Source organism: Lysobacter luteus (genome assembly GCF_907164845.1).
GTDB classification, from domain to species: Bacteria; Pseudomonadota; Gammaproteobacteria; order Xanthomonadales; family Xanthomonadaceae; genus Novilysobacter; species Novilysobacter luteus.
Genome location: NZ_OU015430.1, coordinates 2,195,815 through 2,620,000, shown reverse-complemented (window position 1 = coordinate 2,620,000; position 424,186 = coordinate 2,195,815). Strand labels below are relative to the sequence as shown.

Genomic DNA, 424,186 nt, shown 5'->3' with positions numbered 1-424,186 from the left:
TAACTATAACGGTCCTAAGGTAGCGAAATTCCTTGTCGGGTAAGTTCCGACCTGCACGAATGGCGTAACGACAGCGGCGCTGTCTCCACCCGAGACTCAGTGAAATTGAAATCGCTGTGAAGATGCAGCGTTCCCGTGGCAAGACGGAAAGACCCCGTGAACCTTTACTATAGCTTTACACTGAACGTTGAGTTCGTCTGTGTAGGATAGGTGGGAGGCTGTGAAACCCGGACGCCAGTTCGGGTGGAGCCATCCTTGAAATACCACCCTGTCGTGCTTGACGTTCTAACCTGGGCCCGTAATCCGGGTCGGGGACCGTGTATGGTGGGTAGTTTGACTGGGGCGGTCTCCTCCCAAAGAGTAACGGAGGAGCACGAAGGTACGCTCAGCGCGGTCGGACATCGCGCACTGTGTGCAAAGGCATAAGCGTGCTTGACTGCAAGATCGACGGATCAAGCAGGTACGAAAGTAGGTCTTAGTGATCCGGTGGTTCTGTATGGAAGGGCCATCGCTCAACGGATAAAAGGTACTCCGGGGATAACAGGCTGATACCGCCCAAGAGTTCATATCGACGGCGGTGTTTGGCACCTCGATGTCGGCTCATCACATCCTGGGGCTGTAGTCGGTCCCAAGGGTATGGCTGTTCGCCATTTAAAGTGGTACGCGAGCTGGGTTCAGAACGTCGTGAGACAGTTCGGTCCCTATCTGCCATGGGCGTTGGAGATTTGAGAGGGGCTGCTCCTAGTACGAGAGGACCGGAGTGGACGAACCTCTGGTGTTCCGGTTGTCACGCCAGTGGCATTGCCGGGTAGCTATGTTCGGAAGCGATAACCGCTGAAAGCATCTAAGCGGGAAGCGCGCCTCAAGATGAGATCTCCCGGGAGCTTGACTCCCCTGAAGGAACCATCAAGACCAGGTGGTTGATAGGCTGGGTGTGTAAGTGCAGCAATGCATTGAGCTAACCAGTACTAATGATCCGTGTGGCTTGACCATATAACCTCAAGTGGCCTTGGACTCGACGACGCGTCGATGACATTCCAGACCCAATTTCGCTACGTCCCACCCCATGCGAGTCCGCGCCCCCTGGGCGCGACTCCAACAGCTTGCTCAGTGACAATAGCTGTGTGGAACCACCCGATCCCATCCCGAACTCGGAAGTGAAACGCACATGCGCCGATGGTAGTGTGGCCTTGCCATGCGAGAGTAGGTCATCGCTGAGCATTTACACCGAAGGCCGGTCCCCAAAAGGGACCGGCTTTCTTCTTTTCGAAGTTCGAGACGCCGCGGTAGGGGCCGTGGGCAACCCGGCGACTCCTGCGAGCGTTGCGGACCTCAAGTCCCGCGGCAGTACGTCAGGACCAGCACGTCACGGTGCGCGAGCTTGGACGGGTCACGCGGCGTGACGGCCGTGACGCCATGGAGCACCCGCTGGTCATCCACCAGCGCAACGTCGCGGAGCCGGGTGAGGGTGAAGCTGCCAAGCTCAGTGCCGTCCGGTGCGTGGATCGAGGTGGTCCCGCATTCGATGTTTCGGCGCTCGACCAGCACGACGAGCACATAGTCCACGCCGTCGCGGTGCATGCCTTCCGGAGTCGGCTCGCCCGCGTGATCTGGTTTGGCCTCGATGCGGAACTGGTGGGCCTCGACGCGCCAGCTCCCCGTCGCCGCGGCGCTGTCGAGCCGTGCGAACACTTTCCGCCCGAAACCCATCAGTGTCTGGAAGGCGCGCGTGCCAACTGCTGTGTCCGTCATCGGCGTGAACCAGCGGGCCAACCCGCCCTGCAGCGGATTGTGCGCGAGCGTCTGGAAGTGCGGCTGGTCCGGGAGTCGATGGGGCGCCGCGGAAGAATCCAGCGCCGCCCCGAGGTCGAACACCGCATGGCGCCGCCGGCGGTAGCGGCCGGTGGCCGCCAGGTACTGATCCGGATCGAGGTGGTCCCAGCTTTCAGCGAAAACGTCCCAGTCGTCCAACCCGCCGGCCGCCCCGAGTATCGCGTCGACCGCCGCGCCTTCGGCAAAGGCGAACCCGTCACGCCGCACTTGCGCTGCGAGCGCGTCAACGGATTCGCAATCGGGCACCGCCGTCGCGTCGTCCGGGCTATCGGATCGCAAGTGCCGCCATCACCAGCAGCGCGACCACGCAGCCGATGCCGACCGCCCAGATCAGGCTGCGAAGCGTTGCGCGGTTGGCGAGATAGGCCACGCCATGTAGCACCCGCGCGATGACGAAGATGACCGCCAGCAACGCGATCGTCGATTCCGCGACGCCTGCCAGCTGGGCCAGCACGACGCCGGCGGCAAACGGAGCGAACGCCTCGAACGCGTTCAGCTGCGCGGCGTTGGCGCGGACGGTACGGGGATTGTCCTGGCGCGAGATCCAGCCGCGCGGATCACGGTTGTCGAACCGTGCGCCGCCGCTCTTGGCGATGACGGTCCACACGTACGGAAGCAGCGCGGCAATTACCACGCACCAGTAGGCAGTCGCTATCGTCATTGCAGGGGATCCGGTGCTGAGTGGCGACAGCCTAGCCGAAAACGCCGACGGCGCCCGCAGGCGCCGTCGGGTGGTCCAGAAGTCGATCGCTCAGCCGCCGCTGGCCGACTCCTTGCCATCGATCATCTCCTCGCGCGCGGCGCGGAAGGCGTTGCCCTCGTACCAGTTGGGCCAGGCGTCGCCACCGGCGAGGACGCGGCCGACGCCGTACAGCGCCTCCAGGTCCTGCACCACGCCGTCCATGTCCCAGCCTGCGTCGAACTCGTCCGCGGGCTTGTGGTAACGGTTGTCGCGGTAATCCAGATGGGCCTGCTTGCCGGCGTCGCTGCCGCCTTCGACCAGTTCGTCGCCGCCCTTGGCATACAGCGCGGGGACGCCGGCCTTGGCGAAATTGAAGTGATCGGAGCGGAAGTAGAACCCGCTTTCCGGCGTGGCCTCGGCGCGAAGTTCGCGGTCCTGTTCGCCTGCCACTTGGCCGAGTACGTCTTCCAGCTCGGAGTTGCCCAGGCCGACCACGGTGATGTCGCGGGTCTTGCCGATCACCGGCATCGCATCCAGGTTGATTGCGGCGACCGTCTGGTCGAGCGGAACGCTCGGGTGGGCGACGTAATACTTGGAGCCCAACAGGCCCGACTCCTCCAGCGTGACCGCCAGGAACAGCACCGAGCGCTCGGGCGCCGGCTCCTGCGCGACGAACGCCTCGGCGATCTCGAGGATGCCGGCGATCCCGGTCGCGTTGTCGATCGCGCCGTTGTAGATGCTGTCGGCATCCGCGCCAGCCTCGCCCTCGTGGCCGTGGTCGCCCAGGTGGTCCCAGTGGCCCATGTAGATGACGGCCTCGTCCGGGCGGGTGGTGCCGGGCAGCTTGGCGATCACGTTCTGGGAGGACTTCTCCGAACTGGTGCTGGCGAGCTCAAGCGACATCGTCGCGTCCAGCTCGACGGCCTCGAAGCCCTTGCGGTTGGCCGCCTTGTACAGCGCGTCGAGGTCCTGGCCACTGCCCGCCATCAACTCGCGCGCGACGTCGCCGGTGATCCAGCCCTGCGCCGGCAGGCGCGGTTCGGGGTCGTCCTTGGCCGGCAGGTCGAACTGCGGTCCGGTCCAGGAATTCTTGACCACGTCCCAGCCGTAGGACGCGCCCTCGGTGTCGTGGATGATCAGCGCGGCGGCGGCGCCCTGGCGGGCGGCCTCCTCGTACTTGTAGGTCCAGCGGCCGTAGTAGGTCATCCGTTTGCCTTCGAACAGCCCGGCATCCTGCGTATGGAAGCCCGGGTCGTTGATCAGCATCACGACCGTCTTGCCCTTGACGTCGACGCCTTCGTAATCGTTCCAGCCCAGCTCGGGCGCGTTGACGCCGTAACCGACGAACACCAGCGGGCTGTCATCGAGGTCGATCTGCGCCTGGCCGGTGCGGGTGCCGATCACCATCTCGTCGCCGAAATCGAGCTCGCGCGGCTGGCCGTCGATGGCGAGTGTCATCCGGGTGCCGGCCGGGTCGGCGGTAGTTTCCACCATCGGCACCGTCTGCAGGAAGCTGTCGCCATTGCCCGGTTGCAGGCCGAGGCGCTGGAACTGCTCGACCAGGTAGGCGACGGTCTTTTCCTCGCCGACGCTGCCCGGCGCGCGCCCGGCGAACTCGTCCGAGGCGAGCCGCTCGACGTGGGCGGCAAAGTCGCCGGGGTTGATCGACGGCTCGAACTCAGCGGCCGGTCGGGTCGGGGTCGCGGTGGTGTCGGCGGTCTCCGCCGTCGGTTCGGCCGGCCGGTCGCAGGCAGCCAGTACAAGTGCGGCGGCCACCAGCGAGGTGGCGGGCAGGAGCGGGATGCGGGACATGGCGCCTCCGGGGTTGCGGAACGCCCGATGCTAGCAGCGTTGTCCCGTGGGCGCCGGTGCCCGCCGGCGAGCCGGCAGGCACCGCAAAACCAACCTCGTCAGTCGCCGGCGGGCGCGCGTGCGCCGCTGTAGCGGACCGCGGTCGCACCGGTCACCGGTCCGATGGAGGCGGTCTCGTGGACATACAGGGAGACCGAGTGCTCGAACACCAGCGGCCCGTCGACCCGGGCATCCGGACCGATGACCACCCGCGGGTCGCGCCGCTTGAACGAGATCAACTGCGTGCCCGGCTTCTCGTAGTGGATGCCGCCGCGCACGTGCGAACCGATGCCGACCGTGAGGTCACCGTTGACGGTCGCGATGCCGCCGGCCACGTCGGTGTCGACCAGGCCGATGGCCCCGTTGACGGTCTCGATGTCGCCGCCCACGTTGCCGCCGCGGTCGATGAAGATGCTGCCGTTGACGGTTTCGACGTCGTCGCCGACCGTCACCTGGCTGCCGACCTTGATGCTCCCGTTGACCGTCGCAAGGCCGCCTACGCCCGCCCCGTCGTAGACCTTGATGCTGCCGTTGACGGTTTCCGCGTCACCGGCGGTGGCGTTCTCGCCCACCCTGATGCTGCCGTTGACGGTGTCGAGATCGCCGGCCTTCTGCCCGTCCTCCACGTGGATGCTGCCATTGATCTTGCTGTGGTCCTGGCCAAACGCCGGGGACGACACCGCGAAAACGGCGGCGAGGGCGAGTGGAAGAAGCGCGGAGGCGGTGGGGCGTAGGCTCATGTCGGGGGTCCATTGGTAGCGGGTCATGCCGGTTGGGATGCACCGCGGCCGGCGGCGGTTTAATGCAGGGGTCCTTGATATCCCGCTTCGCTACAATCCGCACCTGTCCGAAGTCACTGGAACCAACGACGTGCCCGAGCCCGCCGCGCCCGCCATCCGCCCCGTCGTACTGCTGATCCTGGATGGCTGGGGGCACCGCGAGGACCCGGCCGACAACGCGCTCGCGCAGGCCCACCTGCCGCACTGGGATGCCCTGGTCGGATCGGTCCCCCACACCCTGATCCACACCGAGGGCCGCCACGTCGGCCTGCCGGACGGCCAGATGGGCAACTCCGAAGTCGGCCACATGAACCTGGGTGCCGGCCGGATCGTCTACCAGGACCTGACCCGGATCGACGCGGCGATCGAGGACGGCAGCTTTTTCGCCAACGAAGAGCTGCGCACCGCCTGCGCCGCGGTGAGCAACACCGGCGGCACGCTGCACCTGCTGGGCCTGCTGTCGCCTGGCGGCGTGCACAGCCACGAGGACCACATCCTGGCGATGATCGAGATGGCGCGTCGCGAGAAGGTGGCCGACGTCGCCGTGCATGCCTTCCTCGATGGCCGCGACATGCCTCCGCGTTCGGCTGCGCCCAGCCTGGCCAAGCTCCACGCCGCCTGCGCCGCGGCCGGCAACGCGCGCGTCGCCAGCGTCAGCGGCCGCTACTTCGCGATGGACCGGGACCGGCGCTGGGACCGGCTGCGCCAAGCCTGGGATGCCATCGTCGAAGGCCAGGCCGCGCACCGCGCCAACGACGCTGCCCACGCGCTGGATTCCGCCTATGCGCGTGGCGAGAACGACGAGTTCGTGCTGCCGACGGTGGTCGGCACGCCGGTGCCGATGCGCGATGGCGACGCGGCCGTGTTCATGAACTTCCGCGCCGACCGTGCACGCCAGCTGGCGGCGGCGTTCGTGGCGCCCGGGTTCGACGGCTTCCCGGCGCGCCGGCCGGCACTGGTGCGTTTCACTTGCCTGACCGAGTACGACGCCAGCCTGCCGGCGCCGGTCGCGTTCGGGCCCGAGGACCTGCGCAACACGCTGGGCGAGGTGCTCGCCGACCACGGCCTGCGCCAGCTGCGCATCGCCGAAACCGAGAAGTACGCGCACGTCACCTTCTTCTTCAGCGGCGGGCGCGAGGACGAGTATCCCGGCGAGACACGCATCCTGGTGCCGAGCCCGCAGGTCGCCACCTACGACCTGCAACCGGAGATGAGCTGCCCGGAGGTCACCGAGAAGCTCACGGCGGCGATCCGCTCCGGCGCGATCGACGTGGCGATCTGCAACATCGCCAACCCCGACATGGTGGGCCACAGCGGCAGCCTGGAGGCGGCGATCAAGGCGGTCGAGGCGGTGGACCTCGCGATCGGCGCGGTGGTGGCGGCGGTGCGCGACACCGGCGGCGCGCTGCTGGTCACGGCCGACCACGGCAATGTCGAGATGATGCGCGACGCGCAGACCGGACAACCTCATACCTCACACACCGTCGGGCCGGTGCCGCTGGCCTACCTCGGGCCGCGGCCGGCGACGCTGCGCAGTGGCGGCGCCCTGCGCGACGTCGCGCCGACGCTGCTCGACCTGCTGGGCGTGCCGGTGCCTGCCGAGATGACCGGCCAGTCGCTGCTGCTGGACAGGCCCGCAGGCTGATGCGGCACGGCGTCGCCCGGCTGCTCCTGTCGATCGCGCTCGCCGCGGTTGCCGCCGGGAGTGCCTCGGCGCAGAGCAGCCGCGAGGCCGAGCGCAAGCTCGAGTCGGTCCGCAAGGAGCTCAAGTCGGTCGCCAGCGAGCGGCGTGAGATCGAGTCACAACGTGGCGCCGCTACTCGCGAGTTGCGCAAGGCCGACGAACAGGTCGCCCGCACCGGCCGCGCGCTCGCCGCGGTGGAGGCCGAACTGGCCGCCAGCGAGGCGGAACTGGCGAAACTCCAACAGCAACGCAGCGACCTCGAAGACACCCTTGGCGGACGCCGCGAGGAACTCGCGCGATTGCTGCGCGCGGCCTACGCGCAGGGCGACGCGGCACCGTTGAAACTGCTGCTCGCCCAGGACCGGGTCGCCGATGCCAACCGACTGCTCGCCTACCACCGCTACGTGCAGCGCGACCGCGCCGCGCGCATCGCGGAGCTGACCGGCGCACTGGCCGAGCTGGATGCCGTGCAGGCACGCATCGATACACGCCGTGCCGAGCTGGAGGCCGCCCGCGTGCGCCAGCAGCAACAGCTCGCGCAACTGGAAAAGGACCGCAAGGCCCGTCGCGAGGTCGTGGCCCGGCTGGACCGGAGCTTCGAGGACCGCCGCAGCCGCGAGAAGGCGCTGGGCCGAGATGCCAAGGGGCTGGAGCAGCTGCTGGAGAAGCTGCGCGCGGCGGCGGCGCGGGCCGAGGCCCAGCGTCGCGCGGCGGCAGCGGCCAAGGCCGAGCGCGAGGCGCGCGAAGCGCGCGAGGCCGCCGCAGCGGGTGGCACCGTGACGCCGTCGCCCAGGCCGTCGCCGGTCGTCGCCACCGGCCCGGCCGTCGGTGGCGCGGGCTGGCCACTGGCCGGCAACCTGCTCGCCGGCTACCGCGCGAAGCTGCCGGATGGCCGCGCCAGCGATGGCCTGCTGATCGGCGCGGCCGCCGGCACGCCGGTGACCGCGGTGGCCGACGGCACCGTCGTCTATTCGGAGTGGATGAGTGGCTTCGGCCTGATCCTGATCATCGACCACGGCAACGGCTACATGAGCCTGTACGCCCACAACGACGCGCTCCTGCGCGATGCCGGCGACGCGGTGAAGCGTGGCGACCGGGTCGCGACGGTGGGGAGTTCCGGCGGGCACGGGCGCCCGGCGCTGTACTTCGAATTGCGCCGCAACGGCGAACCGGTCGATCCGGGCAGCTGGCTCCGCCGCTGAGGCGCTGCGCGGGATTTACGGAAACTTCCGCACCCGCGACTTAAGGTCGGCTGACGCCGGCCCTGCCGGTCGACATACTTGGTTGAACGACCGCGGCTGCCCCCGGTCCGTAACTCGTGACCGTAGCCCGTGTCCCCCGGAGTCCGCCTGATGCCCCATCGCCGCCTCGTTCCGCTCGCCCTCGCCATCGGCCTGTCGCTGGCCAGCCTTCCGGTCACCGCGCAGCAGGCCGCGCAACCACCCGCGAAGGATGCCGCGGCGGCGTCGGCATCCAACATCCCGCTCGACGAGATCCGCCGGTACGTGGCGGTGTACAGCGCGGTCAAGGCGGCATACGTCGAGCCGGTCGACGACGAGCAACTCATGCACTCCGCGATTCGGGGGTTGCTGCTCGACCTCGACCCGCACAGCGCCTACCTGGAAGCCGACGCCACCGACGATTTCGAGGAGCAGGCGCGCGGCAACTACGACGGCATCGGGGTCGAGATCTTCCGCCAGCCCGACGGCAGCCTGCGCGTGATCGCGCCAATCGATGACACCCCGGCCGCCCGCGCCGGGGTCAAGGCCGGCGACCTCATCGTCGCCGTCGACGGCAAGCCGCTGCGCGCCGGCGAAGGCGACAGCTCGACCCCGCTGCGCGGCGAAGCCGGTACCAGTGTCGAGTTGACCATCCTGCGCGACGGGGCCGACGAGCCGGTCAAGCTGACCGTCGAACGCCAGACCATCCGCATCGCCAGCGTGCGCAGCCGGATGCTCGAGCCGGGCTTCGGCTACCTGCGCGTCAGCACCTTCCAGGCCGACACCGCCGCCGATTTCGAACGCCAGCTGGGCGAGCTTGCCACGCAGGCCGGTGGCCGCCTGCGCGGGCTGGTGATCGACCTGCGCAGCAACCCGGGTGGGCTGCTCAACTCGGCCGTGCAGATCGCCGACGCGCTGCTGGAGGACGGCGGCATCGTCAGCACGCGCGGGCGCATCCCGGTCAGCGACGCCACCTTCAGCGCCACCCCGGGCGACCGCCTGGATGGCGCGCCGGTGGTGGTGCTGGTCGACGCCGGTTCGGCCAGCGCCTCGGAGGTGCTGGCCGGCGCGCTCGGCGACAACGGCCGTGCCCGTATCGTCGGCAGCCGCACCTTCGGCAAGGGCTCGGTGCAGACCGTGCTGCCACTCGACAACGGCGACTCGGTCAAGCTCACCACCGCGCGCTATTACACCCCGGATGGACGTTCGATCCAGGCGCTCGGCATCGTGCCCGACGTGGTCCTGCACGCCGAGGAGGGTGGTGACGACGGCCGCCCGGCCGGCTACACCGAGGCCGACCTGCCGGGTCACCTGGGGGCGGAAGTGCCCGACGACGGCGACGGCGAGGCGCTGCCCGGCATCAACGCCGGCGAGGTGCTGGAGGGCGAGGGCCACGTCACTGCGGCCCTCGCCGAGCTCAAGAAGCTGGTCGCGGGAGCGAGCCCCGGTGCTGATGCCGGTGCCGGTGCGAACGATCACGCGGACGGGGACGCTGTGCCGGTCGAGGGCTGACGCCGGACCTCAGAACCCGCGTCGCCGCCGCAACCGACGGGCGATGCCGGCCCGTGCCAGCAATGCGAACGCGCCACCGAACGCGAATCCCGCCAGGTGGGCCGACCAGGCCACCGCGCCGAATGCCGGGCCGATGAAGGTAAACACCACCTGCAACGCCGCCCAGACGCCGATGAGGAGCGGTGCGGGCACTTTGACGAATTGCAGGAACAGTCCCAGCGGCACCACCACGCCCAGCTTGGCCGAGGGGAACAGCGCCAGGTAGGCACCGATCAGGGCCGACACCGCGCCGCTGGCTCCGATGATCAGCCGGTCCGGGGTGCCGATGGCCAGCACCGCGGCCAGGTTGGCCACCGCGCCGCCCACGAGGAACAGCAGTACGAACCGCCACGGGCCCATCGCGCGTTCGGCCGGCAGCCCGAAGATCAGCAGGAACACCAGGTTGCCCAACAGATGGGCCCAGTCGGCGTGCAGGAACAGCGCCGTGACCAGCCGCAGCAGGCTGCCGTCGCCCGGCGCGGCCTGCCAGGCCGCGGGCGTGGTCAGCCCGCCCGACAACGCGCCCCACTCCATGACCCACCTCGACTGCTCGGCCGCCGGGGCCCAGGCCAGCCAGGTGAAGCTGCCCCAGAGAGCCGCGAAAAGCAGCGGCGTGGCCCATCGGAGAGGCGGCTTCTGGCGCGACGGAATGGACAGGAACAAGGCGGGTCCTCGCTTCCGGGGCATTGTTAGCGCGGGGTTAATCGGCACGCTATAGTGCAGACGGCGCCGTATGGCGGCAGCCCCGGCGCCCGCCGGTGACCGGCCCGGCCGGCGCTGCAGGCAGGGCCGAAGAAAAACATAAAACTCCAATGGAGACCACACGCATGCATCACGCACACCGCACCACCCTCACGGCGCTCGCGCTGGGCATCGCCGGCGTACTCGCGCTTGGCCAGGCCCACGCCACCGGCTTCCAGATCCGCGAGAACAGCGTCAAGAACCTCGGCCGTGCCAACGCCGGTACCGCCGTGGCGCAGGATGATGCCTCGGTCGTTTCCAACAATCCGGCCGCGATGGTCAACCTCGACCGCACCACGGTGCAGATCGACGCGACCATCATCGACCTCAATGCCGAATTCACCGGCGGCGGCCAGGCCGCGGCCGGCACGCCGCTGGCGCAGCCGCTGACCGGCGGTGATGGCGGCGACCCGGGCGACCCGACCGCGGTCCCGGCGATTGCGATCGTCGCCCCGCTGCACGGCGCGTTCGAAGGCCTGACCGTCGGCGCGAGCATCAGCGCACCGTTCGGCCTGGCCACCGAGTACGACCGCGACTGGGTCGGCCGCTACAACGCAGTCGAGTCGGACGTGAAGACCGTCGACTTCACCCTGTCGGCCGCGGTCGAGCTGCACGAGACCTTCTCGGTCGGCGTCGGCCTGATCTACCAGCACGCCGACGTGACGCTGTCCAACGCAGTCGACTTCGGCTCGGGCATCTGCCGCGTCAACATCGCCGCGTGCATCACGCCCGACCCGGTCAACGCGCCGTTCGGCCCGCAGAAGAACGACGGCTTCGTCGAAGTCAGCGGCACCGACAACGGCCTGGGCTGGCTGCTCGGCTTCCAGTTCCGTCCGACCGAGCGCCTGGCGATCGGCTACTCGCACCACTCCGAGATCGACCACGAGATCGACGGCGACGTCGACTTCACCGTCCCGGCGGCGGTCGTCGCGGCGATGGGTCCGATGGCGGTGGCCTACGCCGACGGCCCCGGCGGCGCCAAGCTGACCACCCCGAGCGTCGACACCCTGAGCGTGCAGTACGACTTCACGGACTCGTTCCGGATGATGGCCGACATCCAACGCACCGGCTGGGAGTCGCTGCAGGCGGTCAACATCGAGCGTTCCAACGGGACCCCGATCGCCAGCGAGCAGTTCCAGTGGGAAGACTCCACGATGGTCGCCCTGGGTGGCGAGTACGACCTCAACGAGGCGTTCACCCTGCGCGCCGGTGCGGCGGTCGACGAGACCCCGACCAATGACGAGCACCGCACCCCGCGCCTGCCCGACAACGACCGCCAGCTGTACACGGTCGGCCTGACCTGGCACGCCTCGCCGAACCTGAGCATCGATGCGGCCTACATGCGCATCGAGATCGACTCCCCGACCGTCGAGTCGGTGTCCAGCAGCGGCAGCGTGCTGGTCGGCGAGTTCGAGGGCCACGCGAACCTGTTCGGCGTCGCGGCGCAGTACAAGTTCTGATCGATCGCACCATGCAGAACGAAAAAGCCCCGCTCCGGCGGGGCTTTTTCATGGGCGCCGCCCGCAGTGGGACGGCGCCGGCGCGGGAGCGAAGCTACCTTACGACTACTCGCCCAGCGTCAGCAGCGAGGCGTTGCCACCGGAGGCGGTGGTATTGATGGTGATCGTCTTCTCGGTAGTGAACCGCGGCAGGTAGTGCGGCCCGCCGGCCTTCGGACCGGTACCCGAAAGGCCCTGGCCGCCGAACGGTTGCACGCCGACCACCGCGCCGACCTGGTTGCGGTTGACGTAGCAGTTGCCGACCTTGATCCGCGCGGCGATCTTCTCGACCGTCTCGTCGATGCGCGAGTGCACGCCGAGCGTCAGCCCGTAACCGGTCGAGTTGACCGCGTCGATGACCTTGTCTAGCTCGCCCGCCTTCCAGCGGATCACGTGCAGCACCGGGCCGAACACTTCCCGCTCGAGCTGGTCGAGCGAGCGCAGCGCGTACGCGCGCGGCGCGAAGAAACTGCCGTGCGCGGTGTCCTCGCCCATCGCGACGGTCGCGATCGGACTTGCCTCGCGGTCCATGCGCTCGGCGTGGGCGTGCAGGGTCTTCAGCGCGTCCTCGTCGATCACCGGACCGACGTCGGTCGACAGCAGCCCCGGGTCGCCGACCTTCAGTTCGGCCATCGCGCCGGCCAGCATGGTGACCACCTTGTCGGCGATGTCTTCCTGCACGAACAGCACGCGCGCGGCCGAGCAGCGCTGGCCGGCCGAGGTGAAAGCCGAGCTCATCGCGTCCTTGACCAGCTGCTCGGGCAGCGCCGAAGAGTCGGCGATCAGGGCGTTCTGGCCACCCGTCTCGGCGATCAGAACGCCGATCGCGCCATCGCGCGATGCCAGTGCGCGGTTGATCGCGTTCGCGGTCTCGTTGGAGCCGGTGAAGGCGACGCCGGCGATGCGCGGATCCTTGGTGAGCGCGGCACCGACCGTCAGGCCGTCGCCGGGCAGGAACTGCAGCACGTCCTCCGGCACGCCGGCCTCGTGCAACAGGCGGGTCGCGGCGTAGCCCACCAGGTTGGTCTGCTCGGCCGGCTTGGCGATCACGCTGTTGCCGGTCGCCAGTGCCGCGGCAACCTGGCCGATGTAGATGGCCAGCGGGAAGTTCCAGGGGCTGATGCAGACGAATGCGCCGCGGCCATGCAACTGCAGCGTGTTGGTCTCGCCGGTCGGCGAGGGCAGCGCCTCGACGGTGAACAGCTTCCGCGCCTGGCACGCGTAATAGCGCAGGAAGTCGACCGCCTCGCGCACTTCGCCGACGCCGTCGGGGATGGTCTTGCCGGCGTCCTTGGTGCACATCGCGATGAACTCGGCCATCCGCGATTCGAGCAGGTTGGCGGCGTGCTCGAGGATCGCCGCGCGGCTCGCGGCCGGGGTCGCATCCCACTTGGGCTGCGCGGCGACGGCATTGACCACCGCGCGCTCGACCGTCGCGCTGTCGGCCGGCAGCCAGCGGCCGACAACCTCGCGGCGGTCGGCCGGGTTGGTCACCTGCAGCCACTCGCCGGCTGGCGTGGCCCCCGGCACCAGCGGCTCGGCGAACCAGTCGTCGCGCACCGCGGCGTTGATCTGTTGGGCCAGCGTGCGCAGCCGGTCGTCGTCGGCGAGGTTGACGCCCATGGAGTTGCTCCTGTCGCAGTACTGCATCGAACCGGCGAAGCTGCGGTACACGTCGACCGGCAGCGGGATGCGGGGATGCGGGATGGTTTCGAAGCCGGACACGGTCTGCACCGGGTCCCGGATCAGGTCGTCGATCGCGACGTCCTCGTCGGTGATGCGGTTGACGAAACTGGAATTGGCGCCGTTCTCCAGCAGCCGGCGGACCAGGTACGGCAGCAGGTCCTCGTGGCTGCCGACCGGTGCGTACACGCGGCACGGCACGTCGAGGCGGTCGGCCGGGATCACCTCGGCGTAGAGGTCGTCGCCCATGCCGTGCAGCTTCTGGAACTCGAACTCCACGCGCTTGCCACCCAGGCGCGACATCCGGTGCACGGTGGCGATGGTCTGTGCGTTGTGGGTGGCGAACATCGGGTAGATCGCGTCCGCGGCATCAAGCATGCGGCGCGCGTTGGCGAGGTAGGACACGTCGGTGTTCGGCTTGCGGGTAAACACCGGATAGCCGGGATGGCAGTCGACCTGCGCGCGCTTGATCTCGGTATCCCAGTACGCACCCTTGACCAGCCGCACCGGGATCCGGCGGCCGTGCTGGCGGGCGAGGTGGGCGATGAAGTCGATCACCTCCGGCGCGCGCTTCTGGTAGGCCTGCACAGCCAGGCCGCAGCCTTCCCAGCCGTCAAGCGACCCGTCGGCGTAGGCGCCGGCGAACACGTCCAGCGACAGTTCCAGCCGATCGGCTTCCTCGGCATCGACGGTGAACCCGATGCCGTGTTGCTTGGCCAGCTGCGCCAGTTCGAGCACGCGCGGCGTCAGCTCGGCCAGCACGCGGGCACGCTTGGCGTGTTCGTAACGCGGGTGCAGCGCCGACAGCTTTACTGAGATGCTGGGCGTGCCGAACACGTCGGCGCTGTGGAAGTCGCCGCTGCTGCCGATCGCCGCGATCGCGTCGCGGTAGGCCTGCAGGTAGCGCTGCGCGTCTGCCTCGGTCAGCGCGGCCTCGCCGAGCATGTCGTACGAGTAGCGGTAGCTTGCATTGACGCCTTTGCGGGACCGCGCCAGCGCCTCGCCGATGGTCCTGCCCATGACGAACTGGTGGCCCATGATCTTCATCGCCTGGCGCACGGCCAGCCGGATCACCGGTTCGCCGACACGCCCGACCAGGCGCTTGAAGGCGTTGTGCGCGTCGCGCCTGGTTTCGTCGGCCAGATCGACCAGGTGGCCGGTCAGCATCAGGCCCCACGTCGACGCGTTGACCAGCACCGAGTCGGACTTGCCCATGTGGCGCTTCCAGTCGGCCTCGCCGAGCTTGTCGCGGATGAGCTTGTCGGTGGTTTCCTCGTCGGGGATGCGCAGCAGCGCCTCGGCAACGCACATCAGCAGCACGCCCTCCTCGCTGCCGAGGTCGTACTGGCGCATGAAGGCTTCGATGGCGCCCTGGTCCTGCGCGCGCGCGCGGACCCGGGTGACCATGTCGGCCGCGACCGCCTGTGCCGCGGCCTGCTCGGCCTCCGGTAGGCGCGCCTGCTCGAGCAGGCTGCGGACGTGCGCGGCCTCGTCGCGGACCCAGCCGGCGGTGATGGCGGCGCGCGGGCCGGCCGGCAACGCCGGGAGCTCGGGGCTAACCAGCTTGCGGACGGAAGCGCCAGCGGCCGGTCGGCCGCCGGAAACGGGGGAGGGATTGTCCATCGGGCCAGGGGAGGGAGGGTGGGGACGCGCTAGTCTAAGGCCGGCGACGGTACCGCGCGCGTGTACTGGAGCTTTGCATCACGTGGCGTTTCGCAACCGCCCCGAGCCCCGCCGGAACGCCGATCTTGACTTGCGTCAAGGCCTCCGGGAGACGTCGTGTGATGGGCGTCAGCTTGCCGCTTCCCCGCGCCACGGTTACGATTCATGGGTTATCCGTTGCGCCGAGCGCCGTTCCAGGTCGCGAAGCGCGGGGCCCTGCGCGGGCTCGCCAGCCACCTCTCCGCGGTCGATCCATGCCCGAAGGGCACGGGCGCCGGGAGTGGCAGCCCGCGGAGCACGATGCAAACACATGTCAATCAAGTGATTCTGGGGCTCGAAGTGATGAAAGCCGGTCGTTTCAAGCAGTGGGCAATGGGCGTGGCCGCGATGGCGACGCCGGTCCTCGCATTCGCACAGAGCGCCGACCCCGAGCGTTGGCAGCTCAACATGGGGCGTGGCGTGACCCACCTGTCCAACAACGCCTACGACGCGCACATGCTGGCGTTGTGGATCTGCGTGGCGATCGGCGTGCTGGTGTTCGGCGCGATGGCCGTCGCCATGTTCAAGTTCCGCAAGTCCAAGGGCGCCGTGGCGGACCGCGACTTCACTCACAGCACCCGGCTGGAGATCCTCTGGACCGTGATCCCGGTGGTGCTGCTGGTGCTGATGGCGGCGCCGGCAACGACCAAGCTGATCGCGATGTACGACACCCGGGACGCCGAGATGACCGTCAAGGTCACCGGCTACCAGTGGATGTGGAAGTACGAGTACCTGGGCCAGGGCGTGGAGTTCACCAGCCGTCTCGACCGCAAGAGCGACGCGCTGCGCCAGAGCGGGGTGGTGCCGACCGTGGCCGACCACGCCAACTACCTGCTCGACGTCGACAACATGCTGGTGCTGCCGACCGACACCAAGATCCGTTTCGTGATCACCGCCGACGACGTCATCCACGCCTGGTGGGTGCCCGCGCTGGGCTGGAAGCAGGACGCCGTGCCGGGCATCGTCAACGAGGCCTGGACCGACATCTCGACCCCGGGCATCTACCGCGGCCAGTGCGCCGAGCTGTGCGGCAAGGACCACGGCTTCATGCCGATCGTGGTCAAGGCCGTGCCTCCCGCCGAGTACCGCCAGTGGCTGGCCGCCCGCAGGGCCGGCAACGCCCCGGCCCCGGCCCCGGCCGCCGCGCCGGCCGCCGCGCCGGCCGAGCCGGCCCCGGTTGAACAAGCTCCGAACTCCGACGACGAAGCCGCGCCCGCCGTTGCGGTCGCCGGCTGATCCGTCCGCGTCGTCAAACAAACGTAATTTAGAGGTAGGCCATGGCTGCCACGCACCCCGTTGCTGATCACCACGATGACCACGCCCACAAGCAGGGCTTCATCGACCGTTGGTTCTTTTCGACCAACCACAAGGACATCGGCACGCTGTACCTGATTTTCAGCTTCATCATGTTCATCGTCGGCGCGGCGATGTCGGTGGTGATCCGCACCGAGCTGGCGGTCCCCGGGCTGCAGCACGTCAATCCCGAGTTCTTCAACCAGATGACGTCGATGCACGCGCTGGTGATGATCTTCGGCGGCGTGATGCCGGCCTTCGTCGGCCTCGGCAACTGGATGATCCCGCTGCAGATCGGCGCGCCGGACATGGCGCTGCCGCGCATGAACAACTGGTCGTTCTGGATCCTGCCGTTCGCCTTCACCCTGCTGCTGCTCACCCTGTTCCTCCCGGGTGGCGGCCCCGCCGCGGGCTGGACCATGTACCCGCCGCTGTCCCTGCAGGGCGGCAGCAACGTGGCGTTCTCGATCTTCGCCATCCACATGATGGGCATCAGCTCGATCATGGGCGCGATCAACATCATCGCCACCGTGCTCAACATGCGCGCGCCGGGCATGGACCTGCTGAAGATGCCGATCTTCACCTGGACCTGGCTGATCACCGCGTTCCTGCTGATCGCCGTGATGCCGGTGCTGGCGGGCGCGGTCACCATGCTGCTGACCGACAAGTTCTTCGCGACCTCGTTCTTCAACGCCGCCGGCGGCGGTGACCCGGTGATGTACCAGCACATCTTCTGGTTCTTCGGGCACCCCGAGGTCTACATCATGATCCTGCCGGCGTTCGGCATCGTGTCGGAGATCATCCCGACCTTCGCCCGCAAGCCGCTGTTCGGTTACCAGGCGATGGTCTACGCGACCGCCGCCATCGCGTTCCTGTCGTTCATCGTGTGGGCCCACCACATGTTCACCGCCGGCATGCCGCTGGGTGGCGAGATCTACTTCATGTACGCCACGATGCTGATCTCGATTCCGACCGGCGTGAAGGTGTTCAACTGGGTCACCACGATGTGGCGCGGCTCGATCACGTTCGAGTCGCCGATGCTGTGGGCGATCGCGTTCGTCATCCTGTTCACGATCGGTGGTTTCTCCGGCCTGATGCTCGCCATCGTGCCCGCCGACTTCCAGTACCACGACACCTACTTCGTGGTCGCGCACTTCCACTACGTGCTGGTCACCGGCGCGCTGTTCGCGATCATCGCGGCGGTGTACTACTGGTGGCCCAAGTGGACCGGCCGGACGTACAACGAGGGCCTGGCGAAGTTCCACTTCTGGTGGACCATGGTGTTCGTCAACCTGCTGTTCTTCCCGCAGCACTTCCTGGGCCTGGCCGGCATGCCGCGCCGCATCCCGGACTACAACGTGGTGTTTGCCGACTGGAACCTCGTCAGCTCGATCGGCGCGTTCGGCATGTTCATCACCCCGTTCCTGATGGCGTTCATCCTGTGGCGTTCGAAGAAGGTCGGCGCCGTGGCGCCCGCCCGTGCCTGGGAAGGCGCGCGTGGCCTGGAGTGGACCGTGCCGAGCCCGGCGCCGCACCACACCTTCACCACCCCGCCGGTCATCCGCGACGGCGACCTCGCCCACGGCGACGTCACCCACTGACCTCGAACGCCGCGTCGCCATGACCCCGACCCACGACCCCCGCCTGGACCCCGACGCGCGCCGCAAGGCCGCGCGCCGGACCGCGCTATGGGTCGGGGGGATCGCGGTGGCGGTGTACGTCGCCTTCATCCTCAGTGGAGTGCTGGGGCAATGAGCGCGCCGCAGTCCCCGGAGCAGGCCCCGAAGCCCACCAAGGGGCTGGGCAAGATGCTGGTGGTCGCCGCGCTGGCGTTCGGTTTCAGCTTCTCGCTGGTGCCGCTTTACCGGATCGCCTGCGAAAAGGTGTTCGGCATCCGCCTCGACAACACCGCGGTGGAGGCCACGCGCGGCCAGGCGGTTTCCGACCGGCTGGTCACGGTGCAGTTCGATGGCGGGGTCAACTCCAAGCTGCCGTGGGAGTTCGAGCCCAGCCAGCTGACCATGCAGGTGCGTCCCGGCCAGCAGTACGAGACCAGCTACCGGGCGCACAACACCAGCGACCGCACCATTGTCGGCAGCGCGGTGCCGTCGGTCGCGCCGGCGCGCGCGTCGGGCTACTTCAGCAAGACCGAGTGTTTCTGCTTCACCGCCCAGACCATGCATGCCGGCGAAAGCCGCGACATGCCGGTCCGCTTCATTGTCGACCCCAACCTGCCGGACGACGTGAAGACGGTGACGCTGTCCTATACCTTCTACAAGAACGACGCGCTTACCGCGCAGCAGGCCGCTTCCGCCCATCCGGTGGCCGCGACCCCCGCTGCCGCGCCGTAACGCCACGCATCCACGAACCACGGAACCGCCGCCATGGCCCAAGCCCAAACGCCAGACGCCAACATCTACTTCGTCCCGCACAGCAGCCGCTGGCCGTTCCTCGGCTCGATCGCGCTGTTCGTGGCGATGGTCGGTTTCGCCACCTGGCTCAACGACGTCAGCTGGGGCCGGGCCACCTTCCTGATCGGTGTCGCGCTGCTGGTGGCCGTGCTGTTTGGCTGGTTCGGTGACGTGATCCGCGAGTCCGTCCGCGGCCACTACAACCGGCAGGTCGACGTCTCGTTCCGGATGGGGATGATCTGGTTCATCTTCTCCGAGGTGATGTTCTTCGCCGCGTTCTTCGGCGCCCTGTTCTACGCCCGGCAATACGCGTTGCCGTGGCTGGGTGGCGCCGGGGACGGCATGGCGACCAACAATCTGCTGTGGGAGGGCTTCAGCGCGGCCTGGCCGAGCAACGGTCCCGCCGCGGTCGGCGGCCAGTTCCAGACCATCCCTGCCTGGGGCCTGCCGCTGCTCAACACGCTGATCCTGCTGACCTCCGGCGCGACGGTCACCGCCGCCCACCACGCGCTCAAGGCCGGCCACCGCCGCGCGCTGCTGGTGTGGCTCGGCGCGACGGTGCTGCTGGGCCTTGTGTTCCTGTTCTTCCAGGCCGAGGAGTACATCCACGCCTACCAGGAACTCAACCTGACCCTCGGATCGGGTATCTACGGTTCGACCTTCTTCATGCTGACCGGCTTCCACGGCCTGCACGTGACGCTGGGTACCATCATGCTCGCGGTGATCTGGTTCCGTTGCCTCAAGGGCCACTTCGACCGCGACAACCACTTCGCGTTCGAGGCGGTCGCGTGGTACTGGCACTTCGTCGACGTGGTCTGGCTCGGCCTGTTCCTGTTCGTCTACGTGCTCTGACGCGGGCCTGCCGGCCGCTGGTCCCAGGGGACCGCGGCCGCGGCCACCGTTTTGCCGGCAACCGCGCGCGTCGCGGTTGTGGCGTTTCAGGCCCCGGCCGGATGACCGGCCTGCCACGCCTCAGCGGCCGACGCCGTGGAACTCGATCCACCCCAGTTTCGCGGCCACCACCACCATCAGGACCAAGGCGATGGACAGCACGATGCGACGGGTCAGCGCATTGACCGTGCGCTTGCTCTCGCCCTTGTCGACCAGCATGTAATAGAGGCCGGCACCGAGGTTCCAGAGTATGAGAATCAGGAAGCCGACGATCAGCAGGGTCTTCATCAGGCAGCTCCGGCGCGCGGCGCTCGGTCGGGCGGCGTCCGCCGCGGTGCCCGCATTATCGCAGCCGCAGGCCGTGTCGCAGTGAGCCGTCGGGGCACCCTGGTGGTGGGTTGGCTGCTCGCGATCGCGACGATCGCGGCGTTCGCGAGCCTGGGCCGGTGGCAGCAGCAGCGTGCGGTCGAGAAGCAGGCGATGCTCGATGCAGCCGACCGTGTAATGACCCGGCGCGAAGTCGTTCCGCTGGCCGCGGCGCACGATCCCCACAGCGCCGGGCAGTACGACTGGGCCGCCGGCGCGGGGAGGTTCGACGCGCGCGGCGCGCTGCTGCTGGATAACCAGCAGCGCGAGGGCAGGGTCGGCGTGCGCATCTACCGCGTCTTTATTCCGGAAGGCGCAGGGCCAATGCTGGTCGACATGGGCTGGATGCCGCTGCCCCCATCGCGCGAGCTGCCGGTCATCCCGCGGCCCGAGGGCGACATCCAGTTGCGCGGCCTGCTGGCGGCCCCGCCGTCGAGCGGCATCGCGTTGGGGCGAGGACTGGTCCAGAGCGGTGACCAGTGGTTGCTGACTCGTGTCGACATGGCGGCCATCGCCGCCGAAACCGGCCTGCCGGGCCCGCTGGCACCGCGCGTGTTGCGGCTCGACCCGGCCATGGAGCTGGGCTACGAGCGCGACCTGGAGCTGCTCGCCAACACCTTGCCGCCGGACAAGCACCGCGGCTATGCGGTGCAGTGGTTCGGCCTCGCGCTCGCGGTGCTGGCCACCGCACTGATCCTCACCTTTCGCAGGCGCCGCCCGGTGACCGGTGGGCCACGCCGATGAACACGCACGCTGCAGGAGTGATGTCGCCATGAACGAACCGGCAGGGGTCGACCTCCGCACCCGCAACCGGAATCGCGTCCTGCTGGTCGCGATCTTCGTGATGTTCTTCGGCAGCATGCTGGTGGCCGGCATCCTGCGCTTCTCCGGCTGGCAACCGGACGGGCGCAGGAACCACGGGGAGCTGCTCGATCCGCCGGCCGACCTGCGCGAGGTCGTACCGGTGCTGGCCGAGGGTGGCGAGTACGCCTGGCAGCCGGAACTGCGGACCTGGCGCATCGTCGTCGCGCCGCCCGCGCAGTGCGGCGAACGCTGCGACCGCCTGGCGCACGACCTCGATACCGTCTGGCGGCTGTTCGGCAAGGACGCGGACCGGGTGCACCTGCTCTGGATCTGCGGCGAGGACGCCTGCCTGCCGCCGGCCGACGCCCGCCCGCGGACGCTGCACGTGGTGCAGCCGGAACCGCGCCTCCGCGCCGCGCTTCCGGGGCTCGACGCCGATCCGGCGCGCGGCGTGCCGGCGTACGTGGTCGACCCGAACGGGTTCGTGATCCTGCGCTACCCTCCCGGGTTCGATCCGGTCGGGCTGCGCGCCGATGTCGCCAAGCTCCTGAAGCTGATCTGACCGGCGCCCCGCGCCGCTGCAAGAGACCTGCATGACCGCCTCCCGCCATTCCTCCACACCACGTCCCGCCGCCGCGCGTCCGGCCCGCCATTTCCACCGCCTTGCGTGGCTGGCGGTCGCGCTCGCGCTGGGCGTGATCGTGTTCGGTGCCTTCGTCCGTCTGTCCGACGCGGGGCTCAGCTGTCCGGACTGGCCGACTTGCTACGGCCGCGCCGCGTGGCCGACCGAGGTCGCCCATGGCGCGGACCATGCCGCCACCGCGATCCGGCCCGTCGAGGTGCACAAGGCGTGGCGCGAGCAGTTCCACCGGATGATCGCGGGCGCGCTGGGGGTGCTGACGCTGGCGCTCGCGCTGCTCGCCGCGCGTCGCCGCCGGTACGGAATGGCCCAGGTACTGGCCGCTGCCGCGCTGGTCGCGATCGCGATCCCGCTGTACATGCGCGGCGAGCACGTGGCCGCGTCGGTGCTGGCGATCGCCGGCGAGGCGATCCTGCTGGTGGCCGCGCTGCGCTGGAGCAACCTCGACCTGGCCCGGGTGGCGGCGGTCACGCTGGCGGTGATCATCTTCCAGGCCCTGCTCGGGATGTGGACGGTGACGTGGCTGCTCAAGCCCATCGTCGTGATGGGGCACCTGCTGGGTGGACTGCTGACGTTCTCGCTGCTGCTGTGGATGGCATGGCGTGCCACCGGGTTGCCGATCCGCCTGGCCGAGGCCGGGCGCGTGCGCGTGCTGTTGATGGTCGGGCTGGTGCTGCTGGGCGTGCAGATCGCGCTCGGCGGCTGGACCAGCGCCAACTATGCGGCGCTGGCCTGCGGTACCGATTTCCCGACCTGCGTCGGCCGCTGGTGGCCGCCGACCGACTTCAGCGAGGGCTTCGTGCTGTGGCGCGGCATCGGCGTCGACTACGAAGGCGGCATCCTCGACGGCCAGTCGCGCATCGCGATCCAGATGGCCCACCGGATGATGGCGGTGGTCGTGTTCGCCTACCTGCTGTGGCTGGTCGCGCGGCTGCTGCGCACGCCAGGCCTCCGCGGCTGGGCCAGCCTGCTCGGCGCGCTGGCGATCGCGCAGGTCGCCCTGGGCATCGCCAACGTCAAGCTGGCGTTGCCGCTGTGGACGGCGGTGCTGCACAACGCCGGTGCGGTGCTGCTGCTGTTCGTGCTGGTCTCGCTGCTGGCGCGCGTACGCGCACCGGAGGCGTGATGGGCACGGCAATGCGACCGACGCTGCGACAGTACTGGGACCTCACCAAACCCCGGGTGGTCGCGCTGATCGTATTCACCGCGGCGATCGGCATGTTCCTGGCCGTGCCGGGGCTGCCGCCGCTGAAGGAGTCCGTGCTCGGCTTCCTCGGCATCTGGCTGGCGGCCTCGTCCGCGGCGGCGATCAACCAGCTGCTGGACTCGCGCATCGACGCCAAGATGGCGCGGACCTCGTGGCGGCCGATCGTCGCCGGCCAGGTGAGCCCGCGCCAGGCGCTCGTGTTCGCGCTGCTGCTGGCGGCGGCCTCGATGGTGATCCTGCTGGTCTGGGTCAACGTGTTGACCGCGCTGCTGACCTTCGCCTCGCTGATCGGCTATGCGGTCATCTACACGGTGTTCCTCAAGCGGGCCACGCCGCAGAACATCGTCATCGGCGGCATCGCCGGCGCCGCGCCGCCCGCGCTGGGATGGGCCGCGATCACCGGCACGCTCGACCCGCACGCGCTGCTGCTGGTGCTGATCATCTTCGTCTGGACGCCGCCGCACTTCTGGGCGTTGGCGATCTTCCGCCGCGAGGACTACCGCAAGGCGATGGTGCCGATGCTGCCGGTCACCCACGGGGTCGAGTACACCCGCTGGCAGATCCTGTTCTACACCGTGCTGCTGGTGGTGGTGACGGTGTTGCCGTGGGCCACCGGCATGAGCGGACTGTTCTACCTCGGTGGCGCGCTGGTGCTGGGCGCGGTGTTCCTCTGGCACGCCTGGCGGCTGATGGACCCGCCCGACGAGCTGTACGCGATGGAGGTGTTCAAGTACTCGATCGTGTACTTGATGGCGCTCTTCGCGTTCCTGCTGGTCGACCACTGGCTGCTGCCGCTGATGGAGCCGGCGGCGGCGTTCGAGCTTCGGCCCGTCGGCTGACGACGCAAGCGGGCTGGTCGTCGCAGCTGACCGCCGCGGCCCGGCGGCGGCTCTGTTATTCGAACAGCGTCTGCACCACCGGGGCCGACTCGTTGGCCAGCAACGCCACCATCGTGGGATCGACCGGGTAGCCCTCGCCGTCGAACTGCAGGGCGACGGTGCCGGCCTGGGTCGTGCCACCGCCCACGCCGACCAGCAGGTCGTGCCAGCCATTATTGCGGTGCTTGCCCAGCGCGATCGGTGCGTGGGTGGTATCGGTGCGCCCGACCAGCGTGTAGCTACCGTCCGCCTCGCCGTGGAACACCAGCAGCGGGCAGCCGTCGGCATCGCACCACAGCGGGTCGTCCAGCAACATCAGGAGGTCGTCGGCGCCGTCTCCGTCGAGGTCGCTGCGGGCCTCGCGGTACTGCGGCGCCTCGTCGGTACCGACCGTTTCCATGTAGGCCACCAGCGCCTGTTCGGCTGCCACGCGCGGGTCGATCTTCTTGACGACGGGCGGCGGCGGAGCGGCCTGGACCTCGGCCAGCTCGGGACCGCGGCAGCCGACGACCAGCAGCAGCGCGGCGGCACCGGTAAGGAGGATGGGGGTAGTGATCGACGGGCGGCGCATGGGTGGTGTCTCCGGAGGAACGCCACCGACTGTAGGCGCCGCCGCGTCGTCGCCGGGTGTATGAAAACCGGGTGAAACGCTTGCGTGGCGGCCGTTCAGCCGCCGCCGGTCATGTCCGGCGGGCCCGTCCGACAGCGCCGAGCAACTCGCGCAGTTCAGCCTGTTCCCCGGCGGTGAGTGCGCCGCGACCACCCTCGTGGAGGATCGCCTGCAACTCTTCGATGCGCTGCTGCAGGGTCTGGCGATCGAGCTGTGCGATCGCGTCGAGCAGTTCGTCGCGCCACTTGCCTTCGTCGCCGGCCAGCGACTGCGAGGCCAGCTTCTGCAGCGCGCTGTATTCCTCGCGCCCGGCGAAGTGTTCGACCAGCGAGCCGGTGCCGATGTCCGGGCGCGCATAGATCAGGCCGAGCAGGTCGACCAGCAGTTCGATGCCGGGCTGGCGCAGCGTGGCGAAGCGGAACGGCGGCTCCAGCTCCAGCGCGAGCGCCGGACGCTGCAGCAGCAGTGCGATTGCGGCGCGGACCAGGCTGCGCCGAGGCGTCGGGGTGCCCCGCGACGGCGCCCGTGCGCGCTGCGCCGGTACGTGGGTTTCCGGGCTGCTCGCGCGTGCGCCGACGCCCGTCAGTTCCGTCAGCCGTTGGCGCATGAGGTCGGCGAAGGCGCCATCGGGGATCTGCGCGAGCAGCGGCTTGGCCCGCTCGGCCAGCCGGCCCTTGCCTTCCAGCGTGCCGAGATTGACCTCCGCGGCGAGCGAGTCGAACAGGAACCGCGACAGCGGCACCGCCTCGCGCAGGCGCGCGTCGAAACCGGCCGCGCCTTCCTTGCGGACGATCGTGTCGGGATCCTCGCCCTCGGGCAGGAACAGGAAGAATGCCTGCCGGCCGTCCTTCATCCGCGGCAGCACCGACTCGAGCGCCTTCCACGCCGCGCCGCGCCCGGCGCGGTCGCCATCGAAGCAGAAATAGACGTCGGGTGCGTTCCGGAACAGCAGTTCGGCGTGGTCCGGGGTCGTGGCGGTCCCCAGCGTCGCGACCGCGGTCTCGACCCCGTGCTGGAACAGCGCGACCACGTCCATGTAGCCCTCGACCACCACCAGCCGCTCGATCTTCTTGTTGGCCTGGCGGACCTGCCACAGGCCGTACAGTTCGCGCCCCTTGTGGAACAGCTCCGTCTCGGGCGAGTTGAGGTACTTCGGGCCGGGGTCCCGGCCGTCCTCCTCCGGCGCCAGTACGCGGCCGCCGAAGCCGATCGTGCGGCCGCGCCGGTCGTGGATCGGGAACATCACCCGATCGCGGAACTTGTCGTAGACGCGGCCGCTGTCGTTCTTCGAGAACAGGCCGCCGCGCTCGAGCAGCCGCATCCGGCGCTCATCGCTGCCGAGCGCGTCGCGCAGCGCGTTGAACCCACCGGGCGCGTAACCGATCCCGAAGCGCTCGCGGATACCCGCGTCGACCCCGCGGTCGTCGAGGTAGGCCCGCGCGCGCGGGGTGGCGGCCAGTTGCCGGCGGTAGAAGGTCGCCGCCGCCTCCATCGCCGAGTACAGGTCCTGGCTGTCGGGGTTGGCGTTGCGCTGGAAGGTGTCGCGCGGCACCTCCATCCCGTTCTGGCGCGCCAGTTCCTCGACCGCGTCCAGGAACTCCAGCCGGTCGTACTCCATCAGGAACTTGATCGCGGTGCCGTGCGCGCCACAGCCGAAGCAGTGGTAGAACTGCTTGCCCGGCGAGACCGTGAAGCTCGGCGAGCGCTCGTCGTGGAACGGGCAGCGCGCCGAGTACTCCTTGCCCTGCCGCTTGAGCGGCACGCGCGCGCCCACCAGCTCGACGATGTCGGTGCGGGCGAGCAGGTCGTCGATGAAGGCGTCGGGAATGCGGGCCATGGCTGCCCGGACCGGGCGCGGTAACGATGAAGCGGACCGCTAGGATGCCACCGCCGGGGCGGTCACGGGCGGCCGGTGGTTGCGTCGGTCGCGGCCGGGGGCGTGCGGTCGGCGCGTGCGCGCTGGCGCGCCAGCCGGCGGGAGACCCGCGCATGCTCGTCGAGCATCGCCGTAATCAGGGCACCCGCCAGGAACACCACCGCGCAGTAGTACAGCCACACCAGCATCACCACCAGGCCGCCGGCCGGCCCGTAGGCGTTGCCCAGGCTGGCCTGGCCGAGGTACAGGCCGATCGCCCAGCGGCCCACGATGAACAGTCCGGCAGTCAGCGCGCCGCCCGCCAAGGCGCGCGACGGACTGACCGGGCGATCCGGCAGCAGCCGGTACATGCCGGCGAACACCAGTGCGTAGAGCACCAGCGAAAACGCCTCCGCGAACACCGGCAACAGGTCCGGCAGCCATGCCATCACGACCGCGAGGGCGGCCTGTACCGCCATCGACACCACCAACAGGAAACCGACTGCAATGGCCATGCCGAACGACAGCAGGCGCTTGCGCAGCCACGCCAGCAGCCCGAGTGCGCGCGCATCGGAGCGGAATACCCGGTTGAGGGCGGCCTGCAACTGGCCGAACACGACCGACGCGCCGACCAGCAACGCGCCGGTGCCGAGCAGCGCGGCCAGCGAGCCGGTGCCGGGACGGCGCTCGGCGTTGGCGACGATCAGCCGCGCGGTTTCTTCGACCTGCGGTCCGACCAGCAGGCCGACCTGCCGGAAGAATTCCTCCTGCGCAGTGGGCAGCAGCGCGGTGGTCAACCACAGCAGCATCAGTACCAGCGGCGCCAGCGAGAGCAGGGTGTAGAACGACAGCGCGGCGGCCAGCGCCAGCAGGTCGTAGGCGAAGAAGCGATGGATGAACTTCGCCGGCCAGCTTTCCTCGATCCGCTCCTGCAGTTCGTCGAGGCGTTCGCCAAGATCCGGCTGGTCCGTCTCGGGCACGTCTTCGCCGGCACGGCGGGCAGGCGTTGCGGGATTCGGGGATCGGTCGGCCATGGAGTGTCGTTTGTGGAGGATGCCCCGCCAGTATCGGGGCGACGAGGTTAGCGTCGAGTGGGTCGACGGATAGCGGCGGCTGCCAGCCCCGGAAACGCGAAAGGCCGGGATGTCCCGGCCTCGTCGTGCGCCACCCGGGCGGTTCAGCCCAGGCGCTGCTTCACCAGCTTCGACACCAGGCCCATGTCGGCCTGGCCGGCCAGCCGCGGCTTGAGCACGCCCATCAGCTTGCCGATGTCGGCCTGGCTGCTGGCGCCGGTCTCGGCCTTGGCCGCGTCGATCGCGGCGATGATCTCGGCCTCGCCGAGCTTGGCCGGCAGGTAGCGCTCGATCACGGTGATCTCCTCGCGCTCGACCGCGGCCAGGTCCTCGCGGTTGGCAGCCTCGTACTGGGTGACCGAGTCGCGCCGCTGCTTGACCATCTTGTCGAGCACCGCCAGCACCTGCGCGTCGTCCAGCTCGATCCGCTCGTCGATCTCCCTCTGCTTGATCGCGGCGTTCATCAGCCGGATCACGCCGAGGCTGTGCTTGTCGCCGCCCTTCATGGCGGCCTTCATGTCGTCGGTGAGCTGCTGCTTGAGGGTCATGGCGGGGTCCTTGGGTGGGGCGCGCGCCGCCGGTTCCGGCGGAACGCAAAAAGCCGGCGGCGCTCACGGCGCGGCCGGCTTTGGCTTCCCTGTGAAGTCCCCGGCGCGGATGGCCGGGAGCTACGCAGGATGCGCGATCAGTACAGCCGCTGGCGCTTGGTCACGTCGCGCGAGGCGCGGCGGGACTGGCGCTTCACCGCGGCGGCGGCCTTGCGCTTGCGTTCCTGGGTCGGCTTTTCGTAGAACTCGCGCTTGCGGGTCTCGGCGAGGACGCCGGCCTTCTCGCAGGTGCGCTTGAAGCGACGCAGGGCAAACTCGAAAGGCTCGTTTTCGCGGACTTTGACGCTGGGCATAAGTATCTCGGTTCGGGTAAACAGCCCGGATGGGTCCAGGCGAGCCGCGTATTGTACCGGCGCAGGTTTCGACAGTGCAAGCCGGTCACGCACACCCGGCCCGCGTGCGGCTTCCACGCCTGTTCAGCGGGGCCTGGCGCGGATCGGACCCGACCCGCTCGCGCGTTCAACCGGCGTGGGGGCGGCCGCGCGTATGCTCCGCGACTTCAATGGCCCATGGTCGCAACATGCTGACTCTCCTACGCCGGCGGCTGGCGCCGCTGTTGCTGTTGCCGCTGGTGCTGATCGCAGGCTGTGGCGGCGAGACCGTCCGCCCTGATCCGCCCTCCGCGCCGACCGTCGTTGTGCCACCCCCCGAAATCCGCGTCGGCCTCGCGCTGGGTGGCGGCGCCGCCAAGGGCTTCGCACACATCGGCGTCATCAAGATGCTGGAGGCCAACGGCATCACGCCGCGCGTGGTCGCCGGCACCAGCGCCGGCAGCGTGGTCGGTGCGCTCTATGCCGGTGGCATGGGCCCGTTCGAGCTGCAGCGCGAGGCAGTGGCGCTGGACGAATCAAGCATCCGCGATGTCAGCCTGTTTGCCGGTGGCCTGGTCAAGGGCAAGGCCTTGCAGGACTACGTCAACGCGCAGGTGGGCGGGCGGGCGCTCGAGCGCATGGAAAAACCGTTCGCCGCGGTCGCCACGCGGCTCGAGACCGGCGAGCGGGTCGCGTTTGCACGCGGCAACACGGGCCAGGCGGTGCGCGCATCGAGCAGCGTGCCGGGCGTGTTCGAGCCGGTCGCGATCGGCCAGTGGCATTACGTCGACGGCGGCGTGGTGAGTCCGGTGCCGGTGGATGCCGCGCGCGACCTGGGCGCCGACCTGGTGATCGCGGTCGATATCTCCAGCAAGGCCACCGGGCAGAAGCCCACGCACCTGCTCGGCATCGTCAACCAGTCCATCAGCATCATGGGCCAGCAGCTGGGCCAGCAGGAGATGGCGCGCGCCGACGTGGTCATTCGCCCGCAGGTGACCGACATCGGCGCGGCCGATTTCGAGCAGCGCAACCGCGCCATCCTCGAAGGCGAGCGTGCGGCGCTGGCAGCGTTGCCGGCCATCCGCAAGGCGATCGCGACGTTGCAGGCCGAGCGCGTGGCCGCGGCCAGCCGGGCGGCCGCGGCGCGGGCGAAGGCACGGGCGCCCAAGTGTGTCGAACGCACCGCGTGGCTCGGGCTGGTCGACCGCGAGCCGGTCTGCACCCCGGCCGCGTCGCAACCCTGAGCGGTTTGGCGGCCGCGCGCGCAGCCGCCACAATGCGGCGATGAACGCACCGAACCTGCTGCAGACCGTCGAACACGAAACCGGCCCCGCGCCGCAATGGACCGTGCTGTGGCTGCATGGCCTGGGCGCGGACGGCAACGACTTCGCGCCGATCGTCCCGGAGCTGGTCCGACCGGGGTGGCCATCGTTGCGTTTCGTGTTCCCGCACGCGCCGGTGCGACCGGTGACGATCAACAACGGCGTGCCGATGCGCGCCTGGTACGACATCGTCGCGCTGGACCTGGCGAACCGGGCCGACGAGACCGGCGTGAACCAGTCGGTCGAGCAGGTCGAGGCGTTGATCGCGCGCGAGGCCGGGCGCGGCATCCCGCCCGGACGCATCGTGCTGGCGGGCTTCTCGCAGGGCGGTGCGGTCGCGCTGGCCACCGGGCTGCGCCGGCGTGAGCCGCTGGCGGGCCTGGTCGCATTGTCGACCTACCTGCCGCTGTCGCCGGCGTCTCTGGCGCAACTGCCGCAGTCGGTGGATGCGGCCGCCACCGGGCAGCCACTGTTCTTCGCCCATGGAACGCAGGACCCGGTGGTGCCGTTCCAGGCCGGCGAGCGCAGCGCCGCACTGCTGCGCCAGCTTGGCTTCACGGTGGACTGGCACGCCTATCCGATGGCCCATCAGGTCTGCGCGGAGCAGATCGGCGACCTGGGCGACTGGCTGTCCGCGCGTTTCACCGCCGGCTGACCGGCACCGGCCACGGCGCTAAGATCGGCATCGCGGCAGTGCCGCTGCCGCGCCGAGACGGGGACAGTCCATGAAGGTGGTCATCGCCGACGACGAACCACTGGCGCGCGAGCGCCTGCGCGGACTGTTGCGCGAGACCGCCGGCGTGGAGGTGGTGGCCGAGGCCGGCGACGGCCAGCAGGCGCTGCATGCCTGCGCCGAGCACGCACCGGACCTGGTGCTGCTGGACATCGCGATGCCCGGGATCGACGGCCTCGAGGCCGCGCGCCACCTGGCCGCGTTCGAGCCGCGCCCGGCGGTGGTGTTCTGCACCGCGTACGACGCCCACGCGCTGTCGGCGTTCGAAGCCGAGGCGATCGACTACCTGGTCAAGCCGGTGCGGGCCGAGCGACTTGCCGCGGCGATCGAGCGGGTGCGCACCTTCGCCGCCGGACGCGAGCGCTCCAGCCGCGATGCACCGATCCGCAGCCACCTGTGCGCGCGCCTTCGCGGCAGCCTGCGGCTGATCCCGCTGGAGGACGTGCACTACCTGCAGGCCGAAGAGAAGTACGTGGTCGTCCACCACGCGCGCGGGGAGGACCTGATCGAGGAATCGCTGAAGTCGCTGGAGGACGAATTCGGCGGCCGGTTCGTGCGGATCCATCGCAACTGCCTGGTCGCCCGGCACGAGATCGTCGAGCTCCGGCGCGCACCCGATGGCCACACCCAGGCCGTGCTGCGCCACGGCAAGCAGCCGCTGGAAGTCAGCCGTCGCTGCGTCGCCGCCCTGCGCGAGACCCTGAAACACCTGTAGCTGCGCGCGTTCAAGCCACCCGTTGCCGTAGGAGCGACGTAAGTCGCGACCTGCAGGTCATTTTCCGAACACCGCACTCCCGCCGGTGTCGAAGCACCCAAGCGGATCCCCGGTGTGGCATCAGCCCGGTCGCCGCCCCGGCCGGGTTCGGCGGGTCGCGACTTACGTCGCTCCTACGTGGGTTGGGGCTTGGTCGGGTTCGGCGGGCGGTGGCCTGCGATAATCGCCGGATGACCCGGATACTGCGCATCGCCACCCGCAAGAGCCCGCTCGCCCTGTGGCAGAGCGAACACGTCGCCGCCGCCCTGCGCGCGGCCCACCCCGACCTGCAGGTCGAACTGGTGCCGATGAGCACCCGCGGCGACGAGGTCCTGGACCGCTCGCTCGCCGCGATCGGAGGCAAGGGGCTGTTCCTCAAGGAGCTGGAACTGGCGATGCAGCGCGGCGACGCCGACTGCGCGGTGCACTCGCTCAAGGACGTGCCGATGGAACTGGAGCCGGGTTTCGCGCTGCCGGCGATCCTCGCCCGCGCCGATTACGCCGACGCCTTCATCAGCAACACCCACGACGGCATCCAGTCGCTGCCCGAGGGGGCGGTGGTCGGAACCTCCTCGCTGCGCCGCCAGGCCCAGTTGCGCGCGCTGCGCCCGGACCTGCGGTTGCGCGACCTGCGCGGCAACGTCAATACGCGGCTGGCCAAGCTCGACGCCGGCGACTACGACGCCATCGTGCTGGCGTGCGCCGGACTGCAGCGGCTCGGGTTCGAGGCGCGCATCCGTCGCAGGCTGGTCGCGCCGGACTGGTTGCCGGCGCCGGCACAGGGGGCGGTCGCGGTGGAGTGCCGCGACGACGACCCGGCGACGACGTCGCTGTTCGCCGCGCTCGACCACGCCGAAACCCGGCGCTGCGTCGAGGCCGAGCGCGCGATGAACCGCGCGCTGCATGGCAGCTGCCACGTGCCGGTCGCCGCGCTGGCGACGCTCGATGGCACCGGCCTGCGCCTGGACGGGCTGGTCGGTTCGGCCGCGGACGGGCGCCTGGTGCGCGCCGGGGCGCAGGGTGATGCGCCGGACGCGCTTGGCCGGCAGGTTGCCGCGCAGTTGCTCGAACAGGGCGCCGGGGACCTGCTGGGCCTCTGAGTCAGAAGCGCCGCCGCAGCCGCAACGAGGATTCCGCCGACTCGCTGCCGCTGGGGCCGAATTCGTCGTGCCGGATGAGCAGGTCGCTTTCCAGCGTCCACGACGGCCACAGCACCACGTCCAGCCCGAGCGACTGCTTCACGAACGTCATGCCGTGGCCGGTCTCGAACTGGATGCGCTGGTTCCAGTGCGCACGGTCGCCGAGTTCGTGGGCGATCTCCAGCGAGCCACGCAGCACCGGACCCGGCAGCGCGATCCCGTCATCGCGCAGCGTTGCCAGGCGGTAGCCCGCGCCCAGCTGGACACCAAGCCGGGTCGGGCCGTTATCGATGGCCTGGAGCCCGTAGCGCGCGCCGATGCGCCAGTCGTTGGCGTAGCTGGCAGCGCTGGTGCGCGGGCGGGCAGGGGCGTGCAGCCCGATCCACGGTTCGCTGCCCGGCAGCGCCGGCGCGCGCTGCCGGCCGCCATTGAACAGCCCACTGGCCGGCGCGAGTGCCTGGCGCCACTCGGCATCGCCGCAACGGGTCGACCAGCAGAACAGGCGCAGGCGCGCCGGGTCGCTGCCCAGGGCAACCAGCGCGGGGTCGCCGACATGCGCCGGCGGCGGCAGGGTGGTGAACGGACCGGCCAACAGCGCCAGTCCCAGCAGGGCGGACATATCGCAGGAAGCGGAGCGGGTGACGGCGGCAGTATGCCAAGACGGTGTCGGGGGCCCACCGACGTCGCGCACCCCTGGGGTGAACCGGCGGAATCGGCACATTGCCCGCGGTCCCGCCGAACACGCTGCCGGTCGTGCCGCCTTACTCGGGCGCGGTGATCGCGAGGTTCGGGTCGTTGAAGCGCGAGTAGCGGATCGTGGTGGTGACCGGTTTGCCCTCCGCCATGCCGTTGGCCTCGACCTGCAGCGGATAGCCCGCGGTTCCGATCCATATCGTCATCGCGGGTGCGGCCTCGCCGGGCCGGGTGATCGCGTACTTGCGCGCACTCGCGCCGTCGAGCACGTCTTCGCCCAGGTCGGTCGCCTGCATGCCGGCGCCCAAGCCGGACAGCCCGGTTCGCTGGCGCCAGCGCGCGAGCACTTCCGGTGGCACCTGCACGCGCTGCACGGCATCGCCATCCCGCATGTACATGGTGCCGTCCACCACCACCTGCACCCGGCCGTCGGGCAGGTTCATGCGGTAGCGGTCCGGCGCGATGAAGTCGGTCTCGCTCGCCGGCGAACCGGCGGTGCTGATCGACGCGTGGAAACTCTGCGCCTGGGCGAACCGCGCGATCGCCGCGTCGACGTCCTCGCGTGCGCCACCCCAGGCGATTGCCGGTAGCACCAGCACCAGCGCCATCCCCGCCCGTAGCCATTCTCTCTTCGCCATACCGCTCCCTCGCTGTCGCAATCGCGGCGCAGCCGCCGCCGATGCCTGACTCCAACGCGGGATGCCCGATGGACCAGCCACCCTCAGCGGCAGAAGCGCTGCTCGTACGCGAGTGCATCGCGCAGCGCGGTGGAATCGCCCTGCAGCGACAGATCGTCGATGTCGCGGCGGACCTCGGGGCACGGGTCCGTAGAGTAGTTCGCGCCACCGAACGCGCGACCGACCGCCGCCAGCGCACCGGCCAGCGACGGCGGCTCGCGCATCCGGAAACGCCCGCCGGGCGAGCCGGGCAGGTCGACCCGCCGGTTGGCGAGCGGGTCGGGCGCGCCGAGCGCGGGGCGCTGCGGCTGCAGCCACGGCGCGGTGTTCATCCCGATCGATTCGGGTGCGGTGGCGAGGGTGGCATCGGCGTCGTCCTCCACGCCAGTGACGACGTCGATGTCCGGTACCGCTGTCCGCGGAGGTCGCCGCGTCTCCACCGGACTCGCCAGCGTCAGCGCCATGTCCGTCGCCGGCGGCCGCACCGCGGGCACTGGCGGACGGATCCACCGCACTTCCACCGTCGGGCTGGCGTGGGATGGTGCATCGATTACGGGCGTGCGCAGCAGCCATGGCAGCAACGCCAGCAGCCCGGCATTCACCGCGACCGCCACCACGGCGGCCACGCGCCGCTCAGGCCCTTCATTGCGTTCCCTGTCGTGCATCCGGCCTCCTTGCGGCCGCGGAGTATCTGCCGGCGGGGGTTAAACAGCGGTTATCCGGGGCGTGCGCTGGCGGTGTCGCACCGGCCGGTGCGATCCTTGCCCGATCGTCGCTTCTTCGACGCCCCCCGGAACATCGCCATGGAACGCATCGAACGCATCCACGCCCTGCACCGCATCCTCACCGCGGCGCGCTACCCGGTGACGGTGCCGCGCCTGCAGGAGGAGCTGGAATGCTCGCGCGCGACGGTCTACCGCGACCTGGCCTATCTGCGCGACCAGCTGATGGCGCCGGTGATCGGCAATGGCGAGGCCGGCTTCCGCTACGACCCCGACGACCCGAGCCGATTCGAACTGCCCGGCCTGTGGCTCAGCTCCGACGAGCTGCACTCGCTGCTGGCGGCCCAGCAACTGATGATGCGCAGCGGTGGCGGGGTGCTGTCGAACGCGCTGGCCCCGCTGCAGCAGCGCATCGAGAAGCTGCTGGACGACCATGCCGGCGGCCGCCGGGTGCCGGTCGAGCGCGTGCGGGTGGTTCCGCACCGCACCCGCAAGCTCGACGAAACCGCGTTCCGCCACGTCGCCACGGCCGTGCTCGACCGCCGGCAACTGGCGTTCGAATACCGCGCGCGCTCCACCGACCAGCTCACCCGCCGCACGGTGTCGCCGCAACGCCTGACCCATTACCGCGACAACTGGTACCTGGATGCGTGGGACCACGAACGCGAGGCGCTGCGCAGCTTCGCGGTGGACCGGATCGGCAACGCGCGCCAGCTCGAAGAAGCCGCCCGCGACCTGCCCGACGAGGAACTCAACCAGCACCTGGCGTCCAGCTACGGGATCTTCTCGGGCACGCCAAAGGGCTGGGCGACGATCGTGTTCAGCGCCAAGGCCGCGCGCTGGGTCGCCGATGAGCACTGGCACTCGCAGCAGCAGGGCCGGTTCCTGCCCGACGGCCGCTACGAACTGAAGGTGCCCTACAGCTCGGGCCGCGAGTTGCTGATGGACGTGCTGCATTACGGCAGCGACGCGGAGATCGTCGAACCGCCGTCGCTGCGCGAGCAGGCCCGCACGCTGCTGTCGCTGGCGATCGCCAACTACGAGCGCGACCCGAAGTGACCGCGGCTTGCACGGGAAGGCGCCGTTGATGGCGCCGGCCGACGCCCCCCGGATCATGCGCGGCGAGCCGGTCGCACTCGTGCTCGGCGCCGGTGGCGCACGCGGGCTGGCCCAGATCGGCGTGATCGACGCGCTGGTCGCCCGCGGGATCGACATCGTCGCGGTGGCCGGGTCGTCCAGTGGCGCGCTGGTCGGCGGGCTGTTCGCGGCGGGCCAGCTGCACGTATTCCGCGACTGGCTGCTGTCGATGAGCCGCACCGACATGCTGCGGCTGCTCGACCCGGTGTTCGGGCGGCCGGCGCTGTTCGAGGGCACGCGGCTGATGGCCGCGCTGCGCGAGCGCACCGGCGACGTGCGGATCGAGGACCTGCCGGTCGACTTCACCGCGGTCGCGGTCGACCTGATGCGCCAGCGCGAGGTGTGGCTGCGGCAAGGCGACCTGTGGGATGCGGTGCGTGGCTCGATCGCGATACCCGGCATCTTCACCCCGCACCGGGTCAACGGCCGCGAGCTGGTCGACGGCGGCCTGCTGGCGCCGCTGCCGATCGCCGCGAGCCGGCTGTCGGACGCCCACCGGCTGGTCGCGGTCGACATGAACAGCTGGCCGAACCAGCCGCCCGGCACGCCGGCGCATCCGGAGGCACCGGAACCGCGGATCGGCGACGAATCACCCGCCCACTCGCGCCTGCTCGACTGGATCGAGCGGCGGCTGCGCCGCGGCGAGGCGGACGGCGACCAGGTCGACACGGCGCGCTACGGCTTCACCGAGCTGATGTCGCGCTCGCTCGACACCATGCAGGCGCAGATCGCCCGCGTGCAGCTTGCGCTCGATCCCCCCGAGCTGGTGATCCGCATACCACGCGATGCCTGCCAGTTCTACGAGTTCTGGCGGGCCCGGGAGCTGATCGCGATCGGCCGCCACGAGGCCGACAAGGCGCTGGACGAGGCCGGCTACTGACGGTCGCAACCGGTGAGATGGCCGGGCGCAATCCTGCGATCCCACCCTTGCAGGTCGCCGCCATGAGCCTTGTCCACGCCGCCAGCCCCTCCGTCGCCGAACACGTCCTGCGCTACGCGCTCGCCGTCGGCGCAACGCTCGTGCTGTTGATCCCGGAGGCTCGCGCCAGCCATGCGCTGCTCGGATGGCTGCCGCTGTGGCTGCTGGCGATGCCGTTGGCGGGCTGGATTGCGGTCCGCGTACTGGGCGCGCGCGGTGCGGTCGAAGCGGCCGGTGTCCGCGCTGCGGCGCCGGCCACGGCACGCATGCAGGCCTTGCCGGCGACCCGGCGCAAGGGGCCGCAGGCCCGTCGCCGCCCGCGTCGCAACGACCTGGGCGGGCTGGGCCGGGCCGCCTGAGTTCGCCGCGGCCGTGTGCTAGCTTCGGCGCTTTCCCTACCCGGAGCGCCCATGTCCACGCTGTCGCAGGCCTGCCAGGCCGCCCTGATCACCGGCCTTGCCATGGCCACGGGTGCCGCCCACGCCCAGGAGGCCACCGTGACCGACCCCTACATCTGGCTCGAGGACGTTGAAGGCGAGAAGGCCCTCGATTGGGTCAAGGCGCGCAACGCCGTCACCGAGGCCGAGCTCGCCGACACGGCGGAGTTCCGCCAGCTCGAGTCGCAGATCCGCGCGATCCTCGATTCCGACGCCAAGATCCCCTACGTCTCCAAGATCGGCGACCACTACTACAACTTCTGGAAGGACGCGCAGCACGAGCGCGGCCTCTGGCGCCGCACCACGCTCGAGTCGTACCGCACCGACGCCCCCGAGTGGGAGACGGTGATCGACCTCGACGCGCTCAACAAGGCCGAGGGCGAGAACTGGGTCTGGCACGGTGCCGACTGCCTGCCGCCGGAATACCAGCGGTGCCTGGTCGCGCTGTCGCGCGGCGGTGCCGATGCCGACGTGACCCGTGAGTTCGACCTGGCGGCCAAGGACTGGGTCGACGGTGGCTTCGTCCGCGACGAGGCCAAGGGCGGGCTGGGCTGGATCGACCGCGACAACGTCTACGTCTACACCGACTTCGGCGACGGCACGATGACCGAGTCCGGCTACCCGCGCATCGTCAAGCGCTGGACCCGCGGCACGCCGATGGCCGAGGCCGAGGTGGTGTACGAGGGCAAGCCGGACGACATGTACATCGCGGCGATGCACGACCACACGCCGGGCTACGAGCGCGACTTCGTCAGCCGCACGCTGGCGTTCTACAACGACGAGCTGTACCTCGTCGGCGAAGGCGGCGCGCTGAGCCGGATCGATGCGCCCAACTCGGCCAACAAGTCGGTGCACAAGGACTGGCTGGTACTGGAACTGCGCGAGCCGTACGAAGCCGGTGGCAGGACCTTCCCGGCCGGCAGCCTGGTCGCCGCCAACTTCGACGCCTTCATGGCGGGCGGCCGCGACTTCACCGTGCTGTTCGAGCCGACCGACACCACCTCGCTGGCCGGCGTCACCGCCACCGCCAACCACCTCGTGCTCAACGTGCTGGAGGACGTCAAGAACGACCTGCGGGTGCTGACCCCGCCGGCCGACGGAAGCGGCGACTGGGCGCGCAGCGATTTTGCCGGCCAGCCCGAGGGCAGCGTTTCGGTGAGCGCGGTCGACCCCGACCACAGTGATGCCGTGTGGGTGCATGCCGACGGCTATCTCAGCCCGGCCACGCTAGCCATCGCCGAGGTCGGCCAGGCGCCGCAGGTGCTCAAGACCATGCCGGTGTTCTTCGACGCCAGCACCCACGAGGTCGACCAGTTCTTCGCCACCAGCAAGGACGGCACCCGCGTGCCGTACTTCATCGTCAAGCCGAAGGGCCTCGCGCTCGACGGCAGCACCCCGACCCTGCTGTACGGCTACGGCGGCTTCGAGATCTCGATGACGCCGGGCTACTCGGGCAGCGTCGGCAAGGGCTGGCTGGAGAAGGGTGGCGTCTACGCGGTCGCCAACATCCGCGGCGGCGGCGAGTACGGCCCGCGCTGGCACCAGGCCGCGCTGAAGCAGAACCGCCACAAGGCCTACGAGGACTTCGCCGCGGTGGCGAAGGACCTGGTGGCGCGCAGGATCACCTCGGCTGACAAGCTCGGCATCCAGGGCGGCAGCAACGGTGGCCTGCTGATGGGCAACATGCTGACCCAGTACCCGGAGCTGTTCGGTGCGATCGTCGTGCAGGTGCCGCTGCTGGACATGCAGCGTTACCACAAGCTGCTGGCCGGCGCGTCGTGGATGGCCGAGTACGGCAACCCGGACAAGCCGGAGGAGTGGGTCTTCATCCAGACTTTCTCCCCGTACCACCTGTACACGCCGGGCAAGGACTACCCGCCGACGCTGTTCATGACCTCCACCCGCGACGACCGCGTCCACCCCGGCCACGCCCGCAAGATGATGGCGAAGATGCTCGAGGGCGGCGAGGACGTGCGCTACTACGAGAACATCGAGGGCGGCCACGGCGGTTCGGCCAACAACAAGCAGGCCGCGCACATGAGCGCACTGGCCTTCACCTTCCTGTGGAACCAGTTGAACGATTGAAGCAAACGACGGGCCGGCACATCGCCGGCCCGTTCCAGTTCCGCTGTAGGAGCGACGTGAGTCGCGACCTGTACATCGCTCCAACCCTAGGCGGGTCGCGACTCACGTCGCTCCTACGACGAGGCAATTCGCGGCACCACCCACCTGTTGCGCTTTCTATCCCCGGACCCCATCCCATGAAGCCCACCCTGCTGCTGGCCGCACTGATGACCCTTTCGACCCCGACCCTTGCCCAGGACCTGCCCGAACCGCCCGACGTCGAGAAGCGTCCGCACGTGGTCAAGGCGCCGCACGGGGCCGAGCGCCAGGACGAGTACTACTGGTTGCGCGACGACGACCGCAAGGACCCGGCGATGCTGGCCTACCTCAACGCCGAGAACGCCTACGCCGACGCGTACATGGCGCGCCTGAAGCCGCTCGAGGACCGCCTGTACGAGGAGATCGTCGGGCGCATCAAGCAGGACGACAGCTCGGTGCCGTACCGCGAACGCGGCTGGTGGTACTACAGCCGCTTCGAGACCGGCCAGGACTACCCGGTCTACGCCCGCCGCCTGGGGTCGATGGACGCCGCCGAGCAGGTGCTGCTGGACGTCAACACGATGGCCGCGGGCAAGGACTACTTCAACGTCGGCGACTGGGAAGTCAGCCAGGACAACCGCCTGCTGGCGTGGGCCGAGGACGACGTCGGCCGCCGCCAGTACGTCATCCGCGTCAAGGAGATCGAGACGGGCGAAGTGCTCGACGACGTGATCCGCGGCGTATCGGCCAACATCGTCTGGGCCGATGACAACCGCACCATCTTCTACGTCGAGAACGACCCGGAGACCCTCCTCACCGTACGGGTGAAGAAGCACGTGCTCGGCACGCCGGCCAGCGCCGACGAGCTGGTCTACGAGGAGCACGACGACAGCTTCTACATGGGCATCGGCCGCACCCGCGATGACCGTTACATCTGCATCGGCGTGGAAAGCACGGTCTCGAGCGAGTCGCGCTGCGCGCCGGCCGCCGACCCGCGCGAGTTCACCGTGCTGGCCCCGCGCGAGCGCGATGTCGAGTACGACGCCGACCACCACAACGGCCGCTGGGTGATCCGCACCAACGCCGATGGTGCGGAGAACTTCAAGCTGATGACCGCGCCGAGCGATGCCACCTCGCGGGCGCAGTGGCAGGAATGGATCGCGCACGACGAGGACGTGTTCATCGATGGCTACGAGCTGTTCGACGGATTCACCGCGGTGGCCGAACGCTCCGGCGGCCTGGAGCGCCTGCGCCTGCTTCGCGGTGAGGTCGGCCAGCCCGACGCCAGCGCCGAGTACGTCAAGGCCGATGAACCGGCCTACTCGATGGGCCTGTCGGTCAATTCCGAACCCGACACCGACTGGTTGCGCTACAGCTATACCTCGCTGACAACCCCGGCGACCACCTACGAGCTCAACACGAAGACCGGCGAGCGCCGCCAGCTCAAGCAGCAGCCGGTGATCGGCTACGACCCGTCGAAGTACACCACCGAGCGGCTGTGGGCGACCGCGCGCGACGGCACCCGCGTGCCGGTCACGCTGGTCTACCGCAACGGCTTCGAGAAGGACGGCAGCGCGGCGATGCTGCAGTACGCCTACGGCAGCTACGGCAGCTCCACCGATCCCAACTTCAATCTCTCAGTGGTAAGCCTGCTCGACCGCGGCATGGTCTACGCGCTCGCGCACATCCGCGGCGGCCAGGAGATGGGGCGCAAGTGGTACGACGCCGGCAAGCTGCTCAACAAGAACAACACCTTCACCGACTTCATCGACGTCACCAGGTACCTGGTCGAGCAGGGCTACGCCGCCCCGGACCGCGTGGCCGCTTACGGCGGCAGTGCCGGCGGCCTGCTGATGGGCGCCATCGCCAACATGTCGCCGCAGACCTACGACGTGATCCTGTCGCAGGTGCCGTTCGTCGACGTGGTCACCACCATGCTCGACGCCAGCATCCCGCTGACCACCAACGAGTACGACGAGTGGGGCAATCCCGAAACCAGCGTCGAGTCCTACGAGTACATGCTCGGCTACTCGCCGTACGACAACCTGTCCCGGCAGGCGTACCCGGCGACCTTCGTCGGCACCGGCCTGTGGGATTCGCAGGTCCAGTACTGGGAGCCGGCCAAGTACGTCGCCCGCCTGCGCGACCTGAATACCGGCAGCGAGCCGGTGCTGTTCCGCACCAACATGGACGCCGGCCACGGCGGCAAGTCCGGGCGGTTCCGGCGTTACCGCGAGCAGGCCGAGATGTACGCGTTCATGCTCGACCGGCTGGACGTGGCCGAGCCCGCGCGCTGAGCACTCCTACAATGGCGGGATGACCGATCCCGCCGCCACGCCGCCACCGTCCCGCCTGCGCTGGGCCTGGTGGCTGCTGGCGTGGGCCAGCCTCGGGCTCGGCCTGCTGGGGGTTGCGCTGCCGGGGCTGCCGACGGTGCCGTTCATCCTGCTGTCGGCCTACGCCGCCGCGCGTGGCTCGAAGCGGCTGCATGGCTGGCTGCTGGCGCACCGGCAGTTCGGCCCGATGATCCGGGACTGGCAGCGCCACGGCGCGGTGTCGCGCCGGGCCAAGCGCTTCGCGGTGGCGGCGATGGCGGTGTGCTCGGCGGTGCTGCTGGTTGCGGCGCCGCACGCGTGGATGGCGGCGGTCGGCATCGGCGTGATGGCGGTGGTCGGGGCGTGGCTGTGGACGCGGCCGGGACCGCCGGCCGGATGAGCTTCGCAGTGCGCGGTGCCGCGGATACACTGCGGCGATGAACGCACGACACGCCCTGCTACTGATCGCGCTGCCGCTGGCCCTGGCCGGCTGCGGAAACAAGGGACCGCTGGTGATGCCAGGACCCGCCGAGGAGGAAGCGCCGGTGACCCCGGCCGATACCGTCCCGGTTGAGACCGACGTCCCGGACACGATGCCGGCCGAGGAGCCCGCCGTCGATCCCGCACTCGATCCCATTCCGATCGACCCGGCCACCGTGCCCGCCGCCGATGGCGGGGACGACGCCGACGGCAATGGTTGAACCCGCCGCGGGCCTGCGATTCAGCAAGATGCACGGGGCGGGCAACGATTTCGTCGTGCTCGACCTGCGGTCCGATGCCACCCCCCCGTCGGCGGTGCTGTGCCGCGCCATGGCGGACCGCCATACCGGCGTGGGTTGCGACCAGATCCTCACCATCGAGGCGCCGCGCGCGGCGGGCTCGGTGGCCAGCTACCGGATCTGGAACGCGGACGGCTCCTCGTCGCAGCAGTGCGGCAACGGTGCGCGCTGCGTCGCGGCCTGGCTGGTGCGTGACGGTGCCGCCGCCGGCAACCGGTTCACCATCGACAGCCCGGCCGGCAGCCACGCGGTGGAGCGCCTGCCCGACGGCTACCGGGTCGAGATGGGCGTGCCGGCGTTCGAGCCGGCGCGCGTCCCGCTGCAGGGTTTCGACGGGCCACGCGATCCCTACGTGCTCGCCACCGGCGGCTCGATCGTCGGGTTCGGCGCGGTGTCGATGGGTAATCCGCATGCGGTGGTTGAGGTGGACGACGTCGCCACCGCCGCGGTCGAGTCGATGGCGCGGCTGCTGCAGGGCCACGTGGCGTTCCCGGAATCGGTCAACGTCGGCTTTGCCCGGGTCGAGTCGCGCGACCGCATCCGCCTGCGCGTACACGAGCGCGGCGTCGGCGAGACGCTCGCCTGCGGCAGCGGTGCATGCGCGGCGGCGGTGGTGATGATGCGTCGCGGCAAGGTCGACCGCGAGGTCGAGGTCGCACTGCCGGGCGGCACGCTGCGGATCGGCTGGGCCGACGATGCGGCCATGGTCACGATGACCGGGCCGGCGGAATTCGTGTTCGAAGGAGAATGGATCGCATGACTGCCACCACCGAGAAGCTCGGCGCGCACGAAGTCGCTGCCTGGCTGCGTCGCCACCCGTCGTTCCTGCAGCAGTTCCCCGACCTGGCACTGACGTTGGTGGTGCCGCGCGAGGAGGGCAAGGCGTCGTCGCTGGCGAGCTACCAGCTGGAAGTCCTGCGCGACAAGAACCGCGAGCTCAACCGGCGCCTGCACGAGCTGTTCGGCAACGCGCAGGAGAACGAGCGGCTGGCGGTGCGCACGCACCAGTTGTCGCTCGCGCTCATGCGCCAGGACAGCGCCGCCGGCACCGTGCAGGCGATGGCCGCGAGCCTGGCGGAGGACTTCAACGGCGACCGGGTGCGTCTGGTGTTGTTCCACCCGGTCGACGGCCTGGAGGACGCCGAATGGCTGCAGGTGATCGACGCGGATGACACGCGGCTGGCGCCTTTCCGCGACTGTCTGTCCGATGGCGAACCGCTGTGCGGGCGGCTGCAGCCCGACAAGCACGCGTTCCTCTACGGCGAGCAGGCCGGGCAGGTGCAGTCGACGGCGCTGCTGCCGTTGCCGGGCGTGGGCCTGGTGGCGGTAGGCAGCAGTGAGCCGAACCGGTTTTTCCCGGGCATGGGAACGCTGTTCCTGCGGATGATGGGCGAGTCGCTGGCGACGGGGCTCGCGCGGTTTGAAGGCCGTGACCACGCCGGTTGAGGATTTCCTCGCGCACCTCGCCGTCGAACGGCGGGTCTCGGCGCACACGCTCGATGCGTATCGGCGCGACCTGGCCGCACTGTCGCAGTGGGCCGACAGCCACGGGGACGACGTGTCGTCGTTGCAGTCCGAACAGCTCCGTGGCTTCGTCGCCGCCGAACACCGGCGCGGGCTCTCGCCCAAGAGCCTGCAGCGGCGGTTGTCGGCCTGCCGCAGCTTCTATGCCTGGCTGCTGAAGCAGGGCCGTATCGCGGCCAGCCCGGCGGCCGGCATCCGCGGACCAAAGGCCCCGCGCAAGCTGCCGCAGGTGCTCGACCCCGACGAGGCCGCGGCGCTGGTCGAGGTGCCGACCGACGTCCCGCTCGGCCTGCGCGACCGCGCACTGCTGGAGTTGTTCTATTCGTCCGGGCTGCGCCTGTCGGAGCTGTGCGGCCTGCGCTGGCGCGACCTCGCGCTCGACGACGGGCTGGTGACGGTGTTCGGCAAGGGCGCCAGGCAGCGCAGCGTACCGATCGGTTCGCACGCGCGCCGGGCGCTGGCCGAATGGCGGGCATCGAACGGGGCGACGGCGGACGCGCCGGTATTCCCCGGCCGCAACGGGCCGATCACCCCGCGCGCGGTGCAGTACCGGTTGCGCCAGCTGGCCCAGCGGCAGGGCCTGTTCAAGCGCGTGCATCCGCACCTGCTGCGGCACAGCTTCGCCAGCCACATCCTCGAGTCGTCGGGCGACCTGCGCGGGGTGCAGGAGCTGCTCGGCCACGCGGACATCGCGACCACCCAGATTTACACGCACCTGGATTACCAGCACCTGGCGAAGGTCTACGACGCGGCGCATCCAAGGGCGAAGCGGAAGAGCTGACGGTCCGATCCGAGCTGCCGTAGGAGTGGCTTGAGCCACGATCCGGCAGTCGTCCGCCCCGCGCCGGTTCCACGATCGCGGCTGAAGCCGCTCCTGCAACGGCACTCCGCACACGGCGGATGCCCCACTTGCGAGCCGCATCGGCCATCCCCATCCATGGGGTTCGACCACCGGAGGCCCGCATGGACCCCATCCACAACCCCCACGTCTTCCACGCCACCACGATCGTCTCGGTGCGGCGCGACGGCCGCGTCGCGGTCGCCGGCGACGGCCAGGTGACCCTCGGCAACACGGTGATGAAGGCCAACGCGCGCAAGATCCGCCGGCTCGGCAAGGACGGGCAGGTGATCGCCGGGTTTGCCGGCGCCGCGGCCGATGCTTTCACCCTGTTCGAGCTGTTCGAGGCCAAGCTGTCCAAGCACGGCCAGCTGACCCGCGCTGCGGTCGAGATGGCCAAGGACTGGCGCACCGAACGCCGGCTCGGGAAGCTCGAGGCGTTGCTTGCCGTGGCCGACCGCGAGACCTCGCTGGTCATCAGCGGCACCGGCGACGTGATCGAGCCCGACGACGGCATCATCGCGATCGGCTCCGGCGGCATGTATGCGCTGTCGGCCGCGCGCGCGCTGATGGCGCACACGCAACTGGACGCGAAGACCATGGCAACCGAGGCGATCCGAATCGCCGGCGAGGTCTGCATCTACACCAACGGCAACGTCGTCGTCGAAGAGCTCTGATCCCATGGCCAAAACACCCGACACCTCCAACGCCACCATGACCCCGCGCGAGATCGTGCAGGCGCTCGACACCCACATCGTCGGCCAGCAGGACGCCAAGCGCGCGGTTGCGATCGCGCTGCGCAACCGCTGGCGCCGTGCCCAGCTCGATGACGAGCTGCGCAACGAGGTCATGCCCAAGAACATCCTGATGATCGGCCCCACCGGCGTCGGCAAGACCGAGATCGCGCGCCGGCTGGCGACGCTGGCCAACGCGCCGTTCGTCAAGGTCGAGGCGACCCGCTTTACCGAGGTCGGCTACGTCGGCAAGGACGTCGAGCAGATCATCCGTGACCTCGCCGACACCGCGGTCAAGCTGTACCGCGAGCAGGCCAAGCAGAAGGTCCGCACCCAGGCCGAGGAGCGCGCCGAAGACCGCATCCTCGATGCGCTGCTGCCGGGCCGTGAGCATGCGCCGACCGGCTTCGGCTTCGGCGCCGCCGGGCAGGCCACCACCACCGTCGACATCGGCGCCGAGCCGTCCGCGCGCGAATCCGAGACCCGTCTCAAGCTGCGCCGCCAGCTGCGCGCCGGCGAGCTCGACGAGCGCGAGATCGAGATCGAGACCGCGGTCAACGTCGGCGTCGACATCATGGCCCCGCCGGGCATGGAGGAGATGGGCCAGCAACTGCGGCAGATGTTCTCGCAGGTGGCCGGCGGCAAGACCCATAAGCGCACGATGACGATCAAGGCCGCGCGCCCGCAGCTGATCGAGGAAGAGGCCGGCAAGCTGGTCAACGAGGACGACGTGCGCGAAGCCGCGATCGAGGCCTGCGAGCAGCACGGCATCGTCTTCATCGACGAGATCGACAAGGTCGCCAAGCGCGGCGAGAACGTCGGCGGTGGCGATGTCAGTCGCGAAGGCGTGCAGCGCGACCTGCTGCCGCTGGTGGAAGGCTCGACCGTGTCGACCAAGTACGGGTCGATCAAGACCGACCACATCCTCTTCATTGCGTCGGGCGCGTTCCACCTCGCCAAGCCGAGCGACCTGATCCCAGAGCTGCAGGGCCGCTTCCCGATCCGGGTGGAACTGGGCGCGCTGAGCAAGGACGACTTCGTCCGCATCCTCACCGAGCCGAAGGCCGCACTCACGACCCAGTACGTGGAGCTGCTGCGCACCGAAGGCGTCGGGCTGCGCTTCACCGATGATGCGGTCGAGCGTATTGCCGAGATCGCCGCCACCGTCAACGAGCGCCAGGAAAACATCGGCGCGCGCCGCTTGCACACCGTGCTCGAGCGACTGCTCGACGCGCTGAGCTACGCCGCGCCGGACCGCGGCGGCGAGTCGGTCACGATCGACCGCGCCTATGTCGACGAGCACTTGGGCGAGCTCGTGGAGGACCCGGATCTGAGCCGGTACATCCTCTGACCGGTCGGCGAAATTCCCGTAGGAGCGGCTTCAGCCGCGACCGGGGAGCGGTTCACGTGGCAGGCCTGCCCACGCCGATCCCGACCCTTCGGGAATACCCGCGATCCGGTGCGATAATCGCCACATGAGCGACCAGACCCCGCGCAACGACCAGCCCGCCACCACCCACTTCGGCTTCCGCGACGTCCCCACCGGGGACAAGCAGAAGCTGGTCGGGCAGGTATTCTCCTCGGTCGCGGGCAGCTACGACCTGATGAACGACCTGATGTCGCTGGGCATCCACCGGGTCTGGAAGCGCTACTTCGTCGCCACCGCCCAGGTGCGCCGCGGCGACCGGGTGCTCGACCTGGCCGGCGGCACCGGCGACATCGCGCTGCTGCTCAAGGATCGCGTCGGCGATACCGGCTCGATCGTGCTGGGTGACATCAATGGCGACATGCTGCGGGTCGGGCGCGACCGCATGGTGGACCGCGGCAAGGTCGCGGGCTTCGAGTACGTACAGATGAACGCCGAGGCGCTGCCGTTCCCGGATGCCAGCTTCGACCTGGTCACGATCGCGTTCGGCCTGCGCAACGTCACCGACAAGGACGCCGCGTTGCGCGAGATGCACCGCGTGCTCAAGGTCGGCGGGCAGGCGCGGGTGCTGGAGTTCTCCGACGTGACGCAGGACTGGTTCAAGCCGATCTACGACTTCCATTCGTTCAAGGTGCTGCCGCGGCTGGGGAAGCTGTTCGCGGGTGACGCCGACAGCTACCAGTACCTCGCCGAGAGCATCCGCAAGCACCCGCCGCAGGACGAGCTGAAGGCGATGATGGGCGCGGCCGGGTTCGCGCGCGCCGGCTACCGCAACCTGTCGGGCGGCATCGTCGCTATCCACACCGGCTACAAGGCCTGACGACACCGCCAGACGCGGCACTTCGCCGGCCCGTCGCGGCGGCGCTACACTCGACGGCTCACCTGTAACCGTGGGTCCGACATGCGTTCTTCGATCATGACTTTGTGCCTGGTTGGCGCCACCGCGCTGGCCGGCTGCGCGCGCGATGCCGCGCCGCCCGCCGACAGCGCCGCCACGCCGGAAGGCACCCCGGCAGCCACCGCCCCCGCCGCGCACTTCGACCAGCATTCCTACGCCGAGCCGGGCAAGGTCCGTATCGAGGACCTCGCGCTGGCGCTTGCAGTGGACTTCGAGCAGAAGCAGTTGTCGGGCAGTGCGACCTACACGCTCGACTGGGTCGATCCGGAAGCGACGCAGCTGGTGCTCGATACCCGTGACCTGACCATCGAAAAGGTCGTAGGCGAGCGTGCGGACGGCAAGTGGGCGGATCTCGAGTACACCCTGGCCGACGCGCAGCCACCGCTGGGCAGCAAGCTGACGATCGAGGCGCCGCAGCGCAGTGAGCGCATTCGCGTCACCTACCGCACCGCACCGCAGGCGTCCGGCCTGCAGTGGCTGACCCCGGCGATGACGGAAGGTGGCGAGCAGCCCTTCATGTTCAGCCAGTCGCAGCAGATCCACGCGCGTTCGTGGGTGCCGTTGCAGGACACGCCGCAGGTACGCTTCACCTACACCGCACACGTGACCAGCCCCGAGGACGTGATGGTGCTGATGAGCGCCGACAACGACCCGGACGCAGCCCGTGACGGCGACTACCGCTTCGAGATGCCGCAGCCGATCCCGTCGTACCTGCTGGCGATCGCGGCCGGCGACCTCGTGTTCGAACCGATCAGCGAGCGCAGTGGCGTGTGGGCCGAGCCGGCGATGGTCGAGAAGGCTTCCGCCGAGTTCGCCGACACCGAGAAGATGATCGAGGTCACCGAGGAGCTGTACGGCCCGTACCGCTGGGGCCGCTACGACATGCTGGTGCTGCCGCCGTCGTTCCCGTACGGAGGCATGGAGAACCCGCGCCTGAGCTTCATCACCCCGACCGTGATCGTCGGCGACAAGTCGCTGGTCTCGCTGATCGCACACGAGCTGGCGCACAGCTGGTCGGGCAACCTGGTCACCTTCGTCACGCCCAACCACGGCTGGCTCAACGAGGGCGTGACCAGCTACGTCGAGAACCGCATCGTCGAGGCGCTGTACGGCAAGGAGCGCGCCGACATGGAGACCGCGATCGCCCGCAACGCGCTGCGCGAGGGCATCGAAGAGATGTCGGACGCGGCGCAGTCGCTGGCGATCCGTCCGGGCGTGGAGCCCGCGGTGGACGCCGACGGCAGCGAGGTCGCGTACGACAAGGGCGCATGGTTCCTGTCGTTCCTGGAGCAGCGTTTCGGCCGCGACGTGTTCGACCCGTTCCTGCGCGGCTACTTCGACCACTTCGCCTTCCAGGGCATCGACAGCCAGACCTTCATCGATTACGCGAAGGACAACCTGCTGGCCAAGCACCCCGGCAAGGTGACCGAGGCCGAGCTGGAGCAGTGGATCTATGAGCCCGGCATCCCGGACTCGGCGCCGGAGGTCAGCTCGCCGCGCTTCGATGCCGTCGACACCGCGCGCAAGGCGTGGCTGGACGGCGGCGAACTGCCGGCCACGTCCGTCACCGACGCGTGGACAACGCAGGAGTGGGTGCACTTCGTCGAGGGCATGCCCGAGACGCTGCCGGTCGACCGCCTGGCCGCGCTCGACAAGGCGTATGCCTTTACCGGCACGGCGAACGGTGAGATCGCCCAGCGCTGGTACCCGCTGGCCGTGCGCAGCGGTTACGGCGAGGCCAACGAGGAAATTGCCGAGTTCCTGCAGCGTGTCGGCCGCCGCAAGCTGATCATGCCGACCTACGACGCCCTGGTGAAAACGCCGGAAGGCCTGGCGCTGGCCGAGAAGGTCCTGTCCGACGCACGCGCCGGCTACCACCCGATCACCACCGGCTCGGTCGACGCGGTGATCGCCAAGGCCAAGGGTGAAGCAACCACTACCCAGGCCGATTGATCCCGCTGCCTGCACCACCACGCGGCCGCCTCCGGGCGGCCGCGTTGTTCATGCGCCCCGGCGTTTGACCCCGAGCGGTTCCGTGCTCTTGTAGGAGCGACGTGAGACGCGATTCGCCGACCCCTGTTCCACGCCGCGTTCAACGCGAGGTCATGATCGCGCGACCGCGACAACGCGCTCCACGCCGCGACACGGTTGCCAGTGGGTCGCGACTCACGTCGCTCCTACGCCAACGACGCCTCCGTCGAGAGACAATGGCCCTGCCCATCTCCGAGGAAACCTGCCCGATGAAGATCCAGGTCACGTTGCTGTCTGCCGCGCTGGCGCTTGCCGCCTGCCAGCCCGCCGCCGATCCGGAGGCGCAGCGTGCGGCGCAGGCCGCCGCGCAGGAAAAGGCGGCCGACGCCATGGCGCAGCAGTTCGACGAGCAGTTCGCCGCCGGCAACTGGAGCCTGGCCAAGGCCCACGGTGACGTGCTCGTGGCCGAGTACCCCAACAGCGAGGCCGCCGCCCGCATCCAGGCGCAGCACGCCGAAGCGTCGGAAAAGGCGATCGAGCAGAGCGAAGCGGCGCGGATGGAGGCGCTGTGGGCGTACCAGAGCGAACCGGTCGGCGCGAAGCAGCAGCTGTCCGCGGCGATCTACGCGAAGGAGAACGTCGAGACCGACGGCGCCACGCCACGCCCGGTCCGGCTGATCTTCCGTGACCACCCCGAATGGGGCGACAGCGCCTACCTGACGCTCGAAGCGGGCGACTTCGACTGTTACGGCGGATGCCGTGTGGGCGTTACCGTCGATGATGGCGAGCCGCGGCGGATGGCCGCGAGCCGGCCCGACACCGACGAGGCGATCGCCATGTTCATCGAGGACGAGGCCGCGTTGTGGAAGCTCGCCGGCCAGGCCACCACACTGTCGGTCGAGTTCCCGGCCAAGGCCGGCGGCACCCGCACAGCGGTGTTCGAGGTCGGCGGCCTTGAGCCCTCGAAGCTGCCCGACTGGAACTGACGCTGCGCCCTGTAGGAGCGGCTTCAGCCGCGATCGGAAGATACCCGCAGTATCGATTCCGATCGCGCCTTAACCCGCTGCTGCGGTTTCCATCACGCAGCGACACCCTCGCCGGCGTAGGCTCGAATTCCCGCCTGCGGAGGCCGCTGCCATGCTTGCGCCACGCCTGCACCACTTCCTCGACGAGCGCCACGTCCCGTACGAAACCCTCACCCACGCCCGCACCATCACCGCCCAGGAAACCGCCAACGCGGCACAGATCGGCAGCCGCCACTTCGCCAAGACCGTGATGGTCAAGGTGGACGGCGCACTGGCGATGGTGGTGATGCCGGCCGCGTACCGCACCGATCTCGCGCGGCTGTCGCGCGCGCTGGATGGCGCGTCGGTCGAACTGGCGAGCGAGTCCGAGTTCCGCGATGCGTTCCCTGACTGCGAGGTCGGCGCGATGCCGCCGTTCGGCAACCTCTACGGCATGCCGGTGTACGCCGACACGCGCCTGTCGGGCGAAGAGCAGATCGCGTTCAATGCGGGCACCCACACCGACCTGGTGAAGATGCCCTACGCGGAGTTCGAGCAGCTGGCCCGGCCGCGGATGCTGCACCTGGCCCAGGTGATGTAGCCCCGCGCCACACGGTCAGATCGCGTGGCCGAACTGTTCCTTGTACTGCGCGGCGAACGTGGCGTAGTCGAACTGCTGGTTCTGGGTGCCGGGATGCTCGACCTTGAGCGCACCCATCAGCGACGCCATGCGGCCGCTGGTGGCGAGGTCGTCGCCGCGCATCAGGCCGAACATCAGGCCGGCGCGGTAGGCGTCGCCGCACCCGGTCGGGTCGACGATCTGGCGCTCGCGCGCCGGCGGGATCGCGATGGTCTCGCCGCCGGTGTGGATCTCCGAACCGCGCGGCCCGCGCGTGGTGATGTAGGCCTTCACCCGCGAGGCGATCTGCGCCTCGTCCCAGCCGGTGCGCTCCTGCAGCAGGTTGGATTCGTAGTCGTTGACGACCACGTAGTCGGCCTGCTCGATGAAGTGGCGGAACTCCTCGCCATTGAACAGCGGCATCGCCTGGCCGGGATCGAAGATGAAGGGGATGCCGGCCTCGGCGAACTCGGTCGCGTTCTGCAGCATCGCCTCGCGGCCGTCCGGGGCAACGATGCCGAAGCTGACGCCCTCGACCTCGCGCACGTGGTTGCGGTGGCTTTCCATCATCGCGCCCGGATGGAAGGCGATGATCTGGTTGTTGTCCAGGTCGGTGGTGATGAACGCCTGGGCGGTGAACAGCTCGGGCAGCTCGCGCACCTGGTCCAGGCGGATGCCCTTGCTGACGAACCACTCGCGATAGGGTCCGAAATCCTGGCCGACGGTCGCCATCGGAATCGGGTCGGCGCCCAGCAACTTGAGGTTGTAGGCGATGTTGCCCGCGCAGCCACCGAACTCGCGCCGCATCCGCGGCACCAGGAACGAGACGTTCAGGATGTGCACCTTGTCCGGCAGGATGTGGTTCTTGAACTGGTCCTGGAACACCATGATGGTGTCGTAGGCCAGCGAGCCGCAGATCAGGGCAGACATCGGTATTCACACTCCGGGGTTGAGCCGGCCGGGTCGGGCGGGCACATGCGGGTCGGGCGCGGGGCGCGCGGGAGGGGGAGGCCGGGCGGCGTCGCCGGCTAGGTTACCGGCCGGGGCTCCCGACGGCCAGCGCGGCAAGCTGTGACGGGCGTCGCGTGGGCGACGGCACGGGGCAGAAGGTGCCCGGCCGCGGCCGTTTTTCTGTTGCCCGGGCGGGGGGGCGTTGCTAGGCTAGCCGATCGCTCCCGGCATCCTTCCCACGGCCCATTCGACGATGTTCAAGAAGTTTCGCGGCATGTTCTCCAATGACCTGTCCATCGACCTGGGCACGGCCAACACCCTGATCTATGTCCGCGGGCAGGGAATCGTCCTGAACGAGCCGTCGGTGGTCGCCGTCCGGCAGGACCGCCTGATCGGCGGCAACCGCTCGGTCGCCGCGGTCGGCACCGAGGCCAAGCAGATGCTGGGCCGCACCCCGGGGCACATCACCACGATCCGGCCGATGAAGGACGGCGTCATCGCCGACTTCACCTACACCGAGGAGATGCTCAAGCACTTCATCCGCAAGGTGCACAAGAGCCGCTTCCTGCGGCCGAGCCCGCGGGTGCTGGTGTGCGTGCCGTGTGGTTCGACCCAGGTCGAGCGCCGCGCGATCAAGGAATCGGCCGAGGAGGCCGGCGCGCGCGAGGTCTACCTGATCGAGGAGCCGATGGCCGCGGCGATCGGCGCCGGCATGCCGGTCACCGAGGCGCGCGGCTCGATGGTGGTCGACATCGGCGGTGGCACCACCGAGGTCGCGGTGATCGCGCTCAACGGCATCGTCTACTCGGCCTCGGTCCGGATCGGTGGCGACCGCTTCGACGAGTCGATCATCGCCTACGTGCGCCGCACCTACGGCACCCTGATCGGCGAGGCGACCGCCGAGCGGGTCAAGATGCAGCTCGGCTGCGCCTATCCGCAGGAAGACAACGGCAGCATGGAAGTGACCGGCCGCAACCTGGCGGAAGGCGTGCCGAAGATGATCACGATCACCGCCAACGAGGTGCTGGAGGCGCTGCGTGAGCCGCTGGCCGGCATCGTTACCGCGATCAAGCTGGCGCTCGAGCAGACCCCGCCGGAGCTGGGCGCGGACGTCGCCGAGCGCGGCATCGTGCTCACCGGTGGCGGCGCGATGCTGCGCGACCTGGACCGGCTGATCAGCGAGGAGACCGGCCTGCACGTCCAGGTCGCCGACGACCCGCTGACCTGCGTCGCCCGCGGTGGTGGCCGCGCGCTGGAACTGGTGGACATGCACGGCAACGAGTTCTTCGCGCCGGAATAATCGCTGTAACCGGGGAACCCTGACCGTGCCCAGTTACGCCGGTCCCACCACGCCCAACCGCGGCGGCGATGTCGCCGGCACCCTGCGGCTGCTGGCGTACCTGAGCCTGGCGCTGGTGCTGGTGGTGCTGGACCACCGCGGCGGCTGGCTCAACCAGGCCCGGCAACAGGTATCGCTGCTGGTGCAGCCGTTGTGGATGGTGGCCGGCTGGCCCGGGCAGATGGCCCGCACCCTGTACGACGACGCCGGCACGCTGGCGCAGCTGACCGAGGAGAACGAGCGGCTGCGCAACGAGCTGCTGCTCAACAGCGCCCGGATCACACGCCTGCAGACGCTGGCGGTCGACAACGAACGCCTGCGCGGACTGCTGGGCGCCGCCCGGCGCGGCAACCTCGACGTACAGCTGGCGCCGATCCTCGACATCGACCTCGACCCGACCCGCCAGCGGCTCGTGCTGGACGCCGGCGGCAGCCACGGCGTGCAGGTCGGGCAGAGCGTGATCGACGCCGGCGGCCTGGTTGGCCAGGTGATCGAATCCCGGCCGATGCACGCCACCGTGCTGCTGCTGACCGACCCATCGCACGCGGTGCCGGTCGCGGTGACGCGCAGCGGCGTGCGGCTGGTGGCCTACGGTAACGGCCGCGCCGACATGCTGAGCCTGCCCGGCATCCCGCTGTCGACCGACATCAAGGTCGGCGACCGGCTGGTCACCTCGGGCCTGGGCGGGCGGTTCCCTGCGGGCTTCCCGGTCGGGACGATCGTCTCGCTGAAGCCCGACGACAGCCGCGCGTTCCTGGTGGGCGAGGTGCGGCCGGCCGCCAGCCTCGACCGTGGCCGCGACGTGCTGCTGCTGCGCAGCGTGCCGGCGCCCCCACTGGAAGCGGCGGAAGCGTCGTCGCCCGCCGCCGAAGCATCGCCGGACGACGCATCGCCGACCGAAGCGGCGCCGACCGACGCAACGCCGCCCGACGCAACACCTGCGGCCCAGGCGCCGCCGGCCGAAGGTGCCCGCCCGTGACACGCCAGCGCAAAGCCTGGCTGTTGCCCGCCAGCGTGGTGGTCGCGCTGCTGCTCGGCCTGTTGCCGCTGCCCGCCTCGCTGCTGCCGCTGCGGCCGTACTGGCTGGCGCTGGTGGTCGCCTACTGGGTGATCGAGGATCCCGACCGCGCCGGCCTGGGCTTCGCCTTCATCGTCGGCGTGCTGGCAGACCTGGTGTTCGGCAGCCTGCTGGGCGAGCAGGCGCTGCGGCTGGTGGTGATGGCCTTCATCCTGCAGCGCTTCCGTGCCCGGATCCGCTTCTTCCCGATGTCGCAGCAGGCGCTGGCGATCGGCGGCCTGCTGTTGAACGACCGCATCGTGACCGCCGGCCTGCACATCGCGCTGGGCATCCAGCCGTTGCCGACCATGTTCTGGCTGGCACCGCTGACCGGCATGCTGCTGTGGCCGCCGGTGTTCGTGCTGCTGGACGCACTGCGCCTGGGCCACTGGCGGAGGCGCTGAGGTGCGTCGACCGCGCCGCCTGCTCAAGAACACCGCGGCCGAGGCAGGGCAGTTCCGGCGCCGCGCCATGCTCGCCTTCCTCGGCGTGGTGGTGGCACTGGCCGGGCTGGCGCTGTGGTACTTCCGCCTGCAGGTCTGGCAGTACGAGGACTACGCCACCCGCTCCGAGCAGAACCGCGTCAAGCTGGTGCCGGTGGTGCCGGGGCGTGGCCTGATCTACGACCGCGACGGCCGGATCCTGGCCGACAACGTGCCGGCGTTCCGGCTCGAGGTCACGATGAACGAGGCCGGCGACCCGGACCAGTGGCTGCCGGCACTGTCGCGCATCATCGCGCTGACGCCGGAGGAGATCGCCGCGTTCCACGAGGCGCGCACGGCGACCCGCAGCTTCAAGCCGGTCCCGCTGAAGATGCGCATCACCCCGGAGGAGGCCGCGCGCTTTGCGGTCGACCGCTGGCGCTACCCGGGCGTGGAGATCGTCTCCTACCTCAATCGTCGTTACCTCCACGGTGAACTCTTCGCCCACGTGATCGGTTACGTCTCACGGGTCGACGCCGAGGACGTGAAGGCGATGGGCGACGACATCGCAAACTTCAGCCATACCGGCAAGACGGGCCTGGAGCGCTCCTACGAGGACGTGCTGCGCGGGCGGATCGGTTTCGAGAAGGTCGAGACCAATGTCGAAGGCCGGCCGATGGGGCTGGTGGGCCGGGTGCCCGCAACCCCCGGCGCCGACCTGCGGCTGTCGATCGACCTCGACCTGCAGCGGGCGATGGTGGCCGCGTTCGGCGAGGCCGACGGGTCGGCGGTGGCGATCGATCCGCGCGACGGGCAGGTGCTGGCGATGGTCAGCAAGCCGTCCTACGACACCAACCTGTTCGTCAACGGCATCTCGCAGGCCGACTACGACGCGCTGCTCAACAACCCCTCGCGGCCGCTGTACAACCGCAACGTGCTGGGTGGCGGACCGCCGGGTTCGACGGTCAAGCCGATGGTGGCGCTCGCGGGACTGGACAGCGGGCTGCGCACACCGTCCGACCGGACCTTCTCCAGCGGCGAATTCTTCATCCCCGGACAGCGCCGCGGCTACCGCGACTCGCACCGTGGCGGCCATGGCTGGACCGACCTGCGCGACTCGATCGCGCAGTCGGTCAACACGTACTACTACAAGCTCGCGCTCGACATGGGCATCGACAAGCTGGCCGGCTACATGCATCGCTACGGCTTCGGCGAACCCACCGGCATCGACCTGCTGGGCGAGAACAGCGGCGTGGTGCCGTCGCGCGATTACAAGCGCAAGGTCAGCACCGAGCCGTGGTACCCGGGGGAGACGGTCATCGCCGGCATCGGACAGGGGTACTGGATCGCCACCGCGCTGCAGCTGGTGCGCGCGACCGGCGCGATCGCCAATGGGGGGCGGTTGAACGAGCTCCGCCTGGTCGAGGCGCGCCGGGACGGCTACCGCGAGCCGTGGCGTGAATTGCCCGGCATTGCCGGTGAACCGATCACCGACAACCCGGCGCACCTGCGGGCGGTGCACGAAGGCATGGTGGCCACCGTCAACGGACCACGCGGCACCGCGCGCGCTGCCGGGGCGGGCGCGCCGTACACGATTGCCGGCAAGACCGGCACCGCCCAGCGCTCCAGTCGCAAGGGCAACATCAGCGCCGACCCGCGCTCACTGCCCTACCACCTGCGGCACACCGCGCTGTTCATCGGGTACGCGCCGGCCGAAGACCCGACGATCGCGGTCGCGGTCGTGGTCGAGCACGGCGGTTACGGTGGCAGCGCTGCGGCGCCGATCGCCCGGGCGGTGTTCGACGCCTGGCTGCTGGGCAAGATGCCCGAAGGGTTCGACGACGTCGCCCGGCCGCCGTTGCCCGGCGCCGGCGCCGGCGCCGGCGCAGCGGACGGCGAAGCGGTGGAAGCGGGAGACCCCACGCCATGAACGTCATCCTGCGCTGGCTGCTCGACCTGCTGTTCCGGCTGGTACGCACGCTCGACCTGCCACTGCTGGCCGCGCTTGCCGCGCTGATGGCGATCGGGCTGGCGGTGCTCTACAGCGCCGGCGGCCAGTCGACGTCGCTGGTGGTCGCCCAGGGCGCCCGCTTCGGTGTCGGACTGGCGGCGATGTGGGGGCTGTCGCGCCTGCCGCCGACCCAGCTGCGCAACTGGACCCCGCTGGTCTACGGCGCCTCGTTGCTGCCACTGGTCGCGGTGCTGCTGGTCGGCGAGGGCCGCCACGGGGCGCACTGGATCAACCTGGGCGTGTTCTATTTCCAGCCCTCGGAGCTGCTCAAGCTGAGCCTGCCGATGATGGTCGCCTGGTACCTCAACACCCAGCCGCTGCCGCCGCGCCTGGGCACCGTGCTGGTTGCCGCGGTGTTGATCGGTGTGCCGACCGGGTTGATCCTGCTGCAACCCGACTTCGGCACGGCGATGCTCGTCGGCATCAGCGGCGCGTTCGTGCTGTACCTGGCCGGGCTGTCGTGGTGGTGGTTCGGCGCGGCGATCGCCGGGGTGGCCGCAGTCGCACCGGTCGCCTGGTTCTGGCTGCTGCGCCCCTACCAGAAGGACCGCATCCTGACCTTCCTGGACCCCGAGTCCGATCCGCTGGGCGCGGGTTGGAACATCATCCAGAGCAAGATCGCGATCGGTGGCGGCGGCCTGACCGGCAAGGGCTGGGGCGAGGGCACCCAGGCCCACCTGAACTACATCCCGGAGCACACCACCGACTTCATCTTCGCCGTGCTCAGCGAGGAGTTCGGCTGGGTCGGCGTGGCGGTGACGCTGGCCCTGTACCTGTTCGTGGTCGGGCGGTGCCTGTGGATCGCCGCCGATGCGCGCGATGGTTACTCACGGCTGGTGGCCGGCGCGCTGGGGCTGGCCTTCTGTGTGTACGTGGTGGTCAACGGCGGGATGATCGCCGGGCTGCTGCCGGTGGTCGGGGTGCCGATGCCGCTGCTGAGCTACGGCGGTACGTCGGCGGTGTCGCTGCTGGCCGGGTTGGGCGTGGTCATGGCGGTGCGCGCGCACCGGCCGGTGCACGGACACTGACCGGCGCTCATGAACGACAACACAACCTGACTCACGTCCGGCGCAGCGGCGTCACGCGGTTTTGACCCTTCCGAACAAGTGCTAACCTCGCGGCGATGACCCGAAACCTCGCCAGCCGCGCCCTGCTTTGTGCGCTCCCGCTCGCGTTGGTGGCCTGCGCCACGCAGACCCCGCCGTCGCCCCCCCCGCAACCGGAACAGCCGGCCGCCGTCGAGCCTGCCGCGCCGCCGGCGCCGCCTGCGGTGTCGACCGCGCAGCCGCTGGAGGTCGCCAAGGCCGAGTTCATCAGCACGACCTCGGCCCGCTACGGCATCGACCCGGTCGAAATCGCCCAGGTCCTGGCCCAGGCCGAAATCCGCGACAGCATCATCAATGCCATGTCGCGTCCGGCCGAAGCCAAGCCGTGGAGCGCGTACCGGCCGATCTTCATCACCCAGGCGAGGATCAACGCCGGACAGGCGTTCCTGGCGCAGCATCGCGACGCGCTGGCCAAGGTCGAGGCCGACACCGGCGTGCCGGCCGAGATCATCGTCTCGATCCTCGGGGTGGAAACCAGCTACGGCGGCAACATGGGCAGCTACCCGGTGGTCGACGCGCTGTACACGCTCGCGTTCGCCTATCCGCGCACCAACGAGCCGGCCAAGATCGCCCGCGAGAACCAGCGCGAAGCGTTCTTCCGCGACGAGCTGGCGCAGGTGTTCGCGCTCGGCAAGGAGAACGGTTTCGACATCACCACGCTGAAGGGCAGCTACGCCGGCGCGATGGGCTGGGGCCAGTTCATGCCATCGAGCTACCGCGACTTCGCGGTCGACGGCAACGGTGACGGCAAGGTCGACCTGTTCAACGCACTGCCGGACGTGTTCGCCTCGGTGGCCAATTACTTCGTCGAGAAGGGCGGCTGGGAGCGCGGCGGCCCGGTGGTGGTGCGCGCGCGCAAGGCCGACGGCGCGGTCGCGTTCGACCCCGACGGCCTGGAGCCTCGCTACACGCTCGAGCAGCTGGCCGCGCGCGGCTATACGCCGGCCACGCCGGTGACGGGCACGCCGAAGGCGACGCTGTTCACCCTCGACGGCGTGGACGGCAAGGAATACTGGATCGGCTTCAACAACTTCCACGCGATCACCCGTTACAACAACTCGCGCCACTACGCGATGGCGGTGTACGAGCTGGCCGAGGCGATCGCCGGCCGCGACCCGCTCGCCGCACGCAACGCGCTGGGCGACGGCGGCGCATGAGACGGCTGGTGGCCGCCGTGTTGGTGCTCGGGCTCGCCGCCTGCGCAAGCCAGCCGACCAAGCCCGATGCCGGCGCCAAGGCTCCGCCGGCGAGCCCCGCCACCGGGTCCACGACGTCGCCGTATCCGCCCGCGCAGGAGGACCCCTCCAAGCGCGGCGACTACACCGCCGGTGGCCTGTACGCCCCGCACATCAAGGATTCCGCGCCGGGCGAGGACATCGACGTGTCCGCGATCCCGGAGCCGGCGGTCGTCGCCGAGCCGCGCTCGCGCTACGGCAACCGCTCGACCTACAGCGTGCTGGGCAAGAACTACCACGTCATGGACGATGCCGCCGGCTACGTCGAGCAGGGCCTGGCCTCGTACTACGGCAAGAAGTTCCACGGCCGCCGCACCTCCAACATGGAGGTGTACGACATGTACGCCTTCACCGCCGCGCACAAGACCCTGCCGCTGCCCAGCTTCGCGCGCGTGACCAACCTCGACAACAACCGCTCGGTGGTTGTCCGCGTCAACGACCGCGGCCCGTTCCACAAGGGCCGGATCATCGACCTCAGCTATGCCGCGGCGGTCAAGCTGGGCATCACCCGGGCCGGCACCGGCCGGGTCGAGGTGAGGGCACTGCTGCCCGGCGAAGCGCAGTCGCTTCGTGCCGATGCCGCGCCCGTACCGGCGCCGGTCGACACCCGCACGGCCGACATCGCGCCGAGGACCACCATGGACACGCTGGTGGCGGCGCTGCCCGATCGGCCCGCCAGCCTGCCCGCCGATGCCGCCGCGCCGATGGGCGCCCCGCCGCTCGCCGCCGGCCTGGTGGCCAGCACCGACCTTGATGCGGCCACCGCGGCTCGCGCGGGCTCCACGTCCGAGCGCGTGGTCCTGCAGGTCGCCAGCTTCACGACGCGTGGCAATGCCGACCGCGCGCTGGCGATGCTGCGCGGCGCCGGCATCGATGGCGCAAGCCTCGAGGACGGTGCCGCCAACGGCCGGCCGGTGTGGCGCCTGCGGGTGGGTCCGCTTGCCCGCCAGGCGGTGGCGTCGCTGTCGACCCGCATCGCCGGGCTGGGGCTGGGTACCCCGCAGCTGGTCCAGGACTGACCGCGCCCCACCCGACGTTTTTCCCGATAGTCAGACGCCGGCCTGCGCCGGCCCCGGAGTAGTTGAACGATGAAAGTCCCCGCAGTCCTTCGCGCGATCGGCCTGGCCGCGCTGACCACCTTCACCGTCGGCATGGCGTTCGCGCAGCAGCCGGCGCCGGCGCCCAAGCCTGCCGCGCAGGCGCCCGCCAGCGATGCGCTGCCGGTTCCGCCGCCGCCGGAAGTGGCCGGTACCGCCTGGATCGTGATGGACGCGGCCAGCGGCAACGTGCTGGCCGGGGAGAACATCGACCAGCCGCTGGAGCCGGCCAGCATCACCAAGGTCATGACCAGCTACGTGATCGCCGCCGAGATGGCCGGCGGCAAGGTCAGCGAGGACGACCAGGTGATGATGACCGAGCACGCCTGGCGCACCGGCGGGGCCGGCACCGATGGCAGCTACTCCGGCTTCGAGGTCAACAAGACCGCACCGCTGGTGCAGATGGAAAAGGGCATGGTGGTGCAGTCCGGCAACGATGCCGCGATCGCCCTGGCCCAGCACGTGGCCGGCAGCGTCGACGCGTTCGCCGCGCTGATGAACATGTACGCCGAGCGGATCGGCATGCGCAACAGCCACTTCGTGAACCCGACCGGCCTGCCGGCCGAGGGCCACGTGTCGAGCGCGCGCGACCTCGCGCTGCTGGGGCGCGCGCTGATCCGCGACTTCCCGAAGGCGTACTCCTACAACAGCATCCGCGAATTCACGGTCGGGCCGATCACCCAGCCCAACCGCAACGTGCTGCTGTGGCGCGACCAGAGCGTGGACGGCATCAAGACCGGCCACACCTCCGGCGCGGGCTACTGCCTGATGGCCTCGGCCGAGCGCGGCGACCAGCGCCTGATCACCGTCGTCCTGGGCTCCACGTCGGAGAAGCAGCGCGCGGACGACAGCCAGGCCCTGCTCAACTGGGGCTTCCGCTTCTACGAGACCCACAAGCTGTACGACGCTGGCACCCAGGTGGCCGACCAGAAGGTCTGGAAGGGTGCGTCCGACCGGCTGCAGCTGGGCGTTGCCGAACCGCTGCTGGTGACCATTCCGCGCGGCCGCTACGAGCGCCTGAAGCCGATGATGGACGTGCCCAAGACCCTGGTCGCGCCGATTGCGAAGGGCCAGGAGATCGGCACGGTCAAGGTGATGCTCGACGACAAGGTGGTCGCGCAGCGGCCGCTGGTGGCACTGAACGCGGTCGAGGAGGGCGGCTTCTTCAAGCGCCTGTGGGACGAGTTCTGGATGTGGTGGGAATCGGTCTGAGCCGACGCGTCACCGCATGAAGCAAAGGCCGGCGGATGCCGGCCTTTGTCGTTTCAGCGCGCCAGTTCAGCGCGCCAGTTCAAACAACGTCGACGACACCCAGCCCTTGTTGCCGAGCTCGTCCTCGACCTCCCACATCATCGACTGCTTGTTGCCGGTGGGGTACAGCATCATGCCGACATCGAGGTCGCGCACCGCGGCGCCGCCGCCATCGGCCTGCGCCAGCAGCCGGCCCGGCCGGGTCATGCGCACCGCTTGCTGCACGTTCGCGGCGGACGCGCTGGCCGGCATGCCACCGAGCTGGCCAACCAGGTCGGTGTAGGCCTGCAGGTAGGCGAGGGTGATCACCTGGCCGATCTCGGTATTGGCGTAGCCGGTTGCGCCGGCACCGCCCAGCAACCCGTTGAACACCCCGGCGCCCGCCCCCCAGCCCAGGTCGGTCTTGGTCGCGTGGCCTTCGGTCATGGCCAGCTGCTCGGACGAGCGCACGTCGGTCACGGTCAGCACGACGTCGGCGGTCTTGCGCTTGATGTTCAACCCGCCGACCAGCGCACCGACGTTGCGGTCGCCGATCAACCCGCCCAGCAGGCCGCCGATGCGGTTGCCGCCGGCATTGGAGTTCTGCGAGACCAGGTCCGGCACCAGCACGTAGTCGGCCGCCTTGACCTGTCCCTTGCCGAGGTTGGAGCCGACCCGCAGGTCGCCGTCGGCCGCGAGCTCGCGCTCGGCCTGCATTGCCGCCATGCCCTTGCCCCGGTCGAGCAGGGTGAAGCAGCCGGAGCGGTTGACGAACACCTTGATGAGCGACGACGGCGCACCGAGCCGGTGCGCGCTCCACCAGTTGTTCTCCGGCTCCAGCACGGCCAGCGTGCCGAGGTTGCGCGAGCAGGTCGGGATGTCGGCCTGCCGGGTCGGCGACTGCGCCTGCAGCGGCAACGGGGCGGCGACGAGGGCGGCGAGGGAGAGGGCGAGCAACGAGGTTGGTTTCATGGTGGGTTTCCGCAACGTATGGGTGGAGGGCCTGCTGCTGCAGGCCGCGCTCACCCATGAAACGCAGGAAGTCGCGGGAAGCTGCCACCGGTCCCCTTGGGTTCCCGAGGCGCCGCTCCCATAATCGCGGAATGGAAATCCGCTCCGACAACCCTGAACACGGCTTCCAGTTCCCCGGCGAGTTCCAGTTGAGCGCGATGGGCCCGGCCGCCCGGGACCTCGAAACCGCGCTCCCGACCCTGCTGCTCGATGCCGGGATCGAGGTCGTGACCGAGCAGGTCGACTGGAAGCACTCCTCCAACGGTCGTTACGTCTCGGTGCGCATCGTGTTTCGCGCCGAGTCGCGCGAGCAGTACGACCGTGCGCACGAGGTACTGCGCGGGCACCCGGAAGTGAAGTGGACGCTGTAGCGGCCTGCTCGGCGGCATCGGCCGAAGCCTCCAAAGCCGGGCGTACCCCGCTGCCAGCCGCGCGGGTCCGCGATCTCGGCCGGCAACCCTACGAGCCGGTCTGGCGTGCGATGCAGGCGTTCACCGATGCCCGCGGCGCCGACACCGCCGACGAGCTGTGGCTGGTCGAGCACGAACCGGTGTTCACCCTCGGCCAGGCGGGCAAGCCCGAGCACGTGCTCATGCCGGGCGACATCCCGGTGCTGCACGTCGACCGCGGCGGCCAGGTGACCTACCACGGTCTCGGCCAACTGGTGCTGTACCCGCTGCTCGACCTGAAGCGGCTCAAGGTCGGCGTGCGCGAGTACGTCTGCCGGATCGAGCAGGCGATCATCGACACCCTTGCCGACTGGAACATCGAGGCGGTTCGGCGCGACGGTGCACCGGGCGTCTATGTCGCCGGCGCCAAGATCGCCGCGCTCGGCATCCGCGTGCGGCGCGGTTGCACCTTCCACGGACTGGCCTTCAACATCGACATGGACCTGGCGCCGTTCCAGCGGATCAACCCCTGCGGCTACGCCGGGCTGGCCGTGACCTCGATGGTAGACTTGGGCGGCCCGTCGGGCCTCGACGCGGTCAAACCCGCGCTGGTCGGACACCTCGCCGCGCAGTTCGGGCTGGCCGTCGAAACCGCGCCGCCACCGGTGCTGCCGACGCCCTGATAGCCAAGGCCCGGGTCGCCACCCCGGGCGAACCGGATGACCATGACCGACACCGCCACCAAGACCATCCCGCTCGCGGTTGTCAGCGGCGATGCGCCCGTCCCGGTCCAGCCGGCTCCACTCGTGCCAGGCGTGAAGCAGGTTGCCGGCGACAAGATCAACCGCTCGCCGGTGCAGTTCGCCGATGCGCCAGTGCTGCGCAAGCCTTCGTGGATCCGGGTCCGCATCCCGTCCGGCAACGCGGTCCAGAAGCTCAAGGCCAAGCTGCGCGAGAACCGCCTGGTCACGGTGTGCGAAGACGCCAGCTGCCCGAACATCCACGAGTGCTTCAGCCACGGCACCGCCACGTTCATGATCCTCGGCGAGGTCTGCACCCGCCGCTGCAGCTTCTGCGACGTCGCCCACGGCCGGCCCAAGCCGCCGGACGCGGACGAGCCGCGCCGGCTGGCCGAAACCGTCACCGACATGGGCCTGCGCTACGTGGTGGTGACCAGCGTCGACCGCGACGACCTGCGTGATGGCGGGGCCCAGCATTTCGTCGACTGCATCGCCGCCATCCGCCGGCAGAGCCCGGGCACGAAGATCGAGATCCTGACCCCGGACTTCCGCGGCAAGGGCCGGATGGAGCGCGCGCTGGAGATCCTGGCGACCAACCCGCCGGACGTGTTCAACCACAACCTCGAAACCGTGCCGCACCTGTACCGCAACGTCCGGCCGGGCGCGGACTACCAGTGGTCGCTGACCCTGCTGCGCAAGTTCAAGGCGCAGCACCCGGACGTCACCACCAAGTCCGGGATCATGCTCGGCCTCGGCGAGACCCGGGAGCAGGTGGAGGACACCCTGCGCGACCTGCGCGCCCACGACGTCGACATGATCACGATCGGCCAGTACCTGCAGCCCAGCCCGCACCACCACCCGGTGATGCGCTACTGGACGCCCGACGAGTACCGGCACTTCGAGGAGTTCGGCATGGCGCTGGGCTTCACCCATGTCGCTTCCGGGCCGATGGTGCGCTCGTCCTACCACGCCGACCGCTCGGCGAAGGAAGCCGGGCTGGCGGTCCCGGCCTGACACTCCGGTCCCGGTCCCGGTCCCGGTCCCGGTCAAGTCCCCGGGTGGCCGCGTTGCCGCGGTCTTCGCGTCGACAGTGGTGTGATGGGGGTGCGCCGGAAGCCGGCGGGGCACTGCGGTGCCGCGCGGCTTCCGACGCGATCTGTTCCGGGCAGGAGCCCAAGCTGAACCGCAATGGTGGCGCGGGCACGCCTGAGCCCCGCTTTGTGCGCCGCCGACGTGACAGTGACTGCAACTTTAGGCACTGTCGGGTGGTCCGAGCTTGCTGCAACCCTGACTACGGCTCGTCCCCAGTGGTCGCCACCGCCGGCGCCCGCGAACACCTCCGCGAAGTACCCCATGATCGCCAAGACCCCCCTGTTCGCCCTCCTGCTCACCGCGCCGCTGGCCCTGCTGGCGCGCGCCGACAACGCCGCGCTGCCTGTCCCCGTCGACGCCGGCACGCAGGCGCCGCCGGCGACGCTGTCCACGCCGGCCGAGCCGTCCGTGCGCCCGGCGGGCACGTCCGCTGCGTTGCCGACCGGTCCGACCGAGTACCAGGCCACCGCCGCCAAGCTGGTCTACGGCCTGCTGTCGGACAGCCGCTACGCGTACCGGCCGCAGCCGCTGGATGATGCGCTGTCGGCGGACATGTACCAGCGTTACCTGGAGGCGCTCGACGGCGGCAAGCAGTTCTTCACCGCGGCCGACATCGCCCGCTTCGACCGCTACGAGACGCTGCTCGACGACGCCATCAAGAGTGGCGAGCTGGAGCCGGCTTATGCGATCTTCGCGACCTACCGGCAGCGCGTCGACGAGCGCGTCGAATACGCCCGCAGCCTGCTCAAGCAGGACATCTTCGACTTCACCGGTGACGACCGCTTCCACTACGACCGCGAGGATGCGGAGTGGGTGGCCGATGCCGACGCGCTCGACGCGCTGTGGAAGCAGTCGGTCCGCAATGACTGGCTGCGCCTGAAGCTGGCCGGCAAGGAGGCCGACAGCATCCGCGAGACCCTCGACAAGCGCTACGCCAACCTCGCCGAGAACGTCTCCGAGCTGGAAGGCCAGGACGTGTTCCAGACCTTCCTCAACAGCTACGCCGGCGCGATCGATCCACACACCGACTACTTCACCCCGCGCTCGGCCGAAAACTTCAACCTGTCCATGTCGCTGTCGCTTGAAGGTATCGGCGCGGTGCTGCAGAAGCAGGATGACGTGGTCGCGATCCGCGAGATCGTCGCCGGCGGCCCCGCCGACAAGACCGGCATCCTCGCCCCGGGCGATCGCATCACCGCGGTCGGCCAGGGCGAGAGCGGGCCGATGGTCGACGTGATCGGCTGGCGCTTGGACAACGTGGTCGAGAAGATCCGCGGGCCGAAGGGCTCGCAGGTGCGGCTGGACATGATCCCGGCCGGCGCCGGCCTGGACAGCAAGCCGGCCCGCGTGGTGATCACCCGCGACGAGGTCCGGCTCGAGGACCAGGCCGCCAAGGCCGAGGTGCTGACCATTCCCGGCCAGTCCGACGCGCCCGACCAGCGCATCGGGGTGATCGAGCTGCCCGGCTTCTACCAGGATTTCGAAGGCCGCCGCCTCAACCGCGACGACTACGCCTCGGCCACCCGCGACGTCGGCAAGCTGCTGCGCGAGCTGCAGACCCAGGATGTCGATGGCGTGGTACTCGACCTGCGCAACAACGGCGGCGGCTCGCTGACCGAGGCGATCGAGCTGACCGGCCTGTTCATCGACCAGGGCCCGGTGGTGCAGGTGCGCGAGTCCGGTGGCCGGGTCAGCGTGGAAGGCGACCGCGACGGCGGCGTGGCATGGGATGGCCCGCTGGCGGTGCTGGTCAACCGTGGCTCGGCGTCGGCGTCGGAAATCTTCGCCGGCGCGATCCAGGACTACGGCCGCGGCCTGGTCATCGGCGAGACCACCTTCGGCAAGGGCACGGTGCAGAACCTGGTCGACCTCGACCGCTGGCCGGCCAACGAGGAGGAACGCTTCGGCCAGGTCAAGCTGACGATCGCCCAGTTCTTCCGCGTCAGTGGCGGCTCGACCCAGAACAAGGGCGTGGTGCCCGACATCAACTTCCCGGCGTCGGTCGATGCGACCGAGTACGGCGAGAGCACCTACGACAACGCGTTGCCGTGGACCAAGATCGCCGAGGTGCCGCACATCCGCTACGGCAACTTCGCCCCGCTCGTGCCGCAGCTCGAGGCGCTGCACAGCAAGCGCGTGGCCGACAACCGCGAGTTCCAGTGGTGGAAGGAAGATGTCGAGCGCTACCGCACCGAGGCGGCCGAGACCTCGATCTCGCTCAACGAGGCCGAGCGCCGCGCCGAGCGCGACGCCAACGAGGCGCGCCGCAAGGAGCGACAGGAAATCCGCAAGGAGCTGGGCCTCGCCCTCGACCCGCTGGCGGCCGCCCAGCTCGACGATGGCCTGACCGCCAACGAGCGCGACATCGTCGAGGACACTGCCCGCCAGAAGGCTGCAGAAGACCGTCCCGACCCGCTGCTGCGCGAGTCCGCCGCCATCCTCGCCGACGCCGTCTGGCTGCTGAGCAACGACGCGCAGCTGTCCGCGGCGGTGTTGCCGGGCTCGGCCAGCGCGGGGCACTGGGCGGACTGAAGTCCCGCAGGCACGGACACGACACGGGCGCCCCAGGGCGCCCGTTGTCTATCCGCGTGCCGTCACCGCGTGCCGTCAATCGCGTGCCGTCAACCGCGTGCCGTCAACCGCGCGCCGGTAGGAGCGACGTAAGTCGCGAACCACTGACCCGTCGATCCCTGTCCGATTGGCTGCGCGGTCGCGACTTACGTCGCTCCTACGGCAATCGGGCAGCGCCGTTGCCGCGAGCGCTATGCCGCCCGCAGTGCCGTCGTCACCGGCAGCCGCGCCGCCCGCAGGGCCGGGAACAGGCCGCCCACCAGGCCGATGCCGAGCGCCCACTTCAGGCCGCTCCACAGCAGCTCGGGTGAGACCCGGAACGAGAACACCACCTGGCTGAAGTTGCTGCCCAGGGTGGACACGGTGTAGCCGTTGAACACCAGCCACGCCAGCGCCGCGCCGAGGATGCCGCCGAGCAGCGCGAGCAGCATCGTCTCCAGCATCACCGCCACCACTACCGGCAGGCCGCGGAAGCCGATCGCGCGCATTGTCGCGATCTCGCGCGCCCGTCCGGCGACCGCCGCGTACATCGTGTTGAGCGCGCCGAACACCGCGCCGATCGCCATGATCGCGCCGATGACCGTGCCGAGCACCTTGATCAGCTTGGTCAACCCTTCGGACTGCTTGGAGTAGTAGCTGCGCGTGGTCTCGATATCGAGCTTGAGCCGCGGGTCGGCCGCCATGGCCGCCTTGAGTGCCTGCATGCCGCCGCCGGCCAGGCGCGCGGTGATCGACTGGTACGCCGGCCGGTTGTAGGTGCTGGCGACGATCTCGGCATCGGCCCACAGCTCGGACTCGTGCGAGTCGCCGCTTTCGAAGCGGCCCACAACAGTCCACGTCTGGTTGCCGATCGTGATGGTGTTACCGACGTCGAGCCCGCTGAACTGCTGGTGCGCGCCGTCGCCGACGATCAGCTCGCGCAGGCCCGGTTCGAACCGGCGGCCCTCGACCAGCTGGACCTGCGGCCGGATCTCCCAGGCCTTTGGCCCGACGCCGCGCAACTGCGCATTGACGTCGCTGCCGTCGGACGCGCTGGGCAGGCTGATCACCTGCGACAGCTCCGGCGACAGCAGCGGCCGGCCGTCGCTGCCCTGGGCGATGCCCGGCAGCGAGGACACCAGCGGCACCTGGTCGCGGCTGATGACCGAGTTGGTCTCGGCCTGTGAACCGCCGCGCAGGATGATCGCGGTGTCGTCGTCGCCGGTGCGGTTGAGTGTCTCGGCAAAGCCCTCGCCCATCGCCAGCATTGCCACCAGCACGCCGACCACGCCGGCGATGCCGACGATGATCACCGACGAGGCACCCCATCGCTGCGGCAGGCTCGCGATCCCGACGCGCGTCGCCGCCAGCGCCAGCCGCCCGCTGCGGGTCAGCACAAGCCACAGCCCCAGCAGCACCGCCACGGCCAGCACGCCCCACCGGGGCAGCATGATCCAGACCACCAGCCCGGCCGCGAGGGCGACCAGGACGCCGAGATTGCCGAGCCACTTTGCAGAACGCTTCATATCCGGATCCTCATCCTGTGTGTGTCGCGCTTAGCGCCCGGCCAGCGCATCGACGATGTTCAGGCGCATCGCGCGCAGTGCCGGCAGCAGCCCGACCACCAGCCCGATCGCAAGCATCAGTCCCAACCCGACGAGCCATGTCTGCGTCTGTACCGTCGGCAACTGCACGATGCCGCCGCTGGCCGCGCTCACCGCTGGCATCAACGCGGCCGCGATCGCCAGCCCCACCAGCCCGCCCAGCAGCACCAGCAGCACCGACTCGGCCAGCACCAGCATCAGCACGCTGCGGCTGCTGAAGCCGATGGTCTTGAGTACGGCCAGTTCGGGGATCCGTTCACGCACCGCCTGCGCCATGGTGTTGCCGGTCAGCAGCAGCAGGGTGAAGAACACCGCGCCCATGATCGCGCTGACGATCAGCCCGATGTCGGCGAACTGCTTGATGAAGGCCTGGTTGAACGCCTGCTCGGTCTGGGTCTTGGTCTCGTGGTCGGAGTTGGCCGAGATCGCGTCGATCGCGCGTGCCACCTGCGAGGCCTGGTCGATGTCCGTCAGCTTGACCATGTACCAGCCGATCTCGTCGGTGATGTAGTCGTTGGCCTCGTTGAAGTAGTCCCAGTGGAACATCAGCTGGTTCTCCTCGCCCTGGCGCTTGTCGTCGGCCAGCTCGAAGATGCCGCGCAGGGTGAAGCTCCAATCGTTGCTGCCGTCCTTGGGGAAGATCGTCGCCTGCAGCGGGATGGTGTCGCCGACCTTCCAGCCGTGGCGCTCGGCCAGCGCCGCGCCGACGATCGCGCCGGTGCGGTCGGCCTTGAAGGCCTCCAGCTGGTCGGCCGGGATGGTGTACTCGGGGTACAGCTCGAAATAGTCCGGACCCACCGCGAAGTTGGGGAAGAAGTTCTTCGGGTCGCGGTAGATGCCGCCGAACCAGTTCGCGTAGACCACCTTCTCCACCCCGGGCACCGACGCGATCTGCGCGGTCAGCCGCGAGGGCAGGGTCTGCGTGATCGACAGGCGCGAGGCGACCACCAGGCGGTCGGCGCCGGCCACGCTGCCACCGGCATTGAAGGCGACGCGGACCGAGTCGAGCATGCCGAACAGCAGGAATGCGGCCACCACCGACAACAGCGTCAGCAACGTGCGGGTCTTGCTGCGGAACAGCGCGGCCCAGATCAGGTGCAGGTATTTCATGTCCCGGCTCCTTCGGAAGCGGCGCGCATCAGTGCGCGGCGGCCAGCTCGCCTTCGACCAGGCTGCCCTTGTCGAGGTGGATGGTGCGGCGTGCGTGGTCGGCGGCCTTCGGGTCGTGGGTCACCATGACGATGGTCTTGCCGTGGTCGCGGTTGAGCGACTGCAGCAGCGCCAGGATCTCCTCGGCCGATTGCCGGTCGAGGTCGCCGGTGGGCTCGTCGCAGATCAGCAGGGTCGGATCGGAGACGATCGCGCGGGCGATCGCAACGCGCTGCTGCTGGCCGCCGGAGAGTTCGTTGGGCCGGTGTTTGCCGCGCTCCTCCAGCCCGACCAGCTTCAGCGCGATCTCGGCGTTGCGCTTGCGCTGCGCGGCCGACAACCGGGTCAGCAGCAGGGGCAGCTCGACGTTCTTCTGCGCGTTGAGGGTCGGCATCAGGTTGTAGAACTGGAACACGAACCCGACGTGGTCGCTGCGCCAGTTGGAGAGCTGGCCCGAACCCATCGTGTCGATGCGCTGGCCGTTGATCTCGATCTCGCCGCCGCTGGGCGAGTCCAGCCCGCCGATGAGGTTGAGCAGGGTGGTCTTGCCCGAACCCGACGGTCCCATCAGCGCGACGAAGTCGCCCTCGGGAATCTCCAGGTCGATGCCGTGCAGCACCTCGACCGTTTCAGGCCCGCGCTGGTAGCTCTTGGTGAGGTTGCGGATCGAGACCAGAGACATGGTGGCGTCCTTGTTTGGAGTGGGTGTCATGCCGTCGCGGCGCATGTGCCGGTGGCGGGAATGCGATCAGTCCGTGGCGGGTTGCGCCAGGCGCACGCGGGTGCCGTCCTGGAGATCAGCGGCAGGTTCGAGCACGACCTTCTCTCCGCCGGCCAGCCCGGAGGTGACCTCGCGGTCGTCGCCGAGCGTGCGCCCGAGTTCAAGCGTGCGTTGCTCGACCGTGCCGCCTTCGTCGTCGGTGTCGACCACGGTGAAGGCAACGTCGCTGCCGTCGCGCTTCACGATCGCGGCGGCCGGCACCAGTACCCCTCGCGGCACTTCCTCGGCCGACGCCGGCCGCGCGGTTTCCAGGAAGCTCACGCGCACGCCCATGTCGGGGACGATGCGCTCGTCCTTGGCATGCAGGGCGATGCGCACCTTGACCGTGGCCTTGCCGCGGTCGGCGGTGGGGATGATCGCGATGACCTCGCCGGGGATCTGCCAGTCGGGGTAGGCGTTGAGCGTGGCCTCGACCGGCATCTCCGGCTTGACCCGACCGATGTAGGACTCGCCGACGTCGACCTCGACCTCGAGCGAATCCATGTCGACGATCGTGCCGATGCCGGTGCGGGTGAAACCGCCGCCCGCCGACAGCGGGGAGATCATCTCGCCCGGCTGCGCGGCCTTGGCGATCACCACGCCGGCAAACGGCGCGCGCACGACGGTGTTGTCGACACTGTTGTCGGCGATCGCCAGCTGGTCGGCGGCGACCTCGACATTGCGACGCGCGGTGACCAGGTTCGCGCGCAGGGCGTCGCGCTCGGCCACGGTCTGGTCGTACTGCGCCTGCGACACCAGTTGCTGGGCGACCAGGCCCTGCAGCCGGCGCGCGCTGGCCTCGGCTTCCTCGAACCGGGCCTGGGCGCCGGCGACCTGGCTGCGGGCGGCCGACAGTTGCGCGGCGGCCAGGTCGCGACCGGCCACCGCATCGACCGGATCGAGCGTGGCCATCACCTCGCCGGCGGCAACCCGCTGGCCTTCCTCGATCAGCACCTCGCGCACCTTGCCGGTCACCTTGGCCGAGACGGTCGCCATCCGCCGCGCGACCACGTAGCCGGTCGCATCGAGCACGGACGCCGGTGCATTGCCGCTGCCGATCGCCACCACCGTGGCGGTGCGCACTTCCGGCCCGCCGCGACCGCCGAACACCAGCCAGCCGACCAGCACCGCCAGCAGCACCACCGCGGCAACGGCCGCGCCATACAGCAGGGCCCGTCGCGGCTCCCGGGGAGCGGGCGCATTGCGGTCGATCTTGAGTGCCTTGAGCAGGTCGGCCGAATCGTTCATGTGCATCCCTGACGTCACGAAGCGTCGAGTGTGACCCCGTACCCGGGCCGATCCAACCTGCCAAAGGTCAGTAACGATGCCGGGACGATCGTCGCCATCTCAGCCCTCGGCCGTTGCGATCAGTGCCTGCAGCGCCGCCAGGTGGCGCTCCAGTGCCTTGCGTCCTTCGTCTGTAAGCCGGTACCAGGTCACCGGCTTGCGGTCGACGAAGTCGCGGCGCAGTTCGATGCAGCCGGCATCCTCCAGTTTGCGCAGCTGCGCACCGAGGTTGCCGTCGGTCAGTTCCAGCTGCTGCTTGAACCGGGCGAAGCTGATCTCGTCGTGGCGGGCGAGCAGCACGCCAATCGCGAGGCGCGCGCGGTGTTCGAAGACGGGATCAAGGCCATCGAGCGCTTTCATCCCTGCGTGGCCGGCAGCCGGTCGCGGCGCCCGGCATGGCCCGCCCACGCCAGCGCCAGGCCAATCACGACGCCGGTCCCGGTCCAGGTGTAGGGCAGCGCGAACAGGTTCAGGACCACGAACGCGGCAAGCATCAGCAGCCCGCTCCACAGCAGCGGCCGCTCCAGGTGGACACCGGCGAACGCGTAGGCCAGCCCGGCCACCAGCAGGAAGTTGCCGACCGCGGTCTCGATCGGGCTGCCGCGCAGCACCGGCAGCCAGCACAGCAGGAAGCCCACGCCGGCCACCAGCCAGTGCAGCCCGTGGCGACGGCCACGCTCCCGGTCCATCGTGCCGTGGCGCCGGCTGTCGCGTGCCCCCAGCCACATGCTGGCGAGCCCGCCGCCGATGCCGCACACCACCCAGAACGGCGCGGCCAGGTGCGGCGCGAAGTCGGGCAGGGCGAAGCCGACGGCGACGATCACCGCCCACAGGAAGTAGATCGAGGGGACGCCGGCCGCGCGCTCGTGGCGGCGCACTGCGCTGGCGACGAAGGCCAGGTCCTGACGGAGGTTGTCGTTGGTGGTCATGGCAGTGGAGTCCGGGGAATGTGGATTGGAAAGTACTCTGAAAAATAGAGTTGTCAAGCAGGGGGGCGGACTCGCGATCTAGGGAGGCAAAAGCGGAAAGGGTTCCGGGACTGTAGGAGCGGCGTCAGCTGCGATGGTTGCCTGGCGCGGGACCCGGCTTCCGATCGCGGCTTACGCCGCTCCTACAAGGGCGTGACCGGCGCGGCGGTGCCGGTGATCAGCGCCCGGCGCGCGCCTGCAACATCGCGAACGCCGCGCGCAGCCCCTGCGCCTCGCCGCCGGCCGGCCGTCCGGGGCGGTCGGCGTCGTTCCAGCTGTAGACGTCCAGGTGCGCCCACTTCTGCGTGGCCGGGACAAAGCGCTCCAGGTACAGCGCGGCGGTGATGCTGCCGCCCATCCGGCTCGGACCGCCATTGGCGATGTCGGCGATGCCGCTGGTGAGGTAGCGCCAGTACGGCCGCCACAAGGGCATGCGCCAGAGCGGGTCGCGTTGCTGCTGGCCCGCCTCGAGCCAGTCGGCGGCCAGCGCGTCGTCGTTGCTGTAGAGCGCGGGCAGGTCGGGGCCGAGCGCGATCCGCGCCGCGCCCGTCAGCGTGGCGAAGTCGAGCAGCAGTTCCGGCGACTGCTCGCCGGCGTAGGCCAGCGCATCGCACAGCACGACGCGGCCTTCGGCGTCGGTGTTGTCGATTTCCACGCTGAGGCCGGCGCGCGTTGCGATGACCTCGCCCGGACGGAATGCATTCGGGCCGACTGCGTTCTCCACCGCCGGCACCAGCAGGGTGATCCGCAACGGCAGCTTGCGCGCCATCACCCATTCGGCCAGCGCGATCGCGTGCGCGGCGCCGCCCATGTCCTTCTTCATGTTGCGCATGCCGTCGGCCGGCTTGAGGTCCAGGCCGCCGGTGTCGAAGCACACGCCCTTGCCGACCAGTGCCACGTGCGGGTGCGACGCGTCGCCCCAGCGCAGGCAGATCAGGCGCGGGGCGCGGTGGCTCGCACGCCCGACCGCGTGGATGGCCGGGAAGTTGCGCTCAAGCAGGTCGTCGCCGCTGATGACCTCGATCGCGGCGCCGTGGCGCTCGGCGATCTCGCAGGCGACCTGTTCGAGCTGGTCCGGGCCCATGTGCTCGGTCGGCGTGTTGACCAGGTCGCGCACGCGCAGGCACGCGGCCAGCGCGTCGAGCGCCACTGCCGCGTTGTCGACCTCGAGCGACGCCGGCTGCCGAGGCGGTTGCCGGTACCGCGAGAAGCGGTACGCCCCGAGACCCCAGCCGACCCGCAACGCCACCAGCGCATCGGCGTCGTGGTTACCCGCCAGGCGGAACGTGTGCGGCGGCAGCGCCAGCGGCGCGTGGGCGTAGCTGAAGGGGTCGAGCCGGTCGCCGACGCCGATGACCGCGCCCGCCGCGCCCTCGGCGCCCGGCAGCAGCGCCGCGGTGCCGGGGGCACCATCGAAGCCGTGCGCGTCCAGCCACGCGCCCACCGGTGCCGGCTGGCCCGCACGCCAGTCGGCAAGGCCGGCGCGGTCCACCACGTGCAGCGGCAGGGGGGTGGCATCGGCAGAGGGCGCGGCAAATCCGGCGGGCAGGTTCATGCGGACATCGACTCCGGGTGGAGGGCCGCGTCGAGCCAGTCGGCCAACGCGGTCAGGGTGGTGAATTCAAGGTCGGGGGGCGGCATGCGGCGTGGCCACGTTGCCCCCTCGCGGTTGATCCAGACGGTGCGCAGGCCGGCGCGTTGGGCACCTTCGATGTCGGTGCGAACGTCGTCGCCGACATGCAGCACCACGCCGGGGTCGTGGCCCAGCCGCGCGCACGCGGCGTGGAAGATGCCCGGTTCGGGCTTGCCCGCGCCGTGCTCGCCGGCGCCCAGCTGGAAGCGGAACAGGTGCATGAGGCCGATCGTGCGCAGGCAGGCATTGCCGTTGCTGAGCGCCGCCAGCGGCAGCCGTGCGGCCATGCGCTCGAGCGAGGGCACGCTGTCGTCGTAGTGTTCCACCTCGCAGCGAGCGGCGAAGTAGGCGTCGTAGGCGGACGAACCCAGCGCGACGTCCTCACCGGCCTCGGCGAGCATCCGCTCGATCATCCAGCGCCGCTGCGCGGTCATGTCGTGGGCGCGGTGCGGACGCTCGAGGTCGCACTGCTGGCGCAGCCTGCGCCGCGCCGCCAGCGGCCAGCGCGCGGCCGCCCGCGGGGCATGGCGCTGCAACCAGGCGTCCAGCGCGTCCTCGGCCCGGTCGATGGCCGGTGCGATGGGCCACACGGTGTCGTCCAGGTCGAGCGTTATCGCGCGTACGGGGAAAAAGTGCACCGCGCCATTCTACGCCGGAGGGCCGTGGTGGTAGGCCATGCGAGGCGCTACTCGAACAGCCGCGCCCAACCCTCCATGCCTTCGATCCGGTCGAACACGATCTTCAGGCAGACCAGCAGAGGCACCGCCAGCAGCAGGCCGATGATTCCCCACAGCCACCCGAACAGCATCAGCGCCAGGATCAGTACCAGCGGCGACAGCCGCATCTGCCGCCCGAGCACGATCGGCGTGATCATCTGGCCTTCGAGGGTGTGCAGGCCGAGGTAGATGCCGGCGGGCAGCAGCGACTCCCACGGATCGTCGAAGGCGACGAAGCCCATCAGCAGCATGATGATGATGCCGATCATCGGGCCCACGTACGGCGCGTAGTTCAGCACCGCCGCCATCGTGCCCCACAGCAGCGCCTCGGCCAGCGGCACGTCGAGCAGGAACAGGATCCCCGCCAGGGCCATGCCGACGGTGAAGTTGATGAAGGTGATGGTCAGCACGTAGCGCGAGATCTCGCGCTCGATCGAATGCAGGATGTCCACCGTCACCCGTTTCTGCTGGCGGGTCGGCAGCAGTGACAACGCGTTGCGCTGCAGGTTCTCGCCGTAAACCATGAAGAAGAACGTCAGCAGGATCACCGCCAGCACCGCGGCGAGCATGCGCGGGGTGGCGGTGAGCTTCTTCAACGGTTCGTTGACCTCGGTGCGCACCACCTGCACCGGTTCCGCCTGGTCGCCATCGGCCGCGCGCGCGATGTCGGCCGCCGCTTCGTTGGCAGCCTGCATCGGCTTGGTCATCTCGCGCAGGCGCGGGGCGAATTCGCGCAGTTCTCGCGGTACCTGGCGGGCCCATTCGGCGGCCGGTTCGATGAGCTGGTTGGCCAGCACCGCAGTGCCCGCCAGCCCGCCCAGAAGCACCAGCAGCGCACCCAGCGCCCGCGGGATGAAGAGGCGCTGCAGGGCGCGGATGATCGGGTTGCCGATCAGGGCGAAGAACACCGCCAGCAGGATCGGCAGGATCACCGCCTGCGCCGCCCACATCGTGTAGCCGACCGCCAGCACCACCAGCACGATGAGTGCAGAGGACGCCCGCGGGCGGAGCGGGGACAGCGGTGGATCGGCCTCCGGGTCGTCGTCGCGCGCCGGCGTGGCCGGGGCGGCGGCGGGCGTGTTCGCAGGTTCGGTCGCAGGTTTGGGTAAACCGGCGGGCGGATCGGGTGTCGGCGTGCTCACGGGTCCATCGCCTCGGCGTTGACCTGCCGGGCGGCCTCGGCCTCGCGCTGCAGGCGTGCGTGCGCGAGCTCCTCGCGGGCCGCCTCGCTGGCAACATCCTGGGCCGCGGATTTTGAGGTGGTACCGGGGGCGACCGTCTCGGCGGCCTGTTCCGACGCGTCGGCGGCGTGCTCGGCTTCGGTCGCGGCCTGCCGTGCGCTGGTGCCGGCGAACACGGTGCCCAACATCGACACGATCCGCACCACGCTGCCGCTGCGCGCGGCGCTGCGGATCGGTTCGGCGCGTCCGGCCAGGTACCCGCTGACGAGGCCGGCCAGGACGATGCGGCCGGGCGTCCACATCGCCTTCCAAGAGTCGCGCAGCTGGCGCACGTCGGCGCCGACGCGGCGCTCGTTCGCCTCCATGGCGTTCTCCGCCTGGGTGACCTTGGCGATGAGTTTGTCGAAGCTCATGGCACGCCGCTCCCCGGGTTGTGCGCGTGTGGGTGGTGCGTCCGCGTCGGCCGCTCAGGGCGGAGTGACGTCGATGCCCTGCTTGTCCTTGACCGGCTCCCCGCTACCGTCCTCGGGCGGGCGCCGGCGGGTGGCCTCGCGGGTCGATTCGGGCGAATCGGCGTCGGGGACGAAATCGGCCAGCTCGCCGATGCCCAGGCGGGCCAGCTGGCGGCGCGTGGCCTGCAGCCGGGTGTGGTCGAAGTAGCGCATCGCCATCCACGAAGCCGCGCCGGCCATCACCAAGCTCAGCGCGGCCGGCAGCAGCAGCGCGCCCAGCCACGGCATGCCCAGCCGCGCGCTGAGGAAGACCACGAGCGCCCCCATCAGCAGCAGCCACGCCGATGCGCCGGCGGCGATCGCCACCCCGCTGAGGGCCAGCGTCCGTCCAAGCGCGCTGCGGGCGAGCGAGACGTCGGCCACCACCAGCGACCGGAAGGCCTTGGCGGTGTCGACCGATGCGCCGAGGCTGGCGCGCCCGGTGGCGCCGATCTGGCGCAGCGCCTCGAGCAGTTCCGCGGCGGGCTCCGGCGTGTCCGGATCCGGGCGCCCGTTGCCGGCGCCCGGTGCGTGCGCGCTGTCCCCGCGTTGCCGCACGGCGGTGCTTACCGCTCGCCGCGGCCGAGCTTGGAGATGATCCAGCCGGCGGCAAAGGCGGCGCCGAACGCTGCCAGCGGTCGCTCGCGGATCAGTTCGGCGGCGCTGTCGATCATGTCGCGGCCTTTGTCCATGAGCACGTCGGCCTGCTCGCGTGCAGCCAGGCTGGCCTGCTCGGCGGCGGTAAGGCCGGCCAAGGCGCTGTCGGACAGGTCGGCCTTCACGTGCGCCTTGCCCAGCCGCAGTTCGTCGCCCGCCGCACCGGCCGCGCCCTTGAGGGCATCGCCGGCATCGCGCGCGGCGCGCTTGAGGTGGTCGCCGGCTTCGCCGAGGCTGCCCTTGAGGGCGGCGCCGGGCTGTCCGTTGGAAGAGGTGGTCGAGGTCGCGTCGGTCGGGCTCATCTGGGAATCTCCTGGACGTGGGGTGACGCCGTCACTGCATCGGCAGGACTCCCTGCCGATTGCCCCGGACGACGTTCAGGATCAACTGTGCGGGAGGCTGTGTGAAGCCCGCGCGGAAGCCCGCCAGATCATCGAAACCGCCGGCGCTGGTGGCCACCACCACATCGCCCTCTCGCAGGCCATTGCGGGCCGCACGGCTGCCGCGCGCGACCGACTCCACCAGCACCCCGCGCGCGCCCGACTGGCGCAGGCGCTCGGGCAGTTCGGCGAAGGTGGCGCCGGTCAGCCGCGGGTCGAGCTGGTCGCCGGCGTGGCTGCGCGGCTGGTCGCGGACCTCGGCGGTCACCTCCAGCGCCTGGCCGTTGCGACGCACGTCCAGCGTGACGCGGCTGCCCACCGGCTGCAGGCCCTCGAAGTTGTGCAGGTCGGCCGGGCTCTCGATCCGCTCGCCGTTGGCGGCCACGATCACGTCGCCAGGCTTCAGCCCCGCCGCCGCCGCGGCCGAGCCGGCCAGCACGCGCGTCACCAGCGCGCCGCGCTGCACGCCCAGCTCCAGCCCGCTGGCCAGCCGCGGCGTCACCGCCTGGGTGTCCAGGCCCAGCGTGCCGCGTCGCACCTCGCCGGTGCTGACCAGCTGAGAGAGCACGTTGCGCGCGAGGTTGGCCGGGATCGCGAAACCCAGGCCGATGTTGCCGGCCATCGAGCCACGCGGGTTGAAGCTGGCGGTGTTGATGCCGACCAGCTGCCCGTCGAGATTGACCAGTGCGCCGCCGGAATTGCCCGGGTTGATCGACGCATCGGTCTGGATGAAGTTCTGGTAGCCCAGCCCTCGCAGGCCGCTGCGGCCGACCGCTGAAACGATACCGCTGGTGACGGTCTGGCCGATCCCGAACGGGTTGCCGACCGCGACCACGAAGTCGCCGACGCGCAGCGCGCCCGAATCGGCCAGCGGGATCTCCTGCAGGCCGTCGGCCGGGATCTTCATCACCGCGACGTCGGTATCGGGGTCGGAACCGACGAACTCGGCCTCCATCGTGCGGCCATCCGACAGCGTCACGGACACCTCGTCGGCGCCCTCGATCACGTGGTGGTTGGTCAGCACCAGGCCGCGCGCGGCATCGACGATGACGCCCGAGCCCAGCGACTGCTCGATACGCTCCTGCGGCACGTTCGGGAACATCCGCCGGAACATCGGGTCGTTGGCGAACGGATTGTGGATCCGCACGCGCTGCTTGGTGTGCACGCTGACAACCGCGGGCGTCACGCGCGCCAGCATCGGTGCGAGCGACGGGATCGGTTGGCCCCCGACGACCGCCGGCAGCTGCGCGGCCGCGGGGGCGAGCGCGGCGGATGGCGCGGGGGCGGCAGGCGTGGCATGCACCGGCAACAGGGCGTCGCGCAGCGCGGTGGCGGCAAAGCCACCGAACGCGGCGGCGAGCACGAGCGCGGCGAGGATCCGGAGCGGGGTCAGGGTCGTGTTCGTCATCGGTGCGGGAAGGTATGTGGACGCGGCGGGCACGGCGGCACCCGGGGCGGCCCAGTGTGGCCGGGCCCCATTTAATCGCCGGTGAAGCCGGCATGCGCGGCCGGGCCAACCTGACGATAACGCGGGTTGCCGCGCAATCCGGACAGGCCCAGCACCGGTCGGCATACACGCTTCCAAACGGCGGCGGAAGCGTTGACTTCCCCCGGGGCCGGGCGTAGCTTGGCCACCTGCCTCGCACACAACATGTTGTGGTCGACGTAGCAGAAAAAGCCCAAGCGTAGGGGTTGCCCTTGGGAAGCTTGAGCAAGCGAGATCGCCCGGAGCGCCGCAGGACGCAGGCCCCGGCAACGGACGGAGCAGGCCTTGGCACGCCCACGCCGGTAACCAGAATCAAAGACGATGACGCGGTGCGCCCGGCGCCCCGTGCGGCCGGTCGTCGGCCACCCGCGACAACAACCAGAATGCAGCAACAGCGCCGCGACCCCATGCGCGGCCATCACGAGGAGACAGGACAGGCATGAGTACGGTGCGCCTCGAGGCGGTGAAGATGGACACGTCGACCCAGGACATTGCGATGCAGCCGGCATCCCAGGACATCTGGGACAAGAAGTACCGGCTCAAGACCAAGAGCGGCGAGCCGGTCGACGCCGACATCGACGCGACCTACCGCCGCGTTGCCAAGGCGCTGGCGGAGGCCGAGCCGACCGCCGAGAAGCAGCAGTACTGGATGGAGCGCTTTACCTGGGCGCTGCGCCGCGGCGCGATCCCGGCCGGCCGCATCACCTCCAACGCGGGCGCGCTGGCGCACAAGCCGGCGACCTCGACGATCAACTGCACCGTCTCGGGCACCATCGAGGATTCGATGGACGGCATCCTGGAAAAGGTCCACGAGGCCGGGCTGACGCTGAAGGCGGGCTGCGGCATCGGCTACGAGTTCAGCACGCTGCGGCCGCGCGGCGCGTTCGTCGCCGGCGCCGGCGCGTACACCTCCGGCCCGATGTCCTTCATGGATATCTACGACAAGATGTGTTTCACGGTGTCGTCGGCCGGTGGTCGCCGCGGCGCACAGATGGGCACGTTCGACGTCTCCCACCCGGACGTGAAGGACTTCATCCGCGCCAAGCGCGAGGACGGCCGGTTGCGCCAGTTCAACCTGTCGCTTCTGATCACCGACGGCTTCATGGAAGCCGTCGCCGACGACGCCGACTGGCCGCTGGTGTTCCCGGTCAACATCAAGGAGAAGGGCGACGTCGACCTCGACGACGCCACCCAGGTCGTGTGGCGCGAGTGGCCGACCCACCGCAACTACATCGTCCGCGACGACGGCCTGGTGGCCTGCAAGATCTACGGCCACATCCGTGCGCGGCACCTGTGGGACATGATCATGGTCTCGACGTACGACTACGCCGAGCCGGGCTTCATCCTGATCGACCGCGTCAACGAGATGAACAACAACTGGTGGTGCGAGAACATCCGCGCGACCAACCCCTGCGGCGAGCAGCCGCTGCCGGCATACGGCGCCTGCCTGCTGGGCTCGGTCAACCTGACCAAGTTCGTGCGCAACGCGTTCACCGACAAGGCCGAGTTCGACTGGGACGAGTACCGCGAGGTCGTGCGCGTGTTCACCCGCATGCTCGACAACGTGGTCGAGGTCAACGGCCTGCCGCTGGAGCAGCAGCGCAACGAGATCATGCGCAAGCGCCGCCATGGCATGGGCTTCCTCGGCCTGGGCAGCACCGTGACCATGCTGCGGATGAAGTACGGCAGCGAGGCGTCGTGCGAGTTCACCGACCGCATCGCCCGCGAGATGGCCGTCGCAGGCTGGGAGATGGGCCTGGAGCTGGCCAAGGAGAAGGGCCCGGCGCCGATCATGGCCGAGACCTTCGAGGTCGACGCCGAGATGCTGCGCAAGCGCCCGGAGATGGTGAAGGACGGTTGGAAGATCGGCCAGCAGGTCGAGGGCCGGGTGCTGCACGCCAAGTACTCGCGTTACATGCAGCGCGTGGCCGAGGTCGCGCCGGAACTGGTCAACGAGCTGGCCGAGGTGGGCGCGCGCTTCACCCACCACAGCTCGATCGCCCCGACCGGCACCATCTCGCTGTCGCTGGCCAACAACGCCTCCAACGGCATCGAGCCCAGCTTCGCCCACCACTACAGCCGCAACGTGATCCGCGAGGGCAAGAAGTCCAAGGAGAAGGTCGACGTCTTCTCGTTCGAGCTGCTGGCCTACCGCGCGCTGGTCAACCCGAAGGCGATGCCGTTCTCCGAGGACGCGGCCGAGAAGCTGCCCGACTACTTCATCGCCGCCGACGACGTCACCCCCAAACAGCACGTCGACGTCCAGGCCGCCGCCCAGAAGTGGGTGGACAGCTCGATCTCCAAGACCGCCAACGTCCCGACCGACTACCCGTACGAGGACTTCAAGGACATCTACACCTACGCCCACTCCCGCGGGCTCAAGGGCTGTACCACGTTCCGGTTCAACCCGGCCGCCTTCCAGGGCGTGCTGGTCAAGGAAGCGGACCTGGAAAACACGACCTACCGGTTCGAGCTGGAGGACGGCCAGGTGGTCGAGGTCAAGGGCAACGAGCAGATCGAATACGACGGCGAAATGCACACCGCCGCCAACCTGTTCGACGCCCTGAAAGAGGGGTACTACGGCAAGTTCTGATGGCTGGCTTCACTGTCTCATCCGCGCGCCGCGGGTATAGCATCGGCGTGGTAACACACTGGTTTCACCGAAAGGTTTCACCCGCGTTACCCGCAAGCCAATACGACGCCCGCGAGGAGGGCACATGAGCAACGGTAATGGAGTGACGGCCACGCTTTCGCAGGCCGCCGACAGCGTCAAGGAAACCGCCGGCAACATCGGCACCACCATCGCCAACACGGCCGGCGAGGCCGCCGCCACCGTCCGCACCAGCGCCACCCGCGTGCGCAAGGCGGCGAGCACGTCGGTCGGCAACGCCAAAAAGAAGCTGGCCCGGGCCAGCGCCAACGCACGCAAGGAAGCGAGCAAGCTGGAAAGCAGTGGCGTCGGCAAGCGCGCCGCCGCCACGAAGTCTGCGAGCAAGAAGTCGACGAGCAAGAAATCGGCCAGCAAGAAGGCCACGACCAAGTCGACGACGACGAAGACTGCGGCGAAGAAGGCACCGGCCAAGAAGTCGTCGACCGGAACGACCCGCAAGTCGGCGGCGAAGAAGGCCACCGGCACCAGGGCCGCGACCAGGAAGGCTGCAACGAAGAAGACAACCAGCAAGGCCGCGACCAAGAAGACCGCGACCAAGAAGGCTGCAACCAGGAAGTCCGCAAGCAAAAAGACCGCCACGCGGAAGACGGTCGGCAAGAAGACTGCAGCGGCGAAGACGACCGGCCGGAAGAGCACCGCCCGCAAGGCGGTCGCGAAGAAGGCACCCGTTGCCAAAAAGGCGACGGCCCGGAAGTCCGCTGCGAAGAAGGCCACCGCGAAAAAGGCGACGACCAAGCGGGCGCCGGCAAAGAAGGCGCCGGCCCGCAAGGCAGCCGCCAGCAAGTCCGCCACCCGCAAGGCGCCGGCCCGCAAGTCGGCCGCCAAGCGCAGCACCCGCAACACGTAAGCCGCGTGACCGCCTCTCCGCCCAGCGGGCGGGGAGGCGGGACGCCTGTACCGGATACGCAACACCAGGAGCTGGCCAATGGCCGTCAAGATCGACCAGAAAATCAAGGGTTACAGCGTCGTCAGCCAGGAGGACCGGGCGCGGGAGGCGAAAGCCGCTGCCGCTGCGCGTGATGCCGAGGCCGCCGCGACGCCGGGCGCCAACGTCATCCAGATGCACGAGAAGATCGAGCGTCCCGAGACCCTCATCGGCTCCACCTACAAGCTCAAGACGCCGTTGTTCGAGCACGCCCTGTACGTGACGATCAACGACATCGTGCTCAACGCCGGCAGCGAGCACGAGCAGCGCCGGCCGTTCGAGATCTTCATCAACTCCAAGAACATGGACCACTTCCAGTGGATCGTGGCGCTCACGCGCATCATGTCGGCCGTGTTCCGCAAGGGCGGCGACGTGACCTTCCTGGTCGACGAGATGAAGGCCGTGTTCGACCCCAAGGGCGGCTACTTCAAGGCCGGTGGCGTGTACATGCCGTCGCTGGTGGCCGAGCTGGGCAGCATCGTCGAGGACCACCTCAAGGCGATCGGGATGATGCACGACCCCGAGATGAGCGCCGAGCAGCGCGCGCTGATCGCCGAGAAGCGCGCCGCCTACGCCGCGCTCGACTCAAAAAAAAACGCTGAAATAAGCCCGGCCCCTGCGCCGGCGGCGGAAGGCAGCGTGCTCCGTGACGACCGCAGCGGCCAGCTGTTCCCCGAGCCGCGTATCAGTGACGCCCCGCGCGACGAGGACGTCGAGGTCACCGGCGACGGCGGCGTCGCCTTCCCGCCCAGCGCCACGATGTGCCACAAGTGCAGCACCAAGGCCGTGGTGATCATGGACGGCTGTGCCACCTGCCTGAACTGCGGTTACAGCAAGTGCGGCTGACCCGCCGCGCACCCGGCCCGCTGCTGGCGGGCTGACCGATGGCCAAGCCGCTCGACTGCGCGATTGTCGGCGGTGGCCCGGGCGGGCTGACGGCCGCCATCTACCTTGCACGCTTCCGCCGGTCGGCGGTGCTGATCGATGCCGGCAACGGCCGCGCCCGCTGGATTCCGGAAAGCCACAACTGTCCCGGCTTCCCATCGGGCGTCAGCGGGCGCGACTACCTCGCGCGGCTGATGGTGCAGGCGCGCGGGTGCAATGCCCGGATCGAGTCGACCGAGGTCACCGGGATCCGGCGCGACGGTGACAACTTCGTGCTTTCCGGCGACGGGCTGGAGGTCGCCGCCCGCAAGGTGATCCTCGCGACCGGGTGCGAGGACGTGATGCCGGCCCTGGATGGACTGGAGGACGCGGTCGCCTGCGGTGCGGTACGGCTGTGCCCGGTCTGCGATGGCTACGAGGCGATCGACCAGGACATCGCGGTGCATGGCCCGCTGTCGGAAACGGTCAACCATGCGGTGTTCATCCGCACATTCTCGAAGCGTGTCGCGGTGGTGCCAAGCGACGGGATTGTCGATGCCGCTGCGCGCGGCCGTCTCGCCGATGCCGGGATCGAGGTAACGCCTCCTTCCGGCGGCCTGTCGTTCGACGGCCGGCGTTGCCACTTTCTCATCGGTGGCGAAAGCCGGGCCTTCGATGTCGTCTACCCGATGCTCGGCGCGCGGCAGAAATCCGGGCTCGCCACGGCCCTCGGCGCGGTGACCGACGACGAGGGCGCGCTGCGGGTCGATCGGCACCAGATGACCAGCGTCCCCGGCCTGTACGCGATCGGCGATGTCGTCAGCGCGCTCAACCAGATCGCGGTGGCGACCGGACACGCCGCCATCGCAGCCACCCACGTGCACAACGCGCTGCCTGCCAACCCGGCGTAGGCCGGGCCGCGCGGCGCCTAAGGCAAGCCGACGCCTGCCCGAGGCCTCAGGGCAGCGGCTGTCCCGGGATCGTGGTTGCCGACACCGGCTTGCGGCGGAACAGGAAGACCACCGCGCCGGTGGCCAGCGCGATCGCGCCGGCAACCAGGTTCTCCGGCTTCGCACTGGCCAGCAGCCCGAGCGACAGCAGCAACGCCAGCACCGGGATCAGCGGCCCACCGGGCAGCTGCATCGCGCCAGGTGCATCGCCATGGCGGCGCTGCAGCACCAGCACGGACACCGCGGTGCCGATGTAGGTAAACAGCCGCGCGACCACCGAAAGCAACGCCAGTTGCACGAACGATCCCGTCAGCGCGAGCGCCAGTGACAGCACGCCCAGCGTGATGATGGCAACCGCCGGCGTGCGGAAGCGCGGGTGCACCGACGCCAGTGCGCGCGGGCCGTAGCCGTCCAGCGCAAGCGCATGCAGGTAGCGCGGCCCGAGCATGATCGTGTTGCTGTTGGTGCCCAGGATCGACACCGTCGCGCCGACCGTCAGCAGCAGTGCCAACCAGCCGCCACCGAAGCGTGCCGCAGCGTCCGCCAGCGGCGTCTGCGACTGCGCCAGGCCGGGCAGGGTGCCCAGTGCGACCCATTGCACCGCGAAGTACACCAGCGTCACCGTGGCGATCATCGCCAGCAACGCGAACGGCACGTCGCGGCGTGGGTTGCGGTATTCGCCGGCGGCCGCGGGCAGGTTCTCGAAACCGGCGTAGGCGAACAGCAGCAGCAGCGCCGCCTCGCCCAGGTCGCGCAGCGGGATATCACCGGCCAGCGGCGCGGCCATCGAACTGTCGACGTACATCGCACCGATGGCGATGAACATCAGCAGCGGCAACAGCTTGGCGATCGCCAGGAACACGCCGGTGCGAGCGGCGGCGCGCACGCCGACCACGTTGACGATGACCAGGAAGGCCAGCGAGCCGACCACGATCGCGATGCGCACGCCGCCGTCGGCCGCACCCGGCCAGAAATGGGTGACCGCCTCGGCCAGGCCGTTGCTCAGCGCGGCGGCGCTGGCGATGCGCGTCAGGAACAGCATCCAGCCGACCTCGAAACCGACGAAGGGCCCGAACGCCTCCCGCGCGTAGAGGTAGCCGCCACCGGGCTGGTCGAAATAGCTGGACGCCTGCGCGTAGCACAGCACCAGCAGCGCCACCGCCCCGCCAGCCAGCAGCACCGCCCACAGGCTGGCCGGACCGAGCAACAACGCGGCCGCCGCCGGCAGCAGGTAGATGCCGCTGCCGATGACGTCGTTGATCGACAGGCCGAACAACTGCCAGCGGCTGACCGCCCGGACCATCGTCGGGTCGCCGGGCGGCGTGGGCGTGGGAGCAGGCGCGGCGACGCCGGACGGGTTCGGTGCGTTCAAGGACATCCCCTGCAGTGGCTGCCGGGGCAGATTGCATGATCGGAGGCCCAGCGTCCACGCGCCGGCCCATAACGAAAACGGGCCGCCGGAATCCCGGCGACCCGTGTCCCGCGGTCACGCCCCGCCGCGGCGGGGCACACCGTCAGAAGTCGAAGCGGACCTGCACCTGGGCCAGGTCGATCTCGCTGTCGTCGATCTCGAACCGGCTGTACTCGCCGCGCAGCGCGACCGCGTCGGTGAAGCGGTACTGCAGGCCAAGGCCGTAGGTCGGGTCGTTGCCGTCGTCGGACACGCCGGTGATCGAAGTATCAACGTTCCAGTCGCTGTAGCCGGCCTTGGCATAGCCGGAGAACCGGTCGGTGAACGGCAGCGTGCCGACGGCGACGAGGTAGGCGGCATCGGCTTCGAGCTCCGGCCCTGCCGAACCGAGGGGCTCGGTCTTGCCCAGGTCGGCGTAGCCTGCCTCGAGGCCGAAGTACGGGTTGACCTGGTAGCCGGCGAACGCGGAGAACGCGGTGTCCTCGTCGTCGAGCGCACCGTCGTCGATCATCGCCTGGCCGGCACCGGCGCCGACATAGAAGCCGGGTTGCTCGGCGGCACCGGCGCTCAAGGCGGCCATGCCGAGGACGGCGGCGACGAGACCACGGGAAAGAAGGTTGCGCATGCTCATGTATCGACTCCTGTTGGCGGACATCGCGACGGGGGAGGGAGTGGCGATGGTCCGGCGACGGGCCCGGGCGGAATGCCCGGACAGCCATCGCTGCGGGAACAAGATGGGTGCGCGGCGCCGCGCCCAAAGGCACGAAAACGTGGATGCACCGTCCCGTCACTGGAACGGCGCGCGCCGCGCCATCGTCGCGGCGACCACGCGGGGGCTGCGCTACGGTGTGCGCAACCCATCGGACCGGAACCCCATGATGCGATTGCTGCTCCTCGCACTTTCCTTCGCTGCCGTCGCGCTGGCCGGCTGCACGACGACGTCGCCGCCGCGCAACCCGCTTGCCGAATGGCACGCGTCACCCAACCACGGGCCGCGGCGCGCGCGGGTCATCGTGCTGCACCACACCGCGATGGACTCGGCCGAGGGCGCGTTGCGGGTGCTGCAGACGGGCAACGCGGGTGGCCCGGTGAGCTCGCACTACCTGATCGGCGACGACGGCCGGCGTTACCAGCTGGTGTCCGAACAGGCGCGTGCATGGCATGCCGGCGACAGCAGCTGGGCCGGCATCAACGACCTCAACTCGACCTCGATCGGGATCGAGCTCGACAACGACGGCCACGAACCTTTCAGCGAGGCGCAGATCCAGTCGCTGCTGGTGCTGCTGGCTGACATCGTCGAGCGCAACGGCATCCAACCGCACCTGGTCGTCGGGCACGGCGACATCGCGCCAACCAAGAAGGACGACCCGAGCGCGTGGTTCCCGTGGCAGCGGCTGGCTGAGGCCGGCTTCGGATTGTGGCCGACGGGGGGCGTGGGGCTGCCACCGCCCGGCTTCGACCCGTGGGCGGCGCTGCGGCTGGTGGGATACGACCTGGCCGACCCGGGGGCGGCGCTGGCGGCGTTCCATCGGCACTACCGCGGCCGCGACGACCGCACCTGGCTGCCGGGCGACGACGTGATCCTGCACGACCTGCAGACACAGCTCATCGCGTTGCCCGCAGGCGCCCCGCGCGCGGACATGGCGCAGGGCAGCATCGGCACGCCACCGCCGGATGCCGGCGAACGCCTGAACAGCCCAGTTCGCTAAGGCGGCGGCAGCGCGGCGTGACAACGTCGTTAGGCGCGATCGGCGTCATCGTCGATACAGCGGGTACGGAAAATCCTGCGTCCGCCACGCACCCGCGTGGGCACCACGACGAAGCACAGGAGAACCGCATGAACACACGCAACCGCAGCCTGCTGGCCGTGGCCCTCGGCACCATCCTGATCGCACCGCTGGCCGCCGCGCAGAGCCCGCAGTCGAACGCCAACGCGCAACAGGACACCGTGCCGCACGACGCCATGCAGCACGACAAGAAGAACGCCTTGCCGCCGCAGGTCAATCCCGAGGAAGTGCTGGAGCAGAGCGTCGACCCGCGCGTGCCCACCGGCGACGTCGCCGACGATGCCCTGGGTGCCGCGCCGCCGCCCCCGCCGGTGCAGTCCCGCGGTGCCGAGCACGCCGCCGATCATTCGGCCGTCGTCCAGCGCGACGCCTGGGGCCGGCTGGACGCCGACGGTGACGGCATGATCAGCGCGGACGAGGGCGAGGTCGACGCGGACTTCAGCGCCAACTTCGAAATGATGGACGGCGACGACGACGGTTTCGTGAGCGACGCCGAGTTCCGTGCCAGCGCGAAGGCCGGTACCGGGGACGATGCGGTCGACGACGTCGATGACCGCGACGACGACCGCGAGGCAGACCGGGACGATTACAACGAAGCGATCGAACCGGATCCGATGAACGACCGTGATGGCATGGACGACGATGGCACCGGCATGGATGACGAAAACGGCGCGCCCGACGGCGACGGCACGTAAGTCGGGCCTGGCCTGTTCCGTTGCATGCGACAAGGGCGCCCCTCGGCGCCCTTGTCATGTCAGCCTGCGCCCGGTGCGGCCAGCCGCAGCAGCCGCCCGCTTTCGCCGTCCTCGAGGAGCCAGACGTCGCCGTCCGGCCCCTGCTCGACTTCGCGGATGCGATGGCCCATGTCGAAGCGCTCGGCTTCGCGCGCGCTGTCCCCATCGATCGACACGCGCACCAGCGCCTGGCCCGACAGTGCACCCAGCAGCGCATCGCCCTGCCACTGCGGGAACGTCGCCCCATCGTAGATCACCAGTCCCGCCGGCGAGATCACCGGCGTCCAGGTGGCTTCGGGCGCATTGAACTGCGGCCGGGTGTCATGGTCCGGAATTGGACGGCCGTCGTAGTGGTCGCCATCGGAGACGAGCGGATATCCGTAATTGGCGCCGCGCTCGATCCGGTTGAACTCGTCACCACCGGACGGGCCCATCTCGTGTTCCCACAGCCGCCCCTGCGCGTCGAACGCGATGCCGAGCGGGTTGCGGTGACCCAGTGACCAGACCTGCGCGGCCACGCCACCGTCGGCGGCGAACGGGTTGTCGGCCGGAACGCTGCCGTCGTCGTTGAGCCGGATGATCTTGCCGAGGTTGGATCGCATGTCCTGCGCGGGGTCGAACTTCTGCCGCTCGCCCGAGCTGATCCACAGGTGCCCGTCCGGCCCGAACGCGATGCGATGGCCGTAATGGCCCCGGCCGCTGACCTTCGGGACCTGGCGCCAGATGACCTCCACGTCGGACAGGCGGCCACCGCCGGCGTCATCCAGCGCCAGCCGGGCGCGCGCGACCGCGGCGCCGCGGGTGTCGCCGTCGCCGGCTTCCGCGTAGCTGAGGTAGAGCCAGCCGTTGTTCGCGAAATCCGGATGCGGCACCACGTCGCCCAGGCCGCCCTGGCCGCCGTGGTCGACCCCGGGCACGCCGGTGATCGTGCCGATCGTGCCGTCGGCGCCGAGCAGGCGCAGCGCGCCGGCCTTCTCGGTGACCAGCAGGCGGCGGCCGTTGCCCGGCAGGAAGGTCATCGCCCAGGGCTCGTCGAAGCTTGCGACCTCGGTCACCGTGAACGGTCGTCCGTCGGCGGCGACCGGCGGGGCGGGCGCCGCGGGCGCGGGCGCATCGGCGCCTTCGGGCGCGCCCGGCGTCGCGGCGTCACCCGTGCCGGCGCCGCAACCGCACAGCAGCGCGAGCAGGCAGGCGGGAACCAGCGTATGCCGCCGCGGCGCGGCGGACGCGGGACGGCGGTGGTGTCGAACGGGCATGGCGCACCTCAGGACAGGGCCTTGGACGCCTCGAACGGTAGCGGGCGGGCCCCGGAACTCACAATGCGCGGCTCGACCGCGGTCAGCAGCTCCTTGGTGCCGTCGATCACGACGAGGATGTTGCCGGCTTCGATTTCGTCATGGAACTTGCGGCGGATCGGGTCGGGCAGCGAGGACCCCATGAGCGCCGACGCCCATGAGCCGACCGCGGCACCGGCGATCGTGGCGGCGGCCGCGCCAGCGAGGGTGATCCCCAGCGGCGGGATCGCTATCGCGACGAGACCGGCGAGCAGGCCGGCACCGGCGCCATAGCCGGCGCCGCGCACGGCGGCCGGCAGCATGTCGGTATCGGCTTCCTTGCGGTCGTCGGGGATACCGTCCATCTCAACGTCCGAGCGTGCCACCAGCAGGATGTCCTCGTCTGGCACGCCGGCGTCGCGCGCGGCGCGGATCGCCGCTTCGGCGGCAGGCAGGTCGGGGGTGGTGAACACGTGTCGCAGCTTCATCGGTCGGTCCCGTCGATCCGTGGGCGGGGCGTGGCGGCTCCCAAGGGGGCTGGCCACGGCAGCAGGCATCGACCCCAGTCTCCGCCGCGACGGTGACCCGGACGTGATGAATCCGATGCCCGGCCGACCGCCGCTCCGCGGCCCGGCGAGACCGGCACGTCGCGGTATTACGCCCCGCGCTTTTCGTGAAGGTTGTGTTGGCGTTCAGCCGGGAGTTATTCCACCCCAGCCCCGCAGGTCGGAGCCGCGGACGTCGCGTCCCGACGCCTGCCATGGCCCGCCGCAACGGAGGTTAAGCCAACGTTGGGCTAACGATCAGCGGCCGGTCATCGTTCAGCGCCATCGCCACACCGTGCAACCGCGGCACAGCACTCCATTCGACAAGCCGCGGGTGCCCGGACGCTGGCCGGGCACACCCATCCATACCGGCGGACCTGCCGCCGGACATTGCGGACATCCCCATTCCGCACATCCCCCAGGAGCTCCCATGAAGCACACCTTCCGTATTTCCTTCCTTTCCGCACTGGTCGTCGCGCTGGTGGCGCCGGCCGCCTTAGCGCAGGACGCCGTCACCGAAGCCGCGCCCGACCCGGCGGCACAGGCTGCGCCGGCCGAGAGCGCGGCGACGCAGAAGACCAGCTGGAACGACGTCGACGTCGACCAGGACGGCAAGCTCAGCCAGTCCGAAGCCGCCGCGGTGCCGGCGCTGGTGGCCGTGTTCGCCGAAGCCGACGCCGATGCGGACGGCGCCCTGACCCCGGACGAGTACCAGGCCTATGTGGCCAAGGTGCAGGGTGGGGCAGCCGCGGGCGCGGATACCGGCAGCGGCGGGTAAGCCGCGACTCCAGTCCCACCGGGGGCGGCCTTCGGGTCGCCCTCGTGCGTCGTGGGTCGGGCTGCACGACGGTGAGACGCGGGCGTCCTTCATACTCGGCCGATGGATTCGATCGCGATGGTCGGCTTCGATGCCGACGACACCCTCTGGCGCAGCCAGGATTTCTTCGACGCCGCCCAGCTCGAGTTCGAGCGCATCCTGGGCCGTTACATCGACCTGGCCGATGCACGCGCGCACGAGCGCCTGTACGAGGTCGAAAGCCGCAACATCGCGGTGTTCGGCTATGGCGTCAAAGGCATGGTGCTGTCGATGATCGAGGCCGCCGTCGAGCTGACCGACGCGCGTATCGCGGCCACCGACCTGCACCGCATCGTCGGCCTCGGCAAGGACCTGCTGCGGCATCCGGTTGAACTGCTGCCGGGCGTGCGCGAAGCGGTCGAGGCGATCGCCGCCGACTTCGAGGTCGTGCTGATCACCAAGGGCGACCTGTTCCACCAGGAAGCGAAGGTCCGCGACTGCGGGCTGGCCGGCCTGTTCCGGCGCATCGAGATCGTCAGCGAGAAGGACCCGCCCACCTACGCGCGGCTGCTGGAGGAGTTCGACCTGCCGGCCCACCGCTTCGTGATGATCGGCAACTCGTTGCGTTCGGACATCGCACCGGTGCTGGCGCTCGGTGGATGGGGCATCCACGTGCCGTACCACACCACCTGGGCGCACGAGACCGGGGTGGAGATCGCGGCCGACGAACCCCGCGTGCGCATTGTCGCCACCGCCGGGGAACTGCCTGCGGCGGTAGCGGCGCTGGCGCAGGCCGCGCGCTCGGGTGGGTTCCGGAACGATTGCTGAGCGTGAAGGCGATGTCGGCCAAATATTAAAAACCGGTTCACGGTTGCCCGGGCATGGTCGATCCGTGCCCGCCGCCGCGGGCGAACCCAGGAGTTCCCATGGCCATCGCATCGACCCTTTCCCGCTGGCTCGCCCCGGTCGTCCTCGCTGCCGGTTTCGGCGTCTTCGCGATGGCGCCGGCCCCGGCCCAGGCGCAGAGCAGCCAGGACATCGCGCGCGTCATCGTCGACGTCGCCGATGTGATCTTCCGCAGCGGCCAGCCCTATTACCGGCACGGCAACTACGGCCACAACGATCGCCTGATCGTGGTGCGCGACCGGTACGGCCGCCCGACCTACTACCGCCAGGTCAATCGCGCCTATCGCCCGGGCCCGCCTTACGGCGTGGCGCACGGCTACTACCGCAACGGCCCCGGCAACACCCGGGTGAAGTGCAACAAGCACGGCAAGTGCAAGGTCCAGGGGCATTACTATGACGCCCGCTACGACCGCGACCGCCATGACCGACGCGACCGCTACAGCCGCTACGACCGTTACAACCGCTACGACCGGTATGACCGCGACGATCGTCGCCGCCGCGACCGCTGGGACGATTGACCCCCAGCCGGTCGCAGTTCCAGGAAACGGCACCGTCTGCGCGGTGCCGTTTTCGTTGGTGCCCGGTGCCGCGCCGCGGCATGAACGCCGGCATCCGGATCGGGTAGCCTGCGGGCATCCACCATCGGGGAATCCCATGAACCAGCGCCTTGCTCCCATCGCACTCGTCGCCGGCCTGCTGCTGGCCGTCACGTCCGCCCCCGCCGCGGCCGACGGGTCCATCGACTGCGAACTGCGCTTCGACCTGTCGGGCTGGTCGGCGTTCTACAAGACCGGCAAGGGCAGCGGCACGGTGAGTTGCGACAACGGCCAGAGCATGGCGGTGCAGATCAGCACCAAGGGCGGCGGCCTGACCTTCGGAAAGACCAAGATCGAGGACGGCCGCGGCGAGTTCTCCGGCATCGACAGCATCGACGACGTGCTGGGCACGTATGTCAGCGCCGAGGCGCACGCCAGCGCCGGCAAGTCGAGCAAGGCCCAGGTCATGACCAAGGGCGATGTCTCGCTGGCGCTGGCCGGCAAGGGCGAGGGCTGGAGCCTGGGCGTTGCTTTCGGCAAGTTCGTGATCACCCGCTGACCGGCATCGGCCGATTTCAGAACCCGTTCACCCCGGATGCGGAGGATCGGCACTCCCGGCCCGCAGGAGACACCCCATGAAATCGGCAACCCGCTTGCTCCGCACGCTCGGCCTGACCACGGCGCTTGCCGCGGCGGCAGGCCTGGGCACCGCTTCGGCCCAGACCGTCAACTGGGATCCGCGCACCGGCGACGTGTGGGTGGACACTTGGCTGGACGACATCAACCGGTACGGCGGCCGTTACCAGCAACCGTTCGTCGATGAGATGGTCCGCTACTACGGCGCGCCGCGGGATCTGGTGACCTCGCTGCTGCTGGAGCGCGACTGGGAACCGGGCGACGTGTACTACGCCTGCGCGATCGCCCAGGTGGTCGGCCGTCCGTGCCGTTACGTCGTCGACGAGTGGGAACGCGATGGCCGCGGTGAAGGCTGGGGCGCGCTTGCCCAGCGCATGGGCATCAAGCCTGGCTCGGCCGAGTTCCACCAGCTCAAGCGCGGCTTCGTGTCCAGCTATGACCGCTGGGGTCGCCCGATCCGGATCGACGACGACCTCTACGACGATTACCCCGAGCGAGCCCGCCTTATCCGCGAGGGTCGGGACGACCGCAACTGGCGCCGCGACGATGATGACGACCGGGGCAACCGTGGCAATGCCGGCAATGCCGGCAACGCCGGTCGCGGCAACGACGGCAACGACGGCAACCGCGGCAACGCCAATGCCAACCGTGGAAATGGAAACGGAAACGCCAACGCCGGCAATGCCGACAAGGGCCGTGGCAACAGCGGCAAAGGCAACGGCAACCGCGGCGACAAGGGTAACGCCGGCAACAATGGCAACGGCAACAAAGGCAATGCCGACAAGGGCCGCGGAAATAACGGCAACGGCAACGGCAACAGCAACGGCAACAGCAACGGCAACGGCAAGGGCAACGGGCGCGGCGGCTGATCCCCAACGCCGAAACCGGCCCGGCCCGCCGCGGCCGGCCCGTACAATTGCGGCGATGCCCAGCACCGCCGTCATCGCTCCCGACCAGTTGCGCCTGTCCGTCGCCCCGATGATGGACTGGACCGACACCCACTGCCGGGTCTTCCACCGGTTGCTGGCGCCGCACGCGCGGCTGTACACCGAGATGGTGCACGCCAACGCCGTCATCCACGGCGATCGTGGGCGGCTGCTGGCGCTGGACCCGGTGGAGCACCCGGTCGCGCTGCAGCTGGGTGGCAGTGAACCGGAGTTGCTGGCCCGGGCCGCACGCCTTGGCGCCGAGGCCGGGTTCGACGAGATCAACCTCAATTGCGGCTGTCCGTCCGACCGGGTCCAGGCCGGGCGTTTCGGCGCGTGCCTGATGCGCGAGCCCACGCTGGTGGCGGCATCTGTCGCAGCCATGGTCGAAGCCTGCGACGTGCCGGTCACGGTCAAGTGCCGGCTCGGCGTGGACGACGACCACGACTACGGCCGCTTCCGTGCCTTCATCGACGAGGTCGCCGCGGGCGGCTGCCGGATGTTCGTGGTGCATGCACGCAACGCCTGGCTGCAGGGCCTCAGCCCGAAGGAGAACCGGGAGGTCCCGCCGTTGCGTTACGACTGGGCCTACCGGCTCAAGCGCGAACGCCCCGACCTGCAGGTGCTGGTCAATGGCGGCATCGCCACCGCCGAGGAGGCGACCGCGCACCTGCAGCACGTCGAGGGGGCGATGCTTGGCCGCGCGGCCTACCACACGCCCTACCTGCTGCACCGGCTCGACGTGGCGTGGTTCGGGGGCGAGCTGCGCAGCCGCGCCGAACTGCTGCGCGCGTTGCAACCCTACGTCGAGGCGCAGCTCGCGAGCGGGGTGTTCCTCAAGCACATCACCCGGCACCTGCTGGGGCTGTTTGCCGGCGAGCGCGGGGGCCGCGCATTCCGCCAGGTGCTCAGCGAAGGTGCCCACCGGCCCGGAGCCGACTGGTCGCTGGTGGAGCGCGCCCTCGCGGTGACCGAGTCGTTCGCCGCGCCAACCGCGCCATCGCTTCCACAGGCTTCTGGATGATCACGCGCGATATCGAGCAGTTCCTCGCCGCCGCGCGCCGTGCACCGTCCGACTTCGGACCCGCCACCGCGCGCGCGGCCTTCCTGGTAGCGCCGGACGGTTTCCGCCTGGCGGGCCAGTCGGCGGCCGACAACCACTACATGGCCGACGCCGGCGCCTTCGACGCCGCGCGCGCTTCGGCGCAGCACCGCGACCTCCACCGCGCCATCGCGCAGGTGCTGCCGGCGGTGTGCTTCGCCGGCGACCCCGAAACCCCGGATGCGCTGTTCCCCAACAACGTGTTCGCCACCACCGCGGGCCGCTACGTGGTCGGACGCATGCGCCACCCGGTGCGCCAGCGCGAGGCGACCCGCGCCGACATCCGCGGGTTCTTCGGTGGGGTGCTCGACTACGCCGAGATCGACCTGTCGACCCAGCCGCATCCGTGCGAACTGACCGGCGCGCTGGTGATCGACCGCGCGCGCGGACTGGGGTTCGCCGGACTGTCGGAGCGCTGCGACGCGGAGGGCGCGCGCCTGATGCACGAGGCGCTCGGCATGCGCGCGACGCTGGTGTTCGACCTCGCCGACGGCGAATACCACACCAACGTCGTGCTCGCCGTGCTGGCCGGTCGCGCGGCGATGGTCTGCCCGGGCGGATTCGCCGACCCGGCGGTGGTCGACGCGATCGCCGCGCTGTACGCGCCGCACGCAATCATGCTGTCGCCGGCCGAGCACGCCGCGTTCGCGGGTAACGCGATCGCACTGTCGGAAGACACCGTGTGGATGAGCGACGGCGCCGGCCGCGCGCTGGCGCCGGCGACGCGCGAGGCGCTCGCGGCCGCCGGGTTCGCGCTGCACACCGTTGGCATCGACGCGATCGAAGCCGGCGGCGGTTCGCTGCGCTGCTGCATCGGGGAGGTCTACTGAAGCACCCGCAACGGGTAACGTGGCCGGGCCTGAACCGCGACCACGGTGTGAAGAAAAAGTTCAGATCGGATTCACCGCCTGCTTCCAAGAATGGCCGTCATCCTCTTCAACGCCCGTCCCGCGCACCCTCGCGGCACCCGGAGTGTCCATGTCGATCCGTAGCGCCACCATCGTCGTCCTGCTGCTGCTGACCACCGTCTCGGCCAGTGACGCCCTGGCCCAGCGCACCCGCGACAACTCGCGCGAGTCCAACCGCGAGCTCGCCGAGCGCCGGGCCGGCCGTGACCACCAGGGCCACGGCCACGAGCGCGACGCCGACCACACCGCGCTGTCGGCCGCCGTGCGCCGGGTCGAGCGCCGCACCGGCGGCCAGGTCCTCAGCGCCGAGCGGGTTCCCTACGACGGCCGCGACATCAACCGCATCAAGGTGGTCGACGCCAACGGCCGGGTCAGGGTATACGTCGATGACCCGCGCGGACGGCCGGCGCCACAGCCGTCCCGTACACGCGGCGACGACAACTGAACGTCCACGATCCAGCCAACGGCCCCTGTTCAGCGGCGCCGACCGACCCGTACAAGGAGTACCCATGCGCATCCTGCTGGTTGAAGACGAAGCCCCGCTGCGCGAGACCCTGGCCGCCCGCCTGAAGCGCGAAGGTTTCGCCGTCGACGCGGCGCAGGACGGCGAGGAAGGCCTGTACATGGGCCGCGAGGTGCCGTTCGACCTGGGCATCATCGACCTCGGCCTGCCGAAGATGTCGGGCATGGAACTGGTCAAGGCGCTGCGCGAGGAAGGCAAGAAGTTCCCGGTGCTGATCCTGACCGCGCGCTCGAGCTGGCAGGACAAGGTCGAGGGCCTCAAGCAGGGCGCCGACGACTACCTGGTCAAACCCTTCCACGTCGAGGAACTGCTGGCACGGCTCAATGCGCTGGTCCGCCGCGCCGCCGGCTGGAGCAAGCCGACCCTGGAGTGCGGTCCGGTCACGCTCGACCTCGCCGCGCAGACCGTCAGCGTCAACGGCAGCAACGTCGACCTGACCAGCTACGAGTACAAGGTGCTCGAGTACCTGATGATGCACGCCGGTGAGCTGGTCTCGAAGGCCGACCTGACCGAGCACATCTACCAGCAGGATTTCGATCGCGACTCCAACGTGCTCGAGGTCTTCATCGGCCGGTTGCGCAAGAAGCTCGACCCCGATGGTGCGCTCAAGCCGATCGAGACCGTCCGCGGCCGCGGCTATCGCTTCGCGATTCCGCGCAGCGGCGAGTAACCGCGCGCGTGGTGCCGGGCGCTCGCATCGGCGCCGGCGGCCTTGTAACGTGCCGCGCATGCCGATGACCGTCCCCTGCGCCCGCGCAGCATCCAACCCGATACCGGCCCCGGCCGGCCCCGTGCGATGAGCTGGGGCCGGCCGCGTTCGTTGCAGGCGCGCCAGCTGCTGGGCGCCAGCCTGGGCCTGGTGGCGTTCCTCGCGCTGGCCGGCTACGCGCTGGACCGCGCGTTCCTGGACACGGCCGAAAGCAACCTCCGCCAGCGGCTGCGCAGCTACGCGCTGGCCTATGCCGACAGCGAGTTTGCGCGCGACGGCACCTTCATCCCGCCCTACACCTCGCCCGACCCGCGGTTCGACCGTCCCGGCAGCGGCCTGTATGCCGAGGTCGTGCTCGCCGACGGCCAGCACTGGGACTCGGCCTCGTCGGTCGGCCCGATGCTGCCGCCGGCGGACATGCTCGGTGCGCGCGAGGAGGTCTTCGAGCGCCAGTTGCCGATCACCGAGATCAGCGGCGAGATCGGCGAGGTGTACCGCTACGGCCGCGGCCTGGTCTATGCCAGCGGCGACGACCCCACCGCCGAAGTGCCGTACACCGTCTACATCCTCGAGGACACCACCGCGCTGAGCCGGCAGGTCGAGGTGTTCCGCGCGGCGCTGTGGCGTTACCTGGGTGGCGCGGGGCTGATCCTGCTGCTGTTGCAGGCGGTGATCCTGCGCTGGAGCCTGCTGCCGCTGCGCCGGGTCATCACCGAGCTCAAGCGCGTCCAGCGCGGCCTGGCCTCGCGCATGAGCGAGCGCCACCCGCGCGAACTCGAACCGCTGGCCGAAAGCATCAACGCCTTCATCGAAAGCGAGCGGCAGAACCTCGACCAGCAACGCAACACGCTGGCCGACCTCGCCCACAGCCTGAAGACGCCGCTGGCGGTGCTGCGCGCACGGTTGGACGACAACGCGCCGGAGGCCGAGCTGCGCGACGAGGTCGACGCCCAGCTGCGGCGCATGAACGACCTCGTGTCGTACCAGCTGGCCCGCGCGGCGTCGGGTGGCCACACGCTGTTCGCCGCGCCGGTCGACGTCGAGCCGCACGCCGAGGAGCTCGTGCGCAGCCTGGAGAAGGTGTACGCCGGCAAGGGCGTGCTGTGCGAGTTCGACGTCGCCGAGGGCGTGCAGTTCCTGGGCGAGCCTGGCGACCTGCAGGAGCTGCTTGGCAACCTGCTGGAGAACGCCTTCAAGTGGGCGAAGTCGCGCGTGCTGCTGACCGTCAAGCCCGGCGAGACCGCGCCCAACCGGCGCCCGGGCCTGATGATCGCGGTCGATGACGACGGCCCCGGCATCCCGCCGGAGAAGGTCGCGCTGGTGCTGCAGCGCGGCGTGCGCGGCGACGAGCGCGTGCAGGGCCACGGCATCGGCCTGTCGATCGTGCAGGACCTGGTCCACGGCTACCGCGGCACGCTCGATGTGCGCAAGTCGGACGAGCTTGGCGGTGCACGCTTCGAGGTGCAGTTGCCGCCGCGGTTGTAGGTGCCGGTTACGCGAACGGAGGTGGGCCGTACAGCCGCTCCAGATGTGCCGCCACGTCCGGCAGCGCCGCACGCAGCGTGGCGGGATCGCTGAAGTGGTACTCGGTGGCCACCGCGAAGAACTCCTCGGGCGCCTCGGCCGCGTAGCTGTCGATCGCGGTCGGGGTTCCCGCCTCGACCTGGGCGACGAACCCGTCGAACGCGCGCTGGAAATCACGCGCCCACGTCCGCTGCCAGGGCCGCGGCAGGGGCGGGGTGCCATCGAGCACGCCGTCGAGGCTGTCGAGCTTGTGGGCGATCTCGTGGGCGGCGACGCAGAAGCCGGCGCGCGGTTCGTCGCAGTCGGCCTGCACGTCGGCCCAGGACAACACCACCGGACCCGCCTCCCAGGCCTCGCCGATCAGCTCGTCGTGCCCTTCGTGCAATACGCCCGCGGCATCGACATGGCTGCGCTGCACCCGGAACGCGTCGGGATAGACGATCAGCTGGGACCAGCCGTGCAGGCCTTCCTCGCCGAACTCCAGCAGGGGCAGGCAACACGCGGCGGCGAGCATGCCGCGCTGGAGCGGGTCGAGCGCGAGGTCGCCGACCGGGGTGATCGCCTTGTCGTGCAGGAAGCGGGCGGCCAGCGATTGCAGCCGCGCGTCACGGGCCGGGTCGAGTGCGGCCGCCCACGGCAGTGCCGCGCGAATGTCGCGCCACAGGGGAAGGGGAATGGGGGTCGGTGGCGGGCGCCACCAGCGCCGGAGCAGGTCGAGCAAACCGGGCCGCGCGGCTCAGCGGAACATGCCGGGCAGGAAGCTGTGCCAGCGCGGCGAACTCACCCGGGTGGCGGTGTCGCTGTGGATGCTCGGCTTGATCCGGGTTTCGCGCGCCTCGGCGCGGGCGGGCACCGCGGCGGGCTCGCCCTTCGCGACGACCGCGGCGTCCTTGCAGGCACCGCTGTTGGGCGAGCTCATCTTGATCTCGCGGGCGGCGACGCCGGCGCTGAGCGCAATGAACACCAGGCAGATGCAGAGTCGCAGCATGGCAAGCCTCGGGCCGGAATCCGGTCAGTTGGCGACTATAACGCGAAATCCGGCAGCGGGTGGCCGGGTGCTGCAGGGCAGCGACAACCGGGCCTTGGCGGCCCGGCATAATCGCCCCATGCCTGTTATCCGCCCCCCGTGCCTTGCTGTCGGAACCCCCGCCCATGGATGAGCGCACGCTGCTCGCGCGCCTGATCGAAGGTCCCGTGTCCGGCGACACCCTGGCCCGCGAGACCGGCCAGACCCGCGCCTCGATCTGGAAGCGGGTCGAGGCACTGCGCGAGGCCGGCGTGCCGATCGAGGCCCAGGCCGGGCGCGGCTATGCGCTGGCACAGCCGTTCGACCTGCTCGACACCGACGCGATCGCCGCGCACCTGCCGCCGGCGGTCCGTGCGCGCACCGCGGCGGTCGAGGTCGCGTGGACGATCGATTCCACCAACAGCGAGCTGCTGCGGCGCCCCCTTGCCGAAGGCGCCGGCGGCACCGCGACGGTACTGCTGGCCGAACGGCAGACCGGTGGGCGCGGCCGCCGCGGACGCGAATGGGCATCGCCGCTGGCCGCGCACCTGTACCTGTCGTTGTCCCGCGGTTTCGCCGGCGGCCTCTCACGGCTGGGCGGGCTGAGCCTCGTGGCCGGCATCGCGACGGTCGAGGCGCTCCATGGGCTTGGTTTCGTCGGTGCGCGGCTGAAGTGGCCCAACGACATCGTGGTGTCCGGTGGCGACGGCATGCGCAAGCTCGGCGGCCTGCTGGTCGAAGGCGGTGGTGAACATGCCGGCCCGGTGCGCGCGGTGATCGGGCTGGGCCTCAACGTGCGCATGCCCGACGGGTTCGCCTCACGGATCGACCAGCCGTGGTGCGACCTGTGCGGCCTGTCATTGGACGGTTCGCCGCCGCTGTCGTCGCGCAACGCACTCGCGGCCGCGGTGATCGAACACTGGGTCGAAGCCCTGGACGAGTTCGACGCGGTCGGGCTGGCGCCGTTCCTGCCGCGCTACCAGGCGCTGGACGCGCTTGCCGGATGCCAGGTCGATGTCGTCGGCCCGCAGGAGCGGTGGTCCGGCGTCGTGCTCGGGCTGGCCGAAGACGGCGCGCTGCGGTTGCGGCTGGACGACGGCAGTGAGCGCGGCTTCCACGCCGGCGAGGTCAGTGTGCGCCGGACGGACCGGACATGAGCGGCTGGGTGTTCGACCTCGGCAACACGCGCCTGAAGGCGGCGCCAGTCGACGACGACGGCCGGCTCGGCCCGGTGCTGGCGATCACCCATCGCGGCACGGACCTGGGCGCCGAGATAGAGCGCCGACTGCCGGCTTCGATCGGCACCGCGACCGTGGCCAGCGTCGCCGGCGAACCGCTGCGGGTCGCGCTGCTGGACGCCCTGACGCGGCGTGCGCGGCGGATCTCGCTGGCAACCACGACCAGCCGGTGGGACGGTCTGCGGGTCGCGTACGCCGACCCGTCGCAGCTCGGCGTCGACCGCTTCCTGGCGATGCTCGGGGCCTGCGCCGCCGGGTCCGGCGCGGTGCTGGTCTGCGGGGTCGGCACTGCGATCACGATCGACCTGGTGGATGCCGACGGTCGCCATCGCGGGGGTCGCATCGCGCCATCGCCGGACCTGATGCGCGAGGCCCTGCACGACCGCGTGCCGCAGCTGGCGCCGGTCGGTGGTACGTACCACGCGTTCGCCGACGACACCGACGATGCGCTGGCATCGGGGTGCCAGGGCGCCGCCATCGGGCTGGTCGAACAAAGCCTCGCGTCCGCCGCGCGTTTGCTCGGCGAAACTCCGCGGCTGGTGCTGCACGGCGGCGGGGCGGCGGCCCTCGCACCGCGCCTGCCTGCCGGCGACCTGCACCCGGATCTGGTGCTGGAAGGCCTCGCGCGCTGGATACGCCCGGCAAGCGCGGTCGTGCCGGCCCCCGGCGCTGCTTAGAATCGCCGGATGCTGACCCGCGCCCTGATCGTCATGTTGCTCGTGCTCAACCTCGGCGTCGCGCTGTGGTGGATCAACCGCCCGGCCCCTGCGGCGCCAGCGGTCGAGCCCCTGCCGCCGGGCGTGCACCGCCTGCAACTGGTTTCCGAACTGCCGGCCCGCCCGGAGGCGCCGCCGCCGGTCGCAGCGGCCGTGGTCGACCGCTGCCTGCGGTTCGGTCCTTTCGCCACGGCGGCCGAAGCCGGCGCGGCGCGCGAGCAACTGGCACCGCGCGTGATCCAGGTGCGCCCGTACCGCGACTACCCCGGTGACGCGCGCAGCTGGAAGGTGATCCTGCCGGCCGCGGCCGACATCGCGGCCGCCGAGGCGGCCGCACAACGCATTGCCGCGGCCGGGTTCCGCGACTGGTTCGTGATCCGCGACGGCGAGGACGCGCGCGCGGTCGCGCTGGGGCTCTATCGCAACGAGGCGTCGGCGCAGGAGCGCGCCACGGCGCTGCGCGAGGCGGGGTTCGCGGTCGAGACGGTGCCGGTTGGTGCCGGTCCCGTGCGGCACTGGCTGGATGTGTCGGTGCCGGCCGGTTTCGACGCCGCGGACACGCAGCGGCGCATCGAGACGCCGGGGCAACCGGTGGACTGCGGTGCGCTGGCCGAGCCCGAACCGGTCGCGCCCTGACCGCGGAAGGCGCGGGCGTCCGCGTTAGAATGGCCGTTTCGCCGGCTTAGCTCAGTTGGTAGAGCAACCGCCTTGTAAGCGGTAGGTCGTCAGTTCGACTCTGACAGCCGGCACCAGGTCAAGGAGACTGCCATGAGCCGCATCCATCCCCCTGTTTCGATCATTGGCGCGCCCACCGACGTCGGTGCCGGCGACCGCGGCGCACGGCTGGGGCCGGAGGCGCTGCGTATCGCGGGGCTGGGCGAGGCGCTGGCTGCCCGCGGCGTGGACGTGCTGGACCGCGGCAACCTCGAAGGCCCACGCAACCCTTGGCTGGGTCCGGTCGAGGGCTACCGCCACCTGAACGAAGTGACCGAGTGGAACCGGCTGGTGATGGAGGCGATGCACGCCGAGCTCGCCGGCGGCCGCATGCCGATCCTGCTGGGCGGTGACCACTGCCTTGGCCTGGGCTCGATCACCGGCGTCGCGCGCTACTGCCGCGAGGCCGGCAAGAAGCTGCGCGTGCTGTGGCTGGACGCCCACGCCGACTTCAACACCAGCCAGGTCACCCCGTCGGGCAACATCCACGGCATGCCGGTGGCGTGCCTGTGCGGCCTGGGCCCGCGCGAACTGACCCACCTCGGCGGTGACGCGCCGGCGATCACGCCCGACGTGGTGCGGCAGATCGGCATCCGCTCGGTCGACCAGGGCGAGAAGAAGCTGGTCAAGGAGCACGGCCTGGACATCTACGACATGCGCTACATCGACGAGGTAGGGATGAAGCGCGTCATGGAGGAAGCGCTGGACGGCATGGACGACGACACCCACTTGCACGTCAGCTTCGACGTCGACTTCCTCGACCCCAGCGTCGCGCCGGGTGTCGGCACCACCGTGCCGGGCGGCCCGAACTACCGCGAAGCGCAGCTGTGCATGGAGATGATCGCCGACAGCGGCCGGATGGCCTCGCTCGACATCATGGAGCTGAACCCGATCCTCGACCGCAACAACGCCACCGCGCTGGTCGCGATCGACCTGGTCGAGAGCCTGTTCGGCAAGTCCACGTTGATGCGCGACTGACGCGGCTGAACGGGCGCGTCGCCGCGCGCCGCGGCTGCACGCGCGCTTCACGCCTGCCTACGCAATGTTCGGCCACGGTCGTGTTCCGCAACACGCGCGGCCCCGTCCAAGCCCATTGCCTAGGAGATTCCCCATGAAGCGTCTGCTCGCCCTGCTGCTGCTGTCCCTGTTCTCGATGGGCACCCTCACCGCCTGCAACACCATGGCCGGCGTGGGTGAGGACATCGAAGCCGCCGGTGACAAGATCGAGGACGAGGCCGAAGGCCACATCGATTGCGATACCTCCGACGAGTGCTGATCCCCGCACCGACGGAATGAACGGAAGGCCGGAGCAATCCGGCCTTTCGCTTGTGTGGGCCTCGGACTCATCGCCGCTTAACGCCACCGACACCCCGCGCGAATGTCCGGTCGGCGATGGTGGAGGCGTGGTACGGCGACGTACCGCTTCCCCACACGCAAGAGGAGGCAACGCATGAACAAGGACATCATTTCCGGCAAGTGGTCCCAGCTCAAGGGCAAGGCCCAGGCACGCTGGGGCGACCTGACCGACGACGACTTCGACGTCGCCGAGGGCAACGCCGAATACCTGTCGGGCCGCCTGCAGGAGCGCTACGGCTGGAACCGCGACCGCGCCGACCGCGAGGTGCGGGACTTCAGCGACACCCTGCACTGACCGATTTGCAGGCTCACCCGCAACGGGCCGGAAACGGCCCGTTGCCTTTTGTGGCGAGCGAGGCGGCACACCGGTCGCGGGTCCGGTCCGCACGCGGCGCCGCGCTAGACTGGCGGGCCGTCCGCCATTGCAAGCGTCATGCAGCCCACTCGCGTCCTCACCGGCATCACCACCTCCGGCACCCCCCACCTGGGCAACTACGTCGGCGCGATCCGGCCGGCGATCGCCGCCAGCCGCGAGCCGGGCGTGGAGAGCTACTACTTCCTTGCCGACTACCACGCGCTGATCAAGGTGCAGGACCCGGCGCGCGTGCAGCGCTCGACGCTGGAGATCGCCGCCAGCTGGCTCGCCTGCGGGCTCGAGCCCGACCAGGTGCGCTTCTACCGCCAGTCCGATATCCCCGAGACCACCGAGCTGACCTGGCTGCTGACCTGCGTCGCCGGCAAGGGCATCCTCAACCGCGCACACGCCTACAAGGCCGCGGTGGACCGCAACCGCGAGGCCGGCGAGGACGACGATGCGGGCGTGACCGCCGGGTTGTTCATGTACCCGGTGCTGATGGCCGCCGACATTTTGCTGTTCAACGCGCACAAGGTGCCGGTCGGGCGCGACCAGATCCAGCACATCGAAATGGCGCGCGACTTTGCCCAGCGCTTCAACCACCTGTACGGCGAGCACTTCGTGTTGCCCGAGGTCGTGATCGAGGAGCAGGTGGCGACGCTGCCGGGGCTCGACGGTCGCAAGATGAGCAAGAGCTACGACAACACCATCCCGCTGTTCGCGCCGCGCGGGGAGCTCAGGAAGCTGATCTATTCGATCGTCACCGACTCGCGTGCGCCAGGGGAGGCCAAGGATGCCGACACTTCGAACGTGTTCCAGCTGTACCGCGCGTTTGCATCGACCGGGGAGACGTCGGCGATGCGCCAGGCGTTCGCCGACGGCATCGCCTGGGGTGACGCGAAGGCAGCGCTGTTCGAGCGCATCGACGCCGAGGTCGCCCCGCTGCGGGAGAAGTACGAGGCGCTGATCGCGCAGCCGGCGCAGATCGAGGAGATCCTGCGCGCGGGCGCGGCCCGCCTGCGCGAGGAACGCGCGCTGCCGACCCTGCGCGCGTTGCGCGATGCGGTCGGGCTGCGCAACCTCGCCGCTGGCGCAGACGCGCGCGGCGCCGGCGCACCCACGCGCCCCGTCGCGCTCCCGCAGTTCAAGCAGTACCGGGAGGCCGACGGCCGGTTCTACTTCAAGCTGGTGCAGGGCGATCGCGTGTTGCTGCAGAGCGAGGGATTCGACTCGCCACGCGACGCCGGGCTGCGGATCGCCGCGATCAAGCGCGATGGCCTGGACCCCGCCGACGGCGTGGTCGCCAGTGCGCCTGATGTCGCCAACGAGGACGTGCTTGCCGCGCTGGCGGCGATGCGTGCGGCCGACGCCGAGAAGTCGGCCAGCCGCGCGGATTGACCGCGGCGGAACGCGACAACAACAGCGCGCCGACTGCCTGAACGCATGCGGCGGCGCGCCGTCGAGTGGGGCGTCCATCACGGGACAGCGGTAGGGCGACCGTTACCCTGCGCAGGAACCCGCCGCCCCCGCCCATGTCTTCCAGCCTCCTGTCACGCGTGCCCGATCGCCTGGTGCCCGGTGTCGACATCGACACCGCCGGCGGCGCGCCCGTGCCTCCCACGGGGCGCGGCGACGAGGCGCTGGGTGACATCGTGCGGCTTGCCGCCCTGCTGTGCGACGCGCCGGCCGCGGCCATCGCGCTGGTGGATGGCGGGTGGTTCCGCCTGGAGGCGGGCACCGGCGTAGTACGGGACGCGCTGCCGCGCGACAACGCACTGAGCGAACGTGCGATGGCCGACCCTGGCGCCACGCTGGTGGTCGACGACATCCCGGCGGGTGAAGCCCGGACGTTCCCGATCGCCGGCGGTGCCGCGCGGTTCTACGCCGGCCGCGCGCTGTGCGACGCCGAAGGCCACCCGATCGGGGCGATCTGCGTCCTCGACCTGGTCGCCCGGACGCTGGATGCCCGCCAGCACGAAGGCCTGGAGATCCTGGCCCGGCAGGCGCAGCGCCTGCTGGAACTGGACCGCCACGCGCGCCAGCAGCAGCTTGAACTGACCGAGCACCGCGACATGACCCGCGCTCTCGAGCACCGCGCGACCCACGACACGCTGACCGGCCTGCTCAACCGCGACGCTCTGGCGCAACTGCGGCAAAGCCCGCAGGCGCTCGCGCGGCTGGCGGCCGGCCCGTATTGCCTGATGCTGCTCGACATCGACCACTTCAAGCAGGTCAACGACCGCCACGGCCACCTGCTGGGCGACAACGCGTTGCGCCAGGCCGCGGCCGCGGTGGCGGCAGCCATCCGGGCTGACGACGTCGCGGTGCGTTTCGGTGGCGAGGAGTTCCTGGTGGTGTTGCCGTCAACCTCGCTCGCCAGTGCGGCGGAGATCGCCGAACGCATCCGCCAGAGCGTGGCACTGCTGGCGCTGCCGTTTACGTTGACCCTGTCAGCCGGCGTCGCCGCCGGCGACCCGTCGCGGGACCTGCCGGAGGAGGTCTTCCAGCGCGCCGACCAGGCGCTGTACCGGGCCAAGGCCGGCGGGCGCGACCGCGTGGTGGTCGACGATACCGAGCGGGTGGACCGCTAGTCCCAGCGGTGGGGCGCCGGCCGGCCGTTGTCGTCGCGCAGGGGCACTACGCAGAAGCGTTGGCCGTCGGGCGCCTGCATCACCCACCAACGTTTGACGAACGCGACGCGGGTGGCGCCGAGCGCCTCCAGTCGCGCCACCTCGGCGTCGATGTCGTCGGTCTCGATGTCCAGGTGGACGCGCGAGGGGTGGTCGACCTTCTGCACCTCCACGTGCAGGTCACCCGGCACGCCAGCGAACTCGGCGTACTGGCCGGTGCCGCCCGAATCGGGGTCGGCCACCCGCAGGCCGAGCGCGGCGCTCCAGAAGCGGGCCGTGGTGTCGAGGTCGTCGCTGCGGCTGTCGATGATGAAGCCGGCCAGGCGGCTGTGGTGGGCCATGGCGTCCTCCGGAAGTAAAAAGGGCGCACCGTGTGGTGCGCCCCCTGTGTCGCAGCCTACTGCGGCGCGCCGAGGTCGTCGAGCAGCGCCTTGAGGAACCGGGCGGCCTCGCCGCCGGTGCAGGCGCGGTGGTCGAAGGTCAGCGAAATCGGCATGCGACGGTGCACCTCGATGCCGCCCATCACCGCCACCACGTCGTGGGAGAGCTTGCCGGCGCCGACGATGGCGACGGTCGGCGGCACGACCACCGGGGTCGCGTAGCGGCCGGCGAACATGCCGAAGTTGGACAGGCTGATGGTGTACCCCGACAGCTCGCTGGCGGGGATGCTGCGATCCTCCACCTGCGCCCGCAGGCGCTGGATCGCGCCGCGCACGCCCGCGGCATCGAGCATGTCGGCGTTGCGCAGGGCCGGCACGAACAGGCCGTCGTCGGTGTCGACCGCGATGCCGATGTCGACCTGCGGGTGCATCGTCCGCACCAGCTTGTCGCCGTCGAACCACGCATTGAGCGCCGGCACCGCCTTGCAGGCCGCGACGATCGCGCGGATCAGGCGGGCGGTGATGTCCTGCTTGCCGATCCAGGCGTGGAGATCGGCGTCGTCGCACAGGGTGGTCGGGACCACCTTGCTGTGCGCGTCGGCCATGACCCGCGCCATGTTGCGGCGCACGCCCTTGAGCTGTTCGGGCTGGCCGCTGGCGGCCACGCCTGGCGGCTGCGTGCGCATCGGCCGGCCCCCCTGCGACAGCGTGCTGCGCTGGGCCGGGGCAGGAGCCGATGCCGCCACCGGGGCCGCCGCGGCGGCGCGCGGAGCCGGTGCCGCGCCGAGCACGGCCGACCCGTCGGCGGCCGCCTGCTTGACGTCGGCCATGGTCACCACGCCATCGGTGCCGGTGGTACGCACGCGGGCGAGGTCGACCTTGAGCTTGCGCGCCAGCGCCCGTACCGCGGGCATCGCCTTGACCCCGCCGATCGTGCTGGCCTGCTCGCTGCGGACCGCGTCGGAGGACTGCATCGCACCGACCACCGTGCCGCTGTCCTGGCGCGGCTCGCCCTTCGGTGCCGGGGCACCCTCGTCCTCGATCGCGCCGCCGTCGTCGGAGGCGACCACGCGGTCGTCCGGCGCCGGGTCGTCGCTGCCGACGCCTTTTCCGGGCTGGCCACCCCCGTGGTGGTGGCCCGTGTCCTGGCCCTCGGCGCGCTGCGGCATCGACGGATCAACCTCGAACTCGGCCAGCATCGCGCCGGTGGTGATGACGTCACCGGCGGCGCCGGCCAGCTTCAGCACCTTGCCCGAGACCGGCGAGGGCACCTCGACCACGGCCTTGGCGGTCTCCATCGAGACGAGCGCGTCGTCCAGCCTGATCGTATCGCCGACCTTGACGGTCCACTCGACGATGGTGGCGTCGGGCAGGCCTTCACCGAGGTCGGGCAGGAAGAAGGTTTTCTTGTTGCTCATGGCAGTCCTTCGTTTGCGGGGGCGCCGTGGGCGCCCGGGCAGTGCTTGGAATGTTGCGGCCGGGCTCAGCCGGCCGCCATCGCGCGCTTGGCGGCGGCGACCACGCGGTCGACGCTCGGCAGGTATTTCATTTCCAGCCGGAACAGCGGGATGTGGGTGTCGTAACCGGTGACGCGCTCGACCGGCGCAAGCAGGTCGTACATCGACTCCTCGGCCAGGCGCGCGGCGATCTCGGCACCGAAGCCGGCGGTCTTGGGCGCCTCGTGCACGATCACGCAGCGGCCGGTCTTCGACACCGATTCGGCGATCGTGGCGAAGTCCAGCGGACGCAGCGTCGCGACGTCGATCACCTCGGCGCTGATGCCTTCGCTTGCCAGCTGTTCGGCGGCCTCCAGCGTCTCCTTGACCTGCGCGCCCCAGGTCACCAGGGTCACGTCGTCGCCGTCGCGCAGCACGTAGCACACGTCCAGCGGCAGCGCCTCGCCGTCGTCGGGCACGTGCTCCTTGTACTGGCGGTAGATGCGCTTGGGCTCGAAGAAGATCACCGGGTCCGGCTCGCGGATCGCCGCCAGCAGCATGCCGTAGGCCCGCTGGGGCGAGGACGGCATCACCACGCGCAGCCCCGGCACGTTGGTGAAGATCGCCTCGTTGGCCTCGCTGTGGTGTTCGGGGGCACGGATGCCGCCGCCCCACGGCACGCGCAGCACCATCGGGCAGTGCAGGCGGCCGCGGGTGCGGTAGCGCATGCGCGCGGCGTGGCAGACGATGAAGTCGACCATCGGGTACATGAAACCATCGAACTGCGCCTCGGCGATCGGCTTCATGCCCTGGCTGGCCATGCCGACCGTGAGGCCGGCGATGGTGGTCTCGTCGAGCGGGGTGTCGATGACGCGCTGGCTGCCGAACTGCGCGTGCAGGCCGGCGGTGGCGCGGAACACGCCGCCGTTGACGCCGACGTCCTCGCCGAGCACGACGACGCTGTCGTCGGCGCGCATCTCATGGGCCATCGCCTGGGTCAGCGCCTCGATAAGCGTGATGGGAGCCGGCGTAGTCGGCGCGGCGGCCTTGTCGTTGCTGCTCATGCCCGGCCCTCCCGTGCGATCGCCTGCTCGCGCTGTGCCAGCAGGTCCGCCGGCGGGTCGGCATAGAGGTGGTCGAACATGGCTTCAACCGGCTGCACCGGGGTCTCCAGGTAGGCGTTGATCTCGACGTCGACCTTGTGGCCGCATTCCTCGATCCACTTGGCTTCCTCGTCCTCGTTCCAGACGCCGGCATCGGTCAGGTAGGTGCGCAGGCGGGTCATCGGCTCGCGGGTCCAGCCGTCCTTGACCTCGGCCTCGTCGCGGTAGCGACTGGCATCGTCGGCGGTGGTGTGGTCGTGCAGGCGGTAGGTCATGAATTCGATCACGCTGCCGCCCTCGCCGCTGCGCGCGCGTTCGGTCGCGCGGCGCATGCCCTCGAGCACGGCGATCAGGTCGTTGCCGTCCACCTGCAGGCAGTGCAGGCCGCCGGCCAGGCCCTTCTGGGCAAGCGTGGCGGCACCGGTCTGCGCATGCCGCGGCACCGAGATCGCCCAGCCGTTGTTGACCACGCACAGCACCAGCGGCGACTTGAACGCACCGCTGGAGTTGAGCGCGGCGTAGAAGTCGGTCTTCGACGAGCCGCCGTCGCCGCAGCAGGCCACCGCGATGCGGTCCTGCCCGCGCAGCTTGAACGACAGCGCCGCACCGGCCGCCATCAGGCACTGGGTCGAGATCGGCACGCACCACGGGTAGTCGTTCTTCGCCTCGGCGAAGTCGTTGCCGCGCTCGTCGCCGCCCCAGTACAGCAGCACCTCGCGCGGCTTCACGCCGCGCATGAACTGCGCGCCGTACTCGCGGTAGCTGGGCGCGAACACGTCCTCGGGCTTCATCGATGCACCGATGCCGACGTGGGTCGCCTCGTGGCCGAGGCTGGCGGCATAGGTGCCAAGCTTGCCGGTGCGCTGCAGCTTGATCGCCTTGCTGTCGAAGGTGCGCACGAACAGCATCTGCTTGAACAGCGGCAGCAGCGCCTTGGGGTCACGGAAGGCTTCGGGCAGTTCGCCGACGGGCTTGCCGTCGGGGCCCAGGTACTGGAGATACTCGATTTCGAACGATGCGGCGACCGTCATTGCACGCGTTCCTCGGTCATGCGAAAGACCTCCGATCATACCGGCCGGGGCGGCAAAAGCCGTTGCGCGATGCGGCAAGTCCGGCGGCCCGTTGCCTGCAGCCGACGCGACCGGCCGCAGGCCTGATCCAGGTCAGGGCGCGCCCGCGCCGGCGCGTGCGATACCCTTTCGCCCCCTGCAGGAGCACCCGATGAGCGTCGACAAGAACGAGCGTGCGCTGGAAACCGGCATCCATACCGACCTGTCCGGACGACTGAGCTACGGCGGCTACCTGCGGTTGGACCGCCTGCTCGATGCCCAGCACCCGCTGTCGGACCCGGCCGAGCACGACGAACTGCTGTTCATCGTGCAACACCAGGTCTCGGAACTGTGGATGAAGCTGATGATCCACGAGCTCAAGGCGGCCACCGTGCACCTGCGCGCCGACGAGCTGGGCAGCTGCCAGAAGATCTTCGCGCGCTGCAAGCAGGTGCTGCGCCAGCTGACCGAGATGTGGTCGGTGCTGGAAACGCTGACGCCGTCGGACTACATGCGCTTCCGCGACATCCTCGGGCCGTCGTCGGGGTTCCAGTCGCTGCAGTACCGCACGATCGAGTTCCTGCTGGGCAACAAGAACGCCGCGATGCTGAAGGTCTTCGCGCACGACCCGGCGGCGGAGGCCTCGCTGCGCGAAGTGCTGGAGGCGCCGAGCCTGTACGACGAGGCGCTGCGGTTCCTGGCGCGCAACGGCCACGCGGTGCCGCCGCGGCTGGTCGAGCGGGACTGGTCGCGCCCGCACGTGTCCGAGCCGGAGCTGCTGCCGGTGTTCGAGCGGATCTACGAGGACCCGGACGCCCACTGGGCCGCCTACCACCTGCTGGAGGACCTGGTGGACCTGGAAAGCCAGTTCCAGCTGTGGCGCTTCCGCCACATGCGCACGGTGATGCGCATCATCGGCTTCAAGCGCGGGACCGGTGGTTCGTCGGGCGTGGGGTTCCTCAAGCAGGCGCTGGACCTGACCTTCTTCCCCGAGCTGTTCGAGGTCCGTACCTCGATCGGCGCCGGCCGCTGACGGTGTTGCGGCGCAGCATGCGCTGAGGCATGGAGCGCATTCATTTGACGTGCTTGTTACCTAGCGGTTAAACCTTTCCCGTTTTCGCCCCTGCCGGGGAATCATCCCGGCTGCGGGGATTGCCATGAGACCGCCCAGCAGGGCGGCAACCGACAAGACATCCTTCAGGGGAGAGAGACCACCAGTGGCCACCAATCCAATCGCGGTCGGGGAAAAGACCTTCCTCGGCCATCCGCGCGGTCTGTTCATGCTGTTCTTCGCCGAGATGTGGGAGCGCTTTTCCTACTACGGCATGCGCGCACTGCTGGTGCTGTACCTCACCAAGCACTGGCTGTTCTCCGATGGCGAGGCCTCGATGGTCTACGGCGCGTACACCGCGCTCGTCTACATCACCCCCGTCATCGGTGGTTACCTTGCCGACAAGTACCTGGGCCAGCGCAAGGCGGTGCTGTACGGCGCCGTGCTGCTGACCTTCGGCCACTTCCTGATGGGCTTCGAGGGCGACGGTGGCGGCGACAGCCCCGCGTTGAACGCGTTCTGGCTCGCGCTGGCGTTCATCATCGTCGGCTCGGGCTTCCTCAAGGCCAACATCTCGGTGATGGTCGGCCAGCTCTATCCGCGCACGGACGTGCGTCGTGATGGCGCGTACACGATCTTCTACATGGGCATCAACCTGGGTGCGTTCCTGGGTTCGCTGCTGTGCGGCTACCTGGGCGAGACCTACGGCTGGAAGTACGGCTTCGGCGCCGCCGGCATCGGCATGCTGCTGGGCCTGATCGTGTTCGTGATCGGCAAGCCGCTGCTGCAGGGCAAGGGCGAGTCGACCGATCCGGCGCGCCTGCGCCAGCGCACGGCCGGCCTCCCGTTCGAGTGGCTGCTGTACGTGCTGGGCATCGGCATCGTGGTGGTGTGCTGGTGGATGGTGCAGAACCAGGAAGTGGTCGGCTGGGCGCTCGGCGTGACCGGCGCGGTCCTGCTGGGCTACGTCGGCTGGGTCGCCTCGACCCGCCTCGACCGGCACGCGCGCAACCGCATCTTCGCCGCGATGATCCTGATGATCGGCTCGGTGCTGTTCTGGGCCCTGTTCGAGCAGGCCGGCTCCTCGCTGAACCTGTACACCGACCGTTTCGTCGACCGCAACATGTTCGGCTGGGAAGTGCCGGCCTCGATGTTCCAGTCGATCAACGCGATGTACATCATCCTGCTGGCGCCGGTGTTCGCCTGGCTGTGGACGATGCTGGGCCGCCGCGGCCTGGAGCCGTCGGCGCCGGCGAAGTTCGGCCTCGGCATGATCCAGCTGGGCCTGGGCTTCCTGGTGCTGGTGGCCGGCGCGGCCGCGGTCGCCGGCGGCAGCATGACCCCGGTGCTCTTCATCTTCCTGATCTACCTGCTGCACACGATGGGCGAGCTGTGCCTGTCGCCGGTGGGCCTGTCGGCCATGAACCGGCTGGCGCCGGCGCACATGGCCAGCCTGATCATGGGCTGCTGGTTCTTCGCCTCGGCGACCGGCAACTTCGTGGCCGGCCTGATCGCCGCCGCGACCGGTTCGGAAGCCGCCTCGGGTAGCGACGCCGCCCAGGACGTGGTGCTGGACGTGTACTCGACCATCGGCTGGATCGCGGTCGCGGTCGGCGTCGGCTTCCTGCTGGTGTCGCCGCTGATCAAGCGCCTGATGCACCTGGATACGCTGAAGGACGACGACCACCAGCTGGCGGGCGAGGCCGAGCTGGCCGAGCCGGCTGCCGCCGGTACGCGACTGGACGAAGAGCGCCGCTGACCGCGGGCTCCTGGTGACACGAAAACGGCGACCCCCGGGTCGCCGTTTTTTTTGGCTAGCGCCCGACTTCGACCTGCAGTTCGAGCTCGTCCAGGCGGTCGAGCAGGCGGAACAGAAGTCCGCGCTCGGACGCGTCCATCCCCTTGAGCAGGCGCTGCTCGAACTCGATCGCCAGCGGTGCGATCTGGTCATAGACGCGGTACCCGTCCTCGCTCAGCCGCAGCACCGAACGGCGGCGGTCGTCGCCATGCACCTCGCGCTGCAGTCGGCCGGCTTCGACCAGCCGGGCCACTGCACGGCTCACGGCCACCTTGTCCATCGCCGTTCGCTGGGCGACCTCGCCGGCCGACAGGTCGGGGTAGCGTCCGACCACCGCCATCACCCGCCACTCGGTGACCCCGAGCGCGAAACGCTCCGAGTACATCCGGAAGATCGAGTCGCTGACGCGGTTGGACAGCACCGACAGGCGATAAGGCAGGAAGTGCTCGAGATCCAGCTCGACGTGGCGCGCGCCAGCGGCCAGCCGGGCGCCGCCGTCGTCGCGGTCGTGGGGGGGATTGCCGTGGCATGGGTCGTTCATGTTGCGCCGCGCCTTGCCTATGGTTTCATGTGAAACTATAACCCTGCGATGCGGCCGCTGTCGGCCGTACGTTCCATCCACGCTTTTCGAAGCCATTCCCCCGGAGTCCCCATGAGCGCCCAGCCCAACCTCGGCATGCAGGTCACCACTTTCGAGAACCCGATGGGGATCAACGGGTTCGAGTTCGTTGAATTCGCGGCGCCGGCCGGCCAGGGCGCGCGCATGCGCGAGTACCTGGAGAAGCTCGGCTTCACCGCCGTTGCCCGGCATCGCGACCGCGCGATCACCCTGTTCCGCCAGGGCACGATCAACTTCCTGCTCAACGAGGCGCCCGATTCCTTCGCCTCCGACTTCGCCGCCAAGCACGGCCCGTCGGCCTGCGGTTTCGCGATCCGCTTCACCCGTCCGACCGCCGAGGTGCGCGAGCACGTGCTCGCCAACGGTGGCGAGAAGGCCGACCTCAAGCCCGAGACCGGCGCGTTGCAGGGCCACGCCATCAAGGGCATCGGCGACTGCATGCTGTACCTGGTCGACGACGCCAACGCCGACATCTACGCCGACTACGAGCCGCTGCCGGGTGTCGACCAGCACCCGCGCGGCTTCGGCCTGACCTTCATCGACCACCTGACCCACAACCTGTTCCTCGGGAACATGCAGAAGTGGTCGGACTACTACGAGAAGCTGTTCAACTTCCGCGAGATCCGCTACTTCGACATCAAGGGCAGCAAGACCGGCCTGCTGTCGAAGGCGATGACGGCGCCGGACGGCATCGTGCGCATCCCGCTCAACGAGTCGAGCGACGAGAAGAGCCAGATCAACGAGTACCTGCGCGACTACAAGGGCGAGGGCATCCAGCACATCGCGCTGTTCACCGACGACATCTACGAGTCGGTGGAGAAGATGCGCGAGGCCGGGATCGAGTTCCTCGACACCCCCGACACCTACTTCGAGGTGATCGACCAGCGCGTCCCGAACCACGGCGAGGACGTGCCGCGCCTGGCCCGGAACAAGATCCTGCTCGACGCCGACATGGAGACCAAGTCGCGCCTGCTGCTGCAGATCTTCACCACCAACGCGTTCGGCCCGATCTTCTTCGAGATCATCCAGCGCAAGGGCAACGAGGGCTTCGGCGAGGGCAACTTCCAGGCGCTGTTCGAGTCGATCGAACGCGACCAGATGAAGCGCGGCGTGCTCTGAGCAGGCGGCCGGCGATGGAATCGAACGGCTACCAATCGGGCTTCGGCAACGAGTTCGCCACCGAGGTCGTCGCCGGCACGCTGCCGGTCGGGCGCAACTCGCCGCAGCGGGTCGCGCATGGCCTCTACGCCGAGCAGCTTTCCGGCACGGCGTTCACCGCGCCGCGCAGCCACAACCGGCGCAGCTGGCTGTACCGGATGCGGCCGGCGGCGGTACACGGGTCGTTCCAGCCGTTCTCGCAGCCGCGGCTGCACAACGACTTCGATGCCGGCCCGGTGAACCCGGACCAGATGCGCTGGGACCCGTTGCCGATGCCGGCGGCGGATGCGCGGGTCGATTTCGTCGACGGACTGTTCACCATGGCCGGCAACGGCGGCCCGGCCGCGATGACCGGCATCGGCGTGCACCTGTACGCCGCCAACGCCTCGATGGACGGCCGGTTCTTCTACGATGCCGACGCCGAATTGCTGGTGGTCCCGCAGCAGGGCCGGCTGCACATCGCCACCGAACTGGGCGTGCTGGACGTGGAGCCGCAGGAGATCGCAGTGATCCCGCGCGGCGTGCGCTTCCGGGTCGAACTACCGGATGGCGCCGCCCGCGGCTACGTCTGCGAGAACTTCGGCGCGCTGTTGCGGCTGCCCGACCTCGGGCCGATCGGCAGCAACGGGCTGGCCAACCCGCGCGACTTCCTGACCCCCAACGCCGCCTGCGAGGATCTCGAAGGCGACTTCGAGCTGGTCGCCAAGTTCCAGGGCCACCTGTGGCGCGCCGACATCGGCCACAGCCCGCTCGACGTGGTGGGCTGGCACGGCAACTACGCGCCGTACAAGTACGACCTGCGCCGCTTCAACACCATCGGCTCGATCAGCTACGACCACCCGGACCCGTCGATCTTCCTGGTGCTGCATTCGGCCAGCGACACGCCGGGCACGAGCAACATGGACTTCGCGATCTTCCCGCCACGCTGGCTGGTCGCGCAGGACACGTTCCGTCCGCCGTGGTTCCACCGCAACATCGCCAGCGAGTTCATGGGCCTGATCCACGGCGCCTACGACGCCAAGGCGGAGGGCTTCGTGCCCGGCGGCGCCAGCCTGCACAACTGCATGACCGGCCACGGCCCGGACGCGGCGACCTTCGACAAGGCCAGCCACGCGGACCTGTCGAAGCCGGACGTGGTGCAGGACACCATGGCCTTCATGTTCGAGGCCCGCGCGGTGATCCGTCCGACCCGGCAGGCAGTGGAAGCAGGGCACCGGCAGCGCGGCTACCAGGACTGCTGGACGGGGCTGGGCAAGCACTTCAAGGCCTGACGACCGGCCAAACGAACGCGCGGCAACTGCCGCCGTTCGCGCCGTGTTGACGAGCGCACGCCGAGCATCGGCCGCGGTCCACGCCCGGTCTGCCGCATGTCTTTCAACCACCTGCCGCTCCTGTTCGGCACCTGCCTGCTCGTGCTCGCCGTCGGCGGCTGCTCGGATGACGTAGCCGAACCCGACGCTGCGGGCGGCGGATCCGGCATCGCCGCCGACGATCCGCCCGCGACGATCGACCCGCTCCTGCCGCCCGGCACGGAAGCTCCTGCCGGGGCACCTGCCGGGAGTCCGGCTGGCGGCACCGGCGCGCCGACACATGCGGCGCGCTTCGACGGCTACGGGCCGGCCCGTTTCGGGATGGGCGCCGACGCCGTGCGTGCCGCCTGGGCCGGCGAGCTGGACGGCGGCCCGGGCGAGGGCGCGGCGTGCTTCCACCTGAGTCCGGCCGAGCAGCCCGATGAAGCGCACTTCGCGCTGATGTTCGGCGACGGCGATTTCGTCCGCTACTCGGTCGACAACGAGCGCATGACTGCGCCCGGTGGCGGCCGCGCCGGCATGGACGAGGCGCAGCTGGAGGGCCTGTACGGCCCGCTCGAAGACCGTGGCCCGCACAAATATGTCGACGGCGGCGAGTACCTGCGCGTCGCCGACCCCGCCGGCAGCAAGGCCGTGCTTGTATTCGAAACCGACGCCGACGACGTGGTCAGCGAGTGGCGGGTCGGCCTGCCGCCGCATGTCGACTACGTCGAAGGTTGTTCCTGAGCCCGCCCCCGGGCCTAGAATCGGGCCGGGGACCCATGGAGATCGACTGATGCTGGCAGCGCTTGGCTTGTTCGTGCTGGGACTGGTGCTGCTTGCACTGGGCGGTGATTCGCTGGTCAAGGGTGCCTCGGGGCTGGCCCGCCGCGGCGGCGTGTCGCCGTTCGTGACCGGCCTGGTGCTGGTCGCGTTCGGAACCTCGCTGCCGGAAATCGCGGTGAACCTCCACGCGATCGCACGCGGCGTACCCGACCTCGCGCTCGGCAACGCGATCGGCAGCAACGTCGTCAACTTCGGGCTCACCCTCGGCCTGGCCGCGCTGGCCGCCCCGCTGCTGGTGCACTGGCGCGCGCTCAACCCGCTGCTGCTGGTGCTGGTCGCAGGCACGGCGGCGTTGATCGTGTTCGGGCTGGACGGGTCGGTCTCGCGCATCGAGGGCGGCGTGCTGGTGGCCGCCTTCGTGGCCACGCTCGCCTTTGCCCTGTCCAGGGCCAGCAACGAGACGCCCGAGCTGCAGGCCGAACTGGAAGGCTTTTCCAGCACCGGCACCGATCTCGGGCTGAACCTGCTGCGCTTCGCGATCGCGCTGGTGCTGCTGTACTTCGGGTCGCGGCTGGTGGTGGTCAACGCGCTGACGCTCGGCGCGGGCTGGGGGCTGTCGCCGCTGCTGGCCGGCCTGGTGCCGGTGGCGATCGGCTCCGCGCTACCGGAAGTCGCCGCCGCCATCGCGGCTGCGCGGCGTGGGCAGGGCGACATCGTGGTCGGCCACGTGATCGGCTCCAGCCTGTTCAACCTGCTGGTGATCGTCGGCGCGATGGCACTGTGGCAGCCGGTCGTGCTCCCGGGACTGCTGGTGCGCTACGCCTTGCCGGCCGCGCTGGCGTTCGCCCTGGTGATCTACCCCATGCTGCGAGGCGACCTGCGTATCGGCCGCGGCGAGGGCGGGGTGCTGCTGGTGGGCTTCGCGGTTTGGCTGGCGTTCGAGCTGCTCCTCGTCGGCAGCGCTGCCGGCGTTGCCGCCACCGGGGGCACAGGCGCGGGCTGATTGATCCCGCCGGAGCGTTGTTAGACTGGGTGAATGACCGAATCCCGATCCCAGTCCCCCCGACCGTTTTCGCTGCGTGCGGCCAATGCGCTGGCGCGATTCCTGCACCTGGAGGCCGCCGGCGGCATCCTGCTGATCGGCGCCGCCGTACTGGCGATGATCTTCGCCAACTCCGCGCTGGAAGAGGTATACGAGGGCTTCCTCGAGCTGCCGGTGCAGGTGCGCGTAGGCGAGCTGGACATCGCCAAGCCGGCGCTGCTCTGGATCAACGACGGCTTGATGGCGATCTTCTTCCTGCTGGTCGCGCTGGAGATCAAGCGCGAAGCACTGACCGGACAGCTGGCCGGCCGATCGCAGCTGGTGCTGCCGCTGGTCTGCGCGACCGGTGGCGTCATCGTCCCGGCGCTGATCTTCTTCGGGCTGAACCATGGCGACCCGGAGGCCATGCGCGGCTGGGCGGTGCCGACCGCGACCGACATCGCGTTCGCACTCGGCGTGCTGGCACTGCTGGGGTCGCGCGTGCCGGTGGGGATGAAGCTGTTGCTGTCGACCATTGCCGTGGTCGACGACCTCATCGCGATCGTGATCATCGCGCTGTTCTATTCGCACGGGCTTTCGCTGACCGCGCTGGCGTGGGCCGGCGCCGCGCTGGCGCTGATGTGGCTGCTCAACCGGCGTGGCGTCACGGCGTTGACGCCCTACCTGCTGCTTGGCGTCGTGCTGTGGATCTGCGTGCTCAAGTCCGGCGTGCACGCGACGCTGGCCGGCGTGGCAACCGGCCTGATGATCCCGCACGTGAACCCGCGCAACGACATCGACGATGAAGTCGAGCACTCGCCGCTGGAGCACCTCGAGCACGCGCTGCACCCCTGGGTCGCGTTCGCGATCCTGCCGGTGTTCGCGTTCGCCAACGCCGGCCTCGCGCTCGGTGACCTGAGCCTCGAGGCGGCATTCGCGGCGGTGCCGATGGGCATCGCGCTCGGCCTGGTGGTCGGCAAGCCGATCGGCATCGTCGGTGCCGCCGTGTCAATGCGCGCGCTGGGTTGGGCGCGCTTCCCGGAGGGCATGGACCTGCGCGCGATGGTCGGGCTGGGCGTGCTGTGCGGTATCGGTTTCACGATGAGCCTGTTCATCGCGTCGCTGGGCTACCGCGACCCGCTCAACTACGAGGCCGCGGTGCTGGGCGTGCTGTGCGCCTCGGTGATCGCCGCCGTGCTTGGCTACAGCTGGCTGCGGATAGTGCTGCCGGCTCGCGGCCGGAACGGCTGACGCGTGCGTTCGGCGCTGGTCTTCGGCGGCAGCGGCCAGATCGGCCAGCCGCTGATCCAACGCCTGCGCGCGGGCGGCTGGCACGTCACCGCGCTGTCGCGGTCGCCGCAGCGCGGTGACGCCAGGCTGCGCTGGCTGTCCGGCGGATTCGAAGCGATGCCGCCGTTGCCGGCACAGTTCGACGCGATCATCAGCGCGGGCCCGCTCGACCACTTCGCCGGCTGGTATGCGGGGGGCGGCGTGGCGACGCCACGGGTGGTCGCCTTCGGGTCCACCAGCCTGGACACCAAGCGCGGGTCCGGTGACCCGGCCGAGCGCGGGCTGGCCGGGCGGCTGAAGCAGGGCGAGGACAGCGTTTTCACCACCGCAGCCTCCCGGGGCGAAGCGGCGACGCTGCTCCGGCCCACCCTGGTCTATGGCCGCGGGCGCGATGCCAGCCTGAGCCGGATCGCGGCCCTGGCGCGGCGGACCGGGGTGTTCCCGCTGCCGCGAGGTGCCCGCGGCCTGCGCCAACCCGTGCATGTCGAGGACCTCGCCGACGCGGCGCTGGCGTGCCTGGACGCGCCTGCCACCCACGGACGCGCCTACGCGCTGCCCGGCGGCGAGACCCTGCCGTACCGCGAGATGGTCGCGCGGGTGCTTGCCTGCCTGCAGCCGCCGGCGCGCCTGGTCGAGTTGCCGGCGCCACTGTTCGCCGCGGCGCTGTGGCTGGCGCGGCGCACCGGCCGCGCGAGTGAGCTGGGCGACGCCGCCATCGACCGGATGCGCCAGGACCTGGTGTTCGATGCCGCGCCCGCCGCACGGGACTTCGGCTATGCGCCGCGGCCGTTCCGGCCACAGAGGGCGATATTCGCACGCGACTGACCGCGCCGGCTCAGACTTCCCGCGTCGGCGGCAACGACCGTGCTTTCTGCAGCGCCCGCAGCGCGACGCCGAGCACGCCGCCCAGCACCATCGCGCCGCCGATGAACAGCCGCGGCCCCGGACGGTCGCCCCAGAACGCGATGCCCAGCCCGACAGCCAGCACCGGCACCAGCAGCAGCCACGGGGTGACCTGGGCGACCGGATGCTTCTGCACCAGCACGTAGTACAGGCCGTGGCCGAGCAGCGACGATATGAACGCCGCATACGCCACCCCGACCCACGCCACCCAGCTGGCCGATGGCAACGCCGCCAGCGCGCCCGGCTCCAGCCACGCGCTGATGGCCAGCAGCGGGAATGTCGCCACCAGTGCCGTCCAGCCCTGCATCGCGAACGCATCCAGCCCGCGCAGGCCCTTCATCAGCACCGTGCCGACCGCCAGGAACAGCGCGGCCAGCAGCATGAAGGCCAGCGCCAGTGGGTCGTCCAGCACCAGCGGGTCGAACCCGAGCACCAGCACGCCGCCGAAGCTCACCGCAATCGCCAAGCCGGTGCGCCAGGCGAACTTCTCGCCCAGCACCAGCCACGCCAGCAGCGCGGTCATCGGGATGTAGCTCTGGACGACGATCGCGGGCGAGGACAGGTCGCCGGCCATCTTCAGCGCGACGAAGCTCAGGCCGAAGTGCAGCACGCCCAGGCACACGCACACCGCCAACAGGCGCGGCCATTGGCCGGGCGCCGGACGCTTGAGCCAGAACAGCAGCGGCAGCCCGAGTGCGATGAACCGCAGCGCGGTGAACAGGAACGGCGGGATCTCGCGCAGCGCGTAGGCCGAGGTCAGGAAGTTGCCGGCCCAGGCCACGCAGACCAGCAGCACCAGGGCGATGTCGCGCGGCGACACGGGTCAGTAGGACCAGCCGAGCCGGCGGTATAGCTTGGCCAGCACCCACGCGGGGCCGATCAGCAGGTAGGTCAGGTCGGTCAGGAAGCTCGGCCGGCGGCCCTCGATCCGGTGGCCGAGGAACTGCCCGATCCACGCCACCACGAACACCGCCACCCCCGTCCACAGCAGCGGCGCGGTGCCCCAGGCGTCATGGATCGCGCGGCATGACAGCGCCATCAGCACGAACATCGCCAGCATCCCGAGCCCGAGCGGGCGCGACTGGCGGTAGTAGAACAACGTGGCCGCGAACATCGGCAGCGCCGCCCAGAAGCCGGCCCGGAACCAGGTGCCGGGCGCAGGGATGCACCACAGCAGCGCGATGATGCTCCACACGATCGCCGGCACGCAGACCACGTGGATCAGCTGGTTGGTGCCGTTGCGGTGGTCGCCGGAGTAGCTCGCGAACCAGCGGTCGATCGGGCGGTGGGCGGTGGCCATGTCAGTCCGTGCCGATCCCGGCCAGCTTCCACAGCGCATCGGCATAGCGCGCGCGGGTGCGCTCGATCACTTCGGACGGCAGGCGCGGACCCGGCGGCGTCTTGTCCCAGTCGAGCGTCTCCAGGTAGTCGCGCACGATCTGCTTGTCGTAGCTCGGCGGGCTGGTGCCGACCCGGTACTCGTCGGCCGGCCAGTAGCGCGAGGAGTCCGGCGTCAGCATCTCGTCCATGACGTACAGCCGGCCATCGGCGTCGGTGCCGAACTCGAACTTGGTGTCGGCCAGCAGGATCCCGCGCTCGGCCGCGTAGCTGGCGGCATAGCGGTACAGGCGCAGGGTGGCGTCGCGCACGGCTTCGGCCAGCTCGGCGCCGCACAGCCGCACGGCGGTGTCGAAGTCGATGTTCTCGTCGTGGTCGCCGACGGCGGCCTTGGTCGACGGGGTGAAGATCGGTTCTTCCAGCTGCTGCGCCTGGCGCAGGCCGTCGGGCAGGGCGATGCCGCTGATCCGGCCGGTGCGCTGGTAGTCCTTCCAGCCGCTGCCGATCACGTAGCCGCGCGCGATGCACTCGATCGGCACCGGCTTGAGGCGCTTGGTGACCACCGCGCGCCGCAAGTACGGTGCCGGATCGACCCCGTCGGGCAGCACCGCGGCGACATCGATGCCGGTCAGGTGGTTGGCGACGATGTGGTCGGTCCGCGCGAACCAGAAGTTGCTGATCTGGCAGAGCATCTCGCCCTTGCCGGGGATCGGGTCGGGCAGCACCACGTCGAACGCGCTGAGCCGGTCGGTGGCGACCATCAGCAGGTAGTCCCCGGGGGGCGTGCCCGCCGGCAGGCGGTCGTGCGGCAGGTCGAAGACGTCCCGGACCTTGCCGCGGTGGCGCAGCGGCAGGCCGGGCAGGTCGGATTCGGAGAGCGCGGGTCGGAGCACGGTGGTGGACAACATCGGATCCCTGGATGGCACGCGTGGCACGGGTCCCGCCGTCGCAATCCGCACCGGTGGTCGCGCGCGTGCGCGACGGGGCCGGGCAGTGTACGCCGGCGCGTCGCCGGCTGCAGGTAGACTGGCAGGCCTCGCCGGGCGTGGGTGCGCCGGCAACGCGACGGGAGAGCCGATGGGGCGCTGGTACGGCAAATTGCTGGGAGTGTTCGCCGGTGCCGCGCTGCTGCGCGTCAACCCGCTGCTGGGTGCGCTGATCGGCCTGCTGGTCGGCCATGCCTTCGATGCGGACTGGTTCCGGCTCCGGCGCGACGACCCCTACGCAGTGCTCGGCCTGACTTCCGACGCGGGTGACGAGGAGGTCGACCGCGCCTACCGCCGGCTGATCGGCCAGTACCACCCGGACCGTGTGGCCGGCGCCGCCACCGAACTGCGCCAGCAGGCCGAAACCCGTGCGCGCGAGATCAACCGCGCCTACGACCGGATCAAGACGCTGCGTGGGCGCAAGTGAGCCAGCGCATCCCTTTGTTGTAGGAGCGGCTTCAGCCGCGATCGGACATCCGGTCGCCCGTGCCGACTCCACGATCGGGGCTTAAGCCCCTCCTACAAGCCAAGGTGCCTGCCTGATGCAACCGACCGTCATCGCCCCGTCCATCCTCTCGGCCGACTTCGCCCGCCTTGGCGAGGAGGTCGACAACGTCCTCGCCGCCGGCGCCGACTGGGTGCATTTCGACGTGATGGACAACCATTACGTGCCCAACCTGACGATCGGCCCGCTGGTCTGCGAAGCCCTGAGGAAACACGGGGTCACCGCGCCGATCGACGTCCACCTGATGGTGGAGCCGGTCGACCGCATCGTGCCGGACTTCGCCAAGGCCGGCGCGTCGCTGATCAGCTTCCACCCCGAGGCCAGCCGGCACGTCCACCGCACCGTGCAGCTGATCAAGTCGCACGGCTGCAAGGCCGGACTGGTGCTCAACCCGGGCACGCCGGTGGAGGTGCTCGACTACGTGCTCGACGAGCTCGACATGGTGCTGCTGATGTCGGTGAATCCCGGTTTCGGCGGGCAGGCCTTCATCCCGTCCACGCTGGACAAGCTGCGCCGCGTGCGCGAGCGGATCGACGCCAGCGGGCGGTCGATCCGGCTGGAGATCGACGGCGGGGTGAAGGTCGACAACATCGGCGAGATCGCCGCGGCGGGGGCGGACACCTTCGTCGCCGGGTCGGCGATCTTCAACGCCGGCGACTACGCCGACGTGGTGTCCAGGATGAAGGCCGCGGTCGCAGCCGCGCGGGGCTAGAACCCCGGCCGCCGGCTTCACTTCGTCCGCCGGGAAGCGCTGCTAGCCTCGCCGCATGAGCGAACCCGAGACGTCCACCGGCCCGTGCTGGCGGCTGATCCTCAACGGCAAATCGGCCGGCGACGTGGCGTTGCGCGAGGCGGTCGCGGCCATGCGCGACCAGGGCGTCAACCTCAGCGTCCGCGTCACCTGGGAGTCCGGCGATGCCGAGCGCTACGTCGCCGAGGCGCTGGCCGACGGGGTCGACACGGTGATCGCCGCCGGCGGTGACGGGACCCTCAGCGAGGTGGCCACCACGCTCGCCCACCGCGACGAGGACGCCGACGCACTGCCGAGCCTGGCGCTGGTGCCGATGGGCACCGCCAACGATTTCGCCGTCGCCGCGCAGATCCCGCTCGAGGCCGCGGCCGCGCTGGAGCTGGCCCGCACCGGCACCGCCCACGCGATCGACCTCCTGCGCATCGAGAGCCCCGGCAACGTGCACTGGTGCGCCAACGTCGCCAGCGGCGGATTCGGCACCCAGGTGACGGTCGAGACCGACGAAGGCATGAAGAAGATGCTCGGCGGCCTGGCATATCTGATCACCGGCATCGCCCGGCTCGGCCGGATCGATCCGATCCAGGCGCGCATCAGCGCAACCGATCGCACGGGCGAGCCGTTCCGGTGGGAGGGCGGGTTCATCGCGCTGGGCATCGGCAACGGCCGGCAGGCCGGTGGCGGCCAGGCCCTTTGCCCGGATGCGGTGGTCGACGACGACCTGCTCGACCTGACCATCGTCCCGGAGCTCGAGGGCGAGGTCGGCAGCACCCTGGGCGCGCTGCTGTCCGAGGGCAAGCACGCCGCGCTCGAGCGCGTCGCGGTGCGCCGGCAACTGCCGTGGGTGGAGATCGAGGCGCCGGAGCCGTTCACGCTCAACCTCGATGGCGAGCCGGTCGAGTCCAGCCGCTTCCACGTCGCCTGCGTGGCCCGTCGCGTGCGCATGCACCTGCCGCCCGGCTGCCCGCTGCTGCGCCCACCGGGCAACCCGCTGCCGCAATCCGATGACGCGCCGGTGGCCCCGCCCGGGCTCGTGGTCGCGTAGACTGCGCCGATGATTTTCCGGGCAGATCCGCGTTCCTGCATGGCCGACACAGGTTGGCGATGGTGGCTTGCCACCACCGTCCACGCCCCGTCGCATCCCCAGGAAATGCCGCATGACATCGTCCGACGCCACGCCCGATCCGCAACTCGAGCGCTTCCGCCAGCAGGCCGCTGACGGCCACACCCGCATCCCGGTCGTGCGCGAGGTCCATTCCGACCTCGACACCCCGCTGTCGGTCTACCTCAAGCTCGCCGACGGTCCGCACACCTACCTGTTCGAATCGGTGGAGGGCGGCGAGCGGTTCGGCCGCTACTCGATCATCGGCCTGCCGGCGACCCGCTTGTACGCATTCGCCGGGCACACCCTGTACGTCACCGAGCACGGCGAGCTGGTCGATGCACGCGAGGTCGCCGATCCGTTCGCCGAGGTCGAGCGCCTGCGCACGCTGCACTCGGTGCCGGCGATCGAGGGGCTGCCGGGCTTCACCGGCGGCCTGGTCGGCTGGTTCGGATTCGAGTGCGTCGGTTTCATCGAGCCACGGCTGGCGGGCGGCGGTCCCGACGGTGAGGCAAAGCCCGACGAGCTGGGCACGCCCGACATCCTGCTGATGCAGTCCGAACAGCTGGCCGTGTTCGACAACCTCAAGGGCCGGCTGTACCTGATCGTCCACGCCGACCCGGCCGAGCCGCAGGCCTACGCGCGCGCCAACCGCCGGCTCGACCAGCTGGTGCACCGGTTGCGCACCGGCGCGGCGTACCCCGAGACGCTGGACCCCGCCGGGCTGGACGAAGCCGACTTCGTCTCCGGCTTCACCCGCGAAGGCTTCATCGCCGCGGTCGAGCGGTCGAAGGAGTACATCCGCGCCGGCGACATTTTCCAGGTGGTGCTGAGCCAGCGGCTCTCGGTGCCGTTCAAGGCGCGCCCGGTCGACGTCTACCGCGCCCTGCGCGCGCTGAATCCGTCGCCGTACATGTATTTCCTGGACGTCGGCGAGATGCAGGTGGTCGGCTCCTCGCCGGAGATCCTGGTGCGCCTGCAGCACGACGCCGACGGCCGCGGCACCGTCACCGTGCGCCCGATCGCCGGCACCCGCCCGCGCGGAGACACGCCCGAACAGGACAGCGCGCTGGAGGCCGAGCTGCTGGCCGACCCCAAGGAGCGCGCCGAGCACCTGATGCTCATCGACCTGGGCCGCAACGACGTCGGCCGGGTCAGCGAGGCGGGGACCGTCGAGGTCGGCGAGCAGTTCGTGATCGAGCGCTACAGCCACGTGATGCACATCGTCAGCGAGGTCACCGGCACCCTGAAGGACGGCATGAGCTATGCCGACGTGCTGCGCGCGACCTTCCCGGCGGGCACCGTCAGTGGCGCGCCCAAGATCCGCGCGCTCGAGGTCATCCGCGAGCTGGAGCCGGTCAAGCGCAACGTCTACGCCGGCTGCATCGGCTACCTGGGCTGGCACGGCGACGCCGACATGGCGATCGCCATCCGCACCGCGGTGATCCAGGACGGCCGCCTGCACGTGCAGGCCGGTGCGGGCATCGTGTACGACTCCGACCCGGCCAAGGAATGGGACGAGACCATGAACAAGGGACGTGCGCTGTTCCGCGCGGTCGCCGAAGCGGCGCGGGGGCTCTGACGTGCTGCTGATGATCGACAACTACGACAGCTTCACCTTCAACCTCGTGCAGTACCTGCAGGTGCTCGGGGCCGAGGTGAAGGTGGTCCGCAACGACGAGCTGGGCGTCGGGCAGATCGAAGCGCTGGCACCCGACCGGATCGTGATCTCGCCGGGCCCGTGCACGCCGAACGAGGCGGGCGTCTCGCTGGCGGTGATCGAGCGCCTCGGCGCGCGCGTGCCGATCCTCGGCGTCTGCCTCGGCCACCAGGCGATCGGCCAGGCCTACGGCGGCGACGTGGTGCGGGCGAAGCGGATCATGCACGGCAAGACTTCGCCGATCCGCCACCGCGGCCGCGGCGTGTTCGCCGGCCTGCCCGACGGCTACGAGGCGACCCGCTACCACTCGCTGGTGGTCGCGCGCGACAGCGTGCCCGATTGCCTGGAGATCACCGCGTGGACCGAGGACGCGGCCGGCAACGGCGACGCGCCCGTTTTCGACGAAATCATGGGCCTGCGCCATCGCGAGCATCCGGTCGAGGGCGTGCAGTTCCACCCCGAGTCGATCCTCACCGAGCACGGCCATGCGTTGCTGAGGAATTTCCTCGAGCGTTGAGGCAGCGCAGCGCCGTTCCATGTAGGAGCGACGCAAGTCGCGACCCGCCGAACGCGTGAGGCGATGTACAGGTCGCGACCTGCGTCGCTCTTACAGGACCTCCATCCGACACCCGTTCCAACTCCAGCTTTCAGAGACCCCTCCCATGCCCATCACCCCCCAGGAAGCCCTGCAGCGCACGATCGAGCACCGCGAGATCTTCCATGACGAGATGGTCGAGCTGATGCGCAAGATCATGCGCGGCGAGGTCAGCCCGACGATGACCGCGGCGATCCTGACCGGGCTGCGGGTCAAGAAGGAGACCATCGGCGAGATCGCCGGCGCGGCGCGGGTGATGCGCGAGTTCGCGCGCCCGGTCGAGGTGGCCGACCGCCGGCACCTGGTCGACATCGTCGGCACCGGCGGCGACGGCGCCAACACCTTCAACATTTCCACCGCAAGCACGTTCGTGATCGCGGCGGCCGGCGGCCGCGTGGCCAAGCACGGCGGCCGCAGCGTGTCGTCCAGCTCGGGCAGCGCCGATGCATTCGAAGCGCTGGGGGCGTCGATAGAACTGGAGCCGGAACTCGTCGCGCGATGCATCGACCGCACCGGGATCGGCTTCATGTACGCGCCGCTGCACCATCCGGCGATGAAGGCGGTCGCGCCAGTGCGGCGCGAGATGGGCGTGCGCACGATGTTCAACATCCTCGGCCCGCTGACCAACCCCGCCGACGCGCCGGCGGTGCTGATGGGCGTGTTCCACCCCGACCTGGTCGGCATCCAGGTGCGCGTGCTGGAGGAGCTCGGCGCCGAGCGCGCGCTGGTGGTGTGGGGCCGCGACGGCATGGACGAGCTGTCGCTGGGCGCCGGCTCGCTGGTCGGCGAGTTGCGCGACGGCCGGGTCCGTGAGTACGAGGTGCACCCGGAGGATTTCGGCATCGCCATGGCGGCCAGCCGCAACCTGCAGGTGTCCGGCCCGGCCGAGTCGAAGGCGATGGTGCTGCAGGCGCTGGAGAACGTCGACGGGCTGCCGCGCGAGATCGTCGCGCTCAACGCGGGCGCTGCGCTGTACGTAGCGGGCGTGGCCGAGGACATCGCCGACGGCATCGACCGCGCGCGCAAGGCGATCGCCTCGGGCGCGGCGCGGGCGAAGCTGGACGAGTTCGTCGCCACCACGCGCGAACTCGCGGGACAATAGCCGCATGACCGACATCCTCCAGCGCATCCTCGCCCGCAAGCACGAGGAGGTGGAGCAGCGCAGCCGCATCCGCTCGCTCGACAGCGTCCGCAACCGCGCCGCCGGCCAGCCGCCGGCGCGCGGCTTCGTCGAGGCGATCCGCCGCAAGCACGCCAGTGGCGAGGCGGCGGTCATCGCCGAGGTCAAGAAGGCGAGCCCGTCCAAGGGGCTGATCCGGCCCGATTTCGACCCCGCCGCGATCGCCCGCAGCTACGAGGCCGGCGGCGCCGCCTGCCTGTCGGTGCTCACCGACGTCGATTTCTTCCAGGGCAGCAACCGCTACCTGGGCGAGGCGCGCGGAGCCTGCGCGTTGCCGGTGCTGCGCAAGGACTTCATCGTCGACCCGTACCAGGTGTACGAGGCGCGCATGATCGGCGCCGACTGCATCCTGCTGATCGTCGCCGCGCTGGAGGACGCGCCGCTGGTCGAGATGGCCAACCTCGCCCATGAGCTCGGCATGGACGTGCTGGTCGAGGTGCACGACATCGACGAGCTCGAGCGCGCGCTGCAGACCGACTGCGAGCTGATCGGCGTCAACAACCGCAACCTGCGCACGTTCGATGTCTCGCTCGATACCACCCTCGAGCTGGGGCAGGCGGTCCCGCCGGACCGCACGCTGGTCACCGAGAGCGGCATCGCCACCGCCGCGGACGTTGCCCGGCTGCGCGAGGCCGGCGTGGAGACGTTCCTGATCGGTGAATCGTTCATGCGCGAGGCCGATCCCGGCGCCGCCCTGCAACGGCTGTTCGCGCGATGAGCACCGCCGGCCCGGGTCCGCGCAAGGACTACCCGCCCGCCCGCAATGATGCGCCGCTGGTGGTATTCGACTTCGACCACACGCTCTACGACGGCGACTCGGGCGGCCACCTGTTCAAGTGGCTGGTCCGCCGCGCCTGGTGGCGGACGCTGCTGGCGCTGCTGATCGCGCCGGTGTTCGGCCCGATGATCGCGTTCCTGCCCACGCGCCGGGTGGGGATCTCCGGCTTTGTCTGGGCCGGCACTGTCGGCTTCCACGGGCGCCGCGACCTGGACGCGCTGATCGACCGCTACGTGCCGCTGCACGCCGACGGGATCCGCCAGCGGCTGCTGCCGTTCGCGCTGGAGGTGCTGCACCGGCACCGGGTCGACGGCGACCAGGTGGTGATCGCCACCGGCGCACCACCCGAATTGGCCCGCGCGATCCTCGCGTTCGTCGCCCACGAGGACGTGCCGGTGGTCGGCACCCAGGTCGGCCCGCGGTTCGGCGCGGTGGTGGCCATGCGCCACTGCCACAACGAGATGAAGATGACGATGCTGCGCGAGGCCGGCTTCACCGCGCCGGTCGCGATCGCCTACTCCGACAGCACCGCCGACCTGCCGCTGCTGCGCGCTGCCGCCTCGCCGGTGGTGGTAAACCCGAAGGCCGACGGGGTCGAGACGTTCCGGCAGGAACTCCCGCCCGGCACGCCGATCCTCAACTGGGGCTGCCCCGGCCGTGCCGGCGACGCCCCGGCCGCCGACCTGCCGCACGGTTCGTAGAAGCCACAAAACAAAACGGGCGACCCGAAGGCCGCCCGCGATCGTGATGCCTGCCGCGCCTCAGCGCGTGCCGTACAGCACCACCGTCTTGCCGCGTGCATGCAGCTTGCCATCGGCCTGCAGCTTCTTGAGCACGCGCCCGGCCATCTCGCGCGAGCAACCCACCAGCCGCGACAGCTCCTGGCGGGACACCCGCAACTGGGTGCCGTCCGGGTGGCTCATCGCTTCCGGCTCCTTGGCCAGGTCGTGCAGCGCCCGCACGATCCGGTCGGTGACGTCCAGGAAGGCCAGGCGCCCGGCCTTCCTGCTGGTGTCGAGCAGCCGGCGCGAGATCTGCGCGCCGATCGCGTACAGCAGCTTCGGTGCGTCCGGGGCCAGGCGCGACAGCAGCAGGTCGTAGAAGCGCTCGTGGCCGATCTCGGCCAGCTCGCACGGGGTGCGGGTGCGCAGGATCACCTCGCGCTGGTCGTTTTCGATGAACAAGCCCAGCTCGCCGACGAACTCGCCGGGCCCGAAGTAGCCCAGCACCAGCTCGCGGCCGTCGTCTTCCTCGGTGATGATGCTGACCGATCCCGCCACCACGTAATACAGCGTGCTGGCCGGGTCGCCCGGGCGGAACACGTCGGTGCGCGAGGGGTAGCGCCGGCGGTGGCAGTGGGCCAGGAAGCGTTCGATCACGGCCCCGTCGGGCATCAGCGGGCTGTTGGTTCGGCTCAGTGCAGTCAAGGGAACTACCGGGTTGGCGGACATGTGAGTGAAACCTGAATATTCGAGCGAGCTTAGGTCGAAGTGGCGCCGTGAGGCAAATCCTGCCATTGCGGGACAGCTCGCGCAGTGCGGTCATTTTCCCATTACGCCCGATTGCCCCATAATCGCCGCCTGTTCGCCCTATCGGGAAATGCCGTGGTCAAGCCGTTGCCGCGCCTCAGGTTGCAGGGATTCAACAACCTCACCAAGGCGCTCTCGTTCAACATCTACGATGTCTGCTTCGCCGCCTCCGAGGATGAGCGGCAGCGCTACATCGAGTACATCGACGAGGCCTACAACGCCGACCGCCTGACCCAGATCCTGACGGACGTGGCGGACATCATCGGCGCCAACATCCTCAACATCGCGCGACAGGACTACGACCCGCAGGGCGCGTCGGTGACCATCCTCATCTCCGAGGAGCCGGTGATCGACAAGAAGGACGCCAAGGGCGTGATCTCCGATGCGGTGGTCGCGCACATGGACAAGTCGCACATCACCGTGCACACGTATCCGGAGACCCATCCGGACAACGGCATCGCGACCTTCCGCGCCGACATCGACGTGGCCACCTGCGGCGTGATCTCGCCGCTGAAGGCACTCAACTACCTGATCGAGTCGCTCGAGTCCGACATCGTGGTGATGGACTACCGCGTGCGTGGCTTCACCCGCGACATCAAGGGCCGGAAGCACTACATCGACCACAAGATCAACTCGATCCAGGACTACCTGGCCAAGAACATCAAGTCGCGCTACGAGATGCTCGACGTGAACGTCTACCAGGAAAACATCTACCACACCAAGATGCACCTGAAGGAGTTCGACCTCGACCGCTACCTGTTCGAGGAGAAGGCGCGGAACCTGTCGTTCAAGGAGCGCATGAAGATCGAGGCACGGCTCAAGCGCGAGATCGAGGAGCTGTACCACGGGCGCAACCTGGTCGACTGAGGTCGGCCGTCGCCGCATGGTGCAAGAAGGCCGGCAAACGTCGGCCTTTTTTGTTGTCGCGTGAGTCCGTTTGGGTAGGAGCGGCTTGACCCGCGATCGTGGGGCCGGTGCACGCTGTCGGCGATCCGATCGCGGCTGAAGCCGCTCCTACAAAAATGCCCGGTTCCGGCTCAGAGCCGGTAGGCGACCGTCTTCATCAGCTTTGACGCGGCGGCCATCAGTCGCGGGACCGGAAACGGCAGGATCCGTGCGCCCGCCGCCTCGGCGTTGTCGGCGTGCCGGGCCTCGTCGGCCTTCATTACCCCGAGGATCGCGCGGCTGCGGTGGTCGTCGCCGGGCAGCGAGGCCAGGTGCTCGTCGATGTGGGCCTCGACCTGGCGTTCGGTCTCGACCACGAAGCCGAGGTTCCAGCCGTCCCCGCGCAAACCCGCCAGCGCGCCGATCGCGAAGCTGCCGCCGTACCACAGCGGGTTGAGCAGGCTGGGGCGGCTGTCGAGCTCGCGCAGGCGCTCGGCGCACCAGGCCAGGTGGTCGGTCTCTTCCTGTGCCGCTTCCAGCAGGTGCGCGCGGGTGGCCTCGTCGCGGGCGACGGCCGCCTGCCCGCAGTACAGCGCTTGCGCGCAGACCTCGCCGACGTGGTTGATCCGCATCAGGCCGGCGGCATGCCGGCGGTCGGGCTCGTCCATGACGATGTCGGGCTCGCCGGCGCCCGGGTTCGGCCGTTCGGCAACCGGCGCGCCCAGCACGGTTTCCAGCGCGCGCTGCGCGTCATCGAGCAAGCGGTCGAACCGGGACAGGTGGCGGGGCGCGGAAGCGGTGGTCATGGGCGGCGACTCGGCGGAACGGGACGGGGCAATTCTAGGCTGGCGCGATGATCGCCCGGTGCAAGCGGCAGCAGGGCCTCGGCCAGCAGCTCGACCGGATGGAGGACCTGCGCGGAACTGCCGTTGCCCAGGTGCAGCCGGCAGCCGATGTTCGCGCTGAGCAGTCGCGACGCGCCGCTGGCGGCGAACTGTTCGAGCAGTGGCCGGCGGTAGTCGTCGGCGCGGGTGGGGTCGGTCAGCATCGCCGTGCCGGCGGCGCCGCAACATCCGCTGCCGGCATCGAGCTCCACCACCTCCAGCCCGGGGACCGCCGCCAGCAGCCTGCGCAGCGCGGGCACCGAGCGGACGACGTTGCGCTGGGTGCATGGCAGGTGCAGCGCGACCCGCTCGCGCCGCTCGCCGAAGCGCAGGCGAGCGCGGTGCGCGTCGAGGAAGGTGAGCGCATCGACTGTTTCGACCTCCAGCGAAGCCGCGACCGCTTCATGGCAGCCACTGGCCAGGGTCAGCACGGTCGTGCAACCGGCGAACGCGTCGCGGTTGCGGGCGGCCAGCGTGCTCGCCGCGGCCGCGTTGCCGGCGTGTACATGCATGCTGCCGCAGCAGCCCTGCGACGTCGGCGCCACCAGCTCGAATCCCGCGGCAGCGCACAGCCGTGCCAGCGCGTCGCGCGCGGCGGGTTCGTAACGGTCGGCGACGCAGCCCACGAACAGCCCCACGCGGTGACCGCCGCGTACGTCGAGTGGCGGCGTCGCCCCGGCACGAGTCCATGCCGGAGGACGGGGCAGGGCGCGCAGGCCGGCCGGCAGGATCGGGTGGGCGATGCGGTACAGCCGGAGCAGTGCTCGCAGCAATCGCGGCCGCATGACCAGCCACTCGGCCCCACGCTGGCGCAGGTTCGTGCCGCGGCGGGCACGCTGCTGCACGTGGGCCAGGTTCAGCAACGCGCCGTATTCGACTCCGGCCGGGCAGACCGCCTCGCAGTTGCGGCAGCCCAGACAGTGGTCCAGGTGGAGGTCGCCGACGGCCGTGGGTTCGACCGCCCCCAGCGCCCAGGTCCGCGCCAGCGCGATCCGGCCGCGCGGGGATTCCGGCTCAAGCCGGTCGTGGGTGTAGGTCGGGCAGACCGGCAGGCACAACCCGCACTGGACGCAGCGGTCCGCCAGCGCCACGGCTTCGTCCGAGCCCGGCCCGGCCTGCGGGGAAGCCTGAGCGGGCGTGGCGTGGGGCATGCGGCGATGCTAGCATGGGCGGTCCGGTGGCTTGCGGTGTCCCGCGAGTCCCGCTATCATTCCGCCTCTTTCGTTCCGCAGTTGCACGCGGCGCGCCAAACGCGCGGCAAAGTTCCGGTCCGTCCCTTGCGGGACACGCACCCGGAATCAGCCCGACCAGGTACCCATAGAAGACCAGTCATGAAGACATTCACCGCCAAGAACGAGACCGTCCAGCGTGACTGGTACCTCGTCGACGCCACCGGCAAGACCCTCGGCCGCCTCGCCGCCGAGCTCGCCCACCGCCTCCGCGGCAAGCACAAGCCGGTCTACACCCCGCACGTCGACACCGGCGATTACCTGGTGGTGATCAACGCCGAGAAGATTGCCGTCACCGGCAACAAGCTCGCCGACAAGAAGTACCACCGCTTCACCGGCTACATCGGCAACCTCAAGACCGAGACCCTGGGCCAGGCGCTTGAGCGCCACCCGGAGCGCGTCATCGAGATCGCGGTCAAGGGCATGCTGCCGAAGAACCCGCTCGGCCGCGCGATGTACCGCAAGCTCAAGGTCTACGCCGGCGCCGAGCATCCGCACGCCGCCCAGCAGCCGCAGCCGCTCGACATCTAAGGTACCGACATGGCAATCCAGCAGAATTACGGCACCGGCCGCCGCAAGTCCTCCACCGCCCGCGTCTACCTGCGCAAGGGCGATGGCAAGATCACCATCAACCAGCGCTCGATCGACGAGTTCTTCGGCCGCGAGACCGCGCGCATGATCGTGCGCCAGCCGCTCGAGCTGACCCAGTCGACCGACAAGTTCGACGTCAACGTCACCGTTGCCGGCGGCGGCACCACCGGCCAGGCCGGTGCGATCCGCCTGGGCATCGCCCGCGCGCTGGTCGAGTATGACGACACGCTGAAGTCCGAGCTGCGCAAGGCCGGCTTCATGACCCGCGACGCCCGCGAAGTCGAGCGCAAGAAGGTCGGCCTGCACAAGGCGCGTCGTGCAACCCAGTTCTCGAAGCGCTAAAATACGCCTCGACACCGGGTCACAACCGAGTTCCACAGCCCCGTCGCCAAGCGGTAAGGCACCTGACTCTGACTCAGGCATTCGGTGGTTCGAATCCATCCGGGGCTGCCAGATACGCAAGAAACCCGCCTTCATGGCGGGTTTTTTGTTGCCTGCCGCCCGGCGTGCCGTCCCGGCACGGGGCATGGCGTCGCCGGGTCGAGCCGTTACAATTGAAACCATTGCGCGGCTCGCGCGCCCGATGACGGAAGGACTGCACCGATGAAGCTTGGTTCACTCAAGGAAGGCGGCCGCGACGGCACCCTGATCGTGGTCACGCGCGACCTCACTCGTGCGGTGCGCGCCACCGGCATTGCCGACACCCTGCAGCGCGCGCTGGAGGACTGGTCGAACATCGCGCCCCGCCTCAATGCGCTGTCCGAGCGCCTCAACGCCGGCGAAGCCGACGGTGCCTTCGATGTCGATCCAATCGCGCTCGCCGCGCCGCTGCCGCGCGCCTACGAGTTCGTCGACGGCAGCGCCTACCTGCCGCACGTCGAGCGCGTCCGCCGTGCCCGCGGCGCCGAGGTCCCCGAGAGCTTCTACACCGATCCGCTGATGTACCAGGCGGTCAGCGCCGGCTTCTACGGCCCGCGCGACCCGGTCCGCGTGCCGAGCGAGGACTACGGAATCGACCTGGAGGCCGAGCTGGTCGTCGTGACCGACGACGTCCCGATGGCGGTCACTCCCGAGCAGGCCGCCGGCCACATCCAGCTGGTGGGGCTGGTCAACGACGTCTCGCTGCGCGGGTTGATCCCGGGTGAGCTGGCCAAGGGCTTCGGCTTCCTGCAGTCCAAGCCGCGTTCGGCCCTGAGCCCGGTGTTCGTGACCCCGGACGAACTCGGCGATGCTTGGCGCGACAGCAAGGTGCACCTGCCGATGCTGACGCATATCAACGGCAAGTGGTTCGGCGCACCGGAGGCCGGCGTCGACATGCAGTTCAACTTCGCCCAGCTGGTGGCCCACGCGGCCCGGACGCGCCCGCTGTCGGCCGGCGCGATCGTCGGCTCGGGCACCATTGCCAACGAGGACACGACCCTCGGTGCCTCGTGCTTCGCCGAGCAGCGCACGGTCGAGACCTTGCGCGACGGCAAGCCCTCGACGCCTTTCATGCGCTTTGGCGACGTGGTCCGCATCGAAATGCTTGATGCCAACGGCAACAGCATCTTCGGCGCGATCGAGCAGCGCATCGAACGCCACGACAGCTGACCGGCGGCAATGCCGCGCCGGCGGACGGCCGTCCGCTGGCGCAGGCGCCGTATTACCGTTGCGCGGGGGGCGCAGATGACAGAGGAACGGTCGCGCATGGCGGACCAATTGCAGCTGTATTCGTACTGGCGATCGAGTGCCGCCTACCGCGTGCGTATCGGGTTGAACCTCAAGGGCCTGGCCTACGAGACGTTGCCGGTGCACCTGGTACGGGACGGCGGCGAACAGCACGCCGAGGAATACCGCGCGCTCAACCCGCAGGAACTGGTGCCGGTGCTCAAGCACGGCGACCGTGTGCTGCGCCAGTCGGTGGCGATCCTCGAGTACCTCGACGAGACCTGGCCGGAGCCGGCACTGTTGCCGGTGACGAGCCGCGACCGCCAGCGCGTGCGCGCGATCGCGCAGATGGTGGCGTGCGACATCCATCCGCTCAACAACCTGCGCGTGCTGCAGTACTTCGACCGCGAATGGAACGTCCCCCAGCCCGAGCGCGACGAGTGGGTACGGCACTGGGTGGCAGGCGGCTTCGCGGCGGTCGAGGCGGTGCTGAACGACCACCCGTCCACCGGCGATTTCTGCGAAGGCAATACGCCCGGACTGGCCGACTGCTGCCTGGTCCCGCAGGTCTACAACGCGCGCCGTTTCGGCGTCGACATGACGCCGTACCCGACGATCGAGCGGATCGAACGCGCCTGCCTCGCGCTGCGCGCCTTCGACACCGCGCGGCCGGAGAAGCAGCCGGACGCGCCCCAGCCGAACTGAAGGGCGCGGCCAGAGGCGGCATCGCAGGCATTTGTAGGAGCGACGTAAGTCGCGACCCACTGACGCACGCCATCGCTGTGATTGCGCGGATCTGACGATCCGCGGTCGCGACTCACGTCGCTCCTACAGGTGGCCAGCCGGCTACTGGTTTGGCGAAAACACGTCGGCGTAGGGGTCGTGCTCGGCGCCGGCGCCTTCCGACAGCCGAAACTTCAGCGCCAGGCCCTCGCGCGAGTCCGCCGCGCGCAGCGCTTCCTCGATCTCGATCCGGCCTTCCTTCGCCAACCGGAACAGGCACTGGTCGAAGGTCTCGACGCCTTCTTCCAGCGACTCCTCCATCGCGTGCTTGATCTCGTGCACCTGCCCGCGCCGCATCAGGTCGCGGATGTGCGGGGTGTTGATCAGCACTTCCGACGCCGGCAGCCGGCGACCGTCGGTGCCGATCACCAAGCGCTGGCTGATCACCGCCTTCAGGTTAAGCGCGAGGTTCATCAGCACGTTCTTGTGCGCGGCCTCGGGGAAGAAGTTGAGGATGCGCTCGAGCGTCTGATCGGCGTTGTTGGAGTGCAGGGTCGCCAGGCACAGGTGGCCCGTCTCGGCGAACGCGATCGCGGCCTCCATCGTGGTCTGGTCGAGGATCTCGCCGATCAGGATCACGTCCGGCGCCTCGCGCATCGCGTTCTTGAGGGCGTTGTGGAAGGCGTGGGTGTCGAGACCGACCTCGCGCTGGTTGACCAGCGAGCGCTTGTGCCGGTGCAGGTATTCGATCGGGTCCTCGATGGTGAGGATGTGGCCCGACATGTTCGAGTTGCGGTAGTCGATCATCGACGCCAGCGTGGTCGACTTGCCCGAGCCGGTGGAACCGACGATGAGCACCAGCCCGCGCGGCTCCATGATGATGTTCTTGAGCACCTGCGGCAGCTGCAGCTCCTCGATCGACGGGATCACGCTGCGGATCGCGCGGATCACCATGCCGACCTCGCCGCGCTGCTTGAACACGTTGACGCGGAAGCGCCCGGCCTCCGGCAGCGCATAGGCCATGTTCAGCTCCAGTTCGCGCTCGAACTGCGGAACTTGGCCCTCGTCCATCAACGAATACGCGATCTTCTTGACCATGCCGGGCGGCAGGCCGGTATTGCCGAGCGGATGCAACCGCCCCTCGATCTTGATGTAGACCGGCGCGCCGGTGGACAGGAACATGTCCGACGCGTTCTTCTCCGTCATCAGCTTCAGGAAATAGCCGATGTCCATGCATCCACCTCTCGTTAGCGACGGCCACCCGTTGCAAGCACGGCACCGGCCTGACCACAATGCCCGGGCGACAGACCGCCACGGAACCCCCATGCACGCCAGCTTCGCACAAATCCGTTATCTGCTTGTGGGCGCAGTTCTCGCTTGCGCGCTTGCCGCGTGCGCGACCCTGCCGCCGCCGACATCCGAGATCAACGCCGCCGAACAGGCCGTCGTGCGGGCAACCGGTGCGGACGCCGACCAGTACGCCGCCGACCAGGTCGAGCTCGCCCGCGACGGCCTCGCCCGCGCCCAGGCGGCGATGGCGGAAGGCCGCCACGACGACGCCCGCCGACTGGCCGCGGCCGCCCACGCCGACGCCGATCTGGCCCACGCGCTGAGCCGCCAGGCACTCGCGGAAGCCGAGCTCGCCCAGCGCAAGGCCGAGGTGGACCAACTGCAGCGCCGCCTGGGAGGTGGTCGATGAACCGCATGCCGAAGATCCTCCCCGCCGCGGCGCTGGTGGCCGTGTTGCTGGTCGCGCCGGCGCGCGCCCAGGAGTCCGATGCGGTGGTGACCCAGCTCAACCAGCAACTGGTCGCGCTCGATGCCAACCCCGACACCGCGACCCTCGCCGCGTATGAGCGACTGCAGGCCCGGCAGGCACTGGAAACGCTGGCCAACGCACGCAGCAGCCAGTACGACGTGGCCCGCTACGTGGCCGAGCGCCGCGTGCAGGTGGCCGAGGTCGCTGCACGCACCGAGGCGATGCACCGCCAGATCGACCGTCTCGAGCGCACCCGCAGCGAACTGATCGTCGAGGCCAGCCGGCGCGACGCCGCCGAGGCACGCGCCGAGGCCGAACGCCTGCGGATCCAGGCCCGGATCCAGGCCGAAGAGGCCGCCCGCCTGCGCGCGCAGGCCACCAATAGCGCCGAGGCCATGGAGGACATCGAATCCGCCCTCAAGGACATCGGTGGCGCCGAGGCGGCCCGCCTCAAGGCCGCGCGGGCCCGCGAAGCCGAACTGGCACGTCAGGAAGCCGAACTGCTGCGTCAAGCCGAAGAAGCTTCGGACGATTGAGTTGTAAAAAACGCGTTATTCATCAGTGAGTTAGGGAGATGACCCTCGCTGCGCAACGCTTGGCTGCGGATGAATGCGGCGCCCGTCACGAACCGGCCGATCCGGCCCTTGCCGCCCCCCGAATCCGGGAGTAGGGTCGGTTTACCAAGCGGACATTTCCGCTTGGCGAAGAGCCAGGCCGACATGCAGACACCCGTTTCGCGAGATGCAGCCGAGCAGGATTCCGCCACCGAACCGGTGACCGACCTGCCGGGGGCGGGTGGGGCCGGAGTGATCCGCCCTGACACGGTCCGTCCCCTGGCACCGCATGAATCACCCCGCAACGCCTCGACCGTCCGGTCGGGGCGTTTGCATTCGTGCTGAAGGAGGCTTTCATGTTCGAAGAACAACCGCAGCCGGAAATCGAAGCGCTGATCAAGGCCAACCCCGAGTTCAAGCAGCTCTACCAGCACCATCAGCGACTCGACAAGAAGGTCATGGACGCCGAGCTGGGCGTGCTGCCGATCGACGACACCACGCTGGCGCGCATGAAGCGCGAAAAACTGGCCGCCAAGGACCGCCTGGTCCGTATGTACGACACGCAGCACCACTGAGGTTCGCCGCGGGCGGTGGTGGCCTCCTCGTCGGCCACCACCGCCCGCCCTTGGGGGCCTCATCACCCGCCGGCATCGGCGGCGCACCGCGTGCCGGGCCGCCCGGTGCGGACCGACCATCCCGTAGAATCCCCGGACTGCCGCGGTTTGCCGGCGCCAGCGCGTCCCGTCCGAATGCCCATCCATGCCTCCGTCCTCGACCTGATCGGCAACACGCCGGTCGTGAAGGCCCAGCACCTCGACACCGGCCCCTGCGAGCTGTACTTCAAGCTTGAATCGCAGAACCCCGGCGGCTCGATCAAGGACCGGATCGGCCTGAAGATGATCGAGGCGGCCGAGGCGCGCGGCGACATCAAGCCCGGCGACACCCTGGTGGAGGGCACCGCCGGCAACACCGGCCTGGGCCTCGCACTGGTCGCCCAGCAGAAGGGCTACAAACTCGTGCTCGTCGTCCCGGACAAGATGAGCCGGGAGAAGATCTTCAACCTCAAGGCGATGGGCGCGCAGGTCGTGCTGACCCGCTCCGACGTCGCCAAGGGCCACCCCGACTACTATCAGGACCTCGCCGAGCGGCTCGCTCGCGAGACCCCGGGCGCGTACTTCATCAACCAGTTCGGCAACCCCGACAACCCGGCCGCGCATGAACACGGCACCGGGCCCGAGATCCTGGCGCAGATGGCCGAGGTCGGTGGCCTCGACGCGATCGTCTTCGGCTGCGGCAGCTCCGGCACCATGACCGGCCTGTCGCGCCATTTCGCCACCCACTCGCCGCACACCGAACTGATCCTGGCCGACCCGGTCGGCTCGATCCTCGAGGACTACATCAACCGCGGCGAGCTGGTCGAGAAGTCCGCCAGCTGGATGGTCGAGGGCATCGGCGAGGACTTCCTGCCGCCGATCTCGGACTTCACGCGGGTCAAGAAGGCCTACGCCATCTCCGACAAGGAGAGCTTCCTGACCGCGCGCGAGCTGCTGGAGAAGGAAGGCATCCTGGGCGGGTCGTCCACCGGCACCCAGCTGGCCGCCGCGCTGCGCTACTGCCGCGAGCAGACCGAGCCCAAGAAGGTGCTGGTGCTGGTGTGTGACACCGGTAACAAGTACCTGTCGAAGATGTACAACGACTACTGGATGCTCGACAACGGCTTCATCGAGCGCGAGCAGCACGGCGACCTGCGCGACCTGATCCTGCGCCCGTTCTCCCAGCGCGACACCGTCGTGGTCGGCCCGAAGGACCTGCTGGTCACCGCCTACCAGCGCATGAAGCTGTACGACGTCAGCCAGCTGCCGGTGATGGAAGGCGACCAGCTGGTCGGCATCGTCGACGAGTCCGACGTGCTGCTCCACGTCTACGGCGACGAAGCCCGGTTCCGCGACCCGGTCTCGACCGCGATGGTCAGCAAGCTCGACAAGATCGACGTCGGCCAGCCGATCGAGTCGCTGCTGCCCGTGTTCGACCGCGGCCACGTGGCGATCATCGCCGACGGGGAGAAGTTCCTCGGGCTGATCACGCGGATCGACCTGCTGAACTATTTGAGGCGGCGGGTGGAGTGAGCCGGACCCCGCCTAGCAGCGGCTTCAGCGCTCATCCGACACCCGGCACACCCTGAACCCTCACGACCGCCACACACCGGCTGCTAAACTTCGCGGTCGCCTCGCCGCGGTAACGGAGCGTCATCCATGACTTCGCAAGACAACAGCGGATCCAGCCGCAAGCACGCGCTGGGCACCCTCGCCATCCACGCCGGCCAGTCCCCCGACCCCAGCACCGGCGCGGTGATGACGCCGATCTACCAGACCTCGACCTACGTCCAGTCGAGCCCGGGCGTCCATCAGGGATTCGAGTACACCCGCAGCCACAATCCGACCCGCTTCGCCTACGAGCGTTGCGTCGCCGCCCTTGAAGGCGGCAGCCGCGGTTACGCCTTCGCCTCGGGCATGGCCGCGACCTCGACGATCCTTGAGCTGCTCGACAGCGGCAGCCACGTGATCGCCATGGACGACGTCTATGGCGGCACCTACCGCCTGTTCGAGCGCGTCCGCCGCCGTACCGCGGGGCTGGACTTCAGCTGGGTCGACCTGGCGGACGCGGCCGCATTCGAGGCGGCCATCCGGCCCGAGACCAAGATGGTCTGGATCGAGACGCCGACCAATCCGCTGCTGAAGCTGGTGGACATCGCGCAGATTGCCGCGATCGCCCGCAAACGCGGCCTGATCGTGGTGGTCGACAACACCTTCTCCTCGCCGATCCTGCAGCGTCCGATCGAGCACGGCGCCCACATCGTCATGCACTCGGCGACCAAGTACCTCAATGGTCACTCGGACATGGTCGGTGGCATGGTCGTGGTCGGCGACGACGCGGAACTGGCCGAGCAGATGGCGTTCCTGCAGAACTCGGTCGGCGGCGTACAGGGCCCCTTCGACAGCTTCCTCGCCCTGCGTGGCCTGAAAACCCTGCACCTGCGCATGAAGGCGCATTGCGACAACGCGCAGGCGCTGGCCGAATGGCTGGAAACGCACCCCGCCATCGAGAAAGTGATCTACCCCGGACTCAAGTCGCACCCGCAGCATGAATTGGCGAAGCGCCAGATGGACGGGTTCGGGGGCATGGTCTCGATCGTGCTCAAGGGTGGCCTGGAGGCGTCGACGCGGTTCTGCGAGCGGACCGAACTGTTCGCGCTGGCGGAGTCACTCGGAGGCGTGGAGAGTCTGGTGAACCATCCGGCGATCATGACGCATGCGTCGGTGCCGGCGGAGCGGCGGGCGGAGCTGGGGTTGTCGGATGCGCTGGTGCGGTTGAGTGTGGGGGTGGAAGGCATTTTCGATCAGCGCGCGGATTTAGAGCGCTCGCTTGAAGCATGACTGAAATAATGTCCATCTTCGGCAAACACGGTAACCTGCTCTGGGAGCTCGTCCGGCGGGATGTCCTCGGTCGATACCGCGGCGCAAGTTTTGGAATCTTCTGGTCGCTTCTGAGCCCGTTCCTGATGCTGGTCGTCTATACGCTCGCATTCGGCTACATCCTGAAGTCGCGGTGGCCTGGCGCAACCGACAATATGGCCGACTTCGCCATGCTGCTGTTTATCGGGCTGATCGTGCATGGTTTTTTTGCCGAATGTCTGACTCGGTCGCCAAGCCTCATCGTCTCCAGTCCCAACCTCGTCAAGAAGATCGTGTTTCCACTCGAGCTGATGCCTGTGGTAGTCACACTCTCGGCGCTGTTCCACGCGTGCATGAATATTTTGGTGTTTCTGGTTATCAATTACCTGTTGCGCGAGGAGTTGCCGTGGGGTGCACTCCTCTTGCCTGCCGTGCTTCTGCCGTTGTCGATTGGTGTGCTCGGCATGGGCTGGCTACTATCTTCGCTCGGCGTCTACTTGCGTGACATTAGTCAGGTCGCAGGCGTCCTGGCTACGGCAATGCTCTTCCTCTCCTCGGCCATCGTACCGGTAGAGACGCTGCCGCCCCAATTTCAGATCGTGTTCAAGCTCAATCCTCTGACTTTCATCATCGATCAGGCCCGCGAGCTTTTGTTCTGGGGGCGTGCGCCGGATTGGCTGGGTCTTTCGCTGTATGCGCTCGGGGCGAGCCTGTTTGCGGCCTTCGGCTATGTGGTGTTCCAAAAGACCCGCAGAGGATTTGCCGATGTCATCTGAAACTCCGGATGTCGGCGTATGAGCGGCGAGTACATCGTGAGCGCGGAGGCTTTGGGCAAATGCTATCGGGTCTATTCGAAGCCCGTGCATCGGTTGCTCCAAGGGCTTGTGGATGTCGAAAGCAAGCGCTACTTCACTGAATTCTGGGCGCTGAGGGGAATCGATCTTCAGGTTCGTCCGGGTGAGACGGTTGGGGTCGTCGGTCGTAACGGTTCGGGCAAGTCGACATTGCTGCAGCTGCTTGCTGGAACGTTGACGCCGACAGAAGGGCGGATCGATGTGCAAGGGCGGGTCGCTGCCCTGCTGGAACTCGGAAGCGGTTTCAATCCTGAATTTTCCGGCCGCGAGAATGTATATCTGAATGCCGCGGTACTTGGTTTGGAGAGGCGCGAGATCGATTCGAAGCTCGATGCCATTCTCGCTTTCGCTGACATCGGCGCGTTCATCGATCAGCCTATCCGTAATTATTCGAGCGGAATGGTCGTCCGCTTGGCATTCGCGGTTCAGGCCCAGGTCGATCCTCAGCTGTTAATTGTGGACGAGGCACTGGCCGTCGGAGATGCCAAGTTCCAGGCGAAGTGTTTTGCACGACTCAAGCAGCTCAAGGATTCGGGTACAGCGATTCTGCTGGTGAGCCATTCGGCGGACCAGATCGTTCAGCACTGCGATCGCGCCCACCTGCTCGATGGTGGACGCCAGATGCTGGTCGGAAAGCCGAAAGACGTTGTGAACCACTATTACGATGTGCTGTTCGGCGTCGACAAGGAAGAGGCGGAGCCTTCTGCTGTCGCCGAGGTCGCCCAGTCTCACGAGGTAAGCGATGCTCGATCCACTTTGATTCCCGGTGATGACGCGGGATTCGAGGCACGCGCGAACTACAACCCGAACGAGTTCCGCTGGGGTGACAAAGCCGCGCGAATCGTTGACTTCGAGCTGAGCGCCGCGGGGCGGTCTTACCCCACAATGGTGGAGTCGGGAACGACAGCCATGCTGACCTTGCGCGTGGCATTCGATCGAGAGGTCGTCCGGCCGATCCTCGGGGTGACCGTCAAGACTGCGGAAGGCGTGGTTGTCTATGGCAGCAATACCGAATACAAGCCGCTGCCGGGCTGGGCGCAGAGCGGCACGCGGGGGAGCGTCGTCGATGTGCGCATCTGTTTCGATCTTCGCCTGGCCGACGGTGACTATTTCATCTCGGTCGGCATCGCCAGCCGCAATGAGCATAGCGTGGTGCCCCACGACCGGCGCTATGACAGCATTCACGTGAAGGTGGGTAATGCCGACTTCTTTGGCATGGCTGATCTCGGGCTTGCCATGGTGGACGCATCCAGCCCGTGATCTTGAGCGCGCTCCGCGCGCAGGTGATTGACAGCATGACGGCGAGCCGCATGAGCGACATGCAAAGACAGCTTGTTGAAAGCGGCTATACGCCGTTGGATGATCGTGTGTGGGGGCGTATCGGATTCGCCGGAATCGCGTACAGCGACGGCGATGCATCCGAGGACGGGTTACTGCTTACGCTGCGCTGCGCAGGCGATGTCAGCGTTTTCTCGCCCGAGTTGCGGTCGGCCTGCGTGGACTGGCCGAGCTTCTATCATCTGTCTAGTGAGCGCGCCAACCTCCTGCGCCCCTTTTCGACGGAATTCTCCGCGACGACTCGGGTACTCGAAATTGGAGCAGGCTGTGGTGCGGTGACGCGCTTTCTCGGCGAGACAGGTGCGCAGGTGCTTGCGCTTGAGGGGTCGCGACGACGGGCGATCATCGCCAGGGAGCGTACGCGCGATCTGGGCAACGTCGAAGTGGTCGCCGAGCGTTTTCAGGAGTTCGCGCCCGACGCGCGTTTTGATGTCATCACGCTGATCGGGGTGCTGGAGTACGCCAACGTATTCTCCGACGCGCCGCAGGCGGCGCTGGACATGCTGGACAAGGTGCGCGCGATGCTCGCACCGGGCGGTTGTCTATTCCTCGCTATCGAGAACAGGTTTGGATTGAAGTATCTCGCTGGCGCACCGGAGGATCATCTGGGCAAGCCGATGGTGGGGGTGGAGGGGGGCTACTCGCGTGGCGGCGTGCGTACGTACGGCCGGGCTGAACTGGACGCGCTGCTAGCGCGTGCTGGATTCGGACAGCGCGCGTTCCACGTCCCCCTGCCCGATTACAAGACGCCAGTGAGCATCATCGCGCCGGCGGGCCTGCAGGCCGATCCGCAGGAGTTCGACGCAGGAACGTTGGCCGCGCAAGCGGTCCGACGCGACCACCAGCTCGGCGCCACCACATTCAATCTACAGCGGGCATGGACCGGGATCGGTGAGAACGGCCTTATGCTTGATCTGGGCAACTCCTTTCTGGTGCGAGCAGTCGTCACGGGCGACGCGGAGGGGGTCGAGGGGCCGCTTGCGTGGCACTACAGCACGCAACGGAGCGGTGAGTTCGCACGCGAGAGCCGTTTCGTACGGGATGGAAGTGGGCAACTCGTCGTGCGGTCGAGGGCCCTGGGCTCGGTGTCATGCGCCGCGGACGATGTCGTCATGCGGGTGGCAGATGAGCAGCCTTATCTTTGTGGCACTTTGTTCGTCGAGCGGTTCCGGACCGTTCTGACGAAGCCTGGCTGGACCATCGACGAGCTGGCGGAGGTTGGCGCCGATTATCTGAATGCGATCCGAGGCGCCCTGGTAGAGGATGGAATCGAGATCACACTCGACGATCCGACGCAGATCCTCCCCGACCACTATATCGATGCGACACCGTTCAATCTGATCAGTGTGCCGGAAGGGCGGCCGGTCTACTTCGATCGCGAATGGGCGGTGCCGAGTCCGAGTCTGGGCTGGCTGACTCTACGCAGCGTGCTGTTCACGTATGCCGGAACGACGGCCGCACCGATGCAGGCCGTCGACGGCGTCGAGCGGGTGGGCGGTCTCGTACGCGCGGTGCTCGAGCGTCTGTATCCAGGTGATCGGCTGGAGTGGCTGGAGGCGCAGCTGCTTCGCGAAGCCCGCTTCCAGTCCGTCGTCACGGGCGTTGAGCAGGGGGAGCGGTTGCGTGAGGCGCTCGATATCCCGTTGCCGACGGATGCATCAGTCGACAACGGGAGCGGGTACGACAGTGCAGCGCTCTTCGCGCAAGTCGATCGGGTCTCGCAGAGCCTGCATGCGGGCGTGGCACACGTGGGAGATCGCGTGGGCAGCGTGTTGGAACAGCAGGATGCGATGTCGCAGAGCCTGCATGCAGTCGTGGGTCACGTGGGCGATCGCGTGGGCAGCGTGTTGGAACTGCAGGACGCGACGTCGCAGAGCTTGCATACAGTCGTGGGTCACGTGGGCGATCGCGTGGGCAGCGTGTTGGAACAGCAGGACGCAACGTCGCAGAGCTTGCATGCGGGCGTGGCGCACGTGGGCGATCGTCTGGGCAGTGTGCTGGAACAGCAGGACGCGATGTCGCAGAGCCTGCATGCAGTCGTGGGTCACGTGGGCGACCGCGTGGGCAGCGTGTTGGAACAGCAGGACGCGACGTCGCAGAGCTTGCATGCGGGCGTGGCGCACGTGGGCGATCGTCTGGGCAGTGTGCTGGAACAGCAGGACGCGATGTCGCAGAGCCTGCATGCAGTCGTGGGTCACGTGGGCGACCGCGTGGGCAGCGTGTTGGAACAGCAGGACGCAACGTCTCAGAGCTTGCATGCGGGAGTGGCGCACGTGGGCGATCGCGTGGGCAGTGTGCTGGAACAGCAGGACGCGATGTCGCAGAGCCTGCATGCAGTCATGGGTCACGTGGGCGATCGCGTGGGCAGTGTGTTGGAACAGCAGGACGCCATGTCGCAGGGCCTGCACGCGATCGCACAGGGGATCGCGGCGGACCTGCATGTCCTAGGTTCCGACGCAGCACTGTCCAGACACAAGCTCGATGGGCTGCTCGAGCAACTCGATGCTGTGTCACAGAGTTTGCATGCTGTCTCCGGATCCATGCAGGTGGAAATCGGACGCGTTCATGGGGATGTCGCCCTTGCCAACGAACGCGCCGACGAACTCTTGAAGCAGTTGGATGCGGTGTCGCAGAGCCTGCATGCCGTAATGGCGCAGCTCGGCGCCGGTATGAGTGCGCACGACCGCAGCATCCAGGCGCTTGTGCAAAACCAGCAAGCGACGCAGGCTGCGCTTGATGCGATGACTGCCGACCTTGCGCAGCTCCAGCGTCGATCCTTTGCTGGCACCCTCGGAAGGGTGTCTGGCTGGTTCCGCCGCGGCCGTATATGACCGTGCCCGGACCCGCATCCCTTTATGAAACACATGCACCCGCGGATCCTGTTGCATGGCCGGGGCATGCCCGAGCGCGCCCGATAGCGGATGACCTTTTTGCATGGGACCGGAAGACTGGAAGATGAAACATATTGAAGGAACGATTGACCCCATCCTGACACCGCTCCAGCAACTGCAGGCGGCAGGGAAAACGGAACACGGGTTTCCGCTCTGGAGGGCGACCGGCGACGATCCGGCATTCCTGTGTCGGATCGACCCCATTCCTGGAGGCTGGTACCAGCTGGATCTGCGTGTCGACGTCGTCTCGGGTCGACTGTCCACGCCGTGCCTTTACGTCGATTACGGCCAGGGATTCAGTGAGGCGGGCAAGATTGAGTTCGCGGTCGACGTCGGTGCGGGCGGACGCTTCGACGGCAATATGGTCGTCATGTTTCCGGCGCCAGTCGTGGCCTTGCGTTTCGATCCAACCATCATGAAGGCCAAACTCGGCCTGCCCAACCCGCGTTTGCATCGCCTCGGCCGCGTTGAGGCGGCGAGGCGGCTCGTCGCAGACGGGCTTCGCGCCCGAACCGGATTTCAGGCCAGGATGCGGTTTGTCCTTGAGATTCTGCGCCGAGGAGTCTCGGGCGGCAGGCGGGCGCTCGGCGACTTCCTCTATGCCTCATCGCGCGTGCATCACCACCGCAGCATGGACCCATTGGATTACGGACGGTGGCTCGACACGTATGGCAGCCTGCCTGGCGCAACTGAGACCAGTGGGAGCGAGACCGGTACCGCTGGCCCTCTCGTCAGCGTCGTCATGCCCACCTACAACACGCCGGAGCGCTGGTTGAGACGCTGCATCGAGAGCGTGCGGGAGCAGACCTACACGAACTGGGAACTGTGCATCGCCGACGACGCCTCGCCGCAGCCGCACGTCGCGCGGATTCTCGACGAGTACGCGCGGCTGGATCCGCGCGTCCGTTACGTTGTGCGCGACACCAACGGCCATATCTCGCACGCGTCGAACACCGCGCTCGACATAGCGAGGGGCGAATACATCGCATTGCTCGACCACGATGACGAGCTGCATCCGCGTGCCCTGCAGGAAATGATGTCAGGCTTCGCGGCGCATCCGCGTTGGCGCATGGCTTACAGCGACGAGGACAAGATCGACGACCAGGGCATGCGCTTCGATCCCTATTTCAAGCCCGACTGGAATCACGATCTGCTGCTGTCGCACAACTGCGTCAGCCATTTCGGTGTCTACGAGCGGGCACTGGTCGAGTCCGTGGGGCGGTTCCGCGGCGGATTCGAGGGTAGCCAGGACTGGGATCTCGCATTGCGCTGCATCGAGCAGCTCGACTCCGACCAGATCGGCCACGTGCCCCATGTGCTCTATCACTGGCGCGCCATCCCCGGTTCGACCGCGCTGGCGCCTGGCGAAAAGAACTACGCCCACTTGGCTGCGATGAAGAGCCTGCAGTCGCATCTCGAACGGGTCGGTCGCGATGCGGAGGTTATGGAGATTCCCCGGCATCCGGGCAACTATCGTATCCGCAACGCACTGCCCGCGCAGCCGCCGAAGGTATCCGTTGTCATCGCGACACGCGACCGCTCGGAACTGCTGTCCATGGCCGTGCGCGGCATACTGCAAGACACCGACTACCCCGACTTAGAAGTGGTGATCGTCGACAACGGTTCCGTCGAGCGGAGAACGCTCGACTATCTGGCGCGGATGACTCAGGACAGTCGTGTGCGCGTCATCAGGCACGGTGCGCCCTTCAATTATTCCGAGCTCAACAACCTGGGCGTGAAACACGCGAGCGGCGAAGTGATTTGCCTGCTCAACAATGACATTGAGGTGACCTCGCCCGACTGGCTGAAGGAAATGGTCTCGCAGGCTCTGCGGCCAGACATCGGTGCGGTGGGCGCGATGCTGTATTTCCCCGACGGCACGATCCAGCACGCGGGCATCGTGCTTGGCTTCAACGGCGTCGCCGTCAGCGCATATGGCGGGCGGCCGAAGGGCTGGTTCGGGCACATGTTCCGCGCGCGGTTGCTGCAGAACTATTCGGCCGTCACTGCTGCGTGCATGGTGTTGCGCAAGTCGCTCTACGAGGATGTGGGCGGCCTGGACGAAGGTCTGGCGGTCGCTTACAACGACGTCGATCTCTGCCTTCGGATCCATGCCCGGGGCTATCGGAATCTCTGGACGCCGTATTCGGAGCTGGTCCATCACGAGTCCGCTTCGCGCGGGCCGGATGATGTCCCCGAGAGGCGCGAACGGTTCCTCCATGAGGTCAATATCATGAAAGAGCGCTGGCCGCGAATAATCGCGCGGGATCCAGCGTACAGCCCGAACCTGGCCATCGTGGGAGACACCTTTGACTACGCGTTCCCTCCCCGTCATAAGGATTGAGGCCTTGCTAAAGCAGTCATTGCGTCCGCGGCTACCGATGTCCGGGCCGTTGTCCGCGCAGCTTACGGGTGCCACCCGGGGAATAACTAGGAAATGATGAATTCAGGCGAGCCCGGGGTGGCAGTGGCGCGTTCGTTCGGTGGCGGCTGGCCTGATCGAGGTCGTTGGCTGGGTGCAATCGGGTTCGCCTTGCTCGTCGCTTGGGCACTCAATCTTGCCGGCGTCAGTGCCAGCAAGGTAGATGTCATCCTGGAGGCGCGTACCAGCGCCGGTACCGACGGCGAGATCTTCTACTCAAGCGGTGGCGAGGAATACAGTCCCGAGCGAAGCATTCCCTTTGCACTGATTTCCGATGGGCAGTGGCACGAGTACGTTGTTGAACTGCCGATCAAGAATGGGATTGAACGTATACGCGTGGACCCCGGTAGAAGTGCCGGTGAGTTTTCGCTGCGGAGGATCGACATCGCTGTGCCTGGCGCGCGTCGGACGCTCGTCGGCGCTTCCCTCGCAGGGGCGAAAGGCACCGAGAACCAAATGCGTCTGCATGCAGTGGCAGGTGATGCAGGCGAACTTGTGTGGGTACTGGACGAGCCGGACCCGTTCGTCGATTTTACTCTGCCGAAGGGAGCCGGCAGGGTCGATTTTCGAAGCCTGTTCAACTATTGGTTCGGCATCATCGTCGCGGCGGCCGGCGCATGGATTGTGTTGACTTGGCTCGTGCCATTGGGGTGGCGCCGCTTGCCGACGCGACGTTGGGGTCCTGAACCTTGGCTAATGCGAGGCGCGCGCTTCATGAGCGACGAGGGCATCCTGATCGTATCGCCAAAGGCAGCGGGCGTCGTGGTCGCGCTGTTGCTTTCAGCGGTCGTCTACGTGGGATTGAACCTCCATCAATCCTCCATCGGTGTTTGGGAGGAAATGTATCCCGCAAGACCTGTTGACCAGATGATCGATCTGGGGAGCCCCAAGCACATACGTTCGGATGAGTGGAACACGCAGTCTCCGTGGGTGCTCTCGCAGGTTGCTAACGGGTACGAGTCGCGCAATCCATCCGTAGGTGGCGCGGGTGCTCCGTTGATCGCGAGCCTGCCGGTGGGTGGACCGGCGGCCGTTCTTCAGCCCAAGTATTACGGCTTCCATCTGTTCGGTGTTGAGACCGGATTCTCCTGGTGGTGGGCATACAAGACGTTCGGTTTGCTGTTGTCGTTTTTCTGGCTGTGCGCGCTGCTGACACGAGGTCAGGTCGTCATATCGTGCCTGGGAGCGGTGTGGGTGTATGGGTCATCGTTCACCCAATGGTGGTTCTCGAGCAATCTGCCGGAAATCCTGATCGGGTTTGCATGCGCCGTGATCGGCGCTGCTTATCTGATGTTCGGTCGCCGTCGGAGATGGATGACTGTAGGTGCGGGATTAATTGGATTCTCCGCGCTCAATCTAATGATGCATCCCTACCCGCCGTTCATCATTCCGCTTGCTTACCTGGGCGTTGCGCTCATCGTGGGACTCGCGCTCGAGGACGGGCGATGGGCTTCGTTTCGAAGCATAATCGTTGCGAGAGGCGCGTTGCTGTTGGGAGCGGTTGCCCTGGCGGGTGTCGCCGCCTTCCTTTACGTGCGGCAGGCGCTTCCTACTATCGAGATCATGCTCGCTACGAGCTATCCCGGGCATCGGATTTCTGAAAGCGGGGAGTTTTCGCTCGTCCGGCAGTTCTCGGGCTATTTCGAAGGCCTACGGTCGGATGGACTTTATGTCCCCTTTCCGCCAACCAACGCGTCCGAAGCGTCCAGCTTCATCATCTTGGCGCCCTTCGTTTTCGCCGTTGTGAAGATCAAGTCTCTGCTGAGAAGATCCGGCGCTTTGATTGCGGTCCTCGGCGCCTACTGCTTAGTGGTCGGAGCATGGGTGGGCCTTTCCCTGCCTGGGCCGTTCGAGTGGGTCCTGCAGAAAATCGGTTGGGGCTGGGTGCCGGGTGCACGCGCAATGCTGGGATTCGGATTGGGATCCGTGCTCGCCAGCATCGTGTTGCTGTCCCGCATGGTGAGCGGGGATATTCAGTATCGGTCCGCCTCCGTGCGATTGATGTTCGTCCTGATGGTCGTTCCGCTGCTCCTTGTCTTTGGCGGCTGGCTGCAAGCGATCGACCCGAACTTCTTCACCCTTAAAGTGTTGCTCATCGGAACTTTGGCGTCCGCTTGCATGGTCGCCGGTATAGGTTTGGGCCGTCTTGGCGTTTTTGCCTTCGGATTGATCATGGCGCTGTTGCCCTCGTTGATGGTTAACCCACTCGTAAGCGGACTATCGGCCATCCTCGAAAAGCCAGTGCTGAGCGCCGCAAACGACGCAGACGATCCAAACTCGGATACATGGGCGGTTGTCGGAAATTTTGTCTTTTCACAGGGCTTGAAGGCGCGCGGTCTGCACGTGGTGACGGGTTCGAAGATGGTGCCGGACCGCGCCCTCGTCGACGAGCTAGATCCGTCGGGTGCGTATACGGATGTCTGGAACCGCTATGCGCATGTCGTGTTCGAATCAGCGCCGGCTCTTCCCGAGCCCGCGTTCACCCTCCTGCATCCGGATATGTACCGGGTGTCGCTCAATGTCTGTGGCAAACAGATGGACCGCCTTGGTGTGACCCGGCTGGCGTACACGGATGCGGTGCCGGAGAGCGATCTCGCCTGTCTCCGCGAACTGCCCGCACCAGCCGATAGCGCTGTCCGCCTCTTCGTCAGATTGCCCGGTACAACGGATTCGAACGACGCTCCAGGTCAGACGATTCAACAAGAGACAGTGCAATGATCCGCGAAATCCTGATGATCATCTTCGTCACCTGTTCAACACTGGGCAGCCAGTTGCTCGTCAAACGCGCGGTGACGCAGATCGCCGCGCGCGATCCGGTGCCGACGGGTGTGCAATGGCTTCTGGCCGCGTGCCTGTCCCCGAGCGTGATCATGGCGGTCGCGATCCAGGGGATCGGTTTCATCGTCTGGGTGGTCGTCGTCAGCCGCGTGAAGCTCGGCATGGCATTCGCGATTTCCGGCGCCCTGTTCTACGTACTGATCGCGTTGTCGAGTTGGGTTCTCTACGACGAGCGACTCTCCGCGGCCCAATGGGCAGGGCTGGTGCTGGTGTCGTGTGGTGTCCTGCTGATGACGCTGAGTGGTGGTCGGCCAGGCTGATTCGCTGCGATGTATTCCCGCTTGCTCGCCCCGGGCACTTCTTGTACAGATCACGGATCCGACAGATGAAAATCCTCTGGTGTCACGAAGTCAGCTACCTCGACAAGCCTGTCTACGAGTATCAGGACTTTGCGGAGCGGTTGGCCGGACGTGGGCACGCAGTGGAGGTCATCGACTTCAGCGAGGCTCGGGTCACCTCGTCCGGAACGCAGCGCGTGAGCCGGACCGGTGAGGGCGAGATCTCGCTCACGCCGATCCCCCACGGCAACGTGCCTGTCCTCAAGTACTTCGAGGCGCGAGCACGTTTCCATCGAATGCTCTCGTCGCGGCTGCGCCAGGGCAATATCGATGCGGTCTTCGTCTACTCGGTCTTCATCAACGGCACGCAGGCAATCCGCTTGGCACGCCGACACGGTGTGCCTGCCATCTACCGTGTACTTGATGCGTACCACCAGCTGAGGCCGGATCGTGCCTCGCAGGCCATCCTGCGCGCGGGCGAGCGCTACATCTATCGCAATGCAGACCATGTGCTCGTGACCAACGAAAAGATGGGGGACTACGTGCGCTCGCTGGCGGGGGACGCAGTGCCAGCCAGCGTCCTCGATCATGGCGTGGACTGTGTACACTTCTTGCCGCGCACGCCTGACACCGCGTTGATGGAACGGTACGGACTGCGCGACGGCGACGAAGTGATCGTGTTCCTCGGTACGACATACGCGTTCAGCGGGTTGATCGGGCTAATTCGTCGGATGGCCGACATCGTACGGCGCCGTCCGAAGGCAAAACTGCTGATCGTGGGCGGCGGTGAACTGGACGATGCCCTGGCTGCGGAAGTCAACGCGTCGGGGCTGCAATCCTGTGTGATCCTCACCGGAATGGTGTCGTACCAGGATGTGCCGCGTTATCTGTCTCTCGGTCGGGTGGCGGTGAATCCGTTCGAGATCAACGACATCACGCGAGACATCATTCCGATCAAGATCCTGCAATACCAGGCATGCGGGCTTCCGGTGCTGTCCACGCCCCTGCCGGACCTGCTCCGGAAGCACGATGACGTGCGCTCGGGTGTTCGCTACAGCGCGACGGACGCCTCTGACACCTTCGTCGAGGTGCTGGCCGACATGCTCGATCAGCCGGATGCCACGTTCGAACAAGGGCGACGGGGGCGCCGCTTCATGGAGCGGGCGTTCTCGGTCGACGTCGCGATCGATCATCTCGAAACCACGTTCACGACGCTGGCCGCGGCTCGACGCCGCGGCGGGTGAGGGCGGCTCAGGAGGGTTTGTGCCAAACCTTCCGGTTCACGTAAGACGTGTAGCTGAGCAGGATCCGCAACACCTTGTCCGATACGTTGGTCGCGGCGTAATCGGCAACCAGCCGCGTCATGCGGCCGTCGGCGGTGCCGCGCGACGCGCGCGCAGACTCCACGACGTCCAGGGCCTGGCGTACGTCGCGCAGTTCCAGGCCCGTCATGATGACCGCGCCTTCCTCGAACCCCTCCGGTCGCTCGTGCGCGTCCCGGATGTTGATCGCGGGGAAGTCGAGGATCGACGACTCCTCGGTGATGGTGCCGCTGTCTGACAGCACGGCCTGCGCATGCATCTGCAGGTGGACGTAGTCGAGGAAGCCGAACGGTTTCTCGAAGCGCACGCGATCGGGCGCGCTCAGTCCCAGCGCCTCGATGCGCTTGCGGGTGCGCGGATGGGTGGACACGATGACGTCCGAGTCCCGGTCCACCGCCAGGTGCGTCAGCACGTCGAAGAGCTTGCGCAGCTTCTGATCCGAGTCGACGTTCTCCTCGCGATGCGCGCTGACGACGTAATAGCGACCGTCAACGAGTCCGAGCGTGCGGAGGATCCCGGAGCCATCGATGCCCGGTCGGTAGTGGTCGATCACCTCGCGCATGGGGCTGCCCGTGCAGATGATCTGGTCGGGCGGCAATCCCTCGCGCAGCAGATACTCGCGCGCAATCTGGCTGTAGGTCAGATTGATGTCCGCCAAATGGTCCACGATGCGCCGATTGATCTCCTCCGGCACCCGGAAGTCAAAGCAGCGGTTACCGGCTTCCATGTGGAAGATCGGGATCTTGCGACGCTTGGCCGCGAGAGCCGCCAGACAGGAGTTGGTGTCGCCCAGGACGAGTACCGCATCCGGACGAACGCTGTCCAGAACCACATCCGTTTTCGCGATGATCTGGCCGATGGTTTGGGCCGTGCTCGCGCCCGCGGCCTCCAGGAAGAAGTCCGGCGTCCGAATCTGCAGCTCTTCGAAGAAGATTCCGTTGAGCTCGTAATCGTAGTTCTGACCGGTGTGAATCAGAACGTGATCGCAGTGGCCGTCGAGCATCGCCATGACTCTCGACAGTCTGATTATCTCCGGACGGGTCCCAACAATTGTCGCGACCTTAAGCACGCATCGCCTCCAGCGGACCGAGCTTGGAGACAACTTCCTTCACAGCCTCGATATCCAAGCGATGCGTGTTGTGAGAGGTGTAATCCTCGAGCAGCGAGATTTCGGTCTCGCCTTCGGCCGTGTACTGGTCGTAGTTCAGATCGCGTGCGTCGGCGGGGATGCGGTAGTACCGCCCCAGATCCTCTGCACGCGCCATCTCCTCGCGGGAAACCAGCGTTTCGAAGAGCTTCTCGCCGTGGCGTGTGCCGATGATGCGGATGGACGCTTCACGATCGAGCATTTCAGCGATGGCTTTCGCCAGTACCTGAATCGTCGATGCGGGAGACTTCTGCACGAAGATGTCACCGGGCTTCGCGTGGTGGAACGCGTGCAGCACGAGGTCAACGGATTCATCGAGCGACATGAGGAAGCGCGTCATTCCCGGGTCGGTGATCGTGATGGATTTTCCCGACAACAGCTGACTGACGAAAAGTGGGATCACTGAGCCTCGCGAAGCCATGACATTGCCGTAGCGCGTTGCCGAAAATACCGGGCCACTGCCTTGGCAGGCTCGGGACTTGGCCACCATGACTTTCTCGGCCAGTGCCTTCGACATGCCCATCGCGTTGATGGGATAGACCGCCTTGTCGGTACTGAGAACCACGACACGGGAGACATCGTTCTCGATCGCGGCGTTGAGAACGTTCTCGGTCCCGAGGATGTTCGTCTGCACTGCCTGCATCGGATGGAACTCGCAGGAAGGCACCTGCTTCAGCGCCGCTGCATGGAACACGAAATCCACGCCCTTGAGTGCGTCCTTGACGCTCTGGGGGTCCCGGACGTCACCCAGATAGAACTTCAGTCGATCACTGCTGATCGCCGAGCGCATATCGTCCTGCTTCTTCTCGTCCCGGCTGAAGACCCGGATTTCCCCGATGTCAGAACTGAGGAAGCGCCGCAGCACGGCATTGCCGAAAGAACCCGTGCCGCCGGTGATCAGGAGGCTTTTGCCCTTAAAGGTGTCGAGATTAGTCATGTCATCCAAATCAAAGTGGGTTCGCGATCGTGTCAGGTCTGGAACGGTCGAAGGCTTCATTGGCCCAAAGCATGACGACCATTTCCTCATCACCGATATTCGTGATGTCGTGCGTCCATCCGGGCACGGTCATCACGACTCGCGCATCTTCCGCGACGGTGGTCAGTTCGTATGTTTCCCCGCTGACGACGTGCCGAAAGCGATAGCGGGCAGCTCCCCGGACGACAAGAAATTTCTCGTTCTTCGTATGGTGATAATGGCCGCCGCGTTTGACGCCTGGCCCGGCCGTGAAGAACGAGAACTGCCCAGAGTCGGCTGTGCGCAGCATCTCCGAGAACGCGCCGCGCGCGTCTACGTGGCGGGTTAGCGGAAACGAGAACGACGAGGGCTCGAGGTGGGACAGGTAGGTCGCGTAGAGGGCACGAGTCAGGCCGGTGCCCGTGCGAGGAATATCATGGGTGATCGGCACACTTGCAAACTGCCGCAGCTCCTCCGCCAATGCGCCGACTGTGGTCTCGTATACGGGGCCGATCTCTGCGCGCGGCGGCCGTCCCGAATGGACGGCACGTATATCGGTCACGAGGTGGTCGACCAGATCATCGATGTAGAGCAGCCTGAGCGGAGCGGCCGGATCATGGATGTCCAGCGCCTCTCCGCGTGCGACCAGATGGCAGAACGTAGCGACCGCGGAATTGTAATGAGGTCGGCACCACTTGCCGAAGACGTTCGTTAGACGATACGAGATCGTCGTCGCACCGGTCCGCGCGGAATACCCCTCGAGGCACTGCTCCGCATCCAGTTTGCTGCGCCCGTAGGCGTTATCCGCCACAGCCTGCGTAGACGAGGAGAACAGAACCGGCTTCGGCGCTGCCGCTTCGAGAAGGCGGACGAGCGTCTCGGTGCTCCCCACGTTCCCGCTCCCGAACTCCGACTCGGTCTGTGGTCGATTGACGCCAGCCAGGTGAACAACCACGTCGCAACTTCCGACGGCGTCGGCCAGTTCCGCCGGGGAGGTGCGTCGGGTCACTGGATGCACGACGAACTGTGCTGGGTCCTCTGACAGCCTGACGACCAGATTCTTTCCGATGAATCCGTCCGCGCCCGTCACCAGGACGGATGTGGGCCCATCTGTCATGCCGAAGTTCCTGTTCTGGGTTGTATGGAGTCAGGATCCTGTGGCAACCGTCCCGCAACGGGTATTCGCGGCACCGACTGCATATCCCACATCAGGAAGGCCAACAGCAGTTGCAGGCCGATGATGATCGGGAGCGCCGCCAGCATCACCGTGCCGGCGGTGGCCGGCGCTCCTGCCTGCGACAGCCATTTCCATGCGCCGTAGACGCTTCCCCCGAACACCAGCGCCGCGCCCAGAAGCAGTTGCAGGGAGGCGGCGGACATGTCGCGCAGAAAGTAGTTGTAGAAAAGGCGCTTGGAGAAGTTCCGCAGGTGACCGCGAAGGAAATCGCCCAGAATCCGGGAGATCTTGAGGTTGCTGACCTCGTCGTTGTAACGGGCCGCCATCGGAATGTCGACGACCACTGCCCTGAGTGTATTGAGGCGGAACAGCATGTCCGACTCGAAGAAATAGCGGTTACTGATGCGCTCGGTCGGCAGATGCGCTGCCACGCGGGCGTGAATGGCCGTATACCCGTTGGTCGGATCGAACAGATCCCAATAGCCACTAGACGCCTTCGACATGAACGACAGCCCAGCGTTGCCCAAGAGTCGTATCGGCGGCATTGATCGCACCATGGCCAAGTCATAGAACCGGTTACCTTTAGTGTAATCCGCCTTGCCCTCGATAATCGGCGCCACGAAACGGCTGAGCAGTTCGGGCGGCATCTGGCCATCGCCGTCGATCTTCACCAGGATGTCGGCACCCGCTTCGAGCGCAGCGCGATAGCCGGCGATCACTGCACCTCCAACCCCCAGGTTCTGCGGATTCCAGAGCACGCGGACCCGGGGATCGCGGCAATGCTCGGCGACGTAATGCCCCGATCCGTCCGGGCAGGCATCGTCGACCACGAAGATCTGTTGACACTCACCGTTGATGCGTGCAATGACATCGAGGATGTGACGGGTGACCCGATAGCTCGGGATGATCACCGCAATGCGCGGGGTGGCAAACCTTTCGCGTCCCGCCGCGTCACAGGTAGTCACCCTAGCGCGGCCTCCAACTCCGGCAACACCTTGAAGAGGTCTCCCACCAGCCCGTAATCGGCCACCTCGAAGATCGCCGAATCCGCATCCTTGTTGATCGCCACGATGGTACCGGCGTCCTTGATGCCCGTGAGGTGCTGGATCGCGCCAGAGATGCCCACGGCGATGTAGAGCTCGGGGGCAATAATCTTGCCGGTCTGGCCGACCTGCATCTCGTTGGGCACGTAGCCGGCGTCGACGGCGGCGCGGGAGGCGCCCACGGCGGCGCCAATCCTGTCGGCGAAGTCGTAGATGATCTTGAAGCTCTCCGCCGAGCCCACGCCGCGGCCGCCGGATACCACCCGCTTGGCGCTCTGCAGGTCGGGGCGGTCGGACGAGCCCGCGGCGAGGCCGATGAAACGGCTGTGGGTCGGCAGCTCGGCCTGCACACTCGCGGCTTCTACCGGCGCGCTGCCACCCTTGCCGGCCTCGGACCACGACGCCGTACGCACGGTGGCGACCACGATGCTGGCGGCAGGTGCCTCGACGGTGATGATGGCGTTGCCGGCGTAGATCGGGCGCTTAAAGGTGTGGCTGCCCTCCACCGACATCACGTCACTTACCTGCGGCACGCCCAGCAGCGCGGCAACGCACGGCATCAGGTCCTTGCCGAAGGTGGTGGAGGGGCCGAACACATGGCTGTAGCCGTCGGCCAGCTTCGCCACCTGCGGTGCGAGCACCTGGGCCACGGCCTGCGCGTTGGCTTCATTGGTGACGGTCAGCACGCGGGCGACGCCATCGATCTGCGCGGCCTCGGCGGCAACCGCGGCCGGGTCGGCAGCCAGCACCACGATGTCGATGGCTTCCGGCGACAGCGCCAGCGCGGCGGTCACGCACTTGGCGGTGGAGGCATTGAGCTTGCCGTCGAGGTGCTCGGCGACGATCAGGACCTTGGACATCAGAGGAGCCCCTTCTGCTTGAGTGCGGCGACCAGTTCGGCCGCGTCCTTCACCATCACGCCCTTGCTGCGCTTGGGCGGCGGTGCGTAGGCGGTGGTCTTAAGTCCTTTGCCGGCCTCCACGCCGAGGTCGGCAAACGGGATCGCTTCCAGCGGCTTGCTCTTGGCCTTCATGATGTCGGGCAGCTTGATGAAGCGGGGCTCGTTGAGGCGCAGGTCGGTGGTGACCACGGCCGGCAGGTCGACTTCCAGCGTCTCAAGGCCGGCGTCGACCTCGCGGGTGACGGTGGCCTTGCCGTCGGCAACCTCGAGCTTGGACGCAAAGGTCGCCTGCGGGCGGCCCCAGATCGTCGCCAGCATCTGGCCGGTCTGGTTGGCGTCGTCGTCGATGGCCTGCTTGCCCAGGATCACGAGGTCCGGCTGCTCCTTCTCGATCAGCTTGAGGAAGATCCGCGCGGCCGTCAGCGGCTGGATGTCCTGGCCCGCCTCGGTGACCACGTGGATGGCGCGATTGGCACCCATCGCCAAGCCGTTGCGCAGGTGCGCCTGGGCATCGGCAGGCGCGATCGTGGCGACGATCACTTCGGTGGCGATGCCCTTGTCGCGCAAGCGCAGGGCCTCTTCCAGCGCGATCTCGTCGAACGGGTTGGCCGACAGCTTGACGCCATCGGTGACCACGCCGGAGCCATCCGGCTTGACCTGGATGCGGACGTTGTAGTCCACCACGCGCTTGTATCCGACGAGGATCTTCATCAGTTGCGGGGTCCTTGCAGGGGCGACGGCCGGGGCCGCCGCGCAACGAAATTCGGCCGGTCATTCTAGCCGACACCCGACGGTGGCGCAGGGTAGGGCGGGTGCCGGGTATCCTTGCCCCACCCGCAACGAGGAGTGGACGATGCTGCATCCGGTGGTGCTCAGTGGTGGCAGCGGGACGCGGCTATGGCCGTTGTCGCGGCAGGACCGACCGAAGCAGTTCCTGGCCTTGATGGGCGAGCACTCGCTGTACCAGGAGACGGTCCTGCGCGCGCTCGGGATACCCGACGTGCAGCCCCCGATAACGGTTTGTAGCGATGCCCACCGTTTCACCGTCGGCGAGCAGTTGCAGGCGATCGGTGTCGGCAGCGGCGGCATCGTGCTGGAACCGGTGGCTCGCAATACCGCGCCGGCGATCGCGCTCGCGGCGCTCCATGCGGTCGCAACAGACCCGGACGCCGTGCTCCTGGTCATGCCGGCCGACCACCTTATCGAGGACGAAGCGGCCTTCCGCGCCGCGGTGGAGCACGCCGTCGAGCTGGCTGAGAAAGACTGGCTGGTCGCGTTCGGCATCACGCCGGACTACGCGGAAACGGGCTATGGCTATATCCGGCGTGGCGAGCCGCTGGGCGACGACGGGTTCCGGATCGAACGATTCGTCGAAAAACCCGGGCGCGCCACCGCCGAGCAATACCTCGCCGACGGCGGGTACTCATGGAATTCCGGCATGTTCCTGTTCAGTGCCAGGCGTTACCTGGAGGAGCTCGGCATCCATGCGCCAGCCATCCTGCAGGCCGCGCAGGAGGCATACGCCGGCGCCGGTGCAGACCTGGACTTCATCCGTGTCGACGCGGAGGCGTTCGCCGCCAGCCCCAGCGACTCGATCGACTACGCAGTGTTGGAGAAGACCGAGCGCGCCGCGGTGGTACCGGTCAGTTGTGGCTGGAGCGATATCGGCTCGTGGTCGTCGCTGTGGTCGGTGGCCGAACGTGACGAGGCCGACAACCGCACCGAGGGCGACGTGATCGCCGTCGACACCCGGGGCAGCTTTGTCCGGGCCGCCGAACACCGGCTGGTGGCGACGGTAGGGGTGGACGACCTGGTCATCATCGACACGCCGGACGCCACGCTTGTCGCGCGCAAGGACCGGGTCCAGGACGTAAAAGCGGTAGTCGATCGGCTTAAGGCCGATGGCCGCACCGAACACCTGTCGCACCGCAAGGTGCATCGACCGTGGGGAAGCTATGACTCGATCGGCGTCGGGCCGCGGTTCCAAGTGAAACGCATCACCGTCAAGCCCGGCGCCGCGCTCAGCCTGCAAAAGCACCACAAGCGGGCCGAGCACTGGATCGTCGTGTCCGGCGTGGCGGAGGTCACCTGCGACGACCGCGTGTTCGACCTGCATGAAAACGAGAGCACGTTCATCCCGCTGGGCAGCGTCCACCGGTTGCGCAACCGCGGCACGGCGCCGGTCGAGCTGATTGAGGTGCAGTCCGGCAGTTACCTCGGCGAGGACGATATTGTCCGGCTCGAGGATGTGTACGGTCGCTCCTAGCCATTGCCCTAACGTACGCTTCGGTCCGGCCAGCTCCCCGGGCTAGACTTGGGCGATCCCGTTCAGGAGTTGTCCGACATGGCCCAGGCCACTGTTGCGCCGCCGTCAGCCGGTGGCGCCAAGAGCAAGCTCTACCCCGACGCGAAGACGGCGCTGGATGGCGTCGTCGCGGACGACCAGACCCTGGCGGTTGGTGGCTTCGGCCTGTGTGGTATTCCGGAGGCACTTATCGAGGCATTGCGCGACTCGGGCGTGAAGGGGCTGACCGCGATTTCGAACAATGCCGGCGTCGATGGCTTCGGCCTAGGCCTGCTGCTGGGCACCCGGCAGATCCGCAAGATGATTTCGTCCTATGTCGGCGAGAACAAGGAGTTCGAGCGCCAGTTCCTTGCGGGCGAGCTCGAGCTCGAGTTCAACCCGCAGGGGACGTTGGCCGAGCGGCTGCGTGCCGGCGGTGCAGGAATCCCGGCGTTCTTCACCGCGACCGGCTACGGCACGGTCGTGGCCGAGGGCAAGGAAACCCGCGAGTTCGACGGCAAGCACTACGTGATGGAAACCGCGCTGGTCGCCGACGTCGCGCTGGTCAAGGCCTGGAAGGCCGACAAGGCCGGCAACCTCGTGTTCCACAAGACCGCGCGCAACTTCAACCCGGCCTGCGCGATGGCGGGCAAGGTCTGCATCGCGGAAGTCGAAGAGGTTGTCGAGGTCGGCACGATCGATCCGGACCACGTGCACCTGCCCGGCATATACGTCGACCGCATCGTGCACAACCCGAGCCCCGAGAAGCGCATCGAACAACGCACCGTGAGGAGCGAGTAATGGCCTGGACCCGCGAGCAGATGGCGCAGCGCGCCGCGCAGGAACTCACCGACGGTGCCTACGTCAATCTCGGCATCGGCCTGCCCACGCTGGTGGCGAACTACATTCCTGACGGCGTGGACGTCTGGCTGCAGTCGGAGAACGGCCTGCTGGGCATCGGCCCGTTCCCGACCGAGGAGGAGCTCGACGCCGACCTGATCAACGCCGGCAAGCAGACGGTGACCGCGCGCGCGGGGGCCAGCTACTTCGGCAGCCACGATTCCTTCGCCATGATCCGCGGCGGCCACATCGACCTGGCGATCCTCGGCGCGATGGAAGTCACCGACAAGGGCGACCTGGCCAACTGGATGGTGCCCGGCAAGATGGTCAAGGGCATGGGCGGGGCGATGGACCTGGTGGCGGGCGTCAAGCGCGTGGTCGTGCTGATGGAGCACACCACCAAGACCGGCGATTCCAAGATCCTGCCCGAATGCACGCTGCCGCTGACCGGCGTCGGCGTGGTCAGCCGGATCATCACCGACCTGGGGGTGATGGACGTGACGGCTGATGGGTTGAAGCTGATCGAGTTGGCGCCGGGCGTTGGCCGCGAGGAGTTGCAATCTCGCACCGCGGTCCCCTTGGTGAACTGACTTCAGCCGGAAACGAACCGGCGCTACGTTGTGCCAGTCCGTTGCTTCCGGGTGACCCAATGAAGATCGCCATTGTCGGCGCCGGCTATGTCGGCCTGTCCAACGCCGTGCTACTGGCGCAGCGCGATGAGGTCGTTGTACTGGACATCGATCCAGTAAGGGTCGCCCGGGTAAACGGTCGTGAGTCGCCCGTCGAAGATGTCGATATCGGGCGCTTTCTGGCCGAGCAGCCGCTCCAACTGCGAGCCACCCTGAACCCGCGCGAGGCTTACGAGGGCGCGGCATTCGTCGTCATCGCAACACCGACCGACTACGACCCGGCCACCAATCACTTCAACACGAGCTCCGTCGAATCCGTCATCAAGGACGTACTGGCGATCAATCCGGCGGCGACGATGGTCATCAAGTCGACGGTGCCAGTAGGTTTCACTGCCGAGGTGCGCCAGCGCTTCGGCGTCGACAACATCATTTTCTCGCCCGAGTTCCTGCGCGAGGGGCGGGCACTGCATGACAACCTGTACCCGTCGCGCATCATCGTCGGCGAGCGCTCGGCGCGCGCCGAGACATTCGCGGAGCTGTTGCAACAGGGCGCGATCAAGCAGGACGTCCCGGTGTTGTTCACCGATTCGACCGAGGCCGAGGCGATCAAGCTCTTCGCCAACACCTACCTGGCGATGCGGGTGGCCTTCTTCAATGAACTGGACACCTATGCCGCGCGCCACGCGCTGGATACGCGCCAGATCATCGAGGGCGTCGGGCTCGATCCGCGGGTCGGGAACCACTACAACAACCCGTCGTTCGGCTACGGTGGGTATTGCCTGCCCAAGGACACCAAGCAGCTGCTGGCCAACTACCGGGACGTGCCGCAGAACCTGATGCGAGCGATTGTCGACTCCAACACCACCCGCAAGGACTTCATCGCCGAGGAAGTCATCCGCCGTAACCCGAAGGTGGTCGGCATCTACCGGCTTGTGATGAAGGCCGGCTCCGACAACTTCCGCGCCTCCAGCATCCAGGGGGTGATGAAGCGGATCAAGGCCAAGGGCATCGAGGTGATCGTGTATGAACCAGTGCTCGATGCGCCGAAATTCTTCCGCTCGCGCGTAGTCAACGACCTGGATGCGTTCAAGCTAGAGGCTGACTTGATCGTGGCCAACCGCATCACCGATGATATTCACGACGTCGTCGACAAAGTCTACAGCCGGGACCTATCAGGCGCGGACTGAGCTCCGGAAAGATACAAGGCGCCGTGGGGCCGGTCCGCCATGGTTCGACGGAATTCATCCCCTGAGATCTAAGAACGCACGTCTGGCGACGATACCGTGCCAATCCTATAGCCAGCCTGGCGCGCGGATATGGCGAATAATCTTTCGACCGCATGGGCGAGCGTGCCATCCACTTGGGAATCTTCGCATTCGAAGTCGTCTTCATCGAAGTCCAAGTCCAAGAGGGGGTAAAGCGCCGTATTTCTTACCCAGAACATACTGCCCGTTACGAAATCCATGGCGCCTAAATTCACCTCGTCGTCGCGAAGTCCTATTTGCATCGCGATTTTGGATACCGTTTCTCTGTTATCCCCCCAGAAGCTAGCGAGCGTATGGAGTTGTCCATCAGGACTGATTAACCCCAATGTTGCATCATCCTGTAAAGCCTTCAGGCAATCCGCAAAGTTAGAGGGCTCAAGCAGAGAATCCAGGATCTTATTGCGCCACTGACCTCCGTCGGTCCGGTGCGGCGAAATCTTTGTGTGAAGTTTTAGAATCAGTGAGTCCTTATTGGAGAGGGAGTCATTCACTATTCGCAGGAACGGGAGTATATCCCGGCCTCTGTTTTCGTAGATTCGATAATCCGCATTGAGGCCATGCGCCTTAACGGACGTTTCGACGGATGACAACTTTTCTGCAGTAGTACTGATAATTATGTGTAATTCGTAGGACAGCTTGGTGAGTCGAAGAAGTATGTCTTCGAGCACGTCGGGATACCACGCGTGTATTACAACGCAAACTCGAGGCTGAAGCGGGGGCGGCCGCAGCAAGCGAGGCTGAATTGCTCGGCGGGTAGCATCCAAGAATGCATGTCCGTGCCGCATATCAGGTTCCATCACGGCTGACTCCGCCCATTCGTTCCATGCGTTAATGAAAATGAATCGTGACGACGCCGGGATGTCGGCCATTCTGTCGTTGATCGTCTTTTCCAGCCAAGCGCCGAAGACACGTGGGGATGCGTGCAGATAAGACCGCCCTCGTCCGGGACGACGTGCTTCATTGTCCCACCCACAATTTACGCCGGGAAACAAACGATAGTCGGGAAGTGCGCGTCCGCTATATTCATTTGCCACATCCCGCCAGTCTAACGCCTCGCCTTCGAATCGTGGATTCAGCAGCGACTGACGGTGGGTCACGTTAGTTGGTGCCGAAAGATTTGGTGGAAACTCAATTGCGACATCAAATCCTATAGCTCGTGGGTCTGGGCGCTCGAACGATTGCACATATCCTATGCAAACTTCGCCGACATCATTATCCAAGCACCATTTTCGCCATCGGGCGCAAGTGGCCTTAGGGTCGGGCAACAACCCCGGACGATATACGAGAAGTAAAGGCTTCCCGTCTACCCTGAGGTAGCGCGGATCGCGGAGATACTTGGCGATGTAGGAAATGAAATGAATATCATCCTCGGGCGAGTGGTCTTGTTCAATGAGGATGTCCTGCGAGCGGCCATCCCACGTGCGCGTCCAGTTTTCGTTTGCCCAACAAAGACACATGGGAAGAGTTATTTCTTTTTCTTCCAGCCATTGACGGTGAGGCCGCTCCAGCAACCGCTTGCCGCCAAACCAGTAAAAATACATGCAAAACGCACCCACTCCGTATTGTTGTGCCAATTTGGTTTGCTGGTGCAACACCCTGGGATTGTTTAAGTCATAGAATCCCAAGTCTCGGGGAAGTCGCGGCTGTTTGTGCCCTTCAAACTGAGGAAGAGCGCGGGTAACATTCCGCCATTCTGTAAACCCGGCTCCCCACCATTTGTCATTCTCTGGAATTGTATGAAATTGAGGCAAATAAAATGCGACCAATGTCGCTGGTAGCTCTTTGGGAGCAGTCATGTTGCTGTGTTCGACGAAACTGAGTGCTCGGCCCCCAGAGCACACCCGGGGGCGACGCTCAAGGCCCGCTGTAGCTTGTCCCCTCGGAGTATGAGGTCGAATACTCGGAAATCGCTCAAGAAACCCTTGGCGTAGCGCATCCCGAGTCGCGACACCTATCGGCAGTGCGCGAAACGCTACGCGTAGGGCACGGAAGAGCGCATGGCGCAACGTGGCGGAAGACAGTTCATGGTTCATGAAGGCGATTACAGGTTCTGGTAATTCGGCCCCGAGCCGCCTTCCGGCGTCACCCAGGTAATGATCTCGTACGGGTCCTTGATGTCACAGGTCTTGCAGTGCACGCAGTTGGCGGCGTTGATCTGCAGGCGCCGGCCTTCGGCTTCGTCCTCGACGATCTCGTAGACGCCGGCGGGGCAGAAGCGGGTGCAAGGGTTGTCGTATTCCTCGGTGCAACGGGTCACGCAGATGTCGGTGTCGGCGACCTTGAGGTGGACGGGCTGGTCCTCGTCGTGTTCGGTCGCGGCGAAGTACACGCCGGCAAGGCGGTCGCGCGGGGCGAGGGTGCGTTCGACGTAGTCGCGTTCGGGTGACTCGTACTCGCCGATTTTCTCAAGGCTGCACCAGTCGGGTGTGTTCTTGAGCGTCCATGGCGAACGGCCGCCGGTGATGGTTTCCCACGCAGCGTTGAGCATCCCCAGCCACAGGCCCTTTTTGAAACCGGGCTTGATGTTGCGGACCTTGCGCAGCTCGGCCATGGCGTCGGAACTGCGCAGTCGCGCGTCAAAGCCGGCGGGGTCGAGCGAGGTCGCGATCAGGTGCTCGGCGGCGAGCATGCCGCTGCGGATCGCCTGGTGCGTGCCTTTCACCTTGGGCACGTTGAGCAGGCCGGCGGTGTCGCCGATCAGGATCGCGCCGGGCATCTCGACCCTGGGCAGCGACTGCCAGCCGCCGGTAACGATCGCGCGTGCGCCGGCCGAGACGATCTCGCCGCCTTCGAGCAGCGGCTTGACCATCGGGTGGTTCTTCCACTGCTGGAAGGCCTCCCACGGCTTGTAGCGCGGGTCCTTGTAGTCGAGGCCACTGACGTAGCCCAGCGCGATCCGGCCCTTGTCGAGGTGGTAGACGAAGCTGCCGCCGTAAGTGCTGTTGTCGGCCGGCCAGCCGAAGCTGTGCACGATCTTGCCGGGGCTGACGCGGTCCTCCGGCACCTGCCAGAGCTCCTTGATGCCGATCGAGTACCCCTGCGGGTCGCTGTCGGCGTCGAGTTCGAACCGCTTCACCAGCCGCTTGGTCAGGTGGCCGCGCGCGCCCTCGGCGAGCACGGTGACCTTCGCGCGGATGTCGATGCCCTGGGTGTAGCCGGGCTTGTGCGAGCCGTCTTTCGCCACGCCCATGTCGCCGATGCGCACGCCGATGACCTTGCCGGTGTCATCGTGCAGGGTCTCGTCGGCGGCGAAGCCGGGGTAGATCTCCACGCCCAGCGCCTCGGCCTGGGGTGCCAGCCAGGCGCACATCGCACCGAGGCTGACGATCACGTTGCCGTGGTTGTCCATCCCCGGCGGCACCGGCAGCTTGCGGCCACCATCCTTCGACAGCAGCCAGAACTCGTCCTCGGTCGCCGGCACGCAGATCGGCGGCGGGTTGTCGCGCCAGCCGGGCAGCAGGGCATCGAGCGGACCGGTCTCGATCACCGCGCCCGACAGGATATGGGCGCCGATGGTCGAGGACTTCTCGATGACGCAGACCGTCGTTTCCGCAGATAGCTGTTTGAACCGGATGGCCGCCGACAGCCCGGCCGGGCCGGCGCCGACGATGACGACGTCGTACTCCATCACGTCGCGTTCGGTCTCGGGGGCGGTGGTCGGGTCGGTCATGGCGGGCTCCTGCTTGCTGGCCGTGGATTGTCGCGGGTTTGGGGGCGGGGCGCCAAATAGGCGCGGGATGCTGGCGCGTTGTAGGAGCGGCTTCAGCCGCGATCGAGGCGGTGACGCGGGCAGACGGTCACACGATCGCGGCTGAAGCCGCTCCTACAGGAGCTGGGGAAACGGCGTGCTAGCGTCGCCGCATGGCGCTGCAACCACTGCCGCTGGAGGGTGCGGAACTCGGGTTCGACCCGGAGTGGCTGCCGGCCGGGGATGCGACAGCACTGTTCGGGGAGTTGCGCGCGGCGATTCCGTGGGAAGTCCACCGGATCCGGCTGTTCGGCCGCGAGGTCGACAGCCCGCGGTTGAGCTGCTGGATCGGCGATCCGGATGCGACGTACCGGTACTCGGGGGTGCGGTTCGAGCCACGCCCGTGGTCGGCGGCGCTGTCCGACCTACGGGACCGCCTCGAACGCGAGCTCGGCACCGGCTTCAACAGCGTGCTGGCCAACCTTTACCGCGATGGCCGCGATGCGATGGGCTGGCACAGCGACGACGAACCCGAGCTGGGGCCGGCGCCGGTGATCGCTTCGGTCAGCCTGGGCGCGACTCGGCGATTCGTGCTGAAGCACCGGCGCGAGCCGGACCGCAAGCTCGCGCTCGAGCTTCCCGCAGGCAGCCTGCTGGTGATGGCGGGCGCCACGCAACGCAATTACCGGCATGCGCTGCCGCGTACGGCGCGCCCGGTCGGTGGAAGGATCAACCTGACGTTTCGCAGCATTGGCCGAACCGTCGGCCCCGGGGTCTTGTAGGAGCGACCTAAGTCGCGATGCGGGGTCACGGAGCGTGGTCGTGATTGGACGGAATCCGCGCTTCGGCCACGTAGAGCGCGCCGACCGTCGGTGGACGACCGTCAGTGGGTCGCGACTTACGCCGCTCCTACCGTTCCTTGATGGCCCCGCCCGTCATGGGGGGAGTCGTCGCAGTCCCGCAAAGCGCCGCGGGCCGTGCTGCCCGGAGAACCTAGGGATGCTCGGCGGCGTGCGCGTTGCCGCTGGTGAGGACCCAGCCGGCGACGTCGCCGGCCACTGCGCCCAACCCCGACTCGAATGCGGTGACGACGTCGCCGACGCCGACGCTGGCGGCTGGCACGGCCTGCAGGAAGGTCCGTGCCGCGACGACTTGCTGGTCGGGGGCGTGCAGCAGTTTCGCGTTGACCTCGATCGTCGCGGCCGGCACGGATCCGCCGGTGCCGCCGGTGTAGTCGGACTCGAACCGCCGCAGGTCGAGCACCAGCTTGTAGTCGGCGCTGATGCCGCTGCCCTGGCGGGCGATGGCGGGTATGCGGTCGGAATCCTCCAGCGCCCGCAGCACGGCATCCTCGAGCATGTCCGAGGGCGTCTTGGCCCATACGGCGCCCTTGTAAACCTGCAGTTCGTTGGGCGCGGGCCGCACCGCGATGCGCAGGCTGTCGTTCATCTGCGACGCGGTGGCGCGCGACAGTGACAACTGCCAGTCGACGCTCGGCCAGCCAGTGGTCGCCTCGACGCGCGGGTCGGGTGCATAGATGGTGGCGCGCTCCTTCCCGCCGCCCCCCAGCAGGGAGCAGCCGGCGAGCAGGGTAGCCGCGAGCAGCGTCGACCAGCGCAGGGCCACGGCGGTGGCGCGCGTCGGGAGCAAGCGTGCCGGCGCTGCCGCGCGGTGCGGACGATGGCGGACGTGGGCGGAGGCGGGATCGTTCATTCGGGCTCGAACTCCTTCGGTGCGTCGCGGCCGAGCAGGTAACCGGCGGGGTTGTTGTCGAGGCGGTCGCTGATCCGACGCAGGTCGCGCACCAGCGCGCGCAGCTCGCCGAGCGTCGGCCCCAGCTGCGCCAGGCCGTCGTTGGCGAAGCTGTTGATCGCCGCGCGGTTCTCGTTGACCAGGCCGTTGGCGCCGGCCGCGGCCGAGTCGAGCTCGCCCAGGGTGTGGTCAAGCTTGTCGACCAGACCGGGCAGCTTCTGCACGAGTTCGCGGTCGACGTCGGCGGTGATCTTCTCGGTACGCGCGAGGGTCGCCTTCAGGTGGGCGCTGGATTCGCGCGCGTTGACCACCAGCGCGCGCAGGTCCTCGCGCTGGTCGGCGATCGAGCCGGTCAGCGTTTCGATGTTCTCCAGGGTCTGCGCCACGCGCTCCACGTTTTCCTCGCTCAGGACCTGGTCAAGCCGGGCGACCAGCCGGTTGGCGGTGTCGGCAATGTTCTGCAGCGCCGACGGCTCGGTCTGGATGACCGGGATCGGGCGCTGGTCGACGTCGACCAGCATCGGGCTGGAAGGCTCGCCGCCGGTGAGCTGGATGATCGGGCTGCCGGTGATGCCGGTCATCGACATCTTGGCGCGGGTGTCGGTCTTGACCGGCGCGCGGGCCTGCAGCCGCAGCAGCGCGCGGACCCGGCGCGGGTCGTCGGGCGCGAGGCTGAGCTTCTGCACGGTGCCGACCGAGATGCCGTTGTACTGCACGCTGCTGCCTTCGCTGAGGCCGGTCACCGGCTCGTTGAAGACCACCATGTACTCCTGCCAGCTTTTCTCGGAGGAGTACTTGGCCGCCCACAGCGCGAACAGCAGCAGGAATAGCGAGACCACGATCGTGAATGCACCGATCAGGACGTAGTTGGCCTTGGTTTCCATCAGTGGCTTGCCTCGATCGTCGGGTCGGCGCCCGGGTTTGCGACCTGGTCCGCGCGCGAAGGTGCGCCGGCCTCCTGCGTGTTGCGGTCGCGCGCCGTCTGTGCCGCCCTCGCGCGAGGTCCGTGGAAGTACTCCTGCACCCACGGGTGGTCGAGCTGTTCGACCTCGGCCAGCGGGGCGCAGGCGATCACCTTGCGGTCGGCCAGCACCGCGACCCGGTCACAGATAGCGTAAAGCGTGTCGAGATCGTGCGTGATGAGGAACACGGTCAGCCCGAGCGCCTCCTGCAGGGTGCGGATCAGGCGGTCGAACGCGGACGCGCCGATGGGGTCGAGGCCGGCGGTGGGCTCGTCCAGGAACAGCAGCGGCGGGTCCAGTGCCAGCGCGCGTGCCACGCCGGCGCGCTTGCGCATGCCGCCCGACAGTTGCGAGGGCAGCTTGTCCAGCGCGTCGGCGGGCAGGCCGGCCAGCTTGACCTTGAGCAGCGCCAGTTCGTAGCGCAGCGAGTCGGCCAGCTCGGGGTAGTGCTCCTTCAGCGGCACCTGCACGTTCTCGCCGACGGTCAGCGACGAAAACAGCGCGCCGTCCTGGAACAGCACGCCGGTGCTGCGTTCTATCAGCCGCCGGTCGTCCTCGTCGTCGCTGCGCGCGTCGACCCCCAGCACCTCGATCTCGCCCTCGTTCGGTCGCCGCAGGCCGAGGATCGACCGCATCAGCACCGACTTGCCGGTGCCCGAGCCGCCAACGACGCCGAGGATCTCGCCGCGCATCAGGTCCAGGTCCAGCCCGTCGTGCACGACCTGCTCGCCGAACCGGTTGACCAGCCCGCGCACGCGCACCACCGGTGCGGCCGGGTCGGCGGGCATGTCGGGTGCGTCGGCGGCCATCAGATGTCCATCTCCATGAACCAGATCGCCGCGAAGGCATCGAGGATGATCACCAGCGAGATCGCCTGCACCACGCTCGAGGTGGTGCGCTCGCCGACCGACTGCGCGGTGCCCTTGACCTGCAGGCCCTCAAGGCAGCCGATCAGGCTGATTACCAGCGCGAACACCGGCGCCTTGGCCAGCCCGACCCAGAAATGGCGCAGCTCCATGGTGTCCTGCATCCGCCCGAGATATTGCTGTGGCGGGATGTCCAGCCCGTAGGCACCAACGGTGAGGCCGCCGAGCAGGCCGAAGATGTTGGCGATGAAGGTCAGCAGCGGCAGCATCACCACCAGCGCGAGCACGCGCGGGATTACCAGCTGGTCGACCGGATCCAGCCCCAACGTGCGCATCGCATCGACCTCCTCCCGGCTGACCATCGCGCCGATCTGCGCGGTGAACGCGCTGGCGGTGCGGCCGGCGAGGATGATCGCGGTCAGCAGCACGCCGAACTCGCGCAGGAACGCGATGCTGACCAGCTCGACCACGAAGATGGTCGCGCCGAAGTCGCGCAGCACGTTGGCGCCCAGGAACGCGACCACCGCACCGACCAGGTAGCACAGCAGCGCCACCAGCGGCACCGCGTCCAGGCCGACCTGCTCCATGTGGAAGACGGTGGACGTCGGCCGGAAGCGTGACGGCTCCTTCGCCATGCGCAGCAGCTTGGCCAACACCTCGCCAAAGAAGCCCAGCAGGGCGAGGAACTCCTTCCAGTTGTCGGTGACCGCGAAGCCGAGGCGGGCCAGCGCCGCCGCCACGCCGTACTCGCGCTTGCGCGGCGGGCGCCCGTCGGCGACGTCGTCGATCGCCGCGACCAGCGCCTGGTGGTCGTCGCGGAACGTCACGCAATCCATGCCGAGGCCGCGCAGGTCGCAGAACCGCAGCAATTGCAGCGCGCCGAGCGAATCCAGGCGCTCGACCCCACGCGCATCGAGCGCGGTGACGTCGGCGGAGGTGGATTTCAGGCACTCGGTCAGCGTGCCGGCGTGCTCCAGCGTCCAATGCCCGCGCAGCAGCAGGCGGCCGGGCTCGCGGGCGTCGGATTCGATGCGTGGTGGTTGCGGGGCGGATGCGGTCATGGGGCCTCGTCGCCGCAGGATACAGCCGCCTGTGCGAAGCGTGTCGACACGCCACCGTCGCATGCGATGCTTTGCCCATGACGAGCCCGTCCCTGTCCCCGCCGCTGGTCGCGCCCGGCGTTGCCTCCGGCCCGATACCGCTCACCAATGCCAGCTACGCCGACCGGATCGCCTTCATGGTCGAGCTGGCCGAACGCCTGCACCTTTACGGCACGACCGCCCAGCGGCTGGAGGCGGCGCTGCTGATGGTGGCCGACCGCCTGCGGCTGGAGTGCGAACCGTGGTCCAGCCCGACCGCGTTGATCCTGAGCTTCAGCGACCCGCAGCGGTTGCCAGGCGCCAGCGACACCACCCGCGTGGTCCGCCTGCCCCCGGGCGACAACGACCTCTACAAGCTGGCAGAGACCGACCGCATTGCCGAGGCGGTGATCGCCGGCGAGCTCGATCTCGCCCACGCCTTCGAGGCGATGGCCGCGCTCGACCGGCCGCCGACCGCGCGCTGGCGGTTGATGCAGGTGCTGGGCTTCGGGCTGGTCGCAGCGGCGATCGGCGGGCTGCTGCGGTTGCCGTGGCTGGACATAGCGATCGCCGGCTTCAACGGCGTGCTGATCGGCGTGCTGACCCAGCTGGGCGAGACCCGCCCGCGCCTGCGCGAGGCGTCCGACGCGGTGCTGGCCCTGGTCGCGTCGCTCGTGGCGGTGCTGGTGGCCAGTTTCGTCGCGCCGTTGAACCAGAACACCGTGATCATCTGTTCGCTGATCGTGCTGCTCCCGGGCCTGTCGCTGACCAACGCCATGAACGAACTGGCCAGCCAGCACCTGGTGTCGGGCACCGCGCGCTTTGCCGGCGCGATCATGACGGTGCTGAAACTCGCATTGGGCACGGCGATCGCACTCTATGTCGCCAACCTCATCGGCTTGGCGCCGGAGGTGCGCGCGCTGCGGCCACAGCCGGCCTGGATGGAATGGCTGGCACTGGCGGCGGCCTCGCTCGCGTTTGCGGTGCTGTTCCGCGCCGCGTTGCGCGATTACCCCGCGGTCATTCTGTCGGCCGCGGCCGGTTACCTGATCTCGCGGTTTGCCGGCGCCGCCTGGGGCGCGGGGGCGGGGATATTCCTCGCCGCACTGGTGATGACTGCGGCGGGCAATGGCTACGCGCGGTGGTTCCAGCGCCCCGGCGCAATCGTGCGGGTCCCCGGCATCATCCTGCTGGTGCCGGGCAGCGCCAGCCTGCGCGGGCTGCTGAACCTGATCCAGCAGCAGGACGTGAACGCCGGACAGATCGCGGTGCTGGCGGTGCTCAATATCCTGCTGGCGCTGATCGCCGGCCTGCTGTTCGGCAACCTGCTGCTGCCGTCACGGCGGAACCTGTAGGCGTCGCCGGGAAGTGCGAAAAAAAAAACGCCGGCGTGATGCCGGCGTTTTCTGTTTTGCCAGGCGCGTGCCGGCGATTACTTGATCAGGAAGTCCTGCAGGTCACGGCCTTCGCTGGTGTAGGCGGCCAGCCAGCGGGGCTGCTTGCCGCGTCCGGTCCAGGTGTTTTCCGGGTTGGACGGATCCCGGTACTTAGGGGCGACCTTGCCGAGCGACTTGCGCGGCTTCTTGGTGGCGGTGCCGCGCGGCGCGCGGGTGGCGCCGGATGCCGCGGTGGCGCCACCGCCGGCCCCGAACAGCTCATTGAGGGTGTAACCCTCGTTCTTGGCCAGCTGGGCGAGTTTCCGCCGGACCTGGGTGATCGGCTTGCGCTTGCTCAGCGTGGTCTTGCGCTTCTTCGCCTTGCTGATGAGGGTTTCAAGCTCACGCGCGGAAAGGGTGTTGATATCGATCGCCATGCGGGTCTCCCGGGGGTGGAATACCCGGCCGGTTCGGCCGGTTGCCCGCGCATGGTAATGACGATCGCGTTGAGAGTAAATGAAATGAATATGCCGAATCAGGGGTTTGCGCCTGTTTCGGGATTGAAACAACCGGGGCCGGAACCGGGCCCCGGCAATCAGGCCTGGCCGGCGAGCCCGAGGCGCTGCTCCAGCGCAGCCCGCTCGAGGTTTTCCGCTTCGCTGGCGCGACGGTGGCGGTATTCGAACGTGCCGGCGGCCAGGCCGCGCTCGGAAACCACCACGCGGTGGGGAATGCCAATCAGCTCGATATCGGCAAACATCGCGCCGGGGCGCAGGCCACGGTCGTCGAGCACGACGTCCAGCCCCGCGTCGGCGAGTTCGCGGTAGAGCGCCGCGGCCGCGTCGGACACGGCGGCGTCCTTCTTGGGATTGATCACGCACACCGCGACCTGCCAGGGCGCCATCGCCTCCGGCCAGGCGATGCCGTTGTCGTCGTGGTTCTGTTCGATGGCGGCCGCGACGATGCGCGAGACGCCGATGCCGTAGCAGCCCATGGTCGGCGTGGCGGCCTTGCCGGAATCGTCCAGCACGGTGCAACCCATCGCCGCCGCGTATTGGCGGCCGAGCTGGAAGATATGCCCCACCTCGATGCCGCGCGCGATGCCGAGGGTGCCGCTGCCGTCGGGCGACAGGTCACCCGCGACCACGTTGCGGATATCGGCCACCCGTTCCGGCTCTGGCAGGTCCCGGCCCCAATTGACGCCGGCCAGGTGGAAACCCGGCTCGTTGGCGCCGACCACGAAATCGGCCATTGCCGCGACGCTGCGGTCGGCGATGACCGTGATCGCCCGCTTGGGCGCAACCGGGCCGAGGAAGCCGGGCGTGCTGCCGAGGTGCTCGAGAATCTCGGCCTCGGTGGCGGCGCGGTAACCGGCCATGCCGTCCAGCTTGGCCAGCTTGATCTCGTTGACGACGTGGTCGCCGCGCACCAGCGCCAGCACGAACGCCGGCGCCGCGGCGTCGGCGGTCATCAGCGCGACCGATTTCACCGTGCGCTGCAGATCGACCCCGAGCAGCCCGGCAACGGCCTCGCAGGTTTTCTGGGTTGGCGTTTCCACCTTGCGCATGGTTTCGGTGGCGGCCGCACGCTCGCCGGGGGCGATCGCCTCGGCCAGTTCGACATTGGCGGCGTAGCCGGAACCTTCCGCACCGTTTCCATCGATGGCATAGGCGATCGCGTCCTCGCCCGAGTCGGCCAGGACGTGGAATTCATGCGAGGCGCTGCCGCCGATCGCGCCGGTATCGGCGAATACCGCGCGGAAACCCAGCCCGAGCCGGGTGAAAATGCGGCTGTAGGCGTCGTACATCACCCGGTACTGCCGGTCCAGGTCTTCGTCGCTGAGGTGGAACGAATACGCGTCCTTCATCAGGAACTCGCGCGAGCGCATCACGCCGAAGCGCGGGCGGATCTCGTCGCGGAACTTGGTCTGGATCTGGTAGAAACACACCGGCAACTGCTTGTAACTGGCCAGCTCGTTGCGGGCGAAATCGGTCACCACCTCTTCGTGGGTCGGGCCGTAGCAATACCAGGCGTCCTTGCGGTCCTGGATTTTCAGCAACTGACCGCCGAATTTCTCCCAACGCCCGGTTTCTTCCCACAGCTCGCGCGGCTGCACCGACGGCATCAGCATTTCGATCGCACCGGCGGCGTCCATCTCCTCGCGCACCGCGCGCTCGACCTTGCGCAGCACGCGCAGCCCCAGTGGGGTCCACGTGTACAGCCCGGAGGCGAGCTTGCGGATCATGCCGGCCTTGAGCATCAGCTTGTGGCTGACAATCTCGGCGTCGGCGGGGACTTCCTTGCTGGTGTGGAGATGGAATTGCGACAGGCGCATGGCGGGGGATTCTGGAGCCGGAAAGCCGGCATTCTGACACGCCCGCCCGGGTGTTCGGCCCGCGATCGCCACGTGCGATAGGCCCGCGGTCACACCGCGATCGGCCCGGCGTCGCCGTGCGCGATCGGCCCGCCTCGCGGTTCACGATCGGCCCGGAGCTCGCGCGTAGGAGCGACGTAAGTCGCGATGCCACTGACAGCCGTCCCGGGTGCCCCGCGCGAAGGCGAGCGGGGTTGCGATCGCGACTTACGTCGCTCCTACGGATTCCGGTCTGAGGAACGAAGCGGTTCGGTCGCGAAGTCGCCCGGAGATGACGACGACGTCGACGTCGACGTCGACGTCGTCGACCGGGCCCTTGCCGCGCCGGCCGGCAGCGAGCCGTACCACGCCGCCAGGTCGCGGATGTCCTGCGGCTCCAGCGACCGCGCCACGGTCCGCATGATGTGTGCGTAGCCGGTGCCGCCGCGCTGCTCCTTCCGGAACAGCTGCAACTGCAGGGCGATGTAATCGGGGTGCAGGCCGGCCAGGCGCGGATAGCGCGGATTGCGGGCGTCGTCGCCCGGCCCGTGGCATTCCACGCACGAGGGGATCCGGGCAGCCGCATCACCCTGTCGCGCCAACCGCTCCCCCCGCGCCGCCGACGCCTCGATTCCAGGTCGCCGCGCACCACCACCTGTAGGAGGGGCTTCAGCCGCGATCGCCCCCCCATCCGCCGCGATCGCCCCATCCCCACGCGCACCCGCCAACCCGGCGTAGTACGCCGCCACCGCACGCATTTCCCTTGCATCCAGCCCGGCGGCCACCGGCTGCATTAAGCCGCTGTGCCGCTCGCCTGCCGCGTACGCCCGCAGGCTCGCGAGCAGGTAGTGCTCGCTCTGGCCGGCCAGCGCCGGGAAGGCACCCGTACCGCGGCCGTTGCCGTCCCGACCATGGCAACGCGCGCAGTCGGCGACCACCGTCTCCAGCCGCGAAGCGGCTTCACCGTTGGTTCCGGTACCGCGCTCGAGCAGGTCGAGCGATGCGCCCCCGGTCGGCATCCGGACGGCGCCAGCGCCGTAGGCCACCTGCCGGAACGCCTGCGGCTCCAACTCCGGCAGCTCCCGCAGGAAGGCGACCATCGCCCACACCTCGTCGTCGCGTTGGTGCGACGGCCACGCCGGCATCGCGGTGTATTTGATCCCGTGCCTGGCGATCCAGAACAGCTCTTCGTCGCTCCACCGGTCGATCCTGGGGGGCAGGTACGGCGGCGCCGGCTCCATGTGCCGCACGACCTCGGCGCGGGGGTGGCCGGGCGCACCGTGGCAGGCGAGGCAGCCGCTGGCGTAATGGCCGGCACCTTTGAGCACCATCGCGTCCCGGCTGAGCGGACGCTCCTCCGGCGGCGGCTCGTTGACCGCAAGCGCGTGGGTCTGGACCGAGCGGATCATCGCGAAGTGCAGCAGGAAGCGGGTGATCGGCCAATGCGGCTGGCTGGCGGCGATGGGTACGAAGCCGGCGGAAACAAACAGCAGCGCCGCCACCGCTACCGCCAGCCCGACCGCGGCCAGCCGCGCGAGCGACTGAAGCCACGCGTCACCGACCAGCCAGCGCCAAAACCGCCGCAGCCGGCCGGGCCGGTTTGCCGGTGCGTGCTCACCCATTGGCCACCACCCCGCGCCGGTCGCGCAGCAGGCCCGCCAGCAGCACCAGTGCGCCGGCCAGGTAGGACACGCCGCCGAACACCAGCATCAGCACGCCACCCAGGTGCTGGTCCTGCAGGGGCGACAGACTGGACAGCGTGAGCACGTCGCGATGGTCGCCGTACAGCGGGCGGGAGGCCAGTGCGAGCAGCACCCCCAGCAAGGTCATGTGCATGGATGTCATCAGCAAGCCGGCGACACCGGCCGCGGCGCGATCGCGCCGGCGCGCCGCGTCGCCGCCGAACGCGGCGATCCAGACCAGCAGGCCGACCAGCAGGAAGCTGCCCTGTTCCAGCACCAGCAGCCCGGGCACGTGGCGCGCCGCGTGGTGCAGCGCGGGCGCATGCCAGGCCCATACGACCACGAACTCCAGCGCCGAGGCGACCATCGGCGCGAACCAGCGCGGCCACCGGCGCGCCGGGTCGTGGCGGCCGCCCGCCAGCCCGACGGCGATCATCGGCGCCGCCACCGCGACCACACCCATGTGCATCAGCATGTGCGCGGCGAACGAGCCGCGTGACCAGCCCGGCAGCGGGCCAAGCCAAGTGGCCGCGAGCACGAGCAGCCCGCCTGCCAGCCAAGCGTTGCCCCAACGGTCGGCAGGGTGGACGGCGGCCATCAGCGGCAGGTCCCGATCACGGCCACGGCGAGCGCCACATACACCACCGCGACGAAGCTCAGGCCGCACAGCAGCAGCGTGGCGAAGCCGAGGAAACGGTGGCGGTCGCCGGGGGTGTCGTCGTCGTGCGGCAGGGTGGCGTCGCCGAGGCGATGGCCACGCAGGCCGCGCGCGCCGAACCAGGTGATCGCCACCAGCGCCACCGCGGTGTAGGCCCACAGCGCGGTGCGCGCGTCACCGAGCGTGGCGCCGGCGCTCCCCGCCTTGGCACACCAGATCGCGGCCGTCACGTAGCAGGCCAGGAAGTGCAGCGCCCACACGCTGGGCCCCGCGGTGAGCAGCCACAGACTGGCGCGGCGCTCCGGCAATGCGGCGTGCCCGCGCCCATCGTGGGTGCGGTGTTCGCGTGCGTCGGCGTGGGGGCGGGCGGGACGTGTCATTCGGCTCAGGCCACCAGCGGGAATCCGGCGATCGTCGCGACCGTCACAACGACCGTGATCGCGACGAAATGCCAGAACAGCGTGACGTTGTGGATGTCGATGTCGTGTACCGCGTCCATCCGGCCGGTCACGCGGCGCGCGACGCAGTACAGCTGCATCAGCGTCCCGACGAGCACGTGGGCCACGGTCCAGCCGGTCAGCAGCCAGACCGTCGCTTCGTACGCGTGGCGGGTCGGGTCCATCGCATGCGCGCGTGGCCCGGCCAGCAGCGCGTACACGCAGCCCAGTGCGAGCGCGGCGCCCAGCAGCGTCGCGGCGATGGAGGCGCCGCCGGCCGGCCGGCGGTTGAGCCGCCGCGCCAGCAGCATCGCGGCCCACGCGGCAAGCCCGAGTGCCAGCGCGACCGATGGCCACAGCAGCCCCGGGCCGCTGCTCGCCGCGGGCGGGAAGTCGTCGTGGATCGTCCAGAAGAAGAAGTACCCGAACACCAGGCTGGCGAACGCGGTCATGTCGCCGATCATCGTGATGAACATGCCCCACCAGCCGACCGACACCTGGCCGGAGGCATACAGCGGCAACGTCAGGCCGCCGCCGACATCCTTGGCCGGCTTTTCGGGGCGGATCGCGGTGCCGGTCCACACCCAGACGATGATTGCCACGACCGCCAGCACGCCGCTCACGGCCGCGGCGGCGTAGAGCTTGAACACCGGCAGGATGAACGCGCCACCGGTGAACAGCGCCGCCCACAACGTCATGAAGGTCGGGCCGGGCACGCGCAGGCACTGCTCGGGCACCGCGTCGACCGGCGAGGTCACGAGCGTTTCGCGCCGGCCTTCAGGCGCGTCGGCCAGGTAGAAGCGGCCCGCATCGACGTCGCGCATCAGGTTCGGCTGGTCCCACAACGGATAGCGCGTTTCGACCACCGGGATCGAGCGCACGCCCCACGGCTTCGATGGCATTTCCGCGAGCCACTCCAGCGTGCCTGCCTGCCACGGGTCGCGTGGCGACCGCGGCCGCCCCCGCACCAGCCACAGCGCGTCCACCACGATGAGCGCGAAGCCGGCCGCGAGCACGAACGCACCGACCGTCGACACCAGGTTGAGCAGCTCGAACGGATGCGCACCGGAGTACGTGAACACCCGTCGCGGCATACCGACCAGGCCGGTCAGGTGCATCGGCAGGAAGGCGATGTTGAAGCCGGCGAACATCAGCCAGAAGGCCAGCTTGCCGAGCCGGTCCGACAGCTTTTTTCCGACCGCGAGCGGGAAGTAGTAGTACACCCCGGCCACCACCGGGAACACCATGCCGCCGATCAGCACGTAGTGCAGGTGGGCGACGATGAAGTAGGTGTCGTGGGCCTGGAAGTCGAACGGCGCCATCGCGACCATCACGCCGGTCAGCCCGCCGAGCACGAAGATCACCAGCGCGCCGAGCACGAACAGCATCGGCACCGACCGCACCAGCCGTCCCATCAGCACCGTCGCCAGCAACGCGAAGATCTGTACGCCCGTCGGCAGCGCCACCGCCTGCGAAGCCGCCGAGAAGAACGCCAGCGAGATGTTCGGCAGCCCGGTGGTGAACATGTGGTGGACCCACAGCCCGAAGCTGAGGAAGCCGGTGCCGACCGCCGCCAGCACGATCCAGCTGTAGCCGAAGATCGGCCGACGGGCGAAGGTCGGCACGATCATCGCCACCAGCGCGATGGCCGGTAGGAAGATGATGTAGACCTCGGGGTGGCCGAAGATCCAGAACAGGTGCTGCCACAGCAGCGGGTCGCCGCCGCGCGCGGGGTCAAAGAACGGCCAGTCGAGCGCGCGCTGCAGCTCGAACATCAGGTCGCCTGCGATCAGCGGCGGGAATGCGAACAGGATCATCGCCGCCACCACCAGGATGTACCAGGCGTACAACGGCATCAGGTTGATCCGCATGCCCGGTGGCCGGGTCTTCAGCGTGCCCGTGATCAGCTCGACCGCGGCGGCGATCGAGGCGACCTCGATGAAGCTCAGGCCCAGCAGCCAGATGTCGGCGCCGTAGCCCTCCTGGTAGCTCGTCGTCAGCGGCGGGTACATGAACCAGCCACCCTGCGGCGCGGCGTTGAAGAAGATCGAACCGCACACGAACACGCCGCCGATCAGGAAACACCAGAAGCCGAACGCCGACAGCCGCGGGAACGGCAGGTCGCGCGCGCCGAGCAGCTGCGGCAGCACCAGCATCGAGAACGCCTCGAAGATCGGCACCGCGAACAGGAACATCATCGCCGAGCCGTGCAGCGAGAACAGCTGGTTGTACATCTCGGCGCTGACGAAATCGTTGTCCGGCACGGCCAGCTGCACCCGCATCAGCAGCGCCAGCACGCCGGCGAACAGGAAGAACACGAACGACATGCCCGTGTACCAGAGCCCCACGTTGCTGTTGTTGACCGCCGACCAGTAGCGCCAGCCGGTGGGTGTCGCCCATGCCGCCTCGAGCCGCGCGGCCTGGCCCGGGTCGCCCTGCGCGGCGGGTGCGACTGGCCCGGTCGCGCTCATTGCAGGTCCTCCAGGTAGGCGGCGATCGCGTCGAGGTCGTCGTCGGGCAGCATCCCGAAAGCGGGCATCAGCACGTCGGGCTTGATCCGGTCGGGGTGGTCGATCCAGCGCCGGAACGCGCCGGCATCGTTTGGCAGGGTGCCGGCGGCCAGGCTCAGGCGGCTGCCCACGTGGGTGAGGTCTGGGCCGACGCGGCCGGCCGCGGGCGTGCCGCGCACGGTGTGGCACGCGGCGCAGCCATGGGTCATGAACGCCTCGGCGCCGCGTCGTGCGAGTGCGGTCGAGGGCGCGCGCGCCGGTGCGGCCTGCGCCGCGAGCCAACGGTCGAACGCGTCGCGCTCCATCACCACGGCCAGGAACTCCATCCGCGCGTGCGACGTCCCGCAGTACTCGGCGCAGATGCCCTCGAACGTGCCGGTGCGTGTCGGCTCCAGCACCAGCGTGGTGGTGCGGCCGGGGATGTTGTCGAGCTTGCCGCCCAGCGACGGGACCCAGAACGAATGGATCACGTCGGGGCTGGTCAGCCGGAACTCGGTGCGCTCGCCGACCGGCAGGCGGACCTCGTTGGCCAGCGTTACCGGGGTGTCGCTGCCTGGCACGTGGTAGTCGACCCGCCACCACCACTGCTCGCCCGACACCGCGATCCGCAGGCCATCGGCCGGCGGCGGCTCACGCAGCTGCGGCATCAGCACCAGCCCGTACACCAGCAGGGCGGCGAGGGTGACGGTGGGGAACAGCACGCCGCCGCCGAGGATCAGCCAGCGTGCACTGCGCCGGCTGTGCGGCCGCGGGTTGACCAGGCCGGCGTACAGCGCGATCGCGACCACGATCGCCCAGACCACCGCCGCGCCGGCGGCCATGATCCGGAAGAGGAGGGCGATGTCGTCGGCGCCGCGACCGGCGGGGTCGAGGGTGGAGGCGGGTCCCTGGCAACCGGCCAGCAGCAGGCCTGCCAGCAGCGCCAGGACGGCCCGGGGTATCACGAAGGGTTCGTCGGCGATGGTCCGCTCGGCGACGGTGTCCGGCACGGCGCGCTCCCACTGGGGTCGCGACCGGCAGGAACGCGGTCGCGGCAATCACCCGAGGGTGCCGCCGCAGCGTTAAAAAAACCGTGAAGGCGCGGCCGCGCGCGACAGCCGCCTGCGATCAGTTGGCCTTGCAGTGCACCTTGATCGCCGCGGCGGCCAGTTCGGCCTCGTTGGCGCGCTGGTCGACGCTCAGCTCGGTGTCGGGCTTGCCGTCGCCGTCTGTGTCGGTGCCGACCTTGCCGTCGCCCTGCAGCAGCGCGAGGTTGGCGCGCGCGGTGGTGCACTGCTCGCTCTCGGCCGGTGCCTCGGCCTTTGCCGGTGCGTCGGCGGTGCCACCGCTGTTGCGGATCGAGCGGTTCTCGTAGCTGGTCTGGCCCGGCGGCGGGGCGTCGGAGTAGTGCGTCACCCCGTTGGCGTCCTTCCACTGGTACAGCTCGCCGCCGGTGGCGACCAGGGCTGCCGGCAGCGCGAGTGCCAGCACAAGGGCGGCGGCGGCCGGCCGGGACAGGCGGCGGGTGGTGGACGTGCGTTGGGCGGACATGCGGGGCTCCCCGGCGTTGGCGGTGTCGCGAAAGCGGATTGCAGCACCGTGCGGGCCGGCAGGCAAGCGCTAAACTGCCGAAATGGAACCCGTGCAACCCTCCGCGCCCGCCTCACGGCCGCGCGGACGCGGCATTTACCTGCTGCCCAACCTGTTCACCACCGGCGGGCTGTTTGCCGGCTTCTACGCGATCATTGCCGCCACCCAGGGGCGGTTCGACGACGCGTGCATCGCGATCTTCGTGGCCGCGATCCTCGACGGCATCGATGGCCGGGTCGCACGGCTGACCAACACCCAGAGTGAGTTCGGCGTCCAGTACGACTCGCTCGCCGACCTGATCAGCTTCGGCCTGGCCCCCGCCCTGGTGATGTACCACTGGGCGCTGTCGGCGACCCGGCTGGACGGCGTCACCGCGGGCAAGGCCGGCTGGGTGGTGGCATTCCTGTACGCGGCCTGCGCGGCGATGCGGCTGGCGCGGTTCAACTCGCAGGTAAACCAGGTCGACAAGCGCTGGTTCATCGGGCTGGCCAGCCCGGCGTCGGCCGGGCTGCTCGCCAGCCTGGTCTGGACCTGCTTCGTACTCGGCTACGAAGGCGCACAGCTGCGCTACCTGGCGCTGGCGGCGACCGCCACGGCCGCGCTGCTGATGGTCAGCCGGGTGCGCTATTTCAGCTTCAAGGGCAGCGGCCCGCGCAGTGACCGCATGCCGTTCCTGACCGTGGTGGTGGTGCTGGCGGTGCTGGCGGCGATCGCGATCGATCCGCCACGGGTGCTGCTGGCCATCACCGGCGTCTATGCGCTGACGGGACCGGTCCATGCGGCGTGGCGACGGATCCGCCGCGGCGAGGCCGGGAAGGCGGCGACGTGAGTCTCTGGGACGGCCAGCAGCGCGAGTGGTTGCAGGCGATGGGGTATTCGCTGCTGTCGCTGGTGGGCGACGAGGCGCCCGCCGGGGTCGAGCCCGGGCTGCCGACCGCGCCGGCGCAAACGTCCAGCAGTCCGATGCCACGCATGGGCGAGCCGGGCGACGCGCCCGCCCTGCGGGCGGAACGGCCTGTGGCAGATGCGCCACGCGCCCGGCCCGAACATGCCCACCGGCCGGCACCGCCGAAACCCGACGAGGAGGTTCCGGCCGCGCCGCTGCGAGTCGCGCCGCGCACCGACGCCGCTGGCAAGGCCGCCGCGCTGGATGCCGCCCGACGCGCCGGTGTAACGCGGCAGTTCGAAGGGCCGCTGTGGAATGCACTGGTCACTGCCACCCGTCAGTCGCCCGCGCTGGCGGCGCGCACCCTGCGCGAGCTCGGGGCTGATCCCGCCGCATTGCGCGACGACCCCGCCGCCAAACGCCGGCTCTGGACGCGCCTGCGTGGCCTGCGGGCGAGGGGTCAGCAGTGAGCGCGCTGAGCGCCGACCCGCCGCTACCGGCGACCGCGCTGCGGCCGATGCGCGAGGCTGATCTCGCCGCGGTGCACGCGGTCGAGATCCGCGCCTACGAATTCCCCTGGACGCTCGGCATCTTCCGCGACTGCCTGCATGCCGATTACCCCGCGTGGGTGCTCGACGTCGATGGCCGCGTCGGCGGCTACTTCCTGATGAGCATCGCCGCCGGCGAGGCGCACGTGCTCAACGTCTGCGTCGCCCCCGAACTGCAGGGCGCCGGACACGGCCGGGCCCTGCTGCGCGCGCTGCTGCGGCTGGCGCGTGCACGCCGCGCCGAGCGTGTCTTCCTGGAAGTGCGCCCGAGCAACCCGGGCGCGATCGCGCTGTACGAGACCGAGGGGTTCAACGAGATCGGCCGGCGCCCGCGCTATTACCCGGCCCGCAACGGTCGCGAGGACGCGGTGGTGATGGCGCTGGAGTTGCTGCCGGAGGGGTAGCGATCAGCCCAGCTTGGCCCGCTGGGCGGCCAGCGCCCCGCGCTGCAGGTTCCAGTCGGCCAGGCGCTTGCGCTCCTGCTCGACCACTGCCGCCGGCGCATTGCTGACGAAGGTGTCGCTGGCCAGCTTGCCCTGTGACTTGGCGATCTCCCCGTCGACCTTCTTCAGTTCCTTGTCCAGGCGGGTGCGCTCGGCACCCAGGTCGACCAGGCCTTCCAGCGGGACCAGCAGCTTGAGCTCGCCGACCACCGCGGTCGCCGCCGCCGGTGCGCTGGCGGCGTCGTCGATGAAGTCGATCCGCTCCAGCCGGGTGAGGAAGCGGAGCGATGTCTCGAAGCGGGTGGTGAGGGCGCGGTCGCGCGCGCTGGCGCCGGCCAGCAGCAGCGTGACCTGCCGCGCGGGCGCGACGTTGAGCTCGCTGCGCACGCGGCGCAGCGCGGTGACCATCGCCTTGAGCCATTCGACGTCTGCACCGGCGTCCGCGTGGCCGGCGTCGTCGATGTCGCCGCCCTGCGGGTACGGCCGCAGCATGATGGTGTCGCCGTCGATGCCCAGCCGTGGCGCGACCTGCTGCCACAGCGCCTCGGTCACGAACGGCACAAGCGGGTGCAGCAGCGACAGCAGGCGCTCGAGGACGTGCAGCAGGGTGTGGCGCGTGCTCGACGCCGCCGCTTCGTCACCGCCGTTGAGCGCCGGCTTGGCCAGCTCGACGAACCAGTCGCAGAAGTCGTTCCAGGCGAACTCGTACAGCGACTGCGCCAGCAGGTCGAAGCGGTACGCGGCGAAATGCTGCGCGGCTTCCGCGGCGGTCGCGTCCAGCCGCGCGAGGATCCAGCGCTCGGCGTCGGTCACCGGCTGCGGCAGTCCGTCGAAGCGGGCGCCTTCGGTGTTCATCAGCACGAAGCGGGTCGCGTTCCACAACTTGTTGCAGAAGTTCTTGTAGCCCTCGGCGCGGCCGAGGTCGAACTTGATGTCGCGGCCGGGGCCGGCCAGCGCGGCCATCGTGAAGCGCAGCGCATCGGCGCCGAACGCCGAGATGCCCTCGGGGAATTCCCTGCGCGTGGCCTTCTCGATCTTCGGTGCGGTCTTCGGGTTCATCAGCCCGGTGGTGCGCTTGGCGACCAGCGCGTCGGCCGAGATGCCGTCGATCAGGTCCAGCGGGTCGAGCACGTTGCCCTTGGACTTGGACATCTTCTGTCCGTGCGAGTCGCGCACCAGCCCGGTGATGTAGACGTCGCGGAACGGCACCTGGCCGGTGAAGTGGTCGGTCGCCATGATCATCCGAGCGACCCAGAAGAAGATGATGTCGAACCCGGTCACCAGCACCGAAGACGGCACGAACCGGTCGAAGCCGCGCTCGGCCATCAGTTCCGGGTTCGGCCAGCCCATCGTGCTGAACGGCCACAGCTGCGCACTGAACCAGGTCTCCAGCACGTCGTTGTCCTGCGACAGCGAGACGTCCGCGCCGAGCGCGTGCTTGGCGCGGACCTCGGCTTCGTCGCGGCCGACGTAGATACGTCCGGCCTCGTCGTACCACGCCGGGATCCGATGGCCCCACCACAGCTGCCGGCTGATGCACCAGTCTTGGATGTTTTCCATCCAGTGGCGGTAGGTGTTGATCCAGTTGGCGGGGACGAACCGGACGTCGCCGCGCTCGACCAGTTCCATGCCGCGCTTGGCCAGCCCGTCCATCTTCACGAACCACTGGTCGGTCAGGTACGGCTCGATCGCCTGGCCGGTGCGGTCGCCGCGCGGGACCTGCAGCTTGTGCGCTTTCGTTTCGACCAGCAGGTCCTGCGCCTCCAGGTCGGCGAGCACCGCCTTGCGCGCTTCGTAGCGGTCCAGCCCGCGGTACTGCTCCGGGGCGACGTCGTTGACGGTCGCGTCGGGGGTGAAGATGTTGATCAGTGGCAGCGCGTGGCGCTGGCCGACCTGGTAGTCGTTGAAGTCGTGCGCCGGGGTCACCTTGACCACGCCGGTGCCGAACTCGCGGTCGACGTAGGCGTCGGCGATGACCGGGATCTCGCGGCCAGTCAGGGGCAGGGTCACCGTCCTGCCGACCAGCGATGCGTAGCGCTCGTCGTCGGGGTGCACCATCACCGCGCTGTCGCCGAGCATCGTCTCCGGACGCGTGGTCGCGACCACCAGCGAGCCGCTGCCGTCGCTGAGCGGATAGCGGATCGACCACAGGAAGCCGTCCTCCTCCTCGTTGACCACTTCGAGGTCGGAGATCGCGGTCTTCAGCACCGGGTCCCAGTTGACCAGCCTTTGACCCCGATAGATCAAGCCCTGCTCGTGCAGGCGGACGAACGCCTCGACCACCGCCTCGGCGGCCATCGGGTCCATCGTGAACACGCTGCGCGACCAGTCGCCGGAGGTGCCGAGCCGGCGCATCTGGCGCTCGATGGTGTCGCCGGAGTGCCGCTTCCAGTCCCACACCTTGCCGATGAAGCCCTCGCGGCCGAGCGAATCGCGGGTTTCGCCGTTGCCTTCCAGCGCGAGGTTGCGCGCGACCACCATCTCGGTGGCGATGCCGGCGTGGTCGCTGCCCATCTGCCACAGGGTGTCGAAGCCGCGCATGCGGTGGTAGCGCACCAGCGCGTCCATCAGCGTGTGCTGGAACGCGTGGCCCATGTGCAGGGTGCCGGTGACGTTGGGCGGCGGCAGCAGCACCGTGTATGGCTCACCCTTGCCGCTGGGCTTGAACACGCCGCTGGACTCCCACTGCTGGTACAGGCGGGTTTCGAACTCGGTGGGGTCGTAGGACGGAGCGAGGGTGTCGGTCATGGTCTTGCCTTGGGTCGGCGGCCGGGCCGCCGGTCGGTCACATGTCGTGCGCTTTGAGCTCGAAGCCGCGCGCCTTGTATTGCTTCCAGCGCTCGCGCAGCGGCTCGCGGGCGGAGTCGTCGGCCGGCACCACCTCGAGCACGCGCTGGAACGTGCCTTCCACCGCCGCGTCGCGCAGGTTGAGCACGAGCGCGCGCAACGGGGCGTCGACCTCGGGCGGGGCGATCAGCACGTCGGCCTCTTCCTCCTCCACGTCCTCACCGGCGATCTGGTGCGGGATGAAGGCGTCCGGTTCGAACGACCACAGCAGGTCGTCCAGCCGCTCGGCCTGGGCGGCGTCGCGCGCCAGCACCAGCATCGGCAGGCCGCGCGCGTGGGCCTTCTTGGCCAGCTCGCATACGAGCAGGAGCGGCTCCTCGCGGAACCGCTCCTTCTTGACCAGGTAGAAATCGGCCTGCATGGGGGACCGGCGGCTTACTTCGCCGACCGGTCCAGCAGCCACTGGCTCAGCAAACCGACCGGGCGGCCGGTGGCCATGCCACGCTTGCCCTCGTCGCTGCCGCTGCCGGCGATGTCCAGGTGCGCCCAGCGCTGGCCCTCGGTGAAGCGCGACAGGAAGCAGCCGGCGGTGATCGCGCCGCCCCAGCGGCCGCCGACGTTGTAGATGTCGGCGTAGGTGGACTCGATCATGCTCTGGTACTCGTCCCACAGCGGCAGGCGCCAGGCGCGGTCGAACACCTCCTCGCCGGCGGCCAGCAGTTCGTCGGCCAGGTCGTCGTCCTTGCTCATCAGGCCCGAGGCGTACTTGCCCAGCGCGACCATGCAGGCACCGGTGAGGGTGGCGACGTCGACCAGCGCGGCGGGCTTGAACTTCTGCGACCAGGTCAGCGCGTCGCACAGGATCAGGCGGCCCTCGGCGTCGGTATTGCCCACTTCGATGGTCTGGCCGGACATGCTGGTGAGCACGTCGGACGGGCGGTACGCATCGGCGTCGGGCATGTTCTCGACCGCCGGCACCACCACCACCAGGTTGAGCGGCAGCTTCATGCCGACCGCCGACACGAACGTGCCCATCACGGTGGCGGCACCGCACATGTCGAACTTCATCTCCTCGATCCCGCCCTGGGTCTTGAGGTTGATGCCGCCGGTGTCGAAGGTGATGCCCTTGCCGACCAGCACGTACGGGCGCTCGCCCTCGGCGGCACCGTTGTACTTCAGCGCGATCAGCCGGGGCGGATTGGCCGAGCCGCGGCCGACCGCGAGCAGCGCGCCCATGCCGAGCTTCTCCATCGCGGCGACGTCGAGCACTTCACAACTGGTGTTGTCGAAGCGGCCGGCGAACTCCTGCGCCTGCGCGGCCAGGTAACCCGGGTTGCAGATGTTGGGCGGCAGGTTGCCGAGCTCGCGGGCGAACTGGACGCCCGCGGCAATCGCCTGGCCCTGCGCCAGCGCGGCCTCGGCGCCGTCGCCGCTGGCCTGCACCGACAGCTTGCGCAGACCGGGTTCCTCGGCCTTCTTGCGGCTCTTGTCGCCCAGCGTGGCGGTGTAGCGGTAGCTGGCGTGGTCGGCGGTGATCACGGCCTGGCGGATCGCCCAGGCGGCGTCGCGGCCGGCCACCGCGACCTCGGTGAGGGTCAGCAGCGCATGCCCGACCGGACCCGTCTTGAGCGCGCGGGCGGCGTCACCGACGGCCTTGAGGTACTGGGCGACACCGAACTTGCCCGCCTCGCCCAGCCCGACCACCAGCACGCGGGGCGCGGTCACGCCGTCCAGGTCGTGCAGCAGGGCGGTCCGGCCGGTCTTGCCGCCGACGTCCCCCCGCTCGAGCAGCTTGCCGATGCGGCCGCCGCTGGCGCGATCCAGCGCTTGGCCGGTCGCGGTGAGGGTGTTGTCGGAGAACGCGCCGACGACGATGCAGTCCGCCTCGGTGGCGGCGGCGTCGTTGCGGTTCAGTTCGAATTCGAGTGCCATGAAACAGATTCCGGGGGGAAGTGGGAGGAATGTCCGACGCCCAACGCGATGCACGCCAGCGAAAACCGGCAAACCAAGCGACAATGCCGCCGCGCGGCGCCCCGAGGTCGGGGCGACGGACGGACCCGCCGGGGCATCGTCGTGACGTGGCACAGTGCCGCTGGCCGCGTCCGGACAAGGCCACGAGTCTAAAGCAACCCCTCCCGGTTTCCGAATTCCGCCGGGGTCGACGCCGCCCGGCGCCTGGCCCCGGCACCCTGCAGAACACGCTGTCTAGAACCACCCCCGTCCACCGTGGGCCTTCGTGCCCCCCCGACCCCAGGCCGCCGATGCTCAAGCTCGACCGATACCTGCTCAGCGAATTCGCCCAATCGACCTTCGCCGCGCTGGTGGTGCTGCTGATCGTCAGCGTCGGGGGCGTGATCACCGACGTGCTCAAGGACATCGCCTCCGGCCGGCTGCCGGCGGGCCTGATGCTGTCGCAGCTCGGCCTGGTGCTGCTGAACTGGCTGCCGCTGATCCTGCCGCTGGCCCTGATGTTGGGGATGATGCTCGGCGTCGGCCGGTTGTACCGCGATTCGGAGATGCCGGTGATCGCCGCCAGCGGCGTCGGCCCGACACGCCTGCTCAAGCCGGTGCTGATGCTGGTGGTGCCGGTGGTGCTGGTGGTCGGCGCGTGCTCGCTGTGGCTGGGGCCGATGGCCGAGGGGATCTCGCGGAAGATGATCAACGAGGCCAACCGCAACCTCGTGGTGTCCGGGCTTGAGCCGGGCAGTTTCACCGAGCTCCCCGGCGGCGGCGTTGTCTACGTGGGCGCGATGTCGGCCGACGGCAGCCAGTTCCGCCGGGTGTTCATCTACCGTCGCTCGGACGACCGGCTCGACGTGACCACGGCCAACGCTGGCGCCCTCAGCGTTGATGCCGAGGGCGAGCGCTACCTGGAGCTGGCGGACGGATTCCAGGTCGAGGGTCCGGCCGACGACGGGCTGGACTACCGCCTGATGCGCTACGCCACCAACGAGGTGCGCCTGCCGGCTGGCGAGGAGCGCTACGACCCCAACGACCCGGAAATGATGCCGACCACCCGCTTGCTGGGCGACCCGCGGCCGGAGGCGAAGGCGCAGCTGCATTTCCGCCTCGCGCCGCCGTTCCTGACCCTGGCGTTCGGCCTGATGGCGGTGCCGCTGGCCCGCAGCACGCCGCGGCAGGCCCGCTACGGGCGCGTGATGATGGGCTTCCTGGCCTACCTGGTTGGTATCCAGATGGCGCTGATGGGGCGTGACTGGCTGGAGACCGGACGGATCGCGCCGGCGCTGGGCCTGTGGTGGCTGGTGCTGCCGCTGCTGGTGTTCGCGCTGTGGCTGTACTTCACCGACGGCAGGATGCGCCAACCGTTGCGCGTCCGCCGCCCGGCCACCGCGGGGGCCGCGCGATGATGCCGTTCCCGAAGATCCACGACCTCTACCTGGGCAAGGTCGTGCTGGCCACCGTCGTGCTGACGTGGGCGGTGCTGCTCGGCCTGGACGTGATGCTGGCACTGGTCGGCGAGTTCGGCGACATCGGCGACGGCCGCTACGGGGCGATGGAAGCCATCGTCCATACGCTCTATACGGTGCCGCGGCGCGGGCATTACCTGTTCCCGACTGCGGCGGTGATCGGCTCTTTGATGGCGCTCGGGCAGCTGGCCGCCACTTCCGAGCTGACCGCGCTGCGGGCGATCGGCCTGTCGCGCCGGCGCCTGACCGTGACCGTCGTGGCAGCCCTGACCCTGCTGACCGCGCTGATGGTGGTGAATGGCGAGACGCTCGGCCCGTGGGGCCAGCGCCGGGCCGACGCGCTGAAGGCGTCGTCGCGGTCCGACGACCTCATCGTGGCGCAGTACTCGGGTGTGTGGGCCCGCGAGGGCGACGTCATCCTCAATGCCGAGGGCGGCGAGGAGCGCGTCGATGGCAACGACCGCTGGCTGGAGCTGCACGACGTGCGGCTGTACGAGTTCGAGGACGACGGCCGGCTGCAGTCGCTGGCGCGCGTCGCGGTCGCCGAGCATCGGCCGGGCGGCTGGCTGCTACGGGACGTGACCCGGACGACGTTCGCCGAAGATTCGGTATCACGCGAGACGGTCGCCGAGGAGCGCTGGGAGTCGCAGTTGGACGCCACCGCGCTGAGCGCCGATGTCGACCGCCCGCGCTACCTGAGCGCGACCGAGCTGCGCAGCGCGATCCAGTACCGGCGTCGCAACGGGCTGGACGCCGGCGAATACGAGGAGCACTACTGGGGGCGCTGGTTCTACCCACTCAATGTGCTCGCGTTGTGCCTGGCCGCGATCCCGTTCGCGTTCGGCAGCCTGCGCAGCGGTGGCCTGGGCAAACGGCTGTTCATCGGCATTGTGTTCGCGCTCGGCTTCTGGCTGCTGCAGACGCAGTTCGTGAAAATGGCCAGCGCGTTCAACTTCGACTTCCGGCTTGCCTATGCATTGCCGACCGTCGTGATGGTGGCGGTGTCGGTATTCCTGTTCCGCAAGCGCTCCGGCTGATCGCCCCCGCCGGCACCGTCGTAGGAGCGGCTTCAGCCGCGATCGTGGGATGGTTCGCCCGCGTTGTTTGCCGGATCGCGGCTGAAGCCGCTCCTACAACCCCCGACGATGTAGGAGCGACGTAAGTCGCGACCCGCCGAGATTCCGGGACCTACGCATCGCGACTTACGTCGCTCCTACACGGAGCACCCCGAGCCGACGCTTGGGGATTGCGCGTTCCCGTCCGCCCGGGCTACCGCCCAGCCTTCGGCGCCCGCCGCAGCCGCGTCCCGCTCGCGCGGTCATGCCACGCCAGGCCATCGCGGTCGATCCACGCCCACCAGAACCCCAGCCCGGCCGCCAGCAGCGACACCGTGCCCACCGCATAGCGGACCCAGAGCGCGCGCCACGACGGCCTCGTACCGTCCGCCCCGGCCAAGTGCAGCCGCCATGGCCGCATGCCGATGGTCTGGCCGCCGCGGCGCCAGCTGACCGTGGCGTAGGCGCCGGCGAGCAGCCAGCACACCCCCCACAGCGCGAACTGCAGCGGGCTGAAGGGGGCGATGTTCTCGTGCGGATCGTGGCCGGCGAGGGTGTAGCCGAACGCGAACACGGCACCGGCGACCATCCACACCGCCAGCACCGGCCACAGGTCGTAGAACAGCGCGAGCAGGCGCCAGCCGACCAGGGCGGCGGGGCGGGCAGGGGGCGTGGCGGGCGGTTTCATCGGCTCGGGTGCTTTGGGGGCGGACGAAGTCTAGTGCAGCGCACCGCACGCCCGGCGACATCGCCGGCGCGCATCGCTAGGCTGGCGCGCATGGATACCCGCGATCCCGCCCGCCCGCGTGCGCGCACCCCGGCGGACCGCCGGCAGGCGGCCATGGCGCTGCCACCGCTGCCCGACGCGGATGCCGCGGTGATCGACGCGTTCCTGGACGCGACCTGGGCCGAGGCCGGCCTCGCGCGGCCGACACTGGACAGCTACCGGCGAGACCTCGGCGGTTTCGCGCGCTGGCGCGGAGGGCGTGATGGCGGGCTGGCCGGTGCCGACCGCGCGGCACTGTTCGACTACCTGGCCTGGCGCATGCGCGAGAACTACTCGCCGCGCAGCAACGCCCGGCTGCTGTCGGCGCTGCGTGCGTTCTATGGCTGGCGGGTGCGGCGCGGCGAGCGCACCGACGACCCGACCGCGCTGCTGGAGCCACCCCGGCTGCCGCGCCTGCTGCCCAAGGCCCTGGCCGAAAGCCAGGTCGATGCGTTGCTGGACGCGCCGGACGTCGACGACCCGATCGGCCTGCGCGACCGCGCGATGCTGGAGCTGATGTACGCCTGCGGCCTGCGCGTCAGCGAGCTGGCCAACCTGCCGGCGACCGCGCTCAACCTGCGCCAGGGCGTGCTGCGGGTCAGCGGCAAGGGAGGCAAGGAACGCCTGGTGCCGCTGGGCGAGGAGGCCCGGCACTGGCTCGAGCGCTACCTGGCCCACGCCCGCCCGCAACTGGCGGGCAAGCGCGTGCTGGCGCCACTGTTCATCGGCGCCAGCGGCGAGCCACCGAGCCGGCAGCAGGTGTGGCAACGGGTCAAGCGCTACGCCGCGGCCGCCGGTATCGACCCGGCCCGCATCAGTCCGCACGGGCTGCGGCACAGCTTCGCGACCCACCTGCTCAACCACGGCGCCGACCTGCGCGCGCTGCAGATGCTGCTCGGCCACAGCTCGCTGTCGACCACGCAGATCTACACGCTGGTGGCGCGCGAGCAGCTCAAGCAGCTGCACGCACGCCACCATCCGCGCGGCTGAGCGGACATGTACGGATCGCCAACCGCGGCCGCCGCAGGGACGCGCGTCGCGCAAGCGCCCGTGGCCGGCGTGCCACAATCGGCGCAGTTCCCGGCGGCGCATGGCGCCCGCCCAATTCCAGGATCCGGCATGAAACGCACCCTCCTCGTCGCCGCACTCGGCGCCCTCAGCCTCTCCGCCTGTGCCAAGACGCCCGACGCTTCCGGCGCCGACGCCGCGCCGCGGTCCTCGGCCACGCCGGCAACGCTCGCGGCCAAGCCGGCAGCAGGCACGGCCGACGCGCGCGCGGTCGACGCGATCAAGCAGCTCAATCCGCGGATCGAGGTCGAGAGTGTCGGCGCCGCGCCGCTGCCGGGTTTCCGCGAGGCGATCGTCGGCGGCCAGGTGGTCTACGTCAGCGACGATGGCCGCTACCTGTTCCTGCCCGGTTCGGGCGGCGCCCTGATCGACAGCCGGACCGACCGCAACCTGACCGAGGTCGCGCTGGCCGGCATGCGCACCAAGCTGCTGGAGACGATCCCGGCGAGCGAGCGCATCGTGTTCGCGCCGCCGAACCCCAGGCATACCGTCACCGTGTTCACCGACGTCGAATGCGGCTACTGCCGCAAGCTCCACAGCGAGATCGCGCAGTACAACGCGCAGGGCATCGCGGTGGAGTACCTGGCGTTCCCGCGGATGGGCATCGGCAGCGAGGACTTCGAGAAGATGGTCTCGGTCTGGTGCGCCGACGACCGCAAGCAGGCGCTCACCGACGCCAAGGCCAGCGGCAAGGTCCAGGAGCGCGACTGCAAGAACACCGTCACCATGCAGTACAACATCGGCCAGCGGGTCGGCCTGACCGGTACCCCGATGATCCTGTCCGAGGACGGCATCCAGCTGGGCGGCTACGTCCCGCCGCAGGCGCTGCGCGAGACGCTCGACCGGATGGCCGCGGAGAAGGCCGCGGCTGGCGCTGACACCGGCGCCGCCGGCGGCGCGTGAACCGCTGACGGGTCGGCCACCGGCCGGTCCGCAGCCCGGGCGGCGACTGCCTTACAATAGCCGGCCCGTCGATCCTACGGTTCCCCGGACATGATCGTCCTCGAGGGCGCTCCCGCCCTGTCCGCGTTCCGACGCGAACGCCTGCAAGCCCGTCTCCAGTCCATCCATCCCGCCGTGCGCCTGCTGGGCGCGTGGCCGGTCTACTGGGTCGATCCGGAAGCAGGCGCGACCCCTGACGACGCCACCTTGCGCCGGATCCTGCAGGCCAGCCCGGACGCCGCGCCACGCGCCGACGGCGCGGTCTCGCGCTACGTCACGCCGCGCCTGGGCACGTTGTCGCCGTGGGCGAGCAAGGCCACCGAGCTGCTGCACGGGGCCCGGCTGCCGGTGCACCGGGTCGAGCGCGGGCTGCGTTACGACCTCACCGGCTGGCCCGCCGACGCCGCCACCCAGGGCGCGCTGGCCAGGGTGCTGCACGACCCGATGACCCAGTCGCTGCTGGAGTCGCCCGACGACGCGGTGGCGTTGTTCCAGCCGCCCGCCCGCGGCGAGCTGGAGCGTATCGCGCTGGAGGATCTTGAGACCGCAAACACCCGCCTCGGGCTCGCACTGGCCGACGACGAGATCGCCTACCTGCGCGAGCGCTACGCCGCACTCGGACGGCAGCCGTCGGACGTCGAGCTGATGATGTTCGCGCAGGCCAACTCCGAGCATTGCCGGCACAAGATCTTCAACGCGTCCTGGACCATCGACGGCAGCGAACAGCCGACGTCGCTGTTCCGGATGATCAAGCACACCCACGCGCAGACGCCCGAGCACACGCTGTCGGCGTACAGCGACAACGCCGCGGTGGTCGCCGGCTACCAGGCCCGGCGGTTCCGCCCGGACCCGGCCACCGGCGGTTACCGCGCCGAGGCGCCGGTCGAATCGGCGTTCTGCATCAAGGTCGAGACCCACAACCACCCGACGGCGATCGCGCCGTTCCCGGGCGCCAGCACCGGTGCCGGCGGCGAGATCCGCGACGAGGGCGCGACCGGCCGCGGCGGCAAGCCGAAGATGGGCCTGTGCGGTTTCAGCGTGTCGCACCTGCGCATCCCGACCCTGCCGCAGCCGTGGGAGGGCACGCGCGCGCTCAACCCGCGCATGGCGCCGGCGCTGGAGATCATGCTCGACGGTCCGCTCGGTGCGGCCGCCTTCAACAACGAATTCGGCCGACCCAACCTGACCGGCTACTTCCGCAGCTTCGAACTCGACCAGGCCGGTTACGCCCGTGCCTACGACAAGCCGATCATGCTCGCCGGCGGGCTTGGCGCGATCGACCGCAACCAGGTCGACAAGCTCGGCCTCAAGCCCGGTTACGCCGTCATCGTGCTCGGCGGTCCGTCGATGCTGATCGGCCTGGGCGGCGGCGCGGCCAGCTCGGTCGCATCGGGTGACAGCCACGAGGCGCTCGATTTCGCCAGCGTGCAGCGTGACAACCCCGAGATGGAGCGTCGCTGCCAAGAAGTGATCGACGCCTGCGTCGCGCTTGGCGCGCGCAACCCGATCGCCAGTGCCCACGACGTCGGCGCCGGTGGCCTGTCCAATGCCATTCCCGAACTGCTGCACGACTCGCGCCTGGGCGGCGTGGTCGACCTGGGCAAGGTGCCGACCGACGATCCGTCGCTGTCGCCGATGCAGCTGTGGTGCAACGAGTCGCAGGAGCGCTACGTGCTCGGCATGCCGGCCGACCGGGTCGCCGAGTTCACCGCGATCTGCGAGCGCGAGCGCTGTCCGTTCGCGGTGGTCGGTTTCGCCACCGCCGAGGAGCGCCTGGTGGTGGGTTACGGTGCCACCGTCGAGTCGGTCTACGGCGACGCGCGGGCCGACGTGGCGCACCCGATCGACCTGCCGATGGACGTGCTGTTCGGCAAGCCGCCCAAGATGCACCGCGACACCCGCCGGCCGGCCGATGCGCCGTGGCCGGCGCTGGACTGGAGCGGGCTGGACCTGCGCGATGCCGCGCTGCGCGTGCTTGCCCACCCGACCGTGGCGTCCAAGCAGTTCCTGATCACGATCGGTGACCGCAGCGTCGGCGGCCTGACCGCGCGCGACCAGATGGTCGGCCCATGGCAGGTGCCGGTGGCCGATTGCGCGATCACCTTCGCCGGTTTCCACGGATTCACCGGTGAGGCGATGGCGATCGGCGAGCGCACTCCGCTGGCGCTGCTCGACGCCGCCGCCGCGGCCCGCATGGCGGTCGGCGAGGCGATCACCAACCTGTGCGCCGCGCCGGTCGAGTCGCTCGACCGGATCAAGCTGTCGGCCAACTGGATGGCGGCGGCCGGCCACGATGGCGAGGACGCGCTGCTGTTCGACGCGGTCCGCGCGGTCGGCATGGAGCTGTGTCCCGAGATCGACCTGAGCATCCCGGTCGGCAAGGACTCGCTGTCGATGCAGGCGCAGTGGCAGCACGAGGGCGAGCAGCAGAAGTCGGTGTCGCCGGTGTCGCTGGTGGTCACCGCGTTCGCACCGGTGGTGGACGTGAGCCGGCAGCTGACGCCGCTGATGGACCGCGAGGCCGACTCCGAGCTGTGGCTCATCGGCCTGGGCGCCGGCAAGCAGCGCCTGGGTGGCTCGGTGCTGGCGCAGGTGCATCCCGACGCGGCGCAAGGTGGCGGAACGCTGCCGGCCTTTGCCGGCCAGCCATCCGAGGACGGCCGTCGCAACGCCGGCGTGCCCGACCTGGACGACCCGGGCCGCCTGCGCGACTTCTTCGAACTGATCCGCGACGCGCGCGAGTCCGACCTGCTGCTGGCCTACCACGACCGCTCCGACGGTGGTGCGTTCGCCGCGCTGTGCGAGATGGCGTTCTGCTCACACCTCGGGCTGGAGATCAACCTCGACGGCTGGGGCGAGGACCCGTTCCGCACCCTGTTCAACGAGGAACTGGGTGCGGTGGTGCAGGTCGCGGTCGAGGACCGCGCCGACTTCGCCGACCTGGTCGCGCGCCACGGCCTGATCGACTGCGCCCAGCGCATCGCCCGGCCGACCACGGCGCCGGCGGTACGGATCCGCGAGGACGGCGAGACCCTGGCCGAATGGCGCTGGGACGAGCTGTTCGACGCGTGGTGGTCGACCAGCCACGCGATGCAGCGCCTGCGCGACAACCCCGAGTGCGCCGACGAGGAGCGCGTGGCCGCGCGCGACTTCGCCGCCCCGGGGCTGCGCCCGAAACTCGCGTTCGACCCGGCCGAGGACATCGCGGCGCCGTTCGTCGCCGGTGCCGTCCACGTCGGCGGCGCGCGTCCGAAGGTCGCGATCCTGCGCGAGCAGGGCGTCAACGGCCAGGTGGAGATGGCCGCCGCGTTCGACCGCGCCGGCTTCGAGGCGTTCGACGTGCACATGAGCGACCTGATCGCCGGCCGCGTCACCCTCGACGGCTTCAAGGGCCTGGCTGCCTGCGGTGGCTTCAGCTATGGCGACGTGCTTGGCGCGGGCCGCGGCTGGGCCACCAGCATCCTGGAGCGCCCGGGGCTGCGCGAGCAGTTCGCGGCGTTCTTCGCGCGTAACGACAGCTTCAGTCTCGGCGTCTGCAACGGCTGCCAGATGCTCAGCCAGCTCAAGCCGATCATCCCCGGCGCCGGGCACTGGCCCGCCTTCCTGCGTAACCGCAGCGAGCAGTTCGAGGCGCGCCTGGGGTTGCTGGAGGTGGTCGAATCGCCGTCGCTGTTCCTGCGCGGCATGGCCGGTTCGCGTATCCCGGTGGTGGTCTCGCACGGCGAAGGCCGGGCCGAGTTCGCCAGCAACCTCGACCAGACCGCCGCGCGCACCGCGCTGCGCTACGTCGAGTCCGACGGCACCCCCGCCACGCGCTATCCGGCCAACCCCAACGGCTCGGCCGGCGCCACCGCCGGCCTGACCAGCGAGGACGGTCGCGCCACCATCCTGATGCCGCATCCCGAACGCACCCTGCGCACGGCCAACCTGAGCTGGGCGCCTGCCGGCTGGGGCGAGGATTCACCGTGGCTGCGGATGTTCCGCAACGCGAGGGTGTTCGTCGGCTGACGGCCGACCAGTGACGCCGTCGGCCTCCGCGCATGCGGCCGCCGACGGCCTGCGCCGACCCTGCTACAGTCGGCCGCTCACGGCTTTGGAGGCGGTGTGGGCGCAACGGCGGACGTGGTCGACGGTGCGGGCAACGGTGGCATGGACAGCGGCACGGGTGGCAACCCGTTGGAAGACCGGATCGTCGATGCCCTGCTCGGGAAGGGGCGCCTCAAGGAGGCGGACCTTGGTCGCGCGCGCCGGTTGCAGGCCGAAACCGGCGGCAGCCTGCTGGCACTGCTCGGACGGCTCGGCCTGGTGTCCGAGCGCGACCACGCCGAGACGGTCGCCGCCGTGCTGGGCCTCGCACTGGTCGGCCCCAAGGACCTGCCAGAACTGCCGCCCGAGGGGGTTCCGCTCGCGGTCCGCTTCATGAAGCAGTTCGCCGTGTGTCCCGTGGCCGAAAGCGACGCGGCGGTGGACGTCCTGGCCGCCGATCCCCACGATCCGTACGTGCTCGACGCGGTGCGGCTGGCGACCGGCCGCGAGGTGCGCGCGCATGTTGCGCTGCGCTCGGAAATCGACGAGCTCGTCGAGCGCTGGTTCGGGCAGGGCCGCAGCGCGATGGGCGCGATCGTGGAGACCGCCGAGGGCGAAGGCAGCGACCTGGACGATGTCGAGCACCTGCGCGACCTGGCCTCCGAGGCGCCGGTCATCCGCCTGGTAAACCTCGTGATCCAGCGCGCGGTCGAGCTGCGTGCGTCCGACATCCACATCGAGCCGTTCGAGAACCGCCTGAAGGTACGTTACCGCGTCGATGGCGTGCTGATCGATGGCGAAAGCCCGCCGGTCAACCTGACCGCGGCGGTCATAAGCCGCATCAAGATCATGGGCAAGCTCAACATCGCCGAGCGACGCCTGCCGCAGGACGGCCGGATCATGCTGCGGGTGCAGGGCAAGGAGTTGGACCTGCGCGTCAGCACGGTGCCGACCGCGCACGGCGAGAGCGTGGTGATGCGCCTGCTCGACCGCGAGTCGGTGGTGCTGGACTTCGAGCGGCTCGGCTTCACCGACGGGTTCCTGCCGCAGTTCCGCAAGGTGTTGGAGCAGCCGCACGGCATCCTGTTGGTCACCGGCCCGACCGGCTCGGGCAAGACCACCACGCTGTACACGGCGCTGAGCCAGCTCAACACGCCGGACGTCAAGATCATTACCGTCGAGGACCCGGTCGAGTACCAGATCGAGGGCATCAACCAGATCCAGGCCAAGCCGCAGATCGGGCTCGACTTCTCGCACGCGCTGCGTTCGATCGTGCGCCAGGACCCGGACATCATCATGATCGGCGAGATGCGCGACCTGGAGACCGCGCGCATCGCGATCCAGTCCGCGCTCACCGGCCACCTGGTGTTGTCGACGCTGCACACCAACAATGCCGCCGGCGGCATCACCCGCCTGCTCGACATGGGCGTGGAGGACTACCTGCTGACCTCCACCGTCAACGGCATCCTGGCCCAGCGGCTGGTGCGCCGGCTGGAGCCCACGCATGCGGAGCGGTACCCGGCCACGCCCGAGCAGATCGAGAAGTTCGGGCTGCGCCGCCTGCAGCCGTCGGGCGAACTCTTCCTCTACCGCCCGGTGGCCTCCGAGCTGGCCCCGACCGGCTACCAGGGCCGCACCACGATCATGGAGTTCATGGTCATGGACGACGCCCTGCGCAGCGCGGTGATGCGCCATGCAGGCATGGGCGAGATCGAGCGGCTGGCGCGCGACGCGGGCATGCGCACGATGTACGAGGATGGCCTGGCCAAGGCGCTGGCGGGGCTGACCACGATCGAGGAAGTGCTGCGCGTGACCGAGGACGCCTGATCGCATGGCGCTGTACCGCTACAAGGCGCTCAACAGCCGCGGCGAGCTGCTCGACGGACAGATGGAAGCCGCCAGCGACGCCGAGGTCGCGAACCGGCTGCAGGAGCAGGGCCATCTGCCGGTGGAAGCCCGGCTGGCAAGCGAGGGCGGTGCGGCGACCAGCTGGAAAGGGTTGTTCAAGCCACGGCCGTTCGCCGGCGAGCGGCTGGTGCAGTTCACCCAGCAGCTGGCCACGCTGCTGGGCGCCGGGCAACCGCTCGACCGTGCGCTGACGATCCTGCTGGAGCTGCCCGAGGACGACGCGGCCAGGCGCATCGTCGGCGACGTGCGCGATGCCGTGCGCGGTGGCAGCCCGCTGTCGACCGCGCTGGAGCGCCAGCACGGCACGTTCTCGCGGCTGTACGTCAACATGGTCCGCGCGGGCGAGGCCGGTGGCAGCCTGCATGAAACCCTGTCCCGCCTGGCCGATTACCTGGAGCGGTCGCGCGCGCTGCAGGGCCGGGTGGTCAACGCGTTGATCTACCCGGCGATCCTGCTGGTGATGGTCGGCCTGAGCCTGCTGTTCCTGCTGGGCTACGTGGTCCCGCAGTTCGCCCAGATGTACGAGAGCCTGGACGCGACCCTGCCGCTGTTCACCCGGGTGGTACTCGGCGTCGGGCTGTTCGTGCGCGACTGGTGGATCGTGCTCGTGGTGATGCCCGCTCTGGCGCTGCTGTGGATCGACCGCAAGCGTCGCGACCCGGTATTCCGAGAATGGCTGGATGGCTGGGTGCTGCGTCGGCGGTTCTTCGGCGCGCTGGTGGCCAAGGTCGAGACCGCGCGGCTCGCCCGCACCCTCGGTACGCTGGTGCGCAACGGCGTGCCGCTGATGGCCGCGCTGGGCATCGCCCAGAAGGTGATGGACAACCGCGTGCTGGCCGCCGATGTCGAAGCCGCCGCGGCCGAGGTCAAGAACGGCGCGGCGCTGTCGACCGCGCTGGGCCGGGGCAAGCGCTTCCCGAGGCTGGCGTTGCAGATGATCCAGGTCGGCGAGGAGTCCGGCGAACTCGATGCGATGCTGGTCAAGACGGCGGAGACCTTCGAGCACCAGACCTCGCTCGCGCTGGACCGCATGCTGGCGGCGCTGGTGCCGGTGGTCACCGTGGTGCTGGCCGGCGTGGTCGGCGTGGTGGTGATGGCGGTGCTGACGCCGCTGTACGACCTGACCAACGCGGTCGGCTAGCCGACCGCAGACATTCATTCCCCCGAACCGTTCGAGAAGGACACCGTAATGCGAACCCCGCGATTCCCGAGCCGACACTTCCGTGCCCCGTCCGCCGCCCGCCAGGCCGGCATGAGCCTGATCGAGATCATCATCGTGATCGTGCTGATCGGCGCGGTGCTGACCTTCGTGGGCAGCCGCGTGCTGGGCGGCGCCGACCGCGCCAAGGCCAACCTGGCCAAGTCGCAGGTGACCACGCTGGCGCAGAAGGTCGAAGCGTTCCAGATGGACACCGGGCGCTTGCCCACAACCCTGGACGAGCTGGTCACCGCGCCGGCCGACGCGGCCGGCTGGCTCGGCCCGTATGCCAAGGCACCCGAGCTCAACGACCCGTGGGGGCATCCGGTCGAGTACCGGGCCCCGGGCGAGAGCGGCCCGTTCGACCTGGTGGTGCTTGGCAAGGACGGCAAGGTCGGTGGCACCAGCGTCGACGGTGACATCCGTTACGAGTAGCGACATGAGCGCCACCCGCAGCCTCTACCGCCCGGGGACGCATTCGCCGGGTCGGCGCATGCGTGGCGTGTCGCTGCTGGAGATGCTGCTGGTGGTCGGCCTGATCGCGGCGGCCAGCCTGCTGGCGGCGGCCGCGTTCACCGGCGGGTTTGCCGGCGCGCAGCTGCGCTCGAGCGCGAAGGAGATCGCCGCGCAGCTGCGCTACACCCGCACCCGCGCGATCGCGACGGGGCAGCCGCAGCGTTTCGTGATCGACCCGGCCGCGCGCACCTGGCAGGCACCCGACGGTCGCCAGGGCGGGATCCCCGATGCGCTGGAGGTGCGCTTCACCGGTGCCCGCCAGGTGCAGCCGACCCGCGGCGAGGGGGCGGTGATGTTCTTCGGTGACGGCGCGGCGACCGGTGGCCGGATCCAGCTGCGCCGGGATTCGGCGGCGTGGAACGTCGACGTGGCCTGGTTGACCGGAGAAGTCACGCTGGCGCGCGACGGAGGGCCACCGTGAGGCGCCCTGCCGCCCCGCGGCGCCAGCGCGGCTATTCGCTGCTGGAGGTGATCGTCGCCTTCGCGCTGCTGGCGCTGGCGCTGGGCCTGCTGCTGGGCACGCTGTCGGGGGCGACCCGGCAGGTGCGCTGGTCGGGCGATGCCGGTCGCGCCGCGTTGCATGCCCAGTCGCTGCTCGACACGGTCGGCGTCGGCCAGGCGCTGGAACCGGGACGGGTTGACGGCGAGTTCGAGGACGGCCGCTACCGCTGGTCGCTGGAGGTGTCGCCTTGGACTGAAGGAGCGGCGCCGCCGACGCGACCCGGCGCCGCGCGACTGCTGGAACTCGCCCTCACCGTGCAGTGGGGCGATGGCGGCCCGCGTGAGCGCCTGCAGCTGCGCAGCCTGCGGCTGGTGCAGGGCGGCGACGCGATGGTGATGCCGTGAGACGTCGCGTCGCCGCCGCGGGCGCGCAGGGCTTCACCCTGATCGAGGTGCTGCTGGCCACCGTGCTGCTGGCGGCGGGGCTGGCCATCGCCTTCTCGACCCTCGGCGCGGCCACCCAGGCCACGCGCCGCGGCGAGGCACTGGCCGAGCGCAACGACCGCATCCGCGCGGTCGAGGGGTTCCTGCGCAAGCGCATCGCCGCCGCGCGGCCGCTCGCGTTCGCCACCGACGACGACACCCTGGTGCCGCAACGCTTCGTCGGCGGTCCCGACCGGATGCAGTTCGTCGCCGACCTGCCGGACTACCTCGGCCGCGGCGGCCCCCACCTGCACGATCTGCGCGTCCACACCGAAGGAGGCGAGACGCGGATCGAGGTGGACTTCCGCCTCGTGCTGGCCGGCGAGACCATCGAACCGAACGAACCGCGACCGCCGGAAACACTGGTCGACGGCATCGGCGCCGCGAGCTTCCGCTACCGCGCGATCGACCGCGAGAGCGGCGAGCTCGGCGACTGGCAGGACGACTGGGAGGCCAGCGACCGGCTGCCGCTGCTCGTGGAAGTCACCATCAGCGACGCCGACGAACGCGCGTGGCCGCCGCTGTTGGTGGCGCTGCCGCAGGCCGGCGGCCAGGCCGAGGACGGGTTCATGGGAGGGCTGCGGTGAGTGCCGTCCGCCGGTCCCGCGGCGCGGCATTGCTGCTGGTGCTGTGGCTGGTCGTGCTGCTGACCGCGCTGGTCGGCGGGTTCGCGCTGGTGGCGCGCGTCGAGCACCTGCAGGGGCGGGTGCTGGTGCACGGGCTGACGGCGCAGAACGCCGCGCGCGCCGGGCTGGAATACGCGATGACCCGGCTGGCCGCGACCGAGCCCGAGCGCCAGTGGGCGCCGGATGGCCGGCCCTACCCGTGGCGGTACACCGGTGTCGACATCGAGGTCCGCATCGTCGACGAGAGCGGCAAACTCGACCTCAACCAGAGCGACGCCGCCGTGCTCGGCGGCCTTCTGGTCGCGCTCGGCAGCGACCAGGCCGAGGCTGCGCGCCTGGCCGCGGCCATCATCGACTGGCGCGATCCGGACCCGCTGACCCAGGCGGCCGGTGGCGCCGAGGACGCCGACTACGCTTCGGCCGGCCGGCCGTACGGTGCGAAGGACGCGCAGTTCGAGGGCATCGCCGAGCTGGAGCAGGTGCTGGGCTTCACGCCGGCGCTGTACGCGCTGGTCGCCCCGCACGTGACCGTCCACAGCGGGTTGCCGCGACCGCAGCCGGAGTTCGCCGCGGCACCGGTGCTGGAGGCGATCGGCCTGGACGGCGCGGCGATGGTGCAACAGCGCGGAGCGCCGCTTGGCGGGCCCGCGGGCCCGGCGTTGCCGACGGTCGGGGCAAACCGGAGCGGTACGTATAGTATCGAGAGCCTTGCGCGGCTGGCCGATGGGCGCGAGTCGCTGCTGAGGGCGGTGGTGCGCGCGGGCGGCGGTGCCGTACCCGGGATGGCGTATACCGTGCTGGATTGGGAGGAGGGAGCTTCACCACGATGAGCCGGTTGGGGATTCGTCCGGGCGGCCGCCTGGGCCACATCGGTGCGCGCTTGGGCCCCGGGGCGGGAGGTTTCCTGCACTGGTGGGGCACTGCGCTCGCGTCGTGGCTGCCAACCCGGTGGCGCCGTGTGCTGGGCTTCGACCGCGGTCGGCTGCTGCTGCAGGTCGACGGGGAAGAGGTGCAGTTGCGACTGCAGCGCGGCGACGGCATCGAGGATCTGGGCCGGGTGCCGCTGCTGCCGGCCGTGGAGGATTCCGTTTCCACATTGGACCCGCTTGCCGGGCTGCTTGCACCGCCGGTGGCCGAGCTGCCGCGGTGGCTGCTGCTGTCGCCCGCGCACGGGCTGCGCCGCCGCCTGTCGCTGCCTGCCGCCGCCGCCGACCGGCTGCGCGACGTGGTCGGTTTCGAGATCGACCGGCAGACGCCGTTCAGTGCCGAGGCGGTCGTGTACGACGCCCGGGTCGTCGGCCGGCGCGAAGGTGACGGCCAGCTCGATGCCGAACTCGTGGTGGTGCCGCGGCAGGTGCTCGAGCCGCAATTGACTGCGCTCGGACCGCTGGCAGGCCAACTGGCCGGCGTCGACGCCGCGGCCGCCGACGGAGTTCCAGTCGGGGTAAACCTGCTGCCGGCCGAACGTCGCCGACGCCACCGGGATCCGTGGATCGTGTGGAACCTGGCGCTGGCCGCCACGGCGGTGCTGCTGGTGCTGGGGCTGTTCTGGCAGCTGCTCGACAACCGCCGCGACGCCGCCGAGGCGTTCGAGCAACGCATCGCCGCCGATGCCGTCGCCGGTCGCCGCGCGGCGGCCGAGCGCCAGCAACTGGCCGGGCTGATCGAGGGCCAGGCCTTCCTCGACCGGGCGCGTGCCGAGCAGCCGACCGCGATCGAGGTGATCGACGAACTCACCCGACGCCTGCCTGACGGCACCTACCTCGAGAAACTGTCGATCGACGAACAGCGGTTGATGCTGATCGGCCTCAGCAACGAAGCGGCCGCGTTGATCGGCCGGCTGCAGGGGTCGCCACTGTGGCATTCGCCAGCGCTGGCCGGCGCACTGCAGCCCGACCCCGCCAGCGGCCGCGACCGTTTCACCCTGGTGGCCGAACTGGGGCCGGCCGCCGCGCCGGCCGCCGCGGCGACGACGGAGGATGCCGATGCCGCGCCCCGCTGATCGCCCGCAGGCCCGCGTTACCCGACGCGACCGCTGGCTCGCGCTTGGCCTGCTCCTGCTGGTGCTCGCACTGGCCTACGCGGTGCTGGTGCATCCGTGGTGGACGGCGCCGATGCTGGAAGCCAACAGCCGGATCGATTCGCTGCAGCAGCGCGAGCTGCGCCTGCGCATGCAGCTGCAGCAGGCGCCCCAGGTGAGTGGGCGGCTGGCGCAGTTGCGCACCGAACTCGAAGGCCGGCCGGGCTTCTTGCCCGAGTCCAATCCCGAGCTGGCCACCGCCAGCCTGATCCAGCGCCTGGAAACCGTGGTCGTGCAGGCGAGCCCCGGCAACCGCAGTTGCATGATCACCAACCGTTCCCCGCTCGCTCCCGATACCCGCGCGGCGCGCGTCCGCGTGGTGGTGCAGGTGCGCCTGCGCTGCGGCACGCCGGAGCTGGCGTCGGTGCTGCACTCGCTGGAGAGCGGCGCGCCGCGGTTGTTCATCGGCAACCTCAACATCCTCGCCCAGCGCATGTACTTCAGCCCGGGCCGTGGCGAGCCGACCGGCAACGGCGGGCTCGATGTCTCCTTCGACCTGTCGGGCTACCTCGCCCCGCCGGAGGCGCCCCGTGCGGATTGACGACGCCGGTCCCCGCACCTGGCTGCTCGCCGGCGTCGCCGGCTGGGCCCTGGTCGCGTGGTTGCTCGCCGTCGCCGGCATGGGCGGCCGGGTCGAGCCCCTGCCGGACGACCCGACGCTGCTGCAGCCGCTGCCGCCGGTGCGTCCCGCGCCACCGCCGCGGCTGGGGACGCCGGACCAGTACGTGCAGATCGCCGATCGACCGCTGTTCTCCTCCGACCGCACGCCACAGCCGTTCTTCCTGCAGGGGCAGGGCGAGCCGGCGGAGTCGTCGGCGTTCGACTACCAACTGACCAGCGTGCTGATCACCCCGCGACTCAAGCTGGCGATCATCCAGCCCGCTGATGGCAGCGAGTCCGTGCGGGTCCGGTTGGGCGATGCGCCCGAGTCCCACCCGGCGTGGCGCCTGACCGGCCTGAGTGAGCGCAGCGCGGTGTTCGAGGGCCCGGACGGCCAGCGCACGCTCGGTCTGCGGGTGTTCGACGGGGTGGGCGGCGCGCGGCCGACCGAGATCGGCAGCCCGGCCACCGACGACGCCTCGGCCGTGCCGCCCCCGGGGTCGTCCGCCACGCCGGCGCGCGCCGGCGACGCGATGGATGCCCAGGCCGACGCCGACGCCCGGGTCGAGTCCGGGGCGGCCGACGCGGTACCGTCCACCGACCAGGCCCGGATGGATGCGATCCGTGAGCGGATCCAGGCCCGCCGCGCCCGCCTGCGCGGCGAGACCCCGCCCGTGCCCGATGCGACGTCGCCCCCCCGCCCGCAACCACCGGCCATGAGCCCGTAGAGTGCAACGCATGAAGCCGTTTCCCCCAGTACAGCCGCGATCGCCGCGCAGCGCCTCCCCCGGGGTGTCGCCGCGGTCGTCCTTCCGACCGGTGGTGGCCGGCCTGCTGGTCGCGTTGCTGGCCGGCTGCGCCAGCACGCCGGTGCCGACCGTCCGCCGCGACGGAGACGTCGCTCCCGCCCGCCACGGTGCGGCCGGCGTGCAGATGCGCACCGCCGGTACCGACGCGATGGTGGCCGAGGGCGGCGCCACGGTGGTCACCGGCGCCGGCGCGGTCGAGCCGCTCGCGTCCGACGCCGGCCCGCAACCGCAGATCCGCCGTGGCACCGGCCAGGTCATCAACCAGGCCGCGGCCAGCGCGCCGCCACCCAACCTGGGCGGGTCTTCCGGCGCCGCCACGTTCAATTTCGAGGGCGAGTCGCTGCACGCCGTGGTCAAGGCGATCCTGGGCGACATGCTCGGCCAGAACTACGTGGTCGCGCCGGGCGTGCAGGGCACCGTGACGCTGGCCACGCCCAACCCGGTCAGCCCGGCCGAGGCGATCAGCCTGCTCGACCAGGTACTGGGCTGGAACAACGCGCGCATGGTCTACAGCGGCGGACGCTACAACATCGTCCCGGCCGACCAGGCGCTGGCCGGCAATGTGGCCCCGCGGACCGGCGGCGCCGCCAACGCCCGCGGGTTCGAGGTGCGGACGGTGCCGCTGCGCTACGTGTCGGCCGAGGAGATGAAGAAGATCCTCGAGCCCTACGCGCGTCCCAACGCGATCGTCGGCACCGACGCCGCGCGCAACGTGATCAGCATCGGTGGCACCCGCGCGGAGCTGCAGAACTACCTGCGCACGATCGAGATCTTCGACGTCGACTGGTTGTCGGGCATGTCGGTTGGCGTGTTCCCCCTGCAGTCCGGCAACCCCGAGCGGGTGGTGGCCGACCTGGAGAAGGTGTTCGGCGAGGCGAGCAAGTCGCCGGTCGCGGGCATGTTCCGCTTCATGCCGCTGGAAGGCGCCAACGCGGTGATGGTGATCACCCCGCAGGCCGACTACCTCGACGACATCCAGCAGTGGCTGGGGCGGATCGACGGCGGCAGCGGGACCCGGCTTTACGCCTATCCGCTCAAGTACATCCGTGCGCGCGATCTCGCCGACCGGCTGGCCGAGGTCTTCGGCGGTTCGTCTTCGGGTGGCGGCGGTGGCGACAGCGGCCCGCCATCCCTGATGCCCGGGCTGGATTCGGTCGAGCTGCGCTCGGGCGAGGACGGCATGGCCAGCGCGACGATCGGCGGCAAGGGTGGCGACGCGACGAGTGGAGGCTCCGGCGGCGGTGGCGGCGAGATGTCGCTCGGCGCGGCGCAGGACGGCAACGCGAGCGTCAGCCTGGAGGTCGACGGCGACGAGGTTGGCGTGTCCGCGGTCGAGGAGACCAACTCGCTGCTGGTGCGTGCCAGCCCGCAGGCGTGGCAGTCGATCCTGGACGTGATCGGCCAGCTCGACGTGATGCCGATGCAGGTGCACATCGAGGCCCAGGTGGTGGAAGTGCAGCTCAGCGGCGCGCTGGAGTACGGCGTCAACTGGTTCTTCGAGCGCGCGGTGACCGACAACGGGTTCCCCGACACCGTCGACCGCGACACGTGGAGCGGCCTGGCCGGCAGCATCGGGCGCGGCGTCAACAACCCCGGTGGGGTGGTCTGGGAATTCCTCGGCCGCAACGCGGCGGCGGTGATCAGCGCGCTCGACTCGGTGACCGACGTCAACATGCTCCAGACCCCGTCGGTGGTGGTGCGCAACAACGCCGAGGCGACGTTCAATGTCGGCAGCCGGATCCCGGTCGCGTCGGTGACCGTCAACCCCGGTATCGGCAACGACACCAGCTACAGCCAGGTGCAGTACCTCGATACCGGCGTGATCCTCAAGGTGCGCCCGCGCGTGACCCGCGACGGCATGGTGTTCCTCGACATCGTGCAGGAGGTCAGCGCGCCGGGCGGCGAGCCGGACCGCTTCGGCAACGTACGCATCGATACCCGCAAGCTCAAGACCGAGGCGGCGATACAGAGCGGCGACACGGTGATGCTGGCCGGCCTGATCCGCGACAGCGTCAGCCGCGGCTCGTCCGGCTTCCCGGGGTTGAACCGGATCCCGGTGATCGGCGGGCTGTTCGGCACGCAGTCGTCGGCGACCCGTCGCGAGGAAACCATCGTCCTGCTGACCCCGACCATCGTGCGCAACCCGCTGGAAGCGCGCGAACTGACCGACGAGTACGGCCGCCGCTTCCGCGCGCTGGAGCCGCTCCATCGCGAGCCGTGAGCCGTGGCGCTTGGTGAGGCGCGGCATGAAGTGAGGCGTGGCCCCGCCCATGGCTGAGCTGCCGATCGTAGTGTTGCCGGTCGGCAGCGACGACGTTGCGCTGGACGCCTGCCTGGCCGCGCTGGAGGCAGGCACGCCACCCGGCACCCGGCTGTGGCTTGCCGACGATGCCTGCGCGGGTCCGCGCGGCTGCGCGGTGATCGAACACTGGATGGCGCACACCCGGTTGCGCGCGGACTACACCCGGCGCCAGCGCACGATCGGCGAGGTCGCGCACCTGGACGAGGTGCTGACGGCCTGCGGCGACGCGGACGTTGCGGTGCTCGCACCCGACGCGGTGCCGCTGCCCGGCTGGCTCGAACGGCTGGCGGCCTGCCTGGCCAGCGACGGTTCCATCGCCAGCGCGACGCCCTGGAGCAACGCCGGCGAGACCGCCGGATGGCCGCGGATCGGCGAGATAGCACCAATGCCGCGCGACCCCGCGCGGCTGGCGCGTGCCGCCGCGCGGATGCCCGCCACGCACCCCGAATTGCCGGCCGCGGTCGGCCATTGCGTGCTGCTGCGTGGCAGCGCCCGCCAGCGTGCGCGTGGGCTCGACGCGGAAAGCTACGGCTCCTGGTGCGCCGGCCTGATCGACCTGTCGCTGCGGCTGGCCGGCCTGGGCTGGCGCAACGTGCTGTGCGAGTCGGCGTTTGTCGCACGCCCGGTAGAAGGCGTGCCGTTCGAGGGCGACATGGACCGGCTGGCGGTGCGCTGGCCCGACTGGCATGCCCGCGTGGCCTGTTTCCTGATGCGCGACCCGCTGCGTGCGACCCGCGCCGAGCTGGCCGACCTGTTCGCGACGGTCGGCCCGCCGGAGCCGCAGCCGGACCTGTTCCCGGTAACGGTCGACGACGGCCCTGTGGCCGCCTCTCCCGCGCGCCCATGACCGCCAGCACCGGACAATCCATGGCCGGCGCCGACATCGGCGTGGTGGTGGTGACCCACCAGAGCGCGTCGACCCTGGACGAATGCCTACAGCGCCTGCGGGCAGCCGCGGGCGTGGCCGCGATCCGGGTCATCGATAACCAGTCCACCGACGACACCCTCGCCATCGCCCAGCGCCACGCCAGTGCGGACCCGCGGTTGCGCTTCGTTGCCAACCCGGACAATCCGGGCTTCAGCGTGGCCTGCAACCAGGGCGTTGCCGAACTGGCGACGGCGGCCGTGCCGGTCCACTGGCTGGCGTTCGTCAATCCCGACGCAATGGTCGAGGACGACACGCTGGTACGCCTCCTCGGCCTGGCCGGGGCCGGCGAGGTGCTGCTCGGCGCCGACCTGGTCGGCGAGGACGGCATGCGCGACCCGGCGGCGCGGCGGCGCGATCCCGATTTTGGCCGGATGCTCGCCGGCGGGCTCACGGCGCGGTCGATGCGAAGCACTGGCCAGCGCACGGGCATGGCGGTCGACTCCGACGATCGCCTCGACGTGCAGCCGGTCGATGCGGTGTCGGGGGCGCTGATGTTCATGCCGCGCGCCCTGTTCGAGCGGATCGGCGGGTTCGACCCGGATTACCGCCTGCACGCCGAGGACCTGGACCTGTGCCGGCGCGCGCGGATGGCGGGTGCCACCGTGGCCGTGGCCAACCACGTGCGCGTGGTGCACGTGCGCGGCGTGTCGAGCCGCTCGCGGCCGCTGTTCGTCGAATGGCACAAGCACCGTGGCCTGTGGCGCTATTTCAACCGGTTCGAGGCGCATCGGCGCGGATGGCCGTTGCGGGCCGCGGTCTGGGCGGCGATCTGGCTGCGCTTCCCGTTCGCCGCCGCGCGTGCGTGGTGGCGCAGCCGGTAAACCCGCGGTCTGTAGGAGCGGCTTCAGCCGCGATCGTATGGCAGGACGCACGATCGCGGCTGAAGCCGCTCCTACAAGAAACACCACCCGATCACGGCAAAACCGCCATCACCGATACCGGTTGACCTGTTCCTTCAGCGCCTGCGCCGCGGCAGCCGCGGCATCGGCGAAGTCGTCCCCCTGCGACGCGTACAGGATCGCGCGCGACGAGCTGACCATCAGGCCGGTGCCGTCGGCGGTGCGGGCATTGCGCACCACCGCCTCGACGTCGCCGCCCTGGGCACCGACGCCGGGCACCAGGAAGGGCATGTCGCCCACGATGGCGCGGACCTCGCGCAGTTGTTCCGGCCAGGTCGCGCCGACCACCAGCGCGCAGTTGCCGTGGCCGTTCCAGTCACGCGCGATGGTCTCGGCCACGTGCTGGTAGAGCGGGCGCTGCGTGCCACCGGCGGCCTGCACCGGCAGGTCCTGCAGGTCGGCGGCGCCGGGGTTGGACGTGCGGCACAGGATCACCACGCCGCGGTCGGCGCGGTCGAGGAACGGCTGGACCGAGTCGCGGCCGAGGTAGGGGTTGGCGGTCACCGCGTCGGCGGCGTACCGGTCGAAGGCTTCAGCGGCGTAGTGCCGGGCGGTGCTGCCGATGTCGCCGCGCTTGGCATCGAGGATCACCGGGATGCCCGGGTGCGCGGCGTGGATGTGGGCGATCAGCCGGGTCAGCGCATCCTCGGCGCCGAGCGCGGCGAAATGCGCGATCTGCGGCTTGAATGCGCACGCGTGCCCGGCGGTCGCGTCGACGATGGCGCGGCAGAATGCGAACACCGCGTCCGGGTCGCTGCCGAATCGGGCCGGGAACTTCGCCGGTTCCGGGTCGAGGCCGACGCAGACGAGCGAATCGGCGTTCGACCAGCGTTGCCGCAGTGCCTGCATGAATTCCATCGTCGTTCCTCGGTGTTGTCGACAGGCAGTGCGTCGCCACGATTGTAGGAGCGACGTGAGTCGCGACCCTGTACGGCGTCCCGGGCGTCCGCCGGGTCGCGACTTACGTCGCTCCTACGAAGACCCGATGCCGAAAAGAACGCCCGCGTCGCCGCGGGCGTGCGTCGTTATTTCAGTGCCTTGAAACGCAGCCGGTGCGGACCGGCGTCGTCGCCGAGGCGGCGCTTCTTGTCTTCCTCGTATTCGCGGTAGTTGCCCGGGAAGAACTCCACGTGGCTGTCGCCCTCGAACGCGAGGATGTGGGTCGCGATGCGGTCCAGGAACCAGCGGTCATGGCTGATCACGAACACGTTGCCGGGGAACTCCAGCAGCGCGTCCTCGAGTGCACGCAGGGTCTCGATGTCGAGGTCGTTGGACGGCTCGTCGAGCAGCAGCACGTTGCCGCCCTGCAGCAGCGTCTTGGCCATGTGCAGGCGGCCACGCTCACCGCCCGACAGCGAGCCGACACGCTTCTGCTGGTCCTGGCCCTTGAAGTTGAAGCGGCCGATGTAGGCGCGCGACTGGATCTCGATGCCGTTGATGTTGAGGATGTCGCGCCCGCCCGACACTTCCTCCCACACGTTCTTGTCGCCCTCCAGCGCATCGCGGCTCTGGTCGACATAGGCCAGCTGCACGGTCGGACCGGTGACGATCTCGCCGGTGTCCGGCTTCTCCTGCCCGGTGATCATCTTGAACAGGGTCGACTTGCCGGCGCCGTTGGGGCCGATGATGCCGACGATCGCGCCGGGCGGCACGATGAAGCTCAGGTCGTCCATCAGCAGGCGGTCGCCGAACTTCTTGCTGACGTTGCGGAATTCCATCACCGAGTTGCCCAGGCGCTCGCCCGGCGGGATGAAGATCTCGTTGGTCTCGTTGCGCTTCTGGTAGTCGACCGCCTGCAACTCGTCCAGCCGCGCCAGGCGCGCCTTGCCCTTGGAACGGCCGCCCTTGGCGTTCTGCCGGGACCACTCGAGCTCCTTCTGGATCGCCTTCTGGCGCGCCTTCTCCTGCGACTCTTCCTGCTTGAGGCGCTCTTCCTTCTGGGTCAGCCAGTCGGTGTAGTTGCCCTTCCACGGGATGCCGCGGCCGCGGTCGAGCTCGAGGATCCACTCGGCCGCGTTGTCGAGGAAGTAGCGGTCATGGGTGACGGCCACCACGGTGCCGCTGTAGCGCGCCAGGAACTGCTCCAGCCACTCGACCGACTCGGCATCGAGGTGGTTGGTGGGTTCGTCCAGCAGCAGCATGTCCGGCTTCTGCAACAGCAGGCGGCACAGCGCGACGCGACGCTTCTCGCCACCCGACAGCTTGCCCACCACCGCGTCCCACGGCGGCAGGCGCAGCGCATCGGCGGCCACTTCCAACTGGTTCTCCAGGGTGTGCGCGTCGCCGGCGGCGAGGATGGCCTCCAGGCGCTCCTGCTCCTTGGCCAGCGCGTCGAAGTCGGCGCCGTCCTCGGCGTAGGCCGCGTAGACCTTCTCCAGTTCGGCCTGGGCATTGAGCACCTCGCCGACGCCTTCCTCGACCGCTTCGCGCACGGTCTTCTCCGGGTCGATCTCCGGTTCCTGCGCCAGGTAGCCGACCTTGATGCCGGGCTGCGGGCGCGCCTCGCCCGAGAAATCGGTGTCGACGCCGGCCATGATCTTCAGCACGGTCGACTTGCCCGCGCCGTTCAGGCCCAGCAGGCCGATCTTGGCGCCGGGGAAGAACGAGAGCGAGATGTCCTTGATGATCTGGCGCTTGGGCGGAACGGTCTTGCTGACGCCGTTCATGGTGTAGATGTATTGCGACATGGGTGCTCCGCAGGCGTGCGCCCGGCGGCCTGCGGGGCAGGGCCGGGGTGAGGGGGATTCGATAGCCCGCCATTATCGCGGATCGCGGCCGCGGCTGCATCGGGCGGGGCGCAGGCCGTTCAGAACCGGGGCGCCCCGGTGGGCGGGCCCGGAACCGGCCGGATGGCCCGGCGCCCCCGCCGGCGGCTAAACTCGACGCCACCCCCCACCTCACTCCCGGAGCGGCAATGTTCCCGCGCGACGCACGCATCGAAGGCTTTGATCCCGAACTCGCCCAGGCCATTGCCGACGAGCGCCAGCGGCAGGAAGACCACGTCGAGCTGATCGCCAGCGAGAACTACGCCAGCCCGCGCGTGATGGAGGCACAGGGCAGCGTGCTGACCAACAAGTACGCCGAGGGCTATCCGGGCAAGCGCTACTACGGTGGCTGCGAACATGTCGACGTCGCCGAGCAGCTCGCGATCGACCGGCTGAAGGAACTGTTCGGCGCCGACTACGCCAACGTCCAGCCGCACTCGGGCTCGCAGGCCAACCAGGCGGTCTACCTCGCACTGCTGCAGCCGGGCGACACCATCCTGGGCATGAGCCTGGCCCATGGTGGCCACCTGACCCACGGCGCCAAGGTCAACATCTCCGGCAAGCTGTTCAACGCCGTCCAGTACGGCGTCGACGCCGATGGCCTGATCGACTACGACGAGATCCAGCGCCTGGCCACGGAGCACAAGCCGAAGATGCTGATCGGCGGCTTCAGCGCCTACTCGCAGAAGATCGACTGGGCGCGCATGCGCCAGATCGCCGATTCGGTCGACGCGATCTTCTTCGTCGACATGGCCCACGTCGCCGGCCTGGTTGCCGCCGGCGTCTACCCGAACCCGCTGCCGCACGCGCACGTGGTGACATCGACCACCCACAAGACCCTGCGCGGCCCGCGCGGCGGCATCATCGTGGCCAAGGACCCGTCCGAGGAGCTGGTCAAGAAGCTGCAGAGCATCGTGTTCCCGGGCATCCAGGGTGGCCCGCTGATGCACGTCATCGCGGCCAAGGCGGTGGCCTTCAAGGAAGCGCTGGACCCGGAGTTCAAGGCCTACCAGCAGCAGGTCGTGAAGAACGCGCAGGCGATGGCGAAGGTGATCGTCGAGCGTGGCTACAAGATCGTCTCCGGCGGCACCGAGAACCACCTGATGCTGGTCGACATGATCGGCAAGGGCATCACCGGCAAGGACGCGGAGGCGGCGCTGGGCAAGGCCCACATCACCGTCAACAAGAACGCCGTGCCCAACGACCCGCAGAAGCCGTTCGTGACCTCCGGCCTGCGCATCGGCACTCCCGCGGTGACCACCCGCGGCTACCAGGAGGCCGACTGCGTCGAGCTGGCCAACTGGCTGTGCGACGTGCTCGACGCGCCCAGGGACGAGGCGGTGATCGCCCGCGTGCGCGACGCGGTCACCGCGCAGTGCCGCAAGTTCCCGGTGTACGGCTGAGCCGGCCGCCGCGGCCGGGCTGACCCTTTGCATTGCCCCTTCTGCCAGCACGCCGACACCCGCGTGATCGACTCGCGGGTGTCGGACGATGGCGCGACCATCCGCCGGCGCCGCGTCTGCGAGGCCTGTGGCGAGCGCTTCAGCACGCTGGAGACGATCGAGCTGAAGCTGCCGGTGATCATCAAGTCCGATGGTCGGCGCGAGGCGTTCGACGCGCGCAAGCTGCGCTCGGGCTTCGACCGTGCGCTGCAGAAGCGGCCGGTCTCGGAAGAACAGATCGAAGCCGCGGTGCGCGCGGTCGTGCACCAGTTGCGCATGACCGCCGAGCGCGAGCTGGCGTCGATGCGCGTCGGCGAGTTCGTGATGGCCGAACTGCGCAAACTCGACCACGTCGGCTACGTCCGGTTCGCCTCGGTCTACCGCGCCTTCGAGGACGTGGCCGATTTCCGCGAGGAACTCGACCGCCTCGAGAACGACAACTCCGGCGAGGGGCAGTTGCCGCTGCTGGGCGGTGACGCCATCGCGCCGGGCAAGCCACGCAGGCGCTGAGCTCCGGCCGGCGTCGCACCAGGGAGTACCGATGTCCGACTTCACCGCCACCGACCACCTGATGATGGCCCGTGCGCTGCGCCTGGCCGAACGGGGCGCCTATACGACCCGGCCCAACCCGATGGTGGGCTGCGTCATCGCGCGCGGCGACGAGGTGGTCGGCGAGGGGTTCCACCAGCGCGCCGGCGAGGCGCACGCCGAGGTGGTCGCCCTGCAGGCGGCCGGCGAGCAGGCCCGCGGCGCCACCGTCTACGTGACGCTCGAGCCGTGCGCGCACACCGGCCGCACCGGCCCCTGTGCCGATGCGCTGGTCGAGGCCGGGGTGGCGCGGGTCGTCACGGCCATGCGCGATCCGTTCCCGCAGGTCGACGGCGCCGGATTCGACCGCCTGGTCGCCGCCGGCATCGACGTGGTCGACGGCCTGATGGAAACGGAGGCGCGCGAGCTGAACCGCGGTTACGTGTCGCGCGTCGTACGCGGGCGGCCGTGGGTACGGGTCAAGCTGGCGACCAGCATCGACGGGCGCAGCGCACTCGCCAACGGCGAGTCCAAGTGGATCTCCGGCGAGGCTTCGCGGAATGACGTGCAGCACTGGCGCGCCCGCGCCGGTGCCATCGTGACCGGTGCCGGCACCGTGCTGGCCGACGACCCCTCGCTCACCGTGCGGCTCGACGAAGCGCAACCGTTCGAGCCGCCGCTGCGGGTCGTGCTCGACCCGGGGCTGGCGACCGTCCACCGCGGCCGGGTGCGCGAGGGCGATGCGCCGACGCTGTACGTGCACGCGCCCCATACCAAGCTGGGCCGCGGGATCAGTGCGCAGTTGGCGGTGGTCGACGTCGAGCGGGGCCGTTTCGACCTCAACCGGGTGCTCAAGTTGTTGGCCGAGCGCGGGATCAACGAGGTCCAGGTCGAGGCCGGCGCGACGCTCGCGGCGGCGTTCCTGGATGCCGGGCTGGTGGACGAGCTGCTGCTGTATGTCGCCCCGGTGCTGCTCGGGTCCGAAGCGCGCCCCTTGTTCGACGGCCTCAACATCGAGCACATGGACGAGCGGCTGCAGATGGACATCGTCGACTCGCGCCAGCTCGGCGGCGATATCCGGCTGCTGCTGCGCCCGCGCGGCTGAACCCGGGCGCGCCGGCCGGACGCAGCGTTCCGCCGACGGGCCGGTTGCGGCGGGTCCCGGTGCTAGAATCGCCGCGCCGCCCAGGCGGCACCACCAACGTCTTCAGGGCGGGGCGAAACTCCCCACCGGCGGTAGGTCGACCGGCTCCAGCAGCCACGACGAGCCCGCGAGCGCCCCCGGCAATCCAGCGCCGGGGGGTCAGCAGATCCGGTCCGATGCCGGAGCCGACGGTCACAGTCCGGATGAAAGAAGACGGCTCGCGCCCGGCACCCGCCGTGCGCCGGCCATGCCTTGTGGCGTTTTTCGCTCACCTTGCGGGAAACGTAGCCATGTCCAGCCCCACCCGAACCGATTTCGCCACCCACCACCGGGAGGCGCGCTGATGTTCACCGGCATCATCGAGGGCGTCGGCCGGCTGGCCAGGCGCGAGGCACGTGGCGGCGACGCGCGCCTGCGCATCGAGGCCGGCACACTGCCGTTCGACAACGTGCGGCTCGGCGAGAGCATCGCGGTCAACGGCACCTGCCTGACCGTGGTGGCGTTCGACGCCGACGGCTTCGAGGCCGACGCGTCCACCGAGACCCTCGCGCTGACGACGCTGGGCGCGTTGCCGGCCGGCGCAGCGGTCAACCTGGAGCGCGCGATGCGCCCGGACGATCGCCTCGGCGGCCACCTGGTCAGCGGCCATGTCGATGGCATGGGCACGGTCGAGTCGGTCACCGACGACGCGCGCGCGCAGCGCTGGCGCTTCACCGCCCCGGCCGGCGTGCTGCGTTACGTGGCGCGCAAGGGTTCGATCTGCGTCGACGGAGTCAGCCTTACGGTCAACGCGGTCGATGCCGACGGTTTCGAAGTCGCGCTGGTGCCGCACACCGTCGCCCACACCGCGTTTGCCACCACCCGGCCGGGCGACCCGGTCAACCTCGAGGTCGACCTCGTCGCCCGCTACGTCGAGCGCCTGCTCGCCACCGGAGAACAACCATGAGCTTCGCCCCCGTCCCCGAATTGCTCGAGGAGATCCGCGCCGGCCGCATGGTCGTGATCGTCGACGACGAGGACCGCGAGAACGAAGGCGACCTGATCATGGCCGCCGAGCTGGTCAAGCCGTCCGACATCAACTTCATGGTCACCCACGCGCGCGGGCTGGTCTGCCTGTCGTTGACGCGCGAGCGCTGCGCCCAGCTCGGGCTGCCGCCGATGGTGCGCGACAACACCTCGGCCCACCACACCAACTTCACCGTCAGCATCGAGGCGGCCGAGGGCGTCACCACCGGCATCAGCGCGTACGACCGGGCCCACACCATCCGCACCGCGGTGCGGCCGGACGCAGCGCCGCGCGACCTCAGCCAGCCCGGCCACATCTTCCCGCTGCAGGCCCAACCCGGCGGCGTGCTCAACCGTGCCGGCCACACCGAGGCCGCCGCCGACCTTGCGCTGATGGCCGGTCTGGAACCGGCCGGCGTGCTGGTGGAGATCCTCAATGCGGACGGCACCATGGCGCGGCGGCCGGAGCTGGAGCGGTTCGCCGCCGAGCACGGGCTGAAGATCGGCTCGATCGAGGAGTTGATCCGCTATCGGCTCGAGACCGAACACACGGTCGAGCGGGTCGATGCGCGCGAGATCCAGACCGACCATGGCCCGTTCCAGCTGGTGACCTACCGCGACCGGCTCAGCCACGGGTTGCATTTCGCGCTGCTACGCGGCCGGCCCGACCCGGCGACGCCGACGCTGGTGCGGGTGCACATGCAGAACCCGCTGAGCGATGCGCTGCACTGGCGCCGCGCGGATTTCGGCCCTGCGGTGGGCGACGTGCTCGCGACGATCGCCGCCGAAGGGTGTGGTGCGCTGGTGCTGCTCGGCGAGGGCGTCGGGCCCGACGCCCTGCTGGCCCGCATCCGCGAACAGCCCGAACCCGACGGCAAGCCTGCGCGCGGCGAGGCGCTGAGCGAATGGCGGCGCAACGGTGCCGGTGGCCAGATCCTCGCCGACCTCGGCCTGGGCAAGCTCCGCGTGCTGGGCACCCCGCGCAAGCAGATCGGCCTGGCCGGCTTCGGCCTGGAAGTGGTCGAGTACGTGTAGCGCCGATCCGGTCACGCGCACCATCGCACCGCCGCGTCGGCAGGTCCGGGCCGCCGGGCCCCGCTGCCCAAGCCGGCTAAACTACCCCTCCAATCGCCACCGACCCGCCCATGCCCCATATCGAAGGCGACCTGCGCAGCCCCCCGGGCGCGCGCTTCGCGATCATCGCCAGCCGCTGGAACCCCCGCATCACCGATACCCTCGTGGCCGGCGCGCGCAAGGCGTTCGCCGACCATGGCGTCGCCGAGGACGCGGTCGACGTGGTCCGGGTACCGGGTGCCTGGGAGCTGCCGCTGGTGGCCGCGCGGCTCGGCCAGGCCGGGCGCCATGCCGGCATCGTCGCGCTGGGGTGCGTGGTCCGCGGCGACACCCGCCATTACGAGCACGTCGCCGACCGCTGCGCGGAAGGCCTGATGCGCGCGCAGATCGACCACCGGGTGCCGGTCAGCAATGGCGTGCTCGCGGTCGAGCGGTTCGAGGATGCCGAGGCGCGTGCCGGCGGCAACCACGGCAACAAGGGCGAGGAAGCCGCGCAGGCGGTGATCGAGATGGCCCACCTTCTGGAGCAACTGGCATGAACCGACGTCGCGCCGATGGCATTGACCCCGTCGCCCGCTCGCGCGCGCGTCGCCGCGCGCTGCAGGCCGTCTATGCCTGGCAGCTGTCGGGCGCCAAGGTGCGCGAGGTGGTCGCCCAGTTCGCCCACGAGCAGGCACGCGAAGTGGCCGACCTGGCCTACTTCGAGGACCTGGTTCACGGCGTGCACGACCACCGTGTCGACATCGACGGCGCGCTCGCGCCGTTCCTCGACCGCGAGATCGAGCAGGTCGACGCGATCGAGCGCGCGGTGCTGCGCATCGCCGCCTACGAATTGCGCCACCGGCCCGACGTGCCGTACCGCGTGGTGATCAACGAAGCGATCGAGACCGCCAAGCGCTTTGGCGCCGAGCACGGGCACACCTACGTCAACGGCGTGCTCGACCGCGCCGCGGCGGAGTGGCGCGCGGTCGAGGCGCAGGCGCCGCGCGACCGCTGACCCCGTCGACGTCACCGAGGTAGCGCGATGGAATTCGGGCTGATCGAACGCATCCGCGCCCGCGTCGCCCCCCGTGACGACGTGGTCCTGGGCATCGGTGACGACGCCGCCCTGCTGCAACCGCCGCCGGGCGCGCAGCTGGCGGTCGCGACCGACACGCTCAACGTGGGCGTGCACTTCCCGCCGGGGACCGCCGCCGCCGACATCGGCTGGAAGGCGCTGGCCGTCAACCTGTCCGACCTGGCCGCGATGGGCGCCGAGCCGGCCTGGTGCACCCTGTCGCTGTCCTTGCCGGAGCCGGACCCGAGCTGGCTGGACGGGTTCCTCGACGGTTTCCTCGACCTCGCGGCGCGCCACCGCATCGCCCTCGTCGGCGGCGACACCACGCGTGGGCCGCTGTCGGTATGCGTGACCGTGCACGGTCTGGTGGCACCCGGCCGCGCGCTGCGGCGCGACGGTGCGGTCGCCGGCGACGACATCTGGGTCAGCGGGGGGCTGGGCGACGCCGCGGCGGCGCTGGCCCTGCTGCAGGCGGCGGACGAGCCGGTGGTCGTCGCCTGCGAAGCAGGTCCGTTGCTGGCCGCGGACCCCGACGGCGGGTCAGGGCGCCTCGCGTCACTGCGTCCGCGCCTCGACCGGCCCACGCCGCGGGTCGAACTCGGGCTCCAACTGGCCGGCATGGCCCACGCGGCCATCGACATCTCCGACGGGCTGATCGCCGATCTCGGCCATATTTGCCAGGCAAGCAGGCTCGCCGCGGACGTCGAGGTGGACCGGCTGCCGTGCTCACCGGCCCTGGCGGCCAGCTTCGAGGCGGAGCGACGACGCGAACTGCAGGCGACCGGCGGTGACGACTACGAGTTGTGTTTCACCGCCGCACCGGCGATGCGCGAGCGCATCGAGGCGCTCGCAACGGGCGTGGTGCCGGTCACCCGCGTCGGCCGGATGGTCGAAGGCGAGGGTGTGCGGGCAGTGGATGGTGACGGTGCCCCGTGGCAGCCGCGGCAGAGCGGCTACGTCCACTTCTCCGGATAGGACGGCAAAGAAACGCGCGATGTAGGAGCGACGTAGTCGCGACCCGTCGACCCCGTGACGCGATGCTCCGCTCGCGACTTACGTCGCTCCTGCATCGGGGTGGTGACCGGCGTTCCGCCACAATCCACCCACCCGCTCGCGCAGCGTCGGCAACACCTCGCCCTCGAACCACGGGTTGGCCTTGAACCACGCGACGTTGCGCGGGCTCGGGTGCGGCAGCGGCAGGTGGGTCGGCAGGTACTCGCGCCATGCGCGCATGGTCGCGGTCAGGCTGCCCTTGCGGCGGCGGCCCAGGAAGTGCGCCTGCGCGTACTGGCCGATCAGCAGGGTGAGTTCGACGTTGGGCAGCAGCGGCAGCAGCTGCGGGTGCCAGGTGGCCCGGCATTCCGGGCGCGGCGGCGCATCGCCCGAGCCGGCCTTGCCTGGGTAGCAGAAACCCATCGGCACGATCGCCACGCGCGAGGCGTCGTAGAACGTGTCGGAATCGATCCCCATCCACTCGCGCAGGCGCCGGCCGCTGGCGTCGTCCCAGGGCACGCCGCTTTCGTGGACCTTGCGGCCGGGGGCCTGGCCGACCACCAGCAGGCGCGCGTCGGCATGCGCGCGCAGCACCGGCCGCGGCGTGTGCGGCATTGATGACGCGCACAGCCGGCAGCGGTCGATCCGGGCGAGCAGCGTGTCGAGGGTGTCGGCCCCGCCGCTCACGGTGGCAGCAGCTTGCCGGGGTTGAGGATGCCGTCGGGGTCGAACACTGCCCTGAGCTGGCGCATCAGGGCGAGCGTCGCCGGCGGCACCGCCTGCGTCATGAATTCGCGCTTGGCCAGGCCGATCCCGTGCTCGCCCGACAGCGTGCCGCCGAGCGACAGGGCCAGCGCGAACACGCGCGACATCGCTGCCGCGGCGCGCTCGGCCTGGCCGGCGTCGGCCGGGTCGTACAGCAGGTTGACGTGCAGGTTGCCGTTGCCGGCATGGCCGAAGCAGACGATCGGCAGCGCGAACTCTCGCGACAGTGCCTGCACGCCATCGACCAGGGCCGGGATGCGCGACACCGGCACCACCACGTCCTCGTTGATCTTGCCGGGCGCCAGCGTGCGCAACGCCGGCGACAGGGCCTTCCGCGCGGCCCAAAGGCGGGCACGCGCGGCCTCGTCGGCGGCATCGTCGAGCGAGACCAGGCCGTCGCCGCCGGCAGCCGCCATCAGCGCTTCGATGTCGCGCGGCAGTTGGTCCGGGTCACCATCGGCCTCGATCATCAGCAGCGCTCCGGCGTCGGCAGGCAGGTCGGCGCCGCCGACGTCGCGCGCCAGCCGCACCGCGTCGGCATCCATGAATTCCAGCATCGACGGGGTGACCGGCTGCGCCATCAGCCGGGCGACGGCTGCGGCCGCGGCGGCGACGTCACGGTAGATCGCGCGGATCGCGCGTCGCGCGGCAGGCGCCGGCGTCAGCCGCAGGCTCGCTTCGACGATCAGCGCCAGCGTGCCTTCGCTGCCGACCAGCAAGCGCTGCAGGTCGTAGCCGGTCGCGCCCTTGGTGGTCGCGGTACCGCATTCGACCAGCTCACCCGCACCGGTCACCGCGGTGATCGCGAGTACGTTGTCGCGGCTTGCGCCGTACTTCACCGCGCGCGGGCCACCGGCATTGCACGCCAGGTTCCCGCCAACGGTACTGAACATGGCGCTGGTGGGGTCGGGTGGCCAGAACAGCCCATGCGGCGCGAGCGCGGCCTGCAGGTCGCCGTTGAGCAGGCCGGGTTCGACCACCGCGCAACGGTCGCCCGGGCGGATGTCCAGCACCCGGTCCATCCGCTCCATCGACACCACGACGCCGCCCTCGACCGGCACTGCCGCACCGGTGGTGTTGGTCCCACGACCGCGCGCGACCACAGGCACCCGGTGGCGGCGACACGCGCGCACCAGCGCCACCACCTGGTCGCGGGTCCGCGGCAGCGCCACCGCGTCGGGCAACGCGTGCCGGCGCGAGTTGTCGTAGGCGTAGGTGAGCCGCTCGCTGGCATCGGTCAGCCAGCCCTCGCCGAGCAGCGTGGCCAGTTCGCGGTCGAGTTCGTGTGGCAAGGGCATGGCGGAAGGAGGCGGGCCGTGGCGGCCCATTCTGCGCTTTCGTCGCGACGGGCCAGGTGGGGTGGTCAGTCGCCGGGCCGGAAGGCGTCGCGGATCCAGTCCAGCACGGGCGCCCCGGAGTCGCCGGAGGCATCGACGACGTCGAACCGGCATGGCGCATCGGCGTAGCGGCGATGCCGCATCAGGAACAATTGCGCGGCGCGCACCAGCTTGTGCTGCTTGCGCCAGTCCACCGACACCGCGCCGCCGCCGAAGCGGTCGTCACGGCGGTAGCGGACCTCGACGAACACCAGGGTGTCGCCGTCGAGCATGACCAGGTCGAGCTCGCCCAACCGGTAGCTGGCGTTGGCGGCGACCGGTCGCAGGCCCGCGTCGATCAGGTGGGCACGCGCCGCGGCCTCGACCGCTGCGCCACGCTGGCGCCGGTCAGTAGCGACCGGCATTGGCCAGCGGTACCGCGACGCCGCCGCTGAAGGTCGACCACGCCGGGGTGCGCTGCACGTTGCCCGAGCCGTCGATGCGCAGCATGCCGGTCGCACCGTTGACGCTGGCATCGGGCGACAGCGCGAGCTTTTCCATATAGGCGGTCAGCAACCACGCGTCATGACCGAAGGCGAACAGGCGGGCGCCACCGCCGCGCGCGGTCGGCAGCCGCTCGGCGACCGAGGCCTCCGGCGCCAGCCCGGCGACGTAGCCGCCGCTCGTCCAGGGCTCTCCCGGGAACGCGATGCCGTCGAGGATGCGGTCCTCCTCCGGCTTGCCGGTGCCCGACAGCAGGTGCGAGGTCGCGACCCGCGGCACGCCGGCCAGGCCGGCCAGGGCCAGCCGCGGCATCGCCTCGCGCGCGACGTTGCCGCGCACCGCCAGGAACACCGCGTCGACGCCGCCCTCCGCCTGGGCGTAGGGGCTGTAGTCGGCGATCCCTGCGCTGGCGATGCCGGTGACCGTCGCACCGTGCTCGGCGAGGTGGTTGCGCAGCGCATCGACCGCACGACGCTGGCTGTCATCGCTGCCGGCGATCACCAGCACCCGTCGTGCACCGCGCTCCAGCAGCAGGCCGGCGGCCGCGATGCCCTCGTCTTCGGGCGACAGCGAGAAGCTCGCGTTGCCCGCCGGCGGGACGTCGCCGGCGCGGTTCAATGCCAGCACCGGCACGGCCAGGGCGCCGCGGTTGAACAACGCGCCGACCTCGTCGCGGCCGAGCGGGCCGACCATGAAGTCGTTGCCTTCACCCGCGGCACGGTCGTAGGCGGCCAGTGCACCACCGGCGGTGCCGTGGGTGTCGTAGAAGCGCACTTCCGGGCGGCGGCGGGACTCGCCGTAGTAGCCGGCCAGCAGGCCGTCACGGACCGGTGCGGCCGCTGCGGAGAGGTCACCCGACAGCGGCAGCAGCACGGCCAGCCGCACCGGCGGTCGGTAGCCGTCCGCCTCGGCCGGCGGGCGGGCGCTGGCATCGAACTGCCACGCGACCCGGTCGAACGGGCGGGGCAGCGGCAGCCCGCGACGCAACAGGGCGCGGCCGGCATACGGATACAGCGGATCGCCCTCGGCCAGCGCCGCGGCCTCGGCGGCCAGGGTGGCGTCGTCGAGCTGGGCCAGCAGCGCGTTGATCGCGGCGGCATTGGCGGGGTCGCCCGCGAGGGCGCTGGCCTGCGCGACCAGCGGGTGCTGCGGCGCGCGGACCGGCGTGGTCGAGCTGGTCCGGGTCGGACCGACGACGCAGCCGCCGAGCAGCGCGGTGGCGACCAGCAGCGCCGAAAGCCAGTGGAACCGGGGGATCGAAGGCGTTGGATTCATCGCTTGCGCACCGCACGCGGCGCTCCTTGGGGGACCCGGCGATTCTAACCATGCCCCTGCATGGCGTCCGCGACGCCGTTGCGTGGCCCGCAAGACAAGCACGCCGACCACCCCTACCATCGTCTCGATGCAGACCTCCGGCACCCTCCACGTCGTCGCGACCCCGATCGGCAATCTCGGCGACCTCAGCCCCCGCGCGCTGGAGACCCTGCGCACGGTCGACGCCATCTGCGCCGAGGACACCCGCCATACCCGGCAGCTGTTGAGCCATTTCGGCCTCGAGCGGCCGCTGCTCGCGCTGCACCAGCACAACGAGGACGCCCAGGCGGCCCAGCTGGTGGCGCGGCTGCAGGGCGGTGAGTCGCTCGCGCTGGTGTCGGATGCGGGCACACCGCTGGTCAGCGATCCGGGTTTCCGGCTGGTCGGCGCGGCACGCGCGGCCGGGGTACGGGTCTCCCCGGTCCCGGGTGCGTGCGCGGCAATCGCCGCGCTGAGCGTGGCCGGCGTGGCGTCGGACCGGTTCGTGTTCGAAGGCTTCCTGCCGGCCAAGGCGGGCGCGCGGCGCGAGCGCCTCTCGCGGCTGGCGGCGGAGCCACGGACGCTGATCTTCTACGAGTCGGCCCACCGCATCGAGGAGTCGCTCGCCGACCTGGCAGCGGTGTTCGGCAATGAACGCCACGCGGTGCTGGCGCGCGAACTCACCAAGCTGTTCGAGACCGTGCTCGACGACACCCTGGCGGGGCTTCGCCAGACGGTTGCGGCGGACCCCAACCAGCGCCGGGGCGAATTCGTGCTGGTGGTGGAGGGCGCCGGTGACGATGCCGATGCCAGCCTGGCAGAGGGGCGCCGGCTGTACGCGAAGCTGGCAGGGCACCTGCCACCGTCGACCGCGGCGAAGCTGGCGGCCGAACTGAGCGGGGCCCCGCGCAAGGCGCTGTATGGCGCCGGCGAGAGCTGAGGTGGCAGCGGGACCGTCCGGCCAGCCTGAACTCGCCCTCCCGGGATCGACCCCGCCCGGCCGCAAAGCCACCCAACCCCGGTAGACTGCGCCCGCGGAGTCGGCCAGGCAGTCGCGTCATCCTTCGGGATGCCGAGGAAAGTCCGGGCTCCACAGGGCACGGTGCCAGGTAACGCCTGGGCGGCGCGAGCCGACGGAAAGTGCAACAGAGAGCAGACCGCCGAACGGCGTCGCAAGACGTGCGTGGCAAGGGTGAAACGGTGCGGTAAGAGCGCACCGCGAGTCTGGCAACAGACCGGCACGGCAAACCCCACCGGGAGCAAGACCAAATAGGGAGGCAATGCCGCGGCCCGCGGTGCCTCCGGGTAGGTTGCTTGAGCGTATCGGTGACGATGCGCCTAGAGGAATGATTGCCCACGACAGAACCCGGCTTATCGGCCGGCTCCGCCCTGATCCAGGAAAGGCGCGCCCCCGGGCGCGCCTTTTTCATGGGATGCCGATGCTGCGCTGCAGCACCGTAACGGGCCCGCGTGCCGCGTCGTCTCTTCACAAGGCCTCCACGCGCCCGAAATCTCAAAATGTGAGACGAAACAACGGTTAGTGGATAAGTCTTGAATAAGACTCTGAAGTTCGCTGCAAGCCTTTGATGTGCCTAGTGAAATTTGCCCCCGGAAGTTGTTGACAACCATTTTTGCGGTGCCTAAGGTGGACATCCGAGGGAAAGCCGGGTTTTTAGTGGTTTTCGGTGGCCGCAGACGGTTCGAGTGACCGTATGCCCGTAAGGCAAACCGCCCAACAGAGGCGGGCCAACAACCAGGTGCGCAATGTTCCAGGGCGAGACCGCCATCACGATCGACGAAAAGGGCCGGCTGGCGGTGCCCACCGCCCACCGCGATGCCGTCGCGCGCGATTGTGGCAACCAGCTGGTCATCACCTACAACCCGTTCGAGTCCGGCTCCCTCTATCTGTACCCGCGGGCGATCTGGGAGCGGGTGCGCGACCAGGTCAACAAGCTGCCCAAGGCCAAGAAGGTCAACCGCAACCTGCAGCTCAAGCTGGTCGGCGCGGCCACCTTCGTCGAGCTCGACGGCAACGGCCGCATCACCGTCCCGGCCAGCCACCGCGCCGCGGTGGGCATCGAGCGCAAGGCGGTGCTGCTGGGCATGGGCGACAAGTTCGAACTGTGGAGCGAGCAGGCGCACCACGCGCAGATCCAGCAGACGGTGTCTGACGGGGATCTGAGCGAGGAACTGCTCGACCTGCAGCTATGACGGACGGTGGCATGGAGCGCTCGGCGACTTCCGGCCACCTTCCCGTGATGTACCGGCAGGTCCTGGAAGGCCTGCGGGTGCGTGGGGATGGAGCCTACCTCGACGGCACGTTCGGCCGCGGCGGCCATGCGCGGGGCGTGCTCGACCAACTCGGCGCCGGAGGACGGCTGCTGGTGATGGACAAGGATCCCGAAGCGATTGCGGTCGCCGAACGCGAGTTCGGGGCGGACCCGCGCGTGTCGATCTTCCGCGGCAGCTTCGCCGACCTCGCCCGGTGGGATGCCACCGCCAGCGGGCTGGACGGGATCCTGTTCGACCTGGGCGTGTCCTCGCCGCAGCTCGACGTGGCCGAGCGCGGCTTCAGCTTCGGCCGCGACGGCCCGCTCGACATGCGGATGGACCCCGATGCCGGCCAGAGCGCCGCCGAGTGGCTGGCGCAGGCCGAGGAGCGCGAGATCGCCGACGTGCTGTGGACCTACGGCGAGGAGCGCCAGTCGCGTCGCATCGCCCGCGCGATCGTTGCGCGCCGCGACGAGGAGCCGCTGGTGCGCACCGCGCAGCTGGCCGAGCTCATCGCGTCGGCACTGCCGCGAACCGCTCACACCGGACCGGGCAAGGGCCGCCATCCGGCGACGCGCAGCTTCCAGGCGATCCGCATCTTCATCAACCGCGAGCTGGCCGACCTCGAAGCCGGGCTCGACGCTGCGCTGGAGCGCCTCAGGCCCGGCGGACGGCTGGCGGTGATCAGCTTCCATTCGCTGGAAGACCGCATCGTCAAGCAGTTCATCAACCGCCACGCCAAGGCGCCGCCGGCCAACCGCCGCATGCCGGTGGAGATCGCCTTCACCCCCGACCTGCTGGCGATCGGCGGCGCGCAGAAGGCAGACGATGCCGAGACCGCCGCCAACCCGCGCGCCCGCAGCGCGGTGCTGCGCGTGGCCGAGAAGCCGGCGCTGCAGGAGGCCGCATGACCACGCGCCTGCTGCTGACCGTGCTGGTCGTCGCCAACGTCGCCACGGCGCTGGCGGTGGTGCACGCGCGCCATCGTCACCGCGTGCTGTTTGTCGAGGCCAGCCGGCTGGAGAAGGCGCGCGACGAACTCAACATCGATTTCGGCCGGCTGCAGCTGGAACAGGCCACCTGGGCGGAGAGCAACCGCATCGACCAGGTCGCGCGCGACCGCCTCGGCATGAAGTTCCCGGAAGGCGCCGAGATCGTGGTGATCCGTCCATGAGCGCCCGCGACCGCCGCCGTGACGCCGCCCGCAGCAACCCTGCGCATGGCGGTGCGTGGGCGGCGTTGCTTGCGCGCTTCCGCGGCGAAGAAGTCCGGGGCGCCCGCCGGGGCGTGCGCTACAACCCGCGCCACCGCCTGGCGATGGTCGGCGGCACGCTGGCGTTGTGCTCGGTGGCGCTGGTCGGCCGCGCGTTCGACGTGCAGGTGCTCAACAACGACTTCTACGTGCGCCAGGGCGACGCCCGCGCGCTGCGCGAAATCCCGATCCCGACGTCGCGCGGGATGATCACCGATCGCAACGGGGAGCCCCTCGCGGTGTCCACGCCGGTCGAGTCGGTCTGGGCCAATCCGCAGGAGCTGCTCAAGCACCCGGACCGCATCCCCGAGCTGGCCGAAGCGCTGGACGTGCCGGCCGACTACCTGACGCGCAAACTGACCCAGCGCGCGGACAAGGAGTTCATGTACCTGCAGCGCCGGATCAACCCGAGCCAGGCCCGGAAGATCCTCGCCCACGGGATCCCGGGCGTGTCCAGCCAGCGCGAGTTCCGACGCTTCTACCCGCAGGGCGAGGCGCTCGCGCACGTGCTCGGCTTCACCAACATCGACGACGCCGGCCAGGAAGGTCTTGAGCTGGCGTTCGACGAATGGCTGCGCGGCACGCCGGGCGCCAAGCGCGTCATCCGCGACGGCCAGGGCCGCATCATCGAGAACGTCGACCTGCTGCGGCCCGCCGAGCCGGGCCGCGACCTGACGCTCACCATCGACCGACGCATCCAGTACCTGGCCTACCGTGAGCTGCGCAACGCCCTGCTCGAGGCCGACGCCAGCAGCGGCTCGGTGGTGGTGCTCGACATCGCGACCAGCGAAGTGCTGGCGATGGCCAACCTGCCCAGCTTCAACCCCAACGACCTGGACGGCGACCGCAGCGACGCGCGCCGCAACCGCGCGGTCACCGACGTGGTCGAGCCCGGGTCGACGATGAAGCCGATCACGATCGCGGCCGCGCTGAGCCAGGGCATCGTGACCCCGGCGACCGTGGTCGACACCTCGCCGGGTTACATGGCCAATGGCCGCTACACGATCAACGACTTCCGCAATTATGGCGCGTTGACCATCACCGGGATCATCACCCACAGCTCCAACGTGGGCGTTGCCAAGCTCGCCGAGCGCCTGCCCGACGACTACTTCTACGACTTCGTGCACGGCTTCGGCTACGGCGACAAGCCCGGCAGCGGCTTCCCCGGCGAGTCGTCCGGCGTGCTGGCGGGGCCCGGCCAGTGGAGCGGCACCGACAAACGCACCATGTCCTACGGCTACGGCCTGTCGGCAACGCCGCTGCAGATCGCGATGGCGTACGCGGCGCTTGCCAACGATGGCGTGCTCACCGCGCCGACCTTCGTCAAGGGCCAGCGCAACGAAGGCGAGCGGGTCGTCGATGCGCGGGTGGCCGACCAGGTCCTGCGGATGATGCAGACCGTCACCGAGACCGGCGGCACCGCGACCGGCGCGGCGATCCTGGGCTACCACGTCGGCGGCAAGACTGGCACTGCTCGCAAGTTCAGCCCGACCGGCGGCTACTCCAACAAGTACATCGCGCTGTTCGCCGGTGTGGTCCCGGTCGAGAACCCGCGCTTCTCGATGGTGGTGGTGATCAACGAGCCCGACTCCAGCAAGGGTTACGGCTACGGCGGTGGCGCGGTCGCCGCGCCGGTGTTCCGCAACGTGATGGCCGGTGCGCTCCGGCTGATGGATGTCCCGCCCGACGACATCGAGACCTGGCTCGCGGCACAGGCGGCCGAGCAGGCCAAGCGTGCGAAGGCCGCGGGTGGCGCGGGCGAAAGCGGGCCCGTACTGCCGACGGCGGTCGCTGCATCGACGGCCGGAACCGCGTCCGGTCCCGCATCGCTGCCCGATGCGCTGCCCGAACCGGTCACGGTCGGGGGTGCGCGATGAGCCGTCGCCGCATGCTGCTGGCCGAGCTGCTGCCCGACGTCGCCGGCATCCCCGGCGATCTCGCCATTACCGGCCTGGTCCAGGACAGCCGTGCGCTCAAGCCGGGCGACGCGTTCGTCGCGATCGGCGGCTTTGGCACCCACGGGCTCAAGTTCGTCGAGCAGGCCCGTGCGGCCGGGGCGGTCGCGATCCTGTTCGAGCCGCCCGACAGCGAGGACACGCCCGCGCCGGCCGACGCCATCGCGGTACCGCGCCTGCGGGCACGGATGGGCGAGCTGGCCGACCGCTTCCATGGCCGCGTGAGCGCCGGGATGCGCGTGGTCGGTGTCACCGGTACCAACGGCAAGACCTCGACGGTGCAACTGCTGGGCGAGGCCTGGCGGATGCAGGACGAACCCGCCGCCACCATCGGCACGCTCGGCGCCGGCCGCGTCGGCCACGTCGTGCCGACCGGTTTCACCACCCCGCTGGTGCTGCAGCTGCACGATCTGATCGACGACCTGCACGCGCAGGGTGCGCACTCGCTGGCGATGGAAGTCAGCTCGCACGCCCTCGACCAGGGCCGCGTGGACGGCGTCCACTTCGACGTGGCGGTCTTCACCAACCTCAGCCGCGACCACCTCGACTACCACGGCGACATGGCCGGCTACGGCGCGGCGAAGGCGCGGCTGTTCGCGTGGCCGGGCCTGCAGGCCGCGGTGGTCAACCTGGACGATGCCCACGGCCGGGCGATCCATGCCGCGTTGCCGGACGACGTCCGTGCCATCGGCTACAGCTCGCGCGGCGCGCCGGGTGCGCAGCTGCAGGCGCAGGCGCTGCACTTCGACAACGGCGGGATCGGCTTCGAGCTGGTGGTCGGCGACAGGCGCCATCCGGTGACCTCGCCGCTGCTGGGACGCTTCAATGTCGACAACCTGCTGGCGGTGGCCGGCGCGCTGCATGCGCTCGGCACCGATACCGCGGACATCGCCGCGCTGCTGTCGCGCCTACAGCCCGTGCACGGCCGGATGAACCGCCTCGGTGGTGGAGCCGACGCGCGCGGCCGGCGCCAGCCGCTGGTGGTGGTCGACTATGCGCACACCCCCGATGCGCTGGAGCAGGCGCTGGTCTCGCTGCGTGCGCATGCGTCGGCGCAGCTGCTGTGCGTGTTCGGCTGCGGCGGCGAGCGCGACCGCGGCAAGCGGCCGCAGATGGCATCGATTGCCCAGACCCATGCCGACGTGGTCATCGTCACCGACGACAACCCGCGCGGCGAGGACGGCGACGCGATCGTCGCCGAGATCGTCGCGGGGTTCATCGACGCGCGCGAGGTCACGGTGGAGCGCGACCGCGCCACCGCGATCCGCCGCGCGATCGGCATCGCCGGCCCGGACGACATCGTGCTGATCGCCGGCAAGGGCCACGAGCCGTACCAGGAGATCGACGGCGTGCGCCATCCGTTCGACGACACCGAGGTCGCCCGCGCGGCGATGGAGGCGCGCGCATGAGGCCGTTGCAGCTGTCCGACATCGCCCGCATGACCGGTGGTCGCCTGCACGGGATGGACCGCCAGGTCGATGCGATCGCGACCGATACCCGCACGCTGCCGGCGACCGGTGCGGCGCTGTTCGTCGCGCTGAGGGGCGGGAATTTCGACGGCCACGACCACGTGGAGGCCGCGGCCGCCGGTGGCGTGGCGGCGCTGCTGGTGTCGCGCCCGGTCGGGACCGGACTGCCGCAGGTGCAGGTGGCCGATACCGAGCGCGCACTGGCCGACCTCGCCCGCGCAATGCAGCGCAACCGTAGCGCAAAGGTCGCGGCGATCACCGGCAGCAACGGCAAGACCAGCGTCAAGACGCTGCTGCTGTCGATCCTGCAGGCCGCCGACGACGCGGTGTACGCCAACCCGGGCAACCGCAACAACGAGATCGGACTGCCGCTGGCGGTGATCGATGCACCTGACGACGCCCGTTTCGCGGTGTACGAGATGGGCGCGGGCAAGCCCGGCGACATCGCCTACCTGACCGCGGTGGTCCGGCCGGACGTGGCGCTGGTCAACAACGTGGCGCCGGCGCACCTGGAGCGCATGGGCAGCCTGCTCAACGTGGCCGACACCAAGGCCGCGATCTACGACGCGCTGGCGCCGGAGGGCGTGGCGGTGATCAACGCCGACGACGCCTTTGCCCCGTATTTCGCCGAGCGCGCGCATGGCCGTCGTTTGATCCGGTTCGGGCTGGAGGCAAGTCACGACGTCGGCGCCCGCGATATCGCCGTCACCGGCGCGGGCACGCGTTTCCTGCTGGCCACCCCGGCGGGCGATGTCCCGGTGGAACTGGCAATGCCGGGTCGCCACAACGTGCGCAATGCGCTGGCCGCGGCGTCGATGGCGCTCGGCCTCGGGATCGGCCTCGACGCAATCGCACGTGGCCTGGCCGCCGCCCGGGTCGTGGCCGGCCGGCTCGCGACGCACCGCCTCGCCAGCGGCGCGGTGCTGATCGACGACAGCTACAACGCCAACCCGGGGTCGCTCGCCGCGGCCATCGACACCGTTGCCGAGACAGCGGGCGAGGGCTGGCTGGTGCTCGGCGACATGCGCGAGCTGGGCGACGACGCCGAGGCGATGCACGCCGAAGCCGGTCGCCGCGCGAAAGCCGCCGGCATCAAGCGGCTGTTCGCGCTCGGCCCGCTCAGCGCGGCCGCGGCCGACGCGTTCGGCGAAGGCGGCCAGGCGTTCGCGACCCACGCCGAAGTGGTCGACGCGCTGCGCGCCGGCCTGGCGGACGGCGTCCGGGTGGTGGTCAAGGGCTCGCGCGGCAGCGCGATGGACAGGGTGGTCGCGGCACTGCTGGCCGACGACGCCGGCCGGCGCGAAGCAGGCCCGGGCAACCAAGGGGACGACGATGCTGCTTGAGCTGGCACGCTGGCTGGAACAACTGCAGAGCAGCTTCGCGCTGTTCGGCTACCTGACCTTCCGCGGCATCCTCAGCGCGCTCACCGCGCTGGCGCTGTCGCTGTGGTGGGGGCCGGCGGTCATCCGCAAGCTGGCCAGCTACAAGGGCGGCCAGCCGATCCGCACGGACGGCCCGCAGACGCACTTCTCCAAGGCAGGCACTCCGACCATGGGCGGCGCGCTGATCCTGGTGACGGTGCTGGCCTCGGTGCTTCTGTGGGGCGACCTGCGCAACAAGTACGTCTGGCTGGTGCTGGCGGTGATGGTGGCGTTCGGCGCGATCGGCTGGTGGGATGACTGGATCAAGATCGTCCGCCGCGACCCCAACGGCATGAAGTCGCGCACCAAGTACGCGCTGCAGTCGCTGTTCGGACTCGCCGCCGGCGTGTTCCTGTACATGACCGCCGAGGTGCCGGCCGAAACCACGTTCTACATCCCGTTCTTCAAGGCCGTCGCGTTGCCGTTGGTGGCCTTCAGCTTCGTGGCGATTGCCTACTTCTGGATCGTCGGCTTCTCCAACGCGGTCAACCTGACCGATGGCCTGGACGGGCTTGCGATCATGCCGACGGTGCTGGTGGCCTGCGCGCTGGGCGTGTTCGCCTACGCATCGGGCAACGCGGTGTTTTCCGAGTACCTTCAGATCCCGCAGGTGCCCGGCGCCGGCGAGCTGGTGATCATCTGCGCGGCGATCGCCGGCGCGGGCCTGGGCTTCCTCTGGTTCAACACCTATCCGGCAATGGTGTTCATGGGCGACATCGGCGCGCTGGCGCTGGGCGCGGTGCTCGGCACGATGGCGGTGATCGTCCGCCAGGAGCTGGTGCTGGTGATCATGGGCGGCGTGTTCGTGATCGAGACGCTGTCGGTGATGATCCAGGTGGCGTCGTTCAAGCTCACCGGCAAGCGTGTTTTCCGGATGGCGCCGATCCACCATCACTTCGAGCTCAAGGGCTGGCCGGAGCCGCGCGTCATCGTGCGCTTCTGGATCATCTCGGTGGTGCTGGTGCTGGTCGGCCTTGCGACGTTGAAGGTGCGCTGATGACCGACACCGCGCGCCAGGCCACCCGACTCGACGCGATCAGCGGTCATTACGACCGCTGGCTGCTCGGGGTCGCGTGCGCGCTGGCGTGCCTGGGCGTGGTGATGGTCGGCTCCAGCTCGATCTCCATCGCGATCGATTACGGCGTCGGCCCGTTCCACTACCTCGTACGGCACGTTGCGTTCTTGGCGGTCGGGGTCGGACTGGCGGTGTGGCTCATGCGCACCGAGCTGAAGACCGTCGAGCACTACAACCACTGGCTGCTGCTGGGCTGCGTCGCCCTGCTGCTGGCGGTGTTCATCCCCGGCCTGGGCAACGAGGTCAACGGCGCGCGGCGCTGGATCAACCTCGGCGTGTCCAGCTTCCAGGCGGTCGAGGCGGTCAAGCTGCTCTACATCATCTGGCTGGCCAGCTACCTCAAGCGCTACAGCGACGAGGTCACCGCGACCTGGTCGGCGATGCTCAAGCCGCTGGGCGTGGCCGGGTTGCTGGTGGTGCTGCTGGTGCTGCAGCCCGACTTCGGTTCGCTGTCGCTGATCCTGGCCATCACCGGCGGCATGCTGGTGCTGGGCGGGGTCAACATGCCGCGGATGTTCGGCCCGGTGTTGGTCGGCCTGCCGCTGCTGGCGGTGGTCGCCATTGCCGAGCCCTACCGCGTGCGCCGGCTGACGTCCTTCCTCGACCCGTGGGCGGACCCGTTCAACTCCGGCTACCAGCTGACCAACGCACTGATGGCGGTCGGCCGCGGCGAATGGTTCGGGGTCGGCCTCGGCGGCTCGGTACAGAAGCTGTCCTACCTGCCGGAGGCGCACACCGACTTCATCCTCGCCGTCATCGCCGAGGAGCTCGGCTTCGTCGGCGTGTGCACGGTGATCGGGCTGTACGCGATGCTCGTGGGCCGGGCGCTTTGGGTCGGACTGAAATGCGTGGAGATGCGCCGCTACTTCGCGGGTTACTGCGCGTTCGGCATCGCGCTGTGGATCGGCCTGCAGAGCTTCGTCTCGATCGGCGTCAACCTGGGCCTGCTGCCGACCAAGGGTCTGACCTTGCCGTTGGTGTCCTCGGGCGGCTCGAGCGTGCTCATGACCTGCGCGGCGCTCGGCGTGCTGCTGCGGGTGTCGTACGAGCTCGACCGCGCGCAGCGGCAGGTCGCGCGCCTGCGCGGCGAGGCGATGCAGCCTTCCACCGGCGTGCCGCCGACCGCCCAGCCGTTGCCCTCGGTGGCCAAGCCTGCCGCCGCCGCATCGGCCAAGGCCGCGCGTGGCACCAGCCGCCTGCGCCAGCGCATCGAGCCGGTGCTCGGGAGGACCGGCGCATGACCGGTCCCGTCACCATCCTCGCCGGCGGTACCGGCGGCCACATTTTCCCGGGCCTCGCGGTCGCGCGCGAACTGATGAATCGCGGCGTGCCGGTGACCTGGCTCGGCGCCGACGGCGCGATGGAAACCCGGCTGGTGCCGCCCCATGGCATCGAGATCGACACGATCGCGGTTCGCGGGCTGCGCGGGAAGGGCATGGCGACCCTGCTCGGTGCCCCGCTGAAGGTTGCCAACGCGGTGCGCGCCGCCCGTGCGGTGCTACGCGCGCGCAACTCGCGCGCGGTCGTGAGTTTCGGCGGCTACGCAGCCGGTCCGGGCGGCCTGGCCGCGCGCCTGGCCGGTATTCCGCTGGTGGTCCACGAGCAGAACCGTGCCGCCGGCCTCACCAATCGCGTGCTCGCCCGCATGGCCGACGCCGTGCTCACCGGCTTCCCGGGCACCTTTGCCGGCGAGCAGGCGGTCGGCAACCCGGTGCGCGCAGAGATCGCCGCGCTGCCGCCGCCGGAGCACCGTTTCGCCGGCCGTGAAGGCGCGCTGCGGATCCTCGTGCTCGGTGGCAGCCAGGGCGCACGCGCGCTCAACGCCGCGATGCCGGTCGCGCTGGCCAGCCTGCGCGGGCGCCTCGCCGGCTTCCAGGTGCGCCATCAGTGTGGCGAGTCGCAGGTCGACGAGGCGCGCCGGGCGTATGCCGCCGCGGGCGTCGACGCCGGCGTCGAACCGTTCATCGCCGACATGGCCGCCGCCTACGGTTGGGCCGACATCGTGGTCTGCCGCGCCGGGGCGCTGACGCTGGCCGAACTGTGCGCGGCCGGCGTCGGCAGCGTGCTGGTGCCATTCCCGCAGGCGGTCGACGACCACCAGACCCGCAACGCCGAGTTCCTGGTCGACCGCGGCGCCGCACAGCTGTTGCCGCAGGGCGCGGACACCGCCGACCTGGCCCGGCGCATTTCGGCCACGCTCGAAATCCTCGCCGAGCGCGCCGACCTGCTGCGCTTGGCCCAGGCCGCGCGCTCGCTGGCCCGACCCGACGCCGCCGCGCGCGTGGCCGACATCGTCGTCGCCCAGATCCGTCCCCCCCATTCCAACCCGGAGCAGGCTGCATGAGCAGTACCGTTCGCCGCCGCCTGCAACACGGTGGCGACCTCGCCAAGGCGTTTCCCCGCGTGCACTTCATCGGTGTCGGTGGCACCGGCATGAGTGGCATCGCCGAGGTGATGTGCACGCTGGGCTACCAGGTGTCGGGCTCGGACCGGGCCGATAACGCCGTGACCCGCCGGCTGGCAAAGCTGGGCATCACCGTGCACCGCGACCACACGGCCGCCAACGTGCTCGGCACCGATTGCGTGGTGGTGTCCAGCGCCATCCGCGAAGACAACCCGGAGCTGATGGAAGCGCGCGCGCAGCGCATCCCGGTAGTGCCGCGCGCGGAGATGCTGGCCGAGCTGATGCGGTTCAAGCGTGGCATCGCCGTCGCCGGCACCCACGGCAAGACCACCACGACCTCGCTCACCGCCAGCGTGCTGGCCGAAGGCGGGATCGACCCGACCTTCGTGATCGGAGGGCAGTTGCTCGCGGCCGGCGCCAACGCGCGCCTGGGCGGCGGCGACTGGCTGGTGGCCGAGGCCGACGAGAGCGACGGCAGCTTCCTGCGCCTGAACCCGCAGATCGCGATCGTCACCAACATCGACGCCGACCACCTGGAGAACTACGGCGGCGACTTCGCCAAGGTCCAGGCGGCGTTCCTGGAGTTCATGCACCGGTTGCCGTTCTACGGCCTGGCGGTGCTGTGCATCGACGACCCCGAGGTCGCCGCGCTGGCGGCGCGCACCCCGCGCCACGTGATGACCTATGGCTTCTCCGAAGACGCCGACGTGCGTGCCGAGGACGTGGTGCAGCAGGGGGCGCGGATGCGCTTCGTACTGTGCCTGCCCGACGGCGCGCGCTGCCCGGTGACGCTGGCCATGCCCGGCCGCCACAACGTGCAGAACGCGCTGGCCGCCGCTTCGGTGGCGTGGCAGCTGGGCGTGGAATCCAGCGCGATCGCGCGGGCGCTCGAAGGCTTCGCCGGGGTCGGCCGCCGTTTCAACCTGCTGTCGCAGACGCCGTTGGCCGGCAGGGACGGGCACGCCGGCGGTCTGGTCACCGTGGTCGACGACTACGGCCACCATCCCAAGGAGCTCGAGGCGGTGTTCGCCGCCGCGCGTGGCGGCTGGCCGGACAAGCGCCTGGTGGTTGCGTTCCAGCCCCACCGCTACAGCCGCACCCGCGACCTGTTCGACGATTTCGCCGCGGTGCTGTCGAGCGCCGACATGGTGGTCCTGACCGAGGTGTACGCCGCAGGCGAAGCACCCATCGCCGGCGCCGACGCACGCGCACTGGCCCGCGCGATCCGTACCCGCGGCCGGGTCGAGCCGGTGGTGGTCGGCAGCGCGCGTGAGCTTCCGCAGTTGCTGGGCGACGTGCTCGAGGACGGCGACCTGCTGCTGATGATGGGCGCCGGCGACATCGGCCAGGCCGCCCAGTACGTCGCCACCCATGGCTTCACCGCGATCGAGGGGGATGCCGCATGAGCGCCGCCTTCACCCCGCCGCGGTTCACGGATCCCGCCGTGTTCGGCCGCGTCGCGGTACTGATGGGCGGCACCAGCGCCGAGCGCGAGGTTTCGCTGGATTCCGGTCGCAACGTGCTGGAGGCGCTGCAGGCTCGCGGCGTCGACGCGGTGGCGGTCGACGGCATCCCGGCGCTGGTCGATGCGGTTCGCGCCGGCTCGGTCGACCGCGTCTTCAACATCCTCCACGGCAACAAGGGCGGTGGCGAGGACGGCGTGCTGCAGGGGCTGCTGGACGCGCTCGGCGTGCCGTACACCGGCTCGGGCGTGCTCGGCTCGGCGCTGAGCATGGACAAGATCCGCACCAAGCAGGTCTGGCTGTCGCTCGACCTGCCGACACCGCGCTACGTGCGACTGCCGAAGGGGTCGGACGTGCACGACGCGGCCCGCGTGATCGGGCTTCCGTTGATCATCAAGCCGTCCTGCGAAGGTTCCAGCGTCGGTGTCTCGCGGGTGCATGACGAGGCCGGCCTGGACGACGCCGTCGCGCTGGCCGCGCGCTACCCCGGTGAGCTGCTGATGGAGCAGCTGGTGGTCGGCGACGAACTCACCGTCGCGGTGCTCGCCGACGGCGATGGCCACCGCGCGCTGCCCTCGATCCGGATCGTGCCGAAGGGCGAGTGGTACGACTACAACGCCAAGTACGTCGCCGAGGACACCCAATACCTGTGCCCGGGCCTGGACGGCGCCGCCGAGGACGAGATCCGCCGCATCGCGCTGCTGGCCTTCGAGGCCGCCGGGTGCAGCGGCTGGGGCCGGGTCGACGTGATGCGCGACCGGGCGACCGGCGACTTCTTCCTGCTCGAGGTCAACACCGCGCCGGGGATGACCAGCCACTCGCTGGTGCCCAAGGCCGCGCGCGAACTCGGCATCGATTTCGGCGAGCTGTGCTGGCGGGTGCTCGAGTCGAGCCTGGCGGACGACGGAGGTGCACACGCGTGAACGCGCTGCTCCGCCTGCTCGGTTGGACCCTCGCGGTGGCGCTGGTCGCGCTGCCCGTGGTCGCCGTGCTCAACGGCTGGGTCGGCCAGGACCGCTGGCCGCTGACCACGCTGCGCGCGACCGGGCAGTTCGACCGGGTCGACGAAGCGCACCTGCGTGAGGCGATGCTGCCGTTCGCGCGGCAGGGCTTTTTCGCCGTCGACCTGGATGCCGCGCAAGACGCTGTCGCGCGGATGCCGTGGGTCGAGCGCGCTGAAGTCCGCAAGCGCTGGCCCGACGTGCTCGAGGTGCGGGTGGTCGAGCACGTCCCGTTCGCGCGCTGGGGCGAGGACCGGCTGCTGTCCGACCACGGTCGGCTGTTCCCGGCCGGCGACGTCGACGTGCCGCCGGGCTTGCCCCGGCTGGACGGTCCGGACGGACGGGTGCCGGACGTGGTCGAGTTCTACAACCAGACCAGCGTGCTGATGGCGCCGCTCGGGCTGGGTGTGCGCTCGGTGCTGCTGGACCCGCGCGGCAGCTGGAGCATGGAGCTCGACAGCGGCGCGCAGGTGGTGGTCGGCCGCAACGAGGCCCGGCCGCGCATCGCCCGCTTCGCCCGGCTGATGCCGCAACTGCTCGCGCAGCAGGCGCAGCGCCTGGTGCGCGCCGACCTCCGCTACACCAATGGTTTCGCCTTGAGCTGGGCGCCGGTCCCGAAGGCGCCACAGACAGGCATGCAGGGAAATACATGAACCGCAAGGGCGACAAATCGTTGATCGTGGGCCTCGACATCGGCACCTCCAAGGTGGTGGCGCTGGTGGGCGAGTACTCACCCGGCAACCCGATCGAGGTGATCGGCATCGGCAGCCACGAGTCGCGCGGGCTGCGCCGCGGCGTGGTGGTCGACATCGAGTCGACCGTGCAGTCGATCCAGCGCGCGATCGAGGAGGCCGAGCTGATGGCCGGCTGCGAGATCCGCTCGGTCTACGCGTCGATCTCGGGCAGCCACATCCAGTGCCGCAACTCGCAGGGCATCGCGCCGATCCGCGACGGCGAGGTGAGCTTCGCCGACCTGGACCGGGTGCTTGATGCCGCCAAGGCCGTGGCGATCCCGGCCGACCAGAAGATCCTGCACGCGATCCCGCGCGACTACGTGCTCGACGATTCGCAGGAAGGCATCCGCAACCCGGTCGGCATGACCGGCGTCCGGCTGGAAGTGCATGCCCACCTGGTGGTCTGCGCGCAATCGGCCGCGGCCAACGTCAGCAAGTGCGTGCAGCGCTGCGGGCTGCAGGTCGACGACCTGATCCTGGGCGTACTGGCCTCCGCCAACGCGGTGCTGACTTCCGACGAGCGCGAGCTCGGCGTGGTGCTGGTCGACATCGGCGCCGGCACCACCGACATCGCGGTGTTCGTCCAGGGCGCGATCGCGCACTCGGCCAGCCTCGGCATCGCCGGCGACAAGGTCACCGAGGACATCGCCCACATGCTGCGCACGCCGACCCCGGAGGCCGAGCAGATCAAGGTCCGCTACGCCTGCGCGCTGGCGCAGATGGCGACCGCCGAGGAGTCGATCCAGGTGCCTTCGGTCGGCGACCGGCCGCCCCGGCGCATGCCGCGCCACTCGTTGGCGCAGGCGGTGCAGGCGCGCTACGAGGAGATCTTCGAGATGGTCCAGGCCGAACTGCGCCGCAGCGGCTTCGAGCAGCACGTCCGCGCGGGCATGGTCCTGACCGGCGGCGCCGCGAAGATGGAAGGCGTGGTCGAGCTGGCCGAGGAGATGCTGCAGATGCCCGTGCGCGTCGGCATCCCGCAGCACGTGACCGGCCTTGGCGAAGTGGTCGGCAACCCGGTGCACGCCACCGGCGTCGGCCTGCTGCTGATGGGCAGCCAGATCGAGAACCCGCGCCGCCCGGTGATCAGCACCGGGCGCGCCGGGAACGTACTCAACCGTTTCAAGAACTGGTTCCGGGGTGAGTTCTGATGACCCCGGCGATCAGGTGTACACCTCCGGGACGTCGACGATGTCCCGGTGGCCATGGGGGCGCGACACGCAACACGTCAGGCAGCAGTACCGGCAGCGACAACGGCACCACATAACTAGACATACGAGGACACGGACATGGCGCACTTTGAACTGGTAGAGAACATGGCCCCGAACGCGACCATCAAGGTGGTTGGCGTCGGCGGTGGCGGCGGCAACGCGGTCGCCCACATGGTCAGCAACAACGTCGACGGGGTGGAATTCATCACCGCCAACACCGACTCGCAGGCGATCAAGAACTGCGGCGCCAAGCTGCAGCTGCAGCTGGGCAGCAACGTCACCAAGGGCCTGGGCGCGGGCGCGAACCCGGAGGTCGGCCGCCAGGCCGCGCTGGAGGACCGCGAGCGCCTGATGGACGCAATGCAGGGCGCCGACATGGTGTTCATCACCGCCGGCATGGGCGGTGGCACCGGCACCGGCGCCGCGCCGGTGGTGGCGCAGCTGGCCAAGGAGATGGGCATCCTGACCGTCGCGGTGGTCACCAAGCCGTTCCCGTTCGAGGGCCGCCGCCGCATGCAGGTCGCGCTCAAGGGCATCGAGGAGCTGAGCCACCACTGCGACTCGTTGATCACCATCCCCAACGAGAAGCTGATCACCGTGCTCGGTCGCAACGCCACGATGATCCAGGCCTTCCGCGCCGCCAACGACGTGCTCCTGGGCGCCGTGCAGGGCATCGCCGACCTGATCGTGCGCCCGGGCCTGATCAACGTCGACTTCGCCGACGTGCGCACCGTCATGTCCGAGATGGGCCTGGCGATGATGGGCAGCGGTTCGGCCCGCGGCGACGACCGTGCCCAGGCCGCGGCCGAGGCGGCGGTGCAGAACCCGCTGCTGGACGACGTCAACCTGTCGGGCGCCAACGGCATCCTGGTCAACATCACCGCCGGTCCGGACTTCACGATGGCCGAGTTCGACGAGGTCGGCCGCACGATCGAGGCGTTCGCGTCCGAGGATGCGACCGTGGTGCTCGGCACCGTGCTCGACCCGGACATGCAGGACGAGGTCAAGGTCACCGTGGTCGCCACCGGGCTCAATCGCGCCGTCGCCCGCCAGGGCAAGCCGAACGAGCAGCTCAACCGCGCGCCGATCCAGCTGGTCCGCAACGCCACCACCGGCCAGCCGGAGTTCCCGATCGAAGACGCGGTCGCACCGGCGTCGGCCCCGGGGTTCACCAGCGGGCTGCGCAGCAGCGGCCGGCACGAAGCGGCCCCGGCACCGGCGGCCGCGGCGGCCGACTTCGGCAACGACAGCTACCTGGACATCCCGGCGTTCCTGCGCCGCCAGGCCGACTGACCGCTTCGCCACGTCCGTAACAGGCGCGCCGCAAGTCGCGTCACCTTGGCCCCGGGGTCCCCATGCCCGGGGCGATTGGGTCGGTCGCCCGTGCCCCGGGCGGCCGGCCGATTTAGCCGCCGCGCGCGCCGTGGTGTGACGGCGACCCCGCCTTCCCGCGGGATTTTCCGTTCAGATTCAGCTGCCTGCATGTTAATCTTGCGCGGTTTTCCGGATTGGTAATATTCCGGACATCTCCGCCTGACCGAGCCGTTTCGCGCGTCCGGCCGCGGCGTGCCCCCGGCAACAGGAAGTCCGCACTGCCCATGCTGCGCCAGCGCACCCTCAAGAACATCATCCGCGCCACCGGCGTGGGCCTGCACAGCGGCGAGAAGGTGTTCCTCACCCTGCGCCCTGCGCCCGTCGATGCCGGCATCGTGTTCCGCCGGGTCGACCTGGACCCGGTGCTCGAGTTGCCTGCCCGCGCCGACCTGGTGACCGAGACCGTGCTGTGCACGGGGCTCAGCCGTGAAGGCGGCAAGGTCATGACGGTCGAGCACCTGCTCTCGGCGCTGGCCGGGCTCGGCATCGACAACTGCTATATCGAGCTGTCCGCGGCCGAGGTGCCGATCATGGACGGCTCGGCCGGCCCGTTCGTGTTCCTGCTGCAGTCCGCCGGCGTCGCCGAGCAGGACGTGCCGAAGAAGTTCATCCGCATCACCCGGCCGGTGGAAGTACGCGACGGAGACAAGGTCGCCCGGTTCGAGCCCTACGACGGCTTTCGGCTCGGTTTCACGGTGGTGTTCAACCACCCGGCGATCCCGGCCGCCCAGTCCCGCGCCGAGGTCGAGTTCTCGACCGCCAACTACATCAAGGAAGTCAGCCGCGCCCGCACGTTCGGCTTCATGCGCGACCTGGAGTACATGCGGGAGCGCAACCTCGGGCTGGGCGGCTCGATGGACAACGCGATCGTGCTGGACGAGTTCCGTGTCCTCAACGAGGACGGCCTGCGCTACGTCGACGAGTTCGTCCGACACAAGATCCTGGATGCCGTAGGCGACCTGTACCTGGCCGGCCACGCCATCCTCGGCGCCTACGAGGGCTACAAGTCCGGCCACGCGCTCAACAACCAGCTGGTGCGCGCCCTGATGGCCGAGCAATCGGCCTGGGAGATCGTCACCTTCCCGGGCGAACAGGACCCGGTGCCCGCGTCCTACCGGCCTGCCCCCGCCGTCTGAGGCCGCGGAAAGTCCCCCGCCGGCGCTCCGCCGGACCGCAAATGCCGATCCCGCCCCACTCGTGGGTGTCCCCCGTCACGGATGTGAATACCCCGTGACGTGTTAACGGCATTTTTGCGAAATTCTTCGGGTTCCTTAACAAAACCGGCGATTCAGGGGCTTAGCATGCCCCGTCGGTGATCACTTGGTCTTCACGGCAGGAGGCGCGCCAACGGGCATGCACCTACCGCACAAGGGTCACTCGCTGCCGTCGGAGCCGGGGTTTCCCGGGCGCAACGACGCCAGTGCGGCCTGCAGGGCTTCCTTTGCGGCCGGCGACATGGTCACGGTGTTCCGCGGCGCAGGGGGCGGCGAAGCGGAGACAAGGCTCGTCTTGACGACGAACTCCACCGCGGCCAACCCGATGGATCGGGCGGCATCGAGCAGTTCCGGGGCAAGCAGGCGCAGTTTCGCCCGCCACACCGGGGCATCGACCACAAACACGAGCCTGCCGCGCTCGTAGTTCGCCAGCCGCGCATGCGCGGCCAGCGGGGACGGCAGGAGGGGGCGTAACCGACGGTCCAGCTCGTCAAGCCACATGGCACGACGAATCGGGTCGCCAGCGGGCTCCGCCAGCAGCGCATCGAGCGCGGCGACGGGGGACGAGGGACGGCGCGGACTGGGCTTGAATTCAGACATCGGACATATGACCTATATCGACATCGTAAACAAATCACGCGACCTGCTGGCCTCCGTGGCCCGGCAGGCCGCCAATGCCGGCGCCCGTCGCCCGGGTGCCGCCGCGGCCCTGCTGCTCGGCAGCGGGCTGGCGATCGGCGCCGGTGGCGGCATCGCCGGCAACATGGCGCTGCGGGCCCAGGTCGAGCAGCAGCAGGTCCGGATCGAAGCGATCCAGGATGACGCCCAGCGCGAGGTCAATGCCCTGGCGGCGCGCCTCGGCGAGCTGCAGGCCGAGGCCAACCGCCTCAACGCCCTCGGCGAGCGCCTGACCCGCATCGGCCAGCTGCAGGACGGCGAGTTCGACTTCAACAAGCCGGTCGCGATCGGTGGCGACGGCGAAGTCGAGGACATGCCCAAGGCCGAGCTCGACAGCGGCATGGCCATGCTGGACGCGCAGTTCAAGGCGTCGGGTGAGCAGCTCTCGGTGCTCGAGTCGCTGCTGTTCAACCGCCAGCTCGAGATGAACTCGGTGCCGTCGCGCGAGCCGATCAACAGCTACATCACCTCCAGCTTCGGTGGGCGCGCTGATCCGATCCGCGGTGGCCGCCAGTTCCACAAGGGCATCGATTTCGAAGCCGACGTGGGCGACCCGGTGAACGCGGTGGCCGACGGCGTGGTGAGCTTCTCGGGCAGCCGCTCGGGCTACGGCAACACGGTCGAGATCGACCACGGCAACGGTTTCGTGACCCGCTATGCGCACAACTCGCGGCTGACCCAGAAGGTCGGTTCGCTGGTCCGGGCCGGGCAGGAGATCGCCAAGGCCGGCTCCACCGGCCGCTCGACCGGTGCCCACGTGCACTTCGAGGTCTGGCAGAACGGCCGGGTGGTCAACCCCCGCCAGTTCCTGGAACAGCGCTCGCCGCTGCGGGGCTGAGCCCGGCAATCACGGAAGGCCCGCGGAGACGCGGGCCTTCTGCGTTGTGGCCCCGCCGACCCCCTTGATACGCGGTCCCGCCCCCCCCACGCTAGAATGAACGTTTCGCCACGACGGGGCGCCCTCGCGCCCCGTTGCCGTTTAGGCGGCATGCCCCGGCGATGAACACCTGACTTCGGACAATCCATGCTCAACAACCTGCTTACCCGCGTCTTCGGCAGCCGTAACGACCGCCTGCTGGGCCAGCTGCAACGTTCGGTCACCCGGATCAACGCGCTCGAGCCGGAAATGGAGAAGCTCGGCGACGCCGAACTGCAGGCCAAGACCCCGGAGTTCCAGCAGCGCCTGAAGAACGGCGAGTCGCTCGACAAGATCCTGCCCGAGGCCTTCGCGGTCTGCCGCGAGGCCAGCCGCCGCGTCCTCGGGATGCGCCACTACGACGTGCAGCTGATCGGCGGCATGGTGTTGCACCTGGGCAAGATTGCCGAGATGCGTACCGGCGAGGGCAAGACCCTGGTCGCGACCCTGCCGGTCTACCTCAACGCCCTGACCGGCGACGGCGTCCACGTTGTCACCGTCAACGACTACCTGGCCCGGCGCGACTCGGCGTGGATGGGCAAGCTGTACAACTGGCTGGGCCTGTCGGTCGGGGTGGTCTACCCGGGCATGCCGCACGGCGACAAGGCGGCCGCCTACAACGCCGACATCACCTACGGCACCAACAACGAGTTCGGCTTCGACTACCTGCGCGACAACATGGCGCTGTCGAAGGGCGACCGTTTCCAGCGTGGACTCAACTACGCGATCGTCGACGAGGTCGACTCGATCCTGATCGACGAGGCCCGCACGCCGCTGATCATCTCGGGCCCGGCAGACGACTCGCCGGAGCTGTACATCAAGGTCAACCGGATCGTCCCCAAGCTGGTCCGCCAGCAGGTCGAGGACGGCGTCGGCGATTACTGGGTCGACGAAAAGGGCAAGCAGGTACACCTGTCGGAAGGTGGCCAGGAGCACGCCGAGGCGCTGCTGCGCGAGGCCGGCATCCTCAACGGCGATGACGAGGAGGGCAGCCTCTACAGCCCGCAGAACCTGAGCGTCGTCCACCACCTCAACGCCGCGATGCGCGCCCACGCGATCTACCAGCGCGACGTGGACTACATCGTCCGCGACGGCGAGGTGGTGATCGTCGACGAGTTCACCGGCCGCACCCTGGCCGGGCGCCGCTGGTCCGACGGCCTGCACCAGGCGGTCGAGGCCAAGGAGGGCGTGCCGGTCCAGCGCGAGAACCAGACGCTGGCCAGCATCACCTTCCAGAACCTGTTCCGCATGTACAACAAGCTGGCCGGCATGACCGGCACGGCGGACACCGAGGCCTACGAGTTCCAGACCATCTACGGGCTGGAGGTCATCGTCATCCCGACCAACCGCCCGGTGCAGCGCAAGGACCACCCCGACGCGGTGTTCCTCAACCGCGCCGGCAAGTACCGCGCGGTACTGGCCGAGATCAAGGAGGCCAATGCCAAGGGCCAGCCGGTGCTGGTCGGCACGACCTCGATCGAGGTCTCGGAGATGCTCAGCCAGCAGCTGACCGAGGCAGGCATCCACCACGAGGTCCTCAACGCCAAGCAGCACGAGCGCGAGGCCGTGATCGTCGCCCAGGCCGGCCGCCCGGGAGCGATCACGATTGCCACCAACATGGCCGGCCGCGGCACCGACATCGTGCTGGGCGGATCGTGGGAGAACGAGGTCGAGCAGCTCGAGGCCGAGACCGGTGCGCCGGTCGACGACGCCACCCGTGAGCGCCTGAAGGCCGAATGGCGCGAGCGCCACGAGGCGGTCAAGGCGGCCGGTGGCCTGCACATCGTCGGCACCGAGCGCCACGAGTCCCGCCGCATCGACAACCAGTTGCGCGGCCGCGCCGGCCGCCAGGGCGACCCGGGCTCCAGCCGGTTCTATCTGTCGCTGGAAGACAACCTGATGCGCATCTTCGCCGCCGACTGGGTTCAGAAGGTGATGGCGCGGATGGGCCTGAAGGAAGACGACATCATCGAGTCGCCGCTGGTCAGCAAGCAGATCGCCAACGCCCAGCGCAAGGTCGAGGCCCACAACTTCGACATCCGCAAGAACCTGCTGGAGTTCGACGACGTCAACAACGACCAGCGCAAGGTCATCTACGGCCAGCGCGACGAGCTGCTCGACGCCGAGGACGTGAAGGAGAACATCGACGGCATCCGCGAGGACGTCGTCGCCGAGACCACCGCGCGCTTTGTCCCACCCGGTTCGGTCGACGAGCAATGGGACCTGCCGGGGCTGGAAGCCGCGCTGCTGGAGGAGTTCAACCTGCAGGTGGACCTGCAGGGGTTGGTCGCCAGCCGCTCGGAAATCGACGACGAAGGCATCGCCGAGCACGTCGAGGCGGCGGTGGCCAGCCATGTGCAGGCGCGCGAGCAGCAGCTCGGCCCGGAGACGATGCGCATGCTCGAGAAGCACATCATGCTGAACGTGCTCGACCAGAGCTGGAAGGAGCATCTGGCGCGGATGGACTACCTGCGACAGGGCATCCACCTGCGCGGCTATGCCCAGAAGCAGCCCAAGCAGGAGTACAAGAAGGAGGCCTTCGAGCTGTTCAGCGACATGCTGGAGAAGGTCAAGCGCGAGGTCGTGACCCTGCTGGCCCGCGTCCGGATCCGCTCCGAGGAGGAGATTGCCGCGATGGAGGCGCAGGAGCGCGCGCAGGCCGAGGCACGGGCCCGGCAGATGCAGTTCCAGCACGCCGATGCGGGCGGTCTCGGCGCCGACGAGGAGGCGCAGCAGGCGCAGGCCGCGGCGCAGGCCGGCAACGCGCAGGGCAACCAGGCCTTCGCCAATGTCGGTCGCAACGATCCGTGCCCGTGCGGCAGCGGCAAGAAGTACAAGCACTGCCATGGACAGTTGGCCTGACAGAGGCTGGTCATCGCCGGCCGGGGCCGGGCGCAGGCGTCCTCGCTGATGCCTGACGACCCTGCGCCAGCGGCGGTCGGGGACCCGGCGGTAGCCCCGCCGGCGACTGCTATCGAGGTCGTCGCCGGCGTCATCCATGACGCGCGCGGCCGGATACTGCTGACCCGCCGCACCGAGGGCCGTGACCTGGCCGGCCTGTGGGAATTCCCCGGCGGCAAGCGCGAACCCGGTGAGACGCCGGAGGCGGCGCTGGCGCGCGAACTGCACGAAGAGCTCGGCATCGAGGCCGAAGTCGGCGACCCGGTGATCGCCGTGCCGCAGGCTTACCCGCACAAGCGCTTGCGGCTCGACGTGCGCCGCATCCGCGAATGGCACGGCACCGCCCGCGGTCGGGAAGGCCAGGCGCTGGCCTGGGTGCCGCCGCACAAGCTCGCCAGCTACGCGATGCCGCCGGCGGACCGCCCGGTGGTCGCCGCACTGGGGGAGCCGGCCGAGTACCTCGTTACGCCGGCGCCTGAGGCGGATGTCGGTAGTTGGCTGGAGACACTCCGTCAGGCGCTGGCCGGGGGTATCCGGCGGGTCCACCTGCGTCACGGCGGTGCCTGGCGGGAGACCGGCGCGGCCGTTGCCGGCGGGCAGGGCGGTGGGGTCGATTGGCCCGGCCTGGTCGAGCAGGCGGCGCGGCTGTGTCGCAAGGCCGGTGCGGACGTACTGGTCAACGGCGACGCCGAACTCGCACGTGCGCACGGCGCCGGCCTGCATCTGCAAGCATCGCAACTGCATCGGCTTGGTAGCCGGCCGGTCGGGCCGGAAGTCCTCCTGGCCGCGTCATGTCACACCGCCGACGACCTTAAGGCCGCCGAGGCTCTGGGTTGCGATTTCGCCGTGGTCGGCAACCTGCGCGAGACACCGAGCCACCCCGGCCGACCCGGGATCGGCTGGGACGGCTTCGCCCACCTGCGCGAACAGGTCGCCATCCCCCTCTACGCGATTGGCGGCCTTGGCCGGGCCGATCTCACCGAAGCGCGCCAGCACGGCGCGCAAGGCATCGCGGCGATCCGCAGCCTATGGCCCGACGCCTGACCCAGCCCGCTTGTGTAGGAGCGGCTTCAGCCGCGATCGTCGTGTCACGCAAGCGTCGAAACCGCGATCGCGGCTGAAGCCGCTCCTACAGGAGCAGGGTGCTAACTCGGCGCCGCCAGCGCCCGGTACAGCCCATCCAGCGCCGCGACGTGCGCATCCAGCTCCCCGACAGTCCCATCGTTGACGATCACGTCGTCTGCGATCGCCAGCCGTTGCTCGCGTGTGGCCTGCACCGCGATCATCGACTCCGCCAGCGCCGCATCGACCGCGTCCCGCCGCATGACCCGCTCGCGCTGGACCGCCATGTGGACGTCGACGACCAGGATACGGTCAAGCCATGGATACGACTTGCGCCCACCGCCTTCCGCCAACAACGGGATGGCGGCAATGGCATAGGGGCCCGGCGCTTCATCGCACTGGTCCCGCAGCGCTTGCCGGACGCGCGGATGGATGATGGCCTCGAGTTTCTGGCGCGCCGCGTGGTCGACGAACACCCGCTGCCGCATTGCCGCGCGGTCGAGCGTGCCGTCGGCATTGATGACCTCATTGCCGAATGCCGCACGCACCTCCGCCAGCCCCGGTGATCCCGGCGCCACCGCCGCGCGCGCCGCAACGTCCGCGTCCCCCACGACGATGCCGAGCGCTTCGAAGCGCCGCGTAACCTCGCTCTTGCCTGACGCGATCCCGCCCGTCACCCCGATGATGTAATCGCTCATGCCGCGCAGGATGCCACGCCGCCCACCCCACCCACCACGCCGTAGGAGCGACGTCAGTCGCGACCCACTGACGATGGGCTGAACGATGCTCTAAGCGGGATGCCGATGCCGTCACGGGGTAGCGCGTTGATCGACGTGGCCGGCCGAGGTCATTGGGTCGCGACTTACGTCGCTCCTACGCGCTCCTACGCGCCCCGGCACGTCCTACGAGGTGCGGCCGAGCGCCTTAGCCCAGCCCGGCGTAACGCATGTAGCCGTTCACCATCGCGTCGCCCCAGAAGAACGCGATCCAGCCGGCGACGGCCAGGTAGGGGCCGAACGGAATCGGCGTGGCGCGATCGCGGCCCTTGGCCGCCAGCCAGATCGAACCGAGGATGGCACCGACCAGCGACGACAACAGGATGGTCGGCAGGATCCCATTGAGCCCGGTCCAGGCACCGATGGCGGCCAGCAGCTTGAAGTCCCCGTGGCCCATGCCTTCCTTGCCGGTGAGCTGCTCGAACACCCACCACACGATCCACAGGCTCAGGTAACCGACCACTGCGCCGATCAGTGCCGGCTTGGCCGGCATGTAGAGGTTGTCGACGGCAGCAATCAGACCCAGCCACATCAAGGGCAACGTCAGCTGGTCCGGCAACAACTGCGTGCGCAGGTCGATGCCCGACAGCGCGATCAGGAAGCCGGTGAACACCATCGCCCCGAAGCCCTGCCAGCCAAAGCCGAAGCGCCAGACGCAGGCAACCATCAGCACCATCGTCAGCAGTTCGACCAGCGGGTACTGCGCCGAGATCGGCGCCTTGCAGTTGCGGCACTTGCCACGCAGGGCGAGCCAGCTGAACACCGGGATGTTCTCGTACCACGATAGCTGGTGCTTGCAGTGCGGGCAGTGCGAGCGCTCCACCACGATGCCGGGTGGCGGCGGATCGTAGGTGTCCGGCTCTTCCAGGATCTCGTGCGCGTCGCGCTTCCACTGCCACTCCAGCCGGCGCGGCAGGCGAAGGATCACGACGTTGAGGAAGCTGCCCAGGAGGAGGCCGAAACCGGCTGCCAGCGGGAAGCCGATTTCGGGGTTCTGGTCGAGGAATGCCATCTAGTTGCGAGCCATCGAGCCGAGCTTAGCCGACCACTGCGCCGAGCTTGAAGATCGGGAGGTACATGGCGATCACCATGCCACCCACGATCACGCCGAGGAAAACCATGATCAACGGTTCGAGCAGGCTGGAGAGCGCGTCGACCGCATTGTTGACCTCCTGTTCGTAGAACTCGGCGACCTTGAACAGCATGGTATCCAGCGCACCGGCCTCTTCACCGATGGCGGTCATTTGGACCACCATGTGCGGGAACAGATTGGTCTGCTTCATCGCCATGTTCACCGGATATCCCACGGCGACGTCGTCACGAACGCGGAAGACTGCCTCCTCATATACGGTGTTGCCCGTAGCACCGGCGACCGTATCTAGTGCCTCCACAAGCGGCACGCCGGCCTTGAAGGTCACCGCAAGAGTACGGGCGAACCGTGCGATCGACGAGTTGTGCATGATCTGACCGATCACCGGCAGTTTGAGGACCATACGATCGACGAAGTGTTGGAAGGCGGTCGACCGTTTGAACGCCATAACGGTTGCAACACCAGCGCCTGCAAGGCCCAGCGCGATCAGCCACCACCAAGCGACCATGAAGTCGCTCAAGCCGATCACCATCTGAGTAAATGCGGGGAGATCCGCGCCAAATCCTTGGAAAACATCTTCGAAAGTCGGGACGACAAAGATCAGCAGGATCGCACTCACCAATAAAGCAACCGCCATAACCATTGCAGGGTAAAAGAGCGCTTTCTTGATTTTACCTTTCAGCGCCTCCAGGTTTTCCTTGTAGGTCGCGACGGTGTCTAGCACGGTTTCAAGAACACCGGCCGACTCGCCGGCCCGGACCAGATTTCGATACAACTCATCGAACTGGACGGGATGCTTGCCGATCGACTCGCTCAGCGAAGAGCCGCTCTCCACATCGGCGCGGATGGCGTTGACCATCTTCTGCATCCGAACATTCTTGTTGCCGCTGGAGATAATCTCCAAGGCGCCGACGATCGGTACGCCTGCCTTCATCATCGTCGCGATCTGGCGGCTGAAGATGGCGATGTCCAACGGAGTGACCGGCTTGCCGGCACTGCCGAACAGCGGCTTGGGCTTGGGCTTCACCACCTTCGGCGTGATGCCCTGTCGACGTAGTTCGGCGCGCAAGAAGTTGGCGTTCTTCGCCACCTGCTCGCCTTTCATCACGACACCGCGCTTGTCAGTGCCCTCCCAGACAAACATCGACAGTGCCTCTGCACGACGCACGGGAGTGCTCGGCTTGGCGGCGGATCGGGTCGCGGACATGGTTGGCCCCCAGTAACGCTTGGTTGTTGCAGCAGTGCGATGCGCCGCGGCGCACCTTCCCCGTTCAGTTCACGGCTCCCCGCCGCGACCGGTCGACATCTCCGGCGGCTCGGCCGGGTATGCCGTTTGCCAGCATATCCTGACCTACCGCGTCGGGATAGCAACCCCGGTCACAGTAGGGGCGGCTTCAGCCGCGACGATCGGTCCGGTGCGTGCGGGCGATGGTCCGATCGCAGCGGACGCCGCTCCTACGGACTCGCTAATCCTTGGTCACGCGGTTGATCTCTGCCAAGCTTGTCACCCCGTTGCGTACTTTCATCAACGCCGACTGCCGCAGGTCACGGATCCCGGCCTTCTGGGCGGCATCCGCAATCTGCATCGCGTTGCCTCCGGCCAGCACGATCTCCTGGATCTCGTCGCTCATCGGCATCACCTGGTAGATGCCGGTCCGGCCCTTGTAGCCCTCGGTACAGTCCGGGCAGCCCACGGCCTCGTAGATGTGGAAGTCCGGACTGGCGATCTCCTCCGCGGTGAACCCTTCCGCCAGCAGAGCGTGCTCGGGCAGGTGCACCTCGCGCTTGCAGGCGTGCAGCCGGCGCGCCAGGCGCTGGGCCACCACCAGGGTCACCGACGACGTGATGTTGAATGGCGCCACGCCCATGTTCATCAGGCGCGCGATGGTCTGCGGTGCGTCGTTGGTGTGCAGGGTCGACAGCACCATGTGGCCGGTCTGTGCGGCCTTGATGCCGATCTCGGCGGTCTCCAGGTCGCGGATCTCGCCGACCATGATCACGTCCGGGTCCTGGCGCAGGAAGCTGCGTAGCGCGGCGGCGAAGGTCATGCCGCGCTTGACGTTCATCTGCACTTGATTGATGCCCGGCACGCGGATTTCGACCGGGTCTTCGACCGTGGAGATGTTGCGGGTCTCGTCGTTGAGGATGTTCAGTGCGGTGTACAGCGACACGGTCTTACCCGAGCCGGTGGGGCCGGTCACAAGCACCATGCCGTAGGGCTTCGCGATCGCGGCCAGGTACAGTTCGCGCTGGTCGTCCTCGTAGCCGAGTTTTTCGATGCCGAGCTTGGCGGCGCTGCTGTCGAGGATGCGTAGCACGATCTTCTCGCCGAATAGGGTCGGCAGCGTGCTCACGCGGAAGTCGATCTGCTTGGTCTTGCTGAGGTTGAGCTTGATGCGGCCGTCCTGCGGCACGCGCTTCTCGGCGATGTCCAGCTGCGCCATCACCTTCAAGCGCGCGGCGATGCGCTGCTGCAGCTTCACCGGCACCCTGGCCGCCTGCTTGAGCAGGCCGTCGATGCGCAGGCGCACCCGGTACTCGGTCTCGTAGGGCTCGAAGTGGATGTCCGAGGCGCCGCGGCGGATAGCGTCGACCAGCACCTTGTTGATGAACTTGACGACCGGGGTGTCGTCGGTCTTGGCGTCGACGCCTGCGTCGCCGCCTGCGACGTCTTCGTCGCTGCCGACCTCCAGCGTGTCCAGCCCCTCGTCGTCCCCGCCCATGCTGTCGCCGAGGGTGTCGGCCGACTCCAACCAGCGGTCGATGTGGCGACGGATGCTTTCTTCATCGACCAGAACGCCTTCGACCGAAAGATTGGTCTGGAATTTGATCTCATCCAGTGCCTGGGTATTGGTCGGTTCACTGATGCCGACGAACAGCCGGTTGCCACGCTTGTACAGCGGTAGCACGCAATGCTTGCGGAGAAGCTCTTCTTTAACCAGCGTGACCGCGGCCTGCTCAGGGTCCATTGCCGCGGGATCGAACAAAGGCACGCCGAACTCGACCGAGTTTGCTGCCGCGAGTTGGGATGGCGACGCCATCCGATACTCGGTGAGGTACGTCGCGATGGGTTTCTTTTCCGCCGACGCACCAGCCATTGCCTCTCGTGCCTTTGCCTCGTCAAGCGCGCCGTCCATGACGAGTCTGCGGGCGAGACCAGTGATTCCTACGAGGTTGGCATATGTGGCGGTATTCATTATCGGGCTCCTACGACTTGCGGGTGTAGCCTGCTGGACTTAGATCTCACAGATGCAGGTACAGATACAACAAACCCCGCCGAAGCGGGGTTTGTTGTTTTTCGCAGCGAAGTGCTCGTGACGCACGCAATAAGCGATCGTTCACGAGCTCCGCATCAGCGGCAGCCCGACGGGATGTGGGAGGCCTTCGTGAGACCCGCGCAAGTCCACCCCGAAATCTGATCACCATTGGCGGAGAGTGCCGGGGTGATCGTCATCGTCTGGCCATTGAGGGCGCCATCGTCGAAGACAACCGAGATGACGCCGGTATCGGGGGCCAGAGTTGCGCCACCAGCGGCAAAGTACTTGCCATCGAGAAGGGCGGTTGCGGCGATCACCGGGTCACCTGCGGCCGGAAAAGCGTCATTCTCCGCAACCGAAACAGCGATGTCGGCCCGCGTTCCGCCCGTCGCGGTGAGCGCTTCGGAAGCCTGCGCGCGAGCGGTGTAATCCTGGTAAGCCGGCAGAGCAATGGCGGCCAGGATGGCGATGATCGCAACGACGATCATCAGTTCGATGAGGGTAAAGCCCTTCTGGTTCTTCATGATGTTTCCCCTAGGAGTGATGGTACTTCACGTGCCGTCTGAACCAGCGTTCCGGTCCTCGGGCTGCCGTGCTCAGTGGCACGTGCCAATTAGACTACGCACCAAGCGTGCCAACTCCATTTCTTGAGGCTTTGTGTCGTGAACTGGAGAGCCCGTCACGATTGGGCCGGGACTGCGTCGGCGAGGGTGACGCGGAGGGGCTAGTCGGGTGTTGCGAGGTGACGCGGGGGGTCACTTTGCGGGCTTGGATCGCGGCTGAAGCCGCTCCTACGGGCCCATCTGGGCCGCACTCGGATCAGTCGATCCCGAGCTTCTTGAGCTTGTAGCGCAGCGCGCGGAAGGTGATGCCCAGGGCCGCGGCGGTGCGGGTCTTGTTGTAACGGTTTTCCTGCAACGCGTGCTGGATGGCGGCGCGCTCGATCTCCTCGATGTACGAGGGCAGGGCGCTGGTAGCGGTGTCGCGCGGGTCGACCGTGCGCGGATCGATGCCATTGGCGGCCGCGGCACCTTGCGGCGTCTGCGGAGCCGCCGCCGGCGGGACGGGGGTCAGTCGCGGCAGCGACAGGTCGTCGGCGCCGAGTACGTCGCCGTCGGCCAGGGCCAGGGCGCGCTCGAGGATGTTCTCCAGCTCGCGCACGTTGCCGGGGAAGGCGTACTGCTGCAGGGCTTCGATGGCATCGTCACCCAGCCGAGGCGTGGGGCGGTCGAGGTGCCCGGACAGGCGGGTCAGGATCTTGTCGCACAGGCCCGGCAGGTCTTCGCGGCGCTCGCGCAGCGGCGGCACGCGCAACTCGATCACGTTGATGCGGTAATAGAGGTCCTGGCGGAAGCGGCCGTCGGCCACCATCGGGGCCAGGTCCTTGTGGGTCGCCGACAGGATTCGGACGTCCACGGTGACTTCGGCGTTGGCACCGACCGGGCGGATCGACTTTTCCTGGATGGCACGCAGCAGCTTGACCTGCATTGCCAGCGGCAGCTCGGCGACCTCGTCGAGGAACAACGTGCCACCGTCGGCGCTCTGGAACAGGCCCGGCTTATCGGCGTGGGCGCCGGTGAAGCTGCCCTTCTTGTGGCCGAAGAATTCGCTTTCCATCAGCTCCGACGGGATCGCGCCGCAGTTGACCGGCACGAACGGCCCGGTGGCGCGGCCGCCTTCGGCATGGATGGTGCGCGCGACCAGCTCCTTGCCGACGCCGGACTCACCGGCGATGTACACCGGTGCCTGGCTGCGGGCCACCTTGCCAATGGTCTGGCGCAGCGTGGTCATCGCCGGCGACTCGCCATACAGGCGCGAAGCGACCGCGTCGGCCGCGGGCGCATGCGGTTCGTTGAGCTCCAGCGCGTGGCGGACGAGGTCACGCAGCACGGTCAGCTCGACGGGCTTTGAGACGAAGTCGAACGCGCCCGCCTTCAGCGCCTCGACCGCGTCTTCGACATTTCCGAACGCGGTGATCATCGCGACCGGCGTGTTGGGGAACTTCTGGGTGATCTCGGCAATGAGGTCGATGCCCGAGCCGTCCGGCAGGCGCATGTCGGTCAGGCACAGGTCATAGCGGTTGCGCGCAAGCTGGTTGCGCGCGTCGGCCAGACTGGATGCGGTGTCGCAACGCAGGCCCATGCGGCCAAGCGTCATTACGAGCAGCTCGCGAATGTCGCGCTCGTCGTCGATCACCAGTGCACTGCGGGTTTCTGACATCCGATCCTCCATCCGTCACGATAGCTTAACAAGCTGCAACGGCAAAACTTCAGCAATGGCGCACGTTTCGGCCCGGTTGGAGGCGGTGCGCGGGGTGTCTCAGGGCACGCCCCGACGGCGGGCCGATACCGGATATCGGCCGGGTTCGGATAAGCTTTAGGCCGTCTATGGAGAGACGTGCAAATGAACAGCGGAAGTTCTGTTCCTGGCGCGGTGCTGGCCGCGCTGTCGCGCTTTACCGGCGCCGACCGCCTGTATTCCCTTGATCTCGAGCGCCCGCTTGGGCGCATCGCCGACATGCTGGTGGTGGATCGCTGGTGGGGGCGGGATGCCTTGTCCGACGGGTTCGAGTGGTGGGTCGACGTGTTTTCGGTCGATGCCTCGCTGCCGTTGGATGACCTGGTCGCCCAGCGGGCAACGCTCTGGACCCGTGCCGCCGACGGTTCGCGTATCCCGCGAACGGGGCTGGTCCGCGAGGCGGTTTGCGTCGGGTCCGACGGCGGTCTGGCCCGCTACCGGCTGTGTCTCGTGCCCTGGTCGTGGCTGCTGACGCAGGGGCGCCACAGCCGTGTGTTCCAGGATCGGACGGTGCTCGAGATCCTCGCAGCGGTGTTCGCCGGCTATGCGCCGTACGACGCCTGGCGGGTGGCTGACGAGGTCGGCCAGTTCCTCGCGGATGTGCGGCCGCGCAGTTATTGCGTGCAGTACCGGGAGAGCGATTTCGACTTTGTCAGCCGCCTGCTGGCCGAGGAAGGCTTGGGTTGGCGCATCGAGGAGGCCGACGATGCCGCGGCCGGGCACCAGCTGGTGGTGTTTGCGAGCAGCGCGGAATGTCCGCAGGACGCGACCGCCGAGCTCGGTGGCGGGGTGCGGTTCCACCGTAGTGACGCCGCCGAGTCCAGCGACGCCGTCCAGGCGCTTGGCCGCTGCGTCGGGATTGGTTCGGGTGCAATCACGCTTGTGAGCCCGGACTACAAAGGCGGGGTAGTGGGCATCACAACTCCTTTATGGCAGGGTGCCGGCACGACCGCGGCCCTGGAGGCCTACGACCCGCCGGGCGCCTACGCCTTCGCCGACCATGCCGCGGCCGCGCGCTACGCCCGACTGATGGCCGATGCCGACGTGGCGCGCCGGGAAGAATGGATCGGCCAGTCGACTGTCCGCAGCTTCCGTGCCGGTCGCTGGCTGGCGGTGCGGACCGGGGCCGCTGCCCTCGTCGGTGGGATGCCGGACGAACTACTGCTGGTCACGCTGGAGCAGGCCGGCGTCAACAACCTGCCCGACACGCTGCGCGACCTGCTACCCAGGCTCCCCATAACGCTGGAACCCGGTTCGAACGCACCGTCGTGCGTGTCGTGGGAGGCCGTGTGGGCGCGCGCCGAGGCGGTTGGCCACGGCAACACCTTCACCGCGGTGCCGCGAACCGTGTCGTGGCGCCCGGTGCTGGCCGACGGCACCGGCGCGCGGATGAACCCCCGGCCCACTGCGCCCGGCTACCAAACCGCGATCGTGGTTGGCGCCGATGGGGGAACGACGGGGGAACTGCACAGCGACACGCTCGGTCGGGTGCGCGTGCGCTTCCATTTCCAGCACGACCCGGGTGCCGAAGCTGCCTCGGACAGCTGCTGGCTGCGCGTAAGCCAGCGCTACGCCGGTCCCGGCGTCGGCAGCCAGTTCCTGCCACGAACCGGGCAGGAAGTGCTGGTGGGCTTCCTCGAGGGCGACATCGACCGGCCGATCGTGGTCGGCAGCCTCTACAACGGCCAGGGCGACGGCGGCGTCCCACCCACGCCGGGGGGCGAGTCGGCATCGGCACCGCGGGACGACCAGTTCGGCCTCGCCAGCGATCATCGCCCCAGCGCACAGGGCGACCTCGCCGGCGGCAATGCGCCTGCCTGGCATGGCATGAGCGGCGACGGTGCGGGCCATCGCAACCGGGCGGCGCTGTCGGGGTTCAAGAGCCGGGAATTCTCCAGCACCGGTCACAATCGTCTGGTCTTCGATGACACAACCGGCCAGCTCCGCCTGCAGCTGGCCACGACCCAGGCCGCCAGCCAGCTCAACCTCGGTCACCTGATCCACCAGGCCGACAACTTCCGAGGCAGTTTCCGCGGTGAGGGCTTCGAGCTGCGGACCGACCAGTGGGGTGCCATCCGTGGCCGGCGGGGGTTATGGGTCAGCGCCTATGCCAACCACCCCGGGGCACCCGCGGGCGAACACGTTGCGGCCACCGCATTGCTCAAACAGGTGACGCTGATGGCGCAGGCATTCAACGACCTTGCCGGCACCCATCTGACGGTGAAACTGGCCGCCCATCGGGGTGCAGCCCGGTCAGGCCAGTCGATGCTGAGCGATGAACTGGCTCCGCTGCCCGCCCTCCAGGCAAGTGCGGCAACTACCGTCGACGGCAGCGATTACCTTCAAGCCGAGAAGGAGGCCGGGCAACGCAAGTCCACCGCCGGAGCAAGACGCGTCCCGCATACCGGCGGCGCCCTGCTGGGCCTGTCGGCGCCGGCAGGTATTGGCCTCGTTGCCGGCCAGAGCCTGCACTGGAGCGCCGGCGAGACGCTCACCGTAGCGAGCGGCGCGGATAGCAATCTGACCGTCGCCGGTGACCTGCGCATCCATGCCGGACAGGCGATCGGGTGGCTGGCGGGGGCGGCGGTCGAGGGTGCCCCGACCGGCGGCCACGCTCTGGCACTGGTGAGTGCCGGGGGCGAGCTGCAGCTGGAGGCGCAGAACGGCCTGCTCAAACTGCAGTCAAAGGAGCAACTGAAGGTCGTAAGTGTCAGCGCCGAAGTCGAACTGGCCGCCGGCAAGGCCGTGCACCTGGCGACCGAAGGCGGTGCGAGCATCACGATCGAAGGCGGGAATATCAGCGTCGCCTGCCCCGGGGCGATCAAGGTGCATGCGGGGAAGAAGTCGTTTGTGGGAGCGGCGCAGCTGAGCCGGGAGATGAATTCGTGGCCTGGGGCGCGGTTTTCGCGTGCATACGCCATCACATACGACGACGGCACGCCCGCAGCGAACGTGGCGTACAGGCTTTTGCGGCAGGACGGTGCCGTGGTTGGAGGGGTCACCGACTCCAGAGGGCGGATTCCCACACAACATGGGTTGTCATTTGAGGAAGTGACCGTCGAAATTCTTGATGGCGAGGGAGATCGCGGCCATGACTGAGACGATCAGACCGATGGTCTACAGCTTTGCTCGCCCCGGAGAAATGGCGTGGCGGGCCGTCAGTCGGCTCGCACCGGCTGCGGACCGAAGTGAAGAGGTGCTGACCGTTCCAAAGCCGTGCCCGTGCGGCCAATGTTTGGGAGAAATCTTCGCCAGTTGGAAATACGGAGGGCAGCGTGGACCGGGATATCGGGGCCGTTTGGGCTTGGAAGACTTTGCGGGATGGGAGCAGTTAACCAGCGAGGTAGCACTGACGGGAGATGAGCGCCGCATCATCGTCGCCATGTCACCCAATGAAGGAAATATCGATTCTGTACAATCCTACGACAGCGAGATTCTGACTGCAGGTGCAATGCAAAAAACGATCAACCCGAACGGGTACGGTGAGTTCCCTGCGCAGGTAGCAGCCTTCAAGGATAAGTATCCTGAGCGTTATCGGCGGCTGTTCGAAAATTGCGGTTGGAAGGTGGAAAGGGAAGACAAGGGTTGGCGGATGTATTATCGCGACGAAACCGGTCCAAAATTGAAAAGTACCATCCGTTCCGGCTTCGAGGTGCCTTTCAGTGGACGGAAAAGCAGCGCACCGCTTAATCCAATTGTCCACGCGATTGCATCGCCTGAATTCCAGGCTCTCCAAGTGTCGGATTTCGTGAAGCGTCTCAGGCTCGTTTCGGGCTTGATGGTCAGCGACGGTCTCCGCCTTGATGACTACTTCGCTTCACAACTAGGCAGGGCACTGGCGCTTGATCATCACATCAACCGGCCGGCGTACGTCGTGCCCGATCTGCGAACCGCGCTGACCCGGCTGCTCGAGAAGTCTGCGAACCCGGGGCGTGACCCGAGGAAATGGTCAAACCATCCGGAGGCAGAAGCCGCGCTGATTGAGCTTTATGCTCCCGCTCGACGCATGACGGATGCGGGAGCGAGGTATCGCAAGTTGAAGGATCGACTCCAATGAACAGAGGCATCTGCTTGAGTTTGTCCGCACTGACCTTGTTTTTGGTGGCATGCGTCGGTGAGCCCAGTGTCACGACACAAGAGGAACAGCCGACGAAGGAATCTACGGGCCCTTTCTTCCGTGGCGAAGTTGGACCGGGGAGATACAGCGAGGTCGTCTTTGGTGGGCGCAGCGCAGGGGAGGCTCGCCTCGTACGTGCGCAGGAGGGCTACTTCGAAGATGTGGAACCCATGCAGGTCTCGAACAATGAAATTGTTCGCTTGCACGAGGTCGCAACCGGTGCGGTTTATGGTACTGATCAACCCATTCTGCATGACCGTTATTACTGCACGTTTGTCTCCGTACGGACCGGTTGTGTATACGCCCGTGAGACCGGAAGCATCTGCGATGGTGCATGGCGCCCCGACGGACAATGGGAGACCACCGGCGGTGCGCTCGTGGACATAAGTGCCTGGAGGGTCACTGCGCAACAGGTTGCTTCCGGTAGCGAGGCGCTTGGGGAGCAAATTGATAACAGCTACGAAAACCTGCTCCGTTGTGATCCCCCTGATGACCGCAACCGCTCCCACTATGAAGTGATCGCCAGGCGCCGCTCACGGGATGAGTAGATCGGCGCCGATCTCAGCGGGCTGGGTATCGACCCCACCCCGGTAGCGGCGCGGCAGGACCGCTTCCCTCAGCTGGACCATGCCGGCCGCAGCCTTTATTACGTCCATGCTGCGGATCAGCGCCTTGGGCAGGGGAATCGACCGGCAGGTAGTACCGGAAGTGCGCTTGCTCCAGTCTTGAATCAGTTCGGGTCGAACGTCGTCCCACCGCCCTTCCGCACCCCAACCCCCGACAACCGGACCCTGAAGCAACTTCCACCCGCGGGCAGCGGCACGAAGTCCAACGACGCCTGGTTGGCCCGGCACAGTTCGCGGGCGATGTAGAGGCCCAGTCCGGTGCCGTGGCCGGAGGTAGTGAAGAACGGCCGGAACAGTTGCCGGGCGACGCCCTCGGCGATGCCGGGGCCGCGGTCGATGACGTCGATCAGCGGCTGCTGGTGGCCGTCCAGCTCGACATGGACGGTCACACGGGCGGGCTCGCCGGGCATGCGGCCGTAGGTCAGGGCGTTGTGCACCAGCACCGTCAGCACCTGGTGCAACTGGCGAGGGTCGACCAGTGCGGCGATCTGCGGCCGTTCGGCGCTGGCGCGCAGGGTGTCGTTCTCGAGCGGGTGGCCGGCGCGGTAGTCGTCGACGAAGTGGCGGACGAAGCCGGCCAACTCGACATACTCCGGCTTGGCCGGTTCGCGCCGGGCCAGGCCGAGCACGTTCTCGACGATGCCGTTCATTCGCACGCCCTGCTGGCGGATGATTTCCAGCAGGCGGCGGTCGGCGGTGGCGACGTCGTCGGATTCCTCCAGCAACTGCACCGCGTAGTTGATCGCGGCGAGCGGGTTACGGATCTCGTGGGCCAGGCTGGCCGAAAAACGCCCGAGCGTGGCCAGGGTCATCGATTCGGCCCGGCGCGACACCAGCGAGGTGTCGTCCAGGAACACCAGGGTCTGGTCGCTACCGGCCAGCAGGCGGGTGAAGCGCGGGACGATTTCGGGCTGGTCGGGCGCCACCTGCAACGGCGTCTCGTCGGCCTTGCCGTCCTGGCGCCAGGCGGCCAGGCGCCGGGCGAGTTCGGGCAGGGCGACGCCGAGGTCGCGGTGGCCATCGCCGGCATCGCCCAGCAGCAGCGTCGCGGCCTCGTTGGCCAGGCGCACGCGGTTGTGCCCGTCGACCAGCAGTACGCCGGTGCGCAGCCGGCGGATGATCAGTTCGTTGACCTCGGTGAGGTGGGCGGTCTCGACGCCACGCCGCTCGGCCAGGTCGTAGCTCGCGCGCATCTGGCGACCGAGGATGCTGGTGAGCGTGGCCAGTGCGAGGTAGGCGACCGCGAACATCAGCGGCTCGGCAACCATCCGGTCGGTTTCGTCGATCAGTGCCGTCCACGCGTACTCGCCGATGATCCCGGCCACCGCGACGAGCGCCGCGCCCAGCCCGTAACGGGCGGGCAGCAGCAGCGCCGCGGCGCCGACGTTGAACATCAGCATCAGGGCGATGCCGGTACCCGCCGCGGGCACGGCATGGATGGCCAACAGGCCGAACAGCAGGTCGGTGGAGATACCTGCCAGCGTCGCAACGCGAAGGTCGCCGCGGCGGCCGAACACGAACAGCAACACCGCCATGACCAGGTAGGACAGGGCGACGGTCGGGGCCAGCAGTTCGTGGCGCGGCGGGCCGAGCATGTCGGCGACCGGCCCGAACAGCACCAGCACCAGCATCATCGCCTCGAGCAGCCGGTACAGCGTGTAGAAATGCAATTCGCGGCGCAGTGCGCTGTCGGCGTCCCCGGCGTCGGTCGCAATGGCTGGCGGCAAGCGTGGTTTCCCCGGATCGATACCCCGGCGCGAGTATAGGCACAGCATGGCCTGCAGGCCGGGTTTTGCCCGGCCCGGCCCGATCGGCGACAATGGCCGGCCCCCTCGCGCCCGCGCCGCTGCCGGTTGCCTCCGCGTCGGGTGACTCTTCAACTCCCCTCGGTGACGCATGAACTTTCACGAATACCAGGCAAAGCAACTGTTTGCCGAATACGGCATTGCTGTGCCGGCCGGGCGCATCGCGCGCACTCCCGAAGAGGCCGTCGAGGCCGCCAAGTCCATCCCCGGCGACCTGTGGGTGGTCAAGGCCCAGATCCACGCCGGCGGCCGCGGCAAGGCCGGCGGCGTCAAGCTGGCCAAGAACTTTGATGAAGTGAAGCAGTACGCCGCGGCGATGCTCGGCACGAAGATGGCGACCTACCAGACCGCCGGCGTCGAGCTGCCGGTCGACACGGTGCTGATCTCCGAGGGCACCGACATCGACAAGGAGCTGTACCTCTCCGTGCTGGTCGACCGCGGGACCCAGTCGGTCACGTTCATCGCCTCGGCCGAGGGCGGCATGGACATCGAGCAGGTCGCCGAGGAGAACCCGGACGCAATCAAGACCATCAACGTCAACTACGTCGAAGGCCTGCAGCCGTACCAGTGCCGCGCACTGGGCTTCGACCTGGGCCTGAACGCCAAGCAGGCCAACCAGCTGGCCAAGATCATGCTCGGCCTGTTCAAGCTGTTCCACGAGAAGGACCTGGCGCTGGTCGAGCTGAACCCGCTGGCGATCCTCACCGACGGCAACCTCGCGGTGCTCGACGGCAAGATCAACTCCGACGACAACGCCAACTTCCGCCACCCGGACCTGGTCGCCATGCGCGACATCCGCCAGGAGGACGAGACCGAGGTCAAGGCCAGCCAGCACGACCTCAACTACGTGACCATGGACGGCAACATCGGCTGCATGGTCAACGGCGCAGGCCTGGCGATGGCGACCATGGACGTCATCAAGCTCAACGGCGGCGAACCGGCGAACTTCCTCGATGTCGGCGGCGGCGCCACCAAGGAGCGCGTGACCGAGGCGTTCAAGCTCATCCTGTCCAGCGACAAGGTCGAGGCGATCTTCGTCAACATCTTCGGCGGCATCGTGCGCTGCGACATGATCGCCGAGGGCATCATCGCCGCGGTCAAGGAAGTCGACGTCAAGGTCCCGGTGATCGTGCGCCTGGAAGGCACCAACGTGGAGCAGGGCAAGGCGCTGCTGCAGAACTCCGGCCTGGCGATCACGCCGGCCGACGACATCAACGATGGCGCCCGCAAGGCGGTCGCCGCCGTTTCGGGCAAGTGAGGCGGGACTGACATGAGCGTTTTGATCAACAAGGACACCAAGGTCATCGTCCAGGGCTTCACCGGCTCGCAGGGCACCTTCCACGCCGAGCAGATGCTCGAGTACGGCACCAAGGTCGTGGGCGGCGTGACCCCGGGCAAGGGCGGCACCGAGCACCTCGGGCTGCCGGTATTCAACACCGTGCAGGACGCGGTCGACGCGACCGGCGCCGATGCCTCGGTCATCTACGTGCCGCCGCCGTTCGCGGCCGATGCGATCCTCGAGGCGGCCGATGCCGGCATCAGGGTCATCGTGTGCATCACCGAGGGCATCCCGGTGCTGGACATGCTGCGCGTCAAGAACGTCCTCAACGACTTCGACGACGTGACCCTGATCGGGCCCAACTGCCCCGGCGTGATCACCCCGGGCGAGTGCAAGATCGGCATCATGCCGGGCCACATCCACAGCGTGGGCAAGGTCGGCATCGTGTCGCGCTCGGGCACCCTGACCTACGAAGCGGTTAAGCAGACCACGTCGGCCGGCCTCGGCCAGTCGACCGTGATCGGCATCGGCGGCGACCCGATCAACGGCACCAGCTTCATCGACGCGCTGAAGCTGTTCCAGGACGACCCGCAGACCGAGGGCATCATCATGGTCGGCGAGATCGGCGGCTCGGCCGAGGAAGAGGCGTCCGAGTTCATCGCCCAGTACGTGACCAAGCCGGTGGTCGGCTTCATCGCCGGCGCCAGCGCCCCGAAGGGCAAGCGCATGGGCCACGCCGGCGCGATCGCGTCGGGCGGTTCGGGCACGGCCGAGGGCAAGTTCGCGGCGATGGAAGCGGCCGGCGTCACCACGGTGAAGTCGCCCGGCGATCTCGGCGAGGCGATCGCCAAGCGCCTGGCGAAGTAAGCCGGCACGGGTTCGAAGAAGGCCACCTCCGGGTGGCCTTTTTTGATGGCGGGGCTTCCCGTCGGCGCGGCGACTTCACGGCATCGAACGCGGTTCTGGGACAATGCCCGGGACCCGAACCTGACGGCACGCCGCCATGAGCCAACCCATCCGCATCGCCCTCGCCCAGTTCGACTTTCCGGTCGGGGCCGTGTTCGACAACGCCGACCGGATCATCGAGTACATCATCGAAGCGCGCGACGAGTACGGCGCGGACCTGGTGCTGTTCCCGGAGCTCGCGCTCAGCGGCTACCCGCCAGAGGACCTGCTGCTGCGCCCGGGCTTCCTGCGCGACTGCCATGTCGCAATGGAACGCATCGCCGCCGCGGCGGCCGGCGTCACCGCGATTGTCGGCTGGCCGGAAACCGCGGGGTCGGTGGTGTACAACGCCGCCAGCATCCTGCGCGGCGGCCGGATCGAACACACGTACCGCAAGCGCGAACTCCCCAACTATGCGGTGTTCGACGAGCGCCGCTACTTCGTGGTCGACCCGGACGGCGGCGACTGCGTGTTCGAACTCAACGGCGTGCGCTGCGGGCTGCTGGTCTGTGAGGACATGTGGTTTGCCGAGCCACTGCACACGACGGTGGAGGCCGGCGCCGAGTTGATCCTGTCGATCAACGCCTCGCCATTCGAGCGCGACAAGCACGCGCGGCGCGATGCCTTGCTGGAAGACGCGACCCGTCGCTATGGCGTTGCGATCGCCTACGTCAATTGCGTCGGCGGCCAGGACGCGGTGGTGTTCGACGGCGGCTCGCTGGTGGCCGATGCGGACGGCACCGTGCGGCCGGCCGCGGCGGCGTTCACCGAGCAGATGCTGGTGGTCGACTTCGACCCCGCAACCCGCGGTTTCCGCTCGGTGGAGTGGATGGAGGACGGCGACGAGAGCCGCGACGCGCTCGCCTGGCGCGCGGTGGTGCGCGGTACCCGCGACTACGCGATCAAGAACGGATTCAAGAAGGCATGGCTGGGCCTGTCCGGCGGCCTCGACTCGGCGGTTTGCCTGGCCATCGCGGTCGACGCCCTGGGTGCGGAGAACATCACGGCGGTGCGGATGCCGTCGCGCTACACCGCCGGCGTCTCCAACGACCTGGCCGCCGAGCAGTGCGCCGAGCAGGGCGTGAAGCTGCTGACCCTGCCGATCGAGAAGCCGTTCCAGGGCTATCTGGACACTCTCGCGGAGCTGTTCGAAGGCCTGCCGGTGGACACCACCGAGGAGAACCTGCAGTCGCGGGTGCGCGGGGCGATGCTGATGGCGCTGACCAACAAGTTTCACGGGCTGCTGCTGACCACCGGCAACAAGAGCGAGTACGCAGTCGGCTACGCCACGATCTACGGCGACATGGCCGGCGGCTACGCGCCGCTGAAGGACCTGTACAAGACCGAGGTCTACGAGCTGGCCCGCTGGCGCAATACGGTCGGCGACCCGGTGATCCCGACCGGGGTGATCGAGCGCCCGCCGTCGGCCGAACTGCGTGCGGACCAGAAGGACCAGGATTCGCTGCCGCCGTACGACGTGCTCGACGCGATCCTGGCGCGCTACATCGACTTGGAGCAGTCGCGCGAGGAGATCACCGCGGCCGGGTTCGCCGCCGACACGGTCGACCGGGTGCTGCACCTGGTGCGCGTGGGCGAGTGGAAGCGCCACCAGGCCGCACCCGGGCCGAAGGTCTCGCGCCGCGCGTTCGGGCGCGAGCGCCGTTACCCGATCAGCAACGGGTACCAGGGGTAGGCGCAGAACCCGGGCCGGCCGGGGCCGGGTCGTCGTAGGAGCGACGTAAGTCGCGACCTGTACGTCGCGGCTGGACTCGTCGCGGTTGGACCCGGCGCTGTAGGGCGGTCACGCCGGTGCCGGAGCAGAAACTTCGGGGGACCATGTCGTGGCCGAAGGGTTGCGCGACCTGCCGGGTCCAGCGGTTCGCGACTTACGTCGCTCCTACAGGCGTCCGCGGTTCGCGACTTACGTCGCTCCTACGGGCTTCGGCGGGGAATTCCGGAACAAAAAACGCCGCCCGGAGGCGGCGTTTTGTTGATCGAGCGGTGCGCGGTCAGTCGTTGTCCAGGGCCGACTTCTCGCCCGCGAACGGGTTGAGCTTGCGCCAGTTGCTCGGGTAGTCCGGCCAGTCGCCGCGCAGGTAGGGGTGGCCCGGCTCGTTCTGCTCGAGCACCCGGCGTGCGTCGGTGGCCAGCTGCTCGTTACCGAGCCCGGTGTAGGCGGCAGCGAGTGTGGCGACGGCGTCGTTCTGGTAGCTGCTCTGCGGGTAGGTCTCCAGCAGGTAGGTCGCCCGCTCGGCGGCAGCGACGTAGGCGGTGCGGCGCAGGTAGTACAGCGCAGCATCCAGCTCGTGGCGGGCGAACAGGTCGCGCAGCTTCGCCATGCGCAGCTCGGCGTCGGCGGCATAGCGGCTGTGCGGGTAGCGGGTCGTGACGATCTGGAAGTCGTTGAACGCCTGCATCGGCGTGGCCAGGTCGCGTCGGCTCGCGTCCAGCGACCAGACCCGCTGCAGGAACACCGTGTCACGGCTGGAGTTCACCAGTCCGCGCAGGTAGTACATGTAGGAGGCCATGCGATGAGTCGGGTAGGTGCGCAGGAAGCGGTCGATGCTGCTGATCGCGTCCTCGTGCTTGCCCGACTTGTACTGGGCGTAGGCCGTCTCCACCAGCGCCTGCTCGGTGTAGGGGCCATAGGGGTACTGCGCGACCAGCCGCTTGAAGGTGGTCTCGGCGCTGGCCCAGTTGCCGCGGGTCATCGAGGTGTGGGCCTTCTCGTAAAGCTGCTCGACCGGCACGCCTTCGTTGGCTTCCTCGTCCTTGAACATCTTGCCGAAACGGGCGCAGCCGCTGGCGAACACCACCAGGGCCAGCAGCAGGACGATGGTCCGCAGGGAGGGACGCAGCGGGGTGGGGCGATCGGTCATGGTCGAGAATCAACGGGCGCCGGGGGCACGAAGCGCCGATAATAGCAGTCCCGCGCGCAGCGCCCTTAACCCGGACATTCCGATGACCGAACCCGCCATCGCCTTGCAGGCCGTGGTTCCCGACGCCTCCGCGGGGCGGCGGTTCGACGCCGTGCTGGCCGAGTTGTTTCCCCAGTATTCACGCTCGCGGCTGGCCGCCTGGATCAAGTCGGGGCAGGTCCTGCTCGACGGCCAGCAGGTCCGCCCGCGCGACCCGGTGCACGGCGGCGAGACCGTCAGCGTCAATGCCGTGCTCGAGGTCCAGACCCGCTCCGAGCCCCAGGACATCGCCCTGGAGGTGCTGTTCGAGGACGAGCACGTCATCGTCATCGACAAGCCGGCCGGGCTGGTGGTCCACCCGGGTGCCGGCAACCCGGACGGCACCCTGGTCAACGCGCTGCTGAACAAGGACCCGTCGCTCAATGCGCTGCCGCGTGCCGGCATCGTCCACCGGCTCGACAAGGACACCTCGGGGGTCATGGTGGTGGCCCGCACGCTGGTCGCCCACACCGCGCTGGTTGACCAGCTGTCAGCCCGCGACGTGCATCGGCAGTACCTGGCCGTGGTGTCGGGCGCCCTGGTCTCGGGTGGCACCGCCGACGCGCCGATCGACCGCCACCCGCGCGACCGCATCCGGATGGCGGTGCGCGACGACGGCCGCGACGCGGTGACCCATTACCGCCTGCGCGAGCGCTTCCGCGCCCACACGCTGCTGGAGTGCAGGCTGGAGACCGGCCGCACCCACCAGATCCGCGTGCACATGGCGCACCTCAAGCACCCGATCATCGGCGACCCGCTGTATGGGGGCTCGCTCAAGCTGCCGCGTGGCGCCACCGACGCACTCGTGTCCGCGTTGCGCGGGTTCCGCCGCCAGGCGCTGCACGCCGAGACGCTGGAGTTCAGCCACCCGGTCACCGGCGAGCCGGTCCGCACCAGTGCGCCGATGCCGGCCGACATGCAGGCGCTGGTCGCCGCGCTGCGCGACGACACCCGCGAAGCCGCCGAGCGGGGCCGCTGACCCGTGACAGACGCCCTGCTTGCCGCGGACTGGCCTGCGCCGGCGGGCGTGCGGGGCTTCACCACGCTGCGGCATGGTGCCGGCGCCTCGCTTCCGCCGTTCGACCATTTCAACCTGGGCACGCGCTGCGGCGACGAGCCGGCGGCGGTCCAGGACAACCGTGCCTGCCTGGCAGTGGTCGCCGGCCTCCCCGGTGACCCGGTTTGGTTGCGGCAGGTACACGGCACCGCCGTGTTTCGCACCGGGCAGGACGAATCCACCCCCGGCGAGCCGGAGGCCGACGCCGCGGTCACCTCGGTCCCGGGTACCGTGCTCGCGATCCTCACTGCCGACTGCCTGCCGGTGCTGCTGTGCGCCGACGACGGCCTCGAGGTCGGCGCGGCGCATGCGGGGTGGCGTGGGCTGGCCGCAGGCGTGCTCGAGTCGACCGTTGCGGCGATGGTCACGCCGCCGGCGCGGCTGATGGCCTGGCTCGGGCCGGCCGCCGGCCCGGAGCATTACGAAGTCGGGACCGAGGTCTACGACGCGTTCGTGTCGCAGGACTGGACGGCCGGCAGCGCGTTCGTCTCGACCCGCCCACACCACTGGCGGGTCGATCTCTACGCGCTCGCCCGGCGGCGGCTGCAGCAGGCCGGACTCGCGCCGGACCGGATCTTCGGCGGCGGGCTGTGCACGATCGGCGCGCCGGGCCGGTTCTTCTCGCACCGACGCGACCAGCGCACCGGGCGCATGGCCTCGCTGGTCTGGTTCACGCCGCCCGGAGCGTCTGCAGGTAGCTCCGCCGCCAGTCGGTGATGTCGTGGTCGCGCAGGCAGGCCATCATCGCCTCCCAGCGCTCGCGACGTTCCTCCAGCGGCATCGAAACCGCACGCGCGATCGCGGCCGCGACGCCGTCCAGGTCGTAGGGGTTCACCAGCAATGCCTGGTCCAGCTCGCGCGCGGCACCGGCAAAGCTCGACAGCACCAGCACGCCCGGGTCCTCCGGGTCCTGCGCGGCGACGTATTCCTTGGCGACCAGGTTCATCCCGTCGCGCAACGGCGTGACCAGCCCGAGCCGCGCCAGCCGGTAGAAGCCGGTCAGCGAAGCGTGCGGGAAATTGCGGTTGACGTAGCGCATCGGCGTCCAGTCCGGCTCGGCGTGTCCGCCGTTGATGTGGCCGGCCAGCTGCTCCAGCTCGCTGCGCAGGGTCTGGTACTCGAGGACGTCGCCGCGCGAGACCGGCGCGATCTGCAGGTAGGTCAGCTCGCCGATCTGGTCAGGGTAGCGTTGCAGGTAGCGCTCGAACGCGCGGAAGCGCTCGGGCAACCCCTTGGAGTAGTCCAGCCGGTCGACGCCGATCGCAAGCGCGCGGCCGGACAGGCTCCGCGCCAGGCGCTTGAAGCTCGACTTGCCGACCGCCGCCGCGGCCTGCCGCTCGATCCCGGCGGTGTCGATGCTGATCGGGAACGCGCCAGCCCGCAGGCGGCGCCCCGAGGCGGTTTCCAGCACGCCGTGCTCCACCACCCGCCCGCGCCCGAACAGCCGCACGTAGTCTTGGAAGCGTTCGAGGTCGCGGCTGGTCTGGAACCCGACCAGGTCGTGCGCCGAGAGTCCTTCGAACAGGAGCCCGTGATGCGGCAGCGCGGCCAGGATGTCGGAAGACGGCATCGGCACGTGCAGGAAGAAGCCGAGCTTGCAGCGCACCCCGCGCTCGCGCAGCAGCGAAGCCAGCGGGATCAGGTGGTAGTCATGGATCCAGACCACGTCGTCGTCGCGCAGCTGCGGCGCAAGCCGGTCGGCGAACAACGCATTGACCCGGCGGTACGCCTCCCAGGTCTCGCGGCTGTAGTCGACCAGGTCCATCCGGAAATGCAGCAGCGGCCAGAGCGTGCGATTGGCAAAGCCGTTGTAGTAGTCGTCGTGGTCGGCACGCGAAAGGTCGACGGTCACGTAGTCGATGTTGCCGGCGGTCTGCTCGTGCAGCTGGCCGGACGCGTCGTCGGCGATGTTGCCGCTCCAGCCGAACCACAGCCCCCCGGTCTCCTCCAGCGCCGCCTGCAGGGCGACCGCCAGGCCGCCCGAGCTGGCCTGGCCGGGCAGGGCGACACGGTTGGATACCACCACCAGCCGGCTCACGTCGCCTCCTGCCAGGGTCGGCTCAGGCGGGTCGCAGCGATGATCAGACCAACGTGCGAGTACGTCTGCGGGAAATTGCCCCACGCCTCGCCGTCCTCGAACGCGAGGTCCTCTGACAGCAGCCCGAGCGGGTTGCGCCGGGCCAGTACGCTTTCGAACAGGGTGCGTGCCTCCTCGCCCCGGCCGATCGCAGCCAGCGCGTCGATGTACCAGAAGGTACAGATGGTGAAGCTGGTCTCCGGTACGCCGAAGTCGTCCGGCGCGACATAGCGGAACAGGCCGTTCCCGCGTCGCAGGTCCCGCCCGATCGCCTCGACGGTCCCGACGAACCGCGGATCGTCGGGGGCGACGAAACCCAGGTCGGCCAGCAACAGCAACGACGCATCCAGCCGGTGTCCGCCGAACACGTCGACGAAATGGCCGCGGCCTTCGTCCCAGGCCTCGGCGACGATCCGCGCGTGCATCGCGTCGGCGCGTTGGCGCCAGTGCTGGACGCGGCCGGGCAGGCGCAGGTGCACGGCGATCCGCGCCAGCCGGTCGCACGCCGCCCAGCACATCACCGCCGAATAGGTGTGCACCTCGGTGCGGCCCCGGAACTCCCAAAGGCCGGCATCGGGCTGGTCATACAGCGCGTACGCGCGGTTGCCGATCGCCTCCAGCCGCTCGAACATCGCCGGGTCGCCGGGGTGGTCCAGGCGCTGGTCGAAGAACAGCTGGGTCGAGGCGAGCACGACGCTGCCGTACACGTCGTGCTGCTTCTGCAGCCACGCCAGGTTGCCACGCCGCACCGGTCCCATGCCCCGGTATCCGGCCAGGGTTTCGACCTCGTCCTCGGCCAGCTCGCGCTCGTAGCCGATGCCGTACAGCGGCTGCAGGGCGTCCTCCTCGGTGGTTGCCAGGTTGAACACGTAGCCCAGGTAGCCCTCCATCGTGCGGGTGGCGCCAAGCCGGTTCAGCGCGCGCACGACGAACGCCGCGTCACGCAGCCAGCAGTAGCGATAGTCCCAGTTGCGTACGGTGTGCGGCGCCTCCGGGATCGACGTCGTCATCGCCGCGACGATCGCGCCGGTCTCCTCGTACTGGCACAGCTTCAGCGTGATCGCGCTGCGGATCACCGCGTCCTGCCATTCCAGCGGGATCGACAGTGAGCGCACCCAGTCGCGCCAGTAGCCGACCGTGCGCTGCTCGGCGCTGCGGACGAAGTCGGTAACCGGCTGGGTCAGGGTTTCGTCCGGGCCCAGCACCAGGTGCAACTCACGATCGAGCAGGAACGGCAGTCCCTCGCGGACCACGCGCACCGGGGCGTCGGTGGTCAGGCGCAGGGTGAAGCCGGGCAGCAGGTAGCGGATGTGGTTGCTGCCCCAGGTGGTTTCGGGTTGGCGGGCGCCGTAGTCGACCAGCGGCCGCAGCCGCACCCGGATGCGCGGGGCGCCTGCGAGCGGGCGCACCCGGCGCAACAGCATCACCGGCCGGTAGGACCGGTCGTACTGGTGCCAGCGCGGGGCGAAGTCGGTGACCTCGACCGCGCCCCCGTGGCCGTCGCGAAGCACCGTGCGTAGTACGGCGGTGTTCGTCACATAGTGCTGCTCGGAGGCGACCTGGTCTTCCAGCTCGATCGCGAAGTCTCCGCCGGGCTGTGCGGTCGGTTCGAGCAGCGCGCAGAAGGCGGGGTCGGCGTCGAACGCCGGGATGCAGCCCCAGACGATGCGTGCGTCCCGGTCGAGCAGGGCGGCGATGCTGCCGTTGCCGACCATTCCAAGGTCGAGGGTGCCACTCATGCGGTACTCCGGTGGGAAGGCGCGTCCGCCGTGGCGTCCAGCCACGCCAGGACGTCGCGGGGTGCGCCAAGGCGGTGGCTGGCGAGCGTGGGGGTGCGGTCGCCGACCAGCACCGCCAACCCGCCGCGGGCAATCACCACTTCGAAGCCATGCTCGTCGGTGAGGTCGTCGCCGACGAACACCGGCCGGCGCCCGGCGAACGGCGGCTCGTCCAGCAGCGCGGCGATGGCATCGCCCTTGTCGGTGCCGGCGGGGCGCAGTTCGACCACGCCGTCGCCCGCCTGCAGCCGGTAGTCGTGCAGCCACGGCAGGGCGGCGTCGGCCAGGTCGCGCAACGGCTGCTCCGCTTCATGGTTGCCGCGCCAGTGCAGCGCGACGGTCGAGTCCTTGTCCTCCACCAGCGCGCCGGGGAACCGTTCGACGACGAGCTCGGCCTTGCGGTGCAGGACCCTCAGCAGCGACGGCGGGGTCGGCGGATCGACATGGTTGTCGGCGTGACGGCGCTCCAGCCCGTGCAGCCCGGCGGCGGGCAGGCGCAGCGGCGCGAACAGTTCGTCCAGCTGGGCGAGGCGGCGACCGCTGACCAGTCCGAGCGCGCCGCCCAGGTGCCGTTGCAGGCCCGCCAGGCGCGCGACCAGCCCCGGCGGCACCTGCACGCCTTCGGGGGTGGCGGCGAACTCCAGCAGGGTGCCGTCGACATCCAGGAACAGGGCCCAGTCATCGGCGATCGCCGGAGGCGCGGGCAGGTGGGTGGGCGGAACCATGACGCGATAGTGAACAGCCGGGTGTAAGCATCGGGTGGACACTGGCCACCGGCGCGCCCCAACTTGAACGCGGCGGGCCGGGGCCGCATCTACGGGACATTGCGGCCCGGGCCGCCACTGATATCGAGGAATCCACCATGCGGATGGACAAGCTCACTTCCCGCTTCCAACAGGCCCTGGCCGACGCGCAGTCGCTCGCGGTCGGGCGCGACCACAGCGTGATCGAACCCGCCCACCTGATGACCGCGCTGGTCGACCAGTCCGGCGGCAGCACCAAGCCACTGCTGTCGCAGGCCGGGGTCAACGTGCCGCTGCTGCGCGAACGGCTCGGCGAGGCGCTGGAGAAACTGCCGAAGGTGACCGGCCAGGCCGGCAACGTCAGCGTCGGCAACGACCTGTCGCGCCTGCTGAACGTCACCGACAAGCTGGCCCAGCAGCGCGGCGATGCGTTTATCGCCTCGGAACTGTTCGTGCTGGCCGCGCTGGACGACGGCGGCGAGTTGGGCCGCGCGCTCAAGGCTGGTGGTGCCGACAAGGGCCGCATCGAGGCGGCGATCGACAAGGTCCGCGGCGGCGAGAGCGTGCAGTCCGAGAACGCGGAGGACCAGCGCCAGGCGCTGGAGAAGTTCACCATCGACATGACCGCGCGCGCCGAGTCCGGCAAGCTCGACCCGGTGATCGGCCGCGACGAGGAGATCCGCCGCACCATCCAGGTGCTGCAGCGCCGGACCAAGAACAACCCGGTGCTGATCGGTGAGCCGGGCGTGGGCAAGACCGCGATCGTCGAAGGCCTGGCCCAGCGCATCATCAACAACGAGGTACCCGAGGGCCTGCGCGGCAAGCGCCTGCTGTCGCTGGACATGGGCGCGCTGATCGCCGGCGCCAAGTTCCGCGGCGAGTTCGAGGAGCGCCTGAAGGGCGTGCTCAACGACCTGTCCAAGAACGAAGGCCAGATCATCCTGTTCATCGATGAACTGCACACGATGGTCGGCGCGGGCAAGGCCGAGGGCTCGATGGACGCCGGCAACATGCTCAAGCCCGCGCTCGCCCGTGGCGAACTGCACTGCATCGGCGCGACCACGCTGGACGAATACCGCAAGTACGTCGAGAAGGACGCCGCGCTGGAACGCCGGTTCCAGAAGGTGTTCGTCGGCGAGCCGAGCGTCGAGGACACCATCGCGATCCTGCGCGGCCTCAAGGAGAAGTACGCGGTCCACCACGGTGTCGAGATCACCGACCCCGCGATCGTCGCCGCCGCCACCCTGAGCCACCGCTACATCGCCGACCGCCAGCTGCCGGACAAGGCCATCGACCTGATGGACGAGGCCGCTTCGCGGATCCGCATGGAGATCGACTCCAAGCCCGAGGAACTGGACCGGAAGGAACGGCGGCTGATCCAGCTGAAGATCCAGCGCGAGGCGTTGAAGAAGGAGAAGGACGCCGAGTCCAAGCAACGGTTGGCCGACCTGGAGGCAGAGATCGAAACGCTTGAGCGCGAGTTCAACGACCTTGAGGAGATCTGGAAGGCCGAAAAGGCGACCCTGCAGGGCGCGACGAAGATCAAGGAGCAGATCGAGGCGGCCAAGCTCGAACTGGAGGCCGCGCAGCGCCGGCAGGACTACGCGCGCATGAGCGAGATCCAGTACGGCCAGTTGCCGCAACTGGAGACCCAGTTGAAGGCCGCGCAGGAGGCCGAGACCCAGGGCTTCACCCTGCTGCAGGACCGCGTCACCGCCGAGGAAATCGCCGAGGTGGTCGCGCGCTGGACCGGTATCCCGGTGTCGAAGATGCTCGAGGGCGAGCGCGAGAAGCTGCTGAAGATGGAGGAGCAGCTGCATGCCCGCGTAGTCGGCCAGGACGAGGCGATCAAGGTCGTGTCCGACGCGGTTCGGCGTTCGCGCGCCGGGCTGTCCGATCCGAACCGGCCGTCGGGTTCGTTCCTGTTCCTCGGCCCGACCGGTGTCGGCAAGACCGAGCTGTGCAAGGCGCTGGCCGAGTTCCTGTTCGACAGCAGCGACGCGATGGTCCGCATCGACATGAGCGAGTTCATGGAGAAGCACGCGGTCAGCCGGCTGGTCGGCGCGCCCCCGGGCTACGTCGGCTACGAAGAGGGCGGCTACCTGACCGAGGCGGTGCGTCGCCGGCCCTACAGCGTGATCCTGCTTGACGAGGTCGAGAAGGCGCACCCGGACGTGTTCAACATCCTGCTGCAGGTGCTCGACGACGGCCGCCTGACCGACGGCCAGGGCCGCACGGTCGACTTCCGCAACACGGTGATCGTGATGACGTCCAACCTGGGCAGCCAGATGATCCAGGAGATGTCCGACACGGATTCGGCGGAGGGCTACACCCAGATGAAGGCGGCGGTGATGGGCGTGGTGCAGAGCCACTTCCGGCCGGAGTTCATCAACCGGTTGGACGACATCGTCGTGTTCCACCCGCTCGACAAGGCGCAGATCCGCGAGATCGCCAGGATCCAGATGACCGGCCTTGAGCGGCGCCTGGCAGAGCGCGGCCTCCGGCTGGAGCTGTCGGATGCGGCGCTGGCGCTGCTCGCCAACGTCGGGTTCGACCCGGTTTACGGCGCCCGCCCGCTGAAACGCGCGATCCAGCAGCAGCTGGAGAACCCGCTGGCGCAGCGGATCCTCGCGGGCGAGTTCACCAGCGGCGACGTGATCAGGGTCGACGCCGAAGGTGGCGGGCTGGTGTTCCGAACGGCGGAGTAAGCGGAACGCGCGGCGGTGGGAACACCCCCCCCGCCCGCGGCCCGGTAGGAGCGGCTTCAGCCGCGATCGTGGAATCGGCTAAGACCCGGTCCAAATCGATCGCGGCTGAAGCCGCTCCTACAAATGCAGCTCTCTTGTAGGAGCGACGTAAGTCGCGACCGCCCGACCACCCGGCCCCACGCACAGGTCGCGACTTACGTCGCTCCTACGTCCGCGGCGGCCTAGGCCACCGCGGGCGGCAGGTGGTGGTTGCCGCGGTACGGCGGCGTCGCCATCACCATCTCCGCCAGGCTATGGGCGAGCTCGCGCTCGGCCATCACCGCGGCATCCGCGCCGTGCTCGAGCAGGTGCCGCAGCTCGCCGTCGGAATGGGCGCGGGCGACGATGGTCAGCGCCGGGTTGATCTCGCGCAGCTTGGCGATGATCTCGCCCGCCTCCAGCGTGTTGGGAATGGCCAGCATCGCGGTGTGGGCGGTCTCGGCCCGCGCCTCGGCCAGCACCCGCTCATTGACGGCATTGCCGCGGATGGCCGGTACGCCGGCGGCGCGGGCACGCTCGATCAGGTGGTCCTCGCCGTCGACCACCACCAGCGGCACGCCACGCTCCTTGAGCAGGCGCCCCAGTTCGCTGCCCACGCGGCCGAAGCCAACCAGGATCACGTGGTCGCGCAGGTCGTCGGGGACCGGCGGGTCGGTGGTGTACTGCACCGGGTCGGGCTCGGCCGAGCGCTTTTCGCGACGGTCCAGCCAGGCGAAAAGCAGCGGGTTGGTGATGATCGACAGCAGCGCGCCGGCCAGCACCAGATCCTGGCCTTCCTGCGGCAGGATCCCCAGCGCCAGCCCGAGCCCGGCGAGGATGAAGGAGAACTCGCCGATCTGCGCCAGGCTGGTGGAGATCAGCAGCGCGGTGCCGCTCGGCTTGCCGAAGGCGCGGACGATGCCGTACGCCGCGGCCGACTTGCCGACCACGATGATCAGGTAGGTCGCCAGCACCTCGGTCGGGTGCTCGAACAGGATCATCGGGTCGAACAGCATGCCGACCGAGACGAAGAACAGCACCGCGAACGCATCGCGCAGCGGCAACGTCTCGTTGGCGGCCTGGTGGCTGAACTCGGACTCGTTGAGCAGCATGCCGGCGAAGAACGCACCCAGGGCGAAGGACACGTCGAACAGGGCCGCCGAGCCGAACGCCACGCCCAGCGCGATCGCCAGCACGCACAGGGTGAACAGCTCGCGCGAGCCCGAGCCGGCGACGCGCTCGAGGATCCACGGGATCACCCGGCGGCCGACGATCAGCATCACCGCCATGAACGCGCCGACCTTGAGGAAGGTCTTGAACAGCGCGCTCCACATCGAGCCACCACCGCCGGCGGCATCGCCATCGAGGATCCCCGCCAGCGCCGGCATCAGCACCAGCGCCAGCACGCAGACCAGGTCCTCGACGATCAGCCAGCCGACCGCGATGTGGCCGCGCCGGGTGTCCAGCAGACGCCGGTCTTCGAGCGCGCGCAGTAGCACGACGGTGCTCGCGCACGACAGCGACAGGCCGAACACCAGGCCGGCACCGTGCGACCAGCCCAGCCAGCGCGCCAGGCCCCAGCCCAGCACCGTCGCCACGGTGATCTGCACCACCGCGCCGGGGAGGGCGATCGCCTTGACCGCCATGAGGTCGCGCCAGGAGAAATGCAGTCCCACGCCGAACATCAGCAGGATCACGCCGATCTCCGCCAGCTGTGGGGCGAGCTCCATGTCGCCGACGAAACCGGGCGTGAACGGCCCGGCGACAATGCCGGCCACAAGGTAGCCCACCAGCGGCGAGAGCTTCAGCCGCTGGGCCAGCGCGCCGAAGATGAACGCCAGCACGAAACCGGCAACGAGGATGGTGATCAGGGACGTTTCGTGCGGCATCGGTGGTCCAGTGGTCAAGCCGTTCAGAATGTGGGCCGCGGCGGGCCGATGCAAGCCGGCACCCGGTCGATCCAGAGTCGCACACGTACAATGACGGCATGATCGCTTTCAAAGATTTCGCCCTGCGGCGCGGCGAACGCCTGCTCCTGTCCGACGTCAACCTGGTCCTGCAGACCGGCTGGAGGGTGGGCGTCATCGGTCGCAACGGCACCGGCAAGTCGTCGCTGTTCGCCGCCGTGCAGGGCCGACTGGAGGCCGACCGCGGCGATCTCGACCTGTCCGCGCGGATCCGGGTGGCCTCGGTCGCGCAGGAGACCCCATCGCTGCCCGACGCGGCGATCGATTTCGTGCTGTCCGGTGACACCGCCGTGCACGCGGCGATCCAGGCCGAGGCCAACGCCTTCGCCAGCGAGGACTGGGAAGCCGTGGCCGAGGCCCACCAGCGGCTGGAGGAACTCAACGGTTACGACGCCAGCGCCCGCGCCGGCAAGCTGCTGCACGGCCTCGGATTTGCCGCCGACACCCACCAGCGCCCGGTCAGCACGTTCTCCGGCGGCTGGCGGGTGCGGCTGAACCTGGCCCGCGCGCTGATGACGCCGAGCGACCTGCTGCTGCTGGATGAGCCGACCAACCACCTCGACCTCGATGCGGTGCTGTGGCTGGAGCAGTGGCTGCTGCGCTACCCCGGCACCCTGCTGCTGATCAGCCACGACCGGGAGTTCCTGGACGAGGTCACCACCCACACGCTGCACCTGCACGACGGCAAGGCGAAGCTGTACACCGGCGACTACACCGCGTTCGAGCGCCAGCGCGCCGAGCACCTGCGCCTGCAGCAGATCACCCACGAGAAGGCGCAGGCCGAGCGCGCCCACCTCCAGAGCTTCATCGACCGCTTCAGCGCGAGCGCGGCCAAGGCCAAGCAGGCGCAGTCGCGGGTCAAGCGGCTGGCCAAGATGCAGGGCACCGAGGCGGTGCGGGTCGAGCGCGCGCTGCGGATCGAGTTCCCGCCGCCGGCCAAGCTGCCGCACGCGTTGCTGCGGCTGGAGCACGCCGACTGCGGCTACGGCGACACCACGATCCTGCACGACGTCGGCCTGATCCTCGAAGCTGGCGACCGGGTCGCGCTGCTCGGTCCCAACGGCGCCGGCAAGTCGACCCTGGTGAAGTCACTGGTCGGCGAGCTGCCGCTGTTGGCCGGCGAGCGCGGCGGCCACCCGGACCTGCGCATCGGCTACTTCGCCCAGCACACGGTGGAGTCGCTGCGCGCCGGTGCCAGCCCGATCGACCACCTGGCCGACATCGCCCCGGGCGTGGCGACCCAACAGCTGCGCGACTTCCTCGGCAAGTGGAACTTCCCCGGCGACCGCGCGTTCGAGTCGGTCGACGTGTTCTCGGGCGGCGAACGCGCACGCCTCGCGCTGGCGATGATCGCCTGGCGCCAGCCCAACGTGCTGCTGCTCGACGAGCCCACCAACCACCTCGACCTCGACATGCGCGAGGCGCTGGCGGAGGCACTTGCGAGCTTCGATGGCGCGATCGTGCTGGTCAGCCACGACCGCCACCTGATCGGGCTGGTCTGCGATACCTTCTGGCGCGTCGCCGACGGCGTCGCCCAGCCGTTCGACGGCGACCTGGACGCGTACGCCAGCTGGCTGCGTGCACGTGACAACTCCAACGATGGCAAGGGCCGCTCCAAGGCCCCGCCGACCCCGGTCCAGGCTCCCGCGACCGCGGCCCCGGCGACTTCGCGCAAGGGCAAGGCCAACCCGCACAAGCTGGCCAAGGCCGAGCAGCGGGTTGCCGAGCTGGAGGCGGAGGTGGCCGCCGTGGAGGCGGCGCTGGCCGACCCGTCGGTCTATGCCGATGGCGGCGCGCGCGGCACTGAGCTGGGCAAGCAGCAGGCGACCTTGCGCCTGGCGCTGGAGCAGGCCGAGGCCGAGCTGCTGGCGCTGTACGAGGTCGATGCGGCGTGAGGCGCCTTCACCGCCAATCGCAATGACGGTTCCGAGGTAGGAGCGACGTAAGTCGCGACCCGCCGGATCATCCATGGCGCGATGTTCAGGTCGCGACTCACGTCGCTCCTACATGCGCTTCGTCCGTGGCTCAGTCGCGCAGGAAGTACTGCACCGTCGTCACCACGCGCACGCGTTTGACCTGCGGGCTGCTCTGGTCGCGGTCGTCGATGCTGACCACGCCCTGGTTGGCGCTACGGATGCCGCCCAGGCGCGAGCCGGAATCCTTGGCAAACTGAACCGCCGAATCGCGTGCGGCCGCGGTGGCCTCGGCAATGAGCCCGGGCTTGATGTCGTTGAGGCGGGTGTAGTCGAACTCCGGCGCGCTGCCCTCGCCGATCATCACCCCCTTCGACACCAGTTCGCCGCTGCGGCGCAGGACCTCCAGCGCCTTGGGCACGTCGTCGGTGCGCAGGGTGACGGTGGTGGAGTAGCGGAAGCGCTCGGCCGGGCGGTTGTCCCCGTAGGCCCACGCCCAGCGGTCCTCCAGGCTCGGTGGCGAGACCATGATGTCGTCGGCGTCGAAGCCTGCGTCGACGAAGAACCGGCGGATCACCGCGGTGTTGGCGTCGAGCTCGCGCTGCACCTGGGCCAGGTCGTTGCCGCCGACCGAGTGCGGCAACGGCCACACCACCCGGTCGGCTTCGACGATCTGCTCGGCCGAACCCTTGACGACCACGAACCGGTCGGCGATGCGCAGGTGCTTCATGCCGCCGGCGGCGAACCAGCCGGCCAGCACCAGGCCGATCGCCAGCAGGGCGGCGGCGATCAACGGGACCAGGTTGCGCGAAGCAGTGGAAGCGGGCATGTGGCGGTTCTCGCTGGAATTGGGCCAAGCGTAGCGCGCCCGGGCACGAACGGGGCCGGCGGGGTCCGGCCGGGGCCGCCGGTCTTGCGCTGTGGGCGCGGCGGCTTGCCGCCACTCGCCGTTTGCGTCGACCATGCGCCGATACCGAACCGGCGCCACCGATGAGCAATGAACTGGTTTACCTGCTGCTGATCTTCGGCCTGCTGGTCATTCCCCGGGCCCTGCAGCGCTTCAAGCTGCCGGCGCCGATCACCTGCCTGTTGTTCGGCGTCGGCGCGATGCTGGCCTTTGGCGACCGCACCCACGACCCGGTGATCGTGCTGCTGTCCACCCTGGGCATTTCGTCGCTGTTCCTGTTCGCCGGGCTGGAGGTGGACCTGCGCGCGTTGCGCAAGCAGCTCGGCCCGCTGCTGGCGCATCTGGTCGTGCGCGCGGCGTCGCTGGTCGGCGTCGGCTGGCTGGCGTGGCGCTACCTGGGGTTGGACTGGCAGGCGGCTGCACTGGTTGCGTTGGCGCTGCTGACGCCGTCCACCGGCTTCATCCTCGATACCCTCGAGCGGCTCGGGCTGGACGAGGAGGAGCGCTTCTGGGTGACCAGCAAGGCGATCGCCGGTGAGCTGATGGCGCTGGCGGCGCTGTTCGTGGTGCTGCAGGCCGGCGACATGACCCAGCTGGGGGTGTCCTCGCTGGCGATGACCGCGATGATCATCGGCCTGCCGTTGCTGTTCGTGGCGCTCGGCCGCTGGGTCGTGCCGCATGCGCCCGGGTCGGAGTTCTCGCTGCTGGTGATGGTCGGCATGGTCGCGGCGTTCATCACCTACAAACTGGGCGTCTACTACCTGGTCGGCGCGTTCGTGGCCGGCCTGGTGGCCCGCATGCTGCGGCTGCGGATGCCACGGCTGGCTTCGGACGACAACATGCACGCGTTGCGCTTGTTCGCGACGTTCTTCGTGCCGTTCTACTTTTTCCACGCCGGTACCGAGATCTCCCGCGATGCGCTGACTTGGGAAGCGCTCGGCCTCGGCGTCGTGCTGACGCTGGTGCTGGTGCCGCTGCGCATCGGCGTGGTCTGGCTGCAGCGCCGACTGATGTTCGGCGAGCAGCGCCGCAGCAGCCTGAAGGTCGCGCTGGCACTGTCGCCGACGCTGGTGTTCACGCTGGTGCTGGCCAACATCCTGTACGTGCGGTTCGACCTGCCGGCGGTGCTGTTCGGTGCGCTGATCCTGTACACCGTGCTCAACACGCTGCTGCCGTCGCTGGTGCTGCGCGCGCCGTTCGATGTCGATCCAATCGACGCGCCGCCGGCGTCGCACCCCGAGGACCGCATGCGCGAGGACGCCGCCGCCCGGCCGCCCCGGCCGCCGGTGATCACCGGCTGAGCTGCCGGTCCGTTGCCCGATGCGCGTCGCGGCGCCGGGTCGACGTCAGGCGCTGTCGGGCAGCAACTGCGCGACCTGCGACCCCAGCACCGCGTGCCCGGTGATGGCGACGTCCACCGGTTCACCGTTGCGCACCCGCACCTCGACGTCGACGTAGCCACCGCGGCCGGTGGCCGCCTGCTGGCGGGCGCGGAACCGGACCACGCCGTCCTCGCTGCGCAACAGGCCGTGGCGCACCAGGTAGGCGCCCAGCGGTCCATTCGCGTTGCCGGTGACCGGGTCCTCGTCGACCCCGATCGCGGGAGCGAACATGCGGCCGTGGCACAGCGCGTCGTCGTCCTCGTCCACGTCCAGGGTGAACACGAAATAGCCGTTGCTGCCGATGGCGGGGCTCAGCGCGGCCAGCCGGTCGAAGTCGGGCTGAAGCTCGACCAGTCGTGAACGGCGCTCCAGCGCGACCATGAGCTTGCCGTGGCCGGTGCCGACCACCTGCAGTGGACAGCGGAAGTCGAAGTCGCCGGCCTCCAGCCCGAGCGCGGCCATGACGTCGCGGACCAGGTGCGGCGCCAGCGGCGCGTGGAACACCGGCGGGCCCTGTTCGATCCGGACGGTGAAATCACCCATGTACGCGTTCACCTCGACCGTCTGCACGCCGGCGCCGGTCAATTGGCGGGTGCGACCGGCGCGCCCGCTCTCCAGCGCCAGCGCGTAGTGCGCGCCGACCGTGGCGTGGCCGCAGACCGGTACCTCCGTGGTCGGGGTGAAGAAACGCAACCGCACGTCGTGGTCGTCGCCGCTGGCCTGCAGTACGAAGGCGGTCTCGGAGAACCCCATCTCGCGCGCGATCGCCTGCATGCGTGCCTCGTCGAGGGCGTCAGCATGGGTGACCACGCCTGCCGGGTTGCCCCGGCCGGGTTCGGTGGTGAAGGCGTCGATGCGGTAAAGGCGCGGCTCGTCCATGGCGGCATTGCAGCAGAGCCGCGGGCGATGGCGGGTGAACGCCGCGAGGACCTAGCGTTGGCGCGAAGCCGCTGGCGGCGCGTCGTTGGTGTCGGTCTCGGGCAGCAGTTCCAGCGCCGACGGCGTGGTGCGCAGCATCGGGTGGAAGTGACCGGGGTGGTCACGGTCGCGGTGGCGGATCAGCATGCGCGCGGCCGCCACCACGGCCAGTGCAGCGAAGGCGGTGGCAAAGAACCCCGGCAGCGCCTGCGGGCCGAGGCGGTCCATGGCCTGGCCGGCGAGCGCCGGACCGATTGCCGATCCGACCCCGTTGAGCAGCAACAGGCTGCTGCACCCCGACAGCATGTCTTCCTTCGGCAGGAGGTCGAGCAGGTGGGCGACGCAGATCGGGTAGACCGAGAACACGAGTCCGCCGTAGGCGAAGAACAGCACGTACAGCTGCCAGTGGTAGCCGCCGCCGTCCTGCACGTCGCCGACGAACACCAGCGCCGTCGCGATCGCCGCGGCGAGCACGCTTACCAGGATCATCGCGCTGCGGCGGTCGGCGCGGTCCGACAGGCGACCGATCGGCAGTTGCAGCAGGGCGCCACCGATGATCGCCGCGCTCATCAGGTGCGCGACGGCGCTGACATCCAGCCCGAGGCGGGTCGCGTAAACCGGGCCGAGGGCCCAGAACCCGCCCATCGCGGTTCCCGAAAGCAGCGCCCCGGTCGCGGCCGCCGGCGCGGCGCGGTAGATCGAGGCAAGGGCCAGCCGCGGTACGTGGGGCAACTGCGGCTGGGTCATCCGGCTGGCGGTGACCGGCAACGCGGCACAGCAGATCAGGATGGCGACGACCGTGAACGGGATGAACGACGCCGGGTCGGACCGCCCGAACAACTGTTGCCCGACTGCCAGCGCGCCCAGGTTGACCGCCATGTACACAGCGAACACCTGGCTGCGCTTGTTCGGCGGCGCGGCCGCGTTGAGCCAACTCTCGATCACCGTATACAGGCCGACCAGCGCGATGCCGGTCACCAGCCGCAACAGGCCCCACGCCACCGGCGACAGCAGGATCGCGTGCAGCAGTGCGGCCGACGCGGTCAGCGCGGCGTAGAAGGCGAACGCACGGATGTGGCCGATCCGCTGGATCAGGTTGGGGGCGACGTAGGTACCGATCAGGAAGCCGATGAAGTAGCTCGACATCACCAGTCCGAAGGTCCGCGCGTCGAAGCCTTCCAGCTGACCACGCACGCCCAGCAGGCTGCCCAGCAGGCCGCTGCCCATCAGCAGCAGGGCGACCCCGGCCAGCAGCGCGGCGAGCGGACGGACGGTGGCGATCATCGGCGGCTCCAGAGGCGGGTGGGCGGCGGCGAGGCGGGCGACCTTAGCAATGCGGCAATGATGAACGGGTCAGGCGCCGGCCCGGCAGGCCGCCGGGTGCGCCCGGGCTTGATTCGCGGCGCCGGAGCCCCACAATCCGCGCACCGTTGTTGCTCCCGTGAAGTCCAATGCCGATTTACGCCTTCGAGTGCGCCGCCTGCGGCCACCATTTCGACCGCCTGCAGAAACTGTCCGACGCCGACCCGGTTGACTGCCCCGAATGTGGCCAGCCGAAGGTGCGCCGTCAGTTGACCGCGCCGCAGTTCCGGCTGGCCGGCGGCGGCTGGTACGAAACCGACTTCAAGAAGGACGGGGACCGCAAGCGCAACCTGGCCGGTGATGGCGGCGCGGCCAAGGGCGATTCCAAGGGTGACGCCCTGGGAGGCAAGCCGGCCGAACCGGCCAAGAAGGCCGACCCGGCCCCGGCCAAGCCGGACGCGCCCAAGGCCTGAGCGCGGGACGGAGCAGGGCCCGGCGCCGGCCGCTAAACTAGCGGGCTTTCCGGCGCGTAGCCGGTGAACCGTGTCCCGGAGCTCCCCCATGCGTACCCATTTCTGCGGCCTGATCGACGAGTCGCTGATCGACCAGACCGTCACCCTGTGCGGCTGGGCCGACGTCGCCCGTGACCTCGGCGGCCTGTGCTTCATCGATCTGCGCGACCACGAGGGCATCGTGCAGGTGGTGGCCGAGCCTTCGCAGGCCGAGGGCAATGCCGCGGTGATCGCGACCGCGGCGCAGGTGGGCTACGAGGACTGCCTGCGCGTGACCGGCACCGTGCGCCGCCGCGAATCGGTCAACAACAAGATCCGCACGGGCCAGGTCGAAGTGGTTGCCACCGCCATCGAGGTGCTCAACAAGGCCGAGCCGCTGCCGTTCCACGCGCACGAGAACCCGGGCGAGGACATCCGCCTCAAGTACCGTTACCTGGACCTGCGCACCCCCGCGATGCAGCGCAAGATGCGCATCCGCACCCGACTGGTCGCGGCGCTGCGTCGCTGGCTCGACGCCCGCGACTTCCAGGACATCGAGACGCCGATCCTGACCAAGGCCACCCCCGAAGGCGCGCGCGACTTCCTGGTGCCGGCACGCATGCACCCGGGGGAGTTCTACGCGCTGCCGCAGAGCCCGCAGTTGTTCAAGCAGATCCTGATGATGGCGGGCTTCGACCGCTACTACCAGGTCGCCCGTTGCTTCCGCGACGAGGCCCTGCGCGCCGATCGCCAGCTCGAGTTCACCCAGCTCGACATGGAGTTCGCCTGGGTCCAGGAGCGCGACGTGCAGGACACCGTCGAGCAGATGATCCGCGAGGTGTTCGCCGAGGTGATCGAGGTCGACCTCGGTGCCTTCCCGCGCATGACCTGGGCCGAGGCGATGCGCCGCTACGGCTCCGACAAGCCCGACCTGCGTATCGCGCTGGAACTGGTGGACGTGGACGCGCAGGTGAAGGACTCGCAGTTCAAGGTGTTCACCGATTCCGCCGGCGTGGACGGCATGCGCGTGTGCGCGCTGCGCATCCCCGGCGGCGCGGCGCTGTCGCGCAAGCAGATCGACGAGTACGCGGCGCACGCGGCCAAGTACGGTGCCAAGGGCCTGGCCTACGCCAAGCTCGGCGAGGACGGCGCGGTGAACTCGCCGGTGGCCAAGTTCTTCGACGAGGCCGCGTTCGCGGCGCTGCTGCAGCACGTCGGCGCCGGCAAGGGCGACATCGTGTTCTTCGGTGCCGGCGCGTACAACACCGTGAGTGATTTCATGGGCGCGGTGCGCCTCAAGGCCGGCAAGGACTTCAGCCTGGTCGAGGACGGCTGGAAGCCGCTGTGGGTTACCGACTTCCCGATGTTCGAGTGGGACGAGGAGGCGCAGCGCTACGTCGCGCTCCACCATCCCTTCACCGCCCCGGCGGTGGACGACGTCGACGGCCTGCGCGCCAACGCCCGTACCGCCACCAGCCGCGGCTACGACATGGTGCTCAACGGCAACGAGATCGGCGGCGGTTCGATCCGCATCCATCGCCCGGCGATGCAGGCGGCAGTGTTCGAGCTGTTGGGCATCGGCGCCGAAGAGCAGCAGGCCAAGTTCGGCTTCCTGCTCGACGCACTGAAGTATGGCGCGCCGCCGCACGGCGGCATCGCGTTCGGCATCGACCGGATCGCCGCGCTGATGGCGGGTACCGAATCGATCCGTGACGTCATCGCCTTCCCCAAGACCACTGGCGCGCAGTGCCTGATGACCGACGCGCCGTCGCCGATCCCCGACGCGCAGCTGGCCGAGGTGCATGTCGCGGTGCGGCCCAGGCCGGTCTCCGGCTAGGCGCCGAGTAACGGATGGCCGGCCCCGCGACGATCCGCCGCGCGACCCCGGACGACGCGGGGCTGCTGTCGCGGCTGGCCGCCCGCACGTTCACCGAGACCTTCGGCCACCTCTACCCGGCCGCCGACCTGCAGGCGTTCCTCGAAGGGAATTACAGCGTCGAGCGGCAGCGCACGATCCTCGCGCACCCGGATTACGCGGTCTGGCTGCTTGAGCAGGCCGGCGAGGCGATCGGCCACGCGGCCGCCGGCCCGTGCGGACTGCCACACCCGGATGTGCAGCCCGGGGACGGCGAGCTGAAGCGGCTGTACGTGCTGGCTGCGCACCAGAACGGGGGCAACGGCGGGCGCCTGTTCGCGACCGCACTGGAATGGCTGCTTCGCGAGGGCCCGTGCGTGCTGTGGATCGGCGTGTGGTCACAGAACCACGGCGCCCAGCGTTTCTACCGTCGCCACGGCTTCACCCATGTCGGCGACTACGAGTTCCCGGTCGGGCGGGTCCGCGACCACGAGTTCATCCTGCGTCGTCCGGCGGACTGGCGTCAGTCGTGACCGACCGGGTCCTGCTGCTGCACGGCTTGTGGATGCCCCGGGCGTCGATGGCCTGGCATGCGCGGCGACTGCGCAGGGCCGGCCGCACGCCGCACATCTTCAGCTACGCGACCGTCGCCGGCGGGCCGGAGGCAGCGTTGCCGGCGCTGGTCGAGCACCTGCGCGAGCCCACCGATGTCATCGCCCACAGCCTGGGCGGGCTGGTCGTCGTCCATGCGCTGCAGGCCAATCCCGACCTGCCGGTTGGCCGAATCGTCTGTCTCGGCTCGCCGCTGTGCGGCAGCGCGGCGGCCGGCGGCATGGCACGGCTGCCACTGGGCGCGGCGTCGCTCGGGCGCAGCGCCGGACTGTTGCGCCGGGGCTGTGACCCGTGGCGTGGGCCCGGCGAGCTGGGAATGATCGCCGGCAGCACCGCGCTCGGGCTGGGCCAGGTGTTCGGGCATTTCCAGGGCCGCAGCGACGGTACGGTGGCGGTCGCCGAGACCCGGCTGGAGGGCCTGGCCGACCACATCGTTCTGCCGGTCAGCCACAGCGGGATGCTGCTGTCGCCGGAGGTCTCGCGGCAGGCGCTGCACTTCCTGGCGCACGGTTCGTTCGTGCATCCGCAGTGAGTGCGCGTTCGGCCCGGGCACCGGCGGCACCGCCTGGCCGAACGGCGTAGAATCCCGGCCCTCTCACTGACAGCTGCCGGACACCACATGGGTAGGGGACCGTCGATCGAGGCCCGCAAGAACGCCAGCGACGCGAAGCGCGGCAAGATCTTCACAAAGATCATCCGCGAGATCGGCGTCGCCGCACGCGCCAGTGGCGGCGACCCCGGCACCAACCCGCGGCTGCGCACGGCGATCGACAAGGGCCTGGCGGCCAACATGTCCAAGGACGTGATCGAGCGCGCCATCAAGAAGGCCACCGGCGAGCTGGAAGGCGTCGAGTACGAGGAGATCCGCTACGAGGGCTACGCCCCCGGCGGCGTCGCGGTGATCGTCGACTGCCTGACCGACAACAAGGTGCGCACCGTCGCCGACGTCCGGCACGCGTTCGGCAAGTTCGGCGGAAACCTCGGCACCGACGGCTCGGTCGCCTTCATGTTCCACAAGCGTGGCGTGCTGAGTTTCGCGCCCGGCGCCGACGAGGACGCGATCACCGAAGCCGCGATCGAGGCCGGTGCCGACGACGTGGTGGTCTACGCCGACGACGGTTCCATCGACGTGCTGACCGCGCCCGACACGTTCGAGGCGGTCCGCGAAGCGATGCAGGCCGCCGGCCTGGTGCCGGCCCACGGGGAGGTCAGTTACCGCGCCGACAACGACATCAAGGTCGAGGGCGACACCGCCCAGCAGGTGGTCAAGCTGCTGGACTGGCTGGAAGACCTGGACGACGTGCAGGCCGTGTACTCCAACGCCGAGTTGGGCGAGGACGCCTACGCCTGACGGCGTACGCTGGCGACGTGATCCGCATCCTCGGCATCGACCCCGGTTCGCAGCGGACCGGCATCGGCGTGATCGACGTAGCCGGCGACGGGCGATGCACCTTCGTGCATTGCGAGGCGCTGAAGCTGCTCGACGCGGCCGACTTTCCGTCGCGCCTGGGCCTGCTGTGCGAGGGGCTGGAGCGTGTGCTCGACGACTGGCAGCCGCAGCAGGTCGCGATCGAGACGGTCTTCATGGCCAAGTCGGCGACGTCCGCGCTCAAGCTCGGGCATGCGCGCGGCGCCGCGCTGGCGACGGTGGTGCGGCGCAGGCTGGCGATCAGCGAGTACGCGCCGCGCGTGATCAAGCAGTCGCTGGTCGGTGGCGGCGCCGCCGACAAGGCCCAGGTCCAGCACATGGTGCGGCTGCTGCTCAAGCTGCCTGACGCCCGGCTGCAGGCCGACGCGGCCGACGCGCTGGCGGTGGCACTGACCCATGCCCACATGAGCGCGACGGTGATGCGCACCGGTGTGGCGATCAACCAGTTGAGGAGGCGCGGTACATGATCGGTCGCCTGAAAGGCATCGTGGTGCACAAGCAGCCGCCGTGGCTGGTGGTCGACGTCAATGGCGTCGGCTACGAGCTGGAGGCGCCGATGAGCACCTTCTACGACCTGCCCGACATCGGTCGCGAGGTGGCGCTGTTCACCCACTACGCGCAGAAGGAGGACAGCGTGTCGCTGTACGGCTTCCTGCGCGAGTCCGAGCGGCGCCTGTTCCGCGACGTGCAGAAGGTGTCCGGCATTGGCGCGAAGATCGCGCTGGCGGTGCTGTCGGGTGTCAGCGTCGACGAATTCGCGCGGATGGTGCAGGCCAGCGACGTGACTGCGCTGACCCGGATCCCCGGCATCGGCAAGAAGACCGCCGAGCGGATGGTGGTGGAGCTGCGCGACCGCGCCGCCGACCTGGCCGGTGGCGGGGGGCCGCTGCAGGGCCAGCGCGACATCCCGCGCGATCCGCAGAGCGAGGCCGTGATCGCCCTCCAGCAACTGGGCTACAAGCCGGCCGAGGCCGCCCGCATGGCGCGCGAGGCGACCGCCGCCGGCGACGAGGCCGCGACCATCATTCGCAAGGCGCTACAGTCCGCGCTCCGTTGAGCGGCGAGCCACGGTTCCGGTCCTGTCCATGTCAACGCCATCCATCAACCGCGAGTCGGCTGCGCAGGGCCAGGGGCACGGCCGCGCCGGCCTGGCAGGGCTGGTCGTGGGCGCGATCGGCGTCGTCTTCGGCGACATCGGCACCAGCCCGCTGTACACGCTGAAGGAAGCCTTCAGTGCGCACTACGGCCTGGTCGCCAACCACGACACCGTGCTCGGCATCCTCTCGCTGGTGTTCTGGGCGCTGATGCTGGTGGTCACGCTGAAGTACGTGACCATCATCATGCGTGCCGACAACGAGGGCGAGGGCGGCATCATGGCGCTGATGGCGCTGGCCCAGCGCACGCTGCCCAAGGGGTCGAAATCGGCCTACGGCGTCGGCATCCTCGGCGTGTTCGGCGCCGCCCTGTTCTTCGGCGACGGCGTGATCACCCCGGCGATCTCGGTGCTGTCGGCACTGGAGGGGCTGGAGGTGGTCGCCCCGCAGCTGGATCGCTGGATCGTGCCGCTCACCGTGCTGGTCTTGTTGGCGCTGTTCGCGACCCAGCGTTTCGGGACGGCGAAGGTCGGCAAGGTGTTCGGGCCGGTCACCGGCGTGTGGTTCCTCGCGCTGGCGGCGCTGGGCGTGTTCAACATCGTCCACGAACCGGAAGTGCTCTACGCGATCAACCCGTGGTGGGCGGTCAACTTCTTCGCCACCCACTCTTGGCACGGCGTGTTCATCCTTGGCGCCGTCGTGCTGGCGGTGACCGGCGGCGAGGCAATCTATACCGACATGGGCCACTTCGGCGCACGGCCGATCCGCTACGCCTGGTACTGGTTCGTGCTGCCGGCGCTGATGCTCAACTACCTCGGGCAGGGCGCGCTGGTGCTGGAGGACCCGACCGCGGTCCAAAACCCGTTCTACATCGGCGTGCCAGAGTGGGCGCGGGCGCCGATGGTCGTGCTGGCCACCGCGGCGACGGTGATCGCATCGCAGGCGGTCATTACCGGCGCGTTCTCGGTGACGCGACAGGCGATGCAGCTGGGCTACATCCCGCGCATGACCATCCGCCACACGTCCAGCGAGACGATCGGCCAGATCTACATCCCCGGGGTCAACTGGGCGATGGCGGCGGTGGTGATCCTGCTGGTGGTCAGCTTCGGCAGTTCGTCCAACCTGGCCACGGCCTACGGCATCTCGGTGTCGGGCACGATGCTGATCGACACCCTGCTGCTGGCGCTGGTGGCCCGCGCGCTGTGGCCGAGCTGGCGCTGGTGGGTGCTGCCGCTGTGCGTGCTGTTCTTCATCGGCGACGTCGCGTTCGTCATCGCCAACGGCGCCAAGCTGCTCCAGGGCGGCTGGTTCCCGCTGGCGCTGGGCATCGTGTTGTTCACCCTGCTGCGGACCTGGCGCCGCGGCCGCGAACTGCTGCGCGACGAGATCCAGAAGGGGGGCATCCAGCTCGACAGCTTCCTGCCCGGCCTGATGCTGGCGCCGCCGGTACGGGTGCCGGGGACGGCGGTGTTCCTCGCGTCGGACCCCGGGCTGGTGCCGCACGCGTTGATGCACAACCTCAAGCACAACAAGGTGCTGCACGAGCGCAACGTGTTCCTGACGGTGGAGACGCTGTCGGTGCCGTACGCGCCGAAGGAGAAGCGCCTGCGGATCGCTGAGATCGGCAACGACTTCCACCGGGTGCTGGTGCGCTTCGGCTTCATGGAGACGCCCGACGTGCCGCTGGCCCTGATGCGCTCGTGCGATGCCGGCGGGATCCATTTCGACCCGATGGACACGACCTATTTCGCCAGCCGCGAGACGGTGGTGGCGATCGCCCGCCGTGGCATGCCGGTCTGGCGCGACCGCCTGTTTGCGCTCATGCACCGCAATGCTGCGCCAGCCACCGGGTTCTTCCGGATCCCGGGCAACCGGCTGGTCGAACTGGGTTCGCAGGTCGAGATCTGATCGCGGGCCGCGCCACGCGTTTTCCGGCCGCACCCATGCGACGATAGGCCGATGAACGACGAGCGCATCATTGCCGCCGACGCGACGCGCGAAGACGACGCGATCGAGGCTTCGATCCGGCCCAAGCGGCTGGACGAATACCTTGGCCAGCAGCCGGTCCGCGAGCAGATGAAGATCTACATCGAAGCCGCCCGCGGACGCGGTGAGGCGCTCGACCACGTGTTGATCTTCGGCCCGCCGGGGCTCGGCAAGACCACCCTCAGCCACGTGATCGCCAACGAGCTCGGCGTCGGCCTGCGCCAGACCTCCGGCCCGGTGATCGAGAAGGCCGGGGATCTCGCCGCGCTGCTGACCAACTTGCAGCCGCACGACGTGCTGTTCATCGACGAGATCCATCGCCTCTCGCCGGTGGTCGAGGAGGTGCTGTACCCGGCGATGGAGGACTACCAGATCGACATCATGATCGGCGAGGGCCCCGCCGCCCGCTCGATCAAGCTCGACCTGCCGCCGTTCACCCTGATCGGTGCGACCACCCGCGCCGGCCTGCTGACCGCGCCGCTGCGCGACCGCTTCGGCATCGTCCAGCGGCTCGAGTTCTACAGCGCCGCGGAACTCACCCGGATTGTCCGCCGCTCGGCGCAGATTCTCGGCATCGATTGCGAGCCCGAGGGCGCCACCGAGATCGCGCGCCGATCGCGCGGCACCCCGCGCATCGCCAACCGCCTGCTGCGGCGGGTGCGCGACTACGCCCAGGTCCGCGCCGACGGTTCGATCAACCGTGCGACGGCCGACGCGGCGATGGCGATGCTCAAGGTCGACCCGGAAGGGTTCGACGAGCTTGACCGGCGGATGCTGCGCACGATCATCGACAACTTCGACGGCGGCCCGGTCGGGGTGGAATCGCTCGCGGCGGCGCTGAGCGAGGAGCGCGGCACCCTGGAGGACGTGATCGAGCCGTACCTGATCCAGCAGGGCTTCCTGGTGCGCAGCGCCCGCGGGCGGATGGCCACGCCCAAGGCCTACCAGCACCTCGGCCTGAGGGCCGGGCCAGCGACGGCCGGCCTGTTCGGAGAGCCCGGCGGTGAATAGTGGGCTCGCGTTCAGCTGGCCGACACGGGTCTACTGGGAGGATACCGACGCCGGTGGCGTGGTCTACCACGCGCAGTACCTGGCGTTCCTGGAGCGCGCCCGCACCGAGTGGATGCGCGCGCAGGGCTACGGCCAGGAGCTGCTGCGTCTGAACCACGACCTGGTGTTTGCGGTGCGGGCCATGCAAATCGATTTCCTCAGGCCCGCCCGGCTCGATGACGCGCTGCAGGTCGGGGTGTCGTTGCGGGAGTGCCGCCGCGCGAGCGCGGTGTTCGCGCAGGACGTCCGCCGCGGCGACGAAGTGCTGCTGACCGCCACCGTGCGCGTGGCTGCGCTCGATGCCGCCGGCTTCCGTCCGCGACCGATCCCGCAGCCGCTGCTGGACGGGTTGAAGGCGCTGGAAGGCCGCTGACCCGCCGTTGTAGCGCCACCCGGTTCACCCCTTTCCATCGCCACCGACGTTAACCACGACATCGCCCAGGCACCGGGCACGGAGACCACGAATGACCCCATTGCTGAGCGCGCTGCAGGCCACCACCGTCGAACCGCTGCCGGAGGACGCCACCGCCGCCGTCGGCAATGCCGCCGCGGTCCTGCCGACCGAGGCAATCACTGGCGACAACAGCCTCAACCTGCTGCAGCTGATCCTGCATGCGAGCCTGCCGGTGCAGCTGGTGATGATCCTGCTGCTGTTCGCGTCGATCGCGTCGTGGGTGATCATCTTCCGCAAGAAAAAGGTGCTCGACCGCGCCGAGCGCGAGGCCGAGGCCTTCGAGGAACGGTTCTGGTCCGGTACCGACCTGACCAAGCTCTACACCGGCGCCAGCCAGCGCAACCGTGACGTGGGCGGGATGGAGTCGATCTTCGAGGCGGGCTTCCGCGAGTTCTCGCGCCAGCGCCGCGTGGCCGACAGCCGCATGCAGCTGGAAGGTGCGCAGCGTGGCATGCGCGTGGCCACCGCGCGCGAGCTCGACGGCCTGGAGCACAACCTCGAGTTCCTCGCCAACGTCGGTTCGATCGCCCCGTACGTCGGCCTGTTCGGCACCGTCTGGGGGATCATGATTTCGTTCCAGGGCCTGGCCAACGTGCAGGAAGCGACCATCGCGACCGTCGCGCCCGGCATCTCCGAGGCGCTGATCGCGACCGCGATGGGCCTGTTCGCCGCCATCCCGGCGGTCTGGGCCTACAACCGCTACGCGACCAAGGTCGAGCGGATCGCGGTCCGCTACGACGCCTTCTCCGAGGAGTTCTCCTCGATCCTCGAGCGTCAATACCACCAGGAGGCCTGATGGCCATGACCTCCAACGGCCGCCGCATCCGCAAGCGCCGGCTCAAGGCAGAGATCAACGTCGTGCCGTACATCGACGTGATGCTGGTGCTGCTGATCATCTTCATGGTGACCGCGCCGCTGCTCAACCTCGGCGTGGACATCGAACTGCCGCGTTCGAACGCGAAGACCATCTCGCAGGACAAGGATCCGGTGATCGTCAGCGTGGACAAGGACGGCAACTACTTCCTTGCCGTGCAGGGCGGCGAGCAGGAGGCGCTGTCGGCCGAGGCGCTGGAGGCGAAGGTCGCCGCGTTCGTGCGGCAGAACCCGGACGTGCCGGTGTACGTCGCCGGCGACCGGGACGCCAACTACGAGGTGGTCCTGCGGGCGATGGTGCTGCTGCAGAACGCCGACGTGCCCCGGGTGGGGCTGATGAGCGCGCCGTCGGAGGCCGTGCAGCAGTGAGGGAAACCCGCGCCGATACCCGGCAGGCGATGCTGCTCGCCATCGGGCTGCACATGCTGCTGTTCGGGCTGATGTTCGCCGGGCTGTGGTGGACCCGTACCGCGGCGCCGACCAGTGCCGCGGGCGCCCCGGTGGAGGCCACCCTGGTGGACGCCGACGCGCTGTCGCAGTCGATGCGGCAAGCGCTCAGCGACCGCCCCGAGCCGATTGCCCGGCCGGAACCCGAGCCGTTGCCCGAACCGGTCGAAGAGGACGCCGCGCCACCGCCGCAGCCGCTCCCCGAGCCGGTCCCGCAGGACGCGCCGACGCCGCCCCAGCAGCAGGCCCAGGATTTCATCCCGGTGCCCGATACCGTCGAACAGGACGAGGTCGTCGATGTGCCGACACCGACGCCCACCGACGAGGAAAAGCTGCAGGAGGAGAAGCGCCGGCAGGCGCAGGTCGACCTCACCGAGAAGAAGCGCCAGGAGGAGGCCGAGCGCAAGCGCCGGCTCGCCGCCGAAGCCCAGGAGCGCGAGGAAAAACTGGCCGAGATCCGCCGCAAGCGGGCGGCCGCGGCGCGCGAGGCGGAGCTGGCGGCGCAGAAACTCAAGCAGATCGCCGACGCGCAGGCCGCCAGCAATACGGATTCCTCGTCGAGCGCCGCCAGCGCTCCCGCCGGCAACAACGGCGTCGACACCGGCCTGAAGGCGCGGTACGCCGCGGCGCTGACCGAAGCCATCCTGGCCAAGTGGACCCGCCCCGAAACCGTGCCACTAGGTGCGCGCTGCAAGCTGATCATCCGCCAGCTGCCCGGTGGCGAGGTCATGGATGCCGAAGTCGCCTCGCCCTGCGCCTATGACGAGCTGGGCCGTCGTTCGATTGAGGCCGCCGTGCTCAAGGCGCAGCCGTTGCCCTACGCCGGATTCGAGCCGGTGTTCGCGCGGACGCTGGAGCTCAACTTCGTCGCCCAGGACCGCTGAGCGCCTTGAGACACTGCCGATTCGCGCGTTCAGCTTTGAGAAAGCGTTCACACGCATGCTGTTAAGACTTCAGCCTTGCTGTCAGGACCTGCTGATGAAAAAACTCCCCCGCTGGTACTCCCCCCGCCGCTGGTTCGCGAGGTCCGCGGCGATGTCCGCTGTGTTGCTCGCCCTGCTGCTGCCGTTCGCCGCTTCGGCCCAGCAACAGGGACTGGAACTGGACATCGTCGGCGGCAACGCGGCCGCACTGCCAATTGCCGTGGTGCCGATGCCCTACCAGGGCGGCGCCGCCGCCCCCGACACCGACGTCGCCGCGGTGATCGCGGCCGACCTCAACCGGTCCGGCCAGTTCCGCAGCCTGCCCGAGGGTGACCTGGTCGAGCGCCCGACCCGGGGCAACGAGGTCAACTACCCGACGTGGCGCGCGCTCAACCAGGATTACCTGGTGGTCGGCCGCGTGGTCGACGGCGGGAGCGGTGCCTACCGGGTCGAGTACGAGCTGTTCGACGTGGCCACCCAGCAACGCCTGCTCGGCTTCGCGCTGACCGCGCGCAGCAACGCGATGCGCGATGTCGCCCACCAGATCGCCGATGCGATCTACGAGAAGATCCTCGGAGTGAAGGGCGCGTTCTTCACCCGGATCGCCTACATCACCGCCACCGGTGTCGGCCGCGATGCGAGCTACGCGCTGGTGGTCGCCGATTCGGACGGGTTCAACCCGCAGACTGTTGTGACCTCGTCGGAGCCGCTGCTGTCGCCGTCGTGGAGCCCCGACGGCAACCGCCTGGCCTACGTCAGCTTCGAAGGCGGCAGCTCGTCGATCTACATCCAGGACATCAGCACCGGCAGTCGCCAACTGGTCGCCAAGTTCCGCGGCATCAACAGCGCGCCGGCGTTCTCCCCCGACGGCGGCCGCATGGCGATGACCCTGTCGCGCAGCGGAAACCCCGAGATCTACGTGATGAACCTCGGCAGCAAGGCGCTGACCCAGGTCACCAACCATTTCGGCATCGACACCGAGCCGACGTGGAGCGCCGACGGCGGCACCCTGTACTTCACGTCCGACCGCGGCGGCCAGCCGCAGATCTACCAGGTGCCGGCCGGCGGTGGCAGCGCCAGCCGCGTGAGCTTCCAGGGCAACTACAACGCCAGCGCCAGCGTCTCGCCCGACGGCCAGAAGATCGCCACCGCGCAGGGCGCGGGCAATACCTACCGCATCGCCGTGATGGACCGCAGCCTGGGGTCGGCGCGCTGGACCACGCTTTCGCCCGGTTCCCTCGACGAGTCCCCGAGCTTCGCCCCGAATGGCGCGATGATCATCTATGCTGCGCGTGAAGGCGGCCGCGGGGTGCTGTATGCGGTGTCGGCCGACGGCCGGGTGCGCCAGCGCCTGGTGCTTGCCGGCGGCGATGTCCGCGAGCCGGCATGGGGGCCGTTCCGCACGCCCTAGGCGCCGTAGTGATCACACGGCGTTGTTCCGGTTTTTCTCCGTGTCACTGTTCCAGAAGTTCAGCCAAGAAGTTCAGCCAAGACGAGGATTTGACGATGAACAACACCACGCGCGTTCTGATGGCCGCCCTGCTGTGCACCGCGGCGATCGGCTGCTCCAAGAAGGTCAAGGAAACCCCGCCGCCGGTCGATACCACCCCCGCCCCGGTCACCCAGACGCCGACCACCCCGGGCGCGTACACCCCGGCCGACCTGGATACCGATGCCTGCCTGCGGCAGCGCGTGGTGTACTTCGACTTTGACCAGGACGTGCTGCGTCCGGAGTTCCAGGCCGTCGTCGGCTGCCACGCCAAGTACCTGCGTGACCGCCCGACCTCGCGCATGACCCTGGAAGGCCACGCCGACGAACGCGGCAGCCGCGAGTACAACATGGGCCTGGGCGAGCGTCGCGGCCTGGCCGTGTCCTCGGCGATCCAGGCCAACGGCGGCTCGGGCGCGCAGATCATCACCAACAGCTACGGCGAAGAGCGCCCGACCTGCACCGCGTCCAACGACGAGTGCTGGGCCCGCAACCGTCGCGTCGAGATCATCTACACCGCGAAGTAAGAAGGCACTGCCAGATGCGCAATATCCACAAAACGCTTATTGCGACATCGCTGGTTGCGGCGGCCCTCGTGGCCGCCGCACCCGCCTCGGCCCAGCGTATGAGCCTGGCCGAGCGGGTCACCCGGCTCGAGCAGCAGGCAGGCAACAACCAGGTCTCGGTCGACCTGTTGCGCCAAGTCAACCTGCTGAAGGAAGAAGTGGTCGCGCTGCGCTCGCAGGTCGAGCAGCTGGGCCACGAACAGGAACAACTCAAATCCAGCGCGCGGGCCCAGTACCTGGACCTGGACGGCAGGATCAACCGGCTCGATGGCGGCGCAGGCACGCCCGCGCTGGACGCATCGACACCGGCGGAGGTCGCCGACCCGGCGCTCGCCGCCGCCCGCCCGGCGGTCGAACCGACCGTGGAAGCCGGCGCCGGGCCGACGATCTACGGCGACCCCGGCAAGCTCGACCAGCTGGAGGGCGAGCGCGAGGCCTACGACATCGCGTTCGACGCGCTCAAGAACGGCGAGTACGCCGAATCGGCGCGCCTGTTCCATGCCTTCCTCGGCCGCTTCCCCGGCGGTGCCTATGCCCCCAACGCGCTCTACTGGCTTGGCGAGAGCTACTACGTCACCCAGAACTACAAGCTCGCGCTGGAGCAGTTCGAAGCGTTGATGCAGCGTTACCCGACGCATGACAAGGCGCCGGGCGCGATGCTCAAGGTCGGGCTGTCGCAGCAGGGGCTCGACCGTCTCGACGACGCCGAGCGCACCCTGGCCGAGGTGGCCAGCCGCTACCCCGGCACCGATGCCGCGCGGGTCGCCAGCGACCGCCTCGGCGCGATCCAGCTCGGCCGCCTGCGCTGAGCACAGCGCCAACGCAAACCGGCCATAGGGTCCCGGATACCGCCATCCGGTCTAAAATGACGGCATGAACGCCGTAGTCCCCGAGGCGGCCGCGACCTCGCCCGAGCGACTGCGGCTGACCGAAATCTTCCTGTCCCTGCAAGGCGAATCGCGCAGCATCGGCTGGCCGACCGTTTTCGTGCGCCTGACCGGCTGCCCGCTGCGCTGCCAGTACTGCGACACCGCTTACGCCTTCCATGGCGGCGAGTGGTGGGACTTCGACGGCATCCTGGCCGAGGTCGCCCGCCACGGGGTCCGGCACGTCTGCGTGACGGGTGGCGAGCCGTTGGCACAAAAGCGCTGCATCGGCCTGCTGGAGCGCCTTTGCGACGCCGGCTACGAGGTGTCGCTGGAAACCTCCGGTTCGATCGACATCGCGCCCGTGGACCTGCGCGTCTCCCGCGTGCTCGACATCAAGACACCGGGTTCGGCCGAGGTGGAACGCAACCTGTGGTCCAACATCGCGCAGTTGACGCCCAACGACCAGGTGAAGTTCGTGGTCTGCTCGCGCGAGGACTACGACTGGGCGAAGGCAGTCATCGCCGAGCACCGGCTGGTCGAGCGCTGCGAAGTGCTGATGTCGCCGAGTTTCAGCCAGGTGCGTCCGCGCGAGCTGGCCGACTGGATCGTCGCCGACCGCCTGCCGGTCCGCTTCCAGATGCAGTTGCACAAGGTCCTGTGGGACGACGAGCCGGGGCGCTGAAATGAAGAACGCCGTCGTCCTCGTGTCCGGGGGCATGGACTCCGCCGTCGTGCTGGCCATCGCCCGCGAGCAGGGGTTTGCCGTGCACGCCTTGAGCGTGCGCTACGGGCAGCGCCACACGTCCGAGCTGGAGGCGGCCGACCGGGTCGCGACGGCGTTGGGGGCGGTGGCCCACAAGACCGTCAACGTCGACCTGCGCAGCATTGGCGGGTCCGCGCTCACCGACGACATCGACGTGCCGCTGGACCATGTCGCCGGCGCCGACGAGATCCCGGTGACCTACGTCCCGGCACGCAACACGATCATGCTGTCGGTCGCGCTCGGCTGGGCCGAGGTCCTGGGCGCGGCGGACATCTTCTGCGGCGTCAACGCGGTCGACTACTCGGGGTATCCGGACTGCCGGCCGGCGTTCATCGAAGCATTCGAGCGGCTCGCCAACCTCGCCACCAAGGCGGGGGTGGAGGGTGCCGGCATCCGCGTGCACGCGCCATTGCAGCACATGAGCAAGGCCGCGATCGCCCGCGAGGGAGTGCGCCTCGGCGTGGACTTCGGCCAGACCGTGTCGTGCTACAAGGCCGACGCGGACGGGCGCGCGTGCGGGCATTGCGACGCGTGCCGGCTGCGCGCCGAAGGTTTTGCCGCCGCCGGCATCGCCGACCCCACCCGTTACATGCGTTAGAATTGCCGACCCGGCGCTGCCGGGCGGACAGCGGGTCGTTAGCTCAGTCGGTAGAGCATCGGACTTTTAATCCGCTGGTCGATGGTTCGAATCCATCACGACCCACCACTGTCCCGAAGCCCCGCCACGGCGGGGTTTTTCGTTTCCAGCCGCTACTCAGGCGACGTCGAACAGCTGCTGCAGCACGGCCTCGCCGTAGCGCTCGAGCTTGGTCCCGCCGATGCCGGCGATGCCGGCCAGGTCGTCCAGGTCCCCCGGGTCGGCCGCGGCGATCGCGCGCAGCGTGGCGTCGTGGAAGATCACGTAGGCGGGCACGTTCTGTTCGCGCGCGGTGGTGGCGCGCCACTCGCGCAGGGCGTCGAAGCGCAGCGCGGCCTCCGGGGCGAGTTCGATCATCGGCGCGGCGCCGGCGCGTTCGCGTCGTCGCGTGGATCGGGGCGCGTCCTTGCGGAAGCGCAGGGTGCGCTCGCCACGCAGCACCGGGGTGGCCAGCGCGGTCAGGCGCAGCGCGTTGTGGCGATCGACGTCGGCTTCCAGCAGGCCGGCCGCGACCAGTTGCCGGAACACGCCGCTCCACTGCCGCACGTCGAGGTCCGCGCCGATGCCCCAGGTACTCAGCTGCCCATGGCCGAAACGCTGGACCTTGTCGGTGGCCACTCCGCGCAGGATGTCGATCAGGTGGCCGGCACCGAACCTCTGGCCGCTGCGGTACACGCAACTCAGCGCCTTGCGCGCGGCCTCGGTGCCGTCCCAGCTCTCGGGCGGATCGATGCAGTTGTCGCAGTTGCCGCAGTGGCCCTCGTGGGCCTCGCCGAACCAGCCCAGCAGGGCCTGGCGCCGGCAGTCAGTGGATTCGCAATATCCAAGCAGTGCATCGAGCTTGCGGACCTCCAGCTGCTTGCGCTCCTCGCCGGCCTCGCCCTGGTTGATCAGCTGGCGCAGGTTGACCACGTCGCCCAGGCCATAGCTGAGCCAGGCCTCGGCTGGCTCGCCGTCGCGGCCGGCGCGTCCGGTTTCCTGGTAGTAGCCCTCGATGGACTTGGGCAGGTCGACGTGGGCGACAAAGCGCACGTCGGGCTTGTCGATGCCCATGCCGAACGCGATCGTCGCCACCATCACCACGCCGTCGGCCTGCAGGAAGCGGCGCTGGTTGGCCGCGCGCTGCTCGTTGGGCATGCCAGCGTGGTAGGGCAGGGCGTCGATGCCGGCGAGCTGCAGCTGTTCGGCGACCTTCTCGACGCGCTTGCGCGAGAACGCGTAGACGATGCCGCTCTCGCCCTTGTGGCCTGCGATGAAATCAAGCAGCGCGCGGCTGCCTTTGCCGTCCTTCTGGACCACCCGGTAGCGGATGTTGGGCCGGTCGAACGAGCTGACGAAACGGCGGGCATCCTCGAGCGCGAGCCGTTCGGCGATCTCGCGACGGGTGGGGGCGTCGGCCGTCGCGGTCAGCGCGATCCGCGGCACGTCCGGCCAGCGCTCGTGGAGGATCGTCAGCTGGCGGTACTCGGGCCGGAAGTCGTGGCCCCAATGGGATACGCAGTGCGCCTCGTCGATCGCGAACAGGGCGATGCCGTGGCTGGCATGCGCGCGCTCGAGCAGGTGCAGGAAGCGCCCGGTCAGGAGCCGCTCCGGGGCGACGTACAGCAGGTCGAGGTCGCCGGCCAGCAGGTCGCGCTCGACCTCGGCCGCGGCACCGGCGTCGAGGCTGGAATTGAGGCACGCCGCGCGGACGCCGAGCTGGCGTAGCGCTTCCACCTGGTCCTGCATCAACGCGATCAACGGCGAAACGACGATCCCGCAGCCGTCGCGCAGCAGGGCCGGCAACTGGTAGCACAGGGACTTGCCGCCGCCGGTGGGCATCAGCACGAGCGCGTCGTTGCCGCCGGCCACGCACGCGACGATCTCGGCCTGCTCGCCGCGGAAACCGGGGTGGCCGAAGGTGGTGCGGAGCAGTTCGAGCGCGGCGTTTTCCATGCGCGTCAGGGTAGCAAGCGGTGGTCTCGCCGCCTGCCGAGCGGCGCCCGCCACCGGGTCGGAAAAGGACGAGCCGGGTCGCTGCGCGCCTGCCGGACAGGCGGCCGGAAAAACAAACCCCGGGACCTGCCCGGGGTTGTCAGTGCTACGCAGGTGCCTGCGCCTACTGCAACAGCGAGCGCAGCATCCAGGCGTATTTCTCGTGGGTCTGCAGGCGCTGGGTCAGCAGGTCGACGGTCGGGTCGTCGCCGGCGTCGTCGGCGGTCTTCAGCACCTTGCGCGCAGTCCGGCAGACGGCCTCGTTGCCGACCACCAGCTGCCGCACCATCTCGCGCCAATCCGCGGCATCCTCCAGTCCGGGTTCCTCGGGGATCGTGGTCAGGCGGGTGAACTCGGCGTACGAACCCGGCGCGTTGAAGCCCAGGGCGCGGATCCGCTCGGCGATCTCGTCGAGTGCCGTCCACTGCTCGGTGTACTGGGTCTCGAACATCACGTGCAGGGCGTTGAACATCGGCCCGGTGACGTTCCAGTGGAAGTTGTGGGTCTTGAGGTACAGCGTGTAGGCGTCGGCGAGGAAACCCGCCAGACCGGTCGCGATGTTCTTGCGATCGCGGTCGCCTATCCCGATATCGATCGCCGGAGCGCTCGATCCGGAGCCCGGCGAGGCGGCCGGCCTGGCGACGGTGGCAGGGCGAGTGGTCTTGGTGGTCTTGGCCGCCTTCGCGGGTTTGGCAGTGGATCGGGTCTTGGCCATCGGTGATCTCCTTCGGATAGTCGCCTGCAGCGACAATGGGCGCGCAGGCAATGGTGTGGAACGTTTTGTCCGGACACGAACGAATCAATGAATCCTAAGGATCCGCCCGCTAAGACCACGTCACGGCGCCCGCCGCTGTCGCCCGCGTTGCGGCAGGCGCGCGAGGCGATCGACCGTGGCCTGAGCCGTGATCGTGGCCGGCTGCACGGGCTGTGGTCGCGCTGGCGCGGCCGTCCCGACGACGCCGAGGCGCAGGCTGCGTTCGAGCGGGCGCTGGCCGAGTCGGTGGTGCGGCGCGAGTCGCGGGCGGCCAACCTGCCTGCGGCGCCGGTCGATCCGTCCCTGCCGATCGCGGCCGAGGCCGACCGCATCGTCGAGCTGATCCGGGCGCACCCGGTCGTGGTGATCGCCGGCGAGACCGGTTCGGGCAAGACCACCCAGATCCCCAAGCTGTGCCTGGCCGCCGGCCGTGGGGCGGCGGGCATGATCGGCTGCACCCAGCCGCGCCGGATCGCCGCGCGGGCGGTCGCCAAACGCGTGGCCGAGGAACTGCAGACGCCGCTGGGCGGGGCAGTGGGCTACCAGGTCCGGTTCAACGAGAACGTCGGCGAGCAGACCGCGGTCAAGTTCATGACCGACGGCATCCTGCTGGCCGAGATCCAGTCCGACCGCTGGCTGTCGCGCTACGACACGATCCTGATCGACGAGGCGCACGAACGCAGCCTCAACATCGACTTCCTGCTCGGCTACCTCAAGCAGCTGCTGCAAAAGCGCCGTGACCTCAAGGTCATCGTCACCTCGGCGACGATCGACACCGCACGCTTCGCCACACACTTCGACGATGCCCCGGTGGTCGAGGTCGAAGGCCGCAGCTACCCCGTTGAAGTGCGCTACCGGCCGCTGGAAGGCGAGGGCGACCGCGAAGGGGAGCGCACGGTCAACGACGCGATCGTGGCCGCGTGCGACGAGATCAACCGGGAAGACCCCCGTGGCGATGTGCTGGTGTTCCTGCCCGGCGAGCGCGAGATCCGCGACGCCCACCAGGCTCTGGAGCGTCGCAAGTACCGCCACACCGAAGTACTGCCGCTGTACGCACGCCTGTCGGTGCGCGACCAGGATCGCGTTTTCAACCCCGGCCCGCAGCGCCGCATCGTGCTGGCGACCAACGTCGCCGAGACCTCGCTGACGGTGCCGCGTATCCGCTACGTGGTCGATCCCGGGTTGGCGCGGGTCAAGCGCTACAGCCCGCGCGGCAAGCTCGACCGGCTGCACATCGAACCGATCAGCCAGGCCAGTGCCAACCAGCGCAAGGGACGTTGCGGGCGCGTGTCGGAGGGCACCTGCTACCGCCTCTACAGCGAGGCCGACTTCCAGTCGCGGCCCGAGTACACCGACCCCGAGATCCGCCGCGCCGCGCTGGCCGGGGTGATCCTGCGGATGCTGGCACTCGGCCTGGGCGACATCGAGCGCTTCCCCTTCCTGGAGCCACCGGACCCGCGCGCGATCGCCGACGGCTGGCAGCAGTTGGCCGAACTGGGCGCGGTCGACGAATCCCGCACGATGACCGCGACCGGCCGGCTGATGGCACGCATGCCGGTCGACGTGAAGCTCGCCCGCATGCTGGTCGCCGCCAATGCGCGGGGCTGCCTGCGCGAGATGCTGGTGATCGCCTCGTTCCTCGGCATCCAGGACCCCCGCGAGCGGCCCGCGGACCAGCGCGCCGCGGCCGACAATGCCCACGCCCATTTCGTCGACTACAGCTCGGAGTTCGTCGGCACGCTGAAGCTCTGGACCGCCTACCAGGACGCGCACGAGGAGCTGACCCAGTCGCAGTTGCGCCGCTGGTGCGAGAAGCACTTCCTCGGCTTCCTGCGCATGCGCGAATGGCGTGAGCTGCACCGCCAGCTCAAGCTGATGGCGGATGACCTCGGCTGGCAGCAGGGGCCGCCGCTGGCCGAGCTCGATGCCGGTGCGTTCGCCAACCTGCACCGCGCATTGATAGCCGGGTTGCCGACCCAGATCGGCCACCGTCAACCGGGCCCCGAGAAGAAGCCGGGCGAGAAGAACCCGGGTGAGCGCCGGCCGGCGGCGGTCTACGAGGGCCCGCGTGGGCGCCGGTTCGGGCTGTTTCCGGGCTCCTGGCTGATCCGCAAGCCGCCGCCGTGGGTGCTGTCGGCCACGCTGCTCGACACCGAGAAGGTCTGGGCGATGACCAACGCCGCGATCGAGCCGCAATGGGCGATCGACGAGCTGCCGCACCTGCTCGCCCGCCGTCACTTCGACCCGCGCTGGTCGCGTGCGCAGGGTCGCGTGCTCGGCAGCGAGCAGGTCAGCCTGTTCGGGCTGGTGCTCGCGCCCAAGCGCCCGATCCACTACGGCGGCCTGTACCCCGAGGAGAGCCGGGCGATCTTCGCCCGCGACGCGTTGGTCACCGGCGAGATCAACACCCGCGCGGTGTTCCTCAAGCGCAACCTGGCGACGCTGGAGAAGGCGCGGGAGGAGGAAGCCAAACAGCGCCGCGCCGGCATCGTGGTCGACGAGGACTGGATGGCGCGCTGGTATTTGGACCGGCTGCCGCCGCACGTGCACAACGCGCAGGCGCTGGACGCCTGGTTCAACAAGCTGCCGCCGCCGTCGAAGTCCGCGCTGGAATGGTCGCTCGAGGACCTGCTGATCGGCGACGAGACCGACGCGTCGCGGTTCCCGCCGGTGATCGGCCTGGGCGACGCGCGGCTCGCGGTGAAGTACCGCTTCGACCCCGGCGCGCCGGACGACGGCATGACCGTCGCGGTGCCGCTGCACCTGCTCAACGCGCTCGACCCGGTCCGGCTGGGCTGGCTCGCGCCGGGCTTCGTCGCCAACAAGGCGGCGGCGCTGATCAAGTCGCTGCCCAAGGCGCAGCGGCGCAACTTCGTGCCCGCGCCGGACTTCGCCCGTGCGTTTGCCGAGGCGCACCCCGGGCCGGAGGCCGACACCTTCACCGGCACGCTGGCGCGCTTCCTGCACAAGGTCACCGGCGCCGAGGTCGCGGGTGTCGATTTCGACGAGGCAGCACTGGAGCCGCACCTGCGTGCCAACCTGCGCCTGCATGACCGTGACGGCCGTACGGTGCTGGCCGAATCGCGCGACCTGGATGACCTGCGGGCACGCTTCGGCGAGCGGGCCGCGCGTGCATTCGCGGCCCATGCGGCTGACGGCATGGGCCAGCGCGGGCTGGTCGAATTCCCCGACACGCCGATCCCGGCCAGCGTGCCCGGTGCCGCCGGCGTGCCGGCCTACCCGGCACTGCACGACGATGGGGACAGCGTCTCGTTGCAGGTGCATGCCGAGCGCGACACCGCGTTGCGCCACCATCCCCGCGGCGTGCGCCGGTTGCTGTGGCTGGCGCTGGCCGACAAGCGCAAGCAGGCCCGCAAGCAGTTGCCGGTCTCGCCCAGGACCGGCCTGCTGTACGCGGCGATCGAATCGGCCGCGCCGAGGCAAACCGGCGAACGCGATGGCGACCGCCTCCGGGGCGACATCGTCGACGGCGCGTTCGCATCGCTGGTGGCCGACGGGCTTGGCGACATCCGGGACGCGGAGGCCTTCGTGGCGCGGCGCGACGCGGTCGCGCGGCAGCTCTTCCCCGAGTCGATGGAACGCTTGCACCAGGCCGAGACCATCCTCGCCGCGGTAGCCGAGGCGCGGGGCAAGCTGGAGTCGCCCCTGATGGGCTGGGCCAGCGGCAACCTGGACGACATGCGCGCGCACCTCGCGGCGCTGACGCCGCCCGGGTTCCTGCGCGACGTGCCGGCCTCGGCGCTCGCCGGCTACCCGCGCTATCTGAAGGCACTGGCACTGCGCGGCGAAAGGGCGCTGCGCGACCCGACCCGCGACCAGGCACGGATGCTGGAGCTCAAGCCGTTCGTGGACGCGCTGGCCGCGGCCGGTGCACGCGGCGAAGCCGACGCCCCGGAGTGGCAGGCGCTGCGCTGGGAGCTCGAGGAGCTGCGCGTCTCCCTGTTCGCGCAGGAACTCGGTGCGCGCGGGGTCTCACCGAAAAAACTGGCGACGCGGCTGGCGCGGATCGGTTGATACGCGACAGCTGACGCGTGTCCGTCGGCCTACTTGACCCGTTCGACCTTCGCGCGGGTGTTGTAGCCGGCGATCTTCATGTACCAGGCGCTGCCGATCAGGCTCGGGCTGATCTCCACCGCCGGGTTCTGCAGTTGCACGCCAGCCAGCGACGCGCTGTCGGTCTGGCGCCAGACCTGGCCGTTGTCCAGCGTGTACTGGCGTCCCTTGGCGAAGCCGCTGAACGTGCCCTGCACGTGGCCGGTCACCGACTCGTTCGAGCCGAAATTCAGGAAGCCGCGATTCTCGTCCTCGACCTCCTGCTTGGCCTGCTCCGCGGCCCGGGTCGTCTCGACGTCGAGGGTGCGGTTGAGCCAGGCGTTGAGGTTGGCCAGCTGCTCGGCGCTGAGCTGGTCCAGGCCTGCCGCCCGGAACTGCTCGGGCGTCATCTGCTGCTCGATCCTGGAGGCCTGCTGGCCCCATGCGAGCGCCGGCAACAGCAGGGCGATGCCCAGCACGAGCGGGCGGATACGGCGGATGGTCGACGGATGCATGTGCATGTGAACTGTTCCCGCGGTCGGTTGCTCGCTAGTGTAGCCATGTCCCCCGTGCCGCCATGAAGCCGTCGCAATGACCCCGTCTCCGCCACTGTCCGGGCCGCCCGCCGCCACGCCATCCGCGCTGGCCGGGGTGCTGGGGCACCCGGCGTGCGGGGCGTTGCCGCGGGGGCTCCGGCAAAGCCTGCAGGCTCAGGCCGACGCCGGACACGGCGATGTCCCGGCCGATCCGCCAGGCACGGTCGCGGCGATGCTCGACGCCCTGCAGCGGCTGGATGCCGACGGCGACACGGTGGCCGCGGCGATCCTGCATGCCTTCCCGACGCTGCAGGCGCGGCTGGCGCCGGTGCTCGAACGCGACCACCCGGCCATCGCGGCCCTGCTCGACGGCCAGCGCGCGGCGGGCCAGGTCTGGACCCTGCACGCCGAGCAGCAGCGACGCGGCGGCAGCGAAGGCCTGCGCCGGCTGCTGCTGGCGATCGTGCGCGACCTGCGGGTGGTGCCGATCCTGCTGGCGCGTCAGCTGGCCCGGATGCGACACGCCGACCAGCTTCCCGAGGACCAGCGCCGCCGGCTCGCCGAACTCACCCGCGACATCCATGCCCCGCTCGCGAACCGGCTCGGCATCTGGCAGTTGAAATGGGAACTCGAGGACCTCGCGTTCCGCCACCTGCAGCCCGACACCTACAAGCAGATCGCGCGGCTGCTGGACGAGAAGCGCGGCGACCGCGAGCGCTACATCGAGCAGGTCCGGCAGACCTTGCAGGCCGCGCTGGCCGCGCAGGGCGTCACCGCCGACGTCGCCGGCCGCCCGAAGCACATCTACAGCATCTGGAAGAAGATGCAGCGCAAGGACGTACCCATCGGCGAGCTGTACGACCTGCGCGCGGTGCGTGTGCTGGTCGACGACCTGGCCGCCTGCTATGCCGCGCTCGGCGTGGTGCACGCGACGTGGACCCCGATCCCCAGCGAGTTCGACGACTACATCGCCCGGCCCAAGCGCAACGACTACCGCTCGCTGCACACCGCCGTGGTTGGCCCCGAAGGCAAGACGCTCGAGGTGCAGATCCGCACCTGGGACATGCACCGGCAGGCCGAGCTCGGCGTCGCCGCGCACTGGAAGTACAAGGAAGGTGGCGGTGCCGGTGACGCCGCGTTCGACCGCAAGATCGCCTGGATGCGCCGGCTGCTGGAACCCGCCGCCGACGGCGCCGAGGCCGACGAGGCCACCCTGGCCGGCGAACTCGACACCGAACTGGTCGAGGACCGCGTCTACGTGCTCACCCCGAAGGGCGAGGTGATCGACCTCCCGGCCGGGGCGACGCCGCTCGACTTCGCCTATCGCGTCCATACCGAGGTGGGCCACCGTTGCCGCGGCGCCAAGGTCGACGGCCGCATCGTCCCGCTCGACCACCGCCTACGCAGCGGCGACCGGGTGGAAATCATGACCGCCAAGACCGGCGAGCCGCGCCGGGACTGGCTGATCGAGTCCAACGGCTTCCTGGCCAGCAGCCGCTCACGCGAGAAGGTGCGCAACTGGTTCCACCGCCTCGACCGCGGGCGCAACGAGGCCGAGGGCAAGGAGCTGCTCGACAAGGAGCTGCGCCGGCTCGGGCTGCTGGGTGCCGACCTTGCGCCCGCACGCGAGCGTTTCCACCTTGATGGCGATGACGACCTCCACGTGCTGGTGGCGCTGGGCGACCTCGGTGCCCACCAGGTCGCACGCGTGCTGCTCGAGCACGAGCGGGCGTCGCGCGCGCCCGTGGCCGAGGCGCCGCTGCCGACCCCCGCGCCGCGACCGGCTCCGCGTGCCCGTGCACGGGATTTCACCGTGCAGGGCGTCGACAACCTGCTGGTCCAGCTCGCGCGCTGCTGCCAGCCACTGCCGGGCGAACCGATCGCCGGCTACCTCACGCGCGGCCGCGGCGTGACCGTGCACCGGGCCGACTGCGCTGCGTTCCGCCGCCTCGTCGCCAACCAGCCGCAGCGCTCGTTGCCGGTGGAGTGGGGCGTCGATGCCACCGCCTACGAGGTCGACGTCGAGGTCATGGCCGTCGACCGCAAGTGGCTGCTGAAGGAGATCACCAACGTCATCGCCCAGGCCAACGTGCACGTCGCCGGCATCCGCAGCGACGCCGGCCGCAGCGGCGCACGCGTGCGCTTCAGGATGCGCCTGCGCGTTTCCGACTACGGACAACTGTCGGCGCTGCTCGGCAAGCTGGCCGCGCTGCCAGGGGTGGAACAGGCGCGGCGGACGTGAGGTTCAGGCGACGCACTCGGTTGGCCTGACCCGGGCTCAGTTCCGTCGCAACAGCACCTTGCGCGCCACCTCGCGTCCGGCATCCAGCGAGAAATGCCGGGTGACGTTGCCCCGGCCGTTGCCCGACAGCTGCTCCCAGAGCGTTTCATCGCCGTGGACCCGCAGCACTGCGTCCGCAAACCCGCCTGCGTCGTCGGCCACCATGACGTCCACGCCGGGGCTCACGTGCATGCCTTCCACCGCGCAGCTGGTGGCGACCACCGGCACGCCGTGCGCCATCGCCTGGTTGACCTTGCCTTTTACGCCGGCGCCGTAGCGCAGCGGGGCGACCGACACCCGGGTCCGGCCCAGCAGCGGGGCGAGGTCCGGAACATGGCCGTGGACGACCACGCCCGGCGTGTCGCCGAGCGCGAGGATGCGTGGCGGGGCATCGGCGCCGACGCAATGGAAACGCAAGGCCGGTGCCCGCGCGTGCACCAGCGGCCAGACCGATTCGACGAACCAGCACACCGCGTCGACATTGGGCGGGTGGCGGAAGCCGCCGACGAACATCACGTCGCGCCGCTGACCGAACCCCGGCCCCGGCTTCCCCTTGCGGTGCAGGTTGGACAGCACTTCGACCTGGGCCCCGGGGACATCGCGCGCCAGCAGCGCCTGCTCGACCGGACTGACCACGAAGGTGGTGTCGCTGCGGCGGATGACGTCGAGTTCCAGCTCGCGCGTGCGCTCGGCGTTGCGCGCAAGGGCCGGGTCGCCCGCGAGCTTTGCGGCGCGCTGCTCGCGCAAGTAGTGCAGGTCCACGGTGTCGAACACCAGGTGGGCCTGAGGGGCATGCCTGCGCAGCAGCGGCAGCATCTCGCGCATGACGTAGTGGCGGCACACCAGGACGCTGTCGAACCGCTTGCCGTGGTCCCGCAGCCAGGCGGGGATGGGCGGAGCGTGCGGGAGGTGCCAGGCCTCCACGCCCAGTTGCTGGAGCAGGCGGGTGTAGCGCGGGTCGAAGCCCCGGTCCGCCGGGAGGAACACCACGTGCGCGCCTTCCTCGATGAGCAGGCGCATCAGGTTGACCAGCCGCAGCGAACCCGAGTCGTGATCGGGCCGGGGCGTCAGCGAATCGATCACCAGGACCGTGCGTGACCGCAGGTGCAGCGCGGCGGCATCCTCGTCGCCATCGGGCTGCGGGTGGCGGGCGAGGGTCTCCCGCCACTTGTCGGCAAACACCGACTGGTTGCGCAGCTGGTGCGATTTGGGTCCGACGGTGACGTCCGTGCCCGAGGTTGCGCCCTCGAGGTGGAGCACGCGCGCGGCCGGCTGGTACAGGGTTCGCAGCCCGGCGGCACGGACCGCGAAGGCGAGGTCCGTGTCCTCGTAATAGGCCGGCGCGTAGCGGGTATCGAACCCGCCCAACCGTTCGAAGAGCGCGCGAGGTATGGCGATGGCGGCGCCCGAGCAGTAGTCGACGTCACGGACGAAGGCGTGGCGCGGGGCTTCGGCGGCGCCGAAACGACCGTGGTTCCAGCCGCTGCCATCGCGGAACACCACCCCCCCGGCTTCCTGCAGGCGGCCGTCGGGGTAGAGCAGTTGTGCGCCCACCAGGCCCGCGCGCGGATGTTCGGCAAAGGTCGCCAGCAACGCGTCGAGCCAGCCGGGCTGCGGCACGGTGTCGTTGTTGAGGAAGACCAGGTACTCGCCCTTCGCGGCGGCGGCGCCGTCGTTGCACGCGGCGATGAAGCCGCCGTTGCTTTCTCGGTGCAGGGTGCGCAGGCCATCGATACGCGGCAGCGCGTCGCGCGTTGCGTCGACGGAGCCGTCGTCCACGACGATGATCTCGACGGCGGCCGCCGGGGGATGCTCGGCGAGCGCGCGCAGGCATTCCAGCGTGTGGTCGAACTGGTTGAACACCGGGATGACGATGCTCGCCACCGGCGTGGTGCTGCCGGGCACCGCGAACGGGACGAACGGACCGCCTTCCGGCCGGTACAGCGCGACCCGCTGCGCCTGCGGGACGCGCCTGAACTGCTTGAGCACACGCGCCCACGAGGCGCGCCATCCGCGCGTGCGCAGGCTGGCCAGCCCACGGCGCACCAGTCCGGTTCCGCGATTGATCAGGAACCGCAGGTGGGTCGCGGACATCGGCATGCAGTACGGGCTCCGGCAGGGGGCGGCAATGGTGGGCTGAACTCGCGCCGAATCCGCCCGCGGGGCGCGACAGTGCCTCATGCCCGCTGCGTTAGACTCGGCCGGACGAGGGCCTTGCCCTGCCATTCTCCCACGCCGTGGCCCGAACCGATTACGAAGAACACGACGACAGCGACGCAGGTCACGGCGATGGTCCGAACTGGCGACGACGCCTGGTCACCTGGGTGCTGGCGGCGATCGGGCTGGGCCTCGGGTTCCTGATTCCCTATTCGCTGTACCTCAACCACGAGGTCGGCGAGCGCTTCGACCAGTTGCGCTGGCAGCTGCCGACCCGCGTCTATGGCCGGCCGCTGGAGCTGGCGCCGGGGCTGGCGCTGGACAAGCGGACGCTCACCACCGAACTCGATGCCGCCGGTTACCACCCCGGCGACGGCGTGCGGCCGGGGACGTATTCGACCGAGGGCGGGCGCTGGCTGATCTCCAGCCGCGGTTTCAACGACGTCGACGGGCCCGTGGCCCCACGCCGGGTCGCGGTGACGCTGTCGGGCGGCAAGGTCTCGGGCGTGCGTGACGTCGCCAGCGAGAAGTCGCTCAAGGCGGCCCGGCTGGACCCCGCCCGCATCGCGACCCTGTACGGGCAGAAGCAGGAAGAGCGCCGGCTGGTGCAGCTCGAGGAAGTCCCGGAGCTGCTGGTCACCGGCCTGCAGGCGGTCGAGGACCGCGATTTCGCGCATCACCACGGGCTCGACCTGAGCGGCATCATGCGCGCCGCGTGGGTGAACCTGAAGGCCGGCGAGACCCGCCAGGGCGCCAGCACGCTGACCCAGCAGCTCGCCCGCAGCGGCCTGCTGGGCATCGGTGCCGAGCAGACCTGGACGCGCAAGTTCAACGAGGCGATCTACGCCCTGCTGATCGAGGCCCGCTACGACAAGCAGACCATCCTCGAGACGTACTTCAACCAGGTCTACCTGGGCCAGCGCGGCGCGCAGGCGATCCACGGCGTGGCAGCGGCCTCGGAGTTCTGGTTCGGCCGCGACCTGTCCGACATCAGTACCGAGCAGATCGCCCTGCTGGTCGGCATCGTGCGCGGGCCTTCCTATTACGACCCGCGCCGCCACCCGGAGCGCGCGACCGAGCGACGCAATTTCGTGCTCGGCGAGATGCACGAGACCGGCCTGATCGACGACGCCGAATACGAGCGCGCCCTCAAGGCGCCGCTGGGCGTCACCGGCCAGCCGGGCCACTCGGCCAACCGCTTCCCCGCCTACGTCGACCTGGTCCGGCGGCAACTGGCCACCGACTACCCGGCCGACGCGCTCGTCGGTGCGGGCCTGAGCGTGATGTCGGGCATGTCGCCATCGGCCCAGGCCTATGCCGAGGGCGCGGTCACCAGCACGCTGGAAAGCCTGGACAGCAAGAACCGGCCCGACTTGCAGGCGGGTCTGGTGCTGACCGACGTACACAACGGCGACGTGCTGGCCGTGGTCGGCAGCGGCACGCCGTCGCAGCCGGGTTTCAACCGCGCCATCGACGCCTTGCGCCCGGTCGGGTCGCTGCTCAAGCCGTTCGTTTATCTGCTCGCGCTGGCGCAGCCGGACCGCTGGTCGCTGGCCAGCTGGGTCGACGACTCGCCGGTGACCGTCGCGCTTGGCAACGGCAAGGAGTGGAGCCCCGGCAACTCCGACGGGCGCAGCCACGGCACCGTCCGGCTGATCGATGCGCTTGCGCGGTCCTACAACCAGGCCACGGTGCGGGTCGGCATGCAGGTCGATGCACGCCGCATCGCCGACCTGATCCGCACGCTGGCGGGGATCGAGGCCAAGCCCAACCCGGCACTGATCCTGGGCTCGGTCGACCAGAGCCCGTATGCGATGGCGCAGCTGTACCAGTTCCTCGCATCCGGCGGCGAGATCCAGCCGCTGCACGCGGTGCGCGGCGTGCTGGACGCCGACGGCCGCGCGCTCAACCGGTATGACACCGAACCCGCGCCCGCCCAGGAAGGCGATGCCATCGCGGCCCGGCTGATCACCCTGGCGCTGCAGCACACCGTCTCCAGCGGCACGGCACGGCAACTGGTGTCCGACGGGCTCGGCCGGCTCGGCGCGGCCGGCAAGACCGGTACCAGCAACGACAGCCGCGACAGCTGGTTCGCCGGCTATACCGGCGACCACCTGGCCGTGGTCTGGGTCGGCAACGACCAGAACGAGCCGACCGGTCTGTACGGCTCGACCGGTGGCATGCGGGTCTGGTCCAGCGTCTTCAAGCGTTTGCCCAGCGCACCGCTGGAGGTCAGCGACGACGGCCTCGACTGGCAGTGGGTGGTCGGTTCGCACGCCACTGACGCAGGCTGCGCCGGTGCGCGCCGGTTCGCCTTCGTGGCGGGTTTCGCGCCGGCGTTCCAGTCGTGCCAGCCGCCGGAGCCGGTCTACCAGGAGGAGGAGCGCCGTAGCTGGCGCGACTGGTTCGGCTTCGGCCGCGACGACGACGCGCGCGAGGTGGAACCGCAACCGAGCCCGCAACCGGTGGAGGTCCCGTGACCCCGCGGCTGGCTGCACTGTCATTGGCCGTGGTGGTGGCGTCGGGCTGTGCAAGCGCTCCGTCGGCGCCCGAATTGCCGGCGTTCGATGCCGCCGCCGCACTGGCGGCGATCGAGCGGGCCGGCGCCGCGGCGACGGAAGAGCTGGTCGTGCGCCCGCTTGGCAATCCGCAGGTGCAGGATTTGCGCGCCGACGCCGATGACCTGCGTCGGCAGGGCCAGGCCGCCGAGGCGGCCGAGCGGCTCGACCAGGCGCTAGCCATGAGCCCGGCGGATCCTGCGTTGCTGCAGGAGCGCGCGGAGGTCGCACTGCTGCTGGGCGACCTCGACCTTGCCGAACGACTTGCCCGGCAGGGCGCCGGGTTGGGTGCCGGAGTCGGCCCTCTGTGTCGCCGCCATTGGGAAACGGTGGCCCAGGTCGCGCAGGCCCGCGCGCCCGCACGCATCGATCCCGCGACTGGCGCAGCCGTCGTCGCAGCCACGGTCACCGACGCCCGCAGCGCGCGCGACGCCTGCACCGTCACCCCGCCCCCGCGTTACTGAGATGGGTGAGGCAGGCAGCCGACTCGGCACCGCCAGCCGCGCGGCGCTGAGCGAGGGCGGCGACCTGGCGCGCAACATCGCCGCGTTCGCGCCGCGTTCCGCGCAGCAGGACCTTGCCGCCGCCATCGCCGGCGCCTTCGATCGCCGGGGCGTGCTGCTGGCCGAAGCCGGCACCGGTACCGGCAAGACGTTCGCCTACCTGGTGCCGGCGATCCTGTCGGGATTGAAGACGATCATCTCCACCGGCACCCGCGCGCTGCAGGACCAGCTGTACCACCGCGACCTGCCGCGCGTGCGCGATGCGCTCGGCATCGGCGTCAAGACGGCACTGCTGAAGGGCCGGGCCAACTACCTGTGCCATTACCGCCTGGAGCAGGCGAAGGGCGAGGGGCGTTTCCACAGCCGCGAGATGGCCGGGCAGTTCCAGCGCATCGTCGCCTGGGCCGGGCGCACCCGCATGGGCGACCTGGCCGAACTGGAAGCGCTGCCGGACGACTCGCCGCTGCTGCCGATGGTCACTTCCACCGCCGACAACTGCCTGGGCAGCGAGTGTCCGTTCTTCAACGAGTGCTTCGTCGTGCAGGCGCGCCAGCGCGCGCAGGCGGCCGACGTGGTGGTGGTCAACCACCACCTGCTGCTGGCCGACCTGGCCCTGAAGCAGGAAGGGTTTGGCGAGATCCTGCCCGGGGCGCAGGCCTTCGTGATCGACGAGGCGCACCAGCTGCCCGAACTGGCCGCGCAGTTTTTCGGCGAGGCACTGAGCGCGCGGCCGCTGGTCGAGCTGGCACGCGATGCGCTGGCCGAGTGCAAGCAGGCGCCCGGCGCGCTGGCGGTGCTGCAGGAACCGACCCGCGCGCTCGAACAGGCCGTTCGCGGCCTGCGCGCGGCGATGGACGAGTTGCCGGTCCGTGGCACCCGCCGACGGGCAGCCGAGGACGGCAACGCGGAAGCCGCGCTGGACGGCCTGCTGGACGCGTTGCGGACCTTGCACGCGGCGTTGCTGCCGCTGCGCGAGGCGGCACCCGGCTTCGACAGCTGCACCGCACGGGCGAAGGAGTTCGAACAACGCCTGCTTCGCTGGCGCGACGCGGATGGCGACGATGCCGGTTACGTCGATACCGATGCCGACCCGGACACGACTCCCGTAGCGACCGACGGGACCACGGATGAGGACGGGTCGCCCCCCGACGACCGCGGCCCGCTGGCCCGCGACGACGATGCCAGCGTGCTCTGGTACGAACTCACCGCCCGCGGGTTCCGGCTGAGCCGCACCCCGCTCGATGTCGCCGGCCCGCTGGCCAGGCACCGCGCGCGCTCGCAGGCGGCGTGGGTGTTCACCTCGGCCACCCTCGCGATCGGCGGGCGTTTCGAACATTTCGCGATCAAGCTCGGCCTCAAGGAGCCGGAGACCCTGCTCGCACCGAGCCCGTTCGACTGGCCGCGCCAGGCGCTGTGCTACCTGCCGCGCGGATTGCCCGAGCCGTCGGCGCGCCATTACACCGCGTCGATCATCGACGCGGTCCGGCCCGTGCTGGCGGCGTCGGCCGGGCGTGCCTTCGTGCTGTTCGCCTCGCACCGCGCACTGCGCGAGGCGGCCGCGCTGCTGCGCGACCCGGCGGACCCGGCGCCGTGGCCATTGTTCGTGCAGGGCGAGGCGCCGCGGCCGGTGCTGCTCGAGCGCTTCCGCGCGTCCGGCAATGGCGTCCTGCTCGGCGCGGCGAGCTTCCGGGAAGGCGTGGACGTCGCCGGCGATGCGCTCAGCGTGGTCGTCATCGACAAGCTGCCGTTCGGTGCGCCGGACGACCCGGTGTTCGAGGCGAGGCTGGAAGCGATCCGGCGCAGTGGCGGCAACCCGTTCCGCGATGAGCAGTTGCCGCAGGCGGTGATCGCGCTCAAGCAGGGCGCCGGCCGGTTGATCCGCAGCGAGTCCGATCGCGGCGTGCTGGTGTTGTGCGATCCCCGCCTGGTGGGCAAGAGCTACGGGCGGGTGTTCATGGACTCGCTGCCGCCGCTGCCCAGGACGCGCCAGCTCGAGGATGTCGAGGCGTTCTTTGCACCAGAATCGGCCGTCGCGCCGGCACCGGAGATGCCATGAAACTGCTTGCGTTCGAACTGGCGACCGAGGCCTGCTCGGTCGCGCTATGGGATAACGGTGAGGTGCGGGAGCGCTTCGAGGTCGCGCCCCGCCGCCATGCCGAACTCGCGCTGCCGTGGGCGGACGCCCTGCTGGCCGAGGCTGGCTTGGCGAAATCGCAACTGGACGTCATCGCCATCGGCCGTGGACCGGGCGCCTTCACCGGCGTGCGGCTGGCCATCGCGGTCGGGCAGGGCATCGCCCTCGCCCTGGACCGGCCGATGGTTGCGGTATCGACCCTGGCGGCCTTGGCATGGCAGGCCGGCGAGGGGCTGGTGCTGGCCAGCATCGACGCGCGCATGGGCGAAGTGTACGCCGGGGCCTATCGGCGCGAAGGCGACGCACAGACGCTGCTCGCGGCGGAAAGCGTCGGTCCGCCGGAGGCGGTCGAGTTGCCCGGTGGGGCGGACAGCTGGCTGGCCGTCGGAACCGGGCTGGCGGCCTGCGACGGTGCGCTCCAGTCGCGCCTGGCCCGGCGCTTGGCCCGCGTGGACGCGGCAGCGCTGCCGCATGCCGCCGACGTCGCCCGGCTGGCGGCGATGTGCGCCGCCCGCGGCGAGTTGCTCGCGCCCGAGAAGGTCGAACCGACCTATCTGCGCAACCAGGTCGCGCTGACCCTGGCCCAGCAGCAGGCCCTGCGCGACGCGCGCTGACCCTCCGGCGAGGCCGCCTCCGGCAAGCGCCTAGCGGTCGACCAGCTCGCCGCCCGGCAGGAACGCCCAGGTCCGGGTCACGTGCAGGACGTCCGGGTCATCTTCCGATTTCGGCAAGGGCGGGTACGGCTCGGCCAGCTGCGCGATGCGCAGCGCTGACGCATCCAGCAACGGAATGCCGCTGGACACCACGATGCCGGTGTCCTCGACGCTGCCATCGCGCCGGATCGCGACGCTGATGACCACCTGGCCGGCCAGCCGGCGCCGACGCGCCTCGTCGGGATAGTTGAGGTTGCCCACGCGCTCGACCCGGTCGACCCACTCGCGCAGGTAGCCGGCCCACGCGTACTCGGTGGTGCTGGCCGAGACGAACTTGCGCTTGGGGCGCTTGGCGTACCGCTCCGAGCGCAGGTGGATCTCGGCGGCGAGCCGGGCCATCGCCATGTCGTGGCTGATCTTCTCCTCGCCCGGCGGAAGGGTGCGCTCGTCCGGTGGCGGGGTCGCCTTGGCGGTCGCGGTGTTGGCCTCACCGCGGGTGCTGCTGACCACGCGGGCTTGCGGCGGTGGCTGCGGCGCCGGCGACTGCGCGCGCAGTTCGCGCGGCGCGACCCCGCTGGTGGCCTGCGGCAGCGGGCCCGACTGGGTGTCGCGCGGGCGGCTGCTCTTGTCATGCTCGCCGCCGCCCTGGTTGTTCGCCTGTGCGAGGAAGTCGGCCTGCGCGGGCGTCAGTTCGGTGGAGGTCCGGGTCAGGATGACGTCCAGCGTCGGCACTACGGGTGCCGCGCTTTCCACCGCGAAGCCGACACCGAGCAGCACGATGCCGTGCACCAGCAGTGACAGCACCGTGGTGGCGGTCAGTCGCTGGCCCTCGTCGATGCCGGCCGCGGGTGCCACCAGCGTGCTCATCGTGCCCCGGCGCGGGCTTCGATCACGTCGAACAGGTCGGCGCAGATGTTGAGCCCGAACTGTGCGTCCAGCTCGCGGATGCAGGTCGGACTGGTGACGTTTACTTCGGTCAGCCAGTCGCCGATCACGTCCAGGCCGACGAACAGCATCCCGCGCGCCTTCATTTCCGGCCCGACCTGGGCGGCGATCCAGCGGTCGCGGTCGGTGAGCGGGCGGCCCTCGCCACGCCCGCCCACGGCAAGGTTGCCGCGGAAGTCGTCGCCCTGCGGGATGCGCGCCAGGCAGTAGTCGACCGGTTCGCCGTCGATCAGCAGGATCCGCTTGTCGCCACCGGTGATCTCCGGCAGGTAGCGCTGCGCCATCGCCAGGCTTTGCCCACCCTGGGTCAGGGTCTCCAGGATCACGTTGGCGTTGGCGTCACCGTGGGACAGGCGGAAGATCGACCGCCCGCCCATGCCGTCGAGCGGCTTGAGCACCGTATCGCCGTGCTCGGCCACGAACGCCTTGAGGTCGGACGCGCGGCGGGTGACCAGTGTCGGCGGGCAGCATTGCGGGAACAGCAGCGCGGCGAGCTTCTCGTTGTAGTCGCGCAGGCCCTGCGGGTCGTTGACCACCAGCGCCCCGGCGCGCGCGGCCAGGCTCAGCACCTGGGTGTCGTGGATGAACTCGCTGTCCACCGGCGGGTCCTTGCGCATCAGCACGACGTGGCCGGGGCCAAGCTCCAGCCGGGCGGGGGCGCCCAGGTCGAACCAGTGGGCCGGATCGTCGGCCACCGACAGCGGCGCGACCGTTGCCACCGCGCGGCCGGCATCCACCGCCAGGCCGCCCGGGTCCACGTACCAGAGCCGGTGGCCGCGCCGTTGCGCTTCCAGCAACATCGCGAACGTGGAGTCCTTGGCGATCCGGATCGACCCGATCGGGTCCATCACGACGACGATGTCGAGCGGCATGGCGGCTCTGCGCGGGGGGGGAACGCGGCGATGGTAGCAGGCGTCCCACGGCCACCTTGGCGACCGCGATCGCATTCATGTTCGTCAGCAACGCTTGCCGAGCTTGACAGCGCACCCGCGGCTTGGAATAAAGGCAACCACGCGACGCGCCGGGGATTCCGCGTCGGCGCTTCGCAACAGGGGACACTGGAACATGCAGGACGAGGGTCGCAACGGCAGCCTCGATGGGTTGCGAGTCATGGTTATCGATGACTCCAAGACCATCCGCCGTACCGCTGAAACGTTGCTCAAGCGCGAGGGTTGCTCGGTGGTCACCGCCACCGACGGGTTCGAGGCATTGGCCAAGATCGCCGACCAGCAGCCGCAGATCATCTTCGTCGACATCATGATGCCGCGCCTGGATGGCTACCAGACCTGCGCGCTGATCAAGAACAACCAGATTTTCAAGAGCACACCGGTCATCATGCTGTCGTCGAAGGATGGCCTTTTCGACAAGGCGCGGGGCCGGATCGTCGGTTCCGAGCAGTACCTGACCAAGCCATTCACGCGCGAGGAACTCCTCGACGCGATCCGCACGCACGTCAACGCCTGACCGGGGGGTAGGGCACCAATGGCACGTATTCTTCTGATCGAGGACTCGCCGACCGATACGGCGGTCCTGACCCAATTGCTCGAGCGCAACGGCCACGACGTACTGGCCTCGGGAAGCGCCGAGGACGGCATCGACGTGTGCCGCCGCGAGCAGCCCGACCTGGTCCTGATGGACGTGATCCTGCCGGGCATGAACGGCTTCCAGGCCACCCGCGCGCTGTCGCGGGATGACGAGACCAAGGCCATCCCCGTGCTGATCGTCAGCACCAAGGGCATGGAGACCGACAAGGCGTGGGGCCTGCGCCAAGGCGCGAAGGACTACATCGTCAAGCCGCCACGCGAAGACGAGCTGATCGCACGCATCAACGCGCTGCTGGGGTCGTGAGCGGTTCCCACGCCATGACGTCCGCACCCTTTGACGTACTGGTCGACTACGAGCGCCGCAGCCTGGCGCACGTGGCCGGCCTGCCCGAGCAGCTCGACGCCCCGGGCCTGTGGCGCGGGGTCGGCTACCGCATCGGCGCCCGCCGGCTGGCATCGGACTTCGGCGAGGTGCTGGAAATCCTGCCGTTGCCGCAGGTCACCCCGGTCCCCGGCGCGCAGCCCTGGATGCTCGGGCTGGCCAACGTCCGTGGCAGCCTGCTGCCGATCGTCGACCTCAAGCAGTTCCTCGAGGGCGAGCGCACGGTCCTGCACGAGAGCCAGCGCATCCTGCTGGTCCGACAGCCGGGCGGCGACGTCGCGGTGCTGATCGACGAACTCCACGGCCAGCGCAGCTTCAACGAGCAGCACCTGCTGCCTCCCGGCGACGAGGCCGCCGCCGGCCTGGCCGACGGCCGCTACAGCCATTTCATCGACCGGGCCTACCGCCTGGACGGAACCGCCTGGGGCGTCTTCAGCCTCGAGCGGCTCGCCCGCACGCCCGAATTCAGACAGGCCGCGTCCGACATGACGCGGCCCGATCCCCGTACCAACGCGCCCTACACCGGTCCCGCCGGCGTCAGCACCACACTCGAGGTCGAACATGAGCACTGAGATGAATTCCGTCGCCGGGAAGGCCCGCAACGTCGGGGTCAACACCTGGTTGATCCTGTTGGGACTGTCGGTGCTGGTGTTCGGCCTGAACACCGGTTACGCCACATGGAAGGCGGCCCGCCTCGGCGGCGCAAGCGCTTCGGCCTCGGCATTGCAGGTGCAGTCGCAGCAGCTGGCGGTCCAGGGCCAGGGCGCGGTGGGCGGCGACCCGGCGGCCTTCGCGGCCTTCAAGAACACCCAGGCGCAGATCGACGACAACGTCAACGACCTCAACGCCAACTTCGGCCAGACGACCGGCGTCGCCGGACCGATCCGCACCGTCTCCCAGACCTGGGCGCCGCTCGACAAGAGCGCCGAGCAGCTGATCGCGAGTGAGGCCGCGGTACTGGGCCTGGCCGAGAACGCCGAGAACTTCACCAGCCGCGTGCCGCAGCTGCAGGCCAGCCTCGACGAGCTGGTCCGCGCTATGTCCACCAGCGGTTCGCCCTCCTCGCAGGTCTATTACGCCCTGCGACAGGTCGTGCTGTCGGGCACCATGGCCCGCCGCGTGACTGAGATCCGCGCCGGTGGCGCGGGTGCCGCCGCGGCCGGCGAAGGCCTGGTGCGCGACGTGGCGATCTTCGACAACGTGCTGACCGGCCTGCGCAACGGCGACGAGGCCACCGGCATCAACGCCCTGTCCAATTCCGGCGCGCTGTCGGCGCTCGGCCAGTCCGAGACCCTGTGGCAGGAGATGAAGACCGACGTCGACGCGATCCTGTCGAGCTCGCAGAACCTGTTCCGCGCGCAGGCCGCGGCCGACGCGATCACCTCCGGCTCCGACAAGCTGCTGGCCGACAGCCGCTCGCTGTTCGATTCGTTCACCGCATTCGGCTCGCTGAAGGACACCAGCATCCTCGGCAACCTGTGGATCTCGATCATCTCCGGCGCGCTCGCGCTGCTGGCGATCGTCGGCTTGCTGGTGTCGCTCAACCGCCAGCAGCAGGCCCGCTACCAGACCACGAAGGAACTCAACGACCGCAACCAGGAGGCGATCATGCGCCTGCTGGACGAGATGGGCTCGCTCGCGGAAGGCGACCTGACCGTGAAGGCGACCGTGACCGAGGACATGACCGGCGCGATCGCGGACTCCATCAACTTCGCCGTCGAGCAGCTGCGCAGCCTGGTGCAGACGATTACCGACACCTCGGTGCAGGTGGCGTCCAGCGCGCAGGAAACGCAGGCAACCGCCATGCACCTGGCCGAGGCGGCGGAACACCAGGCGCAGGAGATCACCTCCGCCTCCGACCGCATCAGCGAAATCGCGGCCAGCATCGACCAGGTCTCGAAGAACTCCGCCGAATCCGCGGACGTGGCGCAGCGCTCGGTGCAGATCGCGACGGCCGGTGCCGGCGTGGTGCGCCAGACGATCCAGGGCATGGACAACATCCGTGACCAGATCCAGGAGACCTCCAAGCGCATCAAGCGCCTGGGTGAGTCCTCGCAGGAAATCGGCTCCATCGTTGAACTGATCAACGACATTTCCGAGCAGACCAACATCCTGGCGCTGAACGCAGCGATCCAGGCGGCCTCGGCCGGTGAGGCCGGCCGCGGGTTCGCGGTGGTGGCCGACGAAGTGCAGCGCCTCGCGGAACGCTCGTCCAACGCGACCAAGCGAATCGAATCGCTGGTGCAGACCATTCAGGCCGATACCAACGAGGCCGTCAGCTCGATGGAGCAGACGACCTCGGAAGTGGTCGCCGGTGCGCGGCTGGCCGAGGACGCGGGTACCGCGCTGGGCGAGATCGAAAAGGTGTCTTCCGACCTGTCCGGCCTCATCCAGGGCATCTCGTCGGCCGCGCAGCAGCAGTCCGGTGCGGCGGCCAACATCACCCAGACGATGCACACCATCCAGCAGATCACCTCGCAGACCACCCAGGGCGCCAACCAGACCGCACAGTCGATTGGAAACCTGGCGCAGCTCGCCGCCGACCTCCGTCGTTCGGTGGCCGACTTCAAGCTGCCGGCCTGAGGCGCGGATTGGATCGATCGATGAACTGCCTGACCCCCGGCCGACGCTGCCCATGGCACGGCTCCGCTGATCGGCGGGGTGGATGATGACCGTGATGCGCGACGCAATCGACACCACCACGCTCGGCTGGATCAAGCCCGAACTCGACGAGACCCTGCGCCAGGCGCGGCAGGAGATCGAGTCCTACGTCGAGGCGCCGGACGATGCGGACCGGATGCGCGCCTGCGCCCGGCACCTGCACCAGGTGCACGGCACCCTGCGCATGGTCGAGCTGTATGCCCCGGCGATGGTGGCCGAGGAGATGGAGCGCCTCGCCCTCGCGCTGGTGCACGGCGAGATCGCCGACCGCGACGACGCCTGCGCGATGCTCATGCGTGGCGCCGTGCAACTGCCCGATTACCTCGAGCGGCTGCAGGGCGGTCATCGCGATATCCCGATCGTGCTGCTGCCGCTGCTCAACGAGCTGCGCGCGACCCGTGGCGAAACCGGTCTCAATGAGAGCGTGCTGTTCGCGCCCGACCTCGACCGTCCGTTGCCGACCCACCTGCCGGCCCCGGTCGCGGTGGCCACGACGATCCGCAGCGGTGCGCGCCCGGCCAGCCCCGGGCTTGCAGCCTTGCGCCACGCCCTCAGCCAGTGGCCCGAGGACGGTGCGCCGTCCGATGCGGCGCAGCTGGCCAGCGTGGTCGACAGCCTGCTGTCGGAAGTCGCGGTCGAGCCCCTGCGGCGGATGCTGTGGGTGGCCGCGTCGGTCGCCGGCGCATTGCGCGACGGCGCCCTGGCGCCCACGCGCACGCTGCGCCAGGCATTTGGTGGCGTCGAGCGGGAAGCCCGCAACGTCCTCGAGGACACCGGCTTCAGCGCGCCCGACAGCGAGCCCAACGCCGAGCCGACGCGCCAGCTGCTGTACCACGTCGCCCACGCGCAAGGCAGCCATCCCGCGCTGGACGACCTGCGTCGCACCTTCGAGCTGGATGCCCAGCTGCCGAGCGAATCGGAAATCGAACACGCCCGCGGCAGCCTGAGCGGCCGCAACCGTGCGCTGCTCGACACCGTGTCGGCCGCGATCAAGGAAGACCTGCTGCGGGTCAAGGATGCGCTGGACCTGCACCTGCGCACCGGCAGCACCGACGTCGGTGGCCTGCGTCCGCAGGTCGAGGCGCTCGGCCGCGTCAGCGACACCCTGGGCATGATGGGCCTGGGCATCGCCCGTGGCGTGGTGCTGCAGCAACGCGATGCCATGCACGAGATCGTGGCCGGCCAGCGCGCCGCCGACGAGTCGGTGCTGCTCGACGTCGCCGGTGCACTGCTCTACGTCGACGCCTCGCTGGACGAGCAGGTCTCCCGCCTGGGCCTGTCGGACGACCGCGCCGACGAGGACCTGCTGGCGAGCGAGTCGCGCAAGGTGCTCGAAGTCGTCGTCCGCGAGGCGATCGCCAACTTCGGCGACGCGCGCCAGTCCTTCGTCGCCTTCGTCGAGACCAACTGGGATCACGCCGAGCTGGTCGAGATCCCGCGCCTGCTCGACGAGGTCGGCGGTGCGCTGCGCATCCTCGACCTGCACCTGCCGGCGGATTACCTGTCGGGCGTCAAGCGCTACACCGAGGTCGAGCTGATCGGCCGCAAGCGCGTCCCCAACGGCCAGCAGCTCGACACCATGGCCGATGCGCTGGCCAGCGTGGAGTACTACCTGGAGGCGCTGCGCGAGCAGCGGCCCAACCGCGACCGCATCCTGGAGATCGCGCGCCAGAGCCTGGAGTCGCTCGGCTACTGGCCGCTGCCGCCCGAAGCGCAGGTCGGCCAGCCGGCTGAATCCTCGCCGCTGTCGGTCGAGGACGAGAACCTTGCGGCTGCCGCGCTGGACATGGCCTCCAGCAGCATCCCCGTGCCGTCATCCTCGCCGGCCGCACCGTCGCCGGCCGCGCCGGCACCCCCGGCGGTCGAGCGCCCGGCCGACGCACCGGTGTCCAGCGCGGCCGTCACGTCCGTGGTCGAACCGGCGCTCGGCGGCTTCGAGCAGAGCGACGACATCGACGACGAGATCCGCGAGGTGTTCCTCGAGGAGCTCGAGGAAGAGATCGGCAACCTGGGCCCGATGCTGGACGCCTGGCGTCGCAGCCCGGACAACCTGGAGCAGCTGCGCTCCATCCGACGCGTCTTCCACACCCTGAAGGGCAGCGGCCGGCTGGTCGGCGCGCGGACGCTGGGCGAGTTCAGCTGGAAGATCGAGAACATGCTCAACCGCGTGCTCGATGGCAGCCGCTCCGCCAGTCCGGCGGTGGTGGCGATCGTCGACGACGCGCATGCCGCATTGCCGGGCCTGCACGCCGCGCTGCAGGGCAGCGGAACCCTGCAGGCCGACCTGGCCGGCATCGAGGCCGTGGCCGACCGCATCGCGGCGGGCGAGGAAGCGTTCTACGTCGCGCCCGAGCCGGCACCGGTCGTGTCCGATCCCGCGCCGGTCGAAGCGGTTCCGGCAGAGACCGTCGCCGAGGAGGCGCCTGCCCCCGCTGCGGTGGAGATACCCGGGTCCACTGCGTTCGACCAGCCGGCCGAACCCCCGGTCGCCGATTTCTCGACCGAAGTGGACGAAGGCGGCATCCCGGCCTCGGTCGACCCGGTGCTGCTGGAGATCCTCGGATCGGAGGTCACCGGTCACCTGGCCACGATCGACCAGTGGTTGGCGGCCAGCCGCTCCGCACCGCAGCCGGCGGACGACCGCCTGCAGCGTGCGATCCATACCCTCAACGGCGCCTTCGCGATGACGGAGGTGCCGGTGATCACCGACATCACCGGCCCCGCGGAAACCTACGTCAAGCGTCTTCTCGCGGCCGGCCAGGCCGCGAGCGAGGACGGCGTGGCCGCGATCGGCGCGGTGGCGGGCGCAGTGGCCAGCACCCTGGCCGCGTTGCAGTCCGCCTCGCCGAGGATTCCCGAGTTCCACGGCCTGTCGGCCCGAATGCAGGCCCTGCGCGACACCCTGCCGGCGTCCCAGATGCCGATGCCGGGCGACGAGCTCGATGTCCCGCTCCCGACCCGCCGCACCAGCGGCGTCTCGGTGGTCGACCTGACCCCGTTCGCCGGGCTCGAAGCCTCGGAAGAAGGGACCGGCGTGGACGCCGCGCAGGCCGACACCGCGAGTGCAGAGGCACAGCGCGCCGAGACCGAGCGTCTCGAAGCCGAGCGCGTCGAAGCACAGCGTCTCGAAGCAGAGCGTCTCGAAGCAGAGCGTCTCGAAGCAGAGCGTCTCGAAGCAGAGCGCGTCGAAGCCGAACGACTTGAAACCGAACGGGCTGAAGCCGAACGTGCCGAAGCGGCGCGAGTCGAAGCCGAGCGCGCGGAAGCCGAGCGCGCGGAAGCCGAGCGTCTTGAGGCCGAGCGTCTCGAGGCAGAGCGCCTTGAGGCAGAGCGCCTTGAGGCCGAGCGTCTCGAAGCAGAACGTGTCGAGGCCGAGCGTCTCCAATCCGAGCGTCTCGAGGCCGAGCGTCTCGCAACCGAGCACGCCGAAGCCGAACGTATCGAAGCACGGCGCATCGAAGCCGAGCGTCTTGAAGCCGAGCTCCTGGCGGCCGAACGGGCCGAGGCCGAGCGGCTCGAGGCCGAGCAGCGCGAAGCCCAGCGCCTGGCGGAGGAAGAGGACGAGTACGCCCGTCTCGAAGCCGAGTACGCCGAAGCCGACCGCGTCGCGCGCGAGCAGGCAGAGGCCGCCCAGTCGGCCGTCGAGGCGGCGATGGGCGCTTCAAGAACCGGCAGCGCGAGCGTCGATGCAACAGAAGCCGACAGCAGTGTCGAAACCGCTGTCGAGGCCTCGTCCGAATTCGCCGAAGCGGAGTTGGAATCGCAACCCGAGCCCGAGCCCGAACCCGAAGCCGAGGTCGAGGTTGAGGTCGAGGTCGAAGCCGACCCCGAACCCGAATTCGTGGCCGAAGTCGCCCCCGAGTTCGAGCCGGAACCCGAAGTCGGCCCCGAAGCCGCACCCGAACCAGAGCCCGCTCTCGATAGCGCGGTCGCGGCGCTGCTCGCGTCAAGCCTCGTCGACGTCCAGGACCCCGACGAAGAGTTGGACGTGTCGGACCTCGATCCCGAGCTTGTCGACATCTTCGTCGAGGAAGGCGGCGACCTGCTCGACCATTCCGACGGTCTCCTGGCCCAGTTGCGCGAGACCCCCGAGGAGCGCGAGGCGCTCGTCGGCCTGCAGCGCGACCTGCACACCCTGAAGGGTGGCGCCCGCATGGCCGGCATCATGGCGGTCGGCGAGCTCGGCCATGTCATGGAGTCGCTGCTGGAGGCGGTGGTGGACCAGCGTTGCGAACTCGGCACCGATGGCGTGCCGCTGCTCGAGCGTGGTTTCGACCGCCTGCACGCGATGGTGACCCGCGTTGGCGACCGTCGCGCCATCGCGATGCCGGACATGCTGATCGCCGAGTTCGACGCGCGCTCGCGCGGGCAATCGCTGCTGCGCCAGCGCGCCGGGACCCCGGATGTATCGGCACCGACCGTGGTGGAGGCGCCGGCTGCGGCGGCCGAACCGGTCGCGTCGCATCCGGTGGCGACCGCCCCCGTGGCCAGGGCACCCGAATCCACGGCCGCGGCCGGTTTGGCCCCGCTGTCGGCACCGATCGACGACAGCCAGCCGGGCGACGAGGACGACATCGGCGTGCGTGCGCCGCAGGAGCAGGTGCGCATCCGCGCCGACCTGCTCGACCGCCTGGTCAACTACGCCGGCGAGGTGGCGATCTACCGCGCCCGCCTGGAGCAGCAGCTGGGTGCGTTCCGTGGCGCGATCGCCGAAATGGCGGCCACCAACACCCGCATGCGCGACCAGTTGCGTCGCCTGGAGATGGAAACCGAAGCGCAGATCGTCGCCCGCTACCAGCGCGAAGGCGAGGATGGCGAGCAGGCGTTCGATCCGCTCGAGCTCGACCGCTTCTCCAACCTGCAGCAGTTGTCGCGCGCGCTGACCGAGTCCGCGGCCGACCAGAACAGCCTGCAGCTCACCCTTGACGACCTGACCCGCCAGTACGAAACGCTGCTGCTCCAGCAGTCGCGCGTGAGTTCGGAACTGCAGGAAGGCCTCATGCGCACCCGCATGGTGCCGTTCGACGCCCTGTTGCCGCGCCTGCGCCGTGTCATCCGCCAGGCATCCGGCGAGCTCGGCAAGCAGGTCGCGCTCAAGCTGGACGGCTCGCAGGGTGAGCTGGACCGCAACGTGCTTGAGCGCATGACCGCGCCGCTGGAGCACATGCTGCGCAACTCCGTCGCGCACGGCATCGAGCTGCCCGACGAGCGCAAGCGCGCTGGCAAGGCCGAGGAAGGCAGCGTCCGCATCGCGATCCGTCGCGAAGGTTCGGAAGTCGTGTTGGAAGTGGCCGACGATGGCCGTGGCCTCAACCGCGAGGCGATCCGTCGCCGCGGCGAGGAGCGCGGACTGGTGCGTCCGGACGCGGTGCTCGGCGATTCCGACCTGGATGCGCTGATCCTCGAGCCGGGCTTCTCCACCGCCGATGCGGTCAGCCGGCTTGCCGGTCGCGGCGTCGGCATGGACGTGGTCGCCAGCGAAGTCCGCCAGCTGGGCGGCTCGCTCGACATCCGCTCCACCCCGGGCCAGGGCGTGCGCTTCACCTTGCGCCTGCCGCAGACGCTGGCAGTCACCCAGGCCGTCTTCGTCCGCATCAACGAGACCACCTTCGCCGTGCCGATCGCGTCGGTCCGTGGTGTCGGCCGCATCGCCCGCGAAGACCTGGTCGATGCCGATGGCAACCCGCGCGAATCGACCTACCGCTACGGCGGCGAGGACTACGCGGTACACGACCTCGGCCAGCTGGTCGGGCAGGGCACGGCAAAGGCCGAGGGCCACCTGCAGATGCCGGTGCTGCTGATCCGCTCCGGCGACCTGCATGCGGCGGTCACCGTCGACCAGGTGATCGGCAACCGCGAAATCGTGGTCAAGCCGGTCGGCCCGCAGGTCGCCTCGGTGCCGGGCATCTTCGGCGCGACGATCATGGGTGACGGCCGCGTGGTCGTGATCCTCGACGTGGCCCCGCTGGTCCGCCGCCAGGCCGTGCTCCCGCGCGAGATGCGCAGCGTCGCGGCGCCGGTGGTCGAGCACCGCCAGGTCCCGCTGGTGATGGTGGTCGACGACTCGGTCACCATGCGCAAGGTCACGGGCCGCGTGCTGGAGCGCAACAACTTCGAGGTCGCGACCGCAAAGGATGGCGTCGATGCGCTTGAGCGGATGGTCGACGTGGTACCCGACCTGATGCTGCTGGACATCGAGATGCCGCGGATGGACGGCTACGAGCTGGCCACCCAGATGAAGGCCGACCCGCGTTTGCGCAACGTGCCGATCGTGATGATCACCTCGCGTACCGGCGACAAGCACCGCCAGCGCGCGATGGACATCGGCGTCGACCGCTACCTCGGCAAGCCGTACCAGGAGCCCGAGCTGATGCGCAACGTGTTCGAGCTGCTCGGGATCGAGCGTCGCCATGTCGGCTGAAGCCCTGCGGGTTGCCCTGCTGGCGCGCCCTGGCGTGGCCCGTGAGCGCCTGCGCGGCGTGATGGACGAGGCCGGCGTCGAGCGTGTGCTCGAGGCCGACCCGACGGAGCTGGAGCTGGCCGCCCTGCTCGCCGCGTCGCCGCGCGCGGTGCTGGTCGCGCTGGACCCGGCGACCGAGGACGTACTGGACCGGTTCGACGAGGTTCTGTTCGACCCCGGCGTCGACGTGATCTACGAGGAGGCCGACCTGGCCGCGACGCGCGAGGGCTGGGACATCGCCCGTTGGCAGCGCCACCTGGTGGCCAAGCTGCAGCGCCATGGCGATGTCCTGCCGCCGGGTCGCGAGCCCGACGAGCAGCCCGCCGCGGCAATGCCCGGCGAGTCCGTGGTCGTGGACGCTGTGGCCTCTTCCGAGCCGCCCAGCGCGTCAGTGGCCGAAGCGCTGGAGATCAGCGTCGAGGTCCCGTCCGGTGTCGGCGTCGAGCACGAGCCGTTGCCCGCGCCCGAGGAAGCGCCGACGACCACGATGGAAGTGTCGTTCGCGCCAATGGCCGGCGAAGCCAACCCGTTTGATCCGGTGCTCGCCGAGAGCATGGGCGCGGACGATGCGGCCGGCTTCGATGATGCCTTCCTGTCCGAGTTCGCCGCGGCCAGCGAGCTGAACCCCGACGCGTCCCCAGCGCTCGAGACCGATGCGTTCGACCCGGCCGTTGAGGCGTCGCTGGCCGAGGAGGGGTTCGACCAAGTGGTCCTGGACGCCGGTGTCGACTCCGACGTCGACGGCCCGGCGTCTGCCCAAGTCGCCGTCGTTGCACCCGCGACAACCATCGATTTCAGCAACTTGAGCCTCGACGACGGTGGCGAGGTGGCCAGCACCGCGTCCGCCATCGACGACCACCGGTTCCGCCGTGACCTGGACGACCTCGACCAGCGGATCTCGCACCTCTCACTCGTCGACGACACCCCGCAGCGTGGCCCCGAGCAGGCGCGCGGTGCGGTGGTGGTGCTGGCCGGTATCGGCGGGCCGGATGCGGTGCGTCAGTTGCTGGGCGCCCTGCCGGCGGGCTTTCCCCGTCCCGTGCTGATCCAGCAACGCCTCGACGGCGCGCGCCATGACAGGCTCGTGGCGCAGATGCAGCGGGCGACTTCCATCCCGGTGAAGCTGGCCGAGGCCGGTGCCGCCGCCGACGCCGCCACCATCTACATCCTGCCGGCGGAAGTCGGCATCGAGGCCGGTGATGGGGGCCTGCGCTTCAACCAGAGCGGTGACGTGCTGTCGCAGCTCCCGTCCGCCGACAGCGCGGTCCTGCTGCTCAGTGGCAGCGATGCGACGCAGGTCGATGCCGTCATGAACCACAGCTGGGCAGGTGCGCTCGTGGCCGGGCAGGCGGCCGATGGCTGTTACGACGCCGCCGCCCCGAACGCCCTGGCCGCCCGCGGCGGTGATACCGCGCCGCCGCCCCGGATCGCCCAACTGCTGTCCGAGCGCTGGGCCTGACGGCCGCGCCGAGGAATCACGACATGTCCAACACTCTCCAATCCCCCCTGACTGGCGATGCTGGCGTCGATGCCGATGCCGACATCCGCGGGGTGCTGATCCAGTTGGCCGGTGCACGGCTGCTGCTGCCCAACGCGACCATCGCCGAGGTGCTCTCCTACGCCGAGCCCGAACCGGTGGAGAACGCCCCGGCCTGGCTGCTCGGGCGCATCCGCTGGCGTGGCTGGCAGTTGCCGCTGGTGTCTTTCTCGCGCCTGGCCGGCATTGCCGACGAACAGGGCGGCCTGGGCAGCAAGGTGCTGGTGTTCAAGGCACTCGGCGGTACTTCGCCGACCCCGTTCTTCGCGATGCTGACCCAAGGCTTCCCGCGCCTGGTCACCGTGTCGCGCGCCGGCCTGCTGGTCGAGGAGACCGAGAACCTGCCGGCGGCCGTCACCGCCAAGGTCATGCTCAACCAGGACGACGCCTACGTGCCGGACCTGGAAGCGATCGAGCAGCTGATCGCCGACGCGCTCGCCGAAGCCGCGTAAAGCACCTAAGCCGCCGGTCGTCCCGGGGCGACTCAGCACAGATCGCCGAAGCGCGCCTGCAGGGCCGCGATCGCCGCCAGTCCGGCGGTTTCCGTCCGAAGGATGCGCGGCCCCAGGCGCAGCCCTTGGAAGCCCGCTGCATGCAGTTGCTCGCGGTCGAGCGGCGACCATCCACCCTCCGGCCCGACCGCCAGGTACACCGGCTGGCCGGCCTCGACCGCCAGCGTCGGCAGCGCTAGCCCGCCCGCGGGATCCAGCAACAACCGCAGGCCACCTGCGGGCAAGCCATCCAGCGCGGCGGCGAGTGGCGCCGGCGATGAGACGGTGGGCACCCGCGCGCGCCCGCTCTGTTCGCAGCCGGCGGCCACCACGCTTCGCCAGTGGGCCAGCCGCTTGTCGGCCCGCGCCGCGTCCAGCTTGACCTCGCTGCGTTGCGAGCTCACGGGGATCACGTGGTCGACGCCGAGCTCGGTCGCCTTCTGCAGGATGAGGTCCATCTTCTCGCCGCGTGCGATGCCCTGCAGCAGCCCGATCCGCAGCGGCGATTCGCGGTCGGCCACGGTCGCCTCGCCGATGCGGACGAGGACCTCGCGCTTGCCGACCGACGCCACCGTCGCGGCGCGGTCGAAGCCGTCGCCATTGAACAGCACGCATGCGTCCCCGGGCCCCAGCCGGAGCACGCGGGTGAGGTGCCCCGCCGGTCCTTCCGGCAGCGCGACTTCAGCGTCCGGCGGCAACGGCAGGTCGACGTACAGCCGGGTCAGCCGCATGAGGCCTGCTCCGTCGCGATGTCGATGACCGCCGAGGTCGTCTCGGCCATGAGCGCCAGCGCGTCGTCGTCGATGGTGTATGGCGGCATCCAGTAAAGGACGTCGCCCAGCGGACGCAGCAGCACGCCGCGGTCGAGCGCGGCGCGGTAGGCGTGCAGACCGACCCGCGCCGCGGCGTCGAACGGAGTGGCGCGGTTGCCGTCGCGTGCGAGTTCGAATGCCACGATCATGCCGGCCTGGCGGACGTCGGCGACATGCCGGTGCGCGGCCAGCGGCGCCGCCAGCGACGCCATCTTCGCGGCGGTGCCGCGGTTGCGTTCGACCACGTCGTCGGACGCGAAGATGTCCAGCGTGGCGAGTGCCGCCGCGCAGGCCAGCGGATTGCCGGTGTAGCTGTGCGAATGCAGGAAGGCCTTCTCGCGGGACGTGTCGAGGAAGCCGTCGTACAGTTCCTGGGTCGCCAGTACGGCGGCCAGGGGCAGGCTGCCCCCGGTGAGGCCCTTGGACAGGCACAGCAGGTCGGGGGCGATGCCGGCCTGCTCGCAGGCGAACATGGTGCCGGTGCGACCGAACCCGACCGCGATCTCGTCGGCGATCAGGAAGATGCCGTGGACGTCGCACAGTTCCCGCACGCGCTTGAGGTAGACCGGGTTGTGCATGCGCATGCCACCGGCGCACTGCACGCGCGGCTCGAGGATCATCGCGCAGACCTCGCCAGCATGGTGGTCGAGCAGCCGCGCGAGCGCGTCGGCGGCGTCCTCGGCGTGGTCGGCGGCGCTCTGTCCGTCGCGTGCCAGGTACGCATCGGGCGAAGGGGTGAACAGCGCTTCGCACAGCAGCGGCGCGTAGACCCGGCGGTACAGCGGCACGTCGCCGACCGCCAGTGCACCGAGCGTCTCGCCGTGGTAGCCACCCTCGAGTGCAACGAACTTGGTCCGGCGCGGCTCGCCGCGGTTGCGGAACCAGTGGAACGCCATCTTCAAGGCGACCTCGACCCCGGCCGAGCCGTTGTCGGCGTAGAACACCTTCGACAGCGGCGGCCGCGAGGGCTCCCGCGGTGCGATCGCCAGCAGGCGCTCGGCCAGTTCGACCGCCGGCGCGTGCGAGCAGCCGGCCAGGATCACGTGCTGCAGCGTGGTCGCCTGCGCGGCGATCGCCGCCCCGATGCGCGGCTCGGCGTGGCCGAACAGGTTGACCCACCAACTGCTCACCGCGTCGAGGTAGCGCCGGCCGTCGCGGCCGATCAGCCACGGTCCCTCGCCGCGCTCGATCGGCAGCAGGGGCAGGGTGTCGGGGTGCTCGCTCATCTGCGTGCACGGGTGCCAAAGCACCGCCAGGTCGCGGTCGCGCCAGGCCTCGGCGGACGAAGGGGTGCGATGTTGCTCTGCTAGCATCGCGGCATCGTGACTGGTCTTCTGCATCCCGCCATTATCCCCTGTCGCCGGTCGCGCGGCCTGCCGGCACCCATGGCCGGGGAGCGCCGGCGATGAGCCGGGCGTTGCCGGTCATCCACCGGGTGGTCACCGAGGAGACCGGTCCGTACCGGGTCGACCATGTCGACCTGGAATTCAGCAACGGTGAGCGTCGCCAGTTCCAGCGCCTGCACGGCCGCGGACACGGTGCGGTGGTGGTCGTGCCGATGCTCGATGCGGAAACGGTGCTGCTGGTGCGCGAGTATGCCGCCGGCGTCCACCGCTACGAACTGGGGCTGGTGAAAGGCCGCATCGATGCCGGCGAGACGCCGCTGCAGGCGGCCGATCGCGAGCTCAAGGAAGAGGCCGGTTATGGGGCGCGCTCGCTGTTGGCGCTGCGTGAACTCACGCTGGCGCCGACCTACATGAGCCACGTCACCCACCTCGTGCTGGCACGCGACCTGTACCCCGAGCGGCTGCCAGGCGACGAGCCAGAACCGCTGGAGCCGGTGCCGTGGAGGTTGGACGCGCTCGACCAGCTGATCCTGCGCGAGGATTTTTCCGAGGGCCGCAGCATCGCGGCGCTGTTCATTGCAAGAGAGTGGTTGCGAAACAAATGACGAACGACGTGACACTGCGCGAAGGCGCCATTGCGGTCGCGCGCGAAGCCGCCGGCAGGATCCTCGAGGTCTACGACAGCGAGTTCGCGGTCCGCCACAAGGACGACCGCTCGCCGCTCACCGCCGCCGACCTTGCCGCGCATCACTGCATCGTCGACGGCCTGGCACGGCTGGACCCCGGCATCCCGGTGCTGTCGGAGGAGTCGGCAGGCATCACCACCGCGCAACGCCGCGAGTGGGCTCGCTTCTGGCTGGTCGACCCGCTTGACGGCACCCGGGAGTTCGTCAAGCGCAACGGCGAGTTCACCGTCAACATTGCGCTGATCGAGGATGGCGTGGCGACGTTCGGCGTGGTGCAGGCACCGGTCACCGGAGCGCTGTGGCACGGCGGCGCGGCGCTGGGCGCGTTCCGGCGCGACGGCGATGGCGATGACCGGCCGGTGTCGACGCGTCGACCACCGACGGCGCCACTGCGCGTCGCCGCAAGCCGCTCGCACCGCGACCAGCGCAGCAACGATTTCATCGAACGCATGGGCCGGACCGAGCCGGTCGGGCTGGGCTCGTCGCTCAAGTTCTGCGCCATCGCCCAAGGCGACATCGACGTCTACCCGCGCTTCGGCCCGACCAGCGAGTGGGACACTGCCGCCGCGCAGGCCGTGCTGGAAGGCGCCGGCGGTTGCGTGATCGACCTGCAGGGGCGGCCGTTCCGCTACAACCAGCGCGACAGCCTGCTCAACGGCGAGTTCATCGCGCTCGGCGACCCCGCGCTGCCGTGGCGCCGCTGGGCCGGCCTGTGACCGCATGACCGCGCCCGACCGCGACATCCGGCGCCTGCTCGACATCATGGTGCGTCTGCGCGACCCGGAGGCCGGCTGCCCCTGGGACGTGGAGCAGACCTTCGCCACGATTGCGCCGTACACAATCGAGGAGGCGTACGAAGTCGCCGACGCGATCGACCGCAACGACCTGGGCGACCTGCGCGACGAGCTCGGCGACCTGTTGCTGCAGGTGGTCTTCCATGCACGCATGGCGCAGGAGCAGGGCGCGTTCGACTTCGACGACGTGGTGGCCGCGATCAGCGACAAGATGGTGCGCCGGCATCCGCACGTGTTCGGCGACGAGGCGGTCGCTGATGCCGATGCGCAGACCGTGGCGTGGGAGGAGCACAAGCGCCGCGAGCGCGAAGCGGCGGGGGCGGAAGACACGTCGGCGCTGGCCGGGATTTCGCGCGGCCTGCCGGAGTGGCAGCGTGCGGTGAAGCTGCAGAAGCGCGCGGCACGGGTCGGCTTCGACTGGCCCGGTCCGGCGCCGGTGATCGCCAAGCTGCACGAGGAGATCGACGAGGTGCGGTCTGAGTTCGATGCGCTGTCGGCCGGTGATCCGGACGCGCGCGATCGCCTCGAAGACGAGATCGGCGACCTGCTGTTCGTCGCGGCCAACCTGGCGCGCCACGCAGGCGTGGATGTCGGCAACGCGCTGCGCCGCGCCAACGGCAAGTTCGAGCGGCGTTTCCGCGCCATGGAAGCGCTGGCGGAAGAGGAACAGCGGCCGCTGTCGACCCGCTCACTGGAGCAACAGGAAGCGGTCTGGCAACGCGTGAAGGCGCGCGAGCGGCGTCCCGGTTGACGTTCAGCAACGCCTTCACGGTGCGTCTACCTGCGGATCGGCAGCCTTCACAAAACTGAAGGTGGAGGCAACCCAATGCAGGGCACGCGTGATGGTGGTCTGGTCCTCATCGTGGAGGACAATCGCAACATTTCCGAAATGGTGGGCGAGTACCTCGAGAGCCGTGGCTTCGAGGTCGACTTCGCCGCCGATGGTCTCGATGGTTACCGCCTGGCCGCCGAGAACAGCTACGACGTAATCGTGCTCGACCTCATGCTGCCGCGCCTGGACGGCGTGGAAGTGTGCAAGCGCCTGCGCGAGGAAGCGCGCAAGTCCACGCCGGTGCTGATGCTGACCGCGCGCGACACGCTCGACGAAAAGCTGACCGGCCTGTCCGCCGGCGCCGACGACTACCTGACCAAACCGTTCGCGATCCAGGAACTGGAGGCCCGCCTGCGCGCGCTGATCCGTCGCGAGCGTCGCCAGGTCGGCGGCGAGGTGCTCAAGGTGGCGGACCTGGTGCTCGACCCGGCCAGCCTGCGGGTCACCCGCGGCGGCAGCGAGCTGCAGCTTTCCCCGATCGGCCTGCGCCTGCTGACCATCCTGATGCGCGAATCGCCGCGCGTGGTCAGCCGCCAGGAGATCGAGCGCGAGATCTGGGGCAACGGCCTGCCGGATTCCGACACGCTGCGCAGCCATCTGTACAACCTGCGCAAGACCATCGACAAGCCTTTCGACAAGCAGTTGCTGCACACCGTGCAGTCGGCCGGCTACCGCGTGGCGGACATTTCACAGCCGCCCGAGTGAAGGCAGTGCACGTTCCATGACCCAGGGTCTTCCGCGCAGGATCAAGCTGGCCTTCATCCTGCAGGCCATCCTGGGCAGCATCGTGATCACCGCTGGCGTACTGCTGGCGGGCATGGGCGTGCGCCACGGCATCGTGGTGGAGCGGATGCAGCGCGAGGCCGACCTGTTCTGGACCGGCCGCGAGGCCAGCCCGACCTACCCGCTCCCCCGCACGTCGAGGATGACCGGTTACGTGGTACCCGGCCAGCCGGGCGATCGCCACGTGCCGCGCGAGCTGCGCGAGTCCGCGCCGGGGATGTACCAGCGCCAGCTGTTCGGTTCGACCGACCACCTCGACGTACTGGTCGACCGCCGCCCGGAGGGGACGTTCTACCTCACCTTCGATGCCAGCCACATCGACCGGGCGATCCTGGTCACCGCGCTGGTCTCGCTGCTGCTTTCGCTGCTGGCGACCTACCTGATCTCGTGGCTGACCTACCGCACCTCCAAGCGGCTGGTGGTGCCGGTCAGCTGGCTGGCCGACGAGGTGTCCAAGTGGGATCCGCGCGACCCCGACACCGAGGCGATCAAGCCGCGCCGGCTGCCGCCTGATGCGGGCAGCGAGGTGCACCGGTTATCCCGCGCGCTGGTGGGCCTGGCCGAGCGCGTCGCCGACTTCGTCGAGCGCGAGCGCGACTTCACCCGCGATGCGAGCCACGAGTTGCGCACGCCGTTGACGGTCATCCGGGTCGCGACGGACATGATGCTTGGCGATCCCGACACCTCGCCGCGGACGCTGCGGTCGCTTGCACGCGTGCAGCGTGCCGGGCGCGACATGGAGGCGGTGATCGACGCGTTCCTGATACTGGCGCGCGAGGCCGACATCGCTCCGCAGAGCGCGGAGTTCGAGGTCCGCGACATCGTCGATGACCAGGTCGAGCGGGTGCGTCCGCTGCTGGCTTCCAAGCCGGTCGCCATCGAGGTCATCGACAACGGCTCGCCGCGGCTGTTCGGGCCCCCGCACGTGCTCGCGGTGATGCTCGGCAACCTGCTCAGCAACGCCGCCCACTTCACCGACCACGGGCAGATCGAAATACGGTTGGAAGTGGACCGGATCGAGGTCCGCGACAGCGGCATCGGGATGGACCCGGAGACGCTCTCGCGTGCGTTCGACCCGTTCTATCGGGGCGACCCGGCCCGCGAGTCCGGCAGTGGCATGGGGCTGTCCATCGCGCGCAGGCTCGGCGACCGGATGGGCTGGCCGCTGCACCTGCAAAGCGAGATCGGGCGGGGCACGATCGCGACCATCCGCTTCAAGGGGTAGGTCCTCGCCAGCGCGGCGGGTGAATGGATGGCGCGACCCCACCTCGGCGCTTGCGCCGCGACGTCAACCGCGCCCTCGCAAGTGCGTTGCCAGTCCGACCTTCCCGTAGCGCGGACCCGATGAGCACACCCCGACCCACCCCCTCGCCCTCCCGTTCGCGCCCACGCGGCCGTCGCCTGCTTATCGTCGCGGTGGCCGCGGTGCTGGTCGTGCTCGCGGCGCTGGCCTGGTTCCAGCGCGACGCCGGCCCGAGCGCCAGTGGCTACCGGACCGCGCCGATCGAGCGCGGCGATATCCGGGTCGGCATCTCGGCGACCGGCACACTGGCGGCGATCTCCACGGTCGATGTCGGCAGCCAGATCTCCGGCCAGGTCACCGAGGTGCTCGCCGACTTCAACGACCAGGTGCGCCAGGGGCAGGTGCTGGCGCGGATCGACCCGAGCACCTACGAAGCACAGATCGCCCAGGGCAACGCCTCCGCCGCGGCGGCCCGGGCGGGCCTGGCGACCGCGCAGGCGTCTCTGCGCAACGCCGAGGCCGACTACGCCCGGAAAGCCGAACTGGGTTCGCGCCAGCTGGTGGCCACCAGCGACATCGACCTCGCACGCGCATCCCGCGACCAGGCCCGCGCACAGGTGGAAGCCGCTCGCGCGCAGATCACCCAGCAACTCGCGTCGACCCGGACCTCCCGGCTCAACCTCGACCGCACCGTGATCCGCTCGCCGGTGGACGGCGTGGTGCTGACCCGCACGGTGGAGCCCGGCCAGACCGTCGCCGCCAGCCTGCAGGCGCCGGTGCTCTTCCAGATCGCCGAAGACCTGTCGAAGATGGAGATCGTGCTGGCGATCGACGAGGCCGACATCGGCCAGGTCGAACCCGGGCAGGACGTCGGTTTCAGCGTCGATGCGTTCCCCGACCGCCAGTTCCGCGGCACCGTGCAACAGGTGCGCCTGTCGGCAACCAACACCAGCAACGTGATCACCTACCCGGTGGTGGTCGCGGTCGAAAACCCCGACCAGCGGCTGCTGCCGGGCATGACTGCCAACGCCGAGATCGAAGTCAGTCGGCGCGACGACGTGTTGCGGGTGCCCAATGCGGCGCTGCGCTTCAAGCCGGCCGACGACCAGATGTCCGCTACGGCAACGCCGGGTACACGCGGCGGCGGACCCGTGGAAGACCTCGCCCGGCTGGCGGGACGCATGGAGCTGGATGCCACCCAGCAGGCGGCCTTCGACGCCGCCGCAACCGCCCTGCGCGAGCGGACCGCGGCCCGCACCGCGGCACCGGCCACGACCGGTGGCCCGTCGATGTTCGGCGGACGCGGCGGCGCGGGAGGCAACCGCGACGCACCGGACGGCAACGCGATGCGACAGCGCATGCAGGAGCGCCTGGCCCAGCAGTTCGCCGCCTTCCGGGCGACCCTGTCGGAGACCCAGCAGGCCACGTGGGACCGCGAGCTGGCGGCGCTCGCCGCGGCCCGCCGCGCGCCGCTGTACCTGCTGGTCGACGGCGCGCCAAAGCTGGTGACGGTGCGCGTCGGAGCGAGCGACGGCTCCTTCACCGAGGTGTCCGGTGCGGTCGCCGAGGGCGACGCCGCCATCGTCGGCACCGAGCGCCCGGGCGCCAGATGAGCGCGCCGGACATGGCCGACGCGGTCATCGAGACCCACGGTCTGGCCAAGGTCTACGCGCCCGGCACCGAGGCCGAGGTGGTCGCCCTGCACGGGGTCGACCTGCGGATCCGGCGCGGCGAGTTCGTCGCGATCATGGGGCCGTCGGGCTCGGGCAAGTCGACCCTCATGAACCTGATCGGCTGCCTGGATACCCCCACGGCGGGCCGCTACCTGTGCGACGGCATCGACGTCGCCACCCTCGACGCCGAGGCGCGCGCCGCGCTACGCCGCGACAAGATCGGCTTCGTGTTCCAGGGCTTCAACCTGCTGCCGCGCATGACGGCGCTGGAGAACGTGCTGATGCCGATGGGTTACGCCAACGTGCCACGGGAGGAGCGGCAGCAGCGCGGGCACGAGGCACTGGCCGCGGTCGGCCTGGCGCGTCGCGAGTCGCACCGGCCGAGCGAACTGTCCGGTGGCCAGCAGCAACGCGTGGCGATCGCGCGGGCGCTGATCAACCAGCCACCGATCCTGCTGGCCGACGAGCCCACCGGCGCGCTCGACAGCCATACCGGCGAGGAGATCCTGTCGCTGTTCAAGCGACTGCAGTCGGAGGGCCACACCATCGTGCTGATCACCCACGATGCCGAGGTGGCCGCGCATGCCGGCCGCACCTTCGTGATGCGCGATGGCGAGCTGCACGAGCAGCCCCCCACGACGGGAGCCGCCTGATGGATTTCGTGGAAGTCCTGCGTACCGCGATCTTCGCCCTGCGCGGCAACTGGATGCGCAGCGCGCTGACCTCGCTGGGCGTCATCATCGGCATCGCCGCGGTCATCGTCATGGTCTCGGTCGGGCAGGGCACCCAGTCGGAGATCGACAAGCTGGTGTCGGGCCTGGGCTCCAACCGCCTCGACATCGGCTCCAATGCCGGGCGCGGTCCGGGCGGCGTACGGATGAGCGCGTCCAGCTTCTACACCATCACCGAGGACGACGCCGAGGCGATCCGCGAGGAGATCCCGGAGGTGCAGTACGTCGCCGCCACCCTGCGCGGTTCGGCGCAACTGGTGTACGCCGAGAACAACTGGTCGGCGACCTGGTACGGCGTGCAGCCGGACTACTTCGCGCTCGAGAGCTGGAGCCTGGACGCGGGCGCGGAGTTCGACGGGGGCGACTACGGCGGCAGCAGCAAGTCGGTGATCCTCGGCGAGACCGTGCGCCGGTCGCTGTTTGGCGACGAGGATGCGATCGGTCAATCGATCCGGGTGGGGCGGGTGCCGTTCACCGTGGTCGGCGTGCTCGCGCCCAAGGGGCAGGGGGGCTTCGGCCAGGACCAGGACGACGTGATCCTGGTGCCGCTGGAAACCGCCCGCCGGCGCCTGATGGGGGCGATGGCGCTGCCGCCCGGCGCGGTGCAGGAAATCGCGGTCGGCGTCGCCAAGGCCGACGACCTGGGCTGGGTCCAGGGCGAGATCGAATCGCTGCTGCGCCAGCGCCATGACATCAAGCCCGGCGCCGACGATGACTTCCGCGTCCGCAACATCGCCGAGATCGTCGCCACGCGCACCCAGACCACCCGCCTGATGTCGCTGCTGCTGGCGGCGGTCGCAACCATCTCGCTGGTCGTCGGCGGCATCGGGATCATGAACATCATGCTGGTGTCGGTGACCGAGCGGATCCGCGAGATCGGCCTGCGCATGGCGGTCGGTGCGGGGCCATCGGACATCCGCCGGCAGTTCCTCGCCGAGGCGATGCTGATCTCGCTGATCGGCGGCGTGCTCGGCATCGCGATCGGCGTGGCCGGCGCGCTGCTGGTCGGCCGATTCGGCTCGCTGCCGGTGGTGCTGAACGCGCAGGTGGTCGGGTTGGCGGCCGGTTTCTCGATCGCGACCGGGCTGTTCTTCGGCTACTACCCGGCGCGCAAGGCCTCGCTGCTGGACCCGATCGAGGCGCTGCGCCAGCAGTGATGCCGGGCGTGGCGGCGCGTTATCCTCGACCGCAGGTCACGTGGATACTCCGCCCATGCGCTCGTTGCTGCTGCTGTCCCTGCTTGCCATCGCGATGAATACCCACGCCCAGTCCGCCGATGCCCCCGCCGACCCGCCGCAGGACGCCGCGCAGCCGAAGACCGCGCTGGTGATCCACGGCGGCGCCGGCTACGTGGCGCGCGCGTCGCTGTCCGCCGAGGACGAAGCCGCCGCCCGCGCCGACCTCGAACGCGCGCTGGAGGCGGGCCATAGCATCCTTGCCGCGGGTGGCACCGCGCTGGATGCGGTGCAGGCCGCGGTGGTCGTGCTTGAGGAGTCGCCGCGCTTCAACGCCGGCAAGGGCGCGGTGTTCAACGCCCAGGGCGGGCACGAACTCGACGCATCGATCATGGAAGGCCATACCCGCCGCGCCGGCGCCGTCGCCGGCGTGACCACCGTGCGCAGCCCGATCACCCTTGCGCGCACGGTGATGGAGCACTCCCCGCATGTGATGCTCGCCGGTGACGGCGCGGAAGCGTTCGCCGATTCCCGCCCCGAGATCGAGCGGGTGCCCAACGACTGGTTCGACACCGACCGCCGCCGCCGCGCGCTCGAGCAGGCGCAGCGGCAGGCCGCCGTCGGCGAAGCGCCGCATGGCCAGTATTTCGGCACGGTTGGCGCGGTCGCGCTCGACCGCCACGGCCACATCGCCGCGGCGACCAGCACCGGTGGCATGACCAACAAGAAGTGGGGCCGCATCGGCGATTCGCCGGTGATCGGCGCCGGCACCTGGGCCGACGCGCGCTGTGGCGTGTCGGGCACCGGCTGGGGCGAGTTCTACATCCGCAACGCAGTCGCCCACGACATCTGCGCGCGCGTCGCCTATCGCGGCGACGCGCTGGTGGATGCCGCCGAGGAGGTGGTCAACCGCGTCGTCACCGCGGCGGGCGGCGATGGCGGCGCGATCGCGCTGGACGTGGACGGCAACATCGCCATGCCCTTCAACAGCGGAACGATGTACCGCGCGTGGATCCGTCCGGACGGCAGCCGCGGCGTGGCGATCTTCGAGGACTAGCGAGGACCGGCCTGGCGCTCAACCGCCCTGCTGCTGCTCGCTCCAGGCCTTCATCCGCTTCTCCATCTCCTCCGGCGGCACGTCCTCGATGTGGGTGGCCAGCGTCCACTTGTGGCCATAGGGGTCGATCACCGAGCCCATCCGGTCACCCCAGAACTCGTCCTTGACCGGCCGCTCGGCCGTGGCGCCGGCGTCCAGCGCCTGCTGGTAGGCCCGGTCCACGTCGTCGCCATAGACCATGAAGCTGACCGTGGTGCCGCCGCGGGCGGTCGGGCCGAGCGCCTGCATGTCCGGCCATTCGTCCGATAGCATCAGGTTGCAGTCGCCGATCCGGATCTCCGCGTGGCCGACGCGATCACGGCCGGAAGCGTCCTTCATCGGCAACCGGAACAGCTCGTGCGCGCCGAACGCACGCTGGTAGAAGTCGATGGCCGCGCTGGCATCGTCGACGATGAGATAGGGGGTGACAGTGTGGTACCCCTCGGGAATGGTGCTGACGGCCATGGTGACGCCTCCCTGGTTGGTGATGACGCAGAATCCCCCGCGCCGGACCGAGAACGCTAGACCTGCATACGCTATCTCCGCGCGAAGGACGCGCTGGCGGGGTTGTGGCAAAATCCGGGGTCCGTTCCGCCCCGACCGCCGCTGGCCAGACCGATGTCGATTCGCGTTGATCCAAGGTCCGATCACGGTCGCCCGGCGCCAGGCGCCGGGCGTGGCTGCGGAGCGCGCGCCTGATGGCCGACCAGGTCGGGCACCTGCCGCGCGGCCCCGCGCGGATGCTGAAGGCGGCGAAGTGGTCGATCCAGGGACTGGCGGCGGCGTGGCTCCACGAATCGTCGTTCCGGCTCGAGGTCTACCTGTTCGTCCTGCTCGCCCCGCTGGCCTGCTGGCTGGGCGAGACGCCGGTGGAGCGGGTGCTGATGATCGGTTCGATGCTGATGGTGCTGAGCGTCGAGCTGCTCAATTCCTCGATCGAGGCACTGATCGAACGGTATGGCCCCGAGTTCCACGAGCTCGCCGGCCGGGCCAAGGACATGGGCTCCGCCGCGGTGTTCGTGCTGATGTTGAACGTGTTGCTGACCTGGGGGCTGCTGCTCGTCCCCCGCCTGCTCTGACTGCTCCTGCTGGGAAACGCCCGTGATTGAAATGCTGATGGATCCGGAAGTCTGGATCACCCTCGTCACCCTGAGCGCGATCGAGATCGTGCTCGGCATCGACAACCTGGTCTTCATCTCGATCGCGGTCAGCAAGCTGCCGCCGCATCGGCGCGAGGTGGCCCGCAAGTTCGGCATCGCCGTGGCCTGCATCACGCGCATCGCGCTGCTGCTGACGCTGGCGTGGCTGGCCGGCCTGACCAGCGACCTGTTCCAGCTGTTCGGCCAGGGCATCTCGGTGCGCGACCTGGTGCTGATCCTCGGCGGCGCCTTCCTGCTGGTGAAGGGCTCGATGGAGATCAAGGACGCGATCATTGGCGAAGCCGAGGCCGAGGACATCCACACCCGCCCGGTGACGTCGTTCTGGATGGTCATCGCGCAGATCGCGGTAATCGACATCGTGTTCTCGCTCGACTCGGTGATCGCCGCGGTCGGCATGGCCAACCAGACGTGGATCATGGTCTGCGCGATCCTGCTGGCGGTCGCCGTGATGCTGCTGGCGGCGACCCCGCTGGGCAAGTTCATCGAGCGCAACCCGACCATCAAGATGCTGGCGCTGGCCTTCATCGTGCTGATCGGCGCGTACCTGGTCGCCGACGGCTTCGGCCTGCACATCCCGAAGGGCTACATCTACGGCGCGATGGGCTTCTCGGCAATGGTTGAGATGCTCAACCTGTGGGCCAAGCGCCGTGCCGCGCTGCGCCGGGTCGGCATGGATGCCTGAGCCCCGTGACGGGCAGGGCGCTTCACGCCATGCCCATTGCGCGCGGACGGTGCCGGTGCTGCAATGCCGGCCATCTGTCCCGAACGGAGTCGCGCCATGCGGATCTTGCTCGTCCTGCTGCTCGCCGGGTTGCTGAGCGGCTGCGGCTACAACACCATCCAGCAGAAGGACGAGGCCGTCAGCGCGGCCTGGTCGCAGGTGCTCAACGTCTACAAGCGCCGCGCGGACCTGGTGCCCAACCTGGTGGCGACCGTGCGCGGCTACGCGGCCCATGAGCAGCAGGTACTGACCCAGGTCACCGAGGCGCGGTCGCGGGTCGGCTCGATCAACGTCAATGCCGACGACCCGGCTTCGATCGAGCAGTTCCAGCAGGCCCAGGGGCAGCTGCAGAGTGCCATCGGACGCCTGCTGCTGGTCAGCGAGAACTACCCGCAGCTCAAGGCCGACCAGAACTTCCTGCAGCTCCAGGCGCAACTGGAAGGCACCGAGAACCGGATCACGGTCGAGCGCCAGCGCTACATCGAGGCGGTGCAGGACTACAACACCTACATCCGCCGGTTCCCGGTCAACCTGACCGCGATGGTGTTCGGTTACGACACCAAGCCGAACTTCAGCGTCGAGAACGAGCAGCAGATCCAGCAGCCGCCGCAGGTCGACTTCGGTGCGCCGGCGCCAGCGCCACAGGCCCCGCCGCCGCAGCAGCAGCCTGTCCCGCAGCAGCCCGCTCCGACGGGCGGCTGAGCGCGCCGATGGCATGCGGGTCCTGCCCGGTGCGGACATGACGGTGTCGCCTGACCGCAAGTGGAGCCCGGGACGACGCGCCGGCTGCGGATGGCTCGCGTGGTGGGCGGCGGCGCTGCTGTGGCTGGCGTGCCTGCCGGCCGCCGCCCAGCAGCTCGCGCCGATCCCTGCGCTGGACTCGCCGGTCGTCGACACGACCGGCACCCTCGACGCGGCGACCCGGCAGCAGCTGGAGGCGCAGGCGCTCGCGCTGCAGCAGCGCAAGGGCGCCCAGCTGCAGGTACTGGTCGTTCCGACCACCCAGCCGGAGGACATCGCCCAGTACGCGGTGCGCGTCTACGACCAATGGCGGCTGGGTCGCGAGAAGGTCGACGACGGCGTGCTGCTGGTGGTGGCCAAGGACGACCGGCGGGTCCGGATCGAGGTTGGTTACGGACTTGAAGGCGCAATCCCGGATGCGACCGCGATACGGGTGATACAGGAATACGTGGTGCCGCGCTTCCGGGCAGGCGACTACGCCGGCGGCATCGTCGACGCGACGGCGGTGCTGACCGGACTGATCGACGGCGAGCCGCTGCCCGAACCCATGGCGACCGCACCGCGTGGCGAGCGTGAAGGCGGCGGTTGGTTGTTCGCCCTGTTCGCCGCCTTCATCGTGGCCCAGGTCGCACGCGGCGTACTCGGGGTTGCGCCGCGGGGCATCCGCGGCATCGGCACGGCGCTCGCGGCCGGAGGCGTGGCGTGGCTGCTGTCGTCGCTGCTGTTCGGCGGTATCGCCGCGGTCTTCGGCCTGCTGTTCGGGCTGGCCAGCAATTCCGGCGGGCGCTTTGCCGCCGACCGTGGCTGGGGTGGCTACGGCGGCTGGGGCGGGGGCGGTGGATTCGGCGGTGGCGGCGGCTTCGGTGGCGGTGGTGGCTTCGGCGGTGGCGGCTGGGGCGGCGGTGGTGGCATGAGCGGGGGCGGTGGCGCCTCCGGAAGCTGGTGAGGACGGATTGATGCGCTGGCTCAAGCACCTGTTCGCACCGTCCGCGCGGCGGTTGTTCCCGGCCGCGACGCTGCAGCGGATCACTGCGGCGATCGCCGCCAGCGAACTGCGCCACACCGGCGAGATCTGCTTCGCGGTCGACGCCGCGTTGCCGATGCGCGCGATCATGGCGGGCACCACCGCGCGCGACCGCGCCAACGAGACGTTCGCCCGGCTGGGTGTCTGGGACACGCGCGCCAACAACGGCGTGCTGCTCTACCTGCTGCTGGCCGACCACCGGATCGAGATCGTCGCCGACCGTGGCTTCGACGGACTGGTGAGCGATGCGCAGTGGCGCGGCGCCTGCCAGCTGGTCGAGGAGCGGCTGCGCGCGGGCGAACCCGAAGCCGCGGTGCTGGCTGGCATCGAGGCGCTATCGGACATCATCGCCGCGCATTTCCCGGATGACCCCGACACCGTCGATCACGACGAATTGCCCAACGTCCCGCACATCCTGTGAGTCCGGCGCGGGCACCATCGCGGGCGGTGGTCGGGCACAATGACCGCTGCCCCGGCCAGCCCAGAGCCCCATGACCATCCTCCACCAGATCGACCCGGTCGCCGTAAGTCTTGGACCGTTGCAGGTGCACTGGTACGGGATCATGTACCTCATAGGGTTCGGCCTGGCCTGGTGGCTCGGCCGCCGCCGCGTGCGCCAAGGGCGGCTGCCCGGCGTCACCGAGCAGGGGTTCGGCGACCTGTTGTTCTACGGCATGCTCGGCGTGGTGCTCGGCGGCCGGATCGGCTACGTGCTGTTCTACGGATTCGGCGACCTGTTGCGCGATCCGCTGATGCTGCTGCGCATCTGGGAAGGCGGCATGAGCTTCCACGGCGGCCTGCTGGGCGTGCTGGCCGCGATGTGGTGGTGGGCACGGCGCCAGCGCCTGCACTTCTTCGACGTTGCCGACTTCGTCGCACCGCTGGTGCCGGCGGGGCTCGGTTTCGGGCGCTTGGGCAACTACATCGGCGGCGAGCTGTGGGGCAAGCACACCGACGAGGGCTGGGGCGTGGTGTTCCCGCGCGCGCCGGAGTTCTCCGGCTGGACCGGCGAGCGGCTTCAGGCCGAGTTCGCCACCGGTGCGCTCGACCCGTTCGCCCGGCATCCGTCGCAGCTCTACCAGGCCGTGCTCGAGGGGCTGGTGATGTTCTGCATCCTGTGGTGGTTCTCCAGCCGGCCGCGGCCGCGCTACGCAGTGGCTGGCATGTTCGCGCTGCTGTACGGCGTGTTCCGGTTCGCGGTGGAGTTCGTGCGCGAACCCGACGCCCAGATCGGCTATCTCGCGTTCGGCTGGCTCACCATGGGCCAGCTGCTGAGCATTCCGCTGGTGCTGGTCGGCCTGTTCTGGCTGGGGCTGTCGCGTCGCCAGCCCACCCTGCAGGCGCAACCGGCGGCCGGTTCCGGACAGGAGGCCTGAGGCGACAATGGAACAGTACCTGGACCTGTTGCGCCACGTCCTCGACCACGGCACCGAGAAGTCCGACCGCACAGGCACCGGCACCCGCTCGGTGTTCGGCTGGCAGATGCGGTTCGACCTCAATGCCGGGTTCCCGCTGGTCACCACCAAGAAGCTGCACCTGCGCTCGATCGTCCACGAGCTGCTGTGGTTCCTGCGCGGCGAGACCAACGTCGCCTACCTGAAGGAGCACAAGGTCAGCATCTGGGACGAGTGGGCTGACGCGTCCGGCGAGCTCGGCCCGGTCTATGGCAAGCAATGGCGGCGCTGGGCCGGCGCCGACGGCGTCGAGATCGACCAGATCCGCTGGGTGGTCGAGGAGATCAAGCGCAACCCCGACTCGCGCCGGCTGATCGTATCGGCATGGAACGTCGCCGACCTGCCGCAGATGGCCCTCATGCCCTGCCATACGCTGTTCCAGTTCTACGTCGTGGACGGCAAGCTCAGCTGCCAGCTGTACCAGCGCAGTGGCGACATCTTCCTCGGGGTGCCGTTCAACATCGCCAGCTACGCCCTGCTGACCCACATGGTGGCGCAGGCCTGTGGGCTGGGTGTCGGCGACTTCGTACACACCCTGGGCGACGCCCACCTGTACTCGAACCACTACGAACAGGCCCGCGAGCAACTCACGCGTGCGCCGCGGCCATTGCCGACACTGAAGCTGGCGCCGGCGGTGACGAACCTCTTCGCGTTCGGCTTCGACGACATCGCCATCGAAGGCTATGACCCGCACCCGGCGATCAAGGCGCCGGTCGCGGTTTGACGCCGGTGGTGGACCCGACGGTTGAACTGGCGTTGATCGCCGCGCTCGACCGCAACGGTGCGATCGGACGCGACAATGGCCTGCCGTGGCGGTTGCCCGACGACCTCAAGCGCTTCAAGGCGCTGACGCTAGGCAAGCCGGTGCTGATGGGGCGGCGGACCGCGCAGTCGCTCGGGCGCGCGCTGCCCGGGCGCCGCAATCTTGTGCTGACGCGTTCGGGCGCGGTGCCGTTCGAAGGCATGCAGGCCGTGGCCGCGGTTGCGCAGGCGGTCGCCATTGCCGCCGACGACGGTGCGTCGCAGCTGTGCGTCATTGGTGGCGGCGAGGTCTACGCGCTGTGCCTGCCGGATGCCACGCGCATGCACCTGACCCACGTGGACCTCACGGTCGAGGGGGCGGACGCGTTCTTCCCGTCGTTCGACCCGGCGCAGTGGGACGTCGTCGCGCGCGAGACGCACGTTACGGACGCCAGGCATGCCTCTGCGTTCGAGTTCGTCGAGTACCGGCGAATCCCCGCGCCCAAGTAGCAGCGGCTGCCGCTGCGATCCCCGGATACCTCAGCGCCGCGGACGATGCCTCGGCTTGGGCGGGTTGGCCGGGACGTCCCGCCCCGCCACCTGCACGATGCGCAGTTCGTCGGTATCGAGTTGCAACGCGGTGAGCTTTCCGCCCCAGACCGCGCCGGTGTCGATTGCGTGCACCCCGTGCCCGATGAAAAGCCCGAGCGCCGACCAGTGCCCGCAGACGATCCTGAGGTCACGCTCGGCCCGGCCGGGCACGGCATACCAGGGATACAGGCCGGCCGGCTGGGTACCCGGCACGCCCTTGTCCTCGTAGGAGATGCGCCCGCGCGGCGAGCAGTACCGCAGTCGCGTGCAGATGTTGATGATCGCGCGGTGGCGGTCGATCCCCCCCAGCCGCGGGTTCCACACCGGCCCGTCGCCGTACATGTTTTTGAGGAGCCGCTGGTACTGGTCGCCCTGGAGGCGCTCCTCGATCTCGCGGCCGTGCTTTTCGGCGAGCTGCGTGGTCCACTTCGGCGCGAGGCCGGCGTGCACCATCATCCAGCCCAGCCCGCGGTCGACATGTACCAGCTTCTGCCGGCGCAACCACGGCAGCAGCGTGTCGCGGTCCTCGGCGAGAACCACCCGCTGCAGGTCGGGATTGACCTTGCGCTGTTCCTCTTCGCGGCGCTCGCCGATTGCCAGCAGCGACAGATCGTGGTTGCCAAGCACCACGGTCGCGTTGTCGCGCAGGGAATGCACCAGTCGCAAGGTCTCCAGTGACTGGCCGCCACGGTTGACCAGGTCGCCACAGAACCACAGCCGGTCCTTCGCCGGGTCGAACGCGATCTTCTCGAGCAACCGCTGGGTTGCGTCGTAACAGCCCTGCAGGTCGCCGATGGCCCAGACGGTCATGTCGGCCTCAGTGCAGCGTGCGCGGCACGGCCAGGGTGAACGCGGGGATAGGCGCGTCGAACACGGTTCCGTCGTCGGCCTCGACCGAGTAGCTGCCTTCCATGGTGCCCAGGTCGGTCTCGAGCACGGCGCCGGAGGTGTACTCGAACCCCTCGCCCGGACGCAGCCGGGGCTGCTCGCCGACCACGCCATCGCCGCGGACTTCCTGCACCTTGCCGGTGGCGTCGGTGATCAGCCAGTGGCGTGACAGCAGCCGCGCGGGGACAGTGCCGGTGTTGCGGATGGTGATGGTGTAGGCGAACACGTAGCGGTCCTGCCCGGGCTCGGACTGCTCGTCGAGGTAGCGGGTGGCGACGTCGATGTCGAAGGCGTAGTCGGTGCTGCGTTCCATGCGGACAGTGTAAGTCGAGCCGGGGTGAAGCGGACATGCGCGACGCGTGGTTGCGTCGCGCATGTCGTCCCCATCACTGCAGCGCGCTAGTGCGGGAGCGAATTGGCCAGGCGCACGAAATCGGCGACCGCGATCTGCTCGGCACGTGCGTCCGGACGGATCCCGGCGGCCTCGATCGCCGCCGAGTCGCACACTTGCGAAAGCGCGTTGCGCAGCGTCTTGCGGCGCTGGCCGAACGCGTCGCGGACTACACGCGCGAACGTCGCCGGGTCGTCGATACCGATGCTGTCGGCCGGCCGCGGCACCAGCCTCACCACGGCGGAATCGACCTTCGGTGGTGGCCGGAACGCGCCCGGCGGAACGGTGAAGAGCGGCGTGACGGTGCAATAGGCCTGCAGCATCACGCTCAGGCGGCCGTAGACCTTGCTTCCGGGACCGGCCGCCATGCGCTCGACGACTTCCTTCTGCAGCATGAAAGTCATGTCGCTGATCGCGGCAGCGTGGTCGAGCGCATGGAACAGGATGGGCGAGGAGAGGTTGTACGGCAGGTTGCCGACCAGCCGGATGCGTCCGTCAGGGGTATCGCGCGCAAGCTCGCTGAAGTCGACCTTGAGTACATCGCGGTGGATCACGGTCAGCTCGCCGTGCGATCGGGCGGCTTCGGTCAGCGGCGCAATCAGGTCGCGGTCGAACTCGATGACGGTCAGCCGCCCGTGGCGGTCCAACAGCGGAAACGTGATCGCGCCCTGGCCGGGGCCGATCTCGACGAGGCGCTCGCCCGGCTTGGGGTTCACCGCCTGCACGATGCGATCGATGACGGTCCGCTCGTGCAGGAAGTTCTGGCCCAGGTGCTTCTTCGGGGGCTCGCTGAAACGTGCGTTGCTCATTGGCAGGCTCCGTGGGCGGTGCCGGCGGGGTCATGCCGGTGTGCGAGCCGCGTTGCAGCCATCCTGGCGCAGGTATCGGCCGCCGCGAACAGGCTTGAGGGATCTGCCGCGCCGCTGCCGGCCAGGTCCAGCGCGGTGCCGTGGTCGACCGCAACGCGCGGGTAGGGCAGGCCGAGCGTGAGGTTGACGGCTGATTCGAACCCACTGAACTTCAGTACCGGCAGGCCCTGGTCGTGGTACATCGCGAGCACCGCGTCGACCTGGGCGAGCCGGGCCGGCAGGAACGCGGTATCGGCTGGCAGCGGTCCCAGCAGGCGCAAGCCTTCGCCGCGCAGTGATTCGATGACCGGCTGCAGCACCCGGATCTCCTCGTCGCCCAGGACGCCGTCCTCGCCCGCGTGGGGATTCAGGCCGAGCACCGCGATCGTGGGTGTGTCGATGCCGAAGTCGCGTTGCAGCGCGTCGTGCAGCGTGAGCAATACGTGTCGCAGCGATTGTGTGGTGATCGCATCGGCAACCTGCCGCAATGGCAGGTGGGTCGTGGCCAGCGCGACCCGCATGGTCGGGTTCGCCAGCATCATCACCACGCCGCAGCCAGCCTGGTTGGCCAGCAACTCGGTGGTCCCGCTGTAGGCGATCCCTCCGGCGTTGATCGCGGCCTTGTGCACCGGACCGGTGACCACGCCGTCGAACCCCCCGTCCAGGCAGCCGGCGCCGGCTGCCAGCAAGGCGTCGATCACGGCGCGCGCGTTGAGCGGATCGGGTTGGCCGAACCGGACCGGGGTGGCGTTGGGAACCTCGACCAGGGCCAGCGTGCCGGCACGATCGTCCGCGCTGTCGGGCGGCGTCATGACGAGCGGCAGGCCTAGCGCGTCGGCGGCGGACTGCAACGTGTCGCGGTCGCCGAAAGCGGTCAGGGAATAGTCGCGCGGGCGTTGCGCGAGGCGGACGCACAGCTCCGGCCCGACGCCGGCCGGTTCACCCGGGACCAGCGCGAGCCGGGGTGGTCGCATGGTCAGTCGCCGGTGGCCGGGGCTTCCGGCGCGGTTTCCGCGGCGTCGGCGGTCGCGTTGCCCGTGCGGAAGTCGACGAAGGCCTCGCCACGCATCTCGCGCAGGAACTGGTTCCACTCTTCTTCCAGCTTGCGTCGGCCGATCGTCTCGCGGGCCTGCGCACGCTGGTTCTCGTTGCCCACATCCGCTTCGCGGGTGCCGGTGCGCTGCACGATGTGCCAGCCGGCCTGGGTGCGGAAGGGCGTCGACACGGCGCTATCGGCGAGCGCGGACACCTGGGCGCCGAAATCCGGGCCGAACTGGTCCGGCGTGAACCAGCCCAGGTCGCCGCCAGCGGCCTGCGAACTGGGGTCCTCGGAGTGCTCGCGGGCGAGCGCGGCGAAGTCGGCGCCGCCGACGATGCGCGCGTGCAGCGTGTCAGCCTGGGCCTTGGCTTCGGCGGCGCTGGTGTTCTCGTCGACCCGGATCAGGATGTGGCTGGCGCGGACCTGCGTGACGACGCTGGGGCCGCCCTGGCCGGCGTCACGGGTCTCGACCAGCTGCAGGAGCTGGAAGCCACTGGGACCGCGGATCGGTGCGGTGACCTGTCCCGGGGCCATCTGCCGGACCAGGTTCGCGAACGCGGCCGGGATCTCGTTCTCGCCGCGCCAGCCCAGGTCGCCGCCTTCCAGCGCGTTCGGACTGTCGGAGTAGCGCACCGCGGCGGCGGCGAAATCCATCTCGCCCCGGTCGAGCAGGCTCTTGATGCCGAGGATCTTTTCCTCGCCGGTGGCGATCTGCTCGGGCGTGGCGCCCTCGGGCAGCGCGACCAGGATATGTGCCAGGTGGTACTGCTGGCCGGTGGCCTGCTGCGCCTCGAGAGCCGCGTCCACCTCGGCGTCGCTCACCGACACCTGGGTCTGGGCGAAACGCTGGCGCAGGCGCTGGACCAGCAGTTCGTCGCGGATGGAGTCGCGGAACTGGTCGAACGAGGTGCCGTCGGCGGCCAGCTGGGCACGCAACTGCTCGACACTCGCGCGGTTCTGCCCGGCGATGCCGGCGATGGCCTGGTCGACCTCCTGGTCGCTGACGCGCACGCCGGTGGCCTCGGCTCGCGCGACCTGCAGCTTGAGCAGCACCAGGCGCTCGGCGACCTGCCGCTCGAGCACGTCCGGCGGGGGCAGCTGCGCGGCGCGACCGGCGTACTGGGCACGGATGTTGCCGACCGCCCGGTCAAGCTCGCTCTGCAGGATGACGCCTTCGTCGACCACCACGGCGATGCCATCGATCGGCTGCACCTGTTGCGCCTGCACGGTCGCCGACAGCAGCGTGGCGGCGAGGACACACGCGAAAAATTTCTTCATGGAATCGGATCGAGGGAGTTGTCGAAATTGCCGGCGTCCACGGTGGAGGGCGGCACTAGATACAGATCTTCACGATCGTATCCGAGAATAGCACGGCTCAATATTTCCTCGGATTTCTGGCCGGCCGACCCCAGGCCCTTGAGCTCGAACTCGAGGCGGAGCGAGTCGTCCAGGTCGCCGTTGCGCTCGCGGATGTAGCGGCGGCCGACCAGGCGCACGGCCATGCAGCAGCTTTCCCACTGCACGCCGGCGATCGACTCGATCAGCTTGCGGTCCTCGATCGAGTAGTAGTACCGACCGACCACGCTCCAGTTCTGGTTGACCGGGTACAGGAACGACAGGTCGACCTGTTCGGTCAGCCCGCGCCGATAGCGGTAGCCCAGGTTGACCACGCCGGTGTCGCCGATCAGGTAGCGGGTACGGATGCTGGCGAGGTCCTGCCGGCGGTACTTCGGGTCCCACTGGTAGGCGGCGTTGATGCTCCAGCGGTCGCTCGGCGAGACGCCCAGCTCCGCCACCCAGGCCGACTCGCCCCGCTCGACCGGCTGCTCGTTGGGCGCCACCACCTGGCTGTCCTCGAAGTAGTGGATCTGGCCGATGCTGGCGGTCAGGCGCTCGCGGCCGTCCTCGCGGCTGATCAGGCGGGTGGTCAGGGCAGTAGTCAACTGGTTCGCGTCGACCTGGCGGTCCGGACCGGTGTAGCGGTTGTCGCGGAACAGTTGCCCCCAGCTGAAGGTCATCGGCCCGGTGTCGAAGATCGGCAGGTTCGACTGGTCCTCGTACGGGATATTGAGGTAGTAGATCCGCGGCTCAAGGGTCTGCAACCAGTCTTCGTCGCGGAACACGAACTCGCGGTCGAAGAACAGCCCGGCATCGAGCGAGGCGATCGGCAGGCTGCGGGTCGGCGAGGCGTCGCCACCGTTGGCCGCCGCCAACGCGTCGTCCAGTTTGTAGCTGGTGTGGCGCCACGCGACCTTCGGCGTCGCGAACCAGCCGTTGCCCTCGAGCGGCATGGCGACATAGGGCTTGAGGTCGATCCGGCTGCCTTCGTCGCGGACGTCGTGGTGGAACTGCACCGCCTCGGCATTCACCCCCAGCTCCAGCCAGTCACCGAACGGCTGCGCCCAGTTGACGAACGCGCGGGGCATCCGGTCGTACTGCAGGTTGCTTTCGGTAAGTGTGTAGTCGGCGAGTTGGTTGTGGTCGGCCATCAGCCCGGCGTCCCAGTACAGGCCGCGTCCGAACAGGCCGACCTCGCTGCGCAGGTTCCACGCCGACACGGCGAACTGGCTGTTGCTGAAATCCTCCAGGTAATGCGTGTCGCTGACCCAGCCGACATTGGCCATTGCGTGCCAATGGCTGCCCAGGTTGTGCACGCCCTTGAAGCGGAACTGCCCGCGGTTGTCGGTCGGCAAACCCTGCTCGGGGCCGGCGAGGTAGCGCTCGGGCTCGTCCTCGGGAAGCTTGTCCTTGGGCATCCATTCGCCCCACAACTCGCCACGACCGCCCGGGTACAGCCAGCGGAACTCGCCACCAAGCTGCACGCCGCGCTCGGTCATGATCCGCGGGGTCAGGGTGGCGTCGTAGTTCGGCGCGAGGTTGAGGTAGACCGGCTGCCGCCAGTCGAAGCCGTTGCGGCTGGACATGCGGATCGACGGCCACAGCAGACCGGTGCGGCGCCGGTCGTCGATCGGGAACATCAGCCACGGGACGTACAGCACCGGTACCTTGCCGATGCGCACCGTCGCGTTGCGGGCGACGCCCAGGCCTTCGGCGGTATCGATGTCGATGCGCTGCGCGCGCAGCTCCCACGACCGCTGCGACGGCGGGCAGGTGGAGTAGGTGGAGCCGATCAGCGCGCCCTGGTCGCCTTCCAGCTCGATCCTTTCGGCTCCGCCGTTGCCGCGTCGCCGGGTCAGCTGGTAGCGCAGGTCCTCGATGACGTGGGTGTCGGCTTCCTGGTCGCCATGTGCGCGCTCGGCGACGATGCGCATGCCGGCATCCTGGTAGCGCACGCTGCCTTCGGCGACGTAGGTGCCTTCCTCGCTGTGGTAGGTCAGCTTGTCGGTGCCGAGGAACTGGTCGCCGCGGCTGAGCTCGACGTTGCCCTGGAACACCGCGCTGTCTTCCTGGGTCGCGTTGAGCGCGTCGCCGGCGATGTCGGTCGGCAGGGTGGTGCGATCCTCTTCCGGGACCGCGTCAGACACCGGAACGTCGGCGAACGCCGGTACGGCGTCCTCTATCGGGCAGAGCCCCCAGTCCTCGACGTCTTCGGCCGCGTATGCCGGAAGGGCCACCGCGATGCACAGCGATAACGGGAGCAGGCGGAAGCTGGGATGCACGCGGCCATCCGTTGGTCGGAAACGGCCGCTAGCTTGCCGCATCGCCGGGGTGGCGGCAACGCGGCCCAAGGAGGCCTGACGGGAACATTCATGTTTGCGCAGAGCCGATGAAGACGGCCAGCGATGCCGCTGTGGTCACGCGCCGACAATTTTCCTGCCAGCCAGTGCATCGACGTGCGCAACGACTCCCTCGCGCAGCGCATCGAGGTCATACCCGCCTTCCAGCATCGACACGACCCGGCCCGACGCATGCCGGTCGGCAACTGCCACCAGTTCGCGCGTCAGCCAGCCGAAGTCATCGGGCGTGGCCTGCAGCGCGGCGAGTGGGTCACGCGCGTCGGCATCGAAGCCGGCCGAGATCAGCAGCAGCTGCGGCCGGTAGGCATTGACGACCGGCAGCAGTTGCTCCCACCACGCCGTGCGGAACGCGTCGCTGCCGGCGCCGGCCGGCAGCGGCACGTTGACGGTGTTACCGACCCCGCGTTCGTGGGACGCACCGGTGCCCGGATACAGCGCCGCCTGGTGGGACGACAGGTACATCACCCGGGGATCGGAGTGGAAGATGTCGGCGGTGCCGTTGCCGTGGTGGACGTCGAAGTCGACGATCGCGATGCGCTCCAGCCGGTGCCGGTCGCACGCGTGCGCCGCGGCGAGCGCGATGTTGTTGAACAGGCAGAACCCCATCGCGACCGAACCGGTGGCGTGGTGTCCGGGCGGACGCACGGCGCAGAACGCCCTCGCTACCTCCCCGGCCAGTACCGCGTCGGTTGCGGCGATGCCGGCGCCGGCGGCCCGCAGCGCGGCCTCGGCGGAGCCGGGGCCGAGCAGGGTATCGGCGTCCAGCGCCAGTGGGGTCGCCCCAAGCGGACAGGCCGTGTCCAGCACCCGCGCGACGAGTGCATCGCCATGCACGCGCAGCAGTTCGGCGCGGGTCGCGCGCGGCGCGTCGTGCCAGCGCGACTGCGGGAATGCGGCCGAAAGCGCGTCGATCACGGCAGCCAGTCGTGCCGGCCGTTCCACATGGGCGGTGCCGGCCAGGTGCGACAGGCAGGCGTCATGGGTGTAGAGCCGGGGCACGTTCACCGGCAGGGTGATCCGGACGGACCGGTGGACCGATTCAGCCCTTGCGCCGCTCGTGGTCCCACAGCACTTCGCCATGGCCGCTGGCGCGGGCGAGTACCCGTGCGAGCACGAACAGGAGGTCCGACAGGCGGTTGAGGTAGCGCACGGCCTCGGGCCGTACCGGCTCCACCCGCGAAAGCGCGACGGTCTCGCGCTCGGCGCGGCGCACCACGGTGCGGGCGATGTGGCAGCGTGCCGCCGCTTCGCCGCCGCCGGGCAGGATGAACTCGCGCAGGACTGGCAGGTCGGCGTTGAAGCGGTCCAGATGTTGTTCCAGCCGGGTGACGTCCTCGTCGCTGATGGCGGCGTGGCCGGGGATGCACAGCTCGCCCCCCAGGTCGAACAGCTGGTGCTGCACCGCGGTCAGCAGCACGCGTACGTCGTCGGCTACCTCGCTGGCGAGGATCAGCCCGATCGTCGAGTTGGCTTCATCGACGGTGCCGTATGCGGTGACGCGCAGCGAATCCTTGCCGACCCGGCTGCCGTCGCCCAGCCCGGTGCTGCCACCGTCGCCGGTCCGGGTGTAGATCTTGGACAGGCGGTTGCCCACGCTCAGACCGTCTGGGTGCGGAGCGCCGGCAGTTGCGAACGCAGCAGGCTGAAGCCACCGAACAGCACCGCCGAATAGAACAGCGTGCCGGCCAGCGACCACTGGAAGAACGGAATGCCGGCAACGTAGGCCGCCATCAGTCCGGCGGGGTCCTGCGAATACATCGGGTTGCCGAGCCAGGCACCGAAGTTGGTCACGGTGAAGAACAGCACCGCACCTGCGAGCGAGTAGCCCAGCACGCGGCCGCCGCCGACCCGCCCGCGCAGGCCGAAGCCCATCAGGGTGGTCAGCGCGATGCAGCCGTACACCAGCCAGATGCCGGCGCCGGAGAACCACTGCGCGTAAAGACCGCCGTGCATGGACGACAGCACGAGGTCGGACACGAACAGACCGGCCAGCGGCACGATCAGCGCCCAGCTGCGGTTGGCGAAGTAGGCGCCGCCGAACAGCGCGATGGCCGCCACCGGCGAGAAATTCGGCGGATGCGGCAGCACGCGGGTCAGCGCGGCGAGCACGATCAGGGCGGCGAGCACCAGCGGGCCGGGAGCGAAGATCGAGGAGGCAACGGGACGGTTCATCAGTGTCTGGGAGCAGGCCGGCAGGAGCCGTTAGCATAGCGCAATGGCTGACCTTCCCCCTTCCGCGGACCACCCCGCGACCCATGACGTGCTGATCGTCGGCGGTGGCCTGGTGGGCGCCAGCCTGGCGATCGCGCTGGAACACAGCGGGCTCGATGTCGGCCTGCTCGAGGCGGCCGCACCGGGATCGCTGCCGGCGGTGTTCGACGAGCGCAACCTGAGCTTCGGCGAGGCGACGGTCAATGCGCTGACCGCACTCGGGGTGATGCAGAAGCTGCGCACGCCGGGTGGCCCGATCGAGCGCATCCATGTAAGTCGCCGCGGCGACTTCGGTCGCAGCGTGATGCACGCGCGCGATTACGGCCGCGAGGTGTTCGGTCGGGTGGTGGTCGCGCGTGATTTCGGCGAGGCGTTGGAAGCGCGGCTGGCGGAACTGGGTGGTCTCCGTCGCTACCGGCCCATGCGCTTCGTCGACCTCGGCGCAGTGGAGGACGGGTACCGCGCCGTCACCGTCGCCGACGATGCCGGTGAACGCGTGCTGCGCACGCGGCTGTTGGTTGGCGCGGACGGCACCGCCAGCGCGGTACGTGCCGCGCTGGGCATCGAGGTGGACCGACACGACTACGGACAGAGCCTGTTCGTCACGCGCATGCGGGCGGCCCGCACGTCCGACGGTACCGCCTACGAGCGACTCGGCGACGACGGTCCGACTGCGCTGCTGCCGCGCGGGGACGGGCATTACGGATTGATCCACGGCGTCGCACGGGAGGATGCCGGCGCGGTCGCGGCCCTGGATGAAGCGGGATTCCTGGAACGCGCGCAGGACGCTTTCGGCTGGCGCGTCGGACGGTTCATCGCTTGTGGCCAGCGCAGCGTCTATCCAATCGCGCGCGTGGTCGCGCGTCAGCAGGTCGCCGAGCGGGCGGTGCTGATCGGCAACGCCGCCCAGACCATCCATCCGGTCGGCGCACAGGGCTTCAACCTCGGCCTGCGCGATGCACTCACGCTGGCCGAGCTGGTCGCTCCGCGCCGGCACGATGGCGATACCGTCGAAGATGCCGGTGCATCCGACCCTGGCGATGCCGCCTTGCTGGCGCGTTACGTCGAACGGCGCAACGCCGACCGCAGTCGCACGCTGGCGTTCTCCGACGGGTTGGCACGGGTGACCGCCAATCCGGCCGGCGTGATGCGGCCCTTGCGCGGCCTCGGCCTGTTCGCGCTCGACCGCTTGCCCGCCTTGCAGGCGGCCCTGGTCGGCGGCGCGCTGGGATATCGCGGTGACGTGCCGGCGTTGTGCCGGGCCCCGGGGCTGGCCGGATGAGCCGGCAGCCGATGCTCGACGTCGTGGTGGTCGGTGCCGGCGTGGTCGGTGCGGCGACCGCACTGGCGTTTGCGCGCGACGGATTGCGGGTGGCATTGGTGGAATCGCGCGAGCCCGCGCGCTGGCAGGCGTCCGCGCCGGACCTGCGGGTCTACGCGTTCGCACCGGACAACGCCGCGCTGCTGGACGACCTGGGCGTGTGGGACTCGATCCGTGCCGCGCGCCTGCAGCCCTACCGCGCGATGCGCATCTGGGATGCCGCCGGTGGCGGCGAGCTGGTGTTCGACGCCGATCGCCTCGGGCAGGCGCAACTTGGTTGGATCGTCGAGAATGGTCTGCTGGTCGACCGGTTGTGGGCCGCGCTGCCGGGTGCGGGGGTCGAGTTGCACTGCCCGGACGCCGCAACCGCGCTGGAGCAGGATGACGACGGCGCCGTGCTTGCGCTCGAATCGGGCCGGCGCCTGCGCGCGCGGCTTGTGGTCGCGGCCGACGGCGCCGACTCGCCGGTGCGCGCCATGGCCGGCATCGAGGCACCGCGGCATGACTATGGCCAGCGTGGCCTGGTCGCCTACATCGACCACGAGCAGCCGCACCAGGCGACCTGTTGGCAGCGGTTCCTTCCTGGCGGTCCGCTGGCGTTCCTGCCCTGTACCCACGACGCCGGGCGGCCACGCAGCTCGATCGTATGGAGCCTGCCCGAATCCGAGGCGACGCGGCTGTTGGCGGTGGACGAGCCTGCGTTCCTGGCCGAGCTCGCGCATGCGTTCGACGGCCCGCTCGGCGGCTTGGTGGCGACCTCGAGCCGTGCCGCATTCCCGCTTCGCCGGCAACTGGCACGCAGCCAGGTGGCCGGCCGGGTTGTGCTGGTGGGCGACGCGGCGCACGCGGTGCACCCGCTGGCCGGGCAGGGCGTGAACCTCGGCTTGCGCGACGTGGCCGCGTTGCGGTCGGCGCTGGCCGAACCCATCTGTCGCGGTGGCGACGTCGGTCGTCCGGCGCGGCTGCAACGCTGGGCGCGTGCGCGGCGCAGCGACAATGCGCTGTCGGCCTTTGCATTCGAGGGTATCAACCGGCTGTTCTCGAACGATGCGCTGGCGCCAACGCTGTTGCGCGGAAGGCTGCTTGGTGCGGCCGGCAAGGTGGGGCCGCTGACGCGCGCGCTGTGGCGCCACGCCGCCGGGATCTGACCCCGGACACGACGACGCCCCGCACGGGGCGGGGCGCCGGGAGACTCCAACACGCGGGGCGGTTGGTCAATCCGCGGTGCGGTGATCCAGTTCTGCCTCGCTCAACAGCCCGTTGCGGTCGGCGTCGAGCGTGTCGAACCGCGCCGTCAGCCGTGCGTCCGCACTGGCTTCCGAACGGCTGATGCCGCCGTCGCCATCGAGGTCGACGCTGACGAAGTCGACCATCGGCGGGGTGGGCTTATGCTCGAGATCGGCTTTCACCGCGACATCGACGACCGGCGCGGGCACTGGCGCTACCGCCGGCACCGCGGGAACCGCCGGCATGGCCGGCACGGCAGGCACACCCGCAACGCCCGGATCAGCCGGGACCGCTGGTACTGCAGGCACGGCGGGCGCAGCGACGGTGGCATCGGCGGTAGCCAGTGCGGCGGCGGTCGCCACCTCGGTCGCGTCGTCGGCCACGGCTCCGGCGATACGCGCGCGCGCCGCGGCCTCACGGGCGCCGGCGGCCGCCGCGCGCTGCTGCGCACCCAGCTCGGCGGCATTCTTCTGCGCCTGCGCGTCCTCGGCGGCGCGCGACGCATCGATGGCGGCAGCTTGGGCGTCGATCGAGGCCTGGTCGGCTATCTCGGCAGTCGCTTCGGCGGCGAGTTCGCCGCGCAGGCTGGCGGCGGGCGTGTCACTGATGGATTCGGCGACGATCGCCGCCTCCTGGGCCGCCTCAGCCTTCAGCCTGGCCTGCTTGGCCGCTTCCAGCGCGACCTCCGCCTCCGCGGTCGCCTCGGCCTTGGCCTCGGCATCACTCATCGTGTCCTGCGCCATCACAGCGCCACTGGTGCCCAGCGCGGCAAGCAGCGCGAGCGTCAGTACATGGGTCCGGTTGTTCATGGAGCAGCCCTCACGGGTGGGAAGAGGGGCGATCCTGTGGTCTGTGGGGTCAACCCGCCGTGTAACTGGCCAATGCGCGCTGAACCCCGGCCTGCGCGCAGCTGAATGGCGCTGTCCGGTTCGGCGCGGGCGTCAGCGCGGCCTGGCGAACACCGTGATCTCCTCACGGTCGTGGTAGAGCTGCCGGGCGCGCACCACCAGCGGCCGGTGCGCCTGGTGCTCGAACGCTTCCAGGCAGATGCGCGTTTCTTCCCAGCGCTTCTTCATCGGAAGCTTGAGGTTGAAGATCGCGTGCCGGCACCAGTCCTCGCGGAACCAGGTGGCCATCCGGTCGGCGACGCGGCGCGGCTGCTCCACCATGTCGCAGACCATCCAGTCCAGGCGGCGGCGCGGCTGCCACTGGAAGCCGTCCTCGCGCAGGTGGTCGACCCGGCCGCTGTCCAGCAGGGCCTGCCGCAGTGGTCCGTTGTCGACCGCGGTGACCTTCATGCCGTGGCGCATCAGCACCCAGGTCCAGCCACCGGGAGCGGCGCCGAGGTCGGCGGCCTGCATGTTGTCGCGGACCAGGCGCTCGCGCTCGTCATCGTCGAGCAGGGTCAGCAGGGCTTCCTCGAGCTTCAGCGCCGAACGGCTGGGCGCATCGGGGTGCATGCGCAGCCGCGGGATGCCCAGCGGCCAAGGCGAGCTGTCGTCCGGATCGCTGGTGGCCAGCACGATGTGGTGGCCGCTCAGGAAAATCACGTGCAGGCGCGGCCGGCGGGGATCGTCCTGGGCGGTCAGCCGGCCCGCCTTGCGCAGCGCCGGTCGCAGCGCGTTGCCGAAGCTGCGCGCGAGCCCGGCCAGCGGCTTGCCGGTGTCGGAATCGGGGTGCTCGAGCCAGAGGTCGCCGAACGGTGCGGTCGGGCCGAGTGCTTCCAGCGCGTCCAGCAGCGGGGTGATGCGGTCGGTCGGGTCCAGCCCCCGCAGGTCGGCCAGGCGCACCAGCTTCTGCCGGGCGAACACGAGTCGCTCGAACGGCAAGGCACGCGTGAGGGCGGCGCCATCCTCGCCGATGAACTCGACGAAGCCGGCGCCACGCTCGGCACGCGCGTAGCCGGGCTGGCCGGCGAGGGCCGCGCGTTCGGTGAGTTCGGCAGCGAGTTCGGGTTCGAAGCCGGCGCGGCACCAGCAGAACAGGGCGTCGGTCATGCCGCCAGTGTGCAGCAGCGGCCGGGGACGCGATAGTCGCGTCGCTGGCGAGCAGGCCCCCGCCACCTCAGTAATTCACGCCGCCGAGTTCGCCGTAGGCGCGCAGGACGTCGCGTGCCTCGTCGCGGAGCAGGTCGCGCACGACCTCGATCCCGCGGCGCTCCAGCTCGCCGACCCAGTCCGCCGGCAGCGGGCCTTCGTCGAACTCGGTCAGTGCCTCGGTGTCCTCGCTGCGCGCGCCGATCAGCAGCCGGTCGATGCCGGCCCAGAAGCTGGCGCCGTAGCACTGGCAGCATGGCTGGGCCGAGGTGGCCAGGGTGATGGGGCCTGCGGGCACGCCCGGTTCCAGCTCGTTGAGGCGTGCACGCTGGGTGCGCTGCTGGGCCAGCATGAATGCCATCGTCTCGGCATGGGCCAGCGAGCAGTTGTGCGGCACCACGCGGTTGACCCCGACCGCGATGATGCGGTCGTCGCGACCGAACACCGCGGCGCCGAACGGTCCGCCGGTGCGTGCCTCGATGTTGCGTCGCGACAGGTCGATCGCCAGCGCCACTTTGTCGGCGTCACCGGTATAGGCAAGCGTGGTGTCGACGGCCTCATGCACCCAGGGCGGAAGCGTCAGGTGGATCTGCGCGTACAGCATCAGTCGAGCAGGGCCCGGCTGTCGCCCTGGCACTGGCCCTGCACGCACTGACAGCTGCTGATCGCCGGAAAGCCGCAGACCGACGCCATGCCGCTCTTCGCGCATGCGGCCTGCACCCCCTCGGGGTCGGTGGGGCTGTTGACGTTCACGCACGCGGGGTAATGGCCGCAGCAGTTGCCGACGTTCTTGACGGTGCAGTCGGCGTCGGTGCTGCAGCTGCGGTCCACCTGCACGGTGCCTACGGGTTGGCCGGCGCCGGCCGCGGGCCGCTCGATCATGCGCGGGGGCAACGGGGTCGAGCGAGGCGGTGGGGCGACCGCATCGGCCGCGTCGCCAGCCGTGGGTTGCGTCGCCTCGGGTGCGTTGGCTGGCGAGTTGCCGGCGCTGGTGGTGGGTGCCGCACAGGCAGTCAGCACCAGCGCGCACGCGCCGAAGACGAGTGCCAGCAGGCGGTTGCGGAGGGGGGAACGGTCGGTCATCACCAAACTCCTGTGCGGATCCGGGTCAGATCTTGCCGGCCCAGGTGTCACGCAGCGTGACGCTGCGGTTGAACACCGGGGCATTGGCCGCGTGGTCCCGGCGGTCGGCGACGAAATAGCCAAGCCGCTCGAACTGGAACGATTGCTCGGGCGCCGCATCGGCGACGGACGGCTCGACATAGCCTCGCGCAGTGCTGCGCGAGGCGGGGTTCAGATGGTCCTGGTAGGTCTTGCCGTCACTGTCGTCGTCGGGGTCGGCGACCGAGAACAGGCGGTCGTACAGGCGGATCTCGGCCGGGACGGCGTGGCGCGCGCTGACCCAGTGGATGGTGCCCTTGATCTTGCGGTTGGCGCCTTCCATGCCGGGGCGCGATTCGGGATCGAGCGTGCCGTGCAGCTCGACCACGTTGCCCGCCTCGTCCTTGACCACTTCATCGCAGCGCACGATCCCGGCGCCGCGAAGCCGCACTTCGCCACCGGGGATGAGCCGCTTGAAACCCTTCGGGGGCACTTCGGCGAAGTCGTCGCGTTCGATCCACAGTTCATTGGAGAACGGCACCTCGCGGCTGCCGAACGCCTCGTCCTTGGGGTGGTTGGCGAAGCCCAGCGTCTCGACGTGGTCCTCGGGCAGGTTGGTCAGCACCAGCTTCAGCGGCTCGACCACGGCCATCCGGCGCGGCGCGGCGACGTCCAGGTCCTCGCGCAGGCAGCCTTCCAGCACCGAGAAGTCGATCAGGGAGTTCTGCTTGCTGACGCCGAGCCGCTCGGCGAACAACCGCAGCGACGCCGGCGTGTAGCCGCGGCGGCGGATGCCCTGCAGGGTCGGCATGCGCGGGTCGTCCCAGCCATCGACCAGCCCGGCTTGCACCAGCGCCATCAGCTTGCGCTTGCTCATCACCGTGTAGTTGAGGTTGGCCCGTGAGAACTCGATCTGGCGCGGCTTGCTGGCCTCGAACGGCAGCCCGTTGGCGGTCAGCGGCTCCAGCAGCTCGGGCGAGTGGGCCAGGTCGACCTTATCGACGCACCAGTCATACAGCGGCCGGTGGTCCTCGAACTCCAGCGTGCACAGCGAGTGGGTGATGCCCTCGATGGCGTCGCTGAGCGAGTGTGCGTAGTCGTACATCGGGTAGATCGGCCACGCGTCGCCGGTGTTCTGGTGCGGCACCTTCTTGATCCGGTAGATCGCGGGGTCGCGCAGGTTGATGTTGCCGCTGGCCATGTCGATCTTCGCGCGCAGGGTGCGGCTGCCGTCGGCGAACTCGCCGGCGCGCATGCGGCGGAACAGGTCGAGGTTCTCCTCCACGCCGCGGTTGCGGAACGGCGACTCGCGGCCGGGCTCGGTCAGGCTGCCGCGGTATTCGCGCACCTGCTCGGCGGTGAGGTCGCAAACAAACGCGTCACCCTGCCGGATCAGCTTCTCGGCGCCGCGGTAGAACACCTCGAAATAGTCCGAGGCGTGGCGCAGCTCGTGCCACTCGAAGCCGAGCCAGCGGACGTCGTCCTGGATCGCAGCGACGTACTCGGGGTCTTCCTTCACCGGGTTGGTGTCGTCCAGGCGCAGGTTGCAGACGCCGCCGAACTCCGCCGCGATGCCGAAGTCCAGGCAGATCGCCTTGGCGTGGCCGATGTGCAGGTAGCCGTTGGGCTCCGGCGGGAAGCGGGTCTTGACCGCCGTGTGCTTGCCGCTGGCGAGGTCGTCGCGGACGATCTGCCGGATGAAGTCCTGGCGGACGGGCGCAGCGCCCGGCGTGGCGGTTTCATCGGCGGAGGGGGGGCGGTTGGAAGACATGCGTCGGCAACAGGCGAGGGGAAGCGGCCAGTTTAGCCGCCCTGCCGATCACGCGGGCGGGCGTATCCTCGCGGTTGACCCGCCGGAGAACGCCATGAAGGTCGTGTACGACGCCGCCAACATCATCGATGCGCACCTGATCCGCCACGCGCTGGAAGCGGCGGAGATCCCGGTGTTCCTCAAAGGAGAGGCGCTGGTTGGCGGAATGGGCGAGTTGCCGCTGTTCGGCGTGGTCCAGGTCTGCGTGCCCGCGTCGGCGTGGCCGGCGGCACGCGAGGTGGTCGAGTCGGTCGGGCTGGGCGCCGCGGCGGCCGATCCCCAAGCGGAAGGGGACTGGGTCGACGGGGTGCTTCCGGCCTGACCGCACCGCTGTCCGTAGCGTGCGTCAGCCGGCGGCGGGCGGCTCAAGCAACCCGGGCGACAACCCGCGGAACTCCTCGGCCAACTGCCGGAGGAAGCCGTCCATCGCCGAGCTCCTGCGCCACACCATCGCGATCCGCCGGTGCGGCGCGCTGCCCTGGAACGGCACCAGTGCGATGTCCGGCGAGGGCGGCACCGGCGGCTGCACCGCCAGCACCGGCAACAACGTGATGCCGACCCCGGCGGCCACCATCTGCCGCAGGGTCTCCAGGCTGGTGGCACGGAATCCGTCGCGCTCGTCCGCGCCGGCCATCCGGCACACCTCCAGCGCCTGGTCGCGCAGGCAGTGGCCCTCCTCGAGCAACAGCAGGTGGCGGTCGTCGAGTGCGTCCAGCGCAAGGTCGCGTTGCCCGGCCAGAGCGTGGTCGGCCGGTACCGCCAGCACGAAGGGTTCGTCGAACAGGGGTTCGAGGTGGAGCTGCTCGTCGTGCAGCGGCAACGCAAGGATGCCGGCATCCAGGCGACCATCGCGCAGCCGCTCCAGGATCTGGTCGGTCTTCTCCTCGACCAGCAGCAGTTCCAGCCGCGGGAAGCGCTTGCGCACGCCGGGCAGTACATGCGGCAACAGGTAGGGCGCCAGGGTCGGGAACAGGCCGAGCTTGACCGTGCCGGCCTCCGGGTCCTGGCTGCGCCGGGCGATCTCGCCCATCTGCTCGACCTCGGCGATCACCCGGCGCGCGCGCTGGGCGATGTCCAGTCCAACCGGCGTGAGCATCACCCGTCGCGGCGCCCGCTCGACCAGTGCGACGCCGAGCTCGTCCTCGAGCTTGCGGATCTGGGTCGACAGGGTCGGTTGGCTGACGAAGCACGCCGCCGCCGCGCGGCCGAAGTGCCGGTGGTCGGCCAGGGCAACCAGGTATTTGAGGTCGCGCAGGTTCATGGCGTGGTCGGCCGGGCCGCGACCCGCACGGACGGGTCGCGGCGAAGGCTCAGGCGGCCTGTTGCTGCTCGGGCGCGGAGGTGCGGATCAGGTGGTCGAACGCGCTCAGCGCGGCGGTCGATCCGGCGCCCATCGCGATCACGATCTGCTTGTACGGCACCGTGGTCGCGTCGCCGGCGGCGAACACGCCCGGGACCGAGGTCGCACCGCGCTCGTCGATCACGATCTCGCCGCGCGGGCTCAGCTCCACCGTGCCCTTCAACCACTCGGTGTTGGGCAGCAGGCCGATCTGGACGAAGATGCCGGCGAGCTCGACCGTCTGCGACTCGCCGGAGCTGCGGTCCCTGTAGACCAGTCCGGTGACCCGCTGGCCGTCGCCGAGCACCTCGGTGGTCTGCGCGTTGAGCAGGATGTCGACGTTGCCGAGGCTGCGGAGCTTGCGCTGCAGCACCTCGTCGGCACGCATGCGGGTGTCGAACTCGATCAGGGTGACGTGCTCGACGATGCCGGCCAGGTCGATGGCCGCCTCCACGCCGGAGTTGCCGCCGCCGATCACCGCCACGCGCTTGCCCTTGAACAGCGGGCCGTCGCAGTGCGGGCAGTAGGCCACGCCCTTGTTGCGGTATTGCTCCTCGCCGGGCACGCCCATCTGGCGCCAGCGTGCACCGGTCGACAGGATCACGCTGCGCGACCGGAGCGAGGCGCCGTTCTCGAGCTGCACCTCGATCAGACCGCCGGGCTCGCTGGCCGGAACCAGCGCGGTTGCGCGCTGCAGGTTCATCACGTCGACGTCGTACTCGCGGACATGCTGCTCCAGCGCCACGCCGAGCTTGGGACCCTCGGTGTACTGCACCGAGATGAAGTTCTCGATCGCGAGCGTGTCGAGCACCTGGCCGCCGAAGCGCTCGGCTGCGACGCCGGTGCGGATGCCCTTGCGCGCGGCGTAGATCGCCGCCGCCGCGCCGGCCGGGCCGCCGCCGACCACCAGCACGTCGAACGCGTCCTTGGCCCTGATCTTCCCGGCCTCGCGCTCGGCGGCGCCGGTGTCGAGCCGGGCGACGATCTGCTCGATCGTCATCCGGCCCTGGTCGAACGGCTTGCCGTTGAGGAACACGGTCGGCACCGACATCACTTCGCGCGCCTCGACCTCGTCCTGGTACAGCGCGCCGTCGATGGCGACGTGGTGGATGTTGGAATTCAGCACGCTCATCAGGTTCAGCGCCTGCACCGTGTCCGGGCAGCTCTGGCAGGACAGCGACATGAACGTCTCGAAATGGAACTCGCCCTCGAGGTCGCGGACCTGGTTCGCCAGTTCCTCCTCGATCTTGGGCGGGTGGCCGCCGACCTGCAGCAGCGCCAGCACCAGCGAGGTGAACTCGTGGCCCATCGGAATCGCGGCGAAGCGCACGCCGACGTCGGTGCCGGCGCGGTTGATCGCGAACGACGGCTTGCGCGCGTCATCGCCGTCGCGCCGGGTGATCCTGTCCGACAGCGAGGCGATGTCCGACAGCAGCGCGTCGAGTTCGCGCGACTTGTCGCTGTCGTCGAGGGAGGCGACCAGCTCGATCGGCTGGGTCAGCTTTTCCAGGTAGGCCGACAACTGGGCCTTGAGATTGGCGTCGAGCATGGCAATGGCTCCAGTGCGTGGATTCGGGGAGGGTGTGGGCGTTTGCAGGAGCGGCCTGGGCCGGGGGAGGGAGCCGGGAGGGAGAAACCGGCGACAGCGCAGGCCGCTTTTGCAAACACCAGGCGGCGGGGAGCGCCCCGGCGGGAGGCCGGGGCGCGCCGGGGGTCAGATCTTGCCGACCAGGTCGAGCGACGGCTTCAGGGTCTCGGCGCCTTCCTGCCACTTGGCCGGGCACACCTCGCCCGGGTGGCTGGCGACGTACTGGGCAGCCTTGACCTTGCGCAGCAGCTCACTGGCGTCGCGGCCGATGCCGTTGTCGTGGATCTCGCACAGCTTGATCTGGCCTTCCGGGTTGATCACGAAGGTGCCACGCAGGGCCAGGCCCTCTTCCTCGATCATCACGTCGAAGTTGCGGGTGATCGTGCCGGTCGGGTCGGCCAGCATGGTGTAGTTGACCTTCTTGATCGCCTCGGAGGTGTCGTGCCAGGCCTTGTGCGAGAAGTGGGTGTCGGTCGACACGCTGTAGATCTCGACACCGAGCTTCTTGAACTCCTCGTACTTGTCGGCCAGGTCCTCGAGCTCGGTCGGGCAGACGAAGGTGAAGTCGGCCGGGTAGAACACGACCACGGACCACTTGCCCTTCAGGTCGGCTTCGGTCACTTCGATGAACTTGCCCTGCTTGAAGGCCTGGGCCTTGAACGGCTTGATTTCGGTATTGATCAGGGACATGCGTCGGTTCCTTCTCTATGGGTGGTTGGGAGGGGTGGGTGAGTCGATGGGGGCCATGTTAGGTCCGCCTATCGCTTTCGTAAAATCGATTGATGGAATTGTATTGATAGGTTTCATCTATCGATACCGCGCCCGGCGACCCGTAAAGCATGGGTCGCCGGGTGTTAGGCACATGCGAGCAGGCCGCCCATGACGATCGTCATGCGTGCGCGACCGCCCCGGCCCGTTAAGGTCGGCCAGTCATCCAGCCGGGGAACGCCATGCTTCGCATCCGCCATATCGCCTGCGCCGTCGCGCTGGCGCTGACCGCTCCTTCCGTAGCAATGGCCCAGGCCGACGTCGCGACGGACACGACCGACGCCGCGGTACCGACGGGCCAGTTGCCCCGCACGGTGGTGCCCGGGCTGGTCGAACTGGAGCTCAGGCTCGACCCGGGCCAGGAGCGCTTCTCCGGCCGCACCGTGATCCATGCGGATGTCGCCCGACCGACCGACGTCGTCTGGATGCATGGGCGGGACCTCGACATCCGCAGCGCCGAGGCGGTGCTCCCGGACGGCCGCCGCATCGCGCTGGAGGCCGAGCAGGTGCACGTCTCGGGCGTGCTGAAGTTGGCGGCTGCCGGGACCATCCCGGCCGGCGACGTCGACATCGAGATCGCTTTCGAGGCGCCCTACGGCAACCTGATGGGCGCCTACCGGGTCAAGCCGGACGGCGAGGACTACGTGGTCACCCAGATGGAACCGCTGGGCGCGCGCAGCACTTTTCCCGGCTTCGACGAGCCGAGCTTCAAGCAGCCCTGGGACGTGACCCTGATCGTCCCGGCCGACGACGTCGCCCTGTCCAACGGCCCGGAGGTCAGCACCGAAACCCTCGCGGACGGCTGGAAGAAGGTCACCTTCAAGCGGACCGAAGCGCTGCCGAGCTACCTGCTGGCGTTCGTGGTCGGCCCGTGGGACGTACCGGTGGGGCAGGACATCGCACCGCACGGCCCGCGCACCACGCCAGTGCCGCTGCGCGGGGTCGCGGCCAAGGGGCAGGGCGCCCGCATGCGTTACTCGCTGGAGAACACCCCACCGATGATCCATGCGATGGAGGACTACTTCGGCACGCCATACCCGTTCGCCAAGCTCGACAACGTCGCCGCGCCGGACTTCGGCGCCGGCGCGATGGAGAACGCCGGGCTGATCATCTACCGCGACACCCTGATGCTGATCGACGAGGACGCATCGGTCGGCCAGCGGCAGAGCTTCTGGGGCGTGAGCGCGCACGAACTCGCCCACCAGTGGTTCGGCAACCTGGTCACGATGGAGTGGTGGGACGACCTGTGGCTCAACGAGGCGTTCGCGACCTGGATGGGCAACAAGATCACCGGCCAGCTGCAGCCCGACTTCCACACCGACCGCAACATCCTCGAGGGCGGTCTGCGCGCGATGGGTGCCGACAGCCTGGCCAGCACCCGCCGCATCCACCAGCCGATCAGCAACTTCACCGAGATCTCGTCGGCGTTCGACGGCATCACCTACCAGAAGGGTGGCGCGGTGCTGTCGATGTTCGAGAACTACGTCGGCGAGGAGGCGTTCCGCGATGGCGTGCGTGCGTACCTGGCGGCCAACGCCCGTGGCAACGCGACCAGCACCGACCTGATCGATGCCATCGCCGCGCAGAGCGATGAACCCGAAGGCGTCAAGCGCGCCTTCCTGAGCTTCATCGACCAGCCCGGCGTGCCGATGGTCAAGGTCGATGTCGACTGCGCCGATGGCAAAGCGCCGGCGCTGGTGCTGCAGCAGCAGCGCTACCTGCCGCTGGGTTCGACCGCCAGCGCCGGGCAGGCCTGGGGCATCCCGATGTGCGTGCGCTACGCCGCCGACGGCACCGTGCACGAGCAGTGCGGCCTGGTCGAGGGCGCGCAGGCGCGGTTCGAGCTGGAGCAGGCGCAGTCCTGCCCCGCGTGGGTGATGCCGAACGCGCACGGCGACGGCTACTACCGGTTCGCACTGGCGCCGAAGTGGCAGCAGGCGCTGTCGGGCGCATTCGCCGACCTCGACGAGCGCGAACAGCGCGTCTACGCCGACTCGGCCGCCGCGGCATATGGCGCCGGCGAGCTGACCGTCGCGCAGATGATCGCCGCACTGCCGCAGTTCGCGACCGCCCGGTCGCGCCAGACGGCCACCGCCGGCATGGGCAACGTCGGCTGGATCGAGGACCACCTGCTGACCGACGAGGCGTCGCGTGCGGCGCTGCGCGCCCGCTTCGCCGACATCTACCGGCCGCGGTTGCAGTCGCTGGGCATGGTGTCGAAGGACGGTGAGAGCGACGACGATCGCCTGCTGCGCAGCACCCTGATCGGCTACTTCGCCGAAACGCTCGAGGACCCGGCGGTGCGTTCCGACTTCGTCCAGCGTGGCAACGCGGTGCTCGGCCTGGGCGGCGACGGCAAGCTGGATCCGGACGCGGTCGTGCAGGACCTGCGTGACACCGCGGTGTCGGTGGCGGTGCAGGATGGCGGCCCGGCCGCGTTCGACCTCGCCGAGAAGCACCTGCGCGCCAGCCAGGACGCGGTGATCCGGCGCGAACTGTTGTCGGCCATGGGCAGCGTGACCGACCCCGCGTTGGCCGAGCGGGCGCGTGCGTTCGTGCTCGAGCCGGGCCTGCTGCGGCTCAACGAGATCTACTACGTGATCTTCAGCCAGGCCGGTGAACCGGAAAACCGCGCCGCGCTGCGTGAGTGGCTGGAGGCCAACTACGACGCACTGCAGGCCAAGATGGCTCCGGGCGGTTCGGCCATCGCCAGTGCCTACGCGGCCGGAATGTGCAGCACCGCGGAAGCCGAAGCATTGCAGCAGCGCTTCGCCAAGCGCATGGAGACCATCGAGGGTGGACCGCTGGACCTGCGGCAGACGGTCGAAGGCATCGGCCTGTGCGCCGCCGCCAGGTCCGCGCGCATGGGGCAGCCGATCGAGTAGGCCCGACGAGCCGGGACGGAGGCGGCCGCGTCGCCCCCGTCCCTTGGCCGCAAAGCGCCCGTCTCCCCGCGTAGGATGGCCGGCCCTGCATGCCGCCAACCCGACCCGTTCCATGCCGCGCATCGACGCCATTCTCCGCGACGCCCGCACCGGGCTTGAGCCCGGCGACGCCGAGGCACTGCTGTGCCACGTGCTGGGCCGGCCGCGCAGCTGGCTTTACGCGCACGGCGACGATGAGCTCGACGAGGCCGGTGCAGCAGCGTTCGACGCATTGCTCGCTCGACGCCGCGATGGCATGCCGGTCGCCTACCTCACGGGCCGGCGGGGCTTCTGGCGCTTCGATCTCGATGTCGGCCCGGCGACGCTGATCCCGCGCCCGGAAACCGAACTGCTGGTCGAGCTCGCGCTCGAGCGGATGCCCAGCGACCGTCCGCTGCGCGTGGCCGACCTGGGCACTGGTACGGGCGCCATCGGGCTGGCACTCGCGTTCGAGCGGCCCGGGGCCGAGGTGATCGCCACCGATGCCAGCGTCGCCGCGCTCGAAGTGGCCGCCGGCAACGCGGCGAGGCTGGGGGTCGGCAACGTCACCTTCCGCCACGGCAACTGGCTCGCGCCGCTCGCAGGCGAACGGTTCGACCTGATCGCCAGCAACCCGCCGTACATCGCCGAAGGCGACCCGCACCTGGCGCACGGCGACCTGCGCTTCGAGCCGCCCACCGCGCTCGCGTCGGGCGTCGATGGCCTCGACGCGATCCGGGCGATCGCCGCCGACGCCCCCGCGCACCTCGTGCCGGGCGGCTGGTTGCTGGTCGAACACGGCTTCGACCAGGGGCCGCCCGTGCGCGCGCTGCTGGAGGCTGCCGGGTTCGAGGCGGTCGCCACCGCCACCGACCTCGAGCACCGCGACCGCGTCACCCTGGGCCGGCATCCCGGCCCGGCTGCGACGCGCGCACCGCGCGGCTAGACTGGGCGGCCCACCGCACCGAGCCCTGGCATGCGCAGTCTGTATCCCGAGATCCAGCCCTACGACACCGGTACCCTCCCCGTCGACGAGCGCCACACGCTCTACTACGAGCAGTGCGGCAACCCGGAAGGCAAACCGGTGGTGCTGTTGCACGGTGGGCCGGGTGGCGGCTGCAGCGACAAGATGCGTCGCTTCCACGACCCGGAGAAGTACAGGATCGTGCTGTTCGACCAGCGCGGCAGCGGCCGCTCCACCCCGCATGCGGACCTGGTCGACAACACCACGTGGCACCTGGTCGAGGACATCGAGACGCTGCGGGTCAAGCTGGGCATCGACCGCTGGCAGGTGTTCGGCGGCAGCTGGGGCTCCACCCTGGCGCTGGCCTATGCCGAGACCCACCCCAAGCGGGTCACCGAACTGGTCCTGCGCGGCATCTTCATGCTGCGCCGCTGGGAACTGGAATGGTTCTACCAGGAGGGTGCCAGCCGGCTGTTCCCGGAAGCCTGGGAGCACTACATCAAGGCAATCCCGGTGACCGAGCGGCATGACCTGATCAGCGCGTTCCACCGCCGCCTGACCAGCGACGACGACAAGACCCGCCTCGCCGCCGCCAAGGCCTGGAGCGTGTGGGAAGGCGCCACCAGCTTCCTTCATATCGACGAGGACTTTGCCAACAGCCACGAGGACCCGCAGTTCGCGCTGGCGTTCGCGCGCATCGAGAACCACTACTTCGTCAACAGCGGGTTCTTCGAGGTCGACGACCAGCTGTTGCGCGATGCCGGCAACCTCGCCGACATCCCGGGCGTGATCGTGCATGGCCGCTACGACGTGGTCTGCCCGGTGCAGAACGCGACCGACCTGCACAAGGCCTGGCCAAAATCGGAACTGGTGATCACCCCGGCATCGGGACACTCGGCGTTCGAGGCCGAGACGGTCGACGCGCTGGTGCGCGCGACCGACGCGTTCGCCTGACGCGCGTCCCCATCGCGGCCGTCAACGGGCGTCGGCGCGACGCCCGCGTGGCGCACGGGATCCGGCGTGGCGAGCGCTACCGGCTCAGGCCGGCGTGCCGTCGGGGTTGTGGTCGATCATCCACAGCCCCGCCCACAGCTTGAGGTCCAGCTCGAAGCCTTCGGCCTGCTTGCGCATCAGCCAGGCCGGTGCCTGCGAACGCGGCACCGTGTGCACGGTGATGTCCTCGTTGTCGACGCCGCCACCTTCACCCACGCGGGTCAGGTCGAGCGCCCGCACGAAGGCGATCCGCTCGCTGCTCATGCCCGACGAGGTCGGCCCCACCAGCAGCACGTCCAAGCGCGCCGGTTGCCAGCCGGTCTCCTCGATGAGCTCGCGATGGGCCGCGGCCTCCAGGGTGTCGTTGGCGTGGTCGTCGCCGACCAGGCCGGCCGGCATCTCGATCGTGCGACGGCCCAGCGGCACCCGGAACTGCTCGACGAACAGGACCTCGTCGTCGGGCGTGACCGCGATGATGATCACCGCCATGCCGTTGCCGTGGGTGCGCTCGGCGTACTCCCAGCGGCCGCGCCGGACCATGCGCAGCCAGGGGCCTTCGTAGAGGATTTCGGGGGTGTCGTCTTCGTGCTCGCTCATGCCGGTGATCCTAACCGGCCACGGCGTCCGCGACACCGCCGCCGCTCAGGCCGGGGCGAACGCGACGCCGGCGGCCTCGTGCAGGCGCCGGCGCGTCATCGGTCCGAAGCGGAGCGCGTCGCACAGCCGACCCAGCTGCCCGCCATCGGCCGCATTGCGGGCGAAGTGGGCGTCCGCACCGTCGAGTGGCACGTCGCAGGCGATGGTCGCCAGTTGCCGGCACAACAGCGCCTGCGCGCGGTGTGCCCGCAGACGGGCCGCGCAGCTTGCGGCGCCCCGCAGGCGCAGGAAAGGCACTTCCTCGACCCGCTCCAGCAAGGCATCCAGGCTGCCGAAGTGCGCCAGCAGCGCGGCCGCGGTCTTGGCGCCGATGCCGGGCACGCCGGGGATGTTGTCGACCGCATCACCGGTCAGGCCGAGGTAGTCGGCCAGCTGGTGCGCCTGCACGCCATGGCGCGCCGGCACCCCGACCGCGCCCCAGCGCTGGCCCCGGGCGAAGTCCCACTGCTCGTCGTGCTCGCCAAGCAATTGCGACAGGTCCTTGTCCGCCGACACGATCACCGACCGGAACCCGTGGCGGCGCGCGCGGTGGCAGGCGCTGCCGATCAGGTCGTCGGCCTCGTACTCGACATGGGCCAGCACGCTGAGCCCGAGCGCGTTGCACAACGCCTTGCACTGTCCGAACTGGCGCCTGAGTTCCTCCGGCGCGGGCTCGCGGTTGGCCTTGTAGGCCGGGTAGAGCGCATTGCGGAAACACGAGTCCAGCGCCTCGTCGAAGGCGATCGCGATGTGCTGTGGCCGGGTCCGGTCCAGCAGCTCCAGCAGGAAACGGGCGAAGCCGTGGACCGCATTGGTCGGCCAGCCGTCGCTGTCGCGGAAATCGTCGGGCATCGAGTGCCAGGCCCGGAACACGTAGAGGCTGGCATCGACCAGGTAAAGCGTGTTGACCGGCGCGTGCCCGGCGCGGACGTCACCGTCCATCACGGTCGCCATTGGACCAGCAGGTCGGCCGGGTCGGGGCGCTCGCGCTCGGGCACGTCGATCTTCGGCGTCCCGAGGTGGATGAAACCGATCACGTGCTCGTCGTCCTGCAGCCCCAGCATCCGGGCAACCTCGCGGTCGTAGGCGGCCCAGCCGGTCAGCCAGCAGCCGCGGAAGCCGACCGCCTGCGCCGCCTGAAGCAGCGCAAAGCAGGTGCACCCCGCGGTGAGCAGGCGCTCGCGCTCGGGAATCTTGGCGTCGGGGCCGAGCCGCGCGACCGCCACCACGATCACCGGCGCATGCAGCCAGCGGCTGCGGTCCTTGTCGAGCACCGCCGCGCTGACGTCGGGGTCGACCACGTGGTGGCGCTCCGCCAGACGCTCGCCGAAGACCTTGCGGGCCTCGTCGCGCAGGGTGATGTAGCGGAACGGCACGCGCTTGCCGTGGTCGGGCACCCGGACCGCGCTGCGCAGCAACCGCAGCAGCGTGGCGTCGTCCGGGCCGGGGGCCTGGAGCTGGATCGCGGGCACCGAAAGCCGGCCGTCGAGGGCCGCCAGCGGGTCCGATACTGAATCGGGCGGCGGAATGGAAAACGCCCGCGGGACGGGCGTATGGTGGTCATTGGGTGACATGGGTCACAGGTTCGTGACGACGCGGGGTCATTGACCCATATTGCCACTATGCTCCGACCCACGTCCTGACCGACCCGTCGCGTCACTTTCTGTCCGGGGAACGCTTCCGTGTCCATTCAACCGCTTGATTCGGCTCGTACTTCGCGTACCGACCCGATGCGCGTGCTCGAAGAGGTCAAACGCCTCGCGCTCGAGTTGCTGGGCGGATTGCCGGCCACCCTGTATCCGGACATCGAAGAAGCACTGAAGACCGCGGTCCATGACGACGACGGGCGCGACGCGCCGCAGTTGCTGTACCAGAACCAGGCCGCACTCTGGGTGCTCCGCCAGCACCAGTCGGCCCATGTCATGCGCTACCGGCAGAACGTCGGGCAGGGCTTCGACGAGTTCCGCGCGCTGCGCATCCGCAACCGCGGCGAGCTGCCGCTGGGGCTGATCGACGAGAGCCAGATCGACTTCCACCTGGCCGGGCAGAACCTCGCCGAGTCGCTGGGCCACCGTTTCAAGGCGATGCTCGAGCAACTGCGCGGCCGCCTCCAGGTCGTCACGACCGTGCTCGGCCTTCCGCCGATCCCGAATCCGGTGGGTCCGACCCGGCTGGCCGATGCCTTCGTCGAGACCTTCACCGACGAGCAGATCCCCGCGGCGCTGCGCGCGCTGCTGTTCGGCCATTACGAGCGCGAGCTGGGCAAGGTGCTCGGCGAGTTCTACGCGCAGGTCAACGAACTGCTTGCCCGCAGCGGCTTCGGTGGCAGCGTCGAGCAGCCGCCGGCGGCGCCGACCATACGTCGGCCGATCCCGTCTCCGGCGCCCACGGGGCCCACTGACTCGCCCTATGCCGATACCTACGGGCACGGCGGGGGACCAGTTCCCGGACAGGCCGGCGTCGCCGGAGGCCAGTCCGCCGGATGGAATCCCGACGCTGCCGGCGCCACCGGTTACGGCATGGGTGGCCAGGGCGGCGCAGCAGGTACGGGAGCAGGCACCGGAACCGGAACCGGTGGCGGTTACGGCGCCGAAATGGGGCATGGCACCGCGGGCTCGGCGCCCGGCCAGCCGGGCCAGCCCGGCCACCCGGGTACTGGCGACCGGGCTGCACCCACCAGCGCCGAGCTCGGCGAACTGCGGCAGATGCTCCACGCCTGGCGCGATGGCCGCATGGCGCCCACGACGCCCGCCACCGGCGCACCCGTGCAGCAACCGGGTTCGCGCCGCGAACTGCGGGTGGACGAGGTCGTCAGCGTCGCCTCGCTGCTGCAGGGCGAGCCTTCCGACGTCTTCGCCCGGGCGCTGGCCGGTTCCGGCCGACTGGCGACCGCGATCCGCGACCAGCTCAACGACGGCTCCCGCCGGTTGGGCCTGGATCCCGAGCACATCCGTTTCAGCGGCGACGAGGAGGATGCGATCGACCTGGTCGCGTTGCTGTTCGACTCGCTGTTCCAGAGCCACCACTTGCAGGACCGTGCCCGCCGGCTGTATGCGCGTCTGGTGCTGCCGTTCGTCAAGGTGGCCCTGACCGACCAGAGCCTGTTCGTGCAGCCCGCGCATCCGGCGCGGCGCCTGCTGGATGCGATCACCGAGGCCTGCGCCGGCAACAAGGGCGAGACCCCGCAGGAACGCGAGTTGCTGGACCGCGCCGCGGCCGCGTCGCAGCGGGTGGTCGCCGAGTACAACGAGGACCTTGCGATCTTCGAGACCGCGCACGCCGAGCTGGACGCGTTGCTGCAGCAGCAGCGCCGTCGCATCGAGCTGCAGGCCGAGCGCGCCGCCAAGGCCACGTTCGGCCGCGAGCGGCTGTCGAACGCGCGCGAGCAGGCGGACAGCGTCCTCGCACGCCGGCTGGCCGCGCCGCCGCTGAGCCGCGGGGTTGCCGAATTCCTCACCGGTTCCTGGCGCCACCACCTGGTCCAGGTCCTGCTGCGCGAGGGTGGCGAGAGCGAGCGCTACCGCGAGGCCATCGCCCTGGGTGACGCGCTGGTGGATGCCGATCGGATTGCATCCGAAGGCCGCGGACGCGACCTGGCGACGCGCCTGCTGGCGCTGCAGCCGGCGATCATCGCCTGCCTGGGCAGCTCCGGCCTCGACCACAGCGCCGCCGAGCATGGCCTGGCGGTCCTGGTGAAGGGGCTGATCTACCCGCACGCCCCGCGCGACCTGCACGACGCGCCGCCGGCCACCCCGGATGATGACGACGCCGAGCGAGGACTATGGGTCGCCGGTGGCACCGACACCCTGCGTTTCGACCCGGCGATGGCCGAGCAGATGCGCGCCCTCGAACCGGGCGAGTGGTTGCAGATGACCGACATCCATGGCGAGAGCGTGGACGCCAAGGTGGCGTGGGTCAGCCCGCTGACCGCGCGCCGCCTGCTGGTCAACCGCCGTGGCCTGCGGGTGCTGGTCGCCTCGGTCGAGGAGCTGGCCAGCCTGCATGCGGCCGGCCGCCTGCAACTGGGCTGCGAGCCGACCGCGTTCGAGCAGGCCATGCGCCAGGTGCGCCAGCAGCTGGACCGGGCGGTCGGGCAACACTGACGCCGGCGCATCGCGCCGGCGCACCCCATTCGCTACGATGCCCCGACCTCGTCAGGGAGCGTGTGCATGGCCGCAGCATCCGACACACCGGTGACCATCGGCGTGCCCCGCGAGACCGCGCCGGGCGAACGTCGGGTCGCGCTGACACCTGAAACGGCGCGCAAGCTGGCGACCGCGGGCGCGCGCATCCGGATCGAACGCGGCGCCGGGCTGGCTGCCGGGTTCACCGACGAGGCCTACGCCGAGACGGGTGCCGAGCCGGTTGCCGATATTGCGCAGGCACTGGAAGCCGCCGACATCGTCCTGTGCGTGCAGCCGCCCGCGCCGGCGCAACTCTCACGCATGCGGCAAGGCGCGGTCCTGATCGGCGTGCTTGCACCCGAGGCCGAGCCGGAGCGCGCCGAGGCGATCCGCAGTCGTGGCCTGATTGCGTTCCCCCTCGAGCGGCTGCCGCGCACCACGCGCGCGCAGGCGATGGACGTGCTCAGTTCGCAGGCGGGCATGGCCGGCTACAAGGCGATGCTGGTCGCGGCCGGGCTGGCGCCACGGTTCTTCCCGATGCTGACCACCGCCGCCGGCACGATCCGGCCGTCGAAGGTGCTGGTGATCGGTGCCGGTGTCGCCGGCCTGCAGGCGATCGCCACCGCCCGGCGGCTGGGCGCGCAGGTCGAGGGCTTCGATGTGCGGCCCGAAACCCGCGAGCAGATCGGGTCGCTTGGCGCACGCTTCCTCGACCTGGGCGTAACTGCGGCGGGCGAGGGCGGCTATGCGCGCGCGCTGACCGACGAGGAGCGGGCCGAACAGCAGCGGCGGTTGGCCGAACACCTGAAAGGCGTCGACGTGGTGGTCACCACGGCAGCAGTGCCCGGACGGGCCGCGCCGCGGATCATCACCCGCGCGATGGTGGAAGGCATGAAGCCGGGCAGCGTCGTTGTCGACCTGGCGGCGGAAAGTGGCGGCAACTGCGAGGCGACCCGCCCGGGCGAGACCGTCGAAACCGGCGGCGTCACCGTCGCCGGGCCATTGGACCTCGCCAGCAGTGGCGCGGTGCACGCCAGCGAGATGTACGCCCGCAACCTGTTCAATTTCACCCGCCTGCTGCTCGTCGACGGCGCGCTCGCGTTCGACTGGGAGGACGAACTGCTGGCGAAGACCGTGTGGCCGGAACCGCCGGTGTCGCCCCGAGAAGCCGCCGCGGCGGCTTCACCCGTGACCTGACGGACGGGTTACTCGTCGCAGTCGTCGCGCGGCTTCGGTGCCGGGTTCGCCGCCACCCAGGCCTTGCGTTCGGCGGCGGTCATCGCGCGCCACTTCGCCTTCAGCGCACGGCGCCCGTCTTCGTCCAGCGTGCGCATTCGTGCATAAAGCGCCCGCGCTTCGTCGCGTTGCGCGGGCGACATGTGTTTCCAGCGCCGGACACCCTGGTGCGCGCGCGCTCGCTGATCGGGACTGAGCTGCTGCCAGCGCTCCGCGCGCTCGAGCATGTGCGCGCGTTGCTCCGGCTCGGCGTTCCAGCGGGCGCGGATCGGTGCAATCAATTGCTCGCGCTGCGCCCCGGTCAACTGGTCCCAGGCCGGCAAGGCCTGGGGTGCGGCCGCCGCCGGCGCGACTGCGAACAGCATGGTGAGCGCGGCGACGCGGAGGTGGCGATGGAAGGTCGTGTTCATGGTCGTCGGTCCGCAGGAGGCGGCAGGGTGTCGTCGTTGGCGGCCAGCCACAGGTAGAGGCCGGGATCCTCGTCCAGCGCGGCCAGGATCTCGTCGACTTCGCTGTCGGCGCTGGCCCGGCGGCTGGCTTGTTCAAGCGGATCGGCGGCGGCCACCACCTGGTCGACCGGTCGCGGCGTGCTTGCCGGTGGGCGGTGGAGGGTCATGGCCAGCATGGCGATCGCCACCGCGGCGGTGGCGGTGCCTCCCCCCACCAACCAGCCGCGCCACGCCGGCGCGGCGCGGCGCGGTGCCTGGCGGGCCTCGCGCAACCGTCGGCGGGTCGGCGCGGACAGGTGGGCCAGTGCCTGCGCGTGGCAGTCGCGCGCGGCCCGGTCGAAGGCGTCGTCGTGGTGGGAGTCGCGAGGGGCGTCGCGAAGGGCGTCGCGTCTCATCGCCAATCCTCCAGTTGCTGCTGCAGCGTCGCACGGGCGCGCGACAGGTGGGTCTTGACCGAGCCCTCGCCGCAGCCCATCACCTCGGCGGTGGTGGCCACGTCCAGCTCTTCAAGCACCCGCAACGTGAACGCCTCGCGTTGCCGCGCGGGCAGGCGGGCTATCGCCTCTGAAAGGCGCGCGTAGGCCTCCTGTCCCTCGTGGACGCGCGCCGGGCCCGGCCCTTCGTCGGTCCAGTCGGGCAGGCCGCCGTCTTCGCGTTCGGGCGGCGGCGCCAACCAGCGCAGGCGGAAGGTCCGACGCCGCTGGACGTCGACGATCCGGCTGCGCAGGATCCGCCAGAACAACGGGGTCCATTCGGTGGTCGGCCGGTCCTGGTAATTCAGCATCTTCACCATGGCGTCCTGCACCGCGTCGAGTGCATCGTCGCGCTGGCGCAGCCCGAGTTCGGCGAAGCGGAAGGCACGCGGACCGATGCCGGCCAGGAAATGGTCCAGCGACGCGTACTCCCGGCGTGGCGGCGCAGCGCTCCCGGCAGGCGCGTGGGCGCCTGGGGAGGGCGCGGCATGGATGTCGTCGTCGGCATCTGCATTCACGTTTCGAGGATATACGCAGTCATCGGTACTGCCTCAGGCAGCGCTGCTGCGGGGATGGGAACGCGCGGCGGCACCCCCGGTTGACAGGGTCGGCTGCGCCGCCGCGGCGGCCGTGGTTATGATGCGGGCGACATCGCAGGCCGGACGGCAGGGTGGCGGGGATGGGCGACGGATCGGTGGCACAGGCGTTCACGGTGCTCTACATCTTCATGCTGGCGGCGATCGCCGGCCACGTGATCATTTCGCGCGTGCCGGTGATCCTGCACACGCCGCTGATGTCGGGCTCCAACTTCATCCACGGCATCGTGCTGGTCGGGGCGATGGTCGTGCTCGGCCACGCCGACACCACCCTGGAGAAGGCGATCGGTTTCGTCGCGGTGGTTCTGGGAGCCGGTAACGCGGCCGGTGGCTACGTGGTGACCGAACGCATGCTTGAGATGTTCAAGCCCAGTCGGAAACCGGGCGCCGACGACGCCGGCAAGCCGGGCGGGGACGCCGGATGACCGCCGCGGGGCTGCTCGCCGCGGCGAGCTACCTGGTCGCGGCCACGTTGTTCCTGCTCGGGCTGCAGCGGATGGCCTCGCCGCGCACGGCGCGCAGCGGCATCCGCTGGGCCGGCGTCGGCATGTTGCTGGCGACCGCGGCGACCTGCCTGCTCGGACTCGACAACCTCGGTCTGATCCTCGCCGCGCTGGCCATCGGCGCAGGCGCGGCGTGGGTATCGGGACGCCGCGTCGCGATCACTGACATGCCGCAGATGGTCGCGCTCTACAACGGCATGGGGGGTGGCTCGGCGGCGGCGATCGGCGCGGTCGAGCTGCTGCGGTTCTCGGCGATGGCCACCGGCGTGGCGGCGGTCGCGCAGGCCGGCACCTCGCCATCGATGGCCACGCTGGTGCTGGCGGTGCTCGGCGCGGCGATCGGCGCGGTGTCGCTGTCGGGTTCGGTGATCGCCTGGGCCAAGCTCGACGGGCGGCTCGACCGCAGGGTCGTGTTCCCCGGCCAGCAGGTCTTCAACGCGCTGGTGTTCGTCGCGATGGTGGTGGCCGGCGGCTGGGCGGTGGCGACGCTCGAGGTGCCGGTGATCATTGCGTTCTTCGTGCTGGCGCTGGCGCTGGGCGTTCTGATGACGCTGCCGATCGGCGGCGCCGACATGCCGGTGGTGATCTCGCTGTACAACGCGCTGACCGGATTGGCGGTGGCGTTCGAAGGCTACGTGCTTGGCAACCAGGCGCTGGTGATCGCCGGCACCATGGTCGGCGCGGCCGGCATGCTGCTGACCCGGCTGATGGCCCGGGCGATGAACCGGCCGATCAGCGGCGTGCTGTTCTCCAACTTCGGTGGTGGCGGCGAGGCGCAGGAAATCAGCGGCGCGCAGAAACCCATCGAGGCCGGCGACGTGGCCGCGATGATGGCCTACGCCGAGCGCGTGGTGATCGTGCCGGGCTACGGCATGGCCGTAGCCCAGGCCCAGCACAAGATCTGGGAGCTGACCCAGAAGCTGGTCGAACGCGGGGTCAAGGTGAAGTTCGCGATCCACCCGGTCGCCGGTCGCATGCCCGGCCACATGAACGTGCTGCTGGCCGAGGCCGGCGTGCCCTACGACCTCATCACCGACATGGACGACATCAACCCCGAGTTCCGGCAGACCGACGTCGCGCTGGTGATCGGGGCCAACGACGTGGTCAACCCGGTGGCCCGGACCGATCCGGCGTCGCCGATCTACGGCATGCCGATCCTGGACGTGGTGGACGCGAAGAACGTGGTGGTGATCAAACGTGGCCGCGGCACCGGCTTCGCGGGGATCGAGAATGCGCTGTTCTACGCCGACAACGCGCGGATGCTGTACGGCGACGGGGCCGAGATGGCCGGCGCGCTGGTCAGCGAGCTGAAGGCCATGGACGGCGGCCACTGACCACCGACAATCAGCGCGAGGCCAGCGCCGCCACCACCACCGCCAGCAGCCACCAGACGACATCGGTAGCGTCGTTGGCCAGCCGGGTGAGGGTCCAGGCGTGGTGGAACCCCAGTCGCACCGCCGACTCCCAGGGCGCGTAGCCGAGCATCTTCCCCAGTTGTGCCGCGATCTGGCCCCAGTTGGCCAGCGCGATGATCACGAAGGTGGCCAGCACCGCCACGGGTATGCGCAGGCTGCCCGGGCGCCAACGCCCGAGCCGCAGCATCAGGGCCACGTCCAGCGCGCCCAGCACTGCCATCCAACTGTGCTGCCGCCCGCTGGAGAATCCGAGCGCGACCCACGCCACGACGAACGTCGCCACGCCGAGGACCAGCAGCAGCCAGCCGGTCAAGGGGGCCGCCACGGGCGCGAAGGTGCGGCGGGCGGCTGGGGTCACGGGACGGCTCATTCAGTGGGGTCGGGGCGGCGCGCCAGCATAGCGGGCACGGCGCGCAGGCGATATTGGACTAGAATGGTCCGATTCAAGTTTCCGCCTCCGGCCGCCCCGCCCATGTACTCCCGCAGCAGTGAACCCGTCCGCTTCGAACGCGACTGTCCCGCCGTCCTGGTGCCCCAGGGCGACGCCGTGAACCTCCCGGCCGGCAGCGTCGGCTACATCACCCAGGCGCTGGGCGGCAGCTACACGGTGTTCGTCGAAGGCAACCTGTTCCGCATCGCCGGCCAGGACGCCGACGCGATCGGCAAGGAGCCGGCCGATCCGATCGAGCTGCAGGAAGGCGCCGATGACGAGGCGGTCGAGCAACTGGTCTGGAAGCAGCTGCGCACCTGTTTCGATCCCGAGATCCCGATCAACGTGGTCGACCTCGGGCTGGTCTACCAGGCCACGGTGGCTCCGCACCCCGAGCGTCCGGGCGAGCGGCTGGTCGCCATCAGCATGACGCTGACCGCCCCCGGCTGCGGGATGGGGGACGTGCTGGTATCTGACGTGCGTGACAAGGTGGAGCTGATCCCGACCGTCGCCGAAGCCGATGTCGAGCTGGTGTTCGACCCGCCGTGGGGTCGGCACATGATGTCCGAGGCTGCCCGGCTCGAAACCGGAATGCTCTGAACCCGGAATAGGGTGACCCATTGGGTCAGGGTTTGCCGTTTTTGCGCAGAATGTTGCTGCTTTGCAACATTTCTGTCGCCCCACCGTAACGATTTGGAATCCGCCGGGCCTTGCCACGCAAGGCTCTCCGGCGACGGTGTCTGTTCATCTTCGTTACGGGGCCGTTATTCGCCGCATGCGGTGTTGTGGACCCCGAACTTCTCCCCCTAGGTTGCGTTTCGGCTTGGTTCAGGAAGACAGACCTCGCCGAACGTTCGTCCGGCCCGTGCAACGGAGTGCCTTCGGAGGCTTCGGGTGCGAGGAACCAGACGAAACCTTTGCCGCGATTGCGGCGTTACTTTTCGGGGGTTTCACGAATGTCTCAAGACTCTTTGCGCGGGTTCCGCACCCACGCCCTCGCCGCGGCCACCGCGGCCGTCCTCGCGGCCGCGATGGCGTCCGCACCGGCCGTCGCTGCGGGCCAGGGTGTGGTCAACACCGCGGGCCTGCAGTCGGATGTCGGCAATGACCGCTTCATCATCAAGTACCGCGAGGGCAGCGCCCAGCGCGCCAGCGCCGCGGCCCTGAACCGCTCGCTCAACGCGGCCGCCAACAGCACCCTGCACGGGCAGGCGCTGGGGCTGAAGAAGCTGCGCCGCACCGCGATCGGCTCCGACGTGCTGGTCACCGGCAAGAAGCTGGGCCCCAGCGAGGCCGAGGCGCTGATGCGCCAGCTGGCAGCCGACCCGGACGTCGAGTACGTCGAAGTCGACCGGATCATGAAGCCGATCGCCACCGCCAACGACACCTACTACACCAGCCACCAGTGGCACTACTGGGAAGCCGCGGGCGGCATCAAGGCCGACCAGGCCTGGGATGCGACCAACGGCAGCGGCGTCGTGGTGGCGGTGATCGATACCGGCATCACCAACCACAGCGACCTCAACGCCAATGTGCTGCCTGGCTACGACTTCATCAGCGACTCGGGCATGGCGCGCGACGGCAACGGCCGTGACGGCAACGCACAGGACGAGGGTGACTGGTATGCCGCCAACGAGTGCGGCGGGAGCCACCCGGCCAGCAACTCCAGCTGGCATGGCAGCCATGTCGCCGGCACCGTCGCGGCGGTCACCAACAACAACTCCGGCGTGGCGGGCGTGGCGTACGGCGCGAAGGTCGTGCCGGTCCGCGTGCTCGGCAAGTGCGGCGGCTACACCTCCGACATCGTCGACGGCATCGTCTGGGCGTCCGGCGGCACGGTCAGCGGCGTCCCGGCCAATGCCAACCCGGCCGAGGTCATCAACATGAGCCTGGGCGGCGGCGGCGCGTGCTCGGCCAGCTACCAGAATGCGGTCAATGCCGCCGTGGGCCGCGGCACGACGGTGGTGGTGGCGGCCGGCAACAGCAACGCCGACACCTCCGGCTTCACCCCGGCCAGCTGCAACAACGTCGTCGCGGTGGCATCGACCACCCGCACCGGCGCGCGCTCGAGCTTCTCCAACTACGGCAGCCTGATCGACGTGGCCGCCCCGGGCAGCGACATCGCCTCGACGGTCAACAGCGGCGCCACCACGCCGTCGTCCGAGGGTTACAGCCTGATGTCGGGCACCTCGATGGCGGCGCCGCACGTGGCCGGCGTGGTCGCGCTGATGCAGGCGGCCGCGGGCGGGTCGCTGACCCCGTCGCAGGTCGAGTCGACCCTGAAGAGCACCCTGCGGGCGTTCCCGGTCTCCATCGACCGCGACATCGGCGACGGCATCGTGAACGCCAAGGCCGCGGTCGATGCGGTGTCCGGTGGCGACCCGGGTGACCCGGGGGACCCGGGTCCGGGCAACGGCACCCTTCAGAAGGGCGTGCCGGTCACCGGCCTGTCGGCCTCCACGGGCAACGACGTGGTTTACACGCTGGAAGTGCCGGCCGGTGCGACCAACCTGGTGTTCACCATGTCCGGCGGCAGCGGAGATGCCGACATGTACGTCAAGCGTGGCAGCGCACCCACCGACAGCAGCTACGACTGCCGGCCGTACCGCAGCGGCAACAGCGAGAGCTGCACCTTCGCCGCGCCGACCGCGGGCACCTACTACGTGCGCATCAAGGCGTACTCGAGCTTCAGCAACGTCAGCCTGGTCGGTGACTACAGCACGGGCGGCGGTGGCGGTGGCGGACAGCAGACCTACACCAACAGCGGCGATTACCAGATCCGCGACCGGGCGACGGTTGAAAGCCCGATCAGCGTGTCCGGTCGCAGTGGCAATGGCCCGTCGAGCACCCGCGTGGACCTCGACATCCGGCACACCTACAAGGGCGACCTGAAGGTGGACCTGGTGGCGCCGGACGGCAGCACATACAACCTGCACAACCGCAGTGGCGGCAGCGCCGACAACATCATCGGCTACGCCACCCTCAACCTGTCCAGCGAGGCCCTCAACGGCACCTGGAAGCTGCGGGTCAACGACGCCTACAGCGGCGACACCGGCTACATCAACAGCTGGAGCATCACGTTCTGACCGGAGCGCAATCCGGTAACAAAACGCGGTCCCGGAAACGGGACCGCGTCCTTTGCGGACCGAACAGGGGGAGGTCCAGGCGGACCGGTGTCCGCTATCCAAATCACGCGAGCCGCCCGGATGGCGGTCATCACAAGGAAGGTCCGATGAAGCGTTCCCTGATCAATGCCGCCATGCTGGCGGTCCTCACCCTGCCTGCCGCCGCCGCGCAGGAGCCTGGCGCTCCCGCCGACGCCCCGTCCGGCGCCCACGCCCACGTTGACCGCCACCTGGCCGAAACGATCGCGCGCGACCCGCAGGCCCCGGTCTACATCGTCAGCTCCGCCGAGACCTACCGCGGTGCACTGCAATCGATCGCCCGCGACGCCACCGCCCAACGCGACGGTACCGGTGCGCGGCTGGTTGTCTCGCAGGTGCTGGCCCACCAGCTTCCCGACATCGGTCGCCACGTCCACGACGTGGAACGCCGGTGCGGCGGCTACTTCGCGTTTGCCAGTCGCGCCGAAGCCGAGCGCTTCCTGGCGCAGGAGCGCAGCGCGCAGGCGATCACCACGACGTTCGCCGGATACACCGTCGACAACCAGGCCACCGTCGGGCCGTGGCTGCCGCAGGTCGCCGAATCCAACATCCGCGGCACCATCGACCACCTCTCCACCGGGTACGCCAACCGCTACTACAACTCGGCTCCCGGCCATGACGCCGCGCAGTGGATCCATGACACCTGGGCCAGCCTGTCGGCAGGCCGTAGCGACGCCAGCGTTTCCTTCTTCGATTGCGATACCTGCGGCGGCCAGCCGTCCGTGATCCTCACGATTCAAGGCAGTGAGCTGCCCGGCGAGATCGTCGTGCTGGGCGGCCACCTCGACTCGGTCTCCAACGCCGGCAGCGGCGACGCGATGGACGCCCCCGGCGCCGACGACGACGCCTCCGGCATCGCCACCCTGACCGAGGTGGTCCGCGTGGCGCTGGCCGATGGCTGGCAGCCCCGGCGCACGGTGAAGTTCATGGGCTACGCCGCCGAGGAGGTGGGGCTGCGCGGCTCCAACGCCATAGCCCAGTCGTTCCGGCAGCAGGGCCTGAACGTGGTCGGCGTGATGCAGCTGGACATGACCAACCATACCGCCGGCGCCAGCGTCGACATGCAGCTGCTCAGCGACTACAGCAACAACGACCTCAAGCAGTTCGTGCGCGACATCTTCGACGAGTACCTCGCGCCGCTCGGCCTGACGCGTGGCAGCTACACGTGCGGCTACGGCTGCTCCGACCATGCCTCGTGGACAAGTGCCGGTTACCCGGCGGCCATGATGTTCGAGGCCAGCTTCAACAACGACATCCACACCCGCTACGACACGCTGGCCAGCATGGGAGGCACGGCCCACGGCAGCGTGCCGCTGGCCAAGCTCGGGCTGGCCTTCCTCGGCGAACTGGCCAAAACCGCCGGCGTGGGCGAGCCGGGTCCGGGCGAGGGCAGCCTGGAGAAGGGCGTGCCGGTCACCGGCCTGTCGGCCTCCACGGGCAACGACGTGGTTTACACGCTGGAAGTGCCGGCCGGTGCGACCAGCCTGGTGTTCACCATGTCCGGCGGCAGCGGCGACGCCGACCTGTACGTCAAGCGTGGCAGCGTACCGACCGACAGCAGCTACGACTGCCGGCCGTACCGCAGCGGAAACAGCGAGAGCTGCACCTTCGCCGTGCCGACCGCGGGCACCTACCACGTGCGCATCAAGGCGTACTCGAGCTTCAGCAACGTCGGCCTGGTCGGTGACTACAGCACGGGCGGCGGCGGCGGTGGCGGGCAGCAGACCTACACCAACAGCGCCGACTACCAGATACGCGACCGGGCGACGGTTGAAAGTCCGATCACCGTCTCCGGTCGCAGTGGCAATGGCCCGTCGAGCACCCGCGTGGACCTCGACATCCGCCACACCTACAAGGGCGACCTGAAGGTGGACCTGGTGGCGCCGGACGGCAGCACCTACAACCTGCACAACCGCAGTGGCGGCAGCGCCGACAACATCATCGGGTCCGCCAATGTCGACCTGTCCGGCGAAGCCCTCAACGGTACCTGGAAGCTGCGGGTCAACGACGCCTACAGCGGCGACACCGGTTACATCAACAGCTGGAGCGTCACGTTCTGAGCGTCGCTTGCGCCGAATTATCCGGACAGGCGTGCAATCGCGCCTGACGGTTTATTGCGGGGCGGCCGATATGGCCCAACCGAACTCTCCCGCCCCGGCCATGCCGGGGCTTTTTTTGCGGGGTGCTACAGCGCCTCGAACCGGTTGGCGTCGACGTTCTTGCGGACGCTGGCCGGGTCCCAGATGCGGCCGTTCATCGCGATGTACACACCGGCCGGGAGGGACTGCACCGCGCCGACCGCGGTGCCGATGTTGAATTCCGCGTCCGACCCGCGGAAGCGCGCCGGATTGAGCGCGCCGGTGAGCACGATGGTCTTGCCCGGAATGCTGGCGAGCACCTTCGCGGTCGCCACCATCGAATCGGTGCCGTGGGTCACCAGCACGTGGCGCGCGTCCTGCGCGGCGATGGTGGCGCGGACCAGTTCGCGGTCGCCGTCGGTGATGTGCAGCGAGTCCTTGCGCAGGATCGGGATCACCGAATAGCGGAACGCCACGCCCAGCTCGTCGAGGATGCGACCGATCTGCGGTTCGCCGATCTGGAAGTCCGACTTGTCGTCGAAGTAGATCTTGTCGATCGTGCCGCCGGTGGTGACGATGCAGAGCTGGTCCATGGTCATTCGCGGTGCGGGATGGCCGCGGATTATACGGCGCGGGGCCGCGCCGGCCCCGTCACGCGGCCTGCGAAGGGGTCAGGCGGGACCGTCGGGCGTGCTCTCGCCGCGTGCGGCACGACGCGCGCCAAACCTCGCGCGCAGGCCGGGCAGGCTTGCAGCGAACACCACCACCACCGCCAGCAGGGTTTCGACCAGTGCCAGCGTGCGGTCCCCGGGACGCACCCAGGCCACCAGCACCCCGTGGCAGAACCACGCCAATGCGAACACGGCCGCCCAGAAGCCGGCGGTCCGACGACGCAGCGCGACACCCACTGCCAGCAACAGCGGCGGCAGCGCGAAGACCAGCAGTGCCACCCACGCATCGGGCCGCGGAGCGAACCAGTAGCCATACAGGGCCACCAGCGCCAGCAGGGCGACCAGCAGCACGCGCCGCGATGCGGGCAAGGGCGGCGTCATGCCAGCTTCGCCGCGATCGCCGCCACCCGTCGACCGAGCGCGCGGGCCAGGTGGGCCTCGTCGTCGCTGGGTTGCGGGTCGTCGTTGCCGCCGGCCACGTGGCTGGCGCCGTAGGGCGTTCCACCGGTGCGGGTGCTGCTGAGCAGCGGCTCGGTATACGGGATGCCCGCCAGCAGGCACCCGTGGTGCAGCAGCGGCACCATCATCGTCAGCAGGGTCGACTCCTGCCCGCCGTGCATCGTCGCGGTGGAGGTGAACACACCGGCCGGTTTGCCGACCAGCGTGCCGCTCGCCCACTGCGCACCCAGCCCGTCCAGCCAGTGCTTGAGTGGCGCAGCCATGTTGCCGAACCGGGTCGGACTGCCGACGAGCAGGCCGGCGCACTCTTCGAGGTCGCGTGGCTCGACATAGGGCGCGCCCTCCTCGGGCACTGGCGGCGCAGCCACCTCGGTCACCACCGCCACCGGCGGCACCGTACGCAGGCGTGCCTGCATGCCGTCGACCTCGCCGACCCCGCGCGCGACCTGTCGCGCCAGTCGCGCGACCGAGCCGCCGCGGCTGTAGTACAGGACCAGGATCTCGGGCATGGGCGTGGCTCGTGCAGGGAAGCCGCAAGGATAGGGTAGGGCGGTGTGAGTCGCGACCGCCGCCGCATCGGGTAACCTCCGGCCGATGGAGCCACTGGATTCATTCAACCGCTGGGGCGACCGCCTGCGCGATCGCGCGCGCGCGACCGCGTTCGCGCGGTTCCTCGGCCGGCGCTTCATCGAGGACGACCTGTTCCAGGCGGCTGGCGCGCTGTCGTTCACCACCGTGTTCGCACTGGTGCCGCTGTCGATGGTGGTGTTCGGGGTGCTGTCGGCGTTCCCGGTGTTCGCGCTGTGGAGCGAGCGGCTGAGCGACTACATCTTCTCCAACTTCGTGCCCAGTGCCGCGCGGTCGGTTGAGGATTACCTGCTGCAGTTCTCCACCAACGCCGGCCAGCTGACCACCGCCGGCACGGTCGCGCTGGTGGTGTCGGTGCTGATCACGCTCAATGGCGTGGAGCTCGCGTTCAACCGGATCTGGCGGGTCAAGTCGCACCGCCCGAAGTTCGGCCGCTTCCTGGTGTACTGGACGGTGCTGACGCTGGGCGCGCTGCTGGCGGCGGCAAGCCTGGCGATGTCGGCGCGGTTCTTCGCGCTGTCGGTGTTCGACACCGAGGCCGGCCACGTGCTCGAGGCGGCGATGTTGCGGCTGGCGCCGATGGCGCTGGAGGTGTTCGCTTTCGCGACGATCTACAAGGTGGTGCCCCATCGCACCGTGCAGTGGCGCCACGCGATTGCCGGCGCCCTGCTGGCGACCGTGCTGTTCGAACTGGTCAAGGGCGGCATCGGGATCTACCTGGGCACGTTCGGCAACTACTCGAGGATCTACGGCACGCTGGCGTTCGTGCCGGTGTTCCTGCTGTGGATCTTCATGAGCTGGATCGCCGTGCTGCTGGGCGCATCGCTTGCCTCGTCGATTTCGGCGTTCCGCTACCAGCCGGTGTCGATGCGGCTGCCCGAGGGCTATGAGATGTACGGCCTGCTGCGGCTGCTGGCGCGGTTCAACGAGGCCCGCACGAGCGGGGCGGGCCTGCACACCGACGACATCCAGCGGCTCGAACCCCTGCTGACCGATTCACTCGTGCAGGAGATGCTCGCGCAACTGGCCGAGATCAACGTAGTGCGTCGTGCCGAGGGTGGCGAATGGCTGCTCGCGCGCGACCTCGACTCCCTCAGCCTGGCCGAGCTGTACGAGGCCTGCCAGCTGCGCATCCCCGTGGCCGAGGCCCACCTGCCATGCCGTGACGATGCCCTGGGCAAGTCCGCGGTCGCCGCGCTGGACGAACTGCGCGTGCCCCTGCGGGCGCTGCTCAAGCGGCGCGTCTCCACCATCCACGCCGAAGAGGACTGAGCCGTGCGTACTGTGTCATTACGAAACATCGTCCTCGTCGCGCTCGTCGGCGCCGTGCTCGGTTGCCAGCCGGCCGATCGCCCCGGCACCGCGGCCGGGGGCGGGGAAACGGCGGCACCGTCCGTGCCCGTGGATGGCGCGGTCGTCGCGGACAAACCGGTTCCCGAGCCCGCCGATGCGGCCAAGGGCGCCGATACCGGTACGCCCGCGTTGCGGATCGACACCCTGGATGGGGCGACCTACGACCTGGCCGACCGGCGGGGGACCTGGGTGGTGGTCAACTTCTGGGCGACCTGGTGCGCGCCGTGCCTGAAGGAGATGCCGGAGCTTTCCGCGCTCGACGCCATGAACGAGCACATCGAGGTGGTCGGGCTCGCCTACGAAGACATCGAAGTGGACGCCATGCGGGAGTTCCTCGCCGACCACCCGGTCGTCTACCCGATCGCGATCCTCGATACCTACGACCCGCCGGCCGACTTCGACACCCCGCGCGGGTTGCCGATGACCTGGCTGATCGCGCCCGATGGCCGGGTGGCGCACAAGGTGCTGGGGCCGGTGACCGCGCGCGAGATCGAGGATGCGATCGCCGCCGCCGGCGGACCGGCTGCCGGTCGCGCCGGAGCACCGTCGTGACGGCGGCGCGCTTCGTCGTTGGCGGCCGGGTGCAGGGGGTGTTCTTCCGGGCCGGCACGCGCGAGCAGGCGCAGCGGCTGGGGTTGCGCGGCTACGCCCGCAACCGCGCCGACGGCCGGGTCGACGTGCTGGCGGTCGGTGGAGCCGCTGCAATCGATGTGCTGGCCGCGTGGCTGCGGCAGGGGCCGCCACAGGCTCGCGTTGACGAGCTGGAACGGCTGGATGCCGACCCGGCCGAAGCCGGCGCGGACTTCACGATCGGCTGAGCGCCTGGCCGTTCGCCATGGAGTACACCGCGGCGGCGAAATCGCGGGCGAACGCATCCATGTCGAACAGGCCGCTGTCGCGCCGGCGTCGAGCGACCTCGGCACGAAGCTCGTGCAGCGCAGTCGGATCGCAGCCGAGCCCGGTCGCGCGCGCCACAAACGCGGCGTCGTCGGCCACGTTCATCGCCGGCATGCCGAGGTGGTGGTTGAGGCTGCCGGCGACACGCGACGCGAAGGTTTCGCCGGGCACCGTCAGCACCGGACAGCCTGCCCATAGCGCGTCCGACGCGGTCGTGTGTGCGTTGTAGGGTGCGGTGTCCAGGAACAGGTCGGCATGCTGCAGACGCGCGAGGTAGTCCGCGTGCGGCTGCTTGGGCATGAAGACCAGCCTCTCGGGGGTCACGCCGCGGGCCTGCGCGACCTCGCGCAGGCGGCGGTCCGCGTCGCCCGGCCCCGACAGCAGCCACAACACGCTGCCCGGCACCGCACGCACGGCCGCGAGCGCGCGCGCCACGCTGGCCGGGTTGAGCTTGTAGCTGTTGTTGAAGCAGCAGAACACCGAGCCCGTCGCCGGCAACCCGCATGCCTCGCGCGACGGCGGGACGGGCAGGGCGCGGGTGCTGTCGGATGGCTGGAAACAGCGTGGAAGTCGCACCACCGTCTCGCTGAAGTGCGGTTCCAGCGCGGGCGGCAGCACGAACTCGTCGGCCAACACGTAATCGATCCACGGTGCGCCGGACGTGCCGGGGTAAGCGAGCCAGTTGACCTGCACCCGCGCTGGCCGCATTGCCAGCACTTCGGGCGTACCGCCACCGCCCCAGCCGCGCAGGTCGAACAGCACCTCGATGGCGGCGTCGCGGATCGCCATGGCCACCTGGGCATGGTTGCGCCCGGCGACATCGTGCACCCGGGCGGCGGACTCCAGGCGATGGCGGATCGGGCTGCCGTCGCGCGGGTTGAGTGCGAACAGGTGCAGGTCGATGTCCGGCACCGTGCGCAAGGCTTCGAACAGGGCCACGGTCAGCAGGCCGGTCGGGTGTGCGCCGAACCCGTTGGAGAGGAAGCCGACGCGAACCCGACCGCCCGGTGGACGCGAAGGCGCGGGCGGCAGGCGCCGGATGACGCGCGCCAGTGGCGCCGCCCGCAGCCGCGCGCACTGCAGCTGTTCGGCCGCGGTGCTGTCCTCGCTGAGGAAGGCGAACGGCTCGATCGCCGCGCGGCCTTCGCTCACCGCGGTACGGACCTGGGTGGCCAGCGTGTCGAGGTCGCGCCAGTCGCACAGGCGCCGGCGCCAGGCCAGCAGGTAGGCCGCCAGCTGCGGTTCGTCCGGTGCGAGCGCGTGGGCCGTGGTGTAGGCATCGGCCGCCGCCTCGGCCTCGCCGGCGTCCTCCAGTGCGTGGCCCAGCCAGACCGCGATCCCAGGGTGGCGCGGCGCGGCGCCGGCGGCTGCCTGCAGGCTGGCGACGGCTTCGGGGAACCGCCGTTGCAGCCAGTGCGCGCGCCCGAGCCGTGCCAGTGCCTCGGGGTGGCCAGGCGCGAGTGCGAGTGCCTGCTGGCAGGCCGACTGCCCCGCCAACGCATCGCCGGCATCCAGCTCGGCGTCGGCCAACACAATCCACGCCAGCGCGTTGCGCGGTTCGCGGCGCACCGCCTCGCGCAGGTCGGCGCGTGGATCACTTGGCGCCATCACGTGCCCCGTGTCAGCCGCGCGAGCTCGTCGGCCTGGTGCTCGGACTGCAGCCGGCTGACCAGCGCATCCAGGTCGCCGGTGAGCACGTTGGGCAGGTCGTACAGGGTCAGGCCTTCAACCCGGTGGTCGGTGATCCGGCCCTGCGGGTAGTTGTAGGTCCGGATGCGCTGGCTGCGGTCGCCGCTGCCGACCTGCAGCTTGCGGTCCTCGGCGATCGCGGCCGCGGCCTTCGCGGCCTGCGCTTCGGCCAGCGTCGCCACCAGTCGCTTCATGGCCTTGTCCCGGTTGGCGTGCTGGCTGCGCTCGGTCTGGCTTTCGACCACCACGCCCGACGGGAGATGGGTGATCCGGATCGCCGAGTCGGTCTTGTTGACGTGCTGGCCGCCGGCGCCGGACGAGCGGAAGGTATCCACGCGCAGGTCGGCCGGGTTGATCTCGATCGGTTCGCCGTCCGGCTCCACCGCGATGATGGCGACGGTCGCCGCCGACGTGTGGATGCGGCCCTGCGATTCGGTCTCGGGGACGCGCTGGACGCGATGCGTGCCGGACTCGAATTTCAGCCGTGAGTACGCGCCGCGCCCCTCCACGCGGGCGATCACCTCGCGGTAACCGCCGTGCTCGCCCGGGTTGGCCGACTCCACCTCGACCCGCCAACCCTGCCGCTCGGCGTAGCGCGAATACATCCGGAACAGGTCGCCGGCGAAGATCGCCGCCTCGTCGCCGCCGGTGCCGGCGCGGACTTCCAGGTAGATGTCGCCTTCGTCGCGCGGGTCCTTCGGGATCAGGTGGGCGAGCAGTTCGGCGTCCAGGCGCTGCAGGCGCTCGTTGGCGCTGGCGATCTCCTCTTCCGCCAGCGCGCCCAGTTCGGGGTCGTTGCGCATCGCCTCGGCCGCGGCCAGGTCGGCCTTGGCCGCGGCCTCGTCGGCCAGCGCGGTGGCGACCGGCTCGAGCTGGGCGAACTCGCGCGAGAGCTGGCGGAAGCGATTGGCATCGCCGATCACGCCGGGGTCGGCGAGCAGGCGCTCGAGCTCTTCGCGGCGTTCAGCGAGGGCTTCGAGCTTGCGGCGCAGGGTCGGGGTCATCGGAGGTCTCGGGAAGGAAGCGGCCGGAACGCGGTGTCGCCGTGCACGGCGAACCGCGCGGCGACACCGCCGGGGATGCTACTTGCGGTTGGCCGCCAGCGGCGGCACCGGCGCGCCCGCCACGTCCGCCGGCGCGTCGGCGCCGCCGGCCGCGGGGACGGCCGGGAACATGCGTTCGGCCGCGCGGGCCAGCTCGGTGTTGCCGCTGAGCGCCGCGTCGCGGAGTGCAACCGTCGGCGCGTGCAGCAGTCGGTTGGTCAGCGTGTGCGCCAGGTATTCGAGCACCGACTCCGGCGCCTCGCCCGACGCCAGTTGCGCCCGCGCACGGGCCAGCGCCTCGTCGCGTGCGGCCTCGCCATGCGCGCGCAGGCGCTTGAGGGGCGCGGTGCGGGCACTGGCGGCGGTCGACTCCATGAACCGGGCGACCTGGATGTCGATGATCGCCTCGGCCTCGATCGCGGCCTCGCGTCGGCTGCGGCGGTTGTCCTCGATCGCGCGCTGCAGGTCGTCCACCGTGTACAGGAACACGTCGTCGATACCGGCGACGTCGGCGGCGATGTCGCGCGGCACCGCGAGGTCCAGGAGCAGCATCGGCCGGTGCCGGCGCTGGGCCAGCGCCTGCTGCACCTGCGGGCGGTGCAGTACCGGCTCCCGGCTGGCGGTGGCCGACAACACCACGTCGGCCTCGCCCAGGTGCTTGTCGAGTTCGGTCAGCGGCAGGGCAACGCCACCGTGGCGGCTGGCCAGTTCCTGCGCGTGCGAGAGCGTGCGGTTGGCGACCAGCAGCCGTCGAACCCGTGCCTGGACGAGATGGCGGGCCGCCAGTTCGATGGTCTCGCCGGCGCCGATCAGCAGCACGGTGGAGTCCTCGAGGCGGGCGAACGACTCCTGCGCCAGGCGCACCGCGGTGGAGGCCACCGACACCGGGTTCGCACCGATGCGGGTGTGCGTGCGGGCGCGCTTGGCGGTCGAGAAGGTCTGCTGGAACAGACGGTCGAGCTGGCCGCCAAGGCTGCCGGCGCTGCGCGCAGTGGCCCAGGCGTCCTTGACCTGGCCCAGGATCTGCGGCTCGCCCAGCACCAGCGAGTCCAGCCCGGTGGCGACCCGGAACAGGTGGCGCACCGCGTCGCTGCCGGTGTGCCGGTACAGGTAGCCGTGCAGGCCCTCGCCAACGCCGGCGGTGTCGGCCGGGTGGGTCGCCAGCCAGTCGGCCAGCGTGCTGCCGTCGTCGTCGGTGACGGCGTAGATCTCGGTGCGGTTGCAGGTCGACAGCAGCGCGGCTTCATGCACCCGTGGCAATGCCCGAAGTGCCGCCAGCGCCGCCACCGTCGCATCGCCGGAAAACGCGACGCGCTCGCGCAGGCTGACCGGCGCGGTCTGGTGGTTGAGGCCGAGGACGTGGATGGACATGGCGAGGCGGCGAGGCTACCCGTTCAGGTGCTTGCGATAAGCTGCTGGCTGCTGAAGGCCGCCATTCTACCGGCCCGGCCGACAACGGATCGAAGCCCGATGCCCGCAACTGCGCGTTCATTCATTGGTGGTGCCGTGCTGGTGGTGGCGATGGCCTTGCCGGCCATTGCGCCGCAGGCCCGCACGCCACCTTCCGACGACCCGGTGGTGCGTGCACTGGAGCCGTTGCTGGCGGCCGAGTTCGCCATCCAGTCGGGGCGCCTGGACGATGCCGCTCGCTGGTACCTGGAGGCCGCGCGCGCCGCCGACGACATCGAACTGGCCGAGCGCGCAACCCGCGTCGCCCTGCTGGCGCGTGACGATGCCCGCGCCGCGCAGGCGCTCGAGCTCTGGCGCGCCCAGGGCGGGGCGGGCGAGCGGTTGCTGGCCGCCGAAGCCACCCTGGCCCTGCGCAGCGGCGAAACCGATGCCGCCCGTCGCCACCTGACCGCCCTGCTGGCGTCGCCTGCCAACGGCTGGCGCGAGGCACTCGCGGTGTTGGCCGGCGGCGCGGGCGACCCGGACCAGGCCGCCGCGCTGCTCGAGGACTTGGTCGACAGCGGCCATATGCCCGCCGAACTCCAGGCCTGGCTGGCCTTCGGCGGCCTGGCCCAGCGCCTGGAACAACCGGCATTGGCCGAGCGGTTGGTGGCCGAGGTGGTACGCCGGTTCCCGGGCGAGCCGCGCGTCGCCCTGCTGCGTGCCAGCCAGTTGCGCGAGGCCGACCGCGACGACGAGGCGCGCGTAGTGCTCGAGACGCTCGCCGCGCAGGCCAGCGGCGACGCCGACCTGCGCCTCGCGATCGCCTACGAATACGACGCGCTCGGCGACCTCGCCGCCGCGGCGGAAATCCTCGGGCGGGGACCGCAGGACGACCAGTCCTACGCGTTGCGCGCCTCGTTGCTGGCCCGGGCCGAGGACAAGACCGCACTGGTCGCGCTGTACGACGAGTTGCGTCGCGGCGCGGCGCGGCCCGACCCGCAGCGGCGCCTGCTGCTCGGGCAAATGGCCGAATTCCTGGACCGGCACGAGGAGGCGCTGGACTGGTACGCCGGCGTGCCGGGCGGACCGCAGCGCTGGCCCGCGAAGCTGCGGGCCGCCAACGTGCTGCATGAACTCGGCCGCGGCGCCGAGGCGGTCGAGCGCCTGCACGAGCTCCAGGCCGACGCTTCCGCGCCCGACGCCGCCCGCCGCGACGCCTACCTGCTCGAGGCCTCGCTTCACGAGGAGGATGGCGCGGCCGAGGCCGAGATGGACGCCTACGCGCGTGGCCTGGCCGAGTTCCCGGACGAGCTGGAGATCCTGTACGCCCGTGCGCTCAGCTGGGAGCGCCGCGACGACATCGCCCGCGCCGAGGCCGACCTGCGCCGCATCCTGGTGATCGAGCCCGAGTCGATCGCGGCCCTCAATGCACTGGGCTACACCCTCGCCGACCGCACCGACCGCTATGCCGAGGCGCTGGAGTTGATCAACCGCGCCCGCGCCGCCGAGCCCGACAACGCGGCGATCATCGACAGCTACGGCTGGGTGCTCTATCGCCTCGGCCGCACCCAGGACGCGCTGGCGGAGCTGCGCCGTGCGTTCGCGTTGCAGAAGGACGCCGAAATCGGTGCCCACCTGGGCGAGGTGCTGTGGGTGCTGGGCCAGCGCGAGGAGGCCCGGCGCTATTTCGAGCAGGCCCGTGAGATCGACCCCGACAACCGCGCGCTGCGGCGCGCCCTCGAAAAGACCGGCGCATGACATCCCGATTCCTGATTCCCGCGGCTGCCGCGGTGCTGCTGGCCGCGTGCGCGGCACCCCCGGTCCGCCCGGACCTCACCCCGGCCCAGGTCGCCAGCGCGCAGGCCACGCAGGTGGAGCGCGAACAGGCATTGCAGGCCGACGACGCCTGGTCGCTGGTCGGCCGCATCGCCGTGTCCAACCAGGGCAAGGGCGGCAGCGGCCGGGTCGAGTGGAGCCGCACCGGGCCCGATTACGTGGTGTCGCTCAGTGCGCCGGTCACGCGCCAGAGCTGGCGACTCTCCGGCGACGGGCGCCAGGCCTTGCTCGAAGGCCTGGAAGGCGGCCCGCGGCAGGGCCCCGATGCCGGCTTGCTGCTGCTCCGGGCTACCGGCTGGGACATTCCCGTCGACGCGCTCGGCGACTGGGTGCGCGGCGCCCGGTCGGAGGCGGCGGGTCCGGCCCGGATCGAATACGGAGCCAACCTGCTGCCGTGGGCGATCGAACAGGACGGCTGGCGGATCGAATACGAATGGCCGGAGCCGGCGGCGGTCGCTTCCGCGGCCCCGGTGCTGCCCACCCGGCTCGATGCGACCCGTGGCGAGGCCCGCGTTCGGCTGATCGTCGATGAATGGATCGACTGAGGCGTCCCGGTCGACTCCCGGGACGGTGACCGGGCCGGCCGGCGAGGGTTGGAGCGCCTGGCCGGCGCCGGCCAAGCTGAACCTGTGCCTGCGCATCGTGGGCCGCCGCGCGGACGGCTATCACCTGCTGCAAAGTGTTTTCCGCCTGCTGGAATGGGGCGACACGATCCACCTGCGTCCCCGTGACGATGGCCGCATCGTCCGCCATGGCCCATCGGCAGCGGGTGTGGCGGAAGCCGACGATCTGGCCGTCCGAGCGGCTCATCTTCTGAAAACTTCGGCCAAATGTGCGCAAGGCGTGGACATCTGCGTTGAAAAGCGCATTCCGGCGGGCGGCGGGTTTGGTGGCGGGTCGTCCGACGCCGCCACGGTGCTGGTCGCGCTGGACCGGATCTGGGATACCCGGCTCGGCGTGGACCGGCTGGCGGCGCTGGGGCTCGCGCTGGGTGCGGACGTCCCGGTGTTCGTCCGCGGCGACAACGCCTGGGCCGAAGGCGTGGGCGAGCGGCTGACCCCGATGGCGCTGCCGCCGGCGTGGTACCTGCTGGTCGACCCCGGGGTGCATGTGCCGACCGCCGATCTGTTCGCAAGCGCTGAATTGACGCGCGATGCGGCGCCCGCGACAATATCCGACTTCGTTTCGGGTAGGCCGCTCGGGAATGCATTCGAGCCGGTGCTGCGCGGGCGTGAACCGGCGGTCAATGCCGTGTTCGCGGCCCTGTCGCGCGTCGGTCGTCCGCACCTGACCGGCACCGGCAGCGGCTGCTTCGTCGAGTTCGCCACGCGCGAGGCCGCCGCGGCCGCGCTGGCGGCGTTGCCACCGGGTCTTCGCGCCTGGCTGGCGGCAGGGGCGGTGCGTTCGCCGCTGCATGTCGCGCTCGAGGCTCTCAATCAACCGCAGGGGCGTCGCCAAGAGGCCCAAGGCACCAGGTTTTGATCCTGGCATTCGTAGGTTCGAATCCTACCGCCCCTGCCAATCCCGGACGGCGGCAGGTCCAGCGCCTGCGGCAATAGCAAGCCACGATTTTGCGGCTCCCACGGTCAGAGCGAAGCGGAGAATCCAACGTGCAGAACGATCGCAACCTGCTGGTGTTCAGCGGCAACGCCAACCGCCCGCTGGCGCAGGCGGTGTGCAAGGAGCTCGGCACCCGGCTGGGCAAGGCGCTGGTGGGGCGGTTCTCCGACGGCGAGGTCCAGGTCGAGATCGAGGAGAACGTCCGCCGCCAGGAAGTCTTCGTGATCCAGCCGACCTGCGCGCCCAGCGCGGAGAACCTGGTCGAGTTGCTGGTCCTGATCGACGCGCTCAAGCGCGCCTCGGTCAGTTCGGTCACCGCGGTCGTGCCGTACTTCGGCTACGCCCGGCAGGACCGGCGCCCGCGCTCCTCGCGCGTGCCGATCACCGCCAAGGTCGCGGCCGGCATGTTCAGCTCGGTCGGGTGCGACCGCGTGCTCACCGTCGACCTGCATGCCGACCAGATCCAGGGCTTCTTCGACATCCCGGTCGACAACGTCTACGCCTCGCCGCTGCTGCTGGCCGACATCTGGCGCGCGCACGGCACCGACAACATGGTGGTGGTCAGCCCCGACGTCGGCGGCGTGGTCCGCGCCCGCGCGATCGCCAAGCGCCTCGACGACGCCGACCTGGCGATCATCGACAAGCGCCGTCCGCGCGCCAACGTCGCCACGGTGATGAACATCATCGGCGACGTGGCGGGCAAGACCTGCGTCCTGGTCGACGACATCGTCGATACCGCCGGCACGCTGTGCGCCGCCGCGGCCGCGCTGAAGGAGCACGGCGCGACCAAGGTCGTCGCCTACTGCACCCATCCGGTGCTGTCGGGCGCAGCGATCAGCAACATCAGCAAGTCGCAGCTCGACGAGCTGGTGGTGACCGACACGATCCCGTTAAGCGAGGCGGCGCGCGAGTGCAGCCAGGTGCGCCAGCTCAGCGTCGCCGAACTGCTGGCCGAAACCATCCGGCGCATCGCGTTCGGCGAATCGGTGAGTTCCCTCTACGTCGATTGACCCGCGTCGGTCGACCCTGTTCCGCGGTGCCGGGAGTCCGGCCCGCAACACGCTCGCCTGGTCGCGGGTGAGCGTTTCCAGCCGCCGCGAGGCGGTCCATAGCAAGCAAAGCGAGTAACGAAAATGTCCGAACACACCATCAAGGCCGCCGGCCGTACTGACGAAGGTAAGGGTGCGAGCCGCCGCCTGCGTCATGCCGCCCAGATCCCGGCCATCGTCTACGGCGGCAAGTCCGAGCCGAAGTCCATCCAGCTCGAGCACGAGCACATCTGGCTGGCCAGCCAGCACGAGTGGTTCTACTCGTCGATCCTGAACCTCGACATCGACGGCAAGGTCGAGCAGGTCCTGCTGCGCGACATGCAGCGCCACCCGTACCGCCAGCTGATCATGCACCTGGACTTCCAGCGCATCAGCGCCAACGAGACGCTGCGCGCCTCGGTCCCGCTGCACTTCATCAACGAAGAGCTGTCGCCGGCCGGCAAGGCCTCCGACGTGGTCGTGATGAAGGAACTGACCCAGGTCGAAGTCAGCTGCCTGCCGAAGGACCTGCCGGAGTTCATCGAGGTCGACCTGGCCGAGCTGACCGTCGACCAGATCGTCCACCTGTCGTCGCTGAAGCTGCCCAAGGGCGTCGAGATCCCCGAGCTGAAGCTGGGCAAGGAGCACGACGTCGCCGTGGTCGTCGCGCGCCAGGGCCGCGTCGAGGCGGAGTCGAGCGACGACGCCGGTTCGGCCGAGGTCCCGGCCGCCAAGGTCGAGAAGGACGCCGAGTAAGACGGTTGTCCGGTGCGCGCCGCGATCGCGGCCGCACCGGGCGCTGTCCGCGTTTTGATGGCTGGCCTTCGCCTCATCGTCGGACTGGGCAATCCCGGTCCCGAGCACATCCGGACCCGGCACAACGCCGGGTTCTGGTTTGTTGACGCCCTCGCCGAAAAGTTCGGCGGGCGCTTCAGCGTCGATGCCAAGCTGTTCGGTGCCAGCTGCAAGGTCGAGATCGACGGGCAGGTGGTCTGGCTGCTCAAGCCGGGCACCTTCATGAACCTCTCGGGCAAGTCGGTGATGGCGGCCCTGCGTTTCTGGAAGATCGATCCTGCCGAGGCGTTGCTCGCCCATGACGAGCTGGACCTGCCACCGGGTACCGCCCGGTTGAAGTTCGATGGCGGCCATGGCGGGCAGAATGGCCTGCGCGACACCATGCGGCTGCTCGGTCACGGCGGTTTCCACCGGTTGCGGGTCGGCATCGGCCATCCCGGCCACAAGGACCGCGTCACCCCGTGGGTGCTCGGGCGCCCGGACGGCACCGACGAGACCCTGATCCTGCGCGCGATCGACGATGCCATCGATGTCATGCCCCTGGCGGTCGGCGGCGATTTCAACGAGGCGATGAAGCGCCTGCACACCCCCAAGTAGCCGCGTGACCTTCGAGAGCCAGCGGTAAAGGGACGTCCCCGACCCCCCTTTACCATTGACTCTTCACCAGCGACGGCCTCTCCCATGGGAATCAAATGCGGCATCGTCGGCCTGCCCAATGTCGGCAAGTCGACCCTCTTCAACGCCCTGACCAAGGCGGGCATCGCCGCGGCCAATTTCCCGTTCTGCACGATCGAGCCCAACGTCGGCGTGGTGCCGGTGCCGGACCCCCGCCTCAATGCGTTGGCCGAGATCGTCAAGCCGCAGAAGGTGCTGCCGACGGCGGTCGAGTTCGTCGACATCGCCGGCCTGGTCGCCGGTGCGGCCAGCGGCGAAGGGCTGGGCAACAAGTTCCTCGCCCACATCCGCGAGGTCGACGCGATCACCCACGTGGTGCGCTGCTTCGAGAACAGCGACGTCATCCACGTCAACAACAAGGTCGACCCGCTCGCCGACATCGACACGATCGACACCGAGCTGGCGCTGGCCGACCTGGAAAGCGTGCAGAAGGCCCTGCAGCGCGCCGAGCGCAACGCCAAGACCGGCGACAAGGACGCCAAGGCCCGGGTGGAGGTGCTTGCCCGGATCCGTGACGGCCTCGATGCCGGCACCCCGGCGCGCGCGCTGGACCTGTCCGACGACGACCGCGCGGCGGTCCGCGACCTGTTCCTGCTCACCCTCAAGCCGGTGATGTACGTGGCCAACGTGCTCGAGGATGGCTTCGAGGACAACGCGCACCTGGACGCCGTCCGTGCCCGCGCGGCAGGGGAGGGTGCCGAGGTGGTGCCCGTATCGGCCGCGATCGAGGAGGAGCTCAGCCAGCTCGACGACGCCGACCGGGACGCGTTCCTGACCGACCTGGGGCTGGACGAACCCGGCCTCAACCGGGTGATCCGCGCCGCCTACAAGCTGCTCGGCCTGCAGACCTACTTCACCGCCGGCGTCAAGGAAGTGCGCGCGTGGACGGTCAAGGGCGGCTCTACCGCGCCCCAGGCCGCCGCGGTCATCCACACCGACTTCGAGAAGGGCTTCATCCGCGCCGAGACCATTGCCTACGACGACTTCATCCGCTATCGCGGCGAAGCTGGCGCGCGCGAGGCCGGCAGGCTGCGGCTGGAGGGCAAGGAATACCGGGTGCAGGAAGGCGATGTCCTGCATTTCCGCTTCAACGTCTGACCGGCTTGGCGCGGCGGCGCGGAAGGTGAAATAATCCGCGCCGCGGCATTGACTTCCTTTCCAACGGTCGCCAGAATTGCGGGCTCTTTGGAGGGATACCCAAGCGGCCAACGGGGGCAGACTGTAAATCTGCTGGCTTACGCCTTCGGTGGTTCGAATCCACCTCCCTCCACCACGGAACATCCGGTCGCCTTACCAGCTTCCGGCAGCAGTACCCAAGCAGGTTTGTCCGGCGCGGGAGTAGTTCAACGGTAGAACCTCAGCCTTCCAAGCTGATGGTGCGGGTTCGATTCCCGTCTCCCGCTCCATTGAACGCCGCGACGTCCGCCCGCTTGAACAATTCGCTCACGTAGCTCAGTCGGTAGAGCACCTCCTTGGTAAGGAGGAGGTCACTGGTTCGATTCCAGTCGTGAGCACCACATTTCAACGCAACACAAACGCAAACCACCGGGATACAGCCATGGCCAAGGGTAAGTTCGAGCGCACCAAGCCGCACGTCAACGTCGGCACGATCGGTCACGTCGACCACGGCAAGACCACGCTGACCGCAGCGCTGACCAAGATCGGCGCGGAGCGTTTCGGTGGTGAGTTCCACGCCTACGACGCGATCGACAAGGCGCCTGAGGAAAAGGCCCGTGGCATCACGATCTCGACCTCGCACGTGGAATACGAAAGCCCGACGCGCCACTACGCGCACGTTGACTGCCCGGGCCACGCCGACTACGTGAAGAACATGATCACCGGTGCGGCGCAGATGGACGGCGCGATCCTGGTGTGCTCGGCCGCTGACGGCCCGATGCCGCAGACGCGCGAGCACATCCTGCTGGCCCGCCAGGTGGGCGTGCCGTACATCGTGGTGTTCCTGAACAAGGCCGACATGGTGGACGACGCCGAGCTGCTGGAGCTCGTCGAGATGGAAGTGCGGGAGCTGCTGAGCAAGTACGACTTCCCGGGCGACGACACCCCGATCATCCACGGTTCGGCGCTGAAGGCGCTGGAAGGTGACCAGTCGGAGATCGGCGTGCCGGCGATCATCAAGCTGGTGGAGGCGCTGGACAGCTGGATCCCGGAGCCCGAGCGCGACGTGGACAAGGCGTTCCTGATGCCGGTCGAGGACGTGTTCTCGATCTCCGGTCGCGGCACCGTGGTGACCGGCCGCATCGAGCGCGGCGTGATCAAGGTGGGCGAGGAAATCGAGATCGTCGGCATCCGTCCGACCGTCAAGACGACCGTCACCGGCGTCGAGATGTTCCGCAAGCTGCTGGACCAGGGCCAGGCGGGCGACAACGCGGGCCTGCTGCTGCGCGGCACCAAGCGTGACGACGTGGAGCGCGGCCAGGTGCTGTGCAAGCCGGGTTCGATCAAGCCGCACACCGACTTCGAGGGCGAGGTGTACGTGCTGTCGAAGGACGAGGGTGGCCGTCACACGCCGTTCTTCAAGGGCTACCGCCCGCAGTTCTACTTCCGCACCACCGACATCACCGGTGCGGTGGAGCTGCCGGAAGGCGTGGAGATGGTGATGCCGGGCGACAACGTGAAGATGGTCGTCTCGCTGATCAACCCGATCGCCATGGACGAAGGCCTGCGCTTCGCGATCCGCGAAGGCGGCCGTACCGTCGGCGCCGGCGTGGTCTCCAAGATCATCAAGTAACAAACGAGGTCGACTGCCCGCGGCGCGGGCAGTCGCCAACGCGCGAACGGCGGGCCCAGGATTGATGTCGGATCCGTGGTCCGCCTTCGCCGTCTCAAGGGTCCCGGGGAATCGGGGCGACCAAACATACGCCAGTAGCTCAATTGGCAGAGCAGCGGTCTCCAAAACCGCAGGTTGGGGGTTCGAGTCCCTCCTGGCGTGCCACCTGATGACGCGGTCGCGAAAGCGGATCGTGCGACGAGCCGGATGAACAGCAAGGTCGAACAACCCAGGTCCGCCAGTGCCGGCGATTTCGTCAAGTACGCCCTTGCGGTGCTGCTGGTTGCGGCCGGCGTGTTCGCCTATCTGTGGTTCGAGCAGTGGCCGGGGGCGTTGCGCGCGCTCGCCGTGCTCGGCGGCCTTGTCGCCGGCACGGTGGTCTTCCTGTCCAGCCACAAGGGCGGGCAGGTGCTGGAGTTCCTCTCGGAATCCCGCTTCGAGCTGCGCAAGGTGGTCTGGCCGACGCGCCAGGAAGCCACGCGCACGACGTGGGTCGTCATCCTCGCGGTGATTATCCTGAGCCTGCTGCTCGCCGGCTTCGACGTGGTCATCCAGGCCGCCGTCAAATGGCTGCTGGGACGCTAAGGAGATGACAGACGTGGAAAACGCAGACAACGCCCAGCCCGCCGCCGGCAATCGCCGCTGGTACGTGGTGCACGCCTATTCCGGCTTCGAGAAGTCGGTGGCGCAGGCGCTGCGCGACCGCATCGTGCGCGCCGAGATGCAGGACCGCTTTGGCGACGTGCTCGTGCCGACCGAGGAAGTGGTGGAGATGCGCTCCGGCCAGAAGCGCCGTTCCGAGCGAAAGTTCTTCCCGGGTTACGTGCTGGTCCAGATCGCCACCAATGACGAGAACGGCATCCCCCGGATCGACAGCGAGAGCTGGCACCTGATCAAGGAAACCCCGAAGGTCATGGGGTTCATCGGCGGCACCGCCGACCGTCCGCTGCCGATCGCCGACCATGAGGCGGATGCGATCCTGAACCGCGTCCAGGAAGGCGTGGCCAAGCCCAAGCCGAAGGTGTTGTTCGAGCCCGGCGAGATGGTCCGTGTCACCGATGGTCCGTTCAACGACTTCAACGGCGTGGTCGAAGAGATCAACTACGAGAAGAGCCGGTTGCGCGTGGCCGTGCTGATCTTCGGCCGCTCAACCCCGGTCGAACTTGAGTTCGGCCAGGTCGAGAAGGCCTGATCCGGCCGGCGCGCCCGCGCCGAAAAACTAATGTATACTGCCCGGCTGCGCTGTCAGCGCCGGGTGGCCAGAAAGCCGCCACAGCCGTTCGGGTCGCCCCGAGCGGCTGCTTGCGCAAGTGCGACGTGAACGCCGGGACACGTGATTTCCCGGCCCGATGGGGAGCCTGACAACAGGCGCTTGCACCCGGAGAGCAAACCAGATGGCAAAGAAAGTAATCGGCTACATCAAGCTGCAGGTCAAGGCCGGTCAGGCCAATCCGTCGCCGCCGGTGGGCCCCGCCCTCGGCCAGCGCGGCCTGAACATCATGGAGTTCTGCAAGGCGTTCAACGCGGCCACCTCGAAGCTCGAGCCCGGCCTGCCGACGCCGGTGATCATCACCGCGTACTCCGACCGTACCTTCACCTTCATCACCAAGAGCACCCCGGCCACCGTGCTGCTCAAGAAGGCGGCCGGCGTCACCTCCGGCTCCAAGCGCCCCAACACCGAGAAGGTGGGCAAGGTCACCCGTGCCCAGCTCGAGGAGATCGCCAAGGCGAAGGAAGCGGACCTGACCGCGGCCGAGCTGGAAGCGGCGGTGCGCACGATTGCGGGTTCCGCCCGCAGCATGGGTCTGACGGTGGAGGGCTGAGAAGATGGCAATGACCAAGCGTGAGAAGGCCATCAAGGCCGCCGTCGTTCCGGGCAAGGCGTACGCCTTCGACGAAGCGATCAAGATCATCAAGACCGCCACCAAGGCCAAGTTCGTCGAGTCCGTCGACGTCGCGGTCCGCCTCGGCGTGGATGCGAAGAAGTCCGACCAGCAGGTGCGCGGCTCGACCGTGCTGCCCGCCGGTACCGGCAAGTCGGTCCGCGTGGCGGTGTTCGCCCCGGCTGGCGCCAAGGCAGACGAGGCCCTGGCCGCGGGTGCCGAGGCCGTTGGCATGGACGACCTGGCCGAGAAGATGCAGGCCGGTGATCTCAACTACGACGTCGTCATCGCGACCCCGGATGCGATGCGCGTGGTCGGCAAGCTCGGCCAGGTGCTCGGCCCGCGTGGCCTGATGCCGAACCCGAAGGTCGGCACCGTGTCGCCGAACCCGGCGGAGGCCGTCAAGGCCGCCAAGGGTGGCCAGGTCCGCTACCGCACCGACAAGGCCGGCATCATCCACTGCACCATCGGCAAGGCCGACTTCGACGATGGCTCGCTGAAGGGCAACCTCGAGGCGCTGCTGATGGACCTGATCAAGGCCAAGCCGGCGACCGCCAAGGGCCAGTACCTGCAGAAGGTCTCGGTCAGCTCGACGATGGGCCCGGGCGTCACCGTCGACCAGTCGACCCTGGTGCTGAAGTAATCAACAAATTTTGAGGGCATCGCCCGGGCCCCGGTCCGGGCGATAGCCGTCAAAGACCGCAGGTGCGGTCAACGCCTACCGGCGACGGGCACGGAAGCTCGACTTGGCAGGGAATCGCCGTCGGTGGAAACGGGGCTGCTTAATCCGGACCTTCGGGTCGGCCTGCGTAGATGGTGCCTTCTGGAAAATTTTTCTGGAGTGGCCGCCACCGGGACGCCGCAAGGTGTCCCCGATGCCAGGGACCGGCGTCGCCTAGGACCGCGAACGGCAGGAGCCGTAAGCGGAATTCAATTGGAGGAGTGCAATGGCTCTCAATCTGTCCCAGAAGCAAGAAGTAGTCGCCGAGCTGGCAGACATCGCCGCCAAGGCCCACTCCTTGGTCGCAGCCGAGTACGCGGGCACCACGGTCAGTCAGATGACCGCGATGCGCAAGACGGCCCGCGAAACCGGCGTGTACTTGAAGGTTGTCAAGAACACGCTGGCCTCGCGCGCCGTGGTCGGTACCGAGTTCGAGGTCGTCAAGGACGCCCTGACCGGTCCGCTGCTGTACGCGTTCTCGCTGGAGGAACCCGGTGCTGCCGGGCGCCTGATCAAGGAAGCCGCCAAGGGCAACGACAAGTTGCAGGCCCGTCTCGTCGCGGTGGAAGGCAAGTTGCTGCCGGCCGCCCACGTCGACGTGCTGGCATCGCTGCCGACCCGCGAGCAGGCGCTGTCCATGCTGGCCCGCGTCCTGGCCGAGCCGGCCTCGATGTTTGCCCGCGTCGTCAAGGCCGTGGCCGACCAGCAGGGTGGTGGCGAAGCCGCCCCCGCCGAAGCCGCCGCCGAAGCCTGATCCACGCAGGCGACTCTACTAACCGTTTCGCAAGATCACTGATCTCGAACAATATTTTCCAGAGGTAATCAAAATGTCCCTGTCCAACGAGCAGATCGTCGAGGCCGTCGCCGCCAAGTCGCTGATGGAAGTGATGGAGCTGGTGAAGGCCATCGAAGAGAAGTTCGGCGTCACCGCCGCCGCCCCGGTCATGATGGCCGGTGGCGCCGCCGCCGCCGCCGCCCCGGCCGAGGAGCAGACCGAGTTCGACGTCATCCTGAAGGAAGCCGGCGCGAAGAAGGTCGAGGTCATCAAGGCCGTCCGCGCCATCACGGGCCTGGGCCTGAAGGAAGCCAAGGACCTGGCCGAGGCCGGCGGCATGGTGAAGGAAGCCGCTTCGAAGGAAGACGCCGAGAAGTTCAAGAAGGACCTCGAGGCCGCCGGCGCGACCGTCGAGCTGAAGTAAGCCGTACTTGCGTCGCCAGGCGTTATCGGCGACCACCTGAGGCTGGGGGCGTAAGCCCCCGGCCTTTGGCCGTTGTTGCAGTTCCCGTGCGGAACTGGTTCCACCCGAGACGAGCTGTTAGCTGGAAGTAGCGGGAGATGGCGTGCTGGTGCCGGCAATACCAGCGACTTCCAAGTAGCAGCTTACGTATTCCCCCGGGGCCGCGGACGCGCGGCCCGCAAAGACGAGGCGGTAGCACCATGACCACAGCTTCCACGACGAATTATTCGTTCACCGAGAAGAAGCGCATCCGCAAGGACTTCGGCAAGCGCAAGTCCATCCTCGAAGTGCCCTTCCTGCTCGCCATCCAGGTCGACTCGTACCGCGCGTTCCTGCAGGAGCACACCGATCCCGCCAAGCGCGAGGACCGTGGCCTGCACGCCGCGCTCAAGTCGGTGTTCCCGATTTCGAGCTACAGCGGCAACGCCGCGCTGGAGTACGTGGGCTACAAGCTGGGCGAACCCGCGTTCGACGAGCGCGAGTGTCGTACCCGTGGCATGAGCTACGGCGCACCGCTGCGCGTCACCGTGCGCCTGGTGATCTACGACCGCGAGTCGTCGACCAAGGCCATCAAGTACGTGAAGGAGCAGGAGGTCTACATGGGCGAGATCCCGCTCATGACCGAGAACGGCACCTTCATCGTCAATGGCACCGAGCGCGTCATCGTCTCGCAGCTGCATCGCAGCCCGGGCGTGTTCTTCGACCACGACCGCGGCAAGACCCACAGCTCGGGCAAGCTGCTGTACAGCGCCCGCATTATCCCGTACCGCGGCTCGTGGCTGGACTTCGAGTTCGACCCGAAGGACGCGCTGTTCACCCGTATCGACCGTCGCCGCAAGCTGCCGGTGACCGTGCTGCTGCGCGCGCTGGGCTACAACAACGAAGAGATGCTGGCCGAGTTCTTCGAGGTCAACACCTTCCACATCGACCCGAAGGAAGGCGTGCAGCTGGAGCTGGTGCCCGAGCGCCTGCGCGGCGAGACCCTCGACTTCGACCTGGCCGATGGCGACAAGGTCATCGTCGAGGCCGGCCGCCGCATCACTGCGCGCCACGTCAAGCAGCTCGAGGCCTCCGGCATCGAAGCGCTGGCCGTGCCCGACGCCTACCTGGTCGGCCGCATCCTGTCGCACGACGTGGTCGACGCGGGCACCGGCGAGCTGATCGCGAACGCCAACGACGAGATCACCGAGGAGCAGCTCGAGGCCCTGCGCAAGGCAGGCATCGAGACCGTCGGCACCATCTGGGTCAATGACCTGGACCGCGGTCCGTTCATCTCCAACACCCTGCGCATTGACCCGAGCAAGACCCAGCTCGAGGCGCTGGTCGAGATCTACCGGATGATGCGTCCGGGCGAGCCGCCGACCAAGGACGCCGCGCAGAACCTGTTCCACAACCTGTTCTTCACCTTCGACCGCTACGACCTGTCGGCCGTCGGCCGGATGAAGTTCAACCGCCGCATCGGCCGCAAGGAAACCACCGGCGCTTCGGTGCTATACGACGCCAAGTACTACGGCGAGCGCAAGGACGAGGAGTCCAAGCGTCTGGCCGCCGAGTGCGGTGAAGGTTCCGACATCCTCGACGTGATCAAGGTCCTGACCGAGATCCGCAACGGCCGTGGCGTGGTGGACGACATCGACCACCTCGGCAACCGCCGCGTGCGTTCGGTCGGCGAAATGGCCGAGAACACCTTCCGCGTCGGCCTGGTCCGCGTGGAGCGCGCGGTCAAGGAGCGCCTGTCGATGGCCGAGTCCGAAGGCCTGACCCCGCAGGAGCTGATCAACGCCAAGCCGGTGGCCGCCGCGATCAAGGAGTTCTTCGGCTCCTCGCAGCTGTCCCAGTTCATGGACCAGAACAACCCGCTCTCGGAAGTGACCCACAAGCGTCGCGTCTCGGCCCTCGGCCCGGGCGGCCTGACCCGTGAGCGCGCCGGCTTCGAAGTGCGCGACGTGCACCCGACCCACTACGGCCGCGTCTGCACCATCGAAACGCCTGAAGGCCCGAACATCGGCCTGATCAACTCGCTGGCCGTGTTCGCCCGCACCAACAGCTACGGCTTCCTCGAGACGCCGTACCGCAAGGTGGTGGACGGCAAGGTCACCGACGACGTCGAGTACCTGTCGGCGATCGAGGAGAACGAGTACGTCATCGCCCAGGCCAACGCGACCCAGGACGAGAAGGGCAAGCTGTCGGCCCAGTTCGTCGCCTGCCGCTACCAGGGTGAGAACCTGCTCAAGCCGCCGAGCGAGATCCACTTCATGGACGTCTCGCCGATGCAGACCGTGTCGGTGGCCGCCGCGCTGGTGCCGTTCCTCGAGCACGATGACGCCAACCGTGCGCTGATGGGCGCCAACATGCAGCGCCAGGCCGTGCCGACGCTGCGTGCGCAGAAGCCGCTGGTCGGCACCGGCATCGAGCGTGCCGTGGCGCGCGACTCCGGCGTGACCGTCAACGCTCGCCGTGGCGGCGTGATCGAGCAGATCGACGCAGGCCGCATCGTGGTCAAGGCCAACGAGGACGAGATCTCAGGTGAGACCGATGCCGGCGTCGACATCTACAACCTGATCAAGTACACGCGCTCCAACCAGAACACCTGCATCAACCAGCGCCCGCTGGTGAATGTCGGTGACGTGGTCGCGCGCGGCGACGTGCTGGCCGACGGTCCCTCGACCGACATCGGCGAGCTCGCGCTGGGCCAGAACATGCTGGTCGCGTTCATGCCGTGGAACGGCTACAACTTCGAGGACTCCATCCTCCTGTCCGAGCGCGTGGTCCAGGAAGACCGCTACACCACGATCCACATCGAGGAGCTGACCGCGGTCGCCCGCGACACCAAGCTCGGGCCGGAGGAAATCTCCGCCGACATCCCGAACGTCTCCGAGCAGGCCCTCAACCGCCTCGACGAGTCGGGCGTGGTGTACATCGGTGCCGAGGTCCGGGCCGGCGACATCCTGGTCGGCAAGGTCACGCCGAAGGGTGAGAGCCAGCTGACCCCGGAAGAGAAGCTGCTGCGGGCGATCTTCGGTGAGAAGGCGTCCGACGTTAAGGACAGCTCGCTGCGCGTGCCGCCGGGCATGGACGGCACCGTCATCGACGTGCAGGTCTTCACCCGCGACGGAATCGAGAAGGACAAGCGCGCCAAGCAGATCGAGGAGTCCGAGGTCCGCCGCGTCAAGAAGGACTTCGACGACCAGTTCCGCATCCTCGAGGCGGCGATCTACGACCGCCTGCGCAGCCAGCTGATCGGCAAGACCGCCAATGGCGGTGCCGGCCTCAAGAAGGGCGAAACCGTCACTTCGCTGGTGCTCGATGGCCTGAGCCGGAAGGACTGGTTCAGCCTGCGCATGAAGGACGAGGAAGCGGTCGAGGCGATCGAGCGCGCGCAGAAGCAGATCGCCGCGCACGAGCAGGAGTTCGAGCGCCGGTTCGCCGACAAGCGCGGCAAGATCACCCAGGGTGACGACCTCGCCCCGGGCGTCCTCAAGATGGTCAAGGTCTTCCTCGCTGTTAAGCGCCGCATCCAGCCGGGCGACAAGATGGCCGGCCGCCACGGCAACAAGGGTGTCGTGTCGACCATCGTGCCGGTGCAGGACATGCCGTACATGGCCGATGGCCAGACCGTCGACATCGTCCTCAACCCGCTGGGCGTGCCGTCGCGTATGAACATCGGGCAGATCCTCGAGGTCCACCTGGGCTGGGCCGCCAAGGGCCTGGGCCAGAAGATCCAGCGGATGCTCGAGGCGCAGGCCAAGGTGGCCGAGCTGCGCAAGTTCCTCGACGAGATCTACAACCACGACCACAAGCTGCAGGGCGAGCGCGTCGACCTCAAGCAGTTCAGCGACAAGGAACTGCTGACCCTCGCGCAGAACCTCACCGACGGCGTGCCGATGGCCACCCCGGTGTTCGACGGCGCGGCGGAGTCCGAGCTCAAGGCGATGCTGCGCCTGGCCGACCTGCCCGAGAGCGGCCAGACCGTGCTGCACGACGGTCGCACCGGCGAGGCCTTCGAGCGCGAGGTGACGGTCGGCTACATGCACATGCTGAAGCTGAACCACCTGGTCGACGACAAGATGCACGCGCGTTCGACCGGTCCGTACTCGCTCGTCACCCAGCAGCCGCTGGGCGGCAAGGCGCAGTTCGGCGGCCAGCGTTTCGGCGAAATGGAAGTCTGGGCGCTGGAAGCCTACGGCGCGGCCTACACCCTGCAGGAAATGCTGACGGTGAAGTCCGACGACGTGCAGGGCCGTAACCAGATGTACAAGAACATCGTCGACGGCGAGTACGAGATGGTCGCCGGCATGCCGGAGTCCTTCAACGTACTGGTGAAGGAGATCCGCTCGCTCGCGATCAACATGGAGCTGGAAGAGACCTGAGCCGGGCCGGGGAGCGCCGCGTGACGCGCGCTCCCCGATCCCTTGGTGACCGACAGCCCTTCGACGATTTACTCCTCTGCGGAGACAGAAAATGAAAGACCTGCTCAACCTGTTCAACCAGCAGCGTCCCGCGCTCGACTTCGACGCGATCAAGATCGCGCTCGCGTCGCCGGACCTGATCCGTTCGTGGTCCTTCGGCGAAGTCAAGAAGCCGGAGACCATCAACTACCGCACGTTCAAGCCCGAGCGCGATGGCCTGTTCTGCGCGGCCATCTTTGGTCCGATCAAGGACTACGAGTGCCTGTGCGGCAAGTACAAGCGCATGAAGCACCGCGGCGTGGTCTGCGAGAAGTGCGGCACCGAGGTCACCCTGGCCAAGGTCCGTCGCGAGCGCATGGGCCACATCGACCTGGCCTCGCCGGTTGCGCACATCTGGTTCCTCAAGTCGCTGCCCTCGCGCATCGGCCTGATGCTGGACATGACCCTGCGCGACATCGAGCGCATCCTGTACTTCGAGGCGTTCGTCGTCACCGAGCCGGGCCTGACCCCGTTCGAGCGCGGCCAGCTGCTCAATGAAGAGCAGTACATGCAGGCGCGCCAGGAGCATGGCGACGACTTCGAGGCCGCGATGGGCGCCGAGGCGGTCTACGACCTGCTGCGCACGATCGACCTGCAGTCCGAGATGGTGCAGCTGAAGGAAGACATCGCCGCCACCGGTTCGGAAACCAAGCTCAAGCGACTGACCAAGCGGATCAAGCTGGTCGAGGCGTTCATCGAGTCCGGCAACCGCCCGGAGTGGATGATCATGACGGTGCTGCCGGTGCTGCCGCCGGACCTGCGTCCGCTGGTGCCGCTGGACGGTGGCCGCTTCGCGACCTCCGACCTCAACGACCTGTACCGCCGCGTCATCAACCGCAACAACCGCCTGCGCCGCCTGCTGGAGCTCAACGCGCCCGACATCATCGTGCGCAACGAGAAGCGCATGCTGCAGGAGTCGGTCGACGCGCTGATGGACAACGGCCGCCGTGGCCGCGCCATCACCGGCACCAACAAGCGTCCGCTCAAGTCGCTGGCCGACATGATCAAGGGCAAGCAGGGCCGGTTCCGCCAGAACCTGCTCGGCAAGCGCGTGGACTACTCGGGCCGTTCGGTCATCGTGGTCGGCCCGTACCTCAAGCTGCACCAGTGCGGCCTGCCCAAGAAGATGGCGCTCGAGCTGTTCAAGCCGTTCATCTTTGCCAAGCTGCAGCGCCGTGGCCTGGCCACCACGATCAAGGCCGCCAAGAAGCTGGTCGAGCGTGAAGAGGCCGAGGTGTGGGACATCCTCGAAGAGGTGATCCGCGAGCACCCGGTGCTGCTCAACCGCGCCCCGACCCTGCATCGCCTCGGCATCCAGGCGTTCGAGCCGGTGCTGATCGAGGGCAAGGCGATCCAGCTGCACCCGTTGGTCTGCACCGCGTTCAACGCCGACTTCGACGGTGACCAGATGGCCGTCCACGTGCCGCTCTCGCTGGAAGCCCAGCTGGAAGCGCGCGCGCTGATGATGGCGTCCAACAACATCCTGTCGCCGGCCAACGGCGAGCCGATCATCGTGCCGTCGCAGGACGTCGTGCTGGGCCTGTACTACATGACCCGCGCGCTGGAGAACAAGGCGGGCGAGGGCATGGCGTTCGCCAACGTCGCCGAGGTCAAGCGCGCCTATGACAACCGCGTCGTGCAGCTGCACGCCAAGGTCAAGGTGCGCATCACCGAGACGGTGCGCAACGAGGACGGCACCAGCGAGGAGAAGACCTCGATCGTCGACACGACGGTCGGGCGCGCGCTGCTGCGCGAGATCCTGCCTGACGGCCTGCCGTTCGCGCTGGCCAATGTCGAGCTGACCAAGAAGAACATCAGCCGCCTGATCAACTCCTCCTACCGCATGCTCGGCCTGAAGGACACGGTCGTGTTCGCCGACCAGCTGATGTACACCGGCTTCGCCTACGCGACGCGTGCCGGTGTCTCGATCGGCATCGACGACATGACCATCCCGGACGAGAAGAAGGGCATCCTCGCCGAGGCCGAGGCCGAGGTGCTGGAGATCCAGGAGCAGTACCAGTCCGGCCTGGTCACCGCCGGGGAGCGCTACAACAAGGTGGTCGACATCTGGTCGCGCACCAACGAGCGCGTGGCCAAGGCGATGATGGACGCGATCGGCACCGAGACGGTGACCAATGCCGAGGGCAAGCAGGTCGCGCAGAAGTCGATGAACTCGGTTTACATCATGGCCGACTCCGGCGCGCGTGGTTCGCAGGCGCAGATCCGCCAGCTGGCCGGCATGCGTGGCCTGATGGCCAAGCCGGACGGCTCGATCATCGAGACCCCGATCACCTCGAACTTCCGCGAAGGCCTGAACGTCCAGCAGTACTTCATCTCGACCCACGGTGCGCGAAAGGGCCTGGCCGATACGGCGCTCAAGACCGCCAACTCCGGTTACCTGACCCGTCGCCTGGTCGACGTGGCGCAGGACGTGGTGATCACCGAGACCGACTGCGGCACGATGGACGGGCTCACCATGACCCCGATCGTCGAAGGCGGCGACGTGGTCGAGCCGCTGCGCGACCGCGTGCTGGGCCGCATCGTGGCCGAGGACGTGTTCCTGCCGGGCAACGACGAGGACCCGATCGTCACCCGCAACACCCTGCTCGACGAGCAGTGGGTGGTGCGCCTCGAGGACGCCGGCGTGCAGTCCATCAAGGTCCGCTCGACCATTACCTGCGAGTCGTCGTTCGGCGTCTGCGCCCACTGCTACGGGCGTGACCTGGGCCGCGGCCACATCGTCAACCTCGGCGAGGCGGTCGGCGTGGTTGCCGCGCAGTCGATCGGCGAGCCGGGCACCCAGCTGACCATGCGTACCTTCCACATCGGTGGCGCGGCGTCGCGTGCGGCGGCCATCGACAACGTGACGGTCAAGACCACCGGTTCGATCAAGTTCAACAACCTCAAGCACGTCGAGCACACCAACGGCCACTTCGTCGCGGTGTCGCGCTCGGGCGAGCTGTCGGTGCTGGACGCGCACGGCCGCGAGCGCGAGCGTTACAAGCTGCCGTACGGTGCGACCGTCGCGGTCAAGGACGGCGCGGAGATCAAGGCCGGCCAGCAGGTCGCCAACTGGGATCCGCACAACCACCCGATCGTCTCGGAAGTCGCCGGTTTCATCCGCTTCATCGACTTCGTCGAGGGCGTGACCGTGATCGAGAAGACCGACGAGCTGACCGGCCTGGCCTCGCGCGAGATCACCGATCCCAAGCGTCGCGGTTCGGCCGCCAAGGACCTGCGTCCGATCGTCCGCATCGTCGACAAGAACGGCAACGACCTGAACATCCCGGGCACCGACCTGCCGGCGCAGTACCAGCTGCCGCCGCGCTCGGTCGTCAACCTGCAGGACGGCGCCGCGGTCGGCGTGGGTGACGTGGTCGCCAAGATCCCGCAGGAAGCGTCCAAGACCCGCGACATCACCGGTGGTCTGCCGCGCGTGGCCGACCTGTTCGAGGCGCGCAAGCCGAAGGACCCCGCGATCCTGGCCGAGCGCTCGGGCATCGTCAGCTTCGGCAAGGACACCAAGGGCAAGCAGCGCCTGATCATCAAGGACGCCGACGGCAACGAGCACGAGGAGCTGATCCCCAAGTACCGCCAGATCATCGTGTTCGAAGGCGAGCACGTGGAGAAGGGCGAGACCGTGGTGGACGGCGAGCCGAGCCCGCAGGACATCCTGCGCCTGCTCGGCGTGGAGCCGCTGGCGGTCTACCTCACCAAGGAGATCCAGGATGTCTACCGCCTGCAGGGCGTGAAGATCAACGACAAGCACATCGAGGTGATCGTTCGCCAGATGCTGCGCAAGGTCGAGATCACCGACCAGGGCGACAGCAAGTTCCTGCATGGCGAGCAGGTCGAGCGCCAGCGTTACGTCGAGGAAGCCGCGCGCGTGGCCGGCCGCAACGAGATCGTGCCGCAGTACGATCCGGTGCTGCTGGGCATCACCAAGGCCTCGCTGGCGACCGAGTCGTTCATCTCGGCGGCATCGTTCCAGGAGACCACCCGCGTCCTCACCGAGGCCGCCGTGCGCGGTACCCGTGACGGCCTGCGTGGCCTCAAGGAGAACGTCATCGTCGGCCGCCTGATCCCGGCCGGTACCGGCCTGGCGTACCATACGCAGCGCCGCAAGAACGCCTCGGGGCTCACCGATTCGGAGATGGAGGCGCTGTCCGCGCCGGTCACCGCCGAAACGGCCGACGTCGCCGATGCGGGCGAGGAATCCAGCGCCACGTAACCGTGGCGTCCGCGGCCCGTACGCCGGGCCGCCCAGATCACCAAATGAGGCGCACGGAGCGCCTCGTGTTGGGCCCACGGATGGGCGGGAACCAATGGAAGCGGGGGGCGCTCGGCGCTCCCTGCAATCCGTAACCTGGCTCGCGTTGACGGAGACGTCTGGCGCGGGCTATACTTTTCCGTCTCGGTCGGCCGGGTGCATTCGGCTTGCCGTTCGTTTTCAACAGGGTCCGCATTCCGCGCGGGCCTTCTCCTCAGAAGAGTTCAGATGGCGACGATCAATCAGCTGGTCCGCAAACCGCGGCAGGCGGCCACGTACAAGAGCGCCTCGCCGGCGCTGGAGAACTGCCCGCAGCGCCGGGGTGTTTGCACCCGTGTCTACACCACCACCCCGAAGAAGCCGAACTCGGCGATGCGCAAGGTGGCCAAGGTTCGCCTGACCAACGGTTACGAGGTCATCTCGTACATCGGTGGTGAGGGTCACAACCTGCAGGAGCACTCGGTGGTGTTGATCCGCGGCGGTCGCGTCAAGGACCTGCCGGGCGTCCGTTACCACACCGTTCGCGGTTCGCTCGACGCCGCCGGCGTCGCCAAGCGTCGCCAGCGTCGCTCCAAGTACGGCGCCAAGCGCCCGAAGTCCTAAGGAATCCGCAACATGTCGCGTAAAGGCTCCACCCCGCAGCGTTCGGTCCTGCCTGATCCCAAGCACGGCAGCGAGACCATCGCGCGCTTCATCAACATGGTCATGTACAGCGGCAAGAAGTCGGTCGCCGAGAAGATCGTCTACGGCGCGATGGACGTGATCGGGGAGAAGAACCCCAATCCGCTCGAGGTTGTCGAGAAGGCGCTGAGCAACATCTCCCCGGCGGTCGAGGTCAAGTCGCGCCGCGTTGGTGGCTCCACCTACCAGGTGCCGGTCGAAGTGCGCGCCTCGCGACGCATGGCGCTGGCGATGCGCTGGCTGATCGAGTCCGCCCGCAAGCGCGGGGAGAACAGCATGCCGCGCAAGCTTGCCGCCGAATTGATCGATGCCTCGGAAAGTCGTGGCGGCGCGATCAAGAAGCGCGAAGAGACCCACCGCATGGCGGAAGCGAACAAGGCGTTCGCGCACTACCGCTGGTGATCCGAGACGTCCCGGCCCAGACGCGCCGGGACCCTCACGCAGCGCGATAGCCGCGCTGCCGCGGCGGCCCCGGCCGCCACGCGAACCGGAGGCCGCCGTCAGGCGGCGTCCGGCCATTTGGAAACCATAAAATACGAGAGGGTCCCGTGGCTCGCACCACTCCCATCGAGCGTTACCGCAACTTCGGCATCATGGCCCACATCGATGCCGGCAAGACCACCACGTCCGAACGCATCCTGTTCTACACCGGTGTCAGCCACAAGATCGGCGAGGTGCATGACGGCGCCGCGACGATGGACTGGATGGAGCAGGAGCAGGAGCGCGGCATCACCATCCAGTCGGCGGCCACCACGGCGTTCTGGAAGGGGATGGACAAGACCCTGCCCGAGCACCGCTTCAACATCATCGACACCCCCGGGCACGTCGACTTCACCATCGAGGTGGAGCGTTCGCTGCGCGTGCTCGACGGCGCGGTGTTCGTGCTGTGTGCGGTCGGTGGCGTGCAGCCGCAGTCCGAGACCGTCTGGCGCCAGGCCAACAAGTACGAAGTTCCGCGCCTCGCGTTCGTCAACAAGATGGACCGCACGGGCGCCAACTTCGACAAGGTCGTCGGCCAGCTGAAGTCGCGCCTGGGTGCCTACCCGGTGCCGATGCAGGTGCCGGTCGGTGCCGAGGACGGCTTCGACGGCGTGATCGACCTGCTCAAGATGAAGCGCATCCACTGGGACACCGCGTCCCAGGGCACCGTGTTCGAGTACGGCGAGATCCCGGCCGAGCTGGCCGACAAGGCCACCGAAGCGCGTGCGTTCATGGTCGAGGCCGCCGCCGAGGCGTCCGAAGAGCTGATGGACAAGTACCTCAACGACGGTGAGCTGTCGGAGGCCGAGATCATCGCCGGCCTGCGCGCGCGCACCCTGAAGACCGAGATCGTCCCGGTGTTCTGCGGTACCGCGTTCAAGAACAAGGGCGTGCAGGCCATGCTCGACGGCGTCATCCAGCTGCTGCCGTCGCCGGTCGACGTGCCGGCCGTGCAGGGCGTCGACGAGGACGAGAAGGAAGTCACCCGCAAGGCCTCGGACGAGGAGAAGTTCTCGGCCCTGGCGTTCAAGATCATGACCGACCCGTTCGTCGGCTCGCTGACCTTCTTCCGGGTGTACTCGGGCGTGCTGAACTCCGGTGACCAGGTGTACAACCCGGTCAAGATGAAGAAGGAGCGCGTCGGCCGTCTGCTGCAGATGCACTCCAACGATCGCCAGGAGATCAAGGAAGTCCGCGCCGGCGACATCGCCGCGGCCGTCGGCCTGAAGGACGTCACCACCGGTGACACCCTGTGCGCGCAGGACGCTGTGATCACCCTCGAGCGGATGGTCTTCCCGGAGCCGGTCATCTCGATGGCGGTGGAGCCCAAGACCAAGTCGGACCAGGAAAAGATGGGCATCGCCCTCGGCCGCCTGGCGCAGGAGGACCCGTCCTTCCGCGTGCGTACC

At 69.3% G+C, this 424,186-nt stretch carries 380 protein-coding genes, 8 tRNA genes, 2 rRNA genes, 1 other RNA gene, 6 pseudogenes and 1 riboswitch (2 of these 398 running past the window's edge); of the genes and pseudogenes, 263 read left to right on the top strand and 134 right to left on the bottom strand.

Annotated features, from left to right (window positions below):
- A 23S ribosomal RNA gene (locus tag KOD61_RS12330) occupies positions 1-993 on the top strand (it extends 1,886 nt beyond the left edge of the window).
- 113 nt (positions 994-1,106) lie between these two features.
- Positions 1,107-1,220 (top strand): 5S ribosomal RNA (gene rrf, locus KOD61_RS12325).
- Between the two features lie 112 nt (positions 1,221-1,332).
- On the opposite strand, the gene KOD61_RS12320 is transcribed toward rrf, so the two are convergent.
- The 4 genes from KOD61_RS12320 to KOD61_RS12305 all read right to left on the bottom strand — a co-directional run bounded on the left by KOD61_RS12320 (position 1,333) and on the right by KOD61_RS12305 (position 5,106).
- Complete coding sequence (locus KOD61_RS12320; RefSeq protein WP_215218947.1) at positions 1,333-2,079, bottom strand: 2OG-Fe dioxygenase family protein; 747 nt, start codon at positions 2,077-2,079, stop codon at positions 1,333-1,335.
- Between the two features lie 19 nt (positions 2,080-2,098).
- Entirely contained in the window at positions 2,099-2,494 is a 396-nt protein-coding gene (locus KOD61_RS12315; protein ID WP_215218946.1) for an MAPEG family protein, read from the bottom strand.
- Between the two features lie 90 nt (positions 2,495-2,584).
- Positions 2,585-4,327 (bottom strand): M28 family metallopeptidase, encoded by a 1,743-nt coding sequence (locus KOD61_RS12310; protein WP_215218945.1) that lies wholly within the window; start codon positions 4,325-4,327, stop codon positions 2,585-2,587.
- 98 nt (positions 4,328-4,425) lie between these two features.
- Positions 4,426-5,106, bottom strand: coding sequence for a DUF4097 family beta strand repeat-containing protein (locus KOD61_RS12305; protein ID WP_215218944.1), 681 nt, complete (start codon positions 5,104-5,106; stop codon positions 4,426-4,428).
- A gap of 130 nt (positions 5,107-5,236) precedes the next feature.
- Between KOD61_RS12305 and gpmI the strand changes: the two genes are divergently transcribed.
- The 3 genes from gpmI to KOD61_RS12290 all read left to right on the top strand — a co-directional run bounded on the left by gpmI (position 5,237) and on the right by KOD61_RS12290 (position 9,561).
- Positions 5,237-6,790, top strand: a complete 1,554-nt coding sequence (gpmI, locus tag KOD61_RS12300) for a 2,3-bisphosphoglycerate-independent phosphoglycerate mutase (protein ID WP_251370596.1) — start codon at positions 5,237-5,239, stop codon at positions 6,788-6,790.
- Positions 6,790-8,031 carry a murein hydrolase activator EnvC family protein gene (locus tag KOD61_RS12295; RefSeq protein ID WP_215218943.1) on the top strand — a complete coding sequence of 414 codons (1,242 nt, stop codon included), beginning with the start codon at positions 6,790-6,792 and terminating at the stop codon, positions 8,029-8,031. Before gpmI ends, KOD61_RS12295 begins: the two co-directional genes overlap by 1 nt.
- Positions 8,032-8,181: 150 nt before the next feature.
- On the top strand, positions 8,182-9,561 hold the full coding sequence (locus tag KOD61_RS12290; RefSeq protein WP_215218942.1) for a S41 family peptidase: 1,380 nt from the start codon (positions 8,182-8,184) through the stop codon (positions 9,559-9,561).
- Between the two features lie 9 nt (positions 9,562-9,570).
- On the opposite strand, the gene KOD61_RS12285 is transcribed toward KOD61_RS12290, so the two are convergent.
- Entirely contained in the window at positions 9,571-10,263 is a 693-nt protein-coding gene (locus KOD61_RS12285; RefSeq protein WP_215218941.1) for a rhomboid family intramembrane serine protease, read from the bottom strand.
- 164 nt (positions 10,264-10,427) lie between these two features.
- Between KOD61_RS12285 and KOD61_RS12280 the strand changes: the two genes are divergently transcribed.
- The gene (locus KOD61_RS12280) at positions 10,428-11,801 is read left to right on the top strand and encodes an OmpP1/FadL family transporter (protein WP_215218940.1); all 1,374 of its coding nucleotides are present in this window, start codon (positions 10,428-10,430) and stop codon (positions 11,799-11,801) included.
- Positions 11,802-11,906: 105 nt separating this feature from the next.
- Here KOD61_RS12280 and putA read toward each other — a convergent pair whose 3' ends face one another.
- The gene (gene putA, locus KOD61_RS12275; RefSeq protein ID WP_215218939.1) at positions 11,907-15,146 is read right to left on the bottom strand and encodes a bifunctional proline dehydrogenase/L-glutamate gamma-semialdehyde dehydrogenase PutA; all 3,240 of its coding nucleotides are present in this window, start codon (positions 15,144-15,146) and stop codon (positions 11,907-11,909) included.
- Between the two features lie 411 nt (positions 15,147-15,557).
- Here putA and coxB (KOD61_RS12270) point away from each other — a divergent pair, with 411 nt between their 5' ends.
- From coxB (KOD61_RS12270) to KOD61_RS12255, 5 genes are read left to right on the top strand one after another with little or no spacing between them, the layout of a single operon-like run.
- A complete protein-coding gene (coxB, locus tag KOD61_RS12270; RefSeq protein ID WP_215220406.1) occupies positions 15,558-16,460 on the top strand; it encodes a cytochrome c oxidase subunit II in 903 nt (300 codons plus the stop codon).
- A gap of 41 nt (positions 16,461-16,501) precedes the next feature.
- A complete protein-coding gene (gene ctaD, locus KOD61_RS12265) occupies positions 16,502-18,118 on the top strand; it encodes a cytochrome c oxidase subunit I (RefSeq protein ID WP_215218938.1) in 1,617 nt (538 codons plus the stop codon).
- A gap of 19 nt (positions 18,119-18,137) precedes the next feature.
- A complete protein-coding gene (locus tag KOD61_RS13065) occupies positions 18,138-18,272 on the top strand; it encodes a hypothetical protein (protein WP_256441538.1) in 135 nt (44 codons plus the stop codon).
- Entirely contained in the window at positions 18,269-18,868 is a 600-nt protein-coding gene (locus KOD61_RS12260) for a cytochrome c oxidase assembly protein (RefSeq protein ID WP_215218937.1), read from the top strand. Before KOD61_RS13065 ends, KOD61_RS12260 begins: the two co-directional genes overlap by 4 nt.
- Before the next feature lie 33 nt (positions 18,869-18,901).
- Complete coding sequence (locus KOD61_RS12255; protein WP_215218936.1) at positions 18,902-19,780, top strand: cytochrome c oxidase subunit 3; 879 nt, start codon at positions 18,902-18,904, stop codon at positions 19,778-19,780.
- Between the two features lie 120 nt (positions 19,781-19,900).
- On the opposite strand, the gene KOD61_RS12250 is transcribed toward KOD61_RS12255, so the two are convergent.
- Positions 19,901-20,107 (bottom strand): twin transmembrane helix small protein, encoded by a 207-nt coding sequence (locus KOD61_RS12250; RefSeq protein WP_215218935.1) that lies wholly within the window; start codon positions 20,105-20,107, stop codon positions 19,901-19,903.
- An 81-nt stretch (positions 20,108-20,188) separates the two neighbouring features.
- Between KOD61_RS12250 and KOD61_RS12245 the strand changes: the two genes are divergently transcribed.
- Genes KOD61_RS12245 through cyoE form a run of 4 tightly spaced genes read left to right on the top strand, consistent with a single transcriptional unit; the run spans position 20,189 to position 23,675 of the window.
- Positions 20,189-20,929 (top strand): SURF1 family protein, encoded by a 741-nt coding sequence (locus tag KOD61_RS12245; protein ID WP_215218934.1) that lies wholly within the window; start codon positions 20,189-20,191, stop codon positions 20,927-20,929.
- A 28-nt stretch (positions 20,930-20,957) separates the two neighbouring features.
- Positions 20,958-21,551 carry a hypothetical protein gene (locus KOD61_RS12240; protein ID WP_215218933.1) on the top strand — a complete coding sequence of 198 codons (594 nt, stop codon included), beginning with the start codon at positions 20,958-20,960 and terminating at the stop codon, positions 21,549-21,551.
- Between the two features lie 31 nt (positions 21,552-21,582).
- Entirely contained in the window at positions 21,583-22,755 is a 1,173-nt protein-coding gene (locus KOD61_RS12235) for a COX15/CtaA family protein (RefSeq protein ID WP_215218932.1), read from the top strand.
- 11 nt (positions 22,756-22,766) lie between these two features.
- A complete protein-coding gene (gene cyoE / locus KOD61_RS12230) occupies positions 22,767-23,675 on the top strand; it encodes a heme o synthase (RefSeq protein WP_215218931.1) in 909 nt (302 codons plus the stop codon).
- Positions 23,676-23,730: 55 nt separating this feature from the next.
- On the opposite strand, the gene KOD61_RS12225 is transcribed toward cyoE, so the two are convergent.
- The 5 genes from KOD61_RS12225 to rpsU form a co-directional block, all read right to left on the bottom strand.
- Positions 23,731-24,285, bottom strand: coding sequence for a hypothetical protein (locus KOD61_RS12225; protein WP_215218930.1), 555 nt, complete (start codon positions 24,283-24,285; stop codon positions 23,731-23,733).
- A gap of 109 nt (positions 24,286-24,394) precedes the next feature.
- Positions 24,395-26,161, bottom strand: coding sequence for a DNA primase (gene dnaG, locus KOD61_RS12220; RefSeq protein WP_215218929.1), 1,767 nt, complete (start codon positions 26,159-26,161; stop codon positions 24,395-24,397).
- A gap of 62 nt (positions 26,162-26,223) precedes the next feature.
- On the bottom strand, positions 26,224-27,213 hold the full coding sequence (locus tag KOD61_RS12215; protein ID WP_215218928.1) for a YihY/virulence factor BrkB family protein: 990 nt from the start codon (positions 27,211-27,213) through the stop codon (positions 26,224-26,226).
- 143 nt (positions 27,214-27,356) lie between these two features.
- Positions 27,357-27,800 (bottom strand): GatB/YqeY domain-containing protein, encoded by a 444-nt coding sequence (locus tag KOD61_RS12210; RefSeq protein ID WP_215218927.1) that lies wholly within the window; start codon positions 27,798-27,800, stop codon positions 27,357-27,359.
- 137 nt (positions 27,801-27,937) lie between these two features.
- Positions 27,938-28,153, bottom strand: a complete 216-nt coding sequence (rpsU, locus tag KOD61_RS12205; protein ID WP_036137208.1) for a 30S ribosomal protein S21 — start codon at positions 28,151-28,153, stop codon at positions 27,938-27,940.
- 230 nt (positions 28,154-28,383) lie between these two features.
- On the opposite strand from rpsU, the gene KOD61_RS12200 reads away from it, so the two are divergent.
- The 4 genes from KOD61_RS12200 to hemC all read left to right on the top strand — a co-directional run bounded on the left by KOD61_RS12200 (position 28,384) and on the right by hemC (position 32,080).
- Positions 28,384-29,415 carry a patatin-like phospholipase family protein gene (locus KOD61_RS12200; RefSeq protein ID WP_215220405.1) on the top strand — a complete coding sequence of 344 codons (1,032 nt, stop codon included), beginning with the start codon at positions 28,384-28,386 and terminating at the stop codon, positions 29,413-29,415.
- A gap of 40 nt (positions 29,416-29,455) precedes the next feature.
- A complete protein-coding gene (locus tag KOD61_RS12195) occupies positions 29,456-30,148 on the top strand; it encodes an alpha/beta hydrolase (protein WP_215218926.1) in 693 nt (230 codons plus the stop codon).
- A gap of 70 nt (positions 30,149-30,218) precedes the next feature.
- Positions 30,219-30,941 (top strand): LytR/AlgR family response regulator transcription factor, encoded by a 723-nt coding sequence (locus KOD61_RS12190; protein ID WP_215218925.1) that lies wholly within the window; start codon positions 30,219-30,221, stop codon positions 30,939-30,941.
- A gap of 230 nt (positions 30,942-31,171) precedes the next feature.
- On the top strand, positions 31,172-32,080 hold the full coding sequence (gene hemC, locus KOD61_RS12185; protein ID WP_215218924.1) for a hydroxymethylbilane synthase: 909 nt from the start codon (positions 31,172-31,174) through the stop codon (positions 32,078-32,080).
- Between the two features lies 1 nt (position 32,081).
- Here the strand turns inward: hemC and KOD61_RS12180 are convergent, their stop codons facing one another.
- The 3 genes from KOD61_RS12180 to KOD61_RS12170 form a co-directional block, all read right to left on the bottom strand.
- Entirely contained in the window at positions 32,082-32,738 is a 657-nt protein-coding gene (locus KOD61_RS12180; protein WP_215218923.1) for a DUF481 domain-containing protein, read from the bottom strand.
- A gap of 142 nt (positions 32,739-32,880) precedes the next feature.
- Entirely contained in the window at positions 32,881-33,450 is a 570-nt protein-coding gene (locus KOD61_RS12175; RefSeq protein ID WP_215218922.1) for a hypothetical protein, read from the bottom strand.
- Between the two features lie 83 nt (positions 33,451-33,533).
- A complete protein-coding gene (locus tag KOD61_RS12170; protein WP_215218921.1) occupies positions 33,534-34,154 on the bottom strand; it encodes a hypothetical protein in 621 nt (206 codons plus the stop codon).
- Positions 34,155-34,292: 138 nt separating this feature from the next.
- On the opposite strand from KOD61_RS12170, the gene KOD61_RS12165 reads away from it, so the two are divergent.
- From KOD61_RS12165 to KOD61_RS12090, 16 genes are all read left to right on the top strand, one after another.
- Complete coding sequence (locus KOD61_RS12165; protein WP_215218920.1) at positions 34,293-35,270, top strand: helix-turn-helix transcriptional regulator; 978 nt, start codon at positions 34,293-34,295, stop codon at positions 35,268-35,270.
- 28 nt (positions 35,271-35,298) lie between these two features.
- The gene (locus KOD61_RS12160) at positions 35,299-36,228 is read left to right on the top strand and encodes a patatin-like phospholipase family protein (RefSeq protein ID WP_215218919.1); all 930 of its coding nucleotides are present in this window, start codon (positions 35,299-35,301) and stop codon (positions 36,226-36,228) included.
- Positions 36,229-36,290: 62 nt separating this feature from the next.
- A complete protein-coding gene (locus KOD61_RS12155; RefSeq protein ID WP_215218918.1) occupies positions 36,291-36,626 on the top strand; it encodes a hypothetical protein in 336 nt (111 codons plus the stop codon).
- Positions 36,627-36,677: 51 nt separating this feature from the next.
- On the top strand, positions 36,678-38,789 hold the full coding sequence (locus KOD61_RS12150) for a prolyl oligopeptidase family serine peptidase (RefSeq protein WP_215218917.1): 2,112 nt from the start codon (positions 36,678-36,680) through the stop codon (positions 38,787-38,789).
- 176 nt (positions 38,790-38,965) lie between these two features.
- Complete coding sequence (locus tag KOD61_RS12145) at positions 38,966-41,104, top strand: S9 family peptidase (RefSeq protein WP_215218916.1); 2,139 nt, start codon at positions 38,966-38,968, stop codon at positions 41,102-41,104.
- 19 nt (positions 41,105-41,123) lie between these two features.
- Positions 41,124-41,522, top strand: a complete 399-nt coding sequence (locus KOD61_RS12140) for a YbaN family protein (RefSeq protein WP_215218915.1) — start codon at positions 41,124-41,126, stop codon at positions 41,520-41,522.
- A gap of 37 nt (positions 41,523-41,559) precedes the next feature.
- Positions 41,560-41,823: an LPS translocon maturation chaperone LptM gene (lptM, locus tag KOD61_RS12135; protein WP_215218914.1), complete on the top strand. Its 264-nt coding sequence runs from the start codon at positions 41,560-41,562 to the stop codon at positions 41,821-41,823.
- Positions 41,816-42,661: a diaminopimelate epimerase gene (dapF, locus tag KOD61_RS12130; RefSeq protein ID WP_215218913.1), complete on the top strand. Its 846-nt coding sequence runs from the start codon at positions 41,816-41,818 to the stop codon at positions 42,659-42,661. Before lptM ends, dapF begins: the two co-directional genes overlap by 8 nt.
- The gene (locus KOD61_RS12125; RefSeq protein ID WP_215218912.1) at positions 42,658-43,347 is read left to right on the top strand and encodes a DUF484 family protein; all 690 of its coding nucleotides are present in this window, start codon (positions 42,658-42,660) and stop codon (positions 43,345-43,347) included. The genes dapF and KOD61_RS12125 overlap by 4 nt, the downstream gene beginning before the upstream one ends.
- Positions 43,331-44,206, top strand: a complete 876-nt coding sequence (gene xerC, locus KOD61_RS12120) for a tyrosine recombinase XerC (RefSeq protein ID WP_407074545.1) — start codon at positions 43,331-43,333, stop codon at positions 44,204-44,206. Before KOD61_RS12125 ends, xerC begins: the two co-directional genes overlap by 17 nt.
- 182 nt (positions 44,207-44,388) lie before the next feature.
- Complete coding sequence (gene hslV / locus KOD61_RS12115; protein ID WP_215218910.1) at positions 44,389-44,940, top strand: ATP-dependent protease subunit HslV; 552 nt, start codon at positions 44,389-44,391, stop codon at positions 44,938-44,940.
- 4 nt (positions 44,941-44,944) lie between these two features.
- The gene (hslU, locus tag KOD61_RS12110) at positions 44,945-46,348 is read left to right on the top strand and encodes an ATP-dependent protease ATPase subunit HslU (protein WP_215218909.1); all 1,404 of its coding nucleotides are present in this window, start codon (positions 44,945-44,947) and stop codon (positions 46,346-46,348) included.
- Positions 46,349-46,472: 124 nt separating this feature from the next.
- Positions 46,473-47,243 carry a bifunctional demethylmenaquinone methyltransferase/2-methoxy-6-polyprenyl-1,4-benzoquinol methylase UbiE gene (ubiE, locus tag KOD61_RS12105; RefSeq protein WP_215218908.1) on the top strand — a complete coding sequence of 257 codons (771 nt, stop codon included), beginning with the start codon at positions 46,473-46,475 and terminating at the stop codon, positions 47,241-47,243.
- 81 nt (positions 47,244-47,324) lie between these two features.
- Positions 47,325-49,274: a M1 family metallopeptidase gene (locus KOD61_RS12100; RefSeq protein ID WP_215218907.1), complete on the top strand. Its 1,950-nt coding sequence runs from the start codon at positions 47,325-47,327 to the stop codon at positions 49,272-49,274.
- Between the two features lie 287 nt (positions 49,275-49,561).
- A complete protein-coding gene (locus KOD61_RS12095) occupies positions 49,562-50,278 on the top strand; it encodes a hypothetical protein (RefSeq protein WP_215220404.1) in 717 nt (238 codons plus the stop codon).
- 151 nt (positions 50,279-50,429) lie between these two features.
- Entirely contained in the window at positions 50,430-50,897 is a 468-nt protein-coding gene (locus KOD61_RS12090) for an aminoacyl-tRNA deacylase (RefSeq protein WP_215218906.1), read from the top strand.
- Positions 50,898-50,912: 15 nt separating this feature from the next.
- On the opposite strand, the gene KOD61_RS12085 is transcribed toward KOD61_RS12090, so the two are convergent.
- The gene (locus tag KOD61_RS12085) at positions 50,913-51,845 is read right to left on the bottom strand and encodes a carbohydrate kinase family protein (RefSeq protein ID WP_215218905.1); all 933 of its coding nucleotides are present in this window, start codon (positions 51,843-51,845) and stop codon (positions 50,913-50,915) included.
- Positions 51,846-52,119: 274 nt separating this feature from the next.
- Between KOD61_RS12085 and KOD61_RS12080 the strand changes: the two genes are divergently transcribed.
- The 8 genes from KOD61_RS12080 (at position 52,120) to KOD61_RS12045 (ending at position 61,345) form a co-directional block, all read left to right on the top strand.
- Entirely contained in the window at positions 52,120-53,166 is a 1,047-nt protein-coding gene (locus KOD61_RS12080; protein ID WP_215218904.1) for a rod shape-determining protein, read from the top strand.
- 25 nt (positions 53,167-53,191) lie between these two features.
- The gene (gene mreC / locus KOD61_RS12075; RefSeq protein ID WP_215218903.1) at positions 53,192-54,184 is read left to right on the top strand and encodes a rod shape-determining protein MreC; all 993 of its coding nucleotides are present in this window, start codon (positions 53,192-53,194) and stop codon (positions 54,182-54,184) included.
- Positions 54,181-54,666, top strand: a complete 486-nt coding sequence (mreD, locus tag KOD61_RS12070) for a rod shape-determining protein MreD (RefSeq protein ID WP_215218902.1) — start codon at positions 54,181-54,183, stop codon at positions 54,664-54,666. Before mreC ends, mreD begins: the two co-directional genes overlap by 4 nt.
- A 1-nt stretch (position 54,667) precedes the next feature.
- Positions 54,668-56,614 (top strand): penicillin-binding protein 2, encoded by a 1,947-nt coding sequence (gene mrdA / locus KOD61_RS12065; protein ID WP_251370595.1) that lies wholly within the window; start codon positions 54,668-54,670, stop codon positions 56,612-56,614.
- On the top strand, positions 56,611-57,723 hold the full coding sequence (rodA, locus tag KOD61_RS12060) for a rod shape-determining protein RodA (RefSeq protein ID WP_215218901.1): 1,113 nt from the start codon (positions 56,611-56,613) through the stop codon (positions 57,721-57,723). Before mrdA ends, rodA begins: the two co-directional genes overlap by 4 nt.
- Positions 57,724-57,818: 95 nt before the next feature.
- Positions 57,819-58,958, top strand: a complete 1,140-nt coding sequence (gene mltB / locus KOD61_RS12055; protein ID WP_215218900.1) for a lytic murein transglycosylase B — start codon at positions 57,819-57,821, stop codon at positions 58,956-58,958.
- On the top strand, positions 58,955-60,055 hold the full coding sequence (locus tag KOD61_RS12050; RefSeq protein ID WP_215218899.1) for a septal ring lytic transglycosylase RlpA family protein: 1,101 nt from the start codon (positions 58,955-58,957) through the stop codon (positions 60,053-60,055). The genes mltB and KOD61_RS12050 overlap by 4 nt, the downstream gene beginning before the upstream one ends.
- A gap of 69 nt (positions 60,056-60,124) precedes the next feature.
- Positions 60,125-61,345 (top strand): D-alanyl-D-alanine carboxypeptidase family protein, encoded by a 1,221-nt coding sequence (locus KOD61_RS12045; protein WP_215218898.1) that lies wholly within the window; start codon positions 60,125-60,127, stop codon positions 61,343-61,345.
- Positions 61,346-61,411: 66 nt separating this feature from the next.
- Here the strand turns inward: KOD61_RS12045 and KOD61_RS12040 are convergent, their stop codons facing one another.
- Positions 61,412-62,335, bottom strand: a complete 924-nt coding sequence (locus KOD61_RS12040; protein ID WP_215218897.1) for a CsgG/HfaB family protein — start codon at positions 62,333-62,335, stop codon at positions 61,412-61,414.
- A gap of 131 nt (positions 62,336-62,466) precedes the next feature.
- On the opposite strand from KOD61_RS12040, the gene KOD61_RS12035 reads away from it, so the two are divergent.
- From KOD61_RS12035 to KOD61_RS12020, 4 genes are all read left to right on the top strand, one after another.
- Positions 62,467-62,745 (top strand): DUF493 family protein, encoded by a 279-nt coding sequence (locus tag KOD61_RS12035; RefSeq protein WP_215218896.1) that lies wholly within the window; start codon positions 62,467-62,469, stop codon positions 62,743-62,745.
- On the top strand, positions 62,733-63,446 hold the full coding sequence (lipB, locus tag KOD61_RS12030) for a lipoyl(octanoyl) transferase LipB (RefSeq protein WP_215218895.1): 714 nt from the start codon (positions 62,733-62,735) through the stop codon (positions 63,444-63,446). The genes KOD61_RS12035 and lipB overlap by 13 nt, the downstream gene beginning before the upstream one ends.
- A gap of 42 nt (positions 63,447-63,488) precedes the next feature.
- Positions 63,489-64,517: a lipoyl synthase gene (lipA, locus tag KOD61_RS12025; protein ID WP_215218894.1), complete on the top strand. Its 1,029-nt coding sequence runs from the start codon at positions 63,489-63,491 to the stop codon at positions 64,515-64,517.
- A 339-nt stretch (positions 64,518-64,856) separates the two neighbouring features.
- Positions 64,857-67,127 carry a carboxy terminal-processing peptidase gene (locus KOD61_RS12020; RefSeq protein ID WP_215218893.1) on the top strand — a complete coding sequence of 757 codons (2,271 nt, stop codon included), beginning with the start codon at positions 64,857-64,859 and terminating at the stop codon, positions 67,125-67,127.
- Between the two features lie 230 nt (positions 67,128-67,357).
- Here the strand turns inward: KOD61_RS12020 and KOD61_RS12015 are convergent, their stop codons facing one another.
- From KOD61_RS12015 to KOD61_RS11955, 13 genes are all read right to left on the bottom strand, one after another.
- Complete coding sequence (locus KOD61_RS12015) at positions 67,358-68,671, bottom strand: ABC transporter permease (RefSeq protein WP_215218892.1); 1,314 nt, start codon at positions 68,669-68,671, stop codon at positions 67,358-67,360.
- A gap of 30 nt (positions 68,672-68,701) precedes the next feature.
- On the bottom strand, positions 68,702-69,859 hold the full coding sequence (locus KOD61_RS12010; RefSeq protein WP_215218891.1) for an ABC transporter permease: 1,158 nt from the start codon (positions 69,857-69,859) through the stop codon (positions 68,702-68,704).
- A gap of 28 nt (positions 69,860-69,887) precedes the next feature.
- The gene (locus KOD61_RS12005; RefSeq protein WP_215220402.1) at positions 69,888-70,580 is read right to left on the bottom strand and encodes an ABC transporter ATP-binding protein; all 693 of its coding nucleotides are present in this window, start codon (positions 70,578-70,580) and stop codon (positions 69,888-69,890) included.
- Positions 70,581-70,646: 66 nt separating this feature from the next.
- Complete coding sequence (locus tag KOD61_RS12000) at positions 70,647-71,906, bottom strand: efflux RND transporter periplasmic adaptor subunit (RefSeq protein ID WP_215218890.1); 1,260 nt, start codon at positions 71,904-71,906, stop codon at positions 70,647-70,649.
- A 99-nt stretch (positions 71,907-72,005) separates the two neighbouring features.
- Positions 72,006-72,305: a winged helix-turn-helix domain-containing protein gene (locus KOD61_RS11995; protein WP_215218889.1), complete on the bottom strand. Its 300-nt coding sequence runs from the start codon at positions 72,303-72,305 to the stop codon at positions 72,006-72,008.
- Positions 72,302-72,874 carry a hypothetical protein gene (locus KOD61_RS11990; protein WP_215218888.1) on the bottom strand — a complete coding sequence of 191 codons (573 nt, stop codon included), beginning with the start codon at positions 72,872-72,874 and terminating at the stop codon, positions 72,302-72,304. Before KOD61_RS11990 ends, KOD61_RS11995 begins: the two co-directional genes overlap by 4 nt.
- A gap of 217 nt (positions 72,875-73,091) precedes the next feature.
- Complete coding sequence (locus tag KOD61_RS11985) at positions 73,092-74,468, bottom strand: leucyl aminopeptidase family protein (protein WP_215218887.1); 1,377 nt, start codon at positions 74,466-74,468, stop codon at positions 73,092-73,094.
- Positions 74,465-75,184, bottom strand: coding sequence for an HAD family hydrolase (locus KOD61_RS11980; RefSeq protein WP_215218886.1), 720 nt, complete (start codon positions 75,182-75,184; stop codon positions 74,465-74,467). Before KOD61_RS11980 ends, KOD61_RS11985 begins: the two co-directional genes overlap by 4 nt.
- 47 nt (positions 75,185-75,231) lie before the next feature.
- Positions 75,232-76,281: an AI-2E family transporter gene (locus KOD61_RS11975; RefSeq protein WP_251370721.1), complete on the bottom strand. Its 1,050-nt coding sequence runs from the start codon at positions 76,279-76,281 to the stop codon at positions 75,232-75,234.
- A 119-nt stretch (positions 76,282-76,400) separates the two neighbouring features.
- Complete coding sequence (locus KOD61_RS11970) at positions 76,401-76,856, bottom strand: hypothetical protein (RefSeq protein ID WP_215218885.1); 456 nt, start codon at positions 76,854-76,856, stop codon at positions 76,401-76,403.
- Between the two features lie 54 nt (positions 76,857-76,910).
- Complete coding sequence (locus KOD61_RS11965) at positions 76,911-77,492, bottom strand: phage holin family protein (RefSeq protein WP_215218884.1); 582 nt, start codon at positions 77,490-77,492, stop codon at positions 76,911-76,913.
- Positions 77,493-77,500: 8 nt separating this feature from the next.
- Positions 77,501-77,893 (bottom strand): hypothetical protein, encoded by a 393-nt coding sequence (locus KOD61_RS11960; protein ID WP_215218883.1) that lies wholly within the window; start codon positions 77,891-77,893, stop codon positions 77,501-77,503.
- A 31-nt stretch (positions 77,894-77,924) separates the two neighbouring features.
- A complete protein-coding gene (locus KOD61_RS11955; protein ID WP_407074599.1) occupies positions 77,925-79,364 on the bottom strand; it encodes a Do family serine endopeptidase in 1,440 nt (479 codons plus the stop codon).
- 532 nt (positions 79,365-79,896) lie between these two features.
- Between KOD61_RS11955 and KOD61_RS11950 the strand changes: the two genes are divergently transcribed.
- The 4 genes from KOD61_RS11950 to KOD61_RS11935 all read left to right on the top strand — a co-directional run bounded on the left by KOD61_RS11950 (position 79,897) and on the right by KOD61_RS11935 (position 84,828).
- The gene (locus tag KOD61_RS11950) at positions 79,897-82,050 is read left to right on the top strand and encodes an adenosylcobalamin-dependent ribonucleoside-diphosphate reductase (protein WP_215218881.1); all 2,154 of its coding nucleotides are present in this window, start codon (positions 79,897-79,899) and stop codon (positions 82,048-82,050) included.
- Positions 82,051-82,192: 142 nt separating this feature from the next.
- Complete coding sequence (locus KOD61_RS11945; RefSeq protein WP_251370594.1) at positions 82,193-82,975, top strand: histone H1-like repetitive region-containing protein; 783 nt, start codon at positions 82,193-82,195, stop codon at positions 82,973-82,975.
- Positions 82,976-83,053: 78 nt separating this feature from the next.
- Positions 83,054-83,899 (top strand): TSCPD domain-containing protein, encoded by an 846-nt coding sequence (locus KOD61_RS11940; protein WP_215218879.1) that lies wholly within the window; start codon positions 83,054-83,056, stop codon positions 83,897-83,899.
- Between the two features lie 38 nt (positions 83,900-83,937).
- Positions 83,938-84,828, top strand: coding sequence for an NAD(P)/FAD-dependent oxidoreductase (locus KOD61_RS11935; protein WP_215218878.1), 891 nt, complete (start codon positions 83,938-83,940; stop codon positions 84,826-84,828).
- Positions 84,829-84,874: 46 nt separating this feature from the next.
- Here the strand turns inward: KOD61_RS11935 and KOD61_RS11930 are convergent, their stop codons facing one another.
- On the bottom strand, positions 84,875-86,170 hold the full coding sequence (locus KOD61_RS11930) for an APC family permease (RefSeq protein ID WP_251370720.1): 1,296 nt from the start codon (positions 86,168-86,170) through the stop codon (positions 84,875-84,877).
- A gap of 211 nt (positions 86,171-86,381) precedes the next feature.
- Entirely contained in the window at positions 86,382-86,909 is a 528-nt protein-coding gene (locus KOD61_RS11925) for an outer membrane beta-barrel protein (protein ID WP_215218876.1), read from the bottom strand.
- Between the two features lie 247 nt (positions 86,910-87,156).
- Here KOD61_RS11925 and KOD61_RS11920 point away from each other — a divergent pair, with 247 nt between their 5' ends.
- Positions 87,157-87,987, top strand: a complete 831-nt coding sequence (locus KOD61_RS11920; RefSeq protein ID WP_251370593.1) for an N-acetylmuramoyl-L-alanine amidase — start codon at positions 87,157-87,159, stop codon at positions 87,985-87,987.
- Positions 87,988-88,115: 128 nt separating this feature from the next.
- Positions 88,116-88,760 (top strand): EF-hand domain-containing protein, encoded by a 645-nt coding sequence (locus KOD61_RS11915; protein WP_215218874.1) that lies wholly within the window; start codon positions 88,116-88,118, stop codon positions 88,758-88,760.
- A 59-nt stretch (positions 88,761-88,819) separates the two neighbouring features.
- Here the strand turns inward: KOD61_RS11915 and KOD61_RS11910 are convergent, their stop codons facing one another.
- On the bottom strand, positions 88,820-90,055 hold the full coding sequence (locus KOD61_RS11910) for a PQQ-dependent sugar dehydrogenase (protein WP_215218873.1): 1,236 nt from the start codon (positions 90,053-90,055) through the stop codon (positions 88,820-88,822).
- Positions 90,056-90,063: 8 nt separating this feature from the next.
- Positions 90,064-90,561: a hypothetical protein gene (locus KOD61_RS11905; protein WP_215218872.1), complete on the bottom strand. Its 498-nt coding sequence runs from the start codon at positions 90,559-90,561 to the stop codon at positions 90,064-90,066.
- A gap of 487 nt (positions 90,562-91,048) precedes the next feature.
- Here KOD61_RS11905 and KOD61_RS11900 point away from each other — a divergent pair, with 487 nt between their 5' ends.
- From KOD61_RS11900 to KOD61_RS11855, 10 genes are all read left to right on the top strand, one after another.
- Entirely contained in the window at positions 91,049-91,396 is a 348-nt protein-coding gene (locus KOD61_RS11900) for an EF-hand domain-containing protein (protein WP_215218871.1), read from the top strand.
- 102 nt (positions 91,397-91,498) lie between these two features.
- Positions 91,499-92,242 carry an HAD family hydrolase gene (locus KOD61_RS11895; protein ID WP_215218870.1) on the top strand — a complete coding sequence of 248 codons (744 nt, stop codon included), beginning with the start codon at positions 91,499-91,501 and terminating at the stop codon, positions 92,240-92,242.
- Between the two features lie 98 nt (positions 92,243-92,340).
- Complete coding sequence (locus KOD61_RS11890; protein ID WP_215218869.1) at positions 92,341-92,838, top strand: hypothetical protein; 498 nt, start codon at positions 92,341-92,343, stop codon at positions 92,836-92,838.
- A gap of 136 nt (positions 92,839-92,974) precedes the next feature.
- Positions 92,975-93,415 carry a hypothetical protein gene (locus KOD61_RS11885; RefSeq protein ID WP_215218868.1) on the top strand — a complete coding sequence of 147 codons (441 nt, stop codon included), beginning with the start codon at positions 92,975-92,977 and terminating at the stop codon, positions 93,413-93,415.
- A gap of 76 nt (positions 93,416-93,491) precedes the next feature.
- Positions 93,492-94,361: a hypothetical protein gene (locus KOD61_RS11880; RefSeq protein ID WP_215218867.1), complete on the top strand. Its 870-nt coding sequence runs from the start codon at positions 93,492-93,494 to the stop codon at positions 94,359-94,361.
- A gap of 55 nt (positions 94,362-94,416) precedes the next feature.
- Positions 94,417-95,442, top strand: coding sequence for a tRNA dihydrouridine(20/20a) synthase DusA (gene dusA / locus KOD61_RS11875; protein WP_215218866.1), 1,026 nt, complete (start codon positions 94,417-94,419; stop codon positions 95,440-95,442).
- Entirely contained in the window at positions 95,439-96,350 is a 912-nt protein-coding gene (locus KOD61_RS11870; protein WP_215218865.1) for an arginine deiminase-related protein, read from the top strand. Before dusA ends, KOD61_RS11870 begins: the two co-directional genes overlap by 4 nt.
- Before the next feature lie 148 nt (positions 96,351-96,498).
- Entirely contained in the window at positions 96,499-96,873 is a 375-nt protein-coding gene (locus KOD61_RS13045) for a PepSY domain-containing protein (protein ID WP_251370592.1), read from the top strand.
- A 64-nt stretch (positions 96,874-96,937) separates the two neighbouring features.
- Positions 96,938-97,621 carry a response regulator transcription factor gene (locus KOD61_RS11860; RefSeq protein WP_215218864.1) on the top strand — a complete coding sequence of 228 codons (684 nt, stop codon included), beginning with the start codon at positions 96,938-96,940 and terminating at the stop codon, positions 97,619-97,621.
- A gap of 126 nt (positions 97,622-97,747) precedes the next feature.
- Complete coding sequence (locus tag KOD61_RS11855; protein WP_215218863.1) at positions 97,748-99,145, top strand: ATP-binding protein; 1,398 nt, start codon at positions 97,748-97,750, stop codon at positions 99,143-99,145.
- A gap of 7 nt (positions 99,146-99,152) precedes the next feature.
- Here the strand turns inward: KOD61_RS11855 and KOD61_RS11850 are convergent.
- Positions 99,153-99,924, bottom strand: a pseudogene (locus KOD61_RS11850) (M90 family metallopeptidase).
- Entirely contained in the window at positions 99,921-100,172 is a 252-nt protein-coding gene (locus KOD61_RS11845) for a hypothetical protein (RefSeq protein WP_215218862.1), read from the bottom strand. Before KOD61_RS11845 ends, KOD61_RS11850 begins: the two are co-directional and overlap by 4 nt.
- Before the next feature lie 164 nt (positions 100,173-100,336).
- On the opposite strand from KOD61_RS11845, the gene birA reads away from it, so the two are divergent.
- The 9 genes from birA (at position 100,337) to KOD61_RS11800 (ending at position 107,160) form a co-directional block, all read left to right on the top strand.
- Positions 100,337-101,347: a bifunctional biotin--[acetyl-CoA-carboxylase] ligase/biotin operon repressor BirA gene (birA, locus tag KOD61_RS11840; protein WP_215218861.1), complete on the top strand. Its 1,011-nt coding sequence runs from the start codon at positions 100,337-100,339 to the stop codon at positions 101,345-101,347.
- Positions 101,344-102,105, top strand: coding sequence for a type III pantothenate kinase (locus KOD61_RS11835; protein ID WP_215218860.1), 762 nt, complete (start codon positions 101,344-101,346; stop codon positions 102,103-102,105). The genes birA and KOD61_RS11835 overlap by 4 nt, the downstream gene beginning before the upstream one ends.
- Before the next feature lie 9 nt (positions 102,106-102,114).
- Complete coding sequence (locus KOD61_RS11830) at positions 102,115-102,780, top strand: SPOR domain-containing protein (protein ID WP_215218859.1); 666 nt, start codon at positions 102,115-102,117, stop codon at positions 102,778-102,780.
- A gap of 40 nt (positions 102,781-102,820) precedes the next feature.
- Positions 102,821-102,896 (top strand) — tRNA-Thr (locus KOD61_RS11825).
- Positions 102,897-102,912: 16 nt separating this feature from the next.
- Positions 102,913-103,836: an arginase gene (rocF, locus tag KOD61_RS11820; protein ID WP_215218858.1), complete on the top strand. Its 924-nt coding sequence runs from the start codon at positions 102,913-102,915 to the stop codon at positions 103,834-103,836.
- Between the two features lie 133 nt (positions 103,837-103,969).
- A complete protein-coding gene (locus KOD61_RS11815) occupies positions 103,970-104,134 on the top strand; it encodes an entericidin A/B family lipoprotein (protein WP_215218857.1) in 165 nt (54 codons plus the stop codon).
- A 174-nt stretch (positions 104,135-104,308) separates the two neighbouring features.
- Positions 104,309-104,509 (top strand): CsbD family protein, encoded by a 201-nt coding sequence (locus tag KOD61_RS11810; protein ID WP_215218856.1) that lies wholly within the window; start codon positions 104,309-104,311, stop codon positions 104,507-104,509.
- A 138-nt stretch (positions 104,510-104,647) separates the two neighbouring features.
- Positions 104,648-105,967, top strand: a complete 1,320-nt coding sequence (locus KOD61_RS11805) for a tryptophan--tRNA ligase (RefSeq protein WP_215218855.1) — start codon at positions 104,648-104,650, stop codon at positions 105,965-105,967.
- A gap of 134 nt (positions 105,968-106,101) precedes the next feature.
- On the top strand, positions 106,102-107,160 hold the full coding sequence (locus KOD61_RS11800) for a GGDEF domain-containing protein (protein WP_215218854.1): 1,059 nt from the start codon (positions 106,102-106,104) through the stop codon (positions 107,158-107,160).
- Here the strand turns inward: KOD61_RS11800 and KOD61_RS11795 are convergent.
- The 4 genes from KOD61_RS11795 to pdhA all read right to left on the bottom strand — a co-directional run bounded on the left by KOD61_RS11795 (position 107,157) and on the right by pdhA (position 111,149).
- On the bottom strand, positions 107,157-107,540 hold the full coding sequence (locus KOD61_RS11795) for a VOC family protein (protein ID WP_215218853.1): 384 nt from the start codon (positions 107,538-107,540) through the stop codon (positions 107,157-107,159). The two genes, KOD61_RS11800 and KOD61_RS11795, sit on opposite strands and share 4 nt — an antisense overlap.
- Positions 107,541-107,596: 56 nt before the next feature.
- The gene (locus KOD61_RS11790) at positions 107,597-108,997 is read right to left on the bottom strand and encodes a dihydrolipoamide acetyltransferase family protein (protein ID WP_215218852.1); all 1,401 of its coding nucleotides are present in this window, start codon (positions 108,995-108,997) and stop codon (positions 107,597-107,599) included.
- Between the two features lie 65 nt (positions 108,998-109,062).
- Positions 109,063-110,079: an alpha-ketoacid dehydrogenase subunit beta gene (locus tag KOD61_RS11785; protein ID WP_215218851.1), complete on the bottom strand. Its 1,017-nt coding sequence runs from the start codon at positions 110,077-110,079 to the stop codon at positions 109,063-109,065.
- Entirely contained in the window at positions 110,076-111,149 is a 1,074-nt protein-coding gene (pdhA, locus tag KOD61_RS11780; protein ID WP_215218850.1) for a pyruvate dehydrogenase (acetyl-transferring) E1 component subunit alpha, read from the bottom strand. The genes KOD61_RS11785 and pdhA overlap by 4 nt, the downstream gene beginning before the upstream one ends.
- Positions 111,150-111,339: 190 nt before the next feature.
- Here pdhA and KOD61_RS11775 point away from each other — a divergent pair, with 190 nt between their 5' ends.
- Both KOD61_RS11775 and KOD61_RS11770 read left to right on the top strand, forming a co-directional pair.
- Entirely contained in the window at positions 111,340-112,200 is an 861-nt protein-coding gene (locus KOD61_RS11775; RefSeq protein ID WP_215218849.1) for a tryptophan 2,3-dioxygenase, read from the top strand.
- A gap of 184 nt (positions 112,201-112,384) precedes the next feature.
- Positions 112,385-113,977: a peptide MFS transporter gene (locus KOD61_RS11770; RefSeq protein ID WP_251370591.1), complete on the top strand. Its 1,593-nt coding sequence runs from the start codon at positions 112,385-112,387 to the stop codon at positions 113,975-113,977.
- A gap of 55 nt (positions 113,978-114,032) precedes the next feature.
- On the opposite strand, the gene KOD61_RS11765 is transcribed toward KOD61_RS11770, so the two are convergent.
- Positions 114,033-114,557 (bottom strand): MarR family winged helix-turn-helix transcriptional regulator, encoded by a 525-nt coding sequence (locus KOD61_RS11765; protein ID WP_215218847.1) that lies wholly within the window; start codon positions 114,555-114,557, stop codon positions 114,033-114,035.
- A gap of 111 nt (positions 114,558-114,668) precedes the next feature.
- Here KOD61_RS11765 and hppD point away from each other — a divergent pair, with 111 nt between their 5' ends.
- The 6 genes from hppD to KOD61_RS11735 all read left to right on the top strand — a co-directional run bounded on the left by hppD (position 114,669) and on the right by KOD61_RS11735 (position 121,004).
- A complete protein-coding gene (gene hppD, locus KOD61_RS11760) occupies positions 114,669-115,754 on the top strand; it encodes a 4-hydroxyphenylpyruvate dioxygenase (RefSeq protein ID WP_215218846.1) in 1,086 nt (361 codons plus the stop codon).
- A gap of 14 nt (positions 115,755-115,768) precedes the next feature.
- Positions 115,769-117,064 (top strand): homogentisate 1,2-dioxygenase, encoded by a 1,296-nt coding sequence (hmgA, locus tag KOD61_RS11755; RefSeq protein ID WP_215218845.1) that lies wholly within the window; start codon positions 115,769-115,771, stop codon positions 117,062-117,064.
- 96 nt (positions 117,065-117,160) lie between these two features.
- Positions 117,161-117,829 carry a lectin gene (locus KOD61_RS11750; protein WP_215218844.1) on the top strand — a complete coding sequence of 223 codons (669 nt, stop codon included), beginning with the start codon at positions 117,161-117,163 and terminating at the stop codon, positions 117,827-117,829.
- 49 nt (positions 117,830-117,878) lie between these two features.
- A complete protein-coding gene (locus tag KOD61_RS11745) occupies positions 117,879-118,871 on the top strand; it encodes a sodium:calcium antiporter (RefSeq protein ID WP_215218843.1) in 993 nt (330 codons plus the stop codon).
- 33 nt (positions 118,872-118,904) lie between these two features.
- Positions 118,905-120,140: a Na+/H+ antiporter NhaA gene (nhaA, locus tag KOD61_RS11740; protein ID WP_215218842.1), complete on the top strand. Its 1,236-nt coding sequence runs from the start codon at positions 118,905-118,907 to the stop codon at positions 120,138-120,140.
- A 3-nt stretch (positions 120,141-120,143) separates the two neighbouring features.
- Positions 120,144-121,004, top strand: a complete 861-nt coding sequence (locus KOD61_RS11735) for an NAD-dependent epimerase/dehydratase family protein (protein ID WP_215218841.1) — start codon at positions 120,144-120,146, stop codon at positions 121,002-121,004.
- A 10-nt stretch (positions 121,005-121,014) separates the two neighbouring features.
- On the opposite strand, the gene KOD61_RS11730 is transcribed toward KOD61_RS11735, so the two are convergent.
- Genes KOD61_RS11730 through KOD61_RS11720 form a run of 3 tightly spaced genes read right to left on the bottom strand, consistent with a single transcriptional unit; the run spans position 121,015 to position 123,325 of the window.
- The gene (locus tag KOD61_RS11730; protein WP_215218840.1) at positions 121,015-121,902 is read right to left on the bottom strand and encodes a DMT family transporter; all 888 of its coding nucleotides are present in this window, start codon (positions 121,900-121,902) and stop codon (positions 121,015-121,017) included.
- A 3-nt stretch (positions 121,903-121,905) separates the two neighbouring features.
- Entirely contained in the window at positions 121,906-122,382 is a 477-nt protein-coding gene (locus KOD61_RS11725) for an Mpo1 family 2-hydroxy fatty acid dioxygenase (RefSeq protein WP_215218839.1), read from the bottom strand.
- A gap of 1 nt (position 122,383) precedes the next feature.
- Positions 122,384-123,325 carry a phosphoribosylaminoimidazolesuccinocarboxamide synthase gene (locus KOD61_RS11720; RefSeq protein WP_215220398.1) on the bottom strand — a complete coding sequence of 314 codons (942 nt, stop codon included), beginning with the start codon at positions 123,323-123,325 and terminating at the stop codon, positions 122,384-122,386.
- A 172-nt stretch (positions 123,326-123,497) separates the two neighbouring features.
- Between KOD61_RS11720 and KOD61_RS11715 the strand changes: the two genes are divergently transcribed.
- From KOD61_RS11715 to KOD61_RS11680, 8 genes are all read left to right on the top strand, one after another.
- Positions 123,498-123,833 carry a J domain-containing protein gene (locus KOD61_RS11715; RefSeq protein WP_215218838.1) on the top strand — a complete coding sequence of 112 codons (336 nt, stop codon included), beginning with the start codon at positions 123,498-123,500 and terminating at the stop codon, positions 123,831-123,833.
- A gap of 115 nt (positions 123,834-123,948) precedes the next feature.
- Positions 123,949-124,623: a ribulose-phosphate 3-epimerase gene (gene rpe / locus KOD61_RS11710; protein ID WP_215218837.1), complete on the top strand. Its 675-nt coding sequence runs from the start codon at positions 123,949-123,951 to the stop codon at positions 124,621-124,623.
- Positions 124,624-124,678: 55 nt separating this feature from the next.
- Complete coding sequence (yegS, locus tag KOD61_RS11705; RefSeq protein WP_215218836.1) at positions 124,679-125,704, top strand: lipid kinase YegS; 1,026 nt, start codon at positions 124,679-124,681, stop codon at positions 125,702-125,704.
- Between the two features lie 112 nt (positions 125,705-125,816).
- A complete protein-coding gene (gene trpE / locus KOD61_RS11700; RefSeq protein ID WP_215218835.1) occupies positions 125,817-127,343 on the top strand; it encodes an anthranilate synthase component I in 1,527 nt (508 codons plus the stop codon).
- A gap of 1 nt (position 127,344) precedes the next feature.
- Positions 127,345-127,938: an anthranilate synthase component II gene (locus KOD61_RS11695; RefSeq protein WP_215218834.1), complete on the top strand. Its 594-nt coding sequence runs from the start codon at positions 127,345-127,347 to the stop codon at positions 127,936-127,938.
- Positions 127,939-128,083: 145 nt separating this feature from the next.
- Positions 128,084-129,118, top strand: coding sequence for an anthranilate phosphoribosyltransferase (trpD, locus tag KOD61_RS11690; protein ID WP_215218833.1), 1,035 nt, complete (start codon positions 128,084-128,086; stop codon positions 129,116-129,118).
- Positions 129,119-129,122: 4 nt separating this feature from the next.
- Complete coding sequence (trpC, locus tag KOD61_RS11685; RefSeq protein WP_215218832.1) at positions 129,123-129,914, top strand: indole-3-glycerol phosphate synthase TrpC; 792 nt, start codon at positions 129,123-129,125, stop codon at positions 129,912-129,914.
- A complete protein-coding gene (locus KOD61_RS11680; protein WP_215218831.1) occupies positions 129,911-130,675 on the top strand; it encodes a haloacid dehalogenase-like hydrolase in 765 nt (254 codons plus the stop codon). The genes trpC and KOD61_RS11680 overlap by 4 nt, the downstream gene beginning before the upstream one ends.
- A gap of 60 nt (positions 130,676-130,735) precedes the next feature.
- Here KOD61_RS11680 and crp read toward each other — a convergent pair whose 3' ends face one another.
- Positions 130,736-131,425 (bottom strand): cAMP-activated global transcriptional regulator CRP, encoded by a 690-nt coding sequence (gene crp / locus KOD61_RS11675; protein ID WP_215218830.1) that lies wholly within the window; start codon positions 131,423-131,425, stop codon positions 130,736-130,738.
- A gap of 153 nt (positions 131,426-131,578) precedes the next feature.
- Between crp and speD the strand changes: the two genes are divergently transcribed.
- Positions 131,579-132,370, top strand: coding sequence for an adenosylmethionine decarboxylase (speD, locus tag KOD61_RS11670; protein WP_215218829.1), 792 nt, complete (start codon positions 131,579-131,581; stop codon positions 132,368-132,370).
- Positions 132,371-132,540: 170 nt separating this feature from the next.
- On the opposite strand, the gene coq7 is transcribed toward speD, so the two are convergent.
- Both coq7 and KOD61_RS11660 read right to left on the bottom strand, forming a co-directional pair.
- A complete protein-coding gene (coq7, locus tag KOD61_RS11665; RefSeq protein ID WP_215218828.1) occupies positions 132,541-133,194 on the bottom strand; it encodes a 2-polyprenyl-3-methyl-6-methoxy-1,4-benzoquinone monooxygenase in 654 nt (217 codons plus the stop codon).
- The gene (locus KOD61_RS11660; protein ID WP_215218827.1) at positions 133,191-134,423 is read right to left on the bottom strand and encodes a (Fe-S)-binding protein; all 1,233 of its coding nucleotides are present in this window, start codon (positions 134,421-134,423) and stop codon (positions 133,191-133,193) included. Before KOD61_RS11660 ends, coq7 begins: the two co-directional genes overlap by 4 nt.
- Positions 134,424-134,603: 180 nt before the next feature.
- Between KOD61_RS11660 and rplM the strand changes: the two genes are divergently transcribed.
- From rplM to maiA, 5 genes are all read left to right on the top strand, one after another.
- Positions 134,604-135,032 (top strand): 50S ribosomal protein L13, encoded by a 429-nt coding sequence (gene rplM / locus KOD61_RS11655; protein WP_215218826.1) that lies wholly within the window; start codon positions 134,604-134,606, stop codon positions 135,030-135,032.
- A gap of 9 nt (positions 135,033-135,041) precedes the next feature.
- A complete protein-coding gene (rpsI, locus tag KOD61_RS11650) occupies positions 135,042-135,434 on the top strand; it encodes a 30S ribosomal protein S9 (protein ID WP_215218825.1) in 393 nt (130 codons plus the stop codon).
- Between the two features lie 36 nt (positions 135,435-135,470).
- Positions 135,471-135,545 (top strand) — tRNA-Gln (locus KOD61_RS11645).
- A 150-nt stretch (positions 135,546-135,695) separates the two neighbouring features.
- Positions 135,696-136,682, top strand: coding sequence for a fumarylacetoacetate hydrolase family protein (locus KOD61_RS11640; protein ID WP_215218824.1), 987 nt, complete (start codon positions 135,696-135,698; stop codon positions 136,680-136,682).
- A gap of 96 nt (positions 136,683-136,778) precedes the next feature.
- Entirely contained in the window at positions 136,779-137,444 is a 666-nt protein-coding gene (gene maiA, locus KOD61_RS11635; protein WP_215218823.1) for a maleylacetoacetate isomerase, read from the top strand.
- Positions 137,445-137,585: 141 nt separating this feature from the next.
- Here maiA and KOD61_RS11630 read toward each other — a convergent pair whose 3' ends face one another.
- A complete protein-coding gene (locus tag KOD61_RS11630) occupies positions 137,586-138,695 on the bottom strand; it encodes a PilT/PilU family type 4a pilus ATPase (RefSeq protein WP_215218822.1) in 1,110 nt (369 codons plus the stop codon).
- A 91-nt stretch (positions 138,696-138,786) separates the two neighbouring features.
- On the opposite strand from KOD61_RS11630, the gene KOD61_RS11625 reads away from it, so the two are divergent.
- The 12 genes from KOD61_RS11625 to KOD61_RS11570 all read left to right on the top strand — a co-directional run bounded on the left by KOD61_RS11625 (position 138,787) and on the right by KOD61_RS11570 (position 155,092).
- Positions 138,787-139,161: a DUF4398 domain-containing protein gene (locus tag KOD61_RS11625; RefSeq protein WP_215218821.1), complete on the top strand. Its 375-nt coding sequence runs from the start codon at positions 138,787-138,789 to the stop codon at positions 139,159-139,161.
- Entirely contained in the window at positions 139,158-139,757 is a 600-nt protein-coding gene (locus tag KOD61_RS11620) for a hypothetical protein (RefSeq protein WP_215218820.1), read from the top strand. The genes KOD61_RS11625 and KOD61_RS11620 overlap by 4 nt, the downstream gene beginning before the upstream one ends.
- A gap of 374 nt (positions 139,758-140,131) precedes the next feature.
- Positions 140,132-140,350, top strand: a complete 219-nt coding sequence (locus KOD61_RS11615) for a YdcH family protein (protein WP_215218819.1) — start codon at positions 140,132-140,134, stop codon at positions 140,348-140,350.
- 174 nt (positions 140,351-140,524) lie between these two features.
- Positions 140,525-141,901 carry a pyridoxal-phosphate dependent enzyme gene (locus tag KOD61_RS11610; RefSeq protein WP_215218818.1) on the top strand — a complete coding sequence of 459 codons (1,377 nt, stop codon included), beginning with the start codon at positions 140,525-140,527 and terminating at the stop codon, positions 141,899-141,901.
- A gap of 126 nt (positions 141,902-142,027) precedes the next feature.
- On the top strand, positions 142,028-143,209 hold the full coding sequence (locus KOD61_RS11605; RefSeq protein ID WP_215218817.1) for a cystathionine gamma-synthase: 1,182 nt from the start codon (positions 142,028-142,030) through the stop codon (positions 143,207-143,209).
- An 8-nt stretch (positions 143,210-143,217) separates the two neighbouring features.
- Positions 143,218-144,003 carry an ABC transporter permease gene (locus KOD61_RS11600; protein ID WP_251370589.1) on the top strand — a complete coding sequence of 262 codons (786 nt, stop codon included), beginning with the start codon at positions 143,218-143,220 and terminating at the stop codon, positions 144,001-144,003.
- An 18-nt stretch (positions 144,004-144,021) separates the two neighbouring features.
- Complete coding sequence (locus KOD61_RS11595; protein ID WP_215218815.1) at positions 144,022-145,341, top strand: ABC transporter ATP-binding protein; 1,320 nt, start codon at positions 144,022-144,024, stop codon at positions 145,339-145,341.
- 50 nt (positions 145,342-145,391) lie between these two features.
- On the top strand, positions 145,392-148,250 hold the full coding sequence (locus tag KOD61_RS11590; protein ID WP_215218814.1) for a class I SAM-dependent methyltransferase: 2,859 nt from the start codon (positions 145,392-145,394) through the stop codon (positions 148,248-148,250).
- A 124-nt stretch (positions 148,251-148,374) separates the two neighbouring features.
- On the top strand, positions 148,375-150,654 hold the full coding sequence (locus KOD61_RS11585; RefSeq protein ID WP_215218813.1) for a glycosyltransferase family 2 protein: 2,280 nt from the start codon (positions 148,375-148,377) through the stop codon (positions 150,652-150,654).
- Between the two features lie 93 nt (positions 150,655-150,747).
- Positions 150,748-153,450 (top strand): DUF7657 domain-containing protein, encoded by a 2,703-nt coding sequence (locus KOD61_RS11580; protein WP_215218812.1) that lies wholly within the window; start codon positions 150,748-150,750, stop codon positions 153,448-153,450.
- Positions 153,447-153,830 carry an SMR family transporter gene (locus KOD61_RS11575; RefSeq protein WP_215218811.1) on the top strand — a complete coding sequence of 128 codons (384 nt, stop codon included), beginning with the start codon at positions 153,447-153,449 and terminating at the stop codon, positions 153,828-153,830. The genes KOD61_RS11580 and KOD61_RS11575 overlap by 4 nt, the downstream gene beginning before the upstream one ends.
- A gap of 65 nt (positions 153,831-153,895) precedes the next feature.
- Entirely contained in the window at positions 153,896-155,092 is a 1,197-nt protein-coding gene (locus KOD61_RS11570; RefSeq protein WP_215218810.1) for a glycosyltransferase, read from the top strand.
- A gap of 7 nt (positions 155,093-155,099) precedes the next feature.
- Here KOD61_RS11570 and KOD61_RS11565 read toward each other — a convergent pair whose 3' ends face one another.
- From KOD61_RS11565 to KOD61_RS11540, 6 genes are read right to left on the bottom strand one after another with little or no spacing between them, the layout of a single operon-like run.
- Entirely contained in the window at positions 155,100-156,179 is a 1,080-nt protein-coding gene (locus KOD61_RS11565) for a UDP-N-acetyl glucosamine 2-epimerase (protein ID WP_251370588.1), read from the bottom strand.
- A 52-nt stretch (positions 156,180-156,231) separates the two neighbouring features.
- On the bottom strand, positions 156,232-157,254 hold the full coding sequence (locus tag KOD61_RS11560; RefSeq protein ID WP_215218808.1) for a polysaccharide biosynthesis protein: 1,023 nt from the start codon (positions 157,252-157,254) through the stop codon (positions 156,232-156,234).
- Between the two features lie 10 nt (positions 157,255-157,264).
- Positions 157,265-158,389, bottom strand: coding sequence for a polysaccharide biosynthesis C-terminal domain-containing protein (locus KOD61_RS11555; protein ID WP_215218807.1), 1,125 nt, complete (start codon positions 158,387-158,389; stop codon positions 157,265-157,267).
- Positions 158,386-159,414, bottom strand: coding sequence for a glycosyltransferase family 2 protein (locus KOD61_RS11550; RefSeq protein ID WP_215218806.1), 1,029 nt, complete (start codon positions 159,412-159,414; stop codon positions 158,386-158,388). Before KOD61_RS11550 ends, KOD61_RS11555 begins: the two co-directional genes overlap by 4 nt.
- Positions 159,411-160,352 (bottom strand): electron transfer flavoprotein subunit alpha/FixB family protein, encoded by a 942-nt coding sequence (locus KOD61_RS11545; RefSeq protein ID WP_215218805.1) that lies wholly within the window; start codon positions 160,350-160,352, stop codon positions 159,411-159,413. The genes KOD61_RS11550 and KOD61_RS11545 overlap by 4 nt, the downstream gene beginning before the upstream one ends.
- The gene (locus KOD61_RS11540; protein WP_215218804.1) at positions 160,352-161,104 is read right to left on the bottom strand and encodes an electron transfer flavoprotein subunit beta/FixA family protein; all 753 of its coding nucleotides are present in this window, start codon (positions 161,102-161,104) and stop codon (positions 160,352-160,354) included. Before KOD61_RS11540 ends, KOD61_RS11545 begins: the two co-directional genes overlap by 1 nt.
- Positions 161,105-161,246: 142 nt before the next feature.
- On the opposite strand from KOD61_RS11540, the gene KOD61_RS11535 reads away from it, so the two are divergent.
- The 4 genes from KOD61_RS11535 (at position 161,247) to KOD61_RS11520 (ending at position 165,333) form a co-directional block, all read left to right on the top strand.
- The gene (locus KOD61_RS11535) at positions 161,247-162,659 is read left to right on the top strand and encodes a mannose-1-phosphate guanylyltransferase/mannose-6-phosphate isomerase (RefSeq protein WP_215218803.1); all 1,413 of its coding nucleotides are present in this window, start codon (positions 161,247-161,249) and stop codon (positions 162,657-162,659) included.
- A gap of 78 nt (positions 162,660-162,737) precedes the next feature.
- Positions 162,738-163,478, top strand: a complete 741-nt coding sequence (locus tag KOD61_RS11530) for a CoA transferase subunit A (protein ID WP_215218802.1) — start codon at positions 162,738-162,740, stop codon at positions 163,476-163,478.
- A complete protein-coding gene (locus KOD61_RS11525; protein WP_215218801.1) occupies positions 163,478-164,107 on the top strand; it encodes a CoA transferase subunit B in 630 nt (209 codons plus the stop codon). Before KOD61_RS11530 ends, KOD61_RS11525 begins: the two co-directional genes overlap by 1 nt.
- Before the next feature lie 59 nt (positions 164,108-164,166).
- A complete protein-coding gene (locus tag KOD61_RS11520; protein ID WP_215218800.1) occupies positions 164,167-165,333 on the top strand; it encodes a nucleotide sugar dehydrogenase in 1,167 nt (388 codons plus the stop codon).
- Positions 165,334-165,401: 68 nt separating this feature from the next.
- Here KOD61_RS11520 and KOD61_RS11515 read toward each other — a convergent pair whose 3' ends face one another.
- Positions 165,402-167,207 carry a glycoside hydrolase family 99-like domain-containing protein gene (locus tag KOD61_RS11515; RefSeq protein WP_215218799.1) on the bottom strand — a complete coding sequence of 602 codons (1,806 nt, stop codon included), beginning with the start codon at positions 167,205-167,207 and terminating at the stop codon, positions 165,402-165,404.
- Between the two features lie 245 nt (positions 167,208-167,452).
- A complete protein-coding gene (locus KOD61_RS11510; RefSeq protein ID WP_215218798.1) occupies positions 167,453-169,081 on the bottom strand; it encodes an electron transfer flavoprotein-ubiquinone oxidoreductase in 1,629 nt (542 codons plus the stop codon).
- 191 nt (positions 169,082-169,272) lie between these two features.
- Between KOD61_RS11510 and KOD61_RS11505 the strand changes: the two genes are divergently transcribed.
- Entirely contained in the window at positions 169,273-169,881 is a 609-nt protein-coding gene (locus KOD61_RS11505) for an alpha-ketoglutarate-dependent dioxygenase AlkB family protein (RefSeq protein WP_215218797.1), read from the top strand.
- A 211-nt stretch (positions 169,882-170,092) separates the two neighbouring features.
- Here KOD61_RS11505 and KOD61_RS11500 read toward each other — a convergent pair whose 3' ends face one another.
- Genes KOD61_RS11500 through KOD61_RS11485 form a run of 4 tightly spaced genes read right to left on the bottom strand, consistent with a single transcriptional unit; the run spans position 170,093 to position 173,740 of the window.
- The gene (locus tag KOD61_RS11500) at positions 170,093-170,749 is read right to left on the bottom strand and encodes an ABC-type transport auxiliary lipoprotein family protein (RefSeq protein ID WP_407074598.1); all 657 of its coding nucleotides are present in this window, start codon (positions 170,747-170,749) and stop codon (positions 170,093-170,095) included.
- A 59-nt stretch (positions 170,750-170,808) separates the two neighbouring features.
- Complete coding sequence (locus KOD61_RS11495; RefSeq protein WP_215218795.1) at positions 170,809-171,735, bottom strand: MlaD family protein; 927 nt, start codon at positions 171,733-171,735, stop codon at positions 170,809-170,811.
- Complete coding sequence (locus KOD61_RS11490) at positions 171,735-172,622, bottom strand: ABC transporter ATP-binding protein (RefSeq protein WP_215218794.1); 888 nt, start codon at positions 172,620-172,622, stop codon at positions 171,735-171,737. The genes KOD61_RS11495 and KOD61_RS11490 overlap by 1 nt, the downstream gene beginning before the upstream one ends.
- Positions 172,622-173,740 carry an MlaE family ABC transporter permease gene (locus KOD61_RS11485; RefSeq protein ID WP_215218793.1) on the bottom strand — a complete coding sequence of 373 codons (1,119 nt, stop codon included), beginning with the start codon at positions 173,738-173,740 and terminating at the stop codon, positions 172,622-172,624. The genes KOD61_RS11490 and KOD61_RS11485 overlap by 1 nt, the downstream gene beginning before the upstream one ends.
- 92 nt (positions 173,741-173,832) lie before the next feature.
- On the opposite strand from KOD61_RS11485, the gene KOD61_RS11480 reads away from it, so the two are divergent.
- A complete protein-coding gene (locus KOD61_RS11480; RefSeq protein WP_407074597.1) occupies positions 173,833-175,113 on the top strand; it encodes a threonine/serine exporter family protein in 1,281 nt (426 codons plus the stop codon).
- Positions 175,114-175,190: 77 nt separating this feature from the next.
- On the opposite strand, the gene KOD61_RS11475 is transcribed toward KOD61_RS11480, so the two are convergent.
- From KOD61_RS11475 to KOD61_RS11440, 8 genes are all read right to left on the bottom strand, one after another.
- The gene (locus KOD61_RS11475; RefSeq protein ID WP_215218791.1) at positions 175,191-175,571 is read right to left on the bottom strand and encodes an H-NS histone family protein; all 381 of its coding nucleotides are present in this window, start codon (positions 175,569-175,571) and stop codon (positions 175,191-175,193) included.
- A gap of 158 nt (positions 175,572-175,729) precedes the next feature.
- A complete protein-coding gene (locus KOD61_RS11470) occupies positions 175,730-177,469 on the bottom strand; it encodes a proline--tRNA ligase (protein WP_215218790.1) in 1,740 nt (579 codons plus the stop codon).
- A 257-nt stretch (positions 177,470-177,726) separates the two neighbouring features.
- Positions 177,727-179,109, bottom strand: coding sequence for a c-type cytochrome (locus tag KOD61_RS11465; RefSeq protein WP_215218789.1), 1,383 nt, complete (start codon positions 179,107-179,109; stop codon positions 177,727-177,729).
- Positions 179,102-179,767, bottom strand: coding sequence for a cytochrome c oxidase assembly protein (locus tag KOD61_RS11460; RefSeq protein WP_215218788.1), 666 nt, complete (start codon positions 179,765-179,767; stop codon positions 179,102-179,104). Before KOD61_RS11460 ends, KOD61_RS11465 begins: the two co-directional genes overlap by 8 nt.
- Positions 179,767-180,207: a hypothetical protein gene (locus KOD61_RS11455; protein WP_215218787.1), complete on the bottom strand. Its 441-nt coding sequence runs from the start codon at positions 180,205-180,207 to the stop codon at positions 179,767-179,769. Before KOD61_RS11455 ends, KOD61_RS11460 begins: the two co-directional genes overlap by 1 nt.
- A 5-nt stretch (positions 180,208-180,212) precedes the next feature.
- Positions 180,213-182,735 carry a cytochrome c oxidase subunit I gene (ctaD, locus tag KOD61_RS11450; protein ID WP_215218786.1) on the bottom strand — a complete coding sequence of 841 codons (2,523 nt, stop codon included), beginning with the start codon at positions 182,733-182,735 and terminating at the stop codon, positions 180,213-180,215.
- The gene (gene coxB / locus KOD61_RS11445; protein WP_215218785.1) at positions 182,732-183,763 is read right to left on the bottom strand and encodes a cytochrome c oxidase subunit II; all 1,032 of its coding nucleotides are present in this window, start codon (positions 183,761-183,763) and stop codon (positions 182,732-182,734) included. The genes ctaD (KOD61_RS11450) and coxB (KOD61_RS11445) overlap by 4 nt, the downstream gene beginning before the upstream one ends.
- A gap of 118 nt (positions 183,764-183,881) precedes the next feature.
- Complete coding sequence (locus KOD61_RS11440; protein WP_215218784.1) at positions 183,882-184,304, bottom strand: DUF4124 domain-containing protein; 423 nt, start codon at positions 184,302-184,304, stop codon at positions 183,882-183,884.
- Positions 184,305-184,395: 91 nt separating this feature from the next.
- On the opposite strand from KOD61_RS11440, the gene pssA reads away from it, so the two are divergent.
- Genes pssA through rimI form a run of 3 tightly spaced genes read left to right on the top strand, consistent with a single transcriptional unit; the run spans position 184,396 to position 186,181 of the window.
- A complete protein-coding gene (gene pssA, locus KOD61_RS11435; protein ID WP_407074543.1) occupies positions 184,396-185,172 on the top strand; it encodes a CDP-diacylglycerol--serine O-phosphatidyltransferase in 777 nt (258 codons plus the stop codon).
- Positions 185,169-185,699, top strand: coding sequence for a hypothetical protein (locus KOD61_RS11430; protein ID WP_215218782.1), 531 nt, complete (start codon positions 185,169-185,171; stop codon positions 185,697-185,699). The genes pssA and KOD61_RS11430 overlap by 4 nt, the downstream gene beginning before the upstream one ends.
- Positions 185,696-186,181 carry a ribosomal protein S18-alanine N-acetyltransferase gene (gene rimI / locus KOD61_RS11425; protein ID WP_215218781.1) on the top strand — a complete coding sequence of 162 codons (486 nt, stop codon included), beginning with the start codon at positions 185,696-185,698 and terminating at the stop codon, positions 186,179-186,181. Before KOD61_RS11430 ends, rimI begins: the two co-directional genes overlap by 4 nt.
- Before the next feature lie 3 nt (positions 186,182-186,184).
- Here rimI and KOD61_RS11420 read toward each other — a convergent pair whose 3' ends face one another.
- Genes KOD61_RS11420 through KOD61_RS11410 form a run of 3 tightly spaced genes read right to left on the bottom strand, consistent with a single transcriptional unit; the run spans position 186,185 to position 190,939 of the window.
- Positions 186,185-188,968, bottom strand: a complete 2,784-nt coding sequence (locus KOD61_RS11420) for a valine--tRNA ligase (RefSeq protein WP_215218780.1) — start codon at positions 188,966-188,968, stop codon at positions 186,185-186,187.
- 37 nt (positions 188,969-189,005) lie between these two features.
- Positions 189,006-189,428 carry a DNA polymerase III subunit chi gene (locus KOD61_RS11415; protein ID WP_215218779.1) on the bottom strand — a complete coding sequence of 141 codons (423 nt, stop codon included), beginning with the start codon at positions 189,426-189,428 and terminating at the stop codon, positions 189,006-189,008.
- Positions 189,429-189,442: 14 nt separating this feature from the next.
- On the bottom strand, positions 189,443-190,939 hold the full coding sequence (locus KOD61_RS11410) for a leucyl aminopeptidase (RefSeq protein ID WP_215218778.1): 1,497 nt from the start codon (positions 190,937-190,939) through the stop codon (positions 189,443-189,445).
- Positions 190,940-191,268: 329 nt separating this feature from the next.
- On the opposite strand from KOD61_RS11410, the gene lptF reads away from it, so the two are divergent.
- Positions 191,269-192,375 (top strand): LPS export ABC transporter permease LptF, encoded by a 1,107-nt coding sequence (lptF, locus tag KOD61_RS11405; RefSeq protein ID WP_215218777.1) that lies wholly within the window; start codon positions 191,269-191,271, stop codon positions 192,373-192,375.
- Positions 192,372-193,472 carry an LPS export ABC transporter permease LptG gene (gene lptG, locus KOD61_RS11400; RefSeq protein WP_215218776.1) on the top strand — a complete coding sequence of 367 codons (1,101 nt, stop codon included), beginning with the start codon at positions 192,372-192,374 and terminating at the stop codon, positions 193,470-193,472. The genes lptF and lptG overlap by 4 nt, the downstream gene beginning before the upstream one ends.
- A gap of 232 nt (positions 193,473-193,704) precedes the next feature.
- On the opposite strand, the gene KOD61_RS11395 is transcribed toward lptG, so the two are convergent.
- Positions 193,705-194,178: an RDD family protein gene (locus KOD61_RS11395; RefSeq protein ID WP_215218775.1), complete on the bottom strand. Its 474-nt coding sequence runs from the start codon at positions 194,176-194,178 to the stop codon at positions 193,705-193,707.
- Positions 194,179-194,268: 90 nt separating this feature from the next.
- On the opposite strand from KOD61_RS11395, the gene xerD reads away from it, so the two are divergent.
- From xerD to KOD61_RS11315, 16 genes are all read left to right on the top strand, one after another.
- Positions 194,269-195,246: a site-specific tyrosine recombinase XerD gene (gene xerD, locus KOD61_RS11390; protein ID WP_251370587.1), complete on the top strand. Its 978-nt coding sequence runs from the start codon at positions 194,269-194,271 to the stop codon at positions 195,244-195,246.
- A 129-nt stretch (positions 195,247-195,375) separates the two neighbouring features.
- Positions 195,376-196,227: a DsbC family protein gene (locus KOD61_RS11385; RefSeq protein ID WP_215218774.1), complete on the top strand. Its 852-nt coding sequence runs from the start codon at positions 195,376-195,378 to the stop codon at positions 196,225-196,227.
- A 90-nt stretch (positions 196,228-196,317) separates the two neighbouring features.
- The gene (gene purL / locus KOD61_RS11380) at positions 196,318-200,274 is read left to right on the top strand and encodes a phosphoribosylformylglycinamidine synthase (RefSeq protein ID WP_215218773.1); all 3,957 of its coding nucleotides are present in this window, start codon (positions 196,318-196,320) and stop codon (positions 200,272-200,274) included.
- Positions 200,275-200,415: 141 nt separating this feature from the next.
- On the top strand, positions 200,416-202,119 hold the full coding sequence (gspE, locus tag KOD61_RS11375) for a type II secretion system ATPase GspE (protein WP_215220396.1): 1,704 nt from the start codon (positions 200,416-200,418) through the stop codon (positions 202,117-202,119).
- Between the two features lie 4 nt (positions 202,120-202,123).
- Positions 202,124-203,341, top strand: a complete 1,218-nt coding sequence (gene xpsF / locus KOD61_RS11370; RefSeq protein ID WP_215218772.1) for a type II secretion system protein XpsF — start codon at positions 202,124-202,126, stop codon at positions 203,339-203,341.
- 48 nt (positions 203,342-203,389) lie between these two features.
- Positions 203,390-203,833 carry a type II secretion system major pseudopilin GspG gene (gene gspG, locus KOD61_RS11365; protein WP_215218771.1) on the top strand — a complete coding sequence of 148 codons (444 nt, stop codon included), beginning with the start codon at positions 203,390-203,392 and terminating at the stop codon, positions 203,831-203,833.
- Between the two features lie 4 nt (positions 203,834-203,837).
- Positions 203,838-204,335, top strand: coding sequence for a type II secretion system protein XpsH (gene xpsH / locus KOD61_RS11360; protein WP_251370586.1), 498 nt, complete (start codon positions 203,838-203,840; stop codon positions 204,333-204,335).
- Positions 204,332-204,760: a type II secretion system protein XpsI gene (gene xpsI / locus KOD61_RS11355; RefSeq protein WP_215218770.1), complete on the top strand. Its 429-nt coding sequence runs from the start codon at positions 204,332-204,334 to the stop codon at positions 204,758-204,760. The genes xpsH and xpsI overlap by 4 nt, the downstream gene beginning before the upstream one ends.
- Positions 204,757-205,425, top strand: coding sequence for a prepilin-type N-terminal cleavage/methylation domain-containing protein (locus KOD61_RS11350; protein ID WP_215218769.1), 669 nt, complete (start codon positions 204,757-204,759; stop codon positions 205,423-205,425). The genes xpsI and KOD61_RS11350 overlap by 4 nt, the downstream gene beginning before the upstream one ends.
- Positions 205,422-206,294, top strand: a complete 873-nt coding sequence (locus KOD61_RS11345) for a type II secretion system minor pseudopilin (RefSeq protein WP_215218768.1) — start codon at positions 205,422-205,424, stop codon at positions 206,292-206,294. The genes KOD61_RS11350 and KOD61_RS11345 overlap by 4 nt, the downstream gene beginning before the upstream one ends.
- On the top strand, positions 206,291-207,466 hold the full coding sequence (locus KOD61_RS11340; protein ID WP_215218767.1) for a PilN domain-containing protein: 1,176 nt from the start codon (positions 206,291-206,293) through the stop codon (positions 207,464-207,466). Before KOD61_RS11345 ends, KOD61_RS11340 begins: the two co-directional genes overlap by 4 nt.
- Positions 207,450-208,085 carry a type II secretion system protein GspM gene (gspM, locus tag KOD61_RS11335; RefSeq protein WP_215218766.1) on the top strand — a complete coding sequence of 212 codons (636 nt, stop codon included), beginning with the start codon at positions 207,450-207,452 and terminating at the stop codon, positions 208,083-208,085. The genes KOD61_RS11340 and gspM overlap by 17 nt, the downstream gene beginning before the upstream one ends.
- Positions 208,075-208,872, top strand: a complete 798-nt coding sequence (locus KOD61_RS11330) for a general secretion pathway protein GspN (protein ID WP_215218765.1) — start codon at positions 208,075-208,077, stop codon at positions 208,870-208,872. The genes gspM and KOD61_RS11330 overlap by 11 nt, the downstream gene beginning before the upstream one ends.
- Positions 208,873-208,936: 64 nt before the next feature.
- Positions 208,937-211,174 carry a type II secretion system secretin GspD gene (gspD, locus tag KOD61_RS11325; RefSeq protein WP_407074596.1) on the top strand — a complete coding sequence of 746 codons (2,238 nt, stop codon included), beginning with the start codon at positions 208,937-208,939 and terminating at the stop codon, positions 211,172-211,174.
- 49 nt (positions 211,175-211,223) lie between these two features.
- Positions 211,224-212,102 carry a glycosyltransferase family 2 protein gene (locus tag KOD61_RS11320; RefSeq protein WP_215218763.1) on the top strand — a complete coding sequence of 293 codons (879 nt, stop codon included), beginning with the start codon at positions 211,224-211,226 and terminating at the stop codon, positions 212,100-212,102.
- Positions 212,103-212,122: 20 nt separating this feature from the next.
- Positions 212,123-213,004 (top strand): glycosyltransferase, encoded by an 882-nt coding sequence (locus tag KOD61_RS11315; protein WP_215220394.1) that lies wholly within the window; start codon positions 212,123-212,125, stop codon positions 213,002-213,004.
- Between the two features lie 108 nt (positions 213,005-213,112).
- Here the strand turns inward: KOD61_RS11315 and pyrF are convergent, their stop codons facing one another.
- The gene (gene pyrF / locus KOD61_RS11310) at positions 213,113-213,940 is read right to left on the bottom strand and encodes an orotidine-5'-phosphate decarboxylase (protein ID WP_215218762.1); all 828 of its coding nucleotides are present in this window, start codon (positions 213,938-213,940) and stop codon (positions 213,113-213,115) included.
- 167 nt (positions 213,941-214,107) lie between these two features.
- A complete protein-coding gene (gene ettA / locus KOD61_RS11305; protein WP_215218761.1) occupies positions 214,108-215,769 on the bottom strand; it encodes an energy-dependent translational throttle protein EttA in 1,662 nt (553 codons plus the stop codon).
- A gap of 227 nt (positions 215,770-215,996) precedes the next feature.
- On the opposite strand from ettA, the gene glyA reads away from it, so the two are divergent.
- From glyA to thiL, 8 genes are all read left to right on the top strand, one after another.
- Positions 215,997-217,250, top strand: a complete 1,254-nt coding sequence (glyA, locus tag KOD61_RS11300) for a serine hydroxymethyltransferase (RefSeq protein WP_215218760.1) — start codon at positions 215,997-215,999, stop codon at positions 217,248-217,250.
- A gap of 27 nt (positions 217,251-217,277) precedes the next feature.
- Positions 217,278-217,799: a transcriptional regulator NrdR gene (gene nrdR / locus KOD61_RS11295; protein ID WP_215218759.1), complete on the top strand. Its 522-nt coding sequence runs from the start codon at positions 217,278-217,280 to the stop codon at positions 217,797-217,799.
- A 31-nt stretch (positions 217,800-217,830) separates the two neighbouring features.
- Positions 217,831-218,922: a bifunctional diaminohydroxyphosphoribosylaminopyrimidine deaminase/5-amino-6-(5-phosphoribosylamino)uracil reductase RibD gene (ribD, locus tag KOD61_RS11290; RefSeq protein ID WP_215218758.1), complete on the top strand. Its 1,092-nt coding sequence runs from the start codon at positions 217,831-217,833 to the stop codon at positions 218,920-218,922.
- 94 nt (positions 218,923-219,016) lie between these two features.
- A riboswitch (FMN riboswitch) is annotated at positions 219,017-219,180 on the top strand.
- Positions 219,181-219,304: 124 nt separating this feature from the next.
- Complete coding sequence (locus tag KOD61_RS11285) at positions 219,305-219,907, top strand: riboflavin synthase (protein WP_215218757.1); 603 nt, start codon at positions 219,305-219,307, stop codon at positions 219,905-219,907.
- Entirely contained in the window at positions 219,904-221,001 is a 1,098-nt protein-coding gene (gene ribB, locus KOD61_RS11280) for a 3,4-dihydroxy-2-butanone-4-phosphate synthase (RefSeq protein WP_215218756.1), read from the top strand. Before KOD61_RS11285 ends, ribB begins: the two co-directional genes overlap by 4 nt.
- 110 nt (positions 221,002-221,111) lie before the next feature.
- Complete coding sequence (gene ribH, locus KOD61_RS11275) at positions 221,112-221,579, top strand: 6,7-dimethyl-8-ribityllumazine synthase (protein ID WP_215218755.1); 468 nt, start codon at positions 221,112-221,114, stop codon at positions 221,577-221,579.
- Complete coding sequence (nusB, locus tag KOD61_RS11270; RefSeq protein ID WP_215218754.1) at positions 221,576-222,037, top strand: transcription antitermination factor NusB; 462 nt, start codon at positions 221,576-221,578, stop codon at positions 222,035-222,037. Before ribH ends, nusB begins: the two co-directional genes overlap by 4 nt.
- Before the next feature lie 27 nt (positions 222,038-222,064).
- Positions 222,065-223,072: a thiamine-phosphate kinase gene (gene thiL, locus KOD61_RS11265; RefSeq protein ID WP_215218753.1), complete on the top strand. Its 1,008-nt coding sequence runs from the start codon at positions 222,065-222,067 to the stop codon at positions 223,070-223,072.
- A 78-nt stretch (positions 223,073-223,150) separates the two neighbouring features.
- On the opposite strand, the gene KOD61_RS11260 is transcribed toward thiL, so the two are convergent.
- The 4 genes and pseudogenes from KOD61_RS11260 to KOD61_RS11245 form a co-directional block, all read right to left on the bottom strand.
- Positions 223,151-223,777: a uracil-DNA glycosylase family protein gene (locus KOD61_RS11260; RefSeq protein ID WP_311195417.1), complete on the bottom strand. Its 627-nt coding sequence runs from the start codon at positions 223,775-223,777 to the stop codon at positions 223,151-223,153.
- Positions 223,774-225,153, bottom strand: a complete 1,380-nt coding sequence (locus KOD61_RS11255; RefSeq protein WP_215218752.1) for an FAD-binding oxidoreductase — start codon at positions 225,151-225,153, stop codon at positions 223,774-223,776. Before KOD61_RS11255 ends, KOD61_RS11260 begins: the two co-directional genes overlap by 4 nt.
- Before the next feature lie 65 nt (positions 225,154-225,218).
- Complete coding sequence (locus tag KOD61_RS11250) at positions 225,219-225,596, bottom strand: YraN family protein (RefSeq protein ID WP_215218751.1); 378 nt, start codon at positions 225,594-225,596, stop codon at positions 225,219-225,221.
- Positions 225,580-226,776, bottom strand: a pseudogene (locus KOD61_RS11245) (penicillin-binding protein activator); the annotation flags it as partial. The gene KOD61_RS11250 and the pseudogene KOD61_RS11245, both read right to left, overlap by 17 nt.
- A gap of 301 nt (positions 226,777-227,077) precedes the next feature.
- Here KOD61_RS11245 and rsmI point away from each other — a divergent pair.
- The 17 genes from rsmI (at position 227,078) to lpxC (ending at position 245,734) form a co-directional block, all read left to right on the top strand.
- Positions 227,078-227,908, top strand: a complete 831-nt coding sequence (rsmI, locus tag KOD61_RS11240; RefSeq protein WP_215218749.1) for a 16S rRNA (cytidine(1402)-2'-O)-methyltransferase — start codon at positions 227,078-227,080, stop codon at positions 227,906-227,908.
- A gap of 96 nt (positions 227,909-228,004) precedes the next feature.
- Positions 228,005-228,358, top strand: an RNA gene (gene rnpB / locus KOD61_RS11235) — RNase P RNA component class A.
- Positions 228,359-228,732: 374 nt separating this feature from the next.
- Positions 228,733-229,179, top strand: a complete 447-nt coding sequence (gene mraZ / locus KOD61_RS11230) for a division/cell wall cluster transcriptional repressor MraZ (RefSeq protein ID WP_215218748.1) — start codon at positions 228,733-228,735, stop codon at positions 229,177-229,179.
- Between the two features lie 11 nt (positions 229,180-229,190).
- Positions 229,191-230,150: a 16S rRNA (cytosine(1402)-N(4))-methyltransferase RsmH gene (rsmH, locus tag KOD61_RS11225; protein WP_251370584.1), complete on the top strand. Its 960-nt coding sequence runs from the start codon at positions 229,191-229,193 to the stop codon at positions 230,148-230,150.
- The gene (ftsL, locus tag KOD61_RS11220; protein WP_215218746.1) at positions 230,147-230,413 is read left to right on the top strand and encodes a cell division protein FtsL; all 267 of its coding nucleotides are present in this window, start codon (positions 230,147-230,149) and stop codon (positions 230,411-230,413) included. The genes rsmH and ftsL overlap by 4 nt, the downstream gene beginning before the upstream one ends.
- Positions 230,414-230,556: 143 nt before the next feature.
- Positions 230,557-232,368 (top strand): peptidoglycan D,D-transpeptidase FtsI family protein, encoded by a 1,812-nt coding sequence (locus tag KOD61_RS11215; protein WP_215220392.1) that lies wholly within the window; start codon positions 230,557-230,559, stop codon positions 232,366-232,368.
- 11 nt (positions 232,369-232,379) lie between these two features.
- Positions 232,380-233,855 carry a UDP-N-acetylmuramoyl-L-alanyl-D-glutamate--2,6-diaminopimelate ligase gene (locus tag KOD61_RS11210; protein ID WP_215220391.1) on the top strand — a complete coding sequence of 492 codons (1,476 nt, stop codon included), beginning with the start codon at positions 232,380-232,382 and terminating at the stop codon, positions 233,853-233,855.
- Positions 233,852-235,258 (top strand): UDP-N-acetylmuramoyl-tripeptide--D-alanyl-D-alanine ligase, encoded by a 1,407-nt coding sequence (locus KOD61_RS11205; protein ID WP_215218745.1) that lies wholly within the window; start codon positions 233,852-233,854, stop codon positions 235,256-235,258. Before KOD61_RS11210 ends, KOD61_RS11205 begins: the two co-directional genes overlap by 4 nt.
- Positions 235,248-236,333: a phospho-N-acetylmuramoyl-pentapeptide-transferase gene (gene mraY / locus KOD61_RS11200; RefSeq protein ID WP_215218744.1), complete on the top strand. Its 1,086-nt coding sequence runs from the start codon at positions 235,248-235,250 to the stop codon at positions 236,331-236,333. The genes KOD61_RS11205 and mraY overlap by 11 nt, the downstream gene beginning before the upstream one ends.
- The gene (ftsW, locus tag KOD61_RS11195; RefSeq protein ID WP_215218743.1) at positions 236,333-237,652 is read left to right on the top strand and encodes a putative lipid II flippase FtsW; all 1,320 of its coding nucleotides are present in this window, start codon (positions 236,333-236,335) and stop codon (positions 237,650-237,652) included. Before mraY ends, ftsW begins: the two co-directional genes overlap by 1 nt.
- Positions 237,649-238,755 carry an undecaprenyldiphospho-muramoylpentapeptide beta-N-acetylglucosaminyltransferase gene (gene murG, locus KOD61_RS11190; RefSeq protein ID WP_215218742.1) on the top strand — a complete coding sequence of 369 codons (1,107 nt, stop codon included), beginning with the start codon at positions 237,649-237,651 and terminating at the stop codon, positions 238,753-238,755. The genes ftsW and murG overlap by 4 nt, the downstream gene beginning before the upstream one ends.
- Complete coding sequence (gene murC, locus KOD61_RS11185; protein ID WP_215218741.1) at positions 238,752-240,221, top strand: UDP-N-acetylmuramate--L-alanine ligase; 1,470 nt, start codon at positions 238,752-238,754, stop codon at positions 240,219-240,221. The genes murG and murC overlap by 4 nt, the downstream gene beginning before the upstream one ends.
- The gene (locus KOD61_RS11180) at positions 240,218-241,201 is read left to right on the top strand and encodes a D-alanine--D-alanine ligase (RefSeq protein WP_215218740.1); all 984 of its coding nucleotides are present in this window, start codon (positions 240,218-240,220) and stop codon (positions 241,199-241,201) included. The genes murC and KOD61_RS11180 overlap by 4 nt, the downstream gene beginning before the upstream one ends.
- Positions 241,198-241,932: a cell division protein FtsQ/DivIB gene (locus tag KOD61_RS11175; protein WP_215218739.1), complete on the top strand. Its 735-nt coding sequence runs from the start codon at positions 241,198-241,200 to the stop codon at positions 241,930-241,932. The genes KOD61_RS11180 and KOD61_RS11175 overlap by 4 nt, the downstream gene beginning before the upstream one ends.
- The gene (gene ftsA / locus KOD61_RS11170) at positions 241,929-243,164 is read left to right on the top strand and encodes a cell division protein FtsA (protein ID WP_215218738.1); all 1,236 of its coding nucleotides are present in this window, start codon (positions 241,929-241,931) and stop codon (positions 243,162-243,164) included. Before KOD61_RS11175 ends, ftsA begins: the two co-directional genes overlap by 4 nt.
- A gap of 138 nt (positions 243,165-243,302) precedes the next feature.
- On the top strand, positions 243,303-244,517 hold the full coding sequence (gene ftsZ / locus KOD61_RS11165) for a cell division protein FtsZ (RefSeq protein WP_215218737.1): 1,215 nt from the start codon (positions 243,303-243,305) through the stop codon (positions 244,515-244,517).
- Positions 244,518-244,822: 305 nt separating this feature from the next.
- On the top strand, positions 244,823-245,734 hold the full coding sequence (gene lpxC, locus KOD61_RS11160; protein ID WP_215218736.1) for a UDP-3-O-acyl-N-acetylglucosamine deacetylase: 912 nt from the start codon (positions 244,823-244,825) through the stop codon (positions 245,732-245,734).
- A 237-nt stretch (positions 245,735-245,971) separates the two neighbouring features.
- Here the strand turns inward: lpxC and KOD61_RS11155 are convergent, their stop codons facing one another.
- Entirely contained in the window at positions 245,972-246,412 is a 441-nt protein-coding gene (locus tag KOD61_RS11155) for a DUF721 domain-containing protein (protein WP_407074542.1), read from the bottom strand.
- A 7-nt stretch (positions 246,413-246,419) separates the two neighbouring features.
- On the opposite strand from KOD61_RS11155, the gene KOD61_RS11150 reads away from it, so the two are divergent.
- From KOD61_RS11150 to KOD61_RS11140, 3 genes are all read left to right on the top strand, one after another.
- On the top strand, positions 246,420-247,328 hold the full coding sequence (locus KOD61_RS11150; protein ID WP_215218735.1) for a M23 family metallopeptidase: 909 nt from the start codon (positions 246,420-246,422) through the stop codon (positions 247,326-247,328).
- Positions 247,329-247,514: 186 nt separating this feature from the next.
- Positions 247,515-250,268 carry a preprotein translocase subunit SecA gene (gene secA / locus KOD61_RS11145; protein ID WP_215218734.1) on the top strand — a complete coding sequence of 918 codons (2,754 nt, stop codon included), beginning with the start codon at positions 247,515-247,517 and terminating at the stop codon, positions 250,266-250,268.
- 48 nt (positions 250,269-250,316) lie between these two features.
- Positions 250,317-251,351, top strand: coding sequence for a Nudix family hydrolase (locus KOD61_RS11140; RefSeq protein ID WP_215218733.1), 1,035 nt, complete (start codon positions 250,317-250,319; stop codon positions 251,349-251,351).
- Between the two features lie 101 nt (positions 251,352-251,452).
- On the opposite strand, the gene coaE is transcribed toward KOD61_RS11140, so the two are convergent.
- From coaE to KOD61_RS11110, 6 genes are all read right to left on the bottom strand, one after another.
- Complete coding sequence (gene coaE / locus KOD61_RS11135; protein ID WP_215218732.1) at positions 251,453-252,067, bottom strand: dephospho-CoA kinase; 615 nt, start codon at positions 252,065-252,067, stop codon at positions 251,453-251,455.
- Positions 252,068-252,293: 226 nt separating this feature from the next.
- Positions 252,294-253,157: a prepilin peptidase gene (locus KOD61_RS11130; protein WP_215218731.1), complete on the bottom strand. Its 864-nt coding sequence runs from the start codon at positions 253,155-253,157 to the stop codon at positions 252,294-252,296.
- 25 nt (positions 253,158-253,182) lie between these two features.
- Positions 253,183-254,442 carry a type II secretion system F family protein gene (locus KOD61_RS11125; RefSeq protein ID WP_215218730.1) on the bottom strand — a complete coding sequence of 420 codons (1,260 nt, stop codon included), beginning with the start codon at positions 254,440-254,442 and terminating at the stop codon, positions 253,183-253,185.
- Positions 254,443-254,701: 259 nt separating this feature from the next.
- Positions 254,702-256,432, bottom strand: coding sequence for a type IV-A pilus assembly ATPase PilB (pilB, locus tag KOD61_RS11120; RefSeq protein WP_215218729.1), 1,731 nt, complete (start codon positions 256,430-256,432; stop codon positions 254,702-254,704).
- A 155-nt stretch (positions 256,433-256,587) separates the two neighbouring features.
- Positions 256,588-257,016 carry a pilin gene (locus KOD61_RS13095; protein ID WP_215218728.1) on the bottom strand — a complete coding sequence of 143 codons (429 nt, stop codon included), beginning with the start codon at positions 257,014-257,016 and terminating at the stop codon, positions 256,588-256,590.
- A 295-nt stretch (positions 257,017-257,311) separates the two neighbouring features.
- Positions 257,312-258,712: a sigma-54-dependent transcriptional regulator gene (locus KOD61_RS11110; protein ID WP_215218727.1), complete on the bottom strand. Its 1,401-nt coding sequence runs from the start codon at positions 258,710-258,712 to the stop codon at positions 257,312-257,314.
- 183 nt (positions 258,713-258,895) lie between these two features.
- On the opposite strand from KOD61_RS11110, the gene KOD61_RS11105 reads away from it, so the two are divergent.
- The 3 genes from KOD61_RS11105 to KOD61_RS11095 are packed head-to-tail and all read left to right on the top strand — an operon-like array spanning position 258,896 to position 263,455.
- A complete protein-coding gene (locus KOD61_RS11105) occupies positions 258,896-261,889 on the top strand; it encodes a type VI secretion system Vgr family protein (protein ID WP_215218726.1) in 2,994 nt (997 codons plus the stop codon).
- A complete protein-coding gene (locus KOD61_RS11100; protein WP_215218725.1) occupies positions 261,882-262,847 on the top strand; it encodes a hypothetical protein in 966 nt (321 codons plus the stop codon). The genes KOD61_RS11105 and KOD61_RS11100 overlap by 8 nt, the downstream gene beginning before the upstream one ends.
- Positions 262,844-263,455: a hypothetical protein gene (locus KOD61_RS11095; RefSeq protein WP_215218724.1), complete on the top strand. Its 612-nt coding sequence runs from the start codon at positions 262,844-262,846 to the stop codon at positions 263,453-263,455. Before KOD61_RS11100 ends, KOD61_RS11095 begins: the two co-directional genes overlap by 4 nt.
- 182 nt (positions 263,456-263,637) lie before the next feature.
- Here KOD61_RS11095 and KOD61_RS11090 read toward each other — a convergent pair whose 3' ends face one another.
- The gene (locus tag KOD61_RS11090) at positions 263,638-265,260 is read right to left on the bottom strand and encodes a sensor histidine kinase (RefSeq protein WP_251370583.1); all 1,623 of its coding nucleotides are present in this window, start codon (positions 265,258-265,260) and stop codon (positions 263,638-263,640) included.
- A 169-nt stretch (positions 265,261-265,429) separates the two neighbouring features.
- On the opposite strand from KOD61_RS11090, the gene sucC reads away from it, so the two are divergent.
- From sucC to KOD61_RS11075, 3 genes are all read left to right on the top strand, one after another.
- Positions 265,430-266,596, top strand: a complete 1,167-nt coding sequence (gene sucC / locus KOD61_RS11085) for an ADP-forming succinate--CoA ligase subunit beta (RefSeq protein WP_215218722.1) — start codon at positions 265,430-265,432, stop codon at positions 266,594-266,596.
- A 12-nt stretch (positions 266,597-266,608) separates the two neighbouring features.
- On the top strand, positions 266,609-267,484 hold the full coding sequence (sucD, locus tag KOD61_RS11080; RefSeq protein ID WP_215218721.1) for a succinate--CoA ligase subunit alpha: 876 nt from the start codon (positions 266,609-266,611) through the stop codon (positions 267,482-267,484).
- Between the two features lie 136 nt (positions 267,485-267,620).
- The gene (locus KOD61_RS11075) at positions 267,621-269,255 is read left to right on the top strand and encodes an NAD+ synthase (protein WP_215218720.1); all 1,635 of its coding nucleotides are present in this window, start codon (positions 267,621-267,623) and stop codon (positions 269,253-269,255) included.
- Between the two features lie 316 nt (positions 269,256-269,571).
- Here the strand turns inward: KOD61_RS11075 and KOD61_RS11070 are convergent, their stop codons facing one another.
- Positions 269,572-270,441: an outer membrane protein assembly factor BamD gene (locus KOD61_RS11070; RefSeq protein ID WP_215218719.1), complete on the bottom strand. Its 870-nt coding sequence runs from the start codon at positions 270,439-270,441 to the stop codon at positions 269,572-269,574.
- 82 nt (positions 270,442-270,523) lie between these two features.
- Here KOD61_RS11070 and rluD point away from each other — a divergent pair, with 82 nt between their 5' ends.
- Both rluD and pgeF read left to right on the top strand, forming a co-directional pair.
- Positions 270,524-271,498, top strand: a complete 975-nt coding sequence (gene rluD / locus KOD61_RS11065; protein WP_215218718.1) for a 23S rRNA pseudouridine(1911/1915/1917) synthase RluD — start codon at positions 270,524-270,526, stop codon at positions 271,496-271,498.
- A gap of 3 nt (positions 271,499-271,501) precedes the next feature.
- The gene (gene pgeF / locus KOD61_RS11060; protein WP_215218717.1) at positions 271,502-272,293 is read left to right on the top strand and encodes a peptidoglycan editing factor PgeF; all 792 of its coding nucleotides are present in this window, start codon (positions 271,502-271,504) and stop codon (positions 272,291-272,293) included.
- On the opposite strand, the gene otsA is transcribed toward pgeF, so the two are convergent.
- Genes otsA through otsB form a run of 3 tightly spaced genes read right to left on the bottom strand, consistent with a single transcriptional unit; the run spans position 272,247 to position 276,156 of the window.
- A complete protein-coding gene (gene otsA, locus KOD61_RS11055; RefSeq protein WP_215218716.1) occupies positions 272,247-273,614 on the bottom strand; it encodes an alpha,alpha-trehalose-phosphate synthase (UDP-forming) in 1,368 nt (455 codons plus the stop codon). The two genes, pgeF and otsA, sit on opposite strands and share 47 nt — an antisense overlap.
- On the bottom strand, positions 273,611-275,392 hold the full coding sequence (locus KOD61_RS11050; RefSeq protein WP_251370582.1) for a glycoside hydrolase family 15 protein: 1,782 nt from the start codon (positions 275,390-275,392) through the stop codon (positions 273,611-273,613). Before KOD61_RS11050 ends, otsA begins: the two co-directional genes overlap by 4 nt.
- On the bottom strand, positions 275,389-276,156 hold the full coding sequence (gene otsB, locus KOD61_RS11045; RefSeq protein ID WP_215218715.1) for a trehalose-phosphatase: 768 nt from the start codon (positions 276,154-276,156) through the stop codon (positions 275,389-275,391). Before otsB ends, KOD61_RS11050 begins: the two co-directional genes overlap by 4 nt.
- A 137-nt stretch (positions 276,157-276,293) precedes the next feature.
- On the opposite strand from otsB, the gene clpB reads away from it, so the two are divergent.
- Positions 276,294-278,882, top strand: coding sequence for an ATP-dependent chaperone ClpB (gene clpB / locus KOD61_RS11040; RefSeq protein ID WP_215218714.1), 2,589 nt, complete (start codon positions 276,294-276,296; stop codon positions 278,880-278,882).
- A 221-nt stretch (positions 278,883-279,103) separates the two neighbouring features.
- Here clpB and ybaL read toward each other — a convergent pair whose 3' ends face one another.
- Complete coding sequence (gene ybaL / locus KOD61_RS11035; protein ID WP_215218713.1) at positions 279,104-280,789, bottom strand: YbaL family putative K(+) efflux transporter; 1,686 nt, start codon at positions 280,787-280,789, stop codon at positions 279,104-279,106.
- A 98-nt stretch (positions 280,790-280,887) separates the two neighbouring features.
- Between ybaL and KOD61_RS11030 the strand changes: the two genes are divergently transcribed.
- Entirely contained in the window at positions 280,888-282,762 is a 1,875-nt protein-coding gene (locus tag KOD61_RS11030) for an ABC-F family ATP-binding cassette domain-containing protein (RefSeq protein WP_215218712.1), read from the top strand.
- A gap of 130 nt (positions 282,763-282,892) precedes the next feature.
- Here KOD61_RS11030 and KOD61_RS11025 read toward each other — a convergent pair whose 3' ends face one another.
- Positions 282,893-283,609, bottom strand: coding sequence for an SIMPL domain-containing protein (locus KOD61_RS11025; protein ID WP_215218711.1), 717 nt, complete (start codon positions 283,607-283,609; stop codon positions 282,893-282,895).
- Between the two features lie 161 nt (positions 283,610-283,770).
- Here KOD61_RS11025 and KOD61_RS11020 point away from each other — a divergent pair, with 161 nt between their 5' ends.
- Positions 283,771-284,988, top strand: a complete 1,218-nt coding sequence (locus tag KOD61_RS11020) for a cation:proton antiporter (RefSeq protein WP_215218710.1) — start codon at positions 283,771-283,773, stop codon at positions 284,986-284,988.
- Positions 284,989-285,033: 45 nt separating this feature from the next.
- On the opposite strand, the gene KOD61_RS11015 is transcribed toward KOD61_RS11020, so the two are convergent.
- Both KOD61_RS11015 and KOD61_RS11010 read right to left on the bottom strand, forming a co-directional pair.
- Positions 285,034-285,948, bottom strand: coding sequence for a PhzF family phenazine biosynthesis isomerase (locus KOD61_RS11015; protein WP_215218709.1), 915 nt, complete (start codon positions 285,946-285,948; stop codon positions 285,034-285,036).
- 51 nt (positions 285,949-285,999) lie between these two features.
- Positions 286,000-287,271 (bottom strand): MFS transporter, encoded by a 1,272-nt coding sequence (locus KOD61_RS11010; RefSeq protein ID WP_215218708.1) that lies wholly within the window; start codon positions 287,269-287,271, stop codon positions 286,000-286,002.
- A 167-nt stretch (positions 287,272-287,438) separates the two neighbouring features.
- Between KOD61_RS11010 and KOD61_RS11005 the strand changes: the two genes are divergently transcribed.
- The 19 genes from KOD61_RS11005 (at position 287,439) to KOD61_RS10915 (ending at position 302,896) form a co-directional block, all read left to right on the top strand.
- Entirely contained in the window at positions 287,439-287,762 is a 324-nt protein-coding gene (locus KOD61_RS11005; RefSeq protein WP_215218707.1) for an FmdB family zinc ribbon protein, read from the top strand.
- Positions 287,763-287,850: 88 nt separating this feature from the next.
- Positions 287,851-289,617: an aspartate--tRNA ligase gene (gene aspS / locus KOD61_RS11000; protein WP_215218706.1), complete on the top strand. Its 1,767-nt coding sequence runs from the start codon at positions 287,851-287,853 to the stop codon at positions 289,615-289,617.
- Between the two features lie 14 nt (positions 289,618-289,631).
- Positions 289,632-290,168 carry a GNAT family N-acetyltransferase gene (locus tag KOD61_RS10995; protein ID WP_215218705.1) on the top strand — a complete coding sequence of 179 codons (537 nt, stop codon included), beginning with the start codon at positions 289,632-289,634 and terminating at the stop codon, positions 290,166-290,168.
- A complete protein-coding gene (locus KOD61_RS10990; RefSeq protein ID WP_215218704.1) occupies positions 290,165-290,779 on the top strand; it encodes an esterase/lipase family protein in 615 nt (204 codons plus the stop codon). The genes KOD61_RS10995 and KOD61_RS10990 overlap by 4 nt, the downstream gene beginning before the upstream one ends.
- 87 nt (positions 290,780-290,866) lie before the next feature.
- Complete coding sequence (locus KOD61_RS10985; RefSeq protein WP_215218703.1) at positions 290,867-291,598, top strand: YebC/PmpR family DNA-binding transcriptional regulator; 732 nt, start codon at positions 290,867-290,869, stop codon at positions 291,596-291,598.
- Between the two features lie 17 nt (positions 291,599-291,615).
- On the top strand, positions 291,616-292,143 hold the full coding sequence (gene ruvC / locus KOD61_RS10980) for a crossover junction endodeoxyribonuclease RuvC (protein ID WP_215218702.1): 528 nt from the start codon (positions 291,616-291,618) through the stop codon (positions 292,141-292,143).
- A complete protein-coding gene (ruvA, locus tag KOD61_RS10975) occupies positions 292,140-292,733 on the top strand; it encodes a Holliday junction branch migration protein RuvA (RefSeq protein WP_215218701.1) in 594 nt (197 codons plus the stop codon). The genes ruvC and ruvA overlap by 4 nt, the downstream gene beginning before the upstream one ends.
- 28 nt (positions 292,734-292,761) lie before the next feature.
- Positions 292,762-294,678, top strand: coding sequence for a potassium transporter Kup (locus KOD61_RS10970; RefSeq protein ID WP_215218700.1), 1,917 nt, complete (start codon positions 292,762-292,764; stop codon positions 294,676-294,678).
- Positions 294,679-294,729: 51 nt separating this feature from the next.
- On the top strand, positions 294,730-295,767 hold the full coding sequence (gene ruvB / locus KOD61_RS10965) for a Holliday junction branch migration DNA helicase RuvB (protein WP_215218699.1): 1,038 nt from the start codon (positions 294,730-294,732) through the stop codon (positions 295,765-295,767).
- The gene (gene ybgC / locus KOD61_RS10960) at positions 295,760-296,179 is read left to right on the top strand and encodes a tol-pal system-associated acyl-CoA thioesterase (protein WP_215218698.1); all 420 of its coding nucleotides are present in this window, start codon (positions 295,760-295,762) and stop codon (positions 296,177-296,179) included. Before ruvB ends, ybgC begins: the two co-directional genes overlap by 8 nt.
- Before the next feature lie 91 nt (positions 296,180-296,270).
- The gene (gene tolQ / locus KOD61_RS10955) at positions 296,271-297,056 is read left to right on the top strand and encodes a protein TolQ (protein WP_215218697.1); all 786 of its coding nucleotides are present in this window, start codon (positions 296,271-296,273) and stop codon (positions 297,054-297,056) included.
- Positions 297,057-297,061: 5 nt separating this feature from the next.
- Positions 297,062-297,502 (top strand): protein TolR, encoded by a 441-nt coding sequence (tolR, locus tag KOD61_RS10950; protein ID WP_215220387.1) that lies wholly within the window; start codon positions 297,062-297,064, stop codon positions 297,500-297,502.
- Positions 297,499-298,464, top strand: coding sequence for a cell envelope integrity protein TolA (locus KOD61_RS10945; RefSeq protein WP_251370581.1), 966 nt, complete (start codon positions 297,499-297,501; stop codon positions 298,462-298,464). The genes tolR and KOD61_RS10945 overlap by 4 nt, the downstream gene beginning before the upstream one ends.
- Positions 298,465-298,558: 94 nt before the next feature.
- Positions 298,559-299,914, top strand: coding sequence for a Tol-Pal system beta propeller repeat protein TolB (gene tolB / locus KOD61_RS10940; protein ID WP_407074541.1), 1,356 nt, complete (start codon positions 298,559-298,561; stop codon positions 299,912-299,914).
- A 95-nt stretch (positions 299,915-300,009) separates the two neighbouring features.
- Positions 300,010-300,519 carry a peptidoglycan-associated lipoprotein Pal gene (pal, locus tag KOD61_RS10935; RefSeq protein ID WP_215218696.1) on the top strand — a complete coding sequence of 170 codons (510 nt, stop codon included), beginning with the start codon at positions 300,010-300,012 and terminating at the stop codon, positions 300,517-300,519.
- Between the two features lie 14 nt (positions 300,520-300,533).
- Entirely contained in the window at positions 300,534-301,367 is an 834-nt protein-coding gene (ybgF, locus tag KOD61_RS10930) for a tol-pal system protein YbgF (protein ID WP_215218695.1), read from the top strand.
- Between the two features lie 64 nt (positions 301,368-301,431).
- Positions 301,432-302,109, top strand: a complete 678-nt coding sequence (gene queE / locus KOD61_RS10925; protein WP_215218694.1) for a 7-carboxy-7-deazaguanine synthase QueE — start codon at positions 301,432-301,434, stop codon at positions 302,107-302,109.
- A 1-nt stretch (position 302,110) separates the two neighbouring features.
- Positions 302,111-302,788: a 7-cyano-7-deazaguanine synthase QueC gene (gene queC, locus KOD61_RS10920; protein ID WP_215218693.1), complete on the top strand. Its 678-nt coding sequence runs from the start codon at positions 302,111-302,113 to the stop codon at positions 302,786-302,788.
- A gap of 32 nt (positions 302,789-302,820) precedes the next feature.
- Positions 302,821-302,896: transfer RNA gene (locus KOD61_RS10915), tRNA-Lys, on the top strand.
- Between the two features lie 48 nt (positions 302,897-302,944).
- Here KOD61_RS10915 and recQ read toward each other — a convergent pair.
- Both recQ and KOD61_RS10905 read right to left on the bottom strand, forming a co-directional pair.
- On the bottom strand, positions 302,945-304,762 hold the full coding sequence (recQ, locus tag KOD61_RS10910) for a DNA helicase RecQ (protein WP_215218692.1): 1,818 nt from the start codon (positions 304,760-304,762) through the stop codon (positions 302,945-302,947).
- A gap of 163 nt (positions 304,763-304,925) precedes the next feature.
- Positions 304,926-305,516 carry a Dps family protein gene (locus KOD61_RS10905; RefSeq protein WP_215218691.1) on the bottom strand — a complete coding sequence of 197 codons (591 nt, stop codon included), beginning with the start codon at positions 305,514-305,516 and terminating at the stop codon, positions 304,926-304,928.
- A gap of 87 nt (positions 305,517-305,603) precedes the next feature.
- Here KOD61_RS10905 and hrpA point away from each other — a divergent pair, with 87 nt between their 5' ends.
- Positions 305,604-309,590, top strand: a complete 3,987-nt coding sequence (gene hrpA / locus KOD61_RS10900; RefSeq protein WP_215218690.1) for an ATP-dependent RNA helicase HrpA — start codon at positions 305,604-305,606, stop codon at positions 309,588-309,590.
- 29 nt (positions 309,591-309,619) lie between these two features.
- Here hrpA and KOD61_RS10895 read toward each other — a convergent pair whose 3' ends face one another.
- Positions 309,620-310,129, bottom strand: coding sequence for a hypothetical protein (locus KOD61_RS10895; protein WP_311195416.1), 510 nt, complete (start codon positions 310,127-310,129; stop codon positions 309,620-309,622).
- A gap of 70 nt (positions 310,130-310,199) precedes the next feature.
- Here KOD61_RS10895 and KOD61_RS10890 point away from each other — a divergent pair, with 70 nt between their 5' ends.
- Complete coding sequence (locus KOD61_RS10890; protein WP_215218689.1) at positions 310,200-312,386, top strand: RelA/SpoT family protein; 2,187 nt, start codon at positions 310,200-310,202, stop codon at positions 312,384-312,386.
- Positions 312,387-312,422: 36 nt separating this feature from the next.
- Here the strand turns inward: KOD61_RS10890 and KOD61_RS10885 are convergent, their stop codons facing one another.
- The gene (locus KOD61_RS10885) at positions 312,423-314,525 is read right to left on the bottom strand and encodes a glycosyltransferase (RefSeq protein WP_215218688.1); all 2,103 of its coding nucleotides are present in this window, start codon (positions 314,523-314,525) and stop codon (positions 312,423-312,425) included.
- A gap of 137 nt (positions 314,526-314,662) precedes the next feature.
- On the opposite strand from KOD61_RS10885, the gene mrcB reads away from it, so the two are divergent.
- From mrcB to tsaB, 4 genes are read left to right on the top strand one after another with little or no spacing between them, the layout of a single operon-like run.
- Positions 314,663-317,062 carry a penicillin-binding protein 1B gene (gene mrcB / locus KOD61_RS10880; RefSeq protein WP_215218687.1) on the top strand — a complete coding sequence of 800 codons (2,400 nt, stop codon included), beginning with the start codon at positions 314,663-314,665 and terminating at the stop codon, positions 317,060-317,062.
- Positions 317,059-317,604, top strand: coding sequence for a tetratricopeptide repeat protein (locus tag KOD61_RS10875; RefSeq protein WP_215218686.1), 546 nt, complete (start codon positions 317,059-317,061; stop codon positions 317,602-317,604). Before mrcB ends, KOD61_RS10875 begins: the two co-directional genes overlap by 4 nt.
- A 1-nt stretch (position 317,605) precedes the next feature.
- Positions 317,606-319,699, top strand: coding sequence for an ATP-dependent DNA helicase (locus tag KOD61_RS10870; RefSeq protein ID WP_215218685.1), 2,094 nt, complete (start codon positions 317,606-317,608; stop codon positions 319,697-319,699).
- Positions 319,696-320,391: a tRNA (adenosine(37)-N6)-threonylcarbamoyltransferase complex dimerization subunit type 1 TsaB gene (gene tsaB / locus KOD61_RS10865; protein WP_215218684.1), complete on the top strand. Its 696-nt coding sequence runs from the start codon at positions 319,696-319,698 to the stop codon at positions 320,389-320,391. Before KOD61_RS10870 ends, tsaB begins: the two co-directional genes overlap by 4 nt.
- Before the next feature lie 30 nt (positions 320,392-320,421).
- On the opposite strand, the gene KOD61_RS10860 is transcribed toward tsaB, so the two are convergent.
- Positions 320,422-321,297, bottom strand: a complete 876-nt coding sequence (locus KOD61_RS10860; RefSeq protein ID WP_215218683.1) for an energy transducer TonB — start codon at positions 321,295-321,297, stop codon at positions 320,422-320,424.
- Positions 321,294-322,247, bottom strand: coding sequence for a glutathione synthase (gene gshB, locus KOD61_RS10855; RefSeq protein ID WP_215218682.1), 954 nt, complete (start codon positions 322,245-322,247; stop codon positions 321,294-321,296). Before gshB ends, KOD61_RS10860 begins: the two co-directional genes overlap by 4 nt.
- A 193-nt stretch (positions 322,248-322,440) precedes the next feature.
- Here gshB and pilG point away from each other — a divergent pair, with 193 nt between their 5' ends.
- From pilG to KOD61_RS13130, 5 genes and pseudogenes are all read left to right on the top strand, one after another.
- The gene (gene pilG, locus KOD61_RS10850; RefSeq protein WP_215218681.1) at positions 322,441-322,839 is read left to right on the top strand and encodes a twitching motility response regulator PilG; all 399 of its coding nucleotides are present in this window, start codon (positions 322,441-322,443) and stop codon (positions 322,837-322,839) included.
- Positions 322,840-322,857: 18 nt separating this feature from the next.
- Positions 322,858-323,223: a response regulator gene (locus KOD61_RS10845; protein ID WP_215218680.1), complete on the top strand. Its 366-nt coding sequence runs from the start codon at positions 322,858-322,860 to the stop codon at positions 323,221-323,223.
- A 14-nt stretch (positions 323,224-323,237) separates the two neighbouring features.
- A pseudogene (locus KOD61_RS10840) lies at positions 323,238-323,783 on the top strand (chemotaxis protein CheW); the annotation flags it as partial.
- Positions 323,784-323,862: 79 nt separating this feature from the next.
- Complete coding sequence (locus KOD61_RS10835; protein ID WP_215218678.1) at positions 323,863-325,884, top strand: methyl-accepting chemotaxis protein; 2,022 nt, start codon at positions 323,863-323,865, stop codon at positions 325,882-325,884.
- An 82-nt stretch (positions 325,885-325,966) separates the two neighbouring features.
- Positions 325,967-328,738, top strand: a pseudogene (locus tag KOD61_RS13130) (Hpt domain-containing protein); the annotation flags it as partial.
- On the opposite strand, the gene KOD61_RS13125 reads toward KOD61_RS13130, so the two are convergent.
- Entirely contained in the window at positions 328,698-329,411 is a 714-nt protein-coding gene (locus KOD61_RS13125) for a pentapeptide repeat-containing protein (protein WP_407074595.1), read from the bottom strand. The pseudogene KOD61_RS13130 and the gene KOD61_RS13125 overlap by 41 nt on opposite strands.
- 203 nt (positions 329,412-329,614) lie before the next feature.
- Here KOD61_RS13125 and KOD61_RS13120 point away from each other — a divergent pair, with 203 nt between their 5' ends.
- From KOD61_RS13120 to KOD61_RS10810, 3 genes are read left to right on the top strand one after another with little or no spacing between them, the layout of a single operon-like run.
- Entirely contained in the window at positions 329,615-332,383 is a 2,769-nt protein-coding gene (locus KOD61_RS13120) for a response regulator (protein WP_215220384.1), read from the top strand.
- Positions 332,373-333,881: a chemotaxis protein CheB gene (locus KOD61_RS10815; protein WP_215218677.1), complete on the top strand. Its 1,509-nt coding sequence runs from the start codon at positions 332,373-332,375 to the stop codon at positions 333,879-333,881. Before KOD61_RS13120 ends, KOD61_RS10815 begins: the two co-directional genes overlap by 11 nt.
- A 23-nt stretch (positions 333,882-333,904) precedes the next feature.
- Positions 333,905-334,411 carry a chemotaxis protein CheW gene (locus KOD61_RS10810; protein WP_215218676.1) on the top strand — a complete coding sequence of 169 codons (507 nt, stop codon included), beginning with the start codon at positions 333,905-333,907 and terminating at the stop codon, positions 334,409-334,411.
- A 32-nt stretch (positions 334,412-334,443) separates the two neighbouring features.
- Here the strand turns inward: KOD61_RS10810 and KOD61_RS10805 are convergent, their stop codons facing one another.
- Together KOD61_RS10805 and bioA are read right to left on the bottom strand one after the other, a co-directional pair.
- Complete coding sequence (locus tag KOD61_RS10805) at positions 334,444-335,181, bottom strand: 16S rRNA (uracil(1498)-N(3))-methyltransferase (RefSeq protein ID WP_215218675.1); 738 nt, start codon at positions 335,179-335,181, stop codon at positions 334,444-334,446.
- Positions 335,172-336,575, bottom strand: coding sequence for an adenosylmethionine--8-amino-7-oxononanoate transaminase (bioA, locus tag KOD61_RS10800; protein ID WP_407074593.1), 1,404 nt, complete (start codon positions 336,573-336,575; stop codon positions 335,172-335,174). The genes KOD61_RS10805 and bioA overlap by 10 nt, the downstream gene beginning before the upstream one ends.
- 92 nt (positions 336,576-336,667) lie before the next feature.
- On the opposite strand from bioA, the gene nudE reads away from it, so the two are divergent.
- From nudE to KOD61_RS10755, 9 genes are all read left to right on the top strand, one after another.
- Complete coding sequence (gene nudE / locus KOD61_RS10795) at positions 336,668-337,213, top strand: ADP compounds hydrolase NudE (RefSeq protein ID WP_215218673.1); 546 nt, start codon at positions 336,668-336,670, stop codon at positions 337,211-337,213.
- Positions 337,210-338,010: a 3'(2'),5'-bisphosphate nucleotidase CysQ gene (gene cysQ / locus KOD61_RS10790; protein WP_215218672.1), complete on the top strand. Its 801-nt coding sequence runs from the start codon at positions 337,210-337,212 to the stop codon at positions 338,008-338,010. Before nudE ends, cysQ begins: the two co-directional genes overlap by 4 nt.
- A gap of 4 nt (positions 338,011-338,014) precedes the next feature.
- Positions 338,015-338,839: a nucleoside triphosphate pyrophosphohydrolase gene (gene mazG / locus KOD61_RS10785; protein WP_215218671.1), complete on the top strand. Its 825-nt coding sequence runs from the start codon at positions 338,015-338,017 to the stop codon at positions 338,837-338,839.
- A gap of 75 nt (positions 338,840-338,914) precedes the next feature.
- A complete protein-coding gene (locus tag KOD61_RS10780) occupies positions 338,915-339,625 on the top strand; it encodes a response regulator transcription factor (RefSeq protein WP_036209980.1) in 711 nt (236 codons plus the stop codon).
- A gap of 16 nt (positions 339,626-339,641) precedes the next feature.
- Complete coding sequence (locus tag KOD61_RS10775; RefSeq protein WP_215218670.1) at positions 339,642-340,928, top strand: sensor histidine kinase; 1,287 nt, start codon at positions 339,642-339,644, stop codon at positions 340,926-340,928.
- Between the two features lie 119 nt (positions 340,929-341,047).
- Entirely contained in the window at positions 341,048-342,559 is a 1,512-nt protein-coding gene (locus tag KOD61_RS10770; RefSeq protein WP_215218669.1) for an efflux RND transporter periplasmic adaptor subunit, read from the top strand.
- A complete protein-coding gene (locus tag KOD61_RS10765) occupies positions 342,556-343,272 on the top strand; it encodes an ABC transporter ATP-binding protein (protein ID WP_215218668.1) in 717 nt (238 codons plus the stop codon). The genes KOD61_RS10770 and KOD61_RS10765 overlap by 4 nt, the downstream gene beginning before the upstream one ends.
- Complete coding sequence (locus tag KOD61_RS10760; RefSeq protein WP_215218667.1) at positions 343,272-344,507, top strand: ABC transporter permease; 1,236 nt, start codon at positions 343,272-343,274, stop codon at positions 344,505-344,507. Before KOD61_RS10765 ends, KOD61_RS10760 begins: the two co-directional genes overlap by 1 nt.
- 55 nt (positions 344,508-344,562) lie before the next feature.
- A complete protein-coding gene (locus tag KOD61_RS10755) occupies positions 344,563-345,582 on the top strand; it encodes an isoaspartyl peptidase/L-asparaginase family protein (RefSeq protein ID WP_215218666.1) in 1,020 nt (339 codons plus the stop codon).
- Between the two features lie 18 nt (positions 345,583-345,600).
- On the opposite strand, the gene KOD61_RS10750 is transcribed toward KOD61_RS10755, so the two are convergent.
- Entirely contained in the window at positions 345,601-346,086 is a 486-nt protein-coding gene (locus tag KOD61_RS10750; protein ID WP_215218665.1) for a VOC family protein, read from the bottom strand.
- 233 nt (positions 346,087-346,319) lie between these two features.
- Between KOD61_RS10750 and KOD61_RS10745 the strand changes: the two genes are divergently transcribed.
- The 8 genes from KOD61_RS10745 (at position 346,320) to KOD61_RS10710 (ending at position 351,972) form a co-directional block, all read left to right on the top strand.
- Positions 346,320-346,700, top strand: coding sequence for a diacylglycerol kinase (locus tag KOD61_RS10745; RefSeq protein WP_215218664.1), 381 nt, complete (start codon positions 346,320-346,322; stop codon positions 346,698-346,700).
- A gap of 31 nt (positions 346,701-346,731) precedes the next feature.
- A complete protein-coding gene (locus KOD61_RS10740; RefSeq protein WP_215220383.1) occupies positions 346,732-347,463 on the top strand; it encodes a TerC family protein in 732 nt (243 codons plus the stop codon).
- A gap of 96 nt (positions 347,464-347,559) precedes the next feature.
- Positions 347,560-348,204 (top strand): LemA family protein, encoded by a 645-nt coding sequence (locus KOD61_RS10735; protein ID WP_215218663.1) that lies wholly within the window; start codon positions 347,560-347,562, stop codon positions 348,202-348,204.
- Between the two features lie 37 nt (positions 348,205-348,241).
- Positions 348,242-349,189 (top strand): TPM domain-containing protein, encoded by a 948-nt coding sequence (locus tag KOD61_RS10730; RefSeq protein ID WP_215218662.1) that lies wholly within the window; start codon positions 348,242-348,244, stop codon positions 349,187-349,189.
- Positions 349,190-349,199: 10 nt separating this feature from the next.
- Positions 349,200-349,688, top strand: a complete 489-nt coding sequence (locus KOD61_RS10725; protein ID WP_215218661.1) for a TPM domain-containing protein — start codon at positions 349,200-349,202, stop codon at positions 349,686-349,688.
- 70 nt (positions 349,689-349,758) lie between these two features.
- Complete coding sequence (gene lgt / locus KOD61_RS10720; RefSeq protein ID WP_215218660.1) at positions 349,759-350,643, top strand: prolipoprotein diacylglyceryl transferase; 885 nt, start codon at positions 349,759-349,761, stop codon at positions 350,641-350,643.
- A gap of 7 nt (positions 350,644-350,650) precedes the next feature.
- The gene (locus KOD61_RS10715; RefSeq protein ID WP_215218659.1) at positions 350,651-351,445 is read left to right on the top strand and encodes a thymidylate synthase; all 795 of its coding nucleotides are present in this window, start codon (positions 350,651-350,653) and stop codon (positions 351,443-351,445) included.
- Positions 351,446-351,471: 26 nt separating this feature from the next.
- Positions 351,472-351,972 carry a dihydrofolate reductase gene (locus tag KOD61_RS10710; RefSeq protein WP_215220382.1) on the top strand — a complete coding sequence of 167 codons (501 nt, stop codon included), beginning with the start codon at positions 351,472-351,474 and terminating at the stop codon, positions 351,970-351,972.
- Between the two features lie 30 nt (positions 351,973-352,002).
- Here KOD61_RS10710 and KOD61_RS10705 read toward each other — a convergent pair whose 3' ends face one another.
- The 9 genes from KOD61_RS10705 to KOD61_RS10665 all read right to left on the bottom strand — a co-directional run bounded on the left by KOD61_RS10705 (position 352,003) and on the right by KOD61_RS10665 (position 361,089).
- Complete coding sequence (locus KOD61_RS10705) at positions 352,003-352,863, bottom strand: symmetrical bis(5'-nucleosyl)-tetraphosphatase (protein ID WP_215218658.1); 861 nt, start codon at positions 352,861-352,863, stop codon at positions 352,003-352,005.
- Between the two features lie 7 nt (positions 352,864-352,870).
- Complete coding sequence (apaG, locus tag KOD61_RS10700; RefSeq protein ID WP_215218657.1) at positions 352,871-353,254, bottom strand: Co2+/Mg2+ efflux protein ApaG; 384 nt, start codon at positions 353,252-353,254, stop codon at positions 352,871-352,873.
- Between the two features lie 86 nt (positions 353,255-353,340).
- A complete protein-coding gene (rsmA, locus tag KOD61_RS10695) occupies positions 353,341-354,141 on the bottom strand; it encodes a 16S rRNA (adenine(1518)-N(6)/adenine(1519)-N(6))-dimethyltransferase RsmA (protein ID WP_215218656.1) in 801 nt (266 codons plus the stop codon).
- The gene (gene pdxA / locus KOD61_RS10690; protein WP_215218655.1) at positions 354,138-355,154 is read right to left on the bottom strand and encodes a 4-hydroxythreonine-4-phosphate dehydrogenase PdxA; all 1,017 of its coding nucleotides are present in this window, start codon (positions 355,152-355,154) and stop codon (positions 354,138-354,140) included. Before pdxA ends, rsmA begins: the two co-directional genes overlap by 4 nt.
- A 2-nt stretch (positions 355,155-355,156) precedes the next feature.
- Complete coding sequence (locus tag KOD61_RS10685) at positions 355,157-356,497, bottom strand: peptidylprolyl isomerase (protein ID WP_215218654.1); 1,341 nt, start codon at positions 356,495-356,497, stop codon at positions 355,157-355,159.
- Positions 356,494-358,839 carry an LPS assembly protein LptD gene (lptD, locus tag KOD61_RS10680; protein ID WP_407074540.1) on the bottom strand — a complete coding sequence of 782 codons (2,346 nt, stop codon included), beginning with the start codon at positions 358,837-358,839 and terminating at the stop codon, positions 356,494-356,496. The genes KOD61_RS10685 and lptD overlap by 4 nt, the downstream gene beginning before the upstream one ends.
- Before the next feature lie 135 nt (positions 358,840-358,974).
- On the bottom strand, positions 358,975-359,922 hold the full coding sequence (locus KOD61_RS10675; protein ID WP_251370579.1) for a histone deacetylase family protein: 948 nt from the start codon (positions 359,920-359,922) through the stop codon (positions 358,975-358,977).
- A gap of 34 nt (positions 359,923-359,956) precedes the next feature.
- Positions 359,957-360,511: a cob(I)yrinic acid a,c-diamide adenosyltransferase gene (locus KOD61_RS10670; RefSeq protein WP_215218651.1), complete on the bottom strand. Its 555-nt coding sequence runs from the start codon at positions 360,509-360,511 to the stop codon at positions 359,957-359,959.
- A gap of 2 nt (positions 360,512-360,513) precedes the next feature.
- Positions 360,514-361,089, bottom strand: a complete 576-nt coding sequence (locus KOD61_RS10665) for a DUF6580 family putative transport protein (RefSeq protein ID WP_215218650.1) — start codon at positions 361,087-361,089, stop codon at positions 360,514-360,516.
- A 43-nt stretch (positions 361,090-361,132) separates the two neighbouring features.
- Between KOD61_RS10665 and ubiH the strand changes: the two genes are divergently transcribed.
- Positions 361,133-362,410, top strand: a complete 1,278-nt coding sequence (gene ubiH / locus KOD61_RS10660) for a 2-octaprenyl-6-methoxyphenyl hydroxylase (RefSeq protein ID WP_215218649.1) — start codon at positions 361,133-361,135, stop codon at positions 362,408-362,410.
- Entirely contained in the window at positions 362,407-363,597 is a 1,191-nt protein-coding gene (locus KOD61_RS10655; protein ID WP_215218648.1) for an FAD-dependent oxidoreductase, read from the top strand. The genes ubiH and KOD61_RS10655 overlap by 4 nt, the downstream gene beginning before the upstream one ends.
- A 66-nt stretch (positions 363,598-363,663) precedes the next feature.
- Here the strand turns inward: KOD61_RS10655 and KOD61_RS13025 are convergent, their stop codons facing one another.
- The 5 genes and pseudogenes from KOD61_RS13025 to KOD61_RS10630 all read right to left on the bottom strand — a co-directional run bounded on the left by KOD61_RS13025 (position 363,664) and on the right by KOD61_RS10630 (position 368,584).
- Positions 363,664-364,485, bottom strand: a complete 822-nt coding sequence (locus tag KOD61_RS13025) for a hypothetical protein (protein ID WP_251370578.1) — start codon at positions 364,483-364,485, stop codon at positions 363,664-363,666.
- 132 nt (positions 364,486-364,617) lie between these two features.
- A complete protein-coding gene (rlmM, locus tag KOD61_RS10645) occupies positions 364,618-365,673 on the bottom strand; it encodes a 23S rRNA (cytidine(2498)-2'-O)-methyltransferase RlmM (RefSeq protein ID WP_215218647.1) in 1,056 nt (351 codons plus the stop codon).
- A 67-nt stretch (positions 365,674-365,740) separates the two neighbouring features.
- A complete protein-coding gene (locus KOD61_RS10640; protein WP_215218646.1) occupies positions 365,741-366,316 on the bottom strand; it encodes a nucleoside deaminase in 576 nt (191 codons plus the stop codon).
- A gap of 29 nt (positions 366,317-366,345) precedes the next feature.
- Positions 366,346-366,594: pseudogene (locus tag KOD61_RS10635) on the bottom strand (hypothetical protein); the annotation flags it as partial.
- Positions 366,595-366,820: 226 nt separating this feature from the next.
- Positions 366,821-368,584, bottom strand: coding sequence for a glutamine--tRNA ligase/YqeY domain fusion protein (locus tag KOD61_RS10630; RefSeq protein ID WP_215218645.1), 1,764 nt, complete (start codon positions 368,582-368,584; stop codon positions 366,821-366,823).
- 94 nt (positions 368,585-368,678) lie between these two features.
- Here KOD61_RS10630 and KOD61_RS10625 point away from each other — a divergent pair, with 94 nt between their 5' ends.
- A complete protein-coding gene (locus KOD61_RS10625) occupies positions 368,679-368,945 on the top strand; it encodes a putative signal transducing protein (RefSeq protein WP_215218644.1) in 267 nt (88 codons plus the stop codon).
- 24 nt (positions 368,946-368,969) lie between these two features.
- On the opposite strand, the gene oxyR is transcribed toward KOD61_RS10625, so the two are convergent.
- The 3 genes from oxyR to ahpC all read right to left on the bottom strand — a co-directional run bounded on the left by oxyR (position 368,970) and on the right by ahpC (position 372,240).
- The gene (gene oxyR / locus KOD61_RS10620) at positions 368,970-369,884 is read right to left on the bottom strand and encodes a DNA-binding transcriptional regulator OxyR (protein WP_215218643.1); all 915 of its coding nucleotides are present in this window, start codon (positions 369,882-369,884) and stop codon (positions 368,970-368,972) included.
- A 49-nt stretch (positions 369,885-369,933) separates the two neighbouring features.
- Complete coding sequence (gene ahpF / locus KOD61_RS10615; protein ID WP_215218642.1) at positions 369,934-371,511, bottom strand: alkyl hydroperoxide reductase subunit F; 1,578 nt, start codon at positions 371,509-371,511, stop codon at positions 369,934-369,936.
- Positions 371,512-371,676: 165 nt separating this feature from the next.
- Positions 371,677-372,240 carry an alkyl hydroperoxide reductase subunit C gene (ahpC, locus tag KOD61_RS10610; protein ID WP_215218641.1) on the bottom strand — a complete coding sequence of 188 codons (564 nt, stop codon included), beginning with the start codon at positions 372,238-372,240 and terminating at the stop codon, positions 371,677-371,679.
- 260 nt (positions 372,241-372,500) lie between these two features.
- On the opposite strand from ahpC, the gene KOD61_RS10605 reads away from it, so the two are divergent.
- The 3 genes from KOD61_RS10605 to pip all read left to right on the top strand — a co-directional run bounded on the left by KOD61_RS10605 (position 372,501) and on the right by pip (position 377,139).
- Positions 372,501-375,203, top strand: a complete 2,703-nt coding sequence (locus KOD61_RS10605) for a M1 family metallopeptidase (protein WP_215218640.1) — start codon at positions 372,501-372,503, stop codon at positions 375,201-375,203.
- Positions 375,204-375,315: 112 nt separating this feature from the next.
- On the top strand, positions 375,316-376,167 hold the full coding sequence (gene prmC / locus KOD61_RS10600) for a peptide chain release factor N(5)-glutamine methyltransferase (protein ID WP_215218639.1): 852 nt from the start codon (positions 375,316-375,318) through the stop codon (positions 376,165-376,167).
- Between the two features lie 30 nt (positions 376,168-376,197).
- Entirely contained in the window at positions 376,198-377,139 is a 942-nt protein-coding gene (gene pip, locus KOD61_RS10595; protein ID WP_215218638.1) for a prolyl aminopeptidase, read from the top strand.
- Positions 377,140-377,223: 84 nt separating this feature from the next.
- On the opposite strand, the gene KOD61_RS10590 is transcribed toward pip, so the two are convergent.
- The 3 genes from KOD61_RS10590 to KOD61_RS10580 are packed head-to-tail and all read right to left on the bottom strand — an operon-like array spanning position 377,224 to position 379,343.
- The gene (locus tag KOD61_RS10590) at positions 377,224-377,775 is read right to left on the bottom strand and encodes an NUDIX hydrolase (protein WP_215218637.1); all 552 of its coding nucleotides are present in this window, start codon (positions 377,773-377,775) and stop codon (positions 377,224-377,226) included.
- Between the two features lie 45 nt (positions 377,776-377,820).
- A complete protein-coding gene (locus tag KOD61_RS10585) occupies positions 377,821-378,768 on the bottom strand; it encodes a 5'-3' exonuclease (RefSeq protein WP_251370577.1) in 948 nt (315 codons plus the stop codon).
- Positions 378,756-379,343, bottom strand: coding sequence for a nitroreductase family protein (locus KOD61_RS10580; RefSeq protein WP_407074591.1), 588 nt, complete (start codon positions 379,341-379,343; stop codon positions 378,756-378,758). The genes KOD61_RS10585 and KOD61_RS10580 overlap by 13 nt, the downstream gene beginning before the upstream one ends.
- Before the next feature lie 201 nt (positions 379,344-379,544).
- Here KOD61_RS10580 and KOD61_RS10575 point away from each other — a divergent pair, with 201 nt between their 5' ends.
- Both KOD61_RS10575 and KOD61_RS10570 read left to right on the top strand, forming a co-directional pair.
- Positions 379,545-381,917 carry a DUF1631 family protein gene (locus KOD61_RS10575; protein WP_215218635.1) on the top strand — a complete coding sequence of 791 codons (2,373 nt, stop codon included), beginning with the start codon at positions 379,545-379,547 and terminating at the stop codon, positions 381,915-381,917.
- A 66-nt stretch (positions 381,918-381,983) separates the two neighbouring features.
- Positions 381,984-383,135 (top strand): NAD(P) transhydrogenase subunit alpha, encoded by a 1,152-nt coding sequence (locus KOD61_RS10570; protein ID WP_215218634.1) that lies wholly within the window; start codon positions 381,984-381,986, stop codon positions 383,133-383,135.
- Positions 383,136-383,143: 8 nt separating this feature from the next.
- Here the strand turns inward: KOD61_RS10570 and KOD61_RS10565 are convergent, their stop codons facing one another.
- Genes KOD61_RS10565 through KOD61_RS10555 form a run of 3 tightly spaced genes read right to left on the bottom strand, consistent with a single transcriptional unit; the run spans position 383,144 to position 384,590 of the window.
- Entirely contained in the window at positions 383,144-383,584 is a 441-nt protein-coding gene (locus KOD61_RS10565) for a DUF3106 domain-containing protein (RefSeq protein ID WP_215218633.1), read from the bottom strand.
- Complete coding sequence (locus KOD61_RS10560; protein ID WP_215218632.1) at positions 383,581-384,018, bottom strand: hypothetical protein; 438 nt, start codon at positions 384,016-384,018, stop codon at positions 383,581-383,583. Before KOD61_RS10560 ends, KOD61_RS10565 begins: the two co-directional genes overlap by 4 nt.
- A complete protein-coding gene (locus KOD61_RS10555) occupies positions 384,015-384,590 on the bottom strand; it encodes an RNA polymerase sigma factor (protein ID WP_215220379.1) in 576 nt (191 codons plus the stop codon). Before KOD61_RS10555 ends, KOD61_RS10560 begins: the two co-directional genes overlap by 4 nt.
- A gap of 185 nt (positions 384,591-384,775) precedes the next feature.
- Here KOD61_RS10555 and KOD61_RS10550 point away from each other — a divergent pair, with 185 nt between their 5' ends.
- Together KOD61_RS10550 and KOD61_RS10545 are read left to right on the top strand one after the other, a co-directional pair.
- On the top strand, positions 384,776-385,117 hold the full coding sequence (locus KOD61_RS10550) for an NAD(P) transhydrogenase subunit alpha (protein ID WP_215218631.1): 342 nt from the start codon (positions 384,776-384,778) through the stop codon (positions 385,115-385,117).
- Positions 385,114-386,529, top strand: a complete 1,416-nt coding sequence (locus KOD61_RS10545) for an NAD(P)(+) transhydrogenase (Re/Si-specific) subunit beta (RefSeq protein ID WP_215218630.1) — start codon at positions 385,114-385,116, stop codon at positions 386,527-386,529. Before KOD61_RS10550 ends, KOD61_RS10545 begins: the two co-directional genes overlap by 4 nt.
- 10 nt (positions 386,530-386,539) lie before the next feature.
- Here KOD61_RS10545 and KOD61_RS10540 read toward each other — a convergent pair whose 3' ends face one another.
- Complete coding sequence (locus KOD61_RS10540; protein ID WP_251370575.1) at positions 386,540-386,968, bottom strand: hypothetical protein; 429 nt, start codon at positions 386,966-386,968, stop codon at positions 386,540-386,542.
- A 114-nt stretch (positions 386,969-387,082) separates the two neighbouring features.
- On the opposite strand from KOD61_RS10540, the gene sufT reads away from it, so the two are divergent.
- From sufT to KOD61_RS10525, 4 genes and pseudogenes are all read left to right on the top strand, one after another.
- Complete coding sequence (gene sufT, locus KOD61_RS10535) at positions 387,083-387,640, top strand: putative Fe-S cluster assembly protein SufT (protein ID WP_215218629.1); 558 nt, start codon at positions 387,083-387,085, stop codon at positions 387,638-387,640.
- 356 nt (positions 387,641-387,996) lie between these two features.
- Positions 387,997-389,757 (top strand): annotated as a pseudogene (locus KOD61_RS10530) (S8 family peptidase); the annotation flags it as partial.
- 96 nt (positions 389,758-389,853) lie between these two features.
- Complete coding sequence (locus tag KOD61_RS13020; protein ID WP_251370714.1) at positions 389,854-390,126, top strand: proprotein convertase P-domain-containing protein; 273 nt, start codon at positions 389,854-389,856, stop codon at positions 390,124-390,126.
- Between the two features lie 146 nt (positions 390,127-390,272).
- Complete coding sequence (locus tag KOD61_RS10525) at positions 390,273-392,264, top strand: M20/M25/M40 family metallo-hydrolase (RefSeq protein WP_215218627.1); 1,992 nt, start codon at positions 390,273-390,275, stop codon at positions 392,262-392,264.
- A 125-nt stretch (positions 392,265-392,389) separates the two neighbouring features.
- Here KOD61_RS10525 and KOD61_RS10520 read toward each other — a convergent pair whose 3' ends face one another.
- The 3 genes from KOD61_RS10520 to wrbA form a co-directional block, all read right to left on the bottom strand.
- Complete coding sequence (locus KOD61_RS10520) at positions 392,390-392,875, bottom strand: asparaginase domain-containing protein (protein ID WP_215218626.1); 486 nt, start codon at positions 392,873-392,875, stop codon at positions 392,390-392,392.
- Positions 392,876-392,953: 78 nt separating this feature from the next.
- Positions 392,954-393,334 carry a DUF2069 domain-containing protein gene (locus KOD61_RS10515; protein ID WP_215218625.1) on the bottom strand — a complete coding sequence of 127 codons (381 nt, stop codon included), beginning with the start codon at positions 393,332-393,334 and terminating at the stop codon, positions 392,954-392,956.
- Positions 393,331-393,921, bottom strand: coding sequence for an NAD(P)H:quinone oxidoreductase (gene wrbA / locus KOD61_RS10510; RefSeq protein WP_215218624.1), 591 nt, complete (start codon positions 393,919-393,921; stop codon positions 393,331-393,333). Before wrbA ends, KOD61_RS10515 begins: the two co-directional genes overlap by 4 nt.
- 85 nt (positions 393,922-394,006) lie before the next feature.
- On the opposite strand from wrbA, the gene KOD61_RS10505 reads away from it, so the two are divergent.
- Genes KOD61_RS10505 through KOD61_RS10495 form a run of 3 tightly spaced genes read left to right on the top strand, consistent with a single transcriptional unit; the run spans position 394,007 to position 396,171 of the window.
- Complete coding sequence (locus tag KOD61_RS10505; RefSeq protein ID WP_215218623.1) at positions 394,007-395,272, top strand: YihY family inner membrane protein; 1,266 nt, start codon at positions 394,007-394,009, stop codon at positions 395,270-395,272.
- A gap of 3 nt (positions 395,273-395,275) precedes the next feature.
- Complete coding sequence (locus tag KOD61_RS10500) at positions 395,276-395,905, top strand: TlpA family protein disulfide reductase (RefSeq protein ID WP_251370574.1); 630 nt, start codon at positions 395,276-395,278, stop codon at positions 395,903-395,905.
- A complete protein-coding gene (locus KOD61_RS10495) occupies positions 395,902-396,171 on the top strand; it encodes an acylphosphatase (protein WP_215218622.1) in 270 nt (89 codons plus the stop codon). The genes KOD61_RS10500 and KOD61_RS10495 overlap by 4 nt, the downstream gene beginning before the upstream one ends.
- On the opposite strand, the gene KOD61_RS10490 is transcribed toward KOD61_RS10495, so the two are convergent.
- The 3 genes from KOD61_RS10490 to hemA all read right to left on the bottom strand — a co-directional run bounded on the left by KOD61_RS10490 (position 396,158) and on the right by hemA (position 400,353).
- Positions 396,158-397,858 (bottom strand): O-linked N-acetylglucosamine transferase, SPINDLY family protein, encoded by a 1,701-nt coding sequence (locus KOD61_RS10490; protein WP_215218621.1) that lies wholly within the window; start codon positions 397,856-397,858, stop codon positions 396,158-396,160. The genes KOD61_RS10495 and KOD61_RS10490 overlap by 14 nt on opposite strands.
- On the bottom strand, positions 397,858-398,943 hold the full coding sequence (gene prfA / locus KOD61_RS10485) for a peptide chain release factor 1 (protein ID WP_215218620.1): 1,086 nt from the start codon (positions 398,941-398,943) through the stop codon (positions 397,858-397,860). Before prfA ends, KOD61_RS10490 begins: the two co-directional genes overlap by 1 nt.
- A gap of 78 nt (positions 398,944-399,021) precedes the next feature.
- Positions 399,022-400,353: a glutamyl-tRNA reductase gene (gene hemA / locus KOD61_RS10480; RefSeq protein WP_215218619.1), complete on the bottom strand. Its 1,332-nt coding sequence runs from the start codon at positions 400,351-400,353 to the stop codon at positions 399,022-399,024.
- Positions 400,354-400,452: 99 nt separating this feature from the next.
- Between hemA and KOD61_RS10475 the strand changes: the two genes are divergently transcribed.
- The 24 genes from KOD61_RS10475 to fusA form a co-directional block, all read left to right on the top strand.
- On the top strand, positions 400,453-402,132 hold the full coding sequence (locus KOD61_RS10475; protein WP_215218618.1) for a tetratricopeptide repeat protein: 1,680 nt from the start codon (positions 400,453-400,455) through the stop codon (positions 402,130-402,132).
- Positions 402,129-402,755, top strand: coding sequence for a lipoprotein insertase outer membrane protein LolB (lolB, locus tag KOD61_RS10470; protein ID WP_215218617.1), 627 nt, complete (start codon positions 402,129-402,131; stop codon positions 402,753-402,755). The genes KOD61_RS10475 and lolB overlap by 4 nt, the downstream gene beginning before the upstream one ends.
- Positions 402,756-402,780: 25 nt before the next feature.
- Positions 402,781-403,692, top strand: a complete 912-nt coding sequence (gene ispE, locus KOD61_RS10465; protein ID WP_251370573.1) for a 4-(cytidine 5'-diphospho)-2-C-methyl-D-erythritol kinase — start codon at positions 402,781-402,783, stop codon at positions 403,690-403,692.
- A tRNA-Gln gene (locus KOD61_RS10460) sits at positions 403,655-403,731 on the top strand. The genes ispE and KOD61_RS10460 overlap by 38 nt, the downstream gene beginning before the upstream one ends.
- An 89-nt stretch (positions 403,732-403,820) precedes the next feature.
- Positions 403,821-404,780, top strand: coding sequence for a ribose-phosphate diphosphokinase (locus tag KOD61_RS10455; protein ID WP_215218615.1), 960 nt, complete (start codon positions 403,821-403,823; stop codon positions 404,778-404,780).
- A 123-nt stretch (positions 404,781-404,903) separates the two neighbouring features.
- On the top strand, positions 404,904-405,554 hold the full coding sequence (locus tag KOD61_RS10450; RefSeq protein ID WP_215218614.1) for a 50S ribosomal protein L25/general stress protein Ctc: 651 nt from the start codon (positions 404,904-404,906) through the stop codon (positions 405,552-405,554).
- A 57-nt stretch (positions 405,555-405,611) separates the two neighbouring features.
- Positions 405,612-406,190 (top strand): aminoacyl-tRNA hydrolase, encoded by a 579-nt coding sequence (pth, locus tag KOD61_RS10445; RefSeq protein WP_215218613.1) that lies wholly within the window; start codon positions 405,612-405,614, stop codon positions 406,188-406,190.
- 84 nt (positions 406,191-406,274) lie between these two features.
- Positions 406,275-407,366: a redox-regulated ATPase YchF gene (gene ychF, locus KOD61_RS10440; RefSeq protein WP_215218612.1), complete on the top strand. Its 1,092-nt coding sequence runs from the start codon at positions 406,275-406,277 to the stop codon at positions 407,364-407,366.
- Between the two features lie 89 nt (positions 407,367-407,455).
- Positions 407,456-407,541 (top strand) — tRNA-Tyr (locus KOD61_RS10435).
- Positions 407,542-407,600: 59 nt separating this feature from the next.
- Positions 407,601-407,674: transfer RNA gene (locus KOD61_RS10430), tRNA-Gly, on the top strand.
- Positions 407,675-407,709: 35 nt separating this feature from the next.
- Positions 407,710-407,785: transfer RNA gene (locus KOD61_RS10425), tRNA-Thr, on the top strand.
- A 41-nt stretch (positions 407,786-407,826) separates the two neighbouring features.
- Positions 407,827-409,017: an elongation factor Tu gene (gene tuf, locus KOD61_RS10420; protein WP_215218602.1), complete on the top strand. Its 1,191-nt coding sequence runs from the start codon at positions 407,827-407,829 to the stop codon at positions 409,015-409,017.
- A 128-nt stretch (positions 409,018-409,145) separates the two neighbouring features.
- A tRNA-Trp gene (locus KOD61_RS10415) sits at positions 409,146-409,221 on the top strand.
- Between the two features lie 42 nt (positions 409,222-409,263).
- Complete coding sequence (secE, locus tag KOD61_RS10410; protein WP_215218611.1) at positions 409,264-409,641, top strand: preprotein translocase subunit SecE; 378 nt, start codon at positions 409,264-409,266, stop codon at positions 409,639-409,641.
- A 4-nt stretch (positions 409,642-409,645) separates the two neighbouring features.
- Positions 409,646-410,248 (top strand): transcription termination/antitermination protein NusG, encoded by a 603-nt coding sequence (gene nusG, locus KOD61_RS10405; RefSeq protein WP_215218610.1) that lies wholly within the window; start codon positions 409,646-409,648, stop codon positions 410,246-410,248.
- A gap of 202 nt (positions 410,249-410,450) precedes the next feature.
- A complete protein-coding gene (gene rplK / locus KOD61_RS10400; protein ID WP_215218609.1) occupies positions 410,451-410,879 on the top strand; it encodes a 50S ribosomal protein L11 in 429 nt (142 codons plus the stop codon).
- Between the two features lie 4 nt (positions 410,880-410,883).
- Positions 410,884-411,582, top strand: coding sequence for a 50S ribosomal protein L1 (gene rplA / locus KOD61_RS10395; protein WP_215218608.1), 699 nt, complete (start codon positions 410,884-410,886; stop codon positions 411,580-411,582).
- Between the two features lie 304 nt (positions 411,583-411,886).
- Positions 411,887-412,414, top strand: a complete 528-nt coding sequence (gene rplJ / locus KOD61_RS10390) for a 50S ribosomal protein L10 (RefSeq protein ID WP_215218607.1) — start codon at positions 411,887-411,889, stop codon at positions 412,412-412,414.
- A gap of 73 nt (positions 412,415-412,487) precedes the next feature.
- The gene (gene rplL, locus KOD61_RS10385) at positions 412,488-412,859 is read left to right on the top strand and encodes a 50S ribosomal protein L7/L12 (protein ID WP_215218606.1); all 372 of its coding nucleotides are present in this window, start codon (positions 412,488-412,490) and stop codon (positions 412,857-412,859) included.
- A 239-nt stretch (positions 412,860-413,098) separates the two neighbouring features.
- The gene (gene rpoB, locus KOD61_RS10380; RefSeq protein ID WP_215218605.1) at positions 413,099-417,268 is read left to right on the top strand and encodes a DNA-directed RNA polymerase subunit beta; all 4,170 of its coding nucleotides are present in this window, start codon (positions 413,099-413,101) and stop codon (positions 417,266-417,268) included.
- 91 nt (positions 417,269-417,359) lie between these two features.
- Entirely contained in the window at positions 417,360-421,577 is a 4,218-nt protein-coding gene (gene rpoC / locus KOD61_RS10375; RefSeq protein WP_215218604.1) for a DNA-directed RNA polymerase subunit beta', read from the top strand.
- 267 nt (positions 421,578-421,844) lie between these two features.
- Complete coding sequence (gene rpsL / locus KOD61_RS10370) at positions 421,845-422,219, top strand: 30S ribosomal protein S12 (RefSeq protein WP_036213440.1); 375 nt, start codon at positions 421,845-421,847, stop codon at positions 422,217-422,219.
- Positions 422,220-422,231: 12 nt separating this feature from the next.
- Positions 422,232-422,699 carry a 30S ribosomal protein S7 gene (gene rpsG / locus KOD61_RS10365; RefSeq protein WP_036213436.1) on the top strand — a complete coding sequence of 156 codons (468 nt, stop codon included), beginning with the start codon at positions 422,232-422,234 and terminating at the stop codon, positions 422,697-422,699.
- A gap of 146 nt (positions 422,700-422,845) precedes the next feature.
- Positions 422,846-424,186: the 5' portion of an elongation factor G gene (fusA, locus tag KOD61_RS10360; RefSeq protein WP_215218603.1), read on the top strand. It continues 750 nt past the right edge of the window; 1,341 of the gene's 2,091 nt are visible here — the first part of the coding sequence; it begins with the start codon at positions 422,846-422,848; its stop codon lies off the right edge, out of view.

What these genes read in the sequence shown, in the direction of transcription:
- coaE (WP_215218732.1), bottom strand. Translation starts at nt 252,067, where the DNA reads ATGAGCGATTACATCATCGGGGTGACGGGCGGGATCGCGTCAGGCAAG.
- KOD61_RS10685 (WP_215218654.1), bottom strand. Translation starts at nt 356,497, where the DNA reads ATGAAGAAATTTTTCGCGTGTGTCCTCGCCGCCACGCTGCTGTCGGCG.
- KOD61_RS11905 (WP_215218872.1), bottom strand. Translation starts at nt 90,561, where the DNA reads ATGAAGCTGCGACACGTGTTCACCACCCCCGACCTGCCTGCCGCCGAA.
- KOD61_RS10780 (WP_036209980.1), top strand. Translation starts at nt 338,915, where the DNA reads ATGCAGGGCACGCGTGATGGTGGTCTGGTCCTCATCGTGGAGGACAAT.
- KOD61_RS10640 (WP_215218646.1), bottom strand. Translation starts at nt 366,316, where the DNA reads ATGCTGTACGCGCAGATCCACCTGACGCTTCCGCCCTGGGTGCATGAG.
- trpD (WP_215218833.1), top strand. Translation starts at nt 128,084, where the DNA reads ATGCCCATCACCCCCCAGGAAGCCCTGCAGCGCACGATCGAGCACCGC.
- KOD61_RS11485 (WP_215218793.1), bottom strand. Translation starts at nt 173,740, where the DNA reads ATGACCGCATCCGCCCCGCAACCACCACGCATCGAATCCGACGCCCGC.
- KOD61_RS12005 (WP_215220402.1), bottom strand. Translation starts at nt 70,580, where the DNA reads ATGTCTCTGGTCTCGATCCGCAACCTCACCAAGAGCTACCAGCGCGGG.
- KOD61_RS11570 (WP_215218810.1), top strand. Translation starts at nt 153,896, where the DNA reads ATGAAAATCCTCTGGTGTCACGAAGTCAGCTACCTCGACAAGCCTGTC.
- KOD61_RS11460 (WP_215218788.1), bottom strand. Translation starts at nt 179,767, where the DNA reads ATGGCCGCCGTCCACCCTGCCGACCGTTGGGGCAACGCTTGGCTGGCA.
- KOD61_RS10560 (WP_215218632.1), bottom strand. Translation starts at nt 384,018, where the DNA reads ATGAGACGCGACGCCCTTCGCGACGCCCCTCGCGACTCCCACCACGAC.
- prmC (WP_215218639.1), top strand. Translation starts at nt 375,316, where the DNA reads ATGCCGCGCATCGACGCCATTCTCCGCGACGCCCGCACCGGGCTTGAG.
- secA (WP_215218734.1), top strand. Translation starts at nt 247,515, where the DNA reads ATGCTCAACAACCTGCTTACCCGCGTCTTCGGCAGCCGTAACGACCGC.
- KOD61_RS11030 (WP_215218712.1), top strand. Translation starts at nt 280,888, where the DNA reads ATGATCGCTTTCAAAGATTTCGCCCTGCGGCGCGGCGAACGCCTGCTC.
- KOD61_RS10985 (WP_215218703.1), top strand. Translation starts at nt 290,867, where the DNA reads ATGGGTAGGGGACCGTCGATCGAGGCCCGCAAGAACGCCAGCGACGCG.
- KOD61_RS11910 (WP_215218873.1), bottom strand. Translation starts at nt 90,055, where the DNA reads ATGCCCGTTCGACACCACCGCCGTCCCGCGTCCGCCGCGCCGCGGCGG.
- KOD61_RS10905 (WP_215218691.1), bottom strand. Translation starts at nt 305,516, where the DNA reads ATGGCCAAGACCCGATCCACTGCCAAACCCGCGAAGGCGGCCAAGACC.
- ahpF (WP_215218642.1), bottom strand. Translation starts at nt 371,511, where the DNA reads ATGCTCGACGCCAATCTCAAGGCCCAGTTGTCGGCCTACCTGGAAAAG.
- KOD61_RS11565 (WP_251370588.1), bottom strand. Translation starts at nt 156,179, where the DNA reads ATGGCGATGCTCGACGGCCACTGCGATCACGTTCTGATTCACACCGGT.
- KOD61_RS11155 (WP_407074542.1), bottom strand. Translation starts at nt 246,412, where the DNA reads ATGTCTGAATTCAAGCCCAGTCCGCGCCGTCCCTCGTCCCCCGTCGCC.
- lptG (WP_215218776.1), top strand. Translation starts at nt 192,372, where the DNA reads ATGATGCCGTTCCCGAAGATCCACGACCTCTACCTGGGCAAGGTCGTG.
- recQ (WP_215218692.1), bottom strand. Translation starts at nt 304,762, where the DNA reads ATGGAAAACGCCGCGCTCGAACTGCTCCGCACCACCTTCGGCCACCCC.
- KOD61_RS11660 (WP_215218827.1), bottom strand. Translation starts at nt 134,423, where the DNA reads ATGCCCCACGCCACGCCCGCTCAGGCTTCCCCGCAGGCCGGGCCGGGC.
- KOD61_RS11930 (WP_251370720.1), bottom strand. Translation starts at nt 86,170, where the DNA reads ATGGTCCGGGCGGTCAGCCGCTGGCAGTTGTTCGGCCTGTCGATCAAC.
- hemA (WP_215218619.1), bottom strand. Translation starts at nt 400,353, where the DNA reads ATGTCCATCCACGTCCTCGGCCTCAACCACCAGACCGCGCCGGTCAGC.
- KOD61_RS11255 (WP_215218752.1), bottom strand. Translation starts at nt 225,153, where the DNA reads ATGCCCTTGCCACACGAACTCGACCGCGAACTGGCCACGCTGCTCGGC.
- pal (WP_215218696.1), top strand. Translation starts at nt 300,010, where the DNA reads ATGAACAACACCACGCGCGTTCTGATGGCCGCCCTGCTGTGCACCGCG.
- KOD61_RS11920 (WP_251370593.1), top strand. Translation starts at nt 87,157, where the DNA reads ATGCGATTGCTGCTCCTCGCACTTTCCTTCGCTGCCGTCGCGCTGGCC.
- KOD61_RS11285 (WP_215218757.1), top strand. Translation starts at nt 219,305, where the DNA reads ATGTTCACCGGCATCATCGAGGGCGTCGGCCGGCTGGCCAGGCGCGAG.
- ftsZ (WP_215218737.1), top strand. Translation starts at nt 243,303, where the DNA reads ATGGCGCACTTTGAACTGGTAGAGAACATGGCCCCGAACGCGACCATC.
- KOD61_RS11130 (WP_215218731.1), bottom strand. Translation starts at nt 253,157, where the DNA reads ATGGCATTCCTCGACCAGAACCCCGAAATCGGCTTCCCGCTGGCAGCC.
- hslU (WP_215218909.1), top strand. Translation starts at nt 44,945, where the DNA reads ATGGCCAAAACACCCGACACCTCCAACGCCACCATGACCCCGCGCGAG.
- rplL (WP_215218606.1), top strand. Translation starts at nt 412,488, where the DNA reads ATGTCCCTGTCCAACGAGCAGATCGTCGAGGCCGTCGCCGCCAAGTCG.
- KOD61_RS11800 (WP_215218854.1), top strand. Translation starts at nt 106,102, where the DNA reads ATGTCTTCCAGCCTCCTGTCACGCGTGCCCGATCGCCTGGTGCCCGGT.
- KOD61_RS11395 (WP_215218775.1), bottom strand. Translation starts at nt 194,178, where the DNA reads ATGAAACCGCCCGCCACGCCCCCTGCCCGCCCCGCCGCCCTGGTCGGC.
- tolQ (WP_215218697.1), top strand. Translation starts at nt 296,271, where the DNA reads ATGACCCCATTGCTGAGCGCGCTGCAGGCCACCACCGTCGAACCGCTG.
- KOD61_RS11985 (WP_215218887.1), bottom strand. Translation starts at nt 74,468, where the DNA reads ATGAACCTGCCCGCCGGATTTGCCGCGCCCTCTGCCGATGCCACCCCC.
- glyA (WP_215218760.1), top strand. Translation starts at nt 215,997, where the DNA reads ATGTTCCCGCGCGACGCACGCATCGAAGGCTTTGATCCCGAACTCGCC.
- ahpC (WP_215218641.1), bottom strand. Translation starts at nt 372,240, where the DNA reads ATGTCCCTGATCAATACCGAAATCAAGCCGTTCAAGGCCCAGGCCTTC.
- KOD61_RS11870 (WP_215218865.1), top strand. Translation starts at nt 95,439, where the DNA reads ATGATCACGCGCGATATCGAGCAGTTCCTCGCCGCCGCGCGCCGTGCA.
- KOD61_RS12195 (WP_215218926.1), top strand. Translation starts at nt 29,456, where the DNA reads ATGAACGCACCGAACCTGCTGCAGACCGTCGAACACGAAACCGGCCCC.
- mltB (WP_215218900.1), top strand. Translation starts at nt 57,819, where the DNA reads ATGACCCGAAACCTCGCCAGCCGCGCCCTGCTTTGTGCGCTCCCGCTC.
- bioA (WP_407074593.1), bottom strand. Translation starts at nt 336,575, where the DNA reads ATGCTAGCAGAGCAACATCGCACCCCTTCGTCCGCCGAGGCCTGGCGC.
- coq7 (WP_215218828.1), bottom strand. Translation starts at nt 133,194, where the DNA reads ATGACCACCGCTTCCGCGCCCCGCCACCTGTCCCGGTTCGACCGCTTG.
- KOD61_RS11715 (WP_215218838.1), top strand. Translation starts at nt 123,498, where the DNA reads ATGGGGCGCTGGTACGGCAAATTGCTGGGAGTGTTCGCCGGTGCCGCG.
- rocF (WP_215218858.1), top strand. Translation starts at nt 102,913, where the DNA reads ATGAGCCGCATCCATCCCCCTGTTTCGATCATTGGCGCGCCCACCGAC.
- rsmA (WP_215218656.1), bottom strand. Translation starts at nt 354,141, where the DNA reads ATGAGCAACGCACGTTTCAGCGAGCCCCCGAAGAAGCACCTGGGCCAG.
- KOD61_RS13045 (WP_251370592.1), top strand. Translation starts at nt 96,499, where the DNA reads ATGTCGATCCGTAGCGCCACCATCGTCGTCCTGCTGCTGCTGACCACC.
- KOD61_RS11340 (WP_215218767.1), top strand. Translation starts at nt 206,291, where the DNA reads ATGAGCCGGTTGGGGATTCGTCCGGGCGGCCGCCTGGGCCACATCGGT.
- KOD61_RS12250 (WP_215218935.1), bottom strand. Translation starts at nt 20,107, where the DNA reads ATGAAGACCCTGCTGATCGTCGGCTTCCTGATTCTCATACTCTGGAAC.
- lipA (WP_215218894.1), top strand. Translation starts at nt 63,489, where the DNA reads ATGACCGACACCGCCACCAAGACCATCCCGCTCGCGGTTGTCAGCGGC.
- ribD (WP_215218758.1), top strand. Translation starts at nt 217,831, where the DNA reads ATGTCCGACTTCACCGCCACCGACCACCTGATGATGGCCCGTGCGCTG.
- KOD61_RS10770 (WP_215218669.1), top strand. Translation starts at nt 341,048, where the DNA reads ATGAGCACACCCCGACCCACCCCCTCGCCCTCCCGTTCGCGCCCACGC.
- tolB (WP_407074541.1), top strand. Translation starts at nt 298,559, where the DNA reads ATGAAAAAACTCCCCCGCTGGTACTCCCCCCGCCGCTGGTTCGCGAGG.
- pilG (WP_215218681.1), top strand. Translation starts at nt 322,441, where the DNA reads ATGCAGGACGAGGGTCGCAACGGCAGCCTCGATGGGTTGCGAGTCATG.
- rodA (WP_215218901.1), top strand. Translation starts at nt 56,611, where the DNA reads ATGAACGTCATCCTGCGCTGGCTGCTCGACCTGCTGTTCCGGCTGGTA.
- KOD61_RS11880 (WP_215218867.1), top strand. Translation starts at nt 93,492, where the DNA reads ATGAAATCGGCAACCCGCTTGCTCCGCACGCTCGGCCTGACCACGGCG.
- dnaG (WP_215218929.1), bottom strand. Translation starts at nt 26,161, where the DNA reads ATGGCCCGCATTCCCGACGCCTTCATCGACGACCTGCTCGCCCGCACC.
- rplA (WP_215218608.1), top strand. Translation starts at nt 410,884, where the DNA reads ATGGCAATGACCAAGCGTGAGAAGGCCATCAAGGCCGCCGTCGTTCCG.
- KOD61_RS10550 (WP_215218631.1), top strand. Translation starts at nt 384,776, where the DNA reads ATGGGCGACGGATCGGTGGCACAGGCGTTCACGGTGCTCTACATCTTC.
- KOD61_RS10725 (WP_215218661.1), top strand. Translation starts at nt 349,200, where the DNA reads ATGCGCTGGCTCAAGCACCTGTTCGCACCGTCCGCGCGGCGGTTGTTC.
- crp (WP_215218830.1), bottom strand. Translation starts at nt 131,425, where the DNA reads ATGTCCGCCAACCCGGTAGTTCCCTTGACTGCACTGAGCCGAACCAAC.
- KOD61_RS10545 (WP_215218630.1), top strand. Translation starts at nt 385,114, where the DNA reads ATGACCGCCGCGGGGCTGCTCGCCGCGGCGAGCTACCTGGTCGCGGCC.
- KOD61_RS11580 (WP_215218812.1), top strand. Translation starts at nt 150,748, where the DNA reads ATGATGAATTCAGGCGAGCCCGGGGTGGCAGTGGCGCGTTCGTTCGGT.
- KOD61_RS11725 (WP_215218839.1), bottom strand. Translation starts at nt 122,382, where the DNA reads ATGGCCACCGCCCACCGCCCGATCGACCGCTGGTTCGCGAGCTACTCC.
- KOD61_RS12050 (WP_215218899.1), top strand. Translation starts at nt 58,955, where the DNA reads ATGAGACGGCTGGTGGCCGCCGTGTTGGTGCTCGGGCTCGCCGCCTGC.
- KOD61_RS11315 (WP_215220394.1), top strand. Translation starts at nt 212,123, where the DNA reads ATGGCCGGCGCCGACATCGGCGTGGTGGTGGTGACCCACCAGAGCGCG.
- KOD61_RS11105 (WP_215218726.1), top strand. Translation starts at nt 258,896, where the DNA reads ATGAACAGCGGAAGTTCTGTTCCTGGCGCGGTGCTGGCCGCGCTGTCG.
- KOD61_RS11595 (WP_215218815.1), top strand. Translation starts at nt 144,022, where the DNA reads ATGAGCGGCGAGTACATCGTGAGCGCGGAGGCTTTGGGCAAATGCTAT.
- KOD61_RS11895 (WP_215218870.1), top strand. Translation starts at nt 91,499, where the DNA reads ATGGATTCGATCGCGATGGTCGGCTTCGATGCCGACGACACCCTCTGG.
- clpB (WP_215218714.1), top strand. Translation starts at nt 276,294, where the DNA reads ATGCGGATGGACAAGCTCACTTCCCGCTTCCAACAGGCCCTGGCCGAC.
- KOD61_RS11050 (WP_251370582.1), bottom strand. Translation starts at nt 275,392, where the DNA reads ATGAGTGGCACCCTCGACCTTGGAATGGTCGGCAACGGCAGCATCGCC.
- KOD61_RS12040 (WP_215218897.1), bottom strand. Translation starts at nt 62,335, where the DNA reads ATGAAACCAACCTCGTTGCTCGCCCTCTCCCTCGCCGCCCTCGTCGCC.
- KOD61_RS11100 (WP_215218725.1), top strand. Translation starts at nt 261,882, where the DNA reads ATGACTGAGACGATCAGACCGATGGTCTACAGCTTTGCTCGCCCCGGA.
- KOD61_RS10515 (WP_215218625.1), bottom strand. Translation starts at nt 393,334, where the DNA reads ATGACGCCGCCCTTGCCCGCATCGCGGCGCGTGCTGCTGGTCGCCCTG.
- KOD61_RS12280 (WP_215218940.1), top strand. Translation starts at nt 10,428, where the DNA reads ATGCATCACGCACACCGCACCACCCTCACGGCGCTCGCGCTGGGCATC.
- KOD61_RS11215 (WP_215220392.1), top strand. Translation starts at nt 230,557, where the DNA reads ATGGTCGGCGGCACGCTGGCGTTGTGCTCGGTGGCGCTGGTCGGCCGC.
- KOD61_RS11805 (WP_215218855.1), top strand. Translation starts at nt 104,648, where the DNA reads ATGCAGCCCACTCGCGTCCTCACCGGCATCACCACCTCCGGCACCCCC.
- KOD61_RS11640 (WP_215218824.1), top strand. Translation starts at nt 135,696, where the DNA reads ATGAAGCTTGGTTCACTCAAGGAAGGCGGCCGCGACGGCACCCTGATC.
- KOD61_RS12190 (WP_215218925.1), top strand. Translation starts at nt 30,219, where the DNA reads ATGAAGGTGGTCATCGCCGACGACGAACCACTGGCGCGCGAGCGCCTG.
- KOD61_RS11025 (WP_215218711.1), bottom strand. Translation starts at nt 283,609, where the DNA reads ATGCCCGCTTCCACTGCTTCGCGCAACCTGGTCCCGTTGATCGCCGCC.
- pyrF (WP_215218762.1), bottom strand. Translation starts at nt 213,940, where the DNA reads ATGGAATTCATGCAGGCACTGCGGCAACGCTGGTCGAACGCCGATTCG.
- rpsL (WP_036213440.1), top strand. Translation starts at nt 421,845, where the DNA reads ATGGCGACGATCAATCAGCTGGTCCGCAAACCGCGGCAGGCGGCCACG.
- rluD (WP_215218718.1), top strand. Translation starts at nt 270,524, where the DNA reads ATGACCGAACCCGCCATCGCCTTGCAGGCCGTGGTTCCCGACGCCTCC.
- ruvB (WP_215218699.1), top strand. Translation starts at nt 294,730, where the DNA reads ATGAACGACGAGCGCATCATTGCCGCCGACGCGACGCGCGAAGACGAC.
- KOD61_RS12315 (WP_215218946.1), bottom strand. Translation starts at nt 2,494, where the DNA reads ATGACGATAGCGACTGCCTACTGGTGCGTGGTAATTGCCGCGCTGCTT.
- rlmM (WP_215218647.1), bottom strand. Translation starts at nt 365,673, where the DNA reads ATGACCGACGCCCTGTTCTGCTGGTGCCGCGCCGGCTTCGAACCCGAA.
- KOD61_RS10665 (WP_215218650.1), bottom strand. Translation starts at nt 361,089, where the DNA reads ATGAACCGTCCCGTTGCCTCCTCGATCTTCGCTCCCGGCCCGCTGGTG.
- sucD (WP_215218721.1), top strand. Translation starts at nt 266,609, where the DNA reads ATGAGCGTTTTGATCAACAAGGACACCAAGGTCATCGTCCAGGGCTTC.
- KOD61_RS12310 (WP_215218945.1), bottom strand. Translation starts at nt 4,327, where the DNA reads ATGTCCCGCATCCCGCTCCTGCCCGCCACCTCGCTGGTGGCCGCCGCA.
- KOD61_RS10585 (WP_251370577.1), bottom strand. Translation starts at nt 378,768, where the DNA reads ATGGCGACCGTGATGGACGGTGACGTCCGCGCCGGGCACGCGCCGGTC.
- KOD61_RS12090 (WP_215218906.1), top strand. Translation starts at nt 50,430, where the DNA reads ATGCTTGCGCCACGCCTGCACCACTTCCTCGACGAGCGCCACGTCCCG.
- KOD61_RS11785 (WP_215218851.1), bottom strand. Translation starts at nt 110,079, where the DNA reads ATGAGCAGCAACGACAAGGCCGCCGCGCCGACTACGCCGGCTCCCATC.
- KOD61_RS10705 (WP_215218658.1), bottom strand. Translation starts at nt 352,863, where the DNA reads ATGACCGTCTGGGCCATCGGCGACCTGCAGGGCTGTTACGACGCAACC.
- KOD61_RS11970 (WP_215218885.1), bottom strand. Translation starts at nt 76,856, where the DNA reads ATGAGCTTCGACAAACTCATCGCCAAGGTCACCCAGGCGGAGAACGCC.
- KOD61_RS11900 (WP_215218871.1), top strand. Translation starts at nt 91,049, where the DNA reads ATGAAGCACACCTTCCGTATTTCCTTCCTTTCCGCACTGGTCGTCGCG.
- KOD61_RS11095 (WP_215218724.1), top strand. Translation starts at nt 262,844, where the DNA reads ATGAACAGAGGCATCTGCTTGAGTTTGTCCGCACTGACCTTGTTTTTG.
- KOD61_RS10575 (WP_215218635.1), top strand. Translation starts at nt 379,545, where the DNA reads ATGCGCGTGCTCGAAGAGGTCAAACGCCTCGCGCTCGAGTTGCTGGGC.
- mraZ (WP_215218748.1), top strand. Translation starts at nt 228,733, where the DNA reads ATGTTCCAGGGCGAGACCGCCATCACGATCGACGAAAAGGGCCGGCTG.
- KOD61_RS10860 (WP_215218683.1), bottom strand. Translation starts at nt 321,297, where the DNA reads ATGAGCACGCTGGTGGCACCCGCGGCCGGCATCGACGAGGGCCAGCGA.
- pilB (WP_215218729.1), bottom strand. Translation starts at nt 256,432, where the DNA reads ATGAATACCGCCACATATGCCAACCTCGTAGGAATCACTGGTCTCGCC.
- KOD61_RS11470 (WP_215218790.1), bottom strand. Translation starts at nt 177,469, where the DNA reads ATGCGCCTGTCGCAATTCCATCTCCACACCAGCAAGGAAGTCCCCGCC.
- KOD61_RS10625 (WP_215218644.1), top strand. Translation starts at nt 368,679, where the DNA reads ATGAAGGTCGTGTACGACGCCGCCAACATCATCGATGCGCACCTGATC.
- KOD61_RS11545 (WP_215218805.1), bottom strand. Translation starts at nt 160,352, where the DNA reads ATGTCCAAGGTCCTGATCGTCGCCGAGCACCTCGACGGCAAGCTCAAT.
- KOD61_RS11610 (WP_215218818.1), top strand. Translation starts at nt 140,525, where the DNA reads ATGCCCATCCATGCCTCCGTCCTCGACCTGATCGGCAACACGCCGGTC.
- KOD61_RS11745 (WP_215218843.1), top strand. Translation starts at nt 117,879, where the DNA reads ATGCTGGCAGCGCTTGGCTTGTTCGTGCTGGGACTGGTGCTGCTTGCA.
- KOD61_RS11385 (WP_215218774.1), top strand. Translation starts at nt 195,376, where the DNA reads ATGAAACGCACCCTCCTCGTCGCCGCACTCGGCGCCCTCAGCCTCTCC.
- KOD61_RS11810 (WP_215218856.1), top strand. Translation starts at nt 104,309, where the DNA reads ATGAACAAGGACATCATTTCCGGCAAGTGGTCCCAGCTCAAGGGCAAG.
- tuf (WP_215218602.1), top strand. Translation starts at nt 407,827, where the DNA reads ATGGCCAAGGGTAAGTTCGAGCGCACCAAGCCGCACGTCAACGTCGGC.
- KOD61_RS10570 (WP_215218634.1), top strand. Translation starts at nt 381,984, where the DNA reads ATGGCCGCAGCATCCGACACACCGGTGACCATCGGCGTGCCCCGCGAG.
- KOD61_RS12080 (WP_215218904.1), top strand. Translation starts at nt 52,120, where the DNA reads ATGTTCAAGAAGTTTCGCGGCATGTTCTCCAATGACCTGTCCATCGAC.
- KOD61_RS10775 (WP_215218670.1), top strand. Translation starts at nt 339,642, where the DNA reads ATGACCCAGGGTCTTCCGCGCAGGATCAAGCTGGCCTTCATCCTGCAG.
- wrbA (WP_215218624.1), bottom strand. Translation starts at nt 393,921, where the DNA reads ATGCCCGAGATCCTGGTCCTGTACTACAGCCGCGGCGGCTCGGTCGCG.
- KOD61_RS12240 (WP_215218933.1), top strand. Translation starts at nt 20,958, where the DNA reads ATGAACGAACCGGCAGGGGTCGACCTCCGCACCCGCAACCGGAATCGC.
- KOD61_RS11530 (WP_215218802.1), top strand. Translation starts at nt 162,738, where the DNA reads ATGGCCCAGGCCACTGTTGCGCCGCCGTCAGCCGGTGGCGCCAAGAGC.
- KOD61_RS11475 (WP_215218791.1), bottom strand. Translation starts at nt 175,571, where the DNA reads ATGGCGATCGATATCAACACCCTTTCCGCGCGTGAGCTTGAAACCCTC.
- KOD61_RS13065 (WP_256441538.1), top strand. Translation starts at nt 18,138, where the DNA reads ATGACCCCGACCCACGACCCCCGCCTGGACCCCGACGCGCGCCGCAAG.
- dapF (WP_215218913.1), top strand. Translation starts at nt 41,816, where the DNA reads ATGGTTGAACCCGCCGCGGGCCTGCGATTCAGCAAGATGCACGGGGCG.
- xerD (WP_251370587.1), top strand. Translation starts at nt 194,269, where the DNA reads ATGGATACCCGCGATCCCGCCCGCCCGCGTGCGCGCACCCCGGCGGAC.
- KOD61_RS11420 (WP_215218780.1), bottom strand. Translation starts at nt 188,968, where the DNA reads ATGACCGACACCCTCGCTCCGTCCTACGACCCCACCGAGTTCGAAACC.
- KOD61_RS11015 (WP_215218709.1), bottom strand. Translation starts at nt 285,948, where the DNA reads ATGGACGAGCCGCGCCTTTACCGCATCGACGCCTTCACCACCGAACCC.
- KOD61_RS10740 (WP_215220383.1), top strand. Translation starts at nt 346,732, where the DNA reads ATGCTGATGGATCCGGAAGTCTGGATCACCCTCGTCACCCTGAGCGCG.
- KOD61_RS12290 (WP_215218942.1), top strand. Translation starts at nt 8,182, where the DNA reads ATGCCCCATCGCCGCCTCGTTCCGCTCGCCCTCGCCATCGGCCTGTCG.
- gspG (WP_215218771.1), top strand. Translation starts at nt 203,390, where the DNA reads ATGCGAACCCCGCGATTCCCGAGCCGACACTTCCGTGCCCCGTCCGCC.
- ybgF (WP_215218695.1), top strand. Translation starts at nt 300,534, where the DNA reads ATGCGCAATATCCACAAAACGCTTATTGCGACATCGCTGGTTGCGGCG.
- KOD61_RS11495 (WP_215218795.1), bottom strand. Translation starts at nt 171,735, where the DNA reads ATGGAAACCAAGGCCAACTACGTCCTGATCGGTGCATTCACGATCGTG.
- KOD61_RS12160 (WP_215218919.1), top strand. Translation starts at nt 35,299, where the DNA reads ATGGCGCCGGCCGACGCCCCCCGGATCATGCGCGGCGAGCCGGTCGCA.
- KOD61_RS12015 (WP_215218892.1), bottom strand. Translation starts at nt 68,671, where the DNA reads ATGAAGCGTTCTGCAAAGTGGCTCGGCAATCTCGGCGTCCTGGTCGCC.
- KOD61_RS12035 (WP_215218896.1), top strand. Translation starts at nt 62,467, where the DNA reads ATGGAAATCCGCTCCGACAACCCTGAACACGGCTTCCAGTTCCCCGGC.
- ribB (WP_215218756.1), top strand. Translation starts at nt 219,904, where the DNA reads ATGAGCTTCGCCCCCGTCCCCGAATTGCTCGAGGAGATCCGCGCCGGC.
- KOD61_RS11515 (WP_215218799.1), bottom strand. Translation starts at nt 167,207, where the DNA reads ATGACTGCTCCCAAAGAGCTACCAGCGACATTGGTCGCATTTTATTTG.
- KOD61_RS12215 (WP_215218928.1), bottom strand. Translation starts at nt 27,213, where the DNA reads ATGGCCGACCGATCCCCGAATCCCGCAACGCCTGCCCGCCGTGCCGGC.
- mraY (WP_215218744.1), top strand. Translation starts at nt 235,248, where the DNA reads ATGCTGCTTGAGCTGGCACGCTGGCTGGAACAACTGCAGAGCAGCTTC.
- KOD61_RS11110 (WP_215218727.1), bottom strand. Translation starts at nt 258,712, where the DNA reads ATGTCAGAAACCCGCAGTGCACTGGTGATCGACGACGAGCGCGACATT.
- KOD61_RS11795 (WP_215218853.1), bottom strand. Translation starts at nt 107,540, where the DNA reads ATGGCCCACCACAGCCGCCTGGCCGGCTTCATCATCGACAGCCGCAGC.
- KOD61_RS11525 (WP_215218801.1), top strand. Translation starts at nt 163,478, where the DNA reads ATGGCCTGGACCCGCGAGCAGATGGCGCAGCGCGCCGCGCAGGAACTC.
- KOD61_RS10835 (WP_215218678.1), top strand. Translation starts at nt 323,863, where the DNA reads ATGAGCACTGAGATGAATTCCGTCGCCGGGAAGGCCCGCAACGTCGGG.
- KOD61_RS12165 (WP_215218920.1), top strand. Translation starts at nt 34,293, where the DNA reads ATGGAACGCATCGAACGCATCCACGCCCTGCACCGCATCCTCACCGCG.
- KOD61_RS11615 (WP_215218819.1), top strand. Translation starts at nt 140,132, where the DNA reads ATGTTCGAAGAACAACCGCAGCCGGAAATCGAAGCGCTGATCAAGGCC.
- putA (WP_215218939.1), bottom strand. Translation starts at nt 15,146, where the DNA reads ATGGACAATCCCTCCCCCGTTTCCGGCGGCCGACCGGCCGCTGGCGCT.
- KOD61_RS13025 (WP_251370578.1), bottom strand. Translation starts at nt 364,485, where the DNA reads ATGAACAACCGGACCCATGTACTGACGCTCGCGCTGCTTGCCGCGCTG.
- maiA (WP_215218823.1), top strand. Translation starts at nt 136,779, where the DNA reads ATGGCGGACCAATTGCAGCTGTATTCGTACTGGCGATCGAGTGCCGCC.
- hppD (WP_215218846.1), top strand. Translation starts at nt 114,669, where the DNA reads ATGAGCGCCCAGCCCAACCTCGGCATGCAGGTCACCACTTTCGAGAAC.
- hslV (WP_215218910.1), top strand. Translation starts at nt 44,389, where the DNA reads ATGGACCCCATCCACAACCCCCACGTCTTCCACGCCACCACGATCGTC.
- KOD61_RS10475 (WP_215218618.1), top strand. Translation starts at nt 400,453, where the DNA reads ATGCCCGCAACTGCGCGTTCATTCATTGGTGGTGCCGTGCTGGTGGTG.
- sucC (WP_215218722.1), top strand. Translation starts at nt 265,430, where the DNA reads ATGAACTTTCACGAATACCAGGCAAAGCAACTGTTTGCCGAATACGGC.
- KOD61_RS10765 (WP_215218668.1), top strand. Translation starts at nt 342,556, where the DNA reads ATGAGCGCGCCGGACATGGCCGACGCGGTCATCGAGACCCACGGTCTG.
- KOD61_RS10750 (WP_215218665.1), bottom strand. Translation starts at nt 346,086, where the DNA reads ATGGCCGTCAGCACCATTCCCGAGGGGTACCACACTGTCACCCCCTAT.
- KOD61_RS11605 (WP_215218817.1), top strand. Translation starts at nt 142,028, where the DNA reads ATGACTTCGCAAGACAACAGCGGATCCAGCCGCAAGCACGCGCTGGGC.
- ftsL (WP_215218746.1), top strand. Translation starts at nt 230,147, where the DNA reads ATGACCACGCGCCTGCTGCTGACCGTGCTGGTCGTCGCCAACGTCGCC.
- nusG (WP_215218610.1), top strand. Translation starts at nt 409,646, where the DNA reads ATGACAGACGTGGAAAACGCAGACAACGCCCAGCCCGCCGCCGGCAAT.
- ftsW (WP_215218743.1), top strand. Translation starts at nt 236,333, where the DNA reads ATGACCGACACCGCGCGCCAGGCCACCCGACTCGACGCGATCAGCGGT.
- KOD61_RS10520 (WP_215218626.1), bottom strand. Translation starts at nt 392,875, where the DNA reads ATGGACCAGCTCTGCATCGTCACCACCGGCGGCACGATCGACAAGATC.
- lptF (WP_215218777.1), top strand. Translation starts at nt 191,269, where the DNA reads ATGCTCAAGCTCGACCGATACCTGCTCAGCGAATTCGCCCAATCGACC.
- KOD61_RS10810 (WP_215218676.1), top strand. Translation starts at nt 333,905, where the DNA reads ATGTCCAACACTCTCCAATCCCCCCTGACTGGCGATGCTGGCGTCGAT.
- KOD61_RS12180 (WP_215218923.1), bottom strand. Translation starts at nt 32,738, where the DNA reads ATGTCCGCCCTGCTGGGACTGGCGCTGTTGGCCGGTCCGTTCACCACC.
- KOD61_RS10995 (WP_215218705.1), top strand. Translation starts at nt 289,632, where the DNA reads ATGGCCGGCCCCGCGACGATCCGCCGCGCGACCCCGGACGACGCGGGG.
- nhaA (WP_215218842.1), top strand. Translation starts at nt 118,905, where the DNA reads ATGACCGAATCCCGATCCCAGTCCCCCCGACCGTTTTCGCTGCGTGCG.
- KOD61_RS13095 (WP_215218728.1), bottom strand. Translation starts at nt 257,016, where the DNA reads ATGAAGAACCAGAAGGGCTTTACCCTCATCGAACTGATGATCGTCGTT.
- sufT (WP_215218629.1), top strand. Translation starts at nt 387,083, where the DNA reads ATGTACTCCCGCAGCAGTGAACCCGTCCGCTTCGAACGCGACTGTCCC.
- KOD61_RS11830 (WP_215218859.1), top strand. Translation starts at nt 102,115, where the DNA reads ATGCTGACCCGCGCCCTGATCGTCATGTTGCTCGTGCTCAACCTCGGC.
- KOD61_RS11140 (WP_215218733.1), top strand. Translation starts at nt 250,317, where the DNA reads ATGCCTGACGACCCTGCGCCAGCGGCGGTCGGGGACCCGGCGGTAGCC.
- KOD61_RS11950 (WP_215218881.1), top strand. Translation starts at nt 79,897, where the DNA reads ATGAGTACGGTGCGCCTCGAGGCGGTGAAGATGGACACGTCGACCCAG.
- KOD61_RS10735 (WP_215218663.1), top strand. Translation starts at nt 347,560, where the DNA reads ATGCGGATCTTGCTCGTCCTGCTGCTCGCCGGGTTGCTGAGCGGCTGC.
- KOD61_RS11925 (WP_215218876.1), bottom strand. Translation starts at nt 86,909, where the DNA reads ATGAGCATGCGCAACCTTCTTTCCCGTGGTCTCGTCGCCGCCGTCCTC.
- KOD61_RS11320 (WP_215218763.1), top strand. Translation starts at nt 211,224, where the DNA reads ATGGCTGAGCTGCCGATCGTAGTGTTGCCGGTCGGCAGCGACGACGTT.
- KOD61_RS12095 (WP_215220404.1), top strand. Translation starts at nt 49,562, where the DNA reads ATGAAGATCCAGGTCACGTTGCTGTCTGCCGCGCTGGCGCTTGCCGCC.
- queE (WP_215218694.1), top strand. Translation starts at nt 301,432, where the DNA reads ATGAACGCCGTAGTCCCCGAGGCGGCCGCGACCTCGCCCGAGCGACTG.
- pdhA (WP_215218850.1), bottom strand. Translation starts at nt 111,149, where the DNA reads ATGACGGTCGCCGCATCGTTCGAAATCGAGTATCTCCAGTACCTGGGC.
- trpC (WP_215218832.1), top strand. Translation starts at nt 129,123, where the DNA reads ATGACCGACATCCTCCAGCGCATCCTCGCCCGCAAGCACGAGGAGGTG.
- KOD61_RS10745 (WP_215218664.1), top strand. Translation starts at nt 346,320, where the DNA reads ATGGCCGACCAGGTCGGGCACCTGCCGCGCGGCCCCGCGCGGATGCTG.
- KOD61_RS11860 (WP_215218864.1), top strand. Translation starts at nt 96,938, where the DNA reads ATGCGCATCCTGCTGGTTGAAGACGAAGCCCCGCTGCGCGAGACCCTG.
- KOD61_RS11070 (WP_215218719.1), bottom strand. Translation starts at nt 270,441, where the DNA reads ATGACCGATCGCCCCACCCCGCTGCGTCCCTCCCTGCGGACCATCGTC.
- KOD61_RS11540 (WP_215218804.1), bottom strand. Translation starts at nt 161,104, where the DNA reads ATGAAGATCCTCGTCGGATACAAGCGCGTGGTGGACTACAACGTCCGC.
- KOD61_RS11465 (WP_215218789.1), bottom strand. Translation starts at nt 179,109, where the DNA reads ATGGGTGAGCACGCACCGGCAAACCGGCCCGGCCGGCTGCGGCGGTTT.
- murG (WP_215218742.1), top strand. Translation starts at nt 237,649, where the DNA reads ATGACCGGTCCCGTCACCATCCTCGCCGGCGGTACCGGCGGCCACATT.
- KOD61_RS12145 (WP_215218916.1), top strand. Translation starts at nt 38,966, where the DNA reads ATGAAGCCCACCCTGCTGCTGGCCGCACTGATGACCCTTTCGACCCCG.
- pth (WP_215218613.1), top strand. Translation starts at nt 405,612, where the DNA reads ATGGCTGGCCTTCGCCTCATCGTCGGACTGGGCAATCCCGGTCCCGAG.
- birA (WP_215218861.1), top strand. Translation starts at nt 100,337, where the DNA reads ATGGATGAGCGCACGCTGCTCGCGCGCCTGATCGAAGGTCCCGTGTCC.
- KOD61_RS11855 (WP_215218863.1), top strand. Translation starts at nt 97,748, where the DNA reads ATGAGCTGGGGCCGGCCGCGTTCGTTGCAGGCGCGCCAGCTGCTGGGC.
- KOD61_RS10505 (WP_215218623.1), top strand. Translation starts at nt 394,007, where the DNA reads ATGGAGCCACTGGATTCATTCAACCGCTGGGGCGACCGCCTGCGCGAT.
- prfA (WP_215218620.1), bottom strand. Translation starts at nt 398,943, where the DNA reads ATGACCCCGACCCTGCGCCGCAAGCTCGAAGCCCTCGCTGAACGCCGC.
- KOD61_RS10490 (WP_215218621.1), bottom strand. Translation starts at nt 397,858, where the DNA reads ATGGCGCCAAGTGATCCACGCGCCGACCTGCGCGAGGCGGTGCGCCGC.
- tolR (WP_215220387.1), top strand. Translation starts at nt 297,062, where the DNA reads ATGACCTCCAACGGCCGCCGCATCCGCAAGCGCCGGCTCAAGGCAGAG.
- lgt (WP_215218660.1), top strand. Translation starts at nt 349,759, where the DNA reads ATGACCATCCTCCACCAGATCGACCCGGTCGCCGTAAGTCTTGGACCG.
- trpE (WP_215218835.1), top strand. Translation starts at nt 125,817, where the DNA reads ATGACATCGTCCGACGCCACGCCCGATCCGCAACTCGAGCGCTTCCGC.
- ctaD (WP_215218938.1), top strand. Translation starts at nt 16,502, where the DNA reads ATGGCTGCCACGCACCCCGTTGCTGATCACCACGATGACCACGCCCAC.
- KOD61_RS11180 (WP_215218740.1), top strand. Translation starts at nt 240,218, where the DNA reads ATGAGCGCCGCCTTCACCCCGCCGCGGTTCACGGATCCCGCCGTGTTC.
- lptM (WP_215218914.1), top strand. Translation starts at nt 41,560, where the DNA reads ATGAACGCACGACACGCCCTGCTACTGATCGCGCTGCCGCTGGCCCTG.
- KOD61_RS11560 (WP_215218808.1), bottom strand. Translation starts at nt 157,254, where the DNA reads ATGACTAATCTCGACACCTTTAAGGGCAAAAGCCTCCTGATCACCGGC.
- KOD61_RS12125 (WP_215218912.1), top strand. Translation starts at nt 42,658, where the DNA reads ATGACTGCCACCACCGAGAAGCTCGGCGCGCACGAAGTCGCTGCCTGG.
- KOD61_RS10845 (WP_215218680.1), top strand. Translation starts at nt 322,858, where the DNA reads ATGGCACGTATTCTTCTGATCGAGGACTCGCCGACCGATACGGCGGTC.
- KOD61_RS10760 (WP_215218667.1), top strand. Translation starts at nt 343,272, where the DNA reads ATGGATTTCGTGGAAGTCCTGCGTACCGCGATCTTCGCCCTGCGCGGC.
- KOD61_RS11935 (WP_215218878.1), top strand. Translation starts at nt 83,938, where the DNA reads ATGGCCAAGCCGCTCGACTGCGCGATTGTCGGCGGTGGCCCGGGCGGG.
- KOD61_RS11075 (WP_215218720.1), top strand. Translation starts at nt 267,621, where the DNA reads ATGAGCCAACCCATCCGCATCGCCCTCGCCCAGTTCGACTTTCCGGTC.
- KOD61_RS11535 (WP_215218803.1), top strand. Translation starts at nt 161,247, where the DNA reads ATGCTGCATCCGGTGGTGCTCAGTGGTGGCAGCGGGACGCGGCTATGG.
- rplK (WP_215218609.1), top strand. Translation starts at nt 410,451, where the DNA reads ATGGCAAAGAAAGTAATCGGCTACATCAAGCTGCAGGTCAAGGCCGGT.
- KOD61_RS12020 (WP_215218893.1), top strand. Translation starts at nt 64,857, where the DNA reads ATGATCGCCAAGACCCCCCTGTTCGCCCTCCTGCTCACCGCGCCGCTG.
- KOD61_RS11960 (WP_215218883.1), bottom strand. Translation starts at nt 77,893, where the DNA reads ATGAGCCCGACCGACGCGACCTCGACCACCTCTTCCAACGGACAGCCC.
- nudE (WP_215218673.1), top strand. Translation starts at nt 336,668, where the DNA reads ATGAGCCGGGCGTTGCCGGTCATCCACCGGGTGGTCACCGAGGAGACC.
- KOD61_RS12045 (WP_215218898.1), top strand. Translation starts at nt 60,125, where the DNA reads ATGAAAGTCCCCGCAGTCCTTCGCGCGATCGGCCTGGCCGCGCTGACC.
- KOD61_RS11125 (WP_215218730.1), bottom strand. Translation starts at nt 254,442, where the DNA reads ATGTCCGCGACCCGATCCGCCGCCAAGCCGAGCACTCCCGTGCGTCGT.
- KOD61_RS11585 (WP_215218813.1), top strand. Translation starts at nt 148,375, where the DNA reads ATGAAACATATTGAAGGAACGATTGACCCCATCCTGACACCGCTCCAG.
- queC (WP_215218693.1), top strand. Translation starts at nt 302,111, where the DNA reads ATGAAGAACGCCGTCGTCCTCGTGTCCGGGGGCATGGACTCCGCCGTC.
- KOD61_RS10895 (WP_311195416.1), bottom strand. Translation starts at nt 310,129, where the DNA reads ATGCACATGCATCCGTCGACCATCCGCCGTATCCGCCCGCTCGTGCTG.
- KOD61_RS11680 (WP_215218831.1), top strand. Translation starts at nt 129,911, where the DNA reads ATGAGCACCGCCGGCCCGGGTCCGCGCAAGGACTACCCGCCCGCCCGC.
- KOD61_RS11815 (WP_215218857.1), top strand. Translation starts at nt 103,970, where the DNA reads ATGAAGCGTCTGCTCGCCCTGCTGCTGCTGTCCCTGTTCTCGATGGGC.
- gspE (WP_215220396.1), top strand. Translation starts at nt 200,416, where the DNA reads ATGGACAGCGGCACGGGTGGCAACCCGTTGGAAGACCGGATCGTCGAT.
- KOD61_RS12175 (WP_215218922.1), bottom strand. Translation starts at nt 33,450, where the DNA reads ATGGCGAAGAGAGAATGGCTACGGGCGGGGATGGCGCTGGTGCTGGTG.
- murC (WP_215218741.1), top strand. Translation starts at nt 238,752, where the DNA reads ATGAGCAGTACCGTTCGCCGCCGCCTGCAACACGGTGGCGACCTCGCC.
- pip (WP_215218638.1), top strand. Translation starts at nt 376,198, where the DNA reads ATGCGCAGTCTGTATCCCGAGATCCAGCCCTACGACACCGGTACCCTC.
- KOD61_RS11205 (WP_215218745.1), top strand. Translation starts at nt 233,852, where the DNA reads ATGAGGCCGTTGCAGCTGTCCGACATCGCCCGCATGACCGGTGGTCGC.
- KOD61_RS11510 (WP_215218798.1), bottom strand. Translation starts at nt 169,081, where the DNA reads ATGACCGACCCGACCACCGCCCCCGAGACCGAACGCGACGTGATGGAG.
- gshB (WP_215218682.1), bottom strand. Translation starts at nt 322,247, where the DNA reads ATGCCGCTCGACATCGTCGTCGTGATGGACCCGATCGGGTCGATCCGG.
- aspS (WP_215218706.1), top strand. Translation starts at nt 287,851, where the DNA reads ATGCGTACCCATTTCTGCGGCCTGATCGACGAGTCGCTGATCGACCAG.
- KOD61_RS12170 (WP_215218921.1), bottom strand. Translation starts at nt 34,154, where the DNA reads ATGCACGACAGGGAACGCAATGAAGGGCCTGAGCGGCGCGTGGCCGCC.
- coxB (WP_215220406.1), top strand. Translation starts at nt 15,558, where the DNA reads ATGGGCGTGGCCGCGATGGCGACGCCGGTCCTCGCATTCGCACAGAGC.
- secE (WP_215218611.1), top strand. Translation starts at nt 409,264, where the DNA reads ATGAACAGCAAGGTCGAACAACCCAGGTCCGCCAGTGCCGGCGATTTC.
- hemC (WP_215218924.1), top strand. Translation starts at nt 31,172, where the DNA reads ATGACCCGGATACTGCGCATCGCCACCCGCAAGAGCCCGCTCGCCCTG.
- gspM (WP_215218766.1), top strand. Translation starts at nt 207,450, where the DNA reads ATGCCGCGCCCCGCTGATCGCCCGCAGGCCCGCGTTACCCGACGCGAC.
- KOD61_RS12295 (WP_215218943.1), top strand. Translation starts at nt 6,790, where the DNA reads ATGCGGCACGGCGTCGCCCGGCTGCTCCTGTCGATCGCGCTCGCCGCG.
- KOD61_RS10630 (WP_215218645.1), bottom strand. Translation starts at nt 368,584, where the DNA reads ATGTCTTCCAACCGCCCCCCCTCCGCCGATGAAACCGCCACGCCGGGC.
- hrpA (WP_215218690.1), top strand. Translation starts at nt 305,604, where the DNA reads ATGAATCCTAAGGATCCGCCCGCTAAGACCACGTCACGGCGCCCGCCG.
- rpe (WP_215218837.1), top strand. Translation starts at nt 123,949, where the DNA reads ATGCAACCGACCGTCATCGCCCCGTCCATCCTCTCGGCCGACTTCGCC.
- KOD61_RS12260 (WP_215218937.1), top strand. Translation starts at nt 18,269, where the DNA reads ATGAGCGCGCCGCAGTCCCCGGAGCAGGCCCCGAAGCCCACCAAGGGG.
- purL (WP_215218773.1), top strand. Translation starts at nt 196,318, where the DNA reads ATGATCGTCCTCGAGGGCGCTCCCGCCCTGTCCGCGTTCCGACGCGAA.
- KOD61_RS11995 (WP_215218889.1), bottom strand. Translation starts at nt 72,305, where the DNA reads ATGAAAGCGCTCGATGGCCTTGATCCCGTCTTCGAACACCGCGCGCGC.
- ybaL (WP_215218713.1), bottom strand. Translation starts at nt 280,789, where the DNA reads ATGCCGCACGAAACGTCCCTGATCACCATCCTCGTTGCCGGTTTCGTG.
- KOD61_RS11555 (WP_215218807.1), bottom strand. Translation starts at nt 158,389, where the DNA reads ATGACAGATGGGCCCACATCCGTCCTGGTGACGGGCGCGGACGGATTC.
- lolB (WP_215218617.1), top strand. Translation starts at nt 402,129, where the DNA reads ATGACATCCCGATTCCTGATTCCCGCGGCTGCCGCGGTGCTGCTGGCC.
- KOD61_RS11630 (WP_215218822.1), bottom strand. Translation starts at nt 138,695, where the DNA reads ATGGACATCGGCTATTTCCTGAAGCTGATGACGGAGAAGAACGCGTCG.
- KOD61_RS11210 (WP_215220391.1), top strand. Translation starts at nt 232,380, where the DNA reads ATGCTGCTGGCCGAGCTGCTGCCCGACGTCGCCGGCATCCCCGGCGAT.
- KOD61_RS12010 (WP_215218891.1), bottom strand. Translation starts at nt 69,859, where the DNA reads ATGAAATACCTGCACCTGATCTGGGCCGCGCTGTTCCGCAGCAAGACC.
- hmgA (WP_215218845.1), top strand. Translation starts at nt 115,769, where the DNA reads ATGGAATCGAACGGCTACCAATCGGGCTTCGGCAACGAGTTCGCCACC.
- KOD61_RS10655 (WP_215218648.1), top strand. Translation starts at nt 362,407, where the DNA reads ATGAGCCGGCAGCCGATGCTCGACGTCGTGGTGGTCGGTGCCGGCGTG.
- KOD61_RS10730 (WP_215218662.1), top strand. Translation starts at nt 348,242, where the DNA reads ATGACGGTGTCGCCTGACCGCAAGTGGAGCCCGGGACGACGCGCCGGC.
- nusB (WP_215218754.1), top strand. Translation starts at nt 221,576, where the DNA reads ATGAACCGACGTCGCGCCGATGGCATTGACCCCGTCGCCCGCTCGCGC.
- KOD61_RS12305 (WP_215218944.1), bottom strand. Translation starts at nt 5,106, where the DNA reads ATGAGCCTACGCCCCACCGCCTCCGCGCTTCTTCCACTCGCCCTCGCC.
- KOD61_RS10805 (WP_215218675.1), bottom strand. Translation starts at nt 335,181, where the DNA reads ATGCGGCTGACCCGGCTGTACGTCGACCTGCCGTTGCCGCCGGACGCT.
- KOD61_RS11250 (WP_215218751.1), bottom strand. Translation starts at nt 225,596, where the DNA reads ATGCCGGTCGCTACTGACCGGCGCCAGCGTGGCGCAGCGGTCGAGGCC.
- KOD61_RS12210 (WP_215218927.1), bottom strand. Translation starts at nt 27,800, where the DNA reads ATGACCCTCAAGCAGCAGCTCACCGACGACATGAAGGCCGCCATGAAG.
- ychF (WP_215218612.1), top strand. Translation starts at nt 406,275, where the DNA reads ATGGGAATCAAATGCGGCATCGTCGGCCTGCCCAATGTCGGCAAGTCG.
- xpsF (WP_215218772.1), top strand. Translation starts at nt 202,124, where the DNA reads ATGGCGCTGTACCGCTACAAGGCGCTCAACAGCCGCGGCGAGCTGCTC.
- KOD61_RS11620 (WP_215218820.1), top strand. Translation starts at nt 139,158, where the DNA reads ATGAACCGCATGCCGAAGATCCTCCCCGCCGCGGCGCTGGTGGCCGTG.
- KOD61_RS11415 (WP_215218779.1), bottom strand. Translation starts at nt 189,428, where the DNA reads ATGCAGGCCGATTTCTACCTGGTCAAGAAGGAGCGGTTCCGCGAGGAG.
- KOD61_RS11775 (WP_215218849.1), top strand. Translation starts at nt 111,340, where the DNA reads ATGAGCGTCGACAAGAACGAGCGTGCGCTGGAAACCGGCATCCATACC.
- KOD61_RS10890 (WP_215218689.1), top strand. Translation starts at nt 310,200, where the DNA reads ATGACCCCGTCTCCGCCACTGTCCGGGCCGCCCGCCGCCACGCCATCC.
- KOD61_RS11440 (WP_215218784.1), bottom strand. Translation starts at nt 184,304, where the DNA reads ATGTCCGCCCAACGCACGTCCACCACCCGCCGCCTGTCCCGGCCGGCC.
- cyoE (WP_215218931.1), top strand. Translation starts at nt 22,767, where the DNA reads ATGCGACCGACGCTGCGACAGTACTGGGACCTCACCAAACCCCGGGTG.
- KOD61_RS12155 (WP_215218918.1), top strand. Translation starts at nt 36,291, where the DNA reads ATGAGCCTTGTCCACGCCGCCAGCCCCTCCGTCGCCGAACACGTCCTG.
- KOD61_RS10755 (WP_215218666.1), top strand. Translation starts at nt 344,563, where the DNA reads ATGCGCTCGTTGCTGCTGCTGTCCCTGCTTGCCATCGCGATGAATACC.
- rpsI (WP_215218825.1), top strand. Translation starts at nt 135,042, where the DNA reads ATGGCAATCCAGCAGAATTACGGCACCGGCCGCCGCAAGTCCTCCACC.
- KOD61_RS11940 (WP_215218879.1), top strand. Translation starts at nt 83,054, where the DNA reads ATGGCCGTCAAGATCGACCAGAAAATCAAGGGTTACAGCGTCGTCAGC.
- ubiH (WP_215218649.1), top strand. Translation starts at nt 361,133, where the DNA reads ATGGCTGACCTTCCCCCTTCCGCGGACCACCCCGCGACCCATGACGTG.
- KOD61_RS10565 (WP_215218633.1), bottom strand. Translation starts at nt 383,584, where the DNA reads ATGAACACGACCTTCCATCGCCACCTCCGCGTCGCCGCGCTCACCATG.
- KOD61_RS12225 (WP_215218930.1), bottom strand. Translation starts at nt 24,285, where the DNA reads ATGCGCCGCCCGTCGATCACTACCCCCATCCTCCTTACCGGTGCCGCC.
- rpsG (WP_036213436.1), top strand. Translation starts at nt 422,232, where the DNA reads ATGTCGCGTAAAGGCTCCACCCCGCAGCGTTCGGTCCTGCCTGATCCC.
- ubiE (WP_215218908.1), top strand. Translation starts at nt 46,473, where the DNA reads ATGAGCGACCAGACCCCGCGCAACGACCAGCCCGCCACCACCCACTTC.
- rplJ (WP_215218607.1), top strand. Translation starts at nt 411,887, where the DNA reads ATGGCTCTCAATCTGTCCCAGAAGCAAGAAGTAGTCGCCGAGCTGGCA.
- KOD61_RS11790 (WP_215218852.1), bottom strand. Translation starts at nt 108,997, where the DNA reads ATGAGCAACAAGAAAACCTTCTTCCTGCCCGACCTCGGTGAAGGCCTG.
- KOD61_RS11990 (WP_215218888.1), bottom strand. Translation starts at nt 72,874, where the DNA reads ATGACCACCAACGACAACCTCCGTCAGGACCTGGCCTTCGTCGCCAGC.
- KOD61_RS12000 (WP_215218890.1), bottom strand. Translation starts at nt 71,906, where the DNA reads ATGAACGATTCGGCCGACCTGCTCAAGGCACTCAAGATCGACCGCAAT.
- KOD61_RS10715 (WP_215218659.1), top strand. Translation starts at nt 350,651, where the DNA reads ATGGAACAGTACCTGGACCTGTTGCGCCACGTCCTCGACCACGGCACC.
- KOD61_RS11150 (WP_215218735.1), top strand. Translation starts at nt 246,420, where the DNA reads ATGACCTATATCGACATCGTAAACAAATCACGCGACCTGCTGGCCTCC.
- KOD61_RS11885 (WP_215218868.1), top strand. Translation starts at nt 92,975, where the DNA reads ATGAACCAGCGCCTTGCTCCCATCGCACTCGTCGCCGGCCTGCTGCTG.
- ftsA (WP_215218738.1), top strand. Translation starts at nt 241,929, where the DNA reads ATGAACCGCAAGGGCGACAAATCGTTGATCGTGGGCCTCGACATCGGC.
- KOD61_RS11590 (WP_215218814.1), top strand. Translation starts at nt 145,392, where the DNA reads ATGAGCGACATGCAAAGACAGCTTGTTGAAAGCGGCTATACGCCGTTG.
- KOD61_RS11490 (WP_215218794.1), bottom strand. Translation starts at nt 172,622, where the DNA reads ATGGCCGCCGACGCACCCGACATGCCCGCCGACCCGGCCGCACCGGTG.
- KOD61_RS11505 (WP_215218797.1), top strand. Translation starts at nt 169,273, where the DNA reads ATGGCGCTGCAACCACTGCCGCTGGAGGGTGCGGAACTCGGGTTCGAC.
- KOD61_RS11915 (WP_215218874.1), top strand. Translation starts at nt 88,116, where the DNA reads ATGAACACACGCAACCGCAGCCTGCTGGCCGTGGCCCTCGGCACCATC.
- KOD61_RS11575 (WP_215218811.1), top strand. Translation starts at nt 153,447, where the DNA reads ATGATCCGCGAAATCCTGATGATCATCTTCGTCACCTGTTCAACACTG.
- KOD61_RS11455 (WP_215218787.1), bottom strand. Translation starts at nt 180,207, where the DNA reads ATGACACGTCCCGCCCGCCCCCACGCCGACGCACGCGAACACCGCACC.
- KOD61_RS11410 (WP_215218778.1), bottom strand. Translation starts at nt 190,939, where the DNA reads ATGGCACTCGAATTCGAACTGAACCGCAACGACGCCGCCGCCACCGAG.
- KOD61_RS11625 (WP_215218821.1), top strand. Translation starts at nt 138,787, where the DNA reads ATGCACGCCAGCTTCGCACAAATCCGTTATCTGCTTGTGGGCGCAGTT.
- ettA (WP_215218761.1), bottom strand. Translation starts at nt 215,769, where the DNA reads ATGTCGCAATACATCTACACCATGAACGGCGTCAGCAAGACCGTTCCG.
- KOD61_RS11005 (WP_215218707.1), top strand. Translation starts at nt 287,439, where the DNA reads ATGCCGATTTACGCCTTCGAGTGCGCCGCCTGCGGCCACCATTTCGAC.
- rpoB (WP_215218605.1), top strand. Translation starts at nt 413,099, where the DNA reads ATGACCACAGCTTCCACGACGAATTATTCGTTCACCGAGAAGAAGCGC.
- lpxC (WP_215218736.1), top strand. Translation starts at nt 244,823, where the DNA reads ATGCTGCGCCAGCGCACCCTCAAGAACATCATCCGCGCCACCGGCGTG.
- tsaB (WP_215218684.1), top strand. Translation starts at nt 319,696, where the DNA reads ATGAAACTGCTTGCGTTCGAACTGGCGACCGAGGCCTGCTCGGTCGCG.
- KOD61_RS11600 (WP_251370589.1), top strand. Translation starts at nt 143,218, where the DNA reads ATGTCCATCTTCGGCAAACACGGTAACCTGCTCTGGGAGCTCGTCCGG.
- oxyR (WP_215218643.1), bottom strand. Translation starts at nt 369,884, where the DNA reads ATGAACCTGCGCGACCTCAAATACCTGGTTGCCCTGGCCGACCACCGG.
- KOD61_RS10450 (WP_215218614.1), top strand. Translation starts at nt 404,904, where the DNA reads ATGTCCGAACACACCATCAAGGCCGCCGGCCGTACTGACGAAGGTAAG.
- KOD61_RS10605 (WP_215218640.1), top strand. Translation starts at nt 372,501, where the DNA reads ATGCTTCGCATCCGCCATATCGCCTGCGCCGTCGCGCTGGCGCTGACC.
- xpsH (WP_251370586.1), top strand. Translation starts at nt 203,838, where the DNA reads ATGAGCGCCACCCGCAGCCTCTACCGCCCGGGGACGCATTCGCCGGGT.
- KOD61_RS12235 (WP_215218932.1), top strand. Translation starts at nt 21,583, where the DNA reads ATGACCGCCTCCCGCCATTCCTCCACACCACGTCCCGCCGCCGCGCGT.
- otsB (WP_215218715.1), bottom strand. Translation starts at nt 276,156, where the DNA reads ATGGTTCCGCCCACCCACCTGCCCGCGCCTCCGGCGATCGCCGATGAC.
- ctaD (WP_215218786.1), bottom strand. Translation starts at nt 182,735, where the DNA reads ATGAGCGCGACCGGGCCAGTCGCACCCGCCGCGCAGGGCGACCCGGGC.
- KOD61_RS12255 (WP_215218936.1), top strand. Translation starts at nt 18,902, where the DNA reads ATGGCCCAAGCCCAAACGCCAGACGCCAACATCTACTTCGTCCCGCAC.
- KOD61_RS11750 (WP_215218844.1), top strand. Translation starts at nt 117,161, where the DNA reads ATGTCTTTCAACCACCTGCCGCTCCTGTTCGGCACCTGCCTGCTCGTG.
- KOD61_RS11845 (WP_215218862.1), bottom strand. Translation starts at nt 100,172, where the DNA reads ATGCTGCGACTCTGCATCTGCCTGGTGTTCATTGCGCTCAGCGCCGGC.
- KOD61_RS10885 (WP_215218688.1), bottom strand. Translation starts at nt 314,525, where the DNA reads ATGCCGATGTCCGCGACCCACCTGCGGTTCCTGATCAATCGCGGAACC.
- thiL (WP_215218753.1), top strand. Translation starts at nt 222,065, where the DNA reads ATGGAATTCGGGCTGATCGAACGCATCCGCGCCCGCGTCGCCCCCCGT.
- rplM (WP_215218826.1), top strand. Translation starts at nt 134,604, where the DNA reads ATGAAGACATTCACCGCCAAGAACGAGACCGTCCAGCGTGACTGGTAC.
- rsmI (WP_215218749.1), top strand. Translation starts at nt 227,078, where the DNA reads ATGCAGACCTCCGGCACCCTCCACGTCGTCGCGACCCCGATCGGCAAT.
- KOD61_RS12085 (WP_215218905.1), bottom strand. Translation starts at nt 51,845, where the DNA reads ATGTCTGCCCTGATCTGCGGCTCGCTGGCCTACGACACCATCATGGTG.
- cysQ (WP_215218672.1), top strand. Translation starts at nt 337,210, where the DNA reads ATGACGAACGACGTGACACTGCGCGAAGGCGCCATTGCGGTCGCGCGC.
- KOD61_RS11765 (WP_215218847.1), bottom strand. Translation starts at nt 114,557, where the DNA reads ATGAACGACCCATGCCACGGCAATCCCCCCCACGACCGCGACGACGGC.
- rpoC (WP_215218604.1), top strand. Translation starts at nt 417,360, where the DNA reads ATGAAAGACCTGCTCAACCTGTTCAACCAGCAGCGTCCCGCGCTCGAC.
- KOD61_RS11520 (WP_215218800.1), top strand. Translation starts at nt 164,167, where the DNA reads ATGAAGATCGCCATTGTCGGCGCCGGCTATGTCGGCCTGTCCAACGCC.
- ribH (WP_215218755.1), top strand. Translation starts at nt 221,112, where the DNA reads ATGCCCCATATCGAAGGCGACCTGCGCAGCCCCCCGGGCGCGCGCTTC.
- dusA (WP_215218866.1), top strand. Translation starts at nt 94,417, where the DNA reads ATGCCCAGCACCGCCGTCATCGCTCCCGACCAGTTGCGCCTGTCCGTC.
- KOD61_RS13120 (WP_215220384.1), top strand. Translation starts at nt 329,615, where the DNA reads ATGGGCGCTTCAAGAACCGGCAGCGCGAGCGTCGATGCAACAGAAGCC.
- KOD61_RS11835 (WP_215218860.1), top strand. Translation starts at nt 101,344, where the DNA reads ATGAGCGGCTGGGTGTTCGACCTCGGCAACACGCGCCTGAAGGCGGCG.
- ruvA (WP_215218701.1), top strand. Translation starts at nt 292,140, where the DNA reads ATGATCGGTCGCCTGAAAGGCATCGTGGTGCACAAGCAGCCGCCGTGG.
- rpsU (WP_036137208.1), bottom strand. Translation starts at nt 28,153, where the DNA reads ATGCCCAGCGTCAAAGTCCGCGAAAACGAGCCTTTCGAGTTTGCCCTG.
- apaG (WP_215218657.1), bottom strand. Translation starts at nt 353,254, where the DNA reads ATGGAACGCAGCACCGACTACGCCTTCGACATCGACGTCGCCACCCGC.
- KOD61_RS10815 (WP_215218677.1), top strand. Translation starts at nt 332,373, where the DNA reads ATGTCGGCTGAAGCCCTGCGGGTTGCCCTGCTGGCGCGCCCTGGCGTG.
- KOD61_RS10970 (WP_215218700.1), top strand. Translation starts at nt 292,762, where the DNA reads ATGTCAACGCCATCCATCAACCGCGAGTCGGCTGCGCAGGGCCAGGGG.
- KOD61_RS11010 (WP_215218708.1), bottom strand. Translation starts at nt 287,271, where the DNA reads ATGATCGCCACCGTCCGTCCGCTCGCCGCGCTGCTGGCCGGGGTCGCC.
- KOD61_RS10590 (WP_215218637.1), bottom strand. Translation starts at nt 377,775, where the DNA reads ATGAGCGAGCACGAAGACGACACCCCCGAAATCCTCTACGAAGGCCCC.
- KOD61_RS10525 (WP_215218627.1), top strand. Translation starts at nt 390,273, where the DNA reads ATGAAGCGTTCCCTGATCAATGCCGCCATGCTGGCGGTCCTCACCCTG.
- mazG (WP_215218671.1), top strand. Translation starts at nt 338,015, where the DNA reads ATGACCGCGCCCGACCGCGACATCCGGCGCCTGCTCGACATCATGGTG.
- pdxA (WP_215218655.1), bottom strand. Translation starts at nt 355,154, where the DNA reads ATGCGACCACCCCGGCTCGCGCTGGTCCCGGGTGAACCGGCCGGCGTC.
- KOD61_RS11890 (WP_215218869.1), top strand. Translation starts at nt 92,341, where the DNA reads ATGGCCATCGCATCGACCCTTTCCCGCTGGCTCGCCCCGGTCGTCCTC.
- rsmH (WP_251370584.1), top strand. Translation starts at nt 229,191, where the DNA reads ATGGAGCGCTCGGCGACTTCCGGCCACCTTCCCGTGATGTACCGGCAG.
- yegS (WP_215218836.1), top strand. Translation starts at nt 124,679, where the DNA reads ATGAGCGAACCCGAGACGTCCACCGGCCCGTGCTGGCGGCTGATCCTC.
- KOD61_RS12150 (WP_215218917.1), top strand. Translation starts at nt 36,678, where the DNA reads ATGTCCACGCTGTCGCAGGCCTGCCAGGCCGCCCTGATCACCGGCCTT.
- KOD61_RS12140 (WP_215218915.1), top strand. Translation starts at nt 41,124, where the DNA reads ATGACCGATCCCGCCGCCACGCCGCCACCGTCCCGCCTGCGCTGGGCC.
- KOD61_RS10870 (WP_215218685.1), top strand. Translation starts at nt 317,606, where the DNA reads ATGGGTGAGGCAGGCAGCCGACTCGGCACCGCCAGCCGCGCGGCGCTG.
- KOD61_RS11020 (WP_215218710.1), top strand. Translation starts at nt 283,771, where the DNA reads ATGAGCAATGAACTGGTTTACCTGCTGCTGATCTTCGGCCTGCTGGTC.
- KOD61_RS12100 (WP_215218907.1), top strand. Translation starts at nt 47,325, where the DNA reads ATGCGTTCTTCGATCATGACTTTGTGCCTGGTTGGCGCCACCGCGCTG.